Genomic DNA, 445,884 nt, shown 5'->3' on the forward strand with positions numbered 1-445,884 from the left:
CCCCGCCCACGCCACCGTCTTGACCCGGCGCGCCCGATCCGCCGGCCCCACCGTCCCCGATCAGCCACCCGCCGGCGCCGCCGGGCGCGCCGGTCCCCGGCGCCCCGTTGGCGCCGTTGCCGATCAACGGGCGCCCGGTCCATTGCACGAATGGCGCATTGATCTGGTTAAGGACCGCCGTCGGAGCGGCGGCTACGGCGGCGGCGGTCTCGGTGCTGAGATATGTCGCCGCGCCGCCGTTCAACAGGCTGACGAACTCGGAGTGAAAGGCCGCGGCCTGGTTGCCGAGCGCCTGGAAATCCAGGGCGTGCACGTTGAAAAGCAAGGCGATCGCGCTGGATACCTCGTCGGCGGCCGCCGCGGTAATCCCGGTCGTGGACGCGGCCGCCGCGGACTGCGCCGCGGTCAGCGCCGAGCCGATATTCGCGAGATCTCCGGCGGCCGCGGCCATAAACTCCGGCGCTACAACGACGAATGACATGCCCGTGCCCCTTAACGTCGATCAACCCGATTCGAGCGCCAAACCCGAGGGAGGCTCGGGCGCCAAGCGCATATTAACGGGTGCGTCAATTAAGGGAAGGGATTTCGCGCGAATTTCGCCAGAAATTAGCTCGCCTGTCTAATTTAGCGTGGCAAACGCGACTCGGCGAATTGAACAAAGCTAGATGGCGTCGGGGTCCTCCGCGAACGCCTCGGCGGCCTTTCGGGCAAGCCCGATCGCGGCGCGGGCCCACTCAGGCGTCGCGCTGGCCAGCCCGCACGCCGGCGTGACGCCGATGCGATCGCGCAGCGCGGAACGCGCGAACGGAAGCCGGTCGGTCACCGCGACCACCGCCGCGGCCACCTCTTCGGCCGACGGCCTGCGCTGCGGGGCGCTGGTCTCGACGACGCCGAGCATGAGGGTGCGGCCCGATTCGACGAACGCGGCGATGCCGTCCAGATCCGGTCCGCGCAACGTGCCCGCGTCGACCGACACCGCGCCAATGCCACTGCGCCGCAACAGATCCCACGGCAACCCGGGGGCGCAACTGTGCAGCATCACCTCGGCGCCCACGCCCGCGACGCAGGTTTCCAGCAGCGCGGCGGCGACCGCCTCGTCGAGCGCGCCGACCGGACTCAGCGCCGTGACCCCGGCCAGCTGCCCGCCCAGCGCCGCCGGCAGCGACGGCTCGTCGAACTGCACGACCACCGGCGTGTCCAGTCGCCGGGCCAGCGCCGCGCGGTGGGTGGCGACGCCCTCGGCCAGCGACGCCGCCAGGTCGCGCACGGCGCCCGAATCGGTGATGGCCCGGTGGCCGTTGGCCAGCTCGAGCCCGGCGGCCAGCGTGATCGGGCCGGGGGCCTGCACCTTGACGACGCGCCCGGCGCCGCGCAGCCCCGCCGCCTCCCAGGCCTCCTCGAGCGCGTCCATGTCCTCGTCGAGGAGGCTGACCGCGCGGCGCGTCACCGCGCCGGGCCGGGCGGCGATGCGGTAGCCGCGCGGCACCGTGTCGATGGCCACGTCGATCAGCAGCGCGCCGGCCCGCCCCAGCAGGTCGGCGCCCACTCCCCTGGCGGGCAGCTCGACGATGTGCGCCAGCGCGCCCGCCAACTCGCCGACCACCACCTCGGCGGCCGGACGGGCGGCGGCGCCGGGCCAGGATCCGACGCCACTGGCCGCCGCGAAACCACTCACCGCCCAACCGTATTCGACGTCGGATCGCGCGCCGGTCGCGAGGGGTGCTCGGGGCGGGGAGGGTCAAGCCGAGAAGGGTGCGAAGGGTGTGGCGCGGAGCAAGACTCACGGGGCGGCTGCTGTTATGCGGCGCGGTGCTGCTGACGGCGTGCACCCGGGTGGTGGGCGGCACCGCCCTGCCGGGATTCGGGCCGGCCGCCAAGGGCGTGCACGGCGTCAACGTCGACACGATCCTTTTGGACCAGCCACGGATGCGCGCGATCACCGGCGCCGGTGAGCACCTGACGATCATTCCCTCGATGGACGGCAGCCGGCCGGTGGACATCGACGCGCTGGCCGACACCACGCCCGCCGAATGCCGGTTCCTGTATGCCGAGACGGCGACGTTCGGGCCCGACATCGAGGAGTTCCACAAGACCACGTTCCAGGACCCGCCCGATGGCGCGCTGATCTCCGAGGGCGCCGCGGCCTACCCGGACGTCGACACCGCGCGGCGCGCCTTCGGCGCCCTGGTGGGCGCCGTCGGGAACTGCGCGGGCGGCTCGTCGGGCCAGCTGCTGGTCGGCGACTGGACCGCCGACGCCACCTCGCTGCACCTGGCGCCCGGCGGGTGCGGGCGCGACTACCGGGTGCTGTCGGTGGCCATGGTGGAGGTCACGTTCTGCGGCTTTGCGCAGTCGGTGTCCGACATCGTGATGACGAACATCGCCGCCAACATCCGATGATTCAGCTCACCAGTGCGCCGTCGTGAACAGCTCGAAATTCGCCTGACCGCAGTGGATCCACATCGCGATGTGCAAGGCCGTGAAGGCCAGGGAGACCGCCAGGGCGGCGATCGCCAGCGCGAAACCGTTCTGGTCGTGGCGCCGGGCCTGGCGCAACGCGACCACGGCGAGAACGCCGCTGAAGATCGGGCTGCCGTACATGCCCATGAGGCTCAACACGAACGCCGCGATGGCGAGGGCGTTGGTCTGGACGGTCGGCACCTCCCGTGCCGCGATCTGGTGTGTGCTCATGTCTGCCGATTCCTTTCCTGGCTGTCAGGGAAAGGTTCGGAGACGCCCCTTGGGGCATCCTCAACGAATTCTTGGAACCGCGGCGCTCAGCGCGAGGTGCCGGCGATCGTGGCGCTGCCGAGCACCTCGTCGCCGTCGGCGTCCGGGCGGTACAGCACCAGCGTCTGGCCGCGCGCCACGCCGCGCAGCGGGACCCGCAACCGCACGACGAGTTCGTCGTTCACCAACTCGGCGACGGCGCCGGCCGTTTCGCCGTGCGCCCGCACCTGCACGGCGCACTCGACGGGCCCCCGGGGCGCGGTCCCCGCGGTGAAGACCGGGGACCGCCCGACCAGCGCGCGGATCTCGAGGTCGGCGGCCTCGCCCACCTGAACCGTCCCCGTCTCGGCGTCGATGGACGTCACGTACCGCGGGCGCCCGTCGGGTCCCGGCCCGGCGATGCCCAGGCCCTTGCGCTGCCCGATGGTGAAACCGTGCACCCCGTCATGGGTGGCCAGCACGGCGCCGTCGGCCGTGACGACGGAGCCTCGGCGCACCCCGATCCGCTCGCCCAAAAACGCCCGGGTGTTGCCGGACGGGATGAAGCAGATGTCGTGGCTGTCGGGCTTGTCGGCGACGGCCAGTCCGCGACGGGCCGCCTCGGCCCGGATGCGGGGCTTCGCCGTATCGCCGATCGGAAACGCCGCGTGCCGCAACTGCTCGGCGGTCAACACGGCCAGCACGTACGACTGATCCTTGTCCCCGTCGACGGCGCGGCGCAGCCGCCCGCCGGACAGCCGCGCGTAGTGGCCCGTCGCCACCGTATCGAAGCCCAGCGCAAGGGCTTTCGCCGACAGCGCCGAGAACTTGATCCGCTGGTTGCACCGCACGCAGGGATTGGGCGTTTCCCCGCGGGCGTACGACTCGACGAAATCGTCGATCACGTCCGCCTTGAACCTCTCCGCGAAATCCCAGACGTAGAACGGGATTCCGAGGATGTCGGCGACGCGTCGCGCGTCCGAGGCGTCCTCCTTCGAGCAGCAGCCGCGCGAGCCGGTGCGCAAGGCGCCCGGCGCCGAGGACAGCGCGAGGTGCACGCCGACCACGTCGTGCCCGGCGTCGACCATGCGGGCGGCGGCGACGGACGAGTCGACGCCACCACTCATCGCGGCGAGGACCTTCACTTACGGCGCCCCCGCGGCGGCCAGCGCGGCCCGCCGGGCGCGGTCCACGGCCGCGGGCAGCACCCGCAACACGGCGTCGACGTCGTCGTCAACGCTGGTGTGCCCCAACGACAGTCGCAACGATCCACGGGCGCTGGCCGGATCCGCGCCCATCGCGGTCAGCACGTGCGACGGCTGTGCGACACCCGCCGTGCAGGCCGAACCGGTCGAACACTCGATCCCGTTGGCGTCCAACAGCATCAGCAGGGCGTCGCCCTCGCAGCCGCGGAAGGTGAAGTGCGCATTGCCGGGCAGCCGCTGGGGGTCGCGGGCGCCGTTGAGGCTGACGTCGTCGATGCCGGCCAGCACGCCCTCGACCAGCCGGTCGCGCAGCGCCCGCAGGCGCGCACCGTTGGGTTCGAGCCCGTCCACCGCGATCCGGGTGGCCGCCGCCATGCCGACCGCGCCGGCGACATCGGGTGTGCCGGAACGGATGTCGCGCTCCTGGCCGCCGCCGTGCGACAGCGGCACGCAGGCGACGTCGCGGCGCAGCAGCAGCGCCCCCACGGCGGGCGGGCCGCCGAACTTGTGGGCCGTGACGCTCATCGCCGACAGCCCGCTGGCGGTGAAGTCGACGGGCAACTGCCCCACCGCCTGCACGGCGTCGCTGTGCATCGGAACCCCGAACTCCGCGGCCACGGCGGCCAGTTCGGCGACCGGCAGCACGGTGCCGACCTCGTTGTTGGCCCACATCACCGACACCAGCGCGACGTCGTCGCGGCGTGTGAGCGCCTCGCGCAACGCGGCCGCCGACACCGAGCCGTCGGCGGTGGTGGGCAGCCAGGTCACCTCGGCGCCCTCGTGCTCGACGAGCCAGTTCACCGAGTCCAGCACGGCGTGGTGTTCGACCTCACTGGTGACGATGCGCCGGCGCTGCGGATCGGCGGCGCGCCGGGCCCAGTAGATGCCCTTGACGGCCAGGTTGTCGCTCTCGGTGCCGCCCGCGGTGAAGATGACCTCGGACGGGCGCGCGCCCAGCTTGGCCGCGATCAGCTCGCGGGATTCCTCGATCCGCCGCCGCGCCGCCCGGCCGCTGGTGTGCAGCGACGACGCGTTGCCGACCGTGCCGAGCACGGCCGTCATCGCCTCGATGGCGGCGGGGTGCATCGGGGTGGTGGCGGCGTGATCGAGGTAGACCATGACGCGCCCCACGATACCTGCAGGTCTGGTCAGTTAACCCACCAGCACGTGGCGGCGACCGGGACGCTGCGGCACTCCCACGCCCACCGCCGATTCGCATCGGCGGGCCAGCGCCCGCCGATCGGTGCCCGGCAACTGCAGGGATTCCACGTGAACGTGCGCCCACGTGCGGCGCACGGCCAGCAACCGGCACATCGACCGCCACAGGGTGTCGTCACCGACGAAGGCCGGGGCGGTCGACACGCAGCCGTCGGCGTGGTGGTAGGTCAACCGGAGCGGCTGGACGGGGCGACCGGCGTCGATCGCGGCCTGGAACATCGCCGGATAGAACGACCCGCAGGCCAGCCCGCACCACGTAGTGCCCTCCGGAAACGCCACCACGGTCTGACCCGCGCGCAGCCGGTGCGCGACGGCCTCGACCACCCCGGGCAGCCGCCGCAGGTGGGCCCGTTCGATGGGGATGATCTTGAGCAGGCGCACCGAGAGGTCGCCGAACAGGTCGGCGCGGGCCACGAACGACCCGGGCAGCACCGACCCGATGGCGAACACGTCCAGCCAGGACATGTGGGGGCTGACCACCAGGACGCCGCGCAGGTTGCGGATCGGGCTCCCCGACACGCTGATGCGGACACTGAAGCAGCGCAGCACCACCCGGCAGTAGAACCGCTGCACCCGCGCCTGGCCCGGCAGGGGCAGCAGCGCCAGGGGCACCACCGGGGCCAGCAGCAGTACCAACATGACGCGAAGCGTCACCCGCAGAACCACCCGCCACCTGGGCGAGTCGGGGCCGACACGCACGCAGCCGCCGTCGCACGTCGCGCGCGGCAGCCAGGAGTGGTCGGCGACGCTCATCAGGCGCCGCCCACCATGTCGGCCGCCGCCGAGACCGACCGCAGGCGCTTGAGATATCGGGTATCGGCGCGTCGTTTGTCCAGCAGCACGCAGAAGTCGCCGACCCCGAAGTCCGGGTCGTGCGCGGGCTCGCCGCAGACCTGGGCACCCAGCCGCAGGTAGCCGCGCATCAGCGGCGGCACCGCCGGGCGCGGGGGCGCCGGGATGTCGTCGAGGGCCCGCCCGCCGACGCGGACCGGCCGGTACGGGCGCACCCGGTACTGCGGCGGTGCGGCGTGCCGGTCGAGGATGAAGTCGCGGACGCCGCGCAGCTGGCTGCCCGGCACGTCGCCGTCCGATGCGTCGCCGATGGGCACCGACACGCAGCCGGTCACGTAGTCGTAGCCGTAGCGGTCCAGGTAGGCCAGGATGCCCGCCCACATCAGCAGCACCACACCGCCGTTGCGGTGGCCGTCGCGGACCACCGCGCGCCCCATCTCCACCAGCGACGGCCGCAGCGAGTCGAAGGCACGAACGTCGAATTCCGTTGCGGTGTAGAGCCCCCCGGCGGCGATGGCACCCGACGGCGCCAGCATCCGGTAACAACCCACCAACTCGCCGGTGTCGTCGTCGCGGACCAGCAGGTGGTCACAGTGCTCGTCGAACCGGTCGACGTCGAGGTGCGCCGCGCCGCCCGTCGGCAAGGTGAATCCCGGCGTGCTGCTGAACACGTCGTACCGAAGCCGCTGCGCCGCCTCGATCAAGCTGGGGTCGGTGGACAGCAACAACGAATAGCGCGGACCGGCCGAGCCGGTCGCCGCACGGTCCGGCTTGTCGCTGGCGATCAGGACAGAAGCGATGCTCATGGGAAACAACGTCGCGCAGTCGTTGTGCTATTCGGCATCGGCGCTGTGACGTGTCGGTGCACGTCAGATGACGAGATATCGCGAAAAGATAACGGCCCCGCAGGTAGCCTGCGGGGCCGTTAACTGCTGGTGAACGGGGGTTTTAGCCTTTGCGCGCCTTGATGGCGTCGGTCAGCTGCGGGGCCACCTTGAACAGGTCGCCCACCACGCCGTAGTCGGCGATCTCGAAGATCGGCGCCTCTTCGTCCTTGTTGACCGCGACGATCGTCTTGGAGGTCTGCATGCCCGCGCGGTGCTGGATCGCCCCGGAGATGCCCAGCGCGATGTAGAGCTGCGGCGACACCGTCTTACCGGTCTGGCCGACCTGGAACTGGCCCGGGTAGTAGCCGGAGTCCACCGCGGCGCGCGACGCACCGACCGCCGCTCCCAGCGAGTCGGCCAGCGCCTCGACGACGTTGAAGTTCTCCGCGCTGCCCACACCGCGGCCGCCGGAGACCACGATGCTGGCCTCCGTCAGCTCGGGGCGGTCGCCGGCGACCGCCGGCTCGCGGGCGGTGATCTTGGTGGCGTTCTCGGCGGGCGCCGGAACCTCGACGGTGACCTGCTCACCGGCGCCGGCCTGCGGCTCGGCGTCGATGGCGCCGCCGCGCACGGTGATCACCGGGGTGTCGCCGTTGACCTGCGACTCGACGGTGAACGCGCCACCGAAGATGGAGTGCACGGCTTTGTTGCCCTCCTGGACGCCTACCACGTCGACCAGCAGGCCGGACCCGATCCGGGCGGCGAGCCGGCCCGCGATCTCCTTGCCGTCGGCGTTGGCGGACAGCAGGATCGCGGCGGGCGAGTTCGACTCGGCCAGCGAGGCCAGCACGTCGACCACCGGGGTGATCAGGTATTTCTCGACGTCGTCGGACTCGGCGACGTAGATCTTGGCGGCGCCGGCCTCCTTCAGGCCGTCGGCCAGCGGCGCGGCCGTCCCCGGCGCGCCGACGACGACGGCGGCCGGCTCACCCAGCGCGCGGGCGGCGGTGATCAACTCGGAGGTGACTTTCTTCAGGGCGCCTTCGGCGTGCTCGACGAGCACCAAAACTTCAGCCATGGGTTATTCGCTCTTCTCGTGTTCGGGAGACGTGGGCTCGTTAGACGATCTTCTGCGCGACCAGGTACTGGGCGATCTGATTGCCGCCCTCGCCCTCGTCGGTGACCTTCTCACCCGCGGTCTTGGGCGGCTTCGGCGTCGACGACAGCACCGTCGAGCCGGCGTTTTCGAGACCGACCTCGTCGGCCTCCACCCCGATCTCGCCGAGGGTCAGCACCGTGACCTCTTTCTTCTTGGCGGCCATGATGCCCTTGAACGACGGGAAGCGCGGCTCGTTGATCTTCTCGGTCACGCTGACCACCGCCGGCAGGGTCGCCTCCAGGCTGAAGACGCCGTCGTCGGTCTCGCGCTCGCCGGTGATCTTGCCGCCCTCGACCGACAGCTTGCGCAGGTGGGTCAGCTGCGGCAGGCCCAGGTATTCGGCGATGATGGCCGGAACGGCACCGCCCGAGCCGTCGGTGGATTCGTTGCCCGCGATGACCAGCTCGGTGCCCTCGATGGTGCCCAGCGCCCGCGCCAGCGCCCAGGCGGTCTGGACCACGCAGGAGCCGTGCATGCCGTCGTCCTTGAGGTGGACGGCCTTGTCGGCGCCCATGGACAGCGCCTTGCGGATCGCCTCGGTGGCGCGCTCGGGGCCGGCGGTCAGCACGGTCACCGAGCCCTCGGTGCCGTCGGCGGCTTCCTTCTCGCGAATCTGCAGCGCCTCTTCGACGGCGCGCTCGTTGATCTCGTCCAGCACCGCGTCGGCGGCCTCGCGGTCCAGCGTGTAATCGCCGTCGGTGAGCTTGCGCTCCGACCAGGTGTCTGGGACCTGCTTGATCAGGACCACGATGTTCGTCATGAGTCTGGTTCGTCCTCCTCGAAGGGGGTCCCACAGCGGTCGACTGCAAGACCTCGGTCACGCACTTTTCACTGCACAGCGTGTTACTGGCGGGTAACTTTGTGCGGTCTGCTCTCACACCATAGCGGGTCACGCAGGCACAACTGCCCGGCTCCTCCCCCGTCCGCTATCCCGGACGGCATCGTCGCCGGGCGGCAGGTTCTTTCGCCCCGTCTGCCCCATCCGGCAGGGGTGCCCACTTCCCGGTTCGCGAATCGGACACTTCGCGTTAGCCTCCCTATGCAATGAGCGCATTCGTTCCCGATGGTGCACCCGACGGCTCCGGCGATCCCTCGCCGGGGGCCGACGCGGTGCTGACGCTGACGGGCGAGCGCACCATCCCGGACCTGGACATCGAGAACTACTGGTTCCGCCGCCACCAGGTCGTCTACCAGCGCCTGGCGCCGCGCTGCGCGGGCCTCGAGGTCCTCGAGGCCGGCTGCGGCGAGGGGTACGGCGCCGACCTGATCGCCGCCGTCGCGCGCCGGGTCGTCGCGGTGGACTACGACGCGGCCGCGGTGGCCCACGTCCGCGCCCGCTACCCGCGCGTGGAGGTCACGCAGGCCAACCTCGCCGAGCTGCCGCTGCCCGAAGCGTCGGTGGATATTGTGGTGAACTTCCAAGTCATCGAGCACCTGTGGGACCAGCCACAGTTCGTCGCCGAGTGCGCCCGGGTGCTGCGCCCGTCGGGGTTGCTGATGGTGTCCACCCCCAACCGGATCACCTTCTCCCCGGGCCGCGACACCCCCATCAACCCGTTCCACACCCGCGAGCTCAACGCCGGCGAGCTGACCGAGCTGCTGCTCGGCGCCGGCTTCTCCGAGGTCTCGGTCAGCGGCCTGCACCACGGCGCGCGGCTGCGCGAGATGGACGCCCGCCACGGCGGATCCATCATCGACGCGCAGATCGCGCTGGCGGTGGCCGGACGGCCGTGGCCCGCCGAGCTGGAGGCGGACGTCGCGGCCGTCACCTGCGACGACTTCGACATCCTCGACACCGACGCCCGCGACATTGATGACAGCCTGGATCTCATCGCGATCGCGGTGCGCCCGTGAGCACCCCCGGGGCACCCGTGCCCGGCATGTTCACCCTGGTGCTGCACACCCACCTGCCGTGGCTGGCCCACCACGGCCGCTGGCCGGTCGGCGAGGAATGGCTGTATCAGTCCTGGGCGGCGTCCTATCTGCCACTGCTGCGGGTGCTGCACACGCTGGCCGACGAGGATCGGCACCGGCTGATCACGCTCGGCGTCACCCCGGTGGTCAACGCCCAGCTCGACGACCCCTACTGCCTCGACGGCATGCATCACTGGCTGGCCAACTGGCGCCTGCGGGCTTACGAGGCGGCCACCATGCGCTCCGCCCCCGCCTCGAAGTCGGCCGGCTACCAGTCGTGCACGCCGGAAGCGTTGCGGGCCTTCGGGATTCGAGAATCCGCGGAGGCGGACCGGGCGCTTGACGATTTCGCCACCCTGTGGCGGCACGGCGGCAGCCCGCTGCTGCGCGGCCTGGTCGATGCCGGCACGGTCGAGTTGCTCGGCGGCCCGCTGGCCCACCCGTTCCAGCCGCTGCTGAATCCGCGGCTGCGCGAGTTCGCGCTGCGCGAAGGCCTCGCCGACGCGCAGCAGCGGTTGGCGCATCACCCGACCGGCATCTGGGCGCCCGAGTGCGCCTACGCCCCGGGCATGGAACACGACTACGCCGCCGCGGGGGTCACACACTTCATGGTCGACGGCCCGTCGCTGCACGGCGACACCGCCCTGGGCAGGCCCGTCGGCGACACCGACGTGGTCGCGTTCGGGCGCGACCTGCAGGTCAGCTACCGCGTGTGGTCGCCGAAATCCGGCTACCCCGGCCACTCCGCCTACCGCGACTTCCACACCTACGACCACCTGACCGGCCTCAAGCCCGCCCGCGTGACCGGGCGCAACGTGTCGTCGGAGGGCAAGGCGCCCTACGACCCCGAGCGCGCCGACCACGCCGTCGACGCCCACGTCGCCGACTTCGTCGACGTGGTCCGCGGCCGGCTGACCAGCGAGTCGGAGCGCATCGGGCGCCCCGCCCACGTCATCGCCGCCTTCGACACGGAGCTGTTCGGCCACTGGTGGTACGAGGGCCCGACGTGGCTGGAACGGGTGCTGCGCGCCCTGCCCGCCGCCGGCGTGCGGGTGGGCACGCTGCGCGACGCCATCGACGACGGCTTCGTCGGTGACGCGGTCGCCCTGCCGCCGAGCTCGTGGGGGTCGGGCAAGGACTGGCAGGTGTGGGCCGGCGAGCAGGTGACCGACCTGGTGCAGCTGAACACCGAGGTGGTCGACACCGCGCTGAGCACGGTCGACAAGGCGCTGTCGCAGACGGCGTCGCTGGACGGGCCGATCCCCCGCGACCACGTCGCCGACCAGATCCTGCGCGAGACCCTGCTCACCGTCTCCAGCGACTGGCCGTTCATGGTCAGCAAGGACTCGGCCGCCGACTACGCCCGCTACCGCGCTCACCTGCACGCGCACGCCACCCGGGAGATCGCCGGAGCGCTGGCCTCGGGCCGGCGCGACAGCGCCCAGCGCCTGGCCGAGGGGTGGAATCGCGCCGACGGCCTGTTCGGCGCGCTGGATGCGCGTAGGCTGCCCCGGTGAGGGGCGGGCGGTGGCCGGGCGTGGCCCGGCGAACACCGCTGGAGGAGCGGGCACGCGCATGAAAATCCTGATGGTGTCGTGGGAATACCCGCCGGTGGTGATCGGCGGGCTGGGCCGCCACGTGCATCACCTCTCGACGGCGCTGGCCGCCGCCGGGCATGAGGTGGTCGTCCTGTCGCGCCGGCCCACGGGCACCGATCCGAGCACGCACCCGTCCTCCGATGAGGCCAGCGACGGCGTCCGGGTGATCGCCGCCGCGCAGGATCCGCACGAATTCAGCTTCGGCGACGACATGATGGCCTGGACGCTGGCGATGGGTCACTCGATGGTGCGCGCCGGGCTCGGCCTGAAAAGACCGGGCACCGACCGACCGTGGCGCCCCGACGTGGTGCACGCGCACGACTGGCTGGTGGCCCACCCCGCCATTGCACTTGCCCAATTCTATGACGTGCCAATGGTTTCCACGATCCACGCGACCGAGGCCGGGCGGCACTCCGGCTGGGTCTCCGGGGCGATCAGCCGTCAGGTGCACGCGGTGGAATCGTGGCTGGTGCGCGAATCCGACTCGCTGATCACGTGTTCGGCCTCGATGGGCGACGAGATCACCGAGCTGTTCGGTCCCGGTCTGGCCGAGATCACCGTGATCCGCAACGGCATCGACGCGGCGCGCTGGCCGTTCGCGGCGCGGCGGCCGCGCCCCGGCCCGCCCGAGCTGCTCTACCTGGGCCGGCTCGAGTACGAGAAGGGCGTGCACGACGTCATCGCCGCGCTGCCGCGCGTCCGCCGCGCCCACCCGGGCACCACGCTGACCATCGCCGGGGAGGGCACGCAGCTGGACTGGCTTGTCGAGCAGGCGCGTAAACACCGGGTGCTCAAGGCGATTCGGTTCGTCGGGCACCTCGATCACGCCGAGTTGCTGGCGGTCCTGCACCGGGCCGACGCCGCGGTGCTGCCCAGCCACTACGAGCCGTTCGGCATCGTCGCGCTGGAGGCCGCCGCGGCCGGCACCCCGCTGGTGACCTCCAACATCGGCGGCCTGGGCGAGGCGGTGATCAACGGGCAGACCGGGGTGTCGTGCCCGCCCCGCGACGTGCGCGCGCTGGCCGCGGCGATCCGCACGGTGCTCGACGACCCGCCGGCCGCGCAGCGGCGGGCGCGCGCCGCCCGCGAACGGCTCACCTCGGCCTTCGACTGGCACACGGTGGCCAATGAGACCGCGCAGGTCTACCTGGCGGCCAAGCGCGGTGAACGCCAGCCCCGGCCACGGCTGCCCATCGTCGAGCACGCGTTGCCCGACCGCTGACATCATGGGGCTGGATTATTCGAGCGTGATCGACGCGCCGCGCGACGAGGTCTTCGCCTGGCACACCAGACCGGGCGCCTTCGACCGGCTGTCGCCGCCGTGGCAACCCATGCGGGTGGTGACCGAGGCGGCCTCCCTCGAGGACGGCCGCGCCACGCTGGCGCTGCCCGGCGGCCTGCGGTGGGTCGCCGAGCACCAGGCGGATGCGTACGATCCGCCCCGGCGTTTCGTCGACGCCATCGGCAGCGCGGGTCCGGCGTCGCTGCCGGCGCGAATCGTGGTGCGCTGGCGGCACACCCACGAATTCGAGGACCTGGGCAACAACCGGACCCGGGTCATCGACCGGCTCGACACGCCGGTGCCCGGGTCGTTGCTGCGCCCCATGTTCGCCTACCGCCACCGTCAGCTGGCCGACGACCTGGCCGCGCACCGGCTGGCCGCCGAGGGCGGCCTGACGCGCAAGACCATCGCCGTCACGGGATCGTCGGGGCTGGTCGGTTCGGCGCTGACGGCATTCCTGCGGACCGGCGGCCACCGCGTCGTCGCGCTGGTCCGGCGGACGCCCGACGGCGACGACGAGCGGCGCTGGAACCCCGATGACCCCGACGCCGAACTGCTCGCCGGGGTGGACGCGGTGATCCACCTGGCCGGGGCATCGATCGCCGGCCGCTTCACCGAGGCGCATCGAAAAGCTGTCCGCGACAGTAGAATCGGACAGACGCGCCGGCTCGCCGAACTCCTGGGCCGCACCGGATGCGCCGTGTTCATCTCCGCCTCGGCGGTCGGCTACTACGGGTATGACCGCGGCGACGAGACCCTGACCGAGGACAGCGATCGCGGCGACGGGTTTCTGGCCGACGTCGTCGCCGAATGGGAGGACGCGACCGCGCCCGCGCAGCGGGAAGGGACGCGGGTGGTGCGGGTGCGCACCGGCATCGTGCAATCGCCCCGCGGCGGCACGCTGCGGCTGATGCGGCCGCTGTTCGCCGCGGGCCTGGGCGGCCGGCTCGGAAACGGCCGGCAGTGGCTGCCGTGGATCGGCATCGACGACCTGGTGGACGTCTACCACCGCGCACTGTGGGACGCGGAGCTGTCGGGTCCGGTGAATGCCGTTGCCCCGCAACCGGTCCGCAACTCCGAGTACACCCGCACCCTGGCCCGGGTGCTGCACCGGCCCGCGGTGCTGCCGGTGCCGGCGCTCGGTCCGCGGCTGCTGCTGGGCGAACAGGGCGCCCGCGAACTCGCCTGCGCCAGCCAGCGCGTGATCCCGCAGAAACTCACCGCGGCCGGGCACCGGTTTCGCCACCCCGACCTCGACGCGGCCCTGCGTCACCTGCTGGGGCGCAGCGGGTGAGGCAATTCGCGGCCTAACGCGCTGCGCTCGCCGTTAGCCGGGCGCTGATTGAGTCGAACACGAGGGTGACGAGGTCGACCACATTTTGACGAGATACGCGTCTTTCCTGGTTGATCCAAGCCAGCAGGTACTCGTCAGCCGCGGCGACCACGCCAACAGCCAACAGAAGTCTGTCGCGTGAACTGACCTGAGGGGCCGGTGGGAGAAGTTCCGCGACCAGCTTCGCCAGCCCATAGATACCTTCCTGGCGTGTCTTGCGGGAGACCGGTCCGGCGCTGATGACCTCGCGAAGCTTGATCCGGGCGCGTCCGGGACTGCCCTGCAGCGAGCGCGTCAGGCAGTCGATCATGGCTCGCGCGCCTTGCGAACCTCCAGATGTTGCGTCGATGGCGGCACGGCAGGCGGCTATCTCCTCGTTGACCAATTGCTCGTAGACGGCCGCCAGCAGCGAGTCCAGATCGGCGAAGCTTTCCCCAAAATACCGATCGCGCAAGCCGGATTGATGCAGTATCGCCCGGATTGACGTGTCGGCATAGCCACGCTCACCAAACAGCACGAAGCCGGCATCGATGAGCCGAGCACGCCGTTCGGCCATCCGTTCGGCCGCGGACTTACCGTCGTAAAGTTCTCTCATCTGCTCGCTCTTGCCCACAGCGTCAGCCGCGAAATCATCGTTGCCATCATAGGGCAATCATCCGGCGCCAACCGTAAGTGGTGACGCGCGTCAGCTGATAGGGCGTTGCCGCGATCGCTGGTCCTATTCCACTGGTGCAGGACCGAAGTCGCGGTGGGTGACGGCCGCGCACAGCCCACGATGTCCCCTCCACGAGCGTGCGGCCGCTGACGGTCACGCCAAGGCCGCAATCCGTTTGACGGCACCGGCGATGGCCGGCGCCTGGTCCTCTTGGAGGTAATGCTTGGCGGGCAGCAACAATTCACCGTCCGCGCCCAAGGCGCTAACGACCGAGGCGCGACGCTCGCGATCTAGCATGCGATCCTGCGCACCCACACCACTTGCGCCGGGTACGACCGGGACGCCGCCGCCGCCCACCACGCTTGGCCAAGACACACTTCGCACAATAATTGATCTGATTGCATGCGTCCTCAGATAATGAGGTCGATCACCCGTTGCCCTGTTGAGCCACGATTTCGGGCGGGACAGGCGCGATCGTGGGTAATCCGTTTCAGCGCCGGCGGGCCGTCACCCCCCGTCCCTGCCCTCGCGGCTGCGCCGGTAGGCGCGCGCCCGAAGGTCGGCAAGCCATTCCGGATAAAGGCTCAATCCCGGCGCGGTGTTGGCGACCGGATCGAACGACACGTCCGGCTCGCTGTCGAGAACTCGGTTCAGCGTCAGCCGGGCCAGCGGCGCGAAATCGCGCCTGCCGCAAGCCTGGTCGATGGCGAAGTCGATCCCGCCGCCGTCGATCGCGTGCCGGACGCTGTCCAGCGAAAGCCCGAAACCGTTGACAGCACTAATGCTTCGGGCCCTCAGCCACCACACGTTTCCGCGATAGCGCAGCGGCATCAGGCTGGTCAGCGTCTGCCCGGTCCAAGACATGGTCGGCCGCAGCGCCACGGCCCGGGCCAGCACCCCCGACCCCGCGGACACCAGCAGGGTGTCCCACGGCGTTGCCCCTCCTTGCTGCGGCGGGACGCGGAACGCCAGGCCGATGAAATCGGGCAGGGCACCCGGCGTCCCCGCGGCCTTGGACACCCGCGCGACGACCTCGGAAGACGGCAGCGGCAGCCCGTCGGCGGCCGGCGCGGTCCGTTCGACGAAGCCGTGCGCCAGCACGCCGACGGGGTGGAAGAAGCGACGGCCGCGCAGAGCGGCTCCCCATTGAAAGGGCTTGGTGACGAGATCGGAAACGTTCACCGGCCCCGGGTTCCCGTTCCCGATCGGGAGAAACCACTCGGCCGATCGACCCGGCGGGCCGAGGGCGCCAAGTGGCCCCGCCGCTCAAAACACCACTGGCGAACCAGGCGATCATTCAGTAAGTTAATGTTTCAATAACTTAACTGAGGTACGTTGATCGGAGCGCCGTCGCCCGACGCATGCCGCCGCCGCCCAGTGTTTGTATTCGTCGACTAAGGGGTACCAACGCGTGAATCCGAGCCGTTCGAGCCAGCGGCTGACCGACCCTGCGAGGGAGGCTTCGGTGGCAGCTGTGCGTACTTTCCCCCGAGTCCACCTCGCCGAAGCCGTCCGGCCCAGCCCGCCGTCCCTGCCCGACGTCGACCAGTTCGACGCCTGGCGAACCGGTGTGCGACGGGCGGTGCTGTCCCATGTCGCCGAATTCGTCGCCGCCCGGTGCGCCGACGCGTTGGGCGCGTGCGGGGTCGATGTGGCCGGCGACATTTTGACGGAGTTTGTGAACGGCGGTAAATGCCTGCGCTCGACGTTCATGTACCTGGGCTGGCTGTGCGGCGAGCCGGAGAGCGATGCGGCGCTGTCGGCGACGGCCAGCCTGGAACTTCTGCACGCTTTCGCGCTGCTCCAGGACGATGTGATGGATGATTCGGCCTCGCGACGAGGCCGCCCCGCCGCCCATGTTCAATTCGCCTCGTGGCATCGCGGGCGCGGGCTGTCCGGTTCGTCGCGCCGGTTCGGTGAATCAGCCGCCATCCTGCTCGGCGACCTGTGCTTGATCTGGGCCGAACAGATGCTGCGCGAGAGCGGATTGCGGCGGCACCAGTTGCTGCGGGGGTGGCCGCGCTACGACGCCATGCGCACCGAGCTTGCTGTGGGCCAGTTCGCGGACCTTGCCACCGACGCGCGCGACATGCCTACGATGGAGGCCGTGCTGGAAGTGGCCCGGCGAAAGTCGGGAAACTACACGGTGCGGCGGCCCCTCGAGATCGGCGCCGCCATGGCCGGTTGCGACGACCGGGTGCTGGCAACGCTCGCCCACTACGGCTCCGCCGTCGGCGAAGCGTTTCAGCTGCGCGACGACATCCTCGGCATCTTCGGATCCCCCGCGGCGACCGGCAAACCCACCAACGACCTGTTGGAGCGCAAGGCGACCAGCGTCGTGGTGGCCGCTCATCAGTTGGCCGACGTATCGACCCGCCTGCAGTTCCGCGAACTGATGGCCAGCGAGCGGCTCGACGATTCGGCACTCGAGCACTGGCGGAACCTGATCCTCGCCACCGGTGCGGTGCAGTGGATCGAAGAACTCATCGCCGAGCGCGTCGACTCCGCGCTGAAGGCGTTGGACCGCGCCGCGTTCGATGGTCGCCTGCTGGCCGCGCTGATCGATATGGCCGGACTGTGCACGAGGCGGGCGGCATGAGCGGCGAGGTATCGCGCTGATGCGTACGGTGCGTGGCCGAACCGATCGCGTCGTCGTGGTCGGCGCGGGATTCGCCGGCCTGGCCGCCGCGCTGCACCTGGCCGGCCGCGGCCGCGAGGTCACGGTGGTGGAGCGGGAGCCGTGGCCCGGCGGGCGGGCGGGCCGGCGCGACATCGACGGCTACCGCATCGACACAGGCCCGACGGTGATCACGATGCCGGACATCATCGACGAGGCGTTCGCCGCGGTGGGCGAAACCTCCACGGCAAGGCTCGATCTGCTGCCGGTGGATCCCGCCTACCGGGCGATGTTCGCCGACGGCAGCGCCATCGACGTCCACACCGACGCGGACCGGATGGCCGAAGCGGTGCGCGCCTTCGCGGGCCCGCGCCAGGCCGAGGGCTACCGGCGGTTGCGCGATTGGTTGGACCGGTTGTACCGCACCGAATTCGACGGCTTCATCGCGGCGAACTTCGACTCCCCGCTGTCGCTGTTGAACGGCCGGCTGGCCAGGCTGACGGCGCTCGGCGGATTCCGCCGCTGGGACACGATGGTCAAGCGCCACGTCAGCGACCCGCAGTTGCGTCGCGTGTTCACCTTCCAGTCTCTGTACGCCGGTGTCGCGCCGCAGCACGCCCTGGCGGTCTATGCGGTCATCGCCTACATGGACACCGTCGCCGGCGTGTTCTTTCCGCGCGGCGGCGTGCGCGCGCTGCCCGATGCGCTGGCGGCGGCCGCCGCCGACGCCGGGGTGCGGTTCTGTTACGGGTCGACGGTCACCCGGCTGGAGCACACCGGCGAGCGGATCACGGCTGTGCACACGCAGGATCGGCGCTTCGCGTGCGACGCGGTGGTCTTGACGACCGAGTTGCCGCAGACCTACCGCCTGCTCGGCCGGCAGCCGCGGCGGATTCTCCCGCCGCGCGCGGCCCCGTCCGCGGTGGTGCTGCACGTGGGCTGCCCGGCCGCGAGGGCGCAAAGCGCCCACCACACCATCCTTTTCGGCTCGGCGTGGGAGCAGACGTTCGACGACATCATCCGCAACGGCCGGCTCATGACCGACCCGTCATTGCTGGTCACCCGGCCAACGGCCAGCGATCCGAGCCTGGCTCCCGCCGGCCGCGACCTGCTCTACGTGCTGGCTCCGGCGCCGAACCTCTCGCGCGGCGACATCGACTGGTCGCGCACCGGCGGCGCGTACGCGGACTCCCTGCTCGAGGTCGTGCAGGAAAGGCTGTTGCCCGGCCTGCGCGACGGCGCCCGCCTGTTGCACGTCGACACCCCGGCCGACTGGGCCCGCCAGGGCATGGCGGCCGGCACACCGTTTGCGCTGGCCCACACGTTCGCCCAGACCGGGCCGTTCCGGCCGGCCAACACCGTGCGCGGCATCGACAACGCGGTGCTGGCCGGGTCGTCGACGCTGCCGGGCGTGGGGGTGCCGACCACGCTGATCTCCGGGCGGTTGGCCGCCGACCGCATCACCGGGATGTCCGGCCGCACAACCAGTACCGTCGACCTGAAGGCCGGATCGCGATGATCCGCACGGAGCTGGACGCCGCCGGGATCTCCGACGCGCGGCTGCGCGCGGCGTATCGAAGCTGCCGGCAGATCGCCGCCGCGCATGGCCGCACCTATTTCCTCGCCACCCGGCTGCTCGCCCCGGACCAACGACCGGCCGTGCACGCGTTGTACGGCTTCGCCCGCCACGCCGACGACATCCTCGACGAGCTCAACCCGGCGCTGGACGTGGCCGCGCGGGCGCAGCGGCTGCAGCGGCTGTCGGAGCGCTTCTTCGCCGGCGGCGAACACCACGACGAGCCCCTCCTCGCCGCGGTCGAGCACACCGTGCGCCGCTACGGTATCTCCAGTGATCTGTTCGAGGACTTCCTGGATTCCATGCGCATGGACCTCACCGTCACCGATTATCCGGATCGCGCGGCGCTCAACCGCTACATGCGCGGCTCCGCGGAAGTCATTGGCCTGCAGATGCTTCCGATCCTGGGCACCGTTGGGCCCGCCGACGAGGCGGCCCCCTACGCGGCGGCGCTGGGCCGGGCGTTTCAGCTCACCAATTTCCTGCGGGACATCGACGAGGACCTCGCGCGCAACCGCATCTATCTGCCGGCCGACGAACTCGCCGCGTTCGGGGTGGACCGCGAGCTGATGCTGTGGTGTCACGCCCACCGGCGCACCCACGCCCGGGTGCGGACGGCGCTGGCCGCCCAACATGACATCACCCGGGAGATCTACCGTTTCGCGGCCGACGGGATCGCGATGCTGGCCCCGCGGTCCCGGCCGTGCGTGACCACCGCGCTGACGCTGTACTCCGAAATCCTGGATTGCATTGAAGCCAGCGACTTCTCGGTGTTCACCCGGCGTGCCACCGTCGGCAACGCGCGACGGCTCCGGGTCGCCGGTGGCGCGCTGCTGCAGTCGTGGCGGGCCCGGATGAGGGGCGCGGCGTGACCGACCGGTGGCAGTACCTGATCGTCCTCGGCCTGTGCCTGGCGATCACGGCGCCGCTGGAGCTGTTCGCCGCCGGCGTCTACCGCCAGCCGCGCCGGCTCGCGCGAGCCGTGCTGCCGGTGGCGGCGCTGTTCCTCGTGTGGGACGCGGTGGCGATCCGCGCCGGCGTGTGGACATACAACGGCGAGTACATCACCGGCCTGCATCTCCCCTTCGGGGTGCCCATCGAGGAAGTGCTGTTCTTCGTGGTGATTCCGCTGTGCGGGCTGCTGACCTACAACGCCGTGAGCGCCATCCTCGATCGGAGCAGGCGCCGATGAGCGGGCTGGGCTACACGGTGCCGGCGATCGTGTCGGTCCTGGCGGTGTGCGCGCTGGAGTTCGCGCTGTTGCGCACCGGGCTGTTCCGGCGCCCCGCATACTGGCTGTCAATGGTGATCGTGCTCGGCTTTCAGGTTCCGGTCGACGGCTGGCTGACGAAACGCAGCGCCCCGATCGTGATCTACAACCAACGCCAGACCAGCGGCGTGCGGTTTCCGTTCGACATCCCCGTCGAGGACTTCCTGTTCGGGTTCGCGCTGGTCACCGCCGTGCTGCTGTTGTGGGAGCGTGGCCGTGCGGGTCGCTAAGACGGGTCTGCCCCGCGGCGACGTGCCCGGCGCCTTCGACGGCGGCGCGGCGGCCTATGACCGGCTGGTCGGCGCCAACCCGTCCTACCACACGAACCTGGCGCTCTCGGCGAACCGGATGGGGCTGCCGGCGGGGGGCCGGGGTCTGCGCCTGCTGGACGCAGGATGCGGCACCGGCGCGTCGACGGCCGCGCTGCTGGCGGCGGCCCCCGAGGCGCAGATCGTCGCCGTGGACGCCGCGAACGGAATGCTCGACGCGGCACGGGCGAAGGCGTGGCCACCGTCGGTCCGGTTCGTGCACGCCCGCGTCGAAGAGCTCCACGAGCACGGCGTCACCGGGCCGTTCGACGGCATTCTGGCCGCCTACCTGCTGCGCAACCTCGCAGACCCCGACGCACAGCTTCGCGCCTTTCGCGCCCTGCTTCGCCCCGGCGGCACGCTGGCGCTGCACGAGTACTCGGTGCGCGATTCCGTCGCGGCGACGTTGACCTGGCACGCGGTGTGCTGGGGCATCATCATCCCCACCGGCTGGTGGCGCACCCGCGACACCACGCTGTACCGGCATCTGTGGCGCAGCGTCCTCGCGTTCGACGGGGCGGCACGGTTGCAGCGGCGGGTGCGCGACGCCGGATTCACCGGCGTGCGCAGCGCCACCATGCCGGGCTGGGAACACAACGTCGTGCACACCGTCCTGGGCGAGGCCCCGCAATGACCGACCGCCGCCGACGCATCCACCCACCTACGCCGGGCCTGCCTGGCGCGAGCGCGCTCTCGTCGCGGCCCCGCGCCGTGGTGGTCGGCGCCGGAATCGCCGGTCTGACGGCGGCCACCGCGCTCGCCGAACGTGGCGTCGCCGTGGACCTGGTGGAGCGCGAGGATTACCTGGGCGGCCGGGTGGGCGGCTGGACCGAACACCACGACGGCGCCGAGCTCGCGATGAACCGCGGGTTCCACGCCTTCTTCCGTCAGTACTACAACCTGCGCGCCCTGCTGCGCCGGGTCGACCCGCAGCTGCGCATGCTCGCCCCCGTCGAGGATTACCCGCTCATCGACGGCGCGGGGCGCCGCGACAGCTTCCGCGGGTTGCCCCGCACCCCGCCGTTCAACGCCTTGGCATTCGCGTTGCGCAGCCCGACGTTTCGGCTCGGCGACCTGGCGCGCATCAACGCCCGGGCCGCCGCGCCGCTGGCCGCGGTGTCGGTACCCGACATCTATCGACGGCTCGACCACGTCGACGCCGAGACCTTCTTGAAGAGCATCAACTTTCCCGAGTCCGCACGCCATCTCGCGTTCGAGGTGTTCTCCCGCAGCTTCTTCGCCGAGCCGGCGCAATTGTCCGCCGCCGAGCTGGCGACCATGTTTCACATCTACTTCCTGGGCTCCAGCGAAGGCCTGATCTTCGACGTCGCCACCGCGAATTTCGATGTCGCACTGTGGAATCCGTTGGGCGACTACCTGCGGGACCGCGATGTTCGGGTGCACCTTGGCGCGGGGGTGTCCCGCATCGAGCCCGGCGCATCAAAAAGCCTTCGCGTCCAGACCGATTCGGGTGAGCATTTCGACGCGGACGCGGTCGTGCTGGCGCTCGACGTCGGCGGCCTGCAGCGGGTGGCGGGCAAGTCGCCCGGGCTCGGCGACGATTCCTGGCGGAGCCGGATCCGGCGGCTGCGCACCGCGCCATCGTTCGTGGTGCACCGGCTCTGGCTCGACCGACCGGTCGATGGCCACCGGCCCGCCTTCCTCGGCACCGCCGGTCACGAGCCGGTCGACAACATCAGCGTGCTCGAGCGCTACGAACGCGACGCCGCCGCGTGGGCACGCCGGCACGGTGGGTCCGTCGTCGAATTGCACTCGTATGCGGCCGGCGCCGAATCGCCCGCCGCCGCGGCAATCGGTCGCTTGCACGAGCTGTATCCCGAAACCGCCTCGGCGCGAGCGGTTTACGAACGCGAACTGCGCCGCAGCGACTGCCCGTTGTTCGCGCCCGGGACGTACCAGCAACGCCCGACCGTGGGCACGCCGCACCCCGGGCTGGTGTTGGCCGGGGACGGGATCCGCATCGACCTGCCGGTGGCGCTGATGGAACGCGCAGCCACCACCGGATGGGCGGCCGCCAACCGGTTGCTTCAATCGTGGGGTCTTGCCGGCCACGAACTGTGCACGGTTCCCACCCGCGGGCGCTCGGCCCTGCTGCGGCCCCTCGCCGAACGCCAGGGGCGGCGGCGATGAGCTTCGTCGACCGCCTGCGTCGGCGGTCGAAAGACTGGCCCGTCGGCGTCGTCCCGCATGTCCCCTGGACACGGCAGCGCCCCACCTATCGCGACGCGCAACCGGGGATCATCAACGCCGCGTTGCAACGCTCCCAGCGGCGACCGACCGGAAACTGGTATGTGTTCGCCGCGAGCCGCGACGTGCGCAGCGGTCGCCCCCACGGCGCACGCGTCGCCGGCGTCGACCTGGTCGCGTGGCGCGACAAGCACCGCCGGCTGCGGGTCGGTCCGGCAAGCTGTCCGCACCTGGGGGCCGACCTCGCGACGGGGCTGGTGCGCGGTGGCGTCCTGTACTGCCGATGGCACGGGCTGGCCCTCGACGGCGAGACGTGCGAATTGCGTTGGGAGCCTTTCCCCAGCCACGACGACGGCGTGCTGGCGTGGGTGCGCCTCGACTCCGTGGGCGGAGAAGCCCCGCTGGACGAGCCGGTCATCGCGCCAAGGCCACCGGGCGGCACTCTCGCGGCGGTCACCAGCCTGGTCGGTCAGTGCGAACCGGCCGACATCCTGGCCAACCGGCTCGATCCCTGGCACGGCGCGTGGTTTCACCCCTACTCCTTCACCCGGCTGGAGGTGCTCACCACCCCCACCGAGGAGGACGACCGGTTTCTGGTCTCGGTGACCTTCCGGATGGGCCGCTTCGGCGTGCCCGTCATCGCCGAATTCACCACCCCCGAAGCGCGCACCGTCGTGATGCGCATCATCGAGGGCGAGGGAATCGGCAGCGTCGTCGAAACCCATGCGACGCCAATGGGTTCAGGGCCCGACGGCCGACCGCGCGTCGCCGTCATCGAAGCCATCGTCGCAACGTCGCAACGCCCGGGCTTCACCACCGCACGCCGCGCGGGTCCGTTGATCACCCCGCTGATGCGCTACGCCGCCACCCGGTTGTGGCGTGACGACATGGCCTATGCGGAGCGCCGCTACCGCCGACGCACGGGTGGCTAACATGGACGTGCCGCAGCACGTGCCACCACCGAAAGTCCGAACCAGCGATGAAGAAAGCCCATTTCGCCGTCGTGATCGTCAGCGTGGGTGCGCACTTCGCCTACCTCATCTACCTGCCCAGTGGCGGCTTCCTGGCGCTGCGCTGGCCGCGCACCATCTGGCTGCACCTGGCGAGCGTGTGCTGGGGCGTGGTGGTCGTGACGCTGCCGGTGCCGTGTCCGTTGACTTCCCTGGAAGATTGGGCGCGCGCGCGAGCCGGCATGAAGCCACTGCCTTCGACCGGGTTCGTCGACCGTTACGTCGACGGCGTTCTCTACCCGCCGGGCCGAACCGGTGCCGCCCAGGCCCTCGCCTTCGTCGCGGCGGCGATCTCGTGGATCGCACTGGCCCGACGGCGCGCGTGACGTCCGCCGGGCGGCTCGCCTTGTCGCGGTGGGGCGGGCACAAAGGGCGTCGCCTCCAGCCGGCGGCCACCGTGGCCGAAGTGACTACGATCCGGACGCGCGGCAGGTTGCACTAGGTCCTGGATAATGGCACGGATACGCTGGTGGGTCTTATGAAGGATGCGGGTAGGTGAGCAAGCGCCGCGCAGAGGATCCACCGCCCGGCCGGGCTGAGCTGGAGAGGCAGTTGTCGGCCGACATGCGGGCGATCACTGCGCAATCGGATCGCATCGGCCGCCACTTCGCACGCACGAACGCGGTCGGCAGCAGCGATTTCCACGCCCTGCTTCACATCATGGTCAGCGAAACGGCGGGAAAGCCGTTGACCCTGGCCCAACTGCGGCAGCGCATGGACGTATCGCCCGCGGCGATCACCTATCTCGTCGATCGGATGATCGAAGCGGGCCACATCCGGCGCGAACCCGATCCCGAGGACCGGCGGAAGTGGCTGCTGCGCTACGAGGAAAGCGGGATGACGTTGGCGCACGCTTTCTTCAGGCCGCTCGGTACCCATCTGAGCAAGGCCATGGCGGACTTGAGCGACAAGGACCTGCGCGCCGCTCACCGCGTTTTCTCGGCGATGATCACGGCGATGGCGACGTTCGAGGATGAGCTAGCCGGCACAGCCCCTCGGCGGCAGCAAACCACCCGTTAACCCCTGCTCGATCAGGTCCGCTCCCCGGGCCACGCCGCCGGTCGCCGCGAAACCGGCGGCCACCCGTCGCGCGCCCTCCGTCATGGTCATCGCCTCGCGCACGGCGGCACGCAGGCGCTCCACGGTCAGCCGCTTCGCCGGCAGCCGGGTGCCGCAGCGGGCCACCTGCACGCGGCGCGCGACTTCGGCCTGATCACGCGCAAAGGGCACCGCGCAGACCGGCACGCCGCGGTCCAGCGCCTTGACCGTGGTACCCATCCCGCCATGGGTGACCGCACAGATCGCACGGTCAAGCACCGCACCGTGATTGACAAACCGGCATACGGTGGCGTTGGCGGTGTGCGGCAGCCCCTCGGGCACGCCCGCCGGAAACGTGGCGACCACGTGGACGGGTTCATCGGCCAACGCCTGCAGGGCGATTCGGCCGAGCCGTGCGTCGGCCTGAGCGATGGAGGAGGTGCTGACCAACACGAGGGGCCGGTCGATGGCCGCGATCCAATCCGGGACGCTCGCGGGGGCCGGCTCGAACTCGCACGCACCGACGAAATGCACGTCGCGCCAATCGGGGTGCGGATACTCGAGAGGCTCTCCGCCGACCGCCAACAGCAGCGGGGCGCGGCGCATAAGCCCGTCCACCGACTTGACCGGCGGCACACCCAGTCCCGAGCGCAGGGCGTTGACCCGGGGCACTATCCGGCGATCGAACAGACAGCTGATGAACGGACGCATCGATGCGTCGCGGACCTTCCCGATCGGGCCGGGCAGCGGCCGCAGGCCGGGGCCAAAGGGCGGCGCCGCCCTCGACCTCAAGTAGGGCGTGAACGGCGAAAAGACCAGCCAGGGAACACCACTGGCCTCGGCCGCCGACGCGGCTCCCCAGCAGTTCGCGTCGACAATGACCGTGTCGGGCCGCACCCGTTCCAGCGCGCTTCGCAGGTCGTCGACCTCGATCACCGCGCGCCGGCACAGCACGTCGATCGTCGTCTTGAGGACCCCTAGGGCGTTGGGCGCCAGCCAATCCCGGCCGCTGATGGCCTCGATCCGCGCGTCCACCGCCTCGGTATGCACGCCGGCCGCACGCATGGCGGGCACCCCGCCGGCCAGGGTGCGCAGGTGAACCTGGTGGCCGCGCCCACCCAATTCCCGCAGCAACGCCCCCAGCGGATACAGGTGGCCCAGCGCGGGCGACCCGTAAGCCAGAATCACAGCCATGTGCCGTTGCTCTTACGGAATGGGTGTCACGCCAACGTTTCGCAGGGCCGGCAGGTCGGCCGCCCCACACCCGTGCAGGCAGATGCGGAGCTCGTCGATGAATCGCTGCAGCCAGGCCGTCGCGGCCTCAACCGACTCGATCGCGGCCGGCAACAGCGGCCGGGCCAAGGCCACCACGTCGGCGCCCAGGGCCAGCGCCTTGGCCGCGTCCATGCCGGTCCGGATCCCACCCGAGGCCACCAGCGGGATGGCCGGCAGCGCCGCGCGCACCTCCCCGATCGCCTGCGCGGTCGGTATGCCCCAGTCCGCCAGGCCCGGGTACCGCAGTTCGCCGTAGCGGACCAATTGCTCGACGCGCGACCACGAGGTTCCGCCGGCTCCGGCCACATCGATGGCCGCCACCGGCGGCTCCCCCGACAGGCGCAGCAATTCGCCGATCGCTGCGGCGCCGAGCCCGTGCCCAACCTCCTTCAGCAGCACCGGGTAGCCCAGCATGTCGGCCAGGTCATGCAGCCGGTCCAGCGACCCCGCGAAGTCGGTGTCGCCGTGGTGCTGGACGGCCTCCTGCAGCGGATTGGTGTGCACGGCAAGCGCATTCGCCCCGACCCGGTCGAGCGCTTGAACGATGTCGGGCACCGCGTCCTTGGTCAACTGGGACAGGCCGATGTTGCCGAACAACAGCACGTCGGGCGCCACGTCGCGCACGGCGAAGCTGGCGGCGGCCCGCTCCCCCAGGACGCTGTCGAGCATCACGCGCTGTGACCCCAGCATCATTCCGATGCCGAGGCGCTGCGCGGCGGCGGCCAGATTCCGGTTGATGGTGCCCGACAACTCCGCTCCGCCGGTCATGGCGCCGATCAGAACGGGCGCTTGCAACCGCGCGCCGAGAAATTCGGCGCGCAGGTCGATGTCGTCCAGATTGGTCTGGGTGAGGCCGTTGTAGGGCAGCGCGTAGCGTTCCAGGCCCGTCGTCACACCCCGATAGCCCACATCGCCGTCGAGGCAGACGTCGATGTGGCGGCGCTTGCGGGTGGGCATTTCGCCACGGTCGGCCGTCATGGCACGTCAATCCTAGCGCGGCGATTCAACATCCAGATGTGGGTCGACAGCACAAAGGCAAACGCGCACCAGGCGGGATACAGGCACAGCCACGCGGCCCGCCCGCCACGGACCGCGATGGCGCGCCGGGCCAGGTCGGCGCTGCTCGCGGTCAGCGCGGCGTTCACCGCGACCGCGGCCGCCAGACGGTGTCGATTGAAGAACACCCACGACCAGCTGGCATTCAGCAAAAGATTGACCGCCAGAGCACCCAGGTAGGAGCGGGCCGCAGGCGCGTTCCCGGCGGCACGGAGCCGGTCGAAGGTGGCCGCGGACACCGCCGCGATGTCGGTGTACAAAACCGGCCAGACGACGGGAAAGGCCGACCGCGGAGGCTGATAGGCGGGTTTGCGCAGTTGCCGGTACCACACCGACTGACCGGCCGGCCGGGTGGCCAGACCTCCCACGGTAGCCGTCGCGACCACCGCCGCGGCGCTGGCGACGAATGTGGCTGTGCGCATGGTTACCGAGCCGGCGCTACGGGAACGGCAATCTCGTTGCGGCGCAGCGCCGGAACCGTCCAAGGCGGATCGTAGAACCAGGCCTCCGGGGTATCGACGGCCTCGAAACCCCTCTCGCGCAACGTGGTCATCAATTCGGCGGTGTGCGCGGCAATGGCGCGGCGGCTGCGGCTGCCCGTGAACCGGTGTACGGCGACCGTTTCCGGCGGCACGGCCACCAGCCTGACTTCGCCGTCGTCGGGCTCGGGTAGGGACTCCAGCGTCTTGCCGGCCGGCATGAAAAACCGGATCACCCATTGGCGGTCGGCCGCCGCCTCTTGCGCCACCGGGGCGGTCATCGCGATCTTCTCGTGCACGCGGTTGCCGCCGAAGATGTAGCGGGCCAGGCGACGAAAGCCGGTATTGCGGGCGGCCTCTTCACCGGCGGTGACGGTCGTCTCCGCGGCAACCCGGGCGCCGTAGCGGCGGATCTCGACGTCCGCGGTCAGCTGCTCGGCGCTGTAGTCCGGCTCTTTGGTGCCGTGGCGGTAGCCCACCACCGAGCCCGCCGCATCGATGACCTGGCCAATCATGGCTCCCATCGACCCGAACACATTGCCACCTCGTTCCTTCGATCGGTAATTAATTTCTACCCCGGGTCGTCACCGGGCAACCCACTTCGGCGCGTCGAATCTTCGACGGTCCACGGGCGTCAGCCTAGCGGAATTTCCAGATTTAGTTAAGTACTTGAATGTTTAAGAAACTTAACCTACTGTTCGAGGTGGCGCGCAGGGCGGCCCAAAGCGCTGCTGGGCATGGCCATCGCGGCCGCGATCACTGCAGAGGGCGGTGCATGTTAACGCGAATGGCCCGACTCGCCGTCACCACGCCGCGGCGGATCGTCGGAATCACGGTGCTGTTCGTGATCGCTGCCGCCGCGTTCGGCATACCCGCCGCGTCCAAGCTCTCGCCCGGCGGATTCCTCGACCCGGCCTCCGAATCGGCCCGCGCCGCCGCGACGCTCGCCGAAAAGTTCAATCAGGGCGGCATGGACCTGGTGGTGGTGGTGAGTTCGGAACGCGGCGCCAAAGACGCACACGCACACGCCGTCGGCGCCGACATCGCCCGACAGCTTTCCCAATCACCGTTTGTGTCGCAGGTGACATCGCCCTGGGACGGCCAAACCACCCCGGGGTTGTTCAGCGCCGACGGAAAGACCGCGATGATTCTCGTCGCACTCAAAGGCGACGAAAAGAGCGCGCCCAAGCACGCCCGGACACTGGCGCAGCGGTTCGCGCACGACCATCAGGGGGTCACGGTACAAGCGGGCGGCTCGGCACTGGTCTACGAACAGGTCAACGAGCAGACCGAAAGAGACCTGCTGCGAATGGAAATCATCGCGATACCGCTGAGTTTCCTCGCACTGGTGTGGGTCTTCGGCGGCTTACTGGCCGCCGCACTGCCGGTGGCCGTCGGTGGGGTCGCGATTCTGGGTTCACTCGCCGTACTGCGCGCGGTCGCGCTGATCACCAACGTGTCGATCTTCGCCCTCAACGTGACCGTAGCGTTGGGATTCGCGCTGGCCGTCGACTACACGTTGCTGATCATCAGCCGGTACCGCGACGAAGTGGCCGCTGGGCGCGGTCGCGACGAGGCGCTGCTGAAAACCGTGACGACCGCTGGCCGCACCGTGCTGTTTTCGGCGGTCACGGTGGCCCTGGCCCTGGCCGCGACGGCACTGTTCCCGATGTACTTCCTCAAGTCCTTCGCCTATGCCGGGACGGCGGTGGTCGCGTTCGCCGCCCTGGCGGCGGTGGTCGTGGCGCCGGCCACACTGGCGTTGATCGGAGACCGGCTCGATGCACTGGACATCCGGAAACTGGGCCGTCGGCTGCTGGGCCGCCCCGCACCGCCCCAGCCAACGTTGGAAAGCAGCTTCTGGTACCGGACGGCGAAACTGGTGATGCGGCAAGCGATCCCGGTTGGCTTGGCGCTCACCGCTTTCCTGCTGGCGCTGGGCGCACCGTTCCTCGGTGTCAGATGGGGCTATCCCGACGACCGGGTCCTGCCGACATCGGCGTCAGCGCGGGCCGTGAGCGACCGGATCCGCAGCGAATTCCGCACGACTTCCGAGACCAAGGTCGTCCTGCCCGATACGGCCGGCGTCACCACGGCGGACCTGGATGATTACGCGATGCGGTTGTCTCTCGTCGCAGACGTCGCGGCGGTGTCGACGCCCACCGGCACTTTCGTCGCCGGTCAGCACGGCGGGCCGCCATCGGCTCCGAGCGGAATGGCCGCCGGCAGCGCCTACCTGACCATCCAGAGCACCGCCCCCCTCTACAGTCAAGCGTCTGAGATCCAGTTGGCGCGCATGCACGCGATCGCGCCACCGGGACACCAACCGGCGCAATTCACCGGGATGGCGCAAACGAATCGTGATTGCGTGAACGGCATTACGTCGCGACTGCCGTTCGTGTTCGCTTTCATCGCGGTCGTGACGTTGGTGCTGCTTTTTTTGCTCACCGGAAGCGTGATACTTCCGATCAAGGCGGTGCTGCTCAATCTGGTGTCGCTCACCGCCGTGTTCGGGGCGCTGGTGTGGATCTTCCAAGACGGCCACCTCGGCGCGGTGGGCACCACGTCGACCGGCACGCTGGCGGCGAACGTCCCGGTGCTGATGTTTTGCATCGCGTTCGGATTGTCGATGGATTACGAAGTCTTCCTGCTCGCCCGCATCCGCGAATACTGGCTGGAGTCGCCACGAACCCGCGCGGCCAACGACGAAAGCATCGCCCTGGGCCTGGCCCGCACGGGCAGGGTGATCACTGCCGCGGCGCTGCTCATGTCGATCTCGTTCGCGGCCCTGATTTCCGCAGGGGTGTCATTCATGCGCATGTTCGGATTGGGCCTGACCGTCGCGGTGTTGGTGGACGCGACGCTGGTGCGAATGCTGCTGGTGCCGGCCTTCATGCACGTGCTCGGCGGACTGAACTGGTGGGCGCCTGACCCGCTGGCGCAATGGCACCACCGGGCCTTCAGGGGGGTGAGTCCAATTCGCTCTGGAAGTGGCGCATTGCCGCAATGAGGGCGGTGAAGACCCGGTGCGCCGCGTCCAAATCAGCGTCGCTCAAGTCGTCGAGCGCGGCACGGGTGTGCATTCCCAGCGGATTGAAGAACGAGCGCGCGGTGTCCAGCCCGTCATCCGAGTACCGCAGGATGACCTTTCGCCGGTCGTCGGCGTGGGTATCCCGCCGGATATGGCCGGAGTTGATCATCCGCTCGACGAGGTAGGTGATCGCCGCCGCGGACAAACCCATCCTCTGGCGCAACTCCCCCGATGTCAGCGGAGCGCCCGCCGTTTCGGCCACCAGGATATGCAGCAGGGCGCGAAAGTCGCTGGGGCCCAGGTGATGCACCGCGGCGAAAACGCGACCCAACTGGTCGGATTCGGCGGTGAGGGCACGCGTATCGGCTGCTATCAGGGCTTCGAGCCGCACCCGTTCGGTGGTGGCTTCCATCAGAGTCGCAGCATACCGCGCAGAAGCCAGATTGTTAACTTGATTAATGGTTAAGTGACTGAAATGCTTGGACCCGTGATCTGGGACGCTCTCGCCGCGGCCGTGACGGGCCGGCGGTCGTGGCTGCCCGGATTGGCGGCGGTCCTGCTGGGTATCGGCCTCATGGTGGTCATCGGCGGGAACGCGGCGGCGAGCCGGGCTCCGCTGTCGGTGCCCGCGGCCTCCGATTCCGCCAAGGTCGACGCCCTGGCCCGTGCGTTCCCGGGCGGTGACCGCGCCACGCTGATCGTCGTCGTCAGCCGCGCCGACGGCGCGGCGCTGGATCCCGCCGACGTCGGCGCCGCCCAAGCGGCCCGCGACCGGATGCTCGGGCGCACCCACGACGGGACCCCGGCATCGGTGACGGTCTCGGCCGACGCCCACGCGGCCATCGGCCTGGTTTCCGTGGACGCCGGCCTGTCGGGCCTGGCGCTGGGCGATGCGGTCACGTCCCTGCGCGCCGCCGCCGCGGACGGCCTGCCCGCGAGCCTGCGGGCCCACGTCACCGGGGGCCCAGCGTTCGGCGCCGACATCGCCAACGCATTCACCGACGCCAACGTCACCCTGCTCGCGGTGACGGCGTCGGTGGTGGCGCTGCTGCTCATCGCGACCTACCGCTCGCCGGTCCTATGGCTGGCACCGCTGCTGGTGGTCGGGTTCGCCGACCGGGTGGCGACGGCGGCGGGCACCGCGATGGCGGGGCTGACCGGGCTGAGCTTCGACGGCGCCACGTCCGGGATCACCAGCGTGCTGGTGTTCGGCGCGGGCACCAACTACGCGCTGCTGCTGATTTCGCGTTACCGCCAAGAACTTTCGCGCCACCCCGAGCATCGAAGGGCCCTGCACCGGGCCGTGCGCAGGGCCGCGCCGGCCATCGTGGCCAGCAACGCGACCGTGGTGCTGGCGTTGCTGACCCTGCTGTTCGCCTCGACCCCGAGCACCCGCAGCCTGGGCGCCCTGGCCGCGTGCGGCCTGGTCGTCGCGGCGGTGTCCGTTCTGGTGGTGCTGCCGCCGGTGCTGGCGCTGTGCGGGCGGCGGTTGTTCTGGCCCTTCGTCCCACGCGCCGACGACGCGGACGCGCTCGATTCGGGGCCATGGCACCGGGTGGCCGAGCGGGTGGCCCGGCGCCCGGCCGTGGTGGCGGTGGTCGCGATCGCGCTCCTGGCGGCCCTCGCGACCGGTCTGCTGGGGACCCGAATCGGCCTGTCGCAGACCGAACAGTTCCGGGTCCATGCGGATTCGGTGGCCGGCTACGACGTTGTGGCCGCGCATTTTCCGGGCGGCCTGGCCAGTCCCACCGTGGTGATCGCCCCCTCCGCCGACGCGGCCCCGGTGCAGCGAGCGATCGGTTCCACCCCGGGCGTGGTCTCGGCGACCCCGACCGGCCGGTCCGCGGCGGGACTGACCAAGTGGTCCGTCGTGATCGACGCCCCGCCATCCTCCGGTGATGCCTTCAGAACCATTGCCGCGCTGCGGGATTCGACCAAGGCCGTCGCCCCCGCCGCGTTGGTCGGTGGCCCCGACGCGCAGGCACTCGACATCCGCGACGGCGCCGCGCACGATCGGCTGATGCTGATCCCGGCGATCCTGGCGGTGATCCTGGTCGTGCTGTATGTGCTGCTGCGCTCGGCACTGGCGCCGCCAATCCTGCTTGCCGCAACGATTCTCGGCGCGCTGGCCGCGCTGGGCGTCGGCGGCTGGGCCAGCAACCACGTCTTCGGATTCCCGGCGCTGGACAACGGCACACCGCTGTTCGCGTTCCTGTTCCTGGCCGCCCTCGGCGTGGACTACACCATCTTCCTGGTCACCCGCGCCCGCGAGGAGGCCGCGCAGCACGGCGCGGCCGACGGCATGGTGCGCGCGGTGTCGGCCACCGGCGGCGTCATCACCAGCGCGGGCATCGTCTTGGCGGCCGTGTTCTGCGTGCTGGGGGTGCTGCCGTTGATCGTGCTGACGCAGCTGGGCATCATCGTGGGCCTCGGCATCCTGCTCGACACCTTCGTCGTGCGGACCCTGGTGATACCCGCACTGTTCGCCCTTGTGGGCGACCGCATCTGGTGGCCCACCGACCCGACCCAACCGGAAGGAAGCACGACGTGAAACCCTCCACTCTCGCCGCAACCACCGTCGCCGTCGCGGCGGCGGCCGGCACCGGCAGCATCGCCAGCCCAATGCGGGTGCCCGCGTGGTACTCGCGGCTTCGCAAGCCTCCCTACCAGCCGCCCGGGGCCGCGTTCCCCCTGGTGTGGACCGCGCTCTACGGCGATATCGCGGTGACGTCCGCGGTGGCCATCGACCGGCTCCGCGCCACCGGACAAGACGACGAAGCGCGCCGCTACGCCGCGGCGCTGGGCGTGAATCTGGCGTTGAACGCCGGATGGAGTTGGCTGTTCTTCCGGTATCACAAGCTCGGCGCTGCCGCGCTGGGCGCCGCGGCACTGACGGCGAGCAGCGCGGACCTCGCGCGCCGCGCCGCGCGGGCCGACCGGCGGGCCGGCGCGGCGCTGTCGCCCTACCCGGTGTGGTGCGCCTTCGCCACCGTCCTGGCCACCCATGTGTGGCGGCTGAACCGCTGAGGGGACCCGATCATGCCGACGGTGCTGTGGTTTCGCCGCGATCTGCGGTTGCACGACCATCCCGCCCTGGCCGCGGCCGCCCGAGACGACGGGGAGGTGCTCGCCTGCTTCGTCGTCGATCCGCGGCTCGAAGCCTCCTCGGGCCGGCGCCGGCTCCAATTCCTGGGTGACTCGCTGCGCCGGCTGCGCGACGACCTGGACGGCCGGCTGCTGGTGACCCGCGGCCGGCCCGAGACGCGGATCTCGCGCATCGCCGAGGAGATCGGCGCGTCGTCGGTGCACGTCTCGGAGGATTTCGCGCCGTACGGGGTGCGCCGCGACGAAAGGGTCCGCGCGGCATTGGGTTCCGTGCCGCTGGTGGCGACGGGCTCGCCGTACCTGGTCTCCCCCGGTCGGGTGGTCAAGAAGGACGGCTCCCCCTACCGGGTGTTCACCCCGTTTCTGCGGGAGTGGCGCGAGGTCGGCTGGCCGGCGCCGGCGACATCGGGCGCCGCCGTCGCGCGCTGGCTCGATCCGGCGCGGCTGCGGACTGCACGTTGCGAGATACCCGATCCCGGCGCGGCGCTCGACGTGGCCGCCGGTGAGGCGGCGGCGCGCAGGCAGTGGAAGGCGTTCGTGCACAACGGATTGCACCGCTACTCCCACGACCGTGACCGGCCCGGCGTGGCGGGAACCAGCAGGATGTCGGCGCACCTGAAGTTCGGATCCATCCATCCCCGCACCCTGGCCGCCGACCTCGATCCGCGCGGCGCGGGCGCGCAAGCCTTCCTGCGGGAGTTGGCCTTTCGCGACTTCTACGCCGACGTCCTGCACCACTGGCCGGCCAGCGCCTGGCGCAATTGGAACGAACACTTCGACGGCATCCAGACCGATGCGGGGCCCGAAGCCGAGCGCCGCTTCGCGGCCTGGAAGGCCGGTCTGACCGGGTTTCCGTTCGTCGACGCCGGGATGCGTCAGCTTCGCGAGACCGGCTTCATGCACAACCGGGTGCGCATGATCGTCGCGTCGTTTCTGGTCAAAGACCTGCACCTGCCGTGGCAGTGGGGCGCCGCCTGGTTCCTGGATCAGCTTGTCGACGGCGACATGGCCAACAATCAGCACGGCTGGCAGTGGTGCGCCGGATCCGGCACCGACGCCGCGCCGTATTTCCGGATCTTCAACCCGATCACGCAGGGCGAGAGGTTCGATCCCTCCGGCGATTACATCCGGCGCTGGGTGCCGGAATTGCGCTCGGCCGACGACGCGCACCTGCGCAAAGGGGAACGGCCGCAGGGGTACCCGGCGCCGATCGTCGACCATGGCGCCGAGCGCGCCGAGGCGCTGCGCCGCTATCAGAGCATCTGAGCGATTTCCGCCGCCCGAAGCTAATTGGCATGCAATTATCAGCCGACTCACAGTTGTCGATTCGCCCTCGGGAGGCGCTATGGCTCGCTCGATCGTCCGGACATTGATGGTTGCGGGTGCCGCCGCGGGGCTGATGGCCGGCGTCGGCGCCTGTTCGTGTTCGGTCACGTCGAAGCACGCGGTGAGCAAGGGCGACGTCGCCGGCCAGATCAGCGCCAAGATGACCGACGCCGCCGGCAACAAGCCGGAGTCGGTGACGTGCCCCGACGACCTGGCCGCCAAGGTGGGGGCGCAGCTGAACTGCACCATGAAGGTCAAGGATCAGACCTTCAACGTGAACGTCACGGTCACCAGCGTCAACGGCAACGACGTCAAGTTCGACATGGTGGAGACCGTCGACAAGAACCAGGTGGCCAGCATCCTCAGCAAGAAGCTGACCCAGCAGGTGGGCCGCAAGCCCGACTCGGTGACCTGCCCGGACAACCTGAAGGGCGTCGAGGGCGCCACGCTGCGGTGCGAACTCACCGACTCCGGCCAGAAGTACGGCATCGCGGTGACCGTCACCAGCGTCGACGCCGGGGATGTCAACTTCGACTACAAGGTCGACGGTCACGCCGAATAGGGCTGGCTAGCGCGCCGCCTTCTTGCGCTCGATGTCGGCCAGGGCGGCCGCGAGTTCGGCGCGCTGCGCGGCCGAGCTCTCCCACGACAGCTGCCGGTTCTTGACCACCTTGGCCGGGGCGCCGACCGCGATCGAGTAGTCGGGGATGACGCCGCGAACGACCGCGTGCGACCCCAGCACGCAACCGCGCCCGATGGACGTGCCGCGCAGGATCGTCACCTTGACCCCGACCCAGGTGTCGGGCCCGATCCGGACCGGGGACTTGACGATGCCCTGGTCCTTGATCGGCAGGTTGATGTCGTCCATGCGGTGGTCGAAATCGCAGACGTAGCACCAGTCGGCCATCAGCACCGAGTCGCCGAGCTCGATGTCGAGATAGGTGTTGATGACGTTGTCGCGGCCCAGCACGACCTTGTCGCCGAACCGCAGCGAGCCCTCGTGCGCGCGAATGGTGTTCTTGTCCCCGATGTGCACCCAGCGGCCGATCTCCAGCTCGGACAATTCGGGCGTCGCGTGGATCTCGACGCCCTTGCCCAAAAACACCATCCCGCGGGTGATGATGTGCGGATTGGCCAGCTTGAACTTCAGCAGCCGCCAGTAGCGCACCAGGTACCACGGGGTGTAGGCGCGGTTGGCCAGCACCCACTTCAGCGAGGCCAGCGTGAGGAACTTGGCCTGGCGAGGGTCCCGCAGGTTCGATCCACGCCAGCGGCGATGAAGCGGAGCATTCCACATGCTCGTCATGGCCGGAAAGCCTATCGGAGGGCGCACGCGTTACCCTCACCTGTACTCGACTGCTCACGTAGAAGGATTTGGAAACAGGTGCTTGTCCGACATCGCCTGCGTGGGCTTCGGCGTTGGTGGTGTGCGGCGCTGGCGGCCGCCCTCACTGTCGGGCTCGGGGGCTGCGGCAACACCGACTCGTGGGTCGATTCCTCGCCCGCGCAGGGCTGGCCCGCGCAATACGGCGACGCCGCCAACAGCGGCTACACCACGACGGGCGGCGCGAGCAAGCTGTCGCTGCAGTGGACGCGATCGGTCAAGGGCAGCCTCGCCGCCGGGCCGGCGCTGAGCGCCCGCAGCTATCTCGCCCTCAACGCCCAGACCTCGGCCGGGTGTTCGCTGATGGAGTGGCAAAACGACGACAACGGCCGCCAGCGCTGGTGCGTCCGGCTGGCCCAGGGCGGCGGTTTCGCCGGCCCGCTGTTCGACGGCTTCGACAACCTCTACGTCGGCCAACCGGGGGCCTTCCTGTCGTTTCCGGTGACCCAGTGGACGCGATGGCGGCAGCCGGTGATCGGAATGCCCACCACCCCAAGGTTTCTCGGCAACGGCCAGTTGCTCGTCACGACGCACCTGGGCCAGGTGCTGGTCTTCGACTCCCACCGCGGCGAGGTGGTCGGTAGCCCACTGGATCTGGTGGACGGCGTCGATCCCACGGACGCCACGCGAGGGTTGGCCGACTGCGCCCCGGCCCGTCAAGGCTGCCCGGTCGCGGGCGCGCCGGCCTACTCGGCGCGCAACGGGATCGTGGTGCTCGGCGTCTGGCAGCCGGGCGCTGCGGCGGCGGGGCTGGTCGGGCTGAAGTACCACGCGGGCCAGTCCCCGCTGCTGAGCCGGGAATGGACCAGCGACGCCGTGAGCGCCGGCGTCATCGCCAGCCCGGTGTTGTCCGCCGACGGGTCGACCATCTACGTCAACGGCCGCGACCAACGGCTGTGGGCGTTGCATGCCGCCGACGGGAAGGTGAAGTGGTCGGCGCCGCTGGGCTTTCTGGCGCAGACACCGCCCGCGGTCACGCCGCGGGGGCTGATCGTGTCGGGCGGCGGTCCCGACACCCGGCTGGCGGCGTTCAAGGACGCCGGCGATCACGCCGACGCGGCCTGGCGCCGCGACGACGTGACGCCGCTGTCGTCGTCGAGCCTGGCGGGCGGCGGCGTCGGCTACGCGGTGGTCGGCGGGCCGGCCGCCGACGGCGCGCCCGGCATGTCGGTGCTGGTCTTCGACCCCGCCGACGGTCACACCCTCAACAGCTATCCGCTGCCCGCGGCCAGCGGCTACCCCGTCGGCGTGGCGGTCGGCAACGATCGCCGGGTGGTCGCCGCCACCAGCGACGGTCAGGTCTACGGCTTCGCGCCGGCATGAGCACGCGCCGCGCCGACATCGCCGTGACGATCGTCCTGCTCGTCGTCCACGGGTTCTTGCTCGGGGCGACGGTGGTGCTGCTGGGCCTGCTCGTCATGGTCACCGACCCCTGCGGCTCGGTGCGCTGCGGCGATCCCGCCTGGATCGACCGCGCCACGGCCCTGGGGGTGTGGGGCGGCGCCGCCGTCCTGATCGCCGACCTGGCGCTCGCGGTGTACCTGCTCGCCCGGCGCCGCAGGGCCTTTTTCGTCCCGATCATCGGGTGCGCGGCGCAGGTCGCGCTGGCGGTCGGCGCCGCGGCGATGGAGTGGATGGCCGGGCCCGTCTGAGGCCGCGACGCGTCGAATGTGAATTCACGGCTTTGGGTGTGCGGCCAGGGCGGAGCTCGTCGGCGTGTCGCCGCCCAGGACGCACACGCAAAGCCCCGGGCGCACACTCAACGCCCCGAGCGCGCATACACGCCGGGCCCTATACCGCCAGCGGCGGAATGGCGTTGCGCGGCACCTGGGCCTGGGCCGGGCCGGCGAACGCCGGGAGCATCTCGCCCGGGGCGAAGTAGAAGATCAGCTGGTCGTCGGTGATGGCGAAGTTCTGATAGTGCGACGGGTCGAGCCCGTTGGAGGGCAAGATCGCCGCGCCGAACGGGTTCTGGCGGTTCAGGTCGCGCTGCACGATCGGGAAGATGCTGTCCAGCGGCGTCGTGCCCGGCGCGAACAGGTCGTCGAAGGTGATGGGCTGCTTGCTCCCCAGGTTGTAATTGAACGCCTTGTACCAGGTGGAGGTGCGTGACCCGCCGACATCCTGGAAGAACTTCAGCACGACGCTGCGGGTGTTGTGCGGCGGCTGGCCCCCGGTGTGCTGCTCGGTGGTGGCCTCCATCTGGTAGGGCTGATCGCGCGCCCCGGAGCCCTGGGCGACGTTGATGAACCCGTCGCGGTTCTGCGTGATGTAGTCGATCAGCGCCTGCTCGTCGGGGTAGTCGGCGGGAAACGTCATGTTGAGCGTGTAGGTGGGCCCGCTGGCGTGTACGCGACACATCTGCCCGGCCTCGACGGTGCCGCCCGCCCCGGCGCACGACGCCGGGTCGGCGGCCGAGCGCGGGGCCGACGGCCAGGCCAGCATGACCGCGGCGGACAGTGCCGCGGCCGCTATCGGGTAACGCATCGTCGAATTGTCCTCGCAGATTGAGGGCGGGGCGCCTACCAAAGTGACCGCAGCCAGCCTACCCGCGGCCTATCGCGAGGCGCGGCAGACGAAGGCCGTCGGATGGCCGGCCGCCCCGGAGCCGATGCGGGTGATGACCACCGAAAGCGGGCGCTGCCCCCGCGGCCGCAGCCGTCCGCGCAGCGCGTCGGGGTCGACGCGCACCCCGCGGACCAGGATCTCGAGCGCCCCGCAGTCCAGCGCCGCCAGGGCACGCCGCAGCTTGCGCTCGTCGAACGCCACCCGCTCGAGCACCTCGAAGCCGCGCACGCCCGGCGGCAGCCGATCCCCGGAGAGGTAGGCGATGTCGGGGTCGAGCTGCCACAGCGCGTGGCGGGCCGCGTAGTGACGCACCAGGCCGGCCCGGATCACGGCCCCGTCGGGGTCGACGATCCATCGCCCGGCGGGGCGCACCGGGCACTCGTCCGGATCGCTGTCGGTGATCTGCTCGCCGCGATCCAGCACGCTCGCCCGCCGGCGCACACCCGGCCCCGACAGCCCGCCCGACCACAGGCACGCCTCCCGGACCGACCCGCGATACGACGTCACCTCGATCTCGCCGCCGAAGCCGAGCCGCCGGACCTGTTCGAAATCGATTCCGGGGGAACACTTTACGGCGAACTCGCGGTCGCGGTAGGTGTCGATCAACGGGCCGAGGCCGGGCTGGTAATCGTCCACGCGCAAGCGGCGCCGCCCGCCGTGACGGCGCCCCGGGTCGGCGACGACGACCGCGTCGCGGGTCACCGGGCGCAGCGCGTCGGCGCGGCAGAGGCCGGCGGCCGCCCCGAGGTTGTGGCGCGCCATCGCCAGGCGCACCGGGTCGATGTCGCTGCCGACGGCCCGGATCCCCACAACGCTCAGCGCGGCCAGTTCGGTGCCGATCGAGCAGGTCGCGTCGTGCACCGCCGCGCCCGCTCGCGCGAGCCGGCCGGCCCGGTGCAGGGCCACCGGCGCGGCGGTGGCCTGCTGCAGCGCCTCGTCGGTGAACAGCCAGTTCCCCACGTCGCCGAGCTCGCCGAGCTTTTGCAGGGCGCGACGGCGCAGCAGCGCCGTCTCCACCAGCACCGGCGCCCGGTCGCCGAACCGGGCGCGCGCCGCGGCGACGTCGGCGACCCGGGTGGCTTCGGTCAGCTCGAGGCCGCCGACGAAGGCCAGCGCCGAGGCCCCCGATTCCGACCGCAGGTAGCTGACGTCGTCGCCGCCGAACCGCAGCCCGGCACTCAGGAGGGTTTGACCCCGGTGACCATCACGTTGTAGAACCAACCCTTCGGCACCACGTGCCGCGACACGTTGGCATCCACCCAGCTCAGGGCCTTCCAGCCGGTGAAGGCGAACTTCGCCCAGCCCCAGCCCAGGCGCCCCGGCGGTACCGCGCATTCGAACGTGCGCAGCGGCCAGCCCAGCATCGCGGCGGTGAACTCCACGGTGGCCGTGTGCACCTCGACCGCGCCGGCGCTGGTGGCCATCCGCTCCAGGTCCTGCGGTGCGAAGGTGTGCAGGTCGACGAGCGCCTCCAGCGCCGCCGCGCGCGAGGATTCGTCCAGCTCGGCCTGGGGGCGCCGCCAGCCACCCAGGCCCGGCAGCCGGGTGGCGTTCGTGACGATCCGCCAGGTCAGGGTGGACAGGGTGCGGGCGTATCCGTCTCCGACGGTGGTCGGCTCACCGGCGAAGACGAACCGGCCGCCCGGCCGCAGCACCCGGATCGCCTCGCGCAGCGACAGCTCGACGTCGGGGATGTGGTGCAGCACGGCGTGCCCCACCACCAAATCGAAGGTGTTGTCTTCGTAGGGGATGCCCTCGGCGTCGGCCACGCGCCCGTCGATGTCCAGGCCGAGCGCCTGCCCGTTGCGGGTGGCGACCTTGACCATGCCGGGCGACAGGTCGGTGACCGACCCGCGCCGCGCGACCCCCGACTGGATCAGGTTGAGCAGGAAAAAGCCTGTCCCGCAGCCCAATTCGAGGGCGCGGTCGTAGGGCAGCTCAGAAATGGCGTCGGTGGGCAGGATCGAATCGAAGCAGTCCCGCGCATAGTCGATGCAGCGCTGATCGTAGGAGATCGACCACTTCTCGTCGTAGGTCTCGGCCTCCCAGTCGTGGTACAGCACCTGGGCGAGCTTGCTGTCGTGGCGCGCGGCCTCCACCTGCTCGGCGGTGGCGTGCGGGTTGGGAACGGCGTCAGTCGAACTCGTCGTCATGCAGGGCAGCCTAATCGGCGTGGGGCGGCGGACGGAAAACGGCATTGATTCCCGCCTTGGCGGCGGCCAGCGCGTGTCGCGGCCCCTCCAAGAAGCGGCGCGCCCACGCCGCGGCGGCGTCGTAGACGTCGTCGGGGGCCACCATCTCGTCGATCAGCCCGAGCGCCAGGGCCTCCTCGGCGTCGAAGAACCGCCCGCTGAACACCAGCTCCTTGGCCCTGCTCGCCCCGGCCACGCGGGCCAGGCGCGCCATTCCCCCGCCGCCCGGGACGCGGCAGGCCAGGATCTCGGTCGCGCCGAACTTCACGTTGTCGCCGCTGACCCGCCAGTCGGCGGCCAGCGCCAGGGTGAGGCCGGCGCCCAGCGCATACCCGGTGATCGCGGCCACCGTCGGCTTCGGGATCGCCGCCACGGCGTCGACGGCCTGCCGGCGCACCCGGTCCGCGGCGTCGGCCTCCGGCGCGGTCAACGTCTGTAGCTCGGGCATGTCGTCGCCCGCGGAGAAGATTTCGTGGCCGCCGAACAGGATCACGGCGGCGACGTCGTCACGGCGACCCAGCTCGTCGGCCGCCGAGACGATCTCGCGGTAGACCTGGCGGGTCATCGCGTTCGTGGGCGGCCGCGACACGAGCAGCATGGCCAGGCCGGCGTCCCGCGTCCCGTCGCTGACCACGACGCTGACGAACTCCCTCAATGCCGCCACCCCATCCCGCCCGCCTCGCGGGCCTGGTGGTAGCGGTCGGAGTCGAAGAACTCGAAAACCCAGTTGTCACCCTGGATTTCGAGGTGTGGCTGCACCGTGACGATCTGGCGCTCGACGGCCAGCACGTCGGCGACGCTGCGACCGGCCAGCGAGTCCAGCTGCGTCCAGGTCGGCGGCAGCAGGAAGCACCGGCCGGCGGCGAAGTCGTCGATGGCGGCCTGCGGCGTCGTCCAGCCGGCGCGGTCGGACTCGGTGTTCTGCCCGTCGGCCCGCTGCCCCTGCGGCAGCGCCCCCACGAAGAAGTAGGTGTCGTAGCGGCGGGTGCGCTCGGCCTCCGGCGTGACCCAGTTGGCCCAGGGCCGCAGCAGGTCGGAGCGCAGTTCCAGGTTTTCGCGGCGCAGGAAATCCGCGAACGACAGCGTCCCGTCGGCCAGCGCGCGGCGGGCTTCGGCATACACCGAGGCATCGCCGACGATGCTGTTCGGTGCCGAATCGGCCTGGCCGGCCGGCCCTGCGAAGAGCACCCCCGACTCCTCGAACGTCTCCCGGGCGGCGGCACAGACCAGCGCCTCGGCCAGGTCGGGTTCGATGCCGAACCGCTGCGCCCACCACTGCGGAGGCGGCCCGGCCCACGCCCCCCGTCGTTCCAGGTCGGCGTTGCGGTCCCGGTCGTCGACGCCGCCCCCGGGAAACACCATCGTGCCCGCGGCGAACTCCATCCGGGCGTGCCGGCGCATCAGGAAAACCGCCAACCCGTTCTTTGAGCCCTCCGGCTCGTCGCGGACCAGCATCACGGTCGCGGCCGGCCGGGGCACCAGCGGCGGCGGGTCCTGCGGTGACGTCATAGCGGCCTCCGGTGGGCTGCGCGGGTGCGGACGCGGCGGGCGAAGTACCGGCCGTCGGCGACGTCGAGGGCGATGGACTGGCCGAACGCGGCGGACAGGTTCTCGGCGGTCAGGACGTCGGGCAGCAGGCCGGCGGCGACCACCTTGGCCTCCGACAGCAGCATGCAGTGACTGAAGCCGGGCGGAACCTCCTCCACGTGATGCGTGACCAGCACCAGCGCGGGCGCATCGGGGTCGGCCGCCAAATCGGCCAGCCGGGCCACCAACTCCTCCCGGCCGCCCAGGTCCAGGCCGGCCGCGGGCTCGTCGAGCAGCAGCAGCTCGGGGTCGGTCATCAACGCGCGGGCGATCAGCACGCGCTTGCGCTCCCCCTCCGACAGCGTGCCGTAGGTGCGGTCCGCGAGGTGTTCGGCGCCAAGGCTTTCCAGCATGTCGATCGCCCGCTGGTAGTCGACGTCCTCGTAGCGCTCCCGCCATCGACCCAACACCGCGTAGCCCGCCGAGACGACGAGGTCGCGCACCAGTTCGTCGGTCGGGATCCGCTGCGCCAGGGCCGACGAACTCAGCCCGATCCGCGAACGCAACTCGGAAACGTCGACCCGGCCCAGCCGCTCACCGAGGACGAACGCCACGCCCGACGACGGGTGCTCGCTGGCCGCGGCGATGCGCAGCAACGACGTCTTGCCGGCGCCGTTGGGCCCGATGATCACCCAGCGTTCGTCGAGTTCCACCGCCCAATCCAGCGGCCCGACCAGGACGCGTCCGCCGCGCTGCAGCGACACGTTCCTGAAGTCGATCAGCAGATCGGGGTCGGCTGCCTCACTTCCGTTTTCGGGCACCCGACCATCGTGCCGTACCGCGATGGCCACTAATCCGGCGGGATCTCCACCCGGCGCACCTGGCCGTCGACCGCGTCGGCGGCCTCGATCTCCCCGCGGGTCACGCCCAGCAGGAACAGGACGGTGTCCAGGTAGGGATGGCTCAACGACGCGTCGGCGACCTCCCGCAGCGCCGGCTTGGCGTTGAACGCCACGCCCAGCCCCGCGGCGGCCAGCATGTCGATGTCGTTGGCGCCGTCGCCGACCGCGACGGTCTGCGCCATCGGCACCCCGGCCTGCTCCGCGAATTCCCGCAGCGCCGCCGCCTTGCCGGCCCGATCGACGATCGGCCCGACGACCCGGCCGGTCAGTGTCCCGTCGACGATCTCCAGCTCGTTGGCGGCGACATAGTCCAGCATCAGCTCCTCGGCCAGCGGCTCGATGATCCGCCGGAACCCTCCGGACACCACGCCGCAGTGAAAACCCAAGCGCCGCAACGTTCGTATCGTCGTCCGCGCGCCGGGCATCAGTTCCAGCTGCTCGGCGACCTCGTCGATCACGGTGGCCGGCAGGCCCTCCAGCGTCGCCACCCGCTGCTCGAGCGACTGCGCGAAATCCAGCTCGCCGCGCATCGCGGCCTCGGTGATTGCGGCGACCGCACCCTGGGCCCCCGCGCGGGCCGCCAGCATCTCGATGACCTCGCCCTGCACCAGCGTGGAATCGACGTCGAACACGACCAGCCTCTTGGCGCGCCGTTCCAGGCTGTACTCCTCGACCGCCACGTCGACGCCCTCGTCGGCGGCCACCCGGGTCAGCGCGTTGCGCAGCGCGCCGTCGGCCAGCGGCGGTGCGGACACCCGCAGCTCCAGGCCGGTGACGGGGTAGTCGGAGACGCCACGGATGAGGTCGATGTTGACGCCCAGCGCCGCGAGTTCCCTGGCCACCGCGCCGAACGCCCGCGCCGTGATCGGCCGGCCGAGCACGAACACGGTGTGGGTCGACGGGTCCCGGATGACCGGCACGTCGTCGCTGCGCTCGATGCTGACGTCCAGGCCCATCCCGCGGACGGCGGATTCGACGTCACGGCGCAAGACGCCGCCGTCGGCGACCTCAGGCGGACAGCACAGCAGCACGCCCAGCGTCAGGCGCCCGCGGATCACCACCTGTTCGACGTTGAGCAGCTCGACCCCGTGTCGCGACAGCACCTCGAAGAGCGCCGACGTGACGCCCGGCTGATCCACGCCGGTGACGGTGATCAGCACCGACACCTTGGCTGGAGAGTTCACTCCCGGCTGCCGCCGCTACTGCTCGGCAGTGGAGCGATCCGGTTCGGTCCGCGGCCCGAATCCCTTCGGCGACTCGAGCGCCGTGGCATGCCGCCCGACGTGCGCCTCGGCGCGCAGCCGTTCAACCATGTGCGGGTAGTGCAACTCGAAAGCCGGTCGCTCCGAACGGATCCGGGGCAGCTCGGTGAAGTTGTGGCGCGGCGGCGGGCAGCTGGTCGCCCACTCCAGCGAGTTGCCGTAGCCCCACGGGTCGTCGACGGTCACGACCTCGCCGTAGCGCCAGCTCTTGAAGACGTTCCAGACGAACGGGAACATCGAGGCGCCCAGGATGAAGGCGCCGACCGTGGAGACGATGTTCAGCGGCTGGAAGCCGTCGGTGGGCAGGTAGTCGGCGTAGCGCCGCGGCATGCCCTCGTCGCCCAGCCAGTGCTGCACCAGGAACGTGGTGTGGAAGCCGATGAACGTCAGCCAGAAGTGCAGCTTGCCCAGCCGCTCGTCCAGCAGCCGGCCGGTCATCTTCGGGAACCAGAAATAGATCCCGGCGAACGTGGAGAACACGATGGTGCCGAACAGCACGTAGTGGAAGTGCGCGACCACGAAGTAGGTGTCGGTGACATGGAAGTCCAGCGGCGGGCTGGCCAGCAGCACGCCCGTCAGGCCGCCCAACAGGAAGGTGACCGCGAAGCCCACCGAAAACAGCATCGGCGTCTCAAAGGTCAACTGGCCCTTCCACATCGTGCCGATCCAGTTGAAGAACTTGATCCCGGTCGGCACCGCGATCAAATACGTCATGAACGAAAAGAACGGCAGCAGAACGGCTCCGGTGGCGAACATGTGGTGTGCCCACACCGCGACCGACAGCGCGGCGATCGACAGCGTCGCGTAGACCAGCGTGGTGTAACCGAAGATCGGCTTGCGGGAGAACACCGGGAAGATCTCCGAAACGATCCCGAAGAACGGCAGCGCGATGATGTACACCTCGGGGTGGCCGAAGAACCAGAACAGGTGCTGCCACAACAGGACCCCGCCGTTGGCCGGGTCGTAGACGTGCGCCCCCAGGTGCCGATCGGCGGCCAGACCGAACAGCGCCGCGGTCAGCAACGGGAACGCGATCAGCACCAGGATCGACGTCACCAGGATGTTCCAGGTGAAGATCGGCATCCGGAACATCGTCATGCCGGGCGCGCGCATGCAGACCACCGTGGTGATCATGTTGACGGCGCCGAGGATGGTGCCCAGACCGGCGACGATCAGACCCATGATCCACAGGTCCCCACCGGGGCCGGGCGAGTGAATGGCGTCGGTCAGCGGGGTGTAGGCGGTCCAGCCGAAGTCGGCGGCCCCACCCGGCGTGATGAAGCCCGCCGCTCCCATCAGGGCACCGAACAAGAACAGCCAGAAGGAAAACGCGTTCAGCCGCGGGAAGGCGACGTCGGGCGCGCCGATCTGCAGCGGCAGCACCAGGTTGGCGAAGCCGAACACGATCGGGGTGGCATAGAACAGCAACATGATCGTGCCGTGCATGGTGAACAGCTGGTTGAACTGCTCATTCGACAGGAACTGCAGTCCCGGCGCCGCCAGCTCGGTGCGCATCAGCAGCGCCAGCAGCCCGCCCAGGAAGAAGAAGATGAAGCAGGCGACGCAGTACATGATGCCGATCATCTTGTGATCGGTCGTGGTGATCAGCTTGTAGACAAGGTTCCCTTTGGGACCGGTCCGGGCCGGGTACGGACGGACGGCCTCGAGTTCTCCCAGCGGGGGGGCTTCGGCTGTCAACAGCTCCTCCAAACATCGTCGGACAGGGCCCGAACCCAGTATTGACTTCGAATCTTAGCCCCCGGGGAACGCGCCGTCAGGGGCAGTCCTACAAACTGTCGTAAATGGCTCCGAAGTCGCCGAATGTTAGCGTGAAACGCGTGCTGGGGAGGCGATCGATCGTGGCGGCGGGCGCCCTAGCGGCGGTCGTCGCGGCGTGCGCCGGATGCGGTTCGGGAGGCTCCGGGACCACGGCGTCGACCCGGTCGCTGGTCACCCCCACCACCCAGATCGCCGGCGCCGGCGTGTTGGGCAACGATCGCCGGCCCGACGAGTCATGCGCGCGCGACGCCGCCGCGGCCGATCCCGGGCCGCCGACGCGCCAGGCCCGCAACGCGGCGGGCGTCACGCCCGACACGGTCACGGTTCCCGCCGAGCCGCAGCGCATCGTGGTGCTTTCCGGGGACCAGCTCGACGCCCTGTGCGCGCTCGGCCTGCAATCGCGGGTGGTCGCCGCCGCGCTGCCGGACGGCGCCTCGGGCCAGCCCGCGTACCTGGGCAGCGCGGTGCACGGCCTGCCCGGCGTCGGCACCCGCGGCAACCCCGACCTGGGCGGCATCGCGGCCGCCCACCCCGACTTGATCCTCGGGTCGGCGGGGTTGACCCCCAAGCTCTACCCTCAGCTCGCCGCGATCGCCCCCACGGTGTTCACGGCGGCGCCCGGCGCCGCCTGGCAGGACAACGTGCGCGGCGTGGGGGCCGCCACCGCGCGCGCCGCCGCGACCGACGCGCTGATCAAAGGCTTCACCCAGCGGGCCACCCAGATCGGCGCCAGCCACGACGCGTCCCATTTCCAGGCGTCGATCGTGCAGCTGACCACCGGCGCCATCCGGGTCTACGGGGCCAGCAACTTCCCGGCGAGCGTGCTCGGCGCGGTCGGGGTGGACCGCCCGGCCGCCCAACGGTTCACCGACAAGCCCTACATCGAGATTCCCGCCACCGACGCCGATCTCGCCAAAAACCCGGACCTCTCGGCCGCCGACGCCGACGTGGTCTACCTGTCGTGCGCCACCCCGGCCGCCGCCGACCGCGCCGCCGCCGTGCTGGACAGCAACCCGTGGCGCAGGCTGTCCGCCAACCGCGACAACCGGGTGTATGTCGTCAACGACGAGGTGTGGCAGACCGGCGAGGGTCTGATCGCGGCCCGCGGCATCGTCGACGACCTGCGCCTGCTCAACGCGCCGATCAACTGAGCGGTCACCCGAAGACCGCTCGTGCGGCGCCAATCGGGTTGCGGCCCGGTCGTTTCGCCCACGACGCGCACGGCCTTGGAGCGGCCCGAGTAACTCGCCGCCCTATCTCCTGACGAGCGCTTCGTATCCGCCGGCTCGCCGTCAATCAGGGAGATGTGCAACCGTCATGCCCCAGCCTCATCGTTCGCTGACCGCTCTGCCCGCCGTCGCCGCGACGGCGGCCGCCGTCGCACTGGCCTCCGGCTGCTCGAGCTCCGCCCCGGCGCTCGAGCAGCATCCGTCGATCAACTTCGGTTCGCAAGCCGCCACCACGCCGGGAATGGCGGGTCAGGCGACGCCGGCGGCTCCCGCTCCCGGCGCGGGTCACGCCGACTCGCCGGACGCGCCGGCCGTCCCGCTGCCGGGCGCGGGCGAACCGGTGGTGTTCGAGCGCAACATCAAACCGCTGTTTCGCCAACGGGACCGCGAGTCAATGAGGTGGGCGTTCGACCTGTGGTCCTATACCGACGTCAAGTCCCATGCGTCGGCCATCGTCGAACGCCTTCGCGACGGGTCGATGCCGTGCGACGGCGCCTGGAGCGCCGAAAAGATCGGCGTTTTCCAACGCTGGATCGATTCGGGCATGGCCCCGTAGCGCCCTATTGGCAAACTGGCGCGCCGCGCGTGTCCATGGCCGGCGGCATGGCCCCAAACGTGCCGAAGATTGGACTGTGATCCAGCGATCCCCGTCGACCTCGAGCGTGCGCGGCCGGCGGGCTGCGCGGACCCGCCGGACGGCCGCGTCGGCTGCGCCGTCATAAGCTGGCGGTCTGGGCACACCACCGCCAAGTGGCCCGAGAAAATTACCTTAGCTAAACTTCTTGAGGACGCATCGAGATCGAAGAGGGACATTTCATGAGCACAGTTGCGGCGTACGCCGCCACGTCACCGACGGCACCGCTGACCAAGACCACCATCGACCGTCGCGAGCCCGGCCCGCGCGACGTGGCGATCGACATCAAGTTCGCCGGGATCTGCCACTCCGACATCCACACCGCCAAAGGCGAGTGGGGCACGCCGAATTACCCCGTGGTCGTGGGCCACGAGATCGCCGGTGTCGTGGCCGCCGTCGGCTCCGAAGTCACCAAGCACAAGGTGGGCGACCACGTCGGCGTGGGCTGCATGGTCAACTCCTGCGGCGAATGCAGCAGCTGTAAGGCAGGGCTCGAGCAGTACTGCAAGCCGGGCGCGACCTTCACCTACAACTCCACCGACAAGGACGGCACGCCGACGCAGGGCGGCTACAGCCAAGCGATCGTCGTCGACCAAAACTTCGTCCTGCGCATCCCCGACTCGCTGCCGCTGGACAAGGCGGCGCCGCTGCTGTGCGCCGGGATCACGCTGTTTTCCCCACTGCGGCACTGGAAGGCCGGGCCGGATACGCGGCTGGCGATCATCGGACTGGGCGGCCTGGGGCACATGGGCGTGAAGCTCGGCGCCGCGATGGGCGCGCCGGTGACGGTGCTGTCGCAGTCGCTGAAGAAGATGGAGGACGGGTTGCGGCTGGGCGCCAGCAACTACTACGCGACGGCCGATCCGGACACCTTCAAGAAGCTGCGCGGCAGCTTCGACCTGATCCTCAACACCGTCTCGGCGAACCTGAAGCTCGACGACTACGTGGGCCTGCTCGACGTCGACGGCACGCTCGTCGAGCTGGGCATCCCCGAGCACCCCATGCAGGTGCACGCGTTCCCGCTGGCCCTGGCGCGGCGCAGCCTGTCCGGATCCAACATCGGCGGGATCGCCGAGACGCAGGAGATGCTGGATTTCTGCGCCGAGCACGACGTGACGCCGGAGATCGAGCTCATCGAGCCCGACTACATCAACGAGGCCTACGAGCGCGTGCTCGCCAGCGACGTGCGCTACCGCTTCGTGATCGACATCTCCAAGCTATGACGGGGTTTTCGACACACCTTGGCAGGCAACCTCTTCGGCCGCCTCGGCGTGGTCGTCGCCCGGACATACTTCGCTGACATCGATGCCCGCCAGCGGCCACCCGGCCGCGCAGAGGGTGGCCGCCACGCGGATGACGTCCTCCCGGCCGGGTTCGCGGTGGGTGGTCCGCGAGATGAACTCTTCGATCTCGTCGCGGCTGACGGCCCCGTCACCCTCGGCCTTGTGCTTGCCGATGATGTTGTGCACCACTTCTTCGAGCTGATCCTGGGTCAGTGGTGTGCTCTTGAGCAGCGCGAACAAGGCCACCTGGTCCGGCCCGGGGACGCCCTGGGGGTACCCAACGTCCAGCCAACGGATCACCGACTTGAGAAACTTGGCGTGCTTGTGCGAAGCGTGGGTTGAAGTCACGTCATAAGTCTCACGTCGGTGGGCGTGCGGGGCGTCGCAGCGGACCCACAATTCATGCGTCGTTCACGACCCGAACACCTGGGCCTAGAAGTCCCAGTCCTCGTCCTCGGTGACCACGGCCTTGCCGATCACATAGCTCGAACCCGAACCCGAGAAGAAGTCGTGGTCCTACTCCGGTACGCGGGTCAGGCGGCCGAATACGGCCAAACACATCAGAGTGAGTCGCACTCAAAAGGTGATTCTGTGGGCAGGTGTGGGCAAAAGGTAGGCACGGATAAAGAGGTGAGTATGGATGGTCTGTTCCGTGTTCTGCTGCTGATCGGGTTCGTAGCAAAATTTTGGTGGTCATCGTGGGCGCGCTGGCTGTCGCGACCCTTGGCTTCTGGCGTGGAAGGCCGTGGTGCATCACGCCGCCGAGGGCGAGGAGCGGCGCCGAAGTGCAGGCCGCGATCGCGGCACGGGCCGCCAAGGAGCACGAGCGAGTGCTCGCTGGCGACGATCGCGGCATCTACGGCGACTACCGCCCGCAGTCATTTCAAGGTCAACCTTGAGAACTGTGGTTTTTAGGCAAGCACCTAAAAAGGTTGGCAGAGCCGCTCTTTACGGGTGTCGGCTGCCAGGTGAATGGGACCACTTCAGAGCTGGTTTTGCCATGAGCATGGGACCACCTGTTTGCCATTGATGGGACCACTCGACTGGCTGGTTTGCCAGTTATGGGACCACCCGGCGTGGTGTCGGGTTCTTCCGGTAGTTGGGCCGCTGTATTGGCCTGATGAGCTACCGGGAGGTGTCGGTGATCGAGATCGTGGAGATGCTGCGGCTGTGGCTGCAGGGGTTGGGGTTGCGGGAGGTGGCCCGGCTGTCGGGCACCGACCGCAAAACGGTGCGACGCTACGTCGACCGAGCCCGTGCTAGTGGGCTGGACCGCGATGGTGGAGACGGTCAGCTCACTGATGAGTTGATCGCGGCGGTGATTGCCGGAGTGCGTCCGCACCGGCCCAGCGGCAAGAGCCTGGCGTGGGAGACGATCGCTGCAGAGCATGAGCAGATCAAGGCCTGGCTCAAAGACGGATTGACGCTGACCAAGATCCACACGCTGCTTGGGCGCCGCGGTGTGGTGGTGTCCTATCGGACGCTGAATCGTTACGCCACAACCGAATTGGATTTCGGACGCCGTCAAGCCACGGTGCCGGTGGCCGACTGCGAACCGGGTGCGGAGGTGCAGGTCGACTTCGGCCGCCTCGGGATGCTCACCGACGCCAGCGATGGTCGGCGCCGAGTCGTGCAGGGGTTGATCTTTACCGCGGTGTATTCGCGGCACATGTTCGTCTGGCCCACCTACCGCCAGACCCTGAACGATGTGATCGCCGGGTTCGATGCGGCGTGGGCGTTCTTCGGCGGGGTGTTCGCGGTGGTGATCCCTGACAACATGAAAGCCATCGTCACCACCGCGCATGCGACCGAGCCTCGGCTCAACGATGCGTTCCGCGAGTATGCGCAGGCTCGTGGGTTTGCGGTCGACCCGGCGCGGGTGCGCAGCCCGAAAGATAAGCCACGGGTGGAACGCATGGTGCAGTATGTGCGATCGAATTTCTTTGCCGGAGAAGATTTCCGGGATCTCAATGACTGTCGCAGCCGCGCCGAACATTGGTGCGCTCAGACCGCCGGTATGCGCATTCACGGCACCACCCGCCTGCGGCCGGCCGAGGTGTTCATCGGCGATGAGCTGCCCGCACTAGGGCCCGTATCCGACACCGCCTTCGACGTTCCGATCTGGACGCGCCCGAAAGTGGCCCCGGACCGCCACGTCCAGGTCGCCAAAGCCCTCTACAGCGTGCCCGGAGAGCTGGTCGGCAAGCGCATCGAGGCCCGTGCTGATGCACACTCGGTCAAGCTCTATTGGCGTGGTGAGCTGATCAAGGTGCATCCGGTCGTGGCCCCGGGTCGCCGCCATACTGATCCGGCCGATCTTCCCTCTGAGGTGTCGGTCTATGCGATGCGTGATCTGAATGCCCTGCAGCGCAAGGCAGCCGCCCACGGCACCCATGTCGGCACCTACGCGGCAGCGGTGCTCGAGCATCCGCTGCCGTGGACCAAGATGCGTCAGGTCTACCGGCTGCTGGGGCTGGTGCGCCGCCACGGCGCCGAGGAGGTCGACGACGCGTGCCGGCGTGCCCTGGACGCCGAGGTGATCGACGTCGGGCTGATCGAGCGGATCTTGACCCGCGGCGGCGGTGAACAACTGCCCCTGCTACCGAAACCGCCCGGGGCAGCGTCGCGGTTTGTCCGAGAAAGCTCTGATTTCGCGGTGCGGAGGCCTTCATGAGCCCACAGCGCCCCGACGCCACGCCGGCGGTCAAGCCAATCGAGGTGTCCGGCGAGCTCAAAGCGTTGATGCGCCGCCTCAAACTCGGCCAGCTGCTCGACACGCTGCCCGAACGGCTGGCGCTGGCCCGTACCAACCGGCTACCACACCACGACTTCCTGGAACTGTTGTTCGCAGATGAGGTCACCCGCCGCGACCGCGAATCCGCGACCCGGCGCGCCAAGGCCGCCCATCTCGATCCGGCCATGCAGCTACAGGCCTGGGATGACTCCGCCGCCGTGGCTTTCGATCAACAACTATGGGCCGAGCTGACCTCACTGCGGTTCCTCGCCGACGCCTACAACGTGCTCGTCATGGGACCGGTAGGAGTGGGAAAGACGTTCTTGGCCAACGCATTAGGTCACATCGCGGTACGCCGGCATCACAGCGTGCACACCGAACGGGCCGACAAAATGTTCAAACGCCTTCGCGGGGCACGCCTGGACGGCAGCTACGAAGACGAGATGCGCAAACTGCACCGCGTCGAACTGCTGATAATCGATGACCTCGCGCTGCACCGCCTGGAGGCCACCGAGACGACCGACTTCTACGAGATCATCGTCGAACGCCACCGCGCCGCATCGACCGTCATCACCAGCAACCGCGAACCACCCGAGATCCTGACCATGATGGCCGACCCGCTGCTGGCCCAATCCGCGATGGACCGACTGCAATCAGCGGCCTACGAACTCGTCGTCGAAGGCGAGTCCTACCGGCAACGCCAGAAGCCAGGAAACCGAAAGCCGGCCTCTCCGACTGCGTCGGATTGACCGGCAACCACCCCTTCCGCCACTATCAACACACGGCCTACAACCGGAACAACCCGGTCCCATGCTCATGGCAAACCAGAGGTCCCATCACCCTGGCAGGCGACATTACGGGAGCAGGAGTCGACACGATGAGTATGTCACCGGAAAACACCACGCACGATGCGGCATTACGCGACACCACCTAGTGCCGCATCAGGTTCTCAGTGCGATCCGCCCGTGAGTGGCACGACTGCGCCACGATCCGATCGTCAGCCGACACCCGCAGAACCGGACACCACGCGCAAAATGCCGCGCCCGCTGCGCTGACGCTAGTGATCAACCTGATCCAATGATGGAGAAACGACAGGGCTGATAGCGCCGAAGGTCGGGGCTGGCTTCGGGGTCTGGCCCCTTCCGCACGGGGGCCGTCCTTCCGCACAGCGGCCGCCTGCTGTAAGGATGGTCTGATCCCTGCGTCAACCCTGCAAGCCAGGACCACATAGGCCACGCGAAACGAGCCACCGTGCATATAACCGATATGTGGGCATTTTGGGGAAATTTCATCGGCTTCGGCGCAGTCGCACTGAGAACCGGGTACGACCTCGTCTGGATTCGTAAAAGGTTCGACGATGAGGGCGGCAATTCCGAGGACGATGACCGTGTAATGGCGGCTGCGGTCAAGAGGAGTAAGCGCCGCGACTTCGCAACGAAGTGGACTTTTGCGCTCGTAGGTGTCGGTTATGCGCTGTGTATCCGCGCGCTAATAAGATTCTAAGGAGTCGTGTGGCAAATCAGGATGCGTTCGATGCGATTAACGCGAAGCTAGTTGACCTAGAGGTAAGAGTCAAAACCCTTGAAGACAGTGACTTAGAGGTGCGAGTGAAAGCCCTTGAAGACAGTGACCTAGAGGTGCGAGTGAAAGCCCTCGAGGACCAATTCAACGGAGGCGGAGGCTCAACCGGATTTGATGAGCGCCTCAAAAATCTCGAAGCTCAGCTCACGGCCACTAGAAAGAGGGTCAGGGAGATTGTTCGACTCGAAGCTGCTTTGAAGGAAACATACGACCAAGTCGAACAACTGAGAATGGTCGGGCGAGAGCTCCAAGTGCCGCAGATAGAGGAAGTGCTGCAGCGCAAGCCAGCAGAGAGGCGGGCGCAAGTACCGCAGCGGAAGCCAGCAGAGAAGCGGCAGCAAGTACCGCAGCGGAGGCAAGTACCGCAGCGGAAGCAAGTACCGCAGCGGAAGCGAGTACAGAAAGGCTAACTTCGGCCGCTGGGATGGAACTGTCTCGCCGGCCTGGACAAGTCCATTGTTGCCTCGCCCGACGGACATCTCACGAAAGCGATCCACACGGGGCAGATGCCCTACACGCAGGGATCTTGCCAACACCACCCCGCACGTCACACGCCCACCCCATCACCAACATCCCGCGCGCTCACGGTCACCACCCCCGGCGGCAGGCAGGACTCACGTGGCCGAAACTGCTCATTTGGGTGTGTACGGTTCTGGGAGAATTCCCGGTGCTGCGCCTCCCAGCGTTAACAGCCGCCGTCATCGTATGACGGCGCGTGACGCCGGATGACGTTGTGGGGCGCGCGGATTCGCCGGTTTGTCGATCGGGTGAGGGCGCCGCGACGCCCGGCGTTGGACAGCCGGCGAGTAGGAACGCACGCTAGCCTGGCGGTCATGTCCCACAGCTTCTTCGATAGCCCGGTCGCACATGCATTCAACAGGCTCGCCGTCGGTCTGACCACCGTCCCCGTTCTCGGCAGAGTCGTCGGCCGCAACCTGGTCGAGATCCGCTACACCGGCCGCAAGTCGGGGCGCAGCTTCCAAACGCCGGTGAATTACCGACTGTCCGGTGATCAGGTCACCATCCGCGTGATGGGGCCGGACGCCAAGAGCTGGTGGCGCAACTTCCTCGGTGACGGGGAACCCATCACGCTGCTCAACTTTCGCGGCAACGACCGCACCGGCACGCCGTCGCCACCCGTGACGACGCGGGCCGGGTCACGGTGCGGGTTCGGTTGGACTAGGTTTAAAACTGACTGAGGTTGTTGACAGTCTGGGCTCCTGATGGACCAGCAGATTTAGAAGTCCCAGTCCTCGTCCTCGGTGACCACGGCCTTACCGATGACGTACGAGCTGCCCGAACCCGAGAAGAAGTCGTGGTTCTCGTCGGCGTTGGGTGACAGCGCCGACAAGATCGCCGGGTTGACGTCGGTCTCGTCGCGCGGGAACAGCGCCTCGTAGCCCAGGTTCATCAGCGCCTTGTTGGCGTTGTAGCGCAGGAACTTCTTGACGTCCTCGGTGAGCCCGACCTCGTCGTAGAGGTCCTGGGTGTATTCCACCTCGTTGTCGTAGAGCTCGAAGAGCAGCTCGTAGGTGTAGTCCTTGAGCTCGGCGCGCTTGGCGTCGTCGACCAGCGCCAGGCCCCGCTGGAACTTGTAGCCGATGTAGTAGCCGTGCACGGCCTCGTCGCGGATGATCAGCCGGATCATGTCGGCGGTGTTGGTCAGCTTGGCCCGGCTCGACCAGTACATCGGCAGGTAGAACCCGGAGTAGAAGAGGAAGCTCTCCAGCAGCGTGGAGGCCACCTTGCGCTTCAGCGGTTCGTCGCCCTTGTAGTACTGCATGACGATCTCGGCCTTGCGCTGCAGGTTGGGGTTCTCCTCCGACCAGCGGAAGGCGTCGTCGATCTCGGCCGTCGAGCACAGCGTGGAGAAGATCGAGCTGTAGCTCTTGGCGTGCACCGACTCCATGAACGCGATGTTGGTGTAGACGGCCTCTTCGTGCGGGGTCAGCGCGTCGGGAATCAGGCTCACCGCCCCGACCGTGCCCTGGATGGTGTCCAGCAGCGTCAACCCGGTGAACACCCGCATCGTCAGCTGCTTCTCGCCGGCGGTCAGCGTTCCCCACGACGGGAGGTCGTTGGACACCGGCACCTTTTCGGGCAACCAGAAATTGCCCGTCAGCCGGTCCCACACCTCGGCGTCCTTCTCGTCGTGCAGCCGGTTCCAGTTGATCGCCGAAACGCGGTCAATCAGCTTCATGTTTTCGGTCACCAGAACCCCACTTCACCAGCCGGTTTCGCCTTGAACACCTAGGCCACAAACACTACCCCTGGGGTACGACATGGCGGCGGAACACAACACGTTGTGTTTGCCGTGTCGCGGCCTCTGCGCTTCACCGAGCGTGAACTGACGGCGAAGAACCGGCGAGAATTCCGCCGTGAGCTCACGCTCGGCGCGTCCGACAGCGCCGCCTCGCGCCGTCAATCCAGGCCGGCCTTGCGCAGCGTGTCGGTCAGGCCGTCTTCGAGGGCGCTCAGCGCCATGTCGGTCAGCCGACTCAGCTCGTCGGTGTCCTGCACGCCCTTGGCCATCCACGTTTCCAGCGCGACGAACACGGCCGTGGCCAGGCTGTGCGCCGCGATGTCGGCGATCATCTCGCCGTCGGCGGTGGGTGACGACCGCCGCCTGATGAAGCGCTGAATCTCGGCGGCGAGTTGGTCGCGGAGCCGCCGAATGTGGCCCGTGATGATGTCCTGATCCAAGTCACGCGACCGGATGGTGGCGGCGTCGCGGACCATCGCGAAATCAAAGGGGAAGGCGTCCACGGCCTTTCGCACCGACTGGGTGATGGGCTCCCCGTGCGGGCGCAGCGCCAGGGCGCGGGCGAACCACTCGAACCCGATGTCGTAGTCGGCGAAGAGCACCGCGTGCTTGGACAGGAAGTGCCGGTAGAAAGTCCGTTCGGTGACGCCGACGTCGGCGGCGATGTCGGCGACGCTGGTCTGGTGCACGCCGTCGGCGACGAAGCGGCGCATCGCCGCCCGGTGCAGTGCGTCGCGCGTGCGCCGTCCACGGGATTCCACGGGCCCAGCATGCCACGAAATGTCACTATTGACGCAACAATGTCAGTTATGACATCGTGCCGGTCAGGCGGGATTTACCCCCGAGGATCGGAGGCGGATCGGCATGGCGGACTACGACGCGATCATCATCGGTGCGGGTCACAACGGCCTGGTCGCCGCGAACGTGCTGGCCAAGGGCGGCGCGAAAGTCCTCGTGCTGGAGCGGGCCAACTTCCTCGGCGGAATGGCCGCCACCCGCGAACTCTTCGACGGGTACAAGCACAGCGTCGGCGCGTGGGCGGTCCTGATCTGGCGCCAGGAGATGACCGAACGCCTGGAACTCACCAAGTGGGGCTTCGAGCTGATGGACCAGTGGACGTCCACGTGTACGTTCGGCGACGCCGCCGACACCCCGTTCGTGATGTACAACGACCTCGAGCGCATGGCGCGCCACCTGCTCGACGACCACGGCGCCGACACCGCGGCGGCCCTCGGCGGCCTCTTCGCCCACATCGGACGATTCGCACCGTATTTCGTCGACTCGGCGTTCGGGCCGCCGCTGGACATCATCGAGGTGATCGCCTCCCAGCCCACACCCGAAGACCGCCACGATTTCGCCCAAATGTGGTACGGCAGCACGATGGACACGGTCCGGCGCTTCCTGGCCCCCGACCAGGCCCGCTGCATCCAGGGTTCGCTGGCCGCGATGTCCATCGACGCCTTCGACGGCGGCCCCTGGACTCCCGGCTCGAATGCCTCGACGCTGTACCACTACCTGATCGGCGGCGGCAACGTCGAATACATCATGCCCCGCGGTGGCATCGGCGCCCTGAGCGCCGCGCTGTGCCGCCGCGCCGAAGCGCTGGGCGCCGAGGTGCAGCTCAAGCAGCACGTGAAGCAGGTCCTGGTCACCGACGGGCGCGCCACCGGCGTCCAACTCCGTGACGGCACAACGATTTCGGCCGACGCCGTGCTCTCGTCGCTCGACCCCTACACCACCTTCGTGAATCTGGCCGGCGCGCAGAACTTTCCGCCCGACTACATCCGCAAGATCAAGGAAATCAATTTCAATCTCGGGTACATCCAGGCCCACCTGACCATTGACCAGGCGCCGCAGTGGATCGAGCGGCTGCAGCCCTACATGCACGACAACGGGAAATGGTGTCCCACCGTCGCCTACGCGCCGTCGCCGGAGTACATCAGCGACGCGTGGGAGCAATACCGCAAGGGCCAGCTTCCCGATGCCCCGCCCACCTATCTGTACATCCCCAGCATGGTCGACTCGTCGCTGGCGCCCGAAGGCAAGCACAGCGCAACGATTTTCACGCCCTACTTCCCCACCGGCCTGGACGCCGACGAAAACCGAAGCTGGAAGGAGCAGTACGCCGACACCTGCGTGCGCATCTTCGACACGTTCGCGCCCGGATTCGCCGACTCCGTCACCAACCGCGTCGTGTTCTCCAACCGCTACTTCGGCAGCACCTTCAGCGCACACGCGGGCGACTACTCCCATGGCCTGCTACAGCCCAACCAGCTGTGGACGGGCCGCGTCGTCGAGGGAGCCGACAAGTTCGCCACGCCGGTCGACGGGCTCTTCCTGTGCGGCCAGTGCACCCACCCGGGCCCGGGGGTGACCGGCATCCCCGGGTGGAACGGGGCCGAGGCGGCGCTCAAGCACCTCAACGCGCGCGTCGCCTGACCCCTAGGCAGAGCCCGGCGTTCTATGTACCATTTGGTACATGTTCAACGAGGACAGTATCGAGATCGACGCGCCACCCCAGCTCGTGTGGGACGTCTTCAGCGACGTCGAACGCTGGCCCGAGTGGACCGCTTCGGTGACGTCGCTGACCGGCCGGGACGGATCCGCCCTGGCCGTCGGCAGGCGGTTCGCGATCAAGCAACCCGGCCTGCAGAAGCTGACCTGGAAGGTCACCGAGGTCGATCCCGGCACCTCGTGGACGTGGGTGTGCCGCTCGCCCGGCGTGGCGGTGACCGCTCGCCACTACGTCACCGCACTGCCCGACGGGCGGACCCTCGTGCGCCAGGAACTCGATCAGCGCGGCATCCTGGGCGCCCTCGTCGCGCAGTTGACGGTCACGCGGACCAAGCGCTTCCTCGCCATGGAGGCCCAGGGCCTCAAGGCACGGTCTGAGCAGCTCAGCCGCGCCGATGGCCCGCACGCCTGACACCGAACGGCGCCGCGAACTGCTGGATGCGCTGTTCGATGAGTTCGCCGCGAACGGCATCGGCAACCGTTCGCTCCGCGACGTCGCCGCCGCGGTCGGCACCAGCCACCGGATGCTGTTGCACCACTTCGGTTCTCGAGAAGATCTGCTGATCGCGATCGTCGAGGAGGCCGAGCGGCGCCAGATGGCCCTCGTCCCCGGATTGCCGGAGGATCCCGCCGACGGCTTCGCCGCGATGTGGGCCGACCTCCGCCGCCCCGAACTGCGCCAACTCGAACGCCTCTTCTTCGAGTGCTATTCGCGCGCGGCCCAGGGCGAAAAGCCGTTCACGCGAATGGTTCCCGGTGCCGTCGACGGCTGGCTGCGCGAGGTCGAGTCGGCCGCCGCCGGCGTTGCCTACGACGGCGCGATGGCGCGGCTCGGGCTGGCCGTGACCCGCGGCCTGCTGCTGGATCTGGTGGCCACCGATGACGACGCCGGCGTGGATGCCGCCGCGGGCGCGTTCATCCAGCTGCTGCGCGGACACGGCCCGACGTCGTAGGCGCTCAGCCGGTGGTGTAGACGATCAGCACGTCGGTGCGGGCCCTGCGGGAGACTTCGGATGGGACTGATCCCAGCAGCCGCCCGGCGACGCTGCTGAGCCCGACATTGCCGACGACGAGCAGGTCGGCGGCGATCTCCTCGGCGAGCTGCACCAGTGCATTGATGGGGGCACCCACCACCGGCTTCTCCTCCACGTTCCTGGCCCCGGCTTGGTGCGCCCGCTCCCTGGCGTTCTGCAGGATCGCGTAGAAAGGGGCCTCGCCCACCGTCCGGTAGTCCTGACCGTGGTCGCTCCCCGGCGGGATGGCGTAGCGGCCCTTTTCCACGGGGACCGGGGTATGCGCGGTCGCAATGATCAATTTCGCGCCGTGCTCCGCGGCGATCGCGGCTGCGCGGTCCACCGCACGCAGCGACGAATCCGAACCATCGGTGCCGACCACGACGGTCTGATAGGCGCTCATGTCCCTCCCAGTGTAAATCCTGAATCCTCTGGGAGCCTGAAACTCGGTTACGCCTCTCCGGTGAGGCTCAGGTCCTTGTGGCGGCGGCGTACACCGAAGAACCGGTACTCCTCGGGCTTGCCCCCGCGGGTCGCCCGCCAGTACTGCCAGGTGTAGCCGCCCCACAGCACGGTGTTCTTGCCGTGCTCGTCCAAATACCAGCTGCTGCAGCCGCCGCTGTTCCACACCGAGTGCGAGAGCTTCTCCTGCAGCTCGGCGTTGAAGGCGTCCTGCGCCTCGCGGGTGGGCGCGAGCGCCTGTGCGCCCATCTTGTCGCAGGTCTTGATCGCGTCGGCGACGTAGTGGATCTGCGATTCGATCATGAACACCACCGAGTTGTGCCCGAGCCCGGTGTTGGGTCCCAGCAGGAAGAACAGGTTGGGCACGTCGGCGACGGTGATGCCGCGATGCGCGCCGATGCCCTCACGGTTCCAGCGGTCGACCAGGTCCTCCCCGTGCCGCCCCTTGATCTGGACGTAGGTATAGGAGTCGGTGACGTGGAAGCCGGTGGCGTAGACGATCACATCGGCCTTGTGTTCCCGGCCGTCGGCGGTGACGATGCCGTCGGTCGTGATGCGGCTGATGCCCTCGGTGATCAGTTGGGTCTTGGGGTCCGCGACCGCGCCGTAATAGGTGGAGGAATTCAGGATTCGCTTGCACCCGATGCGGTAGTGCGGGGTCAGTTTGCGGCGCAGCTCGCGGTCCTTCACCGAGCGGCGGATGTTGTATTTGCAGTAGGCCTCGATGAACTTCAGCGCGTTCGGCCGCTTGGTCATGCCGAAGGCCAGCGCCTCCTGGGCCCAGTAGATCCCCAGGCGGGTCAGCGCGCGCAGCCCGGGGACGTTCGCCATGGCGCGGCGCAGGGCCAGCGGCAGGTCGGGGTTGGAGCGCGGCACCACCCACGGCGGGGTGCGCTGGTAGAGCTGCAGCTCGGCCACCTGCCCGACGATCTCGGGCACGATCTGGATCGCGCTGGCGCCGGTGCCGATGATCGCCACGCGCTTGCCGGTCAGGTCGACGCTGTGGTCCCACTCCGCGGAATGGAAAGCGGGACCGGCGAATTCGTCGCGACCCTCAATGTCAGGGAACGACGGGATGTGCAGCGCGCCCGCGCCGGAAATGAGGAACTGCGCGACGTATTCGCGGCCGTCGGCGGTGAACACGTGCCACCGGTTCTCCTCGTCGTCCCAGTGGCCGCGATCCACCAGGGAGTTGAACACGATGTAGCGGCGCAGCCCGTACTTGTCGGTGACGCCCTTGAGGTAGTCCCAGATCTCGGGCTGGTAGGAGAACGGGTTGCGCCAGTCCGGCTTGGGCTCGAACGAAAACGAGTACAGGTGCGACGGGATGTCGCAGGCGCAACCGGGGTAGCTGTTATCCCGCCAGGTGCCCCCGATGTCGCCGGCCTTCTCCAGAATGACGAAGTCCACGCCCCGCTTTTGCAGTGCAATGGCCATCCCGAGACCGGAGAACCCGGTCCCGATGATCAGGGCGCGGGTGTGCACCGGTTCGCGCGTCGCAGTCGGCTCGGCGTGTGTCATGGCATCGGTCACGGTGGATCGGTCTTCCTGTTAGCTCCCCAAATACCCAGTACCCAGGGTATCGGATGGCACGAGTGTTGACGATCGCCGGACCGATGTCAACGTGCCGAAAGTCCTCAGCTCGCGGCCGGGTTGCTGGGCACCACGCTGTGGATCGGCTGGTCAGGGTCCAGCGAGATGCCCAGCGCCTCGGCCGTGCCGACGAGCACCCCCATCATGATCGTCGTCAGGTGGGCGACGAATTGCTCGCGCGGCATGCGCCGCGGGCTGTCGGGGTCGGGGCCCAGCCACCAGTCGGTGGCCGAGGCGGCCGAGCCGAACGCGGCGTGCCCGGCCAGCTCGATCGCCGCGTGGTCCAGCTCCATCTCGCGCAGCTCGTTGTCGAACATGTCGGCCACGGCCAGGGTGATGCCGCGGCCCTCGTCGAGGATCTGCGGGCTCGCCGCCGACCGACCCTGGATGAAGACGCGCAGCACGTTCGGGTGCTTGTCGACCAGGACGACGTACTCCTCGACGGCGCGGTGGATCACCTCGCGCGCCGAGTCGGTCTTCAGGTCGATCGACGGGAAGATCGCCCCCCACAACATGTCGCGCAGGCGCTCCCCGATCGCCTGGAACAAATCGGACTTGTCGTGGAAGTGCCGGTAGATCTTCGGCTTGGCGGTGCCGGCCTCCTCGGCGATCTCCCGCACGCTCAGGTCGGGCCCCAGGCGGTCGATGGCGCGGAACGCCGCCTCGACGATTTCGCCGCGCACCTTCTTGCGGTGTTCGCGCCACCGTTCGCTGCGCGCGTCGACCTTGACCCCGGGCTTCACGCTGGGGTGCGGCGGTCGGGGAATTCTCACCACATCAAGCACCATACCGCGTAGGACCCGCTGACCTGGGCAGACTTCGCCTCACCAGCGCAGCATCGGAAACGGCCGGCGCGGGTGGGTCGCCGCGTAGCCCAACAGGCCGCGTGCCAGGAAGGCGTGGAATCCCAGGTACGGCAGTTCGGCCACCACCGCTGTGACGAAGGACCGCCGCAGGGGACCGCGCAGGAGTCCACGGCTGACGTCGATCCGGTCGGCGATGCGAAACGTCTCGACCATCGGATCGGCCACCGGGCGCAGCGTGTGATGGTCGATGATCATCGCGCGCGCGTCGCCGACCTCGCCGACTCCGAACTCGCCGGCAAGGGTCGACGCGAGGTCGGCCGAGGGCCCCAGGTAATCGAAGCTGCCCGCGGTCCAGATGCCCAGGTCGTGCACCGCCCACGCCAGCGCGGCCCAGTCGGGCAGCGGCGCGCCGCACAGCGCCTGGTGATAGGTCAGTCCCCGATACACATGATTGCGGTAGACGGCAAGGTCGGCGCCCAGCGCATCCGCATGACGCCGCAGCACGGCGTCGACGATCGGGTGGGCGGTGACGGCGGTCACCGGACACTCCCGTCGCGGGCTCCTACAGCATGCAGGAGACGCAGCCCTCGACCTCGGTGCCTTCCAGCGCCATCTGCCGCAAGCGGATGTAGTAGAGCGTCTTGATTCCCTTGCGCCAGGCGTAGATCTGCGCCTTGTTCACGTCGCGGGTGGTGGCGGTGTCCTTGAAGAACAGCGTCAGGCTCAGCCCCTGGTCCACGTGCTGGGTGGCCGCGGCGTAGGTGTCGATGATCTTCTCGTAACCGATCTCGTAGGCGTCCTGGTAGTACTCCAGGTTGTCGTTGGTCATGTAGGGCGCCGGGTAGTAGACCCGCCCGATCTTGCCCTCCTTGCGGATCTCGACCTTCGAGACGATGGGGTGGATCGATGACGTCGAGTGGTTGATGTAGGAGATCGACCCGGTCGGCGGCACCGCCTGCAGGTTTTGGTTGTAGATGCCGTTCGCCTGGACCGACTCCTTGAGCCGCTTCCAATCGTCCTGCGTAGGGATGCGAATGTCCGCGTCCGCGAACAGCCGTCGCACCTTGTCGGTGGCGGGCTCCCAGACCTGCTCGGTGTACTTGTCGAAGAACTCCCCCGAGGCGTACTTGGACTTCTCGAACCCCTTAAAGCGCGTGCCGCGCTCGATCGCGATGCGGTTGGAGGCCCGCAGCGCGTGATACAGCACCGTGTAGAAGTAGATGTTGGTGAAGTCGACGCCTTCTTCGGACCCGTAGAAGACGCCCTCCCGCGCCAGGTAGCCGTGCAGGTTCATCTGCCCCAGCCCGATCGCGTGGGAATCGTTGTTACCCTGCTCGATTGAGGGCACCGACGTGATGTGGGTCTGGTCGCTCACCGCGGTCAGCGCGCGGATGGCCACCTCGATCGTCTGGGCGAAGTCCGGCGAGTCCATCGCCTTGGCGATGTTCAGCGAACCGAGGTTGCACGAAATGTCCTTGCCCACCTTGGCATACGACAGGTCCTCGTTGAACAGCGACGGGGTGGACACCTGCAGGATTTCCGAGCACAGGTTCGAATGCGTGATCTTGCCGTCGATGGGATTGGCCCGGTTCACCGTGTCCTCGAACATGATGTACGGATAGCCGGACTCGAACTGCAGCTCCGCCAGCGTCTGGAAGAACTCCCGCGCCTTGATCTTGGTCTTGCGGATGCGCGCGTCGTCGACCATCTCGTAGTACTTCTCGGTCACCGAGATGTCGGCGAACGGCAGCCCGTAGACCCGTTCGACGTCGTACGGCGAGAACAGGTACATGTCCTCGTTGCGCTTGGCCAGCTCGAAGGTGATGTCCGGGATCACCACGCCCAGGCTCAGCGTCTTGATCCTGATCTTCTCGTCGGCGTTCTCCCGCTTGGTGTCCAGGAACCGGTAGATGTCCGGGTGATGCGCGTGCAGATACACCGCGCCGGCCCCCTGGCGCGCGCCCAGCTGATTGGCGTAGGAGAACGAATCCTCGAGCAGCTTCATGATGGGGATGACGCCCGAGGACTGGTTCTCGATGTTCTTGATCGGCGCGCCGTGCTCGCGAATGTTGCTCAGCAGCAACGCGACTCCCCCGCCGCGCTTGGACAGCTGCAGCGCGGAGTTGATCGACCGCCCGATCGACTCCATGTTGTCCTCGATGCGCAAAAGGAAGCAGCTCACCGGCTCGCCGCGCTGCTTCTTGCCCGAGTTCAGAAACGTCGGGGTGGCCGGCTGGAACCGCCCGTCGATGATCTCGTCGACCAGCTTCTCGGCCAGGGCGGTGTCGCCGGACGCCAGGGTCAGCGCGACCATGACGACCCGGTCCTCGAAGCGCTCCAGGTAGCGCTTCCCGTCGAACGTCTTCAGCGTGTAGGAGGTGTAGTACTTGAACGCGCCGAGAAACGTCGGGAACCGGAACTTCTTGGCGTAGGCGCGGTCCAGCAGCTCCTTGACGAAGTTGCGCGAGTACTGGTCGAGAACCTCACGCTCGTAATAGTTCTCGCGAATCAGGTAGTCGAGCTTCTCGTCCTGGTTGTGGAAGAAGACCGTGTTCTGGTTGACGTGCTCGAGGAAGTACTGACGTGCGGCCAGAACGTCTTTGTCGAACTGAATCCTGCCGTCCTTGTCGTACAGGTTCAGCATCGCGTTCAGAGCGTGGTAGTCCGTCTCGTCGGACGACGCATGCGCGCCGACGGCTACAGGCTCTGCAGTGACGGTTGGTGGCACGTCTGTTCCTTCCAGAATTCGGCGAGACCGGCGCGGACGGCATCCACGTCGTCCGGGGTCCCCATCAGTTCGAAGCGGTAGAGGTAGGGAACGTCGCACTTGCGGGAGATGACGTTGCCCGCATAGGCGAATTCGGCCCCGAAGTTGTTGTTGCCCGCCGCGATGACGCCGCGGATCAACGACCGGTTGTGCTCGTTGTTCAAAAATGCGATGACCTGCTTGGGGACGTAACCCCCCGCGTCGAGGTCCGGTGTGGCCCGGCCGCCGCCGTAGGTCGGCAGGATCAGGACGTACGGCTCATCGACCTCGATGCGCCCGTGCAGCGGTATCCGCGTGGCGGGAACACCCAGCTTCTGCACGAAGCGGTGGGTGTTCTCCGACACGGAGGAGAAATAGACGAGGTTGCGCCCCGGGATGTCCATGGCACCGCAACCTCCTTACCTGACGTCCCGCCTACGCGCTGAGCGCCGACCCCGCGAGGGCCTTGATGCGATCCGGCCGGAAGCCCGACCAGTGGTCGTTGCCCGCCACCACCACGGGTGCCTGCAGGTATCCCAGCGCCATCACGTAGTCCCGCGACTCCGCGTCCAGCGTGATGTCCACCTTCTGATAAGCGATGCCCTGCTTGTCCAGGGCCTTGAAGGTCGCGCTGCACTGCACGCACGCCGGCTTGGTGTAGACGGTGATGCTCATGGATGCCGCTCCTTTGCGGAAGGTGGGGACGTGTTACGGACTGGCAACTACTGGGGTACTGCAACAAACTCTGTCTTCGCTGTGTTCGGCGGCCCGTCAGGGCCCCACCTTCCCGTCGTCCGGCGGTCCGCGTCGGAGCAGCTTGCTTCGACATCTTCGAGCCGATTCGGGGAGGTCCCCCAAGCCCGGCCAGCCTGGGGATCCTGGGATCTGCCGGTGCTCGAAACACTACACCTAGTGGCCGACAAGTTGTCCAGATACAAGATGTTCTGAATAACAATTTTGAAATTCGCTGGTCGTAAGGCCTCCGCCCGGGACACGCCCGGCGTGTCGCAGGTCACATCTTCATCAAGGAGTTCCACGCGCACCGGTATATCACCGGCCACCGACAGCGCCGGCACGATCGCGATCCCGCGGCCGCCGCCACCGGGCGGCCAGCAAAGCCGCCAGGCCGAGCTGGCGGCTTTGGCCATCCGGTTGCCGAAACGGTGCTGGTGGCCGGCGGACGGCTTGTTCGTTGTCGCTAAATTCAGCCCACTTCGGCGGCGAGCTTGCCGACGACGTCGCGCACGTTCGCCGTCAGCTCGGGGTGTTCGGCGGGCGTGCTGCCGTCGAGGGTTTTGAACGGCACCGAGAGTTTGATTGAGTCAACCACCCGGGCGCCCGCGATCCCGAACGACTTGCGGGTCTCGTCGTGCGCCCACACCCCGCCGTACTGGCCGAAGGACCCCCCGATGACCGCCAGCGGCTTGCCCTTCAGCGCTCCGTCGCCGAACGGGCGGGACAGCCAGTCGATCGCGTTCTTGACGACCGCCGGAATGCTGCCGTTGTACTCCGGCGTGACGACCAGGGCGGCGTCCGCGTCGGCCGCCGCGGCGCGCAGCGCGACCACCGGGGCCAGCGGCGGCGCGCCTGCGGTCATGGCGTCGTCGATCTCCTCGTTGTAGAACGGCAGCTCGCCCAGCCCTTCGAAGATCGTGACGGTGACGTCGCCTGGAGCGACGGACGCCGCCAGCTCGGCGATCTGGCGGTTGATCGACGCCGCACGCAGGCTGCCCACGAAGGCCAAGACTCGTATCCCTGCCACTGTTTCGTTCCCTTCGGTCGTTGGTCTATATCTTTGCACGGGCCAACCGGACTCTGGTCCGGTTTATTCCGGCGGCGTTAAAGTGCAGTGGTGCGCGCTGTCGAGCCACTGGGCGAATTGCCCGTGTCCGTTCCGCAAGAGCGGGGCGACGCGGCGCGCAACCGAGCCCTGTTACTGCAGGCCGCCCGCGCCCTGGTCGCCGAGCGCGGCGCCGACGCCGTCACCATGGACGACGTCGCCGCGGCCGCGGGCGTCGGCAAGGGGACCCTGTTCCGCCGGTTCGGCAGCCGCGCCGGCCTGATGATGGTGCTGCTCGACGAGGACGAACGGGCCAGCCAGCAGGCCTTCCTTTTCGGGCCGCCGCCGCTGGGCCCCGCCGCGCCGCCGCTGGATCGACTGGTGGCGTTCGGCCGGGAGCGGATCCGGTTCGTGCACACCCACCACGCGCTGCTGTCCGCCGCCAACCGCGATCCGCAGCTGCGCCACGTGGGCGCCGCCGCGGTGCAACACACGCACGTGCGGGTGCTGCTGGCCTCGGCGCACACCACCGGCGATCTCGACGTCCAGACGGACGCCCTGTTGGCCCTGCTCGATCCGGACTACGTCGAGCACCAACTCAACGGCCGCGGCCGCACCCTGACGGCGTTGGGCGACGCGTGGGAAAGCCTGGCGCGCAAGCTCTGCGGGCGATGACACCGCGCTGGGTCCTGCACGTGGACCTCGACCAGTTCCTGGCGTCCGTCGAGCTGCGCCGCCACCCCGAACTGGCCGGGCTGCCGGTCATCGTCGGCGGCAGCGGCGATCCGGCCGAACCGCGCAAGGTCGTCACGTGCGCCTCGTATGAGGCCCGGGAGTTCGGCGTCCACGCGGGGATGCCGTTGCGCACGGCCGCGCGGCGCTGCCCGGACGCCACTTTCCTCCCGTCGGATCCGGCCGCCTACGATGCCGCCTCCGACGAGGTGATGGGGTTGTTGCGCGACCTGGGGCACCCGGTCGAGGTGTGGGGCTGGGACGAGGCCTACGTCGGCGTGTCGGACGAAGACCCCACGGCGGTCGCCGAACAGATCCGGACGGTCATCTCGTCGGAAACCGGGCTGTCCTGCTCGGTCGGCATCAGCGACAACAAGCAGCGAGCCAAGGTCGCCACCGGCTTCGCGAAACCGGCCGGCGTCTTTGCGCTCACCGACGCGAACTGGATGACGGTGATGGCGGACCGCCCGGTCGACGCGTTGTGGGGCGTCGGGCCGAAGACGGCGAAAAAGCTTGCGGCCCTTGGCATCACCACGGTACGAGAGCTCGCGCATGCCGATGCGGAGCTGCTGACGTCCACGTTCGGCCCGCGCACCGGCCTGTGGCTGTTGCTGCTCGCCAAGGGTGGCGGCGACGCCGACATCAGCTCCGAGCCATGGGTCCCGCGCTCCCGCAGCCACGTCGTCACCTTTCCTCGCGACCTCACCGATCGCGCCGAAATGGACGCCGCGGTAACGGCATTGGCGCGCCACGCCCTCGGCGACGTGCGCGCCGCGGGGCGGATCGTCACCCGCGTCGCCGTCACCGTGCGGACCGCCACGTTTTACACCCGCACCAAGATCCGCAAGCTCGAGGCGCCCACCACCGACCCGCAGACCATCACCGACGCCGCCCTGCGCGTCCTGGACCTCTTCGAGCTGGACCGCCCGGTTCGGCTACTCGGGGTGCGACTCGAGCTGGCGATGCCCGGCTAGCGGAGCCGGGCTGGGCCTCAGCGCGCGCGTGAAGATCACGTTGACCTGACGCATCGCGACGCTGTAGGGCCACCACGCCAGCCGCTTGAACGCGTACAGCGCGCGGATGTCCGGCGACGTATAGATGAGGTACCGGTTCTTTGCGACGCCGGCCAGGATCTTCTCGGCCGCCCGCTCCGGCGAGACGGCGTGACCACTGAAGCGGTCCACCCAGCGCGCGATACCGGGGTCCTCGCGGTCGACACCGGCGATCTCGACCGTGTCCACCAACGGCGTCTTCACCGCGCCCGGCACCACCACCGACACCCCGATGCCCTGGCGCGCCAGGTCGAAACGCAGCACCTCGGACAGGCCGCGCAGCCCGTACTTGCTCGCGCTGTAGGCGGCGTGCCACGGCAACGCGACCAGCCCGGCCGCCGACGACACGTTGACCAGGTGCCCGCCGCGCCCGGCCGCCACCATCGGCGGGACGAACGTCTCGATGACGTGGATCGGACCCATCAGGTTGATCGCGATCATCTTGCTCCACTGCTCGTGGGTCAGGCGGTCGACGGTGCCCCACGCCGACACGCCGGCGATGTTGAGCACCACGTCCATGCTCGGATGCCCCGCGTGGACCTCGGCGGCGAAGGCCGCCACCTGGCCGTAGTCGGAGATGTCGAGCGCGCGGTGGACGGGCACCGCCGCGCCGAGCGCCGTTGCGTCGGCCACCGTCAGCTCGAGACCGTCGGCGTTGCGGTCGGTCAGATACAGCTCGGCGCCGTCGGTGGCCAGCCGCAGGGCGGTCGCGCGCCCGATGCCGCTGGCCGCACCCGTGACCAGACACCGCTTCCCCGTGAAATATCCCCCCGAAGGCCTCGAAAACCCCAGTGCCATGGCCGTGACCCTACCGCCTTACCGCTGCCGGCCACCCCAGAGCGAATGCAGCCACAGCTGCTCGAGCACCCGGACCCGGCGCTCCACGTCGTCCTCGGGGCCGACCAGGATGGAGTCGCCCGTCAGCATCAGCGAGGTGGTGCCCGCCAGGGTGCGCACCAGGGTGGGAATGTCGTCGCTGATCGGGTTGGCGGTCCCGGCCTTCATCTCGGCGTCGACGACCGCCGCGATCTGGCGGAGCACCACCTCGAACTGCCGCTCGAGAATGTCGCGAATCTCGATGTCGGTGTAGCGGGCCACGTTGCAGGCGGTCATCACCGGGTCGTTGTGCGCGTACACCGCGGCGGCGCTGCGGACCATCCGCGTGGCGAACTGCTCCGGCGACTCGCCCGGCTGGCGGGGCGCGAAATACTGGGTCAGCTCCTCGAGTTCCTCGGTCGCGTCGGCCACGATCTGGGCCAGCACCGAGTACTTGGAGTCGAAATAGAAGTAGAAGCCGGATCGGGCCACGCCGGCCCGCTCGCTGATGGTGCTGACCGACAGCTCCGCGAACGGCTTTTCCTCGAGCAGGTCGCGCACCGCCTGCATGATCGCCTGCCGGTGCTTGTCACCCCGCCGGCGCACGCCCGGTTCGCCCGGCTCCGGATTGGCGGCGCTGCTCACCCCCCGACCTTGCACCACGCCGTGGGAAAAGCAAACTTGACAGCCGTCAAGTTTTTCCCGAAGGATGGGAATCAGTGACCGCTGTCACCCGTCCCCGGGCCTGCACAGGAGCGCAAAGGAGCCTCAATGGCCGCCACCATCAGCACCCCGCACTACCTGCTCGACCAGGCGCGGCGCCGGTTTACACCGTCGATCAACAACTTTCCCGGCATGGGGTTGGTCGAACGCAGGTTGCTGAACACGCAATTCCCGGAGCGCAAACTCGCCGAGCCGCCGCCGGGCAGCGGGCTCAAGGCGGCCGTCGGCGACGCGGGCCTGCCGGTCATCGGCCACATCATCGAGATGCTGCGTGGCGGACCGGACTATCTGCTGCACATGTACCAGACCAAGGGGCCCGTGATCTTCGGGGACTCGCCCGTCCTTCCGGGCATCGCCGCGCTGGGCCCGGACGCCGCCCAGGTCATCTACTCCAACCGCAACAAGGACTACTCGCAGCAGGGCTGGGTCCCGGTGATCGGGCCGTTCTTCCACCGCGGGCTGATGCTGCTGGACTTCGAAGAGCACCTGTTTCACCGGCGGATCATGCAGGAGGCGTTCGTCCGGTCCCGCCTGGTCAGCTACGTCGAGCAGATGGACCAGGTGGTCTCCCAGACGATCGCCAACGACTGGGTGGCCAATGACGCGCGCTTCCTGCTCTACCCGGCGATGAAGGAGCTGACGCTCGACATCGCGTCGATGGTGTTCATGGGCCACGAGCCGGGCACCGACCACGAACTGGTGACCAAGGTGAACAAGGCGTTTGCGATCACCACGCGGGCGGGCAACGCCATCATCCGCACTCCCGTGCCGCCGTTCACCTGGTGGCGGGGTCTCAAGGCGCGCGAGCTGCTGGAGAACTACTTCCGCGAGCGCGTCAAGGAGCAGCGCGCGAACCCCGGCACCGACCTGCTGTCCGTGTTGTGTCAGACCGAGGACGAGGACGGCAACAAGTTCTCCGACGAGGACATCGTCAACCACATGATCTTCCTGATGATGGCCGCGCACGACACGTCGACGTCGACGGTCACCACGATGGCCTACAACCTGGCCGCGCACCCGCAGTGGCAGCAGCGCTGCCGCGAGGAATCCGACCGGCTCGGCGACGGGCCGCTCGACATCGACTCGCTGGAGAAGCTGGAGTCACTCGATTTGGTGATGAACGAGTCGATCAGGCTGGTGACGCCGGTGCAGTGGGCGATGCGCCAGACGGTCCGCGACACCGAGCTGCTGGGCTACTACATTCCGAAGGGCACCAACGTCATCGCCTACCCGGGCATGAATCACCGGCTGCCCGAATTGTGGACGGACCCACTGAAATTCGACCCGGACCGGTTCACCGAGCCGCGCAACGAGCACAAGCGACACCGCTACGCGTTCACACCGTTCGGCGGCGGCGCGCACAAGTGCATCGGAATGGTCTTCGGGCAGCTGGAGATCAAGACGATCCTGCACCGCCTGCTGCGCAGGTATCGGCTCGAGTTGCCCCGCCCGGGATACCAGGCCGAGTGGGACTACGGCGGCATGCCGGTGCCCAAGGACGGCATGCCGATCGTGCTGCGGCCGCTCTAGGCGCCGATCAGGCGCCGAGCAGCCGGTTGGCGCACGCGATCACCGCGCGCAGCGCGGCCTGGGCCGGGTCCTCCGCGAGGCCCATCGCCCATTCGGTGCGAATCCCGTTGCTGCCGTGGATGAACGTCGCGGTGATGCCGCCGGAGCGCAGCTGGTGAAACCTCAACGTCTCCACCGTGATCCCGCGCTCGTGCAGCATCGCGGTCAGCGCGGCGATCGGACCGCTGGCGGCGACCGAACAGGTTCCGAGCTGATCGCCGACGGCGATCGTGGCCCGATAGTTGCGGGCCTGCGGGCCGAGGCGCCCGGCCGGCCGCTCGGTGTCGGTGCAGGCGAACTGCCCCAGCCGAACCGGGCCGGCGCCCTGACAGTAGCTGGCGACGAAGCTCTCCCAGGACATCGCGTCGGCCTCTGCCCGCAGACCGCGCGGCAAGTCGGCGCCGAAGTGGTGGGCGAACCACGCGGCCGCCGGGCACTCGCGCGCCGAGGGGAAACGGGAGGGGGATAAAGCCATGGTTTCGGTCTTCTCTGATCAGAGGGGCGACCGACGGTAGTAGCTTCCGACCCACAGCGGGGGGTCGGTCTGGGATCAGACCCCGCTGCGGGTGCTGGCTACTACGGCACGCTGAAGAAGACGCACGAGCGCGACGATAGACGCCCGCGGGCCGGCGGCGCAAATTCATTTCGCGCGGTGGGGCATGCCCCCCGGCGACTCAGCCGTTCGGCCCCTGCGACTGCTCGAACCGCAGATAGGCCTGGATCGTCGTCCCGTTCGATGTGGTGTGTGTGCGCACCAGATCCGATATCGCGTTGACCAGGTACAGGCCGCGACTGGCCGGGGAGCTGGGGCCCGGGTCCAGGCGCCCGACCAGCGGGTCGTCGAACCGTCCGGTGTCGCGAGCCTCGCAGACCAGATGCTCGTCTTGGCGCCAGAAGGCCAGCCGGCAGGCGCCGTCGGTGTACATCAGGCTGTTGGTGGCCAGCTCGGTCGCGATCAGTTGCAGATCGTCGATCCCGTCCTCGGACATGCCCACCCAGCCCGCGTAGCTGACGGCGAACGAGCGGGCGGGACTGAGGTCCGCGGACTTGCGGACCAGGTATGTGACGGCCCCCGGGTTGGCATAGAGCGGCCGGTTGCAGCGCTCCAGGGCGTCCTCGGGCGCGTACTCGGCGCTGCGCTGCAGCGCACCCCGGTTCCACAGGAAGGGGTGGGTCGCGCGGGCCTCCACCAGCAGCTGGTCATCGAGCCGGCTCGCGTCGTAGAGGCACAACTTCGTCACCGGGTAGCCGTCGAGCGCCTCGTTGACCAGCGCCTCGTGCTCGACGCAGGCGACGAACTCGTCGTCGCTGCGTCCCGGCCAGGCCAGCTGGCTCACGATCCGCACCCGCCGGTCGGGATGTTCGTCGACGAAGGAACCCTCCATCGCCATGAACCGGCTCGGGTTGCGACCGACCTCGGCGATGTCGGCCATGCGCAACTCGGCCGTGAATCCGCCGACCGAGCCGGACAAGGCGTCGTGCAGCAGGGCCAGCTTGTCGTCGGGCACCGCCACCAGGACGGCCTCGTCGGCACTCAGACCGTCGAGCACGAAGCGCGCCACAGACTCCAGATAGTCCCGCTGCGAAGAGTAAAGGAACGCGGAATGGACGAAACCCGAGCGGCCGGCTTGCGTCCCCTTCAAGCCCCCCGGCATTCCAGCGCTGTCGCTGTCGATCACTACTGCCAACCCCCTGCTGGACCGGCCGTCTACATTCCCCCTCCCCATACCCGATAAGGATCTTCGATATGCAAACGAGCGGAACGGGTCGCGCCGCGGGGGCGGTCGCTACAACCACCAGGAGGCCGCGGCGTCCAGATGCCGGCGGATGCGGTACCGGGCGAGGCTGTCATCGCCGGCCTTGATCGCCTGCAGGATCCGCGCATGGGCGTGCTCGACGGCGGCCACGTCGTCCCACGTCGGCTGGGACTGCCCGGTGCTGGACCAGTGCCGGCGAAACACCTCGATGACGATCCGAAGAAACAAGTCGAGCAGCGCATTGCCGGCCAGTTGCGCCAGGCCGAGGTGGAACCGGATCTCGTCGACCATAGCCTCGGGGGCCTCGCGAACGCCGCCCTCGTGGGCGCCCCGGTTCGCATCCAGAAAGGCCGCCACCTCGGAATCGGTGCGCCGCTTGACGACTCTGGCGACGTTGTCGATCTCGATGGCATCGCGGACGCGGCGCAGGTCCTCGCCGGTGGGCTTGCGGTACTGCAGGTACAGGGCGATGGTGTCGATGCTCGCCTCGGCCCGCGGGCGGGTGACGATCAGCCCACCACCGGGCCCGCGGCGCATCTGCGCCACGGAGTGATATTCGAGCAAACGCACCGCTTCCCGGAACACCGCGCGGCTCACCCGGTACCGCTCCAACAGGGCGGTCTCGGTCCCGAAGACCGAACCGGCCTGCCAGTCGCCGTCGGCGATCTCGTCGCCGATGGTGGCCGCCAGCATCTCGGCGAGCTTGCCCTGCGGCGCATCGCCGTCGAGCCGCCGGCGGGGCGCGCGCGGGCGGCCCTTGCCGCCGGGGTGATGCCGCTGCAGCCAGGCGGTGACCGCTTCGACGTGCCGCTCGGAGAGCGACCTGGCCCGCGCCGCGTCGCCGGCGGTGACGGCGGCGACGATCTCGGCGTGGTGCTTGTGCATGTGGTCGACCGCCTCGATGGCTTCGGTTGCCGAGTCGGTGCGCGACTGCAGGGCGTATCGGGTGGTGAGCCTGATCAGGATGTCGATGAACAGTTGCAGCACCGGGCTCTTGGATTGCCCCGCCAGCGCGATGTGGAACTCGTCGCGCGGCGCCGGCATGCCCGGCCGCCAGTGCCGCTGCGCGCGCAACACCGCGCGCAAGCGGTCGATGCCGACTTCGTCGATCCGCTCCGCGGCCAGCGAGGCCGCCAAGGGCTCCAGCACCAGGCGCGCGTTGAGCAGGTCGACGAGCGTGGTGCCGACGTACTGCAGATAGATGACGACGGCGCGGGTCGCGGGGCCGGCGTCCGGCTCGCAGATCAGCAGCCCGCCGCCCGGCCCACGGCGCATTCGGGCCACCTGGTGGTGTTCGACGAGGCGAACGGCCTCCCGCAGCACCGAACGGCTGACGCCGTAGCGCTGTTGCAGAGCCTGTTCGGAGCCCAGCGATTCACCGACGGTCCAGCCGCGACGAACGACGTCCGCTTCGATGTGGCGGGCAACCTGTGCGGCGAGTTTGTCCGCGGGGCCGGAATCGCGCTGTGCCACAAGTTATCTCAGCATGTGAGCAGCATGCATCCGGCGACGGGCCCGCCACCCACGGTGACCACGCCGACCTCGGGGCGTTTCGAGACCTGGCGTTCCCCCGCCTCGCCGCGCAGCTGCAGGCACCCTTCGTGCAGGGCCCAGTAACCGTGCATGCGCCCGGCCGAGAGCTGACCGCCGTAGGTGTTCAGCGGCAGTTGGCCGTCGCGGGCGATCCGCGCGCCGCCCTCGACGAACGGCCCGCCCTCGCCGTCGCCGCACACCCCGAGGGCTTCCAGCCAGGCCAGGGTGAGATACGTGAAACCGTCGTACAACTCGGCGACGTCGAGGTCGGCCGGCGTCAACTGCGTGCGTGACCACATCTGCGCGGTCGCATCCGACATCGCCATCTTGGGGTAGTCGGCGCGGTGGAACCAGCCACCGGCACCGTCGGATCCGCCGATCGCCTCGACCGCCACCGCGCGGTGCGGGCAGTCGCGGCCGTACTCCGCGTTCGACACCACCACCGCGATCGAGCCGTCGATCGGGACGTCGCAATCCAGCAGCCCGAACGGCGTGGACACCGGGCGCGCTCCCAGGTAGTCGGCCATGGTCATCGGATCGCGGTAGACCGCAAGCGGATTCAGCGCGGCGTTGCGCCTGCCGTTGAGCGCCAGCCAGCCCAGCTGTTCCTTGGTGGTCCCGTACAGCTCCATGTGCCGGCGGCAGTTCAGCGCCAGCCAGTTCGCGGCCGAATAGGCGTGCGCCGCAACCAGATCGTTGACGTCGTCCATCGCGCCGACCGCCGGGCGCGGCGCCCCTTCCGGCGCCTCGAACATGCGCGCCAGCGGTTGGGCGGGCGCGTTCTCCTGCGGTTTGACGGGTACCGTGCCGCCGAGCATCTGAATCGTCCGGTACACCACGACATGGCGGGCGCGCCGTTCGGCCACCGCGCGGCACGCCGACATCACCGGGCTCAGCAGTCCGCCGGTTCCGAAGCCTGCTCCGCAGTCGGCCGCCTCGATGCGCAGTTCGGCGTTGACGTCCGCGGCGGGCGTGTCGCCGAGGGTCGCGATTCCGTCGATGTCACCCGCGCCCAGGCCGGCGTCCTCGATGGCCGCCCGCACCGCCTCCATGGTCAGCTCCAGGCCGGGAATGCCGGTGCGACGGCCTATTCGCGAGATGCCGACCCCGGACAAGATCGCGTCCTTCTCGAAATAGGTCATACGCACCGCCCGTCCACACGAACCGCCACCCGCTTCGAATCAATAGAGTGTACTGTATTGGGGGTGCCGGGCCAGCTGCTCATCGAACATTGCGACACATGCGCGCGCTGGGTTCACCCCGCGGCCGGCGAATGCCGCGACTGCGGCACCCCGCTGGTGGCGCGAGCCGTGTCCGGCCGCGGCACGGTGTTCACCTACACGGTCAATCACCACCCGTACAACCCCGACATCGCGACCCCCTACGTGATCGCGATCGTCGAGCTCGCCGAACAGAGCGGGTTGCGGGTGGCGGCCAACATCGTTGGCTGTGAGCCCGATTCGGTGACGTGCGGGATGCCCGTCGACATCCGGCCCGAGAAGGGTAGCGGCGGCGCGCCCCAATTCGCGCCGGCCTAACCCGCCAGGTGCCAGCGTGCGCAAAATGCCGGTCCGCGCGGCGTGTCGTTGTGCAAACACGCCCGCTCGCCGGCCAAACAGCTAGTTGATCAGCGGGTCGCGCGGCATGCCGAGGATCCGCTCGGCGATCTGGTTGCGGGTGACCTCCGAGGTGCCGCCGGCGATCGACATGCCGCGCGCCCCCATGATCATGCGGCTCGCCAGCGCGCCCTGCCCGTCGGCGAGGGCGACCTCGGGCCCGAGCAACGCCGCCGAGATCGCGGCGCCGTCCACCATGTGTTCGGCCAGCTTGAGTTTGGTGACGTTGCCTTCCGGTCCCGGGCCCGCCCCTTCGACGCTGCGGGCGACGCGGCGCAGGTTCAGCAGCCGCAGCGCGTGGTCATCGGCCAGGTAGTTGCCCACGCGGATGTTGGCCCCCGCCAACTGATCCGGCCGCTGCCTCGCGAGCTCGATCAGCATGTCCGCCAGACCCTCGTAGAACGAACCGCTGCCGCCGATGCTGACGCGCTCGTTGCCGAGCGTGGCACGAGCGACCGTCCACCCGGTGTTGGGCTCGCCGACGACGTCCTCGTCGGGAACGAACAGGTCGTTGAAGAACACCTCGTTGAAGTCCGAGCCGCCGGTGATCTGCCGCAGCGGCCGCACCTCGACCTCGGGCGCCTTCATGTCGACGATCACCGTGGTGATGCCGGCGTGCTTCGGCGCCTCCGGGTCGGTGCGCACGGTGGCCAGCCCCCGCGCGCAATAGTGCGCCCCGCTGGTCCACACCTTCTGCCCGTTGATCTTCCAACCACCGTCGACCCGCGTGGCGCGGGTCTTGATGGACGCCGCGTCCGATCCCGCGTCCGGCTCGGAGAACAGCTGACACCAGATCTCGTCTTTGCGCAGCGCCTTCTCCACGAATCTTTCGATCTGCCAAGGCGTTCCGTGCTGGATCAGGGTCAGGATCACCCAGCCCGTGATCCCGTAGTCGGGCCGCTTGATGCCCGCGAGGCGGAACTCTTCCTCGATCACCAATTGCTCCACCGCGTCGGCCCCGCGGCCCCACGGCCGGGGCCAGTGCGGCATCACGTAGCCGGTCTCGATCAGCCTGTCGCGCTGCGCCTGCTTGTCCAGGGCGGCGATTTCGGCGGCGTCGGCGTGGATGCGGGTGCGCAGCTCCTCGGCCTCGGGCGGCAGGTCCAGGCTGTTCTCGCGCACGGCGCCGGCCGCGGTGCGTTCGAAGACGTCGGCGGCCGGCGCGTCCCCGCCGAACAGCGCCGCGGTCACCAGCGATCGGCGCAGGTGCAGGTGGGCGTCGTGCTCCCAGGTGAAGCCGATGCCGCCGTGCACCTGAATGTTGAGTTCGGCATTGCGCGCATACGCCGGGAAGGCCAGCGCGGCGGCCGCGGCGGCGACGAGGCGGAACTGGTCCTCATCCTCCGCCGCCGCGCGCGAGGCGTCCCACACCGCGGCGGTCGCCGACTCCGAGGCCACCAGCATGTTGGCGCAATGATGCTTGACGGCTTGGAAAGTCGCGATGGTGCGGCCGAATTGCTGGCGTACCTTGGCGTAGTCGACGGCGGCCTCCACACAGTCGGACGCCCCGCCGACGGCCTCGGCGGCCAGCAGGGTGCGCGCGCGGGCCAGCGCCGATTCCCGCGCCCCCGGCACGATGTCGTCGGAGCCGACGCTGACGTTGTCCAGGCGGACGCGCCCGGAGCGCCGCGTCGGATCGAGGTTGTCGGGTACGTCCACCGAGACACCGGACCGGCCGCGCTCCAGCAGCAGCAGGTCGTCACCGGCGGCGATCACCAGCAGGTCGGCCAGCCCGGCACCCAGCACGATCCCGGCGTCGCCGTTGGCCGCGCCATCGGAGACTGCGACCTCGCCGCCCAGGCCGATTCCCGCGGTGACGGTGCCGTCGATCAGGCCGGGCAGCAGCCGCGACTTCTGCTCGGGCGTGCCGTCTTTCGCAAGCACCGCCGACGCGATCACGGTCGGCACGAACGGCCCCGGCGCCACGGCGCGGCCGAGTTCCTCGACGACCACGACGAGTTCGGGCAACCCATAGCCGGAGCCGCCGTGTTCTTCGTCGACGTGCAACCCGAGCCAGCCGAGCTCCACCAGGTTGTGCCAGAACGGAGGCCGGGATTCGTCGGCCGCGTCGAGCAGGGATCGGGCCGCCCAGCGCGCCTTCTGCGCGGTCAGGAACGCGCGGGCTACCTCGGCGAGTTCGCGGTGGTCGTCGGTCAGTGCGATACCCATGAGGGGCCTCCTCGCGCCGCTGCCGGGGGTGACTGCCTGCCCCGCTCCGAGGGGGAGCGGGGCGGCTGCCTAAAGAGTGTACTTATTCCCCGAGGCGGCCTGGGCGGGGGTGCCTACTTGGGCGCGAAGCGCTGCCCGGCGTCCAGCCGCAGGCACTGGCCGTTGAGCATCGGGTTGTCCACGATGGCCGCCACCAGCTTGGCGTACTCCTCGGGGCGCCCCAGGCGTTTCGGGAAGGCCGCGTCCTTGGTGAGCGCCGCCGCGAATTCATCCGGAATGCCCTGGGTCAGCCCCGTGGCGAACAGGCTCGGCGCGATCGCCAGCACGCGGATCCCCAGCGAACCCAGGTCCCGCGCCATGGTCAGGCACATGCCCGCGATGCCCGCCTTCGCCGCGGTGTAGGCCACCTGCCCGATCTGGCCCTCGAACGCCGCGATCGACGCCGTGTTGATGATGACGCCGCGCTCTTCGTCCTCGGGTTCGTTCTTGGCCATGTGGGCGGCCGCCAGCCGGCTGATGTTGAAGGTGGCGATCAGGTTGAGGTCGATGACGGACTGGAAGGACTCCAGGTCGTGCGGACCGTTCTTCGTCATCGTCCGCTTGGCGATGCCGCCGCCGGCGGTGGTGATGACCACATGCAGGCCGCCGAGCTTGTCGACCGCGCTCTGCAGCGTCTCCTCGGTGCCGGCGAAGTCGGTGACGTCGACCGGGTAGAACGAACCGCCGACGGCCTCGGCGACGGTCTTGCCGTCGGAGCCCTCGCGGTCGAGGATTGCGACGTCGGCGCCCCGTTCGTGCAGCAGTTCGGCGCTGGCGCGACCCATCCCCGACGCGCCGCCGATGACGACGACCTTCTTCCCGTTGATCTCCATCCGGGCCTCCTTTTCCAGGCTTGTCAGAATCCGTGAAATTTGTAACGTTAGCTACGCACGCTAGCGTGTCCGTCCTGCCGGGTTGTCGGCGAGCCATGCCAAGCTGAGCGGCGTGCGCCTCCTGGACGTCGCAAGCACATCGCTTAACGTCGGCGGCACGTCGTCGCGGCTGACCAAGGTCGCCCATATCGCCGACCTGCTGCGCCGCGCCGCCGCCGACCCCCAGGCGGTGGCGATCATCGTCTCGTGGCTCTCGGGTGAGCTGCGCCAACGCCAGATCGGCGTCGGCTGGGCGTCGTTGCGCTCCCGGCCGCCGCCGGCACCCGAGCACCCCACGCTGACCGTCGCCGGGGTCGACGCCGCCTTCTCCGAGATCGGGGCGGTGTCGGGCAAGGGGTCGCAGGCGCGGCGCGCCGAACTCCTGAACGCGTTGTTCGCCGCGGCCACCGAAACCGAGCAGGCGTTTTTGGTGCGGCTGCTCGGCGGCGAGCTGCGCCAGGGGGCGCTGGCCGGGATCATGGCCGACGCCGTCGCCAAGGCCGCCGGTATCCCCGTCGCGTCCGTGCAGCGCGCCGCGATGCTGGGCGGCGATCTGCCGGCCGTCGCGGCCGCCGCCCTGTCGGGCTCGGCCGCGGCCCTGGACGCGTTCACCCTGCGGGTGGGCCGCCCGGTCAGCCCGATGCTGGCCCAGACCGCGACCGGTGTGGCCGATGCGATCGAACGCCACGACGGCACAACGATTTTCGAGGCGAAGCTGGACGGGGCACGCGTGCAGATTCACCGGGCCGGCGACGAGGTCACGGTATACACCCGCAGCCTCGACGACGTCACCGCCCGGCTGCCGGAGATCGTCGAGGCGACGCTGGCGCTGCCGGTCACCGATCTGATCGCCGACGCCGAGGCGATCGCCCTGCGGCCCGACCGCTCACCGCACCGCTTCCAGGTCACGGCCTCGCGATTCGGCCGGTCCGTCGATGTGGCGGCCGCGGTTGCCGCGCAGCGGCTTTCGGTGTTCTTCTTCGACGTTCTGCACCGCGACGGCTCCGACCTGCTGGACGCGCCGACCACCGATCGGCTGGCCGCCCTGGACGCGCTGGTGCCGCCCGCGCAGCGCGTCGACCGGTTGCTGACGTCGGACCCCTCGGCGGCCGCCCGCTTCCTGGACGCCACCCTGGCCGCGGGCCACGAGGGGGTGATGGCCAAGGCGCCCGGCGCGCCGTACCTCGCGGGGCGGCGCGGCGCGGGCTGGCTCAAGCTCAAGCCGGTGCACACGCTGGACCTGGTGGTGCTCGCCGTGGAGTGGGGTTCCGGGCGCCGTCGCGGCAAGCTCTCCAACATCCACCTGGGCGCGCGGGATCCGGCCACCGGCGAATTCGTCATGGTGGGAAAGACTTTCAAAGGAATGACCGGCGCGATGCTGGACTGGCAGACGGCCCGGTTCAGCGAGCTCGCGGTCGGCGCTGCGGACGAGTACGTGGTCAACGTGCGCCCCGAGCAGGTGGTCGAGATCGCCCTGGACGGCGTGCAGAAGTCGTCGCGGTATCCCGGTGGGCTGGCGCTGCGGTTCGCCCGGGTGGTGCGCTACCGCGACGACAAGGGCCCGGCGGAGGCCGACACCATCGACGCCGTGCGCGCGCTGTACTAAAACACGCCTGCAACAGGCATTGTCGGTTTTGCGCGCGTAGGGTTTCCGCCGTGACAGTCGAAGAGCATGACAAAGACGTCAGCTTCATCCGCACCGATCAAGACCTGCCGCCCGTCGCGATCATCGACCGGTCCCCCATCACGCTGCGCCACAAGCTCTTCTTCGGGGCGATCGCGGTCGTCGGCGCCGTCGCGTGGGCGATCATCGCGTTCGTTCGCGGCGAGACGGTGAACGCCGTCTGGTTCGTGGTCGCGGCGATCTGCACCTACATCATCGGCTACCGGTTCTACGCGCGCTTGATCGAGATGAAGATCGTCCGGCCGCGCGACGAGTACGCCACTCCCGCCGAGGTTCTCGACGACGGCACCGACTACGTGCCGACCGACCGGCGCGTGCTGTTCGGCCATCATTTCGCCGCCATCGCCGGGGCCGGGCCCCTGGTGGGCCCCGTGCTGGCCACCCAGATGGGCTACCTGCCGGGCGCGATCTGGATCGTCATCGGCGCGGTGTTGGGCGGCTGCGTCCAGGACTACCTGGTCTTGTGGATCTCCACCCGGCGCCGCGGCCGCTCCCTGGGCCAGATGGCCCGCGACGAGCTGGGCGCGGCCGGCGGCGCCGCCGCCCTGGTGGGGGTCCTCGCCATCATGGTGATCCTGATCGCGGTGCTGGCGCTGATCGTGGTCAAGGCGCTGGCCGAAAGCCCCTGGGGGGTGTTCTCCATCGCCATGACCATCCCCATCGCCCTGTTCATGGGCTGCTACCTACGGTTCATCCGGCCCGGGCGGGTGACGGAGGTTTCGGTGATCGGCTTCGCGCTGCTGCTGATCGCCGTCGCGTCCGGCAACTGGGTGGCCGAAACATCTTGGGGCGCAGCCTGGTTCACCCTATCCCCGGTCACCCTGTGCTGGTGCCTGATCGTCTACGGCTTCGCCGCGTCGGTGCTGCCGGTGTGGTTGCTGCTCGCGCCCCGCGACTACCTGTCGACCTTCATGAAGGTCGGCGCCGTCGCCTTGCTCGCGATCGGCATCTGCATCGCCCGGCCGGTCATGCAGGCGCCCGCGGTGTCGCACTTCGCCGCCAAGGGCAACGGACCCGTGTTCGCCGGCTCCCTGTTCCCCTTCCTGTTCATCACGATCGCGTGCGGGGCGCTGTCCGGATTCCACGCGCTGATCTCGTCGGGGACGACGCCGAAGCTGCTGGAAAAAGAGGGGCAGATGCGGGTGATCGGCTATGGCGGCATGATCACCGAGTCGTTCGTCGCCGTCATGGCGCTGATCACCGCGTCGATCCTCAACCAGCACCTGTACTTCGCGCTCAACGCGCCGGCCGCGCGGACCGGCGGCACCGCGGCCACCGCCGCGGACTACGTCAACTCACTCGGCCTGTCCGGCGCCCCGGCCACCGCCGGCCAGATCGGCCGGGCCGCCGCCGACGTCGGCGAGAAATCGATCGTGTCGCGCACCGGCGGGGCGCCGACGCTCGCGTTGGGCATGTCCGACGTCCTGCAGCGCGTCTTCGGCGGCGCCGCGCTCAAATCCTTTTGGTACCACTTCGCGATCATGTTCGAGGCGCTGTTCATCCTGACCACGCTCGACGCGGGCACCCGGGTCAACCGCTTCATGCTCTCCGACGCGCTGGGCAACTTCGGCGGCCCGCTGGCCAAACTGCGGAACCCCAGCTGGCGCCCCGGCGTCTGGCTCTGCAGCCTGGCCGTGGTCGCGGCGTGGGGCAGCACCCTGCTGATGGGCGTGACCGATCCGCTGGGCGGCATCAACACGCTGTTCCCGCTGTTCGGCATCGCCAACCAGCTGCTCGCGGGGATCTCATTGACCGTCATCACCGTGGTGGTCATCAAAAAGGGCTTGCTGAAGTGGGCGTGGATTCCGGGGATGCCGCTGCTGTGGGATCTGGCCGTCACGCTGACGGCGTCGTGGCAAAAGATCTTTTCGGCGGATCCGGCCATCGGCTACTGGGCACAACATTCCCAGTACCTGGCCGCCCGCAGCGCCGGGAAGACGGCATTCGGTGCGGCGAAGAACGCCCACCAACTCGACGAGGTCATCCGGAACACCTTCATCCAGGGCACCCTGTCGATCCTGTTCGCCCTGGTCGTCGTGATCGTGTTCGCGGCCGGAACGGCCGTCGCCTTCAGGGCGATTCGCGGCGGCGGCCGGCCGCTGACGGAGGAGGAGCAGGTGCCGTCGAAACGGTTCGCGCCGTCGGGTCTGATTCCCACGCCCGCCGAGCGGGAGTTGCAACGGCAATGGGACGCGGTCCCGACCCGTAGCCGCTAATCGCGCTTGCCGTTCGGCTGCGCAATCCATTGGCGCGCATCATCGGCATTCGCGTCGTCAAACGTGCGGTACCGCCCGGGCCAGAGAAAACCAAAGAGCTCACTGAATCTGGCCATCTGCTTGACCCATTCCACGTCGCTGACGATCGCGCAGCGATCCCAGTCGAAGTAGTGGCCGATACCGAACTTGGAATCCGCCCAGACTGCGCCCGGGCCGAAACTGACGAAGTCGGGGGCGATCTCGAGGTAAATCCCCACCCGTTCGTGCCGGCGCAGCTTGTCCTCAAAGCCGGGTATGAGCACCGTCTCGTAATCGGCCTTGGTCACGTGCCCGTGGAAACGGAACGCGGCGACGTCGTCGGGGAAATCCCCGAGCAGCTCGATCACGACGCCTCCTGCACAAGCACATTTGCCCGTGACGTCATCGTCGCCGCGCCCGGCGCGGCGGCCTAGGGGCCAAAGTCATCGGTCGTCGCGCCGGGTGGCCACGCCACGCGGCGGTTGAGGTAGTCGACTACGCATGCCACGGGGTGATCGTCGACCGTACGGTAGGAACGCCAAAGACCATATCGCCCGGTCAAGGCGCCACATCGGAAAAGAGGTAGACGATGTTGGTATCACCAACGGGCCTCGACGAGCCCATCACTCAACAGCACGCGGCTGCGCCGGTGGAGGTGTCCCCCGCCGAGGTTCTGATCAGCACCCAGCAGGTGGTGTTCGGCACCGCGACCGCCCTGGGGGTGGTGCGCCGCAGAAGCATCGGCGGCCGGCTGGTTGCCAGCGCGCGGCGAATCCTCACGACCCCGACCGATGCATCGGTCTCGGAGCGAAGGCACTACCCGAAGCATTACGGGTTTCTCGAGAATTCGCTCATGGCACGCGAAATGGAACGATTATGAACGTTGTCCTCGCACTTGCGTCCGCGATGCTGATGGTGTTGGCCGCCAAGGGGATCTACAGCCTGCAGTGGTGGCTCGAGCGGAGCGACTACATCCGTCATTTCGAGGATTGACCGCCCCCCGCCCGGACGGGATGCCGCGGCGGCACGCCGGAGGAAAAAGTTCGTGCCGAAATCCCCTGCAGCCTCCTAGAATTGTGCGGAATGAGGGTCGGCATCGACTTTGGCACCACCCACACCGTCGTTGCGGCCGTCGACCGGGGCAACTATCCGGTCATCTCGTTCGACGGGCTGGACGCCTGGCCCTCGATCATCGCCGCCAACGCCGACGGGGAGCTGCGGTTCGGGGTGGACGCGGCCGCCGTGCGCCACCAGGCGGGCTGGTCGGTGCTGCGCTCGTTCAAACGCCTCCTCACCGAGGCCGGACCGCAGACCGAGGTGAACCTGGCCGGCCGCAACCATCGGCTGGCCGACCTCCTCACCGGCTTTCTGGCCCAGCTGAAACGCGACCTGCAGCGCCGCTCCAACGCCACCCTGGCGCCGGGCGAGACCATCGAGGCCGCGATCAGCGTGCCCGCCAACGCCTCCAGCGCCCAGCGGCTGCTGACGCTGGACGCGTTCGTCGCCGCGGGTTTCCACGTCGTCGCGCTGCTGAACGAGCCGTCGGCCGCCAGCCTCGAGTACGCCCACAGGTACCGCTCCACCATCACCGCCCGACGGGAGTACGTCCTCGTCTACGACCTCGGCGGCGGCACGTTCGACGCGTCGCTGCTGAAGATGACCGGACACGAGAACGAGGTCGTCCTCAGCGAGGGCATTCAACGCCTCGGGGGCGACGACTTCGACGAGGCGATCGTGGACCTCGTCCTGGCCCGGCTGAACCTGCAGCAGGTGGATCCGGCCACCCGCGAGCTGCTCATGCAGGAGTGCGCCGCCCGCAAGGAGGCGATCGGGCCCCAGACGCGCCGTTTCCTGGTGGACCTCACGGGCGTCGGCGCGGTCGACCGGCCCCCGTTCTCCTGCGGCATCGACGACGTCTACTCCGTCTGCGCGCCGCTCGTCGACAAGACGACCGAACTGCTGGACCGCGTCCTGCACGCTCCCGCTCCGGGCGGCAAGGACGTGGCCTGGTCCGAGGTGGCGGGCATCTACGTGGTGGGTGGGGCCGGGGGCTTCCCGCTGGTTTCCCGAATGCTGCGCACGGCGTTCGGCGAGAAGCGGGTCAAGCGTTCCCCGCACCCGTTCGCCGCGACGGCGATCGGCCTCGCGGTCTTCCTCGACAAGGAGGCGGGTTTCGCGCTGTCCGAACGCTTTTCGCGGCACTTCGGGGTGTTCCGCGAGGCGCGGGCCGGCACCGACGTGGTCTTCGACCCGATCGTGCCGAAGGACGCCTCCCTGCCGGTGGACGGCCGCACCCCGCTGGTCGTGCGGCGCACCTACCGCGCGGCGCACAACATCGGACACTTCCGCTTCGTCGAGTGCAGCCGCCTGGTCAACGGGCGACCCGACGGCGACGTGACGCCCTACGATCCCGTCCTGTTCCCCTTCGACCCGGCCCTGTACGACCGGGACGACCTCGGTCGGCAACCCGTCGGCCGCTGCAGCGACGGGCCCGATGTCGAGGAGCGCTACGTGGTCGCCCCCAGCGGCGCGGTGGAAGTGACGCTGACGACGCACCCGGCGGGCTTCAAACGCACCTTCCGGCTGGAGCGCTGCGCGGCGGCGTCGTAGGCCGAACGGCTGAACGGAGACACCGAATGTCGACCTGGCTGATCACCGGCTGCTCGACGGGACTGGGCCGCGCGCTCGCCGAGGCCGTCATCGCCGCCGGCCACAACGCCGTCGTCACCGCGCGCGACGTCGCGAAGGTCGCCGACTTGGCCGAGGCCACGCCGGAGCGGGTGCTGGCCGTGGCCCTCGACGTCACCAAGCCCGCGCAGGTCACCTCCGCCGTGCGCCGGGGCCACGAGCGGTTCGGCGGCCTCGACGTCCTGGTCAACAACGCCGGCTACGGCTACCGGGCCGCCGTCGAAGAGGGCGACGACGCCGAGGTCCGCGAGTTGTTCGAGACGCACTTCTTCGGCACGGTCGCGATGATCAAGGCGGTGCTGCCCGGCATGCGGGCGCGTCGCAGCGGCGCGATCGTCAACATCTCCTCGATCGGCGCGACAGTGACGCCGGTGGGATCCGGCTACTACGCGGCGGCCAAGGCCGCCATCGAAGGCATCAGCGGGGCCCTGCGCGGCGAGCTCGCACCGCTGGGCATCTCGGTGACGGTCGTCGAACCCGGCGCCTTCCGCACCGACTTCGCCGGTCGCTCGCTTGCCCAGTCGGCCGCGGTCATCGACGACTACGCGGGCACCGCCGGGCAGCGGCGCAAGGAAAACGACACCATGCACGGCAACCAGGCCGGCGACCCCGCCAAGGCCGCCACCGCGATCATCGCGGCGGTCGAGTCCAGCGAGCCGCCGGGGTTCCTGCTGCTCGGCCCCGACGCCCTGGCCATCTACCGCCACGTCGCGGACGCGCGCGCCGCGGAGATCGCGACATGGGAAGAGCTGACCAGCGGCACCAATTTCGACTGAGCTCGACCGCGCAGCGCCGGGATCCCATGGGGCCACCGTGGCGGATGTGGAACGCGCGCCTCTCGCGATAATCCCTTCGCCATTTAAGAGAAGGTTATTCTCCTGGGCCGAGAGACGCTTTACGATCGGTGGGTGCCGCACACGCTGGAGCTCGACCGCCCGCGCGACGGCGTCGTCGTCGTACGGCTGAGCCGCCCGGAGCGGCTCAACGCCATCAACGAGGCCATGCAAACCGAATTGGGCCGGGCCCTGGGCGATTTGGCGGACGATTCCTCGGTGCGCGCCGTCGTGCTCACCGGCGCCGGCCGCGGCTTTTGCGCCGGGATCGACGTGCGCGACTTCGGGCCCGGCGTGCCGGAGGCGACCGCCCCGGCGCTGGATCGGATGCGGTTCCAGGAGAGCATGGCCGCGCTCGCCGAACGGATCCGCGAGCTGCCGCAGCCCGTCATCGCCGCGGTCAACGGCCCCTGCGTCGGCGCCGGGTTCGCGCTGTGCCTGGCCGCCGACATCCGAATCTGTTCGGCGGCGGCCTCGTTCGGCAACGGGGCGATCCTGCTCGGGCTGTCGGGAGCCGAGATGGGCATGAGTTACCACCTGCCCCGCATCGTCGGCACCAGCGTCGCGGCCGACTGGATGCTCACCGGACGCACGGTCCCGGCCGGCGAAGCCGAGAGGCGGGGCCTGGTCAGCGAGGTCGTCGAACCCGATCGGTTGATCGACCGCGCCGTCGAGTTGGCGTCGCTGATCGCCGGCCTCGCTCCGCTCGGCGCGCAACTGACCAAGCGCGCACTGCAGGTCAACACCGACGCGGCGAGCCTGTCGGCGGCACTGGAATTGGAGAACCGCAACCAGGTGATCGCGCATGCGACCGAGGAGGCGGCCGAGCGCCGCGCGAAGTGGGCCCGGTGACCGGCCCGCTGAACGGCGTCCGCATCGTGATGATGGGCGGCCTGGGCCCGGCACCTTTTTGCGGAATGCTGTTGGGGGACTTGGGCGCCGACATCGTTCGCATCGACGCCCTCGCGGGTGTGGACGGTGCGCTGCCCATCGACTACACGGTCCGGCGCAGCCAGCGGTCGCTGGCCGCCGACGTCAAGGATCCCCGCGGCACGGAGCTGGTGCACCGCTTGGCCGCCGGCGCCGACGCCTTCGTCGACGTGTTCCGGCCCGGTGTCGCCGAACGGCTGGGCATCGGGCCGGATGCCCTGCGCGAGCGCAATCCCCGCCTGGTGTATGCCCGCATGACGGGCTACGGGCAGGACGGGCCCCTGGCCGGGCGCGCCGGCCACGACATCAACTACATCGCCCTGGCCGGAGCCCTGCACGGCATCGGCACCGCCGAATCACCCATGCCGCCACTGAATCTGGTCGGGGACTACGGCGGCGGCGGGATGCTCCTGGCGGTGGGGTTGCTCAGCGCGATTCTCGAAGCCCGCCAGTCGGGGGAAGGGCAGGTTCTCGACGTGGCGATGGTCGACGGCGCCTCGACGCTGATGGCGCCGTACTTCGGGATGGTCGCCGCCGGCACCTGGCGCGACCACCGCCAGGACAATCTGCTCGACGGCGCCGCCCACTTCTACGGCACCTACGCCACGGCCGACGGCGGCCACGTCGCCGTCGGCGCGATGGAACGCAAGTTCTACGCCGAACTGTGCGCTCGCCTCGGCGTCGACGTACCCCAGGATGACGACCGGCCGGCGACGTGGGCCGCCCACCGCGGCGAGCTGGCCGCGCGCTTCGCCGAGAAGACCCGCGACGAGTGGGAGCGGATCCTCGATTCGCCGGGATGCTGTGCGACGCCCGTGCTTTCGCTGAACGAGGCACCCCGGCATCCCCACGCCGCGGCGCGCCGGGCCTTCATCGAGGTCGACGGCGTCACGCAACCCGCGCCCGCGCCGCGCTTCTCCCGCAGCCGGCCCGCGGCGCCCTCGGGTCCCGCGCTGCCCGGCGACCATACCGGCGTGCTGCTGCGCGAGCTGGGACTGGACACCGAGGCCATCACCGAACTCGTGGACTGTGGCGTGGTGGCACAGAGCAAGAGGGGACGATAAATGTCGTGGGACTTCTCCACCGACCCGCAGTGGGCCGAGCAGCTGGCATGGGTCGAGGAGTTCGTGCGCAGCGAGTGCGAACCGATCGACCTGATTGTCAAGGAATCTCACGACCTGGGCGATCCCGTGCGGCAGGCCCTGATCCCGCCGCTGCAGGAGGTCGTCAAGGAACGCGGCCTGTGGGCCACCCACCTCGGGCCGCACCTCGGCGGCCCGGGCTACGGCCAGGTGAAGCTGGCTCTGCTCAACGAGATCCTGGGCCGCTCGGAGTGCGCGCCGATCGTCTTCGGCTCGCAGGCCCCCGATTCGGGCAACAGCGAAATCCTCGCCCACTACGGCACGCCCGAACTCAAGGCGCGCTACCTCGAGCCGCTGCTGGACAACCGCATCGTGTCCTGCTTCTCCATGACCGAACCGCAGGGCGGCGCGGATCCCAAGGTGTTCCGCACCACCGCGGTGCCCGATGGCGATCACTGGATCATCAACGGGGAGAAGTGGTTTTCCTCGTTCGCCTCGATGGCGTCGTTCATCATCGTGATGGCCATGACCGATCCCGACGCACCGCCGTATCAACGCTACTCGATGTTCGTCGTGCCGGGCGACACCCCCGGCATCAACGTGCTGCGCGATGTCGGCCTGGGGTACCAGCCGCCGGGCGGCGGGCGCGAAGGGTACGTCCGTTACGAGAACGTCCGGGTGCCCGCCGACCACATGCTGGGCCCGCGCGGCGGGGCCTTCGTCGTGGCCCAAACCCGCTTGGGCGGCGGGCGAATTCACCACGCCATGCGCACGGTCGGGTTGGTCCGGCGCATCTTCGACATGATCTGTGAGCGGGCGGTGTCGCGTTACACCCAGGGCGAGGTACTGGCCGACAAGCAGCTGGTCCAGGAGATGGTCGCCGACTCGTGGATGGAGATCGAGGCCTTCCGGCTGCTGACCCTGCAAACCGCTTGGAAGATCGACCAATTCAACGACTATCACGCGGTGCGCGCCGACATCTCGGCGGTGAAGGCGATGATGCAGAAGGTGCTGCACGACGTGTCGGCGCGGGCGCTTCAGCTGCACGGGTCGCTGGGCACCACCCACGAGATGCCCTTCGTGCAGTACCTGGTGGAGTCGTTCGTGCTCGGCCTGGCCGACGGTCCCACCGAAGTGCACAAGGTGACGCTGGCCCGCCTGTTACTCAAAGACCGCCCTCCCGCGCCGGACCTGTTTCCCTCCGAGCACCTGTTGCGGCTGCGCGCGGCCGCCGAGGCGAAGTTCGCCGACCGGCTGGCGGGCATCCCGCGCGGGTAGCCCAGCGGTTACACGGCTTTGGTGACGCCGACGTAGGACAGCACCACGTCGGATTGATCGGTCTCGCGGGTCAGCGTCGCGTAGGAGCGGATGAACGACTGCCCCACGCATCCGTCGATCTTGACGTGGAAGTTGCTGATCATCACCCACGGGCTCGCACTCTTGAACGGCTTTTTGACCACGGGCACCACGATCACGAGCCCCGGCTTGAGGCCCACGGTGATGACGCCGTTCACCGGGACGGTGATCAGTGGCACGGGAGTCACGGCGCCGGTGAACGCACCCGCCAGGCCGAGCCCGGGGGTGACGCCGGCGCTGCCGCCCATCGTGACGCCGTTGGACGTGCTCATGTCGATGCCGCAGCCGATCTCGTAGCCCACCTCGAGGGTGCCCCGGGGCTGCTCCGGTCCTATCAGCGAGCCGACGAACGTCCCGCTGGCCAGGTATTCGCGGGACGAGACGGCGGTGGTCAGCGGCGCCACCGGGATCTGCGACTCGTCCTTCGCGCCGAGGCCCAGGGTCCAGCCGTCCGGGGTCTTGAGGATTGCCGGGGCGTTCGAGGGCACGCCACCGTCCGGCCCGGGCGCCGTCGCGGCGGCGGGGTCGACGTCCGGATCGGCGCTGGTCGACGGCGCCGTGGCCACGGCCGCGACCAGACAAACCGCGATAACCGCAGCGCGGCGAACGACCACGGTTATCGGCCTCACGCGCGACACCGTAGGCGCGGCGCGAAACGGGCCGGCTAATTTGCTGGGCACCCGGCCGAAGTCGTTGTGCGTTCGTAACTGATCCGCGATATCGCCCCGCAACGCTGCCCCGATCCTGTATCGGTTTGTTTGCCGGACCGCTAGAATGGGCGGGCGACAGAGAGGGCGGGAATGAAGCGCGTTGTGGTGGCCGGCGCGATCGGCGCGATGGCTCTCGCGGCCAGTTCGGCCGTGGCGAACGCCGACCCCGATCCTTTCTCACCGCCGGCACCGGGGATCGTCGATCTGATAACGACGGAGAGCCCGGCACTGGTCGTGGACCCCTCCGACGAGGGCGGCCCCTCGATGGCCTGGGGCGGTGCGGGCATGTATTGCCAGAACCTGTTCGTGCGGTGCCGCTGATCCAGCGCTAGGCCAGCATTGACCGCGCTCGCGCGAGCAACCGCGGCAGCGCGGGGGCCATGGCTTCCCACTCGGCCCGCGGTGCGCGCCGTCGGCGGTTGTGCTTGACGATCAGCGACCACGTCGCCGCCGACTTGAAGCACGCGAGCGCGCTGAACCAGCCCAAGTCGGTGACCTCGCAACCCAGCTCGCGTTCATAGAGCTTGGCGAGCTCACCGGCCGGGGGTGCCACCCCCGCGGAGGACGGGACCCGCCGGTACGTCTCGCGGTCGCAGTTGATCAGAAACCAACCCGCGTCGATGCGCGGATCGCCGATCGACCAGATCTCCCAATCGATCACGGCGGTGATCCGTGCACCGACGGCCATCAAATTACCCAGGCGGAAGTCGCCGTGCACAACGCTGGGCCCCATCGCCGTTGGCGCGCAAGCCAGTAGCGCGTCCCGCACGTCACGCCAGCCCGGCACCAGCGCCGCGTCGACGGTCTGCAGCGTGTCGCACCAGCGCTGGACCTCGGCGACCGGATCCGTCACGGGTTCGCCGGCCAGGCCCAGGCCGCGCGGCGACAGTCCGTGCAGCGCGGCCATGGCCCGGCACGCACCGCGGTAACGTTCGGCCAGCTCCGCGCCCGGCGGGCAGCCGTCGAAAAGCGGCTCCACGCAGTCGCCTTCGACGTGGGACATCACGAATAGCGGCGGGGTATCCGGCGGATTGCCCGGATCCTCCCACACCACATCGGGCACCGGAACCTGCGTCGCGGCAAGCGCTTTCATGATGCGCGCCTGACGCAAGACGTCTCGATGCGCGACCGGTTCGACGCCGGGCGGGGCGACCTTGATCACCACCGCCCGGCCATGCCGCTCACCCCGGAACGTGAGGCTGGACGCGCCCCCGGCGAGCGGGGTCGGGCCGACAACCTCCACGGCCGCGAGCCGCCGGCCCAGCTCCTCGAGATCGACCTCGGGCATTCAGCCGGCCCAGCCGACCTCGGCCAGGAAGGGCTGGGTGTGCGCGATGCGCCCGGTCATGACCTTCGGGTCGCAGGTGCACAACCGAAGGGCCGTCTCGGTGATCAGTTCGATGTCCTCGGTGTCGGTCTTGGCCAGGTCGAGGGTGCCCGCTCCGGGGGTCGCCACGGGGTTCGACGGAGCGGCGGCGTTGACCGCGATGCCGTCGTCGTAGAGTTCGGCGGCAAGGCTTTTGGTGAGCCGGTTGAGCGCGGCCTTCGCCGTGCCATAGATGCCGAAGCCCGCCGTCCGGTCGAATTCGGAGAACGGCGGTCCGGGCGGCAGGTCGCCGCCCACCGACGTCAGGTTCAGGATCCAGCCCCGCCCGCGGTCGCGCATCGCGGGAATCGCCAACTGGCACAGGTGCAGCGGCCCCAGCACGTGCATCTCGATCATCAGCCGGGCCCGCCGTTCGGGGAACCCGTCGAGGGGCCGCAGGAAGGTGACCGCGGCGTTGTTGACCAGGATGTCCGGCGCGCCGACGGCGCTCATCACCTCCGCGAAAAGCCGCTCGCGTTCCTCGGATTGCGCGAGGTCCGCGGGAATCGCGACGGCGCGGCCGCCCGCCGCGAGGATCTCGTCGCGCGTCTGGCTCAGGGATCCCTGGTATTTGGGATCGGGATCCATCGTGCGCGCGGTCAGCGCCACCGTGGCTCCCCGCGCGGCAAGCCGAGCCGCGATCGCCTTGCCCAGCCCGCGGCTGCTGCCGGTGACGAGGGCGACCATCCCGTCGCATCCTGGGTCCGCGCCCATCGCCTACCTCCTCGGGGCTCCCGCCGCGGAAACCGCTTCTCGAAAACAGAGAATGCCATTATCGCCGCCCGAGCGGAAGGGCGGCCAGGATTTCCGCGCCGCCCGACGGGGAATCCCCCGCTCATGAGCACACCGCCAGACGTCGTTGAATTGATCGACGCGCTCGCGTTCGACATCTACGACGCGTACGACCGGCCGCGCCTCTACCCGGCTCCGGAGAAGGCGATGGCTATTACGGCGGCGCGCTACCTGGCCCGACAGCTGGTCAGGAAGGGCTGGCGCAACGACGGCGACGTCGAACTGCCGTCATGTCCGTACGGAACCGTGACGTGCTTTGACCCGGCGCCCCATGCCCACTGCGAAATGTAGTGTCAGCCCCTGCCGCGCAGGGCGTCGACGGAAAATCTGCCCCCACCGGTGAAGACCAGCAGGAAGAAGCCGAAGCAGAAAAGTATCGCCAAAGCACCGCCATTGCCCGTGGGCGGATCACCGATGGGCCAGAGCGCTCGCGGCTGATGCACCCAGAAATAGGCGACCGCCATTTCCCCCGACGCGAGGAAAGCGGCGGCGCGGGTGCACAACCCGGTCGCGATCAACAGTCCCGCGAGCAATTCGAGCAGGCCGGCGTACCACCCGGGCCAGACTCCGAATTCGACGCGCCATCCGGGACGCACGGGCCAGCTGAAGGCGCTCGTCGAGCCGTGCGCGGCGAAGAGCAAACCGTAGACCAACCGATAAAGGCTCAGCACGGTCGGCGCACACCGGTCCAGGCGGCGGTCAAGAGGTGTCGTCATGGCCCAGAGGTTACGGTCGCCACCCAGTCGAGCAAGCGCCGCCACAACCGGTGGCGGCTCGATGCCATGTTGTGGCAGTGCGCGCTGTCGGCCAGCACGACGGTCGTGATGTCGGGGCTGCTGCGGAACAGGACGGCTTCCGCGCGCGGGTCCGGTGAAACGTCGACGACGCCGTAGCCGAGGAGCACGGGAACGCCGATGCGCGCGGCGTGCTCGGAGACGACGCCGGGGACCATCGCGGTGCCGAAGACCCGGGGCACCACCGACTTTGCCGTGACACAATCGGCCGCGACCACATCGGCGGGGACGTCGGCGAGGTGAAACCAGCTCTGCAGGTACTCGCGCGGACCCTCGGCATAGGGCTCGGGCAGCGCGGAGAGGATCTGCCGGGCCAGCTCCTCGCGGCCCCGCGGGGTTGCCGCGCGAGCGATGAATGCCGGATCGAGGTTCAGCGGTGCCACGTGTTGATTGGTACAGCCCAGAGCGGCCAGGCCGGCGTAGCTGGAGAACAGCGATTGCTGCACGATCGCGAGGTATGCGCCCAGCGAATGCGCCACGGCCACCGCCGGTGCGCGGTCGCCGGTGGCTTCCGGCAGGGCGGAGACGGCCCGCGCGAGCGCGGCGGCGATTTCGGTGAAGCCGAAATCGCCTGCGGGCTTCGAACTTTCGCCGGTGCCGAGCGGGTCGATCGTGACGACGCTGTAGCCCTTCTGGGTGGCGAACTCGGCAAAGCTGTAGCCGCTACGGCCGGCGATGCTGAGGTCCCAGTATTCGCGGCTGTAGGTGCCGCCCGGCAGGCAGACGAGTACGGCACCCGGGGCCCCGGGCGGCGGGTAATACGTCGCCGCCAACGACGCCCGCTCGCCGACCACGTCGCTGACATCGAAGCGCATCGGTCGTGGGGAAGCGGTCATGGCGCGCCTTCCGTCGTAGCGTCATAGTTGGGATCAGATTGAACCGCAAGGTGAGCTGGGGAGTGGGAAATGGCTGGACGGGCCGCAACCGCCGAGAAGCCGGCGTCGGGTTAGCGCGTTGACCTACCTGTTGCTGCTGGGCGCGATTTTCGCCGAGGTCGTCGCGACCAGCCTGCTCAAGAGCACCGAGGGTTTCACCCGGCTGTGGCCGACGGTCACCTGTCTGGTCGGTTACGCCGTGTCCTTCGCACTGCTGGCGTTGTCGATCTCGCGCGGCATGCGCACCGACGTCGCCTACGCGTTGTGGTCGGCGATCGGGACCGCCGCGATCGTGCTGATCGCGGTGCTGTTCCTCGGCTCCCCGGTGTCCGTGGGGAAGGTCGTCGGCGTCGCGTTGATCATCGCCGGCGTGGTCACCTTGAACCTGGTCGGCGCGCATTAGGTAACGAACGGGCGCCCTGCTCAGACATTCACAGCATGATCGTCACCCGCACCGCCACGGCGGCCCGGACCGGGGGCGTCGCCACGCTGGCCGCCGCGGCCGCTTTGGTCCTGGCGGTGGGCACCGCGCGCGCCACCCCGGACCCACCGCGCGGCGAGGGCACGCTGTACGGAAATCCCGCGGCGGCCGCCGCGTTCTGGCGCTACCAGGGATACGACGACGACTGCGTGGAAATGGCGGTCTCCGACGTGGTCGGTGAGCTGACCGGCCGGCAGCCTTCCGAGCAGGCCATCGTCAAGCTGGCCCAATCGACCCCCAGCACCGTCCACCCCGGGCCGATCTACACCAAGCCGAAAAAGCGCAAGCCCGGCAGCGGCACCTCGTTCGACGACGAGCCGGCGCTGCTCGCGCACTACGGCATCCACGCCGTGTCCACCGATCAGGCAAGCGCCGCGAAGGCGGGCGTCCCCACCGGGCTGAGCGCACTCGAGCAGGACCTGGCCAAGGGCCGCAAGGTCATCGTCGGGGTCAACTCCGAGCTCATCTGGCGCGAGCCCGTCGAGGACAAGGCCCCCGACGGCCGGCCCGAGGCCAACCACGCCGTCGTGGTGACCGGCATCGACACCACGGCCGGCGTCGTGCACCTCAACGACAGCGGCAGCGAGCAGGGCCGCGACGAACAGGTGCCGATCGACGTCTTCGCGCAATCGTGGGCCACCAGCGACGACCAGATGACCGTCACGGGTTAGGCGGCGGAAGCCATGTCGAGCAGGCTCACCAGCGCATCGGTCACCTCGCGGGGACGCTCCTCCATGAGGTAGTGGTCGGCGCCGCGCAAGCGGGTCAGCGTGGCGTGGGGAATGCGGTCGGCGAGTCCGCGAGCGGTGTTGAACGGGATGTACGGGTCGCGGTCGCCCCAGATCACCGCGACGGGGCAGCGGATGCCCGCGAGCCCGTCCGCCAACCACCCGACGGCGGGCACCGGGTAATGCGCGAAGAACTCCCAAAACGTGCGCCGGCCCTGCGGTGTGTCCATCCAGGCCAGGTATTCGGCCTCGACCGTGGTGTCGAAACAGCCGAGTTCCCGGTAGCGGGCCAGGGCTGCGTGGTGCAGCGCCGCCAGCGGCAGTCGCCGCGCGGGCGCGGACAGCACCGGGTGGGTCGCGACCCAGCGCTGCCCCAGCGAAACGCGGTAGAACCACGGCCGGAAGGTGCCATGCGCCCGCGTGTTCAACAGCGCGAGCCGTCGCACCCGGTCGGGGTGGCGAATCGCATAGCCGAGTCCGATGAAGCCGCCGTAATCGTGCGCGCACAGGTTGAATCGTTGCCACCCCAGCCGCCGCACGAGCCGTTCGATGCGGTCGATCTCGTTGTCGTACGTCGGCGGCGTCGATGGCGGATCGGACCGGCCGAATCCCGGCCAGTCGAGCGCCACGACGTGATGGTCGGCGGCGAGCGCCTGGATCTGGTGGCGCCAGCACGATGCGCTCTGCGGGTAGCCGTGCAGCAGCAGCACCGGCTCGCCGCTGCCGGCGGTCACACCAAACACCTTGCGCCCGTCGACATCCCACGTCGTCGCCGTCATGCCCGAAATCTATTTGAAACCACCGCGCGCCAACCCCGCGCTTCGCGACGCGTGGCGCTCCATTCCGGCCACCGCGAGAGACTAAGCCGGCGCCGGCCCAGCCAACAGTTGCCGAATCACCGGGGCGGCCCAGCGGCTGAGTTCGTGACGACTGAGGTTGGCTATCGGTGGATTGACCAACACGTACCTGGTGGTGGCAAGTCCAATGACAAAGGCGCCCATCAATCCGATCCGCTGAATGGGATTGTCTGCGGTCGCGGTGATCAACGTGGGCGCGACCTGCTGCGCGAACACCCGCCGGAGAGTGTCGGCCGCTGTATCACTCGTCATCGCGGCCCGCAACAGCGCCAGGAATGTCTCGTCCTCCCACACGGCAAAGAACCGCGACAACAATATGTCCGCAACTTCATCGGGAGCGAAATTCGACAGGTCCGGCAATTCGATCACGAAATCGACCGCGGCGGCGAACAGGTCCTGCTTGCTGCCGAAGTAGCGAATCACCAGCGCCGCATCCACACCGACGTCCGCCGCGACGGCCCGCAAGGTCGTGCGCTCGTATCCTTCCGCTCCGAAGCGGCGGCGCGCCGCCGAGAGGATGTCGGCGCGCGTCTGGCTGGCGTTGCGAGGCCGCGTTTTGGTCATATCCGAGTCGTTACGACGGTGCCGGCCCAACCAGCAGCTGCCGAAAGACCGGGGCCGCCCAGCGGCTGAGTTCTTCGCGACTGAGGCTTGCCACGGGTGGATTGGCGAGCACGGACCGCGTCGCGGCGAGCCCAATCACGAAGGCATCCGTCAACGCGATCCGCTGCAGGTGATTGTCCGGCGTGGCGCCCCTCAATGTCGGGGCGACGTGCTTGGCCAGCGTTTCGTTAAGGGTGTCCGCCGCGACCCGGCTGGTCATCGCCGCCCGCAGCAGCGCCAGGAATGACTGGTCGTCTTCCCACACCGCGAAGTACCGCGGCAACAGCATGTCCGCGATCTCGTCGGGATCCGCCCCGGTCAGGTCCGGCAGGTCGATCTTGAATTCGGTAGCGGTGGCGAACAAGTCCTGCTTGCTCCCGAAGTAGCGGATCACCAGAGCCGCGTCCACCCCGACGTCGGACGCGATCGCGCGCAGGGTGGTGCGTTCGAAACCTTCCGCGGCGAAACGCCGGCGCGCCGCGGAGAGGATGTCGGCGCGCGTCTGTGCGGCGTTTCGGGGCCTTTTGGTGCTCATACCCAACTGTATGTCAGCCGCTGTTGACTTCGTGGGGCGGCGCGGGATATCGTCTAAGTCACCCATTGTTGACAAAAGTCACCGATTGTTGAAATCGAGATCTTCAGAGGGCGGGTGGTCCCATGGTCAGCGACATTGGGCGGTCTGGCACCGCGACTCCTCGGATCGTGAATCGCGCGGACCCGCGTGTTCATCAACATGGCCTGCTGCATCGCGTCACACGGCTCGCGATCGTCGCACCGAGGCGGACCATCGCGGCCGCAGCGCTGCTGCTGGTCGCCGCCGGCATCGTCGGCATCCCAGTCGCCAAGAGCCTCTCCGCCGGAGGTCTCCAGGATCCCGCATCGGAATCATCGCGGGCCGCAACGGTTCTCACCGACAAGTTCGGCCAAGGCGATGCGCAGCTGCTCTTTGTCGTCTCCGCACCGGACGGTGTTAACGGCGCCGCCGCCCGCGCGGTCGGCACCGAGATCGCGGACCAACTGAGCCGATCGGCGCACGTGACGAGCGTGACCTCGGCGTGGACCGCCCCACCCGCTGGCGTCGCCTCGTTGGTCAGCAGGGACGGCAGGTCGGGGCTGATCGCCGCGGGCATCGGCGGCGGGGAAACCGATTCGCAGCGCTATGCCGACGCCCTGTCGGAGCGGTTCGCCCACGACCGCAACGGGGTCACCGTGCGATCCGGCGGGCTCGCGATGGTCAACGCGCAGATCACGAGGCAAGCGCAGCGCGATGTGCTGCTGGTGGAGGCGATCGCAGTTCCGCTCAGTTTTGTCGTGCTGGTCTGGGTGTTCGGCGGCTTGTTCGCGGCCGCGCTGCCGGTCGCCATCGGCGGAGTATCGATCCTCGGCTCGCTCGCCGCGCTGCGCCTGATCGCGCTCACCACTGACGTCTCGATCTTTGCGCTCAACCTCAGTACCGCGTTGGGTCTCGCGCTGGCGATTGACTATACGTTGCTCATCGTCAGCCGGTTCCGGGACGAGATGGCCCGCGGCGCCACCCGAGACGACGCGCTGATGCACACCATGGCGACCGCGGGCCGCACGGTGTTGTTCTCTGCCACCACCGTCGCCCTGTCGATGGCCGCAATGATCCTTTTCCCGATGCATTTCCTGAAGTCGTTCGGCTACGCGGGAATCGCCACCGTCGCGTTGACGGCGATCGCGGCGGTGGTGATGACACCCGCGGCTATCGTGCTCCTCGGGGACCGCTTGAACGCGCTGGATGTGCGCCGGCTGGTACGCCGCATCCGCAGCAGGGCCGCGCCGGTCCGCAAGCCCGTCGAGCTCGCGTTCTGGTACCGCTCAACACGGTTCGTCATCCGCCACGCGATTCCCATCGGACTGGCCGTGGTTGTCCTGCTACTACTGGTCGGTATGCCGTTCCTCGGGGTGCGATGGGGCTTTCCCGACGACCGGGTATTGCCGAACTCCGCTTCGGCCCGGCAGGTGGGCGATGAGCTGCGCAGTGAATTCGTCAACGACTCGGCGACGGCGGTCAGCGTCGTCATCCCCGACACCGACGGCGTGACAAAGGACGAAATCGCACGGTACGCGGCCGATCTGTCACGGGTCACCGACGTGTCAGCGGTCTCGACGCCGGTGGGCACCTTCGTGGGCGGGATCCCGGTTGGACCACCGTCGTCGCCCACCGGCTGGGCACGCGGCAGTGCGTTTCTCACCGTCCGAACGACAGCCCCGCTCTTCTCCGAGCGCTCGGAGGCGCAGTTGCGGCGCCTGCATGACATCCCGCGCCCCGCCGGTCGGACCGTCGAGTTCACCGGAACCGCGCAGACCAATCGGGATAGCGTCAACGCGATCACCTCGCGGCTGCCGCTGGTGCTGGGCCTGATCGCTACGGTCACGTTCGTACTGCTGTTCTTGCTGACCGGCAGCATCGTGCTGCCACTGAAAGCTCTTATGCTCAACGTGCTTTCGCTGACCGCGGCATTCGGCGCGATGGTGTGGATCTTCCAGGACCACCATCTCGGCGGCCTCGGCACGACATCGACCGGAACACTGGTCGCCAACATGCCGGTGCTGCTGTTCTGCATCGCCTTCGGCTTGTCGATGGATTATGAGGTCTTCGTGGTTTCCCGGATCCGCGAGTTCTGGGTCGCCTCCGGGCGAACCCCTGCCGACAACGACGAGAGCGTTGCATTGGGTGTGGCGCGTACCGGTCGGATCGTCACGGCGGCGGCGTTGGTGATGTCGATCTCGTTCGCGGCGTTGATCGCTGCGCACGTGTCGTTCATGCGGATGTTCGGGGTAGGCCTGACTTTGGCCGTCGTCGTGGACGCCACGCTGGTGCGGACGGTGCTGTTACCGGCGTTCATGCACGTGCTGGGCACCCGGAACTGGTGGGCGCCCGCATGGCTTGCGCGACTGCACGAGCGTTTCGGCATCAGCGACAGTCAACGTCGGGGAACCTTGAGCGGCAACCACTTCCAGGGCCGCAAGGCCGGCGGCGTTACTCTGCTTGCCGAATGATGCTGCGGCGGGCAACGCTACGCCGCGTCCGGGGCGCTTCCCGGCAGCCTGGTGCACGGGTCCTGGCAGGCGTGGTTGATTCCGGGCAGCATCTGATGGGCAAAGTCCGCGCCGGCGCGGACCGTCAGCGCCGCTATGAATGCGCCGGTCAAGCATGCGGCGGCGGCGATGATCATCGCCACTGAGAACCCGGGACCGAGCGGCTGCCCCGGGCCGGCGGTGATGCCGGCCGAAACCGGCAGCACGGCGACGGCAAGCAACCCGGCGAGGCGCGCGATGGCGTTGTTGACTCCCGAGGCGGTGCCCGCGTAGCTGTCGGGGACGGCGGAGAGGACGGCCGCGGTCAACGGCGCCACCGTGATCGCCAACCCGACGCCGAACACGACCACGGCGGGCAGCACCGCGCCGAGATAGGTCGCCCCCGGCGCGATCCGCGCCATCAACGCCAAACCCGCCGCGGCGATCAGCGGGCCCACGGTCATGGGCAGCCGCGGCCCGGCCCGCTGCCCGAGCGCGCCGGCCCACGGCGAGCCGATCAGCATGATGATCGTCATCGGCAGCATCGCCAACCCGGCCGCGAGCGCGGAGTAATGCAGGCTTTGTTGCAGCTGCAGGGCCAACAGGAACAACGCGCCGCCGATGGCGGTGTAGACGGCCAAAGTCGTGAGGTTGGCGCCGGTGAATTGCCGGGACCGCAACAGCGGCAACGGCAGCAGGGGCGATTGCGCGCGCCGTTCGATCGCCGGAAAGGCGAGCAGCGCCGCCGCTCCGACGACGGCGGCCGTCGCCGTGACGAATGTCCAACCCCGCGAAGGGGCCTCGATGAGCGCGTAGATCACGCCGGACAGCCCGACCGTGACGGCGGCAGTCCCCAGGACGTCCGGGCGTCCGCGGGCGGTCGGATCGCGCGATTCGGGAATGTGCCGGGCGGCGATCCACACCACCGCCACGGCCAGCGGAAGGTTCAAGAAGAACACCCAGCGCCACGACGCCACATCGACGAGCCAGCCGCCGATGAACGGACCCAGCGCCGTCGTCACGCCGGACATGCCCGCCCAAATCCCGACGGCCCGGCCCCGGTCGTCATCGACGATGCCGGCGTCGATCAACGCCAGACTGCCCGGTACCAGCGCCGCCGCACCGACACCCTGCGCCAGCCGGGCGCCGACCAGCCATCCGATCGTCGGCGAAAAACCGCAGCCGACCGAGGCCGCGGTGAAGACGACCAGCCCGGCGACGAAAACCCGTCGGCGGCCGTAGCGGTCGCCCGCGGCGCCCCCGGTGAGCAGCAACGCGCTCAGCGTCAGCAGGTAGCCGTCGAGGACCCACTGTTGACCGGTCAAGCCCCCACCCAGGTCGCGCCCGATGGCCGGCAGCGCGACATTGACGACGGTGCCGTCCAGCAGCGCAATGCCCGAACCGAGCACGGCCGCGGCGATCAGCCAGCGCGCACCCGCCGAGGCCAACGGCAGCTGGCTTTGCTCGGCCGATTTCCCGCTCGCGAACTGATTCATGGTTGAGGATTCTGGCCTACGATTTCCCGCATGCCGATTCTGGGAAACGCGACGGCCGCCGCCGCACGGGTGACGCGGGCGACGTCCAACGCGTTGCGGATCGGGCTCACCACCCCCGACGGCACCGAATTGGCACGCGCTCAACAGAAGGGCGGTGTCGGCGTTCTGCTCGGCTTCAAGAACGGCGGGAAAAGCGACTACACGCTGTCCGGCGCGGCGGGCGACGAACTCCGGCTGGCGGTGGCGGCAACGACGACGGTGACGAATCAGGACGGCGCCGTGGGAAAGATTGTCCCGGCCGACGGCGCGGCGCGGTTGGAAGACTCCGGCGGCACCGTCCTGGCGGTGCTGCGGCCGCACGCCGGATCCAAGGCCGACAGCGCCTGGCATCACCCGATCCTGTCCCCCGCCGGCGACGAACTGGGCGTCCTCACGCTGATGACGGTCCACACCGGGTGGCGCGACATCGAAACCGAGGCAATCCAATTGCTGTCCAACCAGAACATCGCCACGCTCAAGGCCCCGTCGGCCGGCGCGGTGCTCAAGCTCCGCGCGCCGGCCGGCCCCCAGCTGGGCGACATGCTCGCCGCGGCGTGCGTCGACTTCTGCGTGCTGCCCCGCGGTTACATCGCCTAACGGCTCGCCGTTTCGTCGCCGGCGCGTGGGCTCTCGTTCACGTGGCCGACGCCAATTGCGCGCCTGGTGTGCAAAAACCGCTGCCAGACTGACTCACCTGCGCGCCGCCGGGCATCGCTCTAAGGAGTAGGACTCACGAATGACCGACCTCGATCAGACGCCATCCGACGGAATGTCCCCCAGCCCCACGCGGGCCGACCTGGTCGAGCACTCCCGCACCGGGATGAGCGCCGCGGCGCTGCAGCGGGCGATCAACGATCACCTGCGCTACTCGATCGGCCGCCCGGCCGCGGCCCGGCGCCCCGAGCACTACTACCGCGCGCTCGCGCTGGCCGTGCGCGACCGCATGCAGGACCGCCGGGTGGCCTCGACGCAGACCTCGTTGGACCTCGGCCGCAAGGTGACCTGCTACCTGTCGGCCGAATTCCTGATGGGCCCGCAGCTGGGCAACAACCTGCTGAACCTGAACATGGAGCGCGCGGCGCGCGAAGCGCTGGCGGCGATGGGCCAGAATCTCGACACGGTCCTGGCCTGCGAGGAGGAGCCGGGCCTGGGCAATGGCGGGCTCGGCAGGCTAGCCGCGTGCTACCTGGACTCGCTGGCCACGCTGGAGCGGCCGGCGATCGGCTACGGAATACGCTACGAATTCGGCATCTTCGACCAGGAGATCCGCGACGGCTGGCAGGTTGAGCAGACCGACAACTGGCTGGACCACGGAAACCCTTGGGAGATAGCCAAACCCGACGTCACCTACCTGGTCAAGTGGGGCGGCTACGTCGCGCACCACACGGACGACAACGGCGGCGACCGTGTCCGGTGGGTGCCGGGGCGGCTGCTGAAGGGCGTCGCGTACGACACGCCCATCCAGGGCTACGGGGTCAACACCTGCAACGTGCTGACGCTGTGGAGCGCGCGGGCCGTCAAGTCGTTCGCGCTGGAAGCCTTCAACACCGGCGATTACTACGGGGCGGTCGAGGACGAGGTCATGTCCGAGACGGTGACCAAGGTGTTGTATCCCAACGACGAGCCGGAGGCGGGCAAACAGCTGCGCCTGCTGCAGCAGTACTTCTTCGTGTCCTGCTCGCTGCAGCACGTGCTGCACATCATGGACGACCTCGCCGACGCCGGCGTGCGCGAACTGCCACAGCGGTTTGCCCTGCAGCTCAACGACACCCATCCCTCGATCGGGGTGGCCGAGCTGATGCGGTTGCTCGTCGACGAGCGCGACCTGGCCTGGGACGAGGCCTGGGACATCACGGTCGCGACGTTCGGCTACACCAACCACACCCTGCTGCCCGAAGCGCTGGAGACCTGGCCGCTGGAACTGTTCGGCGAGTCGCTGCCCCGCCACCTCGAGATCATCTACGAGATCAACCGCCGATTCCTCGACGAGGTGCGCGCCCGGTTCCCCGGCGACGAGGATCGGGTGCGCCGGATGTCGCTGATCGGCGAGGACGGCGGCAAGAACGTCCGGATGGCGCACCTCGCCACCGTGGGCAGCCACGCCGTCAACGGCGTCGCGGCGCTGCACTCGGAGCTGCTGAAGACCAGTGTGCTCAAGGACTTTTACGAAATGTGGCCGGACCGCTTCAGCAACAAAACCAACGGCGTCACACCCCGCCGCTTCCTCGCGCTGGCCAACCCGGGACTGCGGGAACTGCTGGACCGCACCGTCGGTGACGGCTGGCTGACCGACCTGGGCCGGCTGCGCGGCCTGGAGCCGTTCGTCGATGACGCGTCCTTCCGCCAGGAGTGGCGCGACATCAAGCGCGCCAACAAGGCACGCCTCGCCAAGTACATCCGCGCGGTCGCGGGCGTCGAGCTCAATCCGGACTGGATGTTCGACGTCCAGGTCAAGCGCATCCACGAATACAAGCGCCAGCACCTCAACGTGCTGCACATGGTCGCGTTGTACCACCGGATCAAGCAGAACCCGGGCCTGTCGATTCCCCCGCGCGCCTTCATCTTCGGCGGCAAGGCCGCGCCGGGCTACTTCATGGCCAAGCGGATCATCAAGCTGATCAACGCCGTCGGCGAGACCGTCAACGCCGACCCGGACGTCAACCGCTTCATGAGGGTGGCGTTCGTGCCGAACTTCAACGTGCAAAACGCGCACCTGATCTACCCGGCCGCCGACCTGTCCGGGCAGATCTCCACCGCGGGTAAGGAGGCCTCGGGGACCGGCAACATGAAGTTCATGATCAACGGCGCGCTGACCATCGGCACGCTCGACGGCGCCAACGTCGAGATGCGCGAAGAGGTCGGCCCCGAGAATTTCTTCCTCTTCGGCCTGACCGAGCAGGAGGTCGAGGCGGTCAAGTCGAACGGATACCGCCCGGGCGGCTACATCGACGGCGATGACGAGCTGCGCGCCGTGCTGGATCTCATTGCGGGCGGGACGTTCTCGCGCGGCGACACCGAGGTGTTCCGGCCGCTGGTGGACAACCTGCGCCACGACGACCCGTTCCTGGTGTGCGCCGACTACGCGTCCTACGTCGAGTGCCAGCAGCGGGTGAGCGCGGCGTGGCAGGACAGGGACTCCTGGACGAAGATGTCCATCCTCAACACCGCGCGCAGCGGGAAGTTCTCGTCGGATCGCGCCGTCGCCGAGTACTGCGAGGACATCTGGAACGTCTGGCCCCTGACCGTCAAGATGTGAGCCCCCGAGCCCCGCGCGGCAGCATCGGCCAACGTGTCCCCTATCGCGCCCGCCCGATCTGGAGCAGACTGAAACCGCGGGCCTGCAGGCCCGCGGCGAAGGAGCGCGTGACGATGACGTCTTTGGAGTTGCCCGGCGGCGGGACAGCTGATTTCGCCGAGGGCAATGTCTATTTCATCGGCAACGCCACCACATTGATCCGCTTCGGCGGGCTGACGATCCTGACCGATCCGGCCTTCCTGCACAAGGGCGAGCACGTCTATCTGGGGCATGGCATCTGGGCCCGACGCGAGGTCGAGCCGGCTTGTCAGATCGCCGATCTGCCACCGATAGACCTGATCGTCTTGTCGCATTACCACGGCGATCATTTCGACGACGTCGCCGCGCGGGAGCTCGACAAGAAGCTGCCCATCGTCTCGACCGCCGATGCGGTGGACAAGCTGAGCGCTCTGGGCTTCGAGCGGGGCTATCCCCTGGACACCTGGGAATCCCTCGGGGTGCGCAAAGGTGAGGCGACGCTGAACATCACCGCCATGCCGGGCAAGCATTCCGCGGACGATGCGGTGAACGACCTGCTCATGCCCGTCAACGGGCACTTGCTCGACTTCAGCCGCAACGCCGATCACCTCTACCGGCTCTATATCACCGGCGACACGATGCTCATCGATGCCCTCGCCGACATCCCGCGCCGCTATCCCGACATCGACCTCGGACTGATTCACACGGGTGGCACGACCTTCCTCGTCACGGTGGTCACGATGACGGGCGAGCAGGGGGTGCGGGCCGTTGAGGTCACCAAGCCCCGCACCGCCATCCCGATCCACTACAACGACTTCTCGGTATTCCTCTCGGGACTGGACGACTTCAAGAAGGCGGCCCGGGCCTCGGCCACGACGACGCAGTTCGTCTACCTCGCGCACGGTGAAACCTACACATTCAAGCCCAACGGGTGACATCGCTCACCTGGGCGTGCTGGATTCGATTGCGGGCGAGGCGTTCTCGCGGGCCGGCGCCGAGGTCGTCGGGCCGCCGGTGGTCAGCGGTAGCCGGGCAGATCCGGCACGCCACTGGCCGTCAGCCAACCACCCCCGTCGACCACGAGCGTCGCACCCGTGACGTACGAGGCGGCGTCGCTGGCCAGGAACAGCACGGCTTCGGCGACCTCGGTCGTCGAACCGGCGCGCCGCAGCGGGTTCTGGGTGGTCCGGTGCTGTTGATCGCCGGTGATGCGCCGCACCCCCTCAGTGCCCGACATCGCGCCCGGGGCAACGATATTCACGCGCACCCCGTCGGGCCCCCATTCGATGGCACAGCTGCGGGTCAGCGCGTCGATGCCGGCCTTGGCCGACACCACGTGCGCCTGCAGGGCCATCCCGCGGTACTGGATCGCCGCGCTGATGTTCACCACGGCGCCGCCGTGCTCACGCAGCCAGCATTCGTAGGCCGCCTTCGACACGTTGAAGGTTCCCAGCAGGTCGATGTCGACCACGGCCTTGAATCCGCCTGCGCTCAAGCCGCTGATCGGCACCGGGAAGTTTCCGGCGGCGTTGTTGACGACGGTGTCGAGCCGGCCGAACGTTTGCACCACCTCCTCGACGACCGCGGTGACCTCCTCGAAGCGGCGCACGTCGCACACACCGTAGATCGCCTCGATCCCCCCTTCCCGCAATGCCGCAACGGCGGCTTGCAGGTTGGCCTCCTTGCGGCTGCAGATGGCGACGCGGGCACCGTGACCACCCAGCACCCGGGCGATCTCCAAGCCGAGACCGGTGGCGCCGCCCGTGACCAAGGCGACCTGCCCATCCATGAGGTCAGCGCGGAAGGGGCTCGGGCGGGTCATCGCGACATCCTCACCGGCTCACTAGAACACGTTCCAATTCAGGTTGGCAAGCAAGCTCCCGCTGCTGGCCCACGCCTATGATCGAACGGTGACCGCCCTGCTCGACGCCGTGCTCGCGGCGCACGGAGGCCTCGATCGGTGGCGACGATTCGGCTCGATGGAGGCGACCATCGTCAGCGGCGGCAAGCTCTGGGAGATCAAAGGCCAACCGCAAGATCCCACGCCGCGACGGATGAGCGTTGCGCTGCAGCGTGAATGGGCCTCCGTGCAGCCGTTCGGTGCGGCAGACCAGAGAACCGACTTCACGCCCCGACGCGGCGCCATCGAAAAGCTCGACGGCCGCGTGGTCGCCGAAGGGTTCAACCCGCGAGAATCGTTCGCCGGTCATGAGCTCACAACGCCGTGGGATCCCTTGCAGCGCGCGTACTTCAACGGCTACGCGCTGTGGACGTATTTGACCACCCCATTTTTTATGACGCTGCCCGGTCTCACCGTCGCCGAGATCGACCCAATCGAGGACTTTGGCGAGCGCTGGTTCGGGCTGCAGGCGCGCTTCTCGGACGAGCTCGCCAGCCATAGCACCGAGCAGGAGTTCTACTTCGGCAGCGACTTTCTGCTGCGCCGTCACGACTACCGTGTCGACGTCGCGGGGGGGTTCGCAGCGATCCAGTACGTCTACGACATCGTGGAGGCCGACGGCATCAAGCTGCCATCAAAGCGCCGGGCATACCGCTGCGACGCGCACGGCCGCCTGTTGGCCGATGAACTCATGGTGTCAATCGACATAAGCGACGTCCACCTGACCTGAAAACGCCGGTGGCGAATCGTTCTGCAAAATCGGATAACTCAGCTATCCCAGCTCGGAACCAGGCCCAGCGCGCGCATCAAGCGGCCCTCGAACCCGGTCAGCAGCGAGACCCCGGTGACCGACGACTGCGGCAGCGGGAAGTTCAGGCCGGGGTCGAGCGACGGATCGAACGGATAGCCGGTGGGCATCATCGACGGCGGCAGCAGCCCGAGGTCGACCAGCGCCGCCTGCGGGCCCTGCACCGCGCCGTGCGCCAGGTCCGGCACGATGGTGAACGGGTTCGGCAGTTCGAACAGGCTCGCGGGGGTGGGGATGTCGGCGTACTCCCCCGACCCGTAGCCCATGTCGACGATCACCCGCAGGTCCGGCTGCAACAGGTCGGCCAGGGCGTTGCCGAACGGCGCCGGCACGTACAAGCGCAGCGGCGCGACGAGCGGCAGGTTCTGCGTCAGCAGCTCGTAGTAGTGGGTGGAACCGGTGTACCCGGGCGAGGTCGGCAGTTCGGTCGCGTTGGCGATCTGTCCGGGCGTCAGGTCGACGTAGTCGTGCGTCCCGTGGAAGAGCGCGAAGCCCATGAACGCGTTCAGGTCGCTGACCGGGTTGAGCACGTACCGCGGCAGGTTGGTCACCATGTCGTACTGGTTGGTGAAGATCACGGTGGGGTACGGCGAGTTGGGGGGCGTCGCGCCGTTGAACAGCACGTCGAACAGCGGGATGTACAGGCCGGGAAAGCGTTCGAAAAACCCACCATCGGGGTTGCCGGGGTCACCGGTCAAAAAGAACGACAGTTCGCCGGGGTCGGGCGGATTGGCCATGGCCATCAGGTTGCGGATCTCGACGGTCGCCACCAGCGAACTTTGTGAGGTGCCGTAGACGATCACCTTGTTGCCCGCCGCCAGTTCGGTGTTGACGGCGGTGTTGAGCGACTGCACGCCGTGGGCCACCGACTGGCCCAGCGTCAGGTTTCCAAGTTGCGGGGTGAACGGCCAGAACTGCTCCGGCGTGTAAAGCGACTGCCCCAACGCCCCGGTGAGCGGCGACAACGTCGGGTTGTTCAGAAAGTCGGCCATGATCGAGCCGACGTACTTGGCGTCGGGCAGGGGGAACGTGGTGCCGCCGACGATCAGCGCCACGGAACTGTTTTGCGGCACGTTCAGCGGCGGGATGCTGGTGGGAGCGGGATTCTCGGCCTGCGTAGCCAATGCGATCAGCGGTGATTCCAACTCGCCGACCGCGTCGCGCAGCGCTTGCTCCCCCGCCCGCTCGGTCTGGATGTAGGCGACGTCCGCCGCGCCCAGCAATTGGATGAACCGCTGCTCGAACGCCTGGCCCTGTGCGGCCAGTTCCCGATAGACCCTCGATTGGTCGATGAACAGCGGGGTGATCGCCGCGCTCACCTCGTCGGCGCCGGCGGGCAGGACGCCACTGGTCCACAGCGCCGCCAAGGCGTTGGCCTCTTCGAGCGCGGCACCGATCCTGCCGACGTCCTGTGCGGTCGACGCCAGCTCTCCAGGAATAACCTGCATGACCGCCATCTGGACCATTCTCGACAATGACGCGCGGGGCTGCGACCCGTTTGACGAAGGTTGGCATCGCCGCGCGGCCGGCCCCGAGCCTTACACTGGGCCCGCAAGGCGCGCGAGTGAAGGTGAACACCAGTGAGGATCACGAAAATCGCGGCTGGCGGGCTGGTTGGGCTGGCCTCGCTGTTCGGCTCGGGCATCGGCGCGGGCATGGCGCGAGCCGACAGCAGCCAGGAGAAGGAGGCCTGCCAGCTGATGGACGATCCGGCCGGGCCCGAATCGGGTTACCTGCCAGCCGAATACGCTTTCATGCGGCTGCGCGCCAAGATGTCGGCCGAGGACGCGCGGAATGTCATGTCCGAGGCCGCCCAGGACTACTGTCCCAATCACATCACCGACCTGCCGGCGGGCTGGCGCTAAGGAGGGCTCGAAGAAGATGAGTACGGCCTTGTTTGGTTTCCTGACCGTCGTCGCCCTCGCGTTCGCGTTGGTGTTCGGCGCCATCGCCGGCGTATACGTCAAGCGGCTGGGCGATCGACCGACGACGCCGATCAGGGAGGAAATCGGGAGCGCCAAAAAGGTGCTCACCAAAGTGCGCAAACGTCAACCAGTGTCGCGAGACGAGTTGGATTTCGCGAAGCAAATCACGGCCGACCGCAGCTCCTTGATGACGTTATCCATCCCCGGCGCGTTGTTCTCGGTGGGGTGCTTTTACGTCTTCGGCAGTCTTTACCACCTGCACGGAGCCACACCCTCCGAGCGGACTTTTCTCGGGGTCTTCCCGATGTTGGCCTCGATAAATTTCACGACCCAGATTCTGCGCAGCGCACGGTTGAGGCGGCGCCTGCGGAAGATGGCTTGAAGCAACCCGAGGCCCTGGCCCGTGGGTGGGCCCCAGGCCCCAGGTCGCGTTGCGGCCGCGGTACCGATACTCTTTGCACGATGTCCATTGGGCACATGACCGTCTACTATTTGCACGGACCCGGCGGTGGGAGCCCGGGGGAGATGACGATGTCGTGACCGAGCTCCGAAAGGTGATCGAGTGAGCCCCCGTTCAGTCGGCAGGACCGTCCTGGCGCGGGTCTGGATGCCACTGGTGGCCGTCGTCGCGCTCGGCGTGGGTGCGGTGGGAATGTGGAAGGTGCACCAGTTCTCCGCTCCGCCGCCCGTCATCACGGTCAACGGCCCGGCAGCACCCCCGGAGTTCAACCTCAAACGGCTCACGTTCGAGTTGTCCGGCTCCGTCGGGCAAGGGGGGATGCTCGTCTATGTCGACGTCAACGGGCATCCGCATCAGGTCGACCTCACCGCCCTACCGTGGTCGCACACGGAGACGACCACGCTCACCGTGGTGTCGGGCAGCATCTCGGCGCAGGTTCATGGCGGCCAAATCGGCTGCCGGATGCTGGTGAACGGCGTTGTCCGCGATGAACACTCCGACACCCACGAGGATGCGCACGTCTTCTGCCTGGTGAAATCCGCATGAGTGAGCATCCGGCGGAGCACCGGCCGAAACGGCCGTTCGTCCCCAGAATGGTTCGGGTCTTCGCGATACCGATCATCGCCTTCTGGGCCCTTCTCGCCGTGTCGACGAACACCTTCATGCCGCAGGTGGAGAGGGTCGCGGAAGAACTCGCGGGGCCGGTGGTCCCCCACTACGCGCCGTCGCAGCGGGCGTTGCTGGCCATCGGTGCGAAGTTCCAGGAGTCCAACTCGACCAGCCTGGCCATGCTCGTGTTCGAAGCCACCCGCCCGTTGGGCGATGCGGATCATCGGTATTACGACGACTTGGTGCGCCGGCTCAAGCAGGACCCCAAGCATGTGCAGTACGTCATGGATCTGTGGGGGAAGCCGATCACCGCGGCGGGGGCGCAGAGCCTCGACGGCAAGGCCTCGTACGTGCTGTTGCGCCTCGCCGGCGATATCGGCCAGATGCAAGCGAACGAGTCCGTTGCCGCCGTTCGGGACGTCGTCGCGAAGGACACGCCACCGCCCGGGCTCAGGGTCTACGTCAGCGGCGCGGCTCCCCTGGCCTCGGACACGGTGGCCATTGCGAATTCAAGCCTGAACGACATCACGATCGTGACGATCTTCCTCATCATCGCGATGTTGCTGCTGGTGTACCGCTCGATCGTCACCCTGTTCGTGCCCTTGGCCGGGGTTCTGTTCGAGATGCTGGTCGCGAAGGGGGTCATTTCGACCCTCGGCCATCTGGGGTATATCGAGCTCTCGTCGTTCGCGGTGAACATCGTCGTCGCGCTGACCCTGGGCGCGGGGACGGATTACGGCATCTTCTTGATGGGCCGTTATCACGAGGCGCGACAGGCCGGCGAGAGCAGGGAGGAGGCGTTCTACACCGCATACAAGAGCGTCACGCCGGTCATCCTCGGCTCCGGGCTGACGATCGCGGGCGCGTGTTACTGCCTGACGTTCGCGCGGCTCAACTACTTCCACACCATGGGGCCGGCGGTCGCCATCGCCATGCTGTTCAACATCGCGGCGGCGCTGACGCTCGGCCCGGCATTCCTGACCGTGGGCAGCCTCTTCGGGCTCTTCGACCCGAGAGGGGCGGCCAAGGCGCACCTGTATCGGCGGATCGGAACGAGCGTGGTGCGGTGGCCGGTGCCGATCCTGGTGGCCAGTTCCGCCGCCGTGCTGCTCGGGGCGGTCTTCGTGCCCACGTACCGGCAGAACTACGACGACCGCCAGTACCAGCCGCACAACGCCCCGGCCAACATGGGTTTCACGGCGGCGGACCGGCACTTCCCGAAGAGCAAGCTGTTCTCCGAGATGCTGATGATCGAGACGGATCACGACATGCGCAACTCGGCTGACTTCATCTCGCTGGACCGGGCGGCCAAGGCCCTCATCCGCCTTCCCGGCGTCGCGATGGTGCAGAGCATCACCAGGCCCCTGGGCCGACCGTTGGAACATGCCACCCTCCCCTACCTGTTCACCACGCAGGGCAGCGGCAGCGGCCAACAGCTGCCGTTCACCAAGCAGCAAAACGCCAACACCAGCCAGCAGGCGCAGATCACGACGCACTCCGTCGAGGTCTTGCGGCAAGAGATCGTCTATTTCCAAAACATGTCGGACGAATTGCACAAGACGGTGCTCACCGTCGAGGATCTGCAGAGAATCACGGCCGAGATGAATCAGGAAATCTCCAACGTCGACGATTTCTTCCGCCCGGTCAAAAGCTATTTCTATTGGGAAAGGCACTGTTTCGACATCCCCATTTGCTGGGCATTCAGATCGCTGTTCGACGCGCTCGACAACATCGACAAGCTGGCCGACGACATCACGGACGCCAAAACGTCCCTCGAGGCCTTAGACAAGATCCTGCCGCAGGTGATCACGCAGCTGAAACTCACGGCCGACGACTCGGAGGCGCTGGCCGGCCTCTTGGTCAGCAGCTACGGCCAGTCGTCGCTGCAGTCCACCCAGACCGCCCAGACGTTCGACGACCAGGTCAATGTCGGCCTGGACTTCGACCAGTCCCGCAGCGATGACTTCTTCTACATCCCCCACGAAGCCTTCGACAACGAGGACGTCAAGACGGGCATGCAGCTGCTGATGTCGCCGGACGGCAAGGCCGCTCGACTCATCGTCACCCACGAGGGCGACGCCAACGGCCCGGAGGGCGTGCAGCATGTCGAGCAATTCCCCACAGCCATCACCACGGCGCTCAAAGAGACCTCGCTGGCCGGCGCACGCATCTACATCGGCGGCTCGGGATCAACCAACAAGGACATCAAGGAATACGCCGCGTCCGATCTGCTCATCGTGGCGATCGCCGCCTTTGTGCTGATCTTCTTGATCATGTTGGTCCTGACGCGAAGCCTGATGGCCGCCTTGGTGATTCCCGGCACCGTGGCGTTCTCCTACGCCGGCGCGTTCGGGCTGTCCATACTCGTCTGGCAGCACCTCATCGGCCTGCCCCTGCACTGGCTGATCTTGCCGCTGACGTTCATCATCCTGGTGGCGGTGGGTTCGGACTACAACCTGCTGTTGATCATCCGCGTCAAAGAGGAGCTGCACGCCGGGATCCACACCGGCCTCATCCGCGCGCTGGGCAGCACGGGTGGCGTGGTGACGTCCGCAGGCCTGGTGTTCGCCTTCACCATGCTGGCGATGCTCACCAGCGATCTGCGGACTATTGGTCAGGTGGGTTCGACCGTGTGCATCGGCCTGCTGCTCGACACGCTGATCGTGCGTTCGTTCGTCGTGCCGTGCATCCTGCGCATCCTCGGGCCGTGGTTCTGGTGGCCCACGCTGGTGCGGTCCCGCCCGCTACCCCAGGGTTAAAACCGGTTCACGTGGTGGCGGCGGTCTCGCGCGCGACGAAGACCGAGACGTAACCGATCGGGATGCCGGTGCGGGTCGCGATGCACCGCCGCGCCGCGACCTCCACCTCCGCCCGACGGCCGACACGGACGAGGCCACCGATCTCGGGAATCCGGATCATCCACCCGTCGGGATCCCTGGCGACTTCGATGTCGAAGCACTGACCGATCGTTGGGCAGTTCACACGAGGAGCCGTACGTCGCGTACGGCTGCGGCGCAATGCGTTTGGGTGCCGCAGACTGGGCTGAATGGGCATGTCTGCTTTCCTGGGTCAGAAACGGGCCGCGGGCAAGAGTAGTCCGATTCGCGCCCAGAACCTAATCCGCCTGGGCACCGGCCCTCAGGTGCTGGCAGAGTCGAGCTGCGCCGACGTGACCCACTGAAGGGAGGGCGCCGTGACTGTCGTTTTGGTGCATGGCAATCCGGAGGCCGACGCGATCTGGGGGCCGCTGGTCGGCGCGCTCGGGCGAACCGACGTGGTGCGGCTCTCTCCCCCGGGCTTCGGGGCGCCCATGCCCGACGATTTCTCGGCGACCTACCTCGCCTACCGGGACTGGCTCGAGGGTGAGCTGGCCGGCATCGGCGAGCCCGTCGACCTCGTCGGCCACGACTGGGGCGGCGGGCACGTGGTGAACGTGGTGATGCATCGACCCGAGCTGGTGCGCAGCTGGGTCAGCGACATCCTCGGTTGTTTCGACCCCGACTACGTCTGGCACGACATGGCGCAGGTCTGGCAGACACCCGGCGAGGGTGAGCAGCACGTCGACGCCTTCCTGGGTGGCACGGCCGAGGACCGGGCCGCCATGTGGGCCGCCGCCGGCATGCCACCCGATATCGCGGCCTCGGTCGCGGCGGCGCAGGGCCCGGAGATGGGACGCGCGATCCTGCTGCTCTACCGTTCGGCCCGGCAGCCGGGGATGGCCGAGGTCGGTCGCGAATTGGACAAGGCCGCGGCTCGACCCGGCCTGTCGATATTGGCCACCGAGGACGGCTACGTCGGCTCGGAAGCCATGCGGCGCCGGGCCGCCGAACGAGCCGGGGCGCGCACGGAAGTGCTCGAGGGGCTCGGGCATTGGTGGATGCTGCAGGATCCGGCGCGCGGCGCCGCGGCCCTCACGCGGTTCTGGGAGGGCCTCGATTGAGCGCCCGCTACCCGGCGCCCTTGCCGTTGTCCACGCGATAGACGACGCCGTGGACGGCGGCCGCGGCATCGCTGGCCAGGAACGCGATCACGTTCGCAACCTCGAGGGGCCGCATCATGCCGCGCGGCGAGGCCGTCCGCATGATCAGGTCGTAGTTCGGGTTCTCCGGCGCGCTGAACTGTTCGATCTGCGGGGTCAGCATGCCGCCCGGGCACACCGCGTTGACCCGCAGGCGATCGGCGGTGTACTCCACCGCCAGAGCGCGAGTGAGCCCGATCAGCCCGTGCTTGGCGGCGCAGTAGCCCGCCGAGTAGGCCTGCCCCTCGACGCCGGCGATGGAGCTGACGTTGACGATGTTGCCGCCTCGCTCCAGCAGATGGGGCAGCGCGGCCCTGCACAGATAGAACGGTCCGTTGAGGTTGACCGCGAGGTCTTCGGCCCAGTCGTCGTCGGTCATGGACTCCGTGCGGCGCATCTGGTGTCGCCCGGCGATGTTGATCAGGACGTCCAGCCCGCCGAACTCGCTGACACACCGCGCCACCGCGTCCCTGCACGCGTGCGCCGAACCGACGTCCACCGACGCGTAGCAGCCCCGTTCCACGTCGTCGAACACCTCGGCCAGGCGTCCGGTGTCCCGGCCGATGCCGAAAACCGTTGCGCCCTGCCGGGAAAGCAGCCGGGCCGTCTCGGCCCCAAGGCCCGACGACGCTCCGGTCACGAGCGTGACCTTGCCCTGTAGTGGTGACATGTCGCGCAACGCTACCTGGCGAGAGGGACAATCACCCGATGTCCAACGAACCCCCACCTCCACCGCGCTCCGCGCCGAAACCGTCGCGGGCGCACCTCACCCCCGAGGACTTGGAAAGGTTCGGCGACGAGGAGCAGGCACGCGCGGCGTCGGACGAGCGCCGGCTCCGCGACGAGCAGCCGCCGCACCACGGCTAGTCGGCCGCGCCGAACCCGGCTACGTTGTGCCGGGTACCAGGTCCTCGGTCAGCGCCTCGTCGGCGAGGTCTTCGAGTTCTTTGCCTTTCGTCTCCGGTCCGAGCAAGTAGCCGGCCACCGTGAACACCCACAGGCCGGCGATCGCCAGGTATGGCGTCTGCAACCCGTAATGCGTTATGCCCCAGCCGACCACGGCCGGGGCCGCGATCGAGACGACCCGGCCGCCGCCAACCGCGATTCCGAAACCCGTGCCGCGCAACACCGTTGGGAACAACTCCGAGACGTAGGTGTCACCGACTCCCCAAAGCCAACCGAGGGTGGCGATGGCGATCGCCCCGAAGACCAGGTATCGGTCCAACGAGTGAGAGGTGGCGGCCAGGATGGTTGAGAAGAACTCGATGACGGCGGCGAGGATCGCCGAGGGACGCCGGCCCACCCAATCGGCGAGCGCGGTGCCCAGGTAGACGAAGACGACTTGCAGCAGGAAGAACACCAGCGCGTAGCGGATCGCGTCGATCGGGGAGGCGTGAAACCTCTTGACGATGTAGGTCGTCAAAAAGACGGTCACTCCCCAGTAGCCGACCGCGTTGGCGGTGTAGATGAGCCAGCCCGCGACGAGCCGGCGCCGGACGCCGGGAAGCTTCCACAGCCGGGGCTTCGCGACCCCGCGCACGATCTTGGTTTGCACGTCGGTGTAGCGGTGGGATTCCTTGATGCCCCGCCGGACGAGGAACAAGATCACGGCCGGGACGATCGCCACGATGAACGCCGATTGCCAGCCGAAGTGCGGGACCAGCGCCAAGGCGACGGCCGCGGCCAGGACGTAGCCCAGTGAGAACAAGGAGAAGATCACGCCGCCGACGCCGAGGGCGCGCGTCTTGGCGGGCCACACCTCGGCGGTGTATGGCGCACCGACCGCGAGCTCCCCCGCTCCGCCCACACCGGTGAGAAAACGCAGTCCGGTGAACGCGGCGATGTTCGTCGTGAGTCCGGCCAGGGAAGTGGTGATGCCGTACAGCAGGATCGACGCCCCGAGCGTGGTCTTGCGCCCCCACCGGTCGGCCGCGTAGCCGAACCCGATGGTGCCGATGGTGTAGCCCAGCAGGAATATCGAGCCGATGTAGCCGGCCTCGGCGTCGGTGACGTGCAACGTCCTTTTGATGTCCGGCAGGACCAGGCCGTAGATGTTGACCGCATAGGAATCGAAGCCATAGCCCAACCCGGCCGTCACCGCGACGAAGAGGGCCTGCTTGAAGGTTGCGGGCGTGGCCCGGGCGATCTGGGTCGGGATGCTGCCGACGCTGGAGGTCATCCCGGGAAAATATGCGGCCGGGCTCCTCGCGCGAAAGGATCACGATCCGCCTGATCGGAAGGGAATTTTTCCCGTCAGGTCCTACTCAGTTCTCCACCAGGTCGGGGATGGGCTCCGCGTCCGTCAGCCAGTGGCGGCCGGTCCGGCGGGCGGCCTCCCACTTGGGGACGCTCACCGCATCGTCCTGGCCCAGGTCCTCGGGGGTCGGGCCGATGCGCTCGGCCAGCCCGGCAAGGGCATCCAGATCGAAGTTGTACACCTCGGCCGCCGCCAGGCCCAGCATCTGCCGAGTCTCCTCCACCGGGATGTCCCAGAAGGAGCGCCGCAGCCAGTCACGGGTGTGCGGCCAGGTCCCCTCGGGATGGGGAAAGTCATTGCCCCACAGCATGTTCGATACGCCGATTTCGTAGCGCCGCGCCAGCTCCCTGCGCTCGGTGGTGGTGGCCCCGATAAAACAGTTTCGGTCGAAGTAGGCCGAGGGCGGCATCGTCAGGTCGCCCTCCATCTGGTGGCTCATCTTCTTGGCCGAATGCTCACGCAGATAGCGGGTGTCCATCAGCCACAGCAGGTCGTTGGCCCAAAACGCACCGCATTCCGTGACCCCCCAGCGCAGCCGGGGGAAGCGCTCGAAGACACCCGACCACAGCGCGAACCACAGGGGCCGGGCTCCCCACCAGCGCACCTCGGTCACGTAGATGCCCAGGTGCCCGCCGTACTCCTCCTGCGGCGCGGGACCGGAGTGGGTGTGAACGGGCATCTGCAGGTCCTGGCAGGCGGCCCAAACCTTGTCGTAGCGACGGTCGTGGTAGGGCGGATAGCCGACCCAGCGCGCCGGGATCAAGATCCCGCCCCGCAGTCCGGACTCCGCGGCTCGGGTGATCTCGGCCACCGCCGCGTCGACGTCCGCCAGGATCGGCACCACCGCGACCCCGGCCCGCCGCTCGGGGCTGTGGCCGCACAGCTCGGCCAACCAGCGGTTGTGCGCCCGCGCCCCGGCCATCGCGCGCCCCGGGTCGAGGTCCCCCGACTGGCCCAGGCCCGCCCCGAAACGGAGCCCCGGCGACGCCGGTCACGGCGTCGGCGTCGGGGAAGATGACCTCGCCGACCACCCCGTCGCCGTCGAGTTCCTTGTCCCGCAGCCCCACATCCCAGCCGCCCGCGATGCCGTCTCCGTGCTCGGAGAACCATTGCTCGGCGAACTGCTCGTCGATGAATCCGCCGGCCTGCGCGGCGGCGGCCTTCTCGGCCAGGAAGGTCTCGAAGTCGTCCCGGTATTCCGGGTCGACGTATTCGCGGTACTGCTCGGTCGGCAGTTCGGCGTGGCAGTCCGCCGAGATGATGAGGTAAGGGGCCGCGCGGTTCATAGTGCTTCCTTTCGCCTACCAGGCACGGATGGGGTCGGGCTCGAAGACGGTGCTGCTGGCGTCGGCGGGCACGGCGACCAGCGGCTCGGCGACCTCGGCCACGGTGGGGCCGATCCGGTCGACCAGGGGCGCGAGGGCGTCCAGGTCGAAGCCGTAGACGGCCGCCGCGTTCCCGCCGACCATGGCCGCCACCTCGTCGGCCGGCACGCCAGTGAAGGTGTGGCGCAACGCCTCTCGGGTATAGGGAGCGGTGCCCTCCAAGTGCGGGTAGTCGCTTCCCCACATGATCTTCCCGACGCCGATCCGGTGGCGCTCGGCGCATTCGACGGGTCGCATGAAGCTGGCGCCGACGTAGCACTGGCGCGCCCAGTACTCGCTGGGCTTGAGGCTCAGCGAGCCGGCGGTGGGCCCGGCGAAGCGGGCGATCGCCGAGTTCGCTCGCCCGTAGCGGGCCGCCGCCACGTCGAGCGAGTCGAGCGTTGCCGGAATCCACCCCGCACCCTGCTCGGTGAAGACCACGGTGAGGTCCGGGTGGCGATCCAGCGCGCCGCTGAAGATCAGGTGCCACAGCGCCCGGTGCGCAAACCAATGGGTCTCATACACCCACACCGCAAACGAGCTGCCCCACCCGTCCGTGGGGTTGGGTCCGGCGTTGCCGCCGTGGTGGTTGACCACCAGCCCCGCCTCGTCGCATGCCGCCCAGAGCGGCTCCCAGTGCTCGGCGTAGAGCTGCGGGATGGCGGCACCCGGCGGAATCCCGGGCAGCAGCACACCGCCGCGCAGGCCCAACTTGGCGATGTGCGCTACCTCGGCGACGGCTGCGTCGAGGTCCCCCAGCAGGATCTGGCCCACCCCGGCGCGCCGCTCGGGCGACAACGAGCAGAAGTCGGCCAGCCAGCGGTTGTGCGCCCGCAGGCCGGCCCAGCGCAGCTCGAGCTCCGGGGCGGTAACCGGCTGGGGGGCGGCCAGACTCGCCTGAGGAAAGAATGGTGGCACGGTGTTGGGATAGAGGACCTCACCGGCGATGCCTTCGGCATCGAGCTCCGAGTCGCGTCGAGCGCTGTTCCAGTTGCGCTCGGCGTCGGCCTCGGTGAGGTCGCCGAACGGGTTGACGTATGTCTTTGCCCAGCCGTCGAATTCGTCCCTGTACTGCGGGTCGAGGTACTCGCGGTAGTCGAGCAAATCGGCGCCGGCGTGGCAGTCGGCCGAAATGACCGTGTACCGGTCCATGGCGCTAGGCCGACGCCGGCTCGGGCCTGGGGGCAGGAGACCGGGCTCCGTCGTAAGAGGGGTCGTCGTAGCGCTGGTGCACGTACGGCAGCAGCCAGTCCTGTGGCACCCGCTGCGCGATCCGCCCCACCTGGATGGTGCGCCGGCGGCACCAGGTCATCGCCCTGATTTCGCGAATCACGATGTCGGCCACCGGGTCCAGCGGCGACTCTCCCAACTCGACGGTGCCCTCGATGTTGTCCAGCTGCTCGTAGTGCCGGTGGTATTCGCCGTAGACCAGGTGGGGGTCGGTGATGCCGCTGCCGTCGGGGGCACGCAGGAACTTGAAGTAGAACTCGGTGTTCACCTGGTCAGGGGGCAACTCCGCCGGGCCGGTGATCCGCCCGTCTACGCGGATGAGTCGATAACCGAGGCGGTCGATGGTGGCACCGACGCTCTCACCGTCGCGCCGCACCTCGATGTGCGCGAGTTTCTTTGGCTCGCCGAATGTTTCGCGCCCGCCCGTGACCGACTGTTCGGTGGACTGGGGCATGAACAGGGGATAGTCGCCGTCCAGTTCGCCGTGCCGGGCGGTCACCGAGAACACCGCTGACCCGAACGGCGGCCTGCCCTCTATCTGGACCCGCTGCAGCTGAATTCGCACCAGCGGTTCGGCCGCCGGCTCCAGGGGCTTGGGCAGCACTGCCGCGACGATCTCCGGATCGGTGAGGTAGGCGATGGTGATCGCCTCGGTGGCGATGGGCGCCTTGGTGGCGTCGATCTCGTGGTCGACTTGCGCCTCGGGTGGGCGCGGACCGTAGCGAACTCCGTTGGTGCTCAAGGCTTTCCTCCTTCGGTTTCCCGTGCGTTCTCGGCGTGCCGGCCGAGGACGTCGACCAGGTAGTTGGGCTCGCGGCGAGCGAGGATCGATGCCGCCTTGCTGCTCACGACCTCATCGGCCGGTGTGGGCGGCCCCATCATCCAGAAGCGGTCCGCCCGAATTCCGTCCACGACGAGGTCGGCGACGGTCTCGAGCGGGGTGAACTCGACACGTGCGCCGCCGGATTCGAAGCGCGCCACCACCTTTTCCAGTGTTTGGTCGGGTGTGCGGCGCTGCTGGGTCGCGGCGTAGCGCTCCGGGCGGTGCCGCCAGGACTCCCAGATGCCGGTGTTCAAAAAGCCGCCGGGGAAAAGGACGTGCGCCCGCACCCGCGTCCCAGTCATTTCCAGGTGGGTGTAGAGGCTTTCGGTCAGGCACAGCACCGCGGCCTTGGTCATCGGGTAGACCGCGGTGGCCGGTCCGCCCATGGCCCCCCGGGCAATGGGCGCGAACCCGCCGTTGCCCGAGCAGGTGTTGACGACGTGTCCCTCGCCCCGCTCGAGCAGGATGGGCACGAAGGCCTTGATGCCGTGGATCACGCCCAGCACGTTGACGTCGATGCCCCAGCGCCAGTCGGCCAGGTCGTGTTCCCACATGTATCCCTCGGAGACCCCGCCGGTGCCGGCGTTGTTGCACACCACGTGGACCGCGCCGAAGCGGTCGAGCGCTTCCTTGGCGAGCGATTCGACCGAGGAATAGTCGGTGACGTCGGTGAGGACCCCGACCGCGTCGAGGCCCTCGTCCGCGAGCGCGCGGGTCGCTTCGTCCAGCGGCCCGGCGAGGACGTCGGCCAGCACCACCTTCATGCCTTCGCGGCCGAAGCGCCTGCCCATGGCCCGGCCGATGCCTCCGGCTCCCCCGGTTACGACCGCCACCTTGCCCTGAAGGTCCGTCATCGTGGCCATCGTCACACGGTCGCGCATGGCACCGCAAGCAGTCGCATTATGCGACCATTGCCCCCATGGCCCCGCGTCCGTCCCCGCAGACCGAACGGGTCGTGAAGCTGTTCGAGCAGCTGGCGGGCGACGGAAGCCGGGGGATGACGCTGGCCGAGGTGTCGCGCGAGTTGAGCGTTCACAAGGCCAGCTGCCACTCGATGCTGTCCGAATTGCTCCGGGCCGGCTGGGTGCTGCGCGACCCGGTTCGCAAGACCTACCATCTCGGTCCCGCCCTGGTCCGGCTCGGGCGGGAAGCGGCCGAGCGCTACCCGGCGCTGGTGTTGGCGCGCTCGGCGATGGCCGAGCTATCGGCCGCGACGGGGGCGCACTGCGTTGCCTTCTCGGTGAGCGACGACTTTTCGACCGTCGTCGATCAGGTCCGAAGCCGTCACGGCGGCGGTCATCCGATGCCCGTTGGCACCCAGTTCCCGCACCGCCCGCCGTACGGCGCGTCGATCGTCGCCTGGGCCGGGCCGGCGGCTCGGGAGCGCTGGCTGGCCGCCCTGCCCGAGGACGTGGGCGATCGCTATCGCAAGGCGCTGACCGCCGCCAAGCGGCGCGGCTATGCGGTCGGTCTGCACATCCTGCCCGACCTGCGCTTGCGGGAGCTGGCGCAGATCGTGCGGAGCGCCGAGGTGCGTTCCACCCGGCTGAGCCGGCTGGCGCAGGAGCTGACCGACGAACTGATCCATCAGGAAGACTGGTTCCCCATCAGCCTGGACCCCAACCGCGCCTACGAGGTGAGCCACATCGACTCCCCGATCCTGGAGGGCGGGTCGCGCATCGCCCTGATGCTCAGCCTGGTCCCCAGCGCCGAGCCGATGAGCGGCGCGGCGGTCACCCGCCTGGGCAGGCAGCTCGCCGCCGCGACCCGACGGCTCAGCGCCGCCTTGACCGAAGAGCCCTAGCTTCGTTCCGGAGCCAGGCGCTTGAGGGCCAGTCCCCCTTCGAACGGCCGGTAGCCGAACGCGGCCGGGGCGCGATAGCCGGTGTCCTCCAAGGGTTTACGCACCTCGGCGACGGTGGGCCCGATCTTGGCGGCCACGGGGGCCAGCGCCTCGAGGTCGAAGCGATACACGCGGGCGGCGTTGCCGCCCAGGATCTTTCGGCACACGTCCTCCGGCCTGTCGTGCAGGGCCCAGCGGATGGCCAACGTGGAGTGGGGCGCAAAGCCTTCCTCGTGCGGATAGTCACTGCCCCACATGATGTGCTCCGGGCCCATGAAATCGATCATCCCCGAGTCGATCGGTGTGAGCTCGGTGGCCAGGTAGCAGTTCCGCTTGACGTATTCGCTCGGCGCCATGGTCAGCTCGTCGACCGACGATCCGCCGAACATCCCGTAGGTGCGGTTGCCGGCTTCAGACTTCATGGTGGGCACCATGGCGTCGAGCATGCCGATTTGGCCGGGCACCCAATAGGTGCCCTGCTCGGTCGGCGCGAATCGCAGCGTCGGGTACCGCTCGAACACCCCGGCCAGGATCAGGTGGCCAAGCGTGCGCTGGGCCCACATCGCCATCTCGGTGATGAGCACCGCGTTCGACGCCGGCTGGTCCATCGGCATCTCGGGGCTGCCGGCCCCCGCGTGCTGCACCACCGTCAGGTCCAGATCCGCGCAGAGCGCCCAGATCGGTTCGTAGCGGGTGTGGAAGAGCGGGGCCACGTGCGGGTCACCGGGCGAGACCGCCGGAATGAGCACTCCGCCAAAGCAGCCCTGCTCAACGCCCCAGCGGATTTCCTCCAGCGCCAGCTCGATGTCGTTGGGGAAAATCTGGATCAACCCGCGGCGCCGGGCCGGGGCCAGCGAACAGAAGTCGATCTGCCACCGGTTGTGGGCCTGCACCCCGGCCCAACGCTTCTCCAACTCGTCACGGGTGCGGGGCAGGCTGATGGTGATGTTCGGGGTCGTCGGGAAGAACGGCGGAATGGTGTTGGGCAGCAGCACCTCCGCGGCCACGCCATCGGCGTCCATCTCGGCGATCCGAAGCTCGTGGTCCCAGTTCCGGTTGGCGGTGGCGATCACGAGATCGTCGAACGGGCTGGCATAGGCCTTGGCCCACGCGTCGAACTCATCGTGCAGCCGTGCCGGCAGATACGGTTTGTAGTCGAGTAGATCGGCCCCGGCGTGAGTATCCGTCGAAATGACGACGTAACGGTCCAACGTGTCCCAGGTAGTAGCCATCGCACCTCCAGCGGTATGTGGAGTATAGGAGAAACGGATCGGCCCGCGCAGGGACGAACCCACTGAGCGGGATAGCTTGTCAGCGGCCCGCTGGAGGTGAAAAGTCGTGCTCGAACGCTGCAATGCATGGGGTGCGTCGATGGAAATCGTGCCGTTGGGCCCGGGCTTTGCCGCCGAACTGCGCGGCGTGACCATCCACGACGTCGCGGCCGGCGATGCCGCATACGCGGCGGTGCGCGCGGCGTTCGAAGAGCACTCGGTCCTGGTCCTTCGCGACCAGGACGTCACCGACGACGCGCAGCTCGCCTTCTCCCGCCGCTTTGGCCCGCTCGAGGCCACCAAGGTGGGTTCGGCTGGTTACGGCAGCAACCTGGTGGTGCTCAAGACCCTCGACGAGGAGGGCAACGTCGTGCCGGAAGAGCACCGGATCGCGTTGGAAAACAAGGCGAACCAGCTCTGGCATACCGACAGTGCCTTCAAACGGGTGCCGGCGCTCGCCTCGGTGCTGTCGTCACGGATCATCCCGGGCCGCGGAGGCGAGACCGAATATGTCTCCACCCGGCTCGCGTTCGAGCGCCTCGATCCGTCGCTGCGGCGGCGGCTGGAGAATTGCTTCGCCTGGCACGAATACGCCTATTCGCGCGGCAAGATCGCGCCCGACCTCGCCACCCCGGCGGAACGGGCGGCGCTGCCGCCGCAATGCTGGCGGCTGGTGTGGACGAACCCCGTCAATGGCCGCAAGGCGCTCTACATCGCCTCGCACGCCTTCGCGATCGAGGGCATGGAGCAAAAGGCGGCGCAGCAACTGCTCGCCCAGCTGATCGACGCGGCGACCGCCCCCGGTCACAGCTATCTGCACATGTGGCGCGAGGGCGACGTGGTGATGTGGGACAACCGCGCGACCATGCACCGGGGCCGGCCCTGGCCGGCGTCGGAGCCGCGTCACATGGTGCGCACCACCATTTCCGCGACGGAATCGGACGGGCTGGAGACGATGCGTCCGCTCCAGCCATTGACTCGGGCCGGTGAACCGCAAAGACCGATTTGATATCGACTGCCTCACGCTACTTATGTTGACAAAAGTCACATATTTAACATCACGCGATGCAGGACTTGTCGGTACACGTGTGCCAAAGGCGATCACGCGCTATTCCGCGGCGCGACGTATTGCGCTACGGCATCGCTATTTCGGCACTGCCGGGGCTGTATGCGGGAGTCGCAAGTGTCGCCGTGCCGACGGCGGCCGCCATCCCCACGGCGGCTGGCGCCACCCCCAGACTGATCGACTTCGCCATGAGCCAGATTCCAGCGGAGCACATTCGAGCGGCCGGCTACGCCGGGGTCATCAACTACGTGTCGCTATCGCGTCCCGGCTCCTCGATGGGTGCCAAGCCGATCACCCGGCCCTACGCCGAGCAGCTGACCGCTGCCGGGCTGATGATTGTCAGCAATTACCAATACGGCAAGCCCGGTAGCACAGCACCATCGGATTTCCGGCGCGGGTTCGAGGGCGGCGTCGCCGATGCTCGCACCGCCTGGAGGCTGCATACCGCGGCGGGTGGCGCTCAGAGCGCCCCGATCTTCTTCAGCGTCGACGAGGACGTCAACCACGAAACCTGGAACAATCTGGCACTCAAGTGGTTTCGCGGAATCAATTCGGTGCTGGGAGTGCAACGCACCGGCGTCTACGGCGGCATCGACGTGTGCCGCTGGGCCGCCGCCGACGGCGTTATCGGAAGTTCGCGCACCCCCGGCCGCCGGTGGGCTTGGCAGACCCGGTCCTGGTCCCGCGGTCAGATCGAACCCGCCGCGGTCCTCTACCAACGCGTGGTCAGTACGGCGTCGAATCCCGGCCCGGAAGTCGGGGGACTCGCAGTCGACGTCAACGACGTCCTTGCCGAGGATTGCGGTCAGTGGAACCTGCATCCCTAGCCTGTGCCGTCTAGATTGCGACGGTCGCACTGCTCCCAGTTCATCACGACACCCCTCGACCACCTATCCACAGCGGGGGCTCCTGGCCGTTGTACATGCTCTTGGGCTGCCAACGGTGCCTGCGCAACAGTCGACCGGCGTGGTGCTCGGCAACGTCCTTCAGGTACTCGACGTCGTCGCTGGTCCACGGGTGCTGGCCGGTCCCGTCCAACCACCACCTCGGTTGGCCGTCCTGCTCGTAACGGGTTATCCGGTAACGCCAGGCGACGTGCCTGCCCTCAGCGTCAACGCGCCAATCCAACAGCCGCGGGCGAATGGCCTCGGGCGTCGACTGAAGAGATTCCCAGGGGTGAGTTATCCGGATCTCGACGAACTCGCCACCCATGAAATCAACCCTAGATGGAATTGATCGAGGCCGTATCGGCCAGGCGCGGTGATGTTTAGGTTGGAATCATGAGCGACATCGAGTCGCAGGTTTCGGTTCTGAAGCGAACCGCCGATCGGGCCGTCGCGGATGCCATCGCGCGCTTGATCGAGGACGGTCAAGATCATGAGCTGAATCGAATCAACGCCCTGGACTTTTCCAAGCGCACCGGCTTCGACGAAGAGAAGGTGATTTCCGGCTTCCTGCACGCCTCGCGGCTTGGCCTGTTCGATCTCAGCTGGAACGTCCTTTGTCCCGGTTGCAGCGGCGTGCTGGACGCGCACGACACGCTGAAATCGCTGCGTGATGACGACTATCGCTGCGGATTGTGCGCCTGCGGCTATGAGCCTTCCGTCGACGAGCAGGTCGAGGTGTCCTTTACCGTCAGCCCCAAGGTCCGGCGGATCGCCGCTCACGATCCCAACACGCTGCCGCTATGGGACTACTACAAGCAAGTGTTCTGGAGTTCGGGCATCGATCTCGGCGAGGATTCCTTGGCCTCGCTGACCGGGGAAGTGACCTTGGATGCGCTGGAGCTGCCCGCCCGGGAACGGGCGGCGCTGTCGTTGCAGCTTCCGCCGCAATTCATCATCGTTTTCGAGCCGGTGACGCATTCCGCGCATTTCATCGACGTCCAAGGCGAGCCGACCGCGGAACCTCAGCAGCTCGGGCTGACCTTCAACAAAGCGCACCCGCCGACCGGGTCCAGCACATTGCGTCCGGGGCCGTTGCGGCTCGCACTCGACAACGAGTCTCCCCTGCGTACGCTGCCCACCGTGTTTGTCGCCGACGAACTCCACGACCTGCTGGCCAAGCGCAGGCCGTTCCTCACCGCCAAGCGGATGCTGTCGAATCAGACGTTTCGCGATGTGTTCAAGGCCGACAATCTCAACATCGATCAGCGTCTGAAAATCACCTCGCTGACGTTTCTGTTCACCGACCTCAAGGGGTCGACCGCGCTTTACGAGCGGGTCGGCGACCTCGCCGCATTCGACTTGGTGCGCGCGCACTTTCGTGCGCTTCTGGAAATCATCGCGGCCGAAAAGGGCGCCGTGGTCAAGACCATCGGGGACGCCGTGATGGCGACCTTTGTCCAGCCGGACCACGCGCTCGTCGCGGGCCTGCGGATGCGGGCCGCGATGGACAAGCTCAACGCCGAGCGCGGCAAGTCCGACCTGATCGTGAAGATCGGCATCCATGAGGGGCCGTGTCTCGCGGTGATGCTGAACGAGCGGCAGGACTACTTCGGCCAGACCGTCAATATCGCGGCGCGGGTGCAGAGCCTGTCGACCGCGCAGGAGATCCACATCACCGGTCCCGTGATCGACGCGCCAGGCGTCGCCGCCATCCTCGAGAAGGAGGCAATACGGCCGATTCAGAAGGAGGCCGCGCTGCGCGGCATCGCCGACAAGATCGTCGTGTACGAGATTCCATAACGCTCAATCCGCGACATCACCTGGCGGACACCGATTCTCGCTGTTCCGGCTCTTCTCCGGATCACGTGTCAGCTGACGCGCCCGGAAAACTGGGCCGACCCCAGCGCTAGCCAGCCGTTTAGCCTGCCTAGCCGGGTGAATGGTGGAGCTAAGGGGACTCGAACCCCTGACCCCCACACTGCCAGTGTGGTGCGCTACCAGCTGCGCCATAGCCCCAAGTCGTGCCAATCGAAGCTACACCACTGGCCAGATGCGTTCAAAGCCGCTGGTCAGTCGGGCGTGGTATCGCATGCGCCATCGAGTTTGGGAGCCGGGTGGGACCAGCCAGACGGAGGCTGATGTGGCTGGTGTGACGCAACAGCCACAGCCTCACCCGATCACCGAACTCACCAGCTCGCGCGCGGCCTTCTGCACCTCGGCCAGGTGCTCGGGGCCGTTGAACGACTCCGCGTAAATCTTGTATACGTCCTCGGTGCCCGACGGCCGGGCGGCAAACCACGCGTTGGCCGTCGTCACCTTCAGCCCGCCCAGCGGGGCACCGTTGCCGGGGGCGGCGGTCAGCTTCGCGGTGATCGGCTCGCCCGCCACCTCGGTCGCGGTCACCTGCTCGGCCGACAGCCGGGACAGCCGCGCCTTCTGCTCACGATCGGCGGGCGCGTCGACCCGCGCGTAGAACGGCGTGCCGTACTCGGCGGTCAGCTCCTGATAGCGCTGCGACGGGCTCAAGCCGGTGACGGCCAGGATCTCGGAGGCCAGCAGCGCCAGGATGATGCCGTCCTTGTCGGTCGTCCACACCGACCCGTCGCGCCGCAAAAACGACGCCCCCGCCGACTCCTCGCCGCCGAAACCGATCGTGCCGCCGATCAGCCCGTCGACAAACCACTTGAACCCGACCGGCACCTCGACCAGCTTGCGCCCGATGCCGGCCACCACGCGGTCGATGATCGACGAGCTGACCGCCGTCTTGCCGACCGCGATGCCGCCCGGCCAGGCTGGGCGGTGCGTATAGAGGTAGTCGATGGCCACCGCCAGGTAGTGGTTCGGATTCAACAGGCCCGCATCGGGGGTGACGATGCCGTGCCGGTCGGAGTCGGCGTCGTTGCCGGTCGCGATCTGGTAGCGGTCGCGATTGGCGATGAGCCCCGCCATCGCGTCCGGAGAGCTGCAGTCCATCCGGATCTTGCCGTCGTGGTCGAGCGTCATGAACCGCCACGTCGCGTCGACCAACGGGTTGACCACGGTCAGGTCCAACCCGTGCCGCTGCGCGATCTCGCCCCAGTAGTCCACGCTGGCGCCCCCGAGCGGGTCGGCACCGATCCGCACCCCCGCCGCGCGGATCGCGTCGAGGTCGACCACGCCTGCCAGGTCGTCGACGTAGGTGCCGAGGTAGTCGTAGCGCTGGACGGCATTCAGCGCGCGGGCCAGCGGCACCCGCCGCACCCCCGATCCGTCGCGCAGAATCTCGTTGGCGCGCTTGGCGATTGCGTTGGTCGCGTCGGTGTCCGCGGGGCCACCGTTGGGCGGGTTGTACTTGAAACCGCCGTCGGAGGGCGGATTGTGCGACGGCGTGACGACGATCCCGTCGGCCAGCCCGTCGGTGCGGCCGCGGTTGTAGGTCAGGATCGCGTGGCTGACCGCCGGCGTCGGCGTGTAGCGGTCGCGCGAGTCGATCATGGTGACGACGTCGTTGGCCGCCAGCACCTCCAGCGCCGACACCCACGCCGGCTCGGAAAGGCCATGGGTGTCACGGCCGATGAACAGCGGCCCGGTGGTGCCGTCCGCGGCGCGGTACTCGACGATGGCCTGGGTGATGGCCAGGATGTGCGCCTCGTTGAACGCTCCGCCCAGCGCCGACCCGCGGTGACCCGACGTGCCGAACGCCACCTGCTGGGCGACGTCCTGCGGGTCGGGCTCGATCGAGTAATACGAGGTGACCAGATGGGGCAGGTCGACCAGGTCTTGGGGCTGGGCCGGCTGACCGGCGCGCGGGTGGGCCATGGTTACCAATTCTGCCCGCGCCGCACGCCGCTGACTTGTCAGGTACTTTTCTGACGTCCCGGGTTCACCCACCTGTAAGTCCGCGACGGGGGAAGGGAACAGGCGTGGCACACGACTATCGCGAGCTGGCCGCGGTTTTCGCCGGCGGGGCGCTCGGCACCCTGGCCCGGGTGGCATTGAGCACCACCGTCATGCGCGAACCGGCGGGCTGGCCGTGGGCGACCTTCATCGTCAACATCGTCGGCGCGTTTTTGCTCGGCTACTTCACCACCCGGCTGCTGGAGCGGCTGCCGCTGTCGAGCTACCGGCGCCCGCTGCTCGGCACCGGACTGTGCGGCGGGTTGACGACTTTTTCGACGATGCAGGTCGAGACCGTGACCATGATCGAGCACGGCCGGTGGGCCACCGCCGCGGCCTACACCACCAGCAGCATTGTGCTGGGATTGCTGGCCGTCCACCTGGCCACCGTCCTGGTTCGCCGGGCAAGAGTGCGCCGGTGACGGCGATTTTGGTCTGGACCGGCGTCGCGCTCGTCGGCGGCATCGGGTCGGTGCTGCGCTTCGTGATCGACGGCGCGGTGGCCCGCCGGGCGGCGCGGGCCTTCCCGTTCGGGACGCTCGCGGTGAACATCAGCGGCGCCGTCCTGCTGGGTTTCCTCGGGGGCCTGGTGTTGAGCAGGGACGCGGCGCTGTTGGCGGGGACGGCGTTCGTCGGCGCCTACACCACCTTTTCCACGTGGATGCTGGAAACCCAGCGCCTCGGCGAGGAGCGCCAGACGTGGACGGCGCTGGCCAATATCGTCGTCAGCGTCGCGCTCGGGATAGCCGCCGCGGTGCTCGGACAATGGCTGGCGCAGCGATGATCAGCGCTCGCGAAGTCTCGGGATGTCGCCGGGCGTGCGGGGCAGCGCGTAGAGCGCCATGCGCCGGTTGGACATGTCGTGCTCGCCGAGGAACGCGCAACCGGCGCGCTCGCAGAACCGCCGCGCCGTCTTGTTGCGGTAGTCGGGGTCGAACATGATCCGCCGGCAGTGCGGTTCCTGGCCCAGCACGCTGGCCACGAAGTGCGGCAACACGTAGCCGGCGATGCCCTGGTTGACGAATTCTTCGTCGGCGATGGCGGCGTGGATGCCCAGGTCGTACGGGTCGGCGTGGTACCGCGTGGCGATGGAATCCTTTGCGGCCCTGTACAACTCGATATAGGCGTGGTCTTCGCCGTCCAGGCTGGCGAAAAACGGCCGCGAATAGGTGCCGTCGAGTTGCGCGCGCAGGTGGCGACGCCAGCGTTCGGCCGCCCAGGCGGACTCCCACGCCTCGGCCAGGGTGGGCCGGCTCATCCACTCGGCGACCATTTCCGCGTCGGCGTCCGGGTCGGCGAGCCGGAAGGCGTACGGCGCGGGGACCTCCGCGACGCTTGGCGGCGGCGGCACGTTGCGCACCTCGTCGCTGATGTCGGTCAGTTCCCGCGGCAGGATCACTTCGGGTTCGCTCATATCAAACCGGGAGCCTACCGAGCCGCCGGCGGTCAGCGGCCCTTGAGGATCCCCGCCAGCACCGCGGCGTGACTGCCGTCCACTTCGCGGGTGGCGGTGACCAGGGTGACGACGCCGCGGTCGGCCAGCTTGCGCAGCTCCGCCAGCGCCGGGCTGTCATGCAGTTCCTCGCGGTAGCGCGCCGCGAATTCCTCGAACCGCTGCAGGTCGTGGTGATACCACTCGCGGAGTTCCTTCGACGGCGCGACGTCCTTGCACCACGTGCCCACCCGCGGATCGTCCCTGCGGAATCCCCGCGGCCAGATGCGGTCCACCAGCACGCGCTGCCCGTCGTCGGGGCCGGCGTCCTCGTACACGCGCGCCACCCGGATGCTCACGGGACCAGCGTAACGACGGTTGTCGGCGGGCGGGGTATACTCGAACACATGTTCGACGAACATCAATCGGCGCTGATAGAGCGCATCGCCGAGCTGGAGAGGGTCAAGTCCGCCGCGGCGGCGGACCAGGCCCGGTTGGCGGTCGCGCTGGACACCGCGCGGCGCGCCGCCGAGGCGGCCGCCGGCGTGCCCGCGGCGCAGCGCGGACGGGGCGTGGCCAGCGAGGTCGCGCTGGCGCGGCGGGATTCTCCCGCCCGGGGTGGGCGGCATCTGGGCTTCGCCAAGGCCCTGGTGCACGAGATGCCGCACACGCTGGCAGCGCTGGAATGCGGGGCGCTTTCGGAGTGGCGCGCCACCCTGATCGTGCGCGAGAGCGCCTGCCTAAACGTCGAGGACCGCCGCAGGCTGGACGCCGAACTGTGCGCCGATCCGGCCGGCCTGGACGGGATGGGCGACGCGCGGGTGGCCGCCGCGGCCAAGGCGATCGCCTACCGGCTGGACCCGCACGCCGTCGTCGACCGGGCGGCCAAGGCCGAGAACGAACGCGCGGTCACCATCCGGCCCGCGCCCGACACCATGACGTACGTGACCGCGTTATTACCTGTCGCGCAGGGAGTTTCGGTGTATGCGGCGCTGCGCCGCGAGGCCGACACCTGTGCTGACGGTCGATCCCGCGGGCAGGTCATGGCCGACACCCTCGTCGAACGGGTCACCGGCCGAGACGCGGCCGTGCCCATGCCCATCGCGGTCAACCTGGTGCTCACCGACGAAACGCTGCTCGGCGGTGCCGACGCGCCGGCCGACATCGCCGGCTACGGACCGATTCCGGCGGCGGTCGCGCGCGCGATGGTCGCCGACTCGGTCGGCGACCGGCGCTCCCTCGCAACGCTGCGCAGGCTCTACGCCCACCCGGCGGCTGGGGCGCTGGTGGCCATGGAGTCGCGGGCGCGGCTGTTTCCGCGCGGCCTGGCCAGATTCATCGCGCTGCGAGACCAGCGGTGCCGCACCCCCTATTGCGACGCGCCGATCCGCCACCGCGATCACGCCCAGCCCTGGGCCGACGGCGGGCCCACCACGGCGGACAACGGCCTGGGCTGCTGCGAGCGCTGCAACTACGCCAAGCAAGCCGCGGGCTGGCGGGTCCGCACGCAGGTCGACGAAAACCACACTCATACAGCGGAATTCACCACGCCGACCGGCCACACCTACCGGTCCGGCGCCCCGCCCCGCGCGCCCGCAATCACGGTCAGCGAAGTCGAACTACGCATCGGTGTCGCGCTGGCCCGCCACGCCGCTTAGGCGCTCGACGTCGATCACCTCGCCGCGATTGATGCTGACCCAATCGCGCCCGTCGAGGTAGGGACGCAGGCTCGTGCCGATGAGCTCGAGGTCGGCGGGCGCCTTGGGCCGCTGCAATTCGTAGACGTGCGGCAGCTCGGCCATGCCGGTCACCACGCTCCACAGCGTCAGGGCGGCCTGACCGGTCGGCGGGTCCACCAACACCGGACCGAACAGGCACTGCCCCGACAAGAACAGCGTCGGCACACCGAATCCGCCGGCATCGGTGACGCGCCGATGGTCCTCGCGAATCTCGTCGTGGGTGGTGGCGTCGTCCAGCGCCTCGTCGAGAATCGCGGCGTCGACGCCGATGTCGCCCAGCAGTTTTCGCGCGACCGCGGGATCGTGTGGCTTCCCGCCCAGGGTGTGCAGCTCACGCCCGATCGCGGCGTACCAGCGGTCCAGCGACGCCATGTCCGTTCGGCGCAGCAGCGCCCCGATCCGCATCAGCGACCAGCCGTAGGACCAGTCCCGTTCCCAGGGGTGCTTTTGGTCCTCCGAGCGGTTGATCTCTTCGAGGCTGAAGAACCGCCAGTTGACGGTGATGCCGAGCTGGTCGCGAACGTCGCGGATCCACAACGAAGTCTGATAGGCGAACGGGCACATCGGGTCGAAGTGAAAGTCCACCGCGTCGCTCATCTGACCTGCTCCCGGGCCTAGTAGTGATAGGTGTCCGACGGTGCCGGCGAGTGCACCCGCTCTTCGTCGTCGAACTCGGACACCTCGATGCCGTAAGCGCGGGCCAGCTCGAGGATCTTGGTCGCGCGGGCGATGCGCGGCAGGTCGGAGCCGTTGCGGATCTCTCCGCCGTCGCGCTCGAACTCGGCGAAAAACTCCTTGGCCCAAGAGATCTCGTCCTGCGACGGTGACAGCCCCTCGTTGACCACGGCGCACTGGTCCGGGGCCAGGCAGATCTTGCCCGTCATGCCGAACTCGACGGAAACCGCCGTGGCCTCGATCAGCTTCAGCGCGTTCGAGCCGATCGTCGGCCCATCGATGGCGCTGGGCAGGTTGGCCGCCTTCGCGGCGATCGTGAAGCGCGACCGGGCGTAAGCCAGGGTGGAGGGGTCCTCTCCGAAACCGGTGTCACGGCGGAAGTCGCCGATCCCGAAGGCCAGCCGGAAGGTGCCCTTGGCCGCGGCGATCTCGGTGATGCGCTCGAGGCCTCGGGCGGTTTCGACCAACGCCACGATCGGCACGTTGGGCAGCCGCTGGGCGGTCTCGGTAACGTGGTCCACCGATTCGACCATCGCAAGCATCACCCCGCCGACCGGGGTGCCGGCCAGCGCCGCCAGGTCGTCCGCCCACCACGGGGTGCCGAACCCGTTGATCCGGACCCAGTCCGTGTTGTCGCGGCTGAGCCAACGCACGACGTTCTCGCGGGCGGCCTGCTTGTCCTTGGGAGCGACCGCATCCTCGATGTCCAGAACGACGATGTCGGCCCGCGAATGCGCCGCGGACTGGAACCGGTCGGGATGCGCGCCGTTGACCAGCAGCCAGCTGCGGGCGAGAACGGGATCGATGCGCCAGCCGATGTCGGAGGGATCCGGCGCCTGCTCGCCGACCTGTTCATACGTCTGATCTGTCGCCATCTTCATTCCGTGAGTGCTAGCCGGTGTTTGTTAAACCGTAGCGGCATCTCAAACGGCCGGTCAGCCGGGCTTATGCGACCGGCGCCATAGCACGCGACCAACGGCCAGGGCGACGCACAGCACGACCGCGACGAGCAAGGACTGCAGGGCGAACACCGCGAAGTCGTTGACGTCGTAATAGTCGCCGTCGCCGACGCATTGGAAGCTCACGCTGGTGCCCGACTGGCCCGGCTTGTAGCTGTAATGCTCGGTGTTGTACGCCATCTCATACCCGCCGCGGCACACGATGGGGCTCATCCACAGCGCGGTCGACGGGATGACCGCCGTCACCGCCGCCGCGCCACCGACGCAGAGGCCGATCACCCCGCCCAGCATCGCGATGACCGGCCCGATCCAACCGGCCCCGCCACGCTTGCGCTGGGGCGCCGCGTACGCCGAGCGCGCACCCGGCTCCAAGAAGACCGGATCGGACGGGTCGCAACGCGAAAAGACAACCTGGCTCCCGACCTTGATGGTGCCGCCGGCCCGTAGGCCGGCGCGGGCCAGGACGTCCCGGTACTGCTGCTGCGACAAACCGGCGTCGATCACCGCGCGCGAGAGCGCCTCCCGGACCGGTGCCAGCCCCGGTGCCAATGGGTCGCCCCGCTCCGCCTGCAGGGCCTGCGCCAACCGGCGCGCGTGCTCGTCGATGGCCGCCATCTGCGCGGCCGAGACCGGCGATGGCTGCTCGACGGCCTGGTTCTCTTCCACGGCCGCCTTGGCGTCGGCCAGCTGCCGTTCCAGCTCGGCGATGCGCTTCTGCTGCGCGAGCTGCCGCTCCAGCTCGGCGATGCGCTGCTGGGGGTCATTCATCAGCAAATGATCGCATTTCGCCAACGCCGTCGCAGGCCGTTGTGCCGGGCACCCCACACGAGGTTTCACCGCCATGGCGCGGGGTAGCCCATCCCTTGCGACGCCAGGGGCCTTCGTCCCGCGCCGCTTCTCGCAGGGGCTAGAGGCGACTGGTCCCGACCTCGTTCTCGGTCACCCCTTGGTCGAGAGAACCAATTAAGGAGCAAACATGCGTAAGACCATTGCGGCCGTTTCTGCCACCGGCGCACTGCTGTTCGGTGGGGCCGGCGTCGCCAACGCCGCCGTCGAAAGCGCCCCGGCGCCGTCGTCGACCACAACGACGTTGGCGGACACCAACACCACCACCGACCAACACAGCGACAACAACGGCTTGTGGGGGCTGCTGGGCCTGCTTGGCTTGGGCGGGCTGCTGGGCCTGAAGCGCCGAAAGGACACCGCCGCGGTCACCGGTGTGGGCACCACCACCCCCGGGCGCGGCGTCTAGCCGTTTCCGTCGTACTCCCCCGTCAGGCGCGGCCGCGCCTGGCGGGGGCTCGCGTTTATGCGTTCTCCCACCGGGTATTTCTTCAATTCCCCTATCACTGGAGGTATCGGCGATGGCCGACATGCTCGTTCAATCACCCCAGGAAGTCGTCGCGTTCCTCAAGGCGCAGCACAACCTCATCGAGGACATGTTCGAAGAGGTGCTGCACGCTTCGGATCCCAAAGCGCGCGAAAAGCCCTTCATCGAGCTGCGTCAGCTGTTGGCCGTGCACGAAACCGCCGAGGAGATGGTGGTGCACCCCCGCGTGCGCCGCGAGGCCGATTCGGGCGACGGCATCGTCGACGCCCGCCTGCAGGAAGAGCACGAGGCCAAGGAACTGCTCGCGCAGATCGAGAAACTCGACATCACCTCGCAGCAGTTCATCGACGAGGTCACCAAGTTGCGCGGCGCCGTGCTCGACCACGCCCGGCACGAGGAAGACGAGGAATTCCCGGTGCTGGAGCGGGAAGTCGACGACGACGATCTCAAGCGGATGGGGACGGCGGTGCGAGCGGCCGAGGCCATCGCGCCGACGCGCCCGCACCCGGGCGTGGAGTCGGCGAAGCTGAACTTCGCGGTCGGGCCGTTCGCCTCGATGCTCGACCGCGCCCGCGACCTGATCCAGCAAGCTATCGGCTAGCACCGAGCCTTCCGTACTGTCGGTGGAGTGAGCGTCACACCGCAGACGACCGTCGCCCTCGCCGACCGGTTCTTCCGCGAGTTGCCGGAGCTGGCCGTCCGCTGGCAGGCCGAGGCGGCTCCCGAGGTGCACCCCCTCGTGGTCAACGACGCATTGGCCGCGGAACTCGGCCTCGACGGCGCGTGGCTGCGCAGCGCCGACGGGCTGCGTTTCCTGGTGGGCAACCTGGTCCCCGACGGGGCCGCTCCGGTGGCGCAGGCCTACGCCGGACACCAATTCGGCGGCTACGCGCCGCGGCTGGGCGACGGGCGGGCATTGCTGCTCGGCGAACTCGTCGACCCCCACGGGCGCCTGCGCGACATCCATCTGAAGGGGTCCGGCCCCACGCCGTTCGCGCGGGGCGGTGACGGCCTGGCCGCGGTCGGGCCCATGCTGCGCGAATACATCGTCAGCGAAGCCATGCACGCCCTGGGGGTCCCCACCACGCGGTCCCTGGCGGTGGTGGCCACCGGGCGCCCGGTACAGCGCGACACGCTGCTGCCCGGCGCCGTGCTCACCCGCGTCGCGAGCAGCCACCTGCGCGTCGGGAGCTTCCAATACGCCGCGTCCACCGCCGACCTCGACCTGCTGCGACGCCTCGCCGACCACGCGATCGCCCGCCACCATCCCGCGGCGGCGACGGCCGACCGGCCCTACCTGGCGCTGTTCGAAGCCGTGGCCGCCGCCCAGGCGTCGCTGATCGCCCGATGGATGCTGATCGGGTTCGTGCACGGCGTGATGAACACCGACAACATGACGATCTCGGGGGAAACCATCGACTACGGCCCGTGCGCCTTCATGGAGGCCTACGACCCGGACACGGTCTTCAGCTCGATCGATTTCTGGGGCCGCTACGCCTACGGCAACCAGCCGGTCGTCGCGGGGTGGAACCTCGCCCGGTTCGCCGAGGCCCTGCTTCCGCTGCTCTCCGGCGACGCCGAGGAGGCCGTCGCGCTGGCCGAGCAGGGGTTCGCGGTGTTCCGGCCCACCTACGATGCCGTGTGGTCGCCCGGCATGCGCGCCAAGCTCGGCCTGTCCGAGTCCGTTGCGGCACAACGGGTCACGCCATTGGTCGACGAGCTGCTCGCCCTGCTCAAGGAGAGCCACGTCGACTACACCTCGTTCTTCCGCCACCTCGCCCACGCCGCGCGAGGGGACGCCGAGCCCGCGCGCGGGCTGTTCGTCAACCTCGCCGGCTTCGACGAATGGATGTCACGCTGGCGGGCCCTGGGTCCCGACGCCGAGTCGATGGACCGCGCCAACCCGATCTACATCCCACGCAACCACCTCGTCGAAGAGGCTTTGGCCGCGGCGACGGCCGGCGATCTCGATCCGCTCGCGCGGCTCCTTGAGGCCGTCACCGACCCGTACCACGAACGACCGGGCTTGCAGCGCTACGCCAGCCCCGCGCCGGAGGATTTCGGCGCGTACCAAACGTTCTGCGGCACCTAGGGTTCCGCTACTGGGCGACGGCGCGGCTCTGGCAGGCGGCGGTCAAGCTCGATTTCGCCCTGCGCGAAGCGCGCGCCAGTAAGCCGAAGACCACGCCCGTCAGGATCGGCTCGAGATCCTTGGCGCATGCCGACCTGGGCCAGAATAGATTTGGTGACCGGCGCGACTGCTTCGGCCGCGTTCGGTTGGATTCGCCTACGCGGCAACGGTTTACGCCAGTTTCGCGAACTCGGCTTGCAGCTCGTCCAGGCGGCGAAGTGTCTCGTCGCGAGGTTCCGTCGGCAGTTCCACCAGGACCTGTTCCAGCCCGAGGGGAAGGTAGCCCTCGAGCTCCTTCGACGACTGATTCCCCAAGTGGGATCCGATCACGGGCACGTCGTGGCCGGCGGCGGCGCGCAGTTCCTCCAGCTGACCCGAAAGGGCATCCGCCGACGGGCTCATGGCAAGCCAGCCGGCCTCGAGCCGGGCGATGCGCTGGAAGCTCGCCGGCCCCCCGCCCAAGTACAGCGGCGGGTACGGCCGCGTGATCGGCTTCGGCCAGCTGTAGATCGGATCGAAATCGACGAAGTCGCCGTGGAATTCGGCCTCGTCCTGCGTCCAGATCTCGATCATCGCCCGCAGCCGTTCGTCGACCACCCGCCCGCGCACCTTGGGATCGACGCCGTGGTTGGCGATCTCTTCGCGCAGCCAGCCCACCCCCACGCCGAAGCGAAACCGTCCCCCGGAGACCAGATCAAGGGACACGACCTCCTTGGCGGTCAGGATCGGATCGCGCTGCGGGACCAGCGCGATCCCCGTCCCGAGGAGAAGGTTCTCGGTCGCGACCGCCGCCGCCGTCAACGCGACGAACGGATCCAGCGTGCGGTAGTACTTCCGCGGGATGGGGCCGCCCATCGGATATGGGGTCTTGGCGTTGACCGGGATGTGCGAATGCTCCGCCAAAAACAGCGAGGCAAACCCGCGCTCCTCGAGCGCCCGGCCCAGCTCGACCGGGCCGATCCCCTCGTCGGTAATGAAAGTCAGGACACCCAATCCCATGCGTGCTCCCATCGTCATTGCGCGGTCTCGCCTCGCGTAGTCCTGCGACTGGCGCCCCAGAGCCCGACGCCGATGCCGACCACGGCGCCGCCCAGTCCGATCAGCCGTTGCGAGGGTTTCAATTCATCGTGCACGCTGACGCCGCCGAGCAGGTCGGCCGCGTCGGCGCCGGCGGAAGCCAAAAACCAGCCGCGGGTGTTCTTGCCGCGCAGCGCGGCCGCCGCGAGCAGCCCCCCGATCAGCGCATCGCGATAGCCCATCGAACGCAGCAACAGTTGCGCCGTCGGCGTCGGCTCCTCCGGATCGCCCCACCACCGGTTCGCCCGGAGCGGATCGACGAGGAAAGAGATGCCCGACGCCAGACGGATGCCGCCGGCCAGGAGCGCTGCGCGATCAATCGACATGGCCGCAGCCTAGAGCCAATCGCCCCGGTGAACTACGGTTCACTGAAATTATCGTTTTCAGTTAAAAGAATCCACCCTGGCCCGGGCAAAAAAGTTTCGCCCAGTCGACCGATCTCGGCAAACGCGTTCCTACCACGCACATTTGCCGTATCGCGCTCGAGGGCCTGTACGCGACCCCGCCGAAAGCTCCGATACCAGCGACGAATGGTCGCCGGGAACTCGGGGCGAAAACAATTGTGCATCCGTCCAATAGTCTGTCCGCGAACATCGTGACGGCTCATGGGCGTTTCGTGACGAAGACTCACTCGACACGGGGTTTCCGAAAGCGGTGTGGACGAACGATCAGCGGATTATTTTTGTTAACTATGACGGGACAGGGGGATCCGGCAGCACGTCCGCAGCAGTATGTCGGCCATACGGTCACGCCCCGGCGCAAGAAACTCGCACCCGATCCCGACGTGCGCCGCGCCATCGTGGACGCCGCGTCGAAATCGGTTCGCGAGCAGGGGGTTCGGGGGCTCAGCGTCGCCACGGTTCTGGAACGCGCCCGGCTGAGCACCCGGGCGTTCTATCGGCACTTCGACTCCAAGGACCAGTTGGTGGCCGCGGTCTTTCTCGAGATGACGCGCAGCGAAGTGCTGCGGCTGAAGACCAGGATGTCGGAGGCCACCGACCCGGTCGAGGCCGTGGCGGCCTGGATCGACGGACGGCTGGACCTCGCATTCGACGAGGAGATCAAAGCGGAGCTGCGCCAGGTGTCCCTGGAGGCCCAGTCGAAGTCGTTCTCCGTTCCTGACATGGTGGCACCCGCCTACGGTGCGATTCTCGAGCCGCTCATCGAGCAGTTGCAACGCGGCCTGGAGCTCGGCGTGTTCAAGGACATCATCCCGGCGACCGCCGCGAAGTCGATCCACGGGGTGGTGTGGGCCGGCACGCAGCGGCAGTGGGCTACGAATCACTGGGACCGCAACGAAGTCCGCGAACGAGCCGTGCGCTTCTGCCTGCGCGGGCTGGGCGTGGCGCCCCGCGTCATCGAAGAACTCACCGCCGGGGACGAAGCCGCGTGCTAGTGGAACCGTTGGTTTCCACTTGCAGCACCCGCCGCCCAGTTTTCTCCTGAAATTAATGTTTCCGTTAACGGTTGTGCGGGGTACCTACGCGTAATGACACGCCTGTATAACCGGACCACTCACGTCTGACGCGCATGAACGGCCAGCTAACGCGACGACGGAGCAAGCTCGATCCCGACCCCGACGTGCGGTGCGCCATCGTCGCCGCCGCATCGAGATCCATGCACGAGCACGGCGTCCGGGGACTGAGCGTCGCGACAGTGCTCGAGCACGCGAAGCTGAGCACCCGCGCGTTCTACCGACACTTTGATTCCAAAGACCAGTTGGTCGCCGCGGTCTTCCTGGAGCTGGCCCGGCACGAAACGCAGAGGCTGAGAGGAAAAATGGCGAACACGGCCGACCCGGTCGAGGCGGTTGTCGCGTGGGTCGACGGCCGACTTGAACTCGCATTCGGTGAAGCTAACGACAACGGTGTACGCCGCCTCACCCTGGACGCCCACTCCAGGGGTGTCTCCTCTCCCGAGATGGTCGCACCCGCATACAGCGCGATACTCGAACCGCTCGTGGAGCAGCTCGAGCGCGGCCTGGAACTCGGCGTGTTCGAGGACATCGTCCCGATGACCGCCGCGAAGTCGATCCACGGGGTGGTGTGGGCCGGCACGCAGCGGCAGTGGGCCACCCATCACTGGGACCGCGGTGTGGTCCGCGAGCGCGCGCTGCGGTTCTGCCTGCGCGGACTGGGCGTTTCGCCCCACAGGATCGAGCAGGTCACCGGGCGACGTTCGGCCGCTGGCTGAGCGCCGGCGCGTTCTACTTGGCCGGGCAGGCGGCGGCGATTTGCGGCGACGCCGGCCACAACGCCACCGTCAACCCGAAGGCCGCGACGTCGGATCCGGCCGGCATCACGTTTTGAAGCCGCGCCTGCATCCGCTGCGTTTCCTCGGTGTGCACGACGGCCCAGACGAACCCGATGGACAGGTAGGGAATCGCTAGCCACAGCGCCATCTCGATCAGCGCCCCGACGCTGACCTCGTATTGCAACACGCGCCGCAGCAGGTCCATCGACATGTGAGGGTCTCACGGCGGGCTGCCGGTTCGCTACCATGGCCGTCATGGCCGAGCCGTCCCCGGCTGGCGACGAAACGTTCGCGCTCAACCGCGCCGAGACGGTTGCCGTACCCAATGACGCAACGGCGGATGCCGCCGATCGCACGTCCCCGCGCGCCTATGACGACGACGTCGGGGGCGAACCAGCGAGCGACCGTCAATCCTGGAGCGCCACCTGGCGCAAGGCCGGCGCGTTGCTCGCCGCTGGTCTTGCCCTCGCGGGAGCGATCATTTTCGCCTTTTGGCTGCTGAACCCGGATCCCAAGGGCACTCAGCCCGCCGCGCCCAAGGGAGCGGCGCCCGCGCCCGCGACCCCGTCGGCCTCGGCCGCGCCGCCGTCCATCGCCTCCACGCCGGACCAGGACAACAAGTACGTACAGAACCTGAACAACCACGGCATTTCGTTCGCCAATCCGGAGGCCGCCATCTCCAACGGCAAGATGGTGTGCAACGACATCGGTCGTGGGGTCTCGGTGCCGCAGATCGTCAACGCGTTTCACGCGAGCAACCCGGGGCTGGACGCCGAGACGTACGTGAGCATCTCCGTTCACGCGTACTGCCCGCAAAACGCCAACCTCGTCGGCGGAGGGCCGTAGCGCGGCGCCAATACCCTGTACGGACCGCCGCAGAAGTGACAAACTTCGACATCGACTACTGACGTGTCGTTGAAACCGAGGAATGCAAACGGTGCGATATTGATTGGACGTGGCGTTACCCGGGGAAGCCCGGCAGGGGGTAGACGTGGTCCGCGAAGGGGCAGCACCGTTGCCGCGCATCCGGGAGTCATAGGAGGCGGCGCATGACTGTCGAGGGCCGCGATGTCCCAACCGGATCGGCGCCTCGTCATGTGCCGCGCGGACTTCGCCGCAGGCAGACGCCCGCCGGGGTCCTCGTCGCGGCGGCAGCGTTCGCCGCGGCCGCCCTGGCCGGTCTCATCTCCGTGGGCGTGTACCTGTCCCGCGACAAGTCGGCGACATCGCCGGGACCGCAGACGGTGACGATCAGCGCATCGTCGGCGGCGATAGCCCCGGCCGACGGAGCGGACGCCCAATTCCTGTCCATGTTGGACAGCTACGGCATCAAGGACAACGGCAAGGCCGCGATCCGGCAGCGTTTCATGGAGCTGGGCCACCACACCTGTTTTTTGTTGTTGCCACCGCGCCCCCAGTCACTGGAGTTGACGGTGAACAACATCCTGTCCGCCCAGGACCAGGACACCGCCGCCGGCAATCGGTGGCCCATGCGTTTCACCCGTGACGACGCGGAGCATTTGGCCCAGTCGGCTGTCACCGCGTATTGCCCCAGTGCGCAGAAGTAGGTCCGCGGGGCCGAAAGTCGTTGTCGACGAACCGCTTTGCCGCGGAACCAACCGGTGTGGCACAGCGCCGAACTAGCGCCGGGGTTTGTCTACCCGCCCGGGCCGCGGGGCACTGCCGTATAGGCGCAAGGCCTGGGCCGCGGCGGTGGCCACCTCACCGCGCAGATCCGAGATCGGCGGACTGCCGCGCAGGTGGATCGAATTGGAGAGCAGGACGACATAGGTGTCTGAGCCGGGGTCCATCCACAGCGTCGTTCCGGTGAAGCCGGTGTTGCCGAAGCTGCCGACGGGAAAGACGGTGCCGCGCGGCCTGGAAAAACCCGTGTCGATGTCCCAACCGAAGCCGAACAGGTTCTGCCCGCTGATCGCCGGGTAGTTGGTGGTCCGGGCGGCTTGGTTGGCCGCTTCGAGTTGGTGCGCGGTATGTCCGGGTTGCTGGGGAGTCGTCATCAACTCCAGAGTCGCGGGCCGCAGCGGAAACGTGCTCGGGCGACCCGCGAGCCGATCGAGCAGGGCCTGCGCGTAGCCGCCGACATCGTGCGCCGTCGCGAACACACCGGCATTCCCGGCCACTCCCCCCATGCGACGCGCCGTCGGGTCATGCACGGTGCCACGAAGCAGGTAGCCGTAATCGGGGTTTTCGGCCGGATCGGCCCGGCTTTCCTCGTCGAGGGCTGTCGGGGCGATGCGCGGCAAGAGGCTGGCGTCCCACGCTCCCGCGGGACAACTTTCGGGCTCTCGTCGAACGGGCGAGGGAGCCCACGTAACCGCGGCCCCCCGAATCCCGTGCGGGCCACAGGCTTTGGCGGCGGGCAGATAGCGGGTGTCGTTCATGCCAAGCGGCGCAAAGATGTTTTGCTGAACGTAAACGTCTTCGGGGTCGCCGGTGACTTTTTCGAGCAGCGCGCCGAGCAGGATGTAGTTGATGTCGGAGTAACGGAAAGCCGCACCGGGCCCCGACTGGAGCGGGATGCTGAGCGCGCGATGGACACCTTCTGTCTTGTCGGCGCCGGCCAGTCCCCACGGGTCGCCCAGGCTGACGTCTATCCCCTCGCCGGACGTGTTCGTGAGCAACATCCGGACGGTCACCTCGGCACGCTGCGGATCGTTGGCCGGGTTGAAGTCGGGCAGATACTTCTGCACGGGATCGTCGAAGGCGACCTTGCCTTGCTCGTACAGCTGCATGATCGCGGTCGCCGTTGCGAGACACTTTGTCAGCGAAGCCAAATCGAAGATCGTGTCCTCGGTCATCGGCTCCGCCGGCGCGGGCGACCCGTCCAGCCCCTGTTCGCCGTCGAGCTTGCGCGAACCGTAAGCCTGGTGGAAGACGACCTTGCCGCCGTGCCCGATCACCACCACCGCACCCGGTAGCCGCCGCGCCGCGATCGCGTCGTTCATCAGCTTGGAGACGGTGGCGAATTCGGGCGCCGGGGGCTCGGGCGGCGCCTGCAACACCGGCGACGCCGGCGGCAGCTGCAACACCGGCGGCACCGGCGGCACCGGCGGCAGCTGCAGCACCTGCGGTCCCTCGCTCACGGGCGTGCGCGCCGCATCGCCGGGCGAGGAAGCCGCGGCGAGGGCAAGCAAGACGGCGCCGACGGCAACGATTTTTCGCACCGAATGCTTACCGGGCATGCCGCAAGCGTAAGTCGGCCGCCTGGCCGCGTGCAGTCCTATAGTTGATGCCCGGTGGGATCCCCATTCACGTCGCGGTGCCGAAGGTTTTTCGCGCCGGCCCTCATGGCGGCGGCTGCCGTCGTGCTGACGCAGTGCGCCTCCACGCCGCCACCGCGGGCGGCCACACCGCCACCGCCGAGCCCCCCGCCGTCCGCGCCGGGTGCCACGTCGGCCGCCGCCGAGGCGACCGTTCAGCCGGTCACGCCCGCGGAACTGGGCGCGAGCTGGCGCCCGGGCTGCCCGGTCGAACCCGCGCAGCTCCGGCGGGTCGCCGTCGACCACATCGGTTTTGACGGCCGGACACACCGCGGCGAGTTGATCGTCCATCAAGACCTGGTGCCGGAGGTCATCACGATCTTCGGGGAGCTCTACCGGCTGGGCTTTCCCATCGACAAGATCCGCACGGTCGATCACTACCCAGCCGCCGATGATGAGCTGTCCATGGCGGACGACAACACGTCGGCGTTCAATTGCCGAGGCATCCCGGGATCCAAGCAATGGTCTCCGCACGCGTACGGCCGGGCCATCGATCTCAATCCGCTGCTTAACCCGTGCATCTACGCCGGCGGTGCATTCGTGCCCAAGAACGCGGCGCCCTACGTGGACCGCGGCCGCACCGACCCGGGGCTCCTCCACGACGGCGACCCCGCCGTTCGCGCCTTCACCGACCGGGGCTGGCAGTGGGGTGGGGCCTGGACGACGCCGCTCGACTACCAGCATTTCGAGCGGCCCTGAGGCAGCGGCCCCTAGACGTCGTAGTACAGGGCGAACTCGTAGGGGGTCGGCCGCAGGTTGACGGGGGCGATCTCGTAATCGCGCTTATAGCTGATCCACGTCTCGATCAGGTCGGGCGTGAACACACCGCCCTCGGTGAGGTATTCGCTGTCTTCCTCCAGCCGGTCGATCACCACGGACAGCTGCGTGGGCGCCTGCGGGATTTCCGCGGCCTCCTCCGGCGGCAGCTCGTAGAGGTCCTTGTCGACCGGCGGAGGCGGTTCGATCTTGTTCTTGATGCCGTCCAACCCGGCCATCAGCTGGGCCGCGAAGGACAGATATGGGTTGCCCGAGGCATCGGGGCAACGGAACTCCAGCCGCTTGGTTTTCGGGTTGTTGCCGGTGATCGGGATGCGCACGCACGCCGAGCGGTTGCGCTGGCTGTAGACCAGGTTGATGGGAGCCTCGTACCCCGGAACCAGGCGCTTGTAGGAATTGACCGTGGGGTTGGTGAACGCCAGCAACGACGGCGCGTGGTAGAGCAGGCCGCCGATGTAGTGCCGCGCGGTGTCCGACAGGCCGGCGTAGCCGGTCTCGTCGTACATCAGCGGGACACCGTCCTTCCACAGCGACTGGTGGCAGTGCATGCCGGAGCCGTTGTCGCCGAACAGTGGCTTGGGCATGAACGTCACGGTCTTGCCGGCCTGCCACGCAGTTTGCTTGACGACGTACTTGAACATCTGATGATCGTCGGCCGCGTGCAGCAGCGTGTTGAACTGGTAGTTGATCTCGGCCTGACCGCCGCTGCCCACTTCGTGGTGGCCCTTCTCCAGGGAAAAGCCGGCGTTGGTCAGGTGGGTGAGCATCTCGTCGCGCAGGTCGACGTAGTGGTCGGTGGGGGCCACCGGGAAATAGCCGCCCTTGGGACGGACCTTGTAGCCGAGGTTGGGGCCCCCGTCGGACTCGGCCTCCGCGCCGGTGTTCCACCACCCCGATGTCGCGTCCACCTTGTAGAACGCGGTGTCCGTGCGCGAGTCGAAGCTGACCGAGTCGAAGATGTAGAACTCGGCTTCCGGGCCGAAGTAAGCGGTGTCGGCGACGCCGGAGGCGATCAGGTAGTTCTCCGCCTTGCGGGCAACGTTGCGCGGATCGCGCGAGTACACCTCGAGGGTGAACGGGTCGTGCACAAAGAAGTTCAGGTTCAGCGTCTTGGCGGCACGGAACGGGTCGATCGTCGCGGTTTCCGGATCGGGAAGCAGCAGCATGTCGGACTCGTGGATCGATTGAAACCCGCGAATCGAGGAGCCGTCGAAAGCCAGGCCCTCTTCGAACACGTTCTCGCCGAAGGCGTAGATCGGAATCGTGAAGTGCTGCATGGTTCCTGGCAGGTCGCAAAATCGCACGTCGACGTACTCGATGTTCCCGTCCCTGGCTAATTTGAAGATATCGTCGGGTGTCTTTTCGGACACAGAATGCTCCTTTGCGCAAGACGTTTCACGTGCGACGGCAGTGGTGCGATGGCTCTCTTTACGCCACATCTATTTCGTCCGCGTGACGAGCTCAAGTCGAACCTGTTGCGTCACAGTAAGACCCGGGCTTTCTCCGGTGGCACATTCCGGCTTGGTGGCCGATAGTTCTAGGAATGAAGGCCGTTGCCGCGAGGGACCCCGGTGACACACGAGCGAGGCCATCCCGCGAAATGGGAGAGGTTTTCCAATTTCATCGCGAGATCATCGTCGGCGGCGACGACCCACTGTCGAAGACGATCGCCGAGGAGCTCCGAGGCGCCGGCGCGCGGATCATCAAGATCAACACCGCCGCCGATCTGCTCGGTGCCGGGGTTCATCGCGCACGCGCCGTCGTCTGTGCCGGGCCCAACGATGCGGTCAACCTCGAAATCGCATTATTGGCAAGGGAATACAGCCCGAACGTTCGCGTGGTTGCGCGCCTGGCCAACGACGTGCTGCGCGAGGCGGTGACCGCCGTCAGCGGCCCGGGCGCGATCCTGGACGTCGCCGACCTCGCGACGCCCTCCCTCGTCGAGGCTGTGCTGTCGCGCAATGCGCACCAGTTCGAGACGGCCGGCATCGAGTTTGTTGTCTGGGGAGCCGAGGCGCCGTACGACGCGACACTGCGCGAGATCTACGCCGACCTGGCCCCCGTGGCGGTGGTCCACGGTAAGAATTCACCGACCCCGGGCGAGGTGGTGCCCTGCCCGGGACGGGATCTGCGGGTCTACGCCGGGGACTGGACGTCGATGATCGGCGTCAAAGACGAGTTGGAGGCCCGGGGTATCACCGTGCCTCCGCCGCCCGTGACGCGCTCTCGCCACTCCCGGCTGCGACGCGGCATCGACGCCGCGCGCGCCATGCGCGACGACGTGAACCCCATGCTGGTGCCCTCGTTGGCCTTCGCACTGTTCCTCACGCTCGGCTCGACGGCCCTGGTGCACTTCACCTACCGGAACCCGCGGATGTCATGGGTCGATGCCCTGTACTTCGCGTCCGAGACGATTACCACCGTGGGCTACGGCGATTTCAGCTTCGCCCAGCAATCCACATCCCTGCGACTGTTCGGCGTTGCGTTGATGTTCGGCGGCGCGAGCGTGACCGCCATCCTGGTCGCCTTCCTCGCCGACCTGCTGCTGTCGCGCCGCTTCGTGCAGACGGCCGGCCTCCGCCGGGCACGCCACATGCGCGACCACGTCGTCGTCGTCGGACTGGGGTCCATCGGCGTCCGCGTCGTCCGCGATCTCAGCGCTGCCGGATACGACGTCCTCGTCATCGAGCCGGACGAGAACAACCGCTTCCTGCAGACCGTGGCCGAACTCGATGTGCCGGTGATCTTCGGGGATTCGACGATGCGCCAGACGCTGGAATCGGCGCGCGTCGATCGCGCCCGCGGAGTGGCGGTGGTGACCCAGGACGACATGGAGAACATCGAGACCGGGATCGTCTTGCTGGAGATCCTGGGATCCGACACCAAGGTTCCGATCGTCATGCGCGTCCAGGGCCGCGCGTTGGGCACGGCGGTGAATCGGCGGTTCGGCTTCGAAAACGTGCGGTCGATCGTCGACCTCGCGGCCCCCTGGTTCATCGGCGCGGCGATGGGTTTGCACGTGCTCGGGACGTTTTGGGTCGGGCAGCGCTCCTTCATGGTCGGCGGAATGCTGGTGGCGCCGGGTAGCGAGCTGGACGGGCTGCGGATGGTGGAACTGTCCACCCAAACCCGCGTCATCGCGATCACGCGACCGGAAGGGCCGGTGAGGTTGCGTCCCCGCCGCGACGCCCGACTGAAGGCCGGCGACACCGTCTACATCATCGGCCCATACCGCGAGCTGATCACCACGCTGCGCAAGGGCCAGCCGCCACCGCAGACCGCGGTCAACGGTGAGCGCGCCGCGACCCTGGCGGCGGCGCGTGCGGCGCACCGGCCGGACGTGCGCCCGCCACGGTGGGCGCCGGAACCGGACGCCTGACCCCCACCAGATCGGACGAAGTTCGCGACAGAACGACCGAGCGGTGCAAAAGTGGGGGCCAATGCATCGACGAATTCTCTGTGCGCCGCTCTTGGTCGCCGCGGGCATGATGTGCCCGACGGCTACGCCGGCGGCGGCCGCGGTCGACGCGGAGTGCAGCGTCATCGTGCCGGCGGCCGATCGGCTGGAGAACGTGTTCAACCTGGTTTCTCCCTCCGGGACACCGGCTTACGTGGCAGGCCAGGTTCGGAACGCTCTGGCGCCGCTGCACGGCTTGAGGAGTCCGGCCGCGGTCGACCTCCGGATTCGCTCGGACATGCTGGCGTCTCAGATCGACGCCAGCGATCCCTACCGACCGGCCAGCCCAGAACGAATCGCCAGCGATCTCGCCAGGGCGAGGCAGCAGCTGGCGACGGCTCGCGACTACTGCGCGCCCTAGTTACTGCTGCCCTCGGCGCCACTGCCGAATCTGGATGCGCTCGGCGTCGGGCCAGATGGCTTTGGCGGCCGGTGACGCGCAGAAGCTCTCCTCGGCCTGGCGCAGGCTCATGTCCACCGCGTGCAGGCCGTCTTCCTGGTGGGCGCGGCAAACGACGGTCAGCACCCGGTGCGTGTTCGGATCCACCTCCTCGGCCTCGATGGTCAACACCACAACGAGCGTGTACCCGGCATCGGTCGGCAGATAGAACGTCAGGTCCCGGCTGTCCAGCGCCCCGGCGTTGGTCACCAGATAGCCGTCGCCGCTGGGATAGACGGCCTGTCCGACCATCTGGGTGCGTTCGTAATGGTTGCGGTCACCCGGCGCGCGCCACACCGCGAACCGGGTGTTTGGGCTGCCGTTGAACGGGTGTCGCGCGATCGGGATGATCAGCTCGTCCCGGCCGTCGCCGTCGACATCCTGGAGGACGACACCCCCCGGGCTCGAGGGCTCCAGCAGCTCGTCGATCGTCTGCACCACCGCGCCCGACGAGTCGGTCACGACAACCTTCACCGCGCCGGGCCCGGACAACTCCGGCACGGTCCAGTAGTTAACCGCGAAATCGAGGGCGCCCGAGTGCATTCGGCAGTCCGAATGCGGCGACGTGGCCTGCGGGCTGATCGGTGCGGCGCTCTGCGGGCACGGCGGCAGTGTCGTATCGGCCGCCGCGGTGGGGTACGCGGGGCAGACCGTGCCCGCGGTGGCCATCGTCGCGAGCGCGACCAGCAGCGGCAGCCGCTTCACAGCCGCGCACCTACCGTTTCGGTGCAGGCTTGGCCGGAGCGGGAGGCGGCTCGGCCGGCGGGAGCTGCTGCTCGACCGGCGGGTGGGATCCGGTCTTGGGGCCGATATCGGAAACCTGCCAGGTATTGCCCACCTTGTTGACGGTGACCTGCAACAGGATGATCGAGACCTTGGGCGTCGGGTTTTGCAGATTGCGGGTGGTTTGGTGGGCCGACACCACCACCTGGTAGACCCCACCGGGCTGAGCGACCGGGTCGATGGCCAGCACCTCACCGGTGGAGGTGACCTGGGCCTGCAGCATCACGCTTTTGAGCAGATCGCTGGCGTTGACGTATTTGTCTTTAAGCTGCTGCGACACACCGTCTTCGACGGAGCGGAAGAAGGCGTCCGGGTCTTCGAAGCTGTAGGTCAGCGACTTCAGCGCGTAGTCCTTGGCCAGCTGCGACACGGTGTCGCGATCGGCTTGCTGTTGGCGAAGCTCCGCGAGCTGGCCGGTCACCTGGCGGTACTTCATGAACCCGAACACGCCGCCGGCGAGCACCGCCGCCACGAGTAGGGCCGCGCCCCATCGCTTCGGGCTGTGCGGCCACGGCAGCAACTTCGGCGACCGCTTGGGCCGCGCGTCGTCGGCGGCGACCGGCTTCGCCTCAGCCTCGTCGGCGGCGGCCGCCGTGATGCCGGCGCCGTCAGGCTCACGCTCGCTGTCGTCTGTCTTTTCGTCTTCGCTGATAGCTGAGTTTGTCATGCCAGCTCTTTCTTTGCCGTAACTTCGTTCACCGATCACCGGTGCCATTCGGGCACGTTGAGTTGGACCCGCATTCCGCCGCTGTCGTTGAAGGTCGATTCCCAGAAGTCGAGCCAGTGCCCGGCGTCCACCTTGACGTCGTGTAGCGGTGCGACCGCGGGTTCCAGGACGGTGGTGAAGGTGCTGAGCGGGCCGGCCAGCATGTCGAGCCATTGGCTGAGCTTGGCTACCAGGACGCCCGCCGGATCGTCGGGGCCGACCACGCCCACGCCGGTGTGCGAAAGGGTTTCGATTTCGTGGACCATCCGCAAGAACGCCGGCACCGAGCGCGGTAGCAGCTTGCCGGTCTCGCTGATCACTTCGCCCGCGTTGATGTCGCCCAAGTTGGTGGTCATCGTGGCGAAGTTGCTAAACAGCGTGGCCAGCAATTGCTTGTCGTCGTGGATCACCCTGGCGGTCAACCCGGCGGTGGTGGCCAGGGAATCGATGCTGTCGTCGTTGCCGGCAAACGCCGCGGAGACGTTGTCGATGATGGTGTGTACTTGGTCGAGGTTCAGCGCAGACATCAGGGCATTGGCCTTGGTGAGCAAGTCGGCGCCGGTTACCATCGGCGCGACCCGGTCTGCCGGGATCACCGTCCCGTCGCTAAAGTACGGCGGCGCAATCAGTTTCGGTCTGAACTCGATGTACTGCTCGCCGGCCGCGGAGAGATTTTCCACGCTGATCGCGCTGTCGGCGGGCACCGGGTGCGCGCGGTCGAGGTCGATCGCGACCGCCAGCCCGCTCGTCGTGGTCTCGATACTCCTCACCCTTCCGACCTTGATGCCGCGCATCGTCACCTCCGATGTGGGCATCAGGCCGCCGGACGTGTCGAGCATCAACGTGAGTCGGGTGACTTGTTTGGTCGGGCTGATGTCGAGTACGCCGATCGACATGTAGGCCGCGCCGGCCAGGGTCATCACCGCCAGAATGGCCAGCGTGGCGCGGGCTCCGAATTTCATGGCAGCATTCCCATGCTTTGCATCGCCTTGACCGCCTGGTCGGCCTTGTCGGCGGGATCCACGCCCTCGTGCCCGGTCGGTGGATGAAGTTCGGAGACAATGTATTTCGGGCCCCCGTTGCGGAAGAACCCGAGGAGCTTGTAGTGCAGGAACGCGATCAGCTTGTCGGCGAGCACCGGAATGGTGGTGTCGACGGTTGCCAGCGTTCCGACCATTGGCGTGAGGTAGGAAAGCATCTGCATGATGTCGCCGACGATCGGGTTGGTGAGCTCGCCGCCGAGCTTGCTGACGTCTCGAGAGTCCCCGACGACGTTGAGGATGGCCATGGTGATCGCCGAAAGCCCTTGGAGCTTCGGCGGGCCCTCGGTCACCAGCCGGTTGAACACCGCGGTATTGGCCGCCATGTTGGTAGTGATGTTCTCCATGCTGGACAGGATGCCGTCGATGGTGTTCTGGTTGGCCGCCAGGTCATTGAGTACGCCGGCGAGGGTCTGCTGCATCCGGGTCAGCTCCGCTGGGCTTTTCGGGAACGCTTTGTTGGCGTTGACGACGGTGCTTTGCAGCGTGCCGATCGCGCCGCCGGCCACCAGGTTCGACACTGACCGCAAGAGGTCTTCGACGTTGTCGGCCGGGGCGGTGTTGCGCAACGGGATGGTGCCGCCGTCGCGCAGCACCGGCATGCCCCCGGCCCGATCCGCCGGCGGCAGGAGCGCGATGTAGATGTCGCCGAGGGGGGTGGCCTGGCGCAGTTCGGCGCGAGTGTTGCCGGGAAGCTTTGTGTCGCCGGCGATATCGACGTAGGCGACCGCCGTGGCGCCGTCGAGCTGGACGTGGTCGAGCACGCCGATCTGCACTCCACCGGAGTCCACCTTGGCCCGGGCGGGCAGGTTGAGCACGCTGGAGAACTGGATCTTGATTCGGTAGGCGTGGTCGGGGCTGTAGGCGCCCGGGACCGGCAGCCGGGTTGGATCCAGCGAGCACGCCGCCGTCAGGCAGATCGCCATCGCGGTCAGCAGCACGCGCATCCGGCTTGGGATCCTGAGGGTCATGACAACGCGGCCCCCAGGATGAGGTCGGTCAGGCCGAGGGTGACGGGATCCGACGCGGTGCCCGACGCGCACGCCGACGCGGCCCCGGGTACGTTCCGCTGCCGCAGCCCCTCACAGATGGCACCGGCCTGCGACGGTGAAATCGCCACCTGCGGTGGAATATAGGTGACGTTGTGGGTTCCCCACGCCGGTTCGTAGATGTCGCTCAGCCAGTGGCTGAACTGCGGCCACGAGTTGATCATGGCCATGATGGCCGGGGTGTGTCTGTTCAGCATGTCGCTCAGCCAGCCGATCCAGTGGTCGAGTCTTTGATAGACCCGCGGCCCCCACCGTTCCACCGCCTCGACCAGGATCGGCAACAGATGCGACAGGCGGCTCATCGCCGCTCCGAAGTTGTCCGACAGGCCCTCGACCAATTGGGTGGTCGCGGGAAGAGTTTGGACAAATCCCGCGAAACTGTCCCAGTTCTTGAGGAAGTCCGAGGTGAGTATTTCGCTGTTTTCGAATAGCTGCCGGTAGTCGGCGTCGGCCTTGTAGGGGTCGGCGAGCATGGTGACCAGATTGCGCAGCGTCTGATTGAGGCCGGCTCCGGTTCCATCCAGCGAGCGGCTGGCCGCGCGCAAGCTGTCGTTGATGGCCTGCACGCCCGGCGCCCGGGACGGGTCTTGGCCGTGTTGCGGTTCCATGATGGCGTCGGCGAGCTTGCCTATGGCGTTGAAGGTTTCGCTGATGCTGATCGGGGTCTTGGTGGACTTCAGCTTGATGCACCCCGGCCCGGTGAATTTCGGTCCCGAGGTGTAGGGCTTGGTCAGTTCGATGTGGCGGTCGGTGACAATCGATTGCGAGTAGGTGACCGCCCCGACGTCGGCCGGTAGGTCGAGGTCGGTGGGCACGGTGAAGTCGACCTCGACGTGGTCGGGCTTGTTGACGATCGCGCTCGTCGTGCCGACCTCGATACCCAGCAGCGCCACCTTGTTGCCGGGATAAAGCCCTACCGCGTCGGTGAATTCGGCGCACATCGCGCGGGTGTGGCCGGGCGCCACGACCCTGGCGCCGAAGACCACGGCCGCCGCGACCGCCGCGACGACGGCCACCACCGCGGCGATACCCCACCGGGAACGCAACCGCGGGCGCAGCGCCGACAACCTGCCCATCTCAACAGTTCCTCATGATGTTGGGCAGGCACAGGTCCTGCCCGGGCACCAGCCGGCTGTGCTGGTCGAAGACGACGCCGTTGCCACTGAGCATCGGCAACACGATGTTGAGGGTCTGCCCCAGGCCTTCGAGCGCCTCCCCCCACCGCTCGGGATGGGCGTTCAGCGTGTCGGTGATGTCTTCGAGTCCGTTGACAACCGGCCCGACCTCCCGGCCGTAGAACACCACGATGCGGTCGAGGATGCGGGCCAGTTCGCTGAGCAGGCCGAAGAACTCGACAATGTCGACCGACTTCGAGGTGTAGGACTGGCCGATGATGTTCAGCTGCTCGAACAGCGTGATGAGCTGCTTACGCGCGGCGACCGTGGCCCGCAGGCCGTTGTTGGTGAAGTCCAGGCTGCGATGGAAGTCGGCGGTGGACTTGCTCATCGAGCTTGTCAACGCATTGGCCGACCGGAGCAGGTCGCGCACCGCGTCGGGAAATTTGTTGGCGGCGTTGGCTACCTCGGTGAACGTGTCGTGGATGACTTGGCCGTTGACTTCCTTGATCAGCGGGGTTGCCGCCTGGATGATGTCGTTGACCTCGAACGGCAGCGTGACCCGTTGCGGCGGAATCACGTTGCGGCCCAGCGGCAGAGCGCCCTTCGGGTCGAGCGCCACGTAGTGGCCGCCCAGCGGGGTGAGCAGCTTGATGTCCAGCGTGGATTCCGAACCGACCAGCACCGAGCGCTCGACGTCGAACTTCATCTCGACGGCGGCGCCGTCGAGCCGGATGCCGGTGACCTTCCCGACCGGGATGCCGGCGATGCGAACCTGGTCGCCGGCGCGCACACCGCCGGAGTTGGACAAGCGCGCGGCATAACCGGTCTGGCCGGTCGGATTGAGGTAGGCCATCGCGGTGGCGGCCAACGCCGCAACGATGACGACGACGCCGATGATGCCGTGCCGGCGGCTGCGGACCGCGGCGGCGCGCTCGTCGAGCACGGGACGCCGCCGTCGTACGCTCTTGTCCCCGAACAGCATTACCGGCACACCACCAGGTTCTGCTGGGCGAACGACACCTGTCCGATCCCCGGCAGGGTGACCTCGCCGTGCGAGCACGAAAACGCCGGTCTGGCGGGCTGGTCGTCGACCAGCCAGTCCCGCATTCCCTGAATCAGCGACGGCGTGAGCGACAGGCCCGCGATGATCGTCGCGGTCTGTGGCCACATGCGGCTGGTCAGGTCGTAGAGCGGAACCGTCGTCCCGTCGAAAGTGTGCTCGGTGTATTGCAAGATGTGGGTGGTGTTCCGCAGGACGGGCAGACCTTCGTTCATCGCCGCGCGAAACTCCTCGGCCTTGGAACCGAACTTGGTCACCACGTCGTTGAGCGTGGCGATGAGATGAAACAGTTGCTGCGATTTGCCGCCTAGATCCTGGGAGATCGCGCTGAGATTGCGGAGCACGGCGGTGATGACGGCCTGGCGGTTCACGGCCAACTTGGAAATGACGTCGAGGTCGTGCAGGAACGGGCCGATGCCGTTCTCATCGCCTTGGATCAACCGCAGCAGGTTCTCGCCCAACAGGTTGAACTGGGCGGGGTCGAGGGTCTGAAAAATCGGCCGAAACCCGTTGAACAGCTTCGCGACATCGAACGAGGGAATCGTCTGCCCGAGGCCAAGGGCGCCCCCGGCCGGCAGCCGCCGATCCGGCTTGGCCGGCTGGACGAGTTCCACGTAGCGCTGGCCGACCAGGGTTTGATAGCGCACCGCGGCAACGGTGTTGGCGAACACCGGGTGATCGTCTTGCGCGGTGAAGTCCACCTTGGCGATCCGGCCGTCGAGGCGGATGGTTTCCACCTTGCCGACCTGCACGCCGGAGATGCGGACGTCGTCACCGGTGTAGAGACCCGACACATCGGAGAACGCCGCGGTGTAGCGGGAAACCGCGCCGGTGACGGGACTGCGCAAGGCGGTCAGCACGATGAGCGTGCACACCACCGATACCGCGGTGAAGATGGTCAGCCAAATCGCCGATTTGGTAACGCTTCTCACCGGCCACCCCGCTGGGGCGCGGGCGCGGGCGGCGGGGGCGGTAGGGCCGCCGCCAGCCCCGGCATGGCGTCCAGGGTGACCTCGATCTGCATGCGGACCTTGCCGTCGATGATCGGAAACGCGGCACTGGTGCGGTCCAGCAGACCCGAAAGCCGGTCATAGACCGGAGCCTGGCTGCCCTGGAGGTACGAGAGGGGCAGCAACACATCCATCATCGATTTCATGAAGGGCGCGAGCCAGGCGATGTTCTTCGCGAAGATCCCGTCCGCCTTGAAGAGGAGCTTCGCGGTCTGGTCCAGGATCACGTTCATGCGCTCGACCCCGTCGGGATGGGCCAGAAATTCCATCCCATTGAGTAGGTCATACGCCAGTCCGATGAGCGGGATGGCGTCGCTGGCGCCGTTGACCACCGAGGCGAACACCGATAGCGACCGCGAGAAGGGCACCTTCTGGGCGTCGACGAGCATCTTGATCAGATCGAAGTATGACCGGGTCACCGGCTCGGTCAGCTCGGCGTGCCGACGCACTATCTCGATGATGTGGTCGACATCGGGCGAGTCCACCATCTTGCCGATTTTCTGGCCCTGACGCAGCAGCCCGGTGATGGAGGTCGACCGGACGTTGCTGCCTATCAGCAGCGTCTGGTTCGGCCTCAGCCGGGCGCCGGCGCCGCTGCTGACCAGTTCGACCGCCGCGAGGCCAAAAGTGTTGGACGACATGAAGTTGGCCGTCGTGTCGGCGGCCAGGGCCCTGGCTTGGCGCGGCTCGAGTTCCACCGTGATCTTCTGCTTGTTGTATCCGGCCGATTGCAGCGTTTTCACCGATCCGATCGTCAGCCCGCGAAACTTCACCTCCGCACCCGGCGTCAGACCCTCGCCGATCGACTCGGCCACCACGGTCAGCTTGAACGTGTCGTCGTAGCCGCCGTTGCCCAGTTGATACAGCGCTATGCCGGCGATGCTCAGCGCCAGCACGGCGATGAGGCCCCTGATCCGCAACGAGCGCGAGCTGGGCGCCCGCACTCCTTGGTCCGACCCTGGCGGTAACGGCATCCCTACCCCGATATCCGAATGCCGGGATTGTTGCCCCAGAACAACAGCGTCAGCACCATGTCGGCGGCGACCACGGTGACGATGCTGGCGCGGATGGCACGCCCCGAGGCCCGGCCGACACCCTCCGGACCACCGCTGGCGAAGTAGCCCTGGTAGCAGTGGATGGCAATGATCAGCGTCACGAAGATGACGGCCTTGAGCACCGAGAACACCACGTCGGAGGGGTGGATGAAGGAGTCGAAGTAGTGGTAGTAGGTGCCCGAGGATTGCCCGTGCAGCACATTGACCACCAACGCGCACGACACATAGCTCAACGCCAGCGTCACGACGTACAGCGGAATGATGGTGATCATCCCGGCGATGACCCGGGTCGTGACCACGAACGGGATCGACTGAATGCCAAGGGCTTCCAACGCGTCGATCTCCTCCGAGATCCGCATGGCGCCGATCTCGGCGGTCATGCGGCACCCCGCCTGGGCCGCGAAGCCGATCCCCGCGATCATCGGCGCCATCTCCCGGGTGTTCGCATACGCGGAGACGAACCCGGTCAGCGGGCCCATGCCGACCATGTCGAGGGCTCCGTATCCTTCGATTCCCACCGAACCGCCGACCGCCGCACCCATGAAGATCAGCACGCCGATGGTGCCGCCACCGACGATGAGCGATCCGTTCCCCCAGATCATGTCGACCAACAACACCCCGGTCTGGTGCCGGTAACGCTTCAGCGTGTGCGGAATCGCACCGAGCACCTGGAATCCGAAGGTGACCTGGTGTCCGAGGCGCTGGATCAGCGAGTCACCCCGGCCGGCAACCCAGGACGAGGCCCGCAGGGGCGCGGGCCGGTACCGTGCCGGGGTTGCCATCAGCCCACTCTTAGGGGCATGGACATCGACAGGCCCTGGGTGATCAGCAGGTTGAGGACGAACACCGCCACGATGCCGATGACCACGGAGGCGTTGACCGCGTCGGCCACCCCGCGCGCACCGCCCTTGGCCTCGAGTCCACGCTGGCAGGCCACGAGGATCACGACGACGCCGAACAGCCAGGTCTTCAGGACGGCGACGATGACGTCGTTGACGCTGGCGAAGGACGCGAACGACGCGATGTAGCTACCCGGGGTGCCGGACTGGAAGCCGACGTTGATGGCGTAGCCCGCCGCCAGCCCCATAAAGATGATGAAGGAGCACAGCACCGGCGCCACGATCACGATCGCCGCCAGGCGCGGGGTGACCAGCCGCTGCACCGGATCGATGCCCATGACGCGCAGCGCGTCCACCTCTTCCCGAATGGTGCGGGCGCCGAGGTCGGTGGCCACCGCCGAACCGGCCGCACCGCCCAGCAACAACGCGGCGACGACCGGCGCGCCCTGACGGATCACCCCGAGGCCGCCGGCGGCACCGGAGACCGACGAAGCGCCGACCTGCTGGATGAAGTTGCCCACCTGCACCGCCACGATGACCCCGAACGGGATGGAGACCAGTAACGCGGGTATCGCCGTGACGCTGATGATGAACCAGGCCTGGTTGAGGGTGTCGCGCCACGGGTGCCGCAACCTGATCAAGTCCCTGAGCAGGTACACGAACGACTGGGCGGCCAGGTCGAAGAAACGGCCTAAAGTCTGCAACGAGGAATCGAGCTGGTTGACGCCGTACCGCAGCGGTCTGCCCAGCATCGTGACGTAGTGGCGGCCGACCGATGGCTCTGTGACTGGCGGGCGATCGTCCGGCTCGGCCGACTTCGGCGGGTGGGAGAGGTATTCCCCGTTGGTAGTGGTGCTCGCAAGGACATCGACAGAGACCTGCTTGTCTGCTGTCTCAGTGGTTGGTTCGGCCGCCGTCGCGTCGTGGACACCTGCGGTCAACGGCAAATTCCTCCCTGATCGCTGTCAGGACTTCGCCCCCAGCAAAGATTACGCATGTTTGACGTGTGTTTATCAGCGGTACGTGCGTTCTACCAGCGGCAGTGAGCGTCTGTTAGCGGAAGCAGATGAGTGTGACGTACGTCACATACTAGGGTGACGAAGCCGTCTCCCACCCGACCGTGAAGATGCGCACCGCGGCCGACTTGCCCTTCAACGGTTGCGGTCCACGTTCGATGAGCCCGGGCGGTCTTGACGCCAGTGCGTCGACGCACGGTTCGGTCAGCAGGATCGCGTCGCCCGTCGCCTTGGTGAGCTGCTCGACGCGCGCAGCGACGTTGACCGTGTCACCGATCAGGGTGAACTCCAGCTTGCCCCCGCCCCCGATGGTGCCGGCGATCACGACGCCGGTGTTGATCCCGATCCCGATCCGCAGCGCACCGCCGAATCGCTCGTCCACGAGCCGCTGAATCAACACGGCGACCGATACCGCCGCGTCGGCGTGCTGGGCGAGGTCGTTCGGTGCGCCGAAGACTGCCAACGCCCCGTCACCGAGGAACTTGTTGACGTGACCCCCGGCGCCGACGACGGCAGGCACGACGATCTCAAACAGAGCGTTGAGCCGGGCCACCGTGTCCTCGGCGGTATTCGCCTCGGCGAACGGAGTGAAGTCGCGGATGTCGACGAACATCACGGTCACCTCGCGGCGCTCACCGGTGAACACGTCGTCGCCCTGCTCGAGCAGCCGCGCAGCCAAGGCGGGATCGACGTAGGTTCCGAATGCGCCCTGAAGCCGCTGCCGCTCGGCCAACCCCGCCTGCATGCGGTTGAACAACGCGGCCAGCGCGCCCAGGTCGTCGTCCTGAACGACCGGCAGGCGTTGGCCATAATCCCCAGCCGCCACGCGGTCGGCGCCTGCGGCGAGGTCGCGAACGGGCTGCAAGGAGCGTGAGAATCCCAGGCCGACCGTGACCGGCACGGCGAACACGACGGCCAACGCGCATCCAATCACGACGGAGAGGATCGGGGCGTCGCGGACATGACCCAGCACGACCGCCAGCCAAGCGCCGCCGACGGCGTAGGCAAATGCTGCGGCAACCACCGACACGTTCGACCGCGCGGCAAACGTCGGACGTGAGCGCGGCAATGCATCGCCGATGCCTGTGTCACCGGCGAGGGCGATTCGGACCGGCCGCATCGTTGCTTCCACGATGCTGTGAAATGCGACCAGTTGGATCGCCACTGCGATGGCCGCGCCGAGTATCGCGTATTCGATCAGCCGGAACTTCGGCGCTCCGGCGACCGCGCCCAGCACGACCGCCAACGCGGCGGCCCATACGCCCGTGGCGCACACCGTTCGAGGAACCGTGGCCCGAGAGTAGGAATAGGTGGCATCGAGGGCGGTCTCCCGATCGACGTCGTGGCCAGCCGCCCACTGCTCCCAGAGGCGTGCCCATCGGCGGTTCGGAAGAGACATGATGCCGACGAGCACCAGCACCGCGACCACGGTGATGGCCGTCGCCTCGAGGTAGCGGTCGGACTTCTCGAAAGCGGTAATCGGCAACGCCAAGAAGATGAGGTAGATCGGTAACGTAACCAGAAACGCGGCCAGGGTCAGAGCCCACCAGTAATACCTTGCCCCGCAGCGATCCCACGCCCACTGCCAGATGCGGTCCATTGCAGGAGATTAAAGGTCCGCCGGCCGCGGTGGACGGAGAAAGAGCCGCAGCGGTTTCGCGTCGGCTCTTGACCGCGTCGGGAGCGCAGGGCAGGTTCAACAGGTGCCCACACCGGATCGACCCGACGAACCCGCGGGTCTCCTCGACCGCCGCCTGCTCCTGGCGCTGGGTGGCGGTCTCGGCGTGGCATCGATGCTCGGTGCGTGCTCGACGCCGACGACCGGTGTCCGGCTGACCGCCGCCACGTCGGCTCAGTTGCTGTGCCGAGACGCGTGGGGCGCGCAGGCTGCCCGACCCGGTGGCAAGCCGCACACCATCACCCGCATGACCCTCCACCACGAGGCCGTCGTCCTCGGCGACAACCGCAACGCCCCGGGCCGCCTCCGGCAGGACCAGCGCTACCACCAAGACCAGAAGGGCTGGATCGACATCGCTTATCACGTCGGCGTCGACCGCAACGGCAACATCTACGAACTGCGGAGCACCGAAATCGCCGGCGACACCGCAACCGACTACAACACGACGGGCCATTTCCTGGTGCTGTGCGAAGGAGACTTCGATCAGGAGGCCGTGTCGGAGGCCCAGCTGCACGGAGCGGCGCTGGCGTTCGCGTGGGCCGTGCAGAATTTCCGCATCGCGACCGACACGCTGGCCGGCCATCGCGACCTGGCCGCGACGTCGTGCCCAGGCGCGAGCCTGTATGCCCATCTCTCTTCCGGCGACCTCATGCGGCGCATCAACGATCTAGTGTCCGCGGGCCCGGTGGATCTTCAGCGCTTCTGTGGGCCCGACGCGGCCGCGAGGGTCGCGGCCATCGAGGCGGGCGCCTGATCGGCGTCTGACACGCGCGTAGCAGCCACCTGAGCCGTCGTCATAGCGCTTCGCCGATGTCGGGAAGTAGGGCAATATCTTCGGGCTGGCCATTACGGAAAAGGGCGGCGAGTTCGTGCACCCGGCGCTTCGCCCAAGCAACATCAAACTGGCTCAGTACCTGGTACTCGTGTTTGAAGCGTCCCGCGCGATCCCCCACCCGTTTGGCCGCCTGACTCGTAACTACGCCTTCGGTGTACCAGTAGAGAACATCATCGAGGCTGCCAACCTGGCCTAACTTCGCACACAGCGTATCGGCCCAAGAAAGTCTCTGTTTCCGCCGCCCCCACCCCAGTCGATGTCTCGTTTCTTACCTTTTTTCTGAAAATCTTTGACCCCCATTGGCGGAGGCACATCACCGTGTCGCCGCGGTCAGCCGAATCCATACATTTCAAGAATGCCGGCGTGCGCCGACTCATAATACTTGGCAATGCGATCTCGCACCCATTCCAGCGGGTTGGCGTACGTGTTGGCTTCAGCTATTGCAAGTCTCAGACGTTCCTGCGGCGGAACATCCGATCGTTTTGAGAACTTGCTGATGTAATGCCATTGCTTGCTTGTCAAGCCAAACTCGTTTGGTGCGTCTAACGTCGCAATCATGCTGTTCACCTCACCCTCACGACTGTATTCGTAAATCTGCATCTTGCAGTCGCTTGACCGGTAGTAGACGATGTGTCGTTCGATGCCGCCTTGGTCAGGACTGTCGTCTACCTCGTCCAAAACGAAACCGAGTTCAGCTAGCAGCGGTCCCACTATCGTTTGAACTTCTGAAGAAAACCCGGCCGTCATTTTGATGCATCCCCCACATAAACCCAAGAGTCACCAACGCGTTCATATCCATATGCGGCTGCGTTCTGGTTGAGGAAGTTTATCTCCCGCGCGGAGAACGACGTCGCGCGATCCACCGCCATGTCTTCAAGCGAAGCGTACTCGTCGTGGTCGAGGAGGTACTCGATACGACCGACATGGCTTTCCATCTGGCCGCGGAGAAACTGTTCGTTGACCTGCCACGCGAGGTCGTTGCCGACAAGCTTGGGAAGCCCATCGGTCATGGCCTCCCAGACCGGCCCGCCAGTATCGAAGTAAATTCCGCCATGATCCCTGGCTTCGCCAATGTAGCCACGGTGGTATTCGTCGAAATTGCCGAGGACTACTCGGTCTGGATTGTCGCCCACGTAGTGAGTCGACATGTCGGCAAGTTGTCGGCTCAAGCCCGTGGTGGTTTCCCCATGCACGAAGGAGGAATAGAGATCCTGCCCAGCCAGGTCTGCAAACGGTTGGTAAACCATGGGTTGATCGAGGCCGACCGGCATGTGCGGCAAATGCGTTGGGCCATAATCGACTGCGGCGGCGGCATCGATGTCCGCCAGGCGGCCAATCCCTGCCCCTTCCCCGCCGAAGAGCAGGCCCGGCACGGCGAAGGCGCCGTCGGAGGCTTTGCCTCCCAGGTAGTAAGCCGGACTCGGTGAGTCAAGCGCGTTTTTGACCTCGCCCACTGCGGTGCCGAACGGGTTTACGGTGCTCTCGACCGTCCCCTTGAGCATCTGCTGCCACGACTCGAGCACACCGGGCGCTCCGGGGCCGCCGACCCCGAGAAGGTTGTGGATGCCCTGTTCGGTGGCAAACCAGCGGTCGGCGAAGCCTTCGCCGAATCCCGGCGGTGGCGGCGGCTTCGGTTCGGGGGGAACGTAGGTCGGCATTCCGTTGTCGATCCACTGCTGGCTGCGGCCCACGATGTCATTCAGCCGGGTCTCGATCTGCTCCGGCGGCACACCGTTGCGGATCATGGATTGGCGCACCATCGCCTTGAAGCTCTCCACGTCTGCGGGTTTGAGCTGGGGCGGCGGCCCAGGGACAACGGGCTGATGAAGCCGGCTCAAGAGGTCCGGCAGGCTGCCAGGTTGCGGCTGATCGCCCGGGCCGCCCGGCGGCGGCTTGTCGGTCGGCAGCAGGAGGTCTTGCAGCGACCGCGGCTTTCCTCCGCCGCCGCCAGCCGGAGCGGGCGCGTCCGACGGCGGGCCATCCCCGGCCGCGGGGTCTGCCGGGCCGCCGGGCACCAGCATGTCCTCCAGCGACCGCGGGTGGCGCGCTCCGCCGGGCTTGGGCCGTCCCTGCTGTGGCGGTGGGCCGCCGGCCGGCGGACGTCCGCCGGCATCCAACGGAATTTCGCCCACCGCCCCCCGGATGGCGGCGGCAAGCTCGTGGTCGGCGCTCTCGGCGTGCGCCTTCAACAGGATCAGTCGATCCTGCAGCACCTGCTGCTGTGCGGCGAACTCCAAGGTATCGCGCCCAATCCAGGTGTCCCCCACATCGATTCGCCAGTCCGGCGTGATTTTCCAGCCCTTGGCATCGGCGGCGCGCTCAATATCGGCCAGCTCGTTCTTGCACGCGCGCACGTCGGCCTCGGCGTGTGACACCGCCGCGGCCACCTGCCTGGACTCCTGGCCGTCTGCCTCGATGTCGCGGCGGGCCTTGCCCAGGTCGGCGCGAAACGCCTCGCCGGCTTCCCCGTCCCAGCCGCCCAGAACGTTGTGGACCTGCTGCAGGTTGTCGCCCAACCGCTGCAAGGTGCTGGCGCGCCCGTTGGCCGTCTCGAACACCTGCTGGATTGCGCCGAGATCCCATCGCTTGACGTCATTGGGGGTCAACGGCCCCACGTGCTACCCCTAGTCCCGCAACGACCTGAAATCTCGCGCCGAGTCGTCCTCGTTGGTGGCATAGCTGAACATCGCCTCGGCCACGTGCGACCCCAACCCGTCCACCCGCAACTTGTGTTGGTCGTGGCGAAGCTCCCACCGCGCCGCCAGCTCACCCAACGCCAGCTGCGAGGATCCGACCCAGCCCGGAGCGGCCCCCGCCAACCCGTCCTCATGGCCCATGAATTCCACAGCGGCCTCGCCGATCGCGTTGAACATGTCATTGCTGCCGACGTGCAGCGCGGCGGGATCGACCTTGTACCCACCCGTCATGATGGTCCCCCTTGAGTTCGCCGGCGTGCGCCCCGAATTTTAGCCCGTTCCCAGGGCCTGCGCCCCTCACCTTTGAGCGATCAGGGGGAGCCTTTGACCGGCATCTCTGGTTGGGGAGTTGCGGCGACCGGATTCGACGCGGGGACCGGCTTCGAGATTCTCCGGCATTGACTCAAAGCTGCGCCGCGGACGGTTCACTGTGCCCGCGCCGACGCCGTCGTCCACGCCACTTTTGTCTGGTTGACCTTCAGCCCTGCCTTACCGCCGCCGGCGAGATGACGTTTCCGGTAGCCGGATCCAGGCAACTGCTGCCCTTCACGTTGCCACCCGCATGCGCGCAGCAGTAGTCGTTGCCCTGACCAAGGTTCGTGATGCAGAACTGGTAGAACTGCTGGTTCAAGTCGGCGCGCGCGCTGGCCGGCATAACGAACGGACTGGCGACAAGCGCAAGTCCCGCACTGATAAGCGTGGCACGCATAAGCCGCCCCGCCCCTGCGTCACGGGTATGGTTCGTCTTTGGGCGGATAATCATCGAAAGGCTCCTTCCGTTGTAGTCATGCCGCCGGTCTGGGCGACTCTGCGGGCTCGGCGCCGTTTACCACTTGCACCGGGGATTCGGTTGCGGGGAAGCTGCCGTCACCGGGAACCTTCATCGCACTCACGGCGATGCTGCGACCCACCTCCGTATACGCAGCGAACTGCCCCTCGGAAAACCATTGGTCAGATGTGTTGTCGTGGGGGAACTCTGCGCCACCGTGCTCCGCGGCGTAGGTCAAAACCCAATCGGGCAGCTCCTGCCACAACACAGCTTTGGCAATGATCAGCCATCCGGTTCTGGCTTCCTCCGTTTCGATTCCTGCTGCTTCGGGATAGGTGATCCTTCCCCGTGCGACAGCGCATTTGGTGACGCGGGCGTTGAGGCTGCAAAACGCGTTACTATCGCAGAACTGATCGCCGGATCCCGGCGCGAGATTTTCCACACCGAACGGTCCGCCGTTTTCCATGGTGATCTCAACGCCGAGTTCGAATCTGGCGAGCCTGATTGCGTCGGACAGACCGGACAGCAACGGAGGACAGTCGCCGCTGCTGTCGATGCAGTAGATCAGTCGGCACCGCCGACGCAGGGCCTCGACGAGGCCAAGGTTTTCGTAGTGTCCGCCGTCGGTGACTTGAACGAGTCGCGCATCGAACTTATTGATCCCTAACAGCTCTCGGTAGAAGTACCCGGCTCCCCGCACCGAAGGCAGCGCCTTGGGGAACGAAGGGTCGGCCGCGTTGAGCTGAATGTTCCGCACGAAAAGTGGGTTGGGCAGCCAGGTTCCCAGCCGGGCGCCGGACAGCGCCAGCAGCGACTGAATGCCTTGGCCCTGCCTTCCCATTGCCGAGGCGAACGCCGCTCCGCTCACCGCCATCGCTGCTTGGACGGTGAGGTCGCGCTGAATGCGCGGGGGTGATGCGTGGCGAAGTTCCTCAGTCTTGAGCCAGCCGAGGGCCGGCCCGCCAACGTAATCGGCAGTCATGACGAACGACACGGCATTGAGGCCAGGTGCCGGCCGGATGTCACCATCAGAGATGGCGGCGGCCGAGGCAAACACGAATTTCGGACCACCGGTCTGAGTCTTGCCATACTGGTCAAGCCACGTCGACTCGCAGGGCTTGTACTCCACAGCCTTCCCGCAGTGCCGCCGGACAGCGAACGCGTGCGCCAATCGTTGCCGATAGAACGGGTGCAGGCTGAGCGAGGTCACGTCAAAGCTACTCAGCAGCAGAGCAAGCAGCGCGACCCCACCCAGGTATAGCCACTGAATGTCGGACGTCAAAGGCTGGCGGCTGCGGGTCGGATTGAGGATCGCTTGGTGGATCTCCATGTTGAAGACGTGGCCAGCGACGATTCCGAGCAGCAGCAGCCACGCGGTCAGTAGCACGCCCAACGTCAAAACGACCAAGGCAATGCGCACGACTCCCGACGGAATCAATTTCAGCCACCGCGAGGGATTTACCGGGCTGTCCTTTTTCGACGTCATCGACAACAGGGTCGTCGAGAACTGCAGCGTTACCACGGCCGCGATACCGCCGATCGCCCCCACCGGCCCTTTGTCCGGTCGTTGCATGCACAGCCACATGAGCGCGGGTCCCGCGACGCTGAGACCGAATACCAGCAAAGCCAGCAACGCGGACCTACGGCCCCACCGGCCGAAACAGTCTTGGCACAGGGAGCTCCACCGCGACGTGGAGGCCCACTCGCAGATCAGGCCAAGGATGACGCAGACGATCAGTGCCGCAACGGGAATCGCGATGGCCGCAACCGCCGCTACCGGGCGGGCGTGAAGCGCTTCGATATCCACCCGCTGGTGCCCAACCGGGCTAGACGGCGGTACGACACCCCGGTAGGGAACCACTGCCCTGAACGGAAAATAATTTACGAACATGCCCAGCAGCCAGCCCAGAATGACGGCCGACGACGCCACGATGAGCAGCGACGCCAAAAGGTTCTTGAAAACCTCGGCGAGCGCCCGCAGTAGCGCGAGCGGCGAATCAGCGAGGTAGTCGCAGTGGCGGCGCAGGTAGTCGAATTCGACTGAGCCGGCACTAAACCGGTCAGATAGCCGCGCGATCGCGTCGTCGCCCCGGCGGTCACTCGTTGGCTCAGGTTGAACGGCGAGCACCCGCGCCCCGGCGCTGAACCCGCCGCCAGATACCGAGATCACATAGTCGAAATCGTCAAGCGCCGGTCCCTTCGGCCACGCGTTCGTGACGGCACCTCGCGGACGGGCGAGCTGCTGCATTGCGCCCATCGCCACACAGGCAGAGCGGATTCCGCCGCCGGACAGGCACAACGCCGTTGGCGTCGGTACGGAGCCGTCATCGTGACTGCGGGCCGGGCCTTCGCCGTCCGGTACGTAATAGGCCCGACGCCAGGCCGCCTCGACGTCACCCTCCTCCGGCCCCGGCGCGGGCGCCGACAGTGCTTCGTCCCACCAGTTTCGGCCATTGTGCCGTCGCCGGTACCTGCGCATGCGCCGGTGCGACAGGATCGCCCGGATTACCGAGAAAACCGCTGCCGGTACCGCCGTCACCGCCACCACGAGTGCGCACCATTTCACGGTTGCCACCGCCGCGGGCGCGTAGATCCAGAATGCGTTGGGCACGCGGCTGAGCAACCCGCCGGGCGTCCGGTGCAGCACGCAGTAAATGAAAACGTCCTCGAGTATGTGTGCGGCCGTGGCCACTACCGCCGCAGCAAGGATGTATCGGCTCAGCTTCTTGCCGGACTCGGAGAACGCTAGAAACCTGAAGACCAGGGCACAGACAATGAGCGCCACGCAGTAACCGGGGATCACCAAGCAATCGAAGCGCAGAGCGTCACTCAGCGCCTTCACCGCAAAAGCGGGTATTCCCTTCCAGAGGAATTCTGGATTCTTGCTAAAGATCACCGTGAACAGGTATTCCGCATCGGCCCTCCGCCAATACGCCGCGAACAGGTACATGCCCAAACCGATCAAGATCGCGCCCGGGATGCCGAGCCACCAACGAAATCGTGTCGGGACGATGCCGCGTAAGCATGCCGCCGCGGTCGTGATGACCTCGCCAGTCGGCCTGTCGTGCACAGTCTTTGACCCTTGGGCGTCCATGACAACCCCTTCGCATCGCGGAGACGTTATTTGCTTTGTCCCGCTCGTTACGATTCCGCCGCTGATGCCGGACCAGCTAGAGTAGTGGACTACTTGAGTCCTTCCGCTCCCGCGCGCGAAGCCCGATGACGGACCCGCTGCCCAGGATTCATCGCTTCCCGGCTGCGCGTGTGCCGCAGCGACAGTCGGGTTAAGGGCGTTCGAGGTAAAAGCGGCCGGCCGTTATGCGGCCGCCGGGGAATCGTTCGTTGCGTCAGGCCGCGATGCCGAGTTGCTGGTCGATCTGCGGCCAGGACAGCGGGCCGAGGGGCGTAAGCAGAACCCAGTCGTGAATGCCGCCGTTGTTGAATTCGAAACCCATCGGGGCCCCTTGGGCTACGGCTAGTTGCTGGAGGGCGACCGCCGATGCTTCGAGTGGATCCAGCGAGCCCGAGTAGACATAGGTCGGCGGAAGTCCGCTCAGCGACCCATACAGCGGGCTCACCTCGGGGTTGGTCAGCGGAAGACCGCCCGCCCACACCTTGCCGATCTGCCCCCCGGTCGACGCCAGGTCTAGCCACGGGGACACCAACACCAGGGAATTCGGGACCGGGCCGAGCGCGGGCGTCTGCACGATGTATTGGACGGCCGCCAGTGCGAGGTTGCCGCCCGCGGAGTCGCCCATCACGCTGACGTGCGAGGCCCCGTGTAGAGCGATTTGCGAGGAGATGAGACCGGCCATCTGGGGTACAACCGTGCCGGCGGTGCCGCCCTGCTGCACCAACGGGTAGATCGGCACTTCGAAGGTCGCGCCGGTCTGGTAGGCCGTCACCGTGTACTGCAGCCAATGAAAGATGGAGGGCGGAAAGATAAACGCGCCACCGTGAATGGCGACCACGTAATCGCCGGTGGGGTGCGCCGGCGTGATCTGCACGACGGGCATCCCGTTATATGTGGTGTGCTGGACCGTCTCTCCGAGCAGCAACGGCAACAACCGCGGCGGGGTGTTGCTGATCCCTATCCCTAGTAGCGGATTGTCCCCGGTGAACAACGCTAAGAGTGGAGAGCCCGGCTCGGAAGTGAGGAAGTTGAGTTCGTTGGTGATTCCGGCGGACAGTGTCGTGGGGAACTGCTGAACTTCCTGCTGAACACCGAGCAACGCCTGCTCGATGCTCGCCAACGGCGAAGCGTTCGCCGCCTCGGCGGCGCCATACGCCCCGGCCGCGCCATTCAACGCCCGCACAAACTGCCCATGAAAAGCCGCAGCTTGTGCGCTCAGCGCTTGATAGCCCTGGCCGTGAGCGGAAAACAGCTCCGCGATCGCCACGGACACCTCGTCCTCGGCCGCGGCCACTACTGCGGTAGTGGCGCCCGCTATGGTCTGGTGCGCCGTCTCGACCACCGACCCAATCGAAGCCACATTCGTGGCCGCGGCGGACATTGCCTCGGGCAACGCAACTAGATACGACATCGCGCCACTCCCACCGTCTCGGGGCAACCTCCCGAGTTGCCCAGCCAAAACCGATCGCCGAGTAGCCGGAGCTTATGCCCACGGCGAGGAATCAGGTAGCCGTTCCCAAAAACTGCCTGGTGGAGACGCGAAAAGCGGCGTGCCGCATGCAGGCGCCGCGCACGGCCGTACAACGCAATCGGTCGCGATTGGTGAGCGCTGCCCGCGAAGCGTTCAACGAGAAGGGACCTGGGCCGAGCCTGGAGGAGATCGCCCGGCGCGCCGGCGTCGGTCCAGTACGCTCTACCGCCACTTCCCCGGCGCGGACGATCTGGTCGTTGCGGTTCTCGACGATCGGATCGCCGAGGGGCGCGAAGGCACAGACTCCGCCGCGGGCGGTCCCGACGCGCTGAAACGTTCCGGTCGATCTACACGAGCTCCCGGGAATCGAAAGTCGTGAGGGCATCAAAGCTCACGATCAACTGCCCTGGCTCGTGGGACTGGTCGGGGTCGTCGGACTCGTGGGACTGGTCGGGGTCGTCGGGCTCGTGGGACTGGTCGGGGTCGTCGTGGTCGTCGGGCGCACAGGAGTGGTCGGGCTCACGCGAGTCGTCGGGGTCGTCGGAGTCGTCGGAGTCACGGGACTGGTCGGGCTCGTGGGACTCGCGGGTGTGGTACTCGCAAGGCCGGGGCCTTCGCCACACCAGTCCTGCACATCTTTCGGGTACTGCTCGAGCGGTAGAGGACAACGCTGCCCTGGGGGGAAGTTGGCGCCGGCGTTGAGCAGATCGCAGGGCACATAGACCTGCTTTCCTTTGGGTGTGTTGGTCAGGCACTTCGTCGGCGGATCGGCGTGGCCCTCGGCAGGGACGATGATCGCCGCAGCCAAAGCGGCGAGCACCCCGATAGCAAGGCGATGGATCATGAGCACTCCTTGATGCAGAGCCCCTGCGTCGCAGCCAGAGGGGACGTCCCGACCTGCACCGGTGGGATAGCTACACGGCCGCCCGCTCCACGTTCAGCCGCGGAACGACCGTCGGGCTCAGCATGAAGGATAGTCAACACGTGCTCACGGACAGAAAACTGGCCAGAGCCTGTGGCCCTGACCAGCAATTTCTCAGTGGAGCTGCCGGGAATCGAACCCGCCATGAAAATTCGGTTGAGCAGCGGAAATGGCTGATCTCGGTACGCGAAACGGCGCTGACGTACGCGAAATGACCTGCGGATGCGCCGAAGGTGTTGATGGCATCAACAGCGTCGCGCCACTGTCGGCAGGAAGAAGTTCTGCAAGCGTGCTTCGCTCCGTGCAGAGGGCCAAGGACGCGCTTCGAGACTCATCGACGAGCGACGTCGTGCTTACGCCGCCACGTCCAGGCTCGTGAGCCCGCGCAGCACCGGATTCGCCCGGTACACCGGCCGGTCCTCCACGAGCGAGAGCCCCGGGAACCGCTTCGCCAGCATGCCGAACGCGAGCTGCGCCTCGAGGCGCGCCAGCGGCGCCCCGAGGCAGAAGTGCGCGCCGAAACCGAACGCGAGGTGCGGGTTCGGGTCGCGCGCGAGGTCGAGCTGGTCGGGGTCCTCGAACACGTCTGGGTCGTGGTTCGCCGAGCCAATGCTCAGCAGCACGAGTGAGCCCTCCGGGATTACCTGGTCGTCGATTGCGACGTCTTCAAGCGCGACGCGCACCGAGGCCTGCACGGGCCCGTCGTAGCGGAGCAGCTCTTCGATCGCGGTCGGGATTAGCGCGGGCTCGTTGCAGAGCCGGTTCCACTGATCGGGTTCGCGCAACAGGGCGAGCATGCCGTTGCCGATCAGGTTCGTCGTCGTCTCGTGGCCGGCGAGCAGCAGCAGGTTGCCGGTCGCGAGCAGCTCGGCGTCGGTTAGCGCGTCGCGCTCCTCCTGGGCCGCGGTCATCGCACTGATCAGGTCCTCACGCGGGGCGCGGCGGCGGGCAGCGATGATGTCGGCGAGGTAGTCGAAGATCTGGCGCGCCGCCTCGGCGCCGGTCGCGCGCGCCTCCGCGCTCGTCGACCCGAAGCCGTTGATCATCGTGCTCGACCACTGACGGAACTGACGGTGGTCCTCGACCGGGACGCCGAGCAGCTCAGCGATGACGATCGCCGGGAGCGGCTCGGCGACGTCGTGGATCAGGTCGAAGGTGCCCTTGGCCTGTGCCTCGTCGGCGAGCTCGCAGACGATCGCCTCGATGTGGTCGCGCAGCGCGGCAATGCGCTTGGGCGTGAAGGCCTTGTTGACAAGCTTGCGGACGCGCGTGTGGTCAGGCGGGTCCATTGTCAGCATCGAGCGCATGCCAGTCGCGCTCTGGCGCAGGAACTCCGGCATGCGATCGAGGTTGTCGCGCATGAGCGGCGCCCGGATGCGCTCGACCGACAAGCGCGGGTCGCGCAACACCGAGTGGACGTCGCGGTAGCGCGTGAGCATCCACGCGCCGGGGCCGGCGTAGTTCGGGACCGGCACCTCGAGCACGGGCCGCACGGTGCGGATCACGGAGTAGATCGGGTAGGGGTTCTCGAGCGAGCCGGCGCTGCGCAGCGGCAGGAACAAGTCGAAGTCGTCGGGGCCGTCAGGAGATGGACGGGGTGACGACCGGTCGCGAGAGGGCGCCGAGCGCTGCCAGACAGGAGACTTCATGGCGGGATCCTCTGGGCGAGCGCAATGTTGAGAATGACCGACTGACCAGCCACAATAGCATCGTGCCGACGATCGTCTCAAGCGCGCGCGACGCGTTCGACAGGGCCCGCCTGTCCGACCTGGCCCAACGTCGCGCTGCTGCTTCGTGATCCGGCACATCCGAGTCGTCCGAGTCCTGCGCGTGGCGCTGGCGGTCGTGCGCGTCCTACCCCGCTACCTGGTACTCCTGGCGCGCGATCGCACCGCTTTCTGGTCGACGACCGACGCCGACTGGCAGCGCGCGCACCGTGCGGCCGCCCGCGAGATCAAGGGCGTCGCCCTCTCACTAGCCGGCGCCTTCACGAAGGCCGCCCAGATCCAGGGCGCACGGGCCGACTTCTTCCCGGCGCCCTTCATCGAGGAGCTGAGCCAGTTCCACGACGCGGTGCCTCCGCGGCCCTTCGAGACGCTACGGCCGCTCGTCGAGCGCGACCTCGGCCGCCCGCTCGACGAGGTCTTCGCGACGATCGACCGCCGGGCCCTCGCCGCCGCTTCCTTGGCGCAAGTGCATCGCGCGACCCTGCGCGACGGCAGCCAGGTCGTCCTGAAGATCCGCTATCCCGAGATCCCGAGGATCATCCCGCTCGACCTCGGCATGCTGCGCCGCGTCGTGGGGATCGTCATGCTCGTGCAGCGGCGCATCGACCTGCGAGCGCTCGTCACTGAGACGACGCGTTTCATCGAGCTCGAGCTCGACTTTGCGCGCGAGGCGCGCTCGACCGAGCGGCTCGCGGAGAGCCTCACCGAGATGCCCTCCGTGGTCGTCCCGCGCGTCCATCCGGAGCTGTGCGGCGACAACGTGATCGTGCTCGAGTACCTGGGGGGCATCCAGGTCGCGCGCACGAAGGAGCTGGTCGCGGCAGGCCACAAGCTCGCGGACATTGCGCGCAAGATCGGCGCGCTCTACGGCACGATGATCTTCGAGCAGGGCTTCTTCCACGGGGATCCACACCCCGGGAACCTACTGATCCTGCCCGACGGCCGGATCGGCCTCCTCGACTTCGGCTTGGCCAAGGAGCTGCCGCCCGGCTTCGCGCGGCTCGTCGCGACGATGATGGTCTGTTCGATGATCGGCGACTCGCGATCGGCGTTCGCCGCGGCCGAGCAGCTCGGCTTCGACGTCGCCTCGATGAAACCCGACAACCTGCGCTCGCTGATGCTGATGACCGTCGGCGACAGCGATACCGAGGCTGGGTTCTTCCAGATCCTGGGCGAGACGAGCCTGCGCAAGATCCCGGAGGACTTCGCGCTCGTCGGGCGCACGCTGATCCTGCTGAACGGGCTCTCGCACCGGCTCGCGCCCGGGCGCCGGCTGATCCAGGCCGAATTGCTGAAGCACCTCGCCGCGGGCGCGGCGCGGGCAGACGGCGACGAACCAGCCCCGGCGGCACGCAGGTCGATGTAGTCAGCTCCGGGACGAGCCCCGCATCGATGCTCCCGGGCACATAGCGCCGTCAGGGCGACGAGCGAGGCCCCGCCCCAGTGCCTAACCGAGGATGGCGACGAGATGTTGATGAACACAAAAACCGACCAGAGCTTATCGCTCTGACCAGCCGATGATCAGTGGAGCTGCCGGGAATCGAACCCGGGTCCTACGGCATTCCCTCAAGGCTTCTCCGTGCGCAGTTCGCTATGCCTCTACTCGGATCTCCCGGTCACGCGAACCAGCCAGGATGACGATCCCAGTCGCTGTGCATGTCCCGATGAGTCCCGCGACCGGACTCATCGGTGGATCCCTCTAGCTGACGCCAGGCTCCGGGTCGAGGGCGTTCCCGGTCTGACGGACTAGCTGTCGCTTAGGCAGCGAGAGCGTAGTCGCGCTGATGTGAATCGGCGCTTATATGGTTGCAACGACGCTTACGGTGGTCTCTTGCCTGCACCGGCACGCTTCCCTTGATTCGATGCGCGAAGTCGAAGCCGTTCAGCCCCTCGCATCCCGCCGACTTTCGGCAGGACTATCAATGGTACGCGGTGAGCAACGCGCGGCAACGCCATTAACTTCCCGAGCAGGCCGCCACAGCCGAGTACCCCCCGGTCCTGCGACTCCAGGGGGTACTCGGTGCCAAACGGCGAGGGTTTCCGCTATTTGATGCCTACGACGTCCTGCGCGATGGCGGCGACGCGGGTCTGCGCTGCCGAGACGATGCCCTGCCGGTTCTTGTGCGCCTCCTCGTAGGCGAGGACCGCGCGCACGTCCACGGGGGACGTCAGCTCCTTGATCGCGGCCACCGCCTCGCCGACGTTCAGGTCGTCGTACTTACGGATCGGCAGCTCCTTGGCGTCCAGGACGCCGGCGGCCGTGCGGCCCGCGTGCAACGCGTCGGCCGCCTTGTCCGCCCCCTCGGAACTGGTGACCCGCTCCGCGGCCTTCAAGGCCGCACTCTGCGAGGCGGACAGCGCCTTCGCCGCAATCTCGCCGGCGTTGCCGCCGCGCTTGACCAGGTCGCCCAGCGCCGGACCGGTGGAGCGCAGCGTGTCGACCGCCCTGTCCACACCGCGGGCCGACCACGCGACGGGCAGGTTGACCAGCTTCACCGCGGCGCCGGCGGCGGCCTGCAGCGGCGTGCGCCGAAGCGCTGCCGGCCCCCCGAGCGCATCTTCGGCGAGCACGGTGGTCAGCCAGTCCACCGTGGCCGAGTGCGCGGTGATCAGGCGCTCTGCCAGGCTCTCGATGTCCTGGCGCTTGGCGGCGACGGCCAGTGCCTTGGTGTAGCGCGCGCGGTCCAGCAGTTGGTCTTCGAGCGCGAGGTCACCCAACAGCGCCTCGTCGAACGGTTCCGCCTGCTCGGTCAGCGCCTTGACCGCCGCCGCGGCGCGGCCCAGGAACGGGCCGATGACGTCGGGGTAACCGCCCAGCTTGCGGATCGCGGCCTCGAGGGCGTCGGCACGCTTGCGGCCGTTCGCGGCGTTCTGCGAGAGCTCGCGGCGCACCGCCTCGGTGCGCGCCTGCACGACGCGGGTTTCCGCGATCTGGATCTCGGTGTTGGTCAGATCGAGCAGCGTGCGCAACTGCGCGAGCAGACGGGTGGTATCGGTTGCAGTCATTACTATCGGCCCCTCCTGGCGTGGACGATTCGGTGTCGGCGCGACGTGCGCCCGTACGTTTTCGGCTACCCATTGAGGCGGCGTGGATACACATACGCCGGCGATGTGATTTATGTCGCGGCGAAAAGTGCTGTTAGATCACGAAATTGAGATTTTCGACGACCTGGGCGGCGACGTCTTGGTCGCCGCCGAGTTCGATGTCCTGGGCACGGGCCGGGCTCATCGGGCGCCCGCCGGAAAGCCGGGTGAACTGCAGACCATCCAGCCGGATCGTCGCCGTCGGCTCCCCGCCGCCGAAGTCGTCGACCAGCTGAGCACGTCCGTCGACGTTGACGCGGATCTCGCGCGCCACCGGGCCGGTCAGCTCGAACAGAATGCGCGAACCGTCGGGCGCCTTGGCACGCTTGCCCACCACATACCCCATCGTGGACGCGATCTCGTCGAGGGAGAGCTCCGAAGCCGGGCCGCGCAGCGCGTCGTCGGACGACGGCCGCGCCAGCGCCTCCCGGATGTCCTGCTCGTGCATCCAGCAGTCGAACACCCGGACCCGCATGAACCGCCCGTAGGTCTCCGGGCCCACCGGCGTCGGCCTCACCGCGTCCCACTCCTCGGCGGACATGTTCGTCAGGGCCTTGCGCCGGTCGCCGGTGATGTCCCGAAAGCGTGCCAGCACGTCGGCGCCGGCTTCCGAGCTGAGCTGGCGGACCCAGCACTCGTTCATGACGCCGATGTCGTTGCGGACGTGCTCGAGCGCCGAGACGTCGATGTCGGGCTGGGGTGCGTCTATGCCCGCGAGGAAGGACTCGGTGCCGATCATGTGCGCCACCAGCGCCTTGACGTCCCACCCGGGCAGCGGGCTGGGCGCCTGCCAGTCGGCCTCCTCGAGCCCGTCCAGCAGGGCGTCGATGTCGTCCCACACGCCGAAGAGGCCCGCGAGCACCTCGGATTTGTCGAGTTTGGTCACCGGTCGATCGGCCATGGTCGGATAGTAGGCCGATCGTGCGCCGATCGTCAGCTTGCGGCGATCATCGCTACCGAGCCCATCGCCATCACCATGCCGACCCCCTGCAGGCGACTAACCCGCTCGCGCAGCACCACCATCGCCAGCACGACCGTCGCGGCCGGATACAGCGAGATCAAGATGCTGGCCAGCGAGAGCAGCCAGGTGTGCAGCGCCAGCAGCATCGTCACGTTGGCGCAGATGTCCAACAGGGCCACCGTCAGCGCCATCTTCATCGGCTTGCCCTGCGGCAGCCGCAGGTTGTTGCTCATCGCGGACATGCCGACCACCACCGCGGTCGCCGCCAGCCGCGCGAACACCAGCGGCCAGAGCTTGGTCGCATGTGGCGCCTGGTGAAGGAACACCATGTTGAGCCCCATCGCCGACCCGGCCAGCACCGTGAGCCAGGCCACCCTCGGGGTGAACCGATAGGGCGTCACGCCATCGGCGGTGGCCTCGCGGCTGACCAGCATCACCGCGATCAGGGCCAGCACCACGCCCACCGAGGCGGCCTGGCCGGGACGCTCCCCCAGCGCCACGCCGACCGCGACGGGAACGGCCGCATTGAGGACGGCGGCCAGCGGCGAGACCACCGAAATGGGACCCGAGCCCAGCGCGGCGAAGAACGCCCACATGCCGAAGGCCATCCCAATGCCGTAGAGGCTGCCCCAGATGATCGCGCCGGGCTGGATGGGGCCGCCCACGCCGATGGCCAGCACGCCCAGAATCAGTGCCTCGAGCGGGTAGGCCACCAGCATCACCCGCAGCGCGGCCACCCGTCGAGCGGCTACACCGCCCACGAAGTCGCTGACGCCGTACGTAACGGCAGACAGCTGGGCGTACGCCGCCCCGATCAGTTCATGCCCTTGGCTCGCCGACCCAACTCTCGATGCAGTTCGCGATTGGCGTCGCGACGGGCCATGTCCTGGCGCTTGTCGTACGCTCGCTTGCCGCGCGCGAGGGCGAGCTCGACCTTGACCTTTCCTTCTGAGAAATACAGAGACATTGGCACGAGCGCGAGGTTACCATCTCGTATCTTGCCGACCAGTCTGTCGATTTGTTGCCTATGTAACAACAACTTTCGATTGCGACGAGGGTCATGGTTGGTCCAGCTACCGTGCTGATACTCGGGTATGTACAGGTTGCGCAACCAGACTTCGCCGTCGTCAACCGTTGCGAAGGCATCGGCCAACGACGCGTGGCCCTGGCGCAGACTCTTGACTTCGGTGCCCTGCAAAGCCACTCCGGCCTCGTAAAGCTCCTCGATCGAATAGTTGTGGCGCGCTTTGCGATTGGTGGCCACGATCTGTTTGCTACCGCGCTTGTCGCCCGCCGCCTTGCTCCGGCCCGAGTCTTTCGCCACAGCTACCGCCGTACGTACAGTCGCAACGTCACATAGGCGGTCAGTCCGGCCATCGACACGCCGAGCAGGAACAGGATCGGCGAGATGTAAATGATGTCGGCATAGTCGACCCGGGCGATCAGGTTGGCTTGATAGAACTGGTTCAGCGCGTTGTCCAAAAACGTTGCCCGGACCAGGATTAGGCCGGCGACCGCGATCGCCACGCCAAGCGCCGCGGCAACCATCGCCTCCACCAGGAACGGCAGCTGCGTATACAAGCGGCTGGCGCCGACCAGGCGCATGATCCCGATCTCGGTGCGGCGTGTGAAGGCCGCGACCTGCACCATGTTGGCAATCAACAGGATCGCGCCGACGGCCTGCACCAGGGCGACGGCGAACGCGACGTTGCTCAACCCGTCGAGGACCGCGAACAGCCGGTCGATCAGGTCCTTTTGGTTGAGCACGGACAGCACCCCGGGCTGCCCCTGCATCGCGGTGTCAAAGTCCTTGTGCTGCTCGGGGTTATTTAGCTTGACGATGAAAGACGCTGGGAACGAATCCTTCCCGGCAACGTCCTTGTACTGCGGAAACTTTCGGATGGCGTCGTTGTAGGCGTCCTCGCGGTTGAGGAACCGGACCGCTTTGACGTCGTCGCGCTTGTCGATCTTCTCCCGCAGCGCCTTGCACGGGTTGGCGGTGCAGGACGGGTCGTTGGCGGAGACGTCCTCGGTGAGGAAGACCTGCGTCTCGACGCGGTCGAGGTAGATGGCCCGGGAGTGTTCGGCCAGCCGAACCACCAGCAGGCCACCGCCGAACAGCCCGATGGAAATCGCGGTCGTCAGGATCATCGCCGCCGTCATGGTGACGTTGCGACGAAGGCCGGTCAGGACCTCGTTGAGCAGGAAGCCGAAGCGCACTTAGCGATCCATCCCGTAGATGCCGCGCTGCTCGTCGCGCACCAGCCTGCCCAGCGACAGCTCGACGACCCGCTGCCGCATCGAGTCCACGATGTGGTGGTCGTGCGTCGCCATCAGCACCGTCGTGCCGGTGCGGTTGATCCGCTCCAACAAATCCATGATGTCCTTACTGGTATCCGGGTCGAGGTTGCCGGTGGGCTCGTCGGCCAGCAGCACCAGGGGCCGGTTGACGAAGGCGCGGGCTATCGCAACCCGCTGCTGCTCACCACCCGACAGCTCGTGCGGTAGCCGATTGGCCTTGCCGGACAGCCCGACCGTGTCGAGCACGTCGGGAACCACCCGGTTGATCGCGTCTCGGCGCTTGCCGATGACCTCGAGCGCGAAAGCGACGTTTTCATAGACAGTCTTTTGCTGCAGCAACCGGAAATCCTGAAACACGCAACCGATCACCTGCCGCAGCTTCGGGATGTGCCGTCCGGGCAGCTTGTTCACGTGGAACTTCGAGACCCGGATGTCACCGGTGTTCGGCGACTCCTCGCCCAGCAGCAGCCGCATGAACGTCGACTTGCCCGAACCCGACGGGCCGATCAGGAAGACGAATTCACCCTTGTCGATTTTGACGTTGATGTCGTCCAGCGCCGGCCGAGCCGACGCCTTGTACTTCTTGCTGACATTGTCAAGGGTGATCATCACGGCACGCCAGTGTAGCGGTGAACTTCGCTGGCAAGCGAAGTCAGCTGGCCGGCGCCGGCGAACTCGGCGCCGGACCCGGCCCCGGCTGGGGCAGCTGCGGCGGGGTCGGCGTGGGGCTGGTGCTCGGCGGACAGAAGGGCGCCGGCAACAGGCACGGCAGCTGCGGCGGGGCGAACGGCGCGGGCGTCGTGGTGGTCGTCGTGGGCGGCACGGTCGTGCTCGGCGGCACGGTCGTCGTCGGGGTCGGGGTGAACGTGACGGTGGCCGGCGGCTGCTGCACCCGGCTGCGCGGCACCCAGGTGTAGTTCGGGTCCGGCACGAATCCCGGCGGCACCACCTGCGGGGCCGGGGGCTTGGCGGCCGGTTCGGGGCGGTAGGTGTCGTACACCCACCACGCCGCCAGGAAGACCACGATCAAGATCAGCGTCGACGTGCGCATCCGGCCGCCGAACAGGTGGCTCAAGCGCCGTTGCGTGCCCTCGCCGCGCCTCTCGAGGATGCTCACGGTGAACTTCACCGGCCCTGCACCGCCGCATCGGCTTGTTCTTCGGCGGCCTCGGCCGCCGGGACCGAGGGATCGTCGACCAGACCGACCTTGGCGTCGGCCGCGGTCATGATTCCGACGCGGGCCAACGCTCGAATGACCAGGACGCGCAGCTGCCGGCCGACCTCGAACTGCTTGCCGGGCAGGGTGCGGGCCACCATGCGCAGGGTGACGGTGTCGACTCCGATGCTCTCCACGCCCATCACGGTGGGCGGATCCAGCAGCAATTCCCCCAGCACCGGGTTGTCCATGGCGCGGTCGCATTCCTGGTGCAACACCTCGTTGACCCGGTTCAGGTCGGCCGAGGTCGACACCGGGATGTCCACCACGGCGCGGGCCCAATCCTTGGACAGGTTGACCACCTTGACGATCTGCCCGTTGGGAATGGTCAACACCTCGCCATCCGGCGAGCGCAGCCGGGTCACGCGCAACGTGACGTTCTCGACCGTGCCGCTGGCCTCCGTCGCGGAAACCACGGTCAGGTTGACCAGGTCGCCGAACCCATACTGCTTTTCCACCAGGATGAAGAACCCGGAGAGCAGGTCGCGCACCAGCTGCTGAGCGCCGAAACCGAGCGCCGCGCCCACCACCGTCGCGGGTGCGACCAGGCCGCTCACCGAAAAGCGCAGCACGTCGGCGATCTGCAGCATGACCCAGATGCCGATGATCACGACCGAAACCCAGGAGATCACGGACGCCACGGCCTGGCGGTGCTTGGTGGCCTCCGAGCGCACCAGCGCGTCGCTTTCGGCGAAGCCCAGGTCGAGCTTGCGGGTGACCTGCTGGGCCACCCAGTTGACGAAGCGGGCAGCGAGCACCGCCGCGATCAACACCATGACGATCCGCAGACCGCGGGTGATGATCCATTGGCCGGCGTCGCCGCGCCAGAATTCGTGCCAGCCCAGCGCCTGTATCGAGGCGGTTGCGGCAGTAACTGTCGTGTTAGTCAGCATCTTTTCGATTGCGCCACCGGATCCCCGCTTCCAGGAATCCGTCGATGTCCCCGTCCAGAACGGCGGTCGGATTGCCCACCTCGTACTCGGTTCGCAGATCCTTGACCATCTGATACGGGTGCAGTACGTAGGAGCGCATCTGGTTGCCCCAGGAGCTGCCGCCTTCGCCCTTCAAGGCGTCCAGCTCAGCGCGCTCTTCTGATCGCTTGCGCTCCAACAACTTTGCCTGAAGCACTCGCATTGCCGAGATCTTGTTCTGCAATTGGGATTTTTCGTTCTGGCAAGTCACGACGATACCCGTCGGGATGTGGGTTAAACGAACCGCCGAGTCGGTGGTGTTGACCGACTGCCCACCCGGACCGCTGGAACGGTAGACGTCGACCCGGATGTCGCCTTCCGGGATATCGATGTGATCGGTGGTCTCCACCACCGGAAGCACCTCGACTTCGGCGAAGGACGTCTGACGCCGGCTCTGGTTGTCGAACGGGCTGATCCGGACCAGCCGGTGGGTGCCCTGCTCGACGGACAACGTCCCATAGGCGAAGGGAGCGTGCACCGCGAACGTGGCGCTCTTGATGCCCGCTTCTTCCGCGTAGGAGGTGTCGAACACCTCGACCGGATACTTGTGCTGCTCCGCCCAGCGGATATACATCCGCATCAGCATCTCGGCCCAGTCGGCGGCGTCCACGCCGCCCGCGCCCGAACGGATCGTGAGCAGCGCCTCGCGCTCGTCGTACTCACCCGAGAGCAGCGTGCGCACCTCGGTGGCCTCTATATCGGCGCGCAGCGCCTTGAGCTCGGCGTCCGCCTCGGCGAGCGTGTCGGCGCCGCCCTCACCCGCTTCGGCCGCCAGTTCGTAGAGCACCGGCAGGTCGTCGAGGCGCTGCCGCAGCTCCTCGATGCGACGCAGCTCCCCCTGGGCGTGGGATAACTGGCTGGTCACCCGCTGCGCGTTGCTCTGGTCATCCCATAATTTGGGATCCGACGCCTCGTCCTCCAGCTTTTCGATGCGGGTACGCAGACCATCCACATCGAGCACCCGCTCCACCGTGGTCAGCGTGGAGTCCAGGGCGGCGATGTCGGCTTGACGGTCGGGTTCCACAGGCGCCCACGTTACCAATGCTCAGGTCATGGCCCGGGCGCCAGCGTTTAGCATCAAGGGATCAGCCCCACCCGAACAGAAGGCTCGAGGATGCGCCCATATCACGTCGCGATCGTCGGCTCCGGACCGTCGGGATTCTTCGCCGCGGCATCGTTGCTGAAGGCCGCCGACGCGTCGGAGAACATCGACGTGGCCGTCGACATGCTGGAGATGCTGCCGACGCCCTGGGGCCTGGTCCGCTCCGGCGTCGCGCCCGACCACCCGAAGATCAAGTCGATCAGCAAGCAATTCGAGAAGACCGCGGAAGATCCCCGCTTCCGCTTCTTCGGCAATGTGGTGGTGGGCGAGCACGTGGAGGCGGCCGAACTCGCCGAGCGCTATGACGCCGTGGTCTACGCCGTGGGGGCGCAGTCCGACCGCGCGCTGAACATTCCCGGCGAGCACCTGCCGGGCAGTGTCGCCGCCGTGGACTTCGTGGGCTGGTACAACGCGCACCCGAGCTTCGAGCGCAGCACCCCCGACCTGTCGGGCACCCGCGCCGTCGTCGTGGGCAACGGCAACGTGGCGCTCGACGTGGCGCGCATCCTGGTCACCGACCCGGAGGTGCTGGGGCAGACGGATATCGCCGACCATGCCTTGGAGTCGCTGCGACCCTGCGGTGTCGACGAGGTGGTCATCATCGGCCGACGCGGGCCGCTGCAGACGGCGTTCACGACACTGGAGCTGCGCGAGCTCGCGGACCTCGAGGGGGTCGACGTCATCGTCGACCCGGCCCAACTGGAGGGCATCAGCGACGAGGACGCGGCCGCGGTCGGCAAGACGACGAAGCAGAACATCAAGGTGCTGCGCGACTACGCTCAGCGCCCCCCGCGGCCTGGGCATCGCCGAATCGTCTTCCGATTCCTGACTTCTCCGATCGAGATCAAGGGCGACGGCAAGGTCGAGAGCATCGTGCTCGGCCGCAACGAGCTGGTCAGCGACGAGAGCGGGCGGGTGGCGGCCAAGGACACCGGCGAGCGCGAGGAGCTCCCGGCTCAATTGGTGGTGCGGTCGGTCGGTTACCGCGGCGTGCCCACCCCGGGGCTGCCGTTCGATGACAAGAGCGCGACCATCCCCAACGCCGGCGGCCGGGTGGAGGGCAGCCGCAACGAGTACGTGGTCGGGTGGATCAAGCGCGGGCCGACCGGTGTGATCGGTACCAATAAGAAGGACTCCCAGGACACCGTCGACACCCTGCTGAACGACTTGGTCGCCGCGGAGGAACTCGCGGACTTCCCGGACGACCACGCCGGCAAGCTGGCCGACTGGCTGGCGTCGCGCCAGCCGAAGCTGGTCACCTCCGCTCATTGGGAGGTCATCGACCGCCACGAGCGGGCGGCGGGTGAGCCCCACGGGCGTCCCCGCGTCAAGCTACCCAGCCTGGCGGAACTGCTGCGAATCGGGCACGGCTGATCGGGCGCCTCAGAACCATTGCCGATCAAGCGAATACGGGTAGCGCGTCACACCCAGTTTGACCAGCAGGCGCGACACCTGCTTGCGCACGATATCTTCGGCCAACCTCGTCCGCTCGGCGATCTGCCTGTTGGTCAGGCCGTCACCGAGCAAGCTCAATAACGCGCGGTCCCGGTCGTTGAGGCCCCAGAGCCCGTCGTTGGTCTCGGCGATCCGCGACAGTTTCTTCATCAGCGCGGCCGTGGCGTGCGGGTCGAGCAGAGATCGCCCGGCGCCCACATCCTTGATGGCGCAAGCCAATTCCATGCCTTTGATGTTCTTGACGACATATCCGCTGCCGCCCGCCAGGACTGCGCACAGCATCGCCTCGTCGGAGGTGTGCGACATCATCATCAGGCAGCGCAGATCAGGCATCGACGACAACAGGTCGCGGCACAACTCGACGCCGTGGCCATCGGGCAGCCAATCGTCGAGCACCGCGACATCGGGACTGGCCACAGGAATCTTGGTCATCGCCTCGGCGACGGATGCGGCCTCCCCGACGCAGTCGAGTTCGGGGTCCGCACTGAGCAGTTCGATCAGTCCGCGCCGCACCACCGCGTGATCGTCGACCAAAAAGAAACCTAGGCTCATAGGAGTTCCCGCCCGGCCTCTACAGATTGCTCGAACGCGTGGCGAGAACCGACGTTCCGGCGTTGTGCGCGCCGCACAGGTCATAGCAACCACGCGCGTCGGTGACGAAAAGCTGATCCGGCCCGTGGTGAGCGGCCAGATAGTCGTCGACGCTCCCGCGAACGACGGCGGATTCGACGCGCACGTCCGGGTACTGCCGCGTCCACCGGGCAATCCGCCGCCTCAGCTGCGCCTGCGCCGAACGTTTCGCGACGTCGTCCGGTCCCGCGGAACCGGATAGCGCGATTGCGCGCAGCGGAGCCTGGCGCAACCTCGCCTCCTCGAAGGCGTGGCGCAGGGCGCCGGCGTTGTCGGCTTGCACCGTCACGCGACCGACCCTGGCGGTTGCCCGCCTGCCCGTCGGGTGGCGGATCACGGCGACCGGACACAGCGCCGACGCGGCCAGGCTCGCCGACAGGGAGCCGACGCCATGGGCGGCATGATCGAGACCGATGGACCCGACACAGATCATCGCCGCCGACCTGGACTCTTCCAAGAGGCCGGCAAGCGGCTTCCCCCAAAGGATCTCGGTTTCGACCTTCGCCGGTTGCCCGGCCTCCTCGACCGCCCGACGGGCGCCTTGCAACGCCGACCGGGCGGCGGCCAACCGGCGATCGCCGGTGCGCTGAGATTCCGGGGCCTCGATCACACAAACCAATCGCAGCGGTATGTCGCGGCTCACCGCCTCGTCGATCGCCCAGCGGGCCGCGGCGACCGCCGCTTTGGATCCGTCGACACCGACGACGACGCTCGGAGCTGAATCACCCATCGGGGTCTCCTGCGCTGCTTGGAAGTGCTCGACGATCGTCTCCGCCCCACGCTATTGGCCGGAAACAGGGATCACCCAGGGGCATTCGGTTCACAAATGGGGGCCATTGGTCCCTATCAATGACCCCAAGCGCGGTCGCCGCGGCCAGCGATCGCGGCCGAGGCCGCGCGGTCCGCGGCGGCCCGTCAGTGAATCTGGCCATTTTCACATGGCGGCAACGAAGCCGACTGACACGCTGGACTTTTGGGCCTAAAACTCCAGTACAGACGGGCAACGCCGCCTACATTCTTATCACCGCTGCCAGTGCGGCGGCGGTGGACAGAGTGCCGAATCGGGCTCGGCGCGGTTCAGCACGTACACCCAAACAGGGAGACCTGACAATGGATTACGCCCTTTTTCCGCCCGAAATCAATTCCGCCCGGATTTACAGCGGCCCCGGATCGGGCTCGCTGTTGGCCGCCGCGGGAAGCTGGGATTCGCTGTCCGCCGAATTGGGCACCACGGCCCAGACTTACGAATCCGTGCTCTCGACCCTTACCACCTTGCAGTGGCGCGGCCCCGCGTCGGAATCGATGACGACCGCGGCCACGCCCTACGTGCAGTGGCTGACCACGACCGCGCAGCAGACGAAACAGACGGCCATGCAAGCCAGGGCCGCGGCGGCGGCGTTCGACCAGGCGTTCGCCATGACGGTGCCCCCGCCGGTCATCGCGGTCAACCGCGCGCAGCTGCAGGCGCTGATCGCGACGAACTTCTTTGGCCAGAACACCGCGGCGATCGCGGCCACCGAGGCCCACTACGCCGAAATGTGGGCCCAGGACGCCACCGCGATGAACGCCTATGCCGCCACGTCGGCGACGGCCAGCCGGTTGACACCGTTCGCTTCCCCGCAACAGACCACCAACCCCGACGGGGTGGCCGCCCAAAGCGCGGCCGCCACCCAGGCGGCCGCCGACCCCTTCACGACCGTGTACTCGGCATTGCAGGGGTTGAGCACGCAGCTGAGCAACGCGTTGGCTTCCGTGCTGAACCTCAGCCCGATTCCGATCAGCGCGAACCCGCTCAGCGTGCTGGACTCGATCCAGCTCGCGAACGCGTCATTCGGCGGGATCGGAACCTTCGCGGGGCTTCCGGCGTCGATGAGCAGCCACGCCGCCAATCTGCTCGGCATGCAGGCCAATATGGCGTACCTGTCCGGCCTCGCGGGCCCCGCGCCCGCGCTCGGGCCCATCGGGCTCGGCGGCGGGACACCCGGATCGGGACTCGGCGGCCTGACCAACGCGGTCACGGCGAGCATGAGCCGGGCAAACGCGATCGGTCCGATGTCGGTGCCGGCCAGCTGGTCCGCGCCGTCGACCGGCCGCATCGCGGCGCTGGAACCCGCCGGCCTGACCACCCTCGCGGGAACCGACGAGTTGGCCGGTTCCGGTTATCCCGGCGTGCCCGGGATGCCGGCGGGCACGTTGGCGCGGGCGTCGGGGGTCCTGCCGCGCTACGGGACGCGGCTGACCGTGATGACGCGCCCGCCCGCGGGCGGCTAGGCGGCCGGCGGCTCGGCCGGTGCGAACCGCCAGTTGTCCGGGTTCTTGGGCGAATACACCACCGGGAGCAGCTGGCCCATCGTCGGCCAGTGGTCGACGTCGACCGCCACGCGCTGATAGACGGCGTACTCGCTGACCGTGGGCCCGTTGATGACGCCGGCGATGGTGACGAACTGCTCGCCGGTAGCGTCCGGCCGCGGGCTGACCCCGGTCACCAGCAGCGTCCCGCTCGCCACCTCGCCGCGCGGGCCGCGCGGGATGAACCGCTGGGCCAAGACCACCCCCAGGACCGCCACCAGCAGGATCAGCACACCGAATTCCCACACCCGGCCATGGTAGGACTGCACCCATGAGTCGCGACGACCTGACGCTGGCGCTCGCCCTGGCCGACCGCGCCGACGCGGTGACCACAGCCCGGTTCGGAGCGCTCGACCTGCGGATCGACACCAAACCGGATCTGACGCCGGTGACCGACGCCGATCGGCGCGTCGAGACCGACCTGCGCGACGTGCTGGGGCGCGAACGGCCGGACGACGGCGTCGTCGGCGAGGAGTTCGGCGGGACCGCCACGTTCAGCGGGCGGCAGTGGATCATCGACCCGATCGATGGGACCAAGAACTTCGTGCGCGGCGTGCCGGTGTGGGCCAGCCTGATCGCGTTGCTCACCGACGGCGTCCCCTCGGTCGGCGTCGTGAGCGCGCCGGCGCTGCACCGCCGTTGGTGGGCGGCGGCGGGGCGGGGCGCGTTCGCCGCCGTCGACGGCGGCCCACCGCGCCAGTTATCGGTTTCCTCTGTGGCACAACTGGATTCGGCGAGCCTGTCGTTCTCCAGCCTGTCGGGCTGGGCGCAGCGCGGCCTGCGTGATCGCTTCATCGGGCTCACGGATGCGCTGTGGCGGGTCCGAGCCTATGGCGACTTCCTGTCCTATTGCCTGGTCGCCGAGGGCGCGGTGGACATCGCGGCCGAACCGGAGGTGTCGGTGTGGGATTTGGCGCCGCTCGACATCTTGGTGCGCGAGGCGGGCGGAAAGTTCACCGGTCTGGACGGGGCCGCTGGCCCGCACGCGGGCAGCGCCGTGGCCACCAACGGCCTCCTGCATGAACAGGTGCTTTCCCGCCTGCGGGCCTAGTCTTTGTGAATTAACTAACACGCAGTCCCATCTATCTTACTCCGGAGTAAGATAGAACTATCCGCATTGCCCCAACGACAGAGGCTGCTGAAATGACCGAGACTTCCGGTTCAAAACAGACTTCGAAGACCACCCGCTCACGCCCGAGGCGGCGCGGCCGCAAGAACGGCGTCGGCCTGCAACCGCACAAGCGGACCGGGATCGACCTCACCCTCGCGCTGCTTACCCCGCTCGTCGGCCAGGAGTTTCTGGACAAATACCACCTGCGCGACCCGCTGAACCGCGGCCTGCGCTACGGCACGAAGACGATCTTCTCCACCGCCGGAGCCGCGTCCCGCCAGTTCAAACGGGTCCAGAACCTCCGGGGCGGGCCGACCCGGCTCAAGTCCAGTGGCAAGGACTATTTCGATCTGACGCCCGACGACGAGCAGAAGATGATCGTCGAGACCCTCGACGAGTTCGCCGAGGAGGTGCTGCGCCCCGCGGCGCACGACGCCGCCGAGGCGGCCACCTATCCCCCCGATCTGATCGCCAAGGCCGCCGAGCTGGGGATCACCGCGATCAACATCCCCGAGGACTTCGAGGGCATCGCCGCCCACCGCTCGAGCGTCACCAACGTGCTGGTCGCCGAGGCGCTCGCCTACGGCGACATGGGCCTGGCGTTGCCGATTCTCGCGCCCGGGGGCGTGGCGTCGGCCCTCACCCATTGGGGCAGCGCCGATCAGCAGGCAACCTACCTGCACGAGTTCGCCGGCGAGAACGTCCCGCAGGCGTGCGTGGCCATCGCCGAACCGCAACCGCTGTTCGACCCCACCCGGTTGCAGACCACCGCGGTGCGCACTCCGAGTGGCTACCGGCTCGAGGGTGTCAAATCGTTGGTCCCCGCCGCCGCCGACGCCGAGCTGTTCGTCGTCGCGGCGCAGTTGGACGGCAAGCCCGCGCTGTTCATCGTCGAGTCGGCCACCAAAGGCCTTACCGTCAAGGCGGATCCGAGCATGGGAATCCGCGCGGCGGCCCTGGGCCGGGTCGAGCTGTCCGGCGTGACGGTGCCGCTGGGCGCGCGGCTGGGCGAGGACGAGGCCTCCGATGACGACTACTCCGAGGCGATCGCGCTGTCGCGTCTGGGCTGGGCGGCGCTGGCGGTCGGCACCTCGCACGCGGTGCTCGACTACGTCGTCCCGTATGTGAAAGAGCGTGAGGCCTTCGGTGAGCCGATCGCGCGCCGCCAGGCCGTGGCCTTCATGTGCGCGAACATCGCCATCGAATTGGACGGCCTGCGGCTGATCACCTGGCGCGGCGCCGCCCGCGCCGAGCAGGGCCTGCCGTTCGCCCGGGAAGCGGCGCTGGCCAAGCGGCTCGGCACCGACAAGGGCATGCAGATCGGCCTGGACGGCGTGCAACTGCTCGGCGGCCACGGCTACACCAAGGAGCACCCGGTCGAGCGCTGGTACCGCGACCTGCGGGCGATCGGCGTGGCCGAGGGCGTCGTCGTCATCTAAGTCGTCATCTCACTCGAGCGAAAGACCAATCATGGCAATCAATCTGGAACTGCCCCGCAAGCTGCAAGCGGTGAGCGTCAAGACCCACCAGGGCGCCGCCGAGATGATGCGGCCGATCGCGCGCAAGTACGACCTCAAGGAGCACGCCTACCCGGTCGAGCTGGACACCCTGATCAGCCTGTTCGAGGGCGCCTCCGAATCGGTCGCCTTCGCCGGGGCCGACGCGCTTCGCGACGAGGACGAGGACAGGGACCGAAACCACAACGGCGCCAACATGGCCGCGCTGCTGCAGACGCTGGAGGCCAGCTGGGGCGACGTCGCGATGATGCTGTCGGTCCCCTACCAGGGGCTGGGTAACGCGGCCATCTCCGCGGTGGCCACCGACGAGCAACTGGAGCGCCTCGGCAAGGTGTGGGCGGCGATGGCCATCACCGAGCCCGGCTTCGGATCCGATTCGGCGGCGGTGTCCACCACCGCCAAGCTGGACGGCGACGAGTACGTGATCAACGGCGAGAAGATCTTCGTCACGGCCGGCTCGCGGGCCACCCACATCGTGGTGTGGGCCACGCTGGACAAGGCGGCGGGCCGCGCCGCGATCAAATCGTTCATCGTGCCGCGCGACCACCCGGGCGTCACCGTCGAACGGCTCGAGCACAAGCTCGGCATCAAGGGCTCCGACACCGCGGCGATCCGGTTCGACAACGTCCGCATCCCGAAGGACAACCTGCTGGGCAACCCCGAAATCGAGGTCGGCAAGGGCTTTTCCGGTGTGATGGAGACCTTCGACAACACCCGGCCGATCGTCGCCGCCATGGCCATCGGGGTCGGCCGCGCCGCGCTGGAGGAGATCCGCAAGATCCTCACCGAGGCGGGGGTCGAGATCTGCTACGACCGGCCGTCACACGCCCAGAGCGCCGCGGCGGCCGAGTTCCTGCGGATGGAGGCCGACTGGGAGGCCGCCTACCTGCTGTCGTTGCGGGCCGCGTGGCAGGCCGACAACAAGATCCCCAACTCCAAAGAGGCGTCGATGAGCAAGGCCAAGGCCGGGCGGATGGCAAGCGACGTCACCCTCAAGTCCGTCGAATTGGCCGGCACCGCAGGGTATTCCGAGCAGTCGCTGCTGGAGAAGTGGGCGCGCGATTCGAAGATCCTGGACATCTTCGAGGGCACCCAGCAGATCCAGCAGCTCGTGGTCGCCCGTCGCCTGCTGGGGCTGTCGTCGGCCGAACTCAAGTAGCTATCGGTGCCTTCGCGCCCAACGTGAAACCAGGGCGAAAATCTCGCGGCTTTTCCGCCCTGGTTTCACGGTCGGCGAGACCTATGCCGCGACGGCGTTGAGCCGCTCGCGGGTGTCCGCGTCCAGCTCGATGGAGGCGACGGCCATGTTCTCCTCCAGGTGCCGCACCGACGAAGTGCCCGGGATCAGCAGCACATTGGGCGCCACGCTCAGCGTCCAGGCGAGGGCGACCTGCGCGGGGGTGCGGCCGACTCGCTCGGCGGTGTCGGTCACCAACGGGTGACTCAAGACCGGGTTCGGCCGCGCGAACGCCGCCCCCAGCGGGAAGAACGGCACGAACGCGATCCCCTGCCTCGTGCACTCCTCGAGCACGGGGGCGGAGTCGCGGTCGACAAGGTTGAAAGCGTTCTGCACACAAACGATTTCGGTGCGTCCCAGGGCATGCAGCAGGTGTTCACGGTTGATGTTGCTCAGCCCGATCCCGCCGATCAAACCCTCGTCACGGGCCTGCATCATGGCCGTCAGCTGATCGTCGAACAGCTGATCCGGACCGTCGCTGTCGAAGAGCCTCAGGTTGACCGCGGCCAGCCGGTCGACCCCCAAGGTCCGCAGGTTCGCCTCGATGTCGCGGCGCAAGTCGGCCGGTTCGCCCGCCGGTAGCCAAGCGCCGGTGTCGTCCCGGCGCCCACCGACCTTGCTCACCAGGGCCAGGTTGTCCGGATACGGGTGCAACGCCTCGCGGATCAGCTCGTTGGCGACGTCGGGGCCGTAGAACTGGGCGGTGTCGATGTGGTCGACGCCGAGTTCGACCGCGCGCCGCAGCACCGCGAGCGCCTCGTCACGGTCCCGCGGGGGGCCGAACACGTTCGGCCCGGGCAGTTGCATCGCGCCGAAGCCGATGCGCGCGACGGAAAAGCCACCGAGTGGAAAGGAATCCATGGGGTGAGGTTAGCGTCGTCGTATGGACACGTTTCAAGCGCTCGTCGCGCGCCAAGATGGTGACCGGATAACCGCGTCGGTCGAGACGCTGAGCGCCGAGGACCTGCCGCCCGGCGAGGTGACGATCCGGGTGGAGTACTCGAGCGTCAACTTCAAGGACGCGCTGGCGCTCACGCCGGGCGGCGGCGTGGTCCGCAATTACCCGGTGGTGCCGGGCATCGACCTGACCGGCGAGGTCGTCGAATCCCACTCCCCCGATTTCGCCGTCGGCGACCAGGTGTTGGCCCATGGGTACGCGATCGGCACCGGCCACCACGGCGGTTACGCCGAATACGCGCGGCTGCCCGCCGACCAGGTGGTGGCGCTCGGCGACCTGACGCCGCGCGAGGGCGCCGCGATCGGCACCGCCGGCTTCACCGCCGCGATGAGCGTGCAGGCGCTGATCGAATGGGGCCTAAAACCCGACGCCGGGCCGGTCGTCGTCACCGGCGCCTCCGGCGGCGTCGGATCCGTGAGCGTGGACCTGCTGGCGGGAGCGGGCTACCGGGTGGTCGCGTCCACCGGCAAGGAGCAGGCGGCCGGCCTGCTGAAAGAGCTTGGCGCCGCGGAGGTTATCGGACGGTTGCCCGAGGACCCCGACGCCAAGCCCCGGCCCCTGGCCAAGGCGCGCTGGGCGGGCGCGGTGGATTGCGTGGGCGGGGCGACCCTGGCCGACGTGCTCAGCGCCGTCGACTACGGCGGGGGGGGGGCCTGCAGCGGCCTGACCGGTGGGCCGGCGTTGCACACCACGGTGATGCCGTTCATCCTGCGCGGCGTCGCGCTGCTCGGGATGGACTCGGTGCTGATGCCGATCGGCCGGCGCCGGAAATTGTGGGCGCTGCTGGGTGATTCGTTGCGGCCGCGTCACCTGGAGGCGGTGATCAGCGACGTCGACGTCAAGGACGTTGTCGGCGTGCTGGATCAGGTGCGCGCCGGCGCCTTCTCCGGCCGCGCGGTGGTGCGGGTCGCCGGCGGGTTTTGAGTCGGCAGTAGGCTGTCCGACCATGCGGGCTGCACGGGTGACGCGACTGGATGGTCCGGACGCGATCGAGGTGGCGGAGGTCGACGAACCCTCGGGTGACGGTGTGGTCGTCGACGTGTACGCGGCGGGCGCGGCCTTTCCCGACGCCCTTCTGACCCGCGGCCTCTACCAGTACCGGCCGGAGCCGCCGTTCGTGCTCGGGGCCGAGATCGCCGGCGTGGTGCGGTCGGCGCCCCAGGGCGCGCACGTGCAACCCGGAGACCGGGTCGTCGGGTTGACGATGCTGTCGGGTGGCATGGCCGAGGTCGCCATCCTGCAGCCGGACCGGGTGTTCAAGCTGCCGGACAACGTGAGCTTCGAGGCCGGCGCGGGCCTGCTGTTCAACGACCTGACGGTGTACTTCGCGCTGACCGTGCGCGGCCGGCTGGCCCAGGGCGAGACGGTGCTGGTACACGGCGCCGCCGGCGGGATCGGCACGTCCACGCTGCGGCTGGCGTCGCTGCTCGGGGCGTCCCGCAGCATCGCGGTCGTCAGCACCGAGGACAAGGCGGACGTGGCGACGGCGGCCGGCGCCACCGATGTGGTGCTGGCCGAGGGCTTCAAGGACGCGGTCAAGGAGCTCACCGGCGGCCGCGGCATCGATGTGGTGGTCGACCCGGTCGGCGGCGACCGGTTCACCGATTCGCTGCGCTCGCTCGCCCCGGGCGGACGCCTGCTGGTCATCGGGTTCACCGGCGGGGAGATCCCGACCGTGAAGGTGAACCGGCTGCTGCTCAACAACATTGACGTCGTCGGCGTGGGCTGGGGGGCCTGGGCGGGGACGCACCCGAACGCGCTCGCCGAGCAGTGGGCCGGGCTGGAGGCCCTGCTCAGCTCGGGCCGGCTGGCCGCCCCGACGCCCGAGGTCTATCCGCTGGAGCGGGCCGGCGCGGCCGTCGCATCGCTCGAGAATCGCACGGCCAAAGGGAAAGTCGTGGTGCGCGTTCGCGATTGAGGCGCGGCGACACATCAACGTCTGCGACGACACGCCGACGCGGTGCGCAATGGATCATGTCTCGAGGAGTTGGGGCGCCGAGCACCTTGTGCGTCCGATAAACAAAAAGTAATGTCACTTTCAGTTTCGTTCCCCGCCGAGCCTGGAGTCTCCATGGAATCCTTCGTTCACCTGCGAAAAGGGAAAACGCCGCGCCGCTTGCACGCCGACCTCGACGGGCTCAAGGACGACGAACTGGGCCGGGGTGGATTCACCGGCCGGACCGCGAACATGTACCGCCGCAACGACCCCACCGCCTACCGGGCCGTCGGTCCCCTGCGACCGGTCGACGTGCTCGCCGGCGAGCTCAAGCCCGGCGACGCCACCGACGCCAACGGCGGTCCGCTGCTCATGTTCAGCAACGACGACTGCCGAATCTCGTTGAGCCGCCGCCACGAGCCGATGCCGTTCTACGCCCGGCACGTCGACGGCGACCTGCTGTGCTTCGTGCACAGCGGGGCGGGCCTGCTGGAGACCGAGTTCGGGCCGCTGCGCTACCGCGAGGGCGACTGGGTCTACCTCCCGAAGGCGTGCACCTGGCGTCAAATACCCGACGGCGAGACCACGCTGCTGATGATCGAGGCCAGCGACGAATTCCGGGTGCCGCCGCCCGGCGCGCTGGGCCGCCACTTCCCGTTCGATCCGTCGCAGGCGACGATCCCCGAACCGGAGCCGATCGACGACGACGGCCGCGACGAGTACGAGGTCCGGCTCGTCCACCGGTCTATTGAGGACGGCGGCCCGACAACGCTGTTCTACCAACACAATCCGCTTGACGTCGAGGGCTGGCGCGGCGACAACTTCGCGTTCACCTTCAACATCGCCGACTACAACGTGATCACCTCGGACAGCGTTCACCTGCCGCCCACGGTGCACCTGTTCATGCAGGCCACCGGCGTCTACGTGATGAACTTCCTGCCCAAGCCCGCCGAGGGCGTCGCCGGCACCGAGCGCACCCCCTGGTACCACCGCAACGTCGACTACGACGAGATCGCCTTCTTCCACGGCGGTTCGCTCTACGGCATCCCGATGCCGCCCGGGCTGATCACCCATGCGCCGCAAGGCGTTCACCACGGCGCGCCGGAGAAGGCGCGGGAACGGGCGCGCCGCAAGTTCGACGAACATTCGCGGGTGGACTGGCAGGTGATCGCGGTCGACACCCGGCGCCGGCTCACCCCGTCCGCCGAGGTGCTCGCCCACGACCTCGGGCAGCACTCGTGAAGCACGACTACGATCGAATCCCCTATCTGGTTGCCTTCCAGAACAATTCCGCGGTGCGCGACGTCTACGGCGGTCTGGCCGAGATCACCGTGCTGGAAAGCTATCTGCTCAAGCCGAAAGCCAAGCCGTCCGATACCGTGCTGGTCTTCATGCACCCGATCGGGGGCGGCGCGTACCTGCCGATGATCAACGCGCTGGCCCGGGCGGGGCACCACGTCATCTACTGCAACAGCCGGTTTCGCGGCACCGATTCGGCGCTGCTGATGGAGAAGGTGGTCGAGGACCTCGGCGAGTGCATCAAGGACGCCAAGGGCCGCCTGGGCTACCGCAAGGTGGTGCTCGCCGGGTGGAGCGGCGGCGGCTCGCTGTCGGTGTTCTATCAACAGCAGGCCCAGAAACCGACGATCACGGCGAGCCCGTCCGGCGACGGCCCCGACCTCACCAAGCTCGACCTGCCCGAGGCCGACGGGATCATGCTGCTGGCCGCGCACATCAGCCGGCACGGCACGCTGACCGAATGGCTGGACGCGTCCATCCTCGACGAGTCCGACCCGACCAAGCGCGATCCCGAGCTGGACCTGTACGACCCGGACAACCCCAACCAACCGCCCTACAGCCGGGAGTTCCTGGACCGCTACCGGCAGGCGCAGATCGACCGCAACCGGCGCATCACGGCATGGGTCCGAGCAAAGCTGGCCGAATTGAAGGCGGCCGGGCGACCCGACGAGGAGTTCTGCTTCGTCGTGCACGGCACGATGGCCGACCCGCGCTGGCTGGACCCGAGCGTGGATCCCAACGAACGGACCCCGGGGACCTGCTATCTGGGCGAGCCCCGAGTGGTGAACATGAGCCCGGTCGGGTTGGCCCGGTTTTCGACGCTGCGCGGCTGGCTGTCGCAATGGAGTTACGACGACGCCCGCGGCGACGGGGTGGCGTGCGGGCGCGACCTTGCCGTCCCGGCGCTGGTCATCGGTAACCTGGCCGATGACGCCTGCACGCCCAGCCACACCCGACGGCTCTTCGAGGCGATCGGGCACCCCGACAAGGAGATGCACGAAATTCCCGGCGCCACACATTATTACGCGGGTCCCGACCAACGGGACAAGCTGCGGCACGCCGTCGAGGTGGTCACCGACTGGCTGATCCGGCACGACTTCGCGGCCCCAGAATGAACACCACCGGCCCGCTGGACGGCATCCGGGTGCTCGAGCTGGGCACCCTGATCGCCGGGCCGTTCGCCGGCCGGCTGCTCGGCGACATGGGCGCCGACGTCATCAAGGTGGAACCCCCCGGCGCGCCGGACCCGCTGCGCACCTGGGGCCAGGCCGAACTGAACGGGCACCACGTCTTCTGGACGGTGCACGCCCGCAACAAGCGGGCGATCACCCTGGACCTGCGCAAGCCCCGCGGCCGAGAGCTGTTCTTAGACCTCGTCGCGAAATCCGACATCGTGGTGGAGAACTTCCGCCCGGGCACGCTGGAGAAGTGGAACCTGGGCTACGACGCGCTCTGTGAACGCAACCCGGGCATCATCCTGGTCCGGGTGTCCGGCTACGGGCAGACGGGGCCCGATGCGCACAAGGCCGGCTACGCCTCGGTGGCGGAAGCGGCCAGCGGACTGCGGCACCTCAACGGCTTCCCGGGCGGACCGCCGCCCCGGCTGGCGCTCTCGCTCGGCGACAGCCTCGCCGGCATGTTCGGCGCCCAGGGCGCGCTGGCCGCGCTGTACCGCCGCGGCGTCACCGGGCGCGGCCAGGTGGTGGACGTCGCGCTCACCGAATCCTGCTTGGCCGTGCAGGAATCCACGATCCCCGACTATGACGTCGGCGGCGTGGTGCGCGGGCCGTCGGGCACCCGGCTGGACGGCATCGCGCCGTCCAACATCTACCGCAGCGCCGACGGATCCTGGGTGGTGATCGCCGCCAACCAGGACACGGTGTTCGCCCGGCTGTGCGCGGCCATGGGGCGCCCGGAGCTGGCCACCGACGACCGGTTCGCCACGCACGTCGCCCGCGGCCGCAATCAGGACGAACTCGACAAGATCATCGGCGCGTGGGCCGCCGACCGGCAACCCGGCGACATCATCGAAACCCTGACCGCCGCAGGCGTGATCGCGGGTCCGATCAACACGGTCGCCGAGGTGGTCAACGACCCGCAGCTACGGGCCCGCGGCATGCTGGTCGAGCACTTCGACGAAGGGATCGAGCGAACCGTACTGGGGCCGGGTGTCGTCCCGGTGCTCTCGGAGTCCCCGGGCGGCGTCCGCAACGCCGGGCCCGCGCGCCCGGGCCAGCACAACGACGACGTCTACCTCGGACTGCTCGGCAAGACCGCCGCCGAGCTCGAGGCGTTGCGGACCGAGGAGGTGCTATGACGCAGCACGTGGACATTCGCGAGGTGTCGCTGCGCGACGGCCTGCAGATCGAACAGCCAATCCCGTTGGCCGCCAAGCTGGAATTGCTGGCCGCGGTGGCCGCCACCGGGGTGCGCGAGGTGGAGGCGACGGCGTTCGTGTCCCCGTCCAAGGTGCCCTCGATGGCCGATGCCGCCGAGCTCGCCGCGCACCTGCACGACTATCCCGACATCGAGTTCTCCGCCCTGGTGGCCAGTCCGAACGGCGCCAAGCGCGCGGTCGCCGCGGGGCTGCGGTCGATCGAATACGTGGTGGCCGCCAGCGACGCGTTCAGCGAGGCCAACGTCGGGCGCAGCGCCGCCGAGGCCACGGGCCAGATCGAGGAGATCGTCGCGATCGCCCACGACGCCGGGGTCACCGTCGAGGTCATCGTCGCCACCGCGTGGGACTGCCCGTTCGAGGGGCCGACCGCGCCGCAGCGGGTGCTCGAGATCGGTGCGGCCGCGCGCGAGCGGGGCGTCGACCGTTTCTCGATCGCCGACACCATCGGCACCACCACCCCGCGGCGCGTGAGTTCGCTGATCGCACAACTGCGTCCGGTGATCGGCGACATGCCGCTGGGCGGGCATTTCCACAACACCCGCGGCACCGGCCTGGCCAGCGCCTACGCCGCGGTCGGCTCCGGGGTCACCAGGCTGGACGCCTCGGTGGGCGGGCTGGGCGGCTGTCCCTTCGCGCCCGGCGCCACGGGCAACATCGCCACCGAGGACCTGGTCTATCTGCTCCGCGACAGCGACATCGACATCGACGTCGACCTGCCGGCCGCCATCGCCGCCGCCGAGGTCGCCCGATCCCTCGTGGGCCACGACTTGCCGAGTGCGCTGCTGCGCGCCGGCGACCGGATCCGGAACTGATGCCGGCCGAAAACCTGACCGCCAAGGGCCGCCAGACCAGGCAGGCCATCGAGCAGGCTGCCCGAAAGCTGTTCGCGGAACGCGGCTTTCACGGCACCACCCTGGCCGACATCACGTCGGCGGCGGGCAAGTCGTCCGCCGTGTTCTACCGGTATTTCGCCGACAAGGAAGACCTGTTGGCCGCGCTGGCGGAGTCGTTTCTGCACGAGGTCGTGCGGCCGTCCGGGCTGAGCGTCGAGCTGCCCGAATCGCCGGATGACGACGCGTTCTTCACCGGGGTGGTCACCGGGTACTGGAGCATGTTCAAGCAGAACATCGGCATCATGATCGCCGTGGCCCAGCTCGCCGCCACCCAGCGACGCTTCGCAACCGTGCAGAACGAATTCCGCCGCTTCGGCATGGACATCGTGGCCGCGTCGGTCCGGCGCGCCCAGGAACAGGGTTATGGCGCCGACCTCAACCCCGAACACACCGCGGCGGCCATCGCGCTGCTGTTCGAGAACTTCACCACCGTGTTCGTCGGACCGTCGGGGCTGGGCCTGGAGATCAACGACGAGGACGCCATCGCCACCCTGTCGACGGTGTGGAAGAAGACCCTGTACGGCGCTTGAGCCAGCCAAAGGAGTGATCAGCGTGGATTTCACCCTCCCCGAACATCTTCCGGGACTGCTCGACGAGATGGACGCGTTCATCGAGGCCGAGATCAAGCCGCTGCAACGCGACCACATCCAATACTTCGACCAGCGCCGGGAGCACGCCCGCACCGATTGGGACAACGACGGCATCCCGACGCGCGAATGGGAGGACCTGCTCGCCGAGATGCGCAGGCGAGCCGACAAGGCGGGCTGGCTGCGCTACGGATTGCCGGCCTCGCTGGGCGGCCGCGACGGCACCAACCTCGACATGGCCGTCATCCGGGAGCACCTGGCGCACAAGGGCCTCGGCCTGCACAACGACCTGCAGAACGAGTCGTCGATCGTCGGGAACTTCCCCCAGGTGATCATGATGGAGCGCTTCGGCACCGACGAGCAACGCCGCGTGTGGTCGGAGGCGTTGATCACCGGGGAGCGGTCCATGGCGTTCGGCCTCACCGAACCGCGGCACGGCTCCGACGCGACGTGGCTGGAGACGACCGCGCAGCCCGACGGTGACGGCTGGGTGATCAACGGCTCCAAGCGGTTCAACACCGGCGTGCACCGCGCCACCCACGACCTGATCTTCGCCCGCACCTCCGGTGCGCCCGGGGCCGCGCTGGGCATCACCGCGTTCCTGGTCCCGACCGAGACGCCGGGATTCAACGTCCCCTACTACTGGTGGACGTTCAACATGCCCACCGACCACGGCGAAGTCGAGCTGACCGACGTGCGGGTGCCGGCCGATGCGGTGCTCGGGGAGGTGGACCGCGGGCTGGAGGTGGCGCAAACGTTCCTGCACGAGAACAGGATTCGGCAGGCGGCCAGCAGCCTCGGCGCCGCGCAATACTGCATCGACCGCGCCGCCGACTACGCCGGCACGCGCACGGTCTTCGGCAAGCCGCTGTCGGTCAACCAGGCCGTGCAATGGCCGCTGGCCGAGCTGCACACCGAGGCGCAGATGGTGCGGCTGTTGGTGCAGTACGCGGCCTGGCACCTGGACCGCGACCACCACATGGAGGTCTCGGACAAGGTGTCGATGGCCAACTACCGGGCCAACAGGCTGGTGTGCGACGCCGCCGACCGGGCGATGCAGATCTTCGGCGGCCTGGGCTACAGCCGCCACGAACCGTTCGAGCACATCTACCGCCACCACCGCCGCTACCGGATCACCGAGGGCGCCGAGGAGATCCAGATCCGCCGGGTCGCGCAGCGGCTGTTCAGGTTTGGCCGCGAGTGACCGACACCCAGGAGCTGGCCGCCAAGCTGGCGCGGGTCCTGGCGCCCGAGCTCGGCGCGGGCTCTGAAAGTTTGGCGATCGAGCGGTTGCGCGCGTTGACCGGCGGCGCCAGCCGCACCACGTGGGCCTTCGACGCCGTCACCGGCGACGGGCGACGGGCGCTGATCCTGCGCACCGGCCCGCCCGATGACGTGCACGCCGGCATGGAGCTCGAAGCCCGCGCCCAGGCCGCGGCCGCCGCGGCCGGCGCGCCGGTCCCCCACATCCTCGTCGCCGCCGATTCGGTTGCCGCGCTTGGCAATCCGTTTCTGATTTGCGACGAGATCAAGGGCGAGACCATCGTCCGGCGCATCCAACGCCGCCTCGAGGCCGACGGCGGGCACGCGCCCCGAGCCGAGCTGCTGCGGCAGTGCGCGCGGGCGCTGGCCGCCATCCACCGGGCCGATCCGGCAATCCCGGGGCTGGCCCACGAGGACCAACTCGTGCAATGGCGCGAGCGGCTCGACGCCATGGGCGACACCACCGCCACCTTCGAATGGGCATTCCGCTGGCTGGCCGCCCACCGGCCGGGCCCGTCGGCCCCGGTCCTGGTGCACGGGGACTACCGGATGGGCAACCTGATCGTCGACGGGTCAAACCTGGCCGCCGTTCTCGACTGGGAGCTGGTGCACGTCGGCGAGGCATACGAAGACCTGGCCTGGTTCTGCATCCGGGCGTGGCGGTTCGGCGCCCCGGCCGGCCTGGGCGCCGGCGGCCTCGGCAGCATCGAAAGCTTCGTGCGGGCTTACGAGGAGGCCAGCGCGACTACCGTCGACCGGGTGGCGTTTCACTGGTGGCTGGTGCTGGCGACGCTGCGTTGGGGGGTCATCTGCCGCTATCAGGCCGAGCGGCATCTGAGCGGCGAATTCCGCTCGGTGGAGTTGGCGACGATCGGCAGGCGCGTCTGCGAGACGGAGTGGGACCTGCTCGACCTGCTGGAGCTGGGTCGGTGATCGGCTCCTATGGGCGCCCGCTGGCGGCCGAACTCGTGGCCGCGGTGGCCGAATTCCTGGAAACCGAGGTGCGCGAGGCGACCGGCGGACAGGTCAACTTCCACGCCAGGGTGGCCGCCAACGCGTTGCGCATCGTCGAGCGCGAACTTCTCGACGAGAGCGAGGCCGAATCCGCTGCCGCGTTGGCCGGCTTGGGTTTCGGCGATGAGGAGCGACTCGCCGCCGCGATCCGGGCCGGCGAGCTGGACGGGCGCGCCGACGAGGTCACCGCCTGCCTGCGCACGCTGGTACGAAACCGGCTGGCGGTCGCCCACCCCGGATACGACCAAACCCATTAGGAGCCACCATGCCGAGCACCACCGCGGAAACCATCGTCGACGTGGCCGACCGCCTGTTCGCGGCGATCGAGCGGGGCGACGCGGCCGCCGTCGAGCGCCTGTGGAGCAACGACATTGCGGTATGGCGCGTCGGCGCGCGCCGCGATAACGACAAGGGCCGCGCGATGCGCGTCATCGACTGGTTCATCAGCGCGACCACGCAGCGTCGCTACGAGATCCTCGATCGGCGGCTGTTCGACGGTGGCTTCGTTCAGCAGCACATCCTGCACGCCAGGGGCCACGCCGGCCAATCGATCTCCATGCGGGTCTGCATCGTGATCAGGGTAAGCACGGGCGGCCTGATCGACCGCATCGACGAGTACTTCGATCCCGCCGAGATCGCGCCGCTGCTCGACTAACGGTTACATTCGCCACGAGTCAGATGGGGGTCAGGATGACGACTCTGGAAACACTGCTGCACGATCCCGACGTGGCCGGCGTCTGGAACATCGATCCGGCACGCTCGGCCATCACGTTCAAGGTCAGAAACTTCTGGGGTCTGCTGAACGTCAAGGGCCGCTTCACGGAGTTCACCGGCGACGGGCAGCTGACCGGCAAGGGCGCCGTTTTCGGCCGCCTCGACATCCGGACCGCGTCGCTGAGCACGGGCATCGGCCGCCGCGACAAGCACCTGCGCTCGGCCGACTTCTTCGACGTCGAGCGCTTCGGTGAGATCAGCGTCGTCGTCACCGGGGTGCACCCGACCACGGGGAACGCCGCGGACCTGCGCGCCAACTTCACGATCAAGGGCGTCACCGCACCGTTGCCCCTGCCCGTCACGGTCACCGAACTCGAGGACGGCTCGATCCAGATCTCCGGCGAGACCAAGGTCGATCGATCCCAATTCGACCTGGGCTGGAACAGGTTCGGCATGGTCGGCGCGACGGCCACCGCGGCCGCGCAGGCGGTCTTCGTTCGGGCGACCCGGTAGGGCGGCCGCGCCACCGCTACCATCTGAGCGTGGCCGACTCCAACGCCCTGCGGATCCTTGTCTACAGCGACAACGCCGAAACCCGCGAGGAAGTGATGCGGGCCTTGGGCAAGCAGCTGCACCCGGACCTCCCCGAGCTGAGCTACGTCGAGGTGGCGACGGGCCCGATGGTGATCCGCACGATGGACGAGGGCGGCATCGACTTGGCCATCCTCGATGGCGAAGCCACCCCGACCGGCGGCATGGGCATCGCCAAACAGCTCAAGGACGAACTGCCGACCTGCCCGCCCATCGTGGTGCTCACCGGCCGCCGCGACGACGCGTGGCTGGCCAGCTGGTCGCGCGCCGAGGGCGCGGTGCCGCACCCGCTGGACCCCATCGTGCTGGGCCGCACGGTGCTTGGGCTGCTCCGCACTCCCACCCGCTAGTCGTTTAGCGCTTTCACCTGCGCCGACACGGAAACACGGACCGTGTGGGCGGTCGCTTAGCATCCGCCCCGTGACGCGCCCGAATGCGGGCACGTTAAAACCGGGCAAATACCACCACCCCGGGCACGTGGGCCAGCCGCAACGACGCTATGTTGAAGGTCACTGTGGCGGGCTACAGACCCCGTTCGTCACAGCAGCCCGGTTACCGCCTGGCCGCCCGCTCAGTTTGGGAGGGCGGCCACATTACGACGGATCATGGAGCGAGTTGAACGTCTACATACCCATCCTGGTGCTAGGCGCGATCGCCACCGCCTTTGCCGTGGGCTCGGTGGCGATCGCGAGTTTGGCGGGCCCGTCCCGGTACAACAAGTCGAAGCTGGCGGCCTACGAGTGCGGCATCGAGCCCACCGAATCCCCCGTGAGCGGCCCGCACGCGACGGCCGGGCAGCGGTTCCCGGTGAAGTATTACCTGACCGCAATGCTGTTCATCGTCTTCGACATCGAAATCGTGTTCCTGTATCCCTGGGCGGTCAGCTACGACGCGCTGGGGACCTTTGCTCTGGTCGAGATGGTGGTGTTCATGCTCACGGTCTTCGTGGCGTACGCCTATGTGTGGCGCCGCGGCGGCCTGACGTGGGATTGAGGTAGACGTGGGCCTGGAAGAACAGCTGCCCGGTGGCATCCTGCTGTCGACCGTCGAGAAGGTGGCGGGCTACGTCCGCAAGAACTCGCTGTGGCCGGCCACCTTCGGGCTGGCGTGCTGCGCGATCGAGATGATGGCGACCGCGGGGCCGAGGTTCGACATCGCGCGGTTCGGCATGGAACGGTTCTCGGCCACGCCGCGGCAGGCCGACCTGATGATCGTGGCCGGGCGGGTGAGCCAGAAGATGGCCCCGGTGCTGCGGCAGATCTACGACCAGATGGGCGAGCCGAAATGGGTGCTGGCCATGGGCGTGTGCGCATCGTCGGGCGGGATGTTCAACAACTACGCGATCGTGCAAGGCGTGGACCACGTGGTTCCGGTGGACATCTACCTGCCCGGCTGCCCGCCGCGGCCGGAAATGCTGCTGCACGCAATCCTCAAGCTGCACGAGAAGATTCAGCAAATGCCGCTGGGCGTCAACCGCGAAGAAGCCATCGCCGAGGCCGAGCAGGCGGCGCTGGCGGCTCGGCCCACCATCGAGATGCGCGGGCTGCTGCGATGAGCTCGCCGGACCACGACCCGAAGGTAGCGGCCAGCGAGGTGGGCGGATCGGTCCCCACCGCCGACGAAGAGGTCATCGACGTTCGCCGCGGCATGTTCGGGGTCAGGGGCACCGGCGACACCTCCGGGTACGGGCGGCTGGTGCGCGAGGTCACGCTGCCCGGCAGCAGCCCCCGGCCCTACGGCGGTTACTTCGACGACATCGCCGACCGGCTGGCCGAGGCGCTGGGCCGCAACGGTGTCGAATTCGACGACGCGATAGAGAAAGTCGTGGTCGACCGCGACGAGCTGACGCTGCACGTCCGCCGCGATCTGCTGCCGCAGGTGGCCCAGCGGCTGCGGGACGAGCCGGACCTGCGCTTCGAGCTGTGCCTGGGCGTCAACGGGGTGCACTACCCACACGAGACGGGCCGGGAATTGCACGCCGTCTACCCGCTGCAATCGATCACCCATAACCGTCGGCTGCGGCTGGAAGTGGCTGCGCCGGACAGCGATCCGCACATCCCGTCGCTGTATGGGGTCTATCCCACCAACGACTGGCACGAGCGGGAAACCTACGACTTCTTCGGGATCATCTTCGACGGCCACCCGTCGCTCACCCGGATCGAGATGCCCGACGACTGGCACGGGCATCCGCAGCGCAAGGACTACCCACTGGGTGGCGTCCCGGTCGAATACAAGGGCGCGAAGATCCCCCCACCCGACGAGCGCAGGGGCTACAACTGATGAGCGACACCGACACTGAAACTGTCCTGGTCGCGGGCGGCCAGGACTGGGACCAGGTCGTGGAGGCCGCCCGCAACGCGGACCCTGGTGAACGCATCGTCGTCAACATGGGGCCCCAGCACCCGTCCACCCACGGCGTGTTGCGCCTGATCCTCGAGATCGAGGGCGAGACCGTCACCCAGGCCCGATGCGGAATCGGCTACCTGCACACCGGGATCGAGAAAAACCTCGAATACCGTTACTGGACCCAGGGCGTCACCTTCGTGACCCGAATGGACTACCTGTCACCGTTTTTCAACGAGACGGCGTACTGCCTGGGCGTGGAGAAGCTGCTCGGCATCACCGACGAGATTCCGGAGCGCGTCAACGTCATCCGGGTCATGATGATGGAGCTCAACCGGATCTCATCGCACTTGGTCGCGCTGGCGACCGGCGGCATGGAACTGGGCGCGATGACCCCGATGTTCGTCGGTTTCCGCGGGCGCGAGATCGTCCTGAACCTGTTCGAATCCATCACCGGCCTGCGGATGAACAGCGCCTACATCCGGCCCGGCGGCGTCGCGCAGGACCTGCCGCAGGGCGCGGAAACCGAGATCGCCGAGGCCCTCGAGCAGTTGAAGCAGCCGCTGCGCGAAATGGGCGAGCTGCTCAACGAAAACGCCATCTGGAAGGCGCGCACCGAGGGCGTGGGCTACCTGGACCTGACCGGCTGCATGGCGCTGGGCATCACCGGCCCGATCCTGCGCTCCACCGGGCTGCCGCACGACCTGCGCAAGAGCGAGCCCTACTGCGGCTACGAGAACTACGAGTTCGACGTGATCACCGACGACGGTTGTGATGCGTACGGGCGCTACATCATTCGCGTCAAAGAGATGTGGGAGTCGATCAAGATCGTGCAGCAGTGTCTGGACAAGTTGCGGCCGGGCCCGACGATGGTCGAGGACCGAAAGATCGCCTGGCCGGCCGACCTGAAGGTGGGCCCGGACGGCATGGGGAACTCCCCCGAGCACATCGCGAAGATCATGGGCGGCTCGATGGAGGCGCTGATCCACCACTTCAAGCTCGTCACCGAGGGCATTCGCGTTCCCGCGGGCCAGGTTTACACCGCGGTGGAATCGCCGCGCGGCGAGCTGGGCGTGCACATGGTCAGCGACGGCGGCACCCGGCCCTACCGCGTGCACTACCGCGACCCGTCCTTCACCAACCTGCAGTCGGTCGCCGCGATGTGCGAGGGCGGGATGGTCGCAGACCTGATCGCCGCCGTCGCCAGCATCGACCCGGTGATGGGCGGGGTCGACCGATGACGGGCCCGCAGGGCCAACCGGTGTTCATCCGGCTCGGGCCGCCGCCCGACGAGCCCAACGCGTTCGTGGTCGAGGGTGCGCCGCAGTCGTATTCGCCCGAGGTGCGGGCGCGGCTCGAGGTCGACGCCAAAGAGATCATGGGCCGCTACCCCAGCAAGCGCTCCGCCCTGCTGCCGCTGCTGCACCTGGTGCAATCCGAGGACTCGTACCTGACCCCGGCGGGCCTGGAGTTCTGCGGCGAGCAGCTGGGACTGACCGGCGCCGAAGTGTCCGCGGTGGCAAGCTTTTACACGATGTACCGCCGCGGTCCCACCGGCGATTACCTGGTCGGGGTCTGCACCAACACGCTGTGCGCGGTGATGGGTGGCGACGCCATCTTCGAGACGCTGGTCAATCATCTCGGGGTCCGCAACGACCAGACCACCCCCGACGGCAAGATCACCCTGCAACACATCGAGTGCAACGCCGCGTGCGACTTCGCACCGGTCGTGATGGTCAACTGGGAGTTCTTCGACAACCAGACGCCGGAGTCGGCGCGCGAACTGGTCGACTCGCTGCGCTCCGGCGAACCCCAGGCGCCCACCCGCGGGGCCCCGCTGTGCGCCTTCCGCGAGACGTCCCGCATCCTGGCCGGCCTGCCCGACGAGCGTCCGGACCAGGGCCAGGGCGGCGCGGGCGCCGCGACGCTGGCCGGCCTGAAGGTGGCGAGGGAACTCGGCATGGAGGCGCCCGAAGCCCCGTCGTCCGGGAAGGATCAGTGATGGCCGCCCCCACCGCCCAGGCGACGCCGTTGACGCCGGTGATCAGCCGCTTCTGGGACGATCCCGAGTCGTGGACGCTGGAGACCTACCGCCGCAACGACGGCTACCGGGCCATGCAGAAGGCGCTGAGCATGAAGCCCGACGACGTGATGGGCGTCGTCAAGGACTCCGGCCTGCGCGGCCGCGGCGGCGCGGGCTTCTCCACGGGGACCAAGTGGTCGTTCATCCCGCAGGGCGACACCGGCGCGGCCGCCAAGCCGCATTACCTGGTGGTCAACGCCGACGAGTCGGAACCCGGCACGTGCAAAGACATTCCGCTGATGCTGGCGACACCGCACGTCCTCGTCGAGGGCGTCATCATCGCCGCGTACGCGATCCGGGCCAGCCACGCGTTCATCTACGTGCGCGGCGAGGTGCTGCCGGTCTTGCGCCGGTTGCAGAACGCGGTGGCCGAGGCCTATGCCGCCGGTTACCTGGGCCGCGACATCAACGGTTCCGGCTTCGACCTCGAGTTGGTGGTGCACGCCGGCGCGGGCGCCTACATCTGTGGTGAGGAGACCGCGCTGCTCGACTCGCTGGAGGGCCGGCGCGGGCAGCCGCGGCTGAGGCCGCCGTTCCCCGCGGTGGCCGGCCTCTACGGCTGCCCGACGGTGATCAACAACGTCGAGACGATCGCCAGCGTCCCGCCGATCATCCTCAACGGCGCCGAATGGTTCCGCTCGATGGGCAGCGAGAAATCGCCTGGCTTCACGCTGTATTCGTTGTCCGGCCACGTCACCCGGCCGGGCCAGTACGAGGCCCCGCTCGGGATCACGCTGCGCGAGTTGCTGGCCTACGCCGGCGGCGTGCGGGCCGGGCACCGGCTCAAGTTCTGGACGCCCGGCGGGTCCTCGACGCCGCTGCTCACCGACGAGCACCTCGACGTGCCGCTGGATTACGAGGGCGTGGGCGGCGCCGGCTCGATGCTGGGCACCAAGGCGCTGGAGATCTTCGACGAGACAACCTGTGTCGTGCGCGCGGTGCGCCGCTGGACCGAGTTCTACAAGCACGAATCGTGCGGCAAGTGCACGCCGTGCCGCGAGGGCACCTTCTGGCTGGACAAGATCTACGAGCGGCTGGAAACCGGCTCGAAGACCAACCCAGCCACCAGCGAGGACATCGATAAATTGACGGACATCTCCAACACCATTCTCGGAAAGTCGTTCTGCGCGTTGGGCGATGGTGCCGCCAGCCCGGTGATGTCGTCGATCCAGTATTTCCGCGACGAGTACCTCGCCCACGTCGAGGGCGGCGGCTGCCCGTTCGACCCCCGGGATTCCATGCTCAACGGAGGTGGCTCGTGACACAGGCGGCCGACACCGAAAACCAGGTGTCCAAACCGGAGATGGTGACGTTGACCATCGACGGCGCCGAGATCAGCGTTCCCAAGGGGACCCTGGTGATCCGCGCCGCCGAGTTGATGGGCATCCAGATCCCGCGGTTCTGTGACCACCCGCTGCTGGACCCGGTCGGCGCGTGCCGCCAGTGCCTGGTCGAGGTCGAGGGACAGCGCAAGCCGATGGCGTCGTGCACGACGGTCGCCACCGACGACATGGTGGTGCGCACCCAGCTCACCTCCGAGGCCGCCGACAAGGCCCAGCACGGCGTCATGGAGCTGCTGCTGATCAACCACCCGCTGGACTGCCCGATGTGCGACAAGGGCGGCGAATGCCCGCTGCAGAACCAGGCAATGTCCAACGGCCGCACCGACTCCCGCTTCACCGACGTCAAGCGAACCTTCGCCAAGCCGATCAACATCTCCGCGCAGGTGCTGCTGGACCGCGAGCGCTGCATCCTGTGCGCCCGCTGCACGCGGTTCTCCGAGCAGATCGCCGGCGACCCGTTCATCGACATGCAGGAGCGCGGCGCCCTGCAGCAGGTCGGCATCTACGCCAATGAGCCGTTCGATTCGTACTTTTCGGGCAACACCGTACAGATCTGCCCGGTGGGCGCGCTCACCGGGACCGCGTACCGCTTCCGGGCCCGCCCCTTCGACCTGGTCTCCAGCCCGAGCGTGTGCGAGCACTGCGCTTCGGGCTGCGCGCAGCGCACCGACCACCGCCGCGGCAAGGTGCTGCGCCGGCTGGCCGGCGACGACCCCGAAGTCAACGAGGAATGGAACTGCGACAAGGGCCGGTGGGCCTTCACCTACGCCACCCAGCCGGACGTGATCGCCACCCCCCTGGTCCGGGACGCGAACGGCGAGCTGCAGCCGGCGTCGTGGTCGCACGCGATCGTCGCGGCGGCCCAGGGGCTCGAGGCGGCCCGGGGACGTACCGGCGTGCTGGTCGGCGGGCGGGCGACTTGGGAAGACGCCTACGCCTACAGCAAGTTCGCGCGAATCACGTTGGACACCAACGATATCGACTTCCGCGCCCGGCCACACTCGGCCGAGGAGGCCGACTTCCTGGCGGCCCGGGTGGCCGGGCGGCCGGTGACGGTCAGCTACGCCGACCTGGAGACCGCGCCGGTGGTGGTGCTGGTCGGCTTCGAGCCCGAAGACGAGTCGCCCATCGTGTTCCTGCGGCTGCGCAAGGCCGCCCGCAAGCACGGGCTGGCTGTGTACGCGATCGCGCCGTTCGCCACCCGCGCGCTGACGAAGCTGTCGGGCCGGCTGATCAAGACCGTGCCCGGCGCCGAAGCGGCCGCGCTGGACGGGCTGACCGGCGGCGAGGTGGGCGAGCTGCTGTCCAAACCCGGCGCCGTCATCATGGTCGGCGAACGCCTGGCCACGGCGCCCGGGGGGCTGTCCGCCGCGGCCCGGCTCGCCGACGCCACCGGAGCCCGGCTGGCGTGGGTGCCGCGCCGGGCGGGCGAGCGCGGCGCGCTGGAGGCCGGCGCGCTGCCCACCCTGCTGCCCGGCGGCCGCCCGGTCGCCGACGACGCCGCGCGCGCGCAGGTCGCGGCGGCCTGGAACGTCGACGAATTGCCTTCCGCCACCGGGCGGGACGCGCACGCCATCCTGGCCGCGGCCACCGACGGCTCCCTGGCGGCGCTCCTGGTCGGCGGCATCGAGCCGAACGACTTCGCCGACCCCGACGCGGTGCTGGCCGCGCTCGACGCCGCCGGTTTCGTCGTCAGCCTGGAGCTGCGGCACGGCCCGGTCACCGAACGCGCCGACGTGGTGTTCCCGGTCGCGCCGACGACGCAGAAGTCCGGTGCGTTCGTCAACTGGGAGGGCCGCTACCGCGGATTCGCGCCCGCGCTGCACGGCACCACCCAGCAAGCCCGCCAGTCCGATCACAAGGTGCTCGACACGCTGGCCGACGAGATGGGCGTCTACCTCGGAACGACCACCGTCGAGGCGGCCCGCGAGGAACTGTCCGGGCTGGGGACCTGGGACGGTGAACACGCCGCCGCCCCGCAGGTCGCCAATCCCGAACCGGCCACGCCGGGGCAGGGTGAGGCCGTCCTGAGCGGATGGCGGTTGCTGCTCGACGAGGGCCGATTGCAGGACGGCGAACCGCATTTGGCCGGCACCGCGCGCAAGCCCGTCGTCCGGCTGTCGGCCGACACCGCCGCCGAGATCGGCGCCGCCGACGGCGACAACGTCACGGTCAGCACACCGCGCGGCTCGATCACCCTGCCGCTGAACATCACCGACATGCCCGACCGGGTGGTGTGGCTGCCGCTGAACTCGCCGGGATCGGCGGTGCACCGGAAATTGGGCGTAACCATCGGCAGCACAGTGAAAATCGGAGTGGGCTGATGACGACCACCTTGAGCGACTTCGGGCACGACACTTGGTGGCTGGTGCTGGGCAAGGCGCTGGCCATCTTCGTGTTCCTCATGCTCAATGTGCTCGTCGCAATCCTGCTCGAGCGCAAGATTCTGGGCTGGATGCAGTTGCGGCCCGGCCCCAACCGGGTGGGGCCGTGGGGCGTCCTGCAGAGCCTGGCCGACGGGATCAAGCTGGCCCTGAAGGAGAGCATCACCCCGGGCGGCATCGACAAGTTCGTTTACTTTGCGGCGCCGGTCTTTTCGGTGATTCCCGCATTCACCGCGTTCGCGTTCATCCCGTTCGGGCCGGTGGTGTCGGTGTTCGGCCACCGCACGCCGTTGCAGCTGACCGACCTGCCGGTCGCGGTCTTGTTCATCCTGGGGCTCTCGGCGATCGGCGTGTACGGCATCGTGCTCGGCGGCTGGGCGTCGGGATCCACCTACCCACTGTTGGGCGGGGTGCGCTCCACCGCCCAGGTCATCTCCTACGAAGTCGCGATGGGGCTGTCCTTCGCCGCGGTGTTCCTCTACGCCGGCTCGATGTCGACGTCGCAGATCGTGGCCGCCCAGGACCGGGTCTGGTATGTGTTCCTGTTGCTGCCGTCGTTCGTGATCTACCTGATCTCGATGGTCGGCGAGACCAACCGGGCGCCGTTCGACCTGCCCGAGGCCGAGGGCGAGCTGGTCGCGGGATTCCACACCGAGTACTCGTCGCTGAAGTTCGCGATGTTCATGTTGGCCGAGTACGTGAACATGATGACGGTGTCGTCGCTGGCCACGGTCATGTTCTTCGGTGGCTGGCATGCGCCCTGGCCGCTGAACATGTGGGCCGGGGCCAACACCGGATGGTGGCCGGTGCTCTGGTTCACCGCCAAGATGTGGACCTTCCTGTTCATCTACTTCTGGCTGCGCGCCAGCCTGCCCCGGTTGCGCTACGACCAGTTCATGGCGCTGGGCTGGAAACTGTTGATCCCGGCCTCGCTGGTGTGGGTGTTGATCGCGGCGGTGATCCGCACGGCGCGCAACCAGGGGTACGCGCATTGGACGCCGGTGCTGGTGGTCAGCAGCATCGTCGTGGCCGCCGCGCTGGTGCTGCTGTTGCGAAAACCGTTCACAGCGCCGAGCATTCGCGCGATGGAGCGCCACCTGCGCCGGCAGCGCGACGAAACCCCGTCCCCCGCGATCACCGAGCCGGCGTTCCCGACGCCGCCGCTGCCGGCGCGGAAGGTCGGAGCGAGCAAGGAGGAAGCACGTGCCTAGATTTCTCGACGCGGTAGCCGGATTCGGCGTGACGCTCGGCTCGATGTTCAAAAAGAGGGTCACCGAGGAATATCCGGAGAAGCCGGGCCCGGTCGCGCCGCGGTATCACGGCCGTCACCAACTCAACCGGTACCCCGACGGCCTCGAAAAGTGCATCGGATGCGAGTTGTGCGCCTGGGCCTGCCCCGCCGACGCGATCTATGTCGAGGGCGCCGACAACACCGAGGAGCTGCGCTACTCGCCGGGTGAACGCTACGGCCGCGTGTACCAGATCAACTACCTGCGCTGCATCGGCTGCGGCCTGTGCATCGAGGCCTGCCCCACCCGGGCGCTGACGATGACCAACGACTACGAAATGGCCGACGACAACCGCGCCGACCTCATCTACGAGAAGGACCGGCTGCTCGCCCCCCTGCTGCAGGACATGCTCGCGCCGCCGCACCCGCGGGCGGCCGGCGCCACCGATAAGGACTACTACCAGGGCAACGTGACCGCCCACGGACTGCGCGAGCGCGAGAGCGCCGGAGACACAAGATGATCGCAACGCTCGCCGCCGACACCATCGTTCGCACCTCGACCGGCGAGGCGGTCACTTTCTGGGTGCTGGGTGCGCTGGCGCTGGTCGGCGCGCTCGGCGTGGTGCTGGCGGTCAACGCGGTCTATTCCGCGATGTTCTTGGCGATGACGATGATCATCCTGGCGGTGTTCTACATGATCCAGGACGCGGTGTTCTTGGGTGTCGTCCAGGTCGTGGTCTACACCGGCGCGGTGATGATGCTGTTCCTTTTCGTGCTGATGCTGATCGGCGTGGACTCCGCGGAATCACTGAGGGAGACGCTACGCGGCCAGCGCGTTGCGGCGGTGCTCACGGGAGTCGGGTTCGGCGTTCTGCTGCTGGCCGGTATCGGCAACGTGGCGACCGGTGGCTTCGTGGGGCTGACCGCGGCCAACGCCAACGGCAACGTGGAAGGCTTGGCCGCACTGATCTTTTCGCGCTATCTCTGGGCGTTCGAGCTCACCAGCGCGTTGCTGATCACCGCGGCCGTGGGCGCGATGGTGCTGGCGCACCGCGAGCGTTTCGAACGCCGCAAGACGCAACGCGAGATGTCCGAGGAGCGGTTCCGCCCCGGCGGGCACGCCACCCCGCTGCCCAACCCGGGTGTCTACGCACGCCACAACGCCGTCGACGTGGCCGCGATGCTGCCCGACGGCTCCTACTCGGAACTGTCGGTGTCGCCGATCCTGCGGCTCCGGGGCGCGGACGGCACCGTGTTTGACCAGGCCGAGGGCACCCGGCCCGCCGAGGCCGTGAAGGGCGGTGCGTCGTGAATCCGGCCAATTACCTGTATCTTTCGGCGCTGCTCTTCACCATCGGAGCCGCGGGCGTGCTGTTGCGCCGCAACGCCATCGTGATGTTCATGTGCGTCGAGCTGATGCTCAACGCGGTCAACCTGGCGTTCGTCACCTTCGCGCGGATGCACGGCCACCTCGACGGCCAGATGATCGCCTTCTTCACGATGGTGGTGGCCGCGTGCGAGGTCGTCGTCGGCCTGGCCATCATCATGACGATTTTCCGTGCCCGCAAATCCGCGTCGGTCGACGACGCGAACCTACTCAAAGGCTGAACAACGCCACGATGACTGACTACACCTGGCTGCTGGTGGCACTGCCATTGGCGGGTGCCGCGATCTTGTTGTTCGGGGGCAGGCGTACCGACGGGTGGGGCCACCTGCTGGGCTGCGCCACCGCGCTGGCGGCGTTCGGCGTCGGGCTGAGCCTGCTGACCGAGCTGCTCGGCCGCGGCGCGGACGACCGCGTCATCCACCAAAAGGTGTTCAGCTGGATTCCCGTCGGCCAACTGCAGGTGGACCTCGGCCTGCAGATCGACCAGCTGTCGGTGTGTTTCGTGCTGCTCATCTCCGGGGTCGGGTCGCTGATCCACATCTATTCGATCGGCTACATGGCCGAAGACCCGGACCGCCGACGGTTTTTCGGCTACCTCAACCTGTTCCTGGCCTCGATGCTGCTGCTGGTCGTCGCCGACAACTACGTGGTGCTCTACGTCGGCTGGGAGGGCGTCGGCCTGGCCTCCTACCTGCTCATCGGTTTCTGGTATCACAAGCCCACGGCGGCCACCGCGGCCAAGAAGGCGTTCGTGATGAACCGCGTCGGCGACGCCGGGCTCGCCCTCGGAATGTTCTTGATGTTCAGCACCTTCGGCACGCTGTCGTACGCCGGGGTGTTCGCCGGCGCGCCCGCCGCCGGCCGGGGCGCCTTGACCGCGATGGGATTGCTGCTGTTGCTGGGCGCCTGCGCCAAATCCGCGCAGGTTCCGCTGCAGGCCTGGTTGGGCGACGCGATGGAGGGCCCCACGCCGGTGTCCGCGCTGATCCACGCCGCCACCATGGTGACCGCCGGCGTGTACCTGATCGTGCGGTCCAATCCGCTCTACAACCTCTCGCCCGACGCGCAACTCGGCGTGGTCATCGTCGGCGCCGTCACCCTGCTGTTCGGGGCGTTCATCGGCTGCGCCAAGGACGACATCAAGCGCGCGCTGGCGGCCTCGACGATGAGCCAGATCGGCTACATGGTGCTGGCCGCCGGCCTGGGCCCGGCCGGCTACGCCTTCGCGATCATGCACCTGCTCACCCACGGCTTCTTCAAGGCCGGCCTGTTCCTCGGCTCCGGCGCGGTGATCCACGCGATGCACGAGGAGCAGGACATGCGCCGCTACGGCGGACTGCGCAAGGCGCTGCCGGTCACCTTCGCCACGTTCGGCCTGGGATACCTCGCGATCATCGGGGTGCCGCCGTTCGCGGGTTTCTTCTCCAAGGACAAGATCATCGAGGCGGCGCTGTCCTCCGGGGACACCCGGGGCTACGTGCTCGGCGGGGCCGCGCTGCTGGGTGCCGGCGTCACCGCCTTCTACATGACCCGCGTCATGCTGATGACGTTCTTCGGTGAAAAGCGTTGGGCCCCGGGCAGCCATCCGCACGAGGCGCCGGCCGTGATGGCGTGGCCGATGATCCTGCTCGCCGTCGGCTCGGCGTTCTCCGGCTTGCTGCTGTGGTGGGGGGGCGCCCTGCAGCACTGGCTCGAACCCGTCGTCGGGGTGCGCGAAGAGGCCGCGCACGCCCTGCCGGCCTGGGTCACCACCGTCGTGGCGCTGGGTGTCGTCGCGATCGGCATCGCGGTGGCCTACCGGATGTACGCCACCGCACCGGTCCCCAGGGTCGCCCCGGTCCGCGTCTCGGCGCTCACGACCGCCGCGCGCGCCGACCTTTACGGCGATGCCTTCAATGAGGAGGTGTTCATGCGCCCTGGTGCGCAACTGACCGAAGCGCTGGTCGAAGTCGACAACGCGGGCGTCGACGGCTCGGTCAACGCGCTGGCGGCGCTGGTGAGCCGGACGTCAAACGGCCTGCGGCGCTTCCAAACCGGCTTCGCCCGCAACTACGCCCTGTCCATGCTGGCGGGCGCGGTGCTGGTCGTCGCGCTGATCCTGGCGGTGCGGGGATGGTGAGCTCGCACGTTCCGTGGCTGAGCGTCCTGTGGCTGCTGCCGCTGGCGGGCTCGTTGCTGATCATCGTGCTGCCCCCCGGGCTGCGACAACTGGCCAAGTGGACCGGCCTGGTCGTCGGCCTGCTGACGCTGGCGGTAGCGATCGCCGTCACGGTCGGCTTCAAGACCGGCGGCCCCACCTATCAATTCGTGGAAAGCCACAAGTGGATCCCGGCGTTCGGCGCGGGTTACTCCCTGGGCGTCGACGGCATCGCCGTTGTGCTGGTGCTGCTGACCGCGGTGCTGATTCCACTGCTGCAGGTGGCCGGATGGAACGACGGCGGGCAGCGCACCCAGGAAAATACCCGTAGCGTGCACGCCTACGTCGCGCTGACGCTGGCCATCGAATCCATGGTGCTGGTCTCGGTGGTCGCGCTGGACGTGTTGCTGTTCTACGTGTTCTTCGAGGCCATGCTGGTGCCGATGTATTTCCTGATCGGCGGCTTCGGCGGCGGCCCGGGCAGGTCGCGCGCGGCGGTGAAGTTCTTGCTGTACAACCTGTTCGGCGGCCTGATCATGCTGGCGGCCGTCATCGGGCTCTACGTGGTGACCGCGCAGCACGGTGCGGGCACGTTCGACTTCCGCGACATCGTCGCCGGTGTCGCGTCGGGCCGCTACGGCGCCGACCCCGCGGTGTTCAAGGCGCTGTTCCTCGGCTTCATGTTCGCCTTCGCGATCAAGGCGCCGCTGTGGCCGTTCCACCGCTGGCTGCCCGACGCCGCCGTCGAGGCCACGCCGGCGACCGCGGTGCTGATGATGGCGGTGATGGACAAGGTCGGCACCTTCGGCATGCTGCGCTACTGCCTGCAGCTGTTCCCGGGCGCCTCAACGTATTTCCGTCCGCTGATCATCGTGCTGGCCGTGATCGGGGTGATCTACGGCGCGGTCGTGGCGATCGGCCAGGCCGACATCATGCGCCTGATCGCCTACACCTCCATCTCCCACTTCGGGTTCATCATCCTGGGCATCTTCGTGATGACCACCCAAGGACAGAGCGGGTCGACGCTGTACATGCTCAACCACGGCCTGTCCACCGCGGCGGTGTTCCTGATCGCGGGCTTCCTGATATCCCGGCACGGCAGCCGGGCGATCGCCGACTACGGCGGCGTGCAGAAGGTGGCACCCATCTTGGCGGGCACCTTCCTGGTGTCGGCGATGGCCACCCTGTCGCTGCCCGGCCTGGCGCCGTTCATCAGCGAATTCCTGGTCCTGCTGGGCACTTTCAACCGGTACTGGCTGGCGGCGGCGTTCGGCGTCACCGCACTGGTCCTCTCGGCGATCTACATGCTGTGGCTCTACCAGCGGGTGATGACCGGGCCGGTGGCCGCCGGCAACGAACGCATCGGCGACCTGAAGGCGCGCGAGCTGATCGTCGTGGCCCCGCTGATCGCGTTGTTGCTCGTGCTCGGCGTCTACCCCAAGCCGGTGCTGGACCTGATCAATCCCGCCGTCGAAAACACGATGACCACCATCGGCCAGCATGACCCGGCACCGAGCGTGCCACCCGGTACTGGCGTGCCCCGGACAGCCGAAGGACCGCACCGATGACCCTTCCCACCCCCAGCGTCGAGTACTTCCTGCTCTGCCCGATGCTCATCGTCTTCGGCGCCGCCATCGCCGGGGTGCTCGTGGAAGCGTTTGCGCCCAGGCGGATTCGCTACGCCACCCAGGTGACACTGACCCTCGCCGGCCTGATCGCGGCGTTCATCGCGGACGTGGAGGTCGCCGAGTCGATCCCGGCGTCGGGTCGCGCCGCGGTGCTGGGCACGGTGGCCATCGACCGGCCGACGCTGTACCTGCAGGGCACCGTCCTGCTGGTCGCCGTCCTGGCGGTGATCTTCATCGCCGAACGGACGCAGGCCAGGGCCGATGCCAAAGTGGCCGTCGCCGCCGGTTCGGCCGGGTTGGATTCCTTCACGCCGCAGGCCTCCGCGGTCCCCGGCAGCGACGCCGAGCGCGAGGCGGAGCGGGCCGGGGCCGCGCAGACCGAGCTCTTCCCGCTGCTGCTGCTGTCGGTCGGCGGCATGATGGTCTTCCCCGCCTCCAACGACCTGCTGACGATGTTCGTCGCGCTGGAGGTCCTGTCGCTGCCCCTGTACCTGATGTGCGGGCTGGCCCGTCATCGCCGCCTGCTGTCCCAGGAAGCGGCGATGAAGTACTTCCTGCTGGGCGCGTTCTCCTCGGCCTTCTTCCTCTACGGCGTCGCGTTGCTGTACGGCGCGACCGGCACGCTGCTGCTCTCCGGGATCCGGGACGCCCTTGCCGCACATGGTGATAGCTCGATGGCGTTGATCGGCGTCGCGCTGCTGTCGGTCGGGCTGCTCTTCAAGGTGGGCGCGGTGCCGTTCCACTCCTGGATTCCCGACGTCTACCAGGGCGCACCGACCCCGATCACCGGGTTCATGGCGGCGGCCACCAAGGTGGCGGCGTTCGGCGCGCTGCTGCGGGTGGTCTACGTGGCGCTGCCGCCGCTGCACGATCAATGGCGTCCGGTGCTGTGGACGATTGCGATCCTGACGATGGCGGTGGGCACCATCACGGCCGTCAACCAGACCGACGTCAAGCGGATGCTGGCCTATTCGTCGGTCGCGCACGTGGGTTTCATCCTCACCGGCGTCATCGCCGATAACGCGGCGGGCCTGTCGGCCACGTTGTTCTATCTGGTCGCCTACAGCTTCAGCACGGTGGGCGCGTTCGCCATCGTGAGCCTGATTCGCAGTGCCGACGGCGTCGAGGACGCCACGCTGGCGCACTGGGCCGGGCTCGGGCAGCGCTCCCCCATTGTGGGCGTGATGTTTTCGATGTTCCTGCTGGCGTTTGCCGGCATCCCGCTGACGAGCGGCTTTGTCAGCAAGCTCGCGGTGTTCAAGGCCGCCGCCCAGGGCGGCGCGGTGCCGCTGGTCATCGCCGGCGTCGTCGCCAGCGGCGTCGCCGCGTACTTTTACGTGCGGGTCATCGTCTCGATGTTCTTCACCGAGGCGACCGACGACACCCCACACGTGGTGGCGCCGGGCATCCTGAGCAAGGCCGCGATCGCCGTATGCGCCTTAATCACGGTGCTTTTGGGGATCTTCCCGCAGCCGCTACTCGACCTCGCCGATCAGGCGGCCCAGCTGCTGCACTGAATGCCAGCGCTGCGTCAACTCACGAACGGGCGCGTCGCCAGGACGTAGATCGCCAGCACCCCCAGCGGCGCGGCCAGCGGCAACCACGGCAGCTGCAGCGGGAACGCGGCCGCCACCAGCCCCGCGCACGTAAAGCCAACGGCCGCAATCACCGTCGGCCAACTCCACGTCACCGCGCCGGGCGTCGCCGCCGCATGGCGGCAGACCAGGTAGGCGACGGCGCTCAGCCCGGACCAGGCGGCGAACACAAGCGCCGGATCCGACGCCACAATCGTTGCCACCGACAGCAACACGGCAATCGTCGCCGCCGGGCGCACGGCCACTCCGGCGCCCACCGCCGCCAGGGCCGCCGCCGCCGCGACGAGCGCCGCTCCGTGGGAGCCAGCGGCGGCCAGCCCCACCATGAGCACGCCGAAAACGGTCGAGATGGCCAAAAGGGCCGAACGCGGGATCGACGTCATGCCACCGCTATCCCCTCAGCCGTCCACGCAGGCGGTGCCGGCGATCCGGCAGCACACCCATCGACTGATCCAGTGTGCTGTCTCCCCGCCAACCCACGATGTCCACGCCGACGGTCGCCATGTCCCGATACATCGCGGAACGCTGCAGCGCCCACATCCGGTCGATCAGCGGGTCCTGCTGGGCTTCGAAGGGTGAGCTGTCGAGGATGTCGACGGCGATTACGACATGGCCGCGCTTACGCAGGTCGATCAACGCCAGCGCGAATTCCGTGTCGAGCAGCGTGGAAAACGCGATCACGATGGCGCCCACCGGAACGGCCGCGCGCGGCGCCAGTGTGCCCGTGGTGTTTTCGAATTGGTCGCCGGCGGCCAGCACGGTGTCGAGCACGCGGTAGAACTGGCGCTGTCCGATGTCGGCGCCGAGCCAGCGCGGGCGGTTGCCGCCAAGCGCGACGATGCCTGCACGGTCACCGTGCCGCAACGCCGTCTGCACCACCTGCGCCGCGCCGCGCACGACCCGCTCGGTGGCCTCGGTCGCCGGGCCCGCCGGCTGCCGATACGTGTCGATCAGCACCACCACGTCGGCGGCGCGGTCGGTCAAGCGCTGCGTCACGTGCAACTGGCGGCGGCGCGCGCTCACCGGCCAGTTCACCGCCCGCAGCTGGTCGCCGGGCACGTAGGGGCGAATGTCCGCGTACTCGACGCCCGGCCCGATGTGCCGGGTCAGATGGGCGCCCAGCCGATCGAGCAACTCCGTCTGCGGGATCGGCGTCGACTGCGGAGGAGTCAGCGGGAACACGAGTATATCGGCGGCGTCGACGGTGGCCGTCCCCGTCAGCAGCCCGCCGCGCGCGAGGACCTCGATGCGGGCCCGCACCGGATAGCGGCCCCAGCGTTGTGCGGTCGCCGCAACCGCTTTCGCGTGGCGGGTATCCGACTCGACCGCCTCGAGCTCCATGCCGGCGACCGGCGACACCGTGAGTGCCACCGCCGCTTCCCCGGAAGGCGCGTTTTCCTGGGTCACCCAGACTTTGAGCCGCGCCCGCTCGGTTTCGAAGCACCGCTGCGAATCGGGCTCCCCGTGCACCCGAATCTTCGGCGCCGGGCGTTGCCAGCTGATCGAACACAGCACGCCGAGCAGCGGAGCCGCGAAGGCGATCAGCTGCCAGCGCGCCCCGATCACGGCGGCGGCCAGCGCGACCCCGGCGCACGTCGCCATCGCTCGGGTCAACGGCGATGCGCGCCAGACGAACTCGACTTCGCGGCTTTGGATCACACCGGTCTCATCCGGTCCCCCCGTGCCCCCCGCTGGTTCGAGGCACCGGCAAACGGCGTAGCAATTCCCCGACGACGTCGGCGCCCTGGATCTTGCGCACCCACATCTCCGGGCGCAGGGTGATCCGGTGCGCCACGGCCGCCACGGCGAGCGCCTTGACGTCCTCGGGGATCACGTAGTCGCGACCGAGCAACAGCGCGCGGGCGCGCGCGAGTTGGACGAGGTCGAGTTCCGCCCGCGGGCTGGCGCCCACCGCGACCTGCGGATGGTGCCGGGTCGCGGTGGCCAGCGACACGACATAGTGCAGGACGTCCTCGTGCACGGTCACCTGCTCGACAGACTCGCGCATCGCCAGCAGGTCGTTGGCGTCCACCACCTGACCGACCGTGGGCTCGGCCGAACCCCGTTCGAGGCGCCGGCGCAGCATCGAGGTCTCGTCGCGCTCGGAGAGGTAGCGAAGTTCCAACCGGATCGCGAATCGGTCCAGCTGCGCCTCGGGTAACGGATACGTACCCTCGTACTCGATCGGGTTGTCGGTCGCCAGGACGATGAAAGGCGTTGGCAACCTGTGGGTTTCGCCGTCGATGCTCACCTGGCCCTCGGCCATCGCCTCCAGCAGCGCCGCCTGCGTCTTCGGTGGCGTGCGGTTGATCTCGTCGGCGAGCAACAGGTTGGTGAAGATGGGTCCGGCCCGGAAGGCGAAATGGCCCGACTGCATGTCGTAGATCGTCGAGCCGAGCAGGTCCGCGGGCAGCAGGTCGGGCGTGAACTGCACCCGGGTGAATCGCAGCCCCAGCGCGGCCGCGAAGGATCGGGCGATCAGCGTCTTGCCGAGGCCGGGCAGGTCTTCGATGAGCACGTGGCCGCGCGCGAGGACGGCGATCAGGATCAGCGTTAGCGCCGAGCGCTTCCCGACCACCACACGTTCGATCTCGTCGAGCACCGCCTCACACTGTGCGGTGGTTGTCGCGGCCGGCAGTGTCATATTTGCTCCAACTTTCGCAGAATCTCTTCCAGCGCCGCGCGGCCCGGACCCGGGCGGTGGTCACCGGTGCGCGTGACGTTGTTGGGATTGACCCATTCCCACAGTTCGGCGCCGAACAGCATCCGGCCGGTCGCGTGATACGCCATGGCATCCTTGGATTGCTTTTGCCCCGTTGTCATTTCGTACCGCCGCGCGAGCATGGGGCGCAGGTGGCGATCCCAGTCGGCGCGCGTGGAGTCCGACCACCGGATCGTCGTCTCGGTGGTGGCGAGCCAGCGGCGCAACGAGTCCCCGAGGTCGTCGTAGTCCGACTCGGCCGCCGGTTCGTTGCCGCGCCCCAGGTAGCGACGGACGTTGAGCAGCACCAGGGCCAGGGCGACGCCCGCGGCCGCCAGCAGGAACCGGCGACCGTGCAGTATCAACGCCAACAGCTCTATCCCCACGACCAGGCAAACACCCAGGGCTAGCAGTCTTTTCATACCGGACTCCGCAATTCCGCGAGGACCAGCCGCAGGACGTTCACCGCCACCTCACGATGTTCCTCGTTCATCACGTGCGGGCTGAAACGCGCCTCTTCGAACAGATTCACCAGCTGCTCCGCGTTGTCGGCCTGCAGCGCGTGGTGCTCGACGGCGCGGACGAGGACCTCGGTGGGCGTATCGAAGTCCTGAGGGGCGGCGCCCGGCACGTTGGCCAGCTCCCGCTCCATCGCGGCATAGCAGGCGATGATCGCCTGCCGAGGTTCCCGGCTGAGGTCGCCGATCTCGGCCAGTCCGACCTCGGCCGCGCGGGCCAGCGATTCCGAACGCGGCGCGGGCGCCGGGGATTCGACGTGGCCGTCGGCGCTCGTGGCCGGCGTTGCCGCGCGCCAGCGCCGTCGCGCCAAGATCACCGAGCCGGCGACGATCACCAGCATCATCGGGATCGCGCCGGCCAGCAAAACCCCGAACATATCCCCGGCGCTGTTCGGCGGGTGTTGCTGTTGCTCTGGCGGGGGGCCGCCGGGGATATGTTCGGGGTTTTGCGGGTCGACGCGGTGCGGCACCAGATAGTGGACCAACAACGTCGCGATCAGCAGCCACGCCGCGATCAGCGCGAGCCCGATCAATATCACCCGCCAGCTCGGGCGGCCCTTGCCGGTGCCGAGCATGTCGGACAGATCTTCCTGCTTGGGTGCCACCGCACGCGGATCGCGCAACCGCGCGATGACGGCGATCGTCAGCAGCGCGAGGGTGGCACTGAGGGCCACGATGACGAACAGCAGGGCCGCCCGACCGCCGCCCGGCTCCGTGCGCACCGCATGGCCCTGAGCCGGGAGGTATCCGCGCAGGGCGGCGGCGGCAAAGATCATCAGCACGATCAGCGCGACGACGCGCCCCGTCGGCTTGTCAATACCGGGCTTGATAACGGGCATGGGCACACCACTCGACCGGTTGCCTGCCGCCGTTGCGGCACTGGCTTTCTTCATACTTGCACACGCCGGCACGCGGGCTTATCCACAGTTGGCGTTTTGTCCACGGGTGGCGGGCGGCTTGGTTTCGGCGTCGGGGTTTTGACGGGGCGGGTTTTTAGCGTGGCGGCATGGGTTCGTTCGTGGGTGCCGAGGAGGCGCGGGAGCGCATCGGTGCCGCGCTGGATGCCATCGATGCCGCGCACGACGTGCTGCGCGAGACCGGTTCGCATGCGGCGGGCAACGAGTTCCGCGTCGAGGTGGCCGAGCGGCTGGAGACCCAGGAGCGGCCTGTTCACCGACGCCGTGAGCGCCGGCGCTGGCTGCGGCTGGGCCCGCAGGGACCCGACGGCATGTCGCGGCTGTCGGGCCTGCTGGAGGCCCGCGCCTACTTCGAGGCGATCGAGGCCGCCGTGCGGCCCGGCCGCCACCAACCCGAGGGTGCCGAGCCCGCGGAGCGCGATCGGCGGACGGTCGCCCAGCGCTGTCACGACGCGCTGAAACTGGGCTTCAAGACGGCGATCGACTGCGGTGAGCTCGGCGCCCACCGCGGTCACCCGGTCACCGTGGTCGTCACCACCACCCTGGCCGACCTCGACCGCGCCGCCCACGCGGTGGCCGACCCCGCGGTCCCCATGCCGGCACCCGCCCTGACGGGCGGCGGTTCCCGGCTGCCGATGCCCGATTTGATCCGCATGGCCGCCACGGCCATTCACTACTCCCCCGCAAGCGGGAGCTACCCCCACGCGGTGTTCGACGACCACACCGGCCGGCCGCTGTATCTGGGCCGCCAAAAACGGATCGCGACCGCCGACCAACGGCTGATCTGCTACGCCCGCGACCGCGGCTGCACCCGCCCCAACTGCCTGGTACCGGGCTACCGCTGCGAGGTGCACCACTCCCCGGACTGGGCCGCCGGCGGCCGCACCGACGCCGACAAGCCGCACTTCGCCTGCGACGCCGACCACGACGACGCCAGCAACGGCCACTGGCGCACCAACGTCACCGACAACGGCCGACTCGGCTGGGCCGACGGCTCCGGTCCGCCGCACATCAACCGCGCCCACCACCCCGAGGAGCTGCTGCGCGCAGACTCCGATCCACCCGACGAGGACGGCGGTTGAGGGCCGCGCCGGGAAGGACCGCGTGGCACACTGAACGCGTGCCGCCGCACCGCGACCTCGCCGCGTTTGACGATCGGGCGCCCGAGTACGACCACGGGTGGCGGGGCCGGCTGCACCATGAGATCAGCGACCGCACCGCCGATCTGGCGGCCGCGGCCGTCGCTTCTCCGGGCAGCGTGCTGGACGTGGGATGCGGAACGGGCCATCTGCTGCGCACCCTGGCCCGCCGCTTCCCCGGCGCCCAACGGCTCTGCGGCATCGACGCCGCACCCCAAATGATCGCGACGGCAAGCGCTTTCGGCGGCGACGATCGGCTCGGCTTCGCCGTCGGGGTGGCCGAACGGCTCGGCTTCCCGGACGGCACCTTTGACCTCGTGGTCAGCACGACGTCGTTCGATCACTGGACCGATCAACGGGCGGGGCTGGTCGAATGCGCACGGGTGCTGCGCCCCGGCGGGCACCTGGTGCTCGTCGACCAGTTCTCGTGGTGGCTGCTGCCGACGATCGCCACCACCCGTCGCGGCAAGGCCCGCACCCGGGGCCGCGCCACGGTTCTGCTGCGGCAGGCGGGGTTCGCGTCCCCGCGCTGGCACCGGCTCTACGCCGTGATCATCAACGCCGTGACGGCGACCAAACCGGCCTAACCCAGCGTGAACGGGCGGAAGGTGCCGTCGAGCACCTGCAGGTGGCCGATGGTGCGCCCGGTGACCACCGCGGGGTCCACCAGGGCCAATTCCACTGCCGCCCGGGCGAATTCATCGGCCGGGGCGGTGTCCACGAACTCGCGCGCGTAGTAGGCCAGCCCGGGCGTCAGGATCGGCTTCGACGGCGACAGCGCGTTCACCGCGATGTTGTGGTCGGTGAGATCGAACGCCGCGCACTGGGTGAGGTGCTCGAGCGCCGCCTTGGACCCGCCGTACCCCGGCAGCACCCCGCCGCTGCGGTCGGCGTAGGGCCCGTCGCCGGGCATCCGCGACGCGATCGAGGTGATGTTGATGATCGAGCCGCCACCCGCGTCGATCATGTCGGGACACACCAGCTGCATCAGCTCGTAGGCGGCGAACACCCCGATGTCGAAATGCCGGCGAAACGCCTGCAGCGGCGTGCTGACGAAGCCCGGCCACCCCGGCTTGGCACCGCCGGTGGCCGGTTTGGCGGCCTTGGGGCGCGGCTCGGCACCCGGCACCGGCGGGCGGCCGGGCGCGGTGAACGCCGCATTGTCGACCAGAATCGTGATGGGCCCCAACGCGTCTCGCGCCTCGTCCACGAGGCGGGCGACGTCGTCGCGGTCGGTCAGGTCGGCGCGGACCGCCACGGCGCGTCCGCCGGCCGCCTCGACGTCGGCGACGGTCTCGCCGATGGTCCCGGGCAGCCGGTCGTCCCACACCTGTTCGGTGCGCCCCGCGACGGCCACCGCGGCGCCCTCCGCGGCCAGCGCCAGCGCGATCGCCCGGCCCAGGCCACGGCTGCCGCCGGTGACGATCGCGGACCGGCCCGCCAGCCGGGTCATCCGGTCACCCCGTGCACGACGATGGCCGTCGTCCGCTCGACCCAGGTGTCATCCAGCTTCTCCTCCGGGCGCAGCAACATCCGCAGCATGGTGGCTCCCCCGATCAACTCGATCAACCGGTCGGGGTCCACGCCGCGGTGCGCCTCGCCCCGGTCGATGGCCTCGCCCAGCCGCACCCGCACGGCCGCGAACACCTCGGCGAACCGCGACATCACCCGGGCGTTGAGGCCGGGATCGGCCGTCATGTCGGCCACCAGCCCGGGCAACGCGGCGCGCACCACCGGGGTGGTGAACACGTCGCGGGTGGCCTCGATCATCATCCGGACGTCGGCGGCGATGTCGCCTGCCGGGGCCTGAAGCGCGGTGGGGGCGGTCGGGAACGCCGCCTCGTGCACCAGTTCGGCCTTGCTCGACCACCGGCGGTACAGCGCCGATTTCGTGGTGCCGGCGCGCTCGGCCACCGCGGCCAGGCTCAGGTTCGAATAGCCGATCTCCACAAGCAGTTCCGCGGTCGCCGACAGGATGGCCGAGTCGATGCGCGGATCCCGGGGCCGCCCGGCACCGGGGGCCTTGTCAAGGTAGGACGGGTCTGCTTTCATAACGCTACCTACCGTATCGTAATTGCCTCGCTGAAGTCTCTAAGAATGGAGGCACCCGTGTCCAATGAACCTGTGCTGGACAAAGTCGACCGACTGCAGCGCTCCAGCCGGGACGTCACCACGCTGCCCGCGGTGATGTCGCAATGGCTGTCGACCCTGCTTCCCGGCGGGGCCAAGCCCGACATCACCGTGGAGAGCGGTGTCGACTCGACGGGCATGTCGTCGGAGACCATCATCCTGACCGCGCGCTGGGAGCAGGACGGCCGGCCGATCGAGCAGAAGCTGGTGGCCCGGGTCGCGCCGACCGCCGAGGACGTGCAGGTCTTCCCGACGTATCGCCTCGACCACCAATTCGAAGTGATCCGCAAGGTCGGCGAGCTCACCGACGTTCCCGTCCCGCGGGTGCGCTGGCTGGAGCCCACCGGCGAGGTCCTGGGCACGCCGTTCTTCGTGATGGACTACGTCGAGGGCGAGGTGCCCCCGGACGTCATGCCCTACACCTTCGGCGGCAACTGGTTCGCCGACGCGCCCCAGCAACGACAGCGCGAGCTGCAGGACGCCACGGTCGGCGTGCTGGCCAAGCTGCACTCGATTCCGAACGCCCAGAACACATTCGGGTTCCTGTCCGCAGCAGACGGCGACACCGCCCTGCGCAGGCACTTCAACTGGGTGCGGTCGTGGTATGACTTCGCGGTGCCCGACATCGGCCGATCACCGTTGCTGGAGCGGACTTTCGAGTGGCTGGAGGCCAATTGGCCCGACGAGGCGGCCGCGCGTGAGCCCGTCCTGCTCTGGGGCGACGCGCGGGTGGGCAACGTGTTGTACCACGACTTCCGCCCCGCGGCGGTGCTGGACTGGGAGATGGTGACGCTGGGGCCACGCGAGCTCGATGTCGCGTGGATGATCTACGCGCACATGGTCTTTCAAGAGCTCGCCGGGCTGGCGACCCTGCCCGGCCTCCCCGACGTGATGCGCGAGGACGACGTGCGCGCCACCTACCGAGAACTCAGCGGCGTCGACGTGGGCGACCTGCGCTGGTTTTACGCCTACTCCGGGGTGATGTGGGCATGCGTGTTCATGCGCACCGGTGCCCGGCGGGTGCACTTCGGCGAAACCGAAAAGCCCGACGACGTCGAATCGCTGTTCTACCACGCCGGATTGATGCGGCGTCTTATCGATGACGGCCTTATCGGAGAGGATCAGTAATGCTCGGACCGCTGGACGAGTTTCCCCTACATCAGGTTCCGCGGCCGATCGCCTGGGCGGGTTCCTCGGACCGCAACTTCTATGACCGCTCGTATTTCAATGCCCACGACCGCACCGGCGACATCTTCGTCATCAGCGGCATCGGCTACTACCCCAACCTCGGCGTCAAGGACGCGTTCTTCCTCGTCCGCCGCGGGGACACCCAGACCGCGGTGCACCTGTCGGACGCGATCGACTCCGACCGGCTCAACCAGAACGTCAACGGCTACCGGATCGAGGTCAGCGAACCGCTTCGCAAGCTGCGCCTGATTCTCGACGAAACCGAGGGCATCGCAGCCGATCTCAGCTGGGAGGGCCTGTTCGACGTCGTCCAGGAACAGCCGCACGTGCTGCGCTCCGGGAACCGGGTCACGCTGGACGCCCAGCGGTTCGCCCAGCTCGGCAGCTGGAGCGGCCGCATCGCGATCGACGGCGAGGAGATCGCCGTGGACCCCGCGACGTGGCTGGGCAGCCGCGACCGGTCCTGGGGCATCCGGCCCATCGGCGAGCCCGAGCCGGCGGGCCGGCCCGCCGACCCGCCGTTCGAGGGCATGTGGTGGCTCTACGTGCCGATGGCCTTCGACGAGTTCGCGATCGTGCTGATCATCCAGGAGGAGCCCACCGGGTTCCGCTCGCTCAACGACTGCACCCGGGTCTGGCGCGACGGCCGCGTCGAGCAGCTGGGCTGGCCGCGGGTGAAAATCCACTACCGGTCCGGCACCCGCATCCCGACCGGGGCGACCATCGACGCGACGGCCCCCGACGGCACCGCAGTCCACTTCGACGTCGAGTCCAAGCTGCCCGTCCCGATCCACGTCGGGGGCGGCTACGGCGGCGATTCGGACTGGCTGCACGGGATGTGGAAGGGCGAAAAGTTCGTCGAGCGGCTGACTTACGACATGACCGACCCGGCCATCGTCGCGCGGTCGGGCTTCGGCGTGATCGACCACGTGGGCCGCGCGGTGTGCCGCGACGGCGACGGCGATCCGGTGGAGGGCTGGGGTCTCTACGAACACGGCGCGCTGGGCCGCCACGACCCGTCGGGCTTCAAGGACTGGCTGACGGTGGCGCCCTAAGGCTTCCGCGCGCCTAGCGCGCCTAGCGCGCCTAGCGCAGTTCGCGCAGCTCGTCCAGGATCTCCGACAGCGTCTGCAGCCCAATCGGCGACGGTTGGTAGAGGCACACGGTGTCCGAGACGCCGTCGACGCGGTCGCGGATGTGGGCGGCGATCTCCTTCGGCGTGCCGCAGGCCGCGATGGTGTGCAGCACCTCGTCGTCGATCAACTCGCCCATCTCCTGCCAGCGGCCCTGCTTGGACATCGCGTTGAGTTCGGGCTGCAGGCCCTCCCAGCCGTGCGCGGCCAGCACCGGCCGGTACGCCGGGGTGGACCCGTAGAAGGCCAGCAGCCGCCGCGTGGCCGCGTGATCCGCAGGGTCCGAGCCCGCCGACACGATGATCTCGGGGATCACGGCTAAGTCCTCGGCCCGGCGGCCACCGGCCCGCAGGCCGTCGCGCACCGCCGGCATCGTGGCGTCGTGCAGAAACCGCTTGGTGCCGAAAGGCATCACCAACAGGCCGTCGGCGTGCTCGGCGGTGGCGCGGGTCAGCCGCGGGCCGAGGGCTCCGACGTAGATCGGCGGCGGGCCATAGGGATTGGGGCCGGGGCTGAACGTCGGCGTCATCAGCGTGTGCCGGTAGTAGTCGCCGCGAAAGTCCAAGCGGCCGCCCGTTTCCCAGGCCTCGAAGATCGCGCGGAGGGCCGCGATCAACTCGGTCATGCGGGCCACCGGATGCTCGAACTGTGCACCGAATCGCTTTTCGATCTGCGGGCGGATCTGGGTGCCCAGGCCGAGGAAGAATCGCCCGCCGCTCAGCAGCTGGTGATCGTTGGCCTGGTGGGCCAGGTGTATCGGATTGCGCGGAAACGCGATGGCCACGTTGGTCATCAGGTCCAGCCCGCCCACGGTGGCGGCCAGCGTCAGCGGGGCGAACACGTCGTGCTGACCCTCGAAGGTGGCCACACCGCTGGCCCCGGCGTCGCGCAGCGCCCGCGCGCGCTCGACCGCATCCACCGGCCCGTACAACGCGGTGAAGACTTTCATCGGCTACCTGAGCACCTACTTAGACGGGCAAGGGAAATTTATCGTACGAAACCGTCGAAATGCGGTTGACTGGGGACGTGACGAAGCCGCCGCCGGTTGTCGACGTGGTCGTGGTCGGTGCCGGCTTTGCCGGGCTGTCAGCGGCGCGCGAGTTGACGCGGCAGGGCCATGACGTGCTGGTCTTCGAGGGCCGCGACCGCGTGGGTGGCCGCTCGTTCACCGGCAGCGTCGCCGGGTTGCCCGCCGACCTGGGCGGCACCTTCGTCGGCCCGACCCAGGACGCCGTCCTGGCGCTGGCCGCCGAGCTGCAGGTCCCGACCATCCCGACGCACCACGACGGCAAGAACGTCATCCACTGGCGCGGGTGGGCGCGTCCCTACCACGGCACCATCCCCAAACTTTCGCTGACCGGGCTGCTCGACATCGGCCGGCTGCGTTGGCAATTCGAGAGGATCGCCCGCGGCGTCCCGGTGGCGGCGCCGTGGGACGCGCGCCGCGCCCGCGAACTGGACGGCATGTCGCTGGGCGGCTGGCTGCGCTCGGTGCGCGCCTCCGCCTCCTCGCACGACCTGATGGCCATCGTGGCCCGCGTGACGTGGGGCTGCGAACCCGACGAGGTGTCGATGCTGCACGCCGCCCGGTATGTGCACGCCGCCGGGGGGCTGGACCCGCTGCTCGACGTCGAAAACGGCGCCCAGCAGGACCGTTTCCCGGGCGGCACCCAACAGATCGCCGAGGCGGCGGCCGCCGAGCTGGGGGCGCGCGTGGTGCTCAACGCCCCGGTGCGGCGCATCGAGCGGCACGGTTCGGGGGTCACGGTGAGCACCGACGCCGGTGCGGCCGAGGCCGGCTTCGTCATCGTTGCGGTCCCGCCGGCCCATCGGGCATCGATCGAGTTCGCTCCCCCGCTGCCCGAGGAGTACGAACAGCTCGCCCGCAATTGGCCGCAGGGCCGGCTCAGCAAGGCCTACGCGGCCTACGAGACGCCGTTCTGGCGCGCCGACGGGTTCTCCGGGCAGGCGCTCTCCGACCGGGGCCCGGTGTTCATCACCTTCGACGTCAGCCCGCACGCCGACGGTCCGGGGGTCCTGATGGGCTTTGTCGACGCCCGCGCGTTCGACTCGCTTCCCTCCGAACAGCGCCGCCGCGACGCGCTGCGCTGCTTCGCCTCGCAGTTCGGCGACGAAGCGCTCAAGCCCCTGGACTATGTCGACCAACGTTGGGGCACAGAGGATTTCGCGCCGGGCGGTCCGACGGCGGCGGTACCGCCCGGCTCGTGGACACGGTTCGGGCGGTGGCTGCGCGAACCGGTCGGGCCGATCCACTGGGCCGGCACCGAGACCGCGGATGAGTGGACCGGGTTCCTCGACGGCGCCGTGCGGTCCGGCCAGCGGGCCGCCGCCGAGATCACCGCCCTGCTATGAGCCCGCTATGAGCTGATCCGGCGCGCCCGCACGTCGTGGGTCACCGATTCCACCAGCGCCCGCAGGTGCCGGTTGACCTCGCGCGGCTGTTCCAGCATCGAGCAGTGGCCGCCGGGGAGCTCGACCAGCCCGACGACGTTGGGCGCCGTGCGCGCGATCCGCCGTGACTGGCCGATCGGGGTCAGCCGGTCGCGCTCGCTGCCGATCACCAGCGTCGGCACCGTCAACCCGTCCAATGCGAGATGCCGCGACCCCAGCGCGTCGACGAGCATCTTGGCGCAGCCCCCGCGCCCGGCCGGCGACGTCTGCGCGAACAGCTCGCAGACCGCCCGCGCGGCGCCCGGGTGGGCGCCCTGGCCGACCGCGAGCATCGCGACGACGTAGCGGCTGGGGATCCGGGCCGCGGCCGGCACCCGAAACCCGCCGAAGGCCGTGATCAGGCCGCGGGCGGCCAGGACTCGCGCCTCTGAAAACCCGCGCAACTCGCGGGGCACCGACAGCAGCTTCACCTGACGCACCAGATCGCCGGTGGTGGTGTTGATCAGCGCGACGGCGTCGGCGCGCCGGCGGACCCTGTCGCGGTAGTGCTCCGACCAGGCCGCGATCGTGATGCCGCCCATCGAGTGGCCGGCCAGCACCGCGCGCTCGTGCGGCGCCAAGGTCGCCTCCAGCACCGAATCCAGGTCGGACGCAAGGTGTTCGAGGCTGTAGCCACCGCGGCGCGGAACGCCGCTTCGTCCGTGGCCGCGATGGTCGAACGCGATGACCCGGTAATCGGTGGCCAGGTCGCGGATCTGGTGCGCCCAGGCGCGGATCGCGCAGGTGATGCCGTGCGTGAGCACGATCGGATAACCGTCGGGCGGCCCGAAAACCTCTGCGTGCAAAGGGGTTCCGTCGACCGCGGGCACAGTCACGGCGTGGCTGGGCGGCAGTTCGTCGGGGAGCCGCTCGCCTGTCCGATTCGATGACACAACACTCATCGCCGCCCCCTTCGAACGCGGCCACGTCGCCGCACCCCGGATGTAGGCGAAGTGTAGCCCCCACTCAACGACGAACGGGTGAAAACGGCCCATTACACGCCGCCAATTCGGGCACGGTCGTGCAACAACCTGTGAGACGCTGACAGCCGTGAACCCGCTGTCCCGTCGGGAGTTCCTCGCGGCGACGACGCTGGTCGGCGGCGGACTCGCGGCCGGGTGCGCTCCGCGTCCCCCGGCCGACGCCCCGCTCGACGATAAGGCGGTGCTCGTTGTCGGCGCCGGCATGGCGGGCCTGTCCGCCGCACGCAGCCTTGCCGACGCGGGATGGCCGGTGCGTGTCATCGAAGCCCGCGACCGCATCGGCGGGCGGGTGCACACCTACCGCGACTGGGGCGTGCCGCTGGAGATGGGTGCGTCCTGGATCCACGGCACCACCGACAATCCGCTGATGGAGCTCGCCCATGAGGCGCGCGCCCAGCTCGTGCCCACCGACTACTACGGGTGGGCGAAACTCGCGGTCGATCCGCGACTCCCCCCGCTGGACTACGACCCGGAAACGTGGCGCACCTTTGTGCGACGGGCCCGCGGCCACGTCGACGGCGGCAGCCTCGGCGCCGCGGTGGACGCCGCGGCCACCCGCGCGGAGCTCTCCGATTCCGACCGCGCGCAGTTGGGTTTCTACATCACCACCGAGATCGAGGACGAGTATGCCGCCGGCGCGGACCAGTTGTCCGCCAACACCTTTGACCACGGCGACTACGCCGACGGCGACCAGGACGTCGTCACGAGCGGCTACGACGCCCTGCCGCGGCTGCTTGCCGAGGGTCTGCAGATCCAGCTGAAGACGCCGGTCACCGCGATCGCCCGACGCGGCAACTCCGTCGTCGTACGCGCCGGAAGCCGCTCGTTCGAGGGACCCGCGGCGATCGTCACCGTCCCCCTGGGCGTCCTGAAATCCGGTGCGATCGCCTTCGGTCCGCCGCTTCCCGACCCGCACCTGCACGCCGTGAACGCGCTCGGGTTCGGCGTGTTGTCCAAGAGCTTCTTCCGTTTCAGCCGGCGAAGCTGGGACGTCGAGAACGCCTTCTACCAGTACATCGGGACCGAGCCGGGCACCTGGTCGCAATGGTTCAGCCTGCCCAGCGCCGCGGGACCAATCATGTTGGCCTTCAACGCCGGTGACCGCGGCCGGTGGGCGGAGGCGGCGCGGCCCGCCGAGCTGATGGCCAGCGCGCTGCCCATCGCCCGTCGGCTGTTCGGCGGCGACGTCTCACCGGTCGAGGTCCGAAGCTCGGCTTGGGCCGTCGACCCCTACGCGCTCGGCTCGTATTCGTTCCACGCGCCCGGTTCCGGCCTCGACGACCGGCGCCGGTTGGCCGAACCGATCGGCGACCGGCTTTACCTCGCGGGTGAGGCGGTCGGCACCAACAATCCGGCCACCGCGACCGGCGCCGTGGTCAGTGGCCGATACGCCGCCGACCAGTTGATGCGCCGCTTGGGTGGCTGACGGTCCCTACGTGCGCTCCAGCGCGTCGGCGCAGCCGTCGAGGATGGCGGCGAAGCTCGCGCGCAGCAGCCGCTGGCTGACCGCCTCCAACAGCTTTCCCCCGGCCCGGGCCGGATGGGTGTAGTTGGTCAACCAGTCCACGCGGGTGCCGTCACCGGCGGCGGTGAACGTCAGCGTGCCTCCGTCGTGGTTGAACGGCGGGAAGGATCGGACGATGAGGTAGGAGTAGCTCCGCGGCCGGTCGTAGGCCGTGATCTCCTCGCGAAACCAGGTCCCGACCCCGACCACCTCACGCACCGCGCCCGCGCCGCGCCCCGGCGAATCCTTCGCGTCACCGGCCCGCAGAACCAGCGGGGCGGCGGCCAGGTTGTGCGGGTCGGCCAGCCAGTCGAAGACCTGTTCCGGAGGTGCGGCGATGCTTCGCTCCAAGTGAATCCGGACCATTCGACACATGCTAGCCGCCGTCGGCACGCACACAATTGTGTAGCGTCGACGAACGGGAACCCGATGAAAACGGTGTTGTTGGACACGGACGACCTGGGTGAGGCCGAGCAGGTCCTCGGCCAGACCTACGCCGCCGTGCGCATCAGCGGCACCCCAAGCGCTGCCGCCCGCATGAAAATTTCGAGAAGGTCGTGCGGCCCGCTGACCATCGATGACGCCGAAGTCGGCTATGACTTCAGCTATGAAGCCGAGTCGCCCGAGAAGATCTACCTGTGCCGAGTGCGGTCCGGGCTGATCGAAGAGCGGCCACCCGCCGGCCCGCCGAATTCCGTTGGCGCCGGCGAGATCTTGGCCATCGGCGCGCTCGAGGCGCCGTTCGGCGGCCACGTGAGCCGCGCCCACTGCGACATCGTCACCGTCGACAGGGGACTTTTCGATCGGGTGGCGGCGGGAGACGGTGGCGGGTCCGGGCGGATCCGATTGACCGGTTCGCGGCCGGTTTCCGCGGCCGCCGGCCGGCACCTGGTCCAGTCGGTCGACTATCTGCGGGACGGACTGCTGATCGACCCGGCCTCGAGCGGCGCGAAGCTGATCGCGTCGACGGCGCTGCAGCACCTGGCCGCCACGATGCTCGCCACCTTTCCCAACAACGCGTTGCTGGACCCCACGATCGGGGATCGGCACGACACCACGCCGGCGTTGCTGCGGCGCGCTATCGCGTTCATCGAGGACCACGCCGACACCGACATCGGGATCGCCGACGTCGCCCGCGCCACCTATGTCACGCCGCGCGCGATCCAGTTGATGTTCCGTCGCCACCGCGATTGCACGCCCATGGAATACCTGCGCCGCGTGCGGCTCCACCACGCCCACCGAGAACTGGTGGCCGCCAACAGGGCCCACGCCACGGTCGCCCAGATCGCCGCCAGGTGGGGATTCACACACACCGGCCGGTTCGCCGTGTACTACCGCCAGGTGTACGGCCAAAGCCCGCACACGACGCTGCGCGAATGACGGCCCTATGTCGCCCGTTTCAAGGTGTCGTGCGGGCTCTGACCGTAGGTCCGCCGGTAGAGCGCCGCGAACCGGCCGGTGTGCGTGAAGCCCCAACGACGGGCGATCTCGGAGACGGTGCCGTTGGACGGCTCCCCGGCGATCAGGTCGTCGTGCGCGCGCTGTAGCCGGACGCGGCGCAGGTATTCCGTGGGGGTGGTATCGAGCTGGCGCCGGAACAGGTACTGCACCGCCCTGGGGGTCAGATGCACCGCGGCCGCGATGTCGTTGATGCTCACCTCGCCGGCCGCGTGCCGGTGGATGAAGCTCACCGCGTCTCTCAGCGTCTCGGGCAGGCCGGGATCGCCGGCCGGATCCGGCTCGCTCACGCCGGACGGATAGCACTCGAGCAGCGCGCCGGCCAGCAACGGGCCGATCGCCGCCGCGATCAGGGGTTGACGGGCGGTGTCCGGCGCGGCCAGGGTCGCGGTCGCGTAATCCAGCGCCCGATGCCACGCGCGCACGGCGTCGCGCGAGCGTGGCCGGCAGTTGAGGAAGCGGATTTGATGGGAGGGCGGTGCGCGCCAGCCCTCGGCGACCTTCTGCAGCGCGTCCGGGGCGATGGTGACCACGTCGAACCGCGCACCGTTGACCCGCAGCGCGCCCGACATGCCGTGGGCGACCAGGATCGGGCAATCCAGGTGCGGCAGCGGGCCCCCGGTCACGGTCAGCGAGCCCGCGCGGGGTTGGATCACGACGACGGTGTCGGCGGGCGGGATTTCGATGACCAATTGGCCCTGGACCGACACCTCGTCGACCGCGACCGAACCCGTCGCGCACCGCCGGTGCAGGACGGCCGAGCCGCTGGTGGGCCCGGTCACGCGCCAGCCCGGTGTGTACGCGCCGGCAAAAAAGCGGCGCGTCGCCTCCGGCTCTACGGTGCGGAATTGCTCGTAGCTGACCGCCGCCGGGCCCGGGGCCGGGCCGATTTCACGGGCGAGGGGATGACCAGCGGGGCGCAGGTCGATTTCGATCGCATCGGGTTGGCCGGCCACCCCGAGGAGGCCGCCGGACGCCGTGCCGTCGGCGACGGTCGTCATCACGCACCCGCGCAGGTGTCAACGGCCGCCTTCACCGGTCGCGTCACCCCCCCGGCGAACTCGTGCTCCGGTGGCCCCCCGCGTTGCGGCACCAGCTGCCGATAGATGTTGAGCGCGTCGAGCGCGATCCGGTCCCAGGCGTAGCGCGACGCGGCGCGGCTTCGACCGGCGGCGCCCATGCTTTCGCAGTGGAAGCTCTGTGCGAGCAGGCTACGCAGCGCCGCGGCCACCGCGGCGGGGCTGTGTTGCGACAGCACCACCCCGGTGACACCGTCCACCACGGCGTCGGTCAGCACGCCGACGGGAAGCGCGACCACCGCCACCCCGCAGGCCATGGCCTGCAGCGCCGGCGTCGCCCGCGGTGGCCGCCGGGGCGCGCACACGACCACGTCGGCGGATCGCAGGAGCGACGGCAGCCCGTCACCGTCCACGGTGCTCGCGAAGTGGACCCGGTCGGCAACGCCCACCTCCGCGGCCAAACGCCCCAGCTCGGCCCGCGCCTCGTCGTGGCGGGGGTTGCCGGCGGCGGTCTCGGCGACGACAAGCTCGGCGCCGGAAACCCTGGGAAGGGCGCGCACGACGATGTCGAAACCATTGCACGCCAACGGGTTCGGTGCCAGGCAGAGGACGCGGTGCAGGCCGTTGCGGGCCGCCTTCGGGCCAACCGGGCTGTATCGCTCGACATCGACGCCGCCGCACAGGGTCGACACGCGAGCCCGGCCGCGACGCAACCGGGCCAGCGCGTCGACGTCGGCCGCACACTCGCCCGTGACCCACGTCGCGGCCCGTGCCAACAGCTGCTCGACACGTTCGCGTTCGCTGTGGTGATCGTTACCGGGGGCCGGCCGTGACGTCACGGCCATTCCCAGGAAACTCTGCACGACCGGGATCCGGCGCCGCCGTGCGGCCAGTTGGGCGGCCAACCCCCCGAGCCAGCCGTACGCGTGCACGACGTCGGGCGGATCCCCAGAATCCGTAGCCCACAGGCGCTCGAGGGCTGCCGACCACTCCCCGACATACGGCAACACCGCCGGGAGCGGCGCGGAAGCGGGGGGGCCGACGCGAACCGACCGGGTCCGGCAGTCCTCGTCGGCCTTCGCCGGTCGCGCGGCGTCATGCCTGACGTAGGTTGTCGCGTCGTGCCCTCGGGCCGCCAGAGCGGCACAGAGCCGCCGAGGGTCATCACCTACGAGGTCGTCCCCGGTGACGATAGCGATCTTCACCATGGCTCCCTTCGAATTGACGCTGTGGTCAGCCGACCAAAAAGTGCTACCCGGCTACACGAAAGCGAAACGCCTCCCTTCGCGGGGTTCGCCCACCGTCCCGATGTTTCGCATAACGGCTTCCCGGCGGGGAGGACACTCGGGGGATGACCCCGGTGACGAGGGCCACCCGACGCCCTCCTGTTCAGCTGGCGGTGCTGGTGGCGTCGGCGGGTGGACTGCACGCCTTCTCCACCGTCTTGCGTGACTTGCCGACCGATTTTGCCGCCGCCGTCGTCGTGCAGCAGCACCTCGGCGGCTTGACCAGCGTGCTGCCGACGATCCTGGGCAGGCAGACGCGCCATCGCGTCAGCTGGGTGCGGGACGGTCAGGCCGTCGCGCCCGGACGGGTGCTGGTCTGCCCGCCGAAAGTGCACCTGGAACTGACGCCCGACGGCCGCTGCCACCTTCGCGAAACGGAGCCACTGGCGGAGCAGCGCTTCGACGTACTGCTGGCGTCGGTGGCCCGGTCGTACGGAGCGCGCGGCGTGGCGGTCGTCTTGTCGGGCTCCGGGCAGGACGGCGCCGCCGGCACCGTCTCCATGAAGCGGGCCGGCGCTACCGTCATCGCGCAGAGCCCCGGCACCGCCCAGTACCCGTCGATGCCGCTCGCGGCCGCGCGGGCCGGCGCCGATCTCGTGTTGCCGATCCACGACATCGCACGCGCCCTCGCCGAAATCGTCGCGGGCGGGCCGCTACCCACCCCGGCGCCCGCGCCCGACGGGACCGGGGCGATACCGCAGCGGGCGCCGGGGAAGGGCGACACCTGGGGCGCGGCGGCCCGCGCCGAGATGGCACGCCTGCGCGCGGCCGAACTGCGGCGCACGAGGCGCGGCCTGGCCGAGGGGTTCGTTGCCACCGCGCAGTCGGTGGCCATCGCGCGCCGCCGGGCCCAAGAGTCGCTGCGCCGCGCACAATTCGCACACCGGGCGGCCGAGGAGGCGGCCGCGCGGTGGGGGCGTTGAGGGCGGGCCGGGGCTAGCCAACGACCTCCATGAGCAGCAGCGCCCCGCCCACTGTCCCGTCGGCCGAGCGAAACGACGTGCACACGACTCGCACCCGGGCCGCCCGGCCGCGGCGGGTGACGGCGTCCACTACCGTTTCACCGGAGGCGTCCGGGTCGACGAACGCGTTGCCGATGAGTGGCCGCACGCCGTCCAGCGGTAGGCCGATGTCCAGCTCGGTCAGCCGGGTTCCGGTCGTCTCGTCGGCCCGCAGACCCCAGAGGTCTTCGCAGGCCCGATTCCACACCACCACCCGCATCTCCCGGTCCACCACGACCATCCCCGGCCGAACCGAGTTGATCAGCGAGCCCAGGAAGTTCTTGGCGTCGTCGAGTTCCACGCTGCGCTCGCGCAGGGCGTCGTTAATGGCGTGCAGCTCGTCGTTGGTGGCCTGCAGCTCCTCGTTCATCGTCTCGAGCTCTTCGTTGGTGGACTGCAGCTCCTCGTTGGTGGTCTCGAGCTCCTCCACGGTGGACTGCAGCTCCTCGTTCGTGGTCTCGAGTTCCTCGTTGGTGGATTGCAGTTCCTCGTAGGCCGCCTCGAGTTGGCGGTTGGTGTGCACGACCTTGTCGAGCAGCGCGCGCGTCGCGGTCACGTCGAAGAACACGATCGACACGCCGAGCAGACCGTTCTCGGCATCGACGAGCGGGTTGACGTGGATCTCGAACCACCCGGTCTCGGCGCCTTGCCGCTGCCACTTGACGTCAGGAATCCGCGTCGCCCGCCGCTCCACCTTCGCCTGCTCCAGGTAGGCGCGCAGCTCCACCGGGCGGTAGGACACCTCGAGATCGCGCAGCAGCCGGCCGATGTCGCGAGCCGACAAGCCGAAGACGCTCTCCGCCTGCTGGTTGATCATGGCGACGGTGTCCTCGCCGGTGATCACGATCTGGGCGACCGGGCTGGCCCGAAAGGCCAAGTCGCGCACCGTCATCAGGCCTGACAGGTCAGCGCCGTGTTCGTAGAATGCGGCGGCCGGGTCGTAGCGGTCGACGCCGCCCTGGCCACCGGCGACCTTGCGGAAGATTCGATTCTTGAGGCTCAACGGGGCGAAGCGGTCGCTGTGGCTCAACAGCATCTCGGCGTGCCCGAGGAACAGCGTGCCCTGCGGCGCTAGAGCGAAATGTAGGCGGCTCAACACGTTTCGCTGTGTCTCGGCGTTGAGGTACATCAGGGTGTTGCGGCAGACCAGCAGATCGACGCGCGAGATCGGCGCGTCCTTGACCAGGTCGTTGCGGCCGAAGATGACCGCGCGGCGCAGATCCTTGTGGAAGGCGTAGCGACCGTTGACGTGTTCGAAATAGCGCGCCAGCAGCTCGGGCGGCACCGACTCGACGGCCTTGGCGTCGTAGGTCGCGACGCGGGCGTCGGCGAGCGCCTCCTCGTCGACGTCCGTGGCGTAGATCTTGATCCGCTGCCGGAACGCGTCGGGCCCCAGCGCCTCGGCCAGCAGCATGGCCAGCGAATAGGCCTCCTGCCCGGACGCACATCCCGCGCTCCACACCCGGATCGGATCGTCGGGTCCGCGCTCGGCCAGCATCCGCGGAATCACCTCGGCGCTGACGAATTCCCAGGCCTCCGGGTCGCGGAAGAACGCGGTGACGTTGATCAGGATGGTGTTGAACAGCGCCGCGAACTCATCCGAGCCGGCCTGCAGGACGTCGAGGTACTCCTCGAACGTGCCGTATCCCGCCTGATCCATGCGGTGCCGGACCCGCCGCATGAGCGAGGCGCGCTTGTAGCCCGTGAAGTCGAATCCGCGGGTGTCCCGCATGTACCGCAACAAGGCCTCGAAGGCCTCGTCGGTCGTGCCCTCCATTAACGTCCCGTTCGAAAGCGCATTCGCCGAAGGACTTGAACACTACCCGCGGCGCTAGAGCCGATTTTCGCTACCGACAAGTGCCCACACCGTCTTGCCCGACGGTGTCGGGGTGGCGCCCCAGGCCCGGCAGAGGGCCGCCACGATGGCCAGGCCGGAGACGATTTCGGCGCCGCGGGAGGCGTCTTCGTGCCGGCCCGGCAGGCGGTCGCTGCAATCCTCCACCGCGACGGTGACGGTGCCTCGATAGCTCTCCACCACCAGGACGGGCGCGCTTTCGGTGTGGTCCAAGACGTTTTCGACGAAGACCGTCCCGACCGTGGTCGCGACCGGAATCAGGTCGCTGTTGTCCCAGTGGGTGAGCCAGTCGGTGATCAGCGCGCGGGCCAGTCCGACACCGGCCCTCGAGGCGGGAAGCTCGCTGCGCGCCCGGCGCCGCAGCGGTATCGGCTGGGTGTACACGGCCTGCAGTGCCGACTCCCGGTCGGGATACACCGGCACGTACCGGCTGACCCCGCCGGCGGCGATCGAGCGCCGGACCTGCGAACGCGCGCACACCAGCACGACCGGCACGTCCGGCCAGACACTCACGTGCCAGCGCGCGCTGGTGAACACCGTCCAGGCCGACGCGGACGGCACCCGCAGGCGGTCGACGTCCACCACCACCGCGCGCGGCTCCTCGAGCGCGGCCTTGACCACGGTGTCGCGGACGGTCCGATAGGTGGAACTGTCCAGCACCCCGTCCGTCACCAGGATCAACACGTCGCGGTGCGGCGATGCGTCGACGCGGACGGCCGGCCCGGACTCAACCATGGGCGTCACCGCGAAGGGGGGCGTGGGCCGCGAGCCGGTCGCTGAGCACGCTCAGCGCCCGTTCGCTTTCCTCGGCCATGGCGTTGTAGCGCAGGGAGACCGGACCGGGACCGGCCTTGTCGGCCATTTTCCGGCCCAACCGCGCCTTCTCCTGCAGGCTGCGCACCGCGACCCACAGCGCGCCGTCTATCTCGGTGTCGCGCGCGCCCAGCAACGCGTCGGCGGTCCAGGCGTGACCGACCTGGCAACGAAAGTGGCGCTCGCTGATCGAAACCAGCGAGCCGTTGCAGTCCGGACAGGTATATCCCGACGGCACGCCCAGGTGTCGGGTGTCGAAGTTGGTCGAGAACCGGGTGGCCATGGCGATTCGATTCTCCAGTTCGAGCGCGGGGTCGGGTTCCACGTCCGGGTCCTCGATTTCTCTCTGGGAAAGCTCCTTGAGAACCGCGCCGATCTCGTCCGCGGCGGCCTGGCGGTCCAGCACGCCGGCGTCCCGTGCGTTGTTCGGCAGCGCCGCGAACATCGCGTCCTCGGGTGACTGGCCAATGGTGGTGCCGTTGCGGGAGCGGATGGCGGCGAGGCCCAGCACGCCGTCGTCCAGGACACCCGAGAGCAGCACCCCGATCGCGCGGGGGCCGTACGCGACGGCGACCGAACGGAACAACGCGTTGATCGCCGGCCGGTACCCGTTCTCGGTGGGCCCCTGCGACAACACCACCCGGTGGTCGGCGACCAGCAGGTGGCGGTCCGGGCGGCCGACGTAGATGTGCGCCGGGCGCAGCGTCGCACCGTCCTCGGCGGTGACCGCGGGCAGCGCCCCACAGCGGTCGATGATGCGGGCCAACACGCTGGGCGCGCCGGCGGGAACGTGCAGCACCACCAGGTACGCGTACGGAACATCCGGCGACAGGCCTGCGGCCATGGTCGAGAGCGCTTCGACGCCGCCCGCCGAGGCCCCGATAGCGACCACACCGCGCAGGTCGCCATTCGCATTGGTCGCGTCAATCACCACCCTCGACTACCCCTACCAAGGGTACGTAACCGCGTGGCCGGTGGATAGGTGCGCTTGGCCCGTCACCACCCCGTTTACGCCCGTGCGGCGGTGGAACCGACCGAAATGGGCACCGACAATTCCGATCGAAAACAGCGCGACCTCGAGGGGTCGCGGGTCCGCCGCGACACCGGATACCTGACGACCCAGCAGGGCGTCCGCGTCGATCACACCGACGATTCGCCGACCGCCGGCGAGCGGGGTCCCACGCTGCTGGAGGACTTCCACGCCCGCGAGAAGAGCGCGGCGAGGGCACTTTCGTGAAGTTCCACTGGAAGCCACGCCTCGGCGTGCACTCGCTGATCTGGGACGAATGCCAGAAGATAGCGGGCAGAGACCCCGAGCACAACCGGCGCGACCTGTGGGAGGCGATCGAGTCCGGCCGGTATCCCGAGTGGGAGCTCGGGGTGCAGCTGGTGGCGGAGGCCGACGAGTTCACGTTCGGTTTCGACCTTCTCGATGCCACGAAAATCATTCCGGAAGAACAGGTTCCGGTCCGGCCGGTGGGCAAGAGGGTACTGAACCGCAACCCGGACAACTTCTTCGCCGAGACCGAGCAGGTGGCCTTCCACACCGCCAACGTGGTGCCGGGGATCGACTTCACCAACGGCCCGCTGCTGTAGTTCCGCAACTTCTCCTATCTCGCCACCCAGCTGATCCGCCTCGGGGGCCCCAACTTTGCGCAGCTGCCGGTGAACCGCCCGGTGGCCGACGTCCGAAACAACCAGCAGGACGGCTACTCTCAGCACGCCATCCCAGGGCCGGTCCAGCCACTACAAGAACACCCTCGGCGGCGGCTGCCCCGCGCCGGCCGATGACGACGTGTTACGCCATTACACGCAGCGGATCGACGGCGCCGCGATGCGCAAGCGCGCGAAGTCCTTCGAGAATCACTACAGCCAGGCGCGGATGTTGACGCGGTCGTGGTGGCGTGCGGGCCCGATTCGGTGGAGACGCTTTCTCGTGACGGCTACGCCATGCACTTCGTGGTCGAGGCCTACAAACACCGTAAGCCGATCGGCGCGTACGGCGCCGCGATCAAGCTCTTGCGTGCCGCGAACATCGAAGCCCGCATGGCCGAGGACACCGACGTTCTCAGTGACCGGCCCGTCGTGACCACGACGGCGGCGGCCGACGATTTTCCCGACGCGTTCGTCGAGGAGTTCGCGGCCGCGCCGGCCCGGCATCGTTTGCTGGGAACGCCAAACCGACCCGGGGCCGGCATGAGCATTGCCGGGTTTTGACTGGTGGGGGGACGGGAATTCTCGCAAACGTCGAAAGGATGGATCATGCCGCGTTCGTCGATCAAGAACGAAAAGCTGTATCAGGATCTGCGCAAAAAGGGCGACTCCAAGGAAAAGGCCGCGCGTATTTCCAATGCGGCCGCCGGCCGGGGCAAGTCGTCGGTCGCGCGCAAGGGCGGCAAGTCCGGGTCATACCAGGACTGGACCGTTCCGCAGCTGAGGAAGAAGGCCAAAGAGCTTGGCATGTCGGGCTATTCGAGCCTGACCAAAGATAAGCTGGTCGCCAAACTGCGCAACCACTGACCGGCGCGGGCCCGGCCCGCTCAGCCGGTGAGGCCGAGCCGGTCGGCCAGCACCAAAAACGCGACCGCGTAATCGTTGTCGGCGGTCCGGGCCCGGATGTGTTCCCAATCCAGCCGTTCGCGCACGGCGCGCACGGCCGGCAGCAGTTTCGTGAAGTCGCAGTGGTGTTCGCCCAGGGAGCGCAGCTTCTGGATGACCACCGTGGTCGGTGGCAGCACCGGCATCGCGATGGCCAGCACGTCGCGCTGCTCAGCGCGGTCCAGCGTCGCCGGTTCCACGCGTTCGCCGTTGATGCGATGCAGGATGTCCACGACCGTATCGCCGCTGCGCGCCTTGAACAGCCAGTCCTCGGGGGGATGCTCGATGGCGAACCCGGCGCCGGCGAGGGTCGCTTCGGCGCTGGCCACGTCGGACTCGGCCACCACGAGATCGACGTCGTGGCTGGGTTCGGGCGCGCCGAAGGCCCACAGGGCATAGCTGCCGGCCAAGGCGAAGCGCGGCCCGTTCTCCTTGAGCGCGGAGGCCGCACTGCGCAACGCTTCTCGCAGGTGCGCGCAGGAAACGGCCACGTCCGTGGGCATTTCGGTCGGTGTCATGGTGCATTGGTGATACCCCTCCCCCGGGGGATGCAACCCGGCCGAACCGTGCGCGGCGCCCCTGTCTTTCGTTTAAGCGGCGGTGAGACGGGCAAACCTTTGGGTTATGTCAGCCCCCGTGTGTCACACCAACCGTGCCCGCCAGGGGGTCGCAGTGGGTTGCCCCGGGCAATCGGAGGGGTCGGCGGCGGGTGATTGCTCGTGACGGCTGGGTTGGTGAAGCACTGGCTGGAGTCCGGACGACTCGAGTTGCCGCTTCCCGCTTCCGGTCGCACCGCCGAACGCTGGCAGCGCCTGGCGCGGCTGGCCGAGGACGACATCGTGGCGGCCCGGATCGCCGAGTCCCACGTTGACGCCGTCGCGATCCTGCACGAACTGGGCGGCAAGCCGCCCGATTCCGGGCAGTTGTGGGGCGTGTGGGCGGCCGAGTCCCCCGACGCCACGTTGATCGCCACCACCATCGGCGGCGGCGCGGTCGTCCTCAACGGCATCAAGGTGTGGTGTTCGGGCGCCGGGTTCTGCACCCACGCGCTGGTGACCGCGCGGCTGGACAACGGCAGGCGGGGCCTGTTCGCCGTGTCGGTGGCCGAGCCCGCCGTCAAGGCGTTGCCGACCACGTGGTGGAACGTCGGGATGGCCGGCAGCGACACCAGGGCGGTGCAATTCACCAACGCCCAGGCCGTCGCCGTCGGCGATCCCGACGGCTATTTCGACCGGCCGGGATTCTGGCACGGCGCCATCGGCGTGGCCGCTTGCTGGCTCGGCGGCGCGCGCAGGGTCGCCGAGCCGCTGTATCGCTGCGCCACAAGCAAATCGGCGGACGCGTATTCGCTGGCACACCTGGGCGCCGTGGACGCCGCGCTCGCCGCGGGCGACGCGATCATGGCCGCGGCGGCGATGCAGATCGACTCGGACCCATTCGACCGGTCCGACACCGCCCAGCTGCTGGCCCGCCGCGCCCGCACGGTGGTGGAACACGCGGCCGACGAGGCCATCACGCGCACCGGCCGCGCCCTGGGCCCCGGCCCGCTGTGCCAGGACGGCCGGCACGCCCAGCGGGTCGCCGACCTGACCATCTACATCCGGCAAAGCCACGCCGAGCGGGACCTGGCCGAGCTCGGCAGGCTCGTCGGGCGGTCGCAATGACCACCATCGAGCGCCCACGCGCAACCCTTCCGGCGAGCAATCGCGCCAAGTTCGCGGCCAAGCCGCTCACCCGCGGCGGCACCCCGGTCCCGGTGTGGCTGGCGGCCCTCGACCGCAAACCGCCGCCGCCGGTGGACCTGAGCGCCTGCCCCGGGCTGGTCGTCGTGGCGCCCCACCCCGACGACGAGACGCTGGGTCTCGGCGCGACGATCGCTGCGCTGGTCGCCGCGGGCGTCGACGTCCGGGTCGTCACGGTCAGCGACGGCGGTGCCGACCGCCCCGGCGCCACACCGCAGGAGCGGGCGCGTGCGGAAATCACCCGCCGGTACGAATTGCGCAGGGCGACAAGCGTTTTAGGTGTCCCACCCCCGGTGTCGCTGGGTTTGCCCGATGGCGAGCTGACCGACCACGAGGGCCGCGTCACCGAGTTGCTCACGGAAATCCTCGAGGCCGCCGCGCCCGGGACCTGGTGCGCCGCCACCTGGCGGGGCGACGGGCACCCCGACCACGAAGCCGTGGGGAGCGCGGCCGCCGAGGCCTGCGAGCGCACCGGTGTGACGCTGCTCGAATATCCGGTGTGGATGTGGCACTGGGCCAGCCCGGCCGATCCCGCGGTGCCGTGGGACCGCGCCCACTCGGTGCGCGTCCCCGGTTGGGCGCTCGAGCGCAAACGCCTTGCGGCCCACTGTTTTCGCAGCCAACTCGAGCCGGGCGGGGTCGGCGCCCCGCCCGTGTTGCCGGCCTTCGTACTGCATCGGCTGCTGGCGGTGGGCGAGGTGGTGTTCGGCTAGCCGATGCGCGTAGCGACCTTCAACATCTTGCACGGCCGCACCCTCGGCGACGGGGTGCATCCCGCGCGATTGGCGGAGTGCGTGCGCCGTCTGGATCCCGACGTGCTTTCCCTGCAGGAGGTCGACTGCGACCAGCCGCGGTCCTCGCTCGCGGACCTCACCGCGGTGGCGGCCGAGGCGATGGGAGCGGTGGAGCACCGGTTCGTGGCCGCGATCTCCGGCACCCCGGGAGCGACCTGGATGGCCGCCACCGGCCACGAGCAGCCGGGGACCGCCGCCTACGGCATCGCGCTGCTGTCGCGGTTTCCGGCGGCCAGTTGGCAGGTGGTGCGGTTGCCGCGAATTCCCGTGCGGTTTCCGATGTACCTGCCGGGGCCCAACCGGGTGATGGTCGTCGACGAGGAACCGCGGGCGGCGGTGATCGCGCAGCTGCACACCCCGTGGGGCGGGCTGACGGTGGCCAACACGCACTTGTCCTTCGTGCCCGGCTGGAATCGGCGCCAGCTGCGCCGGCTGATCCGCGACCTGCGCGGCTTCCCGGGTCCCCGGTTGCTGACCGGTGACCTGAACATGACGCCCGACGCGGTGCGCCGCTGGTCGGGCATGCGACCGCTCGCGGTGGCCGCGACGTTTCCCGCCCCCACCCCGCGCCGCCAGCTCGACCACATCCTGACCGACGACGCCGGCCTGCGCGGCGGCGCCGTGGAGTCCGAAGTGATGCCGATCTCCGATCACCGGCCGCTGGTGGTCGACGTGGAGCGAGCGTGAGCTTCGTGGCTACCCGCCGGCCCGCCCCATCGCGTCGAGTCGACGTTGCACGCGGTCGATGTCCTCGCACGAGGGCATCTGGGCGGTGATCCTGGTGATCTCCACGCCGACGTCGGCGTTGTCGATGGGCAGGCGCTGGCGCCCGATCAGTGTGCTGGCGATCACCGCGGCCTCGTCGCTGCAAAGGCGCCGCGGCAGCAGCGCCAACACCGGCGCGTAGCCCAGAGCGGGCGCGTGGGTCGGGTAACCGGCACGCAGAAACGCAACGACGCTCGTTACCCCGTTGCGCAACCCCATGTTCGACCTCTCCCGCCGCACGGCACCTGCCGTTTGTCTTGCGAGGAATAACCCGGTGCGCCGCTTTGAAACCACCAAAAAGGGGGCCCGGTCCGTCAACCGGACCGGACCCCCCTGGAATCGGCTTACTGGTTTTCCTTCTGGCGCTCTTCGGCGGCCTTGGCGCCGGCGCGGGCGGATTCCGCTTCGGCTTCCTTCTTGCCCGCGTCGCGCTGGGCGTCGGCCTTGTCCTGCTGCGCCTTGCCTTCCTCGACGAGGTCGTCGCGGCCGGTGACGGTTCCGCCGACCTCCTTGACCTTGCCTTTGACGCCTTCGACGACGCCCTTGACGGCCTCCTGCGGCCCGCTCTTGTCATCCCCCATGGGTCGACCTCCCTTTCGGTGGTTACGTCTTGATTCGCATCTACCGGCTTCCCGTCCGGCACGCGGCCAAACACCCTCGCGCCGATCCTGTGCGGATGATCACGCGGCGCATCATGCGAACGAGCGCGTTTGAAAACCCGATTTCCGGGTAGCTCCAGCCGTCGACCGGAAAAGGGGGTGGCGTCACTGATCACCATCGCTGTCATCGGGGCGACCGGCACGGCCGGTTCCCGCGTCGTCGCCAGGCTGCGGGCCCGCGACGTTGCGGTCGTCGAGATCTCCCGCGCTCAGGGCGTCGACGTGGTGTCCGGCCGGGGGCTGTTCCAAGCGCTGGCGGGGGTGGATGTCGTGATCGACGTCTCTCACCCGTTGCCCGCCGACGAGCGGTCCACCATCACACAGACGATGGCCACCGCCACCCGCAACATCGTGGGCGCGTGCGCCGCGCGGGACGTCCAGCGACTGGTGGTGTTGACGGTCGCCGGTGTCGAAGACCCCGTGTTCGACGGGTTTCCGTACTACGAGGCCAAACGGGCGGCGAAGGCCATCGTGCTCGACGGCCCGGTTCCGGCGACGTTCGTGAAATCCACCCAGTGGTACGAGTTCGCCACCAATCCCGCCGCGGTGAGTTCACACGACGGCGAGGTGATCGTCCAGGACTGGCTGATCCAGCCGATCGCGGCCGACACGGTCGCCGATGTGCTCGTCGAGGCGGCCCTGGGTCAGACGCATCCGCCGCGCACCATCGCCGGCCCGGAGGCCGTCCGCCTGCCGGACCTCACCTCCAAACTGCTTGCCCGGCAAGGCGACAACCGTCGCGTCCGAGCCGTGCAGCCCGCGCTCGGCGCGCTCGGCACCGGGGCGCTGCTGGCTTGCGACGGCGCGGTGGTCCTCGGCCCCGACGTCGACACCTGGCTGCACACGCTGGCCCCCGCCGCCGCGGACGGCCAATCGGCCGACGGCGACGGCGACGGCGCTGCGCCGACGAGGCTGCGAGACCATTCCAACACCTAGCCGCACAACGAAGATCGGGCGGCCGCCGGCGGCCGTATTCGGTGTTCGCCATGCCGGCGGCGGCCGGGGCGGCTAGGCTCGACTCAAGTTGAGTCCACAGCTGCCGTTATCCGAGCGGCGTGTAGGACCGCGCGATCGCTCGCCCTGCTCACACACTTCGAGGGGCGCACAGACATGACTTCTTCACCCGAGGGCAGGCCCGACGGCTGCGGAGAACCGCGCAGCCGCTATGTGATCGACTGCGAGGGGGCGCAGGTGCGCGTCCACGCGCGCAGCCTGGCCACCGTCCTGAGCATCGACGGCGAGATCGACGCGTCCAACGCTGATCTCGTCGCCGAGGTGGTTCGGCGCTTTGCGCGGCTCAAGGCCCCGCTGGTGCTCGATGTCAGCCAACTGGATTTCCTGGGCAGCGCCGGGCTTCGGGTCCTGCTGGTCCTCAACGAGGAGCACCGGCAAGCCCAACTGCACAACAACGTCGTCAGCGGGGCGGCGCTGCGGCGGCTGACCGGCATCGTCACCGACCATGGTTTGCCGGTAGTCGCTTCCGTGCCGGAGGCCCTGCAGAACACGCACGAGTTCGTCCACGCGCGCCGGCGGTTCCTCGCGGCCCTGGCCCGCCAGGGAGAACCGCAACACAATGCGCCCTGGCGGCCCGCGTCGACGCCATAGCAGGTCACGGTTTTGTCACGATCGATGTCACGATTGCTTAAGAACCGGCCCCGTTCTCTAAGGAATCTCAGCATTGGCGGGGAAAATTGGTCGCCCACTTAGCGAAAACCGGCCCGATGGCCGCAACGGGGCGGTTGCGGCCCGCAACGCCCGGTGCGGGCCGGCGGCGGCACTGTTCGCTTCCGCTACTTTGGTTTTCGAGGGCTCGGGAACCTCATCGCAAATCACGCGGCAATCAATCGATCGATTCTCGAAGGACAAGACTCATCATGAAAAACAGCAGTATCGTCGCGCGCCGGCGAGTTGCCGGTATCAGCGCGGGCTTTCTGCTCGGGGGACTGACGATGGGCATCATCGGTGCCCCGTCGGCGGCGGCAGCGCCCGACTGCAGCCCGGGCGGTGTGAACGCGACCGTTTCCTCGGCGCAGGGGGCGGCGCAGCAGTACCTGGCCGCCCACCCGGACGCCAACCAGGCGGTCACCGCGGCCTTCGGCCAGTCGCGGCCGGAGGCCGCGTCCAGCCTGCGCGGCTACTTCACCGCGCACCCGCAGCAGTACTACGACCTGCGCGGCATCCTGGCGCCGATCGGCGACACCGAGCGGCAGTGCAACGTCACCGCGCTGCCGCCAACGCTGGAGTCGGCCTACCAGGAGTTCATGGCCGGCTGATGGCACCGAGGACGACCCGCCACAGCGCCGTGGCGGGTCGTTTCGCGTTGCGGGCCTGCGGGTAATTGTCCAGTCAACCAACGGGACTGGAGGTCAAGATGCGGCTGCGACGCAGCGATCTGGCCAAGCCGGGTATCGCGCGCAAACGCCGGGGCAAAGGCTTCGCCTACTACGACCCCGAGGGCAACCTGCTGTCCGACCCGGAAACCCTGGCGCGGATCAAGGATCTCGTCATCCCGCCGGCCTGGAAGAAGGTGTGGATCTCGCCGCATCCCAACGGCCACATCCAGGCCGTCGGCACCGACGCGGCCGGCCGCCGCCAGTACATCTACCACACCGCCTGGCAGCAGGAGCGCGCCGAGGAGAAGTTCGACCGCGTCCTGGAGCTCTCGGTGCGGTTGCCGATGTGGCGGGCGCGCATCGCGAAAGACCTGTCGCGCAAGGGCTTAACCCGCGAGCGGGTGCTCGCGGTGGCGCTGCGCCTGCTCGACCGCGGCTACTTTCGCGCCGGCGGTGAGCAATACGCCGAGGAAAACGAGTCCTACGGAATGGCGACCCTGCTGTGCAGCCACGTGACGGTGCGCCGCCACGGGGTCGAATTCGACTACCCAGCCAAGAGCGGAGTGCGGCGCACCGTGGCGATCGAGGACGCCGAAATCGTTCGGGCGGTGCGTGCCTTGATGCGGCGCCCGCAACGCACCGACCGTTTGCTGGTGTGCCGCGCGGGCTCCGGATGGGTCGACATCCGGTCCGATGACCTCAACGCCCGGTTCAAGGAGATGGTGGGCGCCGAGTACTCCGTCAAGGACCTGCGGACCTGGCACGGCACCGTGCTGGCGGCCGCGGCGTTCGTCGACGCCGACCCGCCCGTGTCGCGGCGGGTGATCAAGCGCGTCGAGTCCGCCGTCATGAAAGAGGTCGCCGAGGAACTGGGCAACACCCCGGCGGTGGCGCGCGGGTCATACGTGGACCCGCGCGTCGTGACCGGTTACGAGCAGGGGCTGACGATCGAGGCCGCGGCGCGCCGCGCCGAACGCGCCCGTCGACCGGAGGCCGCGCAGGAAATCCTGGAGAAGGCCACCCGCATGCTGATTCGGCGAGTTGCCAAGGGCAACAGCGCATCCGGGACCGACGTACTGCCGCGGAGCGCGTGAATTGACCGAAGCGGTCTGACAGGGCGCTCGGCCGGCTGCCGTGGCGCATGATCGGTGACCAACCGCCCACGAATAAGCGTCGCGAATTCGGGTATGCGGAGGACTGTGCGCCGACGCGTGCGCGAAAGCGCTGCTCGGAAGGCTGCCCGGAAAGTCGAACCCATGGCGATCCGGGGTCTGGTTCGGTTCGGCGCGGCGAACACGTCGCGCGCCCGACGACACCCCCACTGTCTGACTAGGAGGGCAGATGTCTAAGCAAGAGGTTTCGGACTACCTGTTGGAGCGGCTGCGGACCTGGGGCGTCGAGCATGTATTCGGGTATCCCGGCGACGGCATCAACGGGATCCTCGCCGCGTTCGGGCGCGCCGACGACAAGCCCATGTTCATCCAGTCGCGGCACGAGGAGATGAGCGCGTTCGAGGCGGTGGGCTACGCCAAGTTCACCGACCGGGTCGGGATCTGCATGGCCACGTCGGGCCCCGGCGCGATCCACCTGCTCAACGGGCTTTATGACGCCAAACTCGACCACGTTCCGGTGGTGGCGATCGTCGGGCAGACCAACCGCAGCGCGATGGGCGGGTCCTACCAGCAGGAGGTCGACCTGCTGAGCCTGTACAAGGACGTCGCCAGCGACTACGTCCAAATGGTCACCGTCCCAGAGCAATTGCCCAACGTCCTGGACCGCGCGATCCGGGTGGCCCTGGCCCAGCGCGCGCCTACGGCGCTGATCATCCCGTCCGACGTGCAGGAGCTGGCGTATTCACCGCCCACCCACGCCTTCAAGATGGTGCCCTCCAGCCTGGGCATCGAGTGGCCGGCGGTCTCCCCCGATGACGCGGCGATCCGGCGCGCGGCCGAGGTGCTCAACGAGGGGAAAAGGGTCGCCATGCTGGTCGGCAACGGCGCCAGGGGTGCCCGCGACGAGCTGATCGAGGTCGCCGACCTGCTCGGGGCCGGGGCGGCCAAGGCGCTGCTTGGCAAGGACGTGTTGAGCGACGAATTGCCCTGGGTCACCGGCTCGATCGGGTTGCTGGGCACCCGGCCCAGCTACGAGCTGATGCGCGACTGCGACACCCTGCTCACGGTCGGATCGAGTTTCCCCTACACGCAGTTCCTGCCGGAGTTCGGGCAGTGCCGCGCGGTGCAGATCGACATCGACGGCCGGTTCATCGGCATGCGATACCCCTACGAAGTCAACCTGGTTTCCGACGCGAAGGCCGCACTGCGGGCCCTGATCCCCCACCTGCGCCGCAAGGAGGACCGGGGCTGGCGCGACACCGTCGAGTCCAACGTGGCGCGCTGGTGGGAAACCATGGAGATGGAGGCGAAGGTCAGCGCCGACCCGATCAACCCCATGCGGTTGTTCTCCGAGCTGTCCCCGCAGCTGCCCGACGACGCGATCGTCACAGCGGATTCCGGCTCGGCGGCCAACTGGTATGCGCGAAACCTGCGATTCCGCGGCAACATGCGGGGCTCGCTGTCGGGCACACTCGCGACGATGGGTCCCGGTGTCCCGTACGGCATCGGCGCGAAGTTCGCCCACCCGCACCGGCCCGTCGTCGTCTTCGCCGGTGACGGCGCCATGCAGATGAACGGGATGGCCGAGCTCATCACGATCAAGCGGTACTGGCAGGAGTGGGCAGATCCCCGCCTGATCGTGGCGATCCTGCACAACAACGACCTCAACCAAGTCACCTGGGAGATGCGCGCGATGGCGGGCTCACCGAAATTCGCTGAGTCCCAAAACCTTCCCGACGTCGACTTCGCGGGGTTCGCGGCCAGTCTGGGCCTGGGCGCGATGGCCATCAAGGACCCCGAAGAACTCGGGGACGCCTGGCGCAACGCGCTGGCCGCGGACCGCCCCACGGTGCTGGACGTCTACACCGACCCCGACATGCCACCGATTCCGCCGCACGCCACCTGGGACCAATTCAAGGCGGCCACCGCGGCGGTGCTGTCCGGCGACGAGGACCGGGTCGGGTTCGTCAAGGTGGGGCTGAAAACCAAGGCGCAGGAGTTCTTGCCGCACAAGAAGAGCTGAGGGGATGACGGATAAGCGAACGCCGGCTCAGTGGGCGTAGACGTTTCGGGCGCTGCGCAGGTCGGCGACGAATAGCTTGTAGGCCTCGTCGTGCGCATCGCTGCGGTCGCGCAGCACCGACGACGGGTGCACCGTCGCAACGACGATCGGCTCCGGCTCCACGCGGACGTCCACGCTGCTGGGGAACCGGATGGCTTCACCGCGCTGAGCCGACACCCGAAACGCGGCTCCGAGAAGCGATTGCGCGGCGGTCGCGCCGAGGCAGACGACCACCTGCGGTCGCACCGCCTCGATCTCGGCGAGGAGCCAGGGCCGGCACGCGACGACTTCCGTGCGGCTCGGTTTCTGATGTATCCGCCGCTTGCCGCCCTTGCGCGTGAACTTGAAGTGCTTGACGGCGTTGGTCTGGTACGTCAGCGCCGGGTCGATGCCGGCGTCGTCGAGCGCCCGCGCCAGCAACCGGCCCGCGGGCCCCACGAAAGGCAGGCCGGCGCGGTCCTCCTGGTCTCCGGGCTGCTCGCCGACCAGCATCAGCGGCGCCCCGGGGTCGCCGTGGCCGAAGACCGTTTGCGTCGCGTCGGCATACAGGGGGCAGCCCTGGCAGCCGCCGGCCGCGGCTCGCAGGGCATCGAGCCCGCGATCCTCGGGCAGGTACTGTGCGGCGCTGCCCGGGGACCTCATGTCCCCGGGCATACCCCTATCGGCCGGCGAGAAACCGCATGTCAGCCCTTCCCATGATGGCGTCGCGGGCCCGGTCGAGCATTGCCGCGACAGGTCCGGCGGTCACGTTGGCCCCCTGCGACTCGACGCCGGCGTGCGGGCCGTTGCGCGCTCGCCGGCGGCGCCCGAGGGCCGCGGCCACCAAAACGCGCCCTGCGGCGGGAAAACACGTGTGATGTGGGCATATTCGGGTAATCCTCTGCAAACGCGGGGGCGAAAGGAGACGCAGCGGTGCGGTGGCGTGTGGCGATGGCCGGCGCTGTTGGCGCCGTCACCGTCGCGGCCGGGTGCGCGACGCCCGGCTCAACGCTTCAGAGCGCGCCCGAGGTGGTGTTGTGGTCGGTCGGCGCGGCGCTGCGCCAGCCCGTGTGGTCCTATCGCACGCACGCGCTGGTCGCGATCACCGACGATCACCGGGTGGCCGAGGTCGCCGAAGGAGCGCGCCCCGACGACGCGAAAACCCGGGTGTCCACGCCCATGGCGACCGGACGCAACCTGCAGATCAGCCAGAAGGACGACCGGGTCGTGTTCGTGCCGCAACCCGAGCGCGGCAGGGTCGCCTCCGTCGATCTCGAAAGCCTGCGCCAGATCAACGATTTCGACGCCGGCCCGGCCCCCGCCTATCTGGCCGAGGACGCCGGGATGCGGAATTGCTTGCGCTCTCGGCCGATGGAACCGCCGTGACGCCGGTGGACCAATACGGGCTCCGCAAGCTGCCGACCGCGCCGATCCCCGACGAGCCCGCGGACAGCATCGACGGCGCCAACCGCGGGCGAAAGATCGACTACCACCTGTACGGAGCGTCGGGAATTCGTTACTACGAAGGCTTTTCGTCGCCGCCTCAGCAACGCGGCGCGCTGGGCATGGACGTCGCGGTCTCGGCCGGCGACGGCGCCGCGGACACCCGCGACTATGTCGCCGGACACGACAGCACCACCCTGTATGCCGTCGACTCGCGCCGCGGCGGCGGGGGGATGGAGGTGCTGGCCAGCGCCCAGTTACCCTCCCCGATCCGCGAACTCGGCACCGACGACACCCGGATCTACGCGGCCACCGACCGCGAGGTGGCGGTGCTCGAGACGGCGAGCTTCACCGGCTTTGCGGACCGCAAGATTCCGGTGATCCGCGTCATCAACTACCGGTCCCGCCTGCCCGAGGGCGCCGCTCGTTCGGCCGCCCTCTCCGGCATGGCCATCGGGCCGCACCGCGTGTACCTCACGCTGGCCGACGCGCCGTACGTGATCAGCGTCGCCAAGCCGCATCTGTGAGGCCGAGGCAGAGGAGAAACCGATGAGCGCAACACACAATCCCACCACCCGTACGGCGGTCGACATCGACAACGACGTCGAACTGATCAGCCAACAGATCAAGGCGCTGCGGGAACTCGCCAAGAAGGACGACGAAGAGGCGATCAGCGAAGGCCAGCGCTATGACTTCAGCATCAGGTGGGGCACGGTGCTGGCCGGGCGGTTGCGCCGGCTCGTGCACTACAGCTCGCTGGGCCGGCTCGACGCCATGGACGAGCGCAGGTTTCAGGCGTTGCGCGACGAACTGCGCACGCTGTCGCACCTGATCGATCGGTTCCGGCTCGCGGCGCCGAACTTCACCGACGGCCCACCTGCTACGGCAAAGCGGTTCCGCCCCCGCCATTAGGCCCGCCGCGGAAATCTCTCTCCGACAACACGATCCCGGTGCGCGGCTTGGCGCAGTCGGGGTTGCGACAGGTCAGCGCGATCATGTAGGCGTCGTGATCCTCGTCGAGGAAAAGGAAGCCCAGGAACAGCGCGTCGCCGACGTCGAATTCCGTTGTCCCGCAGCACTCGCAGTGCCCGCCCTTGGCCGCGATCTGTTCCGCCACCCGGCGGCGGGCGGCCGGGTCCAGGGCCCTCAGCTCGGGGCGCACCATCGTGTCGGTGCGCTCGGCGTCGTCGCTCATCTCAGATCTCCACGTCCTTGTCGTAGTGGACGTTGTCCTCCCGCCAGCCGCCCAGCCCGTAGCCGATGCCGCGGTGGTCGTCGATGAACTCGATCTGGTTGATCCATTTGGCCATCTTGAAGCCGACCTGGGTCTCCACTCGCAGGCGCAGCGGCGCGCCGTGCTTGATCGGCAACGGCTTTCCGTTCATCTCGTAGGCGAGGATGGTTTGCGGTTTGTAGGCCAGTTCGAGATCCATCACCTCGTAGAATTGGCCCTCCCCCTCCGCGCTGGGTTCGTCGCGGCCGGTGTCCTGCATGGTCAAAAAGCACACGAAGCGCGCCTGGGGAAGCGGGCGCACCAGGTCGGCGAGCGCGGCCAGCGGGAGCCCCTTCCACTCGCCGATGCTCGACCAGCCCTGCACGCAGTTGTGCAGGACCCGTTGGCTCTGCGGTTCGGCCAGCGCGCGCAGCGCGGCGAGGTCCAACGTCACCGGCTTTTCGACGAGCCCGCCCACGCGCAGGCGCCAGTCGACGAAGTTGTGCACGGCCATCACCTTGTACTGAGCCGAACACGGCGGCTTGCCGTTGACGCGGTGTTCTTCCGAGATCATCCGTTCCGGATAGTCCTGTCGCGAGTCCAGGGGGCGCAGCAGCATGAGCCGGGCCCGCGTGATGACGGCGCCGAGTATGCGGCGAACCTGGACCGGCCGGCGCAGGCTCCACACGGTGGCCGCGACGTGGATGGCGACGATCGCGCCGATGATCACGAAGGACAGCACGGTTCCCAACGTGACGTTGCGGACCGAGCCGAAAATCATCGACGCGTTGAGCTGGCCCCAGCCCCAGAAGAAGACCATCGAGACGTGGATCGCGATGAAGGCCAGGAACGCGACCAGTCCGAGGAAGTGCAGGCTGCGCGCGGATTGCCGTCCGCCCCACAGCCGCACGAACCACGGGAAACGGGCCTCGATCGCCGGGGATTGCGCCGCGCCGGTGAGGATCTGAAACGGTGCGAGCAGGAAGATGACGCCCGCGTAGGTCAGCTTCTGGATGGCGTCCAGCGGTTCGTTGGGCAGCAGCGGGGGCAGGTTGAACGTCATGTAGGTGAGGACGTCGTTGCCGGCCTCCACGAACGTCGCCCACGAGTGGGGCCAGTACCGGTGCCACTGACCCGTGGCGAACAGCAGGATGTAGTACGACAGGCCGACCAGGACCCAGCCGATCACCGAGATGAAGTGCCAATGGCGCCCCCAGCCGAGCTTCTTGTGGCCGGGCAACGCCACCAGCGGGCTGTAGTCCTCCTCCTCGTCGAGGGTGTCGTAGAGCTTGTCGGTCGGCATGGTCTTGGTGGTAAATCGCGCCCACTCGGTGCCGGGCTTGCTGTCCTCACGCCAATACAGTTTGGGGTGGGTGGACAGGATCTCGATGCCGCTGCGCAGCAACAACGTCAGGAACAGCACGTTGAGCCAGTGGTCGATGCGCAGCCACGCCGGGTAATCGAGCACGATCTGTGTCATCTGCGCCGCCCGCTCAGTCCTCCCACAGCTGCCGGCGCGGATAGGCCACATTGATGCCGAGCAGCACCGTCGCGTGGAGTCCGATGAAGGCGCCCGCGAAGGCGAGCGCAAAGGTCGCCGGCGCGACGTCCCACCGACCGGTGACGGCGGTCAGGCCGGGCAGGCTGGCGATCCGCGTGGCGACGTCAACGCCGGTGACGACGACCGAAAGCGCGCTGCCGAAATACCATCCCGCTTGCGCCACAGCGGGATTGCGACCGAACACCATGCCCCCCGCCAGCAGGCACACCGCGATCATCGCCGCGGCGTACACCACGAAGACCCCGGGCAGCGCGTCCCGGGTGGCCATCGAGTACATCAGGTACGCGTGCGTCGCGACGATGCCGGCGAGCAGGGCGGCGCCCAAACCCGTTACCACCCTGGGCAAGTCGAACGCGACGTAGCCGCCGAGGCTGAGGACTCGAAACAGCCGGCTGCGGTGCCAGTTTTCTGGCCACGACCCGACAGGAAAACCCACATCGCGCGCGTACCCGATGGCGAATTCCTCAAACCTCGACTTGTAGGAACTGCCGTTTTCGATTGCCGGCGCGAAGGGCTACATTCGCGGCAGGGTCGCAGGCTACGGAGGAGGCCGTCGCGTGAATCCTCAGGATCCGCTCGGGTACGGCCCGTTCAGTTACGATCCGCTCGGCCGCGTGCCGCCGGCGGCACCGCCGGTCGCGCCGCCACCGGTCGTCGCGCCACCGCCGCCCCCGCCGAACCGCCGGCCCGTCAACCCGCTCGCGACGCAGTCGTTGGTGTTCGCGTTCCTGTCCCCTCCCGTCGGCGCGATCCTGGGACACCTGGCGCTCGCGCGGATCCGCGGCACGGGCGAGCCCGGCCGAAACCGCGCGCTGGCCGGAGTCGGGCTGTCGTACGCCTTCGTCACGCTCGCGGTCGTCGCCCTGCTCGGGTGGGCCACCCTGACGGCGTTTCGGTCCACCCCGTCGCGGCCCGTGGCGCCGGGCACCACGGCCGCGGCGCCGCCGGGACCCACGGTCGCGCCGGGCGGGGTGGCCAGCCTGCTGGCCGGCGTCGGCGACCTGAAGACCATCACCGATGACCAGAACCTCGAGGCCGGCCAGACATGGGACCATCCGGCCCGCTCCGATCGGGAGGGCACCATCGACCGCCCGGAATGCTGGGGCGCCATCGCCCCGGGGACCCCGGACGCCTACAGCGTCGACGCCCTTTTCGGTTACTACGCGGCGGAATTCTCCGACACACGCAGCCTGCTCAAGTCGGTCCAGGTGATCCAGGCCGCGGCGGCGTTTCGCGACGCGCCGGCGGCCCAGGCGCAACTGCAGAAGCTGCAGGACGGGTGGCGCCAATGCGGCGGAACGACCGTGAGCGTGACCATCCCCGAGGCCGGCGCCATCCCGTTCTCGCTGAGCGCGCCCGCCGACGCCGGCAACGGCATCACCACGCTGGGCCTGACGCCCAAGGGCCTGCAGGTGCGCTCCGCCCGCGCGATCGCGGCCAAGGCCAACGTCGTCGTCGACCTGTACGTCTCCTACAGCGGCACCACCGACGCCGACCGCCCCCGGGCCACGGCGGTGAGCATCGCCAACTTCGTGCTCAACAAGATCCCCGGCTAGGGGTCGCGGCCGCCCCAGTAGGGTGGGCTCATGAAATATCTGGACGTCGACGGCGTGGGACGGGTCAGCCGAATCGGCCTGGGCACCTGGCAATTCGGCTCGCGGGAGTGGGGCTACGGGGAGGGCTACGCCTCCGGCGCCGCGCGCGACATCGTGCACCGGGCCCGCGCCCTGGGCGTCACGCTGTTCGATACCGCCGAGGTGTACGGCCTGGGCAAGAGCGAGCGGATCCTCGGCGAGGCCCTCGGCGACGAGCGCGCCGACGTCGCGGTGGCCAGCAAGGTATTCCCGGTGGCCCCCTTCCCCGCGGTGGTCAAACAGCGCGAGCGCGCCAGCGCGCGCCGGCTCGGCCTGGACCGCATCCCGCTCTACCAGATCCACCAGCCCAACCCGGTGGTGCCCGACTCGGTGATCATGCCGGGGATGCGCGACCTGCTCGACGAGGGGAAGATCGGCGCGGCCGGCGTCTCCAACTACTCGCTGGCGCGCTGGCGCAAGGCCGACGCGGCGCTCGGGCGGCCGGTGATCAGCAACCAGGTGCATTTCTCGCTCGCCCATGCCGGCGCGCTGGAGGATCTGGTGCCCTTCGCCGAGCGCGAGAACCGCATCGTGATCGCCTACAGCCCGCTGGCGCAGGGGCTGCTGGGCGGCAAGTACGGCCTGGACAACCGCCCCGGTGGCGTGCGCGCGGTGAACCCGCTGTTCGGCACCGAGAACCTGCGCCGCGTCGAGCCGCTGCTGCAGACGCTGCGCGAGGTGGCCACGACGGTCGGCGCGAGGCCGGCGCAGGTGGCGCTGGCCTGGTTGATCCACCTACCGGGCGTCGTCGCCATTCCCGGCGCGTCCAGCGTCGAGCAGCTCGAGTTCAACGTCGCCGCCGCCGACATCGAGCTGCCGCAGGATTCGCGTGACGCGCTCACCGACGCGGCGCGCGCCTTCCGGCCCGCCTCGGCGGGGCGGTTCCTGACCGACCTGGTCCGGGAGAAGTTGGGGCTGCGCTGACCGCGGCGACCCGCGACGCCCGGCTCCGCCGCGCTTGCGATCGCCGCTAGGACTGCGCGGACTCCGCGAACGCCGCGGGGCTGGCGGGGGCTCCCCTGGCGACCACGACCGGCATCGACGTCGACGCGTTGGTGCGCAGGATCGTGTGGACCACGTCGATGAGGTCCTCGACGGGCATCAGCTTGCCGGGCATGCAGCCGCGCGAGGCCCACAGGGGGGCGGCCTTCATGGCGAGGTCCATGTCCCAGCCGGTCGTCATTCCCGTCGCCGCGTCGCCCTCGCCTCCCCCGCACTCCCCCACGATCAGGTTGGTGAAGCCGACGTCCGGGTGTTCGGCCCGCCAGGCTTCCACCAATCGTTCGAGGGCGGCCTTGCTGACGCCGTACGCGCCGAGCCCCGGCCAGGGCGGCCCAAAGGTGCCGGCGTCGGAAGCCAGGTAAACCACCTTGCCCGCCGACTCGGTCAGGTGCGGCATCGCCGCCGCCGTGACCAGCGCGGCTCCGATGACGTTGGTGTCGAAGACGCGCCGCCATGTCTCGGCGTCGGTGTCGACCATGGGCACCAGCGGGCCGATGGCCGGCGTGTAGACGAGGTTGTCGATGCCGCCGAGCGCGTCGACGGCGGCGCCGATCGCCGATCGGCAGGAGGCCTCGTCGGTCACGTCGCATTCGACGGCGACAGCGCCCGGTCCCGCCTCCCGCGCGGCGGCCTCGATGCGCTCGCGGCGACGGGCCAACAGCGCGACCCGGTCGCCGCGCTGCGCCAGACCGACGCCGATGCATCGCCCGAGCCCGCTCGAGGCGCCCACCACGACTGTCCTTGACATATTTGCCCTCTCTTGTAACGAGCTGCCGTCGGCAAAAACCTACCGGATACGGCCCGCCGCATGGCGACCGCTCGGCTGCCTAGTTTTGAACGACGGTGTTGCGGTCCCCCAACTTGGCCTGGTACATGGCCGCGTCCGCCCGGGCCGTGATCGTGTCAACGGAGTCGCCGGGCAAAGCAAGCGTGGCGCCGATGCTCAGGGTCGCGGAGAACGTCTTGCCGGATACGTGGATGGGTTCGGCGGCACGACAGCGAATCTTCTCCGCGACCTGGCCGAGCTCGTCGATGCTGCGGACGCCGGGCAGCAGGACGAGAATCTCGTCGCCTCCCGTCCGGCCGACAGTGTCGCCTCGGCGAACGCTCCCCCGGATCCGGGCCGCCAACGTAGCGAGCACGAAGTCGCCGATGCCGTGTCCGCAGGTGTCGTTGATTTCCTTGAAATGGTCTACGTCGCAGAACAAGACGCCGACGTACGTTCCGGGCGGTTGGCCTTGCTCCAGCGCCGAGGCGAGCCGGTCGATGGCCTCGGCCCGGTTCACCAAGCCGGTGAGAGTGTCGAACCGTGCCAACCGTTCGAGTCGCTGCTCCGCCTCGACCTGATCGTCCACGACGCGCACCGCGGCGATCAGGCCGTCGGTGTTGCCCTCGGCGTCGACATACGGCTTACCGTGGCCCTCGACCCAGTGGTAGTCGCCGTCGACGGAGCGCACCCGGAACCGTTGCAGAACCGCTTCGCCGGCGGCGACCCTCCGCAGCGCGGCGATCACCGTCTCGACGTCCCGCGGATGGATGTGGCGGTTGAAATCCGAGCCGGTCCAGCCTTGCGGCGGCCGGCCCAGCGCGGCTTCCACCGACGGCGAGATCCACGCGATCTCGCGGTCACGGAGGTGCACGACGATGTCCACCGCGTTCTCGGCGAGGATGCGATAGCGCACCTCGGCGTCGGCGCGCTCCTTGCTGATCAGTTCCTTCGCTATCAGCAGTTGCTGCTCGCGCTGGCTGAAGTAGAACGTGACCGCCCCCACGATGAGGGCACCCAGCAGTACCGAGAACGTCCACTCCGCATGCTCGCCCAGCCCGAGTCCCAAAAAGACCGGCCGCGACAGCGCAACGACGATCGGAAAACCGGCGAGGATGCCCGCCAGCCGAAGCAGTGACCTCCGGTCGGGTCGGGCGAGCAACCAAGCGACCGGGAACCGGTCGGCGCGCGCCAGCGACGTCGCGGCGGCGAGCAGCAATAGCGCGAAGGCCGTCATGAGTGCCTGGCCCGTCGAAGGCGAGTAGCCCACCAGCGCCACTGCGTTGAACAGGTAGGCCCCGACCGTGACGAACGGGATGGCGCCGCCGGCCGCCATGCACGCGGGCCACACCACCCGGGTCCCCCGATCCACCCGAATCAGTGCCGCGGCGGCCGCCAGCAGCAGGACCGACCATGCCGTCTGCGGACTCGGACGCCCTGGCCAGGTCTGTTGCGACGCCCGCACCGCGTCGCCGAACCACACCTGGTCCAGCCCCGACGGGGACCGGCCCGTCGCGTATTCCACGAGGGTCACGACGGCGAGGGCACCGACCACCAGGGCGAACCCGCGCCCTGCCCGGACACGGCCCCGCGACGGGTGGCCCGACTGTGTCAGGATCGCCGCACTCAGCGCCGCCAGCCACAACGCAGTCCACGGCATCATCTGCGGCCAGCTTGGATTGATCCGGGTCAGCCGGTCGACACCGGTCGCCCACCCCACCCACGCCGCGGCGGCGAGGGTGAAGCCCACCAGCACGGCGATGCGTCGGCACCAGGCCACATCATTCAGGCACGCGTCGGGGTCCGGCGTCTCCATCGGCTGCCCCTTCCTTCCCCCGCCGCGGCGCAACCGACAGTGTGCGCGGACAGGTACCCGGTGTCCCGAGGCAAAGGTCATCAATCTCGGTGCGGAAGGTCACCGATGCCGCCCGGCCGGGGTCCCCCGGCTGAGGATCGCGTCAGCCGGCGTCGGGCGCCTGCAGCACCACCGCGGTGTGGGCGTCCACGGTGAGCGCGCCTCCCCCGGGCACCTCCTCCGCGGGCGTCTCCTCGTCGGGTCCGGTGAAGACCACGAGCTGCCAGGAGGCGCCGAATTCCTTGGGCGGCAGGGTGAATTCGATGGGCTCGTGGTGGGCGTTGAAGCACAGCAGGAACGAATCGTCGAGAACCCGCTGCCCCCGGGCGTCCCGGTCGGGGATGCCGTGGCCGTTGAGGAACACCGCGACCGACTTGGCGAATCCGGCGCCCCAGTCTTCGTCGGTCATCTCCGTGCCCTCGGGGGTGAACCAGGCGATGTCGGGCAACCCGTCCTGGCCGCGGCGGCCCAGCGGCTTGCCGGAAAAGAACCGGCGCCGGCGGAACACCGGGTGGTTCGCGCGCAGCTCCGACACCTTGCGGGTGAACTCCAGCAGGCCGGCGTCGGCCGCGGCCCAGTCGATCCAGGTGAGCTCGTTGTCCTGGCAGTAGCCGTTGTTGTTGCCGTCCTGGGTGCGGCCGAGCTCGTCGCCGTGGCAGATCATCGGCACCCCCTGCGACAGCAGCAGCGTGGTGAGGAAGTTGCGCTGCTGGCGGGCCCGCAGCTCGTTGACCTGGTTGTCGTCGGTCGGCCCCTCGGCCCCGCAGTTCCACGACCGGTTGTGGCTCTCCCCGTCGTTGTTGTCCTCGCCGTTGGCCTCGTTGTGCTTCTCGTTGTAGGACACCAGGTCGCGCAGTGTGAACCCGTCGTGCGCGGTGACGAAGTTGATGGAGGCCACCGGCCGGCGGGCGGTGTGCTCGTAGAGGTCGGCCGATCCCGACAACCGGTAGGCGAACTCGTCGAGCGTGGCGGGCTCGCCGCGCCAGAAGTCGCGGACGGTGTCGCGGTACTTGCCGTTCCATTCCGTCCACTGCGGCGGGAAGTTACCCACCTGGTAGCCGCCCGGCCCGACGTCCCACGGTTCGGCGATCAGCTTGACCTGGCTGATGGTCGGATCCTGTTGTACCAGTTCGAAGAACGTCGCCAACCGGTCGACGTCGTAGAACTCCCGGGCCAGCGTGGCGGCCAGGTCGAAGCGGAAGCCGTCGACGTGCATCTCGAGCACCCAGTAGCGCAGCGAGTCCATGATCAGCTGCAGCGCGTGTGGGTGGCCGGCGTTGAGGCTGTTGCCCGTGCCCGTGTAGTCCATGTAGTAGCGCTTGTCGTCGTCGACCAGCCGGTAGTAGGCCCCGTTGTCGATGCCGCGCATGGACAGCGTCGGGCCCAGGTGGTTGCCCTCGGCGGTGTGGTTGTACACGACATCGAGGATCACCTCGATGCCGGCCTCGTGCAGGGCGCGCACCATCGCCTTGAACTCCTGCACCTGTCCCCCGGGGGAGGTGGCGCTGGAGTACTTGAAGTCGGGCGCGAGAAACCCGATCGTGTTGTAGCCCCAGTAGTTCGACAGCCCCTTGTCGACGAGGGTGGAGTCGTTGGCGAAGTGGTGCACCGGCATCAGCTCGATGGCGGTGACGCCGATGCTCTTGAGGTGCTCGATGATCACCGGGTGCGCCACCGCGGCGTAGGTGCCGCGCATCTGCTCGGGGATGTCCGGGTGGGTCTGGGTGAGGCCCTTGACGTGGGCCTCGTAAATGACGGTGTCGGCGTATTGGTGGTCCGGTGGCCGGTCGTTGCCCCAGTCGAAGTAGGGGCTGATCACCACCGACTTGGGCATGCTGGGTGCGGAGTCGTCGTCGTTGCGGCTGTCGGGGTCGCCGAAGTTGTAGCTGAACAGCGACTGGTTCCACTCGAAGGTGCCGTCGATGGCCTTCGAATACGGGTCCACCAGCAGTTTGTTCGGGTTGCACCGCAGGCCGTTCTCCGGCTCGTACGGGCCGTGCACGCGGTAGCCGTAGCGCTGGCCGGGTTCGATGCCGGGAATGTAAGCGTGCCAGACGAACCCGTCGACCTCGGGCAGTGGGATCCTGCTCTCGGTGCCCTCGGCGTCGAACAGGCACAGCTCCACCCGCTCCGCCACCTCGCTGAACACCGCGAAGTTTGTGCCGGCGCCGTCATAGGTCGCGCCCAACGGATAGGCCCGGCCCGGCCACACTTCACCGGTGGGCGTGGGGGCAAGGGTTTCTGGGCTGGTCATGGCGCATTTGATACCCTACCGGAGCCTTTCCCAAACGGTGCCCCGGAAGGCCTTGCGGCAGAGCGGTTTTCAAGGCTTCAACATGACCTTGACCGCTCCGTCCTGCTTTTTCTGGAAGATCTCGTAGGCGTGGGGGGCCTGGTCGAGGGGCAGCACGTGGGTGGCGAAGGTGTCGACGCCCAGCGGGTCGTCGTCGGTCAACAACGGCATGATGTCGTCGACCCATTTCTTGACGTTGGCTTGCCCCATCCGCAGGGTCACCTGCTTGTCGAAGAGGGTGAGCATCGGCAGCGGATCGGCCATCCCGCCGTAGACCCCGATCAGCGAGATGGTCCCGCCGCGGCGCACGGTGTCGATGGCGGAATACAGGGCGCTGAGGCGGTCCACGCCGGCGGTCTGCATGACGCGCTTGCCGAGGAAGTCCGGCAATATCCCGCTGGCCTGCTGGGCCAGCCACGCGGCGGGCGAGCCGTGCGCCTCCATGCCCACCGCGTCGATCACCGAATCGGTGCCCCGGCCGTCGGTCAGGTCGCGGACCGCGTCACCGAGGTCTGCGTCTAGCCGACCCAGATCGATGGTGTGAATGCCGCGCTCGGCGGCCCGGGCCAGACGCTCGGGCACCAGGTCGACGGCGATGGCCCGGTAGCCGAGATGATCGGCGATGCGCGCGGCCATGTCACCGATGGGCCCCAGGCCCAGCACGGTCACCGACCCGCCCTCCGGGATGTTGGCGTAGGCCACCGCCTGCCAGGCGGTCGGCAGCACGTCGGAAAGGTAGACGAAGCGCGAATCCGGCGGCCCCGCAGGGACTTTGATGTGCGTGAACTGCGCCTGCGGCACGCGCAGCAGTTCGGCCTGGCCGCCGGGGACTTCCCCGTAGAGCTCCGAATAGCCGAACAGCGCCGCCCCCATGCCCTGGTCGCGCACCTGGGTGGTTTCGCACTGGGTGTAGAGCCGCTTCTCGCACATGTAACAGCGGCCGCAGGAGATCTGGAACGGGATGACGACCCGGTCGCCGACGCGCAGGTCGCCCGTCTCGGGGCCCACCTCGCGCACGATTCCCATCGGTTCGTGGCCCAGGACGTCGCCGGGCTTCATAAAGGCGCCGAGGATCTCATACAGGTGCAGGTCGGACCCGCAGATGTTGGTGGAGGTGACCTCGATGATGGCGTCGGTGGGCCGTTCGATCTTCGGGTCGGGCACCGATTCCACCCGAACATCGCGCTTGCCGTGCCAGGTGACCGCTTTCATGTACGTGGCACATACCCGCGTCGCGCCGGTCGAAACGGCACGGGTCGCCGGGGGTTACGCGCCGCGTTCGGTCTGGTGGCGACGCTTGAGCGGGTGCTCGCTGTCGATCAGTGACGTGGCGATCTCGATCAGCTTGGTATTGGATTTCTGGGATAGCCGGGAGAGCAGTTCGAACGCCTCGACGGCATCGAGGTTGAAGCGTTCCATGATCACGCCCTTGGCCTGGCCGATGACGTCCCGGGACGCCAGCGCGCTGCGGAATTGGTCTTGGCGGCGCATCATCGACCACGCCAGGGCGACATGCGCTGCGAAAACGCCTCCGATTTCCAATGATTCGTCGGTGAACGAGTAGGGGTGCTCGGCATAGAAGTTGAGCGCGGCCATGCTGCCGCTGGCGGCGAACAGCTCGTAGGACAGGATCGAGCGGATGGGGGTCTGCTCGAGCGCGTGCCGCTGATAGTTCGGCCAGCGCTGATCGATGTTGAGGTCCTCGACATGCATCACGTGGTGCTGCCACACGGCCTCCAGGCAGGGTCCCTCCCCGCACCGGTTCTGGATCGCGTCCAGGACCATCGGGTAACGGTGCGTGGCGACCACATTGCTGACGGCCTTGGTCTTGTCGGCCATGGTGATTCCCGCGTACTGGCAGCCCGCCACGTGCCGGGCCCCACTGTCGACGAGTTCGTACAGACCGACGGTGGTTTCCATCCCATTGCGATCAAGCTCGGCGATCAGGCCCGCCAGCTGGGCCACCACCGTGTTCACATCCTCCCGCGCCACGGCATCACCCCCTCGGGGTCTTTGGTGCGCGTACTGCCCATCATGCGCCTGCGCGCAGAACGAAGTCTATGAGCCACCCGGCGAAGTGCAAGGCTCGCGTGACGAACGGGGCTACTCAAAACGAAGAGATCTCATCGCGCCGGGCGCCGGACGAAAGCGGGAACCTTTGCGGCTCAAGGCTTACGGTGGCCGGCTAGCCGCCGTTCCGCTTCTTGGGTGCCGCGCCCTTCGAGCGCAGAGTGGAGTTGGCCGCCGACAGCGCGGCGTTGTCGTCTTCCAGGCTCAGGATCCGCGCGATGCCGGCCAGGTTCACCCCGGCGTCGAGCAGTGCGCTGATGCGCTGGAGGCGGGCCAGGTCGTCGGCGCTGTAACGCCGCGTTCCGCCGTGGCTGCGAGCCGGCGTCACCAGCCCATAGCGTTCGTAGAGGCGCAGCGACTGCACCGGGATGCCGGAAAGTTCGGCGGCTACGGAGATTCCGTACACCCCCCGATCGGGCGCCGGCGCACCGGTGTCACCAGGGTAGTCGGTCATCGAGCAGCTCCTCAGCAAACTTCCACAGAAAACCTGTCTATCACACTTGCGCTAAGCTGTCGACGGTGTTATATCAAATCTATGTCATTAGACATAGGAAATAGCCCGCTTCAGAGTCAAGAGATTGGAGTGAGAGGTGACTGCCATGCTGATGCGTACCGACCCGTTCCGTGACTTGGACCGCTTCACCCAACAAGTGTTCGGCACGGCCGCCCGGCCCGCCGTGATGCCGATGGACGCCTGGCGCGAGGGCGACCACTTCGTCGTCGAGTTCGACCTGCCGGGCATCGACGCCGACTCGCTGGACATCGACATCGAGCGCAACGTGGTGACCGTGCGCGCCGAGCGGCCGGCCCTCGACCCCGACCGCGAGATGCTGGCCACCGAGCGGCCCCGCGGGGTGTTCAGCCGCCAGCTCGTGCTGGGCGAAAACCTCGACACCGACAGGATCGAGGCGTCCTACAACGAAGGAGTCCTGCGGCTGCACATTCCGGTGGCCGAGAAGGCAAAGCCGCGCAAGATCTCCGTCGGCCGGGGCAACGGGCACCGGGCCATCGACGACAACGCGACGCAGCGGGAGGTGATCGACGCCTGATGAGGTGGCGGGCGGGCGGCGTTTCGGCGCCGCCCCCGGCCCGCTCCGATCCGTCGACCCGAGGAGGCGAGGTCTGAGATGAATTGGCAGCTGAACGGCCAGACGCCCCATGTCGAGCAGGCCTTGGCCTCCGGCGTGCCGCAACGGGTGGGGTGGTTTCGCTTTTACTTCGCCGACCAGCGGTGGGAATGGTCCGAGGAAGTACAGCGGATCCACGGGTACGAACCCGGCGCCGTCACGCCGACCACCGACCTGGTGCTCGCGCACAAGCACCCCGACGACCGCGGACAGGTCGCGGCCACGATCGAACAGATCCTCAACACCCGCCAGGCGTTCAGCACCCGCCACCGGATCATCGACACCGGTGGCACCGTGCGCCACATCGTCGTCGTCGGTGACCAGCTGTTCGACGAACACGGCGACGTGATCGGGACGCACGGGTTCTACATCGACGTCTCCCCGCTGGCCGAGCGCGCGCAGGAGGAGGCGGTCACCGCGCGGCTGGCGGAGATCAGCGAGCACCGCGCCGGCATCGAGCAGGCCAAGGGCATGCTGATGCTCGTCTACGACATCGACGAACACGCCGCATTCAACCTGCTCAAGTGGTTGTCCCAGGAGGCAAACGTCAAGCTGCGGGTGTTAGCCGAGCGGATCGCCGAGGACTTCCGCGGCGCCGGCGTGGCTCTCAACCTGCAAACGGAATTCGACCACCTGCTGCTGACCGCGCACCGGCGCATCCATCAGCGCGACGGCCAGCAGGTCACCGGGTGACGGATTTGCGCGTGGCCTTCGGTCGGGTGCGGCTCGCCTTGACCAACTTCGCGACGGCGTCCTCGATGCCGGCCGCGAGCGCCTCGATGTCCGGCGCGTTGTCGTAGTCGGCGGTGATGCCGAAGATGAACGCGTCGGCGTAGCTGAGCATCGCGATGCCGGTGCGCAGCTGCAGGGCAATCGGGGGCACCGGCAGGATTTCCAGCACCCGCCGGCCCATCAGAGTCTGCCGCTTGCGCGGGCCGGGGACGTTGGTCGCCAGCGCGACCACCGCCCGCTGGGGAAGCCGGGCCAGCAAGCGAATTCCCCACGCGGTCAAGGCGAACGGGATGTTCTTGGCCGCCGAGACCAGCGCGCTGCCCCCCTCGCTTTGACCGCTGGCCTTGGCCCGGGTGAGCCGGCCGTGCACCAGCCGCAACTGCTCCACCGGGTCGGCCTCGTCGACCGGCAGCAACGGCAGCATCGCCGAGACCTGGTTGTCGGTCATGCCGAAGTGGTTGGTCGGGCGAACCGAAACGGGAACGAGCGTGCGCAGCGAGTTGCGGCCGGGCCGTTCCCCCCGCTCGAGCAGCATCTTGCGGTAGCTGGCGGTGATGGCCGCCAGCGCCACGTCGTTGAGGGTCACGTCGAACGCCCGGGCGACCCGCTGCAGGTCGGCCAGCCGGACGCGGGCCGCGCTGAAGCGCCGCATCGTGGTGACGGGCCCGTTCAGCGACGATTCCGGCGCGAGGCTGAACATGCTGGCGGTGAGTTCGGCCGCGCCCACGGCGACGTGTTCGGCAGTCGCCGCCGCGGCGAGCGCGCTCCGCCCGATGTCACCGATCCAGCGCACCGGGTTGAGGCCGAGCTTGGGCGGGCTCGGCGGGCCGGACCGGTCCGGCTCCCTGGCCGCGCGGATGTCGGTGGCGAAAGTGCCTCCCCGAGCATCGGCGTCGTCGCTGAACCTGGCCAGCAGCTGCGTCGTCGCGATGCCGTCGGCGATGCAGTGGTGGATCTTGGTCAGCACCGCCCATCGGCCGCCGCTGAGGCCCTCGATGAGGTAGCACTCCCACAGCGGGCGCTCGCGGTCGAGCCGCCGCTCCATCACGGTCGCGATCGTCTCGAACAGCTCGGCGTCCCCGCCCGGATGCGGCAGCGCGAGGCGGTGCAGGTGCCGAGTGATGTCGAAGTGCGGGTCGTCCACCCATTCGGGCGCGGCGAGATCGAGCGGGTGGGTCCGCAGGATCTGCGTGCACCGCGGAATGGTCGGCGCGCGGTCGGCGAAGGCGGCGACGAACTCGTCGAAGTCGGGAGCGGGACCCTCCATGATCGACACTCCCCCGACGGCCAGGCTCACGTGCGGATCGGCGTCCTCGACTTCCAGGAAGGTCGCGTCGAGCGCGGTTAATTGCTCCATCTCGCCACTTTCCGCCACCGCGCGGCCCCGCGGTGAGAGCCAGAAGTCCTCAACTTTCGGGGCCTAATGACGGCAGCGCGGCGGCAGCGGCGGGTCATATCGTGAGGCGCATGAGCGGGTTCAACTACATTCGGTTCTTCGAGGAGATCGGCATCGACGACGTGCCGGTGGTCGGCGGCAAGAACGCCTCGCTCGGCGAGATGTACCAGAAGCTGTCCGGGCAGGGCATCCGCGTCCCGCACGGGTTCGCCACCACCGCGCAGGCGTACCGGCACATGCTGGACAGCACCGGCGCCTGGGACGCGCTGCACGCCGAGCTCGACGACCTCGACGCGGACGACGTCGCCGCGTTGGCGCGCAAAGGCAAGCGCGCCCGCGAAATCGTCTACGGCGCCGGGCTTCCCGACGACCTGGCCGCCGAGATAGTGTCCGCCTACCGCCTGCTGCAGGCCGAGTACGGCGAGGAGGTCAGCCTCGCGGTGCGCAGCTCGGCGACGGCCGAGGACCTCCCGACGGCCAGCTTCGCCGGCCAGCAGGAAACCTTCCTCAACATCACGGGTTCGGAGAGCCTGCTGGACGCGTGCCGCCGTTGTTTCGCCAGCCTGTTCACCGACCGGGCCATCCACTACCGCGTCGACCAGGGCTTCGACCACTTCAAGGTCTCGCTGTCGATCGGCATCATGAAGATGGTGCGCTCCGACCTCGCGTCGTCCGGGGTGATGTTCACCATCGACACCGAATCTGGCTTCAACGACGTCGTTTTCATCACGGGCGCCTACGGGCTCGGCGAGAACGTGGTCCAGGGCGCCGTCGACCCCGACGAGTTCTACGTCCACAAGCCGACCTACCTGGCCGGTCACCGGGCCGTGCTGCGCCGGCTGATCGGCGACAAGGCGGTGAAGATGGTCTTCGTCGAGGGCGGCACGAAGCAGACGACCCGCAACGTGCCCACGCCCAAGGCCGACCGCGCCCGATTCTGCGTCACCGACTCCGACGTGCTCGAACTGGCGGGCTACGCGTGCACCATCGAGGGCCACTACGGGCGGCCGATGGACATCGAGTGGGCCAAGGACGGTCTCGACGGCAAGCTCTACATCGTCCAGGCTCGCCCCGAGACGGCGGCCTCCCAGCGCAGCCTCACGACGGTGGAGTCCTATGTGCTCGAGGGCAGGGGCGAGGTACTCACCGAGGGTCGTTCAGTCGGCGAGAAAGTCGCGTCGGGTGTGGCGAAGCGCATCGACCACCTCGAGCACCTGTCGGACTTCCAGCCCGGGCAGGTGCTGGTCGCCGACATTACGACGCCGGACTGGGAGCCGATCATGAAGATCGCCGCCGCGATCGTCACCAACCGCGGCGGGCGCACCTGCCACGCGGCGATCATCGCGCGTGAACTGGGCATCCCGGCCGTGGTGGGCGCGGGCGATGCGACGACGAGCGTGCCCGACGGCGAGGTCGTCACCGTGTCCTGCGTCGAGGGCGACACCGGGCGCGTCTACCGCGGCGAGGTCGGCTTCCACATCGATCGCACCGAATTGGCCGGCCTGCAGCGGCCCCGAACCCAGATCATGGTCAACCTCGGCAACCCGGACCTCGCGTTCAAGACGTCGTTCTTGCCCAACGACGGGGTGGGGCTGGCCCGAATGGAATTCATCGTCAGCGAGTACATCAAGGTCCACCCGATGGCCCTGCTGCACCCCGAACGGGTCGGCGACGCCGGGGCGCTGGCCACGATCGAGCAGCTCACCCGCGGCTACCCCGACGGGGGCGCGTTCTTCGTGGAGCGCCTCTCCGAGGGAATCGGCACGATCGCCGCCGCCTTCTGGCCGAAGCCCGTCGTGGTCCGGATGTCGGACTTCAAAAGCAACGAATACGCCAGCCTGGTGGGGGGCAACGCCTTCGAGCCGTCCGAGAGCAACCCGATGATCGGCTTCCGCGGCGCCTCGCGCTACGCGCATCCGGCCTACGCCGAGGGATTTGCGCTGGAGTGCCGCGCGATGAAGCGGGTCCGCGAAGACATGGGCCTGACCAACGTGGTCATCATGCTCCCGTTCGTGCGCCGGGTCGCCGAGGCGGACCTGGTGCTGCAGACGATGGGCGAACTCGGCCTGCGGCGCGGGGACAACGGGCTCGAGATTTACGCGATGTGCGAGATCCCCAACAACGTGATCCTCCTCGATCAGTTCGCCCAACGCTTCGACGGCTTCTCCATCGGCTCCAATGACCTGACCCAGCTCACGCTCGGCGTCGACCGCGACAGCGAAATCGTCGCCTTCGACTACGACGAGCGCGACGACGGCGTCAAGGAGATGATCCGCTTGGCCGTGGAAGGCTGCCGCCGCAACGGAATCCACTCGGGGCTGTGCGGGCAGGCGCCGTCGGATTACCCCGACATGGCCGAGTTCCTGGTCCGCACCGGCATCGACTCGATCAGCCTGAACCCCGATGTGGTGGTGAAGACCACCCGCCAGATTCTCGAGCTGGAGCGCCAGGCGGTGCCGCTGCAATAACCCTCCGCCGAGATCGACGCCGTCGCGAAGAATGACGGGTGAACCGCACGCTAGCGTCGATCTCGGCGCCTACGGCTGCCGATACAGGGCCGCGCCGGCGGTGACGCCCGCGCCCGCGGCGACGAACAGGACCCGCGCGCCGGCCGGGAGCCTGCCGGCCTGCGGTTCGAACGCCGCCGCCAGCGCGGCGGTGTGCATGCGCTGATCGTCTGCGACGCAGACCTTTTCGATCGGTATCCCGAGCGCTTCGCTCAGCGCGGCGCGATACCCGGGCCGGGCCGGCGCGGCGACGACCAGGTCGATGTCCGCCGTTCCCACGGACTGGCCGTCCAGGCAGGCCCGCGCCGCCGACGCGGCCGCGGCGGCGAATCGCTCGTCCATCGCGTCGGACCGCTTGAACCGCAACACGTTGCGCGCGTCGGCGAATCCCACTGTGGCCGAGAACACCTCGGGTTCCTCCGTGTTCACCCAGGACACCCGGCTCAGGCCGTCGTCGTCATCGGTCCAGCGGCACAGCAACGCCGCACCGGCGGGCGAGAACGGAAAGTGTTCGCTCATCCCGTGTCCCGGATCGGCGTCGCTGGCCACGACCAGCGCGCGCTGCACGCTGTGTGTCCGCAGGAACCCGTCGACGATGTGCAGTGCCGTCAGCACTCCGCAGGCGCCGTTGGAGACGTCGAAGGAGAAGGTGCCGTGGGCGCCGGCGTGCGGATCTTCGGGATTGGCCCCGATGTCGTCCTGGATCAGCGCGGCCAGCGCCGGCTCCCCCAGGTTGCGGTCGCGGTAGATCCCGGCATTGACAACGAGATCCAGTTCATCGGGGTCGCACCCCGCCCGGTGCAGGCAGTCCTTCGCGGCGGTAACCGCGAGGTGCAGCGCGCTGTGCCGGCCCCGCAGCCGCGGGTGCGCGAGGCCGACTCGATCAATGATCGTGCCCATAGCGGTTCACCAGGTCCTCATCCAGGGTCAGCAAGACCACGCCGATCTCCAATCCCGAGGCCAGCGCCAGCAGCGCGACCGTTTCTCCCGGCTCGATGCGCCCGGACTCGAGTTCCTCGACCAGAGCCACCGTGTGGGTCGTCGACGCCGTGTTGCCGTACCGGTCGACGGTGATCACCGCGTCGTGCCGCGGGCTGTCGCCGAACGCCTCCGACATGCGCTTCATTCCCTTGCGGATGGCGCGCGCGGAGGTCTGGTGCGTGATCACGTGGTCGATGTCGTGCACCGAAATGCCCACGGCGTCGAGCACTTCGCTCAACAGCAACGGCGTGTTGGCGATCGCGGCCTTCTGGATGGCGCGGGAATTGGTGAACATCCGCGCGCCCGGGTCGTGGCCCTCCGGGTAGGCCAGGCAGAGCCGGCTGTAGTCGGCCACCGTGGTGAAGCCGGCCAGGCTGATCCCCGCGGAGCCCGCGGGGGCCCGCTCGAGCAGGAGCGCGGCGCCGGCGTCGCCGAGCGTCAGGCAGGCCAGTTCCTTGCTCATGATGTTGCGAATGTGGCGCGCCGCGTTGTGGCTCAACTGCGAGATGTACTCACCGCTGACGACCAGGCCCCGCTCGACGACGCCCTGTCGGATCCAGTTGTTCAGAATCGTGACCCCGGTGAGCATTCCGGCGCATGCGTTCGACACGTCGAAGGTCATCGCCTGCGGGGCCCCGATCGCATGGGCCACGGCGGCGCTCATCGTCGGCTCCAGCCATTGGGTCAGCCCGCCACGGAATTTCGTGATGCTGCAGCTGATCACCACGTCGAGCGCGGCCGGATCCTGCCGCGCCTTGGCCAGGCAGTTCAGCGCGGCCGAGGTGGCCAGGGTGTAGGAATCCTCGTCGCCCACCGAGACGCGGCGCTCCCGGATCCCGGTCAATCGCTCCAGATCGATGTGGGTGCGGTGGCGGGTGGTCGCCATCAATTCGTCTGTCGTGAGCCGGGTCTCGGGCAGCTGCCGGCCGGCGCCAGCCAGCCGGGCGACGAATGGGGCGGGGGTGCCCTCCCCGGCGGTCTCCATCACCAGCCAATGCCGAGTCATCATTCATACCTCCTGTTTCGGCCGCCCGTTATTCACGAAACTCGAGAACCTCGGCCACCAGGCGACGCGCGGTGGATTCGACGTGCCGGCCGTCGAGCGTCGACGCGCCGACCCGGATCAGCAGCTGCGGCGTTCCGGCCGTGCCGGTGAGCTGTTTGACGGTGTCGCGGCTCATCGCCATCTCGGTCATGTGCGTCAGCGTGCAGGTCGCCAGGCCGGCGACGGTGCACTCGAGCAGCACCGCCGACAGCGCCTCACCGCAGCGCAACACGTCCAGCGGGGCGTCGTCGTGGTGGGTGGACAGCACGAGGATCTTGGAATGATCTTCGTCGACGCCGGAGCGGTGCGGCTCCTCGGCCGCCGGGGGAAAGGCGCGGGCGACATCCACCGCGGCGGCCTCCGAACCCGACACCAGCGCGCTGTCGGGCACATGGGTGGCGTCCGACTCGAATGGCGATGTCCACCAACGCAACTCGGACATGTAGGACGTGTCGTAGCGGCGCAGCTGCTCGGTGAGCGCAGACGCCTCCGCCAGGGCCGGTCGCGCTTCGTCGGCCACCACGTCCAGCATCACCTCGTGCGGAAGAACCGCGCGGCGCAGCGCCGGCTCCAAAGACGCCCACGCCGTCGGCGCGGCGAACGGCAACCGATCCGTACGCCGCCGGCGGATCGCCGCGGCCCGCTGCAACTGTGCCTCCGTGACGCCGATCGGCCGAAATTCGAGGGTGGCCAGCAAGTCCGGTTCAAACGGATCGGGGAGGCGGTTGGTCGCGGCGTCCCAGCCGGTGGCGGCCATCGCGACCCGAAGGTGGTCGAGCACCGCGCCGCAACTCAGGATCAACTCGCGGCCCGTGCGGTCGGTCGCGGACATCAGGCGGCGGCGATCGGCCCACAACTGCAGCCGCGCGCCCGCGACCACCCATCGCCACGGCTGGCTGTTGTGCAGCGAAGGCGCCCGGCCGGCCAGCATGATCGCGTCCCGGATGACCTCGGCGCCCGGCGTTTGCACCAGCATCTGAACCACCCCATTAAGGTCTGTCAGCTCGACAGTAGGGATCCCGCCGAAGGTGCTGACAGGGCCGTTAGTCCCGAACGATCGGGGCGTTCGGCTCCCAGGGGGAGCGGTTCGCCTATGGCGACGCGAGCCAGACGCCGAGCGCCGCTCGCGCCGAGTCCTCGGGGGACCCCGAGGTGTCGATGCGGTGCGCGGTGTCCCAGCCGGCTTGCTCAGCGGCCAACGCCGCGGCGATCTCCGGCGTCACCTCCGAGTTGCCCGGCGCCCTGGTGGTGATTCGGCCGGCCGCCGTCTGCCTCGCCGCCGCGCACCTGAGTTCCACCGTCGCCGAGTGCGTTTCGGCGGCGATGCGACGGGCGCGGGCCCGCATCTGCGGATCCCGCCAGGTACCGTCGAGGATCACCGATTGCCCGTTGCCCAGCAGAGGGCGCGCCCGCCGCAGGGCGGCCTCGTAGACGGCCGCGACGTTGCCGGGGTGATACAGCCCCTGATCGAGGACGCCGGATTCCCCGGTGATCGAGCCCGAATCCCGCAATTCGCGCCGTACATCGTCGGTCGAGATCACCTGCGCCCCGGTCCGTTCGGCGAGCGCCCTTGCCACGGTGGACTTGCCGGTGCCCGGGTTGCCGCCGACCAGGACCAGCCGCACGCGACCGGCCTCCAGGTGCTCGACGGCGATGGCGAGGTGGCGGGCGGCATCCCCGGCGGCTTCCGGCTTGCCCTGTGACAGCCGCACGCAGTCGACCTTCGCCCGGACGCCGGCGCGGTAGGCGATGTAGAAGTGCGCCAGCGCCGGCGGCACGGCCCGCGCCGAGTGCGCGGCGTAGCGCTGCAGGAAATGCTCGCCAAAGTCTCTGCGGCCCAAGAACTCCAGGTCCATCGCCAGGAACGCCGCATCATCGATGCAGTCGACGTAACGGAGCTTGTCGTCGAACTCCAGGCAGTCCAGCAGCGCGGGTCCGTCCGGCACGCAGAAGATGTCGTCGGCGAGCAGATCGCCGTGACCGTCGACGATGAGCCCGTCTTCGACGCGCCGCCTGAACAGGGGCGCACGGCCCGCGACGAATTCGGCGGCGAGGCGCCGCGCTCGTGACAAGGACTCGGGCGCCAGCGTACCGGCGTAGCGGTCGAGTTCGGCCAGGTTGTCCCGCCACCGCCGGTCGATGGCGTCGGCCTCGCCCTCGGCGCTGATCGCCGGGCCACGCTGCGCGCCGTCGTGAAACCGCGCCAACGCCGCGGCGATGGCATCCAGCACGCCCCGAATGGACTCGCCGGTGTCGCGGCCCACCATGGACGCCAGCCGGTGCTCGTCGCGGTAGCGGCGCATGACGACGATAGGTTCGGCCGGGCCGCCGGCGGGGTCGCTGAGGTGCGCGACCCCGAGGTAGCTGTCGGGCGACAGCCGGCTGTTCAGCTCGACCTCCCGGCGGCACGCGCGCTCCCGCTGCTCCACCGCGCGAAAGTCGAGAAAGTCGGTCAGCACCGGCTTTTTCGCCTTCAACGCCCGATCGCCCACCAGCACGACCATGCCCGTGTGGGTTTCGTGCACGTCGATGTAGGGCACCGCGGTTGTGGTCACCGACCCAGCGTCCGTCGCCGGGTGCCTCACTGCCAAGTCCTAGGACGATCGCGCGACGATCACCGGCATCCGGACCGAGTGCACGACGGCGTTGCTGACCGAACCCAGCAGCGTCCGGGCGATGCCGCCCCGGCCGTGACTGCCGAGGACGACCAGCTGCGCGGACTCCGACTTTTCGATCAACTGGCGGGCCGGCCGATCACAGACGAGGAGCCGGTGCACCGTGACGTCGGGATAGCGTTCCTGCCAGCCGGCCAGGCGTTCGGCCAGGCTGCGCTCGGCCTCGGCCTTCACCACGGCCCAATCGAATCCGGGAAGTTCGAGTACCTGAACGTCGCTCCACGCGTGCAGCGCCTGCAGGTCGACCCCGCGGCGGGAGGCCTCGTCGAAGGCGATGGCCGTGGCAAGCTCGGAGGCCGGCGAGCCGTCGATTCCCACCAGCACGGGGGCCTGCTGCGGGTGGGGCATCAACGGGTCTTCGTCGCGAATGACGGCGACCGGGCACTTCGCGTGCTGGACCACGCCGGAACTGACCGAGCCGAGCAAGAGCCGGCCCACCGCCCCGCGTCCGTTGCTGCCGACGACGACCATCTCGGCCTCTTCGGACAGCTCGACCAGCGTCGCCACCGGGGGCGAACACTTCAGTTCGCTGCTGATGGCAAGCCGTTGGTGCCCCTGGACGGCGTCCTCGGCGATCTTGACCGCCTCCTCGAGGGCCTGCCGGCCGTCCTGCTCCTGCCATACCGTGACCCCGGCCGGAAGCGGAATCTGGGGGAAGGTCGGCACGTAGGTGCTGTACATGTGGACGAGCGTCAGCGGCACGTTCCGCATCGCCGCGTCGCGGGCCGCCCAGCAGACGGCGGCGTTCGAAGCCGGCGATCCGTCGACACCGATGACGATGCCGTGGCGGTTCATGGGTGTGGACATCGTTTTCCTCCCTAGTCAGGTGAAAACGCTATTGGCCGAACGGTCGCCGATCATGAGGCTTTAGTCCCCAAACCCATGGCCATGAGGCCCCGTTGACCGGGGCCGCCAAGTGGCATTGTCACAGAGGTGACCGAATGGCCCGCCACCGTCGACCGCCGCTACCACGACGCCGTGATCCTTGCCCTGGACAGCGTGGTCACCGAGACCGCGCCGGGCGGCGCCGAGGCACGCGATTCGACCGTCCCGTTGCTGCGGCGGCTGCGCGATGCCGGGGTCGCGACGGCCGTCTACTCCCCTGGCCGCGACTGCGCAAAGCTCTTGGGCGCCGCCGGAATTGACGACCTGGTGGGCGTGGTGGACGGCGACGCGACCGAAACCGCGAACCGCCTGGGGGTACGCCCGGTCCGCTGTGTGGTCATCGACCGCGATCCCGCCGGCCTGAAGGCCGGCAGGGAGTCCGGCTTTGGCCTCGTCATCGGCCTGACGCGCAACGGAGATGCCGACGAGCTGCTGTCGTGCGGGGCCGACACCGTGGTCGCCGACCTGGCCGGGATCTCGGTGCAAAGCGGTGGGGCGCCCATGTCGCGAATCACCGACGCCTTGCAAGCCTACGGCCAGGTCAAAGAGCTGGTCGCGAACCGGCGACCGGTGGTGTTCCTCGACTTCGACGGCACGCTGTCCGAAATCGTGGCGCACCCCGACTCGGCGTCGCTCGTCGAGGGCGCCGACGAGGCGCTGCGCGGGCTGGCCGCGCAGTGTCCGGTGGCGGTGATCAGCGGCCGCGACGTCGACGATCTGCGCGGCCGGGTCGGCGTCGACGGGGTGTGGTACGCGGGCAGCCATGGCCTCGAATTGGTGGCGCCGGACGGCACCACCCATGAGAACGCGGCCGCCTCGGGCGTCGTCGGCGCCCTGGCCCGCGCCGCCGACCGCCTGGCGGAGACGCTCAGCGACGTCCCGGGAACAGTGGTGGAGCGCAAGCGCTTCGGGATCGCGATTCACTACCGCCACGCCGATCCCGAGGACGTCGAACGGGTGATCGGGGCGGCCCGCGAACTCGGCCGCTCCGAGGGCCTGCGGGCCTCCCCCGGCCGCAAAGCCATCGAACTGCGTCCAATCATGGACTGGGACAACGGCACGACGCTCAGTTGGCTGCTCCAACGCATCGTGGGCGGCGACGCCCCCGACCCGGGCACCGTGTTGCCGGTCTACATCGGGGACGACATCACCGACGAAGATGCGTTCGACGCGGTCCAATTCGACGGCCTGGGAATCGTGGTGCGCCATGACGAGGACGGTGATCGCGCTTCGGCCGCGCTATTCAGCCTCGAAAATCCCTGTGCGGTAGGCGACTTCGTCCGGCGGCTAGCCGACGACCTGGGAACCGCGGCGTCGACGGCGGACGACGATTGGGAGCTCGTTTACGAGGGCTACGACCCGCGCTATGAGCGGCTCCGCGAGGCACTGTGCACCGTCGGCAACGGCTACGTCGCCAGCCGGGGTTGCGCACCGGAGGCAGCCGCGTCCGAGGCGCATTACCCGGGCACGTACGCCAGCGGCGTGTACAACACCCTGGCCGACCGGGTCGCGGGCCGGACCATCGAGAACGAGAGCCTCGTCAACCTGCCCAACTGGCTCTCGCTGAGTTTCCGGGTCAACGGCGGGGCGTGGTTTGATGTCGACGACGCCGAAATACTGTTCTATCGGCAGACATTCGATCTGCGTCACGCGACGTTGACCCGCAGCCTGCGATTCCGGGACGGCTCGGGCCACATCACCACAGTCACCCAAGAGCGCTTCGCGTCCATGCATCAGCCCCACCTGCTCGCCATGCAAACCACCATCGGCGCCGAGAATTGGTCAGGCACGGTCGAGTTCAGCTCGCTGCTCGATGGCGGTGTGCAAAATACGATGGTCGAGCGCTATCGCTCGTTGTCCAGCGCACACCTGACCTCGCCGAGGATAACCGAAATAGCGCCGGACTCCGTGCTCTTGCAAACCGAAACCTCGCAGTCGCGCATCTCGATCGCCGTCGCGGCCCGCACCACCGTGTGGTTCGGGGACGCCCGGGCCGACGCCCGCTACGCCGTCGTGGCCGAGGGCGACCGCGGCGGTCACCACATCGCCGTCACCCTGTCCGCGGGCCAGGCGGTCACGTGCGAGAAAGTCGCGACCATCTTCACCGGCCGGGACACCGCCATCTCGGAACCGGCGAGCGCCGCCCAGCAATATCTCGACGCGGCCGGGCGATACGACGAGCTTCACCAACAGCACGCCCGGGCGTGGGACCGGTTGTGGGAGCAGTGCAACATCGGCCTGGCCGGCGGCACGCCGGCGCTGCGGGTCCTACGTCTGCATTTGCTGCATGTGCTGCAGACCATTTCGCCGCACACTGCCGAACTCGACGCCGGGGTCCCGGCGCGCGGGCTGCACGGCGAGGCCTACCGCGGGCACGTCTTCTGGGACGCGCTGTTCGTCTCCCCGGTGCTGAGCCTGCGCATGCCCAACGTTGCCCGTTCGCTGCTGCTCTACCGGTTCCGGCGGCTTCCCGAGGCGCGACGCGCCGCGCGGCGCGCGGGGTATCTCGGCGCGATGTATCCCTGGCAATCGGGCAGCGACGGGCGCGAGGTGAGCCAGGAGCTCCACCTCAATCCGCAGTCCGGGCGGTGGAATCCGGACGCCAGCGCGCGCGCGCATCACGTCGGCCTCGCCATCGCCTACAACGCCTGGCAGCACTACCAGGTCACCGGTGACCGCCAGTGGCTTGGTGACTACGGCGCCGAGATGCTGGTTGAGATCGCGCGATTCTGGGTGGGCCTGGCCACCTTTGACGACACCCGCGGCCGCTACACGATCCGGGGAATCATCGGGCCCGACGAGTTTCATTCGGGCTACCCGGGCAAGGAGTACGACGGGATCGACAACAACGCCTACACCAACGTGATGGCGGTCTGGGTGATCATGCGCGCGATGGACGCGCTGGACCTGTTGCCGTTGCGGGACCGGCTCGACCTCGTCGGGAGGGTCGACCTGACCAACGACGAGCTCGACCGGTGGGATCACGTCACGCGGCGCATGTTCGTCCCCTTCCACGACGAGGTGATCAGCCAGTTCGAAGGCTATTCGGAGCTGGACGAATTGGATTGGGACGGCTATCGGCAGCGTTACGGCAACATCCAACGGCTCGATCGCATCCTGGAAGCCGAAAACGACAGCGTGAACAACTACAAGGCCTCCAAGCAAGCCGACGCCCTGATGCTGTTCTACCTGCTGTCGTCCGAGGAGTTGCTGGGTCTGTTCGGCCGGCTCGGCTACCGCTTTGCGCCCGAGCAGATTCCCAAGACGATCGAGTACTACCTGTCGCGTACCTCGGACGGATCGACACTGAGCGCGATCGTCCATTCGTGGGTGCTCACCCGCGCCCATCGGCATCACGCCATGCGGTACTTCGTCCAGGTGCTGGGTTCCGATGTCGTCGACATCCAGGGCGGCACCACGTCGGAGGGAATACACCTGGCGGCGATGGCCGGCAGCGTCGACCTGCTGCAACGGTGCTTCACCGGACTGGAGACGCGCGACGACCGGCTGGTGCTCAGCCCGCACTGGCCCGAAGCGCTCGGCCCCATCGAGTTCCCATTCGTTTACCGCGGTCAGCGCGTTCATCTGCGAATCAGCGGACGGACCGGCGTCCTGACGTCCGAATCCGGCAACGGCAAAGCGATCACCGTCGAATGCCGCGGCCGCGTCCAGCGCCTCTCGCCCGGACACTGCATCGAGGTCGCGTGAAGCCCGGGGCGGCCCGGCCCCGCAATGGACCAATGCTCCGAAACGGGGGTCTAACGGCCCTGCTGGCAGGCCGTAGCCGCCAATAACGTCGTCCAAGAGAGGTTTTCCGGGACTGTCCCGGTGGGGAGGCCTTTCGGTTCGGGAGGAACCATGAACCATCCGCGAGCAACGGCGGCGATTGTCATCGGTATCGACGGCTCACAGGCGGCGATCGACGCGGCGCAGTGGGGGGCCGCCGAGGCCGCCAGCCGCAACGTCCCGCTGCGGCTGGTCCATGCCATCCCCGATCGATCCGCCGACGCGACGGGCGATCAAGCCATGGAGGTCGAGTACGCCCAAGCATCCCTGCGCGCCGCCGACGCCGCGTTGCAGGCCACCGGCAGGCCGGTCGAGGTCGAATGCGACATCGTGCACGGGTCGCCGGAGGGCATCCTGGTCGACGAATCACGCGGCGCGGCAATGGTTTGCGTGGGATCGGTGGGGATCGGACGCATCGCCCGCAAGCTCCTGGGCTCCACCGCCGACGCCGTCGCCCGGAAAGCGCTATGCCCGGTGGCGATCGTTCGAAGCAATGGCAATTCGTCGGACTCCGGATGGATCGCCGTCGTCGTCGACGATTCGCCGGCCAACGACGCGGTGCTCGAGGAGGGGTTCCGCGAGGCGCGGCTGCGTCGGGCCCCGATCCTGGCGCTGGGCGTGTGGCGGTGGGGTTTGGGCGAGATCCCCTACCGCCAGCTGGAGCATCGGCTGGGCCAGTGGGTGTCGAGGTATCCCGAGGTCCACGTCATGCCGGCCGCCGCGCGGCGCGGACCGGCCGAATTCCTCGCCCACACGCAGGAATCCGTCCAACTCACGGTGGTGGGCAGCGAGGACTCCGACAAGGTGGCCCGGATGGTCGGCCCGACCGGCGCGCACCTCACCGGCCCCGTGGGGTGTTCGGTGCTGGTGGTGCGCGATCGCACGACCTAGATCGCCGAGTAGGCCGATGGCGGCGACCCGCATCGCCCGGTCCCCGCGCTCGCAATCGCCGACTAGCCTGCGGCCCATTCCTTGGCGCGGTCCAGCTCATCGAGCCCGAACACGGCCAGCTCGCCGGGGATCATCCACGCCACGGCGTGCAGGACGTGGCCGACCCAGTCCTTGTCGGACACGATCGCGATCCGCTTGAAGGCCGAATGATGCGCGAAGACCATGCCGAGACCCAGCTTGATGTCCTCGGCGAAGCCGCCGGGCCCGAAGCCCTCGTAATCGGGGGCGATGACCTCCACGATCCTGATCTCGTCGGTGTTCAGCATCTCTTCCATCGCGGGCTTGAAGTGGCGCAGTTCGTTACCGCGCAGGCGGCCCGACACCCGGACGCCGGTCACCCCGTGGGGCATGTCCGGCAGTAGTTCGATCATCGCGTCCTCCTAACGAACGACAAGCACGGGAACTTTCGCCGACTGCGCCACGGCAGAACTCACCGACCCGAGCAGCATCCCGGGAAAACCCCCGCGACCGCGGCTGCCGACCACGACGAGTTGGGCGCGTTCGGACTCCTCGAGCAGCCACCGGGATGGCTTGTCGCAGAACAACAGTCGCTCCACATGCACATCCGGATACCGTTCCTGCCAGCCGGCCAGGCGTTCGGCGAGGATCTCCCGGCCCTCGCGCTCGCGGTCGCGCCAGTCCATCCCGAGGACAGGGAACACCCCGACGTCGCTCCACACGTGTAGCGCGCGCAGCCCCACTTCGCGGCGCGAGGCCTCGTCGAATGCCAGGGCGGTCGCGGCTTCCGACGCGGGCGACCCGTCGACGCCCAGTAGCACGGGTGCGTTGGTGTCAAGCGCGGCAGTCTCGCTGGAGTGGATGACCGCGACCGGGCAATGCGCGTAGTGGATCAGCCCCGTCGTGACGGAGCCCAGCAGCAGGCGGCCCAACGCACCCAGGCCCTGGCTCCCGGCCACGATCATCCACGCGTCCTTCGACGCCTCGACGAGCGCCGGCACCACGCCGGAATAGACCACCTCGGTGCGGGTTTCGGGTGCCCGCGCCCCGGCCAGGCCGGCGTTCAGCGTCTTGCGGGCCTGCTCGATGACGTGCTGCGCGTCGTCGTGCTGCCACTCGGGCATGTCGGCATAAAGTTGACCCTCCGGCCAGCCGACGACCACCGGTTGCACGGCGTGCATCAACGTGATGGGCAGCTTGCGCATGATGGCCTCGCGCGTGCCCCAGGCGACGGCGGCGTCCGACGCCGACGACCCGTCGACGCACACCAGAACTCCGAATTGCTTTGTCATGTCGGACATTTCGCATCCTCGTCGCTCAAGTCGGGCAGCTCGATCTCCAGGTGACGAACCGATCCGTAATCCGCCGGCTCGCACCGCCAGCCCAGATCGAAGACCACCATCAGCATCAGGTGATTCTCGCCCAGGACGTCGGCGACGAAGCGCCCGATTCCGTGGACCCGGGCCACGCGGGCGAGATGCTTCAGCAGGGCCGTCCCCACGCCGACCGAATGATCCTCGTGGGCGACCACGATGGCGAACTCCGCGGCTTTCGGCGCCTCGCGGACGACGACGTAGTGGGCCACGCCGATCAGCCGGCCGGCATCGAATGCCCCAAGGGCGCACAGCCCGTCGGGGGGTTCGGTCAGCCTGCCGACGAGTTCGGCCAACTCGACCGGCTGCAGCGTGAAGAAGCGAAAGTAACGGTCGTGGTCGGAGAGGTGTTCGTGCAATGCCATTACGGCCGCGGCGTCGTCGGCGCCGAGTCGGCGCAACGACACGATCCGCCCGTCGAGCAGTGAAGCCGTAGCCGCGAAGTCCACCGCTTGATCGCTCATGATGAACGACGTTATTCCGTCCCGGGGCGGTCCGGCAGGGGCCGTTGGACCCCACCCCGCGGGATTTGGTCCCGGACCGCGCCGCCGTCAGGCGTTACTGATCGGCGAGCGGAGCGACCCAGTGCACCCGGGTGCCACCCTCCGGCGGACAGGTGATCTCGCAGGTGCCGCCGAGCTGCTCCGCGCGGTACTTCATGTTGGCCAGGCCGCTGCTGCGCGAATTGCCGGCGGGGATGCCGCGGCCGTTGTCGCTCACGTCGAGGACGAACATGTCGGCGACGTCCACCTCGACGGTCAGTCGCGACGCGGCTGAGTGGCGCAACGCGTTGCTGACGGCTTCCGTCGCGACGGCCTCGGCCTGCTCGGCAAGCTCGCCGCCCACGGCGGTCATCGGTCCGTGCAGGCGCAGCGTGGTGACGATTTCGCGATTTTCGGTCAGGTCGGCGACCACCTGTTGGATCCTCTGCCGGAAATCGGGCCCCTTGCCCAACGGGGATTTGAGCTGGAAGATCGTCGATCGGATTTCCTCGATGATGGTCTGCAGATCGTCGAGGGTGCGGTTGAGCCGCTCGGCCACCTCCGGCGAACGCGCCCGGGCGAGCGTGCCCTGCAGGTTCATCCCGGCGGCGAACAGCCGCTGGATGACGTGGTCGTGCAGATCGTGGGCGATGCGCTCGCGCTCGGCGAGGATGGTCAGCTGGCGCGAGTCGTCCCGCGCCGCCGCCAGGACCAGGGCCATCGCGGCGTGGGTGGCGAAGTCGCTCACCAAGTCGAGGTAGCTCTCGTCGAACGGCGGCTGGTCGGCCCCGCGCGCGATCGCGATCACCCCCGCGACCCTGTCGTCAGCGCGCAGCGGCATCAGTATGGCCGGCCGCTGCCCCACATCGGTGAACGCCTGGATCGGGTACCGCAACGACTCGGTGATCAGCGCCTCGCCGGACCGGAAAACCTCGCCGCTGCTGGAGCCGTCCACCGGAACCCGCCGGCCCATCACCTCATCGGCGTGCACCCCCACCGCGGCGGACACCACCAGCGTGTCCGTTTCCTCGTCCGGCACGTCCGCGTCGGCCGGGACCAGCACGATCGCCTGTTCGGCGTCGGTCAGGATCCGCGCGCTTTCGGCGATCAGCTGCATCGGGCGCCGGTGCGGCTGCGCGCTGGACAACAGGGCGGTCGTGATCTCGCGGCTGGCCTGCATCCACTTCACCGACAACCGCTCGCGCTCGAAAAGCTGAGCGTTGTCGATGGTGGCCGCGGCCGCGAACGCGAGCGCGCGGGCGGCGACCTCGTCGGACTCGGAGAACACCCGCTCCGGGTCGACGTGGGTCAGGTAGATGTTGCCGAAGACGGTCCCGCGGATGGTGATCGGCACCGCCAGGAAGGCCCGCATCGGCGGATGGTGCTCGGGAAATCCGACTGCGGCCGGGTGCGCGGTCATGTCATCCACGCGCAGGGCCGGCGTGTCGAGCAGCGACAGGCTCAACAGCCCCTTGCCGAACGGCAGGTGCCCGATGCGTGTGACGGTCTCGGCATCCATCCCCTCGTGGATGAACCTGAGCAGGTTGCCCTCGGGGTCGCGGATGGCCAGGGCGCCGTAGGGGGCGGAGGTCAAACCCCTGGCGGCGGCGATGATCCGGTGCAACGTCGCGTCGAGGTCGCCGACACTCCCAGCGATCTCGACGAAGACCCGGAGCAGGTGCTCCATCTGGTCGCGGGCGGCCAGCAACTCGTCGAGCTGCGCGTGCATCCTGCTGACCAGCCCGCGTTGACCAAGCCCGGCAAAGGCCGAGCCGCGCTCGTCGCTGGTCACCCGACCCGATACCTCCACGACAACCAGAATCCTCACCGAGCTTAACCCCTAGGGGTAAAAGCGCCTAAGGTCAACGCCCCGGCGCCATCCGGCCGTTGTCGCGCACGCGGCGGCGACAGCAAACCTCGAGGGGCACGTTTCCGCCGCCGACTAACCGGGCGGCGCCTCCGTGGGCCGGCCGGACCGCTGATCCAGCTTGGAGGCGAACACCGCCGCCTGCGTCCGGCGCTCCATGCCCAATTTGGCCAGCAAACGCGAAACGTAGTTCTTCACCGTTTTCTCGGCCAGGAACATCCGCGCGGCGATCTGCCTGTTCGTCAAACCTTCACTGAGCAGCCCGAGCAGCGTCCGCTCCTGTTCGGTCAACCCCGACAACGGGTCTTGGCGTTCCGCCGCGCCGCGCAGCTTTGCCATCAACGCCGCCGCAGCCCGGTTGTCCAGCAAGGACTTGCCGGCACCCACCTCCTTGATCGCGTGGGCCAGCTCCATGCCTTTGATGTCTTTGACCACGTAACCGCTGGCACCGGCGAGAATCGCCTCGAGCATCGCCTCGTCGGAAGTGAACGACGTCAACATCAGACACCGCAGGTCCGGAATATCGGACACCAGGTCGCGGCACAATTCGATCCCGTTCCCGTCGGGCAGGCGCACGTCGAGGACGGCGACGTCGGGCCGCAGCGCCGGAATTCTCGCCTTCGCCTCCGACACGGAACCGGCTTCGCCGACGATTTCCAGCTCGGGGTCCGAGGCGAGCAGGTCGGCGAGACCGCGCCGCACGACTTCGTGGTCATCAACGAGGAAGACCTTGACCATGTCGAATTCTTTCTGCCGGGCGCGCGAGGCGACGGTCATGAAACCACCGACTCAATATCCCATAGTTTCACAGCCGCCCGGGCTCACAAGTGTTGCTGATTGACGACCAACACCGAGCAGTCGGCGTCGCGCAGCACGGCGCTGCCGGACGGCCCGACGAGTTCGTCCACCTGCTCACGGTTACCAGCGCCGAGCACCACCAACCCGACCGACCGGCGCAGGGCCAGGTATCCCAGCAGGCCACCGTGCACCGCCAACGACTCGACCCGCAGCTCCGGATAGCGCCGCTTCCAACGGGCCAGCCGGCGATCGAGGTCGGCGAGGGCCCGGCGATCGCCCTCGGCATCCCCGAAAGAGGCCGGGCCCTTGTCCTCCGGCGCGGGTCGGCGGCAGATGATCGCCCGGATCGCGGCGTTGCGCAGCCGGGCCTCCTCGACGGCGGCGCCCAGCAGCACACCGTTGTCGGGGGAGCCGTCCAGCTCGACGACGATCGAGTCCGCGGTCGGGTGGTCGTCGCGGCCTCGAACGATGGCCACGGGGCAGCGCGCCGAGATGGCCAAAGCGGCGGCGGTGGAGCCGACCCGGCCCGGCTGGAAGTGACGCAATCCGACCGCGCCGACGCACAGCATGACCGCGGAGGCAGATGCGCTGATCAGGGCTCCGATCGCCGGCCCGGGGACGACCTCGGTCTCGATTTTGACGGGCTTCCCCGCCGCTTCGATTGCCTTGACGGCGTGGCGAATCGACGTTTGCGGTGCGCCCTCCAGATCGCCGCGCTGCGCCGCGTACAGCAGGCGCAGGGGCGCGTCCCGACACACCGCCTCATCGACCGCCCAGAGCGCCGCGCGTATGCCCGCCTTGGAGCCATCGATACCGACCACGATCGACCGCGGTGTCGCCAACTCCTTCATCGACGTCGCCCGGGCTTTAGTGCCGGACCACCAGGACCGAACAGTCGGGGTAACCCACGATCGGATGGCAGTTCGGGGTGGCCAACCCGGCGATCTCGGCGGCGTCGGCGCTGCCTACCACCGCCAATCCGATTGCGCCACTGCGCCTCTCACCGGTAGCCCCGGTGCCCGCCGCGACGGTCTGCACGTGCACGTCGGGATAGCGCCGGACCCAGCTGTTCAGTCGCCGATCGATCTGGCGCACGGTGGCGTGGCGGCGGCGGCCCTGCTCCATGGCCTCGTGCACGACCTCGTCGTTGTCCGGCTCGTCGTTGAGCACCACGGCGATCACCCCGAGCTCGGTCGGCGACCCGTCGGAATTGGTGCGGATGATCGCGACCGGGCATTGCGCGTCGGCCACCAGCGCGGCCGCCGTCGGCCCCAGCAACCCGTCGGACGCCCAGCCCCGCCGCGAGGTGCCGACGCAGATCAGCGCCGCGTCCTGTGATTCGTCGATGAGTACCCGCCCGGGATCCCCTGAGAGGACGGCCGTTTCGATCTCAACCGGCCTCTTCTCCCGTTGCAGGGCGCACTCCGCTTGGGACAGCGCCGTTTCGGCGCGCTCGAGCTCCCACTCGGAGGCGGGCGCCGATTGCCCGTCGCGGCGCGGGATGACGTAGACGAGGCGCAACGGCAGCTGCCGGCTCAGCGCCTCCTCGATGGTCCACTTGGCGGCGTTCACCGCGGCTGGTGAGCCGTTGATGCCCACGACCACCGACTTCGCGTCCAGCTGGTTCATGTCGGCTCCTGACTACCTTCCTTCACTCAGGCTATTGCGCCGCCGCTCCCGATACAGGGGTCGTTAGGCCTCATCTGGGAAGCCGTTCGTCAATCGCGATGTCGCAAGGTTCGGCGGTGGCCGCGAACAGCCTCTCCACGTCCGCCCGGCCGCAGGCCGCCGTTCCCGGTGTCATCAGCATGGCCGCGCCCGCGGCGATGCCCAACCGGACGGCTTTGACCAGCGGCCAGCCGCGACAGAGTCCCACCGCGATCGCGGCGACCATCGCGTCGCCGGCGCCGACTCCGCTGCCGCCCGGCATCGGAATCGCCGAGAAGCGCTGGCTGCCATGCCGTGTCGCGAGGAGCGCGCCGTGATGCCCCAGGGACACCAGCACCACCTCCGCGCGGCCGCTGTCGACGAGTTCGTGCGCGGCGCCGAGCTGCTCGGCTTCGGTCTCCAGCGGACGCCCGACGCATTCCCGCAGTTCCCGCACGCTGCACTTGAGCAGGAACACCCCGGACGAGACGTGCTGCAGGCCGCCGCCGGAGGTGTCCAGGATCAGGCGGACGTCGAGCTGCCGGCACATGTCGGCGACCCGCTGGTAAAAGTCGGCGGTGACGCCCTGCGGCAGGCTGCCGCTGGCCACCACGAGCTCGGCCGACCTCGCCGCCGTGCGCAGCTGCTCGAGGCAGTGCGCCTGTTCGCGCAAGGTCAGCTGCGGCCCCGGCAGCACGAACCGGTATTGCTGGCCGCTGCTGGTCTCGTTGACCGTGAAGCTCTCCCGGGTGGCCGCGGCGATCGGGACCTGCCAGAATGGCACCCCCTCGTCGCCGAGCAGCTTCGCGATCAGGCCGCCGGTCGAGCCGCCCGCGGGGAAAACCGCCAATACCGACCCGCCCAGCACGTAGGCGACGTGCGCGACGTTGATGCCGCCGCCGCCCGGGTCGTAACGGGTGGCGGCGCAGCGCAATTTGTCCGTGGGGCGCACCATATCGACGCTGGTGGTGATGTCGAGCGCCGGGTTCATGGTCAACGTGACGATTTGCGGTCGGCTCACGGGCGGCGGTGCTGGCGTCGGCATGATCACTCCGGTTGTCGGCGGCGGCTACAGGCCGGTGGGATACGTCTCGGGCGTTTCACCGGCGATCCACGAGCTGGTCACCTCGAGGGGCTCGAGCGCGCGGGTCTGGTCGATGTGGATCATCGCGTCGAACTGGTCGGCCGGCCGGACGTGGAAGTAGTGGCTCTGCCGCTCCGTTTCGGGCCGGTAGATCACGCCGATGGCGCGCCCCAACCGCACCGCGCTGAGCGGGTCGGTGGCGTCGGGGCTGATGAGCGCCGACACCAGGAAGTCTCTCCGGCCCGCCTCGTGCAAGAGTTCCTCGATGCTGCCGCCCAGCGCCGGGCGCACGACCTTGCGCTCGGCAACGCCGCCCCAGTCGCTGGCGGCGGTCACCGTGCCCGAGTACGTGCTGAACCCGATCAGGCGCGCGTCGTCGCCATAGCGCTGCCGGGCGAGCTGACCCAGGGTCAGCTGGCCGTCCGCCCATACCTCGGTGGCCCGCGCGTCCCCGACGTGAGAGTTGTGCGCCCACACCACGATTCGGGCCGACGGCGCATCGCTGTGGCGATCCAGGTGCGTCAGCAGCGCCTCCAGGGTCTGCGCCATATGCTTGTCGCGCAGGTTCCACGAGGTGACGCGCCCGCTGAACATCGCCCGGTAGTACACCTCCGCGTTGCGGACCGTCTGCGCGTTCTGCTCGGCGTAGAACAGCTCGTCCTCCGCCAGCAGCCCGTCCCGGCGCGCATAGGCCAGGGCGTTGCGCTGGATCTCGACCAGCTGCTCGATCGCTTCCTTTTCACATGACGGGCCGGCACCGAACGCCGCCGAAAAGCCATACGCCTGACCGTCATCGGCCGAGGCGTGGTCGAAGCAGCCGTAGCGCTCCCGCGCCCGCGCGGCCGCCCGCGGGTCGATCCTGTCCAGGTAGGCGATCACCTCGCCCATCGACCGGTGCAGGCTATAGAGGTCCAGGCCGTAAAAGCCCGCCTGCCGCCCGTCCGACGCGTGCAACCGGTTGTGGGCGCGCAGCCAGTCGACGAAATCGCTGACGACGGTGTTGCGCCACATCCACGCCGGGAAACGCTCAAATCCGCTCAGCGCCTCGTCGGCGCTCTTGTCGTCCCCGAGGCCGCGCACGTAGCGATTGACCCGATACGCGTCGGGCCAGTCCGCCTCCGCCGCGACGGCGCAAAAGCCCCTCTCCTCGATCAGCCATTTCGTGATGGCGGCCCGCGCCTCGTAGAACTCGTGTGTCCCGTGGGAGCTTTCGCCGATCAGCACGACGCGCGCGTCGCCGACGAGCTCCTCCAGCGTTTCGCGCGGCGGCAAACCCTGCGGCGCATCGATCGCCACGCCGCGGATCACCTCGGCCGGCGTACGCGCCGCGGGCAGGCTCACGGCGGCCCCGGTGGTCGGGGCGGACAGCAGCTGGACAACCTCGTCGTCGGTGACCTGGCGAAAATCCCAGAACGACTCACCGACGGCCAGGAACGGGGTGGGCATCGACGCGCACACCACGTCGTCGACGAGGCCGGCGAGTTCCCGGCAGGTCGACTCGGGCGCCGCGGGCACGGCGACCACGATGTGCGCGGGCTCGGCCTCCCGCAGCGCCTGCACCGCCGCGAACATGCTTGCGCCGGTGGCCAACCCGTCGTCGACGAGGATCACGGTTTTGCCGGCCACGTCGACGGGCGGGCGCCCGTCGCGATAGGCGGCCTCGCGGCGGACGAGCTCGCGACCTTCGCGCTCGGCGATGGCGCGCAGCTCCTGGGGCGCGATCCGCAGGCCCCGCACGACGTCGTCGTTCACGACGACGCGGCCCCCACTGGCCAGCGCGCCGACCGCGAACTCCTCGTGGCCCGGGGCGCCGAGCTTGCGCACGATGAAGGCGTCCAGCGGTGCGTGCAGCGCGGCCGCCACCTCCCACGCGACGGGGACCCCGCCCCGCGCGAGGCCCAACACGATGACGTCCCCCCGGTCGCGATAGGCGCCGAGGAGGCTCGCCAAAATCCGGCCGGCCTCGCGGCGGTCGCGGAACACGCGCCGCGGCGAGCGCCGGGTGGCGTCAGCTGCTCTGGTCATGGTCCCATCCGACCAGTCGACCGGTGGCCGCGATAGGGACGGAAGTCCCGGCATCGCGGGTCGTTCGTCGCCGCGTTCGCTAGCCGGAAAGCCGGGCCCGAGCGGCGATGTAGGCCATAACGCGGTCGAGGATCAGGTCGTAGGTGTCGCCGTCTTCAACGAGGCGGACCAGTCCCTCCCGGCGCAGAAAGCCGTCCAGGCGCCGATCCAGCGGCCAATCGGCATAGTCGTCGTCGGCATAGGACGAATGCAAGAACTGCCACGCGAGCGCATCGACGTCGCTGTCGGTCAAGAGCGGCGGACCGCTTGGCAGAGAGGTCATTTCAGTGGCCATGGGCCTGGTCGGTGATGGCCGCCTGCACCGCGGCAAACCGTGAGCGCGCCCGCTCGTCGGCGGCCCTTTGCTCGGCCGCGGTGACGATGATCGCGTCCGGGCCCGGATAGACCGTCGCCTGTTCATCCGTGTCAAGCCAGCGAATCCGGTACGGCGGCTCCCCTTCCGGCGAATGCACCGCGGTGATCAGCCCGCGCACTTCCCGGCGGCCGACCGTGCCGCTCTTGATCACCAGCCAGTCCCCGACCGTGGCCTTCATGGCCGGCGGATCTCCAGCACGTCGGTCAACGGCCGCCGCGCGGTGGGCTTGGGAGCCAACTCGCCCTCGGGTTCGATGCCGACCCGGACCAGAACCTGAGGGACCGCCCCGGGACGGCCCGTGAGATCGGCGACGATGTCGCGACTGGACACCAGCTCCGTGAGGTGCGTGACGGGGCAGGTGGCCAGCCCGGCCATCGTGCACTCCAGCAGGATCGCCGAAAGCGCCGCACCGCAGTTCAACGCGTCGGCGCGGGTGTCCCGCGGCGTGGACAGCACGAGGACCTTCGCCTGGTCGTAGGTGCCCGCGGAGCTGCGCTCGTCCGACGGGTCGATGGGAAACCGGCGGTTGACGTCGACCCGTCGGGCGTCCGACTGGGAAACGAGCGCGTTGTCGGGTATGCCCTCCGCCTCCCGCAACGGCGATGTCCACCACAGCAATTCATGCTGGTACGAATCGTCGTAGCGACGCAACGAATCGGTGAGCCGCGACGCGTCGGCCAATTGCGGTCGCGCGTTGTCGGTCAGCACGTCGAGGAAAACCGCATTGTTGTCGAAGGCGCTCCGCAGTACGGGTTCGAACGATCCCCAATGCTTTGGGGCGCCAAACGGCAACCGGTTGGTCCGGCGATGCAGTATCGCATCGGCGCGGTCCCGCCGCGCCTGCGGCACGAAGTCGACCGCGGCGAAGTCGGCCGACGCGAGATGGTCGAGGTTGTTCGGGTTGGGAAAGGGATCGACGTGGGTGTCCCACCCCGCCGCGGCCATCGCGACCCGAAAGTGATCGAGTGCCGCGCCGCAGCTGATGATCGCCTCGCGGCCCGACCGATCGGTCGCGGTGACCGTGCGATCGGGGTCGACGAACAGGTCGACGCTCTTGTCGCCCGCAACCCAGCGCCAGGGCTGGATGTTGTGCAAGGAGGGAGCTCGGCATGCCAGCTCCACCGCGTGGGTGATCACGCCGATGTCCACCATCGTTTGGGTCATTCGCTCACTCACTTCCTGTCCCAGGTCGACCCTCGGGCATGTGCACGTGGAGCGCCAGGGTCCTTGGTCCCCTGCGCCACGTCATTGGGCCCCGGTGCGTTCGTCGGTCTCATTGATGACTTTTGTCTCTATTGCGGCATCCGGGCCCGGCAAACGATGGGGATGCCCCAGGCGAGAAGAAAAGGGCCCCCATGGATGTCATCCGCAAGACGCCCCACGACTGCTCCGTCCGCCCCAACCTCACGGACTACGAGCAGGCGCGCGCGCAGTTTCACTGGTCCGACGTGCCCCCGTTGTGCGCAGGTATGGGACCCGGCAGGTGCAACATCGCCTACGCCGCGGTGGACCGGCACGCCGAGGGCCCGGCCGCGACCCGCACGGCGCTGCGGTTCGTCACCGACGCGGGCTCCGACGGAGCGATCACCACGCGTGACCTCAGCTACTCCGAGCTCGGCCGGCTCGTCAGGCGATTCTCGGGCGCGCTGCGCTCGCTCGGGATCCACCGGGGCAACCGCGTGTTCACGATCATGAACCGCTCCCCCGAGCTCTACATCGCGATGCTGGGCGCGCTTCGCAACGGCAGCGTCGTTTCCCCGTTGTTCTCCGCCTTCGGGCCGGAGCCGATCGCCACCAGGGTGAGCATCGGGCAAGCCGATGTGCTGGTGACCACCCGGGCGATCTACGAGCGCAAGATCGCCAAGATCCGTGATCGGCTGCCGTCGGTGCGGCACGTCGTCGTCGTCGACGACGGAAAGGCCGGCGGCGCGCCGCCCGGCACGCTCAACTTCTGGGAGTGCCTGGACGCGGCCGACGAGAACGCGCCGATCGAGCCCACCGCCGCCGACGACCCGGCGCTGCTGCACTTCACCAGCGGCACCACCGGCACACCCAAGGGCGCGATCCACGTGCACGGGGCCGTGGCGATGCACTACGTCACCGGTTTGTACGCGCTGGACCTGCACCCCGACGACACCTATTGGTGCACAGCCGATCCCGGCTGGGTGACCGGAACGTCCTATGGCATCATCAGCCCGCTGCTACACGGGGTCACCTCGATCGTCGACGAGGCCGAGTTCGACGCCCGGCGCTGGTATCAGATCCTGCAAGATCAGGGCGTGTCGGTGTGGTACACGGCCCCGACCGCGATACGGATGCTGATCAAGGCGGGGCCGGAGCTGCCCGCGCAGTACCGCTTTCCGCGGCTGCGCTTCATCGCGAGCGTGGGCGAGCCGCTCAACCCCGAAGCCGTCTGGTGGGGAAAGCGGGTGCTGGGCTTGCCGATTCACGACAACTGGTGGCAGACCGAAACCGGCGGCATCATGATCGCCAACACGCCTGCGTTCGACATCAAGCCGGGCTCCATGGGCCGGCCCCTGCCCGGGGTGGACGCCTACATCGTGCGCCACAACGACGACGACACCACGGAGGTCGTCGACGAGCCGGACGTCGAGGGAGAGCTCGCGCTCAAGCCGGGCTGGCCGTCGATGTTCCGCGGCTACCTGGGCGCCGAGGAGCGGTACCGCAACAGCTTCGCCAACGGGCTCTACCTGACCGGCGACCTCGCGAAGAAGGACGCCGACGGCTACTTCTGGTTCGTCGGGCGTAAGGACGACGTGATCAAGTCCGCGGGCCACCTGATCGGCCCGTTCGAGGTGGAAAGCGCGCTGACCGATCACCCGGCGGTCGCCGAGGCCGCAGTCATCGGCATCCCCGACCCGACGGTCGGCGAGATGGTCAAAGCCTTTGTCACGCTGAAGAATGGCGTGGTCGCCGACGAAGACCTCCGCCTGGAATTGCTGGGCCACGCGCGCAAGCGGCTCGGTGCCGCCGTGGCGCCCAAGGACATCGAGTTCGTCGACGCGTTGCCGCACACCAGCAGCGGCAAGATCATGCGGCGGCTACTGAAGGCGAGGGAACTCGGCCTGCCCGAGGGCGACACCTCCACGATCGAGAGACAGCCGGACCACCGCGCCGAGGGAGTGCCGTCATGAGCCGCGCCAACGACGATGCAGTGGGGGTAACCCCAGCCGCGCAGCGGCGAGGGGGACGAAGCGATGAGAAGGAGCGGCGCCCGGAGGCCGGAGTCAAGCTGGCCCACGAGCTGCTGTCGGACATGGTCCGCGTGCGCCGCATGGAGGAGAAATGCGCGGAACTGTACAGCGCGGCCAAGATTCGCGGGTTCCTGCACCTCTACGTCGGCGAGGAGGCCGTCGCCGCCGGATCGTTGCGCGCGCTGGCCGACGACGACGCGGTGGTCGCGACCTACCGCGAGCACGCGCACGCGCTGCTGCGCGGCGTCCCGATGAGCTCGATCATGGCCGAGATGTTCGGCAAGCAGGAGGGCTGCTCGCGCGGGCGTGGCGGATCGATGCACCTGTTCGACGCGTCCAGGCGGTTCTATGGCGGTAACGCGATCGTCGCCGGCGGCCTGCCGCTCGCCGTGGGCATCGCGCTGGCCGACGCCGTGCTGCAGCAGAAGCGGGTGACGGCCTGCTACTTCGGCGACGGTGCGGTGGCCGAGGGCGCGTTTCACGAGTCGCTGAACATGGCCGCACTGTGGAACCTGCCGGTGCTGTTCTGTTGCGAGAACAACCTTTACGCGATGGGCACCGCGCTGGACCGGGCGCAGTCGCAGACCGACCTCACCGTCAAGGCCGCGTCGTACCGCGTTCCCACGATGGCCGTCGACGGGATGGATGCCGAGGCGTGCCACGTCGCCGCGCAACAGGGTGTCGATCACGTCCGCGACACCGGCGGGCCCTTTTTCATCGAGTTCCGCACCTACCGGTTCCGGGCGCATTCGATGTTCGACCCCGAGCTGTACCGGGACAAGGCCGAGGTCGAAAAGTGGCGCGAGCGCGACCCGATCCGATCGTTCACCGAGAAGTGCCTCGGCGACGGCGCGCTCTCGGAGGATGACGTGCGGGATATCGAAGACTCGGCGGCCGCTGAGATCGAGGCCGCGGTGGCATTCGCCGAGGCCGGAACATGGGAGGACGTAGCGGATCTCGAACGCGATGTCCTCACCCCGCAAGCGGAGGCGACGCGATGAAGGCGACGAAGACCACCTACCGCACCGCCGTCCACGACGCGATGCGTGATGCGCTGCGCGACGACCCGCGCGTCGTGCTGATGGGAGAGGACGTCGGGCGGTACGGCGGCACGTACGCGGCGTCCAAAGGCCTGCTGGAGGAATTCGGTCCCGAGCGGGTGCGCGACACCCCGCTGTCGGAACTGGGTTTCGTCGGGATCGGAATAGGCGCCGCGCTGGGCGGATTGCGCCCGATCGTCGAAATCATGACGGTGAACTTCAGCCTGCTGGCGCTCGACCAGATCGTCAATACCGCTGCGGCCCTTCGCCATATGTCGGGCGGGCAGTTCTCCGTTCCGCTCGTCGTCCGGATGGCCACGGGCGCCGGACGCCAGCTCGCCGCCCAGCACTCGCACAGCCTGGAGCCCTGGTACGCCCACATCCCGGGCATCAAGGTGCTGGCCCCGGCCACCGTCGAGGACGCCTACGGCATGCTGGGCCCCGCGCTGGCCGATCCGGACCCCGTGGTGATCTTCGAACACGTCCAGCTCTACAACACCTCGTCCGACACCGAGGCCCTCGGGCCCACCGACATCTGCCGGGCGGCCGTCCGTCGCGGCGGCACCGATGTGACGGTGGCGGCCTACGGCGGCTCGCTGTGGAAGGCGCTGGACGCCGCCAACGAGTTGTCCCTGGCCGGAATCGACTGCGAGGTCATCGATCTGCGCGTCCTGCGGCCCCTCGACGAGGACACCATCCTCGAATCCGTGCGCAAGACGCATCGCCTCGTCATCGTCGACGAGGCCTGGCGCAGCGGCAGTCTGGCCGCGGAGATCACCGCGCGCGTCGTGGAGGGCGCGTTCTACGACCTCGACGCCCCCATCGCCCGGGTGTGCAGCGCCGAGGTCCCCATGCCGTACGCGAAGCACCTGGAACAGGCGGCCCTGCCGCAAACCGCGCAGATCGTCGCCGCCGTCCAGAATCTCTTCGGTGAACGGCAATGATCGAGTTCACGATGCCGGCGCTGGGCGCCGACATGGACGAGGGCACGCTCAACGAGTGGCTGGTCAAGCCCGGCGACAAGATCGCCCGCGGCCAGATCGTGGCGGTCGTCGAAACCACCAAGGCCGCGGTGGAAGTCGAATGCTGGCAGGAGGGAACGGTCAGCGAACTGCTCGTTCCGGTCGGTGCAACCGTCCAAGTGGGAGCCCCCTTGGCGACGCTGCTCGCACCGGGCGAGAAGGCGGAAAAGCGGGCCGGGAAGCCCCGGCCGCCGACGAGCGACGTCACCACGCCGTCGGCGGCGCCGCCCAAGCCACACATGGCCGTCACCTCCCCCGGCGCACCGCAACATCGCCGCTGGATCTCACCGGCGGCGCGCCGCCTCGCCCAATCGCTGCACGTCGACGTCGACGCGGTGAGCGGCACCGGTCCGCAGGGCGCCGTCACCATCAGCGACGTGGAGCACGCGGCCGCCAGCCTCGCGCACGCGGCCGCCGAGGAACGCGCCGCGACACCGGCCCCCGAGACCCCGGCCAAGACCAAGCCGGCCGACCGCGCGGCGCTGATGCGAAAGTCGATCGCGGCGGCGATGAGCCGGTCCAAGCGAGAGATCCCGCACTATTACCTCGCCGACGAGATCGTGCTGGAGAACGCGCTCACCTGGCTGACCACCCGCAACGCGCAACGCTCCATCGACGAACGCGTGCTGCCGGCCGTCCTGCTGTTGAAGGCGGTCGGCGTCGCCGCGCAGCGCTTCGCCGAGTTCAACGGGTTCTGGCGGGACGACGGGTTCCAGCCCGGCACCGGGGTCCATGTCGGGGTCGGGATCTCGCTGCGCGGCGGCGGTCTCGTCGCGCCGGCCATCCACGACGTCCCGGAGAAGAAGCTCGACGAGTTGATGGAGGATCTCACGGATCTGGTGGCGCGGGCGCGCTCCTTCTCACTGCGGAGTTCCGAGATGTCGGATCCGACCATTACGGTCACGAACCTCGGCGACCAGGGCGTCGATGCGGTCTTCGGGGTCATCTATCCACCGCAGGTGGCGCTCGTCGGTTTCGGCCAGCCGGCCCAGCGCGTCTGCGTCATCGACGGCGGGATCCGGGTTGTCACCACGGTGCAAGCCACGCTCGCCGCCGACCATCGCGCCAGCGACGGTCACCGGGGCGCGTTGTTCCTGAAAGCAATCAACGAGCTGCTCCAGCAGCCCGACCTCTTGGAGAAGTGAGTCCACCATGACAACGACGAACGAAGACACCCGTTCGGTGGTGCTGTCTGTGCTGACCACCATCGCCCCCGAAGTCGAGCCGGACGACATCCGCGACGACGTCCTGCTGCGCGACCAGGTGGACCTCGATTCGATGGACTGGCTGAGTTTTCTGCGCGGCATCCACCGCCGGTTGCACGTGGATATCCCCGAATCGGACTACGCATCGCTGCGGACGTTGGCCGACGTCGTCGGCTATGTCGAGAAGAACGCCTCGGCGTAGGGCCTTTGGCGTCCAAATGGCCCCCGCCGACCGGGACGAACGACCCTGGCCACCCACCCCGATGACGCCTACCTTCGATGTTATGACCGCGGCCCCGGACACCGAGACCCTGAAAAGGGCGGTGCAGCTCGCGTGCCGGGCTCCGTCGGTGCACAACAGCCAGCCCTGGCGGTGGGTGGTCGAGGACGGGGCGCTGCAACTTTTCCTCGACCGCGACCGCACGGTGCCGGGCACCGACCCTTCGGGCCGGGAGGCCATCCTCAGCTGTGGCGCCGCGCTCGATCACGTTCGGGTCGCCATGCTCGCCGCGGGTTGGGGCGCACAGACCGAACGATTTCCCAACCCCGACGACCCGAACCATCTGGCGAGGATCGAATTCAGTCCGGTCGAGCACGTCACCCGCGCGCAGCGCGACCGCGCCAACGCGATCCTGCACCGGCGAACCGACCGGCTTCCGATGGGGGAGCCCACCTATTGGAGCCTCTTCGAGCCGGTCGTGCGCAGCACGCTCGACGAGGGCGTCGTGACGCTCGACGTGCTCGCCGACGAGGCGCGACCCAGGCTGGCCCAGGCCTCCCAGCTCACCGAAGCGCTGCGTCGCGACGACGCGTCCTATCACGCCGAACTCGAGTGGTGGACTTCGCCGTTCGCGTCGCACGCGGGCGTGCCGCCGCGCGCGCTGCCGTCCGACAAGGAAAGCGGCCGGGTGGACGTGGCGCGCGAATTCCCGGTCAGAACCCACGCGGATCGGCGTCCCGAGGTCGCGGTGGACTGGTCGAAAATCATGGTGCTGTCCACCCCGCAGGACACCCGGGAAGACGTGTTGCGTTGCGGCGAAGCGTTGTCGAACGTGTTGCTGGAGTGCACGATGGCCTTCCTGGCGACCTGCACGCTGACCCACCTGATCGAACTGGACGAGAGCCGCGACATCGTGCGCGGCATGCTCGCCGGCGGCGGCCACCCGCAGGTGCTGATCCGGGCCGGCATAGCGCCGCCGATGGAGGCCGTTCCCCCGCCCACCCCCCGGCGCGCGCCGAGCGCCGTCCTGCAGATCCGCTAGTTACACTGGCACGAACCGTCAAGTGGTTGAAGAACTTTGATCCGCCGAAGAAGGGTGGCCGATGTCCGGGACCGATGATGTGGTGACCATCCTGCCGGTGCACGAATGCTGGGACCTGATGGGCGGAGTCACGCTGGGACGATTGGTCACCAGCGTGGACGGCCAGCCCGAGATCTTCCCCGTCAACTACGCCGTCCAGAACCGCACCGTGCTGTTTCGTACCGCGGAGGGCACCAAGCTGGTCAGCACCGCGATCAACAACCGCGTGCTGTTCGAGGTCGACGACCACAACGTCGCGGAGGGCTGGAGCGTCATCGTCAAGGGCCGGGCGCGCTCGCTGCGCACCAGCGAGCAGATCGAGGAAGCCGAACGCGCGCAGCTGCTGCCGTGGACCTCGACCGAGAAGACCCACTACGTGCGGGTGATTCCCGAGCTGGTCACCGGCCGCCGGTTCCGGTTCGGCCCGCCGCTGCTGGGCAGCCGCGAGCGCGCCTGAGTCAACGCACCAGCCGGTGGCGGCGCGGGCGCGGCAGGAACTCCAGCGACAACAACACCAGCAGCGCCGCCGGAATGTGGTGAGCGCAGAGCACCACATAGCGCCGCTCGGCCGGGGCGTGGAACTTGCGCAGGTAGCGGTACAGGGACTCCAAGCGGATCAGGGGGTCCAGCAGGTGGATCAGGCGATACGCGATCCGCTGCAGCGGCGTGGGGTCGACGGCATCGAAGATCTCCGGGAACGCGGCGAACGCCAGCGAAAGACGCAGCGCCCCCTTGCTTTTCGCATCGGTGATCATGTCAACGCTGAGCCGTTCGTCGACGCCGTTGGGGGCGTCCGGGCGGCGGAACGGCGCGTCGAGGCTGACCTCCGCTCCTCCGTCGGCGGTCGCGTATCGGTGAAACGCCACCACCCGACCGCACCGATCGCGGGCGATGGCCAGCTTGATCCCGGGGTAGCGGCCCCGCAGGGCGCCGTCGAGGTTCATGCAGAAGCCCCGTTCGGTGCGCGCCGCGCGGTGTGCGGCGTACAGCACGTCGGTCAGCTCGGCGGCCAATACCGGATCGAGTTCTTGTTCGTCGACGATCTGCGTGGTGACCCCGCAATTGCGGCTGCGCTGCACCGCCTGGCGCAGGTTGCGGAAGCGGCGACCGCGCATCGTGAAGTGTCGAACGTCGACGACGACGTCGCGGCCGATCGGCACCGCGAGCATCTTCTGCCCGACCACGTCGTTGCCCCATAGCTTCACGTGCCGCTCGCCGGCGGCCAACACGATGATCTGCCATCCCCGGCCGCGGCACATGCGGACGAAATCGATTACCAGACCCCCGAATTGGCTGGCGTCACCGATCGGGTCGCCGCTGACGACGGCAAACCCAAGCCGGGTGCGGTAGGCGATCGCCGCGGAGCCGTCGGCGTTGAAGTGGTAGCTCTTGCCGGAGTGCATGGCGAAGGGCGCCAACGCATCCTCATGGGTGGCGTCGACGAGAGGCCATACCCGCTCCAGCAGCTCCGGTTGCGGTTTGGCCGTCGTCGGCAACATGAGCGCGAGCCCGCCGGCCGCGATGAGGACGTTGCCGAACATGGCGAACGAAAGGAAGTGCGCGGACAGGCCCAAGCCCACCCCGGCGGCGGCGATCGCCGCGTGCCCGACGGTGACCGGCCGGCCCAGAAAGATGCCGCGCGCAATCAGGGCCGCGGCGGCGAGCAGCGCCACCGACCACCCGAACCTGCCGGGGGCGACCCGATACAAGCCCAGCTGTTCGCGCACCTCCAGCAGCGCCAACCAGCCCAGGGCACAGAGCAGGATCGCGGCGCTGCCGATGCGCGCCGCCGGCACGTCGGCGCTGACCAGGACCCGTTGGCGACCGCGGCGTTTCCCGAGTAGGGGCGGCGGCTCAGCGTCGGTTGAGAAACCAGACATGGCCGGACAACAGCGTCGCGAAGGCACACCAGAGGGGGTACAACGCCAGCGGCGCGGCGCGCATGCCCTGCACGGCCACCGCGCGTCTGGCCAAGTCGGCGCTGCTGCCGGCGAGCACCGCCGCCGCGATCGCCGAGGTGCCCAACAGGCGCCGGTTGAAGAACAGCCATGACCAGCCCGCGTTCAGCACGAGGTTTACCGCCAAGGCGGTCACGTATCCGCGCCGTTCCGGCTTCCGCCCGCGACGCTCCAGCTCGTCAAGGACGTTTGACGACACGATCGCGATGTCCGCATAGAGGACTGGCCAGACGATGGGAAACGCCTGCGGCGGGGGCTGATACGGCGGTTTGCGCAACGACCGATACCACGGCGAAGCGGCCGGCCGGCTCGCCAAGCCACCGGCGACAGCGCTCAGAACCACTGCCGCGGCGGTGGGGATCAGGGTCCGGGCCCGCACATCAAGCTCCCGTGCGAAGCGGCGCGGCGTGGATCAGGTTGTCGTCGGACGGCGCGCCAAGTTGCTCGGTGGACCTCGAGGCGTCCGACTCGCGCGTCAGGAAGGCCGTGAGTTCCCCGATCGCGGTCATGAGCGGGGCGGGGAAGACGATGGTGGTGTTCTTCTCCACCCCAAGTTCGAGCAGGGTCTGCAGGTTGCGCAGTTGCAAGGCCAGCGGGTGGCGCATCATGGTGTCGGACGCGTCGCCGAGGGCGGCGGCGGCGCGCGCCTCCCCCTCCGCGGCAATGATTTTGGCCCGCTTCTCGCGCTCGGCTTCGGCCTCTCGGGCCATCGCCCGCTTCATGCTGTCCGGAAGCTGGATGTCCTTGAGCTCGACCAGGGTGACCTCGACGCCCCATTCCACGGTGGTCGTGTCGAGGATCTGGCGGATGCTGCCGTTGATCTTCTCCGTCTGGGCGAGCACTTCGTCGAGGGAATGTTGTCCGACGACGTTGCGCAGCGTGGTTTGCGCGATTTGGTCGATCGCGGCGTTGACGTTTTCGATCACGACGACGGCCTTGCGGGCGTCGACGACCCGGAAGTAGGCGACCGCGGCGATGTCGACGCTCACGTTGTCCCGGGTGATGATGCCCTGCGACTGGATCGGCATGGTCACGATGCGCATTGAAATCCGCCACAGGCGGTCGATGACCGGAATGATGAACCGCAATCCGGGTTCGCGCACCGCGATGACCCGGCCGAGCCGAAAATGCACACCGCGCTGATACTGCTGGACCACCCTGATCGAGGCGATCGCCAGCAGCGCTGCGACGACAGCCCCGGAAACCAGCCACGCTATGGCACTTTGGCTCATGCCACCAACGCTAGGGCCGCCGCGATCGTCAGTCAGCGGCCAAAAGTCCCCCGTCACCTGACCGAAGGGCCCTTCCTCCTCGCCTGCGGTCGATCTCGGCCACCACCATGCCGACGACCTGCGGGACGGCCCGCTCGACGGGAGGCGTCAAACCGGTGCCGTGGCCGGTGTCGGCGACTTCGACGGTGAGCAGCACCAGTTCGCCGGGGACGCGACCCAGCGCCTCGCCCAACGCGTGGGCGCTCGCGAGATCGACGCCGTGCGAACTCAGGCCGTCACCCGCCGCCAGGTCGCTCAGGCCGCAGCGCCGGACGCGCCCCGGCGCCGGCGGCGTCGCGACCGCGCCGTCGATCACCACGGCGAGCCCCGCGCCCGACCACGCCTCCAGCAGACCCATGGGCTCCACGATGCCGGTCACGACCCGAACACCCTTGAGTCCCCGGCTGTGCAGCTCGTCGGCCACCACGATGCCGACGCCGTCGTCGCGGCGGTAGCGATTGCCCAGGCCGATGACCACTGCGCCGACGGGGCTGTCCGTCATTCCCGCTGCACCGTCAGCGTCAGGAAGTGCGCGGAGCAGGAGATGCACGGGTCGTAGCTGCGAATCAACTGCTCGCACAACGCGGTCAGCGCGGCATCATCGAGGGACAGGTTGCCGGACACCAGCCGGGCCAGGTCGGCTTCGATGGCCGCCTGGTTCTGCGAGGTCGGCGGGATAAGCGTCGCCGCGGAAACCAGCCCGTCCTCGCCGATCCGGTACCCGTGATACAGCAGGCCGCGGGGCGCCTCGCTGACGCCGTGGCCGACCCCGGCCCGCGCCGGGACGTCGACGAACGGGCGCGGCGGGCGCTGGTATTCGTCGATGATCCGCAGCGCCTCCTCGACCGCGTAGACCACCTCGACGGCGCGGACGACGATGCTGCGGAACGGGTTTCGGCATTCGGACGAAAGCCCGGCCTGGGCGGCGGCCTGCGCCGCGACGGGCGACAGCGTCGCCGAGTTCAGCGAGTAGCGCGCCAGGGGCCCCGTCAAATAGCGGCCGCCGTCCAGCGTCGCGTGCAGCGCGGTGGAGTAGGGCACCTGGGACTCGACGACGTGGTCGGTGAACTCGGCCACCGGAAACGACGGGCCCGCGCTGCGCGCGATCGTGCCGTCCTCGATGGGGTACCGGCCGGGCGCCGCGAGCGCCAGGAACTCGTGGTCGAGTTCGAGGTCGGGGAACTCGAACCCGGACACCCACTCGACGGTCTCGAGCGCATTGTCCAGCGCGCGGCGCAGCAGCTCGGCGATCGGTTTGAAATCGGATCGCGTTGGCACCGAGTAGAATCCGCCCAGCCGCACGTTGACCGGGTGTATCGCCCGCCCACCGACGAACTCCATCAACCGGTTGCCCGCCTTCTTCAGCGCCAGCCCGCGCTCGACGGCCGGGGCGTGGTCGCGCGCCATGCCGATGATGTCGGGATAGCCGAGAAAGTCCGGTGCGTGCAGCAGGTAGATGTGCAGGACGTGGCTGTGGATCCATTCGCCGCAGTACAACAGGCGCCGCAACGCGACAAGCTCCTCGTCCACCTGCACGCCGCAGGCGTCTTCGATCGCGTTGCAGGCGCTGACCTGATACGCGACCGGGCAGATGCCACAGACCCGCGCGGTCAGGTCGGGCGGCTCGGTGTGGGCGCGCCCGCGCAGGAACGCCTCGAAAAAGCGCGGCGGCTCATAGATGTTGAGCTCTACACTGTCCAGGGCGCCATCTTTCAGCGTGACGTGCAGCGCGCCCTCGCCTTCCACGCGCGTCAGCGTGCCGACGCTCAGCGTGCGGGTGGACGGATTCACTGCTGGCTCCGTTCGGCCGTGAACGTGGTGACGTTGAACGTCGAGAACACCCGGTCGACGTCGCCGTCGGACATGCCGTCGCGGCGCAACAGCGGGATCAGCGTCGCCGTTGCCGGCGCCGCGGACGGCCCGAAACAGCCGAAGCAGCCGCGATGATGCCGGGGGCACAGCGCCCCGCAGCCCGCGTGTGTCACCGGACCGAGGCACGGGATGCCCTCGGAGACAACGACGCACGTGACACCGCGCAGCTTGCACTCGGTGCACACCGTCTTGGCCGGGATCCGCGGCTTGCGCCCGATCAGCAGCGCCGCGAGGGTGTCGAGCAGCTGACCGCGATCGATCGGGCAGCCGGGCAGCTGATAGTCGACCTTGACGTGCGCCGACGCCGGCGTGGAGGTGGCCAGGGTGTCGACGTACTCCGGCTTGGCGTAGACGACGGAGGCGAACTCGGCGACGTCGGCGAAGTTGCGCAGCGCCTGCACTCCCCCGGCCGTGGCGCACGCGCCGATGGTGACCAGAACCTTGGACTGCTCCCGGATTTCGCGGATGCGGTGCTCGTCGTGGCGGGTGGTGATCGACCCCTCGACGAGCGAGACGTCGTAGGGGCCGCCGACCATCGCGCTGGAGGCCTCGGCGAACGTGGCGATCTGGACCTGGCCGGCGAGGGTGAGCAGCTCGTCCTCGCAGTCGAGCAGGGTCAGCTGGCATCCGTCGCAGGAGGCGAACTTCCACACGGCCAACGTGGTTGGGCCCATCTACAGCTCCTTCACTTGCAGCAGCGGGCCGGCAACGTCGTAGCCGACGACCGGCCCGTCGCGGCACAACAGCAGCGGCCCCAGCTGGCAGTGACCGCACCAGCCGACCCCGCACTGCATGTTGCGCTCCAGCGATACCCGAATATCCGTTGCCGCAATGCCTTTGGCGAGCAGGGCTTCGGCGCCGAATCGCAGCATCGGCTCCGGCCCGCACAGGAACGCGGTGGTGCGGTCGGGCTGCAGCGTGAGCCGGCGCAGCGGCTCGGTGACCAGTCCCACCTCGCCGCGCCAGCCCTGGACCGGGACGTCGACCGTGACGTGCAGCTCGATTTGCGGGTCCTGGGCCCACTTTTCGAGCTGGTCGACGAACACGAAATCGGCCCGGGAGCGGGCGCCCACGACCAGCGTGACCTTGCCGTAGCGCGCCCGCCCGGCCAGGGCGCCCAGCACCGCCGGGCGCAACGGGCACAGCCCGACCCCGCCGGCGACCATGACCAGGTCCCGCCCGGCGGCTTCGTCGAGCCCCCAGGTGGTGCCGAACGGCCCGCGGACACCGATGACGCTGCCCGGCTCCGCGTCGTGCAGGGCGCGGCTCACCGCCCCCACGGCGCGGATGGTGTGCGTGATAGAACCGTCGGTCACCGACGGGTCGCCGCTGATCGAGATCGCGGCCTCGCCCACCCCGAACGCGTAGAGCATCATGAATTCCCCGGGTTGCGGGGTCCGCAGCGCCTCGCCGACGGGCTCTAAACACAGCGTCGCCGAATCCGGGCTCTCCACAACGCGACTGCGCACCCGGTACGGGACGGGCGCCATGGCCGACGCCGGCTCAGTCATCGCCGGCCATCTTGTTCATCTCCGCGGTGATGTCGATGCCGGTGGGGCACCACGCGATGCAGCGGCCGCAGCCCACGCAGCCCGACATGCCGAACTGGTCGTGCCAGGTCCCCAGCTTGTGGGTCAGCCAATGCCGGTAGCGCGACGCGCCGGACTGCCGCACGCTGCCACCGCCGTGCACGTAGGTGAAATCGAATTCGAAGCACGACGACCACTCGCGCCAGCGCTCGGCGTGCTCGCCGGTGAGGTCGCTGACGTCCTGGGTGCTGGTGCAAAAGCAGGTCGGGCACACCATCGTGCAGTTGCCACAGGTCAGGCAGCGGCTCGCGACCTCGTCCCACTGCGGCGACTCGCGGTTTGCAATCAGCAGCTGCCGCAGATCGGTGTCCGGCATCTGGCGGCCCATCGTGTCCGCTGCGGCCTCGACTTCGCTTCGCGCTGAGGTGATTTCGTCATCACCGGCGGCCCGGTGCGGCACCGCGGCGAGCACGTCGGCGCCCTCCGGGCTGCCGACGTCGACGAGGTAAGCGTCACCGCCGAGGCGCTCTGTGAGGGCGAGGTCGTAACCGGGCCCCGCCGCGGGACCGGTGCCCATCGATGCGCAGAAGCACAGGCCGCCCGGTTCGGTGCAGTTCACGGCGACGACGAAGGCCCGGCGCCGGCGCCCGACATAGGCGTTGTCCGGGTAGTCGGTGCGGCCGAGCACGCCGTCGAGGGTGGCGATCGCGGCCAGGTCACACCCGCGCACACCGAGGAACGCGTAGCGCGGGGCTTCGTTTTCGGGGCCGTCGGTTTCGGGCTCGCCGGTCCCGTCCCGGGTGCCGGCCCAGATCCGCTGTCGCGGCGGGTGGAGGAACTGTTTCCACGACTGCGGGCCGGCCGAGTGCCCGAACGCCGCGCCGTCGTCGCGGCGGCGCACCCGGTACTGCCCGGGGCTGACGTCGACGCCCCAGCCGCGCGGCAGGTCGTCCGCCGACTCGAGTTCTGCGAGCACGATCGCGTTGTCCCGCAACGTCGGACCGACCACCCGGTAGCCCCGCTCGATCAGCACCTCGACGAGGCGGTGCAGGCCGGCCGCATTCAACGACGCGGCCTGGTGCTCTGCGCCGTTTCCGCTCACCGCCACATCATCCGCCTAAATCGCTTGCGGCGCTGCCGTCGTACCCGTCCACCCATTCGACGAAGTCCGAGAGGTCGCGCCGCGGTGTCGCCGGCAACGGGTCGGCGTTGATCGGCGCCCAACCCACCCGAAGCAGCATCTGCGGGTAATCACCCCCGCCGAAGATGTCGGACCGGACCGACTCGCGCGTTTCGGCGATTTCCAGCGGTTCGGTGACCGGGCAGCTGGCCAGCCCCAACGACGTCGCGGTCAGGAGCACGACGCTGGTGGCCTCACCGGCGCGCAGCCGCGCCAGCCGATCGTCGGCCCGGGTTCCCAGGGCGAGCACGACGGCACTGTCGTCGCCGGGCGACGAGTCCCGCGGCATGGGCAGTGCGGGACCGGCGAAAAACCGGCCCGGTATCTTCGCCGCGGGGTCCGACGCCGGCGTGCTGTGGGCCGGAACCCCCGCGACCGAGGCGTAGCGCCCGCTCCATGCGGTGAGCTCGGCAAGGTAATCGCGGTTGAGGTGCTCCGCGACGGATTCGGCGACGATCTTGTGCAGCTTGTCGAGGTCTTCGACTTGGCACAGAGTCACGCCGTTTCGGGCCGCCCGCGCGGCCATCAGCGCGATGTCGGCGACCGGCACCGGCCAGGAGCTGTAGTGGCGCCGGTCGGTGCGCCGCCGCGGTATCGCCGCGGCAAGCGCGATGTCGACGGCGTCGGCGGGGTACGGGGACAATTCGATCGCGGCAAGGTGGTCGGGGTCGTCCGGGTTCGGCAGCCGGGTCACCTTGGACAGCCAACCGACGGCCGCGAAGGCGGCGACGCAGTGGTGCAGCGCGGTGCCGCAGCTCAGGATCAGGTCGCGGCCGTCCGGATCGGTGTTGGGCAATTGCCGTTCCGCGGCGGCGTACAGATGCAAGCTCGCGGCGTCGACGCGCCACCGCCACGGTTGCGTGTTGTGCACCGAGGGTGCCCGGGACGCCAGTGTCAGGACGGTCCGGACCGTGCCGGCGTCCGGAAATCGTGCGGTCATGGCTGCGGTTCCCTTCGGGTGAAGCTCCTGCACACCACAATGCGGAATCACGCCGGGCGAAACGAGAGCATGACGGCACTAGGCAAAAGGACTTTGGGCCAATCCCTAGGGAGTGGTCACCCGAGCCTGGCTGCGTGCCGCCAGCGCGCCCGCGATCGACGTGGCGGTGACCGTCAGCAGGGCGCCGAACATCAGCGCCGACGCTTCGCCCGCGACGAGAAGGTGTTCCTGGGTACCGATGGTCGCCGCGGCCACCGGCACCCCGAGCTGGCCCGCCGACAGCACCGCGAGAGTCAGCGGCTGCCCCAGCAGCCTTCCCGCGCAGTGCGCCAGCACGGCGCCCAGTCCCAGCCCGATGCCGAGCAGGATCAGCATCGGGTGAGATCCCAGCTCCCGCACTTGCAGCGAGGCGCCCAGCCAGACGAAGAACAGCGGGCTGAAGAACCCCTCTGTGATGCCGAACAATTGGCGCGCCAGCCGGTGCGGTTCGCCGACCAAAGCGATCACCAAACCCAACGCGAAGCCCGCCAGCATGATCGACACGTGGGTGTCGGCGGCCAGCGCCGCCAGGCCGAACAGCACGACCAGGTTCGTCCGCAGTTCCAGCGCGAAGCGGCGATCCTCGGAGTACTTGTGCAGGCGCCGGCGCCAGCCCCTGCGGTCGGCCGCGCGCAGCAGCAGGAACAGCACCACCGCGCAGCCCGCGATCGCCAAGCCGCCGAGGGCGGCGATCGGCGCGCGTTGCAGGTCAATCACCAACGGCAGCAAGATAATGCACGCGGCATCGGCGATGGCGATCTGTACGGTCACCGACAGCACATCCGGACCCTGCAACCCCAGCGAATCGATCACCGGCAGGGCCAGCGCCGCCGAAGAGGAGGCCATCAGGACCGCGTAGAGCGCCGCGTGGCCGGTGTCGAACGCCGCGGCCAGCCCGACGCCCAGGGCCGCCGCGACGGCGCCGATCACGACCGCCCGCCCCAGCGCCCGCGGCGCCGCCGAGCGCAGCTTGGGATCCCGAACCGGGACGTGGGTGCCCACCACGAACATCACCAGCGCGAAGCCGATGTTCGCCAACAATTGAAAGGTGGGGTTCGCGTCGTCGACGACGCCGAACCCGGTCTTGCCGATGATGAGCCCCACGGCCAGCTCGCCGATGATGACCGGGATCCGCAGGCGCGGCAGCGAGGCCAGCAGCGGGCCGGCGAAACCCACCGCGGTCAGCAGCGCCAGGGTGTGGAAGCCGAACCCGTGCACCTCAGCGGCCCTTCCGCGTGGTCTGCACGATGTCATTCTGCATCCCGGTTCGCCGCCGCCAGGGATATGGCGCCCGGAGAGTCCCGCGAAGGTGTGACTAACCGCCGGAGGCCGGGAACCCGTCGCTGACCGGCCATCCGCACATTTCGAGGTGTTTCTTGACCCGTTCGACCTCATCGGGTGCGGGCATCTGATCCGTGATCTTGCTGATCATGACCCGGACGGTCGTTGCATCCACGGGCACGTCGCCGTGTTCGACGAGCTCGGCCGCGATCTGCATGACCTCCCGGTCGGACAGACGCCGACGCAGGAGCGCCAGCAACGGAAAGGTGTCGGTCGGCGGTATGCCCTCCGGGTAGCCGGCCCGCAGGAACCCCACGATCCGCGCGATGACGCCGGAAACAGACATTGGCTCTCCTCGGGCCTGGAAGATGACCCGACGTCCGATCTCGACGGCGTGGTCGGCGAAGCGTTCGTAGTATCGGCCGAGCAGGGTGACGTCGATGGTGGCGGCGACGCCGTAGTGCCACGGTTGGTCCATCATCAACGTGAAGAGCTTGCGGTGCAGCTCGTCCATGGCGTCGTCGTCGCGCCGCATCCGGGCGGCCGCGACCGGGTCGCGGGATCGCACGGCGTGTCTGGCGACGTTGCTGAGATCGATGGCGATGCGCCCCATTTCGGTGAAGTAGCCGATTGCCTCTTCGGGCACGGCGGGCGCGGGGTAACGACGGCGGGCGATTTCTGCGACGTGCGATGCCAGGGCGCCCATGCGCTGGGCGTCGGCGATGTTCTTGAGGTCGCCGACAACCACTCGAAGGTCGCCGGCCACCGGGGCTTGAAGGGCCAACAGCGCCAAAGCCTTCCGCTGAGCGTGGGCACCGTGGCGCAGGATCTTGTGGTGGTCGGCGAGGACGCGACCGGCGAGGGACGCATCGGCGTGCAGCAGCGCGTGCGTAGCGCGCTGCATCGCATCACCGGCCCGCGCGCACATGTCGGCGACGGAGGCCGTGAGAGCCTCGAGTTGCCGATGAAACGCGGTCCGCATGTGGGCTCACACTAAGGCGGCGGTCTCTGCGCGACAACGACTTTGGCAGATGACAGCGCTCGTTGCCACTTCTGGCCCGCGATCCGGACGCGTCCGCATCCGCCGCGGCGGGCAACTTCGCGATCCGGGCCACGCTGCCGGCGAGCCGGGCGGCGCGGAAATGGCCCGGGGTGTCTTTTGGGGACCATTTCCCCTGTTGCCAGTCGCCGCCGTGTGCTTAACGTGCCCTGGACGGCAATCGCCGGTTGCCGTCAAAGCTGATCATCGGACGAAGGAGCCCGCCATGTTCCCCCCAACCTCCCTCCGGCGCCGCGTAACGCTCGGTGCCATCGGAGCTGGAGCGGTGACCGGCGCACTGTTGTGCGCCACCGCGCCGACCGCCGCGGCTGACGCGCCGGCCCGGCCGGCCAACTGCACTGCCGGCGACGTGGCCGGTGTCGCGGCCGGCGTTGCGGCGTCGCTGTCGACCTACCTGTTCACGCACCCGGACGTGAACGGGTTCTATACCGGCCTGCAGGACCGGCCCAAAGATCAGATCCGCGACGACGTCCAGAATTACTTCAACGCCAACCCGCAGGAGCAAGCCGATTTGGAGAACATCCGCCAGCCGCTGGTCGACATCAAGCAGCGCTGCCAGTGGACGCCACTCGCCGCGGAGCCCGGTGCCACGCCCTAGGCGTCGGCAACTGGGAAAGGAGATGGCCATGAATCTGTGGGCGCGATCTTGGGTCGCCGCCGGGATTACGACGTTGGCTCTCACGTCGATTCCCGAAATCTATGCCATGGTGCGGCCGTCCGGTGTGGCCGACGCCGACGTCTGCGCGAGCGTCGGCAGGCGTGTTTCGGTGAGTGGCTGCACCAACGTCGCCGACACCGTCGGCACCTATGCACCCCCGCCGGCCGACTATGCGCCGCTGCCGCAGGACTATCCGCCGCCGCCCCCGCCGAACGTGAACGTCTGCGTCAACGCCGGCCGGCGAATCCAAGTGAGCGGGTGCAGCTAGAAGCGCCGACCCGGTCTAGTTGTCGGAGTCGTCGGACTCGTCGGAGTCGTCCTCGGACTCGTCGGAGTCGTCCTCGGACTTATCGGAGGCGTCCTCGGACTCGTCGGAGGCGTCCTCGGACTTATCGGAACTTTTGGCCTTGGACTCGCCGGACTCGTCGGATTTCTCGGACTCGTCGGCCTTGTCGGCGTACTTCGTCAAGAGCCCAGCTAGTTCGCGGGCCTCCTGGGGCGCCAACAAATCCTCGAATAACTGTTTGTCACCGTCCGAGATGCGCTCAACGCAAACCGCGTTGCTCTTGACACTGACGTCCCACCGGCCCTCATCTTGACGACCCATGCGATCCCCACCTTCCGACACTGACTTGCCATTAGCCGCCCGGCTACTGGGTTAGTTACCCATTTCTGCCGCCGGCGCAACGACCACAATTTCTCGACGGTCTCTGGGTCCCGCCTCACCTCCGCGGATTCGGGGCGGCGCGCGCCGTCAACTGCGCGGCGCGGCGTAGCGGGGCCAAGAACGCATCCGGTCGCGGGCGCGGCTCATCGTCTCGCCGAGGGTGTGTACGTCCGGTGCGGGCCGGTATCCGGCGCTGCCCGACAGTGAGAACAGATCGGCTCTCAGCTGGACAACAGTAGGAGCGCGGTCGTGACGAGCATGACGGCGGCGGTGCCGCCGTGGACGCCCCGGGCGATCGACTTGGCACCGCCGTGGCGCAGCACGATGGCGGCGTCGGCGAGCGGAATGATCGTGGCGGCCAACATCACCCACCCGATCAAGTGGGTCGCGCCCGCGATCATCAGGATGATGACGAACAGCCCCGTGGCAATGTCGCGTATGCCCTTGACGCTCAAGTAGGCGCCGGCACCCGGTTGGTCGAGATCGGGTAGCACGCCGTAGCCGGCCGCTGCGACGCGCGGCGCGACGAGGAAGCGTGCGCCGATGAAGATGATGGCCGCGGCGAGGATGCCGGCGAGGACGTAGCCGACGGTGGTGGTGATGGTCATGTCGAGCACTCCTAGGCGTCGTTACTGAATCGATGAGAACGGCGTCGGGTCAAGCAATGTCGTCTCGACGTCGACGATGTCGTCGACGTCGAAGCCGGCCATGTCGGCGGCGAATTCGGGGCTGGCCATGATGTGCCGAGCGAGTCGGTCGGGGTCGGCGCCCGGCGGATAGCCGATCAGCGCGGCGAGTCGGTTCGCGTCGCCGCTGCGCTCGGTCCACACGCCGTGCGTGGTGACCCCGAACGCCTCGAAGGTGGCCAGGTGCCGCGCCCAGTGCACCGTCGCATACCGGCGCAAAGCTTCCGGCGACCGCAGGGTGTAGATCCTGAGCTGAAACATCGAAATCGCTCTCCTTGCAGTGGAATTAGGTCAGATCATCAGCACCGCGCAGAGGGCGATCACCGCCAGGCCCTGCAGTATCGCGCGCACATCGATGATTGAGTCCCACTTCGCTTGCAGCGCCCGCCCGTTCGGAAGTGGTTGTCCCGCTTCGGCGGCCGCGGTCAGTTGCCGGTTGATGGGCGCGCTCACCCGCGTGTAGAGCGCAAGCCAGATCAGCAGCAGGACCAGGGCTATGCCCGCCGCGATGGCCTGCGCCCAGTGCGCGCCGACCGCGGCGAGCGCCGTGGTCAGCGCGGCGGCGACGATCCCGAGGACCCCGGGCAGCGGCATGCGCAGGTCACCGTATCGATGCACGTGTCCGGTTACCGCGACCAAGGCCTCGTCGTCGACCAGCGCCAACGCCGGTCGCATCACCATCGCGCAGAACACGTCGGTGCCGTAGACCACCGCGGTACCCAGCACCGCGATCAGTGCGGCGACCCGGGTGATGTCGTGCAGAAGCATGTCGCAACTCCCTCACTCGTAAGTGCTAGCAACGCTAACCCTCCTGGCAGGCCGCGTCAATAGCATTGCTAGTTTTCCTAGCCCTGATATCGTGAGGTATGGCCATCGAGGACCGTCGTGAGCGCGAACGCGCCGCCCGCCGGCAACTGATCGTCGGGACCGCGCGCAAGCTGGCCGAGGCCGAAGGCTGGGAGGCCGTCACCACGCGCCGGCTGTCCACCGAGATCGAATACAGCCAGCCGGTGTTGTACAAGCACTTCGCCGGCATGGAGCAAATCGCCGACGCCGTCGCCCTCGACGGGTTCGCCGAACTCGCCGAAGTGATCCGGGCCGCCCACGCCGACACCGGCGCCGCGAGTGACACCCTGGCCCGGATCGCCCGCGCCTACCTGGATTTCGCCCGCGACAACCCGGCGGTCTACGACGCGATGTTCACCCGCGCGACCGCCTTGCGCTTCGGCGCCGAAGACACACCGCCTCAGCTGACGGCGGCCTTCGCCGCGTTGCATGAAGCGGTCGGCATGGCCTCGGCCGAGCAGGACACCGACACGCTCACCGAGGTGTTCTGGGCGGCGCTGCACGGGCTGGTAACGCTCGGCCGCACCGGACGGCTGCGCCCCACCCACGACTCGGAGCGAGTCCAGCTGCTCGTCAACGAATTCACCGGCGGGCGAAAAACGGCGCGCTAGGCCCAGCACCGACAGGCTTGAACCGAAGGGCTCGAGACTGCAGTGTGGCGAGGCCGCCAAGGACGGCGTCCCGCCGTCTCAGGGCCGTCCCCCGTCGTGTTCGGTCGCGATTGGCCGGGCCCAAGCCGTTTCGCCGGTCGCGCCGTGGAGCCCTCGAACCCGCTCGTCGACATCCGGCCCGGGCTAAGCCGGTTTGTTGACCCGTCATTCACCGCAGTCGACGGCGACCTCAAGGCCGCGCAGCGAAGTGGCTGGACTCTCGTGAAGACCGCGCCTTAGCGCGCCTAGGGCACGGCGTTGGTCGTTACTCCCCGTTTGTGCACAGTTCCCAGGGCTGCATGCCGATAAGTTCCGCGAGGTTGCGCTGCAGCGCGACGCCGGCCGGCACCGTGCGGTAGAAGATGCTCACCTCGGCGATCTTGCCGTCCGCGTCGAGCAGGACGAAGAAGATTCCGTTGACCGCGGCGTCTCCGACTTGCAGCCGAAAGTGGGCGGCGTGGTGGGTCTCGCCGCTGAGGACCTCCAGATAGGTGTCGTCTGACGAGAGTCCGTTGACGGTCTTTATGGTTTCCACGGCGGCCTCGCGGCCGGTGACGGGCTCATCGCCGAAGGGGCCGTACAGCCGCACGTTCTCGGCGAGCAAACCGGTGAGCGTGTCTTTGTCAGGGCCGCCGTTAATGCAGTCGGCGAAGGACTCCAAGGTGTCGCGGTGCGGGGCGAACGTGGTCATGGTGACTCCTCGTAGTGGGTGAGACTGGGTCGGTGCGCCGAGGCCCGTCAGCCGGCCGGGAAGTAGTGGCCGTTGTCCAAATCGGCGAACAGGCCGGGCTGAGCGGGTTCCCAGCCCAGGGTCTGGCGCGTGATGAGGCTGCTCGCCGGGAAGGACCCCGTCACCAGACTCGTGAACTGCCCAAAGTATCCCGGCAGCATCAGGACGTCCTCGGGAACGCTCACGGTGGGTAGGTCCAGACGGCTGCCGATGGCCTCGGCGATCTCACGGAACGGGATTTCTGCGTCCGCAATCGCGTGCCAATATCTGCCGGCCGGACCCTTCTCCAACGCCAAGCGGAACACGGAGGCGACATCGCGGATGTGCACGGCGCACCACAGGTTCGCGCCGTCTCCGGGGTAACCGGCGAAGCCCTTCTCCCTCGCGAGCGCGATCAGCCCCGGGAGGAAGCCGGCACTATCGGTCGTGTCGTGCGCGATGAGGGGAAGCCGCACGATCGAAGACCGCACTCCCTGCTCGGCGAGGCCGACGACGGCGCGTTCCACGACGTTACGAACGCGCAGGGTGCCCTTGTCCTCCTCCCTGCTGGGAAGGGCCGGGTCCTGCTCGGTGGCCGGTCGGCCCAGGTTTCCCGGCGAGCCGATGCTGCCCGCAGCGACCAGCGGCTTTCCGCTCCCTTCCAGTGCCTCGCCGTATGCGAGCATGATCGGCAGCTCTGCGGCGGCCACGGCGTCCATCCCGCCGGAGGGAAGCAGGTCTTGCCGGTGGGCGACGTGGATGACGCCGTCGGAGTCCGCGGCCGCCTCCTTGAGCCCGTCGAGATCCTCTAGGTCGCCGCGACGCACCTTCGCGCCTTGTGCGGACAGCGCCGCCGCGGACTTGTCCGACCGGGCCAGGCCGGTGACCTCGTGCCCGGCGGCGATGAGTTCGGGGATGATGTGCGAGCCGGCATGGCCGGTTCCGCCGGTGATGAAAACGCGCATGTGATTGCCCCTTCGAGGGTGGATGGTTGGGTTGTCTTCTCATGCCGTAGATCAACTGAAGTGATGTGGCGCGAGACGTGGTGGTGCGGGCCGCTCAGCTGAGCACGTTGACGCCGAGGAAGAAGTCGGTGTGGTTGAGGGAGTGCGTCATCAGACCCATCTCCAGCAGGCCCGCGTTCTCCAATGCCTGCGCCATGGGCAGCGGCCCGGCGTCGAACGGGCGCAGTCCCAGGCTCTCGATGAACACCGATACTTGGGCCTTGGCCTGCGCGTCGTCGCCGGCGATGAACGCATCCAACGGGCGACCCTTGGCCGGGCCGGCCGCCAGAACGTTGGCGAACAGGGTATTGAACGCCTTGACGACATGGGCGCCGGCGGGGGCGGCCTTGGCGATCTCCTGTGCGCCGGAACTGCCGTCGGGCGTGACAAGGCCGGTCATATCGGGGGTGACGGGGTTGGTGATATCGATGACGATTTTGCCCTGCAGCGCGTCTCCGTAGCGGCTCACCGCTTCCGCCGCGCTGGCGTACGGAACGGCGAGGATGACGATGTCCCCGGCCGGGGTGGCGCCGGGCGCCCCGACAGTGGCGCCGCCGAGCGATCCGGCCAACTCCTTGGCTTTGACCGGGTCACGGCCGATCACCTCGACGGCGTTGCCGCCCGCGAGCGCCCGGTGGGCCAGGGCGCTGGCCATGTTCCCCAGGCCGATGATGCTGATGCTGCTCATGAAAAATCCCGTCTTGGTTGATGAAAAGGTTGATTACTCAACCATATGGCCAGATGGATGATGCGTCAACCAATTGGGGTAATGTGGGGCCGATGGCACCGAACTGGCTCAACCCTCGTGAGGACCGCGCCTGGCGGGCCTTCGTGTACGCGAATTATCAGCTCGTCGCGCACCTAAACCGGGGCCTGCAGAAATCGGGCCTGTCCGGGGCCGACTACGCGGTCCTGGCGGTGCTCTCGGAGCACGACGGAGACCGCATACCCGCACGCGACCTGTGCAACGCACTGGGCTGGGAGAAGAGCCGTCTGTCCCATCAGCTGCGACGCATGCAGAAGGACGGGCTGATCAGCCGCGAGCCCAACCCCGACGACGCCCGCAGCACGATGGTCTGCCTCCTGCCGGCCGGCCGCGCCGCCATCGAGAAGGCCGCACCCAGGCACGCGGAAGACGTTCGTCGGAACTTCGTCGATCTGCTGACCCCGGCTGAGCTCGACCTGCTCGCCACCCTCAACGAACGAATCCAGCGCCACGTGGCCACACACCACGACTCCCCCGACGAAGACGGGCCCTTATAGCGCCGGTCCACGAATCGGATCGCATTCGGGGGTGTCGGCGGGCGCGCGTGGTCGCACACGCGCTCCGCTGGACGCTATCGAGTCGACGTGGCTTCTTGCTGACCTAGGAAAGTGGCGTCACGCCAGATGGCCAACCTGATCCACGCGCGACACCGAGAGCGCTGTGGCTCCGCGACCAAACTATGCCAACCCGTTGGCAACCAGGGATTCTGAAGGTGGACCGAAGGTGACAGCGAATGCGCCCCTCGACCGCGCCCTGAACCGAGGAGCCTAGTCTTCGAGCTCTTTCCTACTGGCGCACGCGTCACGTTGGACGCGCGGAGCCGGTGGGCTAACCTGACTCGGCGATCCGGTCGGTGATGGCCTGGGCCGCTCTGCCGAGTCTGATCAGGTCGGCCTTCGTCAACGACTCCACCACCAGTTCGCGCACCTTCGCGACGTGCAAGGGGGCCGCGGCGGAGACCCGTCGCAATCCCGCCTTCGTGAGCTCGACCACGCTCACCCTGCCGTCCTCGGCACAGACGCGCTTTACCACCAACCCGTTGGCCGCGAGGCGCCTGACCACGTGCGACAACCGCGACAACGAGGAGTTCGCGCGGGAGGCGAGCTCCGACATCCGCAGCGTCCTGTCGTCGGCTTCCGAGAGATTCGCCAGCACGAGGTACTCGAACGTCGTCAGTCCGGTGGTGCGCTGCAGATCGCTTTCCAGGGCCGCCGGAAGCTCCATAATCATCGAAAGGAGCTGACGCCACGCACGCTGCTGATCGTCGTCGAGCCACACTGTTTTGGGTTGACGACGCTCACGTTCGGGCCGTATCACCGCGACGACCCCATGGCTTCCGATCGCCCAGCTGTCATCCGGACCTCCTGCACCTCAAGGATAGTTCAACCGTCAACCGTTAAACGTCAGCCGCCGACCGGCGACGGCGTCCTGTCGTTGTCGAGGCGTCGCGGTCTGCAGCACCGCCGGAATGATTTTGAGGGAGGCCGATTTAGTTGACGCATCACATTAACACCGGTAGGGTTAATTGATGCATCAACTAATGGCTCGTGGATGCGAGATTCGCACGTGCGCCCGGTCGGGTCATCGCCCCTGTTCGCACATCCACGTCTTCGAGGAGCCCACGTGAACATCGTGGTATGGGTCGCGTCCGGATTACTCGCCGCCGCATACCTTTTTGCCGGTGGCACGAAACTGCTGATGCCGAAGGAGCGCTTGGCCGCGAACCCCTCCATGGCTGCCGCCGCCGAGGCGTTGTCCGCGACGTCGCTCAAACTTATTGGCGGCGTAGAAGTGGCGGGCGCTCTCGGTCTGATCCTCCCGTGGCTCACCGGCATCGCGCCGATCCTGACACCGGCCGCCGCCGTGGGCCTGGCGCTGCTGCAGGTGGGCGCGGCGGTGTTCCACGGCCGACGCGCAGAGTACAAGCAGTGGCCGGTGAGCGCCGCGTTCCTGGCGGTGGCGGTCTTCATCGCGGCCGCCCGGACCGCGGAGGTCGCGCGATGACCAGCGGTGTGCAGTACGCCATCGTGGGCACCGGCACCGTTGGCACGGTTCTGGCACAACGGTTCTCCGACCACCACGTCCCAGCACTCTTCGCCAATACGCGAGGTCCGGAGACGATCGACGTCACCGAACTGTCCGCCTCGATCACGCCGGTCACCCTCGACTCCGCCCTGGATGCGGACGTGATCATCTTGGCCATTCCGTTCCTCCAGGTCCGTGAGTTGGGTCGGCGCCGCGCAGACTGGTCCGGCAAGATCGTCGTCGACGCGACGAACGCGTTTCTGGTGCCCAACTCCGAGCAAATCCTTGGCGGCCGCCTCTCGACCGAGTACAACGCCGAGGCGTTTCCGGGCGCCGCGGTGGTCAAGTCGTTCAACCAAACCGCCGCCAAACAACTCGCCGAGAAGCGCCCGCCCGAATTCGGGAAACGCGTGGTCTTCGTGTCCAGCAACGACTCCGCGGCAAGCGCGCTAGTAGCCGGGCTGGCTACCGATCTCGGCTTCAGCCCAATCGAACTCGGACGTATCGACCAGGGCGGCGTGCTCATCCAAGCCCGCAACGCCCTGGTCTTGCGCAATCTCTACGAGCTACCGTCGGAACTCGACAGGAGCACCGAGGTCACCTCAACCGTCGAGCGGAAGCTCACCCCCGGCACGTGGACGATCGACCCCGTCCACTCGTCCGTCACCTTCTCGGTCCGCCATCTCGCGGTCGGCAGGGTACGTGGGCGATTCGACGACTTCTCCGGTGCGATCACGGTGCCCGAGAACGGAACTCCGAGCGTTACGGTCACGGTCGCGGTCGGGTCGGTCAATACCGGTAACCCGGACCGCGACCAGCACCTGCGGGCCCCCGACATCTTCGGGGCCGACGAGTTCCCCACCGCCACCCTCGTCTCGACCGGTATGCACCCCGTCGACAAGGACAACTGGGTGCTCGAGGCTGATTTCACCCTGCGCGGCACCACCAAGCGCGTACCAGTGGCGTTCTCGTTTCTCGGCGTGAGCCCCGGCATGGGTCGCGGTGAGGTGGCCGGGTTCGAAGGCGTGATCAAGCTGAAGCGTAGCGATTTTGGCGTCCTGACCGACACTCCCGTGCTAGCCGGAGGCGGCCCAATGCTCGGAGACACCGTCGACATCACCGTTTGCGTAGAGGCGGTCAAGCAACCCTCCGCGCCGACGGGATGAGGCGGCGAAGCCACCGGGCGGCGAACGTCGCGACTGGATCCGAAACCCGCGGCTACGACGCGAACCCGCCGACGCGTCTCGGGCTGCACCGTTATTCCGCTTCGGTGTGCAGTTCCCAGGGCTGCATGCCGAGGGCATCCGCAAGGTTTCGCTGCAGCGCGACGCCGGACGGCAGCGGGCGCCAAAATATGGTGACCTCGGCGATATTGCCGCCCGCATCGAGCAGGATGTAGTCCATTCCGTCGACCACCGTGTCCTCGATCCGCAGCCGGAAGTACGCCGCGTGGTGCGTCTCGCCGCTGAGGACCTCCTTATAGGTGAGGTCCGCCGCTGCGCCGACCCCTCGTATGGCTTCCAGGACTGCGTCGCGGCCAGTGGTTGGTTCATCGCCGAGCGGGCTGTACAGCACCACGTCCTCGGCGAGGATGCCGAAAAGAGCGTCTTTGTCTGCGCCGCCGTGCATGGCGTCGACGAAGGATTCCACGGTGTCGCGGTGCGGGGCGAAGGTGGTCATGGTTACTCCTCATATCCTTGGTTGCGTGTGGTGTGAGACCTGATCGGCGCGACTGTGCGGTGACTCGAAGAGCTCACGACCACAACGGATTACCGGAAATCGGAAGGTCGGCACTCTTCGGCGCTGAGCGGCTCCGGGGCGACGACGTCGTTGTCGGCGTCCATCCCGGTGTCGCTCACTCAGATCACTGTGGTGCCGCCGTCGACCACCAGCTCCATGCCATTGACATAGCTCGAGTCGTCGGAGGCCAGGAACAACGCGGCCGACGCGATCTCCTCTGGGCGGCCCATCTCTCGCCGCGGGATCACGGACTCGAACTGCGCCTTCATCTCCTCGTCCATTACCTCTTCCAGCATCGGTGAGGCGACCTGGCCGGGGGTCAGCACGTTCACCCGGATCTTCCTGTCCCTCAACTCCGACACCCACACCCGTGCGTAGGCGGGCAGCACGGCCTTGCTTCCCGCGTACACACTCCAATTCGGGTAGCCCCGCAGCGAGGCGTTTGACCCGGTCATGAAAATCGAGCCGCCATCGTTGAACAGCGGCAGCGCCTTCTGGACCGTGAACAGCGTGCCGCGCGCGTTCAGCCAGAAGGCGTCGTGGAAGTCCTCCTCGGTGATCTCACCGAGTTTGTTCTGCTTGCCTACCCCGGCGCTTGCCCACAACGCGTCGATTGAGCCCTTTTCCTGTTTGACCGTGTCGAACAAACGGTCCAGATCGTCGAGGTCGGCCGAATCGCCTTGCACGCCGGTCACGTTCCGGCCGATCTGTTCGACGGCTTCTTCCAGCGCGTCCTTCCGTCGGCCCGTGATGAAGACGTGAGCTCCTTCGTCAACGAACAACTTGGCGCCGGCCAGCGCCATGCCACTCGTCGCGCCCGTGATCACCGCGACCTTGCCATCGAGCTTTCCCACGATCACTCCAAATCTTTCGAAGGTGCCGATGTTATGTACACCGATCTGAGTGCTTAAGCTATCGCGCAACTGTGTGGAATGCAAGCTATGCACACCGATCCGTACCCCACTGGGCTACGCTGGGTGAGTGCCGGAGTTAGAGAAGGGGCCGCGAGGCCTGCGCCGCGGCAGGGGCGCACGAGAGCGCATCCTGGCCGCTTCACGACAACTGTTCCGCGATCAAGGCATCAACAGCACCGGCCTGGACCAGCTCTGCGCGGTGGCCCAGGTGTCCAAGCGCACCTTCTACCAGCACTTCACCGGTAAGGATCAGCTGATCGCCGAACACCTACGCCGATTTGACCCCGACATCCTGCCCGAGGTGTTCGACCGCACCGACCTCACACCCCGCGAACGGCTCCTCGCCGCCTTCGACCTTCACGCGCCGCTGTGCCCGTTCATCGCGGCGGCCGTCGAGCTCCACGATCCGGACCACCCCGCACGCGTACACGCCGCGGACTATAAGAAGGCCTTTGCCGCGCGGCTCACCGAAACCGCGCGCGAGGCCGGCGCCGCCAACCCCGAACTGCTCGGCGAACAACTGGCGCTGCTCCTGGATGGCGCCTCGGCCCGCAACCGAGTCCTCAACACCGAAACCTTCGCCACCGCCGCCGCCATCGCAGCCGTCCTCATCGACAACGCCATCCCCACGCCAGCGGTACCGTCCGGCGCCGGCGCGAACCTGCCAGCCGGGAAAGGGCCGCGCGCTGGGTCCGGCGGCGAGCTCAGCCGAATTTGACGCCAAGGGATCGAAACGACGCATCTACTCGGAGCCGCCCATCTTCGGCGGCGGGTTCCACGGTGTCCCAGTCGTCGTACCAATCGGGAATGTCGGCCAGTGTGGTGATCAGGTTCCATAGGACTTCGGGCGGTGCGTCGATCCTTATCGACGTGGACAGCGTTCGACCGTCGCGGCGAAACATCACCGGGATGTTTCCGTCGCCTGGCTAACTGACGCGCCGGCGCGTCGGGGCCTGAGGTCTTCGATGCGATCGAGGACCTCATCGAGTGCCGTTGCCAGAGGAGCGGGGTCGCGGCGAACCTGCGCGAGCAGCATGCCGCCTTCGACCGCCGCCAACAGCGCGGTCGCCAGGCGGTCGGGGTTGGCCTTGCGGCGCAGCTCACCCCGGTCGTACATGGCCTGTAGGCCTGCCCGGATCGCCGTTTCCCACTGGTCGAATCCACCGGCGAGGTCAACTCGACATTCCGGGAAGGACTCGGCCAGCTCACCGGCCAGCGACCCGACCGGGCAACCGCCCTCACAGTTCCGCTGGCCAAGCGTGTTGACGAGAAGGTCTCGCCAGGCGCGCAAACCCTCCATGCTGTCCAGCCCCCCGAGCGTGGCCAGCAGAGCCTCGATGCGATGCGCGACGACGGCCCTGATCAGCGAATCCTTGTCCCCGAAGTAGTGATACACCTGCGAAACGCCTACGCCCGCCGCCTTCTGGACGTCACCAAGACTCGTGCCGGCGACACCGTGGTCGTGCATCAGTTCCGCTGCTGTCGCCACGATCCGCTCCCGCGTGGCCCGCCCCTTGGGGGTGAGCCGTCGCGGCTCGGTGACCGATTCGTTCGCTGCCATCACGTTGGCCAGTTCCGGCGGGATCCTTCGCTGCGGGCCCCGCCGCCCTGATCCTCCTTCCGATTCGTCCGGTCCTGTTCCGAGTTGTTAATGCGTGCTCCTCGCGGCGCCGTGAACCCGACATCGACTTACCGGATTCTGCGCGGTCCCGCCCGCAGCAACCTGGACGTCAGTGTAGCTCCGACGCGACACAATAGTGTCGCACATACTACATAACATGATGCAAACGCACACAGCCGCGGTTCGAGGTTGCTTTCGCCGCGGTGTGTCTGTTCGTCAAATGAACCATCGAAATACGCACTACTGCAGCGTATTCAACGCGATCAACGGCCACCTACGTTGACCGACCTCACGGTTGACATCCGGATACTTCACCACCTTTCTGTAGCATGGATTACAAATAACATGTAGGCTAAGGCAGTCCCCCCTACAGAAAGGGCATCATGACGGCGACGTTGACACACGACGACGCCGGTGCTCTGTCGAGTACATGACTTCGAAAGCCCGAGGCCTTCGGCTGCTGATCGGGCTGCAGCGCCACGCTCCCGGATGGGGTTCTGCCATCGGTGGCGCGCGGGCGCGAAGTCCCTATCAAGTCTCTATCGAAAGGAAATGACAGCATGGCTGCGACGTCTTCCAAGGCGGTTCTGATCACCGGTGCCAACGTTGGGCTCGGCAAGGAGGTGGCGCGCCAACTCGCTCTTGCCGGCGATTTCGCCAGGATCTATCTAGCGTGTCGCAACACCGATAGCGGGCGGTCGGCGGCCGCCGACCTGGGGCGCCTCACGGGCAGGTCCATCTTCACGGTAATTCGAATGGACCTGACCGATTTGGACTCGGTGAGGTCCGCGCTGAGCACGTTGGATGGCCCACTGCATTCGATGGTCATGAATGCCGGCGGCACCGGCGGCCCCACACCGCTGGCGCTCACCGCTGACGGTGTCACGCATGTCTTCGGTTCCAACGTACTGGGCCACGTTGTACTGCTTGAGAATCTCCTCGCCGCCAGGGCACTGACCAACACCGCGGTCCTGGTGGGCAGCGAAGCCGCGCGCGGTGTTCGCATGATGCGGATGCCGCGGCCCAGGTTCGCAAACCACTCAGTGGAGGAGTTCGTCAGCGTCATCGACGGTTCGTTCTTCGAACGGCGGAAATTCAACACGTTCCTTGCCTATGGACAGGTGAAATACCTTGGTGCGCTGTGGATGTCGTCGCTGGCCCGAAAGCATCCCGACCTGCGGCTGCTCACCGTGAGCCCGGGCAACACCGCGGGAACGGACGCGTTGCGCGACATGGGCCCGGTCACTCGTGGCGTGATGAATCACGTCATGTTGCCCTACGTCCTTCCCGCGCTGGGGGTAGGACACCAGTTGGAGAAGGGCGCTCAGCGGCTGGTCGATGGAGTCACCGACGAACAGTTGCGCAGCGGGGTGTTCTACGCCAGCCGACCGGGCAAAGTCGTCGGGCCCCTCGTGGATCAGGCTGGGATCGTCGTCGACTTCAAAGACCCGGCAATACAACAGCATGCGTACGAAGCCATCCATCGCTTCGTGAAAAGGCCACCCTCACATCAACAACCGCTTCCCCGCATCGTCGGTGCGGATGGCGTCGAGTCCCGCTGACGGCCAGGCCCGCGGCGTTGATTGATCGTGGATCCCGAGCCGCATCGAAGCTTTCACGCTCCGACGGTGTGGCGTCGGGGCGATAAGTCGGCGCCCGTCGCCGCACCCGCGACTGCCAACCCCGCGGCGTCAAATGCGGAAACTCACCAGAAAACAGAATTCAGGTGTAAACCATGTCTCGGGACACCTGTCAACGATGTCCCGAGACATGACATCCCCAAATCTGTTCCCAAATCCTGCGGCCGGTGGGCCGCTCAGCAGACGGTTAATCCGACTCTCGCCAGCTTCCCGCTCTGGGCGCAAGGCAGGCGGAGTTCGCCGACGCGGGGGTGCGCGGAGAGGTCACCGCTAATGCCGCAGCTCGGCAGAAGGGCTGGCGTCCGCCACGTATCGAGCTACGCGATCCAACGGTGGTCGCTGCCCGAATACCCGAGCAGTTCAGCCGCGAGCAGATCGACCTGCTCATCGCACTGTTTAGCGAAAGGAAACCTATGGCGAGCCCAGGGAATCCGTTTATCGTAGACCGGTCGAGTTCGCCGCACGAAGGAGCCGCCGACGGTCAATAGAGGCAAGACCCCTCCGACCGACCCATTCACGCCTGGCGAACGCCGTGCCATGCTGATCGCGGTCGGCGTTGTCGTTGGTGTTATTGCTGCCGGCTCGACGGCATGGGTAATGACCGACCACTCGTCGGACCCCTACGACCGATCGGGTGATGGCTGCGTGAATGTCACGTTCGCGAGTTCGATGGGCGGCGGACTCGAGCACGCATGTGGTACGGCGGCGCGTGACTGGTGTCGCGCCATCTACGCGCAACATGACGCCCACGCTGAAGCGGTTCAGGCTGAATGTCGCGTCGCGGGGATTCTGCCGTAGGGCAGTGCCGGCTCGTCATCAACTAGCGTAAGACGAACCACAGCCGTCGCGTGGTGCCGCTGCATGCGACCGCAGTCGCGACGTTGCGTAAGCGCCGCATTGTCGTCGAGGCCTACCACAGCTGGACTTCTTAACTCGATGAAGCGGCAAGCCTTTCGTCGATAGCGTTGAAAACAGTTCGCCAGCCGCCTACGTCTATCGTGAGCCGTCAGGAGGAATCGGCGAAATTCGCGGCTAATCGCCGTGGTGCGGGCGCCCAGAGCTAGGTCCCGAGGGGCATTGTGTGCGGCCGACAACCTTGTTGGCGCATTTGGCGGCTATCACCCGCCAGCCGGGGCTGGCTGCCGCCTGCCGGACGGCGCTGCTTTCACTGCGTCACCCCTCCCTCAGAATCCAAGACATGGCGGCACCTTAAGGCACTTCGGGGCTTACCCCGTCGGGGCTCAGGTTGCTGCATAAGCCTTCCAGCGGCCTACCGGTCGCGAGGATTCGTTCGCTTTGAGAATGTTCCCAAAAGCGTTCCCAACGGGCATGAAAATGGCCCCCGGAGAAGTCTCCGGGAGCCATTTCACCTGGTAGCGGGGACAGGATTCGAACCTGCGACCTCTGGGTTATGAGCCCAGCGAGCTACCGAGCTGCTCCACCCCGCGTTGGTAAATGACAGGTTACCGAACGCGCGTCGCGGCGGCCAAATCGCGCGCTGACCAGCCCCGTTTCAGCGGCGAACGCGCGCGGTCAGTGCGCCGAGGCAGCGGAAGTCGCCCACGGGCTGCAGGCCCACCATCAGCCGCCCGTCGACCAGCCAGGCCGGTGTGCCGTCGACGCCGCGGTGGCGCGCCACCCACTCGGCCTGCCCGACGGCCATCGCCGCGCTGCCGTCGGACAGCGCGGCGCGCAGCCGGCCCACGTCGGCGCCCGCCAGGAGGGCGTGCCGGTCGATGACGGCCTGGTCGTCGATGTCCTCGCCGAAAACGAAGTGCGCGTCAAACAGCCGGCGGTGCAGCTCCGGGAACGCGGCGGGGTCATTGAGCCGCGCCCACTCCGCGGCCGCCAAAGCCCTTCGGCTGTGCGGTATCCGGCGGGGCCAGCGCAGCGGCATCGCCACCGCCCGGGCCTGCCGCTCGATCATGGCGTGCCTGGGCCCGGGGCCGAACCTCATCGGCAGGCCCCCGGGCGGCATGCCCGGGTGCGCCTGGAACGGCAGCAAGACGACGTCGATCCCCGCCTCCACGAGGATCGCGGTCCGGTGTTGCGCGACGTAGGAGAACGGGCACACAAAGTCGTACCAGTGCAGCACCGTGCGGTCGTCGTCGTAGGGCTCAGTCATGATTTCCTCCCTGGCGCGGCGTGGATTCCCGGATCAGCGCTTCGGTGACCTGAGTGAGCAGGTTGGCGGCGTCCTGGGTGCAGCGCCGCGGGTCGGGCTCGAGTTCGGTCAGGGTGCGGACGGCGGCGAAGCCCGCCGCGCGGGCCTGCGCGCTGCTCAGGGTCGACACCCCGGCGATGGCGAAGGTCGGCACGCCGTGTTTGTGGGCGCACCGGGAAACGCCGACGGGTGCCTTGCCGCGCAGCGATTGGACGTCGAGGGACCCCTCGCCGGTCACCACCACCTTGGCGCCGGCCAGATTCCGGTCGAGCCCCACGAGTTCGAGGATCATCTCGATGCCGGGCCGCATCCGCGCGCCCAGCACGGACAGCGCCGCGAACCCCACGCCGCCCGCGGCGCCGGCGCCGGGCTGGTTGCGGCAGTCGGTGTGGGTCGCCCGGTCGACGAGATCCGCCCAGCGGGAAAGCCCGCGTTCGAGGGCCGCCACCTGCTCGCCGTGGGCACCCTTCTGGGGTCCGTAGCCGATCGCCGCGCCGTGCGGTCCGCACAGCGGGCTGTCCACGTCGGCCGCGAGCGTGAAGGCGCTGTCTTTGATGGCGGGATGCAACCCGCCGAGGTCGAGGCGCGCGGCCTGCGCCAGGCCGCGGCCCCCGGGCGGGATCGGGTCGCCACGGTGGTCGAGGATTTCGGCGCCGAGCGCGACGAGCATGCCGGCGCCGCCGTCGGTGCTCGCGCTGCCGCCGACGGTGATGACGATGTCGCGGCACCCATCGTCGAGCGCGAGGCCGATCACGCTGCCCAACCCGTGGGTGCTGGCCGTCATTGGCGCCGGCGTCTGTGCGGGAAGCCGCTGGGTACCGCAGACGTCGGCCATCTCGATGACCGCGCGCGTGCCCGTTCGCGCGTAGGCGGTGTGCACCGGCGCGCGGGTCGGTCCGGTGACGTGGGCGGGCATGCGTTGGAATCCGGCGGCCAGCACGGCATCCAGGGTCCCCTCCCCGCCGTCGGCGACGGGGCAGGCGACGGTCGTCGCCTGCGGATCGGCGCGCCACACGCCCCGCGCCATCGCCCGCGCGGCTTCCGCGGCGCGCAACGATCCCTTGAACTTGTCGGGCGCCAGGACGATGTGGCCGCCCATCACGCCACCATCCAGCCGAGCCACGACGTTGTCTGCAGGTACACCAGGAGACACATCAGGGCCAGCAAGAGCAGGCTCCACTTCAAGACCACGCGGAACAGATCCCCCTCCCTGCCCTTCATCTGCACCGCGGCGGTGGCGATGACCAGGCTCTGCGGCGAGAGCATCTTCCCGATCACGCCCCCCGACGAGTTCGCCGCCGCCAGCAGGGTCGGGCTGAGGCCAGCGGAGTGCGCGGCGCTGACCTGCAGCACCCCGAAGAGCGAGTTGGAGGAGGTGTCCGAACCGGTGACCGTCACGCCAAGCCAGCCGATGATGGGCGCGACGATCCCGAGCAGGCCGCCGGCGCCGGCGATCCACAGGCCCAGCGTGGTGGTTTCGCCGGACAGGTTCAACAGGTAGGCCAGCGCCAGCACCAGGCCCACGGTGAGTGCGGCGCTGCGTAATTGGATCGCCGCCTGCGCGTAGGCACGCAGCGCCTGGCCTACCGACGTGCGCAGCACGAGCATGGTGAGCAGCCCGCTCGCGAGGAGCAAAGTGCCTGCGGCCGAAAGGAAGTCAAGCTTGTAAACGGTCAGCGGGGAGGCCTTGTGCGCCGCGTTGGCGACGTGCAGACCGGGCCAGGCGAAGCTGGTGCCGCCGTGCTTGAGCAGCGCGGTGAACGGCTTCCACATCGACACCGAGAAGATCGCGGTGACCATCACGTACGGCGCGTAGGCCAGCAGGACGTCCCTGCGCGAGTCGGCCACCTCGTCGCGCACCCCGCTGGCCGGGTGCGCGGTCAGCACGGCGCCATCCGGCCGGCCCACCGGCGCTGTGGCGCTTTGGTTTTCGTGAGTGAGCGCGACCTTTTCGGTCGCGCCCACCAGTGGGGCCTTCGGGCGCCAGACCCGAAGCAGCAAGACGATGGAACCGGCGCTGATGATCGACCCGGCGATGTCGGTGAGCTCGACGGAGAAGAAGTTCGAGCACAGGAATTGGACGATCGCGTAGACGCCGCCGCCCATCGCGGCGGCCGGCCAGGCGTGTTTGAGCCCCGCGCGGCCGTCGACCATGAAGATCAGGATGAACGGGACGATGCAGGCCAGGATCGGGGTTTGCCGACCGACCATGGCGCCCAGCGTGTCCAGGGGCAGCCCGGTGACCCCGGACAGCGCGACGATCGGGATGCCCAACGAGGCGAACGCGACCGGGGCGGTGTTGGCCACCAGTGCCACGGCGGCGGCCTTCAGCGGCGAGAACCGCAGCGCGACCAGCATCAGCGACGTGATGGCCACCGGGGTGCCGAAGCCGGCCAGGCCCTCGATGAGCGCGCCAAAACAGAACGCGACGATGACGGCCTGGATCCGCTGGTCCGGGGAGATCGATGCCATGGAGCGGCACAGCACGTCGCGATGGCCGGTCTGGACCGTCAGGTTGTATATCCAGATCGCGTTGAGCACCAACCACATAATGGGAAACATCCCGTAGGCGAACCCGAGCACCGCCGAGTCGGCGACCTGCGCCACGGGCATGTGATAAGCCCCCCAGGCGATCAGCGCCGCGGTGCCGACGCCGACGGCGGCGGCGATGGGCGCGCGCACCCGAAGCCCGCCGAGCAGCACGAACATGATGACCAATGGCAGCGCGGCGACGGCGGCGCTCCATCCGAGGGAATGGGCGACGGGGGTGTAATCGGGCTGGAACATCTAGAGCACCGCCCCCGGGTTGAGGATGTTCTGCGGATCGAGGGCCCGCTTGATGCGGCGGGTCAGCTCCATCACGTCGGGCCCCAACTGATCCGGCAGCCACGCCTTCTTGAGCCGCCCCACGCCGTGCTCGCCAGTGATGGTGCCGCCGAGTTTCAGTGCCAGGTGCATGATTTCGCCGAACGCGAGGTGCGCGCGCCGCGACTGGTCGGGATCGGCCGGGTCGTGCACGATCAGCGGGTGGGTGTTGCCGTCGCCGGCGTGCGCGATGACGGCGCAGACGATGTCGCGCTGGGCGGCGATGGCCTCGATCCCGTCGACCAGTGCGGGCAACGCCGGCAGCGGCACGCCGACGTCCTCGAGCAGCAGGTCGCCGAGCCGCTCGACGGCCGGGATGGCGAACCGTCGCGCGGCGGTGAACGCCTCGCCCTCGTTCGGGTCGTCGGTAACGAACACGTCGGTGGCGTTGGCGTGCGCGAAAGCTTGGGCGATGAAAGCCATTTCGTTCTCCCGGTCGCCGGGCGCGTCGGACTGGGCGATGAGCATCGCGCGGGCGCCGAGATCCAGGCCCATCTTGAGGTGCCTTTCGACCGCGGCGATCGCCGTGTGGTCCATGAATTCGAGCATCGCGGGCCGCATGACGCGGGTGATGTTGCAGACCGCCTCCGTGGCGTCGCGCACCGAGGAGAACGAGGCCACGACGGTGCTGGCGGGCGGCTGCGCCGGCAGCAGTCGCAGGGTCAGCTCGGTGATGACGCCGAGGGTTCCCTCGCTGCCCACGAACAGCTTGGTCAGCGAGAGGCCGGCCGAGTCCTTCAGGCGCGGCCCGCCGAGGCGCACCACCGTCCCGTCGGCCAAGACCACTTCCAGCCCGAGGATGTAATCGGTTGTGACGCCGTACTTTACGCAGCACAGGCCGCCCGCGTTGGTCGCGGCGTTTCCGCCGATGGAACAGAACTCGAACGACGACGGGTCGGGCGGATACCACAGACCGTGCTCGGCGACCGCCCGTTTGACCTCGGCGTTGGTGAGCCCCGGTTGCACCACCGCGGTGCGCGTCACCGGGTCGACCTCGATGCCCCGCATCAGCTCGGTGGTCAGCACGATGCCCCCGTCGACCGCCGTGGCGCCGCCCGACAAACCGGAACCCGCGCCGCGGGGCACCACCGGGACCCCGGCCGCGGTGGCCCAGCGCAGCACGGCCCGAACGTCGTCGGTGCTCCTGGCCCGCACCACGGCCGACGGGCGCCCGGCGTCCGGATCCTTGGCGCGGTCCTGCCGGTAGCCCTCGGTCACGTCCGGGTCGGTGAGCACGAGCAGGTTCGGGATGCTGGTGACGAGGTCGCGTTCGTCGAGTGCCGTCATGGGCGAGTTCCATTTCGTATGTTGGAATTTTTATTTCGCTTTAGTCACGGTGGCATGGCTCACGTTTGGCTGTCAAAGGAAACCCCCGTTGTCAGTACCGCCTTCGGTCAACTGCGCCGCGCCTGAACAGCCTTCACGCAAAATTCGCGGCCGCAGCGGTTGACAACCCGGGCGCCGAAGCCCTTCACTTATTCCGTATTTCGATTACTCCATTCCGTATTATGGAAGGAATGCCGTGGCGTCTGCGACCTACGCGGTGAACTGTTCGATCCTGTTCACCGAGCTGCCCCTGCTGAAGCGGCCGGCCGCGGCGCGGGCGGCGGGCTTCGAAGCGGTCGAGTTCTGGTGGCCGTTCGCCGAGCCGGCGCCGCCGGAAGGAGATGTCGACGCGTTCGTCCGCGCCATCCGGAATGCCGGGGTCCGGTTGAGCGGGTTGAACTTCGCGGCGGGTGACATGCCGGCGGGCGACCGCGGGATCGTGTCCGACCCCGGGTCGGTGACCGCGTTCCGGGACAGCGTGGACGTCGCCGTCGACATCGCCAAGACGCTGGGCACCCGGGCCTTCAACGCGCTCTACGGCAACCGCATCGAGGGGCTGGCGCCGGCGGCCCAAGACGACGTGGCGGCCGAGAACCTCGCCTACGCGGCCCAGGCGGCCCAACGCATCGGTGCCACGGTGCTCATCGAGCCGGTCAGCGGCGCACCCCGTTACCCCATCAGGACCGCGGCGGATGCCGTGCGGGTCGTCGATCGGGTGCGTAGCCGGGCGGGGTATGAAAACCTGTGCGTGCTGGCCGATCTCTATCACCTGCACGTCAACGGCGACGACGTGGCCGCCGCGCTGCACGCCCATGCCGACCGGGTCGGCCACGTCCAGATCGCGGACTCGCCGGGTCGCGGCGAGCCGGGGACCGGCGAGATCGTGCTCGCCAGTTATCTCGGGATCCTGCTCGATCACAGGTACGACGGGTACATCGGTTTGGAGTACCAGCCCAGCCGCCCCGACACCTTCGACTGGTTACCCGAAGCGGACCGGGGTCGCGCCGGAGTCAACATCGAATCCCTTGCGGCACTTGTGGAAACGAGGAGTCAATGAGCAGCATCGCGTTCATCGGGCTGGGTATCATGGGCAGCCCCATGGCCTGCCACCTGGCCCGGGCCGGTCACACCGTCTACGGCTACAACCGTTCGCCCCAGCGCTGTGCCGCGCTGGTCGAGGCGGGGGGCGTCGCGGCGGAATCGATCGCCGAGGCGGTCAAGGGCGCCGACGTGGTGGCCGTGATGGTGCCCGACTCCCCCGATGTGCACGACGTGTTGGCCTCGGACGGCGGGGTTTTCGCGCACGCCCAGCCCGAGACCCTGGTGATCGACTTCTCCTCGATCCGCCCCGACGTCACCAAGGAGCTGGCGGAGGAGGCCAGACGACGGGGGTTGCGCATGATCGACGCCCCGGTCTCGGGCGGTGAGGCCGGTGCCAAGAACGCGTCGCTGTCGATCATGGTCGGGGCCACCGAGCGCGATTTCGCCGCCGCCACGCCGATCCTGCAGGCCGTCGGCAAGACGATCGTCCACGTGGGTCCCACCGGTGCGGGTCAGACCGTCAAGGCCGCCAATCAACTCATCGTCGCGGGCAACATCGAACTCCTCGCCGAGGCGATCACCTTCCTGCGGGCCTACGCGGTCGATCTCGACGCGGCGGTCAAGGTGCTGGGCGGCGGTCTGGCCGGCTCGGCGGTGCTGGACCAGAAGGCCCCGAAGATGTTGGCCCGCAACTTCGACCCGGGATTCCGGATCGAGCTGCACCACAAGGACATGGGCATCGTGACCAGTGCCGCACGCGAGGCCGACGTCGTCATCCCCTTGGGCGCGGTCGTGGCCCAATTGATGGCGTCCGCGCTGGCCAACGGCGACGGGGCGCTGGACCACTCGGGCCTGCTGCTGGGCGTCGAGCGGTTGTCGGGACGCGGGGAAAGCTAGCGCCATGACGCGGATGCGCACGGTCGACGCGGCCGTCAGGATTCTTCAGATCGAGGGTGCCACACAGGCGTTCGGCCTGCCGGGCGCCGCGATCAATCCCTTCTACTCGGCGATGCGCGCCCACGGCGGCATCCGGCACGTGCTGGCCCGCCACGTCGAGGCCGCCAGCCACATGGCCGAGGGGTACACCCGCGCCGCGCCCGGCAACATCGGCGTGTGCATCGGCACCTCCGGCCCGGCGGGCACCGACATGATCACCGGGTTGTATTCGGCCAGCGCGGATTCCATTCCGATCCTGGCGATCACCGGCCAGGCGCCGGTGAACAGGCTGCACAAGGAGGACTTTCAGGCCGTCGACATCGCGGCGATCGCGGCGCCGGTGACCAAGATGGCGATGACGGTGCGCGAGCCCGGCCAGGTGCCCGGTGCGTTCGCCCAGGCGTTCCACCTGATGCGCTCGGGACGCCCGGGACCGGTGCTGATCGACCTGCCCATCGACGTTCAGCTGGCCGAGATCGACTTCGACCCATCGGCTTACGCCCCGCTGCCCGTCTACCAGCCCGCCGCCGGCCCGGCCCAGATCAACAAGGCGCTCGACATGCTGCAAACGGCGCAGCGCCCGCTGATCGTCGCCGGTGGGGGCGTCATCAACGCCGACGCCTGCGACCTGCTCGTCGAGCTGGCCGAGGTGCTCAACGTCCCCGTGGTGCCCACGCTGATGGGCTGGGGCGCGATCCCCGACGACCATTCGCTGGCCGCCGGGATGGTCGGCCTGCAGACGGCGCACCGCTACGGCAATGCCACGATGCTGGAATCCGATTTCGTGCTGGGGATCGGAAACCGTTGGGCCAACCGCCACACCGGCGGGCTCGACACCTACCGCCGCGGCCGCCGCTTCGTGCACATCGACATCGAGCCCACCCAGATCGGCCGCGTGTTCCCCCCCGACCTCGGCATCGTCTCCGACGCCGGGGCCGCGCTGGAGTTGCTGGTGGCGCTCGGGACGGCGCGCGCCGCCGCCGGCGCGCTGCCGGACTGGAGCGACTGGGTCCGCGCCTGCCGGCACCGCAAGCAGACCCTGCACCGCAAGACCCACTTCGACGACGTGCCGATCAAGCCGCAACGCGTCTACGAGGAGATGAACCGCGCCTTCGGCCGCGATGTCCGGTACGTCACCGCGATTGGGCTCTCCCAGATCGCCGGCGGCCAGTTCCTGAACGTGTTCAAACCCCGCCACTGGATCAACTGCGGCCAGGCCGGTCCGCTGGGATGGACCGTGCCCGCCGCCCTGGGTGTGGTCACCGCCGACCCCGCCGCCACGGTGGTGGGCTTGTCGGGCGACTACGACTTCCAGTTCCTCATCGAGGAACTCGCCGTCGGTGCGCAGTTCAACCTGCCCTACGTCCATGTCGTGGTGAACAACTCCTACCTCGGGCTGATCCGCCAGGCGCAGCTGAACTTCGACATGGACTACTGCGTTTCGCTGGCCTTCGACAACATCAACGCCCAGGAATCCGGCGACACCGACCTGCCCAAGGGATACGGCGTCGACCACCGCAGCGTCGTGGAAGGGCTGGGCTGCAAGGCCATTCAAGTCACCGAGCCGTCCGGCATCGGCCCGGCGCTGAGCCGGGCGCAAGAACTGGCGCGCGAGCACAAGGTCCCCGTCGTGGTCGAGGTCTTCCTGGAAAGGGTCACCAACATCGCGATGGGCACCGAGATCGACAACGTCATCGAGTACAACGAGCTCGCGGCGCTGCCCGCCGACTGAGCGGCGGGCCGCTTGCTGCCGGCGTCGATTTCGTGATACGAAAAAGCGCAGGCGGGATGACGGGCCCTCGGGGCTGGATCGGAAGCGGTGATGGCTCGCGAGACCCACAAAAGCCGGGGTACGGGCGGTGTTCAGTCGGTTGAGCGGGCGTTCGAGCTGCTGGAGATCCTGGCGACCATGGGCGGCACGGGCGCGCTCGGCGACCTCGCGGCGCGCGCCGATCTGCCGGCGCCGACGATCCACCGCCTGGCGCGGACCCTGTTGGGCATGGGCTACCTGCGGCAGCTGCCCAACCGGCATTATTCGTTGGGGCCCAAGCTGATCCGCCTCGGCGAGAGCGCCGCACACCTCGTCGGGACGTGGTCGCGGCCCCATCTGCTCGAACTGGTGGAGCGCACCGGCGAGACGGCGAACATGGCGCTGATGGACAACGACATGGCCGTCTACGTCGCGCAGGTGCCCTCGCCGCACTCGATGCGGATGTTCACCGAGGTCGGCCGCCGGGTGTACCCGCATTGCACCGGCGTCGGCAAGGCGCTGCTGATGCAGCTACCCAACGATTCGGTGCGGGCCCTGGTGTCGCGCACCGGGATGCCCGCCTCGACCGAGAACTCGCACACCACCCCCGAGGAGCTGCTCGCCGACATCGAGCTGTGCCGCTCGCGGGGCTACGCCGTCGACGAGGGCGAGCAGGAGGTGGGCGTGCGCTGCTTCGCCGTGCCGGTGCCCGACGCGCCGTCGCTGACGGCGATCTCGATATCGGGTCCCGCGGCCCGCGTCACGCTGAAATCCGCGACGGAGGTCACCCCCTTGCTCAAGCGGGTCGCCCGCGACATCGCCTCGGAGTTCGACAAGGAAGCGGCCGGCTAGCCGTTGCGGGCCGCGTCGGCCTGGCGCCGGGCCCACCGCTTGGCCCACCTGCCCAGCGGCTCGTAGGCCTGCAACAGACTGCGGCCCTCCTCGGAGAGCCGATAACCGTTGGCCCCCTTGCCGAGGATGCCCGCCTCACGAAGCTCGCCCAGCCTGCTGTTGAGTGCGCTGGCCGACACCCCGCCGCAGCGTTGCTGCAGTTGGCGAAACGTCAGTTCCTCCGAGCGCAATTCCCAGATGACCCGCATCGCCCAGCGGCGCCCGAGCAAGTCCAGCAGAGCCATGATCGGTTCTCTCGAGCTCTCGGGCACTGCAGCAGCGTAACGCCCCGGCCCCTCTTGCGCTCTGATTTCCGGAGCGCTATGGTTGTGCTTCGATAATCAGAGCACGGAGGTGGGTCGTGTCCCGTCGAGTCCGGATCGCTCCGCTGGAGCCGCCCTACCAGCCCGAGATCCAGCGGCTGCTCGCCAAGTGGATGCCGCCCGGTTCGCCGGTGGCGCCGTTGGCGTTGTTCCGCACTTTGGCCGTGCACGACGAGCTCGCGGCGCGCATGCGTCCGCTGGGCGCGGGCATCCTGGGCGGCCGCATTGTGGCGCCCCGGGCCCGCGAGGTGCTGATCGCCCGAACGTGTGCCCTGTGTTGCGCCGAGTATGAATGGGGCGTGCACGCCGCCGCCTTCGCCAAGCCGCTCGGCCTGACCGACGAGCAGCTGTATTCCACCGTGCACGGCGGACCGGACGACGCATGCTGGAATACCCAGCAGCGCAACATCATCCGCCTCGCCGACGACCTGCACCACACCAGCGCCATCTCCGATGAGTTGTTCGACGACCTGCGCACCGACTTCGACGACCAGCAGATCCTCGAGCTGACCGCGACGGCCGGCTGGTATCACACCATCGCCTATATCATCGGCGTCGCCGGCGTCGCGGCCGAACCGTGGGCCGCGCCGTTCCCCTCAGTGTGAAGGCGGGTTCAGCCCGTAGCGCTGGGCGATGTCGTCCATCCAGTCCGGCGACCCGTAGGTGAGCCCGTATTTGTCCGCCAGCTCGCCGAATTCGGGCAGCTCGTGCAGGACCTTGCCGACCGGGTCGTTCGCGTGCTCCACGAGCAGCTCACCGAGCTCGCGGAAGTAGTTCTCGAATCCGCCGGGGGTGATGACCTCGATGATGCGGCCGGGCTCGCTGCCGGCGTTCCACATCGCGTGCATCTGCCCGCGCGGTTTGGTGATGTAGCCACCCGGACCGAGGACCACCTCGCTGTCGTCGGAGCGGAAACCGATTTCACCCGCCAACACGATCGAGTGCTCGTCTTCGCGGGTGTGCCGGTGCGCCGCGGTCAGTAGGCCGACTTCGAACGGATGCTCGACGATGGAGACCTCGCCCCCGTTGGTCTTGCCGGAGAGCTTGAACACCGCGCCGAAACCAGGCAGCGCCACGTAATCCCCTTCGCCCGGCCGCACGATCGTGACCCCGATTTGCTCAGCGCCATCGTTCACGTGCGCTACCTCCTCGCGCTGCAGGCTATTCGGGCCAGGTGTTATTCGTGATGATGTCGACGAAATCGGCGCGGACGAAGGTGGGGTCGAAGTGTTGCAGCACATCGGCATTCACCGTCCCGAAGGTGCTGTCGGGCCGGTGCTTCATCCCGTCGTTGAACGCCGCCAGGATCCGCCGCTTGAAATCCGGTCTCGGGTGGGCGGCGGTCACCGCGGCGAGCGCGTCGGGGGGAAGATCGTCGCGGCCGATGCCCAGCACGTCGGTCTCCACACCCGCGGTGACGCAGGCGATCTCGGGCGCCAGGAACTCGGGCACGCCGGGTGTGGTGTGTAGGGCGATGCTCAGCCACACCTTGTCGGCGTCGGCCTGATCGACGCCATGCTGCAGCAGGAACTCTCGCGCCGCATGGGCGCCGTCGACCTCGAAGCGCAGGGTGGAGCTGCGGTAGCGCTCGGTGAGACCCAGGTCGTGGAACATCGCCCCGGCGTAGAGCAGCTCCAGGTCCGGCTGCAGGCCGCGGCGGCGCCCCTGCAGCGCGCCGAACAAAAAGACCCGGCGCGAATGGTCGAACAGCAGGTCGTCTTCGGCGCCGCGGATGTAGTCGGTGATCTCGCGCACGAGGTCGGTGTCGGGTATCGCGATATTGGCGATGGTTTCTGGTGATTGGATGGCCATGATCGTATCGCCTTTCATCCCACGGCGGCCAGGGCGGGCGGTGTCTGGTCCCGAGGCGACCACAGCGGCTGCGGCACCTCGACACCGAACGGCGCGTCCCAGTGGTTTCGGGACGAAACTTCATGCACCGGGCGACGATTGGCGGCCACACCCCACCTTCCCCGTGGGTAGCCCAGCGTCAGCATGGCCGACATCTTCCAGCCTTCCACCACGGGCACGCCCAGCAACTCGTTGACCCTGTCCCTGAAATTGTTGAGCACCATCGTCATGACGCCGCCGACGCCCTCAGCACGGGCGGCGAGCAAGACGCTCCAGATCGCCGGGTAGATGTTGGCGCCCCCGAGGTCGTCGATGGCGAAGACGAAGAGCAACAGGGGAACCTCGTCGAAATGGTCGGCCAGGTAGTCCCCCGAGCCCTTGATCCGGCGCATCGTCTCAACGTGCGCGGCCGGGTCCGCGCCGGGCCCCGGCACCGCCATCGGCCCCTGCCCCGTCCTGAACTTCTCGTATTCGAGGGCGCGGCCCTGCCGAAAAAGCTCGCCGAACTCGTGGATGAGCTCCGGATCGTCGACGGCCACAAAGTGCCACCGCTGGGTGTTGCCCCCGTTGGGCGCCCGGACGGCCGCATCGAGGATGCGGGCCTGCACGTCCAGCGGAACCGGATCCGGCCGCAACCGCCGCATCATCCGGGTGGTGTAGAGGGCCTCGTGGATCTCCATTTGTCTACTCCTTTCCGTGCCCATGTCCGCGCCTGTCATTCAGGCCAAGGACTGCGGTAAATCGCGTCGACCATGCTGCGGGGCTTGAAGTTCGGATCGAAGTGCGCCAGCACGTCGTCGTTCATCGTGCCGAAGGTGGTCTCCGGCCGCTGCTTCATGCCCTCGTTGAAGGCCACCAGGATGCGGTTCTTGAAATCCGGACGCGGGTGGGCCGCGGTCACCGCCTCGATGGCGTGCGATGGCAGGTCGTCTCGGGCCGCACCGACGACGTCGGTCGCGACACCGGCCACGAGCAGACTGATTTCGGGGTCTAACCGGGCCGGCACCCCGGGCGTCGTGTGCAACGCGATGCCGAGCCACACCTTGTGGGCCTCGGATCGGTCGACGCCGCGTTCCAGCAAGAAGTCGCGCGCCGCGTCGGCACCGTCAATTTCGAAGCGCTCGGTCGAGGTGCGGTAACGCGCGGTGAGGCCCAGGTCGTGGAACATCGCGGCCACGTAGAGCAGTTCCAGGTCCGGTTGCAGGCCGAGGCGGCGCCCGTGCAGCGCGCCGAAGAGGTACGCCCGCCGGGAATGGTGGAACAGCACGTCCTCCTCGGCGTCGCGGATGAACTCGGTGGCGTCCCGGACAAGGGCGGTGTCGGGGATGACGATGCCGGCAATGGTTACGGACTGAATCGCCATGACGCTTCTCCTTCGAGGACTGGCTCCATCTTCGGGCGCCGCGCCTCCATCGACCGCTGCCGTTCGGGCCGTCTTTCCCATGGATTGCGACACAATGTGTGCGTGGCTAAAGCCGCCGGGCAGTCGCGCGTGATAGTCATCGTCGTCTTCGACGACGTGACGATGCTGGACGTCGCGGGGGCGGGCGAGGTGTTCGCCGAAGCCAACCGGTTCGGCGCCGACTATCGGCTCAAGATCGCGTCGGTGGATGGGCGCGACGTCACCACCTCGATCGGGACCCGGTTGGGCGTCACGGACGCCCTGTCGTCGATCGAGTCGGCCGACACCGTCATGGTCGCCGGCAGCGACGACCTGCCGCGGCGGGCGATCGACCCCGAGCTTGTCGACGCGGTCAAGTCGGCCGCGGACCGGACCCGGCGGCTGGCCTCGATCTGCACGGGGTCGTTCATCCTGGCGCAGGCCGGGCTGCTCAACGGCCGGCGCGCGACCACGCACTGGCACGACGCCCGGCTGTTCGCCCGGGCCTTTCCGACCGTCACCGTCGAGCCCGACGCGATTTTCGTCCGCGACGGCGACGTCTTCACCTCGGCGGGGGTGTCGTCGGGCATCGACCTCGCGCTGGCGCTCGTCGAGATGGATCACGGCACCGAGCTCGTCCGCGACGTGGCCCGGTGGTTGGTCGTCTATCTCAAGCGCGCGGGCGGACAGTCGCAATTCTCGGTGCTGGTCGAGGCCGACCCCCCGCCGCAGTCTCCGCTGCGCAAGGTCGCCGAGGCAATCTCGGCCGACCCGGCGGCCAACCACAGCGTGCAAGCGCTCGCGGCGCAGGCTTCCTTGAGCACGCGGCAGCTGACGCGGCTGTTCCAATCCGAGCTCGGCACGACGCCGGCCCGCTACGTCGAGATGGTGCGCATCGACGCCGCCCGCGCCGCGCTCGACGCCGGACGCAGCGTCGCCGACACGGCGCGCATCGCCGGGTTCGGTAGCACGGAAAGCCTCCGGCGGGTGTTCGTCGACCACCTCGGCGTCTCGCCGAAGGCCTACCGGGAGAGGTTCCGCACGGCATCGCGCGGCTGAAACCTTCCGGCATACTGTTCCGCCATGCACATCGACGTGATGACGGTTCCCCAACCGCTGGACAAGATCGGCGATCTGGCCCGCCGGTCGCAGGCCGCCGGGTTCTCCGGGCTGCTGTTGACCGAGACCGGGCGCACGCCCTACCTCAACGCCGCCGTCGCCTCGCAGTCCGCGCCCGGCCTCGAGCTGTCCACCGGGGTCGCGGTGGCGTTTCCGCGCAGCCCCTTCGTCACCGCGGCCACCGCCTGGGAGCTGCAGGAGTCGACCGGCGGGAAGTTCCGGCTCGGCCTCGGCACGCAGGTGCGGACGCACGTGGTCCGGCGCTACGGGATGGCCTTCGAGCGGCCCGGTCCGCGGCTGCGCGACTACGTGCTGGCGGTGAAGGCGTGCTTCGCCGCGTTCCGGACGGGTGCACTGGAGCATCACGGCGAGTTCTACGACCTCGACTTCATCACCCCGCAGTGGAGCGCCGGACCCATCGACGCGCCCGACCCGAAAGTCGATGTGGCGGCGGTGAATCCGTGGATGCTGCGGATGGCCGGCGAGGTCGCCGACGGCGTGCACGTCCACCCGCTCGGCGAGCCCGGCTACCTGGCCCGTCACGTCGTGCCCAACGTCGCGGACGGAGCCGCCAAGGCAGGGCGCTCGCCGTCGGACATCGCGATGATCGTGCCGGTGATGACCATCGTCGGCGACAGCGACGAGGAGCGCGCCCGCGAGCGCGAGTCGGTGCGGGCCAGCATGTCCTTCTACGGCAGCACCCCCAATTACGCGTTCATCTGGGACGAGGCGGGATTCGAGGGCACCACGGCCCGCATCCGGGAGAAGCAGAAGGCCGGGGACTTCGCCGGCATGGCGGCCCAGATCACCGACGAGCACATCGCCGCGTTCGCCACCGAGTCGACATGGGACGCGCTGGCCGGCGCGCTGAGCGAGAAGTACGCGGGGGTCGCGACCCGCCTGGTGCTGTACAACGCTTTTGGAGCGCAGGGCGACCCCGAGCGCTTCGAGCGCTACGGCGAGGTGGCCCGCCGGCTACGGGCCGGTTAGCGCCGCGTGAGGGTGCGCGGAATGCCGCGGTTTACGGCGTGTCGGCGGACCGACACGCACGCCCGCGACGGGAAGGCTATTTCGTGGCGTTGTATTTGTTGATCGCGTCGTCCAGCCGCTGCAGCGCGGCGCCGTAGGCGGCGAAATCGCCCTTCTTTTGGGCGTCTTTCGCCGCGCCGATCGCCGCCTGGATGTCCTGCAGGGCGGCGGCCTTGGCCGCCGACAGCGTCACCGAGCCGTCCGGCGCCGGAGGAACCGCGGCCGGCGGCGGCCCCGGAGGCGCGGCGGGAGCCGGTGGGGCGCCGGGGCTGGGGGGGCCGCGCCGGGCTCGGTGGGCTGGATTCCGGTCGCCGTCGCGCCCGCGCCGGGCCCGAACAGCCCGTTGAGGGCGTCGCTCACGGTGGGGCCGTAGCCGATCTTGTCGTTGTACATCATCGCCACCCGGATCAGCCGCGGGTAGGACGACGCGGCGTCGCTGGCCCCCGGCGAGGCGTAGACGGGTTCGACGTAGAGCAGGCCGCCCTGGCCCACCGGCAGGGTGAGCAGGTTGCCCCACCGGATCCGGTTCTGGTTGTCACGCCCGATCACGCCGAGGTCCTGGGATACCGCCGGGTCGGTGGTGATGGCGTTGTTGGCCAGCTTCGGGCCGTTGACCTGACCCGGGATGGTGAGCACGGTGATCCTGCCGTACGTCGCCGGGTCCGAGCTGGCGCTGATGTAGGCCGCCAGGTAGTCGCGCTTGAACCTGTTCATCGCACTGATCAACTGGTATGAGGCCGAATTATCGTTCTTCGCAATGTTTTTCGCGACGATGTAATAGGGCGGCTGATAGCTGCTGGCGGTGGGGTTAGGGTCGAGCGGCACGTCCCAGAAATCGGAGGTGGAGAAGAACGTCACCGGGTCGTTGACGTGGTACTTGGCCAGCAGCATCCGCTGCACCTTGAACAGGTCCTCGGGGTAACGCAGGTGCTCGGCGAGCTCGGGGGTGATGTCGCTCTTGGGCTTGACGGTGCCGGGGAACACCTGCATCCACGCCTTCAGCACCGGATCCTGTTCGTCCTGCTGATACAGCGTGACGGTCCCGTCGTAGGCATCCACGGTGGCCTTCACCGAGTTACGGATGTAGGACACCTTCTTGTCGGGCGCCAGCCGGTTGAACGCCACCTCGGTGGAGTCGGCGGTGGCCGATTCCAGGGACGTCAACTCCGAGTACGGGTAGTTGTCCAAAGTGGTGTAGCCGTCGATGATCCACACCAGCCGCTTGTTGACGATCGCCGGGTACACGGCGCTGTCGGTCGTCAGCCACGGCGCCCCCGCCTCCCCCCGCCGCGCCGGATCGCGGTTGAACAGGATCTTGCTGTTGGAGCCGATCACGTTGGAGAACAAGAAGTTTCGCTCGGCGAACTTGGCGGCGAACACGCTGCGCGACAACCAGTCGCCGACCGGCACGCCCCCGAGCCCGGTGTAGGTGTAGTTCTTGGTTTCGGTGCTGGTCTCGTAGTCGTATTCGCGGTCGGTGCCGTTGCGCCCGACGATCGCGTAGTCGGCGGAGGTATTGGAGATGACCGGTCCGTAGTAGATGCGCGGCTGGTCCAGCGGCGCCGGCCCGTCGGACACGATGCTGCCGTTGGCGCCGACGACGTTGGCCAGGAATTCGGGATAGCCGCCGTTTTGGTTGGGGTCGTTGGCGATTCCGCGCACCGTGTTGGCCGGCGAGGCGATGAAGCCGTTCCCGTGGGTGTAGACGGTGTGGCGGTTGATCCAGTCCCGCTGGTTGTCGATCAGCCGGTCGGGGTTGAGTTCCCGGGCGGCCACGACATAGTCACGCAGCGCCCCGTTGCGGTCGAGGTAGCGGTCGATGGAGAGCTGGTCCGGGAAGTAGTAGAAGTTCTTGCCCTGCTGGAACTGGGTGAACGCCGGGCTGACGATCGTGGGATCCAGCAGCCGGATGTTGGAGGTGGTTGCCCGGTCGGCCGCGACCTGCTGCGCCGTGGCCTGCCCGTCGCCGGTGTAGTTGCGGTAGCTGACCTGGTCGGACGTCAGGCCGTAGGCCTGACGCGTCGCGGCGATGCTGCGGCTGATGTACTCGCTCTCCTTTTGTGCCGCATTGGGTCTGACGCTGATCTGCTCGACGATCAGCGGCCACCCGGCGCCCACGATCAACGACGACAGCAGCAACAGCACCAGCCCGATCGCCGGAATCCGCAAGTCGCGCAGGGTGATTGCGGAGAACACCGCGGCAGCGCAGATCACCGCGATCGCCATCAGGATCAGCTTCGCCGGCAGCACCGCGTTGATGTCGGTGTAGCCCGCACCGGTGAACGGCTTGCCGCCGCGGGTGTGCGACAGCAGCTCGTAGCGGTCCAGCCAATAGGCGAGGGCCTTGAGCAGCACCAGCAGCCCGACCAGGGTCACCAGCTGGATCCGCGCCGAGCGGCTCAGCGCCCCGGTGCGACCGGACAGCCGGATGCCGCCAAAGATGTAGTGCGACAGCACGTTCGCCAGCAAGGCCAGGAACACCGCGACGAACATGTAGCTGAGCAGGAGCCGGTAGAACGGCAGCTCGAACGCGTAGAAGCCGAGATCCTTGCCGAACTGCGGATCCCTGATGCCGAAGTTCCCGCCATGCAGGAAGAGCTGCACCCGCACCCAGTAGCTCTGCGCGATGATGCCGGCCAGCAGTCCCACGGCCACCGGGACACCGATGCCCACCACCCGCAGCCGCGCAACCACGACGGCGCGGTAGCGCGCCACGGGATCGTTGTTGTTGCTCGGCACGAACACGGGCCGGGTGCGGTAGGCCACGGCGAGCCCGGCGAACACGATGCCGCCGACCAGCAGGCCGGCGACCAGAAAGACCACGATGCGGGTGACCAGCACGGTGGTGAACACCGAGCGGTAGCCGAGCTCACCGAACCACAGCCAGTCGACGTAGGCGTCGATCAGCCGCGGGCCGGCGAGCAGCAAAACGATCACACCCAGTGCGATCAGGATCAGAATCCGGCTGCGCCGAGTCAGCTTCGGCATCCGTGCGGTGGGCCGCATCCCCACTGGCTACGCTCCCTGATCGTTATGGCTGGGCTCTGAAATTCCGGGATTTCTAGCTCACAACTGTACGCATCTCGCGCGGCCGCCCGGCCGGGCTAGCAACCGGGCGGCTGACCCCCCGACGTGATCGCGTGCAACGCATCCACCGCCTGGGTGAGGGTCTCCACCTTCACCAAGCGCAAGCCGGACGGATTGTCCGAGCTCGCCTCGTAGCAATTCTTGGCGGGCACCAGAAACACCGTGGCCCCGGCCGCGTGCGCGGCGACCATCTTGTGGGTGATGCCGCCGATCTGGCCCACCTTGCCGTCGATGGAGATGGTCCCGGTGCCCGCGATGAACTTGGAACCGGCCAAGTCGCCGGTGGTGAGCTTGTCGACGACCGCGAGGCTGAACATCAGCCCGGCCGACGGGCCGCCCACGTTGGCGAGGTTGAAGTCGACGGTGAACGGCGCCCAGGGCGCGTCGAGCACCGCCACGCCCATGAAGCCGTAGTCGCGGTCCTTGTTCGTTCCCAGCGTAATTTGCGCAACCCCGGCCGGCTCGTTCTTGCGGCGGTAGTCGATGGTCAAAACCTGGCCGGGCTTGGTGTTTTTCAGATATCCGGTGAACTGCTCGACGGTGGCCACCGGCGTGCCGTTGACCGCGTCGATGGCATCACCGGACTTCAGCTTGCCCGCCGACGGCCCGGGGTCGGTGACCGTCGCGACGGTCACCGCAGCCGGGTACTTGAGGTACCCCAGGGCGGCGTACTCGGCGCTGTCCTCCGACTGCTTGAAGTCGGCGTTGTTGGCCTTGTCGACCTCGTCCCGCGACTTGCCCGGCGGGTAGACGAGATCGCGGGGCACCAGCTGTTCCTGTCCTGACAGCCACAGCGTCAGCGCTTCGCCCAGGCTCAGCTCGTCGCGCTGGGACACCGTCGTCATGTTGAGGTGTCCGGTCGTCGGGTGCGTCACGGTGCCCTCGATCGCGACGACCTGCTTGCCGTCGACCTCACCGAGCGTGTCGAACGTCGGACCCGGCCCCAGCGACACGAACGGCACCGTCACCACCGCGAGCAGCACGCCGAAAACGACGATCGGCACGAGTGCGACGAGCAAGGTCAGGATCCGCCTGTTCACGCCGCTTACCCTAACCAAACCCCGGCCGGCCCCGTTCAGCTACGAGCGTGACCCGAGATCGCGCGCCGCATTCCACCGGTGAGTACCGTTAGCGATATGCCTGACGTGCCTTTCGGCTTCTCCTCCGGCGAGGACCCGGAGCACGAGAAGCACGGGAAGAAGGATCCCGATTCCGGCTCGGGGGCGTCCGACCCGTTGGGCGCCTTCGGCCTGAGCGGGGATTTCGGCATGGGCGACCTGGGCCAGATCTTCACCCAGCTGGGCCAGATGTTCAGCAGCGCGGGCAGCGTCGCGACCGGGGGCAAGGCGTCGGGACCGGTCAACTACGAGCTGGCCCGGCGGGTGGCGTCCAGCTCGATCGGGTTCGTCGCACCCATCCCCGCATCGATGACCAAGGCGATCGCCGATGCGGTCCACCTCGCCGAGACCTGGCTGGACGGCGCCACGGCGCTGCCCGCGGGCACGTCGAAGGCGGTGGGCTGGAGCCCCACCGACTGGGTCGACAACACGCTTCAGACCTGGAAGCGGCTCTGCGATCCGATGGCCGAGCAGATCGCCACGGTGTGGGCGTCGTCGTTGCCGGACGAGGCCAAGAGCATGGCGGGTCCGCTGTTGGCGATGATGTCGCAGATGGGCGGCATGGCCTTCGGCTCGCAGCTGGGCCAGGCGCTGGGCCGGCTGTCGCGTGAGGTGTTGACCTCGACCGACATCGGGCTGCCGCTCGGCCCCAAGGGGATCGCCGCGATACTGCCCGACGCGCTCGAATCGTTCGCCGCCGGACTCGAGCAGCCGCGCAGCGAGATCCTGACCTTCCTGGCCGCGCGCGAGGCCGCGCACCACCGGCTGTTCGGCCACGTGCCGTGGCTGTCCAGTCAGTTGCTGGGGGCGGTCGAGGCCTACGCCCGGGGCATGAAGATCGACATGAGCGGGATCGAGGAGCTGGCGCGCGACTTCAATCCGGCGTCGCTGTCGGATCCGGCGGCCATCGAGAGCCTGCTCGGCCAGGGCGTTTTCGAGCCGAAGGCCACCCCGGAGCAGCAGCAGGCGCTGGAGCGGCTCGAGACCCTGCTGGCCTTGATCGAGGGCTGGGTGCAGGTGGTGGTCACGGCCGCCCTCGGCGATCGGATCCCGGGCACGGCCGCGCTGAGCGAGACGCTGCGCCGGCGCCGGGCCAGCGGCGGCCCGGCCGAGCAGACGTTCGCGACGCTGGTCGGTCTCGAGCTGCGGCCGCGCAAGCTGCGGGAGGCCGCCGCGCTGTGGGAGCGGCTGACCGAGGCCGCCGGCGTCGACGCCCGCGATGCCGTCTGGCAGCACCCGGACCTGCTGCCCGGCGCGGAGGATCTCGACGAGCCGGCCGGGTTCATCGACCGCATCATCGGCGGGGACACCAGCGGCATCGACGAGGCCATCGCCAAATTGGAAGAAGGCCCCGGCGCCGATGAGCCGGGCGGCGGTGCCGGCGACAACTGATCGGGTCGCGGCCGTTTGCCGACGGTGCTACGTTGCAGGCCAATCGATCGTCGGACCGACTCTTTGCGAGCGAACATGATCAGGATCGCCACCGGGGTGCGCGCTGCCCTGGCGGTGGCTTGTATCGGTGTGGCCGGCGTTGCGTCGGTGTCGGCGTGCGGCCCGGCGCCACCGTCCCCGCGTGCGGGGATGCCACCGGCTACCTCCGCCAGCACGTACGGCAACCCGCCGGCGACGGCACGGACGAGTGCCGACGGCGTGTACGGCGACCCGGATGCGGCGGCCAGATACTGGGTGCAGCAGTCGCTGGAGGACACCTGTGGGCTGGCTTCCGTGGCCGATGTGGTCGGCGAGGTCACCGGCAACGCCCCGACGGAGAAGCAGATCATCAAGCTGGCCCAGAACACACCCTCGGTGATCCGCGACGGCCCGATCTACCTTCCCACCGGTGACCCGGGCCACGAAACCGACGCCGGCGGCATCGACATGGCCGACACGGTCGTGTTGCTCGAGCACTACGGCATCAAGTCGCGCATGGTCTACGACACCCAACCCGACCAGACGGGGCTGCCGGCGCTGGAGCAGTACCTCGGCGCCGGCCGCAAGGTCATCGCGTGGGTCAACGGCGGAACCATTTTGAACAGCGACGACCAGCGCACCACGCCCGATCACCTGCTCGTGGTCACCGGGGTCGACACCGACAACGAGACCGTCCACCTCAACGACCCCTACGCCGACCACGCCAACACGAAGGTCAGCATCAAACGTTTCATGACCGCCTGGAAGGTCGGGCAGAAATCGATCGTCGTGACCTCGTGACGGTGCGACGGCGGCGCTGTGGATAACTGAGCGCGGCGCGCGCCGTCGGCGTGGCACAGTCGCAACCCATGGCCCAGGCCACGTCCAAGTCGGTGCTTTCGCTGTACGCGCTCGACCCGGCGATGCCGGTGCTGCTGCGGCCGGACGGCACCGTGCAGGTCGGCTGGGATCCGCGGCGCGCCGTGCTGGTCCGTCCGCCGCGCGGCCTGGCCGCGGCCGACGTCGCCGCCCTGCTGCGGTCCATGCGCTCGCCCACGCCCCTCTGCGAGTTGCGGCGGCACGCGGTCGGCCGCGGCTTGCGGGACGCCCAGGGCCTGGCCAACCTCGTCGCGCAACTGGTCGGCGCCGGCGTGGCGACCGAATGCCGGCGGCCCCGCGGGCGGGCGGCGTCGATCCGGATCCACGGCCGGGGCCCGCTGTCCGAGCTGCTCGTGGAGGCGCTGCGCTGTTCGGGGGCCCGCATCGCGCACAGCAGCCAGCCGCACGCCGCCGTGTCGCCCGACGCGGTGGACCTGGTGGTGCTGTCCGATTACCTGGTCGCCGACCCGCGCATGGTGCGCGACCTGCACGGCCGGGGCGTGCCGCACCTCCCGGTCCGGGTGCGCGACGGCACCGGCCTGGTCGGCCCGCTGGTCATCCCCGGCGTGACCAGCTGCCTGGGCTGCGCCGACCTGCACCGCAGCGACCGCGACGCCTCGTGGCCGGCGATCGCCGCCCAGCTGCGCGACACCGTCGGGGTGGCCGACCGGGCCACGCTGCTCGCGACGGCGGCGCTGGCGCTCAGCCAGGTGAACCGGGTGATCGCGGCGGTGCGCGGGCAGCAGCCCGTGCCCGATCCCGCGCCGCCGCCGGCGCTGAACGCCACGCTGGAGTTCGACCTCAACGCGGGCTCGATCGTCGCGCGCCAATGGACGAAGCACCCGCTGTGCCCGTGCTGAGCCCCGGCGCTACCCGAGCCGTCCCTGTTCCGGGACGCACGTCGAGACCGACGCGTACGCCTTGGCGAGTTCCTCCAATATCTCCGCGGTCAGGGTGCCGTCCTTGCGGTTCTTGTCCAGCGTTTCGATGATCGCCCTGAACAGGGCTTCGGCGGTGTCGTGCTGCGCTTGCTTTGCTGCCATGGCTTTCTCCTGTACCACCCTCGCGAACCGTGTTTCATGCCAGGGACAACCTATGGCCGGATCGACCGCGCGGTGCGCCGAGCGTCATGGATGATGGATGTGTGTCAGACATCAAACGCGGCCGTGCTGCGCGAAACGCGAAGCTGGCCAGCATTCCCGTCGGCTTCGCCGGTCGGGCGGCGCTCGGCTTCGGCAAACGGTTGACGGGCAAGTCGCGCGACGAAGTCCAGGCCGAGATGCTGGAGAAGGCCGCCAACCAGTTGTTCACCGTGCTCGGTGAGCTCAAGGGCGGGGCGATGAAGGTCGGCCAGGCACTGTCGGTGATGGAGGCCGCCATCCCCGAGGACTACGGCGAGCCCTACCGCGAGGCGTTGACCAAGCTGCAGAAGGACGCCCCGCCGCTGCCCGCGGCCAAGGTGCACCGCGTGCTCGACGCCCAGCTGGGCACCAAGTGGCGGGAGCGGTTCAGCTCGTTCGACGACACCCCGGTGGCCTCGGCCAGCATCGGCCAGGTGCACAAGGCGGTGTGGGCCGACGGCCGCGAGGTGGCCGTGAAGATCCAGTACCCGGGCGCCGACGAGGCGCTGCGCGCCGACCTCAAGACCATGCAGCGCATGGTCGGCGTGCTCAAGCAGCTCTCGCCGGGCGCCGACGTCCAGGGCGTGGTCGACGAATTGGTTCAGCGCACCGAGATGGAACTGGACTACCGGCTGGAGGCCGACAACCAGCGCAAGTTCGCCAAGGCGTATCACGACAGCCCGCACTTCCTGGTGCCCCACGTCGTGGCCAGCGCGCCCAAGGTGGTGGTCCAGGAGTGGATCGAGGGGATCCACATGGCGGAGATCATCCGCAACGGAACCACCGAGCAGCGCGACCTGATCGGCACCCGCCTGCTCGAGCTCACCTTCGACGCGCCCCGCCGGCTGGAAATGCTGCACGGCGACGCCCACCCGGGGAACTTCATGCTGATGCCCGACGGGCGGATGGGCGTCATCGACTTCGGTGCCGTCGCGCCGCTGCCCGGCGGCTATCCCGTCGAGCTGGGCATGACGATCCGGTTGGCCCGCGACAAGAACTACGACCTGCTGTTGCCGACGATGGAGAAGGTCGGCTTCATCCAGAAGGGCCAGCAGGTCTCGGTGCGCGACATCGACGAGATGCTGCGCCAGTACGTCGAGCCCATCGAGGTCGACGTCTTCCACTACACCCGCAAGTGGCTGCAGAAGATGACCGTGGTGCAGATCGACCGCTCGGTCTCGCAGATCAAGACGGCCCGGCAGATGGACCTGCCGCCCAAGCTGGCGATACCGATGCGCGTCATCGCTTCGGTGGCCGCGATCCTGTGCCAGCTGGACGCGCACGTGCCGATCAAGGCGCTGTCGGAGGAACTGATCCCCGGCTTCGCCGAGCCCGACACCGCCGCCGTCTAGGCGGCTCTGGCGCCGCGAGGCGGCTCTGGCGCCGTCTAGGCGGCTCTGTCGCTGCGAGGCGGCTCTGGCGCCGCGAGGGTGCAACTACCGACGGTCGCTCTCGGGAAACGCGTCGGCAGTTGCACTTTCGCGGTGGAGTGTTCTTTCTAGGCGGCGACGACGTCCTTGCGGGGGCGCCCACGCGGGCGCTTGCGGGTCACGATCGAGCCGCGCTCGAAAATTTCGCCGCCCCACACGCCCCACGGCTCGGCCCGTTCCAGCGCCGCGGCCAGGCACTGCCGGCGCACCGGGCAGGCCGCGCACAGCGTCTTGGCGCGCTCGAGGTCGGCCGGGGCCTCGGCGAACCACAGGTCGGGATCGTCGACGTGACAAGGCAACTCCAGCGGCGTCGGTCTTCGGACGGGCAATGCCGACATGTCCTGCTCACCTGCTTCCTGGTCGGGTGGTTGTCCTTCGTGATCCGGACCAGGTTGGGCGGCGCTCGACCCAAATAACTGTGGCCACGGATCCTGCTGACTTCGGGTCCGTGGCCATCTTCAAGGGGGGCTAGCTAGGTATGGCCCCAATCCACGGACGCGTCGGTCGCGGCGGCGATACGGTGCTTGACCGCTGCCGCCGGCGCGGCGGCGTGGGCGGCACGGGAGGTAGCCTCGGACCGGCCTTCAGCGAGCACCGCGGCCGCCACGCCTACACCGAACGCGTTGGTGATCATCGTGGCGACCCTCCTCTCAGCTGGCAGCAATGTGCGGTTTCGAGGGTAAAGGGTAGCGGCCGGTCCCGACAACCGATTTTCTGACCTGCGATTTCCCTCAGCGGGCCGCGCGGACCAGCTCCAGCACGTCGGGCCCGTACTGTTCGAGCTTGCGCGCGCCGATACCCGGGATCGCGATCAGCGCCGATTCGTCGCCGGGCAGCAGCTCGGCGATCGCGATCAGGGTGTTGTCGCTGAAGACGACGTAGGCGGGCACCTTCTGCTCCTTGGCCACGTCGAGGCGCCAGGCCTTGAGCCGCAGCAACAACTCCTCGTCGATGTCGGCCGCACACGTCTCGCACCGCCGCAGCATGATGGCCGCCGGGGTGGTCAGGTTGTTGTTGCAGATCCGGCAGCGCGTGGCGGCGCCCCGGGCGCGCCGGGACTTGGCCGGCGCGGCGTCGGCGCGGGCCTGCGGCGCGATGCCGTTGAGGAACCGCGACGGCTTGCGGCTCTGCCGCCCGCCCGGGCTGCGGGCCAGCGCCCAGCTGAGCGCCAAATGGACTCGCGCCCTGGTGATTCCGACGTAGAGCAGCCGGCGCTCCTCCTCGACGGCCTCGCTTTCGGGGCCGTGCGCCAGCGCGTGCGAGATGGGCAGCGTGCCGTCGGCCAATCCGACCAGGAACACCGCGTCCCACTCGAGTCCCTTGGCGGCGTGCAGCGAGGCCAGCGTGACGCCCTGCACGACGGGTGGGTGCCGCGCGTCGGCGCGCAGGCGCAGCTCGGCCACCAGGCCGGGCAGGTCGAGCCGCGGGCGCTGCGCGACTTCGTCGTCGACCAGCTCGGCCAGCCCCGCCAGCGCCTCCCAGCGATCCCGGGCCCGGGTGCCGGTCGGTTCCTCGGCCGTCAGCCCCAGGGGCTCCAGCACCGCGCGGACGACCTCGGATAGCGGGCCCTCGGCTCCCCGGGCCGCCGCGCGCTGCAGCGCCAGCAGCGCCTGCTTGATCTCCTGGCGGTTGAAAAACCCCTCCCCGCCGCGGATCTGGTAGGTGATGCCGGCCTCGGTCAGGGCCTCCTCGTAGACCTCGGATTGCGCGTTGACCCGGTAGAGCACCGCGATCTCCGACGGCGGCGTGCCGGATTCGATCAGCCGGCCGATCGATGCCGCGACCGCGGCGGCCTCGGCGGTTTCGTCGGTGTGCTCGTGAAACGAGGGCACCGGGCCCGGTGCGCGCTGCCCCGACAGCTGCAGCTTGCTGCCGGCGACCCGGCCGCGCGCCGCGGCGATCACCTGGTTGGCCAGCGACACCACCTGGGGGGTGGACCGGTAGTCGCGTTCCAGGCGCACCACCGTGGCGTCCGGGAACCGCCGCGAGAAGTCGAGCAGGAACCGCGGCGTGGCCCCGGTGAACGAGTAGATGGTCTGGTTGGCGTCGCCGACGACGGTGAGGTCGTCGCGACCGCCGAGCCAGGCGTCGAGCACGCGCTGCTGCAGCGGGGTGACGTCCTGGTACTCGTCGACGACAAAGCAGCGGTACCGGTCACGGAACTCTTCGGCCACGGCGGCGTCGTTCTCGATCGCGGCCGCGGTGTGCAGCAGCAGGTCGTCGAAGTCCAGCAGCGCCATCGACTCGTCGCGCACCTTGAGGGCCTCGTAGGCGGAGTAGACGGCCGCGATCTGCTTGGCGTCCATCGGGGCATCGCGGCCGACGTCGGCCACCGCCGACGGATACTCCTCGGGGCCGATGAGCGAGGCCTTGGCCCACTCGATCTCGCCGGCCAGGTCGCGCACGTCGTCGGTGCTGACATTGAGCCGGCAGCGGCTGGCGGCCCTCGCCACGACCGGGAACTTGCTGTCGAGCAGCTGCCAGCCGGTGTCCCCGACCACGCGCGGCCAGAAGTAACGGAGCTGGCGGTGCGCGGCCGCGTGGAAGGTCAGGGCCTGCACGGCGCCCACCCCCGAGCCGGCGTGGGCGCCATGGGCGAGCGCACGCAACCTGGCGCGCATCTCCCCCGCCGCCCGCTGGGTGAAGGTGACCGCCAGCACCTGACCGGCCGCCACGTGTCCACCCGCGACCAGCTGGGCGATGCGGTGCGTGATGGTCCGGGTCTTCCCCGTCCCGGCGCCCGCGAGCACGCAAACCGGCCCCCGGGGAGCCAACACGGCCTCGCGCTGCTCGTCGTCCAGCTCGGCGGTCAGTGCGTCGGCGACCATCGGCATGGGCTTCATCTTGGCTTCCATGAAAGCAGGAGTCGCCGACAAACACGCCGCGGCGCGTGCGTGACTTGCGTTGCTCGCGGAATTGCCCGTCGCTGCGCTACGTTGAGCGGGCTATGTCCAACGCTCCGGTCACGGTTTACTCGACGTCCTGGTGTGGCTTCTGCCACCGGCTCAAGACGGCACTCAAGTCCGACGGGATCTCCTATGACGAGGTCGACATCGAGCACGACCCCGCGGCGGCGGAGTTCGTCGGTTCGGTCAACGGCGGCAACCGGACGGTCCCGACGGTCAAGTTCGCGGACGGATCCACGCTGACCAACCCCAGCGCGGCTCAGGTCAAGGCGAAGCTGGCCGAAGTCGGCTAGCCCGTTCAGTCCAGCCCGGCCCAGGACTCGATGATCACGCGCGCGATCGAAATCGAGCCGGGCAGCAGGAGTTTCGACTCGCCGGATTCCGACGCGCTGCCCCAGTCGCCGGCCGCGAGGGCGGCGCGCACCTCGTCGCGGGTGAACCATTGCGCCTCGGCGATCTCGCCGTCGTTGAACGAGAACTCCTCGTCCGGGTCGCCCACGGCGTGGAAGCCGACCATCAGCGAGCGCGGAAACGGCCAGGGCTGGCTGCCCAGATAGCGCACGTCGCGCACGGTCAGGCCGATTTCCTCGCGGATCTCCCGCGCGACGCACACTTCGAACGACTCGCCGGCCTCCACGAACCCGGCCAGCAGGGAGAACATCCGCTCCGGCCACACGGCCTGGCGGGCCAGCACCGCGCGGTCGCCGCCGTCGTGGACGAGGCAGATCACCGCCGGGTCGATGCGCGGGAACTCCTCGTGACCGGTGACCGGGTTCACCCGCGACCAGCCGCCCCTGGCCGGCCGTGTCGGCGAGCCGTCCGCCGCGCTGAAGCGGGCGCTGTCATGCCAATTCAGCAGCGCGAGGGCCGAGGACACCAGTTGGCTGCTGGTGTCGTCGAAGATGCGGCCGAGGCTGCGCAGGTTCACCACCTCGGCCGCCACGTCGGGATCCTCGGGCGCCTGCAGCGCGCCGCGGACGGCCCACACGTGGCGGCCGCCCTCGATGCGGCCCAGGAACACCGCTTCCGGCGGCGGCTTGTCGCCCAGTGCCGCCGCGTTCCCCAGCAGCACCCGGCCGTCGGCGACCAGCACCTGGTTGCGCGAATCCACGCTCAACAGCGCCGCGTCCGCCCAGCCCGCGGCCGCCGCCTCGACGTCGGTGCGCAGTTGGTCGGCCCGGTCGGCGCCGACGCGCGAGAGCAGCGGAACGCTCTGTAGCTGGAAGTCCACGCGCCGGGCCTAATGTCCCGCGTGGCGGATGTAGAGCAGCCGGTCGCTGGCCTCGATCGCGTCCACCTCGGGGGCGCCGATGCGCAGCAGGTGGCCGTCGCGCACCACGCCCAGCACGATGTCGCGCAAATGCCTTGGGGATCCGCCGATCTCGGTCTGTTCGACCTCGCGTTCGGCGATCGCCAGCCCGGCGTCGGGGGTCAGCAGGTCCTCGATCATCTCCACCACGCTCGGCGTGGTGGTGGCGAGGCCGAGCAGCCGGCCCGCGGTTTCCGAGGAGACCACCACCGAGTCGGCGCCCGACTGCTGCAGCAGGTGCTGGTTCTCGGCTTCGCGGATCGACGCGACGATCTTGGCCTTCGTCGCGATCTCCCGCGCCGTCAGGGTGACGAGCACGGCGGTGTCGTCGCGACTGGTGGCGACGACGATCGACGCCGCGTGTTGCGCCCCGGCGAGCCGCAGCACATCGGATTTCGTGGCGTCGCCGTGGACGGTGACCAGGCCGGCCGACGCGGCGTGTTCGAGGGCGGAGCGATCGGTGTCGACGACGACGATCTCACCCTGAGCCTCTTCGTCGCCGAGGATGGCCGCGACCGCCGTTTTGCCCTTCGTGCCGTAGCCGATCACGATCGTGTGGTTGCGCACTTTGCTCCTCCAACGCTGGATCTTCCACGCCTGCCGCGATCGCTCCGAGAGCACCTCGAGCGTCGTGCCGACCAACACCGCCAGGAACGCGATCCGCAGCGGCGTGAAGATCACGGTGTGGACGAGTCGCGCCGTTTCGGTGTACGGGGTGATGTCGCCATAGCCGGTCGTCGACAGCGACACCGCGGAGAAATAGAGGCAATCCAGGAAGGTAAGCGGCCGGCCGCGCACGTCGCGGTAGCCGCCGGCGTCCAGATAGACGATGACGGCGGCGCCGAACAACACCAGCAACGCGATCGCCACGCGCCGCACGATGACCCGGGTGGGGCTGGCGTGGTCCTCCGGGATGCGCAGCACGCCCACCAGCTGATGACCCGGCTGGGCGGTCAGCGTCTCGTCCAGACCGCTCAGCTTGCGCGCCCTACCGTTGGCCACGGCGCTCCGTCATCGGCTGATACCCAGAGCCCGAGACACGCACGACTCCTATGTAACCACGCTGGCGGGCCGTCCATGGCGCGAGCGGCCCACCTCACACGGCCACGGCGTCGCCGCCGGCGGGACCGGCGAGCAACGCGGCGAGTTCGGCGGGTTCCGGCAGTTCATCGGGCGTGACCGTGGCGCCGGTGCGCACGTAGTAGAAGGCGGTGCGCACCGCGGACTCCGGAACCCCGGACAGCGCGGCCCACGCCAACCGGTAGACCGCCAGCTGGACGGCGGCCTGGCGCATCGCTTCCTCCCCGTGGGGCGGCTCACCGGTCTTCCAGTCCACGACGGTGGCGCCGCCATCGGGGTCGGCGAACACGGCGTCGATGCGGCCCCGCACCACGGTGTCCCCGATCGGCATGTCGAAGGGCACCTCGACGGCCACCGGCGTGCGGGCCGCCCAGCGCGATTCGGCGAACGTCGCCTGCAGCGCGGCCAATTCCTCGATCTCGCCGGCGGCGGAGTCCGCCGCGCCCGGCAGGTCGCCGAGGTCGAACAGCGAATCGGCCCCGTAGAACTGCTGGACCCAGGCGTGAAAGGCGGTGCCGAGCGAGGCGTGGGGCTCCGGACGGCTGGGCAGCCGGTGCGCCAGCCGCTGCGCCGCGGCCGCCGGGTCACGCGCCAGGTCGACCAGCCCGCTCACCGACACCTGGCTGGGCAGGGCGCGGGCGGGCCGGCGCTGCGAGCGCGCGCGCTCGGCCAGCAACGCGTCGACGTCGGCGGCCCAACCCTCGGCGTCGGCGCCGGGCTCCCCGATGTCGGCCGACATGGCCTGAACCACCAGCGCGGCGCCCGCCTCGACATCGCCGCGGCGCGCATCCAGCGGGTCGGCGGGCCACATCGCCTCGACGACGTTGTCGCGCATGGGGTTTCGTTCGCCGTCGGCCGGAGCGGGCGCCCACCGTTCCACCACCCCGCACGGGTCGGCGTCGGCCGATCCGTCGATGATGTCCTTGAGCTCGCACAGAAATTCCGACGGCCCCCGGGGTTTGACGCCGGTGGACCCCCATTGATGGCCCGACACCAGCAGGGTGTCCTCGGCGCGGGTGATGGCCACGTACAGCAGCCGGCGTTCCTCGTCGACGCGCCGCTGCTCGAGCTGGCGGCGATGCTCGAAGATCTTGTCGGACAGCTGCTTTCGAGTGGTGACGACGGACGTGTCCAGCACCGGGACGCCCAGCGAGCCGGCCGCGGCGCGATCCCCGCGCAGCAGCGGCGGCAACTCGGCGGCGTCGGTGAGCCACGTGCTGCGCGATGCGGTCGACGGGAAGATTCCGCCCGCCAGGTGCGCGACCGCGACCACCTGCCATTCCAGACCCTTCGCCGAGTGCACGGTGAGGATTTGAACCCGGTCCCGTGCGACCGTCGGCGCGGCCGGCGGCAAGCCGTTCTCGACGTCCTCGGCGACGTCCAGGTAGGCCAGCAGGCCGGCCACCGATGCCACCGAGAGGTCCGATGTCCGTTCGGCGTACGCGGCCACGACGTCGGCGAAGGCGTCGAGGTGTTCGGCTCCGGTCCAGGGCTGCCCCGCGGCGGCGGCCCGGACCTCGCAGTCGACGCCCAGCGCGCGGCGCACCTCGGCGACCAGGTCGGGCAGGGAATGGCCGAGGTGCCCGCGCAGGGCGCCCAATTCGGCGGCCAGCGCGGTGATGCGCCGATATCCCGCCGCCGAGTACGCGCCCGCCGGGCCGGGGTCGCTGATCGCGTCGGCCAGGCACGCGCCGTCGGAGTCGGGTCCGGCGGCCATCGCGATCGCTTCGGGCGTGGGCGTCGCGCCCGCCCGCCCGTCGGCCAAACTCAGCGCCCGCTGCCACAGCGCGGCGAGGTCCCGGCCACCGAGGCGCCATCGGGGGCCCGTCAGCACCCGCATCGCCGCCGCGCCGGCCGTCGGGTCGGCCACCAGACGAAGCATGGCCACCACCTCGGCGACCTCGGGGACGGACAGCAGGCCCGCCAAACCGACCACCTCGACCGGGATTCCGCGCGCGCGCAGCGCGTCGGCGATGGGCGCGGCGTCGGCGTTGCGGCGCACCAGCACCGCGGCGGTGGGCGGGCTGACACCGTCGGCATGGGCCTGCCGGTAGCGCGCCTGGAGGTGGTCGGCGATCCACTCGCGTTCGGCCGCCACGTCGGCGAGCAACGCGCAGCGGACGGTGCCGGGCGGCGCGTCGGGGCGGGAACGCAACGCGTGCACCGCAACCGAGCGCCGGCGCGCCTCGGCCGAGATGGCGTTGGCCACCCGCAGGGCGCGCGGCGGGTTGCGCCAGCTGGTCCGCAGCTCCAGGACCGGCGCCGGCGTGCCGTCGGCGCGGGGGAAGTCGGTGGTGAAGCGCGGCAGGTTGGTCGCCGAGGCGCCGCGCCAGCCGTAGATCGACTGGATCGGGTCGCCGACGGCCGTCAGCGCCAGCCCGTCGTCGACCCCCCCGCCGAACAGCGCGGACAGCGCGATGCGCTGGGCGTGCCCGGTGTCCTGGTACTCGTCGAGCAACACCACCCGGAAGCGGCTCCGCAGCTCCTCGCCGACCTGCGGGAAGGCCGCCGCCAGCCGGGCGGCCGAGGCCATCTGCAGGCCGAAGTCCATCGCCTTGACGGCGCGCAGGCGCGCGTCCACCGCGTCGAGCAGCGGCACCAGCTCCGTGCGCTCGGTCTGGGCGGCCAGCAGCCGCAGCAGCCACTGGCTGGGTCCGCGGTCGCGTTGGTAGGGACCCGCCGGCAGGGCGTGGATCAGCCGTTCCAGCTCGAGGTGGGTGTCGCGAAGCTGGCCGGTGTCCACCAGGTGCTCGGCCAGCTGGCCCCGCAGCCGCAGCACCATCGCGGTGACCGCGGCGGGGGTCTTGTCGGTGCGCAGCTCCCCGCGGTATCCGTTGACCACGTCGAACGCCAGCTGCCACAGCTCGGTCTCGCCGAGCAGCCGGGCGTCCGGCTCGACGGGCAGCAGCAGGCCGTGGTCGCGCAGCAGCGCGCCGGCGAAGGCGTGGTAGGTGCTGACCGCCGGGGCGCCCTCCGGCTCGGCGGCGGCGGCGCCCAGGCCGATGCCGCCCAGCCGGGCCAGGCGGGAGCGCACCCGGCGCAACAGCTGGCCGGCCGCCTTGCGGGTGAACGTCAGCCCGAGCACCTGGCCGGGTTCGGCGTAGCCGTTGGCGACGAGCCACACCACCCGCGCGGCCATCGTCTCGGTCTTGCCGGCCCCGGCCCCGGCGATGACGACCAGCGGGCCCGGCGGCGCGGCGATGACGGCGGCCTGCTCGTCGGTGGGCGGGAAAAGCCCGAGCGCGCAGGCCAATTCGGCGGGGGTGTAACGCGGATTCATCGCGCCGGCCCCTCGGCGTGGGCGGGGCAGCACGGAAGGATCGGGCAGTGCGTGCAACCGTCGTTGCGCCGCGCGACGAACTGCGGGCCGGCCGAGGCGTCGGCGGCCAGCCGCACGAGGTCACGCCATTCGTCCCGGGCCGCCGCCGTCAGCGGATCCTGTTCGCGCACCGTGGCGCCGGCGGCGCCCGCCTTGCCGACGTACAGCAGCCGCGCGCCGCCGGGCTCGTCCCCGGCCGCGATCATGCCCTCGGCCACCGCCAGCTGGTACAGCGCCAGCTGCGCATGTTGCTGGGCGTCGTCCTTGCTCACCGGCGTCTTGCCGGTCTTGATGTCGACGATGACGAGCCGGCCGGCCGCGTCGCGTTCCAGCCGGTCGACCCGCCCGCGCAGCCGGATCTCGCCGCCGTCATCGCGCGGCGTGCCGAGCGTTCCGTCGACCTCCACCTCGACGCCGACCTCGGTGAGTTCGCCCCGGGTCTGGGCCCGCCACTCGAGGAACGCCTGGACCATTGCGCGGTGGCGGGCCAGCTCGTTGGCCGCATGCCACCGCGCGTCGAAGGGCAGATGCTTCCAGGCCCGGTCCAGCTCGGCCAGCAATTCCGATTCCGTCCTGTCCGGTTGGGCGATCAGCGCGTGCAGCACCGAGCCGAGGGTGGAACGCAGATCCCGCGCGTTGGTCCCGCCGTGGCGTTCGGCCAGCCAGCGCAGCGGGCAGTCGTTGAGCGCCTGCAGTGTCGACGGCGTCAGCGTGACCGGCTCGGCGCCCGCCCGCAGCGGTTCGCTGGTGCTGACGGGCAGCAGGCCGTGCCACCCGGCCGGGTCGGCGCCCGGCACCCCGGCCTTGGCCAGCCGGGCCAATTGCGCTGCCGCGCAACGGCGGTCGTCGTCGTCGACGGCGCCCTGGGGCGCGCACACGACGCCCCGCAGCCGGCCCACGAGGGCGGCCGTGGACAGCACCCGCGGCGCGGAGACGGGTTGTGCGGCAACGGGATCACCGTCACGGCCGGCCCACTGCGCGATGTCGGAAAAGAACGCCGACGGCAACGCGGCCTCCCCGTCGGCACCGCCGGTGTCGGCGTCGACGGCCGTCACCAGCACCCGGCGCCGGGCCCGGCCCAGCGCCGACACCAGCAGCCTGCGCTCCTCGGCCAGCAGCGGTGCGCGCACCGAGGCGTCCCCGCCGACGCCGTCGAGCACGTCGAGCAGCCGCTGGGTGTTCAGCACGCCGCCACGCGGAACGGTGTTGGGCCACAGCCCCTCCTGCAGGCCGGCGATGACCACGAAGTCCCATTCGTGCCCCAGCGCGGCGTGGGCGCTGAGCACCCGGACCTGCTCGACCTGGGACGCCGGCTCGGCGCCGGCAGCCGGCAGCTGCAGCGCCGTGACGTGCTCGACGAGCCCGCGCAGCGACGCGCCGGGCGTGCGGGACACGTAGTGATCGGTGATGTCGAACAGGGCGGTCACCGCCTCCAGGTCCCTGGTGGCCTGGGCGCCGGCGGGGCCGCCGCGCTCGGCGGCCGACAGCCAGCGGCGCTGCAGGCCGGATCGGTGCCAGGCGGCCCAGAGGGTGTAGCGCGGGTCTTGGCCGCCGCGGTCGCAGCGCGCGGCCGCGTCCAGCACCGCGCGCACCCGGGCCAGCGCGCGCGACTGCGGTCCGGGGCACGGCGCGTCGGCCTGCAGGGCCTCGACGAGCAGGCCGACGAAATCGCCGGGGGCGCGATCGGGGTCGGCGCGCTGCAGCGTTCGGCGCAGCTGGCGCAGCGACACCGGATCGACGCGGCCGATGGGACCGGTCAGCAGCGCCAGGGCCCGCTCGCCGTCGAGCCCGTCGGCGACCGCGGCCAGCACGGTGAGCAGCGCCCGGACCGCGGGCTCGCCGGCCAGCGCGCCGCTCGCCTGGGGCGCGGCCACCGGGACGCCGGCGGCGGCCAGCGCGCGCGGCAACCGCGCCCCGGCCCGCGGCACCGACCGGACGATCACGGCCATCGCCGACCACGGCACCCCGTCGATCAGATGGGCACGCCGCAACGCGTCGGCGATCATGGCCGCCTCCGCGTGCGCCGAGGCGGCCAGGCGCGCCGTGACGGATCCGTCGTCGGGCCCGGTGCCGTCGATGTGCCTGCCCGCGCTGCCCCCGGGCAGTCGGCCCGCGATGCCGCTGACCGCACGCGCCACGGCCGGCGCGCAGCGATGCGACACCGTCAGCGTCACCGACGGCGAATCGTCGTCGTGGGGGTCCCACCCGCTTGCGGGGGACAGCCCGGACGCCTCGCCGCCCCGGAAGCCGAACACCGCCTGGTTCGGGTCACCGGCGACGAGCGTCGCCTCCGTGCCCGCGGCCAGGGCCCGCACCAGGCCGGCCGCCTGCGGGTCGAGTTGCTGTGCGTCGTCGACCAGCAAGAGGCGAATTCGGGCGCGTTCGGCCGCCAGCAATTCCGGATCCACCGCGAAGGCCTCCAGCGCGGCACCCACCAGCTCGGCGGCGCCGAGCGCCGGCGTCGTGGCCTGCGGCGCCGCCGTCCCGACCGCCGCCCGCAGCAACATCACCTGCTCGTACTGACGCGCGAATTTGCCGGCGGCGGTCCATTCCGGGCGCCGGCACCGTCGGCCCAGCCGCTCCAGTTCCTGCGGGTCGACCCCGCGTTCGGCGCAGCGCGCCAACAGGTTTCGCAGCTCGGTGGCGAATCCGGCGGTGGCCAGGGCCGGCCGCAGATGCGCCGGCCACGCGCTGGCCGCGCGCGGCCCGTCGGCGAGGTCACCGGCCAGCAGCTCCCGGATGATGGCGTCCTGTTCGGCGCTGGTGACCAGTCGCGGGGGCGCGTCACCGGCACGCTCGGCGGCCCGCCGCAACACCGCGTACGCGTAGCTGTGCACGGTGCGCACCAGCGGCTCCCGCACGGCCGCCCGGCAGGGACCGGAGGAACGCGACCGCAGCAGCGCCGTCGTCAACGCGCTGCGCGCGCCCACCCCGATCCGCCCCGAACCGGTAAGCAACAGAACCGATTCCGGCTTGACGCCCGCGCGTATCCGGGCGACCGCGGCGTCGACCAGCAGGCTGCTCTTGCCGGTGCCCGGCCCGCCCAGCACCCGCACCCGCCCGCGCAGTCCCGGTGCCAGAACGGCACGGGCCTCGTCGTCCCAGGTGAATGACATGGCTGCATGCAATCACGAGGGTCTGACAAGATCGGGATACTGGGCTGAAGGAAACCGGAACGCTCGCGAGGCAAGGAGGGATTGGATGGACTCCGATTTTCCAGGTCCCGACGACGGAGTGCCCGAAGCGGACGCCGCAGAACAGCAGCAGGCCGTCGACGCCGAGGACGAGGCCGGCTTGGACACTACGTACCTGGACAACGCCACCGATCGCGATGCCAACGAAGCCGATGTGATCGAGCAGGCTTTCATCGTTCCCACCGACGACGATTGGGACGACAGCGACGGGTGAGCGCCGACCTGCACGTGCACCGCTACGGCCCGGCCGGCCCCGTGCGGATGCTCGCCATCCACGGGCTGACCGGTTACGGGGGTCGTTGGCGGCACCTGGCCGGCTACCTGCCCGAAATCGCCATCGCCGCACCGGATTTGCTCGGCCACGGGAGGTCGTCGTGGGCGGCGCCGTGGACCATCGACGCCAACGTCTCGGCGCTGTCGGGGCTGCTCGACACCGCCGCCGAGGCACCGGTGCCGGTGGTCGGCCATTCGTTCGGCGGCGGCCTGGCGCTGCACCTGGCCGCGGCCCGCCCGGACCGGGTGTCGGCGCTGCTGCTGCTCGACCCGGCGGTCGGCCTGGACGGCGGCTGGATGCGCCAGATCGCCGAGGCGATGTTCTCCTCCCCCGACTATCCCGACCCCGAGGAGGCCCGCCTGGAGAAGGCGACCGGCTCGTGGGCCGATGTGGACCCGGCGCTGCTGGCGTCCGAGATCGACGAGCACCTGGTCGAGCTGCCCAGCGGGCGGCACCGCTGGCGGGTCAGCCTGCCGGCGATGATGTCGTATTGGAGCGAACTGGCCCGCGACGTCGTGCTGCCGCCGGCCGGGACGACCACGATCCTGGTGCGGGCCAAGCAGACCTCGCCGCCGTACGTGAGCGATCAACTGATCGAGGCGCTGCGGGAACGGCTGGGCTCCGATTTCGAGCTGCTGGATTTCGACTGCAACCACATGGTGCCCCACGCCAAGCCCACCGAAACCGCGGCGCTGATCCGCGGGCTGATGGAAGACCGCTGATAGTGGCGCCGGTGACCGATGAGCAGGTCGAGCGGGTGCGTTCGCTGGTCGCGGCGATTCCGTCCGGCCGGGTCGCCACCTACGGCGACATCGCTTCTGTCGCGGGGCTTTCCAGCCCTCGCATCGTCGGATGGATCATGCGGACCGACTCCTCGGATCTGCCCTGGCACCGGGTGATCACCGCCTCCGGGCGCCCCGCGCGGCACCTGAGGACCCGACAGCTGGAATTGCTGCGCGCCGAAGGGGTGCTGTCCGTCGACGGCAGGATCGCGCTCGACGAGGTCCGCTACGAGTTTGCGGGCGATCGCAAGCCCGGCAAGACCTAAAGCACCAGCCGGACCAGGGCCGCCGTGCGCGCCAGGCCAGGAAACGCCTCGGCGGTCGAGCGCGGGTGCAGCGCGTGGACCGCAAGACGAAACATCAACGCCCGCAACAGCATCTGGGGCCACTCCGGCAGTGCGTTCCACCGTTCGATGAGCCCGTCGTCGGCCTCGCCCCAGGACAGCGCGTCGACGACGGCGACGCCCGCGGCCCACGAGGCCGGCCGCCAGTAGGGTGTGATGTCGGTGATCCCCGGCGCCGCCGTGCCGATGAAAAGCACCGTGCCGTAGAGGTCTCCGTGCACCAGCTGGTTGGGGCTCTTGGTCGGCCTGCGCAGCGTGGCCAATTGGTTGATCAGCTCGACGGATCGCTCGGCGTCCGCCGACGGCGGGGCGGTGCGCGCGCCCGGCGGCACGGATGCCAGCGGCCGCTCCTCCCACGCGGCGCGGTCGGCGGCGATGAAGACGTCGACGTCGGACCAGGGCGCGGTGGGCCCCTGGGTCAAAAAGCGGGGGCGTTCGAGTTTGCCGGTCGCCTCGTGCAGCCGGACCGCCGCCGAGACGACTTCGTCATGCCTGGGCTCGGGCGTTCCGGCGACGAAGGTGTCCGCCCGCCACCCGGACACCACATACCGCCCGTCGGTGGAGCGAACCGGCCGGGCCAGCCGGACGCCGTCCACGAACAGCGTCTCCCGCACCCGGGCCGACCAGGCCGCGCGGGCGTGGTCGGCCACGATCGACAGCACGACTTCGCCGCATCGCCAGCCACCCTCCCAACTGGCGCCCAACGGGACGGGCTTGACGCCGGTCAAACCAAACGCCGCCAGCACATGCTCCGGCGGTGGCTCGACTGTCACACGGGTAGCGTAATGGAGCCTGACGGGGCAAATGGCTCAGTACATGACCATGTCGGGCTGCATCTGTTCGGCCCACGCCACGATGCCGCCCTGCAAATGGACCGCGTCGGAGAAACCGGCCTTCTTCACGGCGGCCAGCGCCTCGGCCGAGCGCACGCCGGTCTTGCAGTACAGCACCGCCGTGCGGTCGTGGGGCAGCTGCGCCAGCCCCTCACCGGAACTGAGCAACGACTGCGGGATCAGCCGGGCGCCCTCGATGTGGTTGATGTCCCACTCCGCCTGCTCGCGGACGTCGATCAGGGCGAGCTTCTTGCCCGAATCCAGCAACTCGCGCAGCTCGCGCGGCGTGATCGCGGAGCCCTCGGCGCCACCGTCGGGCAGCGCGCCGCAGAAGTCCTCGTAGTCGATCAGCTCGGTGATCCGCGGCCTGGAAGCGTCCGACGGGTCCTTGCGAACCCGGATGGTGCGGTAGCTCATCTGCAGCGCGTCGTAGATCATCAGCCGGCCCAGCAGCGATTCGCCGATCCCGGTGATCAGCTTGATCGCCTCGGTGCCCATCACCGACGCGATGGAGGCGCAGACGATGCCCAGCACCCCGCCCTCGGCGCAGGAGGGCACCGTGCCGGGTGGTGGCGGCTCCGGGTAGAGGTCGCGGTAGTTCAGGCCCCGCCCGCCGGGGGCGTCCTCCCAGAACACCGACGCCTGGCCCTCGAATCGGTAGATCGACCCCCACACGTACGGCTTTTTGGCCAGCACCGCGGCGTCGTTGACCAGGTACCGGGTGGCGAAATTGTCCGCGCCGTCCACGATCAGGTCGTATTGGCTGAACAGCTCGACGGCGTTGGCCGCCTCCAGCCGGAACTCGTGCAATCGCACGTCGACCAGCGGGTTGATGGCCGCGATCGAGTCGCGCGCGGACTGGGCCTTGGGCCGCCCGACGTCGGCGGTGCCGTGGATGATCTGGCGGTGCAGGTTGGACTCGTCGACGACGTCGAAGTCGACGATGCCGAGCGTGCCGACCCCGGCCGCGGCCAGGTACAGCAGCGCGGGGGCGCCGAGGCCGCCGGCCCCGATCACCAACACCCGGGCGTTTTTCAGCCGCTTCTGACCGTCGACGCCCAGGTCGGGAATGATCAGGTGACGGCTGTAGCGGGCCACCTCATCGCGACTCAGCTCGGCCGCGGGCTCGACCAGCGGCGGCAGTGGCGTCTGCGATGTCGACACCAAACATCTCCTCGGTAGCTTCGTCAGCTCTATCCATCGAAACAGCTGCCCGGATCAACGGCAAACGACCGGGGTCGCTTCCCGCAGCCGGGCGCCGAGTCAGGCGATCGGGTACGGCCAGGGATTGAATCGGCAGGTCTTGCCGTCGGCCTTGACGACGTCGGGGTCGAACTTGGCGGCGTCGTCGTTCGACGTGGAGAACGTCTGCTGCATCATCACCGGCGCCAGGCCGCCCTGCTGCTCGCAGGGCTCGTGACGCACGTACCCGATGGCGTGGCCGACCTCGTGGTTGATCACGTACTGCCGATACGAGCCGACGTCACCCTCGAACGGCACGGCCCCGCGCACCCAGCGCGCCTCGTTGATGAAGACCCGCGCCTCCCGATTGGGCCCGTAAACCGGGTTGTAGCAGGACGTCTCCAGGCGGAATTCATAGCCGCACCCGCCGCGCACCGTCACCGGCGACACGAGCGAGATGCGGAAGTCGGGCTTGCCGTTATCGATGCGCACGAACGCGAACTGCGGGTTGTGCGTCCAGCCCTTGGGGTTGCCCAGCGTCTGCTCGACCATCTGGGCGAAGGCCTCGTCGCCGCCGAACATCGTGGCGTCGATGCCGTTTTCGACCTCGACGGTGTAGCGGAACACCTTGGCGGTGCCCTGGCCGATCTGCGGCGTCATGCCCGGCACGATGTGCCATGTCTTGTCGCCCGCCTCGGTGAACGGGCCGCCGTCGGGCAGCGTGCCGGCGGGCAGGTTCGCGTCGAATGCGGCCAGCCCGCGCGGCGGCGCGTCGATGATCGACGTGCCGACGGCGCCGATGTCCGGGGTGCCCTGAATGGATTGCGTCGCCGTCGGTTTCGGCGCGCCGGTGCCGGTGACGGTCTGATAGATCACCAGCCCGGTAAGCACCACCAAGGCGGGCAAAGCGTACGCGCGCCAGCCATAGGTGGAAACGAACCGGCCCAACCACGTCTGCTTGCGCCATTGGCGCGGGCGCTCGCGGTCGGCCCGGGTGCGTCCGGCGTCCCGGGCGATGGGGTCGCGCAGGGCCCGCAGTGGTTCGCGCCACTCGTCGCGCAGCACCGGAGCCCGACCGGTGCCACGCACGGGTCGCTGGGACGTCATTTCCCCAGGATTGCACAGCGGGCACCGCGACCACCCTTGGCGCGCCCGAATCCGCCCCACGACACCGCTTCTGCCAGCGCCGACGGCCGCGATGGCAATCACACAGGCGGCGCGGGTAGTAATGTCTTTGCGACTAGCCGCGTGCGGCTGGCCCCGGCGGGCCGACGGCCAGTTGCCAACGATCAGATGAGGACTCGATGAGCGATCTCGCCAAGGCGGCACGGCGCGCCGTGAAGCCGGCTGACCGTCGGCCGGGAGACGGCGTGATGCCGGCCAACCGGCGCGGCAACCGCCTGCCGCGCGACGAGCGCCGTGGCCAACTGCTGATCGTGGCCAGCGACGTTTTCGTCAACCGTGGCTACCACGCCGCCGGCATGGACGAGATCGCCGACCGGGCGGGGGTCAGCAAACCCGTTCTGTACCAACACTTTTCGAGCAAGCTGGAGCTATACCTGGCGGTGCTCGCCCGCCATGTCGAGAACCTGGTCTCGGGCGTGCAGCAGGCCTTGCGCACCACCACCGACAACCGCCGGCGGTTGCACGCGGCGGTGCAGGCGTTCTTCGACTTCATCGAGCACGACAGCCAGGGTTACCGGCTCATCTTCGAGAACGACTACGTCACCGAGCCCGAGGTGGCGGCGCAGGTGCGGGTGGCCACGGAATCGTGCATCGACGCCGTGTTCGACCTCATCAGCGCCGATTCCGGCCTCGATCCGCACCGCGCCCGCATGATCGCGGTGGGGCTGGTCGGCATCAGCGTCGACTGCGCCAGGTACTGGCTGGACTCCGATCGCCCGATCTCGAAGGCGGACGCCGTCGACGGCACCGTCCAGTTCGCCTGGGGCGGGCTATCCCACGTGCCTCTTACTCGCCCTTAGCGGCCTTACTGGCGTGTTTGGCGGCCGATTCGGCCCCGATCCCGAACCCGACCCGGCGGGCGTCGGCGACACCGATTTCGACATAGGCGATCTTGGAGCTCTGGATCAGGAAGCGGCGGCCCCGCTCGTCGTTCAGGCTGAGCAGGCCCGAGCTGTCGCGCAGCGCGGCCGCGACGAGCTCCTCGACTTCGGATTGCGTCTGCGTACTGGACAGGACCAGCTCGCGTGGACTGTCCGTGATACCGATCTTGACCTCCACGGTGGCCCCTTCCCGTTGGCGTTGAACTTCGCAGACGCGTCAGCAGCAGGCTAATGGACGCCCCCACGCGGCATGTCCCCCCGGGGCCCGGTTCGCGGTAAGCGAAACGCGGTCGCCCGCAGATAACGATTCGCTCCCAGCTCGGCCACCATGCCGCGCACCGCCCTGGCCCAGCAATTCACATCGCTACCATCGGCACCATCAGACACATGGTCACCGATCGTCTCGGCCCAGTTCACGACTACCCCGAAGACGACTACGACGGAGCCGACACCGACGTCCTGGACGGCTACGGCGACCTGGCCTGGCCGGCCGACACCCGCTGGCGCCCGGCCGCCGCGATCCTGGGCGCGGTGGTGGCCGTCGGCGCCATCGCCACCGCCGTCATCATCAACAGCGGCGACAGCGCGACGACCAAGGCGACCGTCGGGCCGCCCGTTCCGCCGCCGCTGACCTCCGCGGCCCCCGCGCCCAAGACGACCGCCCCACCCAGCGTGTCGCGGGCTCCGCTGCCGCCCGAGACGGTGACCACCGTGGCGCCGCCGCCCAGCGCGTCACCGCGCCCGGTGCCGTCGCAGACGCCGACCGCCGCGCCGCCGCCGCCGGGCACCCCGCCCCCGGTCGCGCTGAACCCGCGGACCGTCGTCTACAGCGTGACCGGGACAAAGCAGCTGCTGGACCTGGTCAACGTCGTCTACACCGACGCCCGGGGTTACCCGCATTCGGAGTTCAACGTGTCGCTGCCGTGGTCGAAGGTGATCGTCCTGAATCCGGGTGTGGCGACGGTGTCGGTGGTCGCGACCAGCTTCTACGGCCAGCTCAATTGCTCGGTCGTCAATGCCGCCGGCCAGCCGGTGGTGGTGTCGGCCAACAACGGCGTCGTGGCGACCTGCACCCGTTGACGCGGTTTCGGGTCAGCTCAAACCGAGTTCGCGCATCCGCCGGTCGTGCGTCTGCTGCAGCCGGTCGAAGAACGCGGTGAGCTGGCCCAAGCCCCCGGGTCCGGAGACCACCAGGTCGACCAGCTCGTCGTGCTCGGCCAGCACGTACTGCGCCTGCGTGATCGCCTCGCCGAACAGGCGACGAGACCACAGCGCCAGCCGGCTGCGCTGCTTGCCGCTGGACGTCACCGCGGCGCGCACCTCGGCGACCACGAACTGCGAGTGCCCGGTCTCCGCCAGGGCCGCGCGAACGACGTCGGCGATCTCGTCGGGCAGCCCGTCGGCGATCTCGAGGTAGAGGTCGGCGGCCAGCGCGTCACCCACGTAGGTCTTGACCAGGGCCTCCAACCACGTACTCGGCATCGTCAGCCGGTGGTAGTTCTCCAGCGCCGAGACGTACTTCGACATGGCCGTCACGACGTCGACGCCACGGCGTTCCAGCGCGTCGTGCAGCAGCTCATAGTGCTGCATTTCGGCGGCGGCCATGCTCGCCATCGAGATCCGCCCGCGCAGATCGGGCGCCATCCGCGCCTCGTCCGTGAGCCGGTAGAACGCGGCGACCTCGCCGTAGGCCAACACGGCGAACAACTCGTTGACGCCCGGGTGATCTGCCGACAGCCGAGAAGCGGGCGGATCGTCTACCTGGTCGGCTTCCAGATCGGCTCCGGAGGGCCCGGAAAAGGGCGGGGTCATGGCAACACTGTAGTCGGCGGGATTAGGACAAAATGGGTGCCAGCTTTCGACCAGCTATCATGGACACAGGCATTGGCCGAATTCTTCAATCTCCAACCGCCAGTGCCGGCGAAATGTGCGTGCACAGCTGGCCCAGCCTGTTACAGGGCCGCGACTCGGCGACGTATCCGGAGTCGGAACTCGTGCGCGCGTGACCGCGACAGAGAACACCGACAGCACCGATACCGTCCCCGAAAGGCTTGTCCCCCGCGTATGACCGCACTCAACAGCACAACTGAACTGACTTTTGCCAAACTCGGCGTTCGCGACGAAATCGTCCGCGCACTGGCCGAAAAGGGGATCGAAAGCCCCTTTGCCATCCAAGAGCTGACGCTGCCCATGGCGCTGGCCGGCGACGACGTGATCGGCCAGGCCCGCACCGGCATGGGCAAGACCCTGGCCTTCGGTGTGCCGCTGCTGCAGCGCATCACCGACGGCGCCGCGCACAGGCCGCTGTCCGGCGCCCCGCGGGCGCTGGTCGTGGTCCCCACCCGCGAGCTGTGCCTGCAGGTCACCGACGACCTGGCGGCGGCCGCCAAGTACCTGACCGCCGAGGACGGCCGCGCGCTGTCGGTGGTCTCCATCTACGGCGGACGCGCCTACGAGCCGCAGATCGATGCGCTGCGCGCCGGCGCCGACGTCGTGGTGGGCACCCCCGGCCGGCTGCTCGACCTGTGCCAGCAGGGGCACCTGCAGCTGGGCGGGCTGTCGGCTCTGGTGCTCGATGAGGCCGACGAGATGCTCGACCTGGGCTTCCTGCCCGACATCGAGCGGATCCTGCGACAGATCCCCGCCGAACGGCAGTCGATGCTGTTCTCGGCGACCATGCCGGACCCGATCATCACGCTGGCCCGCACCTTCATGAACCAGCCCACCCACATCCGCGCGGAGGCGCCGCACTCGGCCGCCACGCACGACACCACCGAGCAGTTCGTCTACCGCGCGCACGCCCTGGACAAGGTGGAGCTGGTGAGCCGCGTGCTGCAGGCCGAGGGCCGCGGGGCGACGATGATCTTCACCCGCACCAAGCGCACCGCGCAGAAGGTGGCCGACGAGCTGGCCGAGCGGGGCTTCAAGGTTGGAGCCGTGCACGGCGACCTGGGTCAGATCGCCCGCGAGAAGGCGCTGAAGGCCTTTCGGGCCGGCGACGTCGACGTGCTGGTCGCCACCGACGTGGCCGCCCGCGGCATCGACATCGATGACATCACCCACGTCATCAACTACCAGATCCCCGAGGACGAGCAGGCCTACGTGCACCGGATCGGCCGCACCGGCCGCGCGGGCAAGACCGGCATCGCCGTCACCCTGGTGGACTGGGACGAGCTGCCCCGCTGGACGATGATCGACAAGGCCCTGGGCCTGGAATCCCCCGACCCGGCCGAGACCTACTCCAACTCGCCGCACCTGTACGACGAGTTGGGCATCCCCGCCGAAGCGGGCGGCACGATCGGCCAGCCGCGCAGGTCGCCGGGCAGGCGCCGGGACGCCGAGCGCGGGGGTTCGATCGAAGGCCCGGCCGAACGCCGGGGCGACGAGAAGTCGGGCCGCGCCCGCCCCCGCCCGCCACGGCGGCGCACCCGCGGCGGCCAGCCGGCCACCGGGCACCCCGCCGGCGCCAACGGTGAGGCCGCCGGCAACGCGCCCTCCGAGGCGGCCTCCGGCGCGGCCGATGGCACCGCCGGGACCCCCCGTCGCCGCCGTCGGCGCCGCAAGCCCGCCTCGCAGACGACCGCAGCCGGCGCCGCCACCACGAACTGAGGCCCGCGCCGCCGCATGGTCAAACCGGAACGCCGGACCAAGGGCGACATCCTGGCCGCCGCGGCGATCGCGCTCGTCATCGCCCTGGGCGCGGCGTTGATCTGGTGGACCAGCGACGCGAAGGCCACCGTCAGCCCGGGAGGTCCCGGCCACCCTGAAGCAACTGTGGACCGCGCGAAGCCCCGGCACCACCGCGCCCGTGGTGGTGAGCGGGACCGTCGCCACGGGAGACGGCCGCCGGGTCGACGGGCGTGACCCGGGCACCGGCCGGTCCCGCTGGAGCTACTCCCGCGACAGCAGGCTGTGCGGGGTGTCCTGGGTCTATCACTACGCCGTCGCCGTCTTCAAGGACGACCGCGGCTGCGGGCAGGTCAGCACCCTCGACGGGTCCACGGGCCGGCGCGGGGCCGCCCGCAGCGGCTACGCCGACCCGAGCGTGCGCCTTTCCTCCGACGGCACCACGGTGTTGTCGGCGGGCGACACGCGGCTGGAGCTGTGGCGCTCGGACATGGTCCGGATGCTGGCCTACGGCGAGACCGACGCCCGGGTGAAACCGTCGGCGCGGGGACTGCACTCGGGCTGCCGGCTGCTCTCGGCGGAGGCCAGCTCGTCGGCGGTTTCGGTGCTGGAAAGCTGCGCCCAGCAAGCCGACCTGCGGCTGGTCCTGTTGCGCCCCGGCAAGGAAGACGACGAACCCCAGCAACACGTCGTCGCCGAACCCGGGGTCGCGGCCGATTCGGGGGCCCGGGTGCTCGCCGTCTGGGAGAACACCACGGCGGTGTATCTGCCGTCACCGCAGCCCAGGGTCGAGGTGGTCGACGACACCGGCACCACCGTGGCGAGCACGCTGCTGCCCAGGCCGCCGTCGCGCTCGGCGGCGGTGTCGCAGACCGGCAACCTGGTCACGTGGTGGACCGGCGATTCCCTGATGGTCTTCGACGCGACGAGCATGACCCTGCGCTACACGATCGCCAAGGGCGAGGCGACCGCGCCGCTGGGACCGGGCGTGATGATGGCCGGCCGGCTGCTGGTGCCGGTCACCGGCGCGATCGGGGTCTACGACCCGCTCAGCGGCGCGAACGAACGCTACATCCCGGTGGACCGGGCGCCCGGCGATGCGGCGGTGGTCCCGGCGGTTTCGGGATCGCGGGTGTTCGAGCAGCGCGGCGACACCGTGGTGGCCCTGGGCTGACCCCGCGCGACGCGCCCGTCCGGCGTGTGCGCCCAGGGCGTTGCGTGTGCGCTGCGGGCGGCGACACGCCGAGGGGCAGCGCCGTCACCGCACGCTGAACGCCGTCAGAGCGCACTCGCCGGCTAGACCTCGACGGCGAAGGTCGGCAACGGCTTGCCGGTCTTCCAGTGCTTGAGCAACGCCTTCGCCAGCTCGCCATAGGCCACGGCGCCCTTGTTCTTGCGCCCGGCCATCACCGACGAGCCCGAGGCGCTGGCCTCGGCGAAGCGCACGGTGCGCGGGATCGGCGGGGCGAGCACCGGCATGCCGTAGCGGTCGGCGACGTCGAGCAACACGTCGCGGGTGTGGGTGGTGCGGGCGTCGTACAGCGTCGGCAGGGCGCCCAGCAGCCGCAGTTCGGGGTTGGTGATCTGCTGGACATCGGCGACCGTGCGCAGGAACTGGCCGACGCCGCGGTGCGCGAGCGTCTCGCACTGCAGCGGGACGATGACCTCGTCGGCGGCGGTCAGCCCGTTGAGGGTGAGCACGCCCAGCGACGGCGGGCAGTCGATGACGACCACGTCGAACTGGTCGGCGAGCTTGGCCAGCGCCCGCTTCAGGGCGTATTCGCGGCCGGCCCGCATCAGCAGCATCGCCTCGGCGCCCGCGAGGTCAATGTTGGCCGGCAGCAGCGTCATTCCCTCCATCGTCGTGACCAGCGCGGCGTTCGGCTCGACCTCGCCGAGCAGGACCTCGTGCACGGACACCGGCAGCTTGTCGGGGTCCTGGCCGAGCGAGAAGGTCAAACAACCCTGCGGATCCAGGTCGACGAGCAGCACCCGCTGGCCCTCGTCCGCCATCGCCGCCCCCAGCGAGGCAACCGTCGTCGTCTTGGCCACACCGCCCTTTTGATTGGCCACCGCCAGTACTCGGGTCCTACTCACAAGCGCCCGCCCCTCCTTGTTGCCGCGGTCACAGTGCCCATCCTGGCATGTTCGGTCGCGGTGCGCTTCGGCCGACGCGTCCGGCCTGGGCGTCCGGCAGAATCGGTCGGCATGGGCGTCTACAACCATCGGCTGGTCCTGCTGCGCCACGGCGAGACGCCGTGGTCCAAGTCCGGCCAGCACACGGGTCGGACGGATCTCGAGCTCACCGATCACGGCCGGGTCCAGGCCGAGCTCGCCGGCCGCGTGCTGCGAGAACTGAACCTCGCCGACCCGCTGGTGGTCAGCAGCCCGCGCATCCGGGCACTGACCACGGCCAAGCTGGCCGGGCTCGCCATCGACGAGGTGTCGGGGATGCTCGCCGAATGGGATTACGGGTCCTACGAGGGGCTGACGACCCCGCAGATCCGGGAATCCGACCCCGATTGGCTGGTGTGGACGCACGGCTGCCCCGGGGGCGAGAGCGTGCAACAGGTCAGCGACCGCGCCGATGAGGCCGTCGCATTCGCGTTGGGGCACATGGGCTCGCGCGACGTCGTTTTCGTGGGCCACAGCCACTTTTCGCGCTCGGTGATCACGCGCTGGGTCGAGCTGCCGCTCGTGGAGGGCAGCCGCTTCTGGATGCTCGCCGGCTCGATCGCGGTGTGCGGGTTCGAGCACGGCGTGCGGCAGCTCGCCGCGCTCGGATTGACGGGCAACCCGCAGGCGATCGCACCCGGGTGAGCGCCGCCGAGCATGTCAACCCTGAACCGCCGTTCGCGCTGTGCGGGCCGCGCGAGACCCTGGTTGCCGACGGCGTGCGCGCGGCCTACCACGACATCGGCGCGGCCCAGGCCGCGCTGCGCTCGGGTTCGGTCCCAATAGTGTTGGGCGCGTTGCCTTTCGACGTGAGCGGAGCCGCGGCCCTGATGGTGCCGAACGCCGTCCGGTCCGTCGCCGGCCTGCCCAATTGGCCGACGGGGCCGCTGCCGCCGGTGCGCGTCGCCGCCGCGCTGCCGCCGCCGGCCGACTACCGCGACCGGATCAGCCGCGCGCGAGACGCGCTCGCCGCACCGGACAACCCGCTGCACAAGGTGGTGCTGGCGCGCGCCCTGCGGCTGGTCGCCGACGCCCCCCTGGACGCGCGCGTGATCCTGCGCCGGCTCGTCGCGGCCGACCCGGCCGCCTACGGCTACCTCGTCGACCTGAGTGCCGCCGGCGACGACTACACGGGCGTGGCGCTGGTGGGCGCCAGCCCCGAACTTCTGGTCGCGCGCAGCGGCGACCGCGTGGTGTGCCGGCCGTTCGCCGGTTCGGCCCCGCGCGCCGCCGACCCGGAAGCCGACGCCGCCAACGGTGCCGGGCTCGCCGCCTCGGCCAAGGACCGCCACGAGCATCGGCTGGTGATCGACACCATGCGCGCCGCGCTGGAACCCCTGTGCGACGAACTGACCATCGCCGCCGAACCGCAGCTGAGCCGCACGGCGGCGGTCTGGCACCTCTGCACGCCCATCAGCGGCCGGCTGCGCGAGGCGTCAACCACCGCAATCGATTTGGCCCTGGCGCTGCACCCCACGCCGGCGGTCGGCGGCGTTCCGACCAAGGCGGCCACCGAACTCATCGCCGAGCTGGAGGGCGAGCGCGGGTTCTACGCCGGCGCGGTGGGCTGGTGCGACGCCGGCGGCGACGGCCACTGGGTGGTGTCCATCCGGTGTGCGCAGCTGTCGGCGGACCGCCGCACCGCGCTGGCACGCGCGGGTGGGGGCATCGTCGCCGAATCCGACCCCGACGCCGAAGTCGCGGAAACCACAACGAAATTCGCCACCATCCTCAACGCACTGGAAGTTGAGCAATGACGGAAGGCATCCGCCGCGCCATACCGGCCGACGCCGGCGCTATTACCGCCATGATTCACGCGCTGGCCGAATTCGAACGCGCCGCGGAGCAATGCACCGTCACCGAAACACAAATTTCCGGAGCGCTTTTCGGTAATTCACCGACCGTGCACGGCCACGTCGCCGAAGTCGACGGCGAGATCGCCGCCATGGCGCTGTGGTTCGTCAACTTCTCCACCTGGGACGGTGTCGCCGGCATCTACCTCGAAGACCTGTTCGTGCGACCCGGTTTTCGCCGCCGCGGCCTGGCCCGCGCCCTGCTGGCGGCGCTGGCCGCCGAATGCCTCGACAACGGCTACACGCGGTTGTCGTGGGCGGTGCTGAACTGGAATGTCGACGCGATCGCGCTGTACGACGGCGTGGGCGCCGCGCCGCAGCGCGAGTGGACCACCTATCGGCTGTCCGGCCCGCGGCTGGCCGAGCTGGCCGGGCCGCCCTGATCGCGGCCGGCGGCCCAGCGCAGGGCCGCCGGGCTGAACAGCAACACCAGCACCGTGGCCGCCAGGACGCCCAGCGGGATGCCGAAGGCCGGCCGATGCGAACCGACCGCGAGATACCACGCCACCGGAAGCAGCAGCAGCTGAGTGAACACCCCCAGGCCGCGGGCCCAGCGCTTGCCGAGCACCAGCGCGCGCCCGGCGGCGAGCACCACGCCACCGACCAGAACGAACCACAGCGCGGTGCCCTGGGGGTACCACCCGCTTGCGGGGGACCCGCTGACCACCCGCTGGTCGGCGCCGGCGAGACCCCGGACCACCAGCGCCGCGGCGACGACCAGGGCGGCCACGCCCTGCACCGCGACGAGCAGCCCGGCGCCGCGCACCACCGACGGGGCTTGGGCGGAATTCACAGCGTCAGCGTAGTCAGGCGCGCTTGCCCCAAAGCGGGGCCTTGACCGCCCCGCCCTTCCAGATCGCGCTGCTCCTCCGCACGCCGCGCGGCGGCGTGCGTCGTCGCAACGCCTAAGCTCGTGCATCATGCGCGCCGTGCTGATCGTGAACCCAACAGCCACTTCCACCACTCCAGCCGGGCGCGACCTGCTTGCCCACGCCCTCAAGAGCCGCCTGCAGCTCAACGTCGAGCACACCACCCACCGCGGGCACGGGGCCGAACTCGCCCAGCGGGCGGTCGACGAAGGGCTCGACCTGGTCGTGGTGCACGGCGGCGACGGCACGGTCAGCGGGGTGGTGAACGGGATGCTGGGCCGCCCCGGGGCGGCGCCGGCGCGGCCGGTGCCCGCCCTCGCGGTGGTCCCCGGCGGCTCGGCGAACGTGCTGGCGCGCTCGCTGGGCATTTCACCGGACCCGGTCGCCGCCACCAACCAGCTCATCCAGCTGCTCGACGACTACCAACGCCACCCGACCTGGCGCCGCATCAGCCTGATCGACTGCGGTGAGCGCTGGGCCGTGATCAACGCCGGGATGGGCGTCGACGCCGAGGTGGTCGCGGCGGTGGAAGCCCAGCGCAACAAGGGCATCAAGGTCAACGCGTTGCGGTACTGGCGCGTGGCGATACCCGTCACGGTGGCCTTCCGGCGCCGCGAACCCACCCTGACGGTCGAACTGCCCGGCCGCGATCCCGTCCCCGGCGTGCACTTCGCCTGGGTCTCCAACACCAGCCCGTGGACCTACAGCAACAGCCGGCCCTTGGTGACCAACCCCGATTGCAGCTTCGAGTCGGGCCTCGGCGTGTTCGCGCTCACCGAGATGAAGGTGATGCCCACGCTGAGACTGGTCGCCCAGCTCCTCGGCAAGGGGCCCAAGGGCAGCCCCCAACAGCTCATCCGCGACGACGACGCCCCATGCGTCCGGGTGACCGCCACCGGGCGCCCGGTCGCCAGCCAGTTCGACGGCGATTATCTGGGCCTGCGCGAATCGATGACGTTCCGGTCGGTTCCCGATGCGCTGCCGGTCGTCGCGCCCCCCCGAAAAAACCACCGCTGACCTGGGGAAACGAACCGGCCGAAAAAATCGTTCGCGAGAAGCGGCCCGCAAGTGTAGTACAACGGTGTTAGGGCCTGACTAAGAAATCATTGAAGTGAGATAGCCCACGAGCCTACTCACGCTATTGACATCTGTTGAGCCTGTGAAACGATCGAAAGGTTGCATGCAGAAATTTATGTAGGGGTGCGGACCCTTTCTTGTGCACGCGTAACAGCGAAGAAAAATGGCCGTGCGCCTTGCTGCGCACTCAGTGAGGAGTAACTACTTATGGATTGGCGCCACAAGGCGGTCTGTCGCGACGAGGACCCGGAGCTGTTCTTCCCGGTTGGGAACAGCGGCCCGGCGCTCGCGCAGATCGCTGACGCGAAACTGGTCTGCAATCGGTGCTCGGTGACCACGGAATGCCTTTCCTGGGCGCTGAACACCGGCCAGGACTCGGGCGTCTGGGGGGGCATGAGCGAAGACGAGCGGCGCGCTCTCAAGCGTCGCAACGCCCGGACGAAGGCCCGCAGCGGAGTCTGACCCAGATCGCTAACAGTGCGGCCCCGACGATCGTCGGGGCCGCACTGTTGCGTAGGCACGTAGCTACAACAGCAACCGGGTCCGTCGGCCGATCGGCACGCGCAGCACCACGTCGGTGCCGCGCGCGGCGGCGTGCCGCATCCCCAGCGTGCCGTCCAGTTCCGCCGACACCAGGGTCCGCACGATCTGCAGGCCGAGGCTGTCGGAGTTCTCCAGGCTGAATCCCTCCGGCAGTCCGCGCCCGTCGTCGTGCACGACGACGTCGAGCCAGCGGGCCGAACGCTCGGCGCGAATGGTCACCGAGCCCTCCTGGGCCGCCGGATCGAAGGCGTGCTCGATCGCGTTCTGGACGAGTTCGGTGATCACCATGATCAGGGCCGTCGCCCGGTCGGAGTCCAGCACGCCGAGGTCGCCGACCCGGTTGATCCGGATCGGCCGGTCCACCGACGCCACGTCGTTCATGATCGGCAGGATGCGGTCGATAACCTCGTCGAGGTTCACCTGCTCGTCCACCGACATCGACAGCGCGTCGTGCACCAACGCGATCGACGACACGCGACGCACCGACTCGATCAGCGCCTCCCGCCCCTCGGCGTTGGCGGTGCGCCGCGCCTGCAGGCGCAGCAGCGCCGCCACCGTTTGCAGGTTGTTTTTCACCCGGTGGTGGATCTCGCGGATGGTGGCGTCCTTGGAGATCAGGGCCCGGTCGCGGCGCTTGACCTCGGTGATGTCGCGGATCAGCACCGCGGCCCCGGCGCTGGCGCCGTGGACCACCAGCGGCAGCGTTCGCAGCAACACCGTGGCGCCGCCGGCGTCGACCTCCATCCGCATGCTGCGCCCGCCGGCCAGCAGGTCGCGCACGTGCTCGGCCACTTCCTGCGCCTCGAACGGGTCGGAGATCAGCGGCCGCGTCACGTCGACCAGATGGTGCCCCTCCAGCTCCGACGTGAGGCCCATCCGGTGGTAGGCCGACAACGCGTTGGGGCTGGCGTAGGCGACGACGCCGTCGACGTCGAGGCGGATGAAGCCGTCGCCCGCCCGCGGGGTGGAGCGCGACATGACGACGTCCCCGACGTCGGGGAAGGTGCCCTCGGCGAGCATGTGCACGAGGTCGGTGGCGCAGTCGCGGTAGGCGGTCTCCAGCTGACCGGGGGTGCGGTCGGCCGCTTCGGCGGTCTGATGCCGCGTCACCACCGCCACCACGTGTCCGCCATAGCGCACCGGGGACGACTCGACGTGGAGGCCGGGCAGCTGCCACGAATGTTGTTGGCCCGCATCGCTTTCCCGCGGGGCTGTGCCGGGCTCGAACGTCTCGTCGACGAGCGGCAGCCGGTCGGCGGCGACGACGGTACCCACCGCATCGGTCTGCAGAACCGTGGGCGCGGTGTTCGGGCGGCACTGCGCCACGCACACCAGCACGCCGTCGTCGCGCCGAACCCACATCAGGTAGTCGGCGAAGGACAGGTCGGCCAGCAGCTGCCATTCCCCCACCACGGCGTGCAGGTGGTCCACCGCGTTGCCCGGCAGCATCGTGTGCTCGGCAAGCAGGTCACCGAGAGTGGACATCCAATCCTTAGCTGATCACGGCGATGAGGTCCCCCGCCTGGATGACGTCGCCCACCGCCACACTCACCTTGCTGACCGTGCCGTCGACCTCGGCCAGGACGGGGATCTCCATCTTCATCGACTCCAGCAGCACCACGATGTCGCCCTTGCCGATCTGGTCACCCTCGTTGACGACAACCTCGAGCACGCTGGCCACGATTTCGGCGCGAACATCCTCCGCCATCTTCACCCCACTCGTCCGCATGCTGGCTGCTGGTGCATCAAGGTCATGTATATCGAACCACAGGACCCGTCGGGACCGCGGGACGCGGGGCGTTACGCCGCATGGGCCCGGCCGTGAGACACTGTGAGGCAAGCCAACGGGCGTCGAGCGCCCGTTTTTGACGAACCCATCAGCGACGAAGAAATCACGGAGGATGACGATGGCCAAGCGTGGCCGGAAGAAGCGCGACCGCAAGTACAGCAAGGCCAACCACGGTAAGCGGCCCAATTCCTAGTCGAAATTCCCGGCCCAACTCCGGGCTAGGCGCTACTCGCCCCCGCGGATGATCGTGGTCCGGCGGATCTCCAGCCGGAGGCGTTCCTTGAGGCCCTCCGGGGCCTTCTCGCCGGTGCATTTCGTCGCGATGAGGGCCTTGAGCCGCTCCTCGATCCCGTAGTGCTGGAAGCAGCCGGGGCACGCCTCGAGATGCTGGCGCAGCCGCTCCTTGGCCTCCGGGGTGCACTCACCGTCGAGCAGGGTCCATACCTCGGCGATCACCTCGGCACAGCCGATGCCGTGGGAGTGGCTGTCGTCGGCGCGCGGGTCGCTGGGACGACCGGCGGACTCGCTCATGACGACACCTCCTCGTGCGCCTGCTGGCCGCGGTTGAAACCGCGCTCCTTGGCCACGTCGGCCAGGAGGCCCCGCAGCTGACGTCTGCCGCGGTGCAGCCGTGACATTACCGTCCCGATCGGCGTGTCCATGATCTCGGCGATCTCCTTGTACGGAAATCCCTCGACGTCGGCATAGTAGACGGCCATCCGGAAATCCTCCGGCAACGCCTGCAGCGCCTCTTTGATCTCGTTGTCGGGCAGCGACTCGAGCGCCTCGACCTCCGCCGAGCGCAACCCCGTCGAGGAGTGTTCGGCGTTGGACGCCAGCTGCCAGTCGGTGATCTCCTCGGTCGGGTATTCAGCCGGTTGCCGCTGCCTCTTGCGGTAGCTGTTGATGTAGGTGTTGGTCAGGATCCGGTACAACCACGCCTTGAGGTTGGTGCCGGCCCGAAACGAGCGGAACCCCGCGTAGGCCTTCACCATCGTCTCCTGCAGCAGGTCCTCCGCGTCGGCGGGGTTGCGCGTCATGCGCAGCGCGCCGCCGTACAGCTGGTCGAGCAGGGGAATCGCGTCGCGCTCGAAACGCGCGGTGAGTTCCTCATCGGTTTCGGTCGGTGGTGCCGGTTCGGGAGCTTCTGAATCCCTTGCGCCGTCGGTATCGGCCATCTTGGTTAACACGGTCCCTTCTGCAGCGGTGTCGCCAAGCGGCACCGGAAGCGCCGCCGGACGCTCAAGCAGGCACGTCGCCGTTGGCACCAGACTGCTCCTCCCAATCTAAAGGCTGCCCCCGATAGTGTCTGTCCTAGCCCGCCGGTGGCCGCCGCATCTGCATCAGAAACCGACTTGTTTAACAGCGTGCGTCGGCCGGCTATTTCCGGGCCGAATCCGGCCGGTTCGGCCGTGACGTTAATGTGACGCCATGTCCCTGAATGGCAAGACCATGTTCATCTCCGGCGCCAGTCGCGGCATCGGGCTGGCGATCGCCAAACGCGCCGCACAGGACGGCGCCAACATCGCGCTGATCGCCAAGACCGCCGAGCCGCACCCGAAGCTGCCGGGCACGGTGTTCACCGCCGCGAAGGAACTCGAGGAGGCCGGCGGGCAGGCCCTGCCGATCGTCGGGGACGTCCGTGACCCGGACTCGGTCGAGTCCGCGGTGGCCAAAACCGTCGAGCAATTCGGCGGCATCGACATCTGCGTCAACAACGCGTCGGCGATCAACCTGGGCTCCATCACAGAAGTGCCGATGAAGCGGTTCGACCTGATGAACGGCATCCAGGTGCGCGGCACGTACGCGGTGTCGCAGGCCTGCATCCCCCATTTGAAGGGCCGGGAGAACCCGCACATCCTGACGCTCTCGCCGCCGGTGCTGCTCGGCAAGGAGTGGCTGAAGCCGACCGCCTACATGATGGCCAAGTTCGGAATGACGTTGTGCGCGTTGGGAATTGCCGAGGAGATGCGCGAGGAGGGCATCGCGTCGAACACGTTGTGGCCGCGCACGTTGGTGGCGACGGCCGCGGTGCAGAACCTGCTCGGCGGCGACGAGGCCATGGGCCGGGCCCGCAAACCCGAGGTCTACTCCGACGCGGCCTACGTCATCCTCAACAAGCCGGCCCGCGAGTACACCGGCAACACGCTGCTGTGCGAGGACGTGCTGGTGGAGTCCGGCGTCACCGACCTGTCCGGGTACGACTGCATCCCGGGTTCGAAGCTCGGCGTCGACTTCTGGGTGGACGGCGTCAACCCGCCGGGGTACACCGGGCCGTAATCGTGATCGCAAGCGCGGCGGAGCCGGGCGCAGCGGGTCACGACCATCGGAAGGGCGTGGGCGGCGCGGCCACACCGGGCATCGCGGCGCTGGTCCGGGCGGGCGTGGCGCACCAAGTCGTCAAGTTCTCCCACGATCCCCGGGGGCCGTCGTTCGGCCTCGAGGCGGTGCACGCGCTGAGCGGGGCCGGCGTGGCGCCGGACCAGATCTACAAGACCCTGGTCATCGCGGTGCCCGACGGCCTGGCGGTCGCCGTGCTGCCGGCGCCGGCCCGGCTGTCGCTGAAGGCGGCCGCCGCCGCGCTCGGGGTCGCCAAGGCAACCATGGCCCAACCGGCGGCCGCCGAGCGGGCCACCGGGTACGTCGTCGGCGCCATTTCGCCGTTCGGGCAGCGCCGGTCGCTGCCGACGGTCGTCGACGCCGGCGCGCTCGCCTGGGAGCGGATCCACTGCAGCGCGGGTCGGCGCGGCTGGGACGTCGCGGTGGCACCCCGGGATCTGGTCCGGCTGACGGGCGCGGTCACCGCGGACATCTGGGCCTAGCGGTTCCTAGGCGCGTTCGACCGGCTGCCGCAAGAAGTCCTCGATGACGGGCGCCAGCTCGGTCGCATTGTGCACGATGTCGATGTGCCCGCCCGAATGCAGGTGCAGCGCCGAGTGGGGCAGCAGCGCGTGCAGGATGCGGGCATTGACCACCGGGATGATCGGGTCATCGGTGCCCGCGACGATCAACGTCTCCTGCCGCACCGCGGGCAGCGCGAACAGGCTGGTCCACACCGAGCCCGCGAGCAGTTGGTGCAGGTACCCCACCTTCGATCCGGCGTGCAACTGCCGCACGAACAGCCGCGCCACGTCTTCACCGTGGGCGCGCACGGTGCCGCCGTAGAGATCGCCGGCGATGGCCGCCGCGTAGTCGGGATCCGAAAACCGGTGCGGGGTGATCATTTTCGCTAACACCGACGGGCGGGCGGGCACCATGAGAACGCCGGTACCGGTCGCCACCAGCACCATGCGCCGGCAGCGGCGCGGATTCTGGAAAGCGAACTGTTGGGCCAGCGCGCCGCCCCAGGACAGCCCCAGGATGTCCACCACGCCGATGTCCAGCTTGGACAGCACCCTGCCCAAAACCCAGGCCAGGTAGGGAAACCCGTACGGCAGCGGGGACGTCGGCGATCCCCCGGTACCCGGCACGTCGAACCTGACCACCGTGGTCCGCAGCTGCTCGACCAGCGGATCGAGCACCTCCAGACTGGCCCCGATGCCGTTGCACAGCACCAGCGGCACGCCCGCTCCCCGGCGGATGTTGACCCGGATTCGCTGCCCGCCCGCGCTCAGATAACGCTGCTCCCCCACCGTGCTCGGCTGTACCACCCGCAGGCGCCTCTGTTGCGCGCTACGCTTCACTCACTTCTCCATCACATAACCGCCGGGTGCTGGGCCGAGGGGCGGAAGGCCTTCGCCGCCAAGCGCTTTGGGCGCAAGGACCTGCGGTCCGCTGCGCTCGGCGAGCCAATTCGTGTAGTCCGGCCACCACGAGTCGGTCGAATGCTGCGACGAGTCCAGCCACTGTTGCGGATCCTCGGCGTCGACGGGGCCGGTCCGGAACGAAGCCTTCGGGTTGCCCGGCGGATTGACCAGGGCCGCGATGTGACCGCTGGTGGACAGCACGTAGCGGTTGTCCTTGCTACCGAGCAGCCGGGCGCTGCGATAGGTGGCCTGCCACGGGGAGATGTGGTCGGCGACGCCGCCGACGACGTACGCGTCGGCGGTGACCTGCCCCAGGTCGACCGGGCTGCCCAGCATGCTGAGCGCGCCGGGGGTGACCAGGGCGTTGCGCTGCGCCATCAAGATCATGTCGCGGTGCAAGGCGGCGGTCATCCGGGTGGTGTCGGCATTCCAGAACAACACGTCGAACGCCGCCGGCTTTCGGCCCTGCACGTAGTTGTTCACCCAGTACCGCCAGACCAGGTCGGTGGGCCGCAGCCACGCGAACATCTCCGCCATGTCGCGCCCGTCCAGGTAGCCCTTGCGGCCCGAAACCCGGATCGCGGCCTGGGCCGCACGGTCGCTCATGACGGCGGCCGCGAACCCGGCCCGGGTCTCGTCCAGGACGGTGACCGACAGGTTCAGGCCGGCAACCCGGTCGCCCTCGCCGATGGCGGCCAGGTGCGCCGCCGTCATCGCGGCCAGGATGCCGCCCGAGCAGGTGGCGAACAGGTGGGTGCTGTCGGTCCCGGCGATCTTCTGCACGGCGTCCATGGCCTCGACGATCGCACCGCCATAGGCGTCGAAGCCCCAATCCCGGTGCCGCTTCTGCGGATTGCGCCACGAAATCGCGAACACCTGCTGGCCCTGCTGGACGAAGTACTCGATGATGCTGCGTCCCGGCGCGATGTCCATGATGTAGAACTTGTTGATCACCGGCGGCACCATCAGCAACGGGATCGCGTTCACCTTCGGTGTCTGCGGGGCGTATTGGATCAACTCGAACACCGAGGTCCGCAGCACGACCGCGCCCTTGGTGACGGCCAGCGTCTCGCCCACCACGAAGGCGTCAGGCTCCACCATCGCGGGAACCCGCGGCTTCGAAAGCATGTCCCGGGCAAAGGCTTTCAGGCCCCGGACGGCGCTCAGCCCGCCGGTGTCGATCATCGCCTTCCACCCGAGCGGGCTGATCAGCGGGTTATTGCTGGGCGCCAGACCCTCGACCAGGTTGTCGAGGACGAATTGCATCCGCTGCCGGTCGCGCCAACCCAGCTCGGCGTCGCCGAGCAGCCCTTCGGCGGCCTCGCTGGCCGCGAGATACGCCTGCATGATCCGGTGCAGCAGCGGATTGTCCTGCCAGGCGGTGTCACCGAAGCGCTTGTCGGCGCGGGCCGGCGCGCGGTGCGAATTGCCCGCCGCGATGGCGCCCAGTTCGCGGGTGAGGGCGGCGGCCCGGCCGGCCACCACGCCGGGGCGCTGGGCGATATTGGCGCCGAAGCGCGCCCAGGTGGCGTCCGGCATCATCCGGCCCGCAAACGGTTTGGTGGCGCTGCTCAGCAGCAGGTCCAACGGTGCGGCGAGCTCGTCGGCTTTGGCGGTTTGGGTGACCATGGTTATCGCGTGCTTTCGGTTGTCGGAACGGTGATTTCGCGTTTGAGGACCTTGCCGGTGGGCCCCTTGGGCAGGGCGTCGACGAGCCAGACCCGGCGCGGGTACTTGTAGGCGGCCACCCGCGCCTTGACGTACTCGACCAGCTCGCCGGGCGTCGCGGCCGCGCCCGGCTTGAGGGCGACGGCGGCGCCGACCTCCTCGCCGAGCGAGTCGTGCGGGACGCCGACGACGGCGGCTTCGGCCACCGCCGGATGCTCGTAGAGCACCTCCTCGATTTCCCGGGGATAGACGTTGTACCCGCCGCGGATGATCAGGTCCTTGGTCCGGTCGACGATGTAGAAGTAGCCGTCGGAGTCGACGCGACCGATGTCACCGGTGTTCAGCCAGCCCTCGGGCGTGATGGTGGCCGCGGTGGCGTCCGGCAGGTTCCAGTAGCCCTTCATCACGTTGTGACCGCGGATCTGGAGCTCGCCCGCCTGCCCCTGCGGCACCTCGACGCCGTCGAGGTCGACCACCCGCATCTGCACACCCTCGATCGGGGTGCCGATCGAGCCGGCCTTGCGCGGCCGGTTCGGGTGATTGAACGCCGCCACCGGAGAGCTTTCGGAGAGCCCATACCCCTCGAGAACCGCGCAGCCGAAAGCCTTTTCGAAGTCGGTGAGCACCTGGACCGGCAGGGCCGCGCCGCCGGACACGCAGATCCGCAGGCTCCGCGCCGCCCGCGGCGCGGCATCGCGGGCCACACCCAGCAGCGCCGAATACATCGTCGGCACCCCCTGGAAGACCGTGACGGCGTCGCGCTCGATCACCTCGAGCGCCTTGCGCGGGTCGAACCGCGGGATCAGCGTCAGCGTCGCACCGGCGAGGACGGAAGCGTTGAGGCCACAGGTCAGGCCGAAGACGTGAAACAGCGGCAGGCAGCCCATCACCACGTCGTCGGGCCCGGTCTCGATCAGGGTGCGGACGCTGACCTCGGCGTTGCGCCGGAGGCTGCCGTGGGTGAGCATGGCACCCTTGGGCTTGCCGGTGGTTCCGGAGGTATGCAGGATGACCGCGACGTCTTCGTCGTCGCACGGTACCGGCTGGCCGTGGGCGGGCAGGCCGGCGATCAGGTCGGCCAGCGCGGCGTCGTCGACGAGCCAGCATTGCGCCCCGGTTTCCGCCGCCCCGGCGGTGGCCTCCTGCGCGAAGGCCGGCGTCGCAAACAGGGCCTTGGCGCCGCTGTTGGACAGGTAGTAGGCGACCTCCCGGCCCTTCAGCAGCGGGTTCATCGGGACCGCGACGGCGCCGCGATAGACGATGCCGTAGAAGACGATGGCGAACGCGGGCGTGTTGGGCAGCATTACGCCCACCCGGTCGCCCGGCTCGATGCCCGCCCGCTCCAGCAGCGTCGCGACCCGGCCCGCCGCGGCGTCGAACTCGGCGTAGGTGAGCCGCAGGTCGTCACAGCGCAGCGCCACGCGTTCGGGGTGACGATTCCTCGCCGCGGCGAGATCGGCGCTCAGAGCGGTCATGCGGGTGCCTCCGGGACGTGCTTGTGCTACGTACTCCAAGCGTGATCCCGGCTACCCGCGGCCACAATGTCCGCCGAAACAACGGCGCGCCCCGTTCGGTGTGAGCGGTCACATTCGGCGGCGGCGGGGCATAAGGTTTGCGGTATGGGCGTGGCCTCGACGAATCGCGGCGTCCGGCATGGTGCGGCGGCGGACGCGCACGTCGTCGAGCTGAGCAAGCTGATGATGTCCCGCGCCCCGCAACTGGGACGAACGATGGCGGACCTGCTCTGCCGCGACATCGACGCGTACCGCGACGGCACCGTCGTCACCAAGGATCAGGTCGCCGAAAGCTGCGCGGCCAACGTGACGTTCATCTTCGACTCGCTCACCGGCGGCGCGGAAGTCGACGTCTCGCCCGCCGAACGCACCGGCACCCAGCGTGCGGTGGCCGGGGTGCCGCTGCCGGCGGTGATGACCGCCTACCGCATCGGCTTTCGGTTCATGTGGGAGGAGACCATCGCGGTCGCCCGTGCCGCGGGCATTCCCACCGACGCCATCCTGGACGCCACCGCGCGAATCTTCTTCGCCCAGGAGACCTTTACCCAGGCGATGGCCAGTGCCTACCGCCAGCAGCTGACGGCGCAGATCATCGAGCGCGAGGAAGAGCGGTCGGCGTTGGTCGAGGCGCTGCTGGCGCACCGGATCACCGACAAGCAAAGCCTCTGGGAGGCAGCGGATCTGCTGCGACTACCGACATCGGGGCCCTACGCCGTGGTGGCGGCCGAGCTGCCGGCGATCGGGCGGCTGGGCCTGCCGGCGATCGAAAACAAGCTGTCCGCGCGGGACATTCGGTCCGCGTGGCGGCTGCTGCCCGACCTGCAGGTGGGCATCGTTCACCTGCGCGGGCCGGAGATGATCGACGCCCTGGTCGAGGTGCTCCGCCACGCCGCGACGGCGCGGGTCGGCATCAGCCCGACGTTTCGCGATCTGGCCGCAACCAGCGACGGATTGCGATTGGCCAGGGTCGCGGTCACCGGCAAGCCCACCGGCGACTCGCTGGTTTCCCTTTTCGACGACACCCCGCTCGCCGTCGCGGCGGTCAGCGCGCCGGAGGCGATGGCGAAGATCAGGTCGCAGGTGCTCTCGCGCCTCGACGAACTGCCCGCCGAGGAGCGCACCACCCTGCTGGACACGTTCCGGGCGTGGGTGGAGGCGGGCGGCTCGGCCAACGGCACCGCGGCGGAGATCTTCTGCCATCCCAACACGGTGCGGCACCGGCTGCGCCGCATTGAGGAGCTGACCGCTCGATCCCTCTCGCGGCCAAGAGATCTCGCCGAGCTGTGCCTGGCGTTCGAGGTGGAGCGGCGGCTGCCCTAGCCGGCGGCCCCGACGGCCTGCGCTACGCGCTTCGCGCGGCCGCGGACCTGGAAGGCCGAGATGATGTCCATGACACCGATGACGATCAGCCACCAGCCGGCCACCAGGGTCAGGATCGCGATCGAGCGCAGCGGCGAGACAATCAGCACGGCGCCGCCGATCACGATGATCAAGCCGGACAGCGCCTGCCAGCCGCGGCCGGGCAGGTGGTCCAAGGACAACGCGGCGGCGAACAGCGTCATCCCGCGGAACAGCCAGCTGATGCCGATCCAGATGGCCAACAGCGTGACCGCCTCGAATTCTTCGCGGAAGCAGAAGAACCCGAGGACCAGCGAAACAATGCCGGTGATGAACGTCAGCACCCGCATTGCGGCGCCGGCGTGCGTGCCGAAGGCGGCAAACACGTATCCGATTCCGGTGACCACCAGGTAGATGCCGAACAGGACACCCGCCACGAACAGTGTCTTGCCCGGCCAGAGCAGCACGATGACGCCCAGCGCCACCGCGGCGACACCGATGAGCAGAAGCAGCTGCCACGCGCTGCGAGCAAGCTGCCGTAGTGGACCTTCAAACACGGTCTGATCGGTATTTGTCATGACAATATGATTCGCCATTGCAATCGCAAAGAAAATGACTTTGGCGACACAATTCGGTATCGCGCAATGGGTCATCGGCTAAACACTTTTGTCGTCCGAAGACAACGACTCTCGGCAGGTTCGTCGTTCCGCGCCATCGCCGCGCCCGGGCGGCCCCGCTAGGTTCTGCGACGCATCGATGAATCGATCGTCGCCGGATCCAATTCGCAACCGGCACAACCGATATTCCGCTCAGCGGGGAAGGGCAGGCCGGAAATGTTTGATTCCTTGGTGGTGATCATGACCTACGTCACGGCCGTTTTCATGCCGGTCCTGATCCCGGCGACCGTCCATGCGGCCCACTTCGTTCGCGAGCGGCACCCGGCCCACCGGCCGCTCAGGGCGGCCGTGCGGGTGAGCCCGCCGCGGGCCGTGGCGTCCCGGCGTGCCGTCCCGGCTGTCTGCTGACGCGCGCACCCGCTCATTTCGGCGGCAGCACCGCGCTGCCGTACCAATGACAGGCCAGCAACGCCACCTCGACGTCGAGACGGTCGGCGCCGATCTCCCGGCCACGGCGGGCGACGGCGCGGCCCACCCGGTACTTGACCGAGTTCGCGTGCATGTTGAGTTCCTCGGCGGCCACCTTGTAGCTCGAACCGCAGCCCAAGAAGACCCGCAACGTCTTCCGTAGCCGCGCGTCGTTCTCGCTCGCGAGGTCGCCAAGCACGGTGATCACCCAGTCCCGGGTCGCGGCCACGTCGCCGCCCAGGCGCGCGACGATGGACAGCCCGGGGTCGCCGGCGGCGATCACCGTCGGAGCCGCAGCATCCGGGCGCCCGGCGACGATCGCGACGCCGCGGGCCTCGAGCGCCTCCCGGTGCGACCGGCGAAAGCCGTCGGCGCCGGCGTGCAACGTCCCGATCGCCAGGTCCGGCGCATCCGGGCGGGTGAGCGCGAAGCGCCGGGCCTTGTCGACGACGTCCGCGGCGTCGGCGACGGCGGCCCGGAAGGGCAGCCATCCCCACGCGCAGCTCTGGTCGGCGGGCACGAAAAGGGGCGCGGCATCGGCGCCGACCGCGTCGGCCAGGTCGCGCAGAAACCGTTGCAGCCGGCCGAGTTCGTCCCCCGCGCCGCCCTGCTCCGGGTACCACGTCACCAGCCCCAGGTGGTGCCACCGCAGCGGATAGCGGATCGCCGTGGTGGCCGCATCGGCGTCAATCGCCTTGCCGGCGGCCAAAACCTCGCGCACCCGCAGCGCCCGCAGGCTGTTCTGGTTCTCCAGCCAGCGTTCGCGTTCGTCCTCATAGACCGCGACGACCTGCTGCGACATCCAGTCGATGTAGCCGAACATCGCGGCGCTCATCGCCTCGATCACCGATACCCGCATCCCGTCCGGGATTTCGACGCCGCGCAGTTCGGCAAAGATCAGCTCGTTCATCCGGCGCTGACCGAGCCGGTAGGCACGCACCAGCGCGTTGACCGGCACCCCGTGCTGCGCGAGACGACGGGCGTATTCCAGCGCCGCGGTGGGCGCCTCGACGCGCTCGACGGCGATGTCGTAGCGCAGGGCGTGCAGCATGGTGTCGACGTTTCCCTCGACGCTGGCACCAAGCAGCTCCATGATCCGCGCCTCCCGGGGAAGATCCGGGATCTGCGCCTCGAGGGCGCGATGAATCTCCGACGTCACGTCGGCCAGCCTGGCGTGCAGTCGCCCGGCGACCTCGGCGACGCATCCCCGCACCCCGGCCCCGGCGTCCAGGGCGTCGAGCTGCGATTTCTTCACCCCAATGACGTTAGACGCCGACGTTGTCTCCTGGCGATAACTCCGGCTCGCGGCTTTGTCGCTCCGCGACTGTGTCGCGCCGCACACCGGACCTAGCGTTGTCGCCACGCTTACTCCCGACGCCCGAAGGAGCGAAGGAAATGGGATTCACACAACCGGTTCTCGCCGCGGTCGACCCGGACACCTTCTTGCAGAAGCCGCTCATGGAGCGGATGCGCATCCTCGCCCTCGACTGGGGCGAAAAGGGCTTCGGCTCACCGAAAATGGTGCACACCATCTACGTCGTGAAGCTGGTCGTGTTCTTCGCGATCGGCGGCATCACCGTCGCGACGGCGACGTCGGGGCTGCCCGCCTTCTGGCACGTGTCCGAGTGGTGGAACCAGCCCATCGTCTACCAGAAGGTGATCCTGTGGACGGTGCTGTTGGAGGCGATCGGCGTGGCCGGCTCCTGGGGTCCGCTGGCCGGCAAGGTCAAGCCGATGACCGGCGGCATCCTGTTCTGGGCCCGGCCCGGCACCATCCGGCTGCGACCGTGGAAGTGGGTGCCGTTCACCGCAGGTGACCGGCGGACCTGGTTCGACATCGGGGTGTACCTGGCGCTGTTGGCCAGCCTGGCCGTCGCGCTGCTGTCGCCGGGGGCGCACAGCGACTCGCTGTCGAAGGCGTTGCCGCACAACACCTCCGGGCTCGTGAACCCCGCACTGCTCGTCGCGCCGATCGCGCTGCTGGTGCTCATCGGCCTGCGGGACAAGATCATCTTCCTGGCCGCCCGTGGCGAGCAGTACCTGCCGGCGATGTTCTTCTTCGCCGCGCTTCCGTTCGTCAACATGATCATCGCGTGCAAGATGCTGATCGTCGTCGTGTGGGTCGGCGCCGGCTTCTCGAAGTTCGGTAAGCACTTCTCCAACGTCATCCCGCCGATGGTCAGCAACACGATATTCGCGCCCAAATCGGTGCGGCGGGCGCACTACCGCGACTTCGGGCGCGACATGCGGCCGTCGCGATTCGCGGATTTCATGGCACACGTCAACGGCACCACGGTGGAAATCATCGCCCCCCTGATCCTGTTCTTCTCGACGAGCAGGTGGCTGACGCTGGCCGCGGCGCTGCTGATGGTGGGGTTCCACCTGTTCATCATTTCGACGTTCCCGCTGGCGGTGCCGCTGGAATGGAACGCCGTCTTCGCCTACAGCGCGGTCTTTTTGTTCCTGGGCTTCCCGAACTGGACCGGGTACGCCCCGTGGAACATGACACCGACGTACCTGGCCCTGGTGATCGCCGCCGCCCTGCTGTTCTACCCGGCGCTGGGCAACCTGCGGCCCGACAAGGTGTCGTTCCTGCCCGCGATGCGGCAGTACGCGGGCAACTGGGCCTCGGCGGTGTGGACCTTCGCGCCCGGTGCCGAGCGGAAGCTCAACGCGGTCACCCGCACCGCGTCCAACCAGATCGACCAGTTCGTCGCGGCCGGCTACGAACCCGCGTGGGCCGAAATCACCCTGCAGAAGACGATCGCCTGGCGCAGCATGCACAGCCAGGGACGCGGCCTGTTCTCGCTGCTGTTGACGCACCTGCCCGACGTCGACACGCGCACCGTGCGCGAGGGTGAGTTCGTGTGCAATTCCCTGATCGGTTTCAACTTCGGCGACGGGCACCTGCACAATGAAGACTTGATCAAGGCCATGCAGAGCCAAGCCGCGTTTGAGCCGGGCGAGTGCGTCATCGCCTGGGTGGAGTCCGAGGCCTTCGGCAGCGGCGTTCAGCACTACCAGCTGGTCGACGCCGCGCTCGGGGTCATCGAACGCGGGACCTGGAAGGTGGCCGACGCCGTGGCCGAGCAGCCCTGGCTGCCCAACGGCCCCATCCCGACGCAGGTCAGCTGGTCGCTGCTCGGAGCCATGGCATGAGCACCGCGCTGGTGGTGGGCGGCGGACCCAACGGCCTGGCCGCCGCCGTCTGCCTGGCCGCCGAGGGCGTGCAGGTCACCGTGCTCGAGGCCGCCGACGAGGTGGGCGGCGGCGCGCGCAGCTCCGAGGCGATCGTCCCCGGCCTGCTGCACGACCACTGCTCGGCGATCCACCCGATGGCCGTCGGCTCGCCGTTCCTGGGCCGCTTCGACCTGCGGCGGTACGGCCTGACCTGGCGCTGGCCGGAGGTCGACTGCGTGCACCCCCTCGACGGCGGCGGCGCCGGCGTGCTGCATCGCTCGGTGGACGAGACCGCGGCCGGTCTCGGGCGCGACGGGTCGCGGTGGCGGCTGGCGTTCGGCTACGCGGCCCGCCGGTTCGACGCCTTGAGCGACGACATCATGGGGCCGCTGCTGCGGCTGCCGGATCATCCGCTGATGCTGGCCCGGTTCGGTGTGCCCACCTTGCTTCCCGGGTCGACATTCGCGCGGCTGTTTCGCACCGACGAGGGCCGGGCGTTGTTCGGAGGTGTTGCGGCACATGCCTTCCGGCCGTTGCATTATCCGATGACGTCCGCGATCGGGATGGGCATCATCGCCGCGGGCCACCGGCACGGCTGGGCGGTGGCCGAAGGGGGATCGCAGTCGATCACCAACGCGATGGTGGCGCTGCTGACCGACCTCGGCGGCAAGATCGAGACCGGCGTGCCGGTCAGAGCGGCCGCCCAGCTGCCGCCCGCGGACGTCACGATGTTCGACCTGGCGCCCGGCGCGGTCGCCGGGATCCTGGGAGATCGCCTGCCGCGCCATGTTTCCCGGGCCTTCAGGAGGTTTCGCCGCGGCCCCGGCGCCTTCAAGGTCGACTTCGCCGTCGAGGGCGGCGTGCCCTGGGCGAACCCGCATGCGCACCGGGCCGGCACCGTCCACCTGGCCGGGACCTACGCCGAACTGGCCGCGACCGAGCGCGAGGTCCATGCCGGGCGCATGCCCGAGCGGCCTTTCGTGCTGGTCGGTCAGCAGTATCTGGCCGATCCGCAACGCTCGGTGGGCGATACGCATCCGGTGTGGACCTACGCCCACGTCCCCAACGGATACACCGGCGACGCCACCGCGGCGATCGTCGCCCAAATCGAGCGGTTCGCGCCCGGCTTCGCCGAACGCGTGGTCGGCAAGGCGGTTCGTTCGACGGCGCAGCTGGCCACCTACAACCCCAACTACGACGGCGGCGACATCATGACCGGCGCCAAGGACATCCGCCAGCTCACCTTCGGACCGCGAATTACGTTATCCCCCTACAGCATCGGCGTGCCCGGCATGTACATCTGCTCTGCCGCCACCCCGCCGGGGCCGGGAGCCCACGGCATGTGCGGCGCCAACGCCGCCCGGCTGGCGCTGGCCGAGCTGGGCCGGGCGTAACAAGGCCTTGTGCGAGTGTAGTCAAATGACTACACTCGCACTACCGCGTGGTTACACGCAGCACCACAGGAGGATTGGATCGACATGAAGCGATTCGTCGCCGCCAGCGCGCTGGCTCTCGCGGGGTTGATGACCACCGGCGTAGGCGTCAGCGCGGCGGACACCATTCAGACCGAGGGCAGCTACCCCACCCGGGAAGCCTGTCAGGACGCCGGCCCGGGCGTGAAGGCGTCGACGCCGGGGAACTGGAACAACTTCTGGTGCGTCCCGGACCGCACGGCTGCCGGCCAGTGGCGCCTGGTGCTCAGCAACTGAGCGCGACGTCAATACGTGTAGAAGCCCTCGCCCGTCTTGACACCGAGTTTGCCGGCGTCGACATGGCTCTGCAACAACTCGCGCACGTGTTCGGGTAGGTGCGGGAACTCCTCGGCGTAGTGGTTTTCGATGTCCAGCACCACATCGAGGCCGACGAGGTCCATCATCTGAAACGGCCCGGCCGGCACGCCCCAGTTGACCTTGAACATCCCGTCGACGTCCTCCGGGCGGGCGACGCCCTCGGCGACCACGGCCAGCGACTCACGTTTGATGGCCGCCCAGATCCGATTGAAGATGAAGCCGGTCGATTCCTTGCGCGCCTCGAAGGGATGGACGCCGAACTCGGGCAGCACCCTCAGCAGCGTGTCGAGCAGCCCGCGGTCGGTCTGTCCGTCGGACATCAGGTCGACGGCGTTGGCCTCGGGCGGCATGTAGAAGTGCGTGTTGCACAATCGCGTCTTGTCCCGCACCGCGTCGGCCATCAGGCGCGAGGGGTACGACGACGAATTGGTGCCGAAGATGGTGCCGGGCGGCGCCGCCCGGTCGATCTGGTCCCACGTCGCTTTTTTGATCTCGAGCTTCTCCGGGACGGATTCGACGACGAGCCAGGCGTCGTCCAACGCCTCTTCCAGCGATCCCGCGCCGATCGCACCACCCACGTCACCAAAATCCCGCTGCGCCAACACCTTCGGCAGCGTCTCCATCACGTACCGGATCGCCGAGTTACGCTGTTCGGCACGGGGCGCGAAGATCCGCACGGTTCCCCCGCGGCTGGCGAACATCAGCGCTATGCGGCGGCCCAGCGTTCCCGCCCCGATCACCGCGACCGGGCGGTTCTCGATGTCCTCGAACGTGTAGGAGTACGTGCCAGTCACACTCGGATCCTAAGTCGCAGCCGTACGCAAAGATCCGTCGCCCGACCACAAAGACGCCCCGAATCTTGTCCCACGCAGACAGATTCAAATCACTTGGGCCACTTTGGTTTCACTGGTCCCACTGATTCGCGAGTGTTGCACCACGCAGGCGGGTCGAAATCACTTGGGCCACTGTGGTTTCACCGGTCTCAGGGCGGCCGTTTTTGTCGGACCCCTTGGTTAGTTTGGCGGTATGGCTGGCAATGGTGTGGATCGCGAGGCGCTGGCCGCCGCGCTTGACGCACTGGATGCCGCGTTGGATGAGGTGGCCCGCTTCGATTGCCAGGCGTTGACAACTCCCGAGCACCTGCGGTTGTTGGGACGCGTGGAGCGCTGGCGCCGGCGACTGCCGGCCGTGGAGCATCCGTTGATCAACGCGCTGCGCCGCCAGGCCACCCCGGCGGAGTTGGGCGGCAAGCTCGAGCACGCGATCGCCGAGGCCACCCTGATCAGCTACCGCGAGGCCTCGAGGCGCCTCGGCGAGGCCGCCGATCTGGGGCCGCGCCACGGCCTGACCGGCGAACCGATGGCGCCGGTGTTGCGGGCGTGCGCTGCCGCGCAACGCCAGGGCACGTTGGGCTCAGGCCACGTCGGGGTGATCCGCACGTTCTTCAAGCAACTGCCCGGCTGGATCGACGCGGCCACCCGCGAACAAGTCGAATCCCTGCTGGCCACCCAGGGCACCCAGTTTCGGCCCGAACAACTCAGCGCATTCGCCAAAGTGCTCGCCGACTGCCTCAACCCCGACGGCACCTACACCGACGAGGATCGCGCCCGGGCCCGCTCGCTGACGCTGGGCCCCCAACAAGCCGACGGCATGTCCGAGCTGCGCGCGATGCTCACCCCCGAACTGCGCGCCACCCTGGAAGCCGTGCTGGCCAAACTGGGCGCCCCCGGCATGTGCAACCCCGACGACGACACCCCCTGCATCGACGGCACACCCTCCCAAGCCGCCATCGACAACGACACCCGCCGCCAGGCCCAACGCCAACACGACGCGCTGACCACCGCGCTGCGCGCCCTGTTGATGTCGGGGAAACTGGGCCAACGCAACGGGCTGCCCACCTCGATCATCATCACCACCACCCTGGCCGAACTCGAAGCCGCCGCCGGCAAGGGCCTCACCGGCGGGGGCACCCTGTTGCCGATGAGCGACGTCATCCGCCAGGCCCGCCACGCCCGGCACTACCTAGCCATCTTCGATAAGGGCAAGGCGCTGGCGCTCTATCACACCAAACGGGTGGCCTCCCCGGCCCAACGACTCGTGCTCTACGCCAAAGAGCGCGGCTGCAGCGCCCCGGGCTGCACCGTGCCCGGCTACTACTGCGAAGTCCACCACGTCATCGGCTACGCCGCATGCCGCGAAACCGACATCAACAACCTCACCCTGGGCTGCGGCACCCAACACCGCATCATCCAACCCGGCGGCTGGAGCACCCGCAAAAACGCCCGCGGGGAAACCGAATGGATCCCGCCACCCCACCTCGACCGCGGCCAACCCCGCACCAACACCTACTGGCACCCCGAAAAACTCCTCCACACCGACAACGGCGAAGGCGAGGACGAGGGCGAGAGTCCAGGCGCGGCATAGCGATCCGCGCTACAGCAGCTTCATCTGCTCCGATTGCTCTTCGACCGGTGCGAGCAGCTCCGGCCCGTTGTTGCGCACGTTGTTGACCAGGGTCGACACCTCGCGCATCCGGATGCCGTGCACGTCGGGCGCGCGGGCGAGCAGCTCTTCATCGACCGGCGCGTCGGGGTTCAGCCAGCGGTCCCAGTCCCGTTCCGGCACCACCAACGGCATCCGGTCGTGGATCTCGGCGAGCTCCCCGGGGGCGTCGGTGGTGATGATCGTGCAACTCAGCAGCGGGGCGGCGTCCTTCTGGTCTTTGGGCTTCCACACCGACCACAGCCCGGCCATGAACAGCGGCTCGCCGTCCTCGCGGTACATGAAGAACGGCGTCTTGCGGGACTTCTTGCCGTCGCGGTCGGGATTGACGCGCCATTCGTAATAGCCGTCCATCGGTATCAGGCAGCGCTTGGACTTGGCGCTCGACCGGAAGGCGGGCGAGCTGGTGACCTTCTCGGCGCGGGCGTTGATCAGCAGCGGGCCCTTGCCCTCCGGCGCCCCGTCGGCGCCGGCCTTGGCCCAGGGCGGGATCAGGCCCCAGCGCATGAGCCGGACGCGGCGGGTGGGGTCGTCGTCGGGCTCGGTATGCCGGGTGACGACGGTCGCGATGGTCGCCGTCGGCGCGACGTTGAAGTTCGGCGCATCGGCGTTGGGGACGGTGCCGGTCGCCTCGTCGATCGCCTTGATCTTCTCCGCCAGCTTCGCCGGATCCGTGGTCACCGCAAACCGCCCGCACATAACCCCCATAGTGGCAGAGCCACACACTGCTATTGGTTGCCGAACGCGGCAACAAGCGATGATGTAGCGGTGACCACCTGGACCGCCCCGCAGGCCACCGCGCCGGTGCGCGCGACCGTGACCGTCCCGGGCTCGAAGTCGCAGACCAACCGCGCGCTGGTGCTGGCCGGGCTGGCGGCCGCGCAGGGGCACGGCGCCTCCACGATCAGCGGGGCGCTGCGCAGCCGGGACACCGACCTGATGATCGGGGCGCTGCGCACGCTGGGCCTGCGCGTCGACGGGACCGGATCCGACCTGACCGTCAGCGGCCACATCTCCCCCGGACCCGACGCCACCGTGGACTGCGGCCTGGCCGGCACCGTCCTGCGGTTCGTCCCGCCGCTGGCCGCGCTGGCCGACGCGGTGGTGGAATTCGACGGCGACGAGCAGGCCCGGTCCCGGCCCATCGCGCCGCTGCTGGACGCGCTGCGCGGCCTGGGCGTCAAGATCGACGGGACCGGTCTGCCGTTCCGGGTCCGGGGCGGCGGATCGGTCGCCGGCGGCACCGTCGCCATCGACGCCTCCGCGTCATCGCAATTCGTGTCGGGCCTGCTGTTGTGCGCGGCCTCGTTCACCGAGGGCCTGACCGTCCGACACACCGGATCGCAGCTGCCGTCGGCGCCGCACATCGCGATGACGACGGTGATGCTGCGCCAGGCCGGAGTCGACGTCGACGACTCCGTCCCGAACCGCTGGCGCGTGCGGGCCGGCGCGGTCGCGGCCCGGCGCTGGGAGGTCGAGCCCGATCTGACCAACGCCGTCCCGTTCCTGGCGGCGGCCGTGGTCACCGGCGGGGCGGTGCGCATCACCGGCTGGCCCGCGGTCAGCGTGCAGCCCGCCGACGACATCCTGAGCGTCCTGGCCAAGTTGAATGCCGTTGTGACGCAGACCGATTCGTCCCTGGAGGTACGCGGATCGGCCGACTACCCCGGCTTTGATGTGGACCTGCGCGCCGTCGGCGAGCTGACGCCGTCGGTGGCGGCGCTGGCCGCGCTGGCCACCCCCGGCTCGGTATCGCGGCTGTCCGGCATCGCCCACCTGCGGGGCCACGAGACCGATCGGCTCGCCGCGCTGAGCGCCGAGATCAACCGCCTCGGCGGCGACTGCGCCGAAACGCCCGACGGCCTGGTGATCACCGCGACGCCGCTGCGCGGGGGCACATGGCGCGCGTACGCCGATCATCGAATGGCGATGGCCGGGGCGATCGTCGGGTTACGGGTCGCCGGGGTCGAGGTGGACGACATCGGCGCGACCGGCAAGACGCTGCCGGAGTTCCCGCAGCTGTGGGCCCGCATGCTGGAGCCCGGCATGTGAGGCCCGGCGACTACGACGAGTCCGACGTCAAGGTCCGTTCCGGCCGCGGCTCGCGACCGCGCACCAAGACGCGCCCCGAGCACGCCGACGCCGAGCCCGCCATGGTGGTCAGCGTCGACCGCGGCCGCTGGGGGTGCGTGCTGGGCGGCCGGCCCGACCGCCGGGTCACGGCCATGCGGGCGCGCGAGCTGGGCCGCACCCCGATCGTCGTCGGCGACGACGTGGACATCGTCGGCGACCTGTCCGGGCGGACGGACACGCTGGCCCGCATCGTGCGCCGCGGCGAGCGGCGAACGGTGTTGCGGCGCACCGCCGATGACACCGATCCCACCGAGCGGGTGGTGGTCGCCAACGCCGACCAGCTGCTGATCGTGGTGGCGCTCGCCGACCCGCCGCCGCGCACCGGGCTGGTCGACCGGGCGCTGATCGCCGCCTACGCCGGCGGACTCGCCCCGATCCTGTGCCTGACCAAAACCGACCTCGCCCCGCCGGGGCCGTTCGCCGAGCAGTTTGTGGATTTGGACCTGACGATAGTGGCCGCCGGCGTCGACGACCCGCTGCTCGCGGTGGCCGACCTGCTGGCCGGCAAGATCACGGTGCTGCTGGGCCATTCCGGAGTGGGCAAGTCGACGCTGGTGAATCGCCTTGTGCCCGACGCGTTCCGGGCCGTCGGCGAGGTGACCGACATGGGCCGGGGCCGGCACACGTCGACGCAGTCGGTGGCGCTACCGCTCGCGGGTTCCGGGTGGGTGATCGATACCCCGGGCATCCGCTCGTTCGGGCTGGCCCACATCCGGCCCGACGACGTGCTGAAGTCGTTCTCGGATCTGGCCGACGCGATCGAGGACTGCCCACGCGGCTGCGGGCACATGGGGCCGCCGGCCGACCCCGAATGCGCGCTGGACACGCTGTCCGGGTCCGCCGTGCGCCGCGTCGCCGCGGCGCGCCGGCTGCTCGCGGTGCTCCGGGAGACGTGACAAGCCCGGCGAGGGTGCGTGTTGGTACGGCGACACGCCGCGCGGGACGTACGTCTGTGCACCCTCGCCGCTGGTTAGGACGACTTAGCCAGCCGCATGCCGAGCTCGCCGGGCGGCACCCGATGCCCCTCGGTGCAACGGATTTCGACGCCGGCCTCGGCGCCGCAGCCCAGGTGGGTGAGCCGCAGGCGGTTGCGGCCGGGCAGATGGCGCCGGCCCCACTCGAACATCGCCCAGACCACCGGCATGAAATCGACACCGGCCTCGGTGAGCACGTACTCCTCGCGGCCGCGCTGCCCCGGCTCGCGGTAGGGCCGCCGCTCCAACAGGCCAAGGTCGACGAGTTCGGCCAGCCGGGCCGACGTGGCCGCCTTGGTGATGCCGACCCGGCGCGCGAAGTCGTCGAACCGGGTGGTGCCGTAGTAGGCCTCGCGCATGATCAGCATCGCGGACTTGGTGCCGACCACCGCCATGGTCTTCTCGATCGCGCACTCGCCGACCGCCGACCACTTCTCCCGGTCGGCCAGGGCGCCCTGCAGAAATGTCATGTACATCACCTCCCGGTCTGGGTTGATTTTAGTGTACCCAGATGTTTACCTCGGTATAGCTATACATACTTAGCTCCGGACTCAAGGAGGAGTCATGACCGGTTACCCGGTTGGTTATCAAGGCCGCGACGCCGTCATCGTCGGTGCCGTCCGCACCCCGATCGGGAAAGGCAAGGCCAGCGGCGCCCTGCACGACGTGCTGCCCGCCGACCTGCTGGCCCACAGCCTGCGCGAACTGGTGGCCCGCACCGGCGTCGACCCCGCACAGCTCGACGACGTCATCGCCGGAGCCGTCACCCAGGTCGGCGACCAGGCCGTCAACATCGCCCGCAACGCGCTGCTCGGCGCCGGTTTCCCCGAGTCGGTCCCCGGCGTCACGATCGACCGGCAGTGTGGCAGCAGCCAGCAGGCGATCAGCTTCGCCGCGCAGGGCGTCCTCGCCGGCGCCTACGACCTCGTCGTCGCGGGCGGCGTGGAGTCGATGGGCCGCGTCCCGATGGGCACCTCGGTCCTGCCGGGGTCCAACCCGTTCGGTGCGGACATGACGCGCCGCTACCCCGACGGCCTGGTGCCGCAGGGCATCAGCGCGGAACTGATCGCCGCCAAGTGGGGCTTTTCCCGCACCCAGCTCGACGAGTTCTCCGCCGGCAGCCACGACAAGGCCGCCCGCGCCACCAAGGACGGGCTCTTCGACAACGAGCTGATCCCGATCGCCGGGCTGAACACCGACGAGATCGTCCGGCCGGGCACGACGGTGGAAACGCTGGCCGGGCTGCAACCGTCTTTCTACAGCGAGGCCGCCAAAGAGCGTTTCCCGCAGATCAATTGGTCGATCACGGCCGGCAACTCCTCCCCGCTGTCCGACGGCAGCGCCGCGGTCCTGATCACCACGAGCGAGGTCGCCAAGAGGCTGGGCCTGCGCCCGCTGGCGCGGATCCACACCACGACCGTGGTGGGCTCCGACCCGCTCTACATGCTGACCGGGGTCATCCCCGCCACCGAGAAGGTGTTGCGCCGCGCCGGGCTGACGCTGGCCGACATCGACCTGTTCGAGGTCAACGAGGCGTTCGCGCCCGTCGTGCTGGCCTGGGCGCACGACACCGGCGCGGACCTGGCCAAGACCAACGTCAACGGCGGTGCCATCGCCATCGGACATCCGTTGGGCGCCAGCGGCGCACGTATCATGACAACGCTGGTCAACGCGCTCGAACAGCGCGGCGGCCGGTACGGGCTGCAGACGATGTGCGAGGGCGGTGGCATGGCCAACGCCACCATCATCGAGCGAATGACCTAAGCCGATTCGGGATTGCTGTGTGACCTACCCGCGTAGTCGCCGTGGTTGCTGTAGTCACGAATAGCCGCAAGGGAGAAGCAGTTATGAAAGCGTGGCTGTGGGATGGACATGCAGGGATAGATCATCTGACCCTGACCGACGCGCCTGATCCGGTCCCACATGAAGGTGAACTGGTTATGCGAGTCCGCTACGCGGGCTTAAATCCGGCAGATCGGATGATGGCAGAGAGGCGGTACCCGTATCCGGTATACCCTCCTGCCCCGCACGTGCTGGGGCGGGATGGCGTCGGGGAAGTGATCAAGGTTGGTAAAGGCGTCGAGGATGTGCGGGTCGGCGACCAGCGCGTTCTTCTGCGCAGCGATGTGGGACTTCGCCGCTGGGGCATGTTTGCCGAGCAAGTGTCGATACCGGCGGTTAACTTAGCGGACGTCCCCACAGGTTGGACCGCAGAGCAGTCGTCGGGCGCTGCCGTCGTTTATCTATCGGCGTACCGTGCGCTCACCATGTGGGAACCGCTCAATCCGAACTCAGTGGTGCTGGTCACCGGAGCATCAGGAGGTGTCGGAGTTGCGGCTGTGCAACTGGCGGCGGCTATGGGCCACACGGTCGTAGCGCTCTCGCGCAGCGAGGAAAAGCAACGACGCCTTAAGGAACTCGGAGCGACTTTCACACTCAACCCTGAGGACCCGCAGTGGCGAAATCGTGTGAAGGATGCCCTGAATTGTCGCCTGCCAGGGTGATGGGACCTCTGGTTTGCCATGAGCATGGGACCGGGTTGTTCCGGTTGTAGGCCGTGTGTTGATAGTGGCGGAAGGGGTGGTTGCCGGTCAATCCGACGCAGTCGGAGAGGCCGGCTTTCGGTTTCCTGGCTTCTGGCGTTGCCGGTAGGACTCGCCTTCGACGACGAGTTCGTAGGCCGCTGATTGCAGTCGGTCCATCGCGGATTGGGCCAGCAGCGGGTCGGCCATCATGGTCAGGATCTCGGGTGGTTCGCGGTTGCTGGTGATGACGGTCGATGCGGCGCGGTGGCGTTCGACGATGATCTCGTAGAAGTCGGTCGTCTCGGTGGCCTCCAGGCGGTGCAGCGCGAGGTCATCGATTATCAGCAGTTCGACGCGGTGCAGTTTGCGCATCTCGTCTTCGTAGCTGCCGTCCAGGCGTGCCCCGCGAAGGCGTTTGAACATTTTGTCGGCCCGTTCGGTGTGCACGCTGTGATGCCGGCGTACCGCGATGTGACCTAATGCGTTGGCCAAGAACGTCTTTCCCACTCCTACCGGTCCCATGACGAGCACGTTGTAGGCGTCGGCGAGGAACCGCAGTGAGGTCAGCTCGGCCCATAGTTGTTGATCGAAAGCCACGGCGGCGGAGTCATCCCAGGCCTGTAGCTGCATGGCCGGATCGAGATGGGCGGCCTTGGCGCGCCGGGTCGCGGATTCGCGGTCGCGGCGGGTGACCTCATCTGCGAACAACAGTTCCAGGAAGTCGTGGTGTGGTAGCCGGTTGGTACGGGCCAGCGCCAGCCGTTCGGGCAGCGTGTCGAGCAGCTGGCCGAGTTTGAGGCGGCGCATCAACGCTTTGAGCTCGCCGGACACCTCGATTGGCTTGACCGCCGGCGTGGCGTCGGGGCGCTGTGGGCTCATGAAGGCCTCCGCACCGCGAAATCAGAGCTTTCTCGGACAAACCGCGACGCTGCCCCGGGCGGTTTCGGTAGCAGGGGCAGTTGTTCACCGCCGCCGCGGGTCAAGATCCGCTCGATCAGCCCGACGTCGATCACCTCGGCGTCCAGGGCACGCCGGCACGCGTCGTCGACCTCCTCGGCGCCGTGGCGGCGCACCAGCCCCAGCAGCCGGTAGACCTGACGCATCTTGGTCCACGGCAGCGGATGCTCGAGCACCGCTGCCGCGTAGGTGCCGACATGGGTGCCGTGGGCGGCTGCCTTGCGCTGCAGGGCATTCAGATCACGCATCGCATAGACCGACACCTCAGAGGGAAGATCGGCCGGATCAGTATGGCGGCGACCCGGGGCCACGACCGGATGCACCTTGATCAGCTCACCACGCCAATAGAGCTTGACCGAGTGTGCATCAGCACGGGCCTCGATGCGCTTGCCGACCAGCTCTCCGGGCACGCTGTAGAGGGCTTTGGCGACCTGGACGTGGCGGTCCGGGGCCACTTTCGGGCGCGTCCAGATCGGAACGTCGAAGGCGGTGTCGGATACGGGCCCTAGTGCGGGCAGCTCATCGCCGATGAACACCTCGGCCGGCCGCAGGCGGGTGGTGCCGTGAATGCGCATACCGGCGGTCTGAGCGCACCAATGTTCGGCGCGGCTGCGACAGTCATTGAGATCCCGGAAATCTTCTCCGGCAAAGAAATTCGATCGCACATACTGCACCATGCGTTCCACCCGTGGCTTATCTTTCGGGCTGCGCACCCGCGCCGGGTCGACCGCAAACCCACGAGCCTGCGCATACTCGCGGAACGCATCGTTGAGCCGAGGCTCGGTCGCATGCGCGGTGGTGACGATAGCTTTCATGCTGCCAGGAATCACCACCGCGAACACCCCGCCGAAGAACGCCCACGCCGCATCGAACCCGGCGATCACATCGTTCAGGGTCTGGCGGTAGGTGGGCCAGACGAACATGTGCCGCGAATACACCGCGGTAAAGATCAACCCCTGCACGACTCGGCGCCGACCATCGCTGGCGTCGGTGAGCATCCCGAGGCGGCCGAAGTCGACCTGCACCTCCGCACCCGGTTCGCAGTCGGCCACCGGCACCGTGGCTTGACGGCGTCCGAAATCCAATTCGGTTGTGGCGTAACGATTCAGCGTCCGATAGGACACCACCACACCGCGGCGCCCAAGCAGCGTGTGGATCTTGGTCAGCGTCAATCCGTCTTTGAGCCAGGCCTTGATCTGCTCATGCTCTGCAGCGATCGTCTCCCACGCCAGGCTCTTGCCGCTGGGCCGGTGCGGACGCACTCCGGCAATCACCGCCGCGATCAACTCATCAGTGAGCTGACCGTCTCCACCATCGCGGTCCAGCCCACTAGCACGGGCTCGGTCGACGTAGCGTCGCACCGTTTTGCGGTCGGTGCCCGACAGCCGGGCCACCTCCCGCAACCCCAACCCCTGCAGCCACAGCCGCAGCATCTCCACGATCTCGATCACCGACACCTCCCGGTAGCTCATCAGGCCAATACAGCGGCCCAACTACCGGAAGAACCCGACACCACGCCGGGTGGTCCCATAACTGGCAAACCAGCCAGTCGAGTGGTCCCATCAATGGCAAACAGGTGGTCCCATGCTCATGGCAAAACCAGCTCTGAAGTGGTCCCATTCACCTGGCAGCCGACACTGAATGGAGGAGGGGTGAACCTGGCAGTCGACACGATTGGGGGCACGCTGCTTCCTGAAGTCATCGATACGATGGGCGATTCGGGGAGACTCAGCTTGGTAGGAGAACTCGGAGGCCCGGTGCCCAACTTTTATACGGGCACGCTCTTTTCCCGCTGGCTGCGAATTGGCGCAATGGCTCTGAGCTACTACACGCCTGAGCAGCACCGCGCCGGCTTTCACGACCTCTTGGCCATATTGGCCCGCTCTGGAGCCCGGCCACTGGTCGACCGCGTGTTTGCGTTCGAGCAGTTGCCGCAAGCCTTCGCACGCCTAGCTGACGGCCCGATGGGGAAAGTGGTGATCGAGGTAAAGCCTTGAGGCTCCATCACGTTGGCTCGACTTCACCGAACCCGGTACACAAACGCCAGCCGTCAACGAGGCGTTCGCGCCCGTCGTGCTGGCCTGCGCGCACGACACCCGGTGCCATCGCCATCGGACATCCGTTGGGCGCCAGCGGCGCTCGCATCATGACCACCCTGGTCAACGCGCTCGAACAGCGCGGCGGCCGGTACGGGCTGCAGACGATGTGCGAGGGCGGTGGCATGGCCAACGCCACCATCATCGAGCGGCTGGGCTGGCGGCCTTCAGCGGCCCTCGGGGCTCAGTCGAACTTGCTGGAGTACTGCGGGCAGTACACGCCCGTCGACGCGCCCATGATCTTGGCGAGCGAGGCGTCGGCTAACTGCGGCATCCCCGACTTCGCGTCGGCGAGGGTTTGCTCGAACGTCATCCCTTTGGACCAGTCCGTGCACACCGCGTGCCCGATTTGGACCATCGTCTGGTCCGCGCCGCTGGGCCAGGTGATGCCCTTGTCCTTGAGCGTCTGCAGGTAGGCGTCGTCCGCGGAGTCGGCGTTCGCGAGCGGGGCGGCGATGACGGCGACGCCACCCAGAGCGGCGGCGAGCGAACCGGTCAGTCGGGCGAGCTTCTTCATTCGTTGACTCCTCGGTGTGGGCGACGGATTTCCAAGCCCCCTGACGCTGACGCGGTAGGGGTTACATTAGCTGGATCCTGCCAGCTAGCAAATCGGATCCAACGATGGTGAGGACGACACGGCCGGCCGGCCAGGCCTCATTCCATTAACTCGACCCATTGAGCACGCGACGGACCGGGCTCGAACGGATCGCCGAAGTACTGGGTCTCGCGGACCACCTCGCCGCCGACGAACTCCATGATGCTCACCACGTAAAACGGTTTCCCGTCATACGTCAGGACGAGTTCGCTGATCCACAGGTCGCCGCCACCGAGCATGCGTCGCACGGTGAAGCGTTTCGCGTTCGGCTGGGCAACGCGCGACGCCTCGATGTTGGCCCGACCCCGGATGCGTTCGCCCGACTGGGGGTACTCGAGAACCGCGTCGGCCCGGTAGATTTGGTGCTCCGCCGCGAAGTCGTTGGCGTCGGAGGCGGCCCAGTGGCGCGACAGCGCGGCCCGCACATCGTCATCACCCATGGCCGTCTCTCCTCCCGGTGGATGACATGCCGATGTCGCACCCTAACGCCGAACGCGCTCGGCGCCAAGCTCAGGCGGCCAGGTCGTCCCTGCGCCCCTGCGCCGCTTGCTTTTTGGCGCGCTTGGAGCGCCGCCAGGCTTGCACGGTGGCGATGGCGGTGTTGAGCCCGCGCCGGCGGCCGGTCGCCGGGTCGGTGCCCCCGAAATCGGGCTCCAGCTCGGCGAACATCCGCTCGCTGCGGGTCTCCGGCGCGTTGTCGGCGTCGTCGCGCAGGTACTTGTTCGGCAGCGACAGCTTGGCCAGCGTGCGCCACGTCTTGCCGTACTGCACCAGGAAAGAGCCCGTGGTGTAGGGCAGGTCGTACTTGTCGCAGAGCGCGCGCACCCGCACCGAAATCTCGGCGTATCGATTGCTCGGCAGATCCGGGAACAGGTGGTGCTCGATCTGGTGGCACAGGTTGCCGCTCATGAACCGCAGCGCCGGGCCGGCCTCGAAGTTGGCACTGCCCAGCATCTGGCGCAGGTACCACTGGCCCTTGGTCTCGCCGATCATGTCGGTCTTGGTGAATTTCTCTGCGCCATCGGGGAAGTGCCCGCAGAAGATGACCGCGTTGGCCCAGATGTTGCGGATCACGTTGGCGGTCGCGTTCGCCGTCAGCGTGGACCGGTAGGTCGCGCCGGGCGACAGGGAGGTCAGCGCCGGGAACGCGACATAGTCCTTGAGCACCTGCCGGCCCGCCTTGGCCAGGAACTCGTCGACGCGTTGCCGCGCGTCGTCGTTGTCCATCCGCTTCTTGGCGATCTTGCCGAGCTCCACGTGCTGCAGGCCCACGCCCCACTCGAACAGGAGCGCGAGCAGGGTGTTGTAGACCAGGTTGAAGATGTTGAAGCGCTTCCAGCGCTGGTCGCGGGTGACACGCAGCAAGCCGTAGCCGACGTCGTCGTCCATCCCGAGGATGTTCGTGTACTTGTGGTGCACGAAGTTGTGGGTGTAGCGCCAGTGCTTGGACGACCCGCTCATGTCCCACTCCCACGTCGAGGAGTGAATCTCGGGGTCGTTCATCCAGTCCCACTGGCCGTGCATGACGTTGTGGCCGATCTCCATGTTCTCGACGATCTTGGCCACGCCCAACGTGACGGTGCCCGCCCACCAGGCGGAACGGCGCGAACTGGCGGTCAGCAGCAGCCGGCCGGCGACCTCGAGCGCGCGCTGCGCGGCGATGGTGCGGCGGATGTAGCGGGCGTCGCGCGCCCCGCGAGAGTCTTCGATGTCCTGGCGGATGGCGTCCAGCTCAACGGCCAGGCTTTCGATGTCGGCGTCCGTCAAATGGGCGAATACGTCGACGTCGGTGATCGCCATCGTCTTGTTCTCCCTGCGGTCGGTTGCCTATTACTTACCTACGTTATCGTAACCTACGAGCCCGTAGGTTACCTGTGAGTAGCCTTTAAATGTCGAGCGTGCAATCGCCCGATGCGGCCGACACACAGGTCTGGATCCGCGTTCCGGGATCGTGCTCGGCGCCGGTTCTCAGGTCCCGGACGTGGCCGTCCACGAGGCTGACCACGCAGGACTGGCAGATGCCCATCCGGCAGCCGAAGGGCATCTGCACACCGGCGCCCTCCCCGGCGTCCATCAACGAGGTCGCCGCGTCCGCCGCAACCGCGCGCCCGCTGCGTGCGAACGTGACCGTCCCGCCCGCCCCGGCCGGTGCGGCCTTGGACACCGCGAAGCGCTCCAGGTGCAGCCGCTCGCCGACGCCCGCCGACGACCACACCTTCTGCGCCTGGGCGAGCATGCCCTCCGGCCCGCACGCCCAGGTCTGACGTTCGCGCCAGTCCGCGACCTCGTGGTCGAGCGTAGCGAGATCGAGCCGACCCTGGCTGCGCGTCTCGCGCACCTGCAGGCGATAGCCCGGCTGGCTGTCGGCCAGCGCGACCAGCTCGGCGCGGAACATCACGTCGGATTCGGTGGGCGCGGAATGCAGGTGCGTGATATCGCCAATCTGGTTGCGCCGCACCAGTGTTCGCAGCATCGACATCACCGGAGTGATGCCCGACCCCGCGGTGAGAAACAGGATCGACGGCGGCGCCGGATCGGGCAGGACGAAGTTGCCCTGCGGCGCGGCCAGCCGCACGATGGTCCCCGGCTCGACGCCGGCCACCAGGTGGGTGGACAGGAACCCCTCGGGCATCGCCTTGACGGTGATCGTCACGGTGCGCGGCGCGCCGGAGGTTTCGGCCGGGCTCGACGTCAGCGAATACGACCGCCAGCGCCAGCGCCCGTCCACCAGCAGCCCGATCCCGATGTACTGGCCCGGCTGGTAGTCGAAGCTGAAGCCCCAGCCCGGTTTGATGACCAGGGTCGCCGAATCTTCGGTCTCCCGGCGCACCTCGAGGACGCGGCCCCGCAATTCGCGTGCGGACCACAGCGGGTTGGCCAGGTGCAGATAGTCGTCGGGCAGCAGCGGCGTGGTGATGCGCGCGGCCAATTTGCGCAGCGCGTGCCAGCCGGGATGCCGGTCAGCGCCCGCGACCACCGGGCGCTTGGTGTCCGCCAGGTTGGCGGTGATCGGTGCGTATTGCTTGGTCATAGAAAACTCCTGCTCACGACGCCCGTCACAAAGCCTACGGTACCGTAACTTACGGTGGCGTATCCAGGCCCGCGGGCGGCGACTGGGTCACAATCGGCGCCTCAGAGCAGCTCAAGCAGGAACGGCAACTCCTGGTTCGCGTACCAGGCGAGGTCGTGGTCCAGGGCGTCGCCGACGACCAGCTCGGCGTCCTCGTCGCCCAGGTCGGCGGCGTCGATCACCTCGATCGCCCTGGTGACGTCGGATTCGGCGGCCGCGTTGTCGACATAGGCCGCCACCACCTGGTCCATCGTCACGGGGGCGCTCAGCCGGACGACGGCGTCGTCGAGGTCGGGGCGGTACTTGGCCCCGGATTCGCCCACCTCGACTTCGGCGGCCAGCACCGCGCGCCGCGGCGGCAGACCGGCCTGGGCCCCGGACCCCTCAGGCGCGTGGGCCGCCAGCAGCCGCAGCGACGCCAGCGCCGCCTCGCGCAGCGCCACGTCGGCGAGCTCGTCGTCGTCGCCCTCCGCGTAGGCCTCGCGCAACGTCGGCGTGACCGCAAACGCGGTGCCGTTGACGGGCCACAGGGAGCCGTCGGTGACGAGCTGCTGCAACATCGCGAGGGTGGCCGGGATGTAGACCTGGATCATCACGTCCCGATCAGGGTGGCCGCGTAGTCGTCGACGTACTTCGACAGCTCACGCGGCGGGCGCTGGTAGGTCCCGCTCACCACCGGATGTTTGGGCAGTTTCACCTTGGGCCGCTCCACGTCGTGGTACTCGATCGTGGACAGCAGATGGGCCATCATGTTCAGCCGCGCGTGCTTCTTGATGTCGGATTCCACGACGTACCAAGGGCTTACCGGGGTGTCGGTGTGCACCATCATCTCGTCCTTGGCGCGCGAATAATCCTCCCGCCGATACAGCGATTCCATGTCCATCGGGCTGAGCTTCCATTGCCGGACAGGGTCTTTCATCCGCGCCCTGAACCGGCGCAGCTGCTCGGTTTCGGAGACGGAAAACCAGTACTTGCGCAACATGATCCCGTCGTCGATCAGCATCTGCTCGAAGATCGGCGTCTGCCGCAGGAACAGCACGTACTCCTGCGCCGTACAGAATCCCATGACGCGTTCCACGCCGGCGCGGTTGTACCACGACCGATCGAAGAGCACGATCTCGCCCTTGGCGGGAAGCTGGGCGATGTAGCGCTGGTAGTACCACTGGCCGCGTTCGCGATCGCTCGGCGCGGGCAGCGCCGCGATGCGGGCCACCCGCGGGTTGAGGTACTCGGTGATCCGTTTGATCGTTCCGCCCTTGCCCGCCCCGTCGCGGCCTTCGAAGATGACCACCAGACGCGCGCCGGTATACCGCAGCCATTCTTGCAGCTTCACGAATTCCGTTTGCAGCCGGAATAATTCGGCTTCATAGACGGAGTTGGAGAGTTTATGCGCGGGCGGCGCGGGCGATTTGCTTTCGCTGGCCTTGGCCGACGCGCCGTCATTTGTCGCGGTGCTCATGATTACGAATCATAGATCCGGGCAGCGATTTTCACCCCGGATAACTAGCGGGAAGCTTCCAGGAGTTCGTCGAGGGACTGCTTTAACAGCCCCGGCAGCAGATCGACATCGCTCATCGCATCGCGGTCGGCGTTGATTCCGAAATACAGCATGCCGTGATAGGACGTCACACTGATCGCCAAGGCCTGGTTGTGCAGCAGCGGAGGCACGGCGTAGGTCTCCAGCAGTTTGGTGCCGGCGATGTACATCTGCGACTGGGCGCCCGGCGCATTGGTGATCAACAGATTGAACGTCAGCTTGGAAAAGCTCGGGAAGTTGGTGGCCACCCGGATCCCCATGGCGTGCAGGGTGGGAGGCGCGAAACCCGAAAGGGTGACGATGGTGCGCGCGTCGACCAGGCTGGCGGAGGCGGCGTTCGATTCGGTGGCGTGGGCGATCTGCGACAGCCGCACCACCGGATTCGCCTCCCCCACCGGCAGGTCGATGAGGAAAGGCGTGACCTGACTGATCGTTTGGCCGGGCCCGGTCGAGTCGAGGTGGTCGTCGGCATAAACGGAGAGCGGCGCCATCGCGCGGATCGTCGCGGTGGGCGAGACCGCCATCCCCCGGGACAGCATCCAGTTGCCCAGTGCGCCCGCGATGACGGCGAGCACCACGTCGTTGATGTCGCAGTCGTAGCGCGCGCGGACGGCCCGGTAGTCCTCGAGGCTGCCGCGGGCGACCGTGAACCGTCGATTCCGCGAAACGGTGGCGTTGAGCGGGCTGCTGGGTGGGTTGCCCCGCGCCACCGCGCGGGCGATGTCGACGACGCGGCGGCCGGCATCGAGCAGCTCGCCATAGTTCGTCACCAGGCCGGCCACCGCGGACCCGACCGCCTGCAGTTGCGTGCCCGGCCCCGCGAGCCAGTCACCGATGGCGCCCATGACCAACCGGGTGTTGCCGGGGTCGCGTTCCGGTATCCAGATGTCTTCGGGAAAGGGCGGGGGACGCCGCGTCCGGTCGGCGATGACGTGGCCGATCTCCACCGCGCTCATGCCGTTGATCAGGGCCTGGTGGGACTTGGTGTACAGGGCGATCCGGTTTTTTTCCAGGCCCTCGACCAGGTACATCTCCCACAACGGCCGCGACTTGTCCAGGGGCCGCGCGGCCAGCCGAGCGACGAGCTCGTGCAGCTGCTCGTCGCTGCCCGGCGACGGCAGCGCCGACCGCCGCACGTGGTAGGTGATGTCGAAATCGTTGTCGTCGAGCCACACCGGGCGGGCCCCCGCGACGCGCACCTCCCGGACCTTCTGGCGGTAGCGCGGTATCTGGGGCAGCCGTTTTTCCACGGTGGCCAACAGCGTCTCGTAGCTCAGCCCGGCCCGCGGGCGCTGCAGGATGGAGAGCGATCCCACGTACATCGGGGTGGCCGTGTTCTCCATTCGATAGAAGGAGGCGTCCGCCGGGGACAACCGAGCGACCATTACGGCCCTGTCCTTCTTGTCAATTCGTCCTCGGTTCGGTTGGTGAACGGATGTACCCGCCCACGGTAATCGTCCGGCCGGACCGAAGCTCGGAGCGGGTACGCGTTGGCCCGATCGGCGCGGATACGCGCCGGCGCGACCTGTGCCATGATGACCACTGACCCACCCGTCTGCCACTCTCCAGCAGGCGCTTGTGTGACCGTTCGACTTGGAGAGTGCGCGTTGACCGTTTTCGCCGTGACCCCCGTCGTCGACTACGAGCCGCCGCGCCGGGACGTGCCCCAGTGCCGGCCGTCGTCGCACGCACCGCCGCGCCGCCGCGCGCCCGCGCCGCGCCGGGCGTGCAACGGCCAGACGGCGGGGGTCGCCCCCGTCGCGTCCGCGCCGATGCGCCAGGCGGCCGCCTTCGCCGACGCCGCCCTGCGCCGGGTGCTGGAAGTCATCGACCGCCGACGCCCCGCCGCCCAGCTGCGACCCGTGCTGGCGCCCGCTCTGGTGGACCCGATCCTGTCGATCGGCCGCGGGAGCGGCGGCGCCGCGGTGCTGCGCCGCACGCGGCTGCAGCCCTCCGGACGGCGCCGCCCGGAGACGGCGGCGGAGGTGTTCGGGACCTACAGCCGCGGGGACCGCATCCACGCGATCGCTTGCCGGGTGGAGCAGGTGCCCGCCGGCGCCGGGTGCGCCCGCTGGCTGGTGGTGGCGCTGCACATCGGCTAGGCCGGGCGCGACCCGCCCACGTACCGGGCCAGCACAGGGCCCGCGATCGCCATGACGAAGACGTACGACGTCGCCAGCGCGGCGACTCCGGCGATCGACGTGCCCGCCAGCCCGATGATGATCAGCGAAAACTCGCCCCTGGCGATGAGCGCGGCGCCCGCGCGCAGCTGCCCGCGCCGGGCCACGCCGTCGCGGCGGGCGGCGACCATCCCGGTGGCCACCTTCGTCGCGGCGGTGACGGCGGCCAGGACCAGCGCCACCGGCAGCATCGGCAGCAGCTCGTGCGGGTCGACCGACAGGCCGATCGCCAGGAAGAAGATGGCGGCAAACAGGTCACGCAGCGGGCCCAGCACCCGGCGCGCCCGGTCCGCCGTCGCACCGGTCAGGGTCAGGCCCACCAGGAAAGCGCCGACCGCGGCCGAGGCGTGCAGCACCTCCGCCACCGCCGCCACCATCAGGGTGATGCCCAGGACCCGCAGCAGCAGCTGCTCGGAATCGGGGTGTTCGACCAGCCGGCCGAAGTGGTGGCCCCAGCGATAGGACGCGGCGAACGCCAGCAGCAGCGCGCCGACGGCGGCCGCCATGCCGGCGACGGCGCGCACCCAGCCGCCGCCCGACGCCAGCACGGCGAACAGCGGCAGGTAGGCCGCCATCGCGAAGTCCTCGAGCACCAACACCGACAGCACGGCCGGCGTCTCCCGGTTGCCCAGCCGGCCCAGGTCCTGCACCAGGCGCGCAATGACGCCCGACGAGGAGATGTAGGTGACCCCGGCCAGGGCCAGGATGGCCACGCCGTCCAGCCCCAACAGCCAGCCGGCCACCGCGCCGGGTGTGGCGTTGAGGACGAGGTCCACGCCGGCCGACGGCAGGTGGTGCCGCAGGCTGGCGGCGAATTCGGTCGCCGAAAATTCCAGCCCCAACGTCAGCAGCAACAACACGATGCCGATCGGCGCCGCGGTCTGGATGAACTCGCCCGCCGCGGCGACCGGCAGCAGTCCGCCCTTGCCCAGCGACAGGCCCGCCAGCAGGTACACCGGTATCGGGGACAACGCGAAATGCCTAGCGGCGGCACCCAATACGGCCAGCGTGGCCAGGAGGGCGCCGAGCTGGAACAGCAGCGCCCCCGAAACCTGCATCGGCTCAGCCCTTATCGATGATCTGCTCGACACCGGCGATGCCGTCTACGGTGCCGATCACGATCAAAACGTCTCGCGCGTGCAGAATTTCGCCCGGTCCGGGCGAGGCGAGCACTTCCTCGTTGCGCACGATCGCGACGATCGATGCGCCGGTGCGGGTGCGCGCGCGGGTATCGCCGAGCGGGTGGTCCACGAAGGGGCTGCCCGCCACGATGTGGACCTGCCCCGTCTCGAGCCCGGTCACCTCCCGCGACAGCTCGGTGAACCGCTCGGCGATGCGCGGCGCACCCAGGATTTGCGCCATGGCCTCGGCCTCGTCGTCGGTCAGGTGAAAGACCGGCCGGGCCTGGTCGGGATCGTCCGGGCCGTACAGGACGACGTCGAAGTCGCCGCCGCGGCGTGCGACGATCCCGATCCGCTCACCGTCGTGGCTGGTGAATTCGTAGCGGAGACCGACGCCCGGGAGCAGTACCTCCTTGACATCCATACCGTCCATGCTTACCAGCCGGGCGGCGCTAGTGTCATCGCATGGACTCAAGCGCGGTCAGCGTCGAGCGGATCATCAAGGCGCCGCCCGAAAAGGTCTTCGCGCTGCTGGCCGATGCCGCCCAGCACGCCGCCTTCGACGGTTCGGGGTCGGTCAATCACGCCTCGCGGCAGTCGGTTCCCCTCTCGATGGGCTCGACGTTCGCGATGGCGATGAAGGGGCGCAAGGAGACGCTGTTCATCCCCTACCGCACCACCAACACCGTCATCGAGTACGAACCCGACCGCCGCATCGCCTGGCAGACCTTCGGCCTGGGCGGCCTGGTCGGCGGGCGGATCTGGCGCTACGAACTGCTTCCCGCCGAGGGCGGCACCCTGGTGCGCGAAACCTGGGACCCGTCGAGGGACAAGCAGAAGCGGATGATCACCAGCGGTTCGATGCCCGAGCTGACCGCAAACGGGATGCGCGCCACGCTGGCGCGCATCGCCGATCTGCTCGAAAGCTAGTGCTGGCCAACCGTTTCCGCCGATCCACGGCGCGGGCGGTGTTTGAGTGGCACCAGCATGGGAACCTCGCGGCGGTATTCGCGATAGTCGTTGCCCAAGGCCGCGACGAGGCCGCGCTCTTCGATGTGCACGGCGAGCAGGATGTAGCCGGTCATGGCGATCGAGAAGAGCAGATGCCCCGCCGTCATGGTGGGGGCCGCCCAGAACGAGATGAGGAATCCCAGCATCAGCGGGTGGCGCACCAAACGGTAGAACAGGTGAGTGCGAAAATGGAGCTCGGTGTAGGGCTTTTGGCGCCACGCCAAATACACCTGCCGGAGCCCGAACAGATCGAAGTGGTTGATCATGAACGTTGCGCCCAGCGCGATCACCCAGCCCAGCCAGAACAAAGCCCACAGCACCACGCGAGCCGCCGGCTGCCGCACGTCCCAAACGACCGCCGGGATCGTCCGCCACTGCCAATAAAGCAGCAGCAGCACGGCGCTCGACAGCACCACGTAGGTGCTGCGCTCTATCGAGGGCGGCACGATTCGCGTCCACCACGCCTTGAACGCCGGCCGCGCCATGACGCTGTGCTGGACGCCAAAAGCCCCGACCAGCAACACATTCACCGGCACCGCCAGGCCGATGGGTGACGGGAGACCGTGATCGACCGTGCGCGGCACCCACAGGTTCGCCACGAACCCAACGAGATACAAGAAGGCGACGAGGAACAGCAGGTAGGCCGCCGCGCCATAAGCAACAGTCAAGTAACGCTTCATGACCCAAGTGTCGATCGCATCGGCGGCCGAGTATATAGGTCATCTGCCTCATCTTTGCGCGGCGGACGACTAGTCATTTTTGACTAGTCCTCGCGAGTAGGGGCCAGATGGGGCAGATGCCTCATGCGAACGCGGGCGCGGTGGGGCGAAGATCGGCCAAGACCACGCAACTTCGAGGAAAGCACCGGGGCCGGATCATGACCGAATCAACCTGCAAGGCAACGACTACCGAGCGTATCGCTAGACTGTCAGAATCCGGCGGCGTTCGCGTCGACGCGATCGATGTCGGCCGGCGCGTGGGTGGGCGACAGATCCTCCATGAATTGTCGCTGTCGGTGCAGCCGGGAGAGTTGGTCGCCATCGCCGGCGGCAGCGGGGCGGGCAAGACCACCTTGCTTGAAATTCTCGCCGGACTGCAGCCGCCGTCGGCGGGAGAGCTTCGGCACGACGGGCTCGCTCCCCGGGCCCGCGTCAGCGCCGGCTCCGCGATCGGCTACGTACCCCAGGACGACATCATCCACCTGGAGATGCCCCTGCGCCGCACGCTGCGCTATGCGGCGCTGCTGCGGCTGCCCGCCGGGACAACCGCCGCGGAGGCGGAACGGATCGTCGACGAGACTCTGCGCGACCTCGACCTGGCCGATCGGGCTGACGTGCCGGTGCGCGCGCTGTCCGGCGGTCAACGCAAGCGCGCCAGCATCGCCGTGGAGCTGCTGACCCGGCCCCACCTTTTCTTCCTGGACGAACCCACCTCCGGGCTGGATCCCTCCACCGCGGCCGACGTGATGCGCTTGTTGCGGCGGCTCAGCCGACGCGGAATCACCGTCGTTCTGACGACACACGAGCCGGCGGGCATCGACCGGTGTGACCGGGTGGTCTTCCTGGCTCGCGACGGCCACCTGGCCTTCGCCGGCAGTCCGGTCGCCGCGCGGCGCTACTTCGGCGTGGAAAGCCTCACCGCGGTGTACGAGCGCCTCGCCGGCGAGCACAGCCCGCAGATCTGGGCGAAGCGATTCGCGGAAAGCCGGGTGAACCCGACCACCCGGCCCGACTCAAACCCACGGCCCGCCCCGGCCGTCCGCCCCGGCGTCAGGCCTGCGGGCATGGCACGGCAATGGTGGCTGTTGACCCGGCGCAACGTCGATGTCCTCGCCCGCAACCGGCTGACCCTGGCGATCCTGCTCGGCTCGCCGGTGCTGGTGACGGTCATGATGGCGACGTTGTTCAGGCGCGGCGCGTTCGATCCGGGTGCCGCGACCGGCGCCGGCCCGGCGCAGCTGGTGTTCTGGATCGCGTTCGACGGCTTCTTCTTCGGCCTGACGTACGGCCTGCTCCAGATCGTCGGCGAGATGGCCGTCTTCCGGCGCGAACGCCTGGCCGGGCTCAGTGTGAGCGCCTACGTGGGATCGAAGGTGGCGGCGCTGCTTCCGGTTCTGGCCGCGGTGAGCGTGGTGTTGCTGGTGGTGCTGCGCGCCCTCGGCCGGCTTCCCGCCGCCGGCTGGGACGTGTACGCCGCGCTGTTCGGCACGATCGTGATCGAAGCGACCTCGGCACTGGCCCTCGGCCTTTTCGCCTCGGCCGCCGTCTCCAACGCGGCGCAGGCGGCGCTGGCCCTGCCGATGCTGTGCTTCCCCCAGGTTCTGTTCGGCGGCGCCATCGTCCCGGTCGACCAGATGGCCACGCCGGGACGCCTGATGAGCTTGCTCCTGTCGAACCGCCACGCCTTCGACGCGTTGGGTCGCGACCTGGGGCTCGAGCGCTACACCAGCACGCTGCCGGCGATGTCTGCCTACCGCGCCACCTTCCACGGCGGCACCGCCGCCAGCCTCATCGCGCTCGGTTCGTTCGCGGTGGTGCTCACGCTGGCCACCGCCTGGGTGCTGGACCGGCGTTGCAGGCCCGGCGCGGCTACCCGATGACGGCCTTCGCCACAGTGCATTTCAAGAAGCCGCACAGCTTCGGACGAAGACATCGACCGGCGCATGCTGTCCCCGCAGATCCAACGTGCGTCGCCGCATGCCGGCCAGGAGGTCATCGGCGACGCCGCCGGCGACCAGCAACTCACCGCCCGCGGCGTGTTGTTGCATCCGGGCGGCGGCGTTGACGGGGCTGCCGAGGGCGGTGAAGTCGACCACGGCCCCGCCGACGTTGCCGACGTACGCGACGCCCGCGTTCACCGCGACGCCGACGTCCAGCCACGGTCCGCCCGGCGTGCCGTACCCCACCGCTTTGAGCAGGTCCCCCCCCGCCGCGACGGCGCGCTGCCGATACCGGGGGCCGCTGATGCCCCGGACGAAGAAGGCCATCACCTCGTCGCCGATGAGCTTGTCGATCACCGCGTCGTGGCGCAGGAGCGTCTGAGTCGCGGCGGTGTAGAACCTGTTGAGCAGGGCGGCGAAGTCCGCGGCGGCCCGCCCGTCGCCCAGCGCCATGGAGCCGCGCACGTCGGCGAACAGCACCGCGATATCGACCTCGGCTCCGCCGCGCGGCAACGCGTCGCAGCATCGCTCGCAGAGGTTGGGGTTCTTGCGCGAGCGGCGGAATCCGGCAGCGGCGAACAGCCGGCCGACGGGGCCGCCGAAGGGGTTGTTGCACAGCTTGCAGCGCGGCGCCGACGGCAGGTAGCGGAAGGCGCGCCTGGCCCTGACCAGAGACGCGTGCCCGTCGGTGAGCACCGTTTCCCACAGCCCCGGCGCGGACGCATCGGGGGGCGCGATGCTGGTCATGCGGAAATCATCGCTGCCAGCTCCCGGCCGCACATGGGGCATCGGCCCCAAATATCAGGGTCCGGTCGGCGCGCTGCCGGTCAGGCCGTGCCGCGTCGCGTACAAGCTGGCCCCGATCCGGTTGGAGACCCCGATCTTGGCATAGATGTGCTCGACGTGATTGCGCACCGTCTTCTCGGAAATCCAGAGACGCGAGGCGATCTCGCGGTTGGAGAGGCCCTGGGCGACGTGGAGCAGTACCTCGGCCTCGCGTTTTGTCAATCCTGCCGGCCGGGCGGCCCTGCGCGACGGCCGGTGGCCCGCGGCTTCGAGCACGGCCTCGACCGCGTCGCCGTCGAGGCGCCCGCGCGCCGCCTCACCGCGCAGCCGCTCGGCCGCGGCGGCCTCGTCGAATGCGTCGCGATGCGGTCGCGGCTCCGTTGACGTGCAATAGCTTTCGGCGGCGGCAAGTAGGCGGTCGCGGACGGACAGGTCATCACCCCGCAGCCCGTTCGGGTATCCCGACCCGTCCAGTCGTTCGTGATGGCTCACCGCGACCTCGCGGACAGCCTTGAGACCACCGACCCGGGCCAAGATCCTGCCGGTCAGGTAGGGATGCAAATGCACACGCTCGCGTTCCGCGGGGGTGAGTTCGCCCGGCTTTTCCCACACCCGGTTGGACACGCCGATGCGGCCGAGGTCGTGCACGTAGCCGGCGCGGCGCAAAATGTCGATGTCGTCCTGCGGCAGCCCGGTGCATTTCCCGGCGTTCTCCGCCAGCTCGGCCACGGCACGCGAATGGCCAAGCGTGAAAGGGCATTTCAGGTCCACGAAGTCGCCCATCGCCCGCAGGAGCCGGTCCAGCGCGGGACCGCTCAGCGCTTCCCCCGGGTCCGGCGCCAAGCCGGCGGCGGCAGACCACGCATCTTCGTCGTCCCGCAGCAGGTCGCCGGCGGCCGCGGTGAACACCTCGACGACATCGGGGTCGAACTGCTTGCCGCTGCGACGGCGAACCTCCGCCGTCGCGGCCTTCGCGCCGTATGCGCGATGGTGCACCTCGGCGATGTCGGCGACCTGCGCCACCCGCATCGCCACGGGTATCTGGCGTCCGGCGGCCTTGGCGGGAAGACCGCTGCCGTCCCAGCGTTCGTACGCATACGGCAGGGCTTCGCAGACGTCGGCGCCCAGCCCGATCTCCTCGGCGAGCAATGCGGCCGACAGGCAATGGGATTGCACCAACGCACCGAGATTTCCGCGCGCGTCCACGAAGAGTTTGGCCACCAGCTGGGCCCGTTTCGGCAGCGTCGAGCCACGGCCCAGATTGCCCATCAGAAATCGCCGGTACGGTGCGCCGGACCAGTCGATGAAGTGGCTGTCGTGCCGCATTGCGATGTCGTCGCCGAACCACCGCGCGTACTCGTGCGAGTCGGCATGACACCCGATCCACATGACCAGCCCCGTGTAGAAAACGGTGCCGCGCTCACGCTCGCTGAGCCCGAGCCGCTCACCGAGCCTGGTGCCCAGCGCCGCCGACCGCAGCATGTGGTCCATCGGTTGCCCAAGCCCGAGGTCGATCGCCAGCGACAGTGCCGCCAGAACCTCGGTCCGCGACACCGATTCGCCGAAGGGCATGAACCTTGCCCCTTTCTCGCCCGGCACGGTGACGGCGTCGGTGTAGCCAGACAGCGACCGACGCCTGATAAGCCTATGGTAGGGGCGTTGCCGGGTCGCCGAGTGTGCGGCTCGGGGTACATTGGCAGCCGAGTGTGCGGCCAGCCGCACATTGGCAGCCGAGTGTGCGGCTCGGCGCACACTCGCACAGGACCGGACCGGCTAGCGTCGCTTGACCGACTTGGGCGGCTTGGCGCCGCGACCCTGCTGGCGCGCGGCCGCACGCCGCTCGCGGCGGCTGGCGCCACCGGGCACACCGGCCGGCGTCTTTTGCGCGCCGCCTCCGTTGCGTTGCACCTGCGCCGAACCGTCCTCGGCCGGGCCGGAATAGGTCAGGGCGGGGGCCTCGTCATCAATGCCCTTGGCGCGCAAGGTGCTCGGGGCCTCCTCGCGCGGCGCGGCGGGCGGTTCGGCTTCCCCGTCCGGCTGCCCGCCGGCGGCGGTTGCCAACCCCGCGAGCCCCTCCGGCGTCGCCTGCGGGGCGACCTGCGGGGCGGGCACCGCCTCCACGGTGACGTTGAACAAGAAGCCGACCGACTCCTCCTTCATGCCTTCGAGCATGGCCATGAACATGTCGTAGCCCTCGCGCTGGTATTCCACCAGCGGGTCGCGCTGCGCCATCGCCCGCAGCCCGATGCCCTCCTTGAGGTAGTCCATCTCGTAGAGGTGCTCGCGCCATTTGCGGTCGATGACGTTGAGCAGCACGTTACGTTCCAGCTGACGCATCGCGCCCTCGCCCGCGATCTCCTCGAGCTCGGCTTCCCTTACGCCGTAAGCGCGTTCGGCGTCCTCGAGCAACGCGTCGAGCAGCTCTTCGCGGGTGAGGTCGTCACGGTCGGAGTCCGCGTCCGGATGCGTCAGGCTTTCGTGGCTGATCCCCACCGGGTACAGCGTCTTGAGCGCCGACCACAACGCCTCCAGGTCCCAGTCCTCGGCGTAGCCCTCGGCCGTCGCGCCGTCGACGTAGGCGGTGACCACGTCGCGGACCATGTCCAGCGCCTGCTCCTTGAGGTTCTCGCCCTCGAGGATGCGGCGGCGCTCGGCGTAGATCACCTTGCGCTGCTGGTTCATCACCTCGTCGTATTTCAGGACGTTCTTTCTGACCTCGAAGTTCTGCTGTTCGACCTGGGTCTGGGCGCTCTTGATGGCCCGGGTCACCATCTTGTTCTCGATCGGCACGTCGTCGGGCAGGTTCAGCCGGTTGAGCATCGCCTCCAGCGCGGCGCCGTTGAAGCGGCGCATCAGCTCGTCGCTCAGCGACAGGTAGAAGCGGGACTCACCCGGGTCGCCTTGGCGGCCGGAGCGACCGCGCAGCTGGTTGTCGATGCGCCGCGACTCGTGCCGCTCGGTGCCCAGCACGTACAGGCCGCCGGCCTCGATCACCTCGGCGGCCTCCTTGCCGGCCTCCTCCTTGACCAGGGCGAGCTCCTCGTGCCAGGCCGTCTCGTACTCGTCGGGCGTCTCCACCGGGTCCAGGCCGCGTTCGCGCAGCCGCTGGTCGGTGAGGAAGTCGACGTTGCCGCCGAGCACGATGTCGGTGCCGCGGCCGGCCATGTTGGTGGCGACCGTGATGCCGCCGCGGCGGCCCGCCACCGCGATGATGCCCGCTTCCTGCTCGTGGTACTTGGCGTTGAGCACGTTGTGCGGGATGCGGCGCTTCTGGAACTGCCGCGACAGGTACTCCGAGCGCTCCACGCTGGTGGTGCCGATCAGGACCGGCTGGCCCTTCTCGTAGCGCTCCGAGACGTCGTCGACCACCGCGATGTACTTGGCTTCCTCGGTCTTGTAGATCAGGTCCGAGCAGTCGGTGCGGACCATCGGCTTGTTGGTCGGGATGGACACCACCCCGAGCTTGTAGATCTCGTGCAGCTCGGCCGCCTCGGTCTGGGCGGTGCCGGTCATGCCGGCGAGCTTGTCGTAGAGCCGGAAGTAGTTCTGCAGCGTGATGGTGGCCAGCGTCTGGTTCTCGGCCTTGATCTCCACGTGCTCCTTGGCCTCGATGGCCTGGTGCATGCCCTCGTTGTAGCGGCGGCCGATCAGCACGCGGCCGGTGAACTCGTCGACGATGAGCACCTCGCCGTCGCGGACGATGTAGTCCTTGTCGCGGGTGAACAGCTCCTTGGCCTTCAGCGCGTTATTGAGGTAGCTGACCAGCGGCGAGTTGGCGGCCTCGTAGAGGTTGTCGATGCCGAGCTGGTCCTCGACGAACTCCACGCCCTTTTCGTGCACGCCGACGGTGCGCTTGCGCAGGTCGACCTCGTAGTGGGTGTCCTTTTGCATCAGCGGCGCCAGCCGGGCGAACTCGAGGTACCAGTTCGACGCGCCGTCGGCGGGCCCGGAGATGATCAACGGGGTGCGGGCCTCGTCGATCAGGATCGAGTCGACCTCGTCGACGATGGCATAGGAGTGCCCGCGCTGCACCAGGTCGTCGAGCGAGTGCGCCATGTTGTCGCGCAGATAGTCGAAACCGAACTCGTTGTTGGTCCCGTAGGTGATGTCGGCGTTGTAGGCGACGCGCCGCTCGTCGGGCGTCATCTGCGCCAGGATGACGCCGACCTGCAGGCCCAGGAAGCGGTGCACCCGGCCCATCCACTCGCTGTCGCGCTTGGCCAGGTAGTCGTTGACGGTGACGATGTGGACGCCCTTGCCGGCCAGCGCGTTGAGGTAGGCCGGCAGCACGCAGGTCAGGGTCTTGCCCTCACCGGTCTTCATCTCGGCGACGTTGCCCAGGTGCAGCGCGGCCGCGCCCATCACCTGCACGTCGAACGGGCGCTGGTCCAGCACCCGCCACGCGGCCTCGCGGGCCACGGCGAACGCCTCGGGCAGCAGGTCGTCGAGGGTCTCCCCGTCGTCCAGGCGCTTGCGGAACTCGTCGGTCTTGGCCCTCAGCTCCGCGTCGGTGAGCTTCTCGATGTCGTCGGACAACGTGTTGACATAGTCGGCCACCCGCTTGAGGCGCTTGACCATGCGACCTTCACCAAGGCGCAGCAACTTCTGTAGCACAGCTATGTCCCTCTTGGGGTGTTCCCCTGTTGGATGACGTTCTTCTTCGCCGCGCTAGTGCTCGGCGCCATCCATCGTAGGTGACACGCCCCAAAAGCCCGCGAACGTCGTCAGGACAGGCTGATCAGTCCGTAATCGTAGGCGTGGCGACGGTAGACGACGGACGGCCGCTCGGTCTGCTTGTCGAAGAACAAAAAGAAGTCGTGCCCGACGCGTTCCATCTCGTAGAGCGCGTCGTCGACGGTCATCGGCTTGGCCTCGTGCTCCTTGGTGCGCACCACCCGACCCGGCTCCCGGTCGGTGCCGTCATGCCCGTCGACACCGGCGCCGTCGTGTTCGTGCGGCTGAACCGGCTCGTTGTCGAACGCCTTGGCCGGGGCCGGGGCGACCGCGGTGGCCGCGGCCAGCGACACGGGCGTCTTGTCGCCGTAGTGAACCTTGCGGCGGTCCTTGACCCGGCGCAGCCGGTTCTCCAGCTTGTCGACCGCCGACTCGAAGGCGGCGTAGAAGCTGTCGGCGCAGGCCTCCGCGCGGCTGACCGGCCCGCGCCCGCGGGCGGTGATCTCCACGCGCTGACAGGACTTGCGCTGGCGCCGGTTGGGCGCGTGCTTGAGCTCGACGTCGAAAAGGTAGATGGAGCGATCGAATCGTTCGAGGCGGGCGAGTTTTTGCGAGACGTAAATGCGGTAGTGATCGGGGATTTCGACGTTGCGGCCCTTGAACACGACTTCGGCGTTAAGTGTCGGTTCGGCCGGCCCGGTGGCGTCTGCCGGCGGTTGGTCGAGAATTTGACCGGAATCCACGGTAGGCCTTGACATACGTGTCAACTCGTTTCCTTTTCCACGTCGCACGCGGTGCGTGCCGGCTTTTACGAAACGCGCCGACGGGGTGGGAGCGGTTTTGGCCGCAGGCTGCCCGCCGGTGCAAGGTGTCGAATACTCACCCCCTCGCGTATGGCGTTCAACCTGGGGAATCGCGACGAGTGCGTCAGTGGCCAGGAAGCCCAGGATGTTCCTGAAGGTTGTTCTCGACGTTAGCTCGTGTTCGCCTCGGGATGCCACTGATTTGGCACAGCTGTTGCGAGTTCTTCACATCCGCTTGGCAACCGCACAGCCTCACGTTGCCGCGATCGCCAGCACCGCCGCCACGCGCACCCCGGCCGCGCGCAGGATCCGCACCGACTCGCGCGCCGTCGTCCCCGTGGTGACGACGTCGTCGACGACGACGACCTCGGTGCCCGGGCGCCGGCCCCGCAGCACCACCCGGCCCGCGATGTTGCGCTCGCGCGCCGACGTGCCCAGCCCCACCGAGTCGCGGGCCAGGGCCTTCATCCGCAGCGCCGGGGCGACGGTGATGTCCGGGTGTCCGGCCACGGCGGCCCGGGCCACGCGGGTGACGGGGTCGCCGCCGCGCCGGCGCGCCGCCGAACGCCGCGTCGGCGCGGGCACGATCGTCAGCGGGGTCTCGACCATTCCCCACGTCAGCAACCGGTACACCCCGACGGCCAGCGCCAGGGCCAGCGGCGCCACCAGGTCGCCGCGCCCGTTCTCCTTCAGCGTCAGGATCGCGCGCCGGCGCGCGCCCGCGTAGCGGCCGAGCGCGAAGACCGGCGCCTCCGGGTCGACGCGGGGGTTGACCACGTGCGGCTCGTCCGGCCGGACGGCGAGCTCCAGCGCGCACGCCTCACACCAGCGGGTCGACGGCGCCCCGCAGCCGCCGCACTCCAGTGGCAGGATCAGGTCGAGCACATGGCCAGTGTGGCGGCTACGGCCGACAACAGGGCCCGCCTGGCTGAGTCGGTGCGGCACGACCGGGGGTCCCAGCCTAACCTCTCGGTTGCCCGGCGCTGACGAAACGCCCGCGCGCCGGCTTCAACACGAAGACGGCCAGCGCCGCGGTTCCTAGATCGAGCGCAATCGCACACTCGAACACCGGAATCCAGCTCCCGGCTTGTTGGTGCAACAGGGCCGCGAGCGGGCCGCCGAAGATCGAACCGATCCCAAACGAGATGTAGAGCCAGCCATAGTTCGCCGTGGCGTAACGGGTCCCAAAGGTGTCGGTCAAGGTGGACGGGAACAGCGAGAAGATCTCGCCCCACCCGAAGAACACCAACCCCGACAGGAGGACGAACATCGTGGCGTCGTGTCGCGTGAGCAGCCAGAGCGTCATGGCGACGCCCTCCAGCGCGAAGGCAAACGCCATGGTGTTCTCACGGCCCAGCCGATCCGATACCCAACCGAACAACGGCCGGGTAAGCCCGTTGGTGAGGCGGTCGATGGTCAAGGCGAGCGGCACGGCGGCGAGCCCGAACACCAATACCTTGCTCACACCGAAATCAGTGGCGAACGTCGCCATCTGCGACGTGACCATCAGGCCCGAGGTGGCCATCGTCGTCATCATCACGAACATCAACCAAAAGAGCGGCCGCTTGAGCATTTCGGACGGCCGATAATCGCGCACGGTGGTCGACGCGGGGGCGCTCGACGTGTTCGATGCCAGATCCAGCGGCGGCACGTGCAACCCCTGCGCCGCAACGAAACCGACCGCGGCGAACGCGACGCCGAAGAGCCATAGCGTCGACTCCACGCCGCGCGAGGCCAGCGATGAGGCAATCGGAAAAGTGGTGAGGATCGCGCCCATCCCGTAGCCGGCCGCCACCACACCGGCGGCGAATCCGCGCCGATCGGGAAACCACCGGACCATCAGCCCGACGACGCCGACATACACAATCCCCGTGCCGATACCGCCGACACCGCCGTAGGCGAGATACAGCATCGAAGCGGTATGCGCGTAGGAGGCGAACACCCAGCTCAGGCCGGCCAGCAGCGTGCCGATCGAAATCAACCGGCGGGGCCCGAAACGATCGACCAGCGCCCCCTGGAACGGCGAGCAAAAGGCCTGCAACAGCACGAGAATCGAGAAGGTGACCTGCAATTCTGGCAGGGCAATCCCGAGTTTGGCGGCAAGCGGCTTGGTCATCAGCGTCCACACATACTGCGGACTCGATATCGTCATCATGCACACCAGGCCAAGGCCGAGCTGAAGCCAGCGGGTGTGCGCGACGGTCGGCGCTTTCGCCGCTGCCGTGGCCGTCAAGGTGTCCGTGCGAGCAATCACAGCGGTTCTCCGTTTCGAGTTACGTGCCAGCCGGCGGCATCCGGTGGCGTCCGAGAATTCGTTGCGCGGCCTGGAAAAGTCTCAAAACGTTTGACAGGAAACAATTTTCAGATCACCCGAGTTGGCCAGCTGCCAATCTGCCTCGCCAACAGTAGGTTTGGCTTGTTACCGGGACATTACCGACAATGGCCGGCATATCAACTTCGACTCACTGACGTATGAAACGAGAACGCGTGGCCCGTAAGCCGTTGTGGCACAATGGTTTAACCAAACAACATCGCCGGCGGACATAATGATAGATTCTATATATCGGGCGATAACGAGCGGTTCTCGGCGCACGCGACCAGCGCCAGCCGGCCGGGTCGCGCACCTGGCCGCTGCGTCAGCCCGGCAGCACCGGCGCCGCCCCCGGCATCGACAGCCCGGACACCTCCGCCCAGCCCTGCTGGCTTTCGGGCGCCGACGCCGAATACTGCAGCACCCCCTGCGGGCCGGCGACGTACACCGCCGACGGGTTGGCCGCGACCGTCGTCACCGGGACCTGCAGGCCGCGGGACGGGGCATCGGAGTTCACCCCGTCGAGGTTGACGTAGGACACCGGATGGCTGGCGTCGGTGCGGGTGACCACGATGTCGTCGCCGGTGCGCCAGGACAGCGACACCACCGAGTTGCCCAGCCCGAAACCCAGCCGGCGCGGGTACGTCAGCGCGTACTGCCCCGCCTGGGTCTGCTCGACGCCCGCGAGAATCACCTGCCCGTTGATCACCATCGCCGCGCGCGTCGAATCGCGCGACAGCTGCAGGTCGGTGATCGGCCCGGGGAAGCTGGCCGCCACCAGCGCGGAATCCACCGGGATCCGCGCGGGCTGGCCCGACGCCGGTTCCTGAATCGCGCGCAGCACGTTGTTGTTGTCCACCACCACCCAGACGGCGTCGTCCAGCGACCAGCTGGGCCGGGTCAGGCTGTGCCCGTCGGCGGACTGGACCGCCTCGCCGCCCAGGTCGCCGATCCACAGCGACGCCGCCTGGTCCGGGGCGCCGCGGCGCAGCGTCACCACCGACGCCACCTGCCGCCCGCTGCGCGACAGTGCGGCGCCGGTCTGATCGCCCATCCGCCCGAAGGCGCCCGCCACGGTGGTGATGTGCTGCCCGTCCAGCCCGGCCAGCGACCCGTTGACCAGCGCGTGCAGCCCCGCCCCCGCGCCGTCGGCCACGCCCGGGTCGGTGGCCGCGACGTCGGAGGTGGTCCACCCCTCGGCGAACCGGTCATCGAGCGGCGCGCCGTCGGCGTTGATCACGTACGGGCCGCGGATGTCCGCCCGTGCCAGCGTCCAAATGATCTGCGCGGCAAGCAATTGCCGGCTGTGCGGATCGGTGGTGGACAGTTTCTCCAGATCGATGCGGGCGCCGCCGTAGCCGAGCCCGATGCCGTTCTTGCCGCCGTCGGCCCGGGTCACCGGCCCGTGCAACCGCAGCGGCGGGGCGAGCAGGTTGCGCACCGTGTGTGCCATCTCCGGGCGCGGGCCGGCCAGCATCTTGGACACCAGCTCGGTGGCCAGCTGGTCATGATCGGCGACCGCGACGTAGCGGGGATCGGGGACCACGGTCTTGCCGGTCGGGTCGGCGAAGTACAGCGTGTTGCGTTTGTAGGTCTCCTGAAACTGCTGCCAGTCCAGGAACACCCCGTTGGGCAGGCGGTCGATGCGCCAGCCGCCGGAGGTCTTGACCAACTCGATCGGGCCCGGGTCCGGCAGCACCCCCTCGGCGGTTTCGAACACGCCCACGTCGGACAGCGAGCCCAGGATGTCGGCCCGCATGGTGGCCGAAACCCGTTCGGCGCCACGGGTTTCCACGAACACCACGTGGTCGATCAGCAGGGCGCTACCGGCGTCGTCCCACGCGTTGGACGCCGACTGCGTGAGGAATTGCCGCGCCGCCAGGTGCCGGTTCGCCGGATCCGCTGTGGCCTTGAGGAATTCGCGCAGCAGCACGTCGGGATCCATGCCCGGGGTGGGCTTGGGCAGGTTCGACGGGGCCGGCCGTTCGACGGTGCCGATGGCCTGCGGGGCCGACGCGCTGGGCACCCCCGCGCACCCGCCGAGCAGCATCGCGAGGAACAACAGCGCCGGCAGCCGCAGCCCCCGCATCACACGCTCCTCTCGGCGGGGTCGCGTTGGCGCGCCGCACGTTCCGGGGCCGCGTTCGGCTCCGGAACGGGCTGCGGGATGGGCTTGAGCGGCAGCGGGCTGGTGGTGACCTTGTGGCCGCGCACCAGGGGAAGCGTCAGCCGGAAGCAGGCCCCCTGGCCGGGCTCGCCCCACGCCTCCAGCCGGCCCTGGTGCAGGCGCGCGTCCTCGACGCTGATCGCCAGGCCCAGCCCGGTGCCGCCGGACCGGCGCACCCGCGACGGGTCCGAGCGCCAGAACCGGCTGAACACCAGCTTCTCCTCGCCCGGCCGCAGCCCGACGCCGTAGTCGCGAACCGTGACGGCGACGGTGTCCTCGTCGGCGCCCATCCGGATGTCCACCGGCTTGTGCTCGGCGTGGTCGATGGCGTTGGCGATCAGGTTGCGCAGGATGCGCTCCACCCGGCGCGGATCGACCTCGGCGATCACCCCTTCGGACGGCATGTCCACCCGCAGCTCGATGCCGGCCTCCTCGGCCAGGTGGCCCACGTTGCCGAGCGCGCTTTGCACGGTGGTGCGCAGGTCCACCGCCTCGACGGACAGCTCCGCCACACCGGCGTCGTGCCGGGAGATCTCCAGCAGGTCGTTGAGCAGCGTCTCGAAGCGGTCCAGCTCGTTGACCATGAGCTCGGTGGACCGGGCCAGCGTCGGGTCGAGGTCGGCGCTGTGGTCGTAGATCAGGTCGGCGGCCATCCGCACGGTGGTCAGCGGGGTGCGCAGCTCGTGGCTGACGTCGGAGGTGAACCGGCGCTGCAGGTTGCCGAACTCCTCCAGCTGGGTGATCTGCCGGGACAGGCTCTCGGCCATGTCGTTGAACGACACCGCCAGCCGGGCCATGTCGTCCTCACCGCGCACCGGCATCCGCTCGGACAGGTGCCCCTCGGCGAACCGCTCGGCGATCCGCGACGCCGACCGGACCGGAACCACCACCTGGCGCGAGACCAGCAGCGCGATCCCGGCGAGCAGCACCAGCAGCACCGCGCCGCCGGTGATCATCGTGCCGCGCACCAGCTGGATGGTGGCCTGCTCGTTCTTCAGCGGGAAGATCAGGTACAGCTCGACGTTGGCCACCTGCGAGGACGTCGGGGTCCCGACGATCAGCGCCGGCCCCGAGAAGCCGTCGGTGTGCACGGTGGCGTACTGGTAGGCCGCCTGACCGGCCTTGATGAACCCGCGCAAGGAGCCGGGCACCTGGTCGACGGGTCCGGCCGTGCTCGCGGCGCGCGGGCCGTCGCCCGGCACCATCAGCACCGCGTCGAAGGCCCCGGCCAGCCCGGCGCCCGAGGCGGTGTCGGTCTTGGAGGTCAGGGTGTTGCGGGCCAGCTGCAGGCTGCTGTCCAGCGAGCGGGTTTCCTCGCCGTTGACGATCCCGCCGACGGTGGTGCGCGCCCGCTCGATCTGTTCGATGGCGGCCCTGACCTTGACGTCCAGGACCCGGTTGGTGACCTGGCTGGTCAGCACGAAGCCGAGCGCGAGGATCACCGCCAGTGACAACCCAAGCGTCAGCGCCACGACCCGCAGCTGCAGCGAGCGGCGCCAGGCAACCCCCACGGCTCGACTCAACGCACCCATGCCGCGGGTCATGGGGCCAGAGCGCCCCCAACGGCTCCTCGTGCGTCGCGGCGAGCGCCAGATCACGGAGGTCCGGCCTTGTATCCCACTCCTCGAACGGTCAACACCACAGTCGGGTTCTCAGGGTCTTTCTCGACCTTGGCCCGCAGGCGCTGGACGTGCACGTTCACCAGGCGGGTGTCCGCCGGGTGCCGATAGCCCCACACCTGTTCGAGCAGCACATCACGAGTAAACACCTGGCGCGGTTTGCGTGCCAGCGCGACCAACAGGTCGAACTCCAGTGGTGTGAGGGAGATCTGCTCGCCGTTGCGGGTGACCTTGTGCGCCGGCACGTCGATCTCGACGTCGGCAATCGACAGCATCTCGGCGGGCTCGTCGTCGTTGCGCCGCAGCCGCGCGCGCACGCGGGCGACCAGCTCCTTGGGCTTGAACGGCTTCATGATGTAGTCGTCGGCGCCCGACTCCAGGCCGAGCACCACGTCCACGGTGTCGGTCTTGGCGGTGAGCATCACGATCGGCACACCGGAGTCCGCGCGCAGCACCCGGCACACGTCGATGCCGTTCATGCCCGGCAGCATCAGGTCCAGCAGCACCAGATCCGGGCGCAACTCGCGCACCGCGGTCAGCGCCTGAGTGCCGTCGCCGATGACCGCCGTGTCGAAGCCCTCCCCACGCAGCACGATGGTGAGCATCTCGGCCAGCGAAGCGTCGTCGTCGACGACCAAAATCCTTTGCCTCATGGAGTCCATGGTGTCACCAGATCGGGACAAATTCGGCGCACCACACGGGCGTTTCGTGCCCGATACCGCCAAATCGTGACAATTCTGTGCTACTCGGCGGTGAAAGTCGCCACCAGCCGGCCCGGATCGACGTCGGCGTCGACCACCAGCCACCGCCCGCCCCAGCCCGCGGCGGCCAGCTCGGCGTAGACGGCGCCGGTGCGCCGCTGCAGTTCGTCGTCGCGTTCGTAGCTGTCGCGCACCCGGCCCGGCTCGTGCTCGGCGCGGTGCCGGGCCCGGCGCCCGGCGAGCTCGGCGGGGACCGCGAGCAGCACCTGCCAGTCGGGCGCGGGCAGCCCCAGCCGCTGGTATTCGAGCCGATGCACCCAGGCCACCGCCTCCCCCGCCGCGGCCTCACGCAGCCGCGCCGCGCTGTAGGCCGCGTTGGAGGCGACATAGCGATCCAGGATCACCACGTCGTGATCGCGGAGCAGGCCCTCCATCTCGCCGATCGCCCCGGCCCGGTCGAGCGCGAAGAGCATCGCCATCGCGTACACCGACGACGCGAGGTCGCCGTGCTCGCCGTGCAGCGCCTCGGCCGCGACGTCGGCGGTCACCGAGCGCCCGTAGCGCGGGAAGGCCAGCGTGGCCACCGACAGCCCGGTGGATTCGAAGGCCTTCTGCAACCCCGCCGACAGCGTCCGCTTGCCCGCGCCGTCGACGCCCTCGATCGCGATCAGCACGGCGCCGAGCCTATCCGCCGCCTCGAACGTGACACTGCAGTCACGATCGACGCCGGATGTGACTGTGGCGTCACGTTCGGCAGGGCAGAAATCAGTAGCGGTAGTGGTCGGCCTTGTAGGGGCCGTCGACGTCGACGCCGATGTATTCGGCCTGTTCTTTGGTGAGTTTGGTCAGCTGGCCGCCGAGGGCTTCGACGTGGATGCGGGCCACTTTCTCGTCGAGGTGTTTGGGCAGCCGGTAGACCTCGTTGTCGTACTCGTCGTTTTTGGTCCACAGCTCGATCTGGGCGATCACCTGGTTGGAGAAGCTGTTGCTCATCACAAACGACGGGTGCCCGGTGGCGTTGCCCAGGTTCAACAGCCGCCCCTCCGACAGCAAGATGATCGACTTGCCGGTGTCGGGGAAGGTCCACACGTCGACCTGCGGGCGGATGTTGACCTTGGTGGCGCCGGACTTCTCGAGCTGGGCGACCTGGATCTCGTTGTCGAAGTGCCCGATGTTGCCCAGCACCGCGTAATCCTTCATCGCCTTCATGTGCGCCAGGGTGATGATGTCCTTGTTGCCGGTCGCGGTGACCACGATGTCGGCGGTGCCGATCGCGTCCTCGACCGTGGTGACGTCATAGCCCTCCATCAGCGCCTGCAGCGCGTTGATCGGGTCGATCTCGGTGACCACCACCCGGGCGCCCTGGCCCTTGACCGAATCCGCGCAGCCCTTGCCGACGTCGCCGTAGCCGCAGATCAGCACCTTCTTACCGCCGATCAGCACGTCGGTGCCGCGGTTGATCCCATCGATCAGCGAGTGCCGACAGCCGTATTTGTTGTCGAACTTGGACTTGGTCACCGAGTCGTTGACGTTGATCGCCGGAAACGCCAGATCCCCGGCCGCGGCGAACTGATACAGCCGCAGCACCCCGGTGGTGGTCTCCTCGGTCACCCCCTGCACCGACTCAGAGATCCTGGTCCACTTGTCCTTATCGGTCTCAAACCGGCGCCGCAGCAGCTCCAAAAACACCTTCCACTCGCTGGGGTCGTCCTCCTCGGCCGGGGGCACCACCCCGGCCTTCTCGTACTGCGCGCCGCGCAGCACCAACATGGTGGCATCCCCGCCGTCATCCAAGATCATGTTCGCCGGCTCATCAGGCCAGCTCAGCATCTGCTCGGCGGCCCACCAATACTCCTGCAGCGTCTCCCCCTTCCAGGCGAACACCGGCACCCCCTTGGGCTCCTCGGGCGTGCCGTAGGGGCCGACCACCACCGCCGCGGCGGCGTGATCCTGGGTGGAAAAGATGTTGCACGACGCCCACCGCACCTGCGCACCCAACGAGACCAGCGTCTCGATGAGCACCGCGGTCTGCACCGTCATATGCAACGACCCAGAAATCCGCGCCCCCTTGAGCGGCTGCACCTCGGCGTACTCGCGGCGCAACGACATCAGCCCCGGCATCTCCTGCTCGGACAGCTCAATGTCCCGCCGACCGTAATCGGCCAACGACAAATCGGCCACCTTGAAATCAATGCCATTGCGGACCTCAGCGGTCAACGAACTTTCGATCGTCGTCATAACGTGACTCTTCCTTCTTCAGCCTTCTACGGGGCCACTCGGTCTCAAGCGGTACTTAGCTTAGGTATGTTCTTCCGCCACTGTAGCCGCGACCCCATGGCGCTCCGCGAACGGCGTCATCAGCCGTGCCAGGTCCGCCGCCACGTCGTGATCGGCCTCCGGCGGCATCGACACGTAGCTCAGCGCCAGCCGCACGATCGCGCGGGCCAGCACGCCGGCGTCCTCGTCGCTGGTCGCCACCCAGCTCTGGGTCAGCGCCGTGGCCAGCCGCGCCGACGCCCGGTTGATGATCGGCCCGCTGTCGGTGGTGATGATCTGCAGCAGGTCGGGCTTCGCGACGCCGGTCAGCAACGAGATCACCAGCGGGTCGGCGGCCGACTCCGCGAAGAAGGAGCGGAACCCCTGCAAAAACGCCTCCTGGACGTTGCCGACGTTGGCGTCGATGGCCGCGTAGATGCCGTCGACCAGGCGATCGGCCAGGCGCAGGGCGTACCCCTGCGCCAGGCCCTGGCGCGAGCCGAACTCGTTGTAGATGGTCTGCCGGCTGATGCCCGCGGCGCGGGCCACGTCCGCCAGCGTGATGGCCGACCAGTCGCGGGCCAGCAGCAGCTCCCGCATCGCGTCGAGCACCGAGTCGCGCAGCAGGACGCGCGACGCCTCGGCGTAGGGCATCCGCTTCACAGGCGCGACAGTAATGGTTAAGGCGTTCACGGTCGCGCCACTTCCACCATTTCGAAGTCGGACTTCGCCGCGCCGCAGTCCGGGCAGCTCCAGTCCTCGGGGATGTCGTCCCAGCGGGTGCCGGGCGCGATCCCGTCCTCCGGCCAGCCCAGCGCCTCGTCGTACTCGAAGCCGCACTGGATGCAGCGGAACAGTTTGTAGTCGGTCACTGCGTCACCCCTTCTCGGATCCGGCTGAAATCCGGCTTCTCGCGCACCGCGCAGTCCGGACAGCACCAGTCGTCGGGAACATCCTCCCACCGCGTGCCCGGGGGAAAGCCTTCCCTGGCATCGCCTTTCGCCTCGTCGTACACGTAGTCGCAGACGGGGCACCGGTAGGCCGTCATGCCAGGGCCTTTTCGCGCGCCCCGTAGGAGGCCAGCAGCTTTGCGCGCAGCCGCGGCTGCAGGTTGACCCGGGTGATGTCGCCGCCGTAGTGCGCCAGCACCCGGTGGTCCATCACCTTGCGCCACAGCGGCGGGAAGTAGGTGAGCGAGATCATCGACGCGTAGCCGCTGGGCAGGTTGGGCGAGCCCTCGATGCTGCGCAGCGTCTGGTAGCGACGGGTCGGGTTGGCGTGGTGGTCGCTGTGACGCTGCAGGTGGTAGAGGAACAGGTTCGTCACGATGTGGTCGGAGTTCCAGCTGTGCACCGGCGCGCACCGCTCGTAGCGCGCTTTCCCAGAGGGCGAGTCGAGCTTCTGCCGCAGCAGCCCGTAGTGCTCCAGGTAGTTGACCGCCTCGAGCAGGCTGAAGCCGAAGACGGCCTGGATGATCACGAAGGGGATCAGTGCCGGGCCGAAGAGCGCGATCAGCGCTCCCCACAACACCACCGACATCAGCCAGGCGTTGAGCACGTCGTTGGACGGGTAGGTCCTGGGGTCCCAGGGGCTCTTGTTCAGCCGGCGCAGCCGCTGCGCCTCCAGCCGCAACGCCGAACGCAGGCTCCCGAAGACGCTGCGCGGCAGGAATTCCCAGAACGTCTCGCCGAAGCGCGCCGACGCCGGGTCTTCCGGAGTGGACACCCGCACATGGTGACCGCGGTTGTGCTCGATGTAGAAGTGGCCGTAGCAGGACTGCGCCAGGGTGATCTTGGACAGCCACCGCTCCAGCGACTCCTTCTTGTGCCCCATCTCGTGGGCCGTGTTGATGCCCACCCCGCCGAGGACCCCGACGGACAGCGCCACGCCCAGCTTGCCCGCCCAGCCCAACGCGCCGTCAGAACCAGCCGGGAAGCCGAGCCAGCTCAGGTTGGACGCGGTGAACAGGTAGGCGCCCAGGATCACGCTGAGGTACTGGAACGGGATGTAGACATAGGTGCACCGGCGGTAGTACTTGTCGTTCTCCAGCCGCTCCATCACCTCGTCGGGCGGGTTCTGCCCGTCGGGACCGAAACGCACGTCGAGGAGCGGCAGCAGGACGTAGAGCAGGATCGGCCCGATCCACAGCGGCACCTGCGCGGCGGCGTGCCAGCCGAACCGGTTCAGCGCCCAGACGATCGGCAGCATCACGAACAGCGCCGTCGGGGCGATCAGTCCCATCAGCCACAGATGGCGTTTCTTGTCCCGCCAGGCGGTTGCGGGGCTGAGTGCGGTCATATGCCAAACCTCCTTGTGAGTCACACCACGTTGGAGTTGGACATTACCGACGTTTGCGTCTCCTGTCTAGACACAGAACCCTAATTTGTAAACGAACCCGCCTCGGCGGGCTCGCGGCCCGCGTTCCGTCGGCCCTGCACGGAGTGCCGGTACCCGTAGCCGGCGTAGATCGCGGTGCCCACCACCAGCCACACCGCGAACCGAACCCAGGTCAACGCGGTGAGGTTGAGCATCAGCCACACGCAGGCGCAGATCGACGCGATGGGCAGCACCGGCACCCATGGGGCCCGGAACCCCCGCTCCAGGTCCGGCCGGGAGCGGCGCAGGACCATGACGCCGGCCGAGACCAGGACGAACGCGAACAGCGTCCCGACGTTGACCATCTCCTCGAGCTTGGTGATCGGAAACACCGACGCGGTCGCCGCCACCACCACCGCGACCAGGACCGTGATCCGGATCGGGGTGCCGCGCGACCCGGTCTTGGCCAGCGGCCGCGGCAACAGCCCGTCGCGCGCCATCGCGAACAGCACCCGGCACTGCCCGAGCATCAGCACCATCACGACGGTGGTCAGCCCCGCCAGCGCCCCGACGGCGATGATTTTGCTGGCCCACTGGATCCCGTTTGCTGCGAACGCCGTGGCCAGGTTGGCCGGGTGGTGGCCGGGCACGGTCTTGAGCTGGGTGTAGGACACCATGCCGGAGAGCACCACCGCGACGGCGACATACAGCAGGGTGACGATCGCCAGCGACACCAGAATCCCCCGCGGGACGTCGCGCTGGGGATTCTTGGTCTCCTCGGCCATGGTGGCGACGATGTCGAAGCCGATGAACGCGAAGAACACGATGGACGCCCCCGCCAGCACCCCGTACCAGCCGTAGTGACTGCTGTGGGCCCCGGTCAGCAGCGACAGCACCGACTGATTGATGCCCGACGCCTCCTGCCCGGACTCCGGCTTCGGGATGAACGGCGAGTAGTTGGCGCCCTTGATGTAGAAGGCGCCGACGATCACGACCAGCAGCACCACCGACACCTTGATACCGGTGATCACCGCGGAGAACCGCGACGACAATTTGGTTCCCAGCGCGATCAGCGTCGCCACCGTCGCGACGATCACCAGCGCGCCCCAATCCAGCTGGATCGATCCGATTTGCGCTGTGCCACCGGCGAATCCGAACACGTTGCCGAGATAGCTCGACCAGCCCTTGGACACGACGGCGGCGCCGATCGCCAACTCCAGCAGCAGGTTCCAGCCGATGATCCAGGCGAGGAACTCCCCGAAGGTGGCGTAGGAGAACGTGTAGGCGCTGCCCGCCACCGGCAGCGTCGAGGCGAATTCGGCGTAGCACAGCGCGGCCAACGCGCAGGTGACGGCCGCGATCACGAACGAGATCCAGATGGCGGGGCCGGTGATGTCCCCGGTGGTCGACGCGGTGACCGTGAAGATGCCGGCGCCGATCACCACCGCGACGCCGAACACGACCAGGTCCCGCCACGTCAGCTCCCGGCGCAGCCGGGTTTCGGGCTCGTCGGTGTCGGCGATCGATTGCTCGACCGATTTGATGCGCCATCGATTCGCCACGCGGCCCCCCTTCCCGGTGTGCCTGTTGGACCGCACAGTACTGGGTAGTCTGCGAACATGGCGGAGAGCGGGGGGAACGCAAGGGGTCACGCGGCGGTCATCGGGGGAAGCATCGCGGGCCTGTGTGCCGCGCGGGTGCTGTCGGATTGCTACTCGCGGGTGACGGTCTACGAGCGCGACGAGTTGCCGAGCGCGCCGGCGAGCCGCGCGGCCGTCCCACAGGACCGGCACCTGCACATGCTGATGGCGCGCGGGGCGGCGGAGTTCGAGAGCCTGTTTCCCGGCCTGCTGGCCGACATGGTGGCCGCGGGCGTGCCCATGCTGGAGAACCGGCCGGACTGCATCCACCTGGGGGCGGCGGGCCATGTCCTCGGGACGGGGCACACGCTGCGCGACGAGTTCACCGCGTACGTGCCCAGCCGGCCACACCTGGAATGGCAGCTGCGCCGGCGGGTGCACGCGATCGACAACGTCGAGATCGTGCGGCGGCCGGTCGCCGAGCCGCGCTACGACCACGCGCGCCAGCGGGTCACCGGCGTGCTGTTGGACCCCCAGGACCGGGGCGAGCCGGAGTTCGTGCCGACCGACCTCGTCGTCGACGCCGCGGGCCGGGGCACCCGGCTGCCGGTGTGGTTGGAGCAGTGGGGCTTCGAGCGCCCGGTCGAAGCCACCATCGACATCGGCATCCACTACGCGTCGCATCAGTTCCGCATGCCGGAGGGCGTGATCGCCGAGAAGGTGGTGGTCGCCGGCGCCTCCCACGACGAGTCGCTCGGGCTGGGCATGCTGCATTACGAGGACCGCGTCTGGGTGCTGACCACGTTCGGCGTGGCCGACGCCAAACCGCCCAGGACGTTCCCGGAGATGCTCGCGCTGGCCGGCAAGCTGCTGCCCGCGCATTTCAATGCCGCCCTGGCGCAGGCGGAACCGTTCGGCGAGCCGGCGTTTCACGCGTTTCCGGCCAGCCGCTGGCGCCGCTACCACAAGCTGGACCGCTTCCCGGCCGGCATCGTCCCGTTCGGTGACGCCGTGGCCAGCTTCAACCCCACGTTCGGGCAGGGCATGACGATGACGTCGCTGCAGGCCGGTCATCTGCGGCGGGCGCTGCGTTCCGACGACCTGGCCCGCGAGCTCAATCGCGCCACCGCCAAGACCACCTACCCGGTGTGGATCATGAACGCCATCGGCGACGTCACGTTCCACCACGCCACCACGAAGGGATCCATCCCGTGGTGGTGGCGGCCCTCCGGCGCGCTGTTCGACCAGTTCCTCGGGGCCGCCGAGACCGAACCCGTTCTGGCCGAATGGTTTTTGCGCCGGTTCTCGCTGCTGGACAGCCTCTACATGGTCCCGCCGCCGCGGATCATCGGGCGCACCATGGCGCACAACATGCGGCTGTGGCTGCGCGAGCGCCGGGAAGCCGCCGGTGGCGGTCGCGACCGCGGCGCCGGGGGCACCTCCCGCGTGCGGGGGAGCCGGCGATGGGGGCACCTCCCGCTTGCGGGGGACGGGTCGCCACCATCCCGGCGGCGGCGCGCCTCTAGAGCCCTACGGTCACCCTGAACAGCTGGGCGGGCTCGCGCGCGACCAGCCGGATGGGCCCGTCGTCGGCCGCCACCCACGCGGCCATCCCACGTTCCAGCGTGAGCGACCCGGACTTGGCGTGCACCGTCGCGCAGCCCTCGCTGCACAACAGGATCTGCGGGCCTTCGTGGCTGCATGTCGCGTCGACCTCGTGGCCGAGGTACTCGCCGTCCAGGGCCAGGACCGCGACGGCGAACTCGGCGGTCGGCGTCTCGTAGATTCGGCCGAACCCCTCGCGGCGCACGTGCGGGCGCAATTGCGCCTCGGTGGTGGGGGTGAAGTCCAGCACCCGCAGCAGCTCGGGCACGTCGACGTGCTTGGGGGTGAGCCCGCCGCGTAACACGTTGTCGGAGTTGGCCATCACCTCGACCGCGAAGCCGCGCAGGTAGGTGTGCAGGTTGCCGGCCGACACGAAGATCGCCTCGCCCGGGGCCAGGGTGATGCGGTTGAGCAACAACGCCGCCAGCACGCCGGCGTCGCCGGGATAGCGTTCGCCGAGCTCCAGCACGGTCTTGGCCTCGGCCGCGAATTCCGTCGCCCCGGAGCTGACGTAGGCGATGGCGCCGTCCAGCACGGCGGGCACCAGCACGTCGATGTCGGGCTGCGGCGCGGTGATCCAAGTGGTGAACAGCGCGCGCAGGCCGTCGGCGTCGGATTGATCGTCCAGCAGGCCGATGTAGGGGTCGAGGTCGGAGACGGCCAGCGCGCGCAGCAACGCGATGGTCGCCGACGCCTGACGAAATCCGGCCAGCGCCTCGAACGACTGCAGCGCGACCAACAACTCCGGCTTGTGGGAGGTGTCGCGGTAGTTGCGCAACGGCGAAGACACCGGAATGCCGAGCCGCTCCTCACGCAGGTATCCCTCGACCGCCTGCTCGGCGCTCGGATGCGCCTGCAGCGACAGCGGCTCGTCGGCGGCCAGCACCTTGACCAAAAACGGGAGCACGTCCCCGAACCGGGCGCGCGAGCCCGCACCGAGCTGTCCCTCCGGGTCGGCGACGAGGGCCTCGAGCAACGAGACCTCGCCCTTGTCCGTTTCCAGCCAGGCCGGATCGGCGGGGTGTGCACCGAACCAGAGCTCGGCCTCGGGGTGGGCCGCAGGAATCGTGCGCCCGGTGAATTCCGCAAGGGCGGTGCGCGATCCCCACGCGTATGTCCTCAAGGCCCCGCGAAGCAGTTCCACTTGTGTATCTATCCCCGCACCAGTCGCATGTAAACCGCGGCCATCTCCAGCCGAACGGCCAATACTGCCAGTTGCTCCTCGGCGGTGATGGCGCCCCCCAACGCCGGCGCAACCGTCGACCCGGCCGAGCCGCCGGGTCCGTCGGGCACATCCTCGGCGGCGAGCAGGTACACGTCGTCGAGCCCCGCGGTCCGGGCGGCCACCACCGTCTGTTCGGCCGACAGGGTCAGCGCCAGCACCCGCAGCCGCTCGGGGCGCGGCCCGTCGATCTCCTCGTCGTGGAAGAGGTCATCCACCGCCCCGCCGCTGGTGTCCGCCGCCGCCCGCAACGCCAGCACGGCGTCCGCCAACCCGGTGGCGGCGACCACCTCGTGGGCGAGCCGCAGCAGCACCGAGCTGCCGTGCCACGCCAGCGCCAGCGTGGCCGCGCAGTCGCCCGCCAGCGCCGCCCGGCGGCCGGCTATCCGCGCGGCGATCGTCTTGGCGGGGTTGGTGAACAGCTGGCGGCCGGCGCTGTTGCGCAGCGCCTCGGCATCGAGCGCGTCGGCGAGCAAGCCCAGATCCTGCCCGTCCGGCCGGGGGTCGACGACGCCCAGGACCGCCAGGCCCGCGGCGAGGTAACGGCACAGCCCCAACGCGTCGGGCACCCACACCCGCGGCTCCAGCACGGCGGCGCGCCCGGCCGTGGAGTCGCGCAGCGGTCCCTCGTACGGCGCGACCACGACCACCCGCGCGCCCCGGCGCACGCCGGTCGCGGCGGCGCTGACCAGCGCGGGATCGCCGGGATCGTCACCCGCGACCACCAGCACGTCCAGCGCGCCGACCCACGGCGGCGCCTCGCCGGCGACCACGATCGGTTCGGCGGCCACCCCACCCACCGTCGCGGCCAGCATGGCGCCGGCGGTCCGGGCCGTCCCGCGGCCGGCCACCCAGATCACGCTGCGCGCGCGGTTGTCGGCCCGCAGCGAGTCCAGCGCGCCCTCGTCGGTGGCCGCGGCGATCGCGCGCACCTGCGCGCCCGCCGACGACGCCGCCCGCAACAGGCCGTCTTTGTCGGCCGCGAGCAGGCCGTCGACGTCTTCGAGGTCGACGGCGGCGGTGGCGCTCACGGTGTGGCCCCGGCGATCTCGGCACGGACGTGGGAAACGACGGCGTCGACGTCCTCGGTGGTGCGGCCCTCCACGTTGAGCCGCAGCAACGGCTCGGTGTTCGAGCTGCGCAGGTTGAACCAACTGCCGTCGCCCAAATCGACCGTCACCCCGTCCAGGTGATCGATGGACTGAATCCTGGTGCCGAACGATTTCAGCACCGCGTCCACACAATACGGCGCGTCGGCCACCGTGAAGTTGATCTCGCCGGACGACTCGTAGCGCTGGTAGTCGGCGGTCAGCTCCGACAGCGGTCTGGGGGGCCCGTCCTGCTCGCCGAGGGCGGCCAGCACGTACAGCGCCGCCAGCATCCCGGAGTCGGCGCCCCAGAAATCCCGGAAGTAGTAGTGCGCGGAGTGCTCCCCGCCGAAGATCGCGCCGGTGTCGGCCATCAGCGCCTTGATGTAGGAGTGGCCGACCCGCGAGCGCAGCGGCGTGCCGCCGCGCTCGGTGACCAGTTCGGGCACCGCGCGGGAGGTGATCACGTTGTGGATGATCGTGGCGCCGATCTCCCGGCCCAGCTCCCGGGCGGCCACCAGGCTGGTCACTGTGGACGGCGACACCAACTCCCCGCGCTCGTCGACCACAAAGCACCGGTCGGCGTCCCCGTCGAAGGCCAGCCCTATGTCGGCCCCGTTGTCGCGCACGAACTTCTGCAGGTCCACCAGGTTGGCCGGGTCGAGCGGGTTGGCCTCGTGATGGGGAAACGACCCGTCGAGTTCGAAGTACAACGGCAGCAAGGTGATCGAGTCGATCGCGCCCAGCACGGCCGGGGCGGTGTGGCCGGCCATGCCGTTGCCGGCGTCCACGGCCACCCGCAGCGGACGCAGCCCGGAGGTGTCCACCAGCGAACGCAGGAACGTCCCGTAGTCGGCCAGCACGTCGCGATCGGCGGCGGTCCCCGGCGGGCCGTCGTAGGCCGGGACGCCGGCGATCACGTGGTCGCTGATGGTGCTCAGCCCGGTCTCGGCGCCGACCGGTTTGGCGCCGGCCCGGCACAGCTTGATGCCGTTGTAGGCAGCCGGGTTGTGGCTCGCGGTGAACATCGCGCCGGGGCAATCCAGCAGCCCGGAGGCGAAATAGAGCTGATCGGTGGACGCCAAACCGATCCGCACCACGTCCAGGCCCTGGCCCAGCACCCCGCGCGCGAAGGCCGCGGCCAGCGCCGGCGAACTGTCCCGCATGTCGTGGCCGAGTACCACCTGCCGGGCGCCCTCGGCGCGCATCAACGCGGCGAACGCGGCGCCCAGCTCGGCGAGCAGCGACTCGTCGAGCTCCTCGCCGACCAGCCCGCGCACGTCGTATGCCTTGACGACGCGGCGAACGGTCGCGGCGGACCGTGACATGCGAAACTCCTGACGCTCCTGACGGTGGGGCTCTTGGCGTCAGCCTATCGGCCCGGGAAAAACCCGCGGCGCGTTAGACCCGGCCAGTCAGAGCTCGACCCGGCTGGACCCGGCTAGTCGGCGGGGTCCGGCAGCACCCGCAGGTGCCCTCGACGGCGACCGGAGCGGCGCTCAGGCGGCGCGAGCAGCCCGCTGCTCGGCGCGGTGGCCTGGGCTCCGGCGTGAATGTGGGGATCGGAAAAGCCGTTCAGGGGCGGGCCCGCGGACGGGTGGGACCGGCCCCCATCACCCGGCCGACCCTCGCGCACCGCGTCGGCCAGGGCGACCAGGTCGTCCTCGTCGGGATGGGTGGGCTCGGAAAGGAGGGGCCCGGCGTGGCGCACGAGGTCCCAGCCGCGGGGCGCGGTGATCCGGCCGGCGTGGGCGACGCACAGGTCCCAGGAGTGCGGTTCGCGCGCGGTGGCGAGCGGGCCCACCACCGCCGTCGAGTCCGAGTAGACGAACGTCAAGGTCGCCACGGCGTAGTGCGGACACCCGGGCCGGCAACAGCGACGGGGAACGTTCACGCCGAAAGGCTATCGTGCGCAAACGCCATGGAAGCGCCGGACACGCGCATCCGTTCGACCCGCGATGTACAACCGTTACCATCGGCGCGTGGGCGATTCCCGCGGCTCCCCGCACGGCGATCGGCCGGGGCGCCGATCGGCTTCCTACCGAGGGTCGCGCCGCGGCCGCGACATGCGCGGTCCGCTGCTGCCGCCGACCGTGCCCGGATGGCGCAGCCGGGCCGAGCGATTCGACATGGCGGTGCTGGAGGCCTACGAGCCGATCGAGCGGCGCTGGCAGGAGCGGGTGTCCGAACTGGACGTGGCCGTCGACGAGATCCCGCGGATCGCCGCCAAGGACCCCGACAGCGTGCAGTGGCCACCGGAGGTCATCGCCGACGGGCCGATCGCGCTCGCCCGGTTGATCCCGGCCGGCGTCGACGTCCGGGGCAACGCGACGCGCGCACGAATTGTCTTGTTCCGCAAGCCGATTGAACGACGGGCCAAAGACACCGACGAACTTGGCGAGTTGTTGCACGAAATCCTGGTGGCCCAGGTGGCCATCTACTTGGACGTCGAGCCCTCGGTCATCGACCCCACGATCGACGACGAATAGCGTCGCGCGTCAGATGATGCCGCGCTTGAGGCGGCGGCGTTCCCGTTCGGACAGACCGCCCCAGATGCCGAAGCGCTCGTCGTGCGCCAGGGCGTACTCCAGGCACTCGTGGCGAACCTCGCAACCCAGGCAGATCTTCTTGGCCTCGCGGGTGGAGCCGCCCTTCTCCGGGAAGAAGGCCTCCGGATCGGTCTGCGCGCACAGCGCGCGGTCCTGCCACTGATCCGGGGTCGCCGGCGGCAGGGGCTCGGGCTCGAAAGCGACTGGGGCGTCGGGAACCACAGTCAGATGCGGACGGGCGGGCGCCGCCGGCGCCGAGCCGATCATGGTGTGCGGTGTGCCTGTCATAACGCCCCGAAGGTGCTCATAAGACATGCTTCGTCCGCCTCCTCAGCTTTGATTTGAGAGAGTGAGTGCTTCCCACTGTTCTGATGTACAGCCCAATTCGAACAAGTGATCGAATCTCGGTCTGCGACACCGGAATCGGCCGGCCAACCGGGAAATGACACTGTTGTGATTAGACACTTGTTGACCTGCCTGGTCAAGCGTAATGGCCAATTTCCATATCATCTCGTGACCAAATTCCGGCGTTTCTGTTGTTTTTGGGACTTCGGCGTGTCCATCACAGTCCCGTCACGGGCAGTACTGTCGAGCCCTGTGAAGGTCAAGTGAAGGTCACGGTTCTGGCCGGTGGGGTTGGCGGCGCCCGGTTCCTGCTGGGGGTTCAACAGCTGTTCGGGCTGGGTCAATTCGAAACGCAACAGGGCCCACACCCCGACGGACACGAGCTGACCGCGGTCGTCAACGTCGGCGATGACGCCTGGATCCACGGGTTGCGCGTCTGTCCGGATTTGGACACCTGCATGTACACCTTAGGTGGAGGGGTCGACCCGGAGCGAGGGTGGGGGCACCGCGACGAAACATGGCACGCCAAGGAGGAATTGGCGCGCTACGGCGTGCAGCCCGACTGGTTCCAGCTCGGCGACCGCGACCTGGGCACCCACCTGGTGCGCACCCAGATGCTCAACGCGGGCTACCCGCTGTCGCAGATCACCACCGCGCTGTGCGATCGCTGGCGGCCGGGCGCGCGGCTGCTGCCGGCCACCGACGACCGCTGCGAGACGCACGTGGTGATCACCGATCCGGCCGACGACAGCCGTCGGGCGATCCACTTCCAGGAATGGTGGGTGCGCTACCGCGCGCAGGTGCCCACGCACAGCTTCGCGTTCGTCGGCGCCGAAAAGGCCAGCGCCACAGCCGAAGCGGTGGCGGCCATCGCCGACGCCGACGTCATCCTGCTGGCGCCGTCCAACCCGGTGGTCAGCGTCGGGGCCATCCTGGCCGTCCCCGGCATCCGCGGGGCGCTGCGCGCGGCCCGGGCGCCGGTGGTCGGCTACTCCCCGATCATCGGCGGAAAGCCGTTGCGCGGCATGGCCGATGCCTGCCTGTCCGTGATCGGGGTCGAATCCACCGCGCAGGCGGTCGGCCGGCATTTCGGCTCGCGGCGGGCCACCGGGATTCTGGACTGCTGGCTCATCCACGAGGGCGACGAGGCCGGCGTCGACGGGGTCGCCGTGCGCGCGGTACCGCTGTTGATGAGCGATCCCAAGGCGACGGCCGAGATGGTCCGCGCCGGGCTGGAGCTGGCGGGCGTGGCGTCGTGAGCGGCGTGACCGGTCCCTCGACCGAGCACGGCACCGGCTCGGCGGTCGAGATACTGCCCGTCACCGGGCTTCCCGAGTTCCGGCCCGGGGACGACCTGGGCGCGTCGCTCGCCGCGGCGGCGCCGTGGCTGCGCGACGCCGACGTCGTGGTGGTCACCAGCAAGGTGGTGTCCAAGTGCGAGGGGCGCCTGGTGCCGGCCCCCGCCGACGCCGAGGAGCGCGACCGGCTGCGCCGCAAGCTCGTCGACGACGAGGCGGTGCGCGTGCTGGCGCGCAAGGGCCAAACGCTGATCACGGAGAACCGGCTCGGCCTGGTCCAGGCCGCCGCCGGGGTGGACGGGTCCAACGTCGGCCGCGACGAGCTGGCGCTGCTGCCGCTCGATCCCGACGCCAGCGCCGCGGCCCTGCGCGCCGCGCTGCGCGAGCGGCTCGGCGTCGACGTCGCCGTCGTCATCACCGACACGATGGGCCGCGCCTGGCGCAACGGCCAGACCGACGCGGCCGTCGGCGCCGCCGGCCTGCGGGTGCTGCACGGCTACGCCGGGGCCGTCGACCGGCACGGCAACGAGCTGCTCGTCACCGAGATCGCGATCGCCGACGAAGTCGCGGCCGCCGCCGATCTGGTCAAGGGCAAACTCACCGCGCTGCCGGTGGCCGTCGTGCGCGGGCTCGCCGTGGTCGACGACGGCTCGACGGCGCGGGAACTGCTGCGACCCGGCGAGGAAGACCTGTTCTGGCTGGGCACGGCCGAGGCCCTCGACATGGGCCGCCGCCAGGCCCAGCTGCTGCGGCGGTCGGTGCGCCGGTTCACCGGCCAGCCGGTGCCACCGGAGCTGATCGAGGAGGCCGTCGCCGAGGCCCTCACCGCGCCGGCCCCCCACCACACCCGACCGGTCCGGTTCGTCTGGCTGCGGACCCCGGCCACCCGGACCCGG

General features: G+C 68.7%; 444 protein-coding genes, 2 tRNA genes, 1 other RNA gene and 9 pseudogenes (1 of these 456 only partly in view). 200 read left to right on the plus strand and 256 right to left on the minus strand.

Features of this window, described 5'->3' with window-relative positions; genetic code table 11:
* Together MTAB308_RS07915 and MTAB308_RS07920 are read right to left on the minus strand one after the other, a co-directional pair.
* Positions 1–481, minus strand: a 481-nt coding sequence (locus MTAB308_RS07915; RefSeq protein WP_157900923.1) for a PE family protein, incomplete at its 3' end; no start/stop codon positions are given.
* A 180-nt stretch (positions 482–661) separates the two neighbouring features.
* A complete protein-coding gene (locus tag MTAB308_RS07920; protein WP_077098985.1) occupies positions 662–1,675 on the minus strand; it encodes a uroporphyrinogen decarboxylase/cobalamine-independent methonine synthase family protein in 1,014 nt (337 codons plus the stop codon).
* An 86-nt stretch (positions 1,676–1,761) separates the two neighbouring features.
* Between MTAB308_RS07920 and MTAB308_RS07925 the strand changes: the two genes are divergently transcribed.
* A complete protein-coding gene (locus MTAB308_RS07925; protein WP_077098986.1) occupies positions 1,762–2,400 on the plus strand; it encodes a sensor domain-containing protein in 639 nt (212 codons plus the stop codon).
* Positions 2,401–2,406: 6 nt separating this feature from the next.
* Here MTAB308_RS07925 and MTAB308_RS07930 read toward each other — a convergent pair whose 3' ends face one another.
* The 7 genes from MTAB308_RS07930 to MTAB308_RS07960 all read right to left on the minus strand — a co-directional run bounded on the left by MTAB308_RS07930 (position 2,407) and on the right by MTAB308_RS07960 (position 8,670).
* Positions 2,407–2,691, minus strand: coding sequence for a DUF4190 domain-containing protein (locus tag MTAB308_RS07930; protein ID WP_077098987.1), 285 nt, complete (start codon positions 2,689–2,691; stop codon positions 2,407–2,409).
* Between the two features lie 86 nt (positions 2,692–2,777).
* Positions 2,778–3,854 (minus strand): tRNA 2-thiouridine(34) synthase MnmA, encoded by a 1,077-nt coding sequence (mnmA, locus tag MTAB308_RS07935; protein ID WP_108637248.1) that lies wholly within the window; start codon positions 3,852–3,854, stop codon positions 2,778–2,780.
* Positions 3,855–5,033, minus strand: a complete 1,179-nt coding sequence (locus tag MTAB308_RS07940) for a cysteine desulfurase family protein (RefSeq protein WP_077098988.1) — start codon at positions 5,031–5,033, stop codon at positions 3,855–3,857.
* Positions 5,034–5,066: 33 nt separating this feature from the next.
* The gene (locus MTAB308_RS07945) at positions 5,067–5,885 is read right to left on the minus strand and encodes a lysophospholipid acyltransferase family protein (protein WP_077098989.1); all 819 of its coding nucleotides are present in this window, start codon (positions 5,883–5,885) and stop codon (positions 5,067–5,069) included.
* Entirely contained in the window at positions 5,885–6,730 is an 846-nt protein-coding gene (locus tag MTAB308_RS07950) for a GNAT family N-acetyltransferase (protein ID WP_077098990.1), read from the minus strand. Before MTAB308_RS07950 ends, MTAB308_RS07945 begins: the two co-directional genes overlap by 1 nt.
* Positions 6,731–6,872: 142 nt before the next feature.
* Positions 6,873–7,829 carry an electron transfer flavoprotein subunit alpha/FixB family protein gene (locus MTAB308_RS07955; RefSeq protein WP_077098991.1) on the minus strand — a complete coding sequence of 319 codons (957 nt, stop codon included), beginning with the start codon at positions 7,827–7,829 and terminating at the stop codon, positions 6,873–6,875.
* A 40-nt stretch (positions 7,830–7,869) separates the two neighbouring features.
* Entirely contained in the window at positions 7,870–8,670 is an 801-nt protein-coding gene (locus tag MTAB308_RS07960) for an electron transfer flavoprotein subunit beta/FixA family protein (protein ID WP_077098992.1), read from the minus strand.
* A gap of 284 nt (positions 8,671–8,954) precedes the next feature.
* Between MTAB308_RS07960 and MTAB308_RS07965 the strand changes: the two genes are divergently transcribed.
* From MTAB308_RS07965 to MTAB308_RS07980, 4 genes are read left to right on the plus strand one after another with little or no spacing between them, the layout of a single operon-like run.
* Positions 8,955–9,764 carry a class I SAM-dependent methyltransferase gene (locus tag MTAB308_RS07965; RefSeq protein WP_077098993.1) on the plus strand — a complete coding sequence of 270 codons (810 nt, stop codon included), beginning with the start codon at positions 8,955–8,957 and terminating at the stop codon, positions 9,762–9,764.
* Between the two features lie 26 nt (positions 9,765–9,790).
* Positions 9,791–11,341, plus strand: coding sequence for a 1,4-alpha-glucan branching protein domain-containing protein (locus MTAB308_RS07970; protein WP_077100043.1), 1,551 nt, complete (start codon positions 9,791–9,793; stop codon positions 11,339–11,341).
* A gap of 58 nt (positions 11,342–11,399) precedes the next feature.
* Complete coding sequence (locus MTAB308_RS07975; protein WP_077098994.1) at positions 11,400–12,644, plus strand: glycosyltransferase family 4 protein; 1,245 nt, start codon at positions 11,400–11,402, stop codon at positions 12,642–12,644.
* A 4-nt stretch (positions 12,645–12,648) separates the two neighbouring features.
* Complete coding sequence (locus MTAB308_RS07980; protein ID WP_077098995.1) at positions 12,649–13,998, plus strand: TIGR01777 family oxidoreductase; 1,350 nt, start codon at positions 12,649–12,651, stop codon at positions 13,996–13,998.
* A 13-nt stretch (positions 13,999–14,011) separates the two neighbouring features.
* Here MTAB308_RS07980 and MTAB308_RS07985 read toward each other — a convergent pair whose 3' ends face one another.
* The 3 genes from MTAB308_RS07985 to MTAB308_RS07995 all read right to left on the minus strand — a co-directional run bounded on the left by MTAB308_RS07985 (position 14,012) and on the right by MTAB308_RS07995 (position 15,874).
* Positions 14,012–14,650: a TetR/AcrR family transcriptional regulator gene (locus MTAB308_RS07985; RefSeq protein WP_077098996.1), complete on the minus strand. Its 639-nt coding sequence runs from the start codon at positions 14,648–14,650 to the stop codon at positions 14,012–14,014.
* A 195-nt stretch (positions 14,651–14,845) separates the two neighbouring features.
* Complete coding sequence (locus tag MTAB308_RS07990) at positions 14,846–15,067, minus strand: hypothetical protein (RefSeq protein WP_157900924.1); 222 nt, start codon at positions 15,065–15,067, stop codon at positions 14,846–14,848.
* A gap of 132 nt (positions 15,068–15,199) precedes the next feature.
* Positions 15,200–15,874 carry a phosphodiesterase gene (locus MTAB308_RS07995; RefSeq protein WP_077098998.1) on the minus strand — a complete coding sequence of 225 codons (675 nt, stop codon included), beginning with the start codon at positions 15,872–15,874 and terminating at the stop codon, positions 15,200–15,202.
* A 349-nt stretch (positions 15,875–16,223) separates the two neighbouring features.
* Here MTAB308_RS07995 and MTAB308_RS08000 point away from each other — a divergent pair, with 349 nt between their 5' ends.
* The 10 genes from MTAB308_RS08000 (at position 16,224) to MTAB308_RS08045 (ending at position 24,701) form a co-directional block, all read left to right on the plus strand.
* Positions 16,224–17,291 (plus strand): polyprenyl synthetase family protein, encoded by a 1,068-nt coding sequence (locus MTAB308_RS08000; protein ID WP_077100044.1) that lies wholly within the window; start codon positions 16,224–16,226, stop codon positions 17,289–17,291.
* Positions 17,292–17,310: 19 nt separating this feature from the next.
* Positions 17,311–18,828, plus strand: coding sequence for a phytoene desaturase family protein (crtI, locus tag MTAB308_RS08005; protein WP_077098999.1), 1,518 nt, complete (start codon positions 17,311–17,313; stop codon positions 18,826–18,828).
* Complete coding sequence (locus tag MTAB308_RS08010) at positions 18,825–19,757, plus strand: phytoene/squalene synthase family protein (protein WP_077099000.1); 933 nt, start codon at positions 18,825–18,827, stop codon at positions 19,755–19,757. The genes crtI and MTAB308_RS08010 overlap by 4 nt, the downstream gene beginning before the upstream one ends.
* Complete coding sequence (locus tag MTAB308_RS08015; protein WP_077099001.1) at positions 19,754–20,077, plus strand: lycopene cyclase domain-containing protein; 324 nt, start codon at positions 19,754–19,756, stop codon at positions 20,075–20,077. Before MTAB308_RS08010 ends, MTAB308_RS08015 begins: the two co-directional genes overlap by 4 nt.
* Complete coding sequence (locus MTAB308_RS08020; RefSeq protein ID WP_077099002.1) at positions 20,074–20,385, plus strand: lycopene cyclase domain-containing protein; 312 nt, start codon at positions 20,074–20,076, stop codon at positions 20,383–20,385. The genes MTAB308_RS08015 and MTAB308_RS08020 overlap by 4 nt, the downstream gene beginning before the upstream one ends.
* Positions 20,372–21,097: a class I SAM-dependent methyltransferase gene (locus tag MTAB308_RS08025; RefSeq protein WP_077100045.1), complete on the plus strand. Its 726-nt coding sequence runs from the start codon at positions 20,372–20,374 to the stop codon at positions 21,095–21,097. The genes MTAB308_RS08020 and MTAB308_RS08025 overlap by 14 nt, the downstream gene beginning before the upstream one ends.
* A complete protein-coding gene (locus tag MTAB308_RS08030; protein ID WP_077099003.1) occupies positions 21,094–22,614 on the plus strand; it encodes an FAD-dependent oxidoreductase in 1,521 nt (506 codons plus the stop codon). Before MTAB308_RS08025 ends, MTAB308_RS08030 begins: the two co-directional genes overlap by 4 nt.
* Entirely contained in the window at positions 22,611–23,603 is a 993-nt protein-coding gene (locus MTAB308_RS08035; RefSeq protein ID WP_077099004.1) for a DUF5914 domain-containing protein, read from the plus strand. Before MTAB308_RS08030 ends, MTAB308_RS08035 begins: the two co-directional genes overlap by 4 nt.
* A 47-nt stretch (positions 23,604–23,650) precedes the next feature.
* Positions 23,651–24,007, plus strand: coding sequence for a DUF2784 domain-containing protein (locus MTAB308_RS08040; RefSeq protein WP_077099005.1), 357 nt, complete (start codon positions 23,651–23,653; stop codon positions 24,005–24,007).
* Positions 24,008–24,176: 169 nt separating this feature from the next.
* Positions 24,177–24,701 (plus strand): MarR family winged helix-turn-helix transcriptional regulator, encoded by a 525-nt coding sequence (locus MTAB308_RS08045; protein ID WP_077099006.1) that lies wholly within the window; start codon positions 24,177–24,179, stop codon positions 24,699–24,701.
* Here MTAB308_RS08045 and MTAB308_RS08050 read toward each other — a convergent pair.
* Genes MTAB308_RS08050 through MTAB308_RS08065 form a run of 4 tightly spaced genes read right to left on the minus strand, consistent with a single transcriptional unit; the run spans position 24,660 to position 28,053 of the window.
* A complete protein-coding gene (locus tag MTAB308_RS08050) occupies positions 24,660–25,913 on the minus strand; it encodes a glycosyltransferase (RefSeq protein ID WP_077099007.1) in 1,254 nt (417 codons plus the stop codon). The two genes, MTAB308_RS08045 and MTAB308_RS08050, sit on opposite strands and share 42 nt — an antisense overlap.
* Positions 25,914–25,925: 12 nt before the next feature.
* Entirely contained in the window at positions 25,926–26,972 is a 1,047-nt protein-coding gene (gene fni / locus MTAB308_RS08055) for a type 2 isopentenyl-diphosphate Delta-isomerase (protein ID WP_077099008.1), read from the minus strand.
* Complete coding sequence (locus MTAB308_RS08060; RefSeq protein ID WP_077099009.1) at positions 26,969–27,472, minus strand: TspO/MBR family protein; 504 nt, start codon at positions 27,470–27,472, stop codon at positions 26,969–26,971. The genes fni and MTAB308_RS08060 overlap by 4 nt, the downstream gene beginning before the upstream one ends.
* 2 nt (positions 27,473–27,474) lie before the next feature.
* Positions 27,475–28,053: an SOUL family heme-binding protein gene (locus tag MTAB308_RS08065; RefSeq protein ID WP_077100046.1), complete on the minus strand. Its 579-nt coding sequence runs from the start codon at positions 28,051–28,053 to the stop codon at positions 27,475–27,477.
* 251 nt (positions 28,054–28,304) lie between these two features.
* Here MTAB308_RS08065 and MTAB308_RS08070 point away from each other — a divergent pair, with 251 nt between their 5' ends.
* Positions 28,305–30,539: an MMPL family transporter gene (locus MTAB308_RS08070; RefSeq protein ID WP_077099010.1), complete on the plus strand. Its 2,235-nt coding sequence runs from the start codon at positions 28,305–28,307 to the stop codon at positions 30,537–30,539.
* Here the strand turns inward: MTAB308_RS08070 and MTAB308_RS08075 are convergent.
* The gene (locus tag MTAB308_RS08075; protein ID WP_077099011.1) at positions 30,490–30,972 is read right to left on the minus strand and encodes a MarR family winged helix-turn-helix transcriptional regulator; all 483 of its coding nucleotides are present in this window, start codon (positions 30,970–30,972) and stop codon (positions 30,490–30,492) included. The two genes, MTAB308_RS08070 and MTAB308_RS08075, sit on opposite strands and share 50 nt — an antisense overlap.
* A 75-nt stretch (positions 30,973–31,047) precedes the next feature.
* Between MTAB308_RS08075 and MTAB308_RS08080 the strand changes: the two genes are divergently transcribed.
* The 4 genes from MTAB308_RS08080 (at position 31,048) to MTAB308_RS08095 (ending at position 35,553) form a co-directional block, all read left to right on the plus strand.
* Complete coding sequence (locus tag MTAB308_RS08080) at positions 31,048–33,111, plus strand: MMPL family transporter (protein ID WP_425436265.1); 2,064 nt, start codon at positions 31,048–31,050, stop codon at positions 33,109–33,111.
* Positions 33,108–33,587, plus strand: coding sequence for a TspO/MBR family protein (locus MTAB308_RS08085; protein WP_077099013.1), 480 nt, complete (start codon positions 33,108–33,110; stop codon positions 33,585–33,587). Before MTAB308_RS08080 ends, MTAB308_RS08085 begins: the two co-directional genes overlap by 4 nt.
* Positions 33,588–33,599: 12 nt before the next feature.
* Positions 33,600–34,931 (plus strand): cryptochrome/photolyase family protein, encoded by a 1,332-nt coding sequence (locus tag MTAB308_RS08090; protein WP_077099014.1) that lies wholly within the window; start codon positions 33,600–33,602, stop codon positions 34,929–34,931.
* 79 nt (positions 34,932–35,010) lie between these two features.
* Positions 35,011–35,553, plus strand: a complete 543-nt coding sequence (locus MTAB308_RS08095) for an anti-apoptotic protein (protein WP_077099015.1) — start codon at positions 35,011–35,013, stop codon at positions 35,551–35,553.
* A 6-nt stretch (positions 35,554–35,559) separates the two neighbouring features.
* Here MTAB308_RS08095 and MTAB308_RS08100 read toward each other — a convergent pair whose 3' ends face one another.
* Positions 35,560–36,297 carry an acyltransferase gene (locus MTAB308_RS08100; protein ID WP_077099016.1) on the minus strand — a complete coding sequence of 246 codons (738 nt, stop codon included), beginning with the start codon at positions 36,295–36,297 and terminating at the stop codon, positions 35,560–35,562.
* Positions 36,298–36,375: 78 nt separating this feature from the next.
* On the opposite strand from MTAB308_RS08100, the gene MTAB308_RS08105 reads away from it, so the two are divergent.
* Both MTAB308_RS08105 and MTAB308_RS08110 read left to right on the plus strand, forming a co-directional pair.
* Positions 36,376–37,698, plus strand: coding sequence for an outer membrane protein assembly factor BamB family protein (locus MTAB308_RS08105; protein WP_077099017.1), 1,323 nt, complete (start codon positions 36,376–36,378; stop codon positions 37,696–37,698).
* Positions 37,695–38,027, plus strand: a complete 333-nt coding sequence (locus MTAB308_RS08110) for a hypothetical protein (RefSeq protein WP_077099018.1) — start codon at positions 37,695–37,697, stop codon at positions 38,025–38,027. Before MTAB308_RS08105 ends, MTAB308_RS08110 begins: the two co-directional genes overlap by 4 nt.
* A 139-nt stretch (positions 38,028–38,166) precedes the next feature.
* Here MTAB308_RS08110 and MTAB308_RS08120 read toward each other — a convergent pair whose 3' ends face one another.
* The 8 genes and pseudogenes from MTAB308_RS08120 to ctaD all read right to left on the minus strand — a co-directional run bounded on the left by MTAB308_RS08120 (position 38,167) and on the right by ctaD (position 46,524).
* Positions 38,167–38,862, minus strand: a complete 696-nt coding sequence (locus MTAB308_RS08120) for an esterase (protein ID WP_077099019.1) — start codon at positions 38,860–38,862, stop codon at positions 38,167–38,169.
* Positions 38,863–38,931: 69 nt separating this feature from the next.
* Positions 38,932–40,164 (minus strand): class I SAM-dependent methyltransferase, encoded by a 1,233-nt coding sequence (locus MTAB308_RS08125; RefSeq protein WP_425436219.1) that lies wholly within the window; start codon positions 40,162–40,164, stop codon positions 38,932–38,934.
* Positions 40,122–41,096 (minus strand): class I SAM-dependent methyltransferase, encoded by a 975-nt coding sequence (locus MTAB308_RS08130; protein ID WP_077099020.1) that lies wholly within the window; start codon positions 41,094–41,096, stop codon positions 40,122–40,124. Before MTAB308_RS08130 ends, MTAB308_RS08125 begins: the two co-directional genes overlap by 43 nt.
* Positions 41,097–41,118: 22 nt before the next feature.
* A pseudogene (locus MTAB308_RS08135) lies at positions 41,119–41,790 on the minus strand (enoyl-CoA hydratase); the annotation flags it as partial.
* Entirely contained in the window at positions 41,787–42,644 is an 858-nt protein-coding gene (locus tag MTAB308_RS08140; protein ID WP_077099021.1) for an NUDIX hydrolase, read from the minus strand. The gene MTAB308_RS08140 and the pseudogene MTAB308_RS08135, both read right to left, overlap by 4 nt.
* Positions 42,641–43,507 (minus strand): ABC transporter ATP-binding protein, encoded by an 867-nt coding sequence (locus tag MTAB308_RS08145; protein ID WP_173842170.1) that lies wholly within the window; start codon positions 43,505–43,507, stop codon positions 42,641–42,643. The genes MTAB308_RS08140 and MTAB308_RS08145 overlap by 4 nt, the downstream gene beginning before the upstream one ends.
* A gap of 5 nt (positions 43,508–43,512) precedes the next feature.
* Positions 43,513–44,748, minus strand: coding sequence for a phosphoserine phosphatase SerB (serB, locus tag MTAB308_RS08150; RefSeq protein ID WP_077099022.1), 1,236 nt, complete (start codon positions 44,746–44,748; stop codon positions 43,513–43,515).
* A gap of 15 nt (positions 44,749–44,763) precedes the next feature.
* Entirely contained in the window at positions 44,764–46,524 is a 1,761-nt protein-coding gene (gene ctaD / locus MTAB308_RS08155; protein ID WP_077100049.1) for an aa3-type cytochrome oxidase subunit I, read from the minus strand.
* A 104-nt stretch (positions 46,525–46,628) separates the two neighbouring features.
* Between ctaD and MTAB308_RS08160 the strand changes: the two genes are divergently transcribed.
* The 3 genes from MTAB308_RS08160 to MTAB308_RS08170 all read left to right on the plus strand — a co-directional run bounded on the left by MTAB308_RS08160 (position 46,629) and on the right by MTAB308_RS08170 (position 49,691).
* Positions 46,629–47,756, plus strand: coding sequence for an iron-siderophore ABC transporter substrate-binding protein (locus MTAB308_RS08160; RefSeq protein ID WP_083746476.1), 1,128 nt, complete (start codon positions 46,629–46,631; stop codon positions 47,754–47,756).
* Positions 47,757–47,922: 166 nt separating this feature from the next.
* Positions 47,923–48,390 (plus strand): hypothetical protein, encoded by a 468-nt coding sequence (locus tag MTAB308_RS08165; protein ID WP_108637253.1) that lies wholly within the window; start codon positions 47,923–47,925, stop codon positions 48,388–48,390.
* A gap of 260 nt (positions 48,391–48,650) precedes the next feature.
* Positions 48,651–49,691 carry an NAD(P)-dependent alcohol dehydrogenase gene (locus tag MTAB308_RS08170; protein ID WP_077099023.1) on the plus strand — a complete coding sequence of 347 codons (1,041 nt, stop codon included), beginning with the start codon at positions 48,651–48,653 and terminating at the stop codon, positions 49,689–49,691.
* Here the strand turns inward: MTAB308_RS08170 and MTAB308_RS08175 are convergent.
* Positions 49,686–50,099 carry a DUF3349 domain-containing protein gene (locus MTAB308_RS08175; RefSeq protein ID WP_077099024.1) on the minus strand — a complete coding sequence of 138 codons (414 nt, stop codon included), beginning with the start codon at positions 50,097–50,099 and terminating at the stop codon, positions 49,686–49,688. The two genes, MTAB308_RS08170 and MTAB308_RS08175, sit on opposite strands and share 6 nt — an antisense overlap.
* 84 nt (positions 50,100–50,183) lie before the next feature.
* Positions 50,184–50,267, minus strand: a pseudogene (locus tag MTAB308_RS29715) (hypothetical protein); the annotation flags it as partial.
* Positions 50,268–50,440: 173 nt separating this feature from the next.
* Here MTAB308_RS29715 and MTAB308_RS08180 point away from each other — a divergent pair.
* The 5 genes from MTAB308_RS08180 (at position 50,441) to MTAB308_RS08205 (ending at position 55,265) form a co-directional block, all read left to right on the plus strand.
* Positions 50,441–50,650, plus strand: coding sequence for a hypothetical protein (locus tag MTAB308_RS08180; protein ID WP_077099025.1), 210 nt, complete (start codon positions 50,441–50,443; stop codon positions 50,648–50,650).
* 221 nt (positions 50,651–50,871) lie between these two features.
* The gene (gene istA / locus MTAB308_RS08185; protein WP_077097370.1) at positions 50,872–52,425 is read left to right on the plus strand and encodes an IS21 family transposase; all 1,554 of its coding nucleotides are present in this window, start codon (positions 50,872–50,874) and stop codon (positions 52,423–52,425) included.
* Positions 52,422–53,234 (plus strand): ATP-binding protein, encoded by an 813-nt coding sequence (locus MTAB308_RS08190; protein WP_077097804.1) that lies wholly within the window; start codon positions 52,422–52,424, stop codon positions 53,232–53,234. The genes istA (MTAB308_RS08185) and MTAB308_RS08190 overlap by 4 nt, the downstream gene beginning before the upstream one ends.
* Positions 53,235–53,996: 762 nt before the next feature.
* Entirely contained in the window at positions 53,997–54,476 is a 480-nt protein-coding gene (locus tag MTAB308_RS28845; protein ID WP_157900925.1) for a Dor-1 like family protein, read from the plus strand.
* Positions 54,477–54,899: 423 nt separating this feature from the next.
* Entirely contained in the window at positions 54,900–55,265 is a 366-nt protein-coding gene (locus MTAB308_RS08205; protein ID WP_342744144.1) for a hypothetical protein, read from the plus strand.
* 38 nt (positions 55,266–55,303) lie between these two features.
* On the opposite strand, the gene nrdF is transcribed toward MTAB308_RS08205, so the two are convergent.
* Both nrdF and MTAB308_RS08215 read right to left on the minus strand, forming a co-directional pair.
* On the minus strand, positions 55,304–56,278 hold the full coding sequence (gene nrdF, locus MTAB308_RS08210) for a class 1b ribonucleoside-diphosphate reductase subunit beta (protein ID WP_173842136.1): 975 nt from the start codon (positions 56,276–56,278) through the stop codon (positions 55,304–55,306).
* 209 nt (positions 56,279–56,487) lie between these two features.
* Positions 56,488–57,090 carry a TetR/AcrR family transcriptional regulator gene (locus MTAB308_RS08215; RefSeq protein ID WP_083746477.1) on the minus strand — a complete coding sequence of 201 codons (603 nt, stop codon included), beginning with the start codon at positions 57,088–57,090 and terminating at the stop codon, positions 56,488–56,490.
* A 103-nt stretch (positions 57,091–57,193) separates the two neighbouring features.
* Here MTAB308_RS08215 and MTAB308_RS08220 point away from each other — a divergent pair, with 103 nt between their 5' ends.
* From MTAB308_RS08220 to MTAB308_RS08230, 3 genes are read left to right on the plus strand one after another with little or no spacing between them, the layout of a single operon-like run.
* The gene (locus tag MTAB308_RS08220; RefSeq protein WP_077099028.1) at positions 57,194–58,768 is read left to right on the plus strand and encodes a phytoene desaturase family protein; all 1,575 of its coding nucleotides are present in this window, start codon (positions 57,194–57,196) and stop codon (positions 58,766–58,768) included.
* Between the two features lie 40 nt (positions 58,769–58,808).
* A complete protein-coding gene (locus MTAB308_RS08225; RefSeq protein WP_077099029.1) occupies positions 58,809–59,255 on the plus strand; it encodes an SRPBCC family protein in 447 nt (148 codons plus the stop codon).
* Positions 59,239–59,796, plus strand: a complete 558-nt coding sequence (locus MTAB308_RS08230) for a TetR/AcrR family transcriptional regulator (RefSeq protein WP_077099030.1) — start codon at positions 59,239–59,241, stop codon at positions 59,794–59,796. Before MTAB308_RS08225 ends, MTAB308_RS08230 begins: the two co-directional genes overlap by 17 nt.
* 4 nt (positions 59,797–59,800) lie before the next feature.
* Here MTAB308_RS08230 and MTAB308_RS08235 read toward each other — a convergent pair whose 3' ends face one another.
* The 8 genes from MTAB308_RS08235 to MTAB308_RS08275 form a co-directional block, all read right to left on the minus strand.
* Positions 59,801–60,259, minus strand: coding sequence for a universal stress protein (locus tag MTAB308_RS08235; protein ID WP_077099031.1), 459 nt, complete (start codon positions 60,257–60,259; stop codon positions 59,801–59,803).
* Between the two features lie 47 nt (positions 60,260–60,306).
* Positions 60,307–61,839, minus strand: a complete 1,533-nt coding sequence (locus MTAB308_RS08240; protein WP_425436220.1) for a flavin-containing monooxygenase — start codon at positions 61,837–61,839, stop codon at positions 60,307–60,309.
* Between the two features lie 116 nt (positions 61,840–61,955).
* Positions 61,956–62,687 carry a TetR/AcrR family transcriptional regulator gene (locus MTAB308_RS08245; RefSeq protein ID WP_108637293.1) on the minus strand — a complete coding sequence of 244 codons (732 nt, stop codon included), beginning with the start codon at positions 62,685–62,687 and terminating at the stop codon, positions 61,956–61,958.
* 48 nt (positions 62,688–62,735) lie between these two features.
* Positions 62,736–63,257: a hypothetical protein gene (locus tag MTAB308_RS08250; RefSeq protein ID WP_077099033.1), complete on the minus strand. Its 522-nt coding sequence runs from the start codon at positions 63,255–63,257 to the stop codon at positions 62,736–62,738.
* A gap of 22 nt (positions 63,258–63,279) precedes the next feature.
* Positions 63,280–65,445, minus strand: coding sequence for a class 1b ribonucleoside-diphosphate reductase subunit alpha (gene nrdE, locus MTAB308_RS08255; protein ID WP_077099034.1), 2,166 nt, complete (start codon positions 65,443–65,445; stop codon positions 63,280–63,282).
* Positions 65,415–65,867 (minus strand): class Ib ribonucleoside-diphosphate reductase assembly flavoprotein NrdI, encoded by a 453-nt coding sequence (nrdI, locus tag MTAB308_RS08260; RefSeq protein WP_077099035.1) that lies wholly within the window; start codon positions 65,865–65,867, stop codon positions 65,415–65,417. The genes nrdE and nrdI overlap by 31 nt, the downstream gene beginning before the upstream one ends.
* A 31-nt stretch (positions 65,868–65,898) precedes the next feature.
* Positions 65,899–66,138, minus strand: coding sequence for a redoxin NrdH (locus tag MTAB308_RS08265; protein ID WP_066909125.1), 240 nt, complete (start codon positions 66,136–66,138; stop codon positions 65,899–65,901).
* Positions 66,139–66,667: 529 nt separating this feature from the next.
* Positions 66,668–67,225 carry an NAD(P)H-dependent oxidoreductase gene (locus MTAB308_RS08275; protein ID WP_425436221.1) on the minus strand — a complete coding sequence of 186 codons (558 nt, stop codon included), beginning with the start codon at positions 67,223–67,225 and terminating at the stop codon, positions 66,668–66,670.
* Between the two features lie 90 nt (positions 67,226–67,315).
* Between MTAB308_RS08275 and MTAB308_RS08280 the strand changes: the two genes are divergently transcribed.
* Both MTAB308_RS08280 and MTAB308_RS08285 read left to right on the plus strand, forming a co-directional pair.
* On the plus strand, positions 67,316–67,918 hold the full coding sequence (locus tag MTAB308_RS08280) for a TetR/AcrR family transcriptional regulator (RefSeq protein ID WP_077100056.1): 603 nt from the start codon (positions 67,316–67,318) through the stop codon (positions 67,916–67,918).
* Positions 67,915–68,949, plus strand: coding sequence for a DNA polymerase IV (locus MTAB308_RS08285; RefSeq protein WP_077099036.1), 1,035 nt, complete (start codon positions 67,915–67,917; stop codon positions 68,947–68,949). Before MTAB308_RS08280 ends, MTAB308_RS08285 begins: the two co-directional genes overlap by 4 nt.
* Here the strand turns inward: MTAB308_RS08285 and MTAB308_RS08290 are convergent.
* Both MTAB308_RS08290 and MTAB308_RS08295 read right to left on the minus strand, forming a co-directional pair.
* Positions 68,911–69,825: an SDR family oxidoreductase gene (locus MTAB308_RS08290; protein ID WP_077099037.1), complete on the minus strand. Its 915-nt coding sequence runs from the start codon at positions 69,823–69,825 to the stop codon at positions 68,911–68,913. The genes MTAB308_RS08285 and MTAB308_RS08290 overlap by 39 nt on opposite strands.
* A gap of 18 nt (positions 69,826–69,843) precedes the next feature.
* A complete protein-coding gene (locus MTAB308_RS08295) occupies positions 69,844–70,413 on the minus strand; it encodes a TetR/AcrR family transcriptional regulator (RefSeq protein ID WP_083746530.1) in 570 nt (189 codons plus the stop codon).
* A 201-nt stretch (positions 70,414–70,614) separates the two neighbouring features.
* Between MTAB308_RS08295 and MTAB308_RS08300 the strand changes: the two genes are divergently transcribed.
* Positions 70,615–72,096, plus strand: a complete 1,482-nt coding sequence (locus MTAB308_RS08300; RefSeq protein WP_077099039.1) for a cytochrome P450 — start codon at positions 70,615–70,617, stop codon at positions 72,094–72,096.
* Between the two features lie 7 nt (positions 72,097–72,103).
* Here the strand turns inward: MTAB308_RS08300 and MTAB308_RS08305 are convergent, their stop codons facing one another.
* From MTAB308_RS08305 to MTAB308_RS08320, 4 genes are all read right to left on the minus strand, one after another.
* Positions 72,104–72,610, minus strand: coding sequence for a 2-isopropylmalate synthase (locus tag MTAB308_RS08305; protein ID WP_077099040.1), 507 nt, complete (start codon positions 72,608–72,610; stop codon positions 72,104–72,106).
* Positions 72,611–72,809: 199 nt separating this feature from the next.
* Positions 72,810–73,814 carry an anti-sigma factor RsbA family regulatory protein gene (locus tag MTAB308_RS08310; protein ID WP_077099041.1) on the minus strand — a complete coding sequence of 335 codons (1,005 nt, stop codon included), beginning with the start codon at positions 73,812–73,814 and terminating at the stop codon, positions 72,810–72,812.
* Between the two features lie 108 nt (positions 73,815–73,922).
* Positions 73,923–75,365: a FadR/GntR family transcriptional regulator gene (locus MTAB308_RS08315; protein WP_077099042.1), complete on the minus strand. Its 1,443-nt coding sequence runs from the start codon at positions 75,363–75,365 to the stop codon at positions 73,923–73,925.
* An 8-nt stretch (positions 75,366–75,373) separates the two neighbouring features.
* A complete protein-coding gene (locus MTAB308_RS08320; RefSeq protein WP_077099043.1) occupies positions 75,374–76,567 on the minus strand; it encodes a thiolase family protein in 1,194 nt (397 codons plus the stop codon).
* A 63-nt stretch (positions 76,568–76,630) separates the two neighbouring features.
* Here MTAB308_RS08320 and MTAB308_RS08325 point away from each other — a divergent pair, with 63 nt between their 5' ends.
* On the plus strand, positions 76,631–76,963 hold the full coding sequence (locus MTAB308_RS08325) for a Zn-ribbon domain-containing OB-fold protein (protein ID WP_077099044.1): 333 nt from the start codon (positions 76,631–76,633) through the stop codon (positions 76,961–76,963).
* 81 nt (positions 76,964–77,044) lie between these two features.
* On the opposite strand, the gene MTAB308_RS08330 is transcribed toward MTAB308_RS08325, so the two are convergent.
* Together MTAB308_RS08330 and MTAB308_RS08335 are read right to left on the minus strand one after the other, a co-directional pair.
* Entirely contained in the window at positions 77,045–79,210 is a 2,166-nt protein-coding gene (locus MTAB308_RS08330) for an acyl-CoA dehydrogenase family protein (protein ID WP_077099045.1), read from the minus strand.
* Between the two features lie 113 nt (positions 79,211–79,323).
* A complete protein-coding gene (locus MTAB308_RS08335; RefSeq protein WP_077099046.1) occupies positions 79,324–80,082 on the minus strand; it encodes an SDR family NAD(P)-dependent oxidoreductase in 759 nt (252 codons plus the stop codon).
* 112 nt (positions 80,083–80,194) lie between these two features.
* Between MTAB308_RS08335 and MTAB308_RS08340 the strand changes: the two genes are divergently transcribed.
* Positions 80,195–81,727: an ATP-dependent DNA ligase gene (locus MTAB308_RS08340; RefSeq protein WP_077100057.1), complete on the plus strand. Its 1,533-nt coding sequence runs from the start codon at positions 80,195–80,197 to the stop codon at positions 81,725–81,727.
* A gap of 50 nt (positions 81,728–81,777) precedes the next feature.
* On the plus strand, positions 81,778–84,021 hold the full coding sequence (locus tag MTAB308_RS08345; protein ID WP_077099047.1) for a carbon starvation CstA family protein: 2,244 nt from the start codon (positions 81,778–81,780) through the stop codon (positions 84,019–84,021).
* Here the strand turns inward: MTAB308_RS08345 and MTAB308_RS08350 are convergent.
* Entirely contained in the window at positions 84,018–84,407 is a 390-nt protein-coding gene (locus MTAB308_RS08350; protein WP_077099048.1) for a SpoIIAA family protein, read from the minus strand. The two genes, MTAB308_RS08345 and MTAB308_RS08350, sit on opposite strands and share 4 nt — an antisense overlap.
* Before the next feature lie 221 nt (positions 84,408–84,628).
* On the opposite strand from MTAB308_RS08350, the gene MTAB308_RS08355 reads away from it, so the two are divergent.
* From MTAB308_RS08355 to MTAB308_RS08380, 6 genes are all read left to right on the plus strand, one after another.
* Positions 84,629–84,919, plus strand: a complete 291-nt coding sequence (locus MTAB308_RS08355) for a hypothetical protein (RefSeq protein ID WP_157900926.1) — start codon at positions 84,629–84,631, stop codon at positions 84,917–84,919.
* A gap of 203 nt (positions 84,920–85,122) precedes the next feature.
* A complete protein-coding gene (locus MTAB308_RS08360; protein ID WP_077099050.1) occupies positions 85,123–86,649 on the plus strand; it encodes an Hsp70 family protein in 1,527 nt (508 codons plus the stop codon).
* 26 nt (positions 86,650–86,675) lie between these two features.
* Positions 86,676–87,503 (plus strand): oxidoreductase, encoded by an 828-nt coding sequence (locus MTAB308_RS08365; RefSeq protein ID WP_077099051.1) that lies wholly within the window; start codon positions 86,676–86,678, stop codon positions 87,501–87,503.
* Positions 87,504–87,635: 132 nt separating this feature from the next.
* Positions 87,636–88,412: an enoyl-CoA hydratase/isomerase family protein gene (locus MTAB308_RS08370; protein ID WP_077099052.1), complete on the plus strand. Its 777-nt coding sequence runs from the start codon at positions 87,636–87,638 to the stop codon at positions 88,410–88,412.
* Positions 88,409–89,554, plus strand: a complete 1,146-nt coding sequence (locus tag MTAB308_RS08375; RefSeq protein ID WP_077100058.1) for a CaiB/BaiF CoA transferase family protein — start codon at positions 88,409–88,411, stop codon at positions 89,552–89,554. The genes MTAB308_RS08370 and MTAB308_RS08375 overlap by 4 nt, the downstream gene beginning before the upstream one ends.
* Complete coding sequence (locus tag MTAB308_RS08380; protein WP_077099053.1) at positions 89,555–90,850, plus strand: acyl-CoA dehydrogenase family protein; 1,296 nt, start codon at positions 89,555–89,557, stop codon at positions 90,848–90,850.
* Positions 90,851–90,858: 8 nt separating this feature from the next.
* Here MTAB308_RS08380 and MTAB308_RS08385 read toward each other — a convergent pair whose 3' ends face one another.
* Complete coding sequence (locus tag MTAB308_RS08385) at positions 90,859–91,542, minus strand: MspA family porin (RefSeq protein WP_077100059.1); 684 nt, start codon at positions 91,540–91,542, stop codon at positions 90,859–90,861.
* A 186-nt stretch (positions 91,543–91,728) separates the two neighbouring features.
* Here MTAB308_RS08385 and MTAB308_RS08390 point away from each other — a divergent pair, with 186 nt between their 5' ends.
* Positions 91,729–91,959, plus strand: a complete 231-nt coding sequence (locus MTAB308_RS08390) for a hypothetical protein (protein ID WP_077099054.1) — start codon at positions 91,729–91,731, stop codon at positions 91,957–91,959.
* A gap of 7 nt (positions 91,960–91,966) precedes the next feature.
* On the opposite strand, the gene MTAB308_RS08395 is transcribed toward MTAB308_RS08390, so the two are convergent.
* Both MTAB308_RS08395 and MTAB308_RS08400 read right to left on the minus strand, forming a co-directional pair.
* Complete coding sequence (locus tag MTAB308_RS08395) at positions 91,967–92,926, minus strand: phosphotransferase family protein (RefSeq protein WP_077099055.1); 960 nt, start codon at positions 92,924–92,926, stop codon at positions 91,967–91,969.
* On the minus strand, positions 92,927–93,718 hold the full coding sequence (locus tag MTAB308_RS08400; protein WP_077099056.1) for an SDR family NAD(P)-dependent oxidoreductase: 792 nt from the start codon (positions 93,716–93,718) through the stop codon (positions 92,927–92,929).
* A gap of 123 nt (positions 93,719–93,841) precedes the next feature.
* Between MTAB308_RS08400 and MTAB308_RS08405 the strand changes: the two genes are divergently transcribed.
* Entirely contained in the window at positions 93,842–94,087 is a 246-nt protein-coding gene (locus tag MTAB308_RS08405) for a hypothetical protein (RefSeq protein WP_077099057.1), read from the plus strand.
* Between the two features lie 2 nt (positions 94,088–94,089).
* Here MTAB308_RS08405 and MTAB308_RS08410 read toward each other — a convergent pair whose 3' ends face one another.
* Together MTAB308_RS08410 and MTAB308_RS08415 are read right to left on the minus strand one after the other, a co-directional pair.
* Positions 94,090–94,512 (minus strand): DoxX family protein, encoded by a 423-nt coding sequence (locus MTAB308_RS08410; RefSeq protein WP_077099058.1) that lies wholly within the window; start codon positions 94,510–94,512, stop codon positions 94,090–94,092.
* Positions 94,509–95,426 (minus strand): alpha/beta hydrolase, encoded by a 918-nt coding sequence (locus tag MTAB308_RS08415; RefSeq protein ID WP_077099059.1) that lies wholly within the window; start codon positions 95,424–95,426, stop codon positions 94,509–94,511. Before MTAB308_RS08415 ends, MTAB308_RS08410 begins: the two co-directional genes overlap by 4 nt.
* A 118-nt stretch (positions 95,427–95,544) precedes the next feature.
* Between MTAB308_RS08415 and MTAB308_RS08420 the strand changes: the two genes are divergently transcribed.
* Both MTAB308_RS08420 and MTAB308_RS08425 read left to right on the plus strand, forming a co-directional pair.
* Positions 95,545–95,868, plus strand: a complete 324-nt coding sequence (locus MTAB308_RS08420) for a DMT family transporter (protein WP_077099060.1) — start codon at positions 95,545–95,547, stop codon at positions 95,866–95,868.
* Positions 95,869–95,903: 35 nt separating this feature from the next.
* Positions 95,904–96,617: a cysteine peptidase family C39 domain-containing protein gene (locus MTAB308_RS08425; RefSeq protein ID WP_077099061.1), complete on the plus strand. Its 714-nt coding sequence runs from the start codon at positions 95,904–95,906 to the stop codon at positions 96,615–96,617.
* Here the strand turns inward: MTAB308_RS08425 and MTAB308_RS08430 are convergent.
* The 3 genes from MTAB308_RS08430 to MTAB308_RS08440 form a co-directional block, all read right to left on the minus strand.
* The gene (locus MTAB308_RS08430) at positions 96,614–97,453 is read right to left on the minus strand and encodes an alpha/beta fold hydrolase (RefSeq protein WP_077099062.1); all 840 of its coding nucleotides are present in this window, start codon (positions 97,451–97,453) and stop codon (positions 96,614–96,616) included. The two genes, MTAB308_RS08425 and MTAB308_RS08430, sit on opposite strands and share 4 nt — an antisense overlap.
* Positions 97,454–97,534: 81 nt before the next feature.
* Positions 97,535–98,095 (minus strand): TetR/AcrR family transcriptional regulator, encoded by a 561-nt coding sequence (locus MTAB308_RS08435; RefSeq protein WP_077099063.1) that lies wholly within the window; start codon positions 98,093–98,095, stop codon positions 97,535–97,537.
* Positions 98,096–98,105: 10 nt separating this feature from the next.
* The gene (locus tag MTAB308_RS08440) at positions 98,106–98,669 is read right to left on the minus strand and encodes a TetR/AcrR family transcriptional regulator (RefSeq protein WP_077099064.1); all 564 of its coding nucleotides are present in this window, start codon (positions 98,667–98,669) and stop codon (positions 98,106–98,108) included.
* Positions 98,670–98,872: 203 nt separating this feature from the next.
* Between MTAB308_RS08440 and MTAB308_RS08445 the strand changes: the two genes are divergently transcribed.
* The gene (locus MTAB308_RS08445; RefSeq protein WP_077100060.1) at positions 98,873–101,158 is read left to right on the plus strand and encodes an MMPL family transporter; all 2,286 of its coding nucleotides are present in this window, start codon (positions 98,873–98,875) and stop codon (positions 101,156–101,158) included.
* Between the two features lie 17 nt (positions 101,159–101,175).
* On the opposite strand, the gene MTAB308_RS08450 is transcribed toward MTAB308_RS08445, so the two are convergent.
* A complete protein-coding gene (locus tag MTAB308_RS08450; protein ID WP_077099065.1) occupies positions 101,176–102,672 on the minus strand; it encodes an MFS transporter in 1,497 nt (498 codons plus the stop codon).
* Between the two features lie 30 nt (positions 102,673–102,702).
* Between MTAB308_RS08450 and MTAB308_RS08455 the strand changes: the two genes are divergently transcribed.
* The 3 genes from MTAB308_RS08455 (at position 102,703) to MTAB308_RS08465 (ending at position 106,920) form a co-directional block, all read left to right on the plus strand.
* Positions 102,703–103,308 carry a hypothetical protein gene (locus MTAB308_RS08455; RefSeq protein WP_077099066.1) on the plus strand — a complete coding sequence of 202 codons (606 nt, stop codon included), beginning with the start codon at positions 102,703–102,705 and terminating at the stop codon, positions 103,306–103,308.
* 172 nt (positions 103,309–103,480) lie between these two features.
* Entirely contained in the window at positions 103,481–105,967 is a 2,487-nt protein-coding gene (locus tag MTAB308_RS08460; protein WP_077100061.1) for a glycogen/starch/alpha-glucan phosphorylase, read from the plus strand.
* Positions 105,968–106,080: 113 nt separating this feature from the next.
* Positions 106,081–106,920 (plus strand): MBL fold metallo-hydrolase, encoded by an 840-nt coding sequence (locus MTAB308_RS08465; RefSeq protein WP_077100062.1) that lies wholly within the window; start codon positions 106,081–106,083, stop codon positions 106,918–106,920.
* Between the two features lie 83 nt (positions 106,921–107,003).
* Here MTAB308_RS08465 and MTAB308_RS08470 read toward each other — a convergent pair whose 3' ends face one another.
* On the minus strand, positions 107,004–107,807 hold the full coding sequence (locus tag MTAB308_RS08470) for an SDR family oxidoreductase (RefSeq protein WP_077099067.1): 804 nt from the start codon (positions 107,805–107,807) through the stop codon (positions 107,004–107,006).
* A gap of 88 nt (positions 107,808–107,895) precedes the next feature.
* On the opposite strand from MTAB308_RS08470, the gene MTAB308_RS08475 reads away from it, so the two are divergent.
* Positions 107,896–108,615: a hypothetical protein gene (locus tag MTAB308_RS08475; protein WP_077100063.1), complete on the plus strand. Its 720-nt coding sequence runs from the start codon at positions 107,896–107,898 to the stop codon at positions 108,613–108,615.
* Between the two features lie 38 nt (positions 108,616–108,653).
* Here MTAB308_RS08475 and MTAB308_RS08480 read toward each other — a convergent pair whose 3' ends face one another.
* Entirely contained in the window at positions 108,654–110,150 is a 1,497-nt protein-coding gene (locus MTAB308_RS08480; protein ID WP_077100064.1) for a PE family protein, read from the minus strand.
* A 123-nt stretch (positions 110,151–110,273) separates the two neighbouring features.
* Here MTAB308_RS08480 and MTAB308_RS08485 point away from each other — a divergent pair, with 123 nt between their 5' ends.
* The 4 genes from MTAB308_RS08485 (at position 110,274) to MTAB308_RS08500 (ending at position 114,446) form a co-directional block, all read left to right on the plus strand.
* Complete coding sequence (locus tag MTAB308_RS08485; protein ID WP_077099068.1) at positions 110,274–110,558, plus strand: hypothetical protein; 285 nt, start codon at positions 110,274–110,276, stop codon at positions 110,556–110,558.
* Positions 110,559–110,574: 16 nt separating this feature from the next.
* Positions 110,575–111,000 carry a hypothetical protein gene (locus MTAB308_RS08490; protein WP_077099069.1) on the plus strand — a complete coding sequence of 142 codons (426 nt, stop codon included), beginning with the start codon at positions 110,575–110,577 and terminating at the stop codon, positions 110,998–111,000.
* Positions 111,001–111,180: 180 nt separating this feature from the next.
* Entirely contained in the window at positions 111,181–111,624 is a 444-nt protein-coding gene (locus MTAB308_RS08495) for an MmpS family transport accessory protein (RefSeq protein ID WP_077099070.1), read from the plus strand.
* Positions 111,621–114,446, plus strand: a complete 2,826-nt coding sequence (locus tag MTAB308_RS08500; RefSeq protein WP_077099071.1) for an MMPL/RND family transporter — start codon at positions 111,621–111,623, stop codon at positions 114,444–114,446. Before MTAB308_RS08495 ends, MTAB308_RS08500 begins: the two co-directional genes overlap by 4 nt.
* Before the next feature lie 7 nt (positions 114,447–114,453).
* Here the strand turns inward: MTAB308_RS08500 and MTAB308_RS08505 are convergent, their stop codons facing one another.
* Entirely contained in the window at positions 114,454–114,606 is a 153-nt protein-coding gene (locus MTAB308_RS08505) for a long chain fatty acid-CoA synthetase Faa4p (RefSeq protein WP_108637295.1), read from the minus strand.
* 274 nt (positions 114,607–114,880) lie between these two features.
* Between MTAB308_RS08505 and MTAB308_RS08510 the strand changes: the two genes are divergently transcribed.
* Complete coding sequence (locus MTAB308_RS08510; RefSeq protein ID WP_077099073.1) at positions 114,881–115,627, plus strand: alpha/beta fold hydrolase; 747 nt, start codon at positions 114,881–114,883, stop codon at positions 115,625–115,627.
* Between the two features lie 7 nt (positions 115,628–115,634).
* Here the strand turns inward: MTAB308_RS08510 and MTAB308_RS08515 are convergent, their stop codons facing one another.
* The gene (locus MTAB308_RS08515) at positions 115,635–116,375 is read right to left on the minus strand and encodes an SDR family NAD(P)-dependent oxidoreductase (protein ID WP_077099074.1); all 741 of its coding nucleotides are present in this window, start codon (positions 116,373–116,375) and stop codon (positions 115,635–115,637) included.
* 38 nt (positions 116,376–116,413) lie between these two features.
* Between MTAB308_RS08515 and MTAB308_RS29225 the strand changes: the two genes are divergently transcribed.
* Positions 116,414–116,572 (plus strand): hypothetical protein, encoded by a 159-nt coding sequence (locus MTAB308_RS29225; RefSeq protein ID WP_173842138.1) that lies wholly within the window; start codon positions 116,414–116,416, stop codon positions 116,570–116,572.
* Positions 116,573–116,591: 19 nt separating this feature from the next.
* Here the strand turns inward: MTAB308_RS29225 and MTAB308_RS08520 are convergent, their stop codons facing one another.
* The 5 genes and pseudogenes from MTAB308_RS08520 to MTAB308_RS08540 all read right to left on the minus strand — a co-directional run bounded on the left by MTAB308_RS08520 (position 116,592) and on the right by MTAB308_RS08540 (position 122,233).
* Entirely contained in the window at positions 116,592–117,884 is a 1,293-nt protein-coding gene (locus MTAB308_RS08520; protein ID WP_077099075.1) for an MFS transporter, read from the minus strand.
* An 85-nt stretch (positions 117,885–117,969) separates the two neighbouring features.
* Positions 117,970–119,248: pseudogene (locus tag MTAB308_RS08525) on the minus strand (amidohydrolase family protein).
* Positions 119,249–119,263: 15 nt separating this feature from the next.
* Complete coding sequence (locus MTAB308_RS08530; protein WP_077099076.1) at positions 119,264–120,478, minus strand: amidohydrolase family protein; 1,215 nt, start codon at positions 120,476–120,478, stop codon at positions 119,264–119,266.
* A 4-nt stretch (positions 120,479–120,482) separates the two neighbouring features.
* Positions 120,483–121,298 carry an acetoacetate decarboxylase family protein gene (locus MTAB308_RS08535; RefSeq protein ID WP_077099077.1) on the minus strand — a complete coding sequence of 272 codons (816 nt, stop codon included), beginning with the start codon at positions 121,296–121,298 and terminating at the stop codon, positions 120,483–120,485.
* Positions 121,295–122,233, minus strand: coding sequence for an SDR family oxidoreductase (locus MTAB308_RS08540; protein WP_077100065.1), 939 nt, complete (start codon positions 122,231–122,233; stop codon positions 121,295–121,297). The genes MTAB308_RS08535 and MTAB308_RS08540 overlap by 4 nt, the downstream gene beginning before the upstream one ends.
* Positions 122,234–122,298: 65 nt before the next feature.
* On the opposite strand from MTAB308_RS08540, the gene MTAB308_RS08545 reads away from it, so the two are divergent.
* Complete coding sequence (locus tag MTAB308_RS08545; RefSeq protein WP_077099078.1) at positions 122,299–123,183, plus strand: IclR family transcriptional regulator; 885 nt, start codon at positions 122,299–122,301, stop codon at positions 123,181–123,183.
* Here MTAB308_RS08545 and MTAB308_RS08550 read toward each other — a convergent pair.
* A complete protein-coding gene (locus MTAB308_RS08550) occupies positions 123,180–124,454 on the minus strand; it encodes an amidohydrolase family protein (protein ID WP_077099079.1) in 1,275 nt (424 codons plus the stop codon). The genes MTAB308_RS08545 and MTAB308_RS08550 overlap by 4 nt on opposite strands.
* A gap of 139 nt (positions 124,455–124,593) precedes the next feature.
* Between MTAB308_RS08550 and MTAB308_RS08555 the strand changes: the two genes are divergently transcribed.
* Both MTAB308_RS08555 and MTAB308_RS08560 read left to right on the plus strand, forming a co-directional pair.
* A complete protein-coding gene (locus MTAB308_RS08555) occupies positions 124,594–125,502 on the plus strand; it encodes a TauD/TfdA family dioxygenase (RefSeq protein WP_077099080.1) in 909 nt (302 codons plus the stop codon).
* 56 nt (positions 125,503–125,558) lie between these two features.
* Positions 125,559–126,386, plus strand: coding sequence for a DUF1906 domain-containing protein (locus tag MTAB308_RS08560; RefSeq protein WP_077099081.1), 828 nt, complete (start codon positions 125,559–125,561; stop codon positions 126,384–126,386).
* Between the two features lie 43 nt (positions 126,387–126,429).
* Here the strand turns inward: MTAB308_RS08560 and MTAB308_RS08565 are convergent, their stop codons facing one another.
* A complete protein-coding gene (locus MTAB308_RS08565) occupies positions 126,430–126,771 on the minus strand; it encodes a hypothetical protein (protein WP_077099082.1) in 342 nt (113 codons plus the stop codon).
* 68 nt (positions 126,772–126,839) lie between these two features.
* On the opposite strand from MTAB308_RS08565, the gene MTAB308_RS08570 reads away from it, so the two are divergent.
* Positions 126,840–128,246, plus strand: coding sequence for an adenylate/guanylate cyclase domain-containing protein (locus MTAB308_RS08570; protein ID WP_077099083.1), 1,407 nt, complete (start codon positions 126,840–126,842; stop codon positions 128,244–128,246).
* A 140-nt stretch (positions 128,247–128,386) separates the two neighbouring features.
* Here the strand turns inward: MTAB308_RS08570 and MTAB308_RS08575 are convergent.
* Positions 128,387–128,462: transfer RNA gene (locus MTAB308_RS08575), tRNA-Ala, on the minus strand.
* A 153-nt stretch (positions 128,463–128,615) separates the two neighbouring features.
* Positions 128,616–130,244 carry a phosphoglucomutase (alpha-D-glucose-1,6-bisphosphate-dependent) gene (gene pgm / locus MTAB308_RS08580; RefSeq protein WP_077099084.1) on the minus strand — a complete coding sequence of 543 codons (1,629 nt, stop codon included), beginning with the start codon at positions 130,242–130,244 and terminating at the stop codon, positions 128,616–128,618.
* A 104-nt stretch (positions 130,245–130,348) separates the two neighbouring features.
* Between pgm and crcB (MTAB308_RS08585) the strand changes: the two genes are divergently transcribed.
* Together crcB (MTAB308_RS08585) and crcB (MTAB308_RS08590) are read left to right on the plus strand one after the other, a co-directional pair.
* Positions 130,349–130,744 carry a fluoride efflux transporter CrcB gene (crcB, locus tag MTAB308_RS08585; RefSeq protein ID WP_077099085.1) on the plus strand — a complete coding sequence of 132 codons (396 nt, stop codon included), beginning with the start codon at positions 130,349–130,351 and terminating at the stop codon, positions 130,742–130,744.
* The gene (gene crcB, locus MTAB308_RS08590; protein ID WP_077099086.1) at positions 130,741–131,106 is read left to right on the plus strand and encodes a fluoride efflux transporter CrcB; all 366 of its coding nucleotides are present in this window, start codon (positions 130,741–130,743) and stop codon (positions 131,104–131,106) included. Before crcB (MTAB308_RS08585) ends, crcB (MTAB308_RS08590) begins: the two co-directional genes overlap by 4 nt.
* Here the strand turns inward: crcB (MTAB308_RS08590) and MTAB308_RS08595 are convergent, their stop codons facing one another.
* Together MTAB308_RS08595 and MTAB308_RS08600 are read right to left on the minus strand one after the other, a co-directional pair.
* A complete protein-coding gene (locus MTAB308_RS08595; RefSeq protein WP_077099087.1) occupies positions 131,107–131,736 on the minus strand; it encodes a GNAT family N-acetyltransferase in 630 nt (209 codons plus the stop codon). It lies immediately after the preceding gene.
* A gap of 32 nt (positions 131,737–131,768) precedes the next feature.
* Positions 131,769–132,113, minus strand: a complete 345-nt coding sequence (locus tag MTAB308_RS08600; protein ID WP_077100066.1) for a DUF488 domain-containing protein — start codon at positions 132,111–132,113, stop codon at positions 131,769–131,771.
* 48 nt (positions 132,114–132,161) lie between these two features.
* On the opposite strand from MTAB308_RS08600, the gene MTAB308_RS08605 reads away from it, so the two are divergent.
* Complete coding sequence (locus MTAB308_RS08605) at positions 132,162–133,412, plus strand: HNH endonuclease (RefSeq protein WP_077099088.1); 1,251 nt, start codon at positions 132,162–132,164, stop codon at positions 133,410–133,412.
* On the opposite strand, the gene MTAB308_RS08610 is transcribed toward MTAB308_RS08605, so the two are convergent.
* The 3 genes from MTAB308_RS08610 to MTAB308_RS08620 are packed head-to-tail and all read right to left on the minus strand — an operon-like array spanning position 133,374 to position 135,895.
* Positions 133,374–134,090 (minus strand): mycothiol-dependent nitroreductase Rv2466c family protein, encoded by a 717-nt coding sequence (locus tag MTAB308_RS08610; protein WP_077099089.1) that lies wholly within the window; start codon positions 134,088–134,090, stop codon positions 133,374–133,376. The two genes, MTAB308_RS08605 and MTAB308_RS08610, sit on opposite strands and share 39 nt — an antisense overlap.
* A gap of 17 nt (positions 134,091–134,107) precedes the next feature.
* Entirely contained in the window at positions 134,108–135,043 is a 936-nt protein-coding gene (locus tag MTAB308_RS08615) for an HpcH/HpaI aldolase/citrate lyase family protein (protein WP_077100067.1), read from the minus strand.
* A gap of 60 nt (positions 135,044–135,103) precedes the next feature.
* Positions 135,104–135,895, minus strand: a complete 792-nt coding sequence (locus MTAB308_RS08620; RefSeq protein WP_077099090.1) for a hypothetical protein — start codon at positions 135,893–135,895, stop codon at positions 135,104–135,106.
* A gap of 208 nt (positions 135,896–136,103) precedes the next feature.
* Here MTAB308_RS08620 and MTAB308_RS08625 point away from each other — a divergent pair, with 208 nt between their 5' ends.
* The 3 genes from MTAB308_RS08625 (at position 136,104) to MTAB308_RS08635 (ending at position 138,549) form a co-directional block, all read left to right on the plus strand.
* The gene (locus MTAB308_RS08625; protein ID WP_077099091.1) at positions 136,104–136,379 is read left to right on the plus strand and encodes a WGxxGxxG family protein; all 276 of its coding nucleotides are present in this window, start codon (positions 136,104–136,106) and stop codon (positions 136,377–136,379) included.
* A gap of 112 nt (positions 136,380–136,491) precedes the next feature.
* Positions 136,492–137,058 carry a hemerythrin domain-containing protein gene (locus MTAB308_RS08630; protein WP_077099092.1) on the plus strand — a complete coding sequence of 189 codons (567 nt, stop codon included), beginning with the start codon at positions 136,492–136,494 and terminating at the stop codon, positions 137,056–137,058.
* 27 nt (positions 137,059–137,085) lie between these two features.
* Positions 137,086–138,549 carry a protein adenylyltransferase SelO gene (locus MTAB308_RS08635; RefSeq protein WP_077099093.1) on the plus strand — a complete coding sequence of 488 codons (1,464 nt, stop codon included), beginning with the start codon at positions 137,086–137,088 and terminating at the stop codon, positions 138,547–138,549.
* A gap of 210 nt (positions 138,550–138,759) precedes the next feature.
* Here the strand turns inward: MTAB308_RS08635 and MTAB308_RS08640 are convergent, their stop codons facing one another.
* The gene (locus tag MTAB308_RS08640; RefSeq protein WP_077099094.1) at positions 138,760–139,587 is read right to left on the minus strand and encodes an LLM class F420-dependent oxidoreductase; all 828 of its coding nucleotides are present in this window, start codon (positions 139,585–139,587) and stop codon (positions 138,760–138,762) included.
* Between the two features lie 14 nt (positions 139,588–139,601).
* On the minus strand, positions 139,602–139,991 hold the full coding sequence (locus MTAB308_RS08645; RefSeq protein ID WP_077099095.1) for a DUF4267 domain-containing protein: 390 nt from the start codon (positions 139,989–139,991) through the stop codon (positions 139,602–139,604).
* A gap of 365 nt (positions 139,992–140,356) precedes the next feature.
* Between MTAB308_RS08645 and MTAB308_RS08650 the strand changes: the two genes are divergently transcribed.
* Positions 140,357–141,061 carry a TetR/AcrR family transcriptional regulator gene (locus MTAB308_RS08650; protein WP_083746480.1) on the plus strand — a complete coding sequence of 235 codons (705 nt, stop codon included), beginning with the start codon at positions 140,357–140,359 and terminating at the stop codon, positions 141,059–141,061.
* 134 nt (positions 141,062–141,195) lie between these two features.
* Positions 141,196–141,858 (plus strand): TetR/AcrR family transcriptional regulator, encoded by a 663-nt coding sequence (locus tag MTAB308_RS08655; protein ID WP_077099097.1) that lies wholly within the window; start codon positions 141,196–141,198, stop codon positions 141,856–141,858.
* Positions 141,859–141,871: 13 nt separating this feature from the next.
* Here the strand turns inward: MTAB308_RS08655 and MTAB308_RS08660 are convergent, their stop codons facing one another.
* Entirely contained in the window at positions 141,872–142,129 is a 258-nt protein-coding gene (locus MTAB308_RS08660) for a hypothetical protein (protein WP_077099098.1), read from the minus strand.
* Between the two features lie 44 nt (positions 142,130–142,173).
* Between MTAB308_RS08660 and MTAB308_RS08665 the strand changes: the two genes are divergently transcribed.
* Together MTAB308_RS08665 and MTAB308_RS08670 are read left to right on the plus strand one after the other, a co-directional pair.
* The gene (locus tag MTAB308_RS08665) at positions 142,174–142,764 is read left to right on the plus strand and encodes a DUF732 domain-containing protein (RefSeq protein WP_157900927.1); all 591 of its coding nucleotides are present in this window, start codon (positions 142,174–142,176) and stop codon (positions 142,762–142,764) included.
* Between the two features lie 203 nt (positions 142,765–142,967).
* Positions 142,968–143,486, plus strand: coding sequence for a DUF732 domain-containing protein (locus tag MTAB308_RS08670; protein ID WP_083746481.1), 519 nt, complete (start codon positions 142,968–142,970; stop codon positions 143,484–143,486).
* A 72-nt stretch (positions 143,487–143,558) separates the two neighbouring features.
* Here the strand turns inward: MTAB308_RS08670 and MTAB308_RS08675 are convergent, their stop codons facing one another.
* Complete coding sequence (locus tag MTAB308_RS08675; protein WP_077099101.1) at positions 143,559–145,121, minus strand: serine hydrolase domain-containing protein; 1,563 nt, start codon at positions 145,119–145,121, stop codon at positions 143,559–143,561.
* 105 nt (positions 145,122–145,226) lie between these two features.
* Here MTAB308_RS08675 and MTAB308_RS08680 point away from each other — a divergent pair, with 105 nt between their 5' ends.
* Entirely contained in the window at positions 145,227–145,898 is a 672-nt protein-coding gene (locus tag MTAB308_RS08680) for a M15 family metallopeptidase (protein WP_077099102.1), read from the plus strand.
* 11 nt (positions 145,899–145,909) lie between these two features.
* Here MTAB308_RS08680 and glnA read toward each other — a convergent pair whose 3' ends face one another.
* Complete coding sequence (gene glnA / locus MTAB308_RS08685) at positions 145,910–147,346, minus strand: type I glutamate--ammonia ligase (RefSeq protein ID WP_066908922.1); 1,437 nt, start codon at positions 147,344–147,346, stop codon at positions 145,910–145,912.
* Between the two features lie 230 nt (positions 147,347–147,576).
* Here glnA and MTAB308_RS08690 point away from each other — a divergent pair, with 230 nt between their 5' ends.
* Together MTAB308_RS08690 and MTAB308_RS08695 are read left to right on the plus strand one after the other, a co-directional pair.
* A complete protein-coding gene (locus tag MTAB308_RS08690; RefSeq protein WP_083746482.1) occupies positions 147,577–149,355 on the plus strand; it encodes an NAD-binding protein in 1,779 nt (592 codons plus the stop codon).
* 61 nt (positions 149,356–149,416) lie between these two features.
* On the plus strand, positions 149,417–149,794 hold the full coding sequence (locus tag MTAB308_RS08695; protein ID WP_066908887.1) for a hypothetical protein: 378 nt from the start codon (positions 149,417–149,419) through the stop codon (positions 149,792–149,794).
* On the opposite strand, the gene MTAB308_RS08700 is transcribed toward MTAB308_RS08695, so the two are convergent.
* The 11 genes from MTAB308_RS08700 to MTAB308_RS08750 form a co-directional block, all read right to left on the minus strand.
* A complete protein-coding gene (locus tag MTAB308_RS08700) occupies positions 149,795–150,541 on the minus strand; it encodes a hypothetical protein (protein ID WP_096866095.1) in 747 nt (248 codons plus the stop codon).
* Between the two features lie 46 nt (positions 150,542–150,587).
* A complete protein-coding gene (locus MTAB308_RS08705) occupies positions 150,588–151,322 on the minus strand; it encodes a hypothetical protein (protein WP_077099103.1) in 735 nt (244 codons plus the stop codon).
* Between the two features lie 35 nt (positions 151,323–151,357).
* On the minus strand, positions 151,358–152,323 hold the full coding sequence (locus MTAB308_RS08710; RefSeq protein ID WP_066908881.1) for an MlaD family protein: 966 nt from the start codon (positions 152,321–152,323) through the stop codon (positions 151,358–151,360).
* Positions 152,320–153,348: an MlaD family protein gene (locus MTAB308_RS08715; protein ID WP_235852632.1), complete on the minus strand. Its 1,029-nt coding sequence runs from the start codon at positions 153,346–153,348 to the stop codon at positions 152,320–152,322. The genes MTAB308_RS08710 and MTAB308_RS08715 overlap by 4 nt, the downstream gene beginning before the upstream one ends.
* 20 nt (positions 153,349–153,368) lie before the next feature.
* The gene (locus MTAB308_RS08720; protein ID WP_077099104.1) at positions 153,369–154,526 is read right to left on the minus strand and encodes an MlaD family protein; all 1,158 of its coding nucleotides are present in this window, start codon (positions 154,524–154,526) and stop codon (positions 153,369–153,371) included.
* A gap of 1 nt (position 154,527) precedes the next feature.
* A complete protein-coding gene (locus tag MTAB308_RS08725; RefSeq protein ID WP_077099105.1) occupies positions 154,528–155,550 on the minus strand; it encodes an MlaD family protein in 1,023 nt (340 codons plus the stop codon).
* On the minus strand, positions 155,550–156,560 hold the full coding sequence (locus MTAB308_RS08730) for an MlaD family protein (protein ID WP_077099106.1): 1,011 nt from the start codon (positions 156,558–156,560) through the stop codon (positions 155,550–155,552). Before MTAB308_RS08730 ends, MTAB308_RS08725 begins: the two co-directional genes overlap by 1 nt.
* Positions 156,557–157,612: an MlaD family protein gene (locus MTAB308_RS08735; RefSeq protein ID WP_077099107.1), complete on the minus strand. Its 1,056-nt coding sequence runs from the start codon at positions 157,610–157,612 to the stop codon at positions 156,557–156,559. Before MTAB308_RS08735 ends, MTAB308_RS08730 begins: the two co-directional genes overlap by 4 nt.
* A 2-nt stretch (positions 157,613–157,614) precedes the next feature.
* Positions 157,615–158,475 (minus strand): MlaE family ABC transporter permease, encoded by an 861-nt coding sequence (locus MTAB308_RS08740; RefSeq protein WP_077099108.1) that lies wholly within the window; start codon positions 158,473–158,475, stop codon positions 157,615–157,617.
* Positions 158,475–159,284, minus strand: a complete 810-nt coding sequence (locus MTAB308_RS08745) for an MlaE family ABC transporter permease (RefSeq protein WP_077099109.1) — start codon at positions 159,282–159,284, stop codon at positions 158,475–158,477. The genes MTAB308_RS08740 and MTAB308_RS08745 overlap by 1 nt, the downstream gene beginning before the upstream one ends.
* Before the next feature lie 337 nt (positions 159,285–159,621).
* Positions 159,622–161,148, minus strand: coding sequence for an adenylate/guanylate cyclase domain-containing protein (locus tag MTAB308_RS08750; protein ID WP_077099110.1), 1,527 nt, complete (start codon positions 161,146–161,148; stop codon positions 159,622–159,624).
* A gap of 103 nt (positions 161,149–161,251) precedes the next feature.
* Between MTAB308_RS08750 and MTAB308_RS08755 the strand changes: the two genes are divergently transcribed.
* A complete protein-coding gene (locus MTAB308_RS08755) occupies positions 161,252–161,980 on the plus strand; it encodes an N-acetylmuramoyl-L-alanine amidase (protein WP_245831351.1) in 729 nt (242 codons plus the stop codon).
* 40 nt (positions 161,981–162,020) lie between these two features.
* Here the strand turns inward: MTAB308_RS08755 and MTAB308_RS30450 are convergent, their stop codons facing one another.
* From MTAB308_RS30450 to MTAB308_RS08800, 9 genes are all read right to left on the minus strand, one after another.
* Positions 162,021–162,269 (minus strand): hypothetical protein, encoded by a 249-nt coding sequence (locus MTAB308_RS30450; protein WP_077099111.1) that lies wholly within the window; start codon positions 162,267–162,269, stop codon positions 162,021–162,023.
* 122 nt (positions 162,270–162,391) lie between these two features.
* Positions 162,392–162,808 carry a hypothetical protein gene (locus MTAB308_RS08765; protein ID WP_157900928.1) on the minus strand — a complete coding sequence of 139 codons (417 nt, stop codon included), beginning with the start codon at positions 162,806–162,808 and terminating at the stop codon, positions 162,392–162,394.
* Positions 162,805–164,676: a WXG100 family type VII secretion target gene (locus MTAB308_RS08770; RefSeq protein ID WP_077099113.1), complete on the minus strand. Its 1,872-nt coding sequence runs from the start codon at positions 164,674–164,676 to the stop codon at positions 162,805–162,807. Before MTAB308_RS08770 ends, MTAB308_RS08765 begins: the two co-directional genes overlap by 4 nt.
* A 9-nt stretch (positions 164,677–164,685) precedes the next feature.
* Positions 164,686–164,988 (minus strand): RNA 2'-phosphotransferase, encoded by a 303-nt coding sequence (locus MTAB308_RS08775; protein ID WP_077099114.1) that lies wholly within the window; start codon positions 164,986–164,988, stop codon positions 164,686–164,688.
* Positions 164,989–165,235: 247 nt separating this feature from the next.
* A complete protein-coding gene (locus tag MTAB308_RS28850) occupies positions 165,236–165,520 on the minus strand; it encodes a hypothetical protein (protein ID WP_157900929.1) in 285 nt (94 codons plus the stop codon).
* 22 nt (positions 165,521–165,542) lie between these two features.
* Positions 165,543–168,620 (minus strand): patatin-like phospholipase domain-containing protein, encoded by a 3,078-nt coding sequence (locus MTAB308_RS08780; RefSeq protein WP_108637254.1) that lies wholly within the window; start codon positions 168,618–168,620, stop codon positions 165,543–165,545.
* Between the two features lie 253 nt (positions 168,621–168,873).
* Positions 168,874–170,070, minus strand: coding sequence for a triacylglycerol lipase LipY (gene lipY, locus MTAB308_RS08785; protein WP_077099116.1), 1,197 nt, complete (start codon positions 170,068–170,070; stop codon positions 168,874–168,876).
* Between the two features lie 407 nt (positions 170,071–170,477).
* Entirely contained in the window at positions 170,478–170,753 is a 276-nt protein-coding gene (locus MTAB308_RS08795; RefSeq protein WP_077099117.1) for a hypothetical protein, read from the minus strand.
* 652 nt (positions 170,754–171,405) lie between these two features.
* Entirely contained in the window at positions 171,406–172,614 is a 1,209-nt protein-coding gene (locus MTAB308_RS08800; protein ID WP_157900930.1) for a cytochrome P450, read from the minus strand.
* A 268-nt stretch (positions 172,615–172,882) separates the two neighbouring features.
* On the opposite strand from MTAB308_RS08800, the gene MTAB308_RS08805 reads away from it, so the two are divergent.
* A complete protein-coding gene (locus MTAB308_RS08805; protein WP_077099118.1) occupies positions 172,883–174,145 on the plus strand; it encodes an ABC1 kinase family protein in 1,263 nt (420 codons plus the stop codon).
* Between the two features lie 156 nt (positions 174,146–174,301).
* Here MTAB308_RS08805 and ssrA read toward each other — a convergent pair.
* The 10 genes from ssrA to prfB form a co-directional block, all read right to left on the minus strand.
* Positions 174,302–174,669, minus strand: a transfer-messenger RNA (tmRNA) gene (gene ssrA / locus MTAB308_RS08810).
* Positions 174,670–174,822: 153 nt separating this feature from the next.
* On the minus strand, positions 174,823–175,785 hold the full coding sequence (locus MTAB308_RS08815; protein WP_077099119.1) for a hypothetical protein: 963 nt from the start codon (positions 175,783–175,785) through the stop codon (positions 174,823–174,825).
* Between the two features lie 133 nt (positions 175,786–175,918).
* Positions 175,919–176,764, minus strand: a complete 846-nt coding sequence (locus MTAB308_RS08820) for a maleylpyruvate isomerase family mycothiol-dependent enzyme (RefSeq protein WP_077099120.1) — start codon at positions 176,762–176,764, stop codon at positions 175,919–175,921.
* A gap of 32 nt (positions 176,765–176,796) precedes the next feature.
* On the minus strand, positions 176,797–177,642 hold the full coding sequence (locus MTAB308_RS08825; RefSeq protein WP_342744153.1) for an EamA family transporter: 846 nt from the start codon (positions 177,640–177,642) through the stop codon (positions 176,797–176,799).
* Positions 177,639–178,148, minus strand: a complete 510-nt coding sequence (smpB, locus tag MTAB308_RS08830; protein ID WP_077099122.1) for an SsrA-binding protein SmpB — start codon at positions 178,146–178,148, stop codon at positions 177,639–177,641. Before smpB ends, MTAB308_RS08825 begins: the two co-directional genes overlap by 4 nt.
* 2 nt (positions 178,149–178,150) lie before the next feature.
* The gene (gene ftsX, locus MTAB308_RS08835; RefSeq protein ID WP_077099123.1) at positions 178,151–179,044 is read right to left on the minus strand and encodes a permease-like cell division protein FtsX; all 894 of its coding nucleotides are present in this window, start codon (positions 179,042–179,044) and stop codon (positions 178,151–178,153) included.
* Complete coding sequence (gene ftsE, locus MTAB308_RS08840) at positions 179,045–179,734, minus strand: cell division ATP-binding protein FtsE (RefSeq protein WP_077100070.1); 690 nt, start codon at positions 179,732–179,734, stop codon at positions 179,045–179,047.
* A 43-nt stretch (positions 179,735–179,777) separates the two neighbouring features.
* Positions 179,778–180,254 carry an Rv3103c family proline-rich protein gene (locus MTAB308_RS29230; RefSeq protein ID WP_077099124.1) on the minus strand — a complete coding sequence of 159 codons (477 nt, stop codon included), beginning with the start codon at positions 180,252–180,254 and terminating at the stop codon, positions 179,778–179,780.
* Positions 180,251–181,234 (minus strand): mechanosensitive ion channel family protein, encoded by a 984-nt coding sequence (locus MTAB308_RS08850; protein ID WP_077099125.1) that lies wholly within the window; start codon positions 181,232–181,234, stop codon positions 180,251–180,253. The genes MTAB308_RS29230 and MTAB308_RS08850 overlap by 4 nt, the downstream gene beginning before the upstream one ends.
* Positions 181,224–182,336, minus strand: coding sequence for a peptide chain release factor 2 (gene prfB, locus MTAB308_RS08855; RefSeq protein WP_077099126.1), 1,113 nt, complete (start codon positions 182,334–182,336; stop codon positions 181,224–181,226). Before prfB ends, MTAB308_RS08850 begins: the two co-directional genes overlap by 11 nt.
* A 90-nt stretch (positions 182,337–182,426) precedes the next feature.
* Here prfB and MTAB308_RS08860 point away from each other — a divergent pair, with 90 nt between their 5' ends.
* A complete protein-coding gene (locus MTAB308_RS08860) occupies positions 182,427–183,788 on the plus strand; it encodes an FAD-dependent oxidoreductase (protein ID WP_077099127.1) in 1,362 nt (453 codons plus the stop codon).
* Positions 183,789–183,797: 9 nt separating this feature from the next.
* Here the strand turns inward: MTAB308_RS08860 and MTAB308_RS08865 are convergent, their stop codons facing one another.
* Together MTAB308_RS08865 and MTAB308_RS08870 are read right to left on the minus strand one after the other, a co-directional pair.
* On the minus strand, positions 183,798–184,421 hold the full coding sequence (locus MTAB308_RS08865) for a response regulator transcription factor (protein ID WP_077099128.1): 624 nt from the start codon (positions 184,419–184,421) through the stop codon (positions 183,798–183,800).
* 19 nt (positions 184,422–184,440) lie between these two features.
* Entirely contained in the window at positions 184,441–185,229 is a 789-nt protein-coding gene (locus MTAB308_RS08870) for a universal stress protein (protein WP_077099129.1), read from the minus strand.
* Between the two features lie 380 nt (positions 185,230–185,609).
* Between MTAB308_RS08870 and MTAB308_RS08875 the strand changes: the two genes are divergently transcribed.
* Positions 185,610–186,770, plus strand: a complete 1,161-nt coding sequence (locus MTAB308_RS08875) for a PPE family protein (protein ID WP_077099130.1) — start codon at positions 185,610–185,612, stop codon at positions 186,768–186,770.
* Here the strand turns inward: MTAB308_RS08875 and MTAB308_RS08880 are convergent.
* Complete coding sequence (locus tag MTAB308_RS08880; RefSeq protein WP_077100071.1) at positions 186,767–187,096, minus strand: hypothetical protein; 330 nt, start codon at positions 187,094–187,096, stop codon at positions 186,767–186,769. The two genes, MTAB308_RS08875 and MTAB308_RS08880, sit on opposite strands and share 4 nt — an antisense overlap.
* A 23-nt stretch (positions 187,097–187,119) precedes the next feature.
* Between MTAB308_RS08880 and hisN the strand changes: the two genes are divergently transcribed.
* The 3 genes from hisN to MTAB308_RS08895 all read left to right on the plus strand — a co-directional run bounded on the left by hisN (position 187,120) and on the right by MTAB308_RS08895 (position 190,635).
* Positions 187,120–187,899 carry a histidinol-phosphatase gene (hisN, locus tag MTAB308_RS08885; protein WP_077099131.1) on the plus strand — a complete coding sequence of 260 codons (780 nt, stop codon included), beginning with the start codon at positions 187,120–187,122 and terminating at the stop codon, positions 187,897–187,899.
* Positions 187,900–187,991: 92 nt separating this feature from the next.
* Entirely contained in the window at positions 187,992–189,398 is a 1,407-nt protein-coding gene (locus tag MTAB308_RS08890; RefSeq protein WP_077099132.1) for an acyl-CoA dehydrogenase family protein, read from the plus strand.
* Positions 189,399–189,429: 31 nt separating this feature from the next.
* The gene (locus tag MTAB308_RS08895; RefSeq protein ID WP_077099133.1) at positions 189,430–190,635 is read left to right on the plus strand and encodes an acyl-CoA dehydrogenase family protein; all 1,206 of its coding nucleotides are present in this window, start codon (positions 189,430–189,432) and stop codon (positions 190,633–190,635) included.
* Between the two features lie 81 nt (positions 190,636–190,716).
* On the opposite strand, the gene MTAB308_RS08900 is transcribed toward MTAB308_RS08895, so the two are convergent.
* Positions 190,717–191,574 (minus strand): oxidoreductase, encoded by an 858-nt coding sequence (locus MTAB308_RS08900; RefSeq protein WP_077099134.1) that lies wholly within the window; start codon positions 191,572–191,574, stop codon positions 190,717–190,719.
* 22 nt (positions 191,575–191,596) lie between these two features.
* On the opposite strand from MTAB308_RS08900, the gene MTAB308_RS08905 reads away from it, so the two are divergent.
* The 27 genes from MTAB308_RS08905 to nuoN all read left to right on the plus strand — a co-directional run bounded on the left by MTAB308_RS08905 (position 191,597) and on the right by nuoN (position 218,416).
* Complete coding sequence (locus MTAB308_RS08905) at positions 191,597–192,595, plus strand: acrylyl-CoA reductase family protein (RefSeq protein ID WP_077099135.1); 999 nt, start codon at positions 191,597–191,599, stop codon at positions 192,593–192,595.
* A 22-nt stretch (positions 192,596–192,617) separates the two neighbouring features.
* Positions 192,618–193,589, plus strand: coding sequence for an NADPH:quinone oxidoreductase family protein (locus tag MTAB308_RS08910; RefSeq protein ID WP_077099136.1), 972 nt, complete (start codon positions 192,618–192,620; stop codon positions 193,587–193,589).
* Positions 193,590–193,742: 153 nt separating this feature from the next.
* Positions 193,743–194,849: a homogentisate 1,2-dioxygenase gene (locus tag MTAB308_RS08915; protein WP_077099137.1), complete on the plus strand. Its 1,107-nt coding sequence runs from the start codon at positions 193,743–193,745 to the stop codon at positions 194,847–194,849.
* Entirely contained in the window at positions 194,846–196,021 is a 1,176-nt protein-coding gene (locus MTAB308_RS08920) for an alpha/beta hydrolase (RefSeq protein WP_077099138.1), read from the plus strand. Before MTAB308_RS08915 ends, MTAB308_RS08920 begins: the two co-directional genes overlap by 4 nt.
* On the plus strand, positions 196,018–197,223 hold the full coding sequence (locus tag MTAB308_RS08925) for a CaiB/BaiF CoA transferase family protein (RefSeq protein WP_077099139.1): 1,206 nt from the start codon (positions 196,018–196,020) through the stop codon (positions 197,221–197,223). The genes MTAB308_RS08920 and MTAB308_RS08925 overlap by 4 nt, the downstream gene beginning before the upstream one ends.
* On the plus strand, positions 197,220–198,116 hold the full coding sequence (locus MTAB308_RS08930; RefSeq protein WP_077099140.1) for a hydroxymethylglutaryl-CoA lyase: 897 nt from the start codon (positions 197,220–197,222) through the stop codon (positions 198,114–198,116). Before MTAB308_RS08925 ends, MTAB308_RS08930 begins: the two co-directional genes overlap by 4 nt.
* On the plus strand, positions 198,116–198,727 hold the full coding sequence (locus MTAB308_RS08935) for a TetR/AcrR family transcriptional regulator (RefSeq protein ID WP_077099141.1): 612 nt from the start codon (positions 198,116–198,118) through the stop codon (positions 198,725–198,727). The genes MTAB308_RS08930 and MTAB308_RS08935 overlap by 1 nt, the downstream gene beginning before the upstream one ends.
* Positions 198,728–198,749: 22 nt before the next feature.
* Positions 198,750–199,988 (plus strand): acyl-CoA dehydrogenase family protein, encoded by a 1,239-nt coding sequence (locus MTAB308_RS08940; RefSeq protein ID WP_077100072.1) that lies wholly within the window; start codon positions 198,750–198,752, stop codon positions 199,986–199,988.
* A complete protein-coding gene (locus MTAB308_RS08945) occupies positions 199,985–200,980 on the plus strand; it encodes a phosphotransferase family protein (RefSeq protein ID WP_173842139.1) in 996 nt (331 codons plus the stop codon). The genes MTAB308_RS08940 and MTAB308_RS08945 overlap by 4 nt, the downstream gene beginning before the upstream one ends.
* Entirely contained in the window at positions 200,977–201,318 is a 342-nt protein-coding gene (locus tag MTAB308_RS29235; RefSeq protein ID WP_173842140.1) for a DUF6285 domain-containing protein, read from the plus strand. The genes MTAB308_RS08945 and MTAB308_RS29235 overlap by 4 nt, the downstream gene beginning before the upstream one ends.
* An 8-nt stretch (positions 201,319–201,326) precedes the next feature.
* Positions 201,327–201,716: a nuclear transport factor 2 family protein gene (locus MTAB308_RS08950; protein ID WP_077099142.1), complete on the plus strand. Its 390-nt coding sequence runs from the start codon at positions 201,327–201,329 to the stop codon at positions 201,714–201,716.
* 35 nt (positions 201,717–201,751) lie between these two features.
* Entirely contained in the window at positions 201,752–202,288 is a 537-nt protein-coding gene (locus MTAB308_RS08955) for a YceI family protein (RefSeq protein ID WP_077099143.1), read from the plus strand.
* 29 nt (positions 202,289–202,317) lie between these two features.
* Positions 202,318–202,716: an Rv3143 family two-component system response regulator gene (locus MTAB308_RS08960; protein WP_066908729.1), complete on the plus strand. Its 399-nt coding sequence runs from the start codon at positions 202,318–202,320 to the stop codon at positions 202,714–202,716.
* A gap of 265 nt (positions 202,717–202,981) precedes the next feature.
* A complete protein-coding gene (locus tag MTAB308_RS08965) occupies positions 202,982–203,359 on the plus strand; it encodes an NADH-quinone oxidoreductase subunit A (protein WP_077099144.1) in 378 nt (125 codons plus the stop codon).
* A 7-nt stretch (positions 203,360–203,366) separates the two neighbouring features.
* A complete protein-coding gene (locus tag MTAB308_RS08970) occupies positions 203,367–203,921 on the plus strand; it encodes a NuoB/complex I 20 kDa subunit family protein (protein ID WP_055402988.1) in 555 nt (184 codons plus the stop codon).
* Positions 203,918–204,646, plus strand: a complete 729-nt coding sequence (locus tag MTAB308_RS08975; RefSeq protein WP_077099145.1) for an NADH-quinone oxidoreductase subunit C — start codon at positions 203,918–203,920, stop codon at positions 204,644–204,646. Before MTAB308_RS08970 ends, MTAB308_RS08975 begins: the two co-directional genes overlap by 4 nt.
* A complete protein-coding gene (nuoD, locus tag MTAB308_RS08980) occupies positions 204,646–205,950 on the plus strand; it encodes an NADH dehydrogenase (quinone) subunit D (protein WP_077099146.1) in 1,305 nt (434 codons plus the stop codon). The genes MTAB308_RS08975 and nuoD overlap by 1 nt, the downstream gene beginning before the upstream one ends.
* Positions 205,947–206,711 (plus strand): NADH-quinone oxidoreductase subunit NuoE, encoded by a 765-nt coding sequence (gene nuoE / locus MTAB308_RS08985; protein WP_077099147.1) that lies wholly within the window; start codon positions 205,947–205,949, stop codon positions 206,709–206,711. Before nuoD ends, nuoE begins: the two co-directional genes overlap by 4 nt.
* The gene (gene nuoF, locus MTAB308_RS08990) at positions 206,711–208,054 is read left to right on the plus strand and encodes an NADH-quinone oxidoreductase subunit NuoF (protein WP_077099148.1); all 1,344 of its coding nucleotides are present in this window, start codon (positions 206,711–206,713) and stop codon (positions 208,052–208,054) included. Before nuoE ends, nuoF begins: the two co-directional genes overlap by 1 nt.
* Positions 208,051–210,459: an NADH-quinone oxidoreductase subunit G gene (locus MTAB308_RS08995; protein ID WP_077099149.1), complete on the plus strand. Its 2,409-nt coding sequence runs from the start codon at positions 208,051–208,053 to the stop codon at positions 210,457–210,459. The genes nuoF and MTAB308_RS08995 overlap by 4 nt, the downstream gene beginning before the upstream one ends.
* 11 nt (positions 210,460–210,470) lie before the next feature.
* Positions 210,471–211,730 carry an NADH-quinone oxidoreductase subunit NuoH gene (nuoH, locus tag MTAB308_RS09000; protein WP_173842173.1) on the plus strand — a complete coding sequence of 420 codons (1,260 nt, stop codon included), beginning with the start codon at positions 210,471–210,473 and terminating at the stop codon, positions 211,728–211,730.
* Positions 211,723–212,268, plus strand: coding sequence for an NADH-quinone oxidoreductase subunit NuoI (nuoI, locus tag MTAB308_RS09005; RefSeq protein WP_077099151.1), 546 nt, complete (start codon positions 211,723–211,725; stop codon positions 212,266–212,268). Before nuoH ends, nuoI begins: the two co-directional genes overlap by 8 nt.
* Positions 212,265–213,059 (plus strand): NADH-quinone oxidoreductase subunit J, encoded by a 795-nt coding sequence (locus MTAB308_RS09010; protein WP_077099152.1) that lies wholly within the window; start codon positions 212,265–212,267, stop codon positions 213,057–213,059. Before nuoI ends, MTAB308_RS09010 begins: the two co-directional genes overlap by 4 nt.
* A complete protein-coding gene (gene nuoK / locus MTAB308_RS09015; protein WP_047313174.1) occupies positions 213,056–213,355 on the plus strand; it encodes an NADH-quinone oxidoreductase subunit NuoK in 300 nt (99 codons plus the stop codon). The genes MTAB308_RS09010 and nuoK overlap by 4 nt, the downstream gene beginning before the upstream one ends.
* A gap of 11 nt (positions 213,356–213,366) precedes the next feature.
* Entirely contained in the window at positions 213,367–215,253 is a 1,887-nt protein-coding gene (nuoL, locus tag MTAB308_RS09020; RefSeq protein WP_077099153.1) for an NADH-quinone oxidoreductase subunit L, read from the plus strand.
* On the plus strand, positions 215,250–216,839 hold the full coding sequence (locus MTAB308_RS09025; protein ID WP_077100073.1) for an NADH-quinone oxidoreductase subunit M: 1,590 nt from the start codon (positions 215,250–215,252) through the stop codon (positions 216,837–216,839). Before nuoL ends, MTAB308_RS09025 begins: the two co-directional genes overlap by 4 nt.
* On the plus strand, positions 216,836–218,416 hold the full coding sequence (gene nuoN, locus MTAB308_RS09030; RefSeq protein ID WP_077099154.1) for an NADH-quinone oxidoreductase subunit NuoN: 1,581 nt from the start codon (positions 216,836–216,838) through the stop codon (positions 218,414–218,416). Before MTAB308_RS09025 ends, nuoN begins: the two co-directional genes overlap by 4 nt.
* Before the next feature lie 14 nt (positions 218,417–218,430).
* Here the strand turns inward: nuoN and MTAB308_RS09035 are convergent, their stop codons facing one another.
* The 5 genes from MTAB308_RS09035 to MTAB308_RS09055 are packed head-to-tail and all read right to left on the minus strand — an operon-like array spanning position 218,431 to position 222,552.
* A complete protein-coding gene (locus MTAB308_RS09035; protein WP_077099155.1) occupies positions 218,431–218,877 on the minus strand; it encodes a hypothetical protein in 447 nt (148 codons plus the stop codon).
* Between the two features lie 7 nt (positions 218,878–218,884).
* A complete protein-coding gene (locus tag MTAB308_RS09040; RefSeq protein WP_077099156.1) occupies positions 218,885–220,153 on the minus strand; it encodes a DUF58 domain-containing protein in 1,269 nt (422 codons plus the stop codon).
* A 7-nt stretch (positions 220,154–220,160) separates the two neighbouring features.
* Complete coding sequence (locus MTAB308_RS09045) at positions 220,161–221,138, minus strand: AAA family ATPase (RefSeq protein WP_077099157.1); 978 nt, start codon at positions 221,136–221,138, stop codon at positions 220,161–220,163.
* Positions 221,135–221,617, minus strand: a complete 483-nt coding sequence (locus tag MTAB308_RS09050) for a hypothetical protein (protein WP_077099158.1) — start codon at positions 221,615–221,617, stop codon at positions 221,135–221,137. The genes MTAB308_RS09045 and MTAB308_RS09050 overlap by 4 nt, the downstream gene beginning before the upstream one ends.
* Positions 221,614–222,552, minus strand: a complete 939-nt coding sequence (locus MTAB308_RS09055) for a DUF4129 domain-containing protein (RefSeq protein ID WP_173842142.1) — start codon at positions 222,550–222,552, stop codon at positions 221,614–221,616. Before MTAB308_RS09055 ends, MTAB308_RS09050 begins: the two co-directional genes overlap by 4 nt.
* 167 nt (positions 222,553–222,719) lie before the next feature.
* On the opposite strand from MTAB308_RS09055, the gene MTAB308_RS09060 reads away from it, so the two are divergent.
* Both MTAB308_RS09060 and MTAB308_RS09065 read left to right on the plus strand, forming a co-directional pair.
* On the plus strand, positions 222,720–223,712 hold the full coding sequence (locus MTAB308_RS09060) for a DUF222 domain-containing protein (protein ID WP_077099159.1): 993 nt from the start codon (positions 222,720–222,722) through the stop codon (positions 223,710–223,712).
* A 38-nt stretch (positions 223,713–223,750) separates the two neighbouring features.
* Entirely contained in the window at positions 223,751–224,356 is a 606-nt protein-coding gene (locus tag MTAB308_RS09065) for a class I SAM-dependent methyltransferase (RefSeq protein WP_077099160.1), read from the plus strand.
* Here the strand turns inward: MTAB308_RS09065 and MTAB308_RS09070 are convergent.
* Complete coding sequence (locus MTAB308_RS09070) at positions 224,353–225,222, minus strand: SDR family NAD(P)-dependent oxidoreductase (protein WP_077099161.1); 870 nt, start codon at positions 225,220–225,222, stop codon at positions 224,353–224,355. The genes MTAB308_RS09065 and MTAB308_RS09070 overlap by 4 nt on opposite strands.
* The gene (locus MTAB308_RS09075) at positions 225,219–225,821 is read right to left on the minus strand and encodes a TetR/AcrR family transcriptional regulator (RefSeq protein ID WP_077099162.1); all 603 of its coding nucleotides are present in this window, start codon (positions 225,819–225,821) and stop codon (positions 225,219–225,221) included. Before MTAB308_RS09075 ends, MTAB308_RS09070 begins: the two co-directional genes overlap by 4 nt.
* A gap of 45 nt (positions 225,822–225,866) precedes the next feature.
* On the opposite strand from MTAB308_RS09075, the gene MTAB308_RS09080 reads away from it, so the two are divergent.
* Entirely contained in the window at positions 225,867–227,027 is a 1,161-nt protein-coding gene (locus tag MTAB308_RS09080; RefSeq protein ID WP_425436226.1) for a phosphotransferase family protein, read from the plus strand.
* Complete coding sequence (locus MTAB308_RS09085) at positions 227,027–228,142, plus strand: Rv3169 family protein (RefSeq protein ID WP_077099163.1); 1,116 nt, start codon at positions 227,027–227,029, stop codon at positions 228,140–228,142. The genes MTAB308_RS09080 and MTAB308_RS09085 overlap by 1 nt, the downstream gene beginning before the upstream one ends.
* Before the next feature lie 31 nt (positions 228,143–228,173).
* Here the strand turns inward: MTAB308_RS09085 and MTAB308_RS09090 are convergent, their stop codons facing one another.
* On the minus strand, positions 228,174–229,169 hold the full coding sequence (locus tag MTAB308_RS09090) for a TIGR03617 family F420-dependent LLM class oxidoreductase (RefSeq protein ID WP_077099164.1): 996 nt from the start codon (positions 229,167–229,169) through the stop codon (positions 228,174–228,176).
* 77 nt (positions 229,170–229,246) lie between these two features.
* On the opposite strand from MTAB308_RS09090, the gene MTAB308_RS09095 reads away from it, so the two are divergent.
* Positions 229,247–230,593, plus strand: coding sequence for a flavin monoamine oxidase family protein (locus MTAB308_RS09095; RefSeq protein ID WP_077099165.1), 1,347 nt, complete (start codon positions 229,247–229,249; stop codon positions 230,591–230,593).
* Between the two features lie 5 nt (positions 230,594–230,598).
* On the opposite strand, the gene MTAB308_RS09100 is transcribed toward MTAB308_RS09095, so the two are convergent.
* Positions 230,599–231,573 (minus strand): alpha/beta fold hydrolase, encoded by a 975-nt coding sequence (locus MTAB308_RS09100; protein ID WP_077100076.1) that lies wholly within the window; start codon positions 231,571–231,573, stop codon positions 230,599–230,601.
* Between the two features lie 148 nt (positions 231,574–231,721).
* Here MTAB308_RS09100 and MTAB308_RS09105 point away from each other — a divergent pair, with 148 nt between their 5' ends.
* On the plus strand, positions 231,722–233,080 hold the full coding sequence (locus MTAB308_RS09105) for a flavin monoamine oxidase family protein (protein ID WP_077099166.1): 1,359 nt from the start codon (positions 231,722–231,724) through the stop codon (positions 233,078–233,080).
* 6 nt (positions 233,081–233,086) lie between these two features.
* Here MTAB308_RS09105 and MTAB308_RS09110 read toward each other — a convergent pair whose 3' ends face one another.
* The gene (locus MTAB308_RS09110) at positions 233,087–233,524 is read right to left on the minus strand and encodes an SRPBCC family protein (RefSeq protein ID WP_077099167.1); all 438 of its coding nucleotides are present in this window, start codon (positions 233,522–233,524) and stop codon (positions 233,087–233,089) included.
* Between the two features lie 63 nt (positions 233,525–233,587).
* Here MTAB308_RS09110 and MTAB308_RS09115 point away from each other — a divergent pair, with 63 nt between their 5' ends.
* On the plus strand, positions 233,588–234,538 hold the full coding sequence (locus MTAB308_RS09115; protein ID WP_077099168.1) for a helix-turn-helix transcriptional regulator: 951 nt from the start codon (positions 233,588–233,590) through the stop codon (positions 234,536–234,538).
* Positions 234,539–234,543: 5 nt separating this feature from the next.
* On the opposite strand, the gene MTAB308_RS09120 is transcribed toward MTAB308_RS09115, so the two are convergent.
* Both MTAB308_RS09120 and MTAB308_RS09125 read right to left on the minus strand, forming a co-directional pair.
* Positions 234,544–235,617 carry an AraC family transcriptional regulator gene (locus MTAB308_RS09120; protein ID WP_077099169.1) on the minus strand — a complete coding sequence of 358 codons (1,074 nt, stop codon included), beginning with the start codon at positions 235,615–235,617 and terminating at the stop codon, positions 234,544–234,546.
* Positions 235,617–236,840 (minus strand): glycosyltransferase, encoded by a 1,224-nt coding sequence (locus MTAB308_RS09125; protein WP_083746532.1) that lies wholly within the window; start codon positions 236,838–236,840, stop codon positions 235,617–235,619. Before MTAB308_RS09125 ends, MTAB308_RS09120 begins: the two co-directional genes overlap by 1 nt.
* 146 nt (positions 236,841–236,986) lie before the next feature.
* Here MTAB308_RS09125 and MTAB308_RS09130 point away from each other — a divergent pair, with 146 nt between their 5' ends.
* Complete coding sequence (locus tag MTAB308_RS09130) at positions 236,987–237,844, plus strand: chemotaxis protein CheB (RefSeq protein WP_077099171.1); 858 nt, start codon at positions 236,987–236,989, stop codon at positions 237,842–237,844.
* Positions 237,845–237,857: 13 nt separating this feature from the next.
* Here MTAB308_RS09130 and MTAB308_RS09135 read toward each other — a convergent pair whose 3' ends face one another.
* Genes MTAB308_RS09135 through MTAB308_RS09145 form a run of 3 tightly spaced genes read right to left on the minus strand, consistent with a single transcriptional unit; the run spans position 237,858 to position 241,521 of the window.
* Positions 237,858–239,699, minus strand: a complete 1,842-nt coding sequence (locus MTAB308_RS09135; RefSeq protein WP_077099172.1) for a CheR family methyltransferase — start codon at positions 239,697–239,699, stop codon at positions 237,858–237,860.
* 54 nt (positions 239,700–239,753) lie between these two features.
* Positions 239,754–240,512 carry an ATP-binding protein gene (locus tag MTAB308_RS09140; RefSeq protein ID WP_077099173.1) on the minus strand — a complete coding sequence of 253 codons (759 nt, stop codon included), beginning with the start codon at positions 240,510–240,512 and terminating at the stop codon, positions 239,754–239,756.
* Positions 240,505–241,521: a chemotaxis protein CheB gene (locus MTAB308_RS09145; protein ID WP_425436266.1), complete on the minus strand. Its 1,017-nt coding sequence runs from the start codon at positions 241,519–241,521 to the stop codon at positions 240,505–240,507. The genes MTAB308_RS09140 and MTAB308_RS09145 overlap by 8 nt, the downstream gene beginning before the upstream one ends.
* A 108-nt stretch (positions 241,522–241,629) precedes the next feature.
* On the opposite strand from MTAB308_RS09145, the pseudogene MTAB308_RS09150 reads away from it, so the two are divergent.
* Positions 241,630–242,790 (plus strand): annotated as a pseudogene (locus MTAB308_RS09150) (catalase).
* A gap of 62 nt (positions 242,791–242,852) precedes the next feature.
* Entirely contained in the window at positions 242,853–243,110 is a 258-nt protein-coding gene (locus MTAB308_RS09155; RefSeq protein WP_077100077.1) for a DUF7218 family protein, read from the plus strand.
* 20 nt (positions 243,111–243,130) lie between these two features.
* Here the strand turns inward: MTAB308_RS09155 and MTAB308_RS09160 are convergent, their stop codons facing one another.
* Complete coding sequence (locus MTAB308_RS09160) at positions 243,131–243,706, minus strand: nucleotidyltransferase (RefSeq protein WP_077099175.1); 576 nt, start codon at positions 243,704–243,706, stop codon at positions 243,131–243,133.
* A gap of 201 nt (positions 243,707–243,907) precedes the next feature.
* On the opposite strand from MTAB308_RS09160, the gene MTAB308_RS09165 reads away from it, so the two are divergent.
* Genes MTAB308_RS09165 through MTAB308_RS09175 form a run of 3 tightly spaced genes read left to right on the plus strand, consistent with a single transcriptional unit; the run spans position 243,908 to position 246,411 of the window.
* Positions 243,908–244,852: an acyl-CoA dehydrogenase family protein gene (locus MTAB308_RS09165; RefSeq protein ID WP_077099176.1), complete on the plus strand. Its 945-nt coding sequence runs from the start codon at positions 243,908–243,910 to the stop codon at positions 244,850–244,852.
* Positions 244,849–245,643 carry a PIG-L deacetylase family protein gene (locus MTAB308_RS09170; protein WP_077099177.1) on the plus strand — a complete coding sequence of 265 codons (795 nt, stop codon included), beginning with the start codon at positions 244,849–244,851 and terminating at the stop codon, positions 245,641–245,643. Before MTAB308_RS09165 ends, MTAB308_RS09170 begins: the two co-directional genes overlap by 4 nt.
* A gap of 3 nt (positions 245,644–245,646) precedes the next feature.
* Positions 245,647–246,411 (plus strand): endonuclease/exonuclease/phosphatase family protein, encoded by a 765-nt coding sequence (locus MTAB308_RS09175; protein ID WP_077099178.1) that lies wholly within the window; start codon positions 245,647–245,649, stop codon positions 246,409–246,411.
* Between the two features lie 9 nt (positions 246,412–246,420).
* Here MTAB308_RS09175 and MTAB308_RS09180 read toward each other — a convergent pair whose 3' ends face one another.
* Together MTAB308_RS09180 and mbp1 are read right to left on the minus strand one after the other, a co-directional pair.
* A complete protein-coding gene (locus tag MTAB308_RS09180) occupies positions 246,421–246,708 on the minus strand; it encodes a DUF3349 domain-containing protein (protein ID WP_077099179.1) in 288 nt (95 codons plus the stop codon).
* 125 nt (positions 246,709–246,833) lie between these two features.
* Positions 246,834–247,070 (minus strand): microaggregate-binding protein 1, encoded by a 237-nt coding sequence (gene mbp1, locus MTAB308_RS09185; protein WP_077099180.1) that lies wholly within the window; start codon positions 247,068–247,070, stop codon positions 246,834–246,836.
* Positions 247,071–247,247: 177 nt separating this feature from the next.
* Here mbp1 and MTAB308_RS09190 point away from each other — a divergent pair, with 177 nt between their 5' ends.
* The 5 genes from MTAB308_RS09190 (at position 247,248) to MTAB308_RS09210 (ending at position 252,616) form a co-directional block, all read left to right on the plus strand.
* Positions 247,248–248,084: an SDR family oxidoreductase gene (locus tag MTAB308_RS09190; protein ID WP_077099181.1), complete on the plus strand. Its 837-nt coding sequence runs from the start codon at positions 247,248–247,250 to the stop codon at positions 248,082–248,084.
* 174 nt (positions 248,085–248,258) lie between these two features.
* Positions 248,259–248,753 (plus strand): STAS domain-containing protein, encoded by a 495-nt coding sequence (locus MTAB308_RS09195; protein ID WP_083746489.1) that lies wholly within the window; start codon positions 248,259–248,261, stop codon positions 248,751–248,753.
* Between the two features lie 269 nt (positions 248,754–249,022).
* A complete protein-coding gene (locus MTAB308_RS09200; RefSeq protein WP_077099182.1) occupies positions 249,023–249,421 on the plus strand; it encodes a heme-binding protein in 399 nt (132 codons plus the stop codon).
* Between the two features lie 98 nt (positions 249,422–249,519).
* Positions 249,520–250,575 (plus strand): DNA topoisomerase IB, encoded by a 1,056-nt coding sequence (locus MTAB308_RS09205; protein ID WP_077099183.1) that lies wholly within the window; start codon positions 249,520–249,522, stop codon positions 250,573–250,575.
* Between the two features lie 247 nt (positions 250,576–250,822).
* Complete coding sequence (locus tag MTAB308_RS09210) at positions 250,823–252,616, plus strand: thiamine pyrophosphate-requiring protein (protein WP_077099184.1); 1,794 nt, start codon at positions 250,823–250,825, stop codon at positions 252,614–252,616.
* 27 nt (positions 252,617–252,643) lie between these two features.
* Here the strand turns inward: MTAB308_RS09210 and MTAB308_RS09215 are convergent, their stop codons facing one another.
* Entirely contained in the window at positions 252,644–253,297 is a 654-nt protein-coding gene (locus tag MTAB308_RS09215) for a UdgX family uracil-DNA binding protein (RefSeq protein WP_173842143.1), read from the minus strand.
* A gap of 16 nt (positions 253,298–253,313) precedes the next feature.
* Positions 253,314–253,478 (minus strand): hypothetical protein, encoded by a 165-nt coding sequence (locus MTAB308_RS28855; RefSeq protein ID WP_157900931.1) that lies wholly within the window; start codon positions 253,476–253,478, stop codon positions 253,314–253,316.
* A gap of 107 nt (positions 253,479–253,585) precedes the next feature.
* Between MTAB308_RS28855 and MTAB308_RS09220 the strand changes: the two are divergent.
* Both MTAB308_RS09220 and MTAB308_RS09225 read left to right on the plus strand, forming a co-directional pair.
* Positions 253,586–254,604, plus strand: a pseudogene (locus MTAB308_RS09220) (hypothetical protein).
* Between the two features lie 22 nt (positions 254,605–254,626).
* Positions 254,627–254,989, plus strand: coding sequence for a hypothetical protein (locus MTAB308_RS09225; RefSeq protein WP_077099186.1), 363 nt, complete (start codon positions 254,627–254,629; stop codon positions 254,987–254,989).
* Here the strand turns inward: MTAB308_RS09225 and MTAB308_RS09230 are convergent.
* The 3 genes from MTAB308_RS09230 to MTAB308_RS09240 are packed head-to-tail and all read right to left on the minus strand — an operon-like array spanning position 254,958 to position 257,287.
* Positions 254,958–255,272: a hypothetical protein gene (locus MTAB308_RS09230; protein ID WP_077099187.1), complete on the minus strand. Its 315-nt coding sequence runs from the start codon at positions 255,270–255,272 to the stop codon at positions 254,958–254,960. The genes MTAB308_RS09225 and MTAB308_RS09230 overlap by 32 nt on opposite strands.
* Position 255,273: 1 nt before the next feature.
* Positions 255,274–256,770: a molybdopterin-dependent oxidoreductase gene (locus MTAB308_RS09235; RefSeq protein WP_077099188.1), complete on the minus strand. Its 1,497-nt coding sequence runs from the start codon at positions 256,768–256,770 to the stop codon at positions 255,274–255,276.
* Positions 256,771–256,783: 13 nt separating this feature from the next.
* Complete coding sequence (locus MTAB308_RS09240) at positions 256,784–257,287, minus strand: oxidoreductase (protein ID WP_077099189.1); 504 nt, start codon at positions 257,285–257,287, stop codon at positions 256,784–256,786.
* A 121-nt stretch (positions 257,288–257,408) separates the two neighbouring features.
* On the opposite strand from MTAB308_RS09240, the gene MTAB308_RS09245 reads away from it, so the two are divergent.
* Positions 257,409–258,407 carry a sensor domain-containing protein gene (locus MTAB308_RS09245; RefSeq protein ID WP_077099190.1) on the plus strand — a complete coding sequence of 333 codons (999 nt, stop codon included), beginning with the start codon at positions 257,409–257,411 and terminating at the stop codon, positions 258,405–258,407.
* A gap of 30 nt (positions 258,408–258,437) precedes the next feature.
* The gene (locus tag MTAB308_RS09250; protein WP_077099191.1) at positions 258,438–259,409 is read left to right on the plus strand and encodes an aldo/keto reductase; all 972 of its coding nucleotides are present in this window, start codon (positions 258,438–258,440) and stop codon (positions 259,407–259,409) included.
* Positions 259,410–259,455: 46 nt separating this feature from the next.
* On the opposite strand, the gene MTAB308_RS09255 is transcribed toward MTAB308_RS09250, so the two are convergent.
* From MTAB308_RS09255 to MTAB308_RS09280, 6 genes are all read right to left on the minus strand, one after another.
* Positions 259,456–260,235: an SDR family oxidoreductase gene (locus MTAB308_RS09255; RefSeq protein WP_077099192.1), complete on the minus strand. Its 780-nt coding sequence runs from the start codon at positions 260,233–260,235 to the stop codon at positions 259,456–259,458.
* Between the two features lie 79 nt (positions 260,236–260,314).
* Entirely contained in the window at positions 260,315–262,069 is a 1,755-nt protein-coding gene (locus tag MTAB308_RS09260; protein ID WP_077099193.1) for a sensor domain-containing diguanylate cyclase, read from the minus strand.
* Positions 262,070–262,211: 142 nt separating this feature from the next.
* Positions 262,212–264,362, minus strand: coding sequence for a glycogen debranching protein GlgX (gene glgX / locus MTAB308_RS09265; RefSeq protein ID WP_077099194.1), 2,151 nt, complete (start codon positions 264,360–264,362; stop codon positions 262,212–262,214).
* A gap of 69 nt (positions 264,363–264,431) precedes the next feature.
* Positions 264,432–265,613 carry a zinc-dependent alcohol dehydrogenase gene (locus MTAB308_RS09270; RefSeq protein ID WP_077099195.1) on the minus strand — a complete coding sequence of 394 codons (1,182 nt, stop codon included), beginning with the start codon at positions 265,611–265,613 and terminating at the stop codon, positions 264,432–264,434.
* A gap of 54 nt (positions 265,614–265,667) precedes the next feature.
* The gene (locus MTAB308_RS09275) at positions 265,668–266,393 is read right to left on the minus strand and encodes a GAF and ANTAR domain-containing protein (protein WP_077099196.1); all 726 of its coding nucleotides are present in this window, start codon (positions 266,391–266,393) and stop codon (positions 265,668–265,670) included.
* A 193-nt stretch (positions 266,394–266,586) separates the two neighbouring features.
* On the minus strand, positions 266,587–266,925 hold the full coding sequence (locus MTAB308_RS09280; protein ID WP_077099197.1) for a MerR family transcriptional regulator: 339 nt from the start codon (positions 266,923–266,925) through the stop codon (positions 266,587–266,589).
* A gap of 145 nt (positions 266,926–267,070) precedes the next feature.
* Here MTAB308_RS09280 and MTAB308_RS09285 point away from each other — a divergent pair, with 145 nt between their 5' ends.
* Both MTAB308_RS09285 and MTAB308_RS09290 read left to right on the plus strand, forming a co-directional pair.
* Positions 267,071–267,520 (plus strand): Hsp20/alpha crystallin family protein, encoded by a 450-nt coding sequence (locus tag MTAB308_RS09285; RefSeq protein ID WP_077099198.1) that lies wholly within the window; start codon positions 267,071–267,073, stop codon positions 267,518–267,520.
* Between the two features lie 78 nt (positions 267,521–267,598).
* Positions 267,599–268,291, plus strand: coding sequence for a PAS and ANTAR domain-containing protein (locus MTAB308_RS09290; protein ID WP_077099199.1), 693 nt, complete (start codon positions 267,599–267,601; stop codon positions 268,289–268,291).
* Here the strand turns inward: MTAB308_RS09290 and MTAB308_RS09295 are convergent.
* Entirely contained in the window at positions 268,281–269,687 is a 1,407-nt protein-coding gene (locus tag MTAB308_RS09295) for a WS/DGAT/MGAT family O-acyltransferase (RefSeq protein ID WP_077100079.1), read from the minus strand. The genes MTAB308_RS09290 and MTAB308_RS09295 overlap by 11 nt on opposite strands.
* 110 nt (positions 269,688–269,797) lie before the next feature.
* On the opposite strand from MTAB308_RS09295, the gene ppsA reads away from it, so the two are divergent.
* A complete protein-coding gene (gene ppsA, locus MTAB308_RS09300) occupies positions 269,798–272,194 on the plus strand; it encodes a phosphoenolpyruvate synthase (RefSeq protein WP_077099200.1) in 2,397 nt (798 codons plus the stop codon).
* Between the two features lie 69 nt (positions 272,195–272,263).
* On the opposite strand, the gene MTAB308_RS09305 is transcribed toward ppsA, so the two are convergent.
* The 5 genes from MTAB308_RS09305 to MTAB308_RS09325 form a co-directional block, all read right to left on the minus strand.
* Positions 272,264–273,133, minus strand: coding sequence for a 3-oxoacyl-[acyl-carrier-protein] synthase III C-terminal domain-containing protein (locus MTAB308_RS09305; RefSeq protein ID WP_077099201.1), 870 nt, complete (start codon positions 273,131–273,133; stop codon positions 272,264–272,266).
* Complete coding sequence (locus tag MTAB308_RS09310; protein ID WP_077100080.1) at positions 273,117–274,220, minus strand: 3-oxoacyl-ACP synthase III family protein; 1,104 nt, start codon at positions 274,218–274,220, stop codon at positions 273,117–273,119. The genes MTAB308_RS09305 and MTAB308_RS09310 overlap by 17 nt, the downstream gene beginning before the upstream one ends.
* 28 nt (positions 274,221–274,248) lie before the next feature.
* On the minus strand, positions 274,249–275,235 hold the full coding sequence (locus MTAB308_RS09315) for an Acg family FMN-binding oxidoreductase (RefSeq protein ID WP_077100081.1): 987 nt from the start codon (positions 275,233–275,235) through the stop codon (positions 274,249–274,251).
* 115 nt (positions 275,236–275,350) lie between these two features.
* Positions 275,351–276,763, minus strand: coding sequence for a bifunctional aminoglycoside phosphotransferase/ATP-binding protein (locus MTAB308_RS09320; protein WP_083746534.1), 1,413 nt, complete (start codon positions 276,761–276,763; stop codon positions 275,351–275,353).
* A gap of 90 nt (positions 276,764–276,853) precedes the next feature.
* Positions 276,854–277,741, minus strand: a complete 888-nt coding sequence (locus MTAB308_RS09325) for a universal stress protein (protein WP_077099203.1) — start codon at positions 277,739–277,741, stop codon at positions 276,854–276,856.
* A gap of 171 nt (positions 277,742–277,912) precedes the next feature.
* On the opposite strand from MTAB308_RS09325, the gene otsB reads away from it, so the two are divergent.
* Both otsB and MTAB308_RS09335 read left to right on the plus strand, forming a co-directional pair.
* Positions 277,913–281,527 carry a trehalose-phosphatase gene (gene otsB, locus MTAB308_RS09330; protein ID WP_425436267.1) on the plus strand — a complete coding sequence of 1,205 codons (3,615 nt, stop codon included), beginning with the start codon at positions 277,913–277,915 and terminating at the stop codon, positions 281,525–281,527.
* Positions 281,528–281,677: 150 nt separating this feature from the next.
* The gene (locus MTAB308_RS09335) at positions 281,678–282,496 is read left to right on the plus strand and encodes a universal stress protein (protein WP_077099205.1); all 819 of its coding nucleotides are present in this window, start codon (positions 281,678–281,680) and stop codon (positions 282,494–282,496) included.
* 62 nt (positions 282,497–282,558) lie between these two features.
* On the opposite strand, the gene MTAB308_RS09340 is transcribed toward MTAB308_RS09335, so the two are convergent.
* The 12 genes from MTAB308_RS09340 to MTAB308_RS09395 form a co-directional block, all read right to left on the minus strand.
* The gene (locus MTAB308_RS09340) at positions 282,559–282,927 is read right to left on the minus strand and encodes a SpoIIAA family protein (RefSeq protein WP_077099206.1); all 369 of its coding nucleotides are present in this window, start codon (positions 282,925–282,927) and stop codon (positions 282,559–282,561) included.
* A 9-nt stretch (positions 282,928–282,936) separates the two neighbouring features.
* On the minus strand, positions 282,937–283,815 hold the full coding sequence (locus tag MTAB308_RS09345; RefSeq protein ID WP_077099207.1) for a universal stress protein: 879 nt from the start codon (positions 283,813–283,815) through the stop codon (positions 282,937–282,939).
* A complete protein-coding gene (locus MTAB308_RS09350) occupies positions 283,803–284,351 on the minus strand; it encodes a GNAT family N-acetyltransferase (RefSeq protein WP_077099208.1) in 549 nt (182 codons plus the stop codon). Before MTAB308_RS09350 ends, MTAB308_RS09345 begins: the two co-directional genes overlap by 13 nt.
* Positions 284,352–284,445: 94 nt before the next feature.
* Positions 284,446–286,098: a sensor histidine kinase gene (locus MTAB308_RS09355; RefSeq protein ID WP_173842175.1), complete on the minus strand. Its 1,653-nt coding sequence runs from the start codon at positions 286,096–286,098 to the stop codon at positions 284,446–284,448.
* Between the two features lie 213 nt (positions 286,099–286,311).
* Complete coding sequence (gene dosR / locus MTAB308_RS09360; RefSeq protein ID WP_077100083.1) at positions 286,312–286,974, minus strand: hypoxia response regulator transcription factor DosR/DevR; 663 nt, start codon at positions 286,972–286,974, stop codon at positions 286,312–286,314.
* A gap of 83 nt (positions 286,975–287,057) precedes the next feature.
* Positions 287,058–287,885, minus strand: a complete 828-nt coding sequence (locus tag MTAB308_RS09365; protein WP_077099209.1) for a universal stress protein — start codon at positions 287,883–287,885, stop codon at positions 287,058–287,060.
* Between the two features lie 16 nt (positions 287,886–287,901).
* Positions 287,902–288,663 carry a universal stress protein gene (locus MTAB308_RS09370; RefSeq protein WP_077099210.1) on the minus strand — a complete coding sequence of 254 codons (762 nt, stop codon included), beginning with the start codon at positions 288,661–288,663 and terminating at the stop codon, positions 287,902–287,904.
* A gap of 70 nt (positions 288,664–288,733) precedes the next feature.
* Positions 288,734–289,726 (minus strand): 1-phosphofructokinase family hexose kinase, encoded by a 993-nt coding sequence (locus MTAB308_RS09375; protein WP_077100084.1) that lies wholly within the window; start codon positions 289,724–289,726, stop codon positions 288,734–288,736.
* A 24-nt stretch (positions 289,727–289,750) separates the two neighbouring features.
* On the minus strand, positions 289,751–291,790 hold the full coding sequence (locus MTAB308_RS09380) for an erythromycin esterase family protein (protein ID WP_077099211.1): 2,040 nt from the start codon (positions 291,788–291,790) through the stop codon (positions 289,751–289,753).
* Positions 291,791–291,869: 79 nt separating this feature from the next.
* Entirely contained in the window at positions 291,870–292,082 is a 213-nt protein-coding gene (locus MTAB308_RS09385) for a hypothetical protein (protein ID WP_425436228.1), read from the minus strand.
* 31 nt (positions 292,083–292,113) lie between these two features.
* Entirely contained in the window at positions 292,114–292,383 is a 270-nt protein-coding gene (locus MTAB308_RS09390) for a DUF1918 domain-containing protein (RefSeq protein WP_077099213.1), read from the minus strand.
* Positions 292,380–293,369: an Acg family FMN-binding oxidoreductase gene (locus tag MTAB308_RS09395; RefSeq protein WP_077099214.1), complete on the minus strand. Its 990-nt coding sequence runs from the start codon at positions 293,367–293,369 to the stop codon at positions 292,380–292,382. Before MTAB308_RS09395 ends, MTAB308_RS09390 begins: the two co-directional genes overlap by 4 nt.
* Positions 293,370–293,560: 191 nt before the next feature.
* Here MTAB308_RS09395 and acsA point away from each other — a divergent pair, with 191 nt between their 5' ends.
* The 7 genes from acsA to MTAB308_RS09430 all read left to right on the plus strand — a co-directional run bounded on the left by acsA (position 293,561) and on the right by MTAB308_RS09430 (position 300,445).
* A complete protein-coding gene (gene acsA, locus MTAB308_RS09400; RefSeq protein ID WP_077099215.1) occupies positions 293,561–295,360 on the plus strand; it encodes an acetate--CoA ligase in 1,800 nt (599 codons plus the stop codon).
* Positions 295,357–296,421, plus strand: coding sequence for a pyruvate dehydrogenase (acetyl-transferring) E1 component subunit alpha (gene pdhA / locus MTAB308_RS09405; protein ID WP_425436229.1), 1,065 nt, complete (start codon positions 295,357–295,359; stop codon positions 296,419–296,421). Before acsA ends, pdhA begins: the two co-directional genes overlap by 4 nt.
* A complete protein-coding gene (locus tag MTAB308_RS09410) occupies positions 296,418–297,404 on the plus strand; it encodes an alpha-ketoacid dehydrogenase subunit beta (RefSeq protein ID WP_077099216.1) in 987 nt (328 codons plus the stop codon). The genes pdhA and MTAB308_RS09410 overlap by 4 nt, the downstream gene beginning before the upstream one ends.
* A complete protein-coding gene (locus MTAB308_RS09415) occupies positions 297,401–298,627 on the plus strand; it encodes a dihydrolipoamide acetyltransferase family protein (RefSeq protein WP_077099217.1) in 1,227 nt (408 codons plus the stop codon). The genes MTAB308_RS09410 and MTAB308_RS09415 overlap by 4 nt, the downstream gene beginning before the upstream one ends.
* Positions 298,628–298,634: 7 nt before the next feature.
* The gene (locus MTAB308_RS09420) at positions 298,635–298,889 is read left to right on the plus strand and encodes an acyl carrier protein (protein ID WP_066908457.1); all 255 of its coding nucleotides are present in this window, start codon (positions 298,635–298,637) and stop codon (positions 298,887–298,889) included.
* 82 nt (positions 298,890–298,971) lie between these two features.
* Complete coding sequence (locus MTAB308_RS09425; protein WP_077099218.1) at positions 298,972–299,949, plus strand: Acg family FMN-binding oxidoreductase; 978 nt, start codon at positions 298,972–298,974, stop codon at positions 299,947–299,949.
* 61 nt (positions 299,950–300,010) lie between these two features.
* Entirely contained in the window at positions 300,011–300,445 is a 435-nt protein-coding gene (locus MTAB308_RS09430) for a pyridoxamine 5'-phosphate oxidase family protein (RefSeq protein WP_077099219.1), read from the plus strand.
* A gap of 1 nt (position 300,446) precedes the next feature.
* On the opposite strand, the gene MTAB308_RS09435 is transcribed toward MTAB308_RS09430, so the two are convergent.
* From MTAB308_RS09435 to phoU, 12 genes and pseudogenes are all read right to left on the minus strand, one after another.
* Positions 300,447–301,868, minus strand: coding sequence for a bifunctional lysylphosphatidylglycerol flippase/synthetase MprF (locus MTAB308_RS09435; RefSeq protein ID WP_077099220.1), 1,422 nt, complete (start codon positions 301,866–301,868; stop codon positions 300,447–300,449).
* Positions 301,843–302,325: a TspO/MBR family protein gene (locus MTAB308_RS09440; RefSeq protein ID WP_077099221.1), complete on the minus strand. Its 483-nt coding sequence runs from the start codon at positions 302,323–302,325 to the stop codon at positions 301,843–301,845. The genes MTAB308_RS09435 and MTAB308_RS09440 overlap by 26 nt, the downstream gene beginning before the upstream one ends.
* A gap of 1 nt (position 302,326) precedes the next feature.
* A complete protein-coding gene (locus tag MTAB308_RS09445) occupies positions 302,327–303,178 on the minus strand; it encodes a slipin family protein (RefSeq protein ID WP_077099222.1) in 852 nt (283 codons plus the stop codon).
* Positions 303,179–303,206: 28 nt separating this feature from the next.
* Positions 303,207–303,719, minus strand: coding sequence for a hydrogenase maturation protease (locus MTAB308_RS09450; protein WP_077099223.1), 513 nt, complete (start codon positions 303,717–303,719; stop codon positions 303,207–303,209).
* Positions 303,716–305,008 (minus strand): Ni/Fe hydrogenase subunit alpha, encoded by a 1,293-nt coding sequence (locus MTAB308_RS09455; RefSeq protein WP_077099224.1) that lies wholly within the window; start codon positions 305,006–305,008, stop codon positions 303,716–303,718. Before MTAB308_RS09455 ends, MTAB308_RS09450 begins: the two co-directional genes overlap by 4 nt.
* Positions 305,005–305,763, minus strand: a complete 759-nt coding sequence (locus tag MTAB308_RS09460; protein ID WP_077099225.1) for an NADH-quinone oxidoreductase subunit B family protein — start codon at positions 305,761–305,763, stop codon at positions 305,005–305,007. The genes MTAB308_RS09455 and MTAB308_RS09460 overlap by 4 nt, the downstream gene beginning before the upstream one ends.
* Entirely contained in the window at positions 305,764–306,600 is an 837-nt protein-coding gene (locus MTAB308_RS09465) for an FAD/NAD(P)-binding protein (protein ID WP_077099226.1), read from the minus strand.
* Positions 306,593–307,720, minus strand: coding sequence for a 4Fe-4S dicluster domain-containing protein (locus tag MTAB308_RS09470; protein ID WP_077100086.1), 1,128 nt, complete (start codon positions 307,718–307,720; stop codon positions 306,593–306,595). Before MTAB308_RS09470 ends, MTAB308_RS09465 begins: the two co-directional genes overlap by 8 nt.
* Positions 307,721–307,727: 7 nt before the next feature.
* On the minus strand, positions 307,728–308,738 hold the full coding sequence (locus MTAB308_RS09475) for an Acg family FMN-binding oxidoreductase (protein ID WP_077100087.1): 1,011 nt from the start codon (positions 308,736–308,738) through the stop codon (positions 307,728–307,730).
* A gap of 105 nt (positions 308,739–308,843) precedes the next feature.
* Entirely contained in the window at positions 308,844–310,031 is a 1,188-nt protein-coding gene (locus MTAB308_RS09480) for a cation:proton antiporter (RefSeq protein WP_077099227.1), read from the minus strand.
* 61 nt (positions 310,032–310,092) lie between these two features.
* The gene (locus MTAB308_RS29720) at positions 310,093–310,404 is read right to left on the minus strand and encodes a DUF3349 domain-containing protein (protein ID WP_173842176.1); all 312 of its coding nucleotides are present in this window, start codon (positions 310,402–310,404) and stop codon (positions 310,093–310,095) included.
* 3 nt (positions 310,405–310,407) lie between these two features.
* Positions 310,408–311,040, minus strand: a pseudogene (gene phoU / locus MTAB308_RS09485) (phosphate signaling complex protein PhoU); the annotation flags it as partial.
* Between the two features lie 283 nt (positions 311,041–311,323).
* Between phoU and MTAB308_RS09490 the strand changes: the two are divergent.
* The gene (locus MTAB308_RS09490; RefSeq protein WP_077099229.1) at positions 311,324–311,716 is read left to right on the plus strand and encodes a heme-binding protein; all 393 of its coding nucleotides are present in this window, start codon (positions 311,324–311,326) and stop codon (positions 311,714–311,716) included.
* A 28-nt stretch (positions 311,717–311,744) separates the two neighbouring features.
* Positions 311,745–312,044, plus strand: a complete 300-nt coding sequence (locus MTAB308_RS09495; RefSeq protein ID WP_077100088.1) for a hypothetical protein — start codon at positions 311,745–311,747, stop codon at positions 312,042–312,044.
* Positions 312,045–312,059: 15 nt separating this feature from the next.
* On the opposite strand, the gene MTAB308_RS09500 is transcribed toward MTAB308_RS09495, so the two are convergent.
* From MTAB308_RS09500 to MTAB308_RS09515, 4 genes are all read right to left on the minus strand, one after another.
* The gene (locus tag MTAB308_RS09500; protein ID WP_077099230.1) at positions 312,060–312,383 is read right to left on the minus strand and encodes a hypothetical protein; all 324 of its coding nucleotides are present in this window, start codon (positions 312,381–312,383) and stop codon (positions 312,060–312,062) included.
* A 281-nt stretch (positions 312,384–312,664) separates the two neighbouring features.
* Positions 312,665–313,051, minus strand: coding sequence for a DUF4267 domain-containing protein (locus tag MTAB308_RS09505; protein ID WP_077100089.1), 387 nt, complete (start codon positions 313,049–313,051; stop codon positions 312,665–312,667).
* A gap of 21 nt (positions 313,052–313,072) precedes the next feature.
* Complete coding sequence (locus tag MTAB308_RS09510; protein WP_077099231.1) at positions 313,073–313,390, minus strand: NIPSNAP family protein; 318 nt, start codon at positions 313,388–313,390, stop codon at positions 313,073–313,075.
* A 30-nt stretch (positions 313,391–313,420) separates the two neighbouring features.
* Positions 313,421–313,897 carry a DUF1772 domain-containing protein gene (locus tag MTAB308_RS09515; protein WP_077099232.1) on the minus strand — a complete coding sequence of 159 codons (477 nt, stop codon included), beginning with the start codon at positions 313,895–313,897 and terminating at the stop codon, positions 313,421–313,423.
* A gap of 98 nt (positions 313,898–313,995) precedes the next feature.
* Here MTAB308_RS09515 and MTAB308_RS09520 point away from each other — a divergent pair, with 98 nt between their 5' ends.
* Entirely contained in the window at positions 313,996–314,586 is a 591-nt protein-coding gene (locus MTAB308_RS09520) for a TetR/AcrR family transcriptional regulator (RefSeq protein WP_077099233.1), read from the plus strand.
* Positions 314,587–314,890: 304 nt separating this feature from the next.
* On the opposite strand, the gene MTAB308_RS09525 is transcribed toward MTAB308_RS09520, so the two are convergent.
* The 3 genes from MTAB308_RS09525 to MTAB308_RS09535 form a co-directional block, all read right to left on the minus strand.
* On the minus strand, positions 314,891–315,316 hold the full coding sequence (locus MTAB308_RS09525; protein WP_077099234.1) for a nuclear transport factor 2 family protein: 426 nt from the start codon (positions 315,314–315,316) through the stop codon (positions 314,891–314,893).
* A gap of 47 nt (positions 315,317–315,363) precedes the next feature.
* The gene (locus MTAB308_RS09530; protein ID WP_077099235.1) at positions 315,364–316,299 is read right to left on the minus strand and encodes an SDR family oxidoreductase; all 936 of its coding nucleotides are present in this window, start codon (positions 316,297–316,299) and stop codon (positions 315,364–315,366) included.
* A gap of 94 nt (positions 316,300–316,393) precedes the next feature.
* The gene (locus MTAB308_RS09535) at positions 316,394–317,026 is read right to left on the minus strand and encodes an NADPH-dependent F420 reductase (RefSeq protein ID WP_077099236.1); all 633 of its coding nucleotides are present in this window, start codon (positions 317,024–317,026) and stop codon (positions 316,394–316,396) included.
* A gap of 92 nt (positions 317,027–317,118) precedes the next feature.
* On the opposite strand from MTAB308_RS09535, the gene MTAB308_RS09540 reads away from it, so the two are divergent.
* A complete protein-coding gene (locus MTAB308_RS09540; protein WP_077099237.1) occupies positions 317,119–317,601 on the plus strand; it encodes a MarR family winged helix-turn-helix transcriptional regulator in 483 nt (160 codons plus the stop codon).
* 331 nt (positions 317,602–317,932) lie between these two features.
* Here the strand turns inward: MTAB308_RS09540 and MTAB308_RS09545 are convergent, their stop codons facing one another.
* Positions 317,933–318,334, minus strand: coding sequence for a MarR family winged helix-turn-helix transcriptional regulator (locus MTAB308_RS09545; protein ID WP_083746535.1), 402 nt, complete (start codon positions 318,332–318,334; stop codon positions 317,933–317,935).
* A 393-nt stretch (positions 318,335–318,727) separates the two neighbouring features.
* Here MTAB308_RS09545 and MTAB308_RS09550 point away from each other — a divergent pair, with 393 nt between their 5' ends.
* Together MTAB308_RS09550 and MTAB308_RS30455 are read left to right on the plus strand one after the other, a co-directional pair.
* Positions 318,728–319,108, plus strand: a complete 381-nt coding sequence (locus tag MTAB308_RS09550; protein WP_077099238.1) for a DoxX family protein — start codon at positions 318,728–318,730, stop codon at positions 319,106–319,108.
* On the plus strand, positions 319,105–320,295 hold the full coding sequence (locus MTAB308_RS30455) for a YceI family protein (RefSeq protein WP_216823655.1): 1,191 nt from the start codon (positions 319,105–319,107) through the stop codon (positions 320,293–320,295). The genes MTAB308_RS09550 and MTAB308_RS30455 overlap by 4 nt, the downstream gene beginning before the upstream one ends.
* Before the next feature lie 91 nt (positions 320,296–320,386).
* On the opposite strand, the gene MTAB308_RS09565 is transcribed toward MTAB308_RS30455, so the two are convergent.
* Together MTAB308_RS09565 and MTAB308_RS09570 are read right to left on the minus strand one after the other, a co-directional pair.
* Complete coding sequence (locus MTAB308_RS09565) at positions 320,387–320,809, minus strand: nuclear transport factor 2 family protein (RefSeq protein WP_077099239.1); 423 nt, start codon at positions 320,807–320,809, stop codon at positions 320,387–320,389.
* Positions 320,810–320,988: 179 nt separating this feature from the next.
* Positions 320,989–321,723, minus strand: a complete 735-nt coding sequence (locus MTAB308_RS09570) for an SDR family NAD(P)-dependent oxidoreductase (protein WP_077100092.1) — start codon at positions 321,721–321,723, stop codon at positions 320,989–320,991.
* 127 nt (positions 321,724–321,850) lie between these two features.
* On the opposite strand from MTAB308_RS09570, the gene MTAB308_RS09575 reads away from it, so the two are divergent.
* Entirely contained in the window at positions 321,851–322,501 is a 651-nt protein-coding gene (locus tag MTAB308_RS09575; RefSeq protein WP_245831354.1) for a TetR/AcrR family transcriptional regulator, read from the plus strand.
* On the opposite strand, the gene MTAB308_RS09580 is transcribed toward MTAB308_RS09575, so the two are convergent.
* Together MTAB308_RS09580 and MTAB308_RS09585 are read right to left on the minus strand one after the other, a co-directional pair.
* Complete coding sequence (locus MTAB308_RS09580; protein WP_077099240.1) at positions 322,488–322,685, minus strand: SRPBCC family protein; 198 nt, start codon at positions 322,683–322,685, stop codon at positions 322,488–322,490. The two genes, MTAB308_RS09575 and MTAB308_RS09580, sit on opposite strands and share 14 nt — an antisense overlap.
* Entirely contained in the window at positions 322,685–323,344 is a 660-nt protein-coding gene (locus tag MTAB308_RS09585) for a TetR/AcrR family transcriptional regulator (protein ID WP_077100093.1), read from the minus strand. The genes MTAB308_RS09580 and MTAB308_RS09585 overlap by 1 nt, the downstream gene beginning before the upstream one ends.
* Before the next feature lie 566 nt (positions 323,345–323,910).
* Between MTAB308_RS09585 and MTAB308_RS09590 the strand changes: the two genes are divergently transcribed.
* On the plus strand, positions 323,911–324,966 hold the full coding sequence (locus MTAB308_RS09590) for an SDR family NAD(P)-dependent oxidoreductase (RefSeq protein WP_157900932.1): 1,056 nt from the start codon (positions 323,911–323,913) through the stop codon (positions 324,964–324,966).
* 615 nt (positions 324,967–325,581) lie between these two features.
* Positions 325,582–325,842: a hypothetical protein gene (locus MTAB308_RS28860; RefSeq protein ID WP_157900933.1), complete on the plus strand. Its 261-nt coding sequence runs from the start codon at positions 325,582–325,584 to the stop codon at positions 325,840–325,842.
* Positions 325,843–326,415: 573 nt separating this feature from the next.
* Here the strand turns inward: MTAB308_RS28860 and MTAB308_RS09595 are convergent.
* The 5 genes from MTAB308_RS09595 to MTAB308_RS09615 form a co-directional block, all read right to left on the minus strand.
* A tRNA-Met gene (locus MTAB308_RS09595) sits at positions 326,416–326,492 on the minus strand.
* 65 nt (positions 326,493–326,557) lie between these two features.
* On the minus strand, positions 326,558–327,169 hold the full coding sequence (locus tag MTAB308_RS09600; RefSeq protein WP_077099242.1) for a DsbA family oxidoreductase: 612 nt from the start codon (positions 327,167–327,169) through the stop codon (positions 326,558–326,560).
* Positions 327,162–328,307, minus strand: a complete 1,146-nt coding sequence (locus MTAB308_RS09605; protein WP_077099243.1) for a glycerate kinase — start codon at positions 328,305–328,307, stop codon at positions 327,162–327,164. Before MTAB308_RS09605 ends, MTAB308_RS09600 begins: the two co-directional genes overlap by 8 nt.
* The gene (locus tag MTAB308_RS09610) at positions 328,307–329,995 is read right to left on the minus strand and encodes an L-lactate permease (protein WP_077099244.1); all 1,689 of its coding nucleotides are present in this window, start codon (positions 329,993–329,995) and stop codon (positions 328,307–328,309) included. Before MTAB308_RS09610 ends, MTAB308_RS09605 begins: the two co-directional genes overlap by 1 nt.
* Entirely contained in the window at positions 329,996–331,360 is a 1,365-nt protein-coding gene (locus MTAB308_RS09615; RefSeq protein WP_077099245.1) for an FAD-binding oxidoreductase, read from the minus strand. It abuts the gene before it with no gap.
* A 235-nt stretch (positions 331,361–331,595) separates the two neighbouring features.
* Between MTAB308_RS09615 and MTAB308_RS09620 the strand changes: the two genes are divergently transcribed.
* The 4 genes from MTAB308_RS09620 (at position 331,596) to MTAB308_RS09635 (ending at position 335,978) form a co-directional block, all read left to right on the plus strand.
* The gene (locus MTAB308_RS09620; RefSeq protein ID WP_077099246.1) at positions 331,596–332,456 is read left to right on the plus strand and encodes a hydroxypyruvate isomerase family protein; all 861 of its coding nucleotides are present in this window, start codon (positions 331,596–331,598) and stop codon (positions 332,454–332,456) included.
* Entirely contained in the window at positions 332,453–333,337 is an 885-nt protein-coding gene (locus MTAB308_RS09625) for a 2-hydroxy-3-oxopropionate reductase (RefSeq protein WP_077099247.1), read from the plus strand. The genes MTAB308_RS09620 and MTAB308_RS09625 overlap by 4 nt, the downstream gene beginning before the upstream one ends.
* A gap of 4 nt (positions 333,338–333,341) precedes the next feature.
* On the plus strand, positions 333,342–335,108 hold the full coding sequence (gene gcl / locus MTAB308_RS09630) for a glyoxylate carboligase (protein WP_077099248.1): 1,767 nt from the start codon (positions 333,342–333,344) through the stop codon (positions 335,106–335,108).
* 90 nt (positions 335,109–335,198) lie between these two features.
* Positions 335,199–335,978 carry an IclR family transcriptional regulator gene (locus MTAB308_RS09635; protein WP_077099249.1) on the plus strand — a complete coding sequence of 260 codons (780 nt, stop codon included), beginning with the start codon at positions 335,199–335,201 and terminating at the stop codon, positions 335,976–335,978.
* Here MTAB308_RS09635 and MTAB308_RS09640 read toward each other — a convergent pair.
* Entirely contained in the window at positions 335,975–336,289 is a 315-nt protein-coding gene (locus MTAB308_RS09640) for a winged helix-turn-helix transcriptional regulator (RefSeq protein WP_245831356.1), read from the minus strand. The two genes, MTAB308_RS09635 and MTAB308_RS09640, sit on opposite strands and share 4 nt — an antisense overlap.
* 89 nt (positions 336,290–336,378) lie before the next feature.
* Between MTAB308_RS09640 and MTAB308_RS09645 the strand changes: the two genes are divergently transcribed.
* On the plus strand, positions 336,379–336,945 hold the full coding sequence (locus MTAB308_RS09645) for a carboxymuconolactone decarboxylase family protein (protein ID WP_077099251.1): 567 nt from the start codon (positions 336,379–336,381) through the stop codon (positions 336,943–336,945).
* Here the strand turns inward: MTAB308_RS09645 and MTAB308_RS09650 are convergent.
* The 4 genes from MTAB308_RS09650 to MTAB308_RS09665 are packed head-to-tail and all read right to left on the minus strand — an operon-like array spanning position 336,937 to position 339,554.
* Complete coding sequence (locus tag MTAB308_RS09650) at positions 336,937–337,476, minus strand: cupin domain-containing protein (protein WP_077099252.1); 540 nt, start codon at positions 337,474–337,476, stop codon at positions 336,937–336,939. The two genes, MTAB308_RS09645 and MTAB308_RS09650, sit on opposite strands and share 9 nt — an antisense overlap.
* Before the next feature lie 25 nt (positions 337,477–337,501).
* On the minus strand, positions 337,502–338,152 hold the full coding sequence (locus MTAB308_RS09655) for an HD domain-containing protein (protein WP_077100094.1): 651 nt from the start codon (positions 338,150–338,152) through the stop codon (positions 337,502–337,504).
* 14 nt (positions 338,153–338,166) lie between these two features.
* Positions 338,167–338,871 carry a nitroreductase family protein gene (locus MTAB308_RS09660; protein WP_077099253.1) on the minus strand — a complete coding sequence of 235 codons (705 nt, stop codon included), beginning with the start codon at positions 338,869–338,871 and terminating at the stop codon, positions 338,167–338,169.
* A 35-nt stretch (positions 338,872–338,906) separates the two neighbouring features.
* Positions 338,907–339,554 carry an HD domain-containing protein gene (locus MTAB308_RS09665; protein ID WP_077099254.1) on the minus strand — a complete coding sequence of 216 codons (648 nt, stop codon included), beginning with the start codon at positions 339,552–339,554 and terminating at the stop codon, positions 338,907–338,909.
* 102 nt (positions 339,555–339,656) lie between these two features.
* Here MTAB308_RS09665 and MTAB308_RS09670 point away from each other — a divergent pair, with 102 nt between their 5' ends.
* Both MTAB308_RS09670 and MTAB308_RS09675 read left to right on the plus strand, forming a co-directional pair.
* Positions 339,657–340,631, plus strand: a complete 975-nt coding sequence (locus tag MTAB308_RS09670; protein WP_216823656.1) for a GlxA family transcriptional regulator — start codon at positions 339,657–339,659, stop codon at positions 340,629–340,631.
* Positions 340,632–340,655: 24 nt separating this feature from the next.
* Entirely contained in the window at positions 340,656–341,681 is a 1,026-nt protein-coding gene (locus tag MTAB308_RS09675) for a TIGR03617 family F420-dependent LLM class oxidoreductase (protein ID WP_077099255.1), read from the plus strand.
* A 76-nt stretch (positions 341,682–341,757) separates the two neighbouring features.
* Here the strand turns inward: MTAB308_RS09675 and MTAB308_RS09680 are convergent.
* Together MTAB308_RS09680 and MTAB308_RS09685 are read right to left on the minus strand one after the other, a co-directional pair.
* Positions 341,758–344,732, minus strand: a pseudogene (locus tag MTAB308_RS09680) (UPF0182 family protein).
* A gap of 92 nt (positions 344,733–344,824) precedes the next feature.
* Positions 344,825–345,847, minus strand: a complete 1,023-nt coding sequence (locus tag MTAB308_RS09685) for a YlbL family protein (protein WP_077099256.1) — start codon at positions 345,845–345,847, stop codon at positions 344,825–344,827.
* A 96-nt stretch (positions 345,848–345,943) separates the two neighbouring features.
* Here MTAB308_RS09685 and MTAB308_RS09690 point away from each other — a divergent pair, with 96 nt between their 5' ends.
* From MTAB308_RS09690 to MTAB308_RS09700, 3 genes are all read left to right on the plus strand, one after another.
* Positions 345,944–347,317: a zinc-dependent metalloprotease gene (locus MTAB308_RS09690; RefSeq protein WP_077099257.1), complete on the plus strand. Its 1,374-nt coding sequence runs from the start codon at positions 345,944–345,946 to the stop codon at positions 347,315–347,317.
* 75 nt (positions 347,318–347,392) lie between these two features.
* Positions 347,393–348,136 (plus strand): C39 family peptidase, encoded by a 744-nt coding sequence (locus MTAB308_RS09695; RefSeq protein ID WP_077099258.1) that lies wholly within the window; start codon positions 347,393–347,395, stop codon positions 348,134–348,136.
* Positions 348,137–348,204: 68 nt separating this feature from the next.
* Positions 348,205–349,074 carry a cyclodehydratase gene (locus MTAB308_RS09700; protein ID WP_077099259.1) on the plus strand — a complete coding sequence of 290 codons (870 nt, stop codon included), beginning with the start codon at positions 348,205–348,207 and terminating at the stop codon, positions 349,072–349,074.
* Between the two features lie 9 nt (positions 349,075–349,083).
* Here MTAB308_RS09700 and MTAB308_RS29245 read toward each other — a convergent pair whose 3' ends face one another.
* Positions 349,084–349,257: a hypothetical protein gene (locus MTAB308_RS29245; protein ID WP_173842145.1), complete on the minus strand. Its 174-nt coding sequence runs from the start codon at positions 349,255–349,257 to the stop codon at positions 349,084–349,086.
* Positions 349,258–349,343: 86 nt separating this feature from the next.
* Between MTAB308_RS29245 and MTAB308_RS09705 the strand changes: the two genes are divergently transcribed.
* Complete coding sequence (locus MTAB308_RS09705; protein ID WP_077099260.1) at positions 349,344–350,687, plus strand: macrolide-binding ATPase MABP-1; 1,344 nt, start codon at positions 349,344–349,346, stop codon at positions 350,685–350,687.
* 146 nt (positions 350,688–350,833) lie between these two features.
* On the opposite strand, the gene MTAB308_RS09710 is transcribed toward MTAB308_RS09705, so the two are convergent.
* The 3 genes from MTAB308_RS09710 to MTAB308_RS09715 form a co-directional block, all read right to left on the minus strand.
* Positions 350,834–351,103 (minus strand): WhiB family transcriptional regulator, encoded by a 270-nt coding sequence (locus MTAB308_RS09710; RefSeq protein ID WP_077099261.1) that lies wholly within the window; start codon positions 351,101–351,103, stop codon positions 350,834–350,836.
* A 134-nt stretch (positions 351,104–351,237) separates the two neighbouring features.
* Positions 351,238–351,399, minus strand: coding sequence for a hypothetical protein (locus MTAB308_RS29250; RefSeq protein ID WP_173842146.1), 162 nt, complete (start codon positions 351,397–351,399; stop codon positions 351,238–351,240).
* A gap of 97 nt (positions 351,400–351,496) precedes the next feature.
* Positions 351,497–353,599, minus strand: coding sequence for an ATP-dependent DNA helicase UvrD2 (locus MTAB308_RS09715; RefSeq protein WP_173842177.1), 2,103 nt, complete (start codon positions 353,597–353,599; stop codon positions 351,497–351,499).
* 113 nt (positions 353,600–353,712) lie between these two features.
* Here MTAB308_RS09715 and mrx1 point away from each other — a divergent pair, with 113 nt between their 5' ends.
* A complete protein-coding gene (mrx1, locus tag MTAB308_RS09720; protein ID WP_077099262.1) occupies positions 353,713–353,964 on the plus strand; it encodes a mycoredoxin Mrx1 in 252 nt (83 codons plus the stop codon).
* Positions 353,965–353,969: 5 nt separating this feature from the next.
* On the opposite strand, the gene nudC is transcribed toward mrx1, so the two are convergent.
* The 4 genes from nudC to MTAB308_RS09740 form a co-directional block, all read right to left on the minus strand.
* Positions 353,970–354,902, minus strand: a complete 933-nt coding sequence (gene nudC / locus MTAB308_RS09725; RefSeq protein ID WP_077099263.1) for an NAD(+) diphosphatase — start codon at positions 354,900–354,902, stop codon at positions 353,970–353,972.
* A gap of 9 nt (positions 354,903–354,911) precedes the next feature.
* Complete coding sequence (locus tag MTAB308_RS09730; protein WP_077099264.1) at positions 354,912–355,982, minus strand: potassium channel family protein; 1,071 nt, start codon at positions 355,980–355,982, stop codon at positions 354,912–354,914.
* A gap of 94 nt (positions 355,983–356,076) precedes the next feature.
* Entirely contained in the window at positions 356,077–359,340 is a 3,264-nt protein-coding gene (locus MTAB308_RS09735) for an ATP-dependent helicase (RefSeq protein ID WP_077100097.1), read from the minus strand.
* Entirely contained in the window at positions 359,337–362,495 is a 3,159-nt protein-coding gene (locus tag MTAB308_RS09740; protein ID WP_077099265.1) for an ATP-dependent helicase, read from the minus strand. The genes MTAB308_RS09735 and MTAB308_RS09740 overlap by 4 nt, the downstream gene beginning before the upstream one ends.
* A gap of 85 nt (positions 362,496–362,580) precedes the next feature.
* On the opposite strand from MTAB308_RS09740, the gene MTAB308_RS09745 reads away from it, so the two are divergent.
* The 3 genes from MTAB308_RS09745 to MTAB308_RS09755 are packed head-to-tail and all read left to right on the plus strand — an operon-like array spanning position 362,581 to position 363,895.
* On the plus strand, positions 362,581–362,787 hold the full coding sequence (locus MTAB308_RS09745; RefSeq protein ID WP_077099266.1) for a hypothetical protein: 207 nt from the start codon (positions 362,581–362,583) through the stop codon (positions 362,785–362,787).
* A complete protein-coding gene (locus MTAB308_RS09750) occupies positions 362,784–363,569 on the plus strand; it encodes an alpha/beta hydrolase (protein ID WP_077099267.1) in 786 nt (261 codons plus the stop codon). The genes MTAB308_RS09745 and MTAB308_RS09750 overlap by 4 nt, the downstream gene beginning before the upstream one ends.
* A gap of 2 nt (positions 363,570–363,571) precedes the next feature.
* Positions 363,572–363,895 (plus strand): MGMT family protein, encoded by a 324-nt coding sequence (locus MTAB308_RS09755; RefSeq protein WP_077099268.1) that lies wholly within the window; start codon positions 363,572–363,574, stop codon positions 363,893–363,895.
* Here MTAB308_RS09755 and MTAB308_RS09760 read toward each other — a convergent pair.
* The 3 genes from MTAB308_RS09760 to MTAB308_RS09770 all read right to left on the minus strand — a co-directional run bounded on the left by MTAB308_RS09760 (position 363,892) and on the right by MTAB308_RS09770 (position 367,095).
* Positions 363,892–364,746, minus strand: a complete 855-nt coding sequence (locus MTAB308_RS09760; protein ID WP_077099269.1) for a TIGR02569 family protein — start codon at positions 364,744–364,746, stop codon at positions 363,892–363,894. The two genes, MTAB308_RS09755 and MTAB308_RS09760, sit on opposite strands and share 4 nt — an antisense overlap.
* A gap of 36 nt (positions 364,747–364,782) precedes the next feature.
* Complete coding sequence (moeZ, locus tag MTAB308_RS09765) at positions 364,783–365,970, minus strand: adenylyltransferase/sulfurtransferase MoeZ (protein WP_077100098.1); 1,188 nt, start codon at positions 365,968–365,970, stop codon at positions 364,783–364,785.
* Between the two features lie 99 nt (positions 365,971–366,069).
* Complete coding sequence (locus MTAB308_RS09770; RefSeq protein WP_077099270.1) at positions 366,070–367,095, minus strand: DUF3152 domain-containing protein; 1,026 nt, start codon at positions 367,093–367,095, stop codon at positions 366,070–366,072.
* Positions 367,096–367,292: 197 nt separating this feature from the next.
* On the opposite strand from MTAB308_RS09770, the gene fasR reads away from it, so the two are divergent.
* A complete protein-coding gene (fasR, locus tag MTAB308_RS09775; protein ID WP_077099271.1) occupies positions 367,293–367,973 on the plus strand; it encodes an HTH-type transcriptional activator FasR in 681 nt (226 codons plus the stop codon).
* On the opposite strand, the gene MTAB308_RS09780 is transcribed toward fasR, so the two are convergent.
* Positions 367,960–368,232 carry a DUF3107 domain-containing protein gene (locus MTAB308_RS09780; protein ID WP_068233849.1) on the minus strand — a complete coding sequence of 91 codons (273 nt, stop codon included), beginning with the start codon at positions 368,230–368,232 and terminating at the stop codon, positions 367,960–367,962. The genes fasR and MTAB308_RS09780 overlap by 14 nt on opposite strands.
* A 191-nt stretch (positions 368,233–368,423) precedes the next feature.
* Between MTAB308_RS09780 and MTAB308_RS09785 the strand changes: the two genes are divergently transcribed.
* Positions 368,424–369,134 carry an MmpS family transport accessory protein gene (locus MTAB308_RS09785; protein WP_077099272.1) on the plus strand — a complete coding sequence of 237 codons (711 nt, stop codon included), beginning with the start codon at positions 368,424–368,426 and terminating at the stop codon, positions 369,132–369,134.
* 12 nt (positions 369,135–369,146) lie between these two features.
* Here MTAB308_RS09785 and MTAB308_RS09790 read toward each other — a convergent pair whose 3' ends face one another.
* On the minus strand, positions 369,147–369,866 hold the full coding sequence (locus tag MTAB308_RS09790) for a ferritin-like fold-containing protein (protein ID WP_077099273.1): 720 nt from the start codon (positions 369,864–369,866) through the stop codon (positions 369,147–369,149).
* Between the two features lie 252 nt (positions 369,867–370,118).
* Between MTAB308_RS09790 and MTAB308_RS09795 the strand changes: the two genes are divergently transcribed.
* Positions 370,119–371,663 carry a DEAD/DEAH box helicase gene (locus tag MTAB308_RS09795; protein ID WP_077099274.1) on the plus strand — a complete coding sequence of 515 codons (1,545 nt, stop codon included), beginning with the start codon at positions 370,119–370,121 and terminating at the stop codon, positions 371,661–371,663.
* Between the two features lie 15 nt (positions 371,664–371,678).
* Positions 371,679–372,855, plus strand: a pseudogene (locus tag MTAB308_RS09800) (Rv3212 family protein).
* A gap of 122 nt (positions 372,856–372,977) precedes the next feature.
* Here the strand turns inward: MTAB308_RS09800 and MTAB308_RS09805 are convergent.
* The gene (locus tag MTAB308_RS09805; RefSeq protein ID WP_077099275.1) at positions 372,978–373,778 is read right to left on the minus strand and encodes a ParA family protein; all 801 of its coding nucleotides are present in this window, start codon (positions 373,776–373,778) and stop codon (positions 372,978–372,980) included.
* Positions 373,779–373,889: 111 nt separating this feature from the next.
* Here MTAB308_RS09805 and MTAB308_RS09810 point away from each other — a divergent pair, with 111 nt between their 5' ends.
* Genes MTAB308_RS09810 through MTAB308_RS09820 form a run of 3 tightly spaced genes read left to right on the plus strand, consistent with a single transcriptional unit; the run spans position 373,890 to position 376,092 of the window.
* Positions 373,890–374,501 (plus strand): acid phosphatase, encoded by a 612-nt coding sequence (locus MTAB308_RS09810; protein ID WP_077099276.1) that lies wholly within the window; start codon positions 373,890–373,892, stop codon positions 374,499–374,501.
* A complete protein-coding gene (locus tag MTAB308_RS09815; RefSeq protein ID WP_077099277.1) occupies positions 374,498–375,613 on the plus strand; it encodes an isochorismate synthase in 1,116 nt (371 codons plus the stop codon). The genes MTAB308_RS09810 and MTAB308_RS09815 overlap by 4 nt, the downstream gene beginning before the upstream one ends.
* Entirely contained in the window at positions 375,610–376,092 is a 483-nt protein-coding gene (locus tag MTAB308_RS09820; RefSeq protein ID WP_077099278.1) for a GNAT family N-acetyltransferase, read from the plus strand. Before MTAB308_RS09815 ends, MTAB308_RS09820 begins: the two co-directional genes overlap by 4 nt.
* Here MTAB308_RS09820 and MTAB308_RS09825 read toward each other — a convergent pair.
* Positions 376,044–376,502, minus strand: coding sequence for a hypothetical protein (locus tag MTAB308_RS09825; RefSeq protein ID WP_077099279.1), 459 nt, complete (start codon positions 376,500–376,502; stop codon positions 376,044–376,046). The two genes, MTAB308_RS09820 and MTAB308_RS09825, sit on opposite strands and share 49 nt — an antisense overlap.
* 127 nt (positions 376,503–376,629) lie before the next feature.
* Here MTAB308_RS09825 and MTAB308_RS09830 point away from each other — a divergent pair, with 127 nt between their 5' ends.
* Both MTAB308_RS09830 and whiB1 read left to right on the plus strand, forming a co-directional pair.
* Positions 376,630–377,595 carry a diacylglycerol/lipid kinase family protein gene (locus MTAB308_RS09830; protein WP_077099280.1) on the plus strand — a complete coding sequence of 322 codons (966 nt, stop codon included), beginning with the start codon at positions 376,630–376,632 and terminating at the stop codon, positions 377,593–377,595.
* A 267-nt stretch (positions 377,596–377,862) separates the two neighbouring features.
* On the plus strand, positions 377,863–378,117 hold the full coding sequence (gene whiB1, locus MTAB308_RS09835; protein WP_066962223.1) for a transcriptional regulator WhiB1: 255 nt from the start codon (positions 377,863–377,865) through the stop codon (positions 378,115–378,117).
* Positions 378,118–378,180: 63 nt separating this feature from the next.
* Here whiB1 and MTAB308_RS09840 read toward each other — a convergent pair whose 3' ends face one another.
* Both MTAB308_RS09840 and MTAB308_RS09845 read right to left on the minus strand, forming a co-directional pair.
* Positions 378,181–379,683 (minus strand): sensor histidine kinase, encoded by a 1,503-nt coding sequence (locus MTAB308_RS09840; protein ID WP_077099281.1) that lies wholly within the window; start codon positions 379,681–379,683, stop codon positions 378,181–378,183.
* Positions 379,684–379,690: 7 nt separating this feature from the next.
* Entirely contained in the window at positions 379,691–379,906 is a 216-nt protein-coding gene (locus MTAB308_RS09845) for a biotin/lipoyl-binding carrier protein (RefSeq protein ID WP_066908359.1), read from the minus strand.
* 199 nt (positions 379,907–380,105) lie between these two features.
* On the opposite strand from MTAB308_RS09845, the gene MTAB308_RS30580 reads away from it, so the two are divergent.
* Complete coding sequence (locus MTAB308_RS30580) at positions 380,106–380,180, plus strand: 50S ribosomal protein bL37 (protein ID WP_003416889.1); 75 nt, start codon at positions 380,106–380,108, stop codon at positions 380,178–380,180.
* Between the two features lie 32 nt (positions 380,181–380,212).
* On the opposite strand, the gene rsrA is transcribed toward MTAB308_RS30580, so the two are convergent.
* Positions 380,213–380,518 (minus strand): mycothiol system anti-sigma-R factor, encoded by a 306-nt coding sequence (gene rsrA, locus MTAB308_RS09855; RefSeq protein WP_077099282.1) that lies wholly within the window; start codon positions 380,516–380,518, stop codon positions 380,213–380,215.
* Positions 380,515–381,165, minus strand: a complete 651-nt coding sequence (locus MTAB308_RS09860) for a sigma-70 family RNA polymerase sigma factor (protein ID WP_173842147.1) — start codon at positions 381,163–381,165, stop codon at positions 380,515–380,517. The genes rsrA and MTAB308_RS09860 overlap by 4 nt, the downstream gene beginning before the upstream one ends.
* Before the next feature lie 253 nt (positions 381,166–381,418).
* Here MTAB308_RS09860 and MTAB308_RS09865 point away from each other — a divergent pair, with 253 nt between their 5' ends.
* Together MTAB308_RS09865 and MTAB308_RS09870 are read left to right on the plus strand one after the other, a co-directional pair.
* Positions 381,419–382,267 (plus strand): SDR family oxidoreductase, encoded by an 849-nt coding sequence (locus tag MTAB308_RS09865; RefSeq protein ID WP_077099284.1) that lies wholly within the window; start codon positions 381,419–381,421, stop codon positions 382,265–382,267.
* Between the two features lie 56 nt (positions 382,268–382,323).
* Positions 382,324–382,809 (plus strand): YbaK/EbsC family protein, encoded by a 486-nt coding sequence (locus tag MTAB308_RS09870; RefSeq protein ID WP_077100099.1) that lies wholly within the window; start codon positions 382,324–382,326, stop codon positions 382,807–382,809.
* 6 nt (positions 382,810–382,815) lie between these two features.
* Here MTAB308_RS09870 and MTAB308_RS09875 read toward each other — a convergent pair whose 3' ends face one another.
* From MTAB308_RS09875 to MTAB308_RS09885, 3 genes are read right to left on the minus strand one after another with little or no spacing between them, the layout of a single operon-like run.
* A complete protein-coding gene (locus tag MTAB308_RS09875) occupies positions 382,816–383,637 on the minus strand; it encodes an alpha/beta fold hydrolase (RefSeq protein ID WP_245831358.1) in 822 nt (273 codons plus the stop codon).
* A gap of 33 nt (positions 383,638–383,670) precedes the next feature.
* Positions 383,671–385,362, minus strand: coding sequence for a PHA/PHB synthase family protein (locus tag MTAB308_RS09880; RefSeq protein WP_077099285.1), 1,692 nt, complete (start codon positions 385,360–385,362; stop codon positions 383,671–383,673).
* Between the two features lie 2 nt (positions 385,363–385,364).
* Positions 385,365–386,876 carry a long-chain-fatty-acid--CoA ligase gene (locus MTAB308_RS09885; RefSeq protein WP_077099286.1) on the minus strand — a complete coding sequence of 504 codons (1,512 nt, stop codon included), beginning with the start codon at positions 386,874–386,876 and terminating at the stop codon, positions 385,365–385,367.
* Between the two features lie 144 nt (positions 386,877–387,020).
* Here MTAB308_RS09885 and MTAB308_RS09890 point away from each other — a divergent pair, with 144 nt between their 5' ends.
* Complete coding sequence (locus MTAB308_RS09890) at positions 387,021–388,235, plus strand: PucR family transcriptional regulator (RefSeq protein WP_083746492.1); 1,215 nt, start codon at positions 387,021–387,023, stop codon at positions 388,233–388,235.
* On the opposite strand, the gene MTAB308_RS09895 is transcribed toward MTAB308_RS09890, so the two are convergent.
* Positions 388,232–388,831 (minus strand): HdeD family acid-resistance protein, encoded by a 600-nt coding sequence (locus MTAB308_RS09895; RefSeq protein ID WP_077099287.1) that lies wholly within the window; start codon positions 388,829–388,831, stop codon positions 388,232–388,234. The two genes, MTAB308_RS09890 and MTAB308_RS09895, sit on opposite strands and share 4 nt — an antisense overlap.
* A 255-nt stretch (positions 388,832–389,086) precedes the next feature.
* On the opposite strand from MTAB308_RS09895, the gene MTAB308_RS09900 reads away from it, so the two are divergent.
* Positions 389,087–389,278, plus strand: a complete 192-nt coding sequence (locus MTAB308_RS09900) for a hypothetical protein (protein WP_077099288.1) — start codon at positions 389,087–389,089, stop codon at positions 389,276–389,278.
* Between the two features lie 13 nt (positions 389,279–389,291).
* Here MTAB308_RS09900 and MTAB308_RS09905 read toward each other — a convergent pair whose 3' ends face one another.
* Complete coding sequence (locus MTAB308_RS09905; RefSeq protein ID WP_245831360.1) at positions 389,292–390,593, minus strand: RsbRD N-terminal domain-containing protein; 1,302 nt, start codon at positions 390,591–390,593, stop codon at positions 389,292–389,294.
* Positions 390,594–390,733: 140 nt separating this feature from the next.
* On the opposite strand from MTAB308_RS09905, the gene MTAB308_RS09910 reads away from it, so the two are divergent.
* The 3 genes from MTAB308_RS09910 (at position 390,734) to MTAB308_RS09920 (ending at position 394,227) form a co-directional block, all read left to right on the plus strand.
* Entirely contained in the window at positions 390,734–392,497 is a 1,764-nt protein-coding gene (locus MTAB308_RS09910; RefSeq protein ID WP_077099289.1) for a DUF3556 domain-containing protein, read from the plus strand.
* A complete protein-coding gene (locus MTAB308_RS09915) occupies positions 392,494–393,912 on the plus strand; it encodes a phytoene desaturase family protein (protein ID WP_077099290.1) in 1,419 nt (472 codons plus the stop codon). The genes MTAB308_RS09910 and MTAB308_RS09915 overlap by 4 nt, the downstream gene beginning before the upstream one ends.
* An 84-nt stretch (positions 393,913–393,996) precedes the next feature.
* Positions 393,997–394,227 (plus strand): hypothetical protein, encoded by a 231-nt coding sequence (locus tag MTAB308_RS09920; protein WP_108637259.1) that lies wholly within the window; start codon positions 393,997–393,999, stop codon positions 394,225–394,227.
* Positions 394,228–394,235: 8 nt separating this feature from the next.
* Here the strand turns inward: MTAB308_RS09920 and MTAB308_RS09925 are convergent, their stop codons facing one another.
* Complete coding sequence (locus MTAB308_RS09925) at positions 394,236–395,102, minus strand: 3-hydroxyacyl-CoA dehydrogenase family protein (RefSeq protein WP_077099292.1); 867 nt, start codon at positions 395,100–395,102, stop codon at positions 394,236–394,238.
* 232 nt (positions 395,103–395,334) lie between these two features.
* Between MTAB308_RS09925 and MTAB308_RS09930 the strand changes: the two genes are divergently transcribed.
* The gene (locus MTAB308_RS09930) at positions 395,335–396,732 is read left to right on the plus strand and encodes an HNH endonuclease signature motif containing protein (RefSeq protein WP_077099293.1); all 1,398 of its coding nucleotides are present in this window, start codon (positions 395,335–395,337) and stop codon (positions 396,730–396,732) included.
* A 9-nt stretch (positions 396,733–396,741) separates the two neighbouring features.
* Here MTAB308_RS09930 and MTAB308_RS09935 read toward each other — a convergent pair whose 3' ends face one another.
* On the minus strand, positions 396,742–397,509 hold the full coding sequence (locus MTAB308_RS09935) for an SOS response-associated peptidase (RefSeq protein ID WP_077099294.1): 768 nt from the start codon (positions 397,507–397,509) through the stop codon (positions 396,742–396,744).
* Between the two features lie 69 nt (positions 397,510–397,578).
* On the opposite strand from MTAB308_RS09935, the gene aroA reads away from it, so the two are divergent.
* Together aroA and rsgA are read left to right on the plus strand one after the other, a co-directional pair.
* Complete coding sequence (gene aroA, locus MTAB308_RS09940) at positions 397,579–398,862, plus strand: 3-phosphoshikimate 1-carboxyvinyltransferase (RefSeq protein ID WP_077099295.1); 1,284 nt, start codon at positions 397,579–397,581, stop codon at positions 398,860–398,862.
* The gene (gene rsgA / locus MTAB308_RS09945) at positions 398,859–399,839 is read left to right on the plus strand and encodes a ribosome small subunit-dependent GTPase A (protein ID WP_077099296.1); all 981 of its coding nucleotides are present in this window, start codon (positions 398,859–398,861) and stop codon (positions 399,837–399,839) included. The genes aroA and rsgA overlap by 4 nt, the downstream gene beginning before the upstream one ends.
* A 74-nt stretch (positions 399,840–399,913) precedes the next feature.
* Here rsgA and MTAB308_RS09950 read toward each other — a convergent pair whose 3' ends face one another.
* The gene (locus MTAB308_RS09950; protein ID WP_077100103.1) at positions 399,914–400,387 is read right to left on the minus strand and encodes a winged helix-turn-helix transcriptional regulator; all 474 of its coding nucleotides are present in this window, start codon (positions 400,385–400,387) and stop codon (positions 399,914–399,916) included.
* A gap of 94 nt (positions 400,388–400,481) precedes the next feature.
* On the opposite strand from MTAB308_RS09950, the gene MTAB308_RS09955 reads away from it, so the two are divergent.
* Together MTAB308_RS09955 and MTAB308_RS09960 are read left to right on the plus strand one after the other, a co-directional pair.
* Complete coding sequence (locus MTAB308_RS09955; protein ID WP_077099297.1) at positions 400,482–401,681, plus strand: thiolase family protein; 1,200 nt, start codon at positions 400,482–400,484, stop codon at positions 401,679–401,681.
* An 83-nt stretch (positions 401,682–401,764) separates the two neighbouring features.
* A complete protein-coding gene (locus tag MTAB308_RS09960) occupies positions 401,765–402,421 on the plus strand; it encodes a quinone oxidoreductase family protein (RefSeq protein WP_083746493.1) in 657 nt (218 codons plus the stop codon).
* An 87-nt stretch (positions 402,422–402,508) separates the two neighbouring features.
* Here MTAB308_RS09960 and MTAB308_RS09965 read toward each other — a convergent pair whose 3' ends face one another.
* Together MTAB308_RS09965 and istA (MTAB308_RS09970) are read right to left on the minus strand one after the other, a co-directional pair.
* Positions 402,509–403,321, minus strand: a complete 813-nt coding sequence (locus tag MTAB308_RS09965; protein ID WP_077097804.1) for an ATP-binding protein — start codon at positions 403,319–403,321, stop codon at positions 402,509–402,511.
* Positions 403,318–404,871, minus strand: coding sequence for an IS21 family transposase (istA, locus tag MTAB308_RS09970; RefSeq protein ID WP_077099299.1), 1,554 nt, complete (start codon positions 404,869–404,871; stop codon positions 403,318–403,320). Before istA (MTAB308_RS09970) ends, MTAB308_RS09965 begins: the two co-directional genes overlap by 4 nt.
* Before the next feature lie 93 nt (positions 404,872–404,964).
* Between istA (MTAB308_RS09970) and MTAB308_RS09975 the strand changes: the two genes are divergently transcribed.
* Together MTAB308_RS09975 and MTAB308_RS09980 are read left to right on the plus strand one after the other, a co-directional pair.
* Entirely contained in the window at positions 404,965–405,396 is a 432-nt protein-coding gene (locus tag MTAB308_RS09975; protein ID WP_083746494.1) for a zinc-binding dehydrogenase, read from the plus strand.
* 52 nt (positions 405,397–405,448) lie between these two features.
* Positions 405,449–405,650 (plus strand): annotated as a pseudogene (locus MTAB308_RS09980) (steroid 3-ketoacyl-CoA thiolase); the annotation flags it as partial.
* Positions 405,651–405,679: 29 nt separating this feature from the next.
* On the opposite strand, the gene MTAB308_RS09985 reads toward MTAB308_RS09980, so the two are convergent.
* The 7 genes from MTAB308_RS09985 to MTAB308_RS29430 form a co-directional block, all read right to left on the minus strand.
* A complete protein-coding gene (locus MTAB308_RS09985) occupies positions 405,680–406,012 on the minus strand; it encodes a DUF732 domain-containing protein (protein ID WP_077099301.1) in 333 nt (110 codons plus the stop codon).
* Positions 406,013–406,149: 137 nt separating this feature from the next.
* A complete protein-coding gene (locus MTAB308_RS09990; protein ID WP_077099302.1) occupies positions 406,150–406,530 on the minus strand; it encodes a nuclear transport factor 2 family protein in 381 nt (126 codons plus the stop codon).
* Between the two features lie 70 nt (positions 406,531–406,600).
* Positions 406,601–407,890, minus strand: a complete 1,290-nt coding sequence (locus tag MTAB308_RS09995; protein WP_077099303.1) for a fatty acid desaturase family protein — start codon at positions 407,888–407,890, stop codon at positions 406,601–406,603.
* A gap of 85 nt (positions 407,891–407,975) precedes the next feature.
* Complete coding sequence (locus MTAB308_RS10000) at positions 407,976–409,121, minus strand: ferredoxin reductase (RefSeq protein WP_077099304.1); 1,146 nt, start codon at positions 409,119–409,121, stop codon at positions 407,976–407,978.
* A 101-nt stretch (positions 409,122–409,222) separates the two neighbouring features.
* The gene (locus MTAB308_RS10005) at positions 409,223–409,753 is read right to left on the minus strand and encodes a DUF6912 family protein (protein ID WP_077099305.1); all 531 of its coding nucleotides are present in this window, start codon (positions 409,751–409,753) and stop codon (positions 409,223–409,225) included.
* Positions 409,753–410,619, minus strand: a complete 867-nt coding sequence (gene ppk2 / locus MTAB308_RS10010; RefSeq protein WP_077099306.1) for a polyphosphate kinase 2 — start codon at positions 410,617–410,619, stop codon at positions 409,753–409,755. Before ppk2 ends, MTAB308_RS10005 begins: the two co-directional genes overlap by 1 nt.
* Positions 410,620–410,663: 44 nt before the next feature.
* Positions 410,664–412,082: a WS/DGAT/MGAT family O-acyltransferase gene (locus MTAB308_RS29430; protein ID WP_077099307.1), complete on the minus strand. Its 1,419-nt coding sequence runs from the start codon at positions 412,080–412,082 to the stop codon at positions 410,664–410,666.
* A gap of 237 nt (positions 412,083–412,319) precedes the next feature.
* Between MTAB308_RS29430 and MTAB308_RS10020 the strand changes: the two genes are divergently transcribed.
* Positions 412,320–412,799: an Rv3235 family protein gene (locus MTAB308_RS10020; RefSeq protein WP_245831361.1), complete on the plus strand. Its 480-nt coding sequence runs from the start codon at positions 412,320–412,322 to the stop codon at positions 412,797–412,799.
* Here MTAB308_RS10020 and MTAB308_RS10025 read toward each other — a convergent pair.
* Positions 412,796–413,935 carry a cation:proton antiporter gene (locus tag MTAB308_RS10025; RefSeq protein ID WP_077099309.1) on the minus strand — a complete coding sequence of 380 codons (1,140 nt, stop codon included), beginning with the start codon at positions 413,933–413,935 and terminating at the stop codon, positions 412,796–412,798. The two genes, MTAB308_RS10020 and MTAB308_RS10025, sit on opposite strands and share 4 nt — an antisense overlap.
* Positions 413,936–413,939: 4 nt before the next feature.
* Positions 413,940–414,422 carry a cation:proton antiporter regulatory subunit gene (locus tag MTAB308_RS10030; RefSeq protein ID WP_077099310.1) on the minus strand — a complete coding sequence of 161 codons (483 nt, stop codon included), beginning with the start codon at positions 414,420–414,422 and terminating at the stop codon, positions 413,940–413,942.
* Between the two features lie 41 nt (positions 414,423–414,463).
* Here MTAB308_RS10030 and MTAB308_RS10035 point away from each other — a divergent pair, with 41 nt between their 5' ends.
* Complete coding sequence (locus MTAB308_RS10035; RefSeq protein ID WP_077099311.1) at positions 414,464–414,928, plus strand: SRPBCC family protein; 465 nt, start codon at positions 414,464–414,466, stop codon at positions 414,926–414,928.
* On the opposite strand, the gene mddA is transcribed toward MTAB308_RS10035, so the two are convergent.
* Complete coding sequence (gene mddA, locus MTAB308_RS10040; RefSeq protein ID WP_077099312.1) at positions 414,925–415,689, minus strand: methanethiol S-methyltransferase; 765 nt, start codon at positions 415,687–415,689, stop codon at positions 414,925–414,927. The two genes, MTAB308_RS10035 and mddA, sit on opposite strands and share 4 nt — an antisense overlap.
* A gap of 197 nt (positions 415,690–415,886) precedes the next feature.
* Here mddA and MTAB308_RS10045 point away from each other — a divergent pair, with 197 nt between their 5' ends.
* Entirely contained in the window at positions 415,887–417,608 is a 1,722-nt protein-coding gene (locus MTAB308_RS10045) for an ABC transporter ATP-binding protein/permease (protein WP_083746495.1), read from the plus strand.
* Positions 417,609–417,629: 21 nt separating this feature from the next.
* Here MTAB308_RS10045 and MTAB308_RS10050 read toward each other — a convergent pair whose 3' ends face one another.
* The 16 genes from MTAB308_RS10050 to MTAB308_RS10125 form a co-directional block, all read right to left on the minus strand.
* On the minus strand, positions 417,630–418,415 hold the full coding sequence (locus MTAB308_RS10050) for an adenylate/guanylate cyclase domain-containing protein (protein ID WP_077099313.1): 786 nt from the start codon (positions 418,413–418,415) through the stop codon (positions 417,630–417,632).
* Positions 418,416–418,469: 54 nt separating this feature from the next.
* Entirely contained in the window at positions 418,470–420,026 is a 1,557-nt protein-coding gene (locus MTAB308_RS10055; protein ID WP_077099314.1) for an HD domain-containing phosphohydrolase, read from the minus strand.
* Between the two features lie 201 nt (positions 420,027–420,227).
* Entirely contained in the window at positions 420,228–423,068 is a 2,841-nt protein-coding gene (secA, locus tag MTAB308_RS10060) for a preprotein translocase subunit SecA (protein ID WP_077099315.1), read from the minus strand.
* Positions 423,069–423,178: 110 nt separating this feature from the next.
* On the minus strand, positions 423,179–423,871 hold the full coding sequence (gene hpf / locus MTAB308_RS10065; RefSeq protein ID WP_077099316.1) for a ribosome hibernation-promoting factor, HPF/YfiA family: 693 nt from the start codon (positions 423,869–423,871) through the stop codon (positions 423,179–423,181).
* A gap of 312 nt (positions 423,872–424,183) precedes the next feature.
* Positions 424,184–424,816, minus strand: coding sequence for a phosphoribosyltransferase family protein (locus MTAB308_RS10070; protein ID WP_077099317.1), 633 nt, complete (start codon positions 424,814–424,816; stop codon positions 424,184–424,186).
* 76 nt (positions 424,817–424,892) lie between these two features.
* Positions 424,893–426,185 (minus strand): oxalate/formate MFS antiporter, encoded by a 1,293-nt coding sequence (oxlT, locus tag MTAB308_RS10075; RefSeq protein WP_216823657.1) that lies wholly within the window; start codon positions 426,183–426,185, stop codon positions 424,893–424,895.
* A 382-nt stretch (positions 426,186–426,567) separates the two neighbouring features.
* A complete protein-coding gene (gene lpqB / locus MTAB308_RS10080; RefSeq protein ID WP_173842180.1) occupies positions 426,568–428,322 on the minus strand; it encodes an MtrAB system accessory lipoprotein LpqB in 1,755 nt (584 codons plus the stop codon).
* Positions 428,323–428,330: 8 nt separating this feature from the next.
* Positions 428,331–430,007 (minus strand): MtrAB system histidine kinase MtrB, encoded by a 1,677-nt coding sequence (gene mtrB / locus MTAB308_RS10085; protein WP_077099320.1) that lies wholly within the window; start codon positions 430,005–430,007, stop codon positions 428,331–428,333.
* On the minus strand, positions 430,004–430,690 hold the full coding sequence (gene mtrA, locus MTAB308_RS10090) for a two-component system response regulator MtrA (protein WP_007168097.1): 687 nt from the start codon (positions 430,688–430,690) through the stop codon (positions 430,004–430,006). The genes mtrB and mtrA overlap by 4 nt, the downstream gene beginning before the upstream one ends.
* A gap of 80 nt (positions 430,691–430,770) precedes the next feature.
* Entirely contained in the window at positions 430,771–431,403 is a 633-nt protein-coding gene (locus tag MTAB308_RS10095; protein ID WP_077099321.1) for a dTMP kinase, read from the minus strand.
* Positions 431,404–431,494: 91 nt separating this feature from the next.
* Entirely contained in the window at positions 431,495–432,967 is a 1,473-nt protein-coding gene (gene ahcY / locus MTAB308_RS10100) for an adenosylhomocysteinase (protein WP_077099322.1), read from the minus strand.
* A 60-nt stretch (positions 432,968–433,027) separates the two neighbouring features.
* The gene (alkX, locus tag MTAB308_RS10105; protein ID WP_083746538.1) at positions 433,028–433,639 is read right to left on the minus strand and encodes a TetR family transcriptional regulator AlkX; all 612 of its coding nucleotides are present in this window, start codon (positions 433,637–433,639) and stop codon (positions 433,028–433,030) included.
* 35 nt (positions 433,640–433,674) lie between these two features.
* Positions 433,675–433,857 carry a rubredoxin RubB gene (gene rubB / locus MTAB308_RS10110; RefSeq protein WP_077099324.1) on the minus strand — a complete coding sequence of 61 codons (183 nt, stop codon included), beginning with the start codon at positions 433,855–433,857 and terminating at the stop codon, positions 433,675–433,677.
* Positions 433,854–434,033, minus strand: coding sequence for a rubredoxin (locus tag MTAB308_RS10115; RefSeq protein WP_077099325.1), 180 nt, complete (start codon positions 434,031–434,033; stop codon positions 433,854–433,856). The genes rubB and MTAB308_RS10115 overlap by 4 nt, the downstream gene beginning before the upstream one ends.
* Complete coding sequence (locus MTAB308_RS10120) at positions 434,030–435,283, minus strand: alkane 1-monooxygenase (protein ID WP_077099326.1); 1,254 nt, start codon at positions 435,281–435,283, stop codon at positions 434,030–434,032. Before MTAB308_RS10120 ends, MTAB308_RS10115 begins: the two co-directional genes overlap by 4 nt.
* A gap of 80 nt (positions 435,284–435,363) precedes the next feature.
* Positions 435,364–436,863 carry an APC family permease gene (locus MTAB308_RS10125; RefSeq protein ID WP_077100105.1) on the minus strand — a complete coding sequence of 500 codons (1,500 nt, stop codon included), beginning with the start codon at positions 436,861–436,863 and terminating at the stop codon, positions 435,364–435,366.
* 57 nt (positions 436,864–436,920) lie between these two features.
* Between MTAB308_RS10125 and MTAB308_RS10130 the strand changes: the two genes are divergently transcribed.
* On the plus strand, positions 436,921–438,426 hold the full coding sequence (locus MTAB308_RS10130; RefSeq protein ID WP_245831367.1) for an FAD-dependent oxidoreductase: 1,506 nt from the start codon (positions 436,921–436,923) through the stop codon (positions 438,424–438,426).
* Here the strand turns inward: MTAB308_RS10130 and manA are convergent.
* The 4 genes from manA to MTAB308_RS10150 form a co-directional block, all read right to left on the minus strand.
* On the minus strand, positions 438,404–439,630 hold the full coding sequence (gene manA, locus MTAB308_RS10135) for a mannose-6-phosphate isomerase, class I (protein ID WP_077099327.1): 1,227 nt from the start codon (positions 439,628–439,630) through the stop codon (positions 438,404–438,406). The genes MTAB308_RS10130 and manA overlap by 23 nt on opposite strands.
* Before the next feature lie 8 nt (positions 439,631–439,638).
* Entirely contained in the window at positions 439,639–440,739 is a 1,101-nt protein-coding gene (locus tag MTAB308_RS10140) for a TobH protein (protein ID WP_077099328.1), read from the minus strand.
* The gene (locus tag MTAB308_RS10145) at positions 440,736–442,124 is read right to left on the minus strand and encodes a phosphomannomutase/phosphoglucomutase (protein ID WP_077099329.1); all 1,389 of its coding nucleotides are present in this window, start codon (positions 442,122–442,124) and stop codon (positions 440,736–440,738) included. The genes MTAB308_RS10140 and MTAB308_RS10145 overlap by 4 nt, the downstream gene beginning before the upstream one ends.
* 113 nt (positions 442,125–442,237) lie before the next feature.
* A complete protein-coding gene (locus MTAB308_RS10150; RefSeq protein ID WP_077099330.1) occupies positions 442,238–442,690 on the minus strand; it encodes a DUF3499 domain-containing protein in 453 nt (150 codons plus the stop codon).
* A gap of 172 nt (positions 442,691–442,862) precedes the next feature.
* On the opposite strand from MTAB308_RS10150, the gene MTAB308_RS10155 reads away from it, so the two are divergent.
* A complete protein-coding gene (locus MTAB308_RS10155; RefSeq protein ID WP_068238927.1) occupies positions 442,863–443,285 on the plus strand; it encodes a metallopeptidase family protein in 423 nt (140 codons plus the stop codon).
* A gap of 9 nt (positions 443,286–443,294) precedes the next feature.
* Here MTAB308_RS10155 and MTAB308_RS10160 read toward each other — a convergent pair whose 3' ends face one another.
* Positions 443,295–443,633, minus strand: coding sequence for a WhiB family transcriptional regulator (locus MTAB308_RS10160; RefSeq protein WP_077099331.1), 339 nt, complete (start codon positions 443,631–443,633; stop codon positions 443,295–443,297).
* A 320-nt stretch (positions 443,634–443,953) separates the two neighbouring features.
* Between MTAB308_RS10160 and cofD the strand changes: the two genes are divergently transcribed.
* On the plus strand, positions 443,954–444,949 hold the full coding sequence (cofD, locus tag MTAB308_RS10170) for a 2-phospho-L-lactate transferase (RefSeq protein ID WP_077099332.1): 996 nt from the start codon (positions 443,954–443,956) through the stop codon (positions 444,947–444,949).
* Between the two features lie 5 nt (positions 444,950–444,954).
* Positions 444,955–445,884: the 5' portion of a coenzyme F420-0:L-glutamate ligase gene (locus MTAB308_RS10175; RefSeq protein WP_108637304.1), read on the plus strand. The gene runs 423 nt beyond the window's last position; only the first 930 of its 1,353 coding nucleotides appear in the window; it begins with the start codon at positions 444,955–444,957; its stop codon lies beyond the right edge, outside the window.

Source organism: Mycobacterium terramassiliense (assembly GCF_900157385.1).
Lineage (GTDB): Bacteria > Actinomycetota > Actinomycetes > Mycobacteriales > Mycobacteriaceae > Mycobacterium > Mycobacterium terramassiliense.

What these genes read in the sequence shown, in the direction of transcription:
- MTAB308_RS09205 (WP_077099183.1), top strand. Translation starts at nt 249,520, where the DNA reads ATGCGGCTGCGACGCAGCGATCTGGCCAAGCCGGGTATCGCGCGCAAA.
- MTAB308_RS08775 (WP_077099114.1), bottom strand. Translation starts at nt 164,988, where the DNA reads ATGACGGGTGGGTACAAGGTCGATCCCGCCGCGCTGCACGTCGGCAGC.
- MTAB308_RS08440 (WP_077099064.1), bottom strand. Translation starts at nt 98,669, where the DNA reads ATGAGCACCAAAAGGCCCCGAAACGCCGCACAGACGCGCGCCGACATC.
- MTAB308_RS09665 (WP_077099254.1), bottom strand. Translation starts at nt 339,554, where the DNA reads ATGGCGATTCAGTCCGTAACCATTGCCGGCATCGTCATCCCCGACACC.
- MTAB308_RS09475 (WP_077100087.1), bottom strand. Translation starts at nt 308,738, where the DNA reads ATGACCGCACGATTTCCGGACGCCGGCACGGTCCGGACCGTCCTGACA.
- MTAB308_RS08365 (WP_077099051.1), top strand. Translation starts at nt 86,676, where the DNA reads ATGTCGACCTGGCTGATCACCGGCTGCTCGACGGGACTGGGCCGCGCG.
- MTAB308_RS09225 (WP_077099186.1), top strand. Translation starts at nt 254,627, where the DNA reads ATGAGCGCAACACACAATCCCACCACCCGTACGGCGGTCGACATCGAC.
- MTAB308_RS08050 (WP_077099007.1), bottom strand. Translation starts at nt 25,913, where the DNA reads ATGGCTGTGATTCTGGCTTACGGGTCGCCCGCGCTGGGCCACCTGTAT.
- MTAB308_RS08120 (WP_077099019.1), bottom strand. Translation starts at nt 38,862, where the DNA reads ATGCGTTACCCGATAGCGGCCGCGGCACTGTCCGCCGCGGTCATGCTG.
- MTAB308_RS08860 (WP_077099127.1), top strand. Translation starts at nt 182,427, where the DNA reads ATGCGCCCATATCACGTCGCGATCGTCGGCTCCGGACCGTCGGGATTC.
- MTAB308_RS09420 (WP_066908457.1), top strand. Translation starts at nt 298,635, where the DNA reads ATGACAACGACGAACGAAGACACCCGTTCGGTGGTGCTGTCTGTGCTG.
- MTAB308_RS29720 (WP_173842176.1), bottom strand. Translation starts at nt 310,404, where the DNA reads ATGTCTGTTTCCGGCGTCATCGCGCGGATCGTGGGGTTCCTGCGGGCC.
- MTAB308_RS09625 (WP_077099247.1), top strand. Translation starts at nt 332,453, where the DNA reads ATGAGCAGCATCGCGTTCATCGGGCTGGGTATCATGGGCAGCCCCATG.
- MTAB308_RS08285 (WP_077099036.1), top strand. Translation starts at nt 67,915, where the DNA reads ATGACACCGCGCTGGGTCCTGCACGTGGACCTCGACCAGTTCCTGGCG.
- MTAB308_RS09350 (WP_077099208.1), bottom strand. Translation starts at nt 284,351, where the DNA reads ATGAGCGATCAAGCGGTGGACTTCGCGGCTACGGCTTCACTGCTCGAC.
- MTAB308_RS09135 (WP_077099172.1), bottom strand. Translation starts at nt 239,699, where the DNA reads ATGGAGGGCACGACCGACGAGGCCTTCGAGGCCTTGTTGCGGTACATG.
- alkX (WP_083746538.1), bottom strand. Translation starts at nt 433,639, where the DNA reads ATGCCCTACGCCGAGGCGTCGCGCGTCCTGCTGCGCGACTCGGTGCTC.
- MTAB308_RS08415 (WP_077099059.1), bottom strand. Translation starts at nt 95,426, where the DNA reads ATGACCGCTTCCCCACGACCGATGCGCTTCGATGTCAGCGACGTGGTC.
- MTAB308_RS08595 (WP_077099087.1), bottom strand. Translation starts at nt 131,736, where the DNA reads ATGAGCGAACCCGAAGTGATCCTGCCGCGGGAACTGACCGACATCAGC.
- crtI (WP_077098999.1), top strand. Translation starts at nt 17,311, where the DNA reads ATGCGTACGGTGCGTGGCCGAACCGATCGCGTCGTCGTGGTCGGCGCG.
- MTAB308_RS09035 (WP_077099155.1), bottom strand. Translation starts at nt 218,877, where the DNA reads ATGACGTCGATCCCGCGTTCGGCCCTTTTGGCCATCTCGACCGTTTTC.
- MTAB308_RS10035 (WP_077099311.1), top strand. Translation starts at nt 414,464, where the DNA reads ATGGACTCAAGCGCGGTCAGCGTCGAGCGGATCATCAAGGCGCCGCCC.
- MTAB308_RS09410 (WP_077099216.1), top strand. Translation starts at nt 296,418, where the DNA reads ATGAAGGCGACGAAGACCACCTACCGCACCGCCGTCCACGACGCGATG.
- MTAB308_RS08465 (WP_077100062.1), top strand. Translation starts at nt 106,081, where the DNA reads ATGACGTCTTTGGAGTTGCCCGGCGGCGGGACAGCTGATTTCGCCGAG.
- MTAB308_RS08865 (WP_077099128.1), bottom strand. Translation starts at nt 184,421, where the DNA reads ATGAGCCTAGGTTTCTTTTTGGTCGACGATCACGCGGTGGTGCGGCGC.
- MTAB308_RS09280 (WP_077099197.1), bottom strand. Translation starts at nt 266,925, where the DNA reads ATGACCGACTACCCTGGTGACACCGGTGCGCCGGCGCCCGATCGGGGG.
- fni (WP_077099008.1), bottom strand. Translation starts at nt 26,972, where the DNA reads ATGACGGCCGACCGTGGCGAAATGCCCACCCGCAAGCGCCGCCACATC.
- MTAB308_RS08890 (WP_077099132.1), top strand. Translation starts at nt 187,992, where the DNA reads ATGACCGAGACTTCCGGTTCAAAACAGACTTCGAAGACCACCCGCTCA.
- MTAB308_RS09255 (WP_077099192.1), bottom strand. Translation starts at nt 260,235, where the DNA reads ATGTCAAGGACAGTCGTGGTGGGCGCCTCGAGCGGGCTCGGGCGATGC.
- MTAB308_RS28860 (WP_157900933.1), top strand. Translation starts at nt 325,582, where the DNA reads ATGCTGATCGCGGTCGGCGTTGTCGTTGGTGTTATTGCTGCCGGCTCG.
- MTAB308_RS09395 (WP_077099214.1), bottom strand. Translation starts at nt 293,369, where the DNA reads ATGACCCAAACGATGGTGGACATCGGCGTGATCACCCACGCGGTGGAG.
- MTAB308_RS09985 (WP_077099301.1), bottom strand. Translation starts at nt 406,012, where the DNA reads ATGAAGAAGCTCGCCCGACTGACCGGTTCGCTCGCCGCCGCTCTGGGT.
- MTAB308_RS09655 (WP_077100094.1), bottom strand. Translation starts at nt 338,152, where the DNA reads ATGGCCATCCAATCACCAGAAACCATCGCCAATATCGCGATACCCGAC.
- istA (WP_077097370.1), top strand. Translation starts at nt 50,872, where the DNA reads ATGAGCTACCGGGAGGTGTCGGTGATCGAGATCGTGGAGATGCTGCGG.
- MTAB308_RS08390 (WP_077099054.1), top strand. Translation starts at nt 91,729, where the DNA reads ATGAAGCGCGTTGTGGTGGCCGGCGCGATCGGCGCGATGGCTCTCGCG.
- mtrA (WP_007168097.1), bottom strand. Translation starts at nt 430,690, where the DNA reads ATGGACTCCATGAGGCAAAGGATTTTGGTCGTCGACGACGACGCTTCG.
- MTAB308_RS08670 (WP_083746481.1), top strand. Translation starts at nt 142,968, where the DNA reads ATGACTGTCGAGGGCCGCGATGTCCCAACCGGATCGGCGCCTCGTCAT.
- MTAB308_RS09900 (WP_077099288.1), top strand. Translation starts at nt 389,087, where the DNA reads ATGTTTGATTCCTTGGTGGTGATCATGACCTACGTCACGGCCGTTTTC.
- MTAB308_RS09110 (WP_077099167.1), bottom strand. Translation starts at nt 233,524, where the DNA reads ATGGTCCGGATTCACTTGGAGCGAAGCATCGCCGCACCTCCGGAACAG.
- MTAB308_RS09390 (WP_077099213.1), bottom strand. Translation starts at nt 292,383, where the DNA reads ATGAAGGCCACGGTCGGGGACTGGCTGGTGATCAAGAGCGGCACGGTC.
- MTAB308_RS09380 (WP_077099211.1), bottom strand. Translation starts at nt 291,790, where the DNA reads ATGACCAGAGCAGCTGACGCCACCCGGCGCTCGCCGCGGCGCGTGTTC.
- MTAB308_RS08815 (WP_077099119.1), bottom strand. Translation starts at nt 175,785, where the DNA reads ATGACTGCAACCGATACCACCCGTCTGCTCGCGCAGTTGCGCACGCTG.
- MTAB308_RS08020 (WP_077099002.1), top strand. Translation starts at nt 20,074, where the DNA reads ATGAGCGGGCTGGGCTACACGGTGCCGGCGATCGTGTCGGTCCTGGCG.
- MTAB308_RS08640 (WP_077099094.1), bottom strand. Translation starts at nt 139,587, where the DNA reads ATGGGATTGGGTGTCCTGACTTTCATTACCGACGAGGGGATCGGCCCG.
- MTAB308_RS09990 (WP_077099302.1), bottom strand. Translation starts at nt 406,530, where the DNA reads ATGGGTGATGACGATGTGCGGGCCGCGCTGTCGCGCCACTGGGCCGCC.
- MTAB308_RS09600 (WP_077099242.1), bottom strand. Translation starts at nt 327,169, where the DNA reads ATGACTGAGCCCTACGACGACGACCGCACGGTGCTGCACTGGTACGAC.
- MTAB308_RS08665 (WP_157900927.1), top strand. Translation starts at nt 142,174, where the DNA reads ATGGCCGAGCCGTCCCCGGCTGGCGACGAAACGTTCGCGCTCAACCGC.
- MTAB308_RS08650 (WP_083746480.1), top strand. Translation starts at nt 140,357, where the DNA reads ATGACGGGACAGGGGGATCCGGCAGCACGTCCGCAGCAGTATGTCGGC.
- MTAB308_RS08645 (WP_077099095.1), bottom strand. Translation starts at nt 139,991, where the DNA reads ATGTCGATTGATCGCGCAGCGCTCCTGGCCGGCGGCATCCGTCTGGCG.
- MTAB308_RS08380 (WP_077099053.1), top strand. Translation starts at nt 89,555, where the DNA reads ATGTCGTGGGACTTCTCCACCGACCCGCAGTGGGCCGAGCAGCTGGCA.
- MTAB308_RS09430 (WP_077099219.1), top strand. Translation starts at nt 300,011, where the DNA reads ATGTCCGGGACCGATGATGTGGTGACCATCCTGCCGGTGCACGAATGC.
- MTAB308_RS08515 (WP_077099074.1), bottom strand. Translation starts at nt 116,375, where the DNA reads ATGTCACCACTACAGGGCAAGGTCACGCTCGTGACCGGAGCGTCGTCG.
- MTAB308_RS09795 (WP_077099274.1), top strand. Translation starts at nt 370,119, where the DNA reads ATGACCGCACTCAACAGCACAACTGAACTGACTTTTGCCAAACTCGGC.
- MTAB308_RS09115 (WP_077099168.1), top strand. Translation starts at nt 233,588, where the DNA reads ATGAAAACGGTGTTGTTGGACACGGACGACCTGGGTGAGGCCGAGCAG.
- MTAB308_RS09710 (WP_077099261.1), bottom strand. Translation starts at nt 351,103, where the DNA reads ATGTCGGCATTGCCCGTCCGAAGACCGACGCCGCTGGAGTTGCCTTGT.
- MTAB308_RS09210 (WP_077099184.1), top strand. Translation starts at nt 250,823, where the DNA reads ATGTCTAAGCAAGAGGTTTCGGACTACCTGTTGGAGCGGCTGCGGACC.
- MTAB308_RS10145 (WP_077099329.1), bottom strand. Translation starts at nt 442,124, where the DNA reads ATGTCACGGTCCGCCGCGACCGTTCGCCGCGTCGTCAAGGCATACGAC.
- acsA (WP_077099215.1), top strand. Translation starts at nt 293,561, where the DNA reads ATGGATGTCATCCGCAAGACGCCCCACGACTGCTCCGTCCGCCCCAAC.
- MTAB308_RS09375 (WP_077100084.1), bottom strand. Translation starts at nt 289,726, where the DNA reads ATGCCGACGCCAGCACCGCCGCCCGTGAGCCGACCGCAAATCGTCACG.
- MTAB308_RS09735 (WP_077100097.1), bottom strand. Translation starts at nt 359,340, where the DNA reads ATGAATCCGCGTTACACCCCCGCCGAATTGGCCTGCGCGCTCGGGCTT.
- MTAB308_RS09790 (WP_077099273.1), bottom strand. Translation starts at nt 369,866, where the DNA reads ATGACCCCGCCCTTTTCCGGGCCCTCCGGAGCCGATCTGGAAGCCGAC.
- MTAB308_RS08875 (WP_077099130.1), top strand. Translation starts at nt 185,610, where the DNA reads ATGGATTACGCCCTTTTTCCGCCCGAAATCAATTCCGCCCGGATTTAC.
- MTAB308_RS09690 (WP_077099257.1), top strand. Translation starts at nt 345,944, where the DNA reads ATGCCTGACGTGCCTTTCGGCTTCTCCTCCGGCGAGGACCCGGAGCAC.
- MTAB308_RS09170 (WP_077099177.1), top strand. Translation starts at nt 244,849, where the DNA reads ATGACCACCATCGAGCGCCCACGCGCAACCCTTCCGGCGAGCAATCGC.
- MTAB308_RS10155 (WP_068238927.1), top strand. Translation starts at nt 442,863, where the DNA reads ATGCGCGGTCCGCTGCTGCCGCCGACCGTGCCCGGATGGCGCAGCCGG.
- MTAB308_RS09160 (WP_077099175.1), bottom strand. Translation starts at nt 243,706, where the DNA reads ATGACACCGACCGAAATGCCCACGGACGTGGCCGTTTCCTGCGCGCAC.
- MTAB308_RS08430 (WP_077099062.1), bottom strand. Translation starts at nt 97,453, where the DNA reads ATGACGGCGACGACGTGGGATGTCGACGGGCGCAAGGTGTTTGGTGTG.
- MTAB308_RS09500 (WP_077099230.1), bottom strand. Translation starts at nt 312,383, where the DNA reads ATGGGTCGTCAAGATGAGGGCCGGTGGGACGTCAGTGTCAAGAGCAAC.
- MTAB308_RS09090 (WP_077099164.1), bottom strand. Translation starts at nt 229,169, where the DNA reads ATGAAAGTCTTCACCGCGTTGTACGGGCCGGTGGATGCGGTCGAGCGC.
- MTAB308_RS08400 (WP_077099056.1), bottom strand. Translation starts at nt 93,718, where the DNA reads ATGGGCGCGGACCCAGGATGCGACGGGATGGTCGCCCTCGTCACCGGC.
- rsrA (WP_077099282.1), bottom strand. Translation starts at nt 380,518, where the DNA reads ATGAGCGAGTCCGCCGGTCGTCCCAGCGACCCGCGCGCCGACGACAGC.
- MTAB308_RS09370 (WP_077099210.1), bottom strand. Translation starts at nt 288,663, where the DNA reads ATGAACCAGCTGGACGCGAAGTCGGTGGTCGTGGGCATCAACGGCTCA.
- MTAB308_RS08110 (WP_077099018.1), top strand. Translation starts at nt 37,695, where the DNA reads ATGAGCACGCGCCGCGCCGACATCGCCGTGACGATCGTCCTGCTCGTC.
- MTAB308_RS09335 (WP_077099205.1), top strand. Translation starts at nt 281,678, where the DNA reads ATGAACCATCCGCGAGCAACGGCGGCGATTGTCATCGGTATCGACGGC.
- mbp1 (WP_077099180.1), bottom strand. Translation starts at nt 247,070, where the DNA reads ATGGGGGATGACAAGAGCGGGCCGCAGGAGGCCGTCAAGGGCGTCGTC.
- MTAB308_RS08780 (WP_108637254.1), bottom strand. Translation starts at nt 168,620, where the DNA reads ATGGACGCCCAAGGGTCAAAGACTGTGCACGACAGGCCGACTGGCGAG.
- MTAB308_RS08740 (WP_077099108.1), bottom strand. Translation starts at nt 158,475, where the DNA reads ATGGCAACCCCGGCACGGTACCGGCCCGCGCCCCTGCGGGCCTCGTCC.
- MTAB308_RS08745 (WP_077099109.1), bottom strand. Translation starts at nt 159,284, where the DNA reads ATGCTGGGCAGACCGCTGCGGTACGGCGTCAACCAGCTCGATTCCTCG.
- MTAB308_RS08555 (WP_077099080.1), top strand. Translation starts at nt 124,594, where the DNA reads ATGGAAATCGTGCCGTTGGGCCCGGGCTTTGCCGCCGAACTGCGCGGC.
- MTAB308_RS08925 (WP_077099139.1), top strand. Translation starts at nt 196,018, where the DNA reads ATGAACACCACCGGCCCGCTGGACGGCATCCGGGTGCTCGAGCTGGGC.
- MTAB308_RS07945 (WP_077098989.1), bottom strand. Translation starts at nt 5,885, where the DNA reads ATGAGCGTCGCCGACCACTCCTGGCTGCCGCGCGCGACGTGCGACGGC.
- MTAB308_RS09050 (WP_077099158.1), bottom strand. Translation starts at nt 221,617, where the DNA reads ATGAAAAGACTGCTAGCCCTGGGTGTTTGCCTGGTCGTGGGGATAGAG.
- MTAB308_RS09195 (WP_083746489.1), top strand. Translation starts at nt 248,259, where the DNA reads ATGACTTCTTCACCCGAGGGCAGGCCCGACGGCTGCGGAGAACCGCGC.
- MTAB308_RS08405 (WP_077099057.1), top strand. Translation starts at nt 93,842, where the DNA reads ATGAGCACACCGCCAGACGTCGTTGAATTGATCGACGCGCTCGCGTTC.
- MTAB308_RS10050 (WP_077099313.1), bottom strand. Translation starts at nt 418,415, where the DNA reads ATGACCAGCATCGCGCCCCCCGATGCGTCCGCGCCGGGGCTGTGGGAA.
- MTAB308_RS10055 (WP_077099314.1), bottom strand. Translation starts at nt 420,026, where the DNA reads ATGCCCTTCGGCGAATCGGTGTCGCGGACCGAGGTTCTGGCGGCACTG.
- MTAB308_RS09315 (WP_077100081.1), bottom strand. Translation starts at nt 275,235, where the DNA reads ATGCTGGTGCAAACGCCGGGCGCCGAGGTCATCCGGGACGCGATCATG.
- MTAB308_RS08705 (WP_077099103.1), bottom strand. Translation starts at nt 151,322, where the DNA reads ATGACAAACTCAGCTATCAGCGAAGACGAAAAGACAGACGACAGCGAG.
- MTAB308_RS09155 (WP_077100077.1), top strand. Translation starts at nt 242,853, where the DNA reads ATGCCGCGTTCGTCGATCAAGAACGAAAAGCTGTATCAGGATCTGCGC.
- MTAB308_RS30455 (WP_216823655.1), top strand. Translation starts at nt 319,105, where the DNA reads ATGACCAGCGGTGTGCAGTACGCCATCGTGGGCACCGGCACCGTTGGC.
- MTAB308_RS08490 (WP_077099069.1), top strand. Translation starts at nt 110,575, where the DNA reads ATGAGTACGGCCTTGTTTGGTTTCCTGACCGTCGTCGCCCTCGCGTTC.
- MTAB308_RS08710 (WP_066908881.1), bottom strand. Translation starts at nt 152,323, where the DNA reads ATGAAATTCGGAGCCCGCGCCACGCTGGCCATTCTGGCGGTGATGACC.
- MTAB308_RS09490 (WP_077099229.1), top strand. Translation starts at nt 311,324, where the DNA reads ATGTTCCCCCCAACCTCCCTCCGGCGCCGCGTAACGCTCGGTGCCATC.
- MTAB308_RS09305 (WP_077099201.1), bottom strand. Translation starts at nt 273,133, where the DNA reads ATGGGCACGATCATTGATCGAGTCGGCCTCGCGCACCCGCGGCTGCGG.
- MTAB308_RS08615 (WP_077100067.1), bottom strand. Translation starts at nt 135,043, where the DNA reads ATGGCGACAGATCAGACGTATGAACAGGTCGGCGAGCAGGCGCCGGAT.
- MTAB308_RS09230 (WP_077099187.1), bottom strand. Translation starts at nt 255,272, where the DNA reads ATGAGCGACGACGCCGAGCGCACCGACACGATGGTGCGCCCCGAGCTG.
- MTAB308_RS08610 (WP_077099089.1), bottom strand. Translation starts at nt 134,090, where the DNA reads ATGAGCGACGCGGTGGACTTTCACTTCGACCCGATGTGCCCGTTCGCC.
- pdhA (WP_425436229.1), top strand. Translation starts at nt 295,357, where the DNA reads ATGAGCCGCGCCAACGACGATGCAGTGGGGGTAACCCCAGCCGCGCAG.
- MTAB308_RS08930 (WP_077099140.1), top strand. Translation starts at nt 197,220, where the DNA reads ATGACGCAGCACGTGGACATTCGCGAGGTGTCGCTGCGCGACGGCCTG.
- MTAB308_RS08290 (WP_077099037.1), bottom strand. Translation starts at nt 69,825, where the DNA reads ATGGCACTGGGGTTTTCGAGGCCTTCGGGGGGATATTTCACGGGGAAG.
- MTAB308_RS09450 (WP_077099223.1), bottom strand. Translation starts at nt 303,719, where the DNA reads ATGACGGACAGCCCCGTCGGCGCAGTGGTCATCGGCCTGGGCAATCGC.
- MTAB308_RS10005 (WP_077099305.1), bottom strand. Translation starts at nt 409,753, where the DNA reads ATGATCCAGGTCTACATCCCGGCCACCCTCGCGATGTTGCAGCAGCTC.
- MTAB308_RS09075 (WP_077099162.1), bottom strand. Translation starts at nt 225,821, where the DNA reads ATGAAAGCAGACCCGTCCTACCTTGACAAGGCCCCCGGTGCCGGGCGG.
- MTAB308_RS09320 (WP_083746534.1), bottom strand. Translation starts at nt 276,763, where the DNA reads ATGGTCGTGCTGGTGGGCGATCGGGCGTTGAAGGCGAAAAAGCCGGTG.
- MTAB308_RS10025 (WP_077099309.1), bottom strand. Translation starts at nt 413,935, where the DNA reads ATGCAGGTTTCGGGGGCGCTGCTGTTCCAGCTCGGCGCCCTCCTGGCC.
- MTAB308_RS09810 (WP_077099276.1), top strand. Translation starts at nt 373,890, where the DNA reads ATGGGCGTCTACAACCATCGGCTGGTCCTGCTGCGCCACGGCGAGACG.
- MTAB308_RS09340 (WP_077099206.1), bottom strand. Translation starts at nt 282,927, where the DNA reads ATGATCGAACTACTGCCGGACATGCCCCACGGGGTGACCGGCGTCCGG.
- MTAB308_RS08410 (WP_077099058.1), bottom strand. Translation starts at nt 94,512, where the DNA reads ATGACGACACCTCTTGACCGCCGCCTGGACCGGTGTGCGCCGACCGTG.
- MTAB308_RS09010 (WP_077099152.1), top strand. Translation starts at nt 212,265, where the DNA reads ATGATCGCAACGCTCGCCGCCGACACCATCGTTCGCACCTCGACCGGC.
- MTAB308_RS08720 (WP_077099104.1), bottom strand. Translation starts at nt 154,526, where the DNA reads ATGGGCAGGTTGTCGGCGCTGCGCCCGCGGTTGCGTTCCCGGTGGGGT.
- MTAB308_RS08675 (WP_077099101.1), bottom strand. Translation starts at nt 145,121, where the DNA reads ATGCCCGGTAAGCATTCGGTGCGAAAAATCGTTGCCGTCGGCGCCGTC.
- MTAB308_RS09365 (WP_077099209.1), bottom strand. Translation starts at nt 287,885, where the DNA reads ATGAAGGAGTTGGCGACACCGCGGTCGATCGTGGTCGGTATCGATGGC.
- MTAB308_RS07930 (WP_077098987.1), bottom strand. Translation starts at nt 2,691, where the DNA reads ATGAGCACACACCAGATCGCGGCACGGGAGGTGCCGACCGTCCAGACC.
- MTAB308_RS09740 (WP_077099265.1), bottom strand. Translation starts at nt 362,495, where the DNA reads ATGTCATTCACCTGGGACGACGAGGCCCGTGCCGTTCTGGCACCGGGA.
- MTAB308_RS09860 (WP_173842147.1), bottom strand. Translation starts at nt 381,165, where the DNA reads ATGGCCGATACCGACGGCGCAAGGGATTCAGAAGCTCCCGAACCGGCA.
- MTAB308_RS09955 (WP_077099297.1), top strand. Translation starts at nt 400,482, where the DNA reads ATGACCGGTTACCCGGTTGGTTATCAAGGCCGCGACGCCGTCATCGTC.
- MTAB308_RS09180 (WP_077099179.1), bottom strand. Translation starts at nt 246,708, where the DNA reads ATGGGGTTGCGCAACGGGGTAACGAGCGTCGTTGCGTTTCTGCGTGCC.
- MTAB308_RS10120 (WP_077099326.1), bottom strand. Translation starts at nt 435,283, where the DNA reads ATGACCGCACTCAGCCCCGCAACCGCCTGGCGGGACAAGAAACGCCAT.
- MTAB308_RS08240 (WP_425436220.1), bottom strand. Translation starts at nt 61,839, where the DNA reads ATGACACACGCCGAGCCGACTGCGACGCGCGAACCGGTGCACACCCGC.
- MTAB308_RS08725 (WP_077099105.1), bottom strand. Translation starts at nt 155,550, where the DNA reads ATGCTGTTCGGGGACAAGAGCGTACGACGGCGGCGTCCCGTGCTCGAC.
- MTAB308_RS09910 (WP_077099289.1), top strand. Translation starts at nt 390,734, where the DNA reads ATGGGATTCACACAACCGGTTCTCGCCGCGGTCGACCCGGACACCTTC.
- MTAB308_RS08170 (WP_077099023.1), top strand. Translation starts at nt 48,651, where the DNA reads ATGAGCACAGTTGCGGCGTACGCCGCCACGTCACCGACGGCACCGCTG.
- MTAB308_RS08460 (WP_077100061.1), top strand. Translation starts at nt 103,481, where the DNA reads ATGTCCCCCAGCCCCACGCGGGCCGACCTGGTCGAGCACTCCCGCACC.
- MTAB308_RS08090 (WP_077099014.1), top strand. Translation starts at nt 33,600, where the DNA reads ATGCCGACGGTGCTGTGGTTTCGCCGCGATCTGCGGTTGCACGACCAT.
- ftsE (WP_077100070.1), bottom strand. Translation starts at nt 179,734, where the DNA reads ATGATCACCCTTGACAATGTCAGCAAGAAGTACAAGGCGTCGGCTCGG.
- MTAB308_RS09310 (WP_077100080.1), bottom strand. Translation starts at nt 274,220, where the DNA reads ATGACTCGGCATTGGCTGGTGATGGAGACCGCCGGGGAGGGCACCCCC.
- dosR (WP_077100083.1), bottom strand. Translation starts at nt 286,974, where the DNA reads ATGGTCAAGGTCTTCCTCGTTGATGACCACGAAGTCGTGCGGCGCGGT.
- MTAB308_RS09515 (WP_077099232.1), bottom strand. Translation starts at nt 313,897, where the DNA reads ATGCTTCTGCACGACATCACCCGGGTCGCCGCACTGATCGCGGTGCTG.
- istA (WP_077099299.1), bottom strand. Translation starts at nt 404,871, where the DNA reads ATGAGCTACCGGGAGGTGTCGGTGATCGAGATCGTGGAGATGCTGCGG.
- MTAB308_RS09070 (WP_077099161.1), bottom strand. Translation starts at nt 225,222, where the DNA reads ATGACCCGGCTGGCGGGCCGGTCCGCGATCGTCACCGGCGGCAGCCGT.
- MTAB308_RS08300 (WP_077099039.1), top strand. Translation starts at nt 70,615, where the DNA reads ATGGCCGCCACCATCAGCACCCCGCACTACCTGCTCGACCAGGCGCGG.
- MTAB308_RS09885 (WP_077099286.1), bottom strand. Translation starts at nt 386,876, where the DNA reads ATGACCGCTCTGAGCGCCGATCTCGCCGCGGCGAGGAATCGTCACCCC.
- MTAB308_RS08395 (WP_077099055.1), bottom strand. Translation starts at nt 92,926, where the DNA reads ATGCCCGAGGTCGATCTCGAGGAGCTGGGCCGGCGGCTCGCGGCCGTG.
- MTAB308_RS09660 (WP_077099253.1), bottom strand. Translation starts at nt 338,871, where the DNA reads ATGGAGATCCACGAGGCCCTCTACACCACCCGGATGATGCGGCGGTTG.
- ppk2 (WP_077099306.1), bottom strand. Translation starts at nt 410,619, where the DNA reads ATGAGCACCGCGACAAATGACGGCGCGTCGGCCAAGGCCAGCGAAAGC.
- MTAB308_RS09270 (WP_077099195.1), bottom strand. Translation starts at nt 265,613, where the DNA reads ATGAAAGCGGTCACCTGGCACGGCAAGCGCGATGTTCGGGTGGAATCG.
- MTAB308_RS08330 (WP_077099045.1), bottom strand. Translation starts at nt 79,210, where the DNA reads ATGGGTATCGCACTGACCGACGACCACCGCGAACTCGCCGAGGTAGCC.
- MTAB308_RS10115 (WP_077099325.1), bottom strand. Translation starts at nt 434,033, where the DNA reads ATGACGGCCTACCGGTGCCCCGTCTGCGACTACGTGTACGACGAGGCG.
- MTAB308_RS08360 (WP_077099050.1), top strand. Translation starts at nt 85,123, where the DNA reads ATGAGGGTCGGCATCGACTTTGGCACCACCCACACCGTCGTTGCGGCC.
- MTAB308_RS09345 (WP_077099207.1), bottom strand. Translation starts at nt 283,815, where the DNA reads ATGTCCGACATGACAAAGCAATTCGGAGTTCTGGTGTGCGTCGACGGG.
- MTAB308_RS09425 (WP_077099218.1), top strand. Translation starts at nt 298,972, where the DNA reads ATGACCGCGGCCCCGGACACCGAGACCCTGAAAAGGGCGGTGCAGCTC.
- MTAB308_RS09260 (WP_077099193.1), bottom strand. Translation starts at nt 262,069, where the DNA reads ATGGAGACGCCGGACCCCGACGCGTGCCTGAATGATGTGGCCTGGTGC.
- MTAB308_RS08560 (WP_077099081.1), top strand. Translation starts at nt 125,559, where the DNA reads ATGCAGGACTTGTCGGTACACGTGTGCCAAAGGCGATCACGCGCTATT.
- MTAB308_RS09880 (WP_077099285.1), bottom strand. Translation starts at nt 385,362, where the DNA reads ATGGTCACCCAAACCGCCAAAGCCGACGAGCTCGCCGCACCGTTGGAC.
- MTAB308_RS08820 (WP_077099120.1), bottom strand. Translation starts at nt 176,764, where the DNA reads ATGGCCGATCGACCGGTGACCAAACTCGACAAATCCGAGGTGCTCGCG.
- MTAB308_RS09505 (WP_077100089.1), bottom strand. Translation starts at nt 313,051, where the DNA reads ATGACCATCACCACCACCGTCGGCTACGTCCTCGCCGGCATCCTCGCC.
- MTAB308_RS08335 (WP_077099046.1), bottom strand. Translation starts at nt 80,082, where the DNA reads ATGGAGATCAACGGGAAGAAGGTCGTCGTCATCGGCGGCGCGTCGGGG.
- mddA (WP_077099312.1), bottom strand. Translation starts at nt 415,689, where the DNA reads ATGAAGCGTTACTTGACTGTTGCTTATGGCGCGGCGGCCTACCTGCTG.
- MTAB308_RS09290 (WP_077099199.1), top strand. Translation starts at nt 267,599, where the DNA reads ATGAATTGGCAGCTGAACGGCCAGACGCCCCATGTCGAGCAGGCCTTG.
- ahcY (WP_077099322.1), bottom strand. Translation starts at nt 432,967, where the DNA reads ATGACGACGATCGAAAGTTCGTTGACCGCTGAGGTCCGCAATGGCATT.
- MTAB308_RS09705 (WP_077099260.1), top strand. Translation starts at nt 349,344, where the DNA reads ATGGATGATGGATGTGTGTCAGACATCAAACGCGGCCGTGCTGCGCGA.
- MTAB308_RS09055 (WP_173842142.1), bottom strand. Translation starts at nt 222,552, where the DNA reads ATGCCCGTTATCAAGCCCGGTATTGACAAGCCGACGGGGCGCGTCGTC.
- MTAB308_RS09085 (WP_077099163.1), top strand. Translation starts at nt 227,027, where the DNA reads ATGCTCGGACCGCTGGACGAGTTTCCCCTACATCAGGTTCCGCGGCCG.
- MTAB308_RS08425 (WP_077099061.1), top strand. Translation starts at nt 95,904, where the DNA reads ATGATCGTCACCCGCACCGCCACGGCGGCCCGGACCGGGGGCGTCGCC.
- MTAB308_RS08660 (WP_077099098.1), bottom strand. Translation starts at nt 142,129, where the DNA reads ATGTCGATGGACCTGCTGCGGCGCGTGTTGCAATACGAGGTCAGCGTC.
- MTAB308_RS09610 (WP_077099244.1), bottom strand. Translation starts at nt 329,995, where the DNA reads ATGTTCCAGCCCGATTACACCCCCGTCGCCCATTCCCTCGGATGGAGC.
- MTAB308_RS09950 (WP_077100103.1), bottom strand. Translation starts at nt 400,387, where the DNA reads ATGACATTTCTGCAGGGCGCCCTGGCCGACCGGGAGAAGTGGTCGGCG.
- MTAB308_RS10160 (WP_077099331.1), bottom strand. Translation starts at nt 443,633, where the DNA reads ATGACAGGCACACCGCACACCATGATCGGCTCGGCGCCGGCGGCGCCC.
- MTAB308_RS09480 (WP_077099227.1), bottom strand. Translation starts at nt 310,031, where the DNA reads ATGACATCGTGCAGACCACGCGGAAGGGCCGCTGAGGTGCACGGGTTC.
- MTAB308_RS10045 (WP_083746495.1), top strand. Translation starts at nt 415,887, where the DNA reads ATGACCGAATCAACCTGCAAGGCAACGACTACCGAGCGTATCGCTAGA.
- MTAB308_RS08305 (WP_077099040.1), bottom strand. Translation starts at nt 72,610, where the DNA reads ATGGCTTTATCCCCCTCCCGTTTCCCCTCGGCGCGCGAGTGCCCGGCG.
- MTAB308_RS09100 (WP_077100076.1), bottom strand. Translation starts at nt 231,573, where the DNA reads ATGAGTGTTGTGTCATCGAATCGGACAGGCGAGCGGCTCCCCGACGAA.
- MTAB308_RS29225 (WP_173842138.1), top strand. Translation starts at nt 116,414, where the DNA reads ATGTCCAACGAACCCCCACCTCCACCGCGCTCCGCGCCGAAACCGTCG.
- MTAB308_RS07970 (WP_077100043.1), top strand. Translation starts at nt 9,791, where the DNA reads ATGTTCACCCTGGTGCTGCACACCCACCTGCCGTGGCTGGCCCACCAC.
- MTAB308_RS08130 (WP_077099020.1), bottom strand. Translation starts at nt 41,096, where the DNA reads ATGACGACGAGTTCGACTGACGCCGTTCCCAACCCGCACGCCACCGCC.
- MTAB308_RS09235 (WP_077099188.1), bottom strand. Translation starts at nt 256,770, where the DNA reads ATGACACAGATCGTGCTCGATTACCCGGCGTGGCTGCGCATCGACCAC.
- MTAB308_RS09865 (WP_077099284.1), top strand. Translation starts at nt 381,419, where the DNA reads ATGTCCCTGAATGGCAAGACCATGTTCATCTCCGGCGCCAGTCGCGGC.
- MTAB308_RS08505 (WP_108637295.1), bottom strand. Translation starts at nt 114,606, where the DNA reads ATGATCCGGATTCCCGAGATCGGTGGCCTCGTCCGTGTCGGCCGTCGG.
- MTAB308_RS08070 (WP_077099010.1), top strand. Translation starts at nt 28,305, where the DNA reads ATGTTAACGCGAATGGCCCGACTCGCCGTCACCACGCCGCGGCGGATC.
- MTAB308_RS09915 (WP_077099290.1), top strand. Translation starts at nt 392,494, where the DNA reads ATGAGCACCGCGCTGGTGGTGGGCGGCGGACCCAACGGCCTGGCCGCC.
- MTAB308_RS08870 (WP_077099129.1), bottom strand. Translation starts at nt 185,229, where the DNA reads ATGGGTGATTCAGCTCCGAGCGTCGTCGTCGGTGTCGACGGATCCAAA.
- MTAB308_RS09920 (WP_108637259.1), top strand. Translation starts at nt 393,997, where the DNA reads ATGAAGCGATTCGTCGCCGCCAGCGCGCTGGCTCTCGCGGGGTTGATG.
- MTAB308_RS09435 (WP_077099220.1), bottom strand. Translation starts at nt 301,868, where the DNA reads ATGTCTGGTTTCTCAACCGACGCTGAGCCGCCGCCCCTACTCGGGAAA.
- MTAB308_RS08140 (WP_077099021.1), bottom strand. Translation starts at nt 42,644, where the DNA reads ATGACGTCACCGCAGGACCCGCCGCCGCTGGTGCCCCGGCCGGCCGCG.
- MTAB308_RS09215 (WP_173842143.1), bottom strand. Translation starts at nt 253,297, where the DNA reads ATGAGGTCCCCGGGCAGCGCCGCACAGTACCTGCCCGAGGATCGCGGG.
- MTAB308_RS08765 (WP_157900928.1), bottom strand. Translation starts at nt 162,808, where the DNA reads ATGACGGCCGGGTTTTCTTCAGAAGTTCAAACGATAGTGGGACCGCTG.
- gcl (WP_077099248.1), top strand. Translation starts at nt 333,342, where the DNA reads ATGACGCGGATGCGCACGGTCGACGCGGCCGTCAGGATTCTTCAGATC.
- MTAB308_RS08850 (WP_077099125.1), bottom strand. Translation starts at nt 181,234, where the DNA reads ATGCTGACTAACACGACAGTTACTGCCGCAACCGCCTCGATACAGGCG.
- MTAB308_RS09695 (WP_077099258.1), top strand. Translation starts at nt 347,393, where the DNA reads ATGATCAGGATCGCCACCGGGGTGCGCGCTGCCCTGGCGGTGGCTTGT.
- MTAB308_RS08225 (WP_077099029.1), top strand. Translation starts at nt 58,809, where the DNA reads ATGTTCAACGAGGACAGTATCGAGATCGACGCGCCACCCCAGCTCGTG.
- MTAB308_RS08630 (WP_077099092.1), top strand. Translation starts at nt 136,492, where the DNA reads ATGGCCGACATGCTCGTTCAATCACCCCAGGAAGTCGTCGCGTTCCTC.
- MTAB308_RS09605 (WP_077099243.1), bottom strand. Translation starts at nt 328,307, where the DNA reads ATGGGCGGCCACATCGTCCTGGCGCCCGACAAGTTCAAGGGATCGTTG.
- MTAB308_RS08075 (WP_077099011.1), bottom strand. Translation starts at nt 30,972, where the DNA reads ATGGAAGCCACCACCGAACGGGTGCGGCTCGAAGCCCTGATAGCAGCC.
- MTAB308_RS09465 (WP_077099226.1), bottom strand. Translation starts at nt 306,600, where the DNA reads ATGACTGAGCCGGCGTCGGCCATGGCGCCCGTCCCGTACCGGGTGCGC.
- MTAB308_RS08695 (WP_066908887.1), top strand. Translation starts at nt 149,417, where the DNA reads ATGCATCGACGAATTCTCTGTGCGCCGCTCTTGGTCGCCGCGGGCATG.
- MTAB308_RS09355 (WP_173842175.1), bottom strand. Translation starts at nt 286,098, where the DNA reads ATGCACGCGCAGCTCGACGAGTTGCTGGCCGCCCGCGACCAGATGGAG.
- nuoE (WP_077099147.1), top strand. Translation starts at nt 205,947, where the DNA reads ATGACGGGCCCGCAGGGCCAACCGGTGTTCATCCGGCTCGGGCCGCCG.
- MTAB308_RS09840 (WP_077099281.1), bottom strand. Translation starts at nt 379,683, where the DNA reads ATGTCCACTCTCGGTGACCTGCTTGCCGAGCACACGATGCTGCCGGGC.
- MTAB308_RS28850 (WP_157900929.1), bottom strand. Translation starts at nt 165,520, where the DNA reads ATGATTATCCGCCCAAAGACGAACCATACCCGTGACGCAGGGGCGGGG.
- MTAB308_RS09845 (WP_066908359.1), bottom strand. Translation starts at nt 379,906, where the DNA reads ATGGCGGAGGATGTTCGCGCCGAAATCGTGGCCAGCGTGCTCGAGGTT.
- MTAB308_RS09895 (WP_077099287.1), bottom strand. Translation starts at nt 388,831, where the DNA reads ATGACAAATACCGATCAGACCGTGTTTGAAGGTCCACTACGGCAGCTT.
- MTAB308_RS09130 (WP_077099171.1), top strand. Translation starts at nt 236,987, where the DNA reads ATGACCCCGGTGACGAGGGCCACCCGACGCCCTCCTGTTCAGCTGGCG.
- MTAB308_RS08450 (WP_077099065.1), bottom strand. Translation starts at nt 102,672, where the DNA reads ATGAATCAGTTCGCGAGCGGGAAATCGGCCGAGCAAAGCCAGCTGCCG.
- MTAB308_RS09960 (WP_083746493.1), top strand. Translation starts at nt 401,765, where the DNA reads ATGAAAGCGTGGCTGTGGGATGGACATGCAGGGATAGATCATCTGACC.
- MTAB308_RS08895 (WP_077099133.1), top strand. Translation starts at nt 189,430, where the DNA reads ATGGCAATCAATCTGGAACTGCCCCGCAAGCTGCAAGCGGTGAGCGTC.
- MTAB308_RS08975 (WP_077099145.1), top strand. Translation starts at nt 203,918, where the DNA reads ATGAGCTCGCCGGACCACGACCCGAAGGTAGCGGCCAGCGAGGTGGGC.
- MTAB308_RS08700 (WP_096866095.1), bottom strand. Translation starts at nt 150,541, where the DNA reads ATGGCCACCGCGGGCACGGTCTGCCCCGCGTACCCCACCGCGGCGGCC.
- MTAB308_RS10000 (WP_077099304.1), bottom strand. Translation starts at nt 409,121, where the DNA reads ATGACCAAGCAATACGCACCGATCACCGCCAACCTGGCGGACACCAAG.
- MTAB308_RS08220 (WP_077099028.1), top strand. Translation starts at nt 57,194, where the DNA reads ATGGCGGACTACGACGCGATCATCATCGGTGCGGGTCACAACGGCCTG.
- MTAB308_RS08915 (WP_077099137.1), top strand. Translation starts at nt 193,743, where the DNA reads ATGGAATCCTTCGTTCACCTGCGAAAAGGGAAAACGCCGCGCCGCTTG.
- MTAB308_RS08235 (WP_077099031.1), bottom strand. Translation starts at nt 60,259, where the DNA reads ATGAGCGCCTATCAGACCGTCGTGGTCGGCACCGATGGTTCGGATTCG.
- MTAB308_RS09585 (WP_077100093.1), bottom strand. Translation starts at nt 323,344, where the DNA reads ATGGCAGCGAACGAATCGGTCACCGAGCCGCGACGGCTCACCCCCAAG.
- MTAB308_RS08095 (WP_077099015.1), top strand. Translation starts at nt 35,011, where the DNA reads ATGGCTCGCTCGATCGTCCGGACATTGATGGTTGCGGGTGCCGCCGCG.
- MTAB308_RS09635 (WP_077099249.1), top strand. Translation starts at nt 335,199, where the DNA reads ATGGCTCGCGAGACCCACAAAAGCCGGGGTACGGGCGGTGTTCAGTCG.
- MTAB308_RS07955 (WP_077098991.1), bottom strand. Translation starts at nt 7,829, where the DNA reads ATGGCTGAAGTTTTGGTGCTCGTCGAGCACGCCGAAGGCGCCCTGAAG.
- MTAB308_RS09700 (WP_077099259.1), top strand. Translation starts at nt 348,205, where the DNA reads ATGGCCCAGGCCACGTCCAAGTCGGTGCTTTCGCTGTACGCGCTCGAC.
- MTAB308_RS08010 (WP_077099000.1), top strand. Translation starts at nt 18,825, where the DNA reads ATGATCCGCACGGAGCTGGACGCCGCCGGGATCTCCGACGCGCGGCTG.
- MTAB308_RS08040 (WP_077099005.1), top strand. Translation starts at nt 23,651, where the DNA reads ATGAAGAAAGCCCATTTCGCCGTCGTGATCGTCAGCGTGGGTGCGCAC.
- MTAB308_RS08690 (WP_083746482.1), top strand. Translation starts at nt 147,577, where the DNA reads ATGGGAGAGGTTTTCCAATTTCATCGCGAGATCATCGTCGGCGGCGAC.
- MTAB308_RS08750 (WP_077099110.1), bottom strand. Translation starts at nt 161,148, where the DNA reads ATGGACCGCATCTGGCAGTGGGCGTGGGATCGCTGCGGGGCAAGGTAT.
- MTAB308_RS08620 (WP_077099090.1), bottom strand. Translation starts at nt 135,895, where the DNA reads ATGAATGACCCCCAGCAGCGCATCGCCGAGCTGGAGCGGCAGCTCGCG.
- MTAB308_RS09140 (WP_077099173.1), bottom strand. Translation starts at nt 240,512, where the DNA reads ATGGTTGAGTCCGGGCCGGCCGTCCGCGTCGACGCATCGCCGCACCGC.
- MTAB308_RS08625 (WP_077099091.1), top strand. Translation starts at nt 136,104, where the DNA reads ATGCGTAAGACCATTGCGGCCGTTTCTGCCACCGGCGCACTGCTGTTC.
- MTAB308_RS07965 (WP_077098993.1), top strand. Translation starts at nt 8,955, where the DNA reads ATGAGCGCATTCGTTCCCGATGGTGCACCCGACGGCTCCGGCGATCCC.
- MTAB308_RS08480 (WP_077100064.1), bottom strand. Translation starts at nt 110,150, where the DNA reads ATGGCGGTCATGCAGGTTATTCCTGGAGAGCTGGCGTCGACCGCACAG.
- MTAB308_RS09675 (WP_077099255.1), top strand. Translation starts at nt 340,656, where the DNA reads ATGCACATCGACGTGATGACGGTTCCCCAACCGCTGGACAAGATCGGC.
- nuoL (WP_077099153.1), top strand. Translation starts at nt 213,367, where the DNA reads ATGACTGACTACACCTGGCTGCTGGTGGCACTGCCATTGGCGGGTGCC.
- MTAB308_RS08900 (WP_077099134.1), bottom strand. Translation starts at nt 191,574, where the DNA reads ATGGATTCCTTTCCACTCGGTGGCTTTTCCGTCGCGCGCATCGGCTTC.
- MTAB308_RS09510 (WP_077099231.1), bottom strand. Translation starts at nt 313,390, where the DNA reads ATGTTTCAGCTCAGGATCTACACCCTGCGGTCGCCGGAAGCTTTGCGC.
- ppsA (WP_077099200.1), top strand. Translation starts at nt 269,798, where the DNA reads ATGAGCGGGTTCAACTACATTCGGTTCTTCGAGGAGATCGGCATCGAC.
- MTAB308_RS09540 (WP_077099237.1), top strand. Translation starts at nt 317,119, where the DNA reads ATGGCACCGAACTGGCTCAACCCTCGTGAGGACCGCGCCTGGCGGGCC.
- fasR (WP_077099271.1), top strand. Translation starts at nt 367,293, where the DNA reads ATGAGCGATCTCGCCAAGGCGGCACGGCGCGCCGTGAAGCCGGCTGAC.
- pgm (WP_077099084.1), bottom strand. Translation starts at nt 130,244, where the DNA reads ATGGCCCACCCGCGCGCCGGTCAGCCGGCCCAGCCCCAAGACCTGGTC.
- MTAB308_RS09615 (WP_077099245.1), bottom strand. Translation starts at nt 331,360, where the DNA reads ATGACGGCACTCGACGAACGCGACCTCGTCACCAGCATCCCGAACCTG.
- MTAB308_RS09060 (WP_077099159.1), top strand. Translation starts at nt 222,720, where the DNA reads ATGGGTTCGTTCGTGGGTGCCGAGGAGGCGCGGGAGCGCATCGGTGCC.
- MTAB308_RS08500 (WP_077099071.1), top strand. Translation starts at nt 111,621, where the DNA reads ATGAGTGAGCATCCGGCGGAGCACCGGCCGAAACGGCCGTTCGTCCCC.
- MTAB308_RS08035 (WP_077099004.1), top strand. Translation starts at nt 22,611, where the DNA reads ATGAGCTTCGTCGACCGCCTGCGTCGGCGGTCGAAAGACTGGCCCGTC.
- MTAB308_RS08355 (WP_157900926.1), top strand. Translation starts at nt 84,629, where the DNA reads ATGTTGGTATCACCAACGGGCCTCGACGAGCCCATCACTCAACAGCAC.
- hisN (WP_077099131.1), top strand. Translation starts at nt 187,120, where the DNA reads ATGAGTCGCGACGACCTGACGCTGGCGCTCGCCCTGGCCGACCGCGCC.
- MTAB308_RS09045 (WP_077099157.1), bottom strand. Translation starts at nt 221,138, where the DNA reads ATGACACTGCCGGCCGCGACAACCACCGCACAGTGTGAGGCGGTGCTC.
- MTAB308_RS08545 (WP_077099078.1), top strand. Translation starts at nt 122,299, where the DNA reads ATGGCCCCGCGTCCGTCCCCGCAGACCGAACGGGTCGTGAAGCTGTTC.
- MTAB308_RS09715 (WP_173842177.1), bottom strand. Translation starts at nt 353,599, where the DNA reads ATGCCGATGGTCGCCGACGCACTGACCGCCGAGCTGGACGACGAGCAG.
- MTAB308_RS08230 (WP_077099030.1), top strand. Translation starts at nt 59,239, where the DNA reads ATGGCCCGCACGCCTGACACCGAACGGCGCCGCGAACTGCTGGATGCG.
- MTAB308_RS08680 (WP_077099102.1), top strand. Translation starts at nt 145,227, where the DNA reads ATGGCGGCGGCTGCCGTCGTGCTGACGCAGTGCGCCTCCACGCCGCCA.
- MTAB308_RS07975 (WP_077098994.1), top strand. Translation starts at nt 11,400, where the DNA reads ATGAAAATCCTGATGGTGTCGTGGGAATACCCGCCGGTGGTGATCGGC.
- MTAB308_RS09565 (WP_077099239.1), bottom strand. Translation starts at nt 320,809, where the DNA reads ATGACCACCTTCGCCCCGCACCGCGACACCGTGGAATCCTTCGTCGAC.
- MTAB308_RS08435 (WP_077099063.1), bottom strand. Translation starts at nt 98,095, where the DNA reads ATGACCAAAACGCGGCCTCGCAACGCCAGCCAGACGCGCGCCGACATC.
- whiB1 (WP_066962223.1), top strand. Translation starts at nt 377,863, where the DNA reads ATGGATTGGCGCCACAAGGCGGTCTGTCGCGACGAGGACCCGGAGCTG.
- MTAB308_RS08060 (WP_077099009.1), bottom strand. Translation starts at nt 27,472, where the DNA reads ATGCGCACAGCCACATTCGTCGCCAGCGCCGCGGCGGTGGTCGCGACG.
- MTAB308_RS09525 (WP_077099234.1), bottom strand. Translation starts at nt 315,316, where the DNA reads ATGACCACGTTCGCCCCGCACCGCGACACCTTGGAGTCCTTCGCCGAC.
- MTAB308_RS09830 (WP_077099280.1), top strand. Translation starts at nt 376,630, where the DNA reads ATGCGCGCCGTGCTGATCGTGAACCCAACAGCCACTTCCACCACTCCA.
- MTAB308_RS08565 (WP_077099082.1), bottom strand. Translation starts at nt 126,771, where the DNA reads ATGGGTGGCGAGTTCGTCGAGATCCGGATAACTCACCCCTGGGAATCT.
- MTAB308_RS08065 (WP_077100046.1), bottom strand. Translation starts at nt 28,053, where the DNA reads ATGGGAGCCATGATTGGCCAGGTCATCGATGCGGCGGGCTCGGTGGTG.
- MTAB308_RS08955 (WP_077099143.1), top strand. Translation starts at nt 201,752, where the DNA reads ATGACGACTCTGGAAACACTGCTGCACGATCCCGACGTGGCCGGCGTC.
- MTAB308_RS09820 (WP_077099278.1), top strand. Translation starts at nt 375,610, where the DNA reads ATGACGGAAGGCATCCGCCGCGCCATACCGGCCGACGCCGGCGCTATT.
- MTAB308_RS29430 (WP_077099307.1), bottom strand. Translation starts at nt 412,082, where the DNA reads ATGGTCGCTCGGTTGTCCCCGGCGGACGCCTCCTTCTATCGAATGGAG.
- MTAB308_RS08715 (WP_235852632.1), bottom strand. Translation starts at nt 153,348, where the DNA reads ATGCGCGTGCTGCTGACCGCGATGGCGATCTGCCTGACGGCGGCGTGC.
- MTAB308_RS08190 (WP_077097804.1), top strand. Translation starts at nt 52,422, where the DNA reads ATGAGCCCACAGCGCCCCGACGCCACGCCGGCGGTCAAGCCAATCGAG.
- MTAB308_RS09200 (WP_077099182.1), top strand. Translation starts at nt 249,023, where the DNA reads ATGAAAAACAGCAGTATCGTCGCGCGCCGGCGAGTTGCCGGTATCAGC.
- MTAB308_RS09295 (WP_077100079.1), bottom strand. Translation starts at nt 269,687, where the DNA reads ATGGAGCAATTAACCGCGCTCGACGCGACCTTCCTGGAAGTCGAGGAC.
- MTAB308_RS09935 (WP_077099294.1), bottom strand. Translation starts at nt 397,509, where the DNA reads ATGTGCGGGCGGTTTGCGGTGACCACGGATCCGGCGAAGCTGGCGGAG.
- MTAB308_RS10130 (WP_245831367.1), top strand. Translation starts at nt 436,921, where the DNA reads ATGGCGGAGAGCGGGGGGAACGCAAGGGGTCACGCGGCGGTCATCGGG.
- MTAB308_RS08520 (WP_077099075.1), bottom strand. Translation starts at nt 117,884, where the DNA reads ATGACCTCCAGCGTCGGCAGCATCCCGACCCAGATCGCCCGGGCCACG.
- MTAB308_RS08265 (WP_066909125.1), bottom strand. Translation starts at nt 66,138, where the DNA reads ATGAGCATCACCGTCTACACCAAGCCGGCGTGCGTGCAGTGCAGCGCG.
- MTAB308_RS08550 (WP_077099079.1), bottom strand. Translation starts at nt 124,454, where the DNA reads ATGGCTACTACCTGGGACACGTTGGACCGTTACGTCGTCATTTCGACG.
- MTAB308_RS08570 (WP_077099083.1), top strand. Translation starts at nt 126,840, where the DNA reads ATGAGCGACATCGAGTCGCAGGTTTCGGTTCTGAAGCGAACCGCCGAT.
- MTAB308_RS09580 (WP_077099240.1), bottom strand. Translation starts at nt 322,685, where the DNA reads ATGTTTCGCCGCGACGGTCGAACGCTGTCCACGTCGATAAGGATCGAC.
- MTAB308_RS07960 (WP_077098992.1), bottom strand. Translation starts at nt 8,670, where the DNA reads ATGACGAACATCGTGGTCCTGATCAAGCAGGTCCCAGACACCTGGTCG.
- mrx1 (WP_077099262.1), top strand. Translation starts at nt 353,713, where the DNA reads ATGTCCAACGCTCCGGTCACGGTTTACTCGACGTCCTGGTGTGGCTTC.
- MTAB308_RS08605 (WP_077099088.1), top strand. Translation starts at nt 132,162, where the DNA reads ATGTTCGACGAACATCAATCGGCGCTGATAGAGCGCATCGCCGAGCTG.
- MTAB308_RS08295 (WP_083746530.1), bottom strand. Translation starts at nt 70,413, where the DNA reads ATGCAGGCGGTGCGCGACCTGCTCGAGGAAAAGCCGTTCGCGGAGCTG.
- MTAB308_RS09930 (WP_077099293.1), top strand. Translation starts at nt 395,335, where the DNA reads ATGGCTGGCAATGGTGTGGATCGCGAGGCGCTGGCCGCCGCGCTTGAC.
- MTAB308_RS08455 (WP_077099066.1), top strand. Translation starts at nt 102,703, where the DNA reads ATGCCGATTCTGGGAAACGCGACGGCCGCCGCCGCACGGGTGACGCGG.
- MTAB308_RS09890 (WP_083746492.1), top strand. Translation starts at nt 387,021, where the DNA reads ATGGGCGTGGCCTCGACGAATCGCGGCGTCCGGCATGGTGCGGCGGCG.
- MTAB308_RS10030 (WP_077099310.1), bottom strand. Translation starts at nt 414,422, where the DNA reads ATGGATGTCAAGGAGGTACTGCTCCCGGGCGTCGGTCTCCGCTACGAA.
- lipY (WP_077099116.1), bottom strand. Translation starts at nt 170,070, where the DNA reads ATGTCGTATCTAGTTGCGTTGCCCGAGGCAATGTCCGCCGCGGCCACG.
- nrdI (WP_077099035.1), bottom strand. Translation starts at nt 65,867, where the DNA reads ATGGACATCCCGGGGCGCAACCTCGTCTATTTCTCCTCCGTGTCGGAG.
- nuoD (WP_077099146.1), top strand. Translation starts at nt 204,646, where the DNA reads ATGAGCGACACCGACACTGAAACTGTCCTGGTCGCGGGCGGCCAGGAC.
- nuoN (WP_077099154.1), top strand. Translation starts at nt 216,836, where the DNA reads ATGACCCTTCCCACCCCCAGCGTCGAGTACTTCCTGCTCTGCCCGATG.
- MTAB308_RS08160 (WP_083746476.1), top strand. Translation starts at nt 46,629, where the DNA reads ATGGCTCCGAAGTCGCCGAATGTTAGCGTGAAACGCGTGCTGGGGAGG.
- MTAB308_RS08910 (WP_077099136.1), top strand. Translation starts at nt 192,618, where the DNA reads ATGCGGGCTGCACGGGTGACGCGACTGGATGGTCCGGACGCGATCGAG.
- MTAB308_RS09545 (WP_083746535.1), bottom strand. Translation starts at nt 318,334, where the DNA reads ATGATTATGGAGCTTCCGGCGGCCCTGGAAAGCGATCTGCAGCGCACC.
- glgX (WP_077099194.1), bottom strand. Translation starts at nt 264,362, where the DNA reads ATGACCAGCCCAGAAACCCTTGCCCCCACGCCCACCGGTGAAGTGTGG.
- MTAB308_RS09495 (WP_077100088.1), top strand. Translation starts at nt 311,745, where the DNA reads ATGAATCTGTGGGCGCGATCTTGGGTCGCCGCCGGGATTACGACGTTG.
- MTAB308_RS29245 (WP_173842145.1), bottom strand. Translation starts at nt 349,257, where the DNA reads ATGGCAGCAAAGCAAGCGCAGCACGACACCGCCGAAGCCCTGTTCAGG.
- MTAB308_RS08530 (WP_077099076.1), bottom strand. Translation starts at nt 120,478, where the DNA reads ATGGACCGGTACACGGTCATTTCGGCCGACTGCCACGCCGGCGCCGAT.
- MTAB308_RS08165 (WP_108637253.1), top strand. Translation starts at nt 47,923, where the DNA reads ATGCCCCAGCCTCATCGTTCGCTGACCGCTCTGCCCGCCGTCGCCGCG.
- MTAB308_RS09175 (WP_077099178.1), top strand. Translation starts at nt 245,647, where the DNA reads ATGCGCGTAGCGACCTTCAACATCTTGCACGGCCGCACCCTCGGCGAC.
- MTAB308_RS08950 (WP_077099142.1), top strand. Translation starts at nt 201,327, where the DNA reads ATGCCGAGCACCACCGCGGAAACCATCGTCGACGTGGCCGACCGCCTG.
- MTAB308_RS08100 (WP_077099016.1), bottom strand. Translation starts at nt 36,297, where the DNA reads ATGACGAGCATGTGGAATGCTCCGCTTCATCGCCGCTGGCGTGGATCG.
- MTAB308_RS08030 (WP_077099003.1), top strand. Translation starts at nt 21,094, where the DNA reads ATGACCGACCGCCGCCGACGCATCCACCCACCTACGCCGGGCCTGCCT.
- MTAB308_RS09965 (WP_077097804.1), bottom strand. Translation starts at nt 403,321, where the DNA reads ATGAGCCCACAGCGCCCCGACGCCACGCCGGCGGTCAAGCCAATCGAG.
- MTAB308_RS09250 (WP_077099191.1), top strand. Translation starts at nt 258,438, where the DNA reads ATGAAATATCTGGACGTCGACGGCGTGGGACGGGTCAGCCGAATCGGC.
- MTAB308_RS09415 (WP_077099217.1), top strand. Translation starts at nt 297,401, where the DNA reads ATGATCGAGTTCACGATGCCGGCGCTGGGCGCCGACATGGACGAGGGC.
- MTAB308_RS09995 (WP_077099303.1), bottom strand. Translation starts at nt 407,890, where the DNA reads ATGGCGATCACCGACGTCGACGTATTCGCCCATTTGACGGACGCCGAC.
- nuoF (WP_077099148.1), top strand. Translation starts at nt 206,711, where the DNA reads ATGGCCGCCCCCACCGCCCAGGCGACGCCGTTGACGCCGGTGATCAGC.
- MTAB308_RS09460 (WP_077099225.1), bottom strand. Translation starts at nt 305,763, where the DNA reads ATGGGCCCAACCACGTTGGCCGTGTGGAAGTTCGCCTCCTGCGACGGA.
- MTAB308_RS07950 (WP_077098990.1), bottom strand. Translation starts at nt 6,730, where the DNA reads ATGAGCATCGCTTCTGTCCTGATCGCCAGCGACAAGCCGGACCGTGCG.
- MTAB308_RS29250 (WP_173842146.1), bottom strand. Translation starts at nt 351,399, where the DNA reads ATGATCACCAACGCGTTCGGTGTAGGCGTGGCGGCCGCGGTGCTCGCT.
- MTAB308_RS09520 (WP_077099233.1), top strand. Translation starts at nt 313,996, where the DNA reads ATGGCCATCGAGGACCGTCGTGAGCGCGAACGCGCCGCCCGCCGGCAA.
- MTAB308_RS08655 (WP_077099097.1), top strand. Translation starts at nt 141,196, where the DNA reads ATGAACGGCCAGCTAACGCGACGACGGAGCAAGCTCGATCCCGACCCC.
- MTAB308_RS08470 (WP_077099067.1), bottom strand. Translation starts at nt 107,807, where the DNA reads ATGACCCGCCCGAGCCCCTTCCGCGCTGACCTCATGGATGGGCAGGTC.
- MTAB308_RS08205 (WP_342744144.1), top strand. Translation starts at nt 54,900, where the DNA reads ATGTCCCACAGCTTCTTCGATAGCCCGGTCGCACATGCATTCAACAGG.
- MTAB308_RS08320 (WP_077099043.1), bottom strand. Translation starts at nt 76,567, where the DNA reads ATGACCTATTTCGAGAAGGACGCGATCTTGTCCGGGGTCGGCATCTCG.
- MTAB308_RS08540 (WP_077100065.1), bottom strand. Translation starts at nt 122,233, where the DNA reads ATGACGGACCTTCAGGGCAAGGTGGCGGTCGTAACCGGGGGAGCCGGA.
- MTAB308_RS09535 (WP_077099236.1), bottom strand. Translation starts at nt 317,026, where the DNA reads ATGAGCAGCATCAGCATCATCGGCCTGGGGAACATGGCCAGCGCCCTG.
- MTAB308_RS08935 (WP_077099141.1), top strand. Translation starts at nt 198,116, where the DNA reads ATGCCGGCCGAAAACCTGACCGCCAAGGGCCGCCAGACCAGGCAGGCC.
- MTAB308_RS09530 (WP_077099235.1), bottom strand. Translation starts at nt 316,299, where the DNA reads ATGCGCGTTTTCATCACCGGCGGAACCGGCCATGCCGGCTCGCACATC.
- MTAB308_RS09080 (WP_425436226.1), top strand. Translation starts at nt 225,867, where the DNA reads ATGGAGGCACCCGTGTCCAATGAACCTGTGCTGGACAAAGTCGACCGA.
- MTAB308_RS09745 (WP_077099266.1), top strand. Translation starts at nt 362,581, where the DNA reads ATGGACTCCGATTTTCCAGGTCCCGACGACGGAGTGCCCGAAGCGGAC.
- MTAB308_RS07980 (WP_077098995.1), top strand. Translation starts at nt 12,649, where the DNA reads ATGGGGCTGGATTATTCGAGCGTGATCGACGCGCCGCGCGACGAGGTC.
- MTAB308_RS07940 (WP_077098988.1), bottom strand. Translation starts at nt 5,033, where the DNA reads ATGGTCTACCTCGATCACGCCGCCACCACCCCGATGCACCCCGCCGCC.
- MTAB308_RS09325 (WP_077099203.1), bottom strand. Translation starts at nt 277,741, where the DNA reads ATGTCCACACCCATGAACCGCCACGGCATCGTCATCGGTGTCGACGGA.
- MTAB308_RS09770 (WP_077099270.1), bottom strand. Translation starts at nt 367,095, where the DNA reads ATGACGTCCCAGCGACCCGTGCGTGGCACCGGTCGGGCTCCGGTGCTG.
- MTAB308_RS09120 (WP_077099169.1), bottom strand. Translation starts at nt 235,617, where the DNA reads ATGACGACCGTCGCCGACGGCACGGCGTCCGGCGGCCTCCTCGGGGTG.
- MTAB308_RS09445 (WP_077099222.1), bottom strand. Translation starts at nt 303,178, where the DNA reads ATGAGCCAAAGTGCCATAGCGTGGCTGGTTTCCGGGGCTGTCGTCGCA.
- MTAB308_RS09975 (WP_083746494.1), top strand. Translation starts at nt 404,965, where the DNA reads ATGGCAAACAGGTGGTCCCATGCTCATGGCAAAACCAGCTCTGAAGTG.
- MTAB308_RS09285 (WP_077099198.1), top strand. Translation starts at nt 267,071, where the DNA reads ATGCTGATGCGTACCGACCCGTTCCGTGACTTGGACCGCTTCACCCAA.
- MTAB308_RS08905 (WP_077099135.1), top strand. Translation starts at nt 191,597, where the DNA reads ATGGACACGTTTCAAGCGCTCGTCGCGCGCCAAGATGGTGACCGGATA.
- MTAB308_RS08735 (WP_077099107.1), bottom strand. Translation starts at nt 157,612, where the DNA reads ATGCCGTTACCGCCAGGGTCGGACCAAGGAGTGCGGGCGCCCAGCTCG.